This is a genomic window from Microbacterium sp. 10M-3C3 (genome assembly GCF_003931875.1).
Lineage (GTDB): Bacteria > Actinomycetota > Actinomycetes > Actinomycetales > Microbacteriaceae > Microbacterium.
The window spans coordinates 1528587-1989959 of the sequence record NZ_CP034245.1; the positions used below are offsets into that span (position 1 = coordinate 1528587).

General features: G+C 71.0%; 431 protein-coding genes, 16 tRNA genes, 1 other RNA gene, 5 pseudogenes and 1 other annotated feature (2 of these 454 running past the window's edge). Of the genes and pseudogenes, 189 read left to right on the plus strand and 264 right to left on the minus strand.

The features are described 5' to 3' along the window. A protein-coding gene (locus tag EI169_RS07300; protein ID WP_125131745.1) for an ATP-dependent DNA ligase crosses the window boundary here: on the minus strand, positions 1-1341 show its 5' portion. The gene continues 1161 nt to the left of window position 1, outside the view; the window shows 1341 of its 2502 coding nt (coding positions 1-1341); the start codon lies at positions 1339-1341; the stop codon falls past the left edge of the window. A 78-nt stretch (positions 1342-1419) separates the two neighbouring features. Here EI169_RS07300 and EI169_RS07305 point away from each other — a divergent pair, with 78 nt between their 5' ends. Continuing rightward, positions 1420-2337: a Ku protein gene (locus tag EI169_RS07305; protein ID WP_125131746.1), complete on the plus strand. Its 918-nt coding sequence runs from the start codon at positions 1420-1422 to the stop codon at positions 2335-2337. Positions 2338-2350: 13 nt separating this feature from the next. Here the strand turns inward: EI169_RS07305 and EI169_RS07310 are convergent, their stop codons facing one another. The 4 genes from EI169_RS07310 to EI169_RS07325 form a co-directional block, all read right to left on the minus strand. Then, positions 2351-3112 carry a VTT domain-containing protein gene (locus EI169_RS07310; protein ID WP_240640702.1) on the minus strand — a complete coding sequence of 254 codons (762 nt, stop codon included), beginning with the start codon at positions 3110-3112 and terminating at the stop codon, positions 2351-2353. 52 nt (positions 3113-3164) lie between these two features. After that, a tRNA-Leu gene (locus tag EI169_RS07315) sits at positions 3165-3246 on the minus strand. Positions 3247-3398: 152 nt separating this feature from the next. Further along, positions 3399-3827, minus strand: a complete 429-nt coding sequence (locus EI169_RS07320) for a dinucleotide-utilizing enzyme (protein WP_125131748.1) — start codon at positions 3825-3827, stop codon at positions 3399-3401. A 99-nt stretch (positions 3828-3926) separates the two neighbouring features. Then, a complete protein-coding gene (locus EI169_RS07325; RefSeq protein ID WP_205783896.1) occupies positions 3927-4880 on the minus strand; it encodes a COX15/CtaA family protein in 954 nt (317 codons plus the stop codon). 253 nt (positions 4881-5133) lie between these two features. Here EI169_RS07325 and sufB point away from each other — a divergent pair, with 253 nt between their 5' ends. The 8 genes from sufB to EI169_RS07365 are packed head-to-tail and all read left to right on the plus strand — an operon-like array spanning position 5134 to position 12701. Beyond that, positions 5134-6552, plus strand: a complete 1419-nt coding sequence (gene sufB, locus EI169_RS07330; protein WP_125131749.1) for a Fe-S cluster assembly protein SufB — start codon at positions 5134-5136, stop codon at positions 6550-6552. Continuing rightward, positions 6553-7737, plus strand: a complete 1185-nt coding sequence (sufD, locus tag EI169_RS07335) for a Fe-S cluster assembly protein SufD (protein WP_125131750.1) — start codon at positions 6553-6555, stop codon at positions 7735-7737. Then, complete coding sequence (locus tag EI169_RS07340; protein ID WP_125131751.1) at positions 7734-8060, plus strand: non-heme iron oxygenase ferredoxin subunit; 327 nt, start codon at positions 7734-7736, stop codon at positions 8058-8060. The genes sufD and EI169_RS07340 overlap by 4 nt, the downstream gene beginning before the upstream one ends. 2 nt (positions 8061-8062) lie before the next feature. After that, on the plus strand, positions 8063-8836 hold the full coding sequence (sufC, locus tag EI169_RS07345) for a Fe-S cluster assembly ATPase SufC (RefSeq protein ID WP_125131752.1): 774 nt from the start codon (positions 8063-8065) through the stop codon (positions 8834-8836). Between the two features lie 27 nt (positions 8837-8863). Beyond that, complete coding sequence (locus tag EI169_RS07350; RefSeq protein ID WP_125131753.1) at positions 8864-9193, plus strand: metal-sulfur cluster assembly factor; 330 nt, start codon at positions 8864-8866, stop codon at positions 9191-9193. Positions 9194-9212: 19 nt separating this feature from the next. Further along, entirely contained in the window at positions 9213-10373 is a 1161-nt protein-coding gene (locus tag EI169_RS07355) for an aminotransferase class I/II-fold pyridoxal phosphate-dependent enzyme (RefSeq protein WP_125131754.1), read from the plus strand. Next, positions 10370-11731, plus strand: coding sequence for an MFS transporter (locus EI169_RS07360; protein ID WP_125131755.1), 1362 nt, complete (start codon positions 10370-10372; stop codon positions 11729-11731). Before EI169_RS07355 ends, EI169_RS07360 begins: the two co-directional genes overlap by 4 nt. Before the next feature lie 31 nt (positions 11732-11762). After that, a complete protein-coding gene (locus EI169_RS07365; RefSeq protein ID WP_125131756.1) occupies positions 11763-12701 on the plus strand; it encodes a siderophore-interacting protein in 939 nt (312 codons plus the stop codon). 13 nt (positions 12702-12714) lie between these two features. Here the strand turns inward: EI169_RS07365 and EI169_RS07370 are convergent, their stop codons facing one another. The 5 genes from EI169_RS07370 to EI169_RS07390 form a co-directional block, all read right to left on the minus strand. Then, positions 12715-13557 (minus strand): ABC transporter ATP-binding protein, encoded by an 843-nt coding sequence (locus EI169_RS07370; RefSeq protein ID WP_125131757.1) that lies wholly within the window; start codon positions 13555-13557, stop codon positions 12715-12717. Further along, positions 13554-14609, minus strand: coding sequence for an iron chelate uptake ABC transporter family permease subunit (locus EI169_RS07375; RefSeq protein WP_125131758.1), 1056 nt, complete (start codon positions 14607-14609; stop codon positions 13554-13556). Before EI169_RS07375 ends, EI169_RS07370 begins: the two co-directional genes overlap by 4 nt. Continuing rightward, positions 14606-15652 (minus strand): iron ABC transporter permease, encoded by a 1047-nt coding sequence (locus tag EI169_RS07380; RefSeq protein WP_125131759.1) that lies wholly within the window; start codon positions 15650-15652, stop codon positions 14606-14608. Before EI169_RS07380 ends, EI169_RS07375 begins: the two co-directional genes overlap by 4 nt. Before the next feature lie 25 nt (positions 15653-15677). After that, entirely contained in the window at positions 15678-16715 is a 1038-nt protein-coding gene (locus EI169_RS07385; RefSeq protein ID WP_125131760.1) for an iron-siderophore ABC transporter substrate-binding protein, read from the minus strand. A gap of 175 nt (positions 16716-16890) precedes the next feature. Then, positions 16891-17520, minus strand: a complete 630-nt coding sequence (locus EI169_RS07390; RefSeq protein ID WP_125131761.1) for a biotin transporter BioY — start codon at positions 17518-17520, stop codon at positions 16891-16893. Positions 17521-17629: 109 nt separating this feature from the next. Between EI169_RS07390 and EI169_RS07395 the strand changes: the two genes are divergently transcribed. Then, complete coding sequence (locus tag EI169_RS07395; RefSeq protein ID WP_125131762.1) at positions 17630-19228, plus strand: ABC-F family ATP-binding cassette domain-containing protein; 1599 nt, start codon at positions 17630-17632, stop codon at positions 19226-19228. A gap of 26 nt (positions 19229-19254) precedes the next feature. Here EI169_RS07395 and EI169_RS07400 read toward each other — a convergent pair whose 3' ends face one another. From EI169_RS07400 to EI169_RS07410, 4 genes are all read right to left on the minus strand, one after another. Next, a complete protein-coding gene (locus EI169_RS07400; RefSeq protein ID WP_240640703.1) occupies positions 19255-20076 on the minus strand; it encodes an SURF1 family protein in 822 nt (273 codons plus the stop codon). Beyond that, positions 20073-20306 carry a hypothetical protein gene (locus tag EI169_RS16785; RefSeq protein ID WP_240640704.1) on the minus strand — a complete coding sequence of 78 codons (234 nt, stop codon included), beginning with the start codon at positions 20304-20306 and terminating at the stop codon, positions 20073-20075. The genes EI169_RS07400 and EI169_RS16785 overlap by 4 nt, the downstream gene beginning before the upstream one ends. Continuing rightward, positions 20303-20668: a DUF3099 domain-containing protein gene (locus tag EI169_RS07405; RefSeq protein ID WP_125131763.1), complete on the minus strand. Its 366-nt coding sequence runs from the start codon at positions 20666-20668 to the stop codon at positions 20303-20305. The genes EI169_RS16785 and EI169_RS07405 overlap by 4 nt, the downstream gene beginning before the upstream one ends. A gap of 76 nt (positions 20669-20744) precedes the next feature. Then, positions 20745-21317, minus strand: a complete 573-nt coding sequence (locus EI169_RS07410; protein ID WP_125131764.1) for a DUF4190 domain-containing protein — start codon at positions 21315-21317, stop codon at positions 20745-20747. A gap of 160 nt (positions 21318-21477) precedes the next feature. Here EI169_RS07410 and EI169_RS07415 point away from each other — a divergent pair, with 160 nt between their 5' ends. After that, positions 21478-22188, plus strand: coding sequence for a beta-ketoacyl-ACP reductase (locus EI169_RS07415; protein WP_125131765.1), 711 nt, complete (start codon positions 21478-21480; stop codon positions 22186-22188). A gap of 7 nt (positions 22189-22195) precedes the next feature. On the opposite strand, the gene EI169_RS07420 is transcribed toward EI169_RS07415, so the two are convergent. After that, positions 22196-22888 (minus strand): alpha/beta fold hydrolase, encoded by a 693-nt coding sequence (locus tag EI169_RS07420; RefSeq protein WP_125131766.1) that lies wholly within the window; start codon positions 22886-22888, stop codon positions 22196-22198. Between the two features lie 41 nt (positions 22889-22929). Then, the gene (gene serB / locus EI169_RS07425; RefSeq protein WP_125131767.1) at positions 22930-23565 is read right to left on the minus strand and encodes a phosphoserine phosphatase SerB; all 636 of its coding nucleotides are present in this window, start codon (positions 23563-23565) and stop codon (positions 22930-22932) included. Between the two features lie 128 nt (positions 23566-23693). Between serB and EI169_RS07430 the strand changes: the two genes are divergently transcribed. Next, positions 23694-24167 carry an S-ribosylhomocysteine lyase gene (locus EI169_RS07430; protein ID WP_125131768.1) on the plus strand — a complete coding sequence of 158 codons (474 nt, stop codon included), beginning with the start codon at positions 23694-23696 and terminating at the stop codon, positions 24165-24167. An 11-nt stretch (positions 24168-24178) separates the two neighbouring features. On the opposite strand, the gene glgC is transcribed toward EI169_RS07430, so the two are convergent. Continuing rightward, entirely contained in the window at positions 24179-25423 is a 1245-nt protein-coding gene (glgC, locus tag EI169_RS07435; protein ID WP_125131769.1) for a glucose-1-phosphate adenylyltransferase, read from the minus strand. Positions 25424-25500: 77 nt separating this feature from the next. Here glgC and glgA point away from each other — a divergent pair, with 77 nt between their 5' ends. From glgA to EI169_RS07450, 3 genes are all read left to right on the plus strand, one after another. Further along, a complete protein-coding gene (glgA, locus tag EI169_RS07440) occupies positions 25501-26694 on the plus strand; it encodes a glycogen synthase (protein ID WP_125131770.1) in 1194 nt (397 codons plus the stop codon). Positions 26695-26703: 9 nt separating this feature from the next. Beyond that, complete coding sequence (locus EI169_RS07445; RefSeq protein ID WP_125131771.1) at positions 26704-27489, plus strand: ABC transporter ATP-binding protein; 786 nt, start codon at positions 26704-26706, stop codon at positions 27487-27489. A gap of 125 nt (positions 27490-27614) precedes the next feature. After that, complete coding sequence (locus EI169_RS07450; RefSeq protein ID WP_125131772.1) at positions 27615-27866, plus strand: type B 50S ribosomal protein L31; 252 nt, start codon at positions 27615-27617, stop codon at positions 27864-27866. Positions 27867-27917: 51 nt separating this feature from the next. Here the strand turns inward: EI169_RS07450 and EI169_RS07455 are convergent, their stop codons facing one another. Continuing rightward, entirely contained in the window at positions 27918-28640 is a 723-nt protein-coding gene (locus tag EI169_RS07455; RefSeq protein WP_240640705.1) for a 3'-5' exonuclease, read from the minus strand. A gap of 80 nt (positions 28641-28720) precedes the next feature. Between EI169_RS07455 and EI169_RS07460 the strand changes: the two genes are divergently transcribed. Continuing rightward, a complete protein-coding gene (locus tag EI169_RS07460) occupies positions 28721-29614 on the plus strand; it encodes an alpha/beta hydrolase (RefSeq protein WP_125131774.1) in 894 nt (297 codons plus the stop codon). Here EI169_RS07460 and EI169_RS07465 read toward each other — a convergent pair. Next, positions 29574-30134 (minus strand): CGNR zinc finger domain-containing protein, encoded by a 561-nt coding sequence (locus EI169_RS07465; RefSeq protein ID WP_125131775.1) that lies wholly within the window; start codon positions 30132-30134, stop codon positions 29574-29576. The genes EI169_RS07460 and EI169_RS07465 overlap by 41 nt on opposite strands. Positions 30135-30204: 70 nt before the next feature. On the opposite strand from EI169_RS07465, the gene EI169_RS07470 reads away from it, so the two are divergent. Beyond that, positions 30205-31197 (plus strand): DMT family transporter, encoded by a 993-nt coding sequence (locus EI169_RS07470; protein WP_240640706.1) that lies wholly within the window; start codon positions 30205-30207, stop codon positions 31195-31197. On the opposite strand, the gene EI169_RS07475 is transcribed toward EI169_RS07470, so the two are convergent. Beyond that, positions 31169-31642, minus strand: a complete 474-nt coding sequence (locus EI169_RS07475) for an Lrp/AsnC family transcriptional regulator (RefSeq protein WP_125131776.1) — start codon at positions 31640-31642, stop codon at positions 31169-31171. The genes EI169_RS07470 and EI169_RS07475 overlap by 29 nt on opposite strands. Positions 31643-31817: 175 nt before the next feature. Here EI169_RS07475 and EI169_RS07480 point away from each other — a divergent pair, with 175 nt between their 5' ends. Genes EI169_RS07480 through EI169_RS07515 form a run of 8 tightly spaced genes read left to right on the plus strand, consistent with a single transcriptional unit; the run spans position 31818 to position 41329 of the window. Then, positions 31818-32954: a thiamine pyrophosphate-dependent enzyme gene (locus EI169_RS07480; RefSeq protein WP_125131777.1), complete on the plus strand. Its 1137-nt coding sequence runs from the start codon at positions 31818-31820 to the stop codon at positions 32952-32954. Then, positions 32951-33961: an alpha-ketoacid dehydrogenase subunit beta gene (locus EI169_RS07485; protein WP_125131778.1), complete on the plus strand. Its 1011-nt coding sequence runs from the start codon at positions 32951-32953 to the stop codon at positions 33959-33961. Before EI169_RS07480 ends, EI169_RS07485 begins: the two co-directional genes overlap by 4 nt. Continuing rightward, positions 33958-35313, plus strand: coding sequence for a dihydrolipoamide acetyltransferase family protein (locus tag EI169_RS07490; protein WP_125131779.1), 1356 nt, complete (start codon positions 33958-33960; stop codon positions 35311-35313). Before EI169_RS07485 ends, EI169_RS07490 begins: the two co-directional genes overlap by 4 nt. A gap of 5 nt (positions 35314-35318) precedes the next feature. Then, positions 35319-36926 carry a carboxyl transferase domain-containing protein gene (locus EI169_RS07495; protein ID WP_125131780.1) on the plus strand — a complete coding sequence of 536 codons (1608 nt, stop codon included), beginning with the start codon at positions 35319-35321 and terminating at the stop codon, positions 36924-36926. Positions 36927-36931: 5 nt separating this feature from the next. Continuing rightward, a complete protein-coding gene (locus EI169_RS07500; RefSeq protein ID WP_125131781.1) occupies positions 36932-38860 on the plus strand; it encodes a biotin carboxylase N-terminal domain-containing protein in 1929 nt (642 codons plus the stop codon). Then, positions 38850-40019 (plus strand): acyl-CoA dehydrogenase family protein, encoded by a 1170-nt coding sequence (locus EI169_RS07505; protein ID WP_125131782.1) that lies wholly within the window; start codon positions 38850-38852, stop codon positions 40017-40019. Before EI169_RS07500 ends, EI169_RS07505 begins: the two co-directional genes overlap by 11 nt. 9 nt (positions 40020-40028) lie before the next feature. Continuing rightward, positions 40029-40526: a MaoC family dehydratase gene (locus EI169_RS07510; RefSeq protein WP_125131783.1), complete on the plus strand. Its 498-nt coding sequence runs from the start codon at positions 40029-40031 to the stop codon at positions 40524-40526. Next, positions 40523-41329, plus strand: a complete 807-nt coding sequence (locus EI169_RS07515; RefSeq protein WP_125131784.1) for a CoA ester lyase — start codon at positions 40523-40525, stop codon at positions 41327-41329. The genes EI169_RS07510 and EI169_RS07515 overlap by 4 nt, the downstream gene beginning before the upstream one ends. 88 nt (positions 41330-41417) lie before the next feature. Here EI169_RS07515 and EI169_RS07520 read toward each other — a convergent pair whose 3' ends face one another. Beyond that, on the minus strand, positions 41418-42020 hold the full coding sequence (locus tag EI169_RS07520; RefSeq protein WP_125131785.1) for a histidine phosphatase family protein: 603 nt from the start codon (positions 42018-42020) through the stop codon (positions 41418-41420). 19 nt (positions 42021-42039) lie between these two features. Beyond that, on the minus strand, positions 42040-42897 hold the full coding sequence (locus EI169_RS07525) for a Sir2 family NAD-dependent protein deacetylase (protein ID WP_125131786.1): 858 nt from the start codon (positions 42895-42897) through the stop codon (positions 42040-42042). Positions 42898-43026: 129 nt separating this feature from the next. Between EI169_RS07525 and EI169_RS07530 the strand changes: the two genes are divergently transcribed. Then, entirely contained in the window at positions 43027-43824 is a 798-nt protein-coding gene (locus EI169_RS07530; RefSeq protein ID WP_125131787.1) for an RNA methyltransferase, read from the plus strand. 12 nt (positions 43825-43836) lie between these two features. On the opposite strand, the gene EI169_RS07535 is transcribed toward EI169_RS07530, so the two are convergent. Beyond that, complete coding sequence (locus tag EI169_RS07535; protein ID WP_125131788.1) at positions 43837-44703, minus strand: SGNH/GDSL hydrolase family protein; 867 nt, start codon at positions 44701-44703, stop codon at positions 43837-43839. 123 nt (positions 44704-44826) lie between these two features. Here EI169_RS07535 and EI169_RS07540 point away from each other — a divergent pair, with 123 nt between their 5' ends. The 3 genes from EI169_RS07540 to EI169_RS07550 all read left to right on the plus strand — a co-directional run bounded on the left by EI169_RS07540 (position 44827) and on the right by EI169_RS07550 (position 48919). Next, entirely contained in the window at positions 44827-46665 is a 1839-nt protein-coding gene (locus tag EI169_RS07540; RefSeq protein WP_125133369.1) for a DEAD/DEAH box helicase, read from the plus strand. Between the two features lie 116 nt (positions 46666-46781). After that, positions 46782-47873, plus strand: coding sequence for a VIT1/CCC1 family protein (locus EI169_RS07545; protein ID WP_125131789.1), 1092 nt, complete (start codon positions 46782-46784; stop codon positions 47871-47873). Beyond that, positions 47870-48919 (plus strand): nitronate monooxygenase, encoded by a 1050-nt coding sequence (locus EI169_RS07550; RefSeq protein ID WP_240640707.1) that lies wholly within the window; start codon positions 47870-47872, stop codon positions 48917-48919. The genes EI169_RS07545 and EI169_RS07550 overlap by 4 nt, the downstream gene beginning before the upstream one ends. Positions 48920-49028: 109 nt before the next feature. Here EI169_RS07550 and EI169_RS07555 read toward each other — a convergent pair. Further along, positions 49029-49113, minus strand: a tRNA-Leu gene (locus EI169_RS07555). A 131-nt stretch (positions 49114-49244) separates the two neighbouring features. Between EI169_RS07555 and EI169_RS07560 the strand changes: the two genes are divergently transcribed. After that, positions 49245-50549, plus strand: coding sequence for a M20/M25/M40 family metallo-hydrolase (locus EI169_RS07560; RefSeq protein WP_125131790.1), 1305 nt, complete (start codon positions 49245-49247; stop codon positions 50547-50549). 9 nt (positions 50550-50558) lie between these two features. Then, a complete protein-coding gene (locus tag EI169_RS07565) occupies positions 50559-51386 on the plus strand; it encodes an undecaprenyl-diphosphate phosphatase (RefSeq protein ID WP_125131791.1) in 828 nt (275 codons plus the stop codon). An 18-nt stretch (positions 51387-51404) separates the two neighbouring features. On the opposite strand, the gene EI169_RS07570 is transcribed toward EI169_RS07565, so the two are convergent. After that, complete coding sequence (locus tag EI169_RS07570; protein ID WP_125131792.1) at positions 51405-52271, minus strand: PAC2 family protein; 867 nt, start codon at positions 52269-52271, stop codon at positions 51405-51407. Between the two features lie 84 nt (positions 52272-52355). Here EI169_RS07570 and EI169_RS07575 point away from each other — a divergent pair, with 84 nt between their 5' ends. The 9 genes from EI169_RS07575 to lnt (EI169_RS07615) all read left to right on the plus strand — a co-directional run bounded on the left by EI169_RS07575 (position 52356) and on the right by lnt (EI169_RS07615) (position 62301). Continuing rightward, entirely contained in the window at positions 52356-53042 is a 687-nt protein-coding gene (locus tag EI169_RS07575) for an HAD family phosphatase (RefSeq protein ID WP_125131793.1), read from the plus strand. Continuing rightward, positions 53039-54049 (plus strand): tRNA (adenine-N1)-methyltransferase, encoded by a 1011-nt coding sequence (locus EI169_RS07580; RefSeq protein ID WP_125131794.1) that lies wholly within the window; start codon positions 53039-53041, stop codon positions 54047-54049. The genes EI169_RS07575 and EI169_RS07580 overlap by 4 nt, the downstream gene beginning before the upstream one ends. Before the next feature lie 9 nt (positions 54050-54058). Beyond that, a complete protein-coding gene (locus tag EI169_RS07585; protein ID WP_125131795.1) occupies positions 54059-54976 on the plus strand; it encodes a hypothetical protein in 918 nt (305 codons plus the stop codon). A gap of 47 nt (positions 54977-55023) precedes the next feature. After that, a complete protein-coding gene (locus tag EI169_RS07590; protein ID WP_125131796.1) occupies positions 55024-56028 on the plus strand; it encodes a WYL domain-containing protein in 1005 nt (334 codons plus the stop codon). Then, entirely contained in the window at positions 56025-56999 is a 975-nt protein-coding gene (locus tag EI169_RS07595) for a WYL domain-containing protein (protein ID WP_125131797.1), read from the plus strand. The genes EI169_RS07590 and EI169_RS07595 overlap by 4 nt, the downstream gene beginning before the upstream one ends. A 92-nt stretch (positions 57000-57091) precedes the next feature. Continuing rightward, a complete protein-coding gene (tatA, locus tag EI169_RS07600; protein WP_125131798.1) occupies positions 57092-57364 on the plus strand; it encodes a twin-arginine translocase TatA/TatE family subunit in 273 nt (90 codons plus the stop codon). 64 nt (positions 57365-57428) lie between these two features. Then, entirely contained in the window at positions 57429-58193 is a 765-nt protein-coding gene (tatC, locus tag EI169_RS07605; protein ID WP_125133371.1) for a twin-arginine translocase subunit TatC, read from the plus strand. Then, entirely contained in the window at positions 58190-60676 is a 2487-nt protein-coding gene (locus EI169_RS07610) for a DEAD/DEAH box helicase (protein ID WP_125131799.1), read from the plus strand. Before tatC ends, EI169_RS07610 begins: the two co-directional genes overlap by 4 nt. A 116-nt stretch (positions 60677-60792) precedes the next feature. Then, positions 60793-62301, plus strand: coding sequence for an apolipoprotein N-acyltransferase (gene lnt, locus EI169_RS07615; protein ID WP_125133372.1), 1509 nt, complete (start codon positions 60793-60795; stop codon positions 62299-62301). An 84-nt stretch (positions 62302-62385) separates the two neighbouring features. Here the strand turns inward: lnt (EI169_RS07615) and EI169_RS07620 are convergent, their stop codons facing one another. From EI169_RS07620 to EI169_RS07635, 4 genes are all read right to left on the minus strand, one after another. Continuing rightward, entirely contained in the window at positions 62386-62769 is a 384-nt protein-coding gene (locus EI169_RS07620) for an RNA polymerase-binding protein RbpA (protein WP_125131800.1), read from the minus strand. Positions 62770-62862: 93 nt separating this feature from the next. Beyond that, entirely contained in the window at positions 62863-63657 is a 795-nt protein-coding gene (locus EI169_RS07625) for a glycerophosphodiester phosphodiesterase family protein (protein ID WP_125131801.1), read from the minus strand. Next, positions 63654-64751 carry an SPFH domain-containing protein gene (locus EI169_RS07630; RefSeq protein WP_240640708.1) on the minus strand — a complete coding sequence of 366 codons (1098 nt, stop codon included), beginning with the start codon at positions 64749-64751 and terminating at the stop codon, positions 63654-63656. The genes EI169_RS07625 and EI169_RS07630 overlap by 4 nt, the downstream gene beginning before the upstream one ends. Next, the gene (locus tag EI169_RS07635) at positions 64748-65221 is read right to left on the minus strand and encodes an NfeD family protein (protein ID WP_125131802.1); all 474 of its coding nucleotides are present in this window, start codon (positions 65219-65221) and stop codon (positions 64748-64750) included. The genes EI169_RS07630 and EI169_RS07635 overlap by 4 nt, the downstream gene beginning before the upstream one ends. 128 nt (positions 65222-65349) lie before the next feature. Here EI169_RS07635 and EI169_RS07640 point away from each other — a divergent pair, with 128 nt between their 5' ends. After that, on the plus strand, positions 65350-66114 hold the full coding sequence (locus EI169_RS07640) for an SDR family oxidoreductase (RefSeq protein WP_125131803.1): 765 nt from the start codon (positions 65350-65352) through the stop codon (positions 66112-66114). Between the two features lie 3 nt (positions 66115-66117). Further along, positions 66118-68106: a S9 family peptidase gene (locus tag EI169_RS07645; protein ID WP_125131804.1), complete on the plus strand. Its 1989-nt coding sequence runs from the start codon at positions 66118-66120 to the stop codon at positions 68104-68106. 2 nt (positions 68107-68108) lie between these two features. Here EI169_RS07645 and EI169_RS07650 read toward each other — a convergent pair whose 3' ends face one another. From EI169_RS07650 to EI169_RS16565, 5 genes are all read right to left on the minus strand, one after another. Further along, positions 68109-68660: a DUF308 domain-containing protein gene (locus tag EI169_RS07650; protein ID WP_125131805.1), complete on the minus strand. Its 552-nt coding sequence runs from the start codon at positions 68658-68660 to the stop codon at positions 68109-68111. Between the two features lie 83 nt (positions 68661-68743). Then, on the minus strand, positions 68744-69661 hold the full coding sequence (locus EI169_RS07655; protein ID WP_125131806.1) for an AEC family transporter: 918 nt from the start codon (positions 69659-69661) through the stop codon (positions 68744-68746). A gap of 96 nt (positions 69662-69757) precedes the next feature. After that, positions 69758-70192 carry a hypothetical protein gene (locus tag EI169_RS07660; protein WP_125131807.1) on the minus strand — a complete coding sequence of 145 codons (435 nt, stop codon included), beginning with the start codon at positions 70190-70192 and terminating at the stop codon, positions 69758-69760. Continuing rightward, the gene (locus tag EI169_RS07665) at positions 70189-71343 is read right to left on the minus strand and encodes a serine/threonine-protein kinase (protein WP_164515463.1); all 1155 of its coding nucleotides are present in this window, start codon (positions 71341-71343) and stop codon (positions 70189-70191) included. The genes EI169_RS07660 and EI169_RS07665 overlap by 4 nt, the downstream gene beginning before the upstream one ends. Before the next feature lie 95 nt (positions 71344-71438). Continuing rightward, positions 71439-71618, minus strand: a complete 180-nt coding sequence (locus EI169_RS16565; RefSeq protein ID WP_164515464.1) for a hypothetical protein — start codon at positions 71616-71618, stop codon at positions 71439-71441. A 591-nt stretch (positions 71619-72209) separates the two neighbouring features. Here EI169_RS16565 and EI169_RS07670 point away from each other — a divergent pair. The 3 genes and pseudogenes from EI169_RS07670 (at position 72210) to EI169_RS07680 (ending at position 77332) form a co-directional block, all read left to right on the plus strand. Further along, the gene (locus EI169_RS07670) at positions 72210-75200 is read left to right on the plus strand and encodes an RHS repeat-associated core domain-containing protein (RefSeq protein ID WP_125131809.1); all 2991 of its coding nucleotides are present in this window, start codon (positions 72210-72212) and stop codon (positions 75198-75200) included. Positions 75201-75429: 229 nt separating this feature from the next. Continuing rightward, the gene (locus EI169_RS07675) at positions 75430-75756 is read left to right on the plus strand and encodes a hypothetical protein (protein WP_125131810.1); all 327 of its coding nucleotides are present in this window, start codon (positions 75430-75432) and stop codon (positions 75754-75756) included. Between the two features lie 337 nt (positions 75757-76093). Next, positions 76094-77332: pseudogene (locus EI169_RS07680) on the plus strand (IS3 family transposase). Beyond that, positions 76364-76474: a sequence feature (AL1L pseudoknot), on the plus strand. Its footprint overlaps the pseudogene before it by 111 nt. Positions 77333-77341: 9 nt before the next feature. Here the strand turns inward: EI169_RS07680 and EI169_RS07685 are convergent. Together EI169_RS07685 and arr are read right to left on the minus strand one after the other, a co-directional pair. After that, complete coding sequence (locus tag EI169_RS07685) at positions 77342-77998, minus strand: DUF3515 family protein (RefSeq protein WP_240640709.1); 657 nt, start codon at positions 77996-77998, stop codon at positions 77342-77344. A gap of 4 nt (positions 77999-78002) precedes the next feature. After that, complete coding sequence (gene arr / locus EI169_RS07690; protein ID WP_125131811.1) at positions 78003-78410, minus strand: NAD(+)--rifampin ADP-ribosyltransferase; 408 nt, start codon at positions 78408-78410, stop codon at positions 78003-78005. A 70-nt stretch (positions 78411-78480) separates the two neighbouring features. Between arr and EI169_RS07695 the strand changes: the two genes are divergently transcribed. From EI169_RS07695 to EI169_RS07710, 4 genes are all read left to right on the plus strand, one after another. Beyond that, the gene (locus EI169_RS07695; RefSeq protein WP_240640710.1) at positions 78481-79071 is read left to right on the plus strand and encodes an RNA polymerase sigma factor; all 591 of its coding nucleotides are present in this window, start codon (positions 78481-78483) and stop codon (positions 79069-79071) included. Between the two features lie 91 nt (positions 79072-79162). Next, on the plus strand, positions 79163-79798 hold the full coding sequence (locus EI169_RS07700; RefSeq protein WP_125131813.1) for a peptidase M56 family protein: 636 nt from the start codon (positions 79163-79165) through the stop codon (positions 79796-79798). A 20-nt stretch (positions 79799-79818) separates the two neighbouring features. Next, positions 79819-80262 carry an NUDIX domain-containing protein gene (locus tag EI169_RS07705; RefSeq protein ID WP_125131814.1) on the plus strand — a complete coding sequence of 148 codons (444 nt, stop codon included), beginning with the start codon at positions 79819-79821 and terminating at the stop codon, positions 80260-80262. 964 nt (positions 80263-81226) lie between these two features. Then, the gene (locus tag EI169_RS07710) at positions 81227-82297 is read left to right on the plus strand and encodes a hypothetical protein (RefSeq protein ID WP_125131815.1); all 1071 of its coding nucleotides are present in this window, start codon (positions 81227-81229) and stop codon (positions 82295-82297) included. 47 nt (positions 82298-82344) lie between these two features. Here the strand turns inward: EI169_RS07710 and EI169_RS07715 are convergent, their stop codons facing one another. Further along, entirely contained in the window at positions 82345-82599 is a 255-nt protein-coding gene (locus EI169_RS07715) for a DUF6458 family protein (protein WP_125131816.1), read from the minus strand. Positions 82600-82745: 146 nt separating this feature from the next. On the opposite strand from EI169_RS07715, the gene EI169_RS07720 reads away from it, so the two are divergent. From EI169_RS07720 to EI169_RS07735, 4 genes are all read left to right on the plus strand, one after another. Beyond that, positions 82746-83879, plus strand: a complete 1134-nt coding sequence (locus tag EI169_RS07720; RefSeq protein ID WP_125131817.1) for a DUF222 domain-containing protein — start codon at positions 82746-82748, stop codon at positions 83877-83879. Beyond that, a complete protein-coding gene (locus tag EI169_RS16680) occupies positions 83876-84037 on the plus strand; it encodes a hypothetical protein (RefSeq protein WP_205783897.1) in 162 nt (53 codons plus the stop codon). The genes EI169_RS07720 and EI169_RS16680 overlap by 4 nt, the downstream gene beginning before the upstream one ends. 465 nt (positions 84038-84502) lie before the next feature. Continuing rightward, complete coding sequence (locus EI169_RS16790; RefSeq protein ID WP_240640711.1) at positions 84503-84649, plus strand: hypothetical protein; 147 nt, start codon at positions 84503-84505, stop codon at positions 84647-84649. Positions 84650-85010: 361 nt separating this feature from the next. After that, complete coding sequence (locus EI169_RS07735; RefSeq protein WP_125131818.1) at positions 85011-85325, plus strand: hypothetical protein; 315 nt, start codon at positions 85011-85013, stop codon at positions 85323-85325. 2156 nt (positions 85326-87481) lie between these two features. On the opposite strand, the pseudogene EI169_RS07750 reads toward EI169_RS07735, so the two are convergent. From EI169_RS07750 to polA, 3 pseudogenes are all read right to left on the minus strand, one after another. Beyond that, positions 87482-88528, minus strand: a pseudogene (locus EI169_RS07750) (LLM class flavin-dependent oxidoreductase). Between the two features lie 90 nt (positions 88529-88618). Next, positions 88619-90289: pseudogene (locus EI169_RS07755) on the minus strand (DUF885 domain-containing protein). 21 nt (positions 90290-90310) lie between these two features. Beyond that, positions 90311-92945 (minus strand): annotated as a pseudogene (gene polA / locus EI169_RS07760) (DNA polymerase I). Positions 92946-93001: 56 nt separating this feature from the next. On the opposite strand from polA, the gene EI169_RS07765 reads away from it, so the two are divergent. Next, positions 93002-93433 carry a hotdog fold thioesterase gene (locus tag EI169_RS07765; protein WP_125131819.1) on the plus strand — a complete coding sequence of 144 codons (432 nt, stop codon included), beginning with the start codon at positions 93002-93004 and terminating at the stop codon, positions 93431-93433. A gap of 36 nt (positions 93434-93469) precedes the next feature. Here the strand turns inward: EI169_RS07765 and EI169_RS07770 are convergent, their stop codons facing one another. The 35 genes from EI169_RS07770 to fdhD all read right to left on the minus strand — a co-directional run bounded on the left by EI169_RS07770 (position 93470) and on the right by fdhD (position 132607). Then, positions 93470-94081 (minus strand): response regulator, encoded by a 612-nt coding sequence (locus EI169_RS07770; RefSeq protein WP_125131820.1) that lies wholly within the window; start codon positions 94079-94081, stop codon positions 93470-93472. 102 nt (positions 94082-94183) lie between these two features. Next, a tRNA-Leu gene (locus EI169_RS07775) sits at positions 94184-94266 on the minus strand. 69 nt (positions 94267-94335) lie between these two features. After that, a complete protein-coding gene (gene pyk / locus EI169_RS07780; RefSeq protein WP_125131821.1) occupies positions 94336-95784 on the minus strand; it encodes a pyruvate kinase in 1449 nt (482 codons plus the stop codon). A 60-nt stretch (positions 95785-95844) separates the two neighbouring features. Then, complete coding sequence (locus EI169_RS07785) at positions 95845-97311, minus strand: glutamate synthase subunit beta (protein ID WP_125131822.1); 1467 nt, start codon at positions 97309-97311, stop codon at positions 95845-95847. After that, on the minus strand, positions 97304-101824 hold the full coding sequence (gene gltB / locus EI169_RS07790) for a glutamate synthase large subunit (protein WP_205783943.1): 4521 nt from the start codon (positions 101822-101824) through the stop codon (positions 97304-97306). The genes EI169_RS07785 and gltB overlap by 8 nt, the downstream gene beginning before the upstream one ends. 117 nt (positions 101825-101941) lie before the next feature. Further along, entirely contained in the window at positions 101942-102970 is a 1029-nt protein-coding gene (lgt, locus tag EI169_RS07795; RefSeq protein WP_125131824.1) for a prolipoprotein diacylglyceryl transferase, read from the minus strand. Positions 102971-102980: 10 nt separating this feature from the next. Continuing rightward, a complete protein-coding gene (gene trpA / locus EI169_RS07800) occupies positions 102981-103772 on the minus strand; it encodes a tryptophan synthase subunit alpha (RefSeq protein WP_125131825.1) in 792 nt (263 codons plus the stop codon). After that, positions 103769-105034, minus strand: a complete 1266-nt coding sequence (gene trpB / locus EI169_RS07805) for a tryptophan synthase subunit beta (protein ID WP_125131826.1) — start codon at positions 105032-105034, stop codon at positions 103769-103771. The genes trpA and trpB overlap by 4 nt, the downstream gene beginning before the upstream one ends. Then, positions 105031-105828 carry an indole-3-glycerol phosphate synthase TrpC gene (trpC, locus tag EI169_RS07810; protein ID WP_125133374.1) on the minus strand — a complete coding sequence of 266 codons (798 nt, stop codon included), beginning with the start codon at positions 105826-105828 and terminating at the stop codon, positions 105031-105033. Before trpC ends, trpB begins: the two co-directional genes overlap by 4 nt. Before the next feature lie 71 nt (positions 105829-105899). Continuing rightward, complete coding sequence (locus EI169_RS07815; RefSeq protein WP_125131827.1) at positions 105900-106130, minus strand: DUF6704 family protein; 231 nt, start codon at positions 106128-106130, stop codon at positions 105900-105902. 73 nt (positions 106131-106203) lie between these two features. Then, positions 106204-106812 carry a Trp biosynthesis-associated membrane protein gene (locus EI169_RS07820; RefSeq protein ID WP_240640712.1) on the minus strand — a complete coding sequence of 203 codons (609 nt, stop codon included), beginning with the start codon at positions 106810-106812 and terminating at the stop codon, positions 106204-106206. Next, on the minus strand, positions 106809-107168 hold the full coding sequence (gene hisI, locus EI169_RS07825) for a phosphoribosyl-AMP cyclohydrolase (protein WP_125131828.1): 360 nt from the start codon (positions 107166-107168) through the stop codon (positions 106809-106811). The genes EI169_RS07820 and hisI overlap by 4 nt, the downstream gene beginning before the upstream one ends. Continuing rightward, complete coding sequence (gene hisF, locus EI169_RS07830; RefSeq protein WP_125131829.1) at positions 107165-107929, minus strand: imidazole glycerol phosphate synthase subunit HisF; 765 nt, start codon at positions 107927-107929, stop codon at positions 107165-107167. Before hisF ends, hisI begins: the two co-directional genes overlap by 4 nt. Positions 107930-107945: 16 nt before the next feature. Continuing rightward, the gene (hisG, locus tag EI169_RS07835; RefSeq protein ID WP_125131830.1) at positions 107946-108788 is read right to left on the minus strand and encodes an ATP phosphoribosyltransferase; all 843 of its coding nucleotides are present in this window, start codon (positions 108786-108788) and stop codon (positions 107946-107948) included. A gap of 38 nt (positions 108789-108826) precedes the next feature. After that, the gene (locus EI169_RS07840; RefSeq protein WP_125131831.1) at positions 108827-109090 is read right to left on the minus strand and encodes a phosphoribosyl-ATP diphosphatase; all 264 of its coding nucleotides are present in this window, start codon (positions 109088-109090) and stop codon (positions 108827-108829) included. Positions 109091-109125: 35 nt separating this feature from the next. After that, entirely contained in the window at positions 109126-109809 is a 684-nt protein-coding gene (gene rpe, locus EI169_RS07845; RefSeq protein WP_276312939.1) for a ribulose-phosphate 3-epimerase, read from the minus strand. Between the two features lie 86 nt (positions 109810-109895). Further along, on the minus strand, positions 109896-111278 hold the full coding sequence (locus tag EI169_RS07850; protein WP_125133377.1) for a transcription antitermination factor NusB: 1383 nt from the start codon (positions 111276-111278) through the stop codon (positions 109896-109898). A 2-nt stretch (positions 111279-111280) separates the two neighbouring features. Then, positions 111281-112198 (minus strand): methionyl-tRNA formyltransferase, encoded by a 918-nt coding sequence (gene fmt, locus EI169_RS07855; RefSeq protein WP_125131832.1) that lies wholly within the window; start codon positions 112196-112198, stop codon positions 111281-111283. Between the two features lie 15 nt (positions 112199-112213). After that, positions 112214-114184 carry a primosomal protein N' gene (locus EI169_RS07860; RefSeq protein WP_125131833.1) on the minus strand — a complete coding sequence of 657 codons (1971 nt, stop codon included), beginning with the start codon at positions 114182-114184 and terminating at the stop codon, positions 112214-112216. Between the two features lie 17 nt (positions 114185-114201). After that, entirely contained in the window at positions 114202-115395 is a 1194-nt protein-coding gene (metK, locus tag EI169_RS07865) for a methionine adenosyltransferase (RefSeq protein WP_125131834.1), read from the minus strand. A 102-nt stretch (positions 115396-115497) separates the two neighbouring features. Continuing rightward, a complete protein-coding gene (gene rpoZ / locus EI169_RS07870; RefSeq protein WP_125131835.1) occupies positions 115498-115752 on the minus strand; it encodes a DNA-directed RNA polymerase subunit omega in 255 nt (84 codons plus the stop codon). A gap of 186 nt (positions 115753-115938) precedes the next feature. After that, on the minus strand, positions 115939-116835 hold the full coding sequence (gene gmk / locus EI169_RS07875; protein WP_125131836.1) for a guanylate kinase: 897 nt from the start codon (positions 116833-116835) through the stop codon (positions 115939-115941). Beyond that, positions 116828-117679, minus strand: coding sequence for an orotidine-5'-phosphate decarboxylase (gene pyrF / locus EI169_RS07880; RefSeq protein ID WP_125131837.1), 852 nt, complete (start codon positions 117677-117679; stop codon positions 116828-116830). The genes gmk and pyrF overlap by 8 nt, the downstream gene beginning before the upstream one ends. Then, positions 117676-120963: a carbamoyl-phosphate synthase large subunit gene (carB, locus tag EI169_RS07885; protein WP_125131838.1), complete on the minus strand. Its 3288-nt coding sequence runs from the start codon at positions 120961-120963 to the stop codon at positions 117676-117678. The genes pyrF and carB overlap by 4 nt, the downstream gene beginning before the upstream one ends. Further along, positions 120963-122120 (minus strand): glutamine-hydrolyzing carbamoyl-phosphate synthase small subunit, encoded by a 1158-nt coding sequence (carA, locus tag EI169_RS07890; RefSeq protein ID WP_125131839.1) that lies wholly within the window; start codon positions 122118-122120, stop codon positions 120963-120965. The genes carB and carA overlap by 1 nt, the downstream gene beginning before the upstream one ends. Further along, positions 122117-122617 (minus strand): hypothetical protein, encoded by a 501-nt coding sequence (locus EI169_RS07895; RefSeq protein ID WP_125131840.1) that lies wholly within the window; start codon positions 122615-122617, stop codon positions 122117-122119. The genes carA and EI169_RS07895 overlap by 4 nt, the downstream gene beginning before the upstream one ends. Beyond that, positions 122614-123924: a dihydroorotase gene (locus EI169_RS07900; protein ID WP_125131841.1), complete on the minus strand. Its 1311-nt coding sequence runs from the start codon at positions 123922-123924 to the stop codon at positions 122614-122616. The genes EI169_RS07895 and EI169_RS07900 overlap by 4 nt, the downstream gene beginning before the upstream one ends. Then, entirely contained in the window at positions 123921-124886 is a 966-nt protein-coding gene (locus tag EI169_RS07905; RefSeq protein ID WP_125131842.1) for an aspartate carbamoyltransferase catalytic subunit, read from the minus strand. The genes EI169_RS07900 and EI169_RS07905 overlap by 4 nt, the downstream gene beginning before the upstream one ends. Positions 124887-124890: 4 nt before the next feature. Then, positions 124891-125439, minus strand: coding sequence for a bifunctional pyr operon transcriptional regulator/uracil phosphoribosyltransferase PyrR (gene pyrR / locus EI169_RS07910; RefSeq protein ID WP_125131843.1), 549 nt, complete (start codon positions 125437-125439; stop codon positions 124891-124893). 76 nt (positions 125440-125515) lie between these two features. Continuing rightward, a complete protein-coding gene (locus EI169_RS07915; RefSeq protein ID WP_125131844.1) occupies positions 125516-127078 on the minus strand; it encodes a Rieske 2Fe-2S domain-containing protein in 1563 nt (520 codons plus the stop codon). A 67-nt stretch (positions 127079-127145) separates the two neighbouring features. Beyond that, positions 127146-130142 (minus strand): DEAD/DEAH box helicase, encoded by a 2997-nt coding sequence (locus EI169_RS07920; protein ID WP_125131845.1) that lies wholly within the window; start codon positions 130140-130142, stop codon positions 127146-127148. 16 nt (positions 130143-130158) lie between these two features. Beyond that, the gene (gene nusB / locus EI169_RS07925) at positions 130159-130569 is read right to left on the minus strand and encodes a transcription antitermination factor NusB (protein WP_125131846.1); all 411 of its coding nucleotides are present in this window, start codon (positions 130567-130569) and stop codon (positions 130159-130161) included. 18 nt (positions 130570-130587) lie between these two features. Continuing rightward, complete coding sequence (gene efp / locus EI169_RS07930; protein ID WP_125131847.1) at positions 130588-131148, minus strand: elongation factor P; 561 nt, start codon at positions 131146-131148, stop codon at positions 130588-130590. Positions 131149-131253: 105 nt separating this feature from the next. Further along, positions 131254-131712: a type II 3-dehydroquinate dehydratase gene (gene aroQ, locus EI169_RS07935; protein ID WP_125133378.1), complete on the minus strand. Its 459-nt coding sequence runs from the start codon at positions 131710-131712 to the stop codon at positions 131254-131256. 10 nt (positions 131713-131722) lie between these two features. Further along, positions 131723-132607, minus strand: a complete 885-nt coding sequence (fdhD, locus tag EI169_RS07940; protein WP_125131848.1) for a formate dehydrogenase accessory sulfurtransferase FdhD — start codon at positions 132605-132607, stop codon at positions 131723-131725. A 93-nt stretch (positions 132608-132700) separates the two neighbouring features. Between fdhD and EI169_RS07945 the strand changes: the two genes are divergently transcribed. Both EI169_RS07945 and EI169_RS07950 read left to right on the plus strand, forming a co-directional pair. Continuing rightward, positions 132701-133288, plus strand: a complete 588-nt coding sequence (locus EI169_RS07945) for an NTP transferase domain-containing protein (protein WP_125131849.1) — start codon at positions 132701-132703, stop codon at positions 133286-133288. Then, complete coding sequence (locus EI169_RS07950; protein ID WP_125131850.1) at positions 133285-133575, plus strand: DUF6457 domain-containing protein; 291 nt, start codon at positions 133285-133287, stop codon at positions 133573-133575. Before EI169_RS07945 ends, EI169_RS07950 begins: the two co-directional genes overlap by 4 nt. A gap of 3 nt (positions 133576-133578) precedes the next feature. On the opposite strand, the gene EI169_RS07955 is transcribed toward EI169_RS07950, so the two are convergent. From EI169_RS07955 to EI169_RS08010, 12 genes are all read right to left on the minus strand, one after another. Further along, complete coding sequence (locus EI169_RS07955; protein ID WP_125131851.1) at positions 133579-135900, minus strand: FdhF/YdeP family oxidoreductase; 2322 nt, start codon at positions 135898-135900, stop codon at positions 133579-133581. Between the two features lie 45 nt (positions 135901-135945). Continuing rightward, positions 135946-136464: a GNAT family N-acetyltransferase gene (locus tag EI169_RS07960; protein WP_125131852.1), complete on the minus strand. Its 519-nt coding sequence runs from the start codon at positions 136462-136464 to the stop codon at positions 135946-135948. Beyond that, complete coding sequence (gene aroB, locus EI169_RS07965) at positions 136461-137534, minus strand: 3-dehydroquinate synthase (RefSeq protein WP_125131853.1); 1074 nt, start codon at positions 137532-137534, stop codon at positions 136461-136463. The genes EI169_RS07960 and aroB overlap by 4 nt, the downstream gene beginning before the upstream one ends. Then, positions 137531-138052 carry a shikimate kinase gene (locus EI169_RS07970; protein ID WP_346427096.1) on the minus strand — a complete coding sequence of 174 codons (522 nt, stop codon included), beginning with the start codon at positions 138050-138052 and terminating at the stop codon, positions 137531-137533. The genes aroB and EI169_RS07970 overlap by 4 nt, the downstream gene beginning before the upstream one ends. After that, on the minus strand, positions 138045-139274 hold the full coding sequence (aroC, locus tag EI169_RS07975; protein WP_125131854.1) for a chorismate synthase: 1230 nt from the start codon (positions 139272-139274) through the stop codon (positions 138045-138047). Before aroC ends, EI169_RS07970 begins: the two co-directional genes overlap by 8 nt. 4 nt (positions 139275-139278) lie before the next feature. Next, complete coding sequence (locus EI169_RS07980) at positions 139279-140112, minus strand: shikimate dehydrogenase (protein ID WP_125133380.1); 834 nt, start codon at positions 140110-140112, stop codon at positions 139279-139281. Continuing rightward, positions 140106-141554: an endolytic transglycosylase MltG gene (gene mltG, locus EI169_RS07985; protein ID WP_125131855.1), complete on the minus strand. Its 1449-nt coding sequence runs from the start codon at positions 141552-141554 to the stop codon at positions 140106-140108. Before mltG ends, EI169_RS07980 begins: the two co-directional genes overlap by 7 nt. Before the next feature lies 1 nt (position 141555). Next, positions 141556-142029 carry a Holliday junction resolvase RuvX gene (gene ruvX / locus EI169_RS07990; RefSeq protein ID WP_125131856.1) on the minus strand — a complete coding sequence of 158 codons (474 nt, stop codon included), beginning with the start codon at positions 142027-142029 and terminating at the stop codon, positions 141556-141558. Next, positions 142026-144692 (minus strand): alanine--tRNA ligase, encoded by a 2667-nt coding sequence (gene alaS / locus EI169_RS07995; protein WP_125131857.1) that lies wholly within the window; start codon positions 144690-144692, stop codon positions 142026-142028. Before alaS ends, ruvX begins: the two co-directional genes overlap by 4 nt. Positions 144693-144765: 73 nt before the next feature. Then, on the minus strand, positions 144766-145002 hold the full coding sequence (locus EI169_RS08000) for a hypothetical protein (RefSeq protein WP_125131858.1): 237 nt from the start codon (positions 145000-145002) through the stop codon (positions 144766-144768). 234 nt (positions 145003-145236) lie between these two features. Next, a complete protein-coding gene (gene rpsD / locus EI169_RS08005; protein ID WP_125131859.1) occupies positions 145237-145866 on the minus strand; it encodes a 30S ribosomal protein S4 in 630 nt (209 codons plus the stop codon). A gap of 231 nt (positions 145867-146097) precedes the next feature. After that, positions 146098-147381, minus strand: a complete 1284-nt coding sequence (locus tag EI169_RS08010; RefSeq protein ID WP_125133381.1) for a replication-associated recombination protein A — start codon at positions 147379-147381, stop codon at positions 146098-146100. A gap of 173 nt (positions 147382-147554) precedes the next feature. Between EI169_RS08010 and EI169_RS16800 the strand changes: the two genes are divergently transcribed. From EI169_RS16800 to EI169_RS08020, 3 genes are all read left to right on the plus strand, one after another. Further along, positions 147555-147863 (plus strand): dioxygenase, encoded by a 309-nt coding sequence (locus tag EI169_RS16800; RefSeq protein ID WP_240640714.1) that lies wholly within the window; start codon positions 147555-147557, stop codon positions 147861-147863. Between the two features lie 79 nt (positions 147864-147942). Further along, positions 147943-149316 (plus strand): DUF349 domain-containing protein, encoded by a 1374-nt coding sequence (locus tag EI169_RS08015; protein ID WP_346427097.1) that lies wholly within the window; start codon positions 147943-147945, stop codon positions 149314-149316. Positions 149317-149406: 90 nt separating this feature from the next. Continuing rightward, entirely contained in the window at positions 149407-149946 is a 540-nt protein-coding gene (locus tag EI169_RS08020) for a hypothetical protein (RefSeq protein WP_125131861.1), read from the plus strand. On the opposite strand, the gene EI169_RS08025 is transcribed toward EI169_RS08020, so the two are convergent. The 8 genes from EI169_RS08025 to EI169_RS08060 form a co-directional block, all read right to left on the minus strand. Then, positions 149933-152185: a bifunctional (p)ppGpp synthetase/guanosine-3',5'-bis(diphosphate) 3'-pyrophosphohydrolase gene (locus EI169_RS08025; protein ID WP_125131862.1), complete on the minus strand. Its 2253-nt coding sequence runs from the start codon at positions 152183-152185 to the stop codon at positions 149933-149935. The genes EI169_RS08020 and EI169_RS08025 overlap by 14 nt on opposite strands. 56 nt (positions 152186-152241) lie before the next feature. Then, the gene (gene secF / locus EI169_RS08030; RefSeq protein WP_125131863.1) at positions 152242-153231 is read right to left on the minus strand and encodes a protein translocase subunit SecF; all 990 of its coding nucleotides are present in this window, start codon (positions 153229-153231) and stop codon (positions 152242-152244) included. Continuing rightward, entirely contained in the window at positions 153231-154949 is a 1719-nt protein-coding gene (gene secD / locus EI169_RS08035) for a protein translocase subunit SecD (RefSeq protein WP_125131864.1), read from the minus strand. Before secD ends, secF begins: the two co-directional genes overlap by 1 nt. 34 nt (positions 154950-154983) lie before the next feature. Continuing rightward, complete coding sequence (locus EI169_RS08040; RefSeq protein ID WP_125131865.1) at positions 154984-155442, minus strand: preprotein translocase subunit YajC; 459 nt, start codon at positions 155440-155442, stop codon at positions 154984-154986. A gap of 79 nt (positions 155443-155521) precedes the next feature. Next, entirely contained in the window at positions 155522-156544 is a 1023-nt protein-coding gene (gene ruvB / locus EI169_RS08045) for a Holliday junction branch migration DNA helicase RuvB (protein WP_125131866.1), read from the minus strand. Continuing rightward, positions 156537-157160, minus strand: coding sequence for a Holliday junction branch migration protein RuvA (gene ruvA / locus EI169_RS08050; protein WP_125131867.1), 624 nt, complete (start codon positions 157158-157160; stop codon positions 156537-156539). Before ruvA ends, ruvB begins: the two co-directional genes overlap by 8 nt. 9 nt (positions 157161-157169) lie before the next feature. Next, positions 157170-157772 (minus strand): crossover junction endodeoxyribonuclease RuvC, encoded by a 603-nt coding sequence (gene ruvC / locus EI169_RS08055; protein ID WP_240640716.1) that lies wholly within the window; start codon positions 157770-157772, stop codon positions 157170-157172. A 49-nt stretch (positions 157773-157821) separates the two neighbouring features. After that, positions 157822-158580: a YebC/PmpR family DNA-binding transcriptional regulator gene (locus EI169_RS08060; RefSeq protein WP_125131868.1), complete on the minus strand. Its 759-nt coding sequence runs from the start codon at positions 158578-158580 to the stop codon at positions 157822-157824. Between the two features lie 80 nt (positions 158581-158660). Between EI169_RS08060 and EI169_RS08065 the strand changes: the two genes are divergently transcribed. Beyond that, a complete protein-coding gene (locus EI169_RS08065) occupies positions 158661-160043 on the plus strand; it encodes an aminotransferase class V-fold PLP-dependent enzyme (RefSeq protein WP_125131869.1) in 1383 nt (460 codons plus the stop codon). Here the strand turns inward: EI169_RS08065 and EI169_RS08070 are convergent. From EI169_RS08070 to pdxS, 3 genes are read right to left on the minus strand one after another with little or no spacing between them, the layout of a single operon-like run. Beyond that, the gene (locus tag EI169_RS08070; protein ID WP_125131870.1) at positions 160027-160560 is read right to left on the minus strand and encodes a DUF1697 domain-containing protein; all 534 of its coding nucleotides are present in this window, start codon (positions 160558-160560) and stop codon (positions 160027-160029) included. The two genes, EI169_RS08065 and EI169_RS08070, sit on opposite strands and share 17 nt — an antisense overlap. Before the next feature lie 9 nt (positions 160561-160569). Continuing rightward, a complete protein-coding gene (pdxT, locus tag EI169_RS08075) occupies positions 160570-161181 on the minus strand; it encodes a pyridoxal 5'-phosphate synthase glutaminase subunit PdxT (RefSeq protein ID WP_125133383.1) in 612 nt (203 codons plus the stop codon). Next, positions 161175-162059: a pyridoxal 5'-phosphate synthase lyase subunit PdxS gene (gene pdxS, locus EI169_RS08080; protein ID WP_125131871.1), complete on the minus strand. Its 885-nt coding sequence runs from the start codon at positions 162057-162059 to the stop codon at positions 161175-161177. Before pdxS ends, pdxT begins: the two co-directional genes overlap by 7 nt. Before the next feature lie 95 nt (positions 162060-162154). On the opposite strand from pdxS, the gene EI169_RS08085 reads away from it, so the two are divergent. Next, positions 162155-163501 carry an aminotransferase class I/II-fold pyridoxal phosphate-dependent enzyme gene (locus EI169_RS08085; RefSeq protein WP_125131872.1) on the plus strand — a complete coding sequence of 449 codons (1347 nt, stop codon included), beginning with the start codon at positions 162155-162157 and terminating at the stop codon, positions 163499-163501. 7 nt (positions 163502-163508) lie between these two features. Next, a complete protein-coding gene (gene pdxY / locus EI169_RS08090) occupies positions 163509-164360 on the plus strand; it encodes a pyridoxal kinase PdxY (RefSeq protein WP_125131873.1) in 852 nt (283 codons plus the stop codon). Between the two features lie 6 nt (positions 164361-164366). Here pdxY and EI169_RS08095 read toward each other — a convergent pair whose 3' ends face one another. The 3 genes from EI169_RS08095 to thrS all read right to left on the minus strand — a co-directional run bounded on the left by EI169_RS08095 (position 164367) and on the right by thrS (position 167580). Next, on the minus strand, positions 164367-164930 hold the full coding sequence (locus tag EI169_RS08095) for a hypothetical protein (RefSeq protein WP_125131874.1): 564 nt from the start codon (positions 164928-164930) through the stop codon (positions 164367-164369). Between the two features lie 87 nt (positions 164931-165017). Next, a complete protein-coding gene (locus tag EI169_RS08100) occupies positions 165018-165575 on the minus strand; it encodes an HIT domain-containing protein (protein ID WP_240640717.1) in 558 nt (185 codons plus the stop codon). Next, on the minus strand, positions 165568-167580 hold the full coding sequence (thrS, locus tag EI169_RS08105; RefSeq protein WP_125131875.1) for a threonine--tRNA ligase: 2013 nt from the start codon (positions 167578-167580) through the stop codon (positions 165568-165570). Before thrS ends, EI169_RS08100 begins: the two co-directional genes overlap by 8 nt. A 215-nt stretch (positions 167581-167795) precedes the next feature. On the opposite strand from thrS, the gene EI169_RS08110 reads away from it, so the two are divergent. Further along, on the plus strand, positions 167796-168938 hold the full coding sequence (locus EI169_RS08110; RefSeq protein ID WP_125131876.1) for an SLC13 family permease: 1143 nt from the start codon (positions 167796-167798) through the stop codon (positions 168936-168938). 18 nt (positions 168939-168956) lie between these two features. Here the strand turns inward: EI169_RS08110 and EI169_RS08115 are convergent, their stop codons facing one another. Continuing rightward, complete coding sequence (locus EI169_RS08115; RefSeq protein ID WP_125131877.1) at positions 168957-169463, minus strand: DUF6790 family protein; 507 nt, start codon at positions 169461-169463, stop codon at positions 168957-168959. A gap of 115 nt (positions 169464-169578) precedes the next feature. On the opposite strand from EI169_RS08115, the gene EI169_RS08120 reads away from it, so the two are divergent. Beyond that, the gene (locus EI169_RS08120; protein ID WP_125131878.1) at positions 169579-170397 is read left to right on the plus strand and encodes a zinc-ribbon domain-containing protein; all 819 of its coding nucleotides are present in this window, start codon (positions 169579-169581) and stop codon (positions 170395-170397) included. 149 nt (positions 170398-170546) lie between these two features. Here the strand turns inward: EI169_RS08120 and EI169_RS08125 are convergent. The 3 genes from EI169_RS08125 to EI169_RS08135 all read right to left on the minus strand — a co-directional run bounded on the left by EI169_RS08125 (position 170547) and on the right by EI169_RS08135 (position 170857). After that, positions 170547-170621: transfer RNA gene (locus tag EI169_RS08125), tRNA-Val, on the minus strand. Positions 170622-170647: 26 nt separating this feature from the next. Further along, positions 170648-170718, minus strand: a tRNA-Cys gene (locus tag EI169_RS08130). Between the two features lie 66 nt (positions 170719-170784). Further along, positions 170785-170857 (minus strand) — tRNA-Gly (locus tag EI169_RS08135). 145 nt (positions 170858-171002) lie between these two features. Here EI169_RS08135 and EI169_RS08140 point away from each other — a divergent pair. Then, a tRNA-Val gene (locus EI169_RS08140) sits at positions 171003-171075 on the plus strand. A gap of 55 nt (positions 171076-171130) precedes the next feature. On the opposite strand, the gene EI169_RS08145 is transcribed toward EI169_RS08140, so the two are convergent. The 3 genes from EI169_RS08145 to zapE all read right to left on the minus strand — a co-directional run bounded on the left by EI169_RS08145 (position 171131) and on the right by zapE (position 174296). Continuing rightward, positions 171131-171637 (minus strand): type II toxin-antitoxin system PemK/MazF family toxin, encoded by a 507-nt coding sequence (locus tag EI169_RS08145; protein WP_125131879.1) that lies wholly within the window; start codon positions 171635-171637, stop codon positions 171131-171133. Positions 171638-171827: 190 nt separating this feature from the next. Then, positions 171828-173102, minus strand: coding sequence for an ammonium transporter (locus EI169_RS08150; RefSeq protein ID WP_125131880.1), 1275 nt, complete (start codon positions 173100-173102; stop codon positions 171828-171830). 156 nt (positions 173103-173258) lie between these two features. Continuing rightward, a complete protein-coding gene (gene zapE, locus EI169_RS08155) occupies positions 173259-174296 on the minus strand; it encodes a cell division protein ZapE (RefSeq protein WP_125131881.1) in 1038 nt (345 codons plus the stop codon). Positions 174297-174415: 119 nt separating this feature from the next. Here zapE and EI169_RS08160 point away from each other — a divergent pair, with 119 nt between their 5' ends. From EI169_RS08160 to EI169_RS08170, 3 genes are read left to right on the plus strand one after another with little or no spacing between them, the layout of a single operon-like run. Beyond that, positions 174416-175321 (plus strand): sulfurtransferase, encoded by a 906-nt coding sequence (locus tag EI169_RS08160; RefSeq protein WP_125131882.1) that lies wholly within the window; start codon positions 174416-174418, stop codon positions 175319-175321. A 34-nt stretch (positions 175322-175355) separates the two neighbouring features. Further along, positions 175356-175796, plus strand: coding sequence for a SufE family protein (locus EI169_RS08165; RefSeq protein ID WP_125131883.1), 441 nt, complete (start codon positions 175356-175358; stop codon positions 175794-175796). A 1-nt stretch (position 175797) separates the two neighbouring features. Then, on the plus strand, positions 175798-176499 hold the full coding sequence (locus EI169_RS08170) for a dihydrofolate reductase family protein (RefSeq protein ID WP_125131884.1): 702 nt from the start codon (positions 175798-175800) through the stop codon (positions 176497-176499). Here the strand turns inward: EI169_RS08170 and EI169_RS08175 are convergent. Beyond that, positions 176468-177691: an alpha/beta fold hydrolase gene (locus EI169_RS08175; protein ID WP_125131885.1), complete on the minus strand. Its 1224-nt coding sequence runs from the start codon at positions 177689-177691 to the stop codon at positions 176468-176470. The genes EI169_RS08170 and EI169_RS08175 overlap by 32 nt on opposite strands. A gap of 25 nt (positions 177692-177716) precedes the next feature. Between EI169_RS08175 and EI169_RS08180 the strand changes: the two genes are divergently transcribed. The 5 genes from EI169_RS08180 (at position 177717) to EI169_RS08200 (ending at position 183820) form a co-directional block, all read left to right on the plus strand. Then, positions 177717-178301, plus strand: a complete 585-nt coding sequence (locus EI169_RS08180; RefSeq protein WP_125131886.1) for a DUF3000 domain-containing protein — start codon at positions 177717-177719, stop codon at positions 178299-178301. Continuing rightward, positions 178298-179494, plus strand: a complete 1197-nt coding sequence (locus EI169_RS08185) for an HRDC domain-containing protein (RefSeq protein WP_205783764.1) — start codon at positions 178298-178300, stop codon at positions 179492-179494. The genes EI169_RS08180 and EI169_RS08185 overlap by 4 nt, the downstream gene beginning before the upstream one ends. 72 nt (positions 179495-179566) lie before the next feature. After that, entirely contained in the window at positions 179567-180775 is a 1209-nt protein-coding gene (locus EI169_RS08190) for a thiolase family protein (RefSeq protein ID WP_125131888.1), read from the plus strand. A gap of 8 nt (positions 180776-180783) precedes the next feature. Continuing rightward, positions 180784-182922 (plus strand): 3-hydroxyacyl-CoA dehydrogenase NAD-binding domain-containing protein, encoded by a 2139-nt coding sequence (locus EI169_RS08195; protein WP_125133385.1) that lies wholly within the window; start codon positions 180784-180786, stop codon positions 182920-182922. A gap of 184 nt (positions 182923-183106) precedes the next feature. Next, on the plus strand, positions 183107-183820 hold the full coding sequence (locus EI169_RS08200; RefSeq protein ID WP_205783765.1) for a hypothetical protein: 714 nt from the start codon (positions 183107-183109) through the stop codon (positions 183818-183820). A gap of 20 nt (positions 183821-183840) precedes the next feature. On the opposite strand, the gene dxs is transcribed toward EI169_RS08200, so the two are convergent. The 5 genes from dxs to dut form a co-directional block, all read right to left on the minus strand. Continuing rightward, complete coding sequence (gene dxs / locus EI169_RS08205; protein ID WP_125131889.1) at positions 183841-185793, minus strand: 1-deoxy-D-xylulose-5-phosphate synthase; 1953 nt, start codon at positions 185791-185793, stop codon at positions 183841-183843. Between the two features lie 165 nt (positions 185794-185958). Continuing rightward, positions 185959-188793: an aconitate hydratase gene (locus EI169_RS08210; RefSeq protein ID WP_125131890.1), complete on the minus strand. Its 2835-nt coding sequence runs from the start codon at positions 188791-188793 to the stop codon at positions 185959-185961. A 127-nt stretch (positions 188794-188920) separates the two neighbouring features. After that, complete coding sequence (locus tag EI169_RS08215; RefSeq protein ID WP_125131891.1) at positions 188921-189697, minus strand: DUF3159 domain-containing protein; 777 nt, start codon at positions 189695-189697, stop codon at positions 188921-188923. After that, positions 189694-190290, minus strand: coding sequence for a DUF3710 domain-containing protein (locus tag EI169_RS08220; protein WP_125131892.1), 597 nt, complete (start codon positions 190288-190290; stop codon positions 189694-189696). Before EI169_RS08220 ends, EI169_RS08215 begins: the two co-directional genes overlap by 4 nt. Beyond that, on the minus strand, positions 190287-190742 hold the full coding sequence (dut, locus tag EI169_RS08225; protein ID WP_125131893.1) for a dUTP diphosphatase: 456 nt from the start codon (positions 190740-190742) through the stop codon (positions 190287-190289). The genes EI169_RS08220 and dut overlap by 4 nt, the downstream gene beginning before the upstream one ends. 12 nt (positions 190743-190754) lie before the next feature. Between dut and EI169_RS08230 the strand changes: the two genes are divergently transcribed. Then, complete coding sequence (locus EI169_RS08230; protein WP_125131894.1) at positions 190755-191246, plus strand: DUF3093 domain-containing protein; 492 nt, start codon at positions 190755-190757, stop codon at positions 191244-191246. Here the strand turns inward: EI169_RS08230 and EI169_RS08235 are convergent. After that, positions 191221-191514 carry a DUF4193 domain-containing protein gene (locus EI169_RS08235; protein ID WP_125131895.1) on the minus strand — a complete coding sequence of 98 codons (294 nt, stop codon included), beginning with the start codon at positions 191512-191514 and terminating at the stop codon, positions 191221-191223. The genes EI169_RS08230 and EI169_RS08235 overlap by 26 nt on opposite strands. 213 nt (positions 191515-191727) lie before the next feature. Between EI169_RS08235 and sepH the strand changes: the two genes are divergently transcribed. Next, the gene (gene sepH, locus EI169_RS08240) at positions 191728-192747 is read left to right on the plus strand and encodes a septation protein SepH (protein WP_125131896.1); all 1020 of its coding nucleotides are present in this window, start codon (positions 191728-191730) and stop codon (positions 192745-192747) included. A gap of 3 nt (positions 192748-192750) precedes the next feature. On the opposite strand, the gene EI169_RS08245 is transcribed toward sepH, so the two are convergent. Beyond that, positions 192751-193875 carry a nucleotide pyrophosphatase/phosphodiesterase family protein gene (locus tag EI169_RS08245; RefSeq protein WP_125131897.1) on the minus strand — a complete coding sequence of 375 codons (1125 nt, stop codon included), beginning with the start codon at positions 193873-193875 and terminating at the stop codon, positions 192751-192753. 84 nt (positions 193876-193959) lie between these two features. Here EI169_RS08245 and EI169_RS08250 point away from each other — a divergent pair, with 84 nt between their 5' ends. Then, a complete protein-coding gene (locus tag EI169_RS08250) occupies positions 193960-196413 on the plus strand; it encodes a DNA topoisomerase IV subunit A (protein ID WP_125131898.1) in 2454 nt (817 codons plus the stop codon). Positions 196414-196445: 32 nt separating this feature from the next. Here the strand turns inward: EI169_RS08250 and EI169_RS08255 are convergent, their stop codons facing one another. After that, a complete protein-coding gene (locus EI169_RS08255; protein WP_125133386.1) occupies positions 196446-198536 on the minus strand; it encodes a DNA topoisomerase IV subunit B in 2091 nt (696 codons plus the stop codon). Positions 198537-198729: 193 nt separating this feature from the next. On the opposite strand from EI169_RS08255, the gene EI169_RS08260 reads away from it, so the two are divergent. Further along, complete coding sequence (locus EI169_RS08260) at positions 198730-198954, plus strand: hypothetical protein (protein WP_125131899.1); 225 nt, start codon at positions 198730-198732, stop codon at positions 198952-198954. A gap of 3 nt (positions 198955-198957) precedes the next feature. On the opposite strand, the gene EI169_RS08265 is transcribed toward EI169_RS08260, so the two are convergent. Together EI169_RS08265 and EI169_RS08270 are read right to left on the minus strand one after the other, a co-directional pair. Further along, a complete protein-coding gene (locus EI169_RS08265; protein WP_125131900.1) occupies positions 198958-199989 on the minus strand; it encodes an alanine racemase in 1032 nt (343 codons plus the stop codon). Further along, positions 199986-200621 (minus strand): alanine racemase C-terminal domain-containing protein, encoded by a 636-nt coding sequence (locus tag EI169_RS08270; RefSeq protein ID WP_125131901.1) that lies wholly within the window; start codon positions 200619-200621, stop codon positions 199986-199988. Before EI169_RS08270 ends, EI169_RS08265 begins: the two co-directional genes overlap by 4 nt. Before the next feature lie 45 nt (positions 200622-200666). Here EI169_RS08270 and EI169_RS08275 point away from each other — a divergent pair, with 45 nt between their 5' ends. Further along, on the plus strand, positions 200667-201689 hold the full coding sequence (locus EI169_RS08275; protein WP_125131902.1) for a sugar-transfer associated ATP-grasp domain-containing protein: 1023 nt from the start codon (positions 200667-200669) through the stop codon (positions 201687-201689). A 238-nt stretch (positions 201690-201927) separates the two neighbouring features. Here EI169_RS08275 and EI169_RS08280 read toward each other — a convergent pair whose 3' ends face one another. The 4 genes from EI169_RS08280 to EI169_RS08295 all read right to left on the minus strand — a co-directional run bounded on the left by EI169_RS08280 (position 201928) and on the right by EI169_RS08295 (position 206000). After that, positions 201928-202227: a GIY-YIG nuclease family protein gene (locus tag EI169_RS08280; RefSeq protein ID WP_125131903.1), complete on the minus strand. Its 300-nt coding sequence runs from the start codon at positions 202225-202227 to the stop codon at positions 201928-201930. A 558-nt stretch (positions 202228-202785) separates the two neighbouring features. Continuing rightward, positions 202786-203484, minus strand: coding sequence for a coenzyme F420-0:L-glutamate ligase (locus tag EI169_RS08285; protein ID WP_125131904.1), 699 nt, complete (start codon positions 203482-203484; stop codon positions 202786-202788). Continuing rightward, positions 203481-204836, minus strand: a complete 1356-nt coding sequence (locus tag EI169_RS08290; RefSeq protein ID WP_125131905.1) for an RNA polymerase sigma factor — start codon at positions 204834-204836, stop codon at positions 203481-203483. Before EI169_RS08290 ends, EI169_RS08285 begins: the two co-directional genes overlap by 4 nt. A 225-nt stretch (positions 204837-205061) precedes the next feature. Beyond that, complete coding sequence (locus tag EI169_RS08295; RefSeq protein WP_125131906.1) at positions 205062-206000, minus strand: PAC2 family protein; 939 nt, start codon at positions 205998-206000, stop codon at positions 205062-205064. 97 nt (positions 206001-206097) lie between these two features. Here EI169_RS08295 and EI169_RS08300 point away from each other — a divergent pair, with 97 nt between their 5' ends. The 3 genes from EI169_RS08300 to sucB are packed head-to-tail and all read left to right on the plus strand — an operon-like array spanning position 206098 to position 210767. Continuing rightward, positions 206098-207567: a leucyl aminopeptidase gene (locus tag EI169_RS08300; protein ID WP_125131907.1), complete on the plus strand. Its 1470-nt coding sequence runs from the start codon at positions 206098-206100 to the stop codon at positions 207565-207567. Next, entirely contained in the window at positions 207564-208937 is a 1374-nt protein-coding gene (gene lpdA, locus EI169_RS08305; RefSeq protein WP_125131908.1) for a dihydrolipoyl dehydrogenase, read from the plus strand. Before EI169_RS08300 ends, lpdA begins: the two co-directional genes overlap by 4 nt. 54 nt (positions 208938-208991) lie before the next feature. After that, complete coding sequence (gene sucB / locus EI169_RS08310) at positions 208992-210767, plus strand: 2-oxoglutarate dehydrogenase, E2 component, dihydrolipoamide succinyltransferase (protein ID WP_125131909.1); 1776 nt, start codon at positions 208992-208994, stop codon at positions 210765-210767. On the opposite strand, the gene EI169_RS08315 is transcribed toward sucB, so the two are convergent. Further along, positions 210768-212042 (minus strand): hypothetical protein, encoded by a 1275-nt coding sequence (locus EI169_RS08315; RefSeq protein WP_125131910.1) that lies wholly within the window; start codon positions 212040-212042, stop codon positions 210768-210770. A gap of 121 nt (positions 212043-212163) precedes the next feature. On the opposite strand from EI169_RS08315, the gene EI169_RS08320 reads away from it, so the two are divergent. Further along, positions 212164-212874: a DUF4191 family protein gene (locus EI169_RS08320; protein ID WP_125131911.1), complete on the plus strand. Its 711-nt coding sequence runs from the start codon at positions 212164-212166 to the stop codon at positions 212872-212874. Positions 212875-212883: 9 nt separating this feature from the next. Here the strand turns inward: EI169_RS08320 and EI169_RS08325 are convergent, their stop codons facing one another. Next, positions 212884-213279 (minus strand): RDD family protein, encoded by a 396-nt coding sequence (locus EI169_RS08325; protein ID WP_125131912.1) that lies wholly within the window; start codon positions 213277-213279, stop codon positions 212884-212886. A 134-nt stretch (positions 213280-213413) separates the two neighbouring features. Here EI169_RS08325 and glnA (EI169_RS08330) point away from each other — a divergent pair, with 134 nt between their 5' ends. Next, positions 213414-214838, plus strand: a complete 1425-nt coding sequence (gene glnA / locus EI169_RS08330) for a type I glutamate--ammonia ligase (protein ID WP_125131913.1) — start codon at positions 213414-213416, stop codon at positions 214836-214838. A gap of 193 nt (positions 214839-215031) precedes the next feature. Here the strand turns inward: glnA (EI169_RS08330) and EI169_RS08335 are convergent, their stop codons facing one another. The 10 genes from EI169_RS08335 to EI169_RS08375 form a co-directional block, all read right to left on the minus strand. Further along, on the minus strand, positions 215032-215415 hold the full coding sequence (locus tag EI169_RS08335; protein ID WP_125131914.1) for a sulfate permease: 384 nt from the start codon (positions 215413-215415) through the stop codon (positions 215032-215034). A 150-nt stretch (positions 215416-215565) separates the two neighbouring features. Continuing rightward, a complete protein-coding gene (gene mobF / locus EI169_RS08340) occupies positions 215566-219099 on the minus strand; it encodes a MobF family relaxase (RefSeq protein WP_240640727.1) in 3534 nt (1177 codons plus the stop codon). 117 nt (positions 219100-219216) lie between these two features. Continuing rightward, the gene (locus EI169_RS08345; protein ID WP_102209312.1) at positions 219217-219633 is read right to left on the minus strand and encodes a hypothetical protein; all 417 of its coding nucleotides are present in this window, start codon (positions 219631-219633) and stop codon (positions 219217-219219) included. Positions 219634-219638: 5 nt separating this feature from the next. Continuing rightward, positions 219639-219836: a hypothetical protein gene (locus EI169_RS08350; protein ID WP_125131915.1), complete on the minus strand. Its 198-nt coding sequence runs from the start codon at positions 219834-219836 to the stop codon at positions 219639-219641. A 17-nt stretch (positions 219837-219853) separates the two neighbouring features. Then, a complete protein-coding gene (locus EI169_RS08355; RefSeq protein WP_125131916.1) occupies positions 219854-220759 on the minus strand; it encodes a hypothetical protein in 906 nt (301 codons plus the stop codon). Between the two features lie 2 nt (positions 220760-220761). Continuing rightward, entirely contained in the window at positions 220762-221169 is a 408-nt protein-coding gene (locus EI169_RS08360; RefSeq protein WP_125131917.1) for a hypothetical protein, read from the minus strand. A gap of 153 nt (positions 221170-221322) precedes the next feature. Beyond that, a complete protein-coding gene (locus EI169_RS16570) occupies positions 221323-221490 on the minus strand; it encodes a hypothetical protein (protein ID WP_164515465.1) in 168 nt (55 codons plus the stop codon). A 10-nt stretch (positions 221491-221500) separates the two neighbouring features. Beyond that, positions 221501-222673, minus strand: a complete 1173-nt coding sequence (locus EI169_RS08365; protein WP_125131918.1) for a thiolase family protein — start codon at positions 222671-222673, stop codon at positions 221501-221503. Between the two features lie 96 nt (positions 222674-222769). Continuing rightward, positions 222770-223972, minus strand: a complete 1203-nt coding sequence (locus EI169_RS08370) for an acyl-CoA dehydrogenase family protein (protein WP_125131919.1) — start codon at positions 223970-223972, stop codon at positions 222770-222772. Between the two features lies 1 nt (position 223973). Continuing rightward, positions 223974-225191 carry a CoA transferase gene (locus tag EI169_RS08375; protein WP_240640370.1) on the minus strand — a complete coding sequence of 406 codons (1218 nt, stop codon included), beginning with the start codon at positions 225189-225191 and terminating at the stop codon, positions 223974-223976. Positions 225192-225449: 258 nt separating this feature from the next. On the opposite strand from EI169_RS08375, the gene EI169_RS08380 reads away from it, so the two are divergent. The 5 genes from EI169_RS08380 (at position 225450) to EI169_RS08400 (ending at position 231739) form a co-directional block, all read left to right on the plus strand. Further along, complete coding sequence (locus tag EI169_RS08380; protein ID WP_125131921.1) at positions 225450-226205, plus strand: glucose 1-dehydrogenase; 756 nt, start codon at positions 225450-225452, stop codon at positions 226203-226205. Between the two features lie 98 nt (positions 226206-226303). Next, positions 226304-227203, plus strand: a complete 900-nt coding sequence (locus EI169_RS08385; protein ID WP_125131922.1) for a LysR substrate-binding domain-containing protein — start codon at positions 226304-226306, stop codon at positions 227201-227203. 234 nt (positions 227204-227437) lie between these two features. Continuing rightward, positions 227438-228814 carry an NAD-dependent succinate-semialdehyde dehydrogenase gene (locus EI169_RS08390; RefSeq protein WP_125131923.1) on the plus strand — a complete coding sequence of 459 codons (1377 nt, stop codon included), beginning with the start codon at positions 227438-227440 and terminating at the stop codon, positions 228812-228814. 349 nt (positions 228815-229163) lie between these two features. Next, entirely contained in the window at positions 229164-230786 is a 1623-nt protein-coding gene (locus EI169_RS08395) for an NAD(P)/FAD-dependent oxidoreductase (RefSeq protein WP_125131924.1), read from the plus strand. A gap of 110 nt (positions 230787-230896) precedes the next feature. Then, the gene (locus EI169_RS08400) at positions 230897-231739 is read left to right on the plus strand and encodes an alpha/beta hydrolase (RefSeq protein WP_240640371.1); all 843 of its coding nucleotides are present in this window, start codon (positions 230897-230899) and stop codon (positions 231737-231739) included. 167 nt (positions 231740-231906) lie between these two features. On the opposite strand, the gene EI169_RS08405 is transcribed toward EI169_RS08400, so the two are convergent. Next, positions 231907-232191, minus strand: coding sequence for an antibiotic biosynthesis monooxygenase family protein (locus EI169_RS08405; RefSeq protein WP_164515466.1), 285 nt, complete (start codon positions 232189-232191; stop codon positions 231907-231909). A gap of 291 nt (positions 232192-232482) precedes the next feature. Between EI169_RS08405 and EI169_RS16575 the strand changes: the two genes are divergently transcribed. Further along, positions 232483-232620, plus strand: coding sequence for a hypothetical protein (locus tag EI169_RS16575; protein ID WP_164515467.1), 138 nt, complete (start codon positions 232483-232485; stop codon positions 232618-232620). A gap of 215 nt (positions 232621-232835) precedes the next feature. On the opposite strand, the gene EI169_RS08410 is transcribed toward EI169_RS16575, so the two are convergent. Beyond that, positions 232836-234578 carry a helix-turn-helix domain-containing protein gene (locus EI169_RS08410; protein WP_125131926.1) on the minus strand — a complete coding sequence of 581 codons (1743 nt, stop codon included), beginning with the start codon at positions 234576-234578 and terminating at the stop codon, positions 232836-232838. Between the two features lie 310 nt (positions 234579-234888). On the opposite strand from EI169_RS08410, the gene EI169_RS08415 reads away from it, so the two are divergent. Further along, a complete protein-coding gene (locus tag EI169_RS08415; RefSeq protein ID WP_125131927.1) occupies positions 234889-235947 on the plus strand; it encodes an alcohol dehydrogenase in 1059 nt (352 codons plus the stop codon). Positions 235948-236120: 173 nt separating this feature from the next. Here EI169_RS08415 and EI169_RS08420 read toward each other — a convergent pair whose 3' ends face one another. From EI169_RS08420 to fdxA, 9 genes are all read right to left on the minus strand, one after another. After that, positions 236121-236969 carry a 3-hydroxyacyl-CoA dehydrogenase family protein gene (locus EI169_RS08420; RefSeq protein WP_125131928.1) on the minus strand — a complete coding sequence of 283 codons (849 nt, stop codon included), beginning with the start codon at positions 236967-236969 and terminating at the stop codon, positions 236121-236123. Next, complete coding sequence (locus tag EI169_RS08425; protein WP_125133389.1) at positions 236966-237718, minus strand: enoyl-CoA hydratase/isomerase family protein; 753 nt, start codon at positions 237716-237718, stop codon at positions 236966-236968. Before EI169_RS08425 ends, EI169_RS08420 begins: the two co-directional genes overlap by 4 nt. 85 nt (positions 237719-237803) lie before the next feature. Continuing rightward, a complete protein-coding gene (locus EI169_RS08430; RefSeq protein WP_125131929.1) occupies positions 237804-239528 on the minus strand; it encodes a helix-turn-helix domain-containing protein in 1725 nt (574 codons plus the stop codon). Positions 239529-239595: 67 nt separating this feature from the next. Beyond that, positions 239596-240039 carry a hotdog domain-containing protein gene (locus EI169_RS08435; protein WP_125131930.1) on the minus strand — a complete coding sequence of 148 codons (444 nt, stop codon included), beginning with the start codon at positions 240037-240039 and terminating at the stop codon, positions 239596-239598. A 60-nt stretch (positions 240040-240099) separates the two neighbouring features. Next, positions 240100-241713, minus strand: coding sequence for an NAD(P)/FAD-dependent oxidoreductase (locus EI169_RS08440; protein WP_125131931.1), 1614 nt, complete (start codon positions 241711-241713; stop codon positions 240100-240102). Positions 241714-241756: 43 nt separating this feature from the next. Further along, a complete protein-coding gene (locus EI169_RS08445; RefSeq protein ID WP_125131932.1) occupies positions 241757-242668 on the minus strand; it encodes an alpha/beta hydrolase in 912 nt (303 codons plus the stop codon). A 392-nt stretch (positions 242669-243060) separates the two neighbouring features. Then, positions 243061-243777, minus strand: coding sequence for an SDR family oxidoreductase (locus tag EI169_RS08450; RefSeq protein WP_164515469.1), 717 nt, complete (start codon positions 243775-243777; stop codon positions 243061-243063). 62 nt (positions 243778-243839) lie between these two features. Then, on the minus strand, positions 243840-244742 hold the full coding sequence (locus EI169_RS08455; RefSeq protein WP_125131934.1) for an LLM class flavin-dependent oxidoreductase: 903 nt from the start codon (positions 244740-244742) through the stop codon (positions 243840-243842). 25 nt (positions 244743-244767) lie between these two features. Next, positions 244768-245088: a ferredoxin gene (gene fdxA, locus EI169_RS08460; RefSeq protein ID WP_125131935.1), complete on the minus strand. Its 321-nt coding sequence runs from the start codon at positions 245086-245088 to the stop codon at positions 244768-244770. Between the two features lie 85 nt (positions 245089-245173). Here fdxA and soxR point away from each other — a divergent pair, with 85 nt between their 5' ends. The 4 genes from soxR (at position 245174) to EI169_RS08480 (ending at position 248520) form a co-directional block, all read left to right on the plus strand. Beyond that, positions 245174-245638, plus strand: a complete 465-nt coding sequence (gene soxR, locus EI169_RS08465) for a redox-sensitive transcriptional activator SoxR (protein ID WP_125131936.1) — start codon at positions 245174-245176, stop codon at positions 245636-245638. An 89-nt stretch (positions 245639-245727) separates the two neighbouring features. After that, positions 245728-246327 (plus strand): superoxide dismutase, encoded by a 600-nt coding sequence (locus EI169_RS08470; protein ID WP_125131937.1) that lies wholly within the window; start codon positions 245728-245730, stop codon positions 246325-246327. A gap of 106 nt (positions 246328-246433) precedes the next feature. Next, positions 246434-247009 (plus strand): flavin reductase family protein, encoded by a 576-nt coding sequence (locus tag EI169_RS08475; RefSeq protein ID WP_125131938.1) that lies wholly within the window; start codon positions 246434-246436, stop codon positions 247007-247009. After that, entirely contained in the window at positions 247006-248520 is a 1515-nt protein-coding gene (locus EI169_RS08480) for a DHA2 family efflux MFS transporter permease subunit (RefSeq protein WP_125131939.1), read from the plus strand. The genes EI169_RS08475 and EI169_RS08480 overlap by 4 nt, the downstream gene beginning before the upstream one ends. Here EI169_RS08480 and EI169_RS16805 read toward each other — a convergent pair. The 6 genes and pseudogenes from EI169_RS16805 to EI169_RS08510 form a co-directional block, all read right to left on the minus strand. Further along, positions 248456-250447, minus strand: a complete 1992-nt coding sequence (locus EI169_RS16805) for a helicase-related protein (RefSeq protein ID WP_240640372.1) — start codon at positions 250445-250447, stop codon at positions 248456-248458. The two genes, EI169_RS08480 and EI169_RS16805, sit on opposite strands and share 65 nt — an antisense overlap. Before the next feature lie 112 nt (positions 250448-250559). Continuing rightward, positions 250560-251288, minus strand: a pseudogene (locus tag EI169_RS16955) (DEAD/DEAH box helicase); the annotation flags it as partial. A gap of 135 nt (positions 251289-251423) precedes the next feature. Further along, positions 251424-252560 (minus strand): alpha/beta fold hydrolase, encoded by a 1137-nt coding sequence (locus EI169_RS08495; protein ID WP_164515528.1) that lies wholly within the window; start codon positions 252558-252560, stop codon positions 251424-251426. Then, positions 252560-253579: a DUF6545 domain-containing protein gene (locus EI169_RS08500; protein WP_125131941.1), complete on the minus strand. Its 1020-nt coding sequence runs from the start codon at positions 253577-253579 to the stop codon at positions 252560-252562. Before EI169_RS08500 ends, EI169_RS08495 begins: the two co-directional genes overlap by 1 nt. Then, positions 253576-254040: a hypothetical protein gene (locus EI169_RS08505; protein ID WP_125131942.1), complete on the minus strand. Its 465-nt coding sequence runs from the start codon at positions 254038-254040 to the stop codon at positions 253576-253578. Before EI169_RS08505 ends, EI169_RS08500 begins: the two co-directional genes overlap by 4 nt. Positions 254041-254097: 57 nt before the next feature. Beyond that, the gene (locus EI169_RS08510) at positions 254098-254529 is read right to left on the minus strand and encodes a hypothetical protein (protein WP_125131943.1); all 432 of its coding nucleotides are present in this window, start codon (positions 254527-254529) and stop codon (positions 254098-254100) included. 366 nt (positions 254530-254895) lie between these two features. Between EI169_RS08510 and EI169_RS08515 the strand changes: the two genes are divergently transcribed. The 15 genes from EI169_RS08515 (at position 254896) to EI169_RS08585 (ending at position 268293) form a co-directional block, all read left to right on the plus strand. After that, positions 254896-255792: a bifunctional DNA primase/polymerase gene (locus EI169_RS08515; RefSeq protein ID WP_164515470.1), complete on the plus strand. Its 897-nt coding sequence runs from the start codon at positions 254896-254898 to the stop codon at positions 255790-255792. Then, the gene (locus EI169_RS08520) at positions 255789-256430 is read left to right on the plus strand and encodes a DUF2637 domain-containing protein (protein WP_240640373.1); all 642 of its coding nucleotides are present in this window, start codon (positions 255789-255791) and stop codon (positions 256428-256430) included. Before EI169_RS08515 ends, EI169_RS08520 begins: the two co-directional genes overlap by 4 nt. Continuing rightward, a complete protein-coding gene (locus tag EI169_RS08525; RefSeq protein ID WP_125131945.1) occupies positions 256427-256867 on the plus strand; it encodes a hypothetical protein in 441 nt (146 codons plus the stop codon). Before EI169_RS08520 ends, EI169_RS08525 begins: the two co-directional genes overlap by 4 nt. A 109-nt stretch (positions 256868-256976) precedes the next feature. Then, positions 256977-257705 (plus strand): hypothetical protein, encoded by a 729-nt coding sequence (locus EI169_RS08530; RefSeq protein ID WP_346427086.1) that lies wholly within the window; start codon positions 256977-256979, stop codon positions 257703-257705. A 4-nt stretch (positions 257706-257709) separates the two neighbouring features. Further along, a complete protein-coding gene (locus tag EI169_RS08535; protein WP_125131946.1) occupies positions 257710-258699 on the plus strand; it encodes a ParB N-terminal domain-containing protein in 990 nt (329 codons plus the stop codon). After that, a complete protein-coding gene (locus tag EI169_RS08540) occupies positions 258699-259373 on the plus strand; it encodes a hypothetical protein (protein ID WP_125131947.1) in 675 nt (224 codons plus the stop codon). The genes EI169_RS08535 and EI169_RS08540 overlap by 1 nt, the downstream gene beginning before the upstream one ends. Before the next feature lie 11 nt (positions 259374-259384). Next, positions 259385-260554 (plus strand): M23 family metallopeptidase, encoded by a 1170-nt coding sequence (locus EI169_RS08545; RefSeq protein ID WP_125131948.1) that lies wholly within the window; start codon positions 259385-259387, stop codon positions 260552-260554. A 1-nt stretch (position 260555) separates the two neighbouring features. After that, positions 260556-260822, plus strand: coding sequence for a DUF6112 family protein (locus EI169_RS08550; RefSeq protein WP_125131949.1), 267 nt, complete (start codon positions 260556-260558; stop codon positions 260820-260822). A gap of 71 nt (positions 260823-260893) precedes the next feature. Then, positions 260894-261163 carry a DUF6112 family protein gene (locus tag EI169_RS08555; RefSeq protein WP_045246597.1) on the plus strand — a complete coding sequence of 90 codons (270 nt, stop codon included), beginning with the start codon at positions 260894-260896 and terminating at the stop codon, positions 261161-261163. A gap of 30 nt (positions 261164-261193) precedes the next feature. Continuing rightward, a complete protein-coding gene (locus tag EI169_RS16690; protein ID WP_205783947.1) occupies positions 261194-262471 on the plus strand; it encodes a conjugal transfer protein TrbL in 1278 nt (425 codons plus the stop codon). Between the two features lie 3 nt (positions 262472-262474). Continuing rightward, positions 262475-263941: an SCO6880 family protein gene (locus EI169_RS08565; protein WP_125131950.1), complete on the plus strand. Its 1467-nt coding sequence runs from the start codon at positions 262475-262477 to the stop codon at positions 263939-263941. 33 nt (positions 263942-263974) lie between these two features. Then, entirely contained in the window at positions 263975-264412 is a 438-nt protein-coding gene (locus EI169_RS08570) for a hypothetical protein (RefSeq protein WP_125131951.1), read from the plus strand. After that, positions 264409-265893, plus strand: coding sequence for an ATP-binding protein (locus tag EI169_RS08575; RefSeq protein WP_125131952.1), 1485 nt, complete (start codon positions 264409-264411; stop codon positions 265891-265893). The genes EI169_RS08570 and EI169_RS08575 overlap by 4 nt, the downstream gene beginning before the upstream one ends. 1 nt (position 265894) lies before the next feature. Next, entirely contained in the window at positions 265895-266485 is a 591-nt protein-coding gene (locus tag EI169_RS08580; RefSeq protein WP_240640374.1) for a hypothetical protein, read from the plus strand. Then, positions 266482-268293, plus strand: a complete 1812-nt coding sequence (locus EI169_RS08585; RefSeq protein WP_125131953.1) for a type IV secretory system conjugative DNA transfer family protein — start codon at positions 266482-266484, stop codon at positions 268291-268293. The genes EI169_RS08580 and EI169_RS08585 overlap by 4 nt, the downstream gene beginning before the upstream one ends. A 4-nt stretch (positions 268294-268297) precedes the next feature. Here EI169_RS08585 and EI169_RS08590 read toward each other — a convergent pair whose 3' ends face one another. Continuing rightward, positions 268298-269107, minus strand: a complete 810-nt coding sequence (locus EI169_RS08590) for a hypothetical protein (RefSeq protein WP_125131954.1) — start codon at positions 269105-269107, stop codon at positions 268298-268300. A gap of 91 nt (positions 269108-269198) precedes the next feature. Between EI169_RS08590 and EI169_RS08595 the strand changes: the two genes are divergently transcribed. The 4 genes from EI169_RS08595 (at position 269199) to EI169_RS08610 (ending at position 275932) form a co-directional block, all read left to right on the plus strand. Next, complete coding sequence (locus EI169_RS08595; protein ID WP_240640375.1) at positions 269199-269639, plus strand: single-stranded DNA-binding protein; 441 nt, start codon at positions 269199-269201, stop codon at positions 269637-269639. Between the two features lie 9 nt (positions 269640-269648). Then, the gene (locus EI169_RS08600; protein ID WP_240640376.1) at positions 269649-270263 is read left to right on the plus strand and encodes a DUF4913 domain-containing protein; all 615 of its coding nucleotides are present in this window, start codon (positions 269649-269651) and stop codon (positions 270261-270263) included. A 138-nt stretch (positions 270264-270401) separates the two neighbouring features. Then, positions 270402-270926, plus strand: a complete 525-nt coding sequence (locus tag EI169_RS08605) for a hypothetical protein (RefSeq protein WP_125131955.1) — start codon at positions 270402-270404, stop codon at positions 270924-270926. 71 nt (positions 270927-270997) lie between these two features. Continuing rightward, positions 270998-275932, plus strand: coding sequence for an SNF2-related protein (locus tag EI169_RS08610; RefSeq protein WP_205783766.1), 4935 nt, complete (start codon positions 270998-271000; stop codon positions 275930-275932). Position 275933: 1 nt separating this feature from the next. On the opposite strand, the gene EI169_RS08615 is transcribed toward EI169_RS08610, so the two are convergent. The 4 genes from EI169_RS08615 to EI169_RS08630 form a co-directional block, all read right to left on the minus strand. Continuing rightward, positions 275934-276614, minus strand: coding sequence for a hypothetical protein (locus tag EI169_RS08615; RefSeq protein ID WP_125131956.1), 681 nt, complete (start codon positions 276612-276614; stop codon positions 275934-275936). Next, positions 276580-276936 (minus strand): helix-turn-helix domain-containing protein, encoded by a 357-nt coding sequence (locus EI169_RS08620; RefSeq protein WP_125131957.1) that lies wholly within the window; start codon positions 276934-276936, stop codon positions 276580-276582. Before EI169_RS08620 ends, EI169_RS08615 begins: the two co-directional genes overlap by 35 nt. 77 nt (positions 276937-277013) lie before the next feature. Further along, positions 277014-278336: a tyrosine-type recombinase/integrase gene (locus tag EI169_RS08625; RefSeq protein WP_125131958.1), complete on the minus strand. Its 1323-nt coding sequence runs from the start codon at positions 278334-278336 to the stop codon at positions 277014-277016. Next, complete coding sequence (locus EI169_RS08630; protein WP_125131959.1) at positions 278336-278560, minus strand: DNA-binding protein; 225 nt, start codon at positions 278558-278560, stop codon at positions 278336-278338. The genes EI169_RS08625 and EI169_RS08630 overlap by 1 nt, the downstream gene beginning before the upstream one ends. A gap of 348 nt (positions 278561-278908) precedes the next feature. Between EI169_RS08630 and EI169_RS08635 the strand changes: the two genes are divergently transcribed. After that, positions 278909-279217, plus strand: a complete 309-nt coding sequence (locus EI169_RS08635) for a hypothetical protein (protein WP_125131960.1) — start codon at positions 278909-278911, stop codon at positions 279215-279217. Positions 279218-279229: 12 nt separating this feature from the next. Here EI169_RS08635 and EI169_RS08640 read toward each other — a convergent pair whose 3' ends face one another. Genes EI169_RS08640 through EI169_RS08655 form a run of 4 tightly spaced genes read right to left on the minus strand, consistent with a single transcriptional unit; the run spans position 279230 to position 284778 of the window. Beyond that, positions 279230-280210, minus strand: coding sequence for a DUF1731 domain-containing protein (locus EI169_RS08640; protein WP_125131961.1), 981 nt, complete (start codon positions 280208-280210; stop codon positions 279230-279232). Continuing rightward, the gene (locus EI169_RS08645; protein ID WP_125131962.1) at positions 280203-283196 is read right to left on the minus strand and encodes a bifunctional [glutamine synthetase] adenylyltransferase/[glutamine synthetase]-adenylyl-L-tyrosine phosphorylase; all 2994 of its coding nucleotides are present in this window, start codon (positions 283194-283196) and stop codon (positions 280203-280205) included. Before EI169_RS08645 ends, EI169_RS08640 begins: the two co-directional genes overlap by 8 nt. Positions 283197-283208: 12 nt before the next feature. Then, entirely contained in the window at positions 283209-284549 is a 1341-nt protein-coding gene (glnA, locus tag EI169_RS08650; protein WP_125131963.1) for a type I glutamate--ammonia ligase, read from the minus strand. A 19-nt stretch (positions 284550-284568) separates the two neighbouring features. After that, on the minus strand, positions 284569-284778 hold the full coding sequence (locus EI169_RS08655) for an SPOR domain-containing protein (RefSeq protein ID WP_125131964.1): 210 nt from the start codon (positions 284776-284778) through the stop codon (positions 284569-284571). Positions 284779-284887: 109 nt separating this feature from the next. Between EI169_RS08655 and EI169_RS08660 the strand changes: the two genes are divergently transcribed. Beyond that, complete coding sequence (locus EI169_RS08660) at positions 284888-285691, plus strand: polyphosphate--glucose phosphotransferase (protein ID WP_125131965.1); 804 nt, start codon at positions 284888-284890, stop codon at positions 285689-285691. Positions 285692-285698: 7 nt separating this feature from the next. Here the strand turns inward: EI169_RS08660 and EI169_RS08665 are convergent, their stop codons facing one another. Beyond that, complete coding sequence (locus tag EI169_RS08665) at positions 285699-286103, minus strand: Rid family hydrolase (RefSeq protein ID WP_125131966.1); 405 nt, start codon at positions 286101-286103, stop codon at positions 285699-285701. A 64-nt stretch (positions 286104-286167) separates the two neighbouring features. Here EI169_RS08665 and EI169_RS08670 point away from each other — a divergent pair, with 64 nt between their 5' ends. The 3 genes from EI169_RS08670 to EI169_RS08680 are packed head-to-tail and all read left to right on the plus strand — an operon-like array spanning position 286168 to position 287485. Further along, the gene (locus EI169_RS08670) at positions 286168-286590 is read left to right on the plus strand and encodes a helix-turn-helix transcriptional regulator (RefSeq protein ID WP_125131967.1); all 423 of its coding nucleotides are present in this window, start codon (positions 286168-286170) and stop codon (positions 286588-286590) included. A 10-nt stretch (positions 286591-286600) separates the two neighbouring features. After that, on the plus strand, positions 286601-287008 hold the full coding sequence (locus EI169_RS08675; protein ID WP_125131968.1) for a VOC family protein: 408 nt from the start codon (positions 286601-286603) through the stop codon (positions 287006-287008). Positions 287009-287038: 30 nt separating this feature from the next. Beyond that, positions 287039-287485, plus strand: coding sequence for a hypothetical protein (locus EI169_RS08680; protein WP_125131969.1), 447 nt, complete (start codon positions 287039-287041; stop codon positions 287483-287485). Between the two features lie 32 nt (positions 287486-287517). Here EI169_RS08680 and rnpB read toward each other — a convergent pair. The 4 genes from rnpB to EI169_RS08700 all read right to left on the minus strand — a co-directional run bounded on the left by rnpB (position 287518) and on the right by EI169_RS08700 (position 290627). After that, positions 287518-287903: RNase P RNA component class A (rnpB, locus tag EI169_RS08685), an RNA gene on the minus strand. 107 nt (positions 287904-288010) lie between these two features. Further along, on the minus strand, positions 288011-289720 hold the full coding sequence (locus tag EI169_RS08690; protein ID WP_125131970.1) for a bifunctional 3'-5' exonuclease/DNA polymerase: 1710 nt from the start codon (positions 289718-289720) through the stop codon (positions 288011-288013). Positions 289721-289756: 36 nt separating this feature from the next. Continuing rightward, a complete protein-coding gene (locus EI169_RS08695) occupies positions 289757-290488 on the minus strand; it encodes a C4-type zinc ribbon domain-containing protein (protein WP_125131971.1) in 732 nt (243 codons plus the stop codon). Positions 290489-290554: 66 nt separating this feature from the next. Then, a tRNA-Val gene (locus EI169_RS08700) sits at positions 290555-290627 on the minus strand. A gap of 142 nt (positions 290628-290769) precedes the next feature. Between EI169_RS08700 and aceE the strand changes: the two genes are divergently transcribed. The 6 genes from aceE to EI169_RS08730 all read left to right on the plus strand — a co-directional run bounded on the left by aceE (position 290770) and on the right by EI169_RS08730 (position 298348). Continuing rightward, positions 290770-293496, plus strand: coding sequence for a pyruvate dehydrogenase (acetyl-transferring), homodimeric type (aceE, locus tag EI169_RS08705; RefSeq protein WP_125131972.1), 2727 nt, complete (start codon positions 290770-290772; stop codon positions 293494-293496). 7 nt (positions 293497-293503) lie between these two features. Next, positions 293504-294724 (plus strand): helix-turn-helix domain-containing protein, encoded by a 1221-nt coding sequence (locus EI169_RS08710; RefSeq protein WP_125131973.1) that lies wholly within the window; start codon positions 293504-293506, stop codon positions 294722-294724. 96 nt (positions 294725-294820) lie between these two features. Beyond that, the gene (locus tag EI169_RS08715) at positions 294821-295741 is read left to right on the plus strand and encodes an ACP S-malonyltransferase (RefSeq protein WP_125131974.1); all 921 of its coding nucleotides are present in this window, start codon (positions 294821-294823) and stop codon (positions 295739-295741) included. Beyond that, positions 295738-296739 (plus strand): beta-ketoacyl-ACP synthase III, encoded by a 1002-nt coding sequence (locus EI169_RS08720; RefSeq protein ID WP_125131975.1) that lies wholly within the window; start codon positions 295738-295740, stop codon positions 296737-296739. Before EI169_RS08715 ends, EI169_RS08720 begins: the two co-directional genes overlap by 4 nt. 66 nt (positions 296740-296805) lie before the next feature. Beyond that, positions 296806-297054 (plus strand): acyl carrier protein, encoded by a 249-nt coding sequence (locus EI169_RS08725; RefSeq protein ID WP_124293295.1) that lies wholly within the window; start codon positions 296806-296808, stop codon positions 297052-297054. A gap of 55 nt (positions 297055-297109) precedes the next feature. Continuing rightward, complete coding sequence (locus tag EI169_RS08730; RefSeq protein ID WP_125131976.1) at positions 297110-298348, plus strand: beta-ketoacyl-[acyl-carrier-protein] synthase family protein; 1239 nt, start codon at positions 297110-297112, stop codon at positions 298346-298348. A 138-nt stretch (positions 298349-298486) separates the two neighbouring features. On the opposite strand, the gene EI169_RS08735 is transcribed toward EI169_RS08730, so the two are convergent. Together EI169_RS08735 and EI169_RS08740 are read right to left on the minus strand one after the other, a co-directional pair. Then, positions 298487-298990, minus strand: coding sequence for a DUF3145 domain-containing protein (locus EI169_RS08735; RefSeq protein ID WP_125131977.1), 504 nt, complete (start codon positions 298988-298990; stop codon positions 298487-298489). Positions 298991-299133: 143 nt separating this feature from the next. Then, the gene (locus EI169_RS08740; protein WP_125131978.1) at positions 299134-299907 is read right to left on the minus strand and encodes a hypothetical protein; all 774 of its coding nucleotides are present in this window, start codon (positions 299905-299907) and stop codon (positions 299134-299136) included. A gap of 121 nt (positions 299908-300028) precedes the next feature. Between EI169_RS08740 and EI169_RS08745 the strand changes: the two genes are divergently transcribed. Together EI169_RS08745 and EI169_RS08750 are read left to right on the plus strand one after the other, a co-directional pair. Further along, positions 300029-302044 carry a DUF262 domain-containing protein gene (locus EI169_RS08745; RefSeq protein ID WP_125131979.1) on the plus strand — a complete coding sequence of 672 codons (2016 nt, stop codon included), beginning with the start codon at positions 300029-300031 and terminating at the stop codon, positions 302042-302044. Positions 302045-302203: 159 nt separating this feature from the next. Beyond that, a complete protein-coding gene (locus EI169_RS08750) occupies positions 302204-303532 on the plus strand; it encodes an HNH endonuclease signature motif containing protein (RefSeq protein ID WP_125131980.1) in 1329 nt (442 codons plus the stop codon). 35 nt (positions 303533-303567) lie between these two features. On the opposite strand, the gene EI169_RS08755 is transcribed toward EI169_RS08750, so the two are convergent. Together EI169_RS08755 and EI169_RS08760 are read right to left on the minus strand one after the other, a co-directional pair. Then, positions 303568-303641 (minus strand) — tRNA-Ile (locus tag EI169_RS08755). A gap of 40 nt (positions 303642-303681) precedes the next feature. Continuing rightward, positions 303682-304665: a DMT family transporter gene (locus EI169_RS08760; protein ID WP_125131981.1), complete on the minus strand. Its 984-nt coding sequence runs from the start codon at positions 304663-304665 to the stop codon at positions 303682-303684. 42 nt (positions 304666-304707) lie between these two features. Here EI169_RS08760 and def point away from each other — a divergent pair, with 42 nt between their 5' ends. Beyond that, positions 304708-305274, plus strand: coding sequence for a peptide deformylase (gene def, locus EI169_RS08765; RefSeq protein WP_125131982.1), 567 nt, complete (start codon positions 304708-304710; stop codon positions 305272-305274). Between the two features lie 64 nt (positions 305275-305338). Then, positions 305339-306001, plus strand: a complete 663-nt coding sequence (locus EI169_RS08770; RefSeq protein WP_125131983.1) for an HAD family hydrolase — start codon at positions 305339-305341, stop codon at positions 305999-306001. Positions 306002-306007: 6 nt separating this feature from the next. On the opposite strand, the gene EI169_RS08775 is transcribed toward EI169_RS08770, so the two are convergent. The 6 genes from EI169_RS08775 to dusB all read right to left on the minus strand — a co-directional run bounded on the left by EI169_RS08775 (position 306008) and on the right by dusB (position 311646). After that, positions 306008-306217 carry a hypothetical protein gene (locus EI169_RS08775; RefSeq protein ID WP_125131984.1) on the minus strand — a complete coding sequence of 70 codons (210 nt, stop codon included), beginning with the start codon at positions 306215-306217 and terminating at the stop codon, positions 306008-306010. A gap of 126 nt (positions 306218-306343) precedes the next feature. Then, a tRNA-Asn gene (locus EI169_RS08780) sits at positions 306344-306416 on the minus strand. Between the two features lie 62 nt (positions 306417-306478). Then, positions 306479-307252, minus strand: coding sequence for an ATP-binding cassette domain-containing protein (locus EI169_RS08785; protein ID WP_125131985.1), 774 nt, complete (start codon positions 307250-307252; stop codon positions 306479-306481). Between the two features lie 32 nt (positions 307253-307284). Continuing rightward, complete coding sequence (gene dnaG, locus EI169_RS08790) at positions 307285-309162, minus strand: DNA primase (RefSeq protein ID WP_125131986.1); 1878 nt, start codon at positions 309160-309162, stop codon at positions 307285-307287. Beyond that, positions 309162-310490, minus strand: a complete 1329-nt coding sequence (locus EI169_RS08795) for a deoxyguanosinetriphosphate triphosphohydrolase (protein WP_125131987.1) — start codon at positions 310488-310490, stop codon at positions 309162-309164. Before EI169_RS08795 ends, dnaG begins: the two co-directional genes overlap by 1 nt. Beyond that, the gene (gene dusB / locus EI169_RS08800) at positions 310480-311646 is read right to left on the minus strand and encodes a tRNA dihydrouridine synthase DusB (RefSeq protein WP_125131988.1); all 1167 of its coding nucleotides are present in this window, start codon (positions 311644-311646) and stop codon (positions 310480-310482) included. The genes EI169_RS08795 and dusB overlap by 11 nt, the downstream gene beginning before the upstream one ends. Positions 311647-311703: 57 nt before the next feature. Here dusB and EI169_RS08805 point away from each other — a divergent pair, with 57 nt between their 5' ends. Further along, positions 311704-312204 carry a glutathione peroxidase gene (locus EI169_RS08805; protein WP_125131989.1) on the plus strand — a complete coding sequence of 167 codons (501 nt, stop codon included), beginning with the start codon at positions 311704-311706 and terminating at the stop codon, positions 312202-312204. A 1-nt stretch (position 312205) separates the two neighbouring features. Here EI169_RS08805 and EI169_RS08810 read toward each other — a convergent pair whose 3' ends face one another. The 3 genes from EI169_RS08810 to recO form a co-directional block, all read right to left on the minus strand. Then, positions 312206-312880 (minus strand): DsbA family oxidoreductase, encoded by a 675-nt coding sequence (locus EI169_RS08810; RefSeq protein ID WP_125131990.1) that lies wholly within the window; start codon positions 312878-312880, stop codon positions 312206-312208. Between the two features lie 78 nt (positions 312881-312958). Continuing rightward, positions 312959-313774, minus strand: a complete 816-nt coding sequence (locus EI169_RS08815) for an isoprenyl transferase (protein WP_125131991.1) — start codon at positions 313772-313774, stop codon at positions 312959-312961. Next, entirely contained in the window at positions 313771-314499 is a 729-nt protein-coding gene (recO, locus tag EI169_RS08820) for a DNA repair protein RecO (protein ID WP_125131992.1), read from the minus strand. The genes EI169_RS08815 and recO overlap by 4 nt, the downstream gene beginning before the upstream one ends. A gap of 87 nt (positions 314500-314586) precedes the next feature. Between recO and EI169_RS08825 the strand changes: the two genes are divergently transcribed. Then, complete coding sequence (locus EI169_RS08825) at positions 314587-315288, plus strand: TRIC cation channel family protein (RefSeq protein WP_125131993.1); 702 nt, start codon at positions 314587-314589, stop codon at positions 315286-315288. Between the two features lie 23 nt (positions 315289-315311). Here EI169_RS08825 and leuA read toward each other — a convergent pair whose 3' ends face one another. Further along, positions 315312-317072: a 2-isopropylmalate synthase gene (leuA, locus tag EI169_RS08830; protein WP_125131994.1), complete on the minus strand. Its 1761-nt coding sequence runs from the start codon at positions 317070-317072 to the stop codon at positions 315312-315314. 195 nt (positions 317073-317267) lie between these two features. Here leuA and EI169_RS08835 point away from each other — a divergent pair, with 195 nt between their 5' ends. Next, on the plus strand, positions 317268-317855 hold the full coding sequence (locus EI169_RS08835) for a hypothetical protein (protein ID WP_125131995.1): 588 nt from the start codon (positions 317268-317270) through the stop codon (positions 317853-317855). Between the two features lie 6 nt (positions 317856-317861). Here EI169_RS08835 and EI169_RS08840 read toward each other — a convergent pair whose 3' ends face one another. The 12 genes from EI169_RS08840 to lepA all read right to left on the minus strand — a co-directional run bounded on the left by EI169_RS08840 (position 317862) and on the right by lepA (position 329864). Further along, complete coding sequence (locus tag EI169_RS08840; protein ID WP_125131996.1) at positions 317862-318803, minus strand: NADP-dependent oxidoreductase; 942 nt, start codon at positions 318801-318803, stop codon at positions 317862-317864. A gap of 31 nt (positions 318804-318834) precedes the next feature. Continuing rightward, positions 318835-319764 carry a GTPase Era gene (gene era, locus EI169_RS08845; RefSeq protein ID WP_240640377.1) on the minus strand — a complete coding sequence of 310 codons (930 nt, stop codon included), beginning with the start codon at positions 319762-319764 and terminating at the stop codon, positions 318835-318837. 38 nt (positions 319765-319802) lie between these two features. Further along, complete coding sequence (locus EI169_RS08850) at positions 319803-321104, minus strand: hemolysin family protein (RefSeq protein ID WP_125131997.1); 1302 nt, start codon at positions 321102-321104, stop codon at positions 319803-319805. 10 nt (positions 321105-321114) lie between these two features. Further along, positions 321115-321585 (minus strand): rRNA maturation RNase YbeY, encoded by a 471-nt coding sequence (gene ybeY / locus EI169_RS08855; RefSeq protein ID WP_125131998.1) that lies wholly within the window; start codon positions 321583-321585, stop codon positions 321115-321117. Further along, the gene (locus EI169_RS08860) at positions 321582-322607 is read right to left on the minus strand and encodes a PhoH family protein (RefSeq protein WP_240640728.1); all 1026 of its coding nucleotides are present in this window, start codon (positions 322605-322607) and stop codon (positions 321582-321584) included. The genes ybeY and EI169_RS08860 overlap by 4 nt, the downstream gene beginning before the upstream one ends. Positions 322608-322668: 61 nt before the next feature. After that, complete coding sequence (locus tag EI169_RS08865; RefSeq protein WP_125132000.1) at positions 322669-323016, minus strand: HIT domain-containing protein; 348 nt, start codon at positions 323014-323016, stop codon at positions 322669-322671. Positions 323017-323076: 60 nt separating this feature from the next. Beyond that, positions 323077-323805, minus strand: coding sequence for a 16S rRNA (uracil(1498)-N(3))-methyltransferase (locus EI169_RS08870; protein ID WP_125132001.1), 729 nt, complete (start codon positions 323803-323805; stop codon positions 323077-323079). A 2-nt stretch (positions 323806-323807) separates the two neighbouring features. Further along, on the minus strand, positions 323808-324932 hold the full coding sequence (gene dnaJ / locus EI169_RS08875; protein WP_125132002.1) for a molecular chaperone DnaJ: 1125 nt from the start codon (positions 324930-324932) through the stop codon (positions 323808-323810). 51 nt (positions 324933-324983) lie between these two features. Further along, the gene (gene hrcA / locus EI169_RS08880) at positions 324984-326024 is read right to left on the minus strand and encodes a heat-inducible transcriptional repressor HrcA (RefSeq protein ID WP_125132003.1); all 1041 of its coding nucleotides are present in this window, start codon (positions 326022-326024) and stop codon (positions 324984-324986) included. 82 nt (positions 326025-326106) lie between these two features. Next, entirely contained in the window at positions 326107-327324 is a 1218-nt protein-coding gene (gene hemW / locus EI169_RS08885; RefSeq protein WP_125132004.1) for a radical SAM family heme chaperone HemW, read from the minus strand. After that, positions 327324-327974, minus strand: coding sequence for a DUF1990 family protein (locus EI169_RS08890; protein ID WP_125132005.1), 651 nt, complete (start codon positions 327972-327974; stop codon positions 327324-327326). Before EI169_RS08890 ends, hemW begins: the two co-directional genes overlap by 1 nt. Positions 327975-328004: 30 nt before the next feature. Next, complete coding sequence (lepA, locus tag EI169_RS08895) at positions 328005-329864, minus strand: translation elongation factor 4 (RefSeq protein ID WP_125132006.1); 1860 nt, start codon at positions 329862-329864, stop codon at positions 328005-328007. Between the two features lie 196 nt (positions 329865-330060). Between lepA and EI169_RS08900 the strand changes: the two genes are divergently transcribed. The 3 genes from EI169_RS08900 to rpsT all read left to right on the plus strand — a co-directional run bounded on the left by EI169_RS08900 (position 330061) and on the right by rpsT (position 336220). After that, positions 330061-335037, plus strand: a complete 4977-nt coding sequence (locus EI169_RS08900; RefSeq protein WP_240640378.1) for an ExeM/NucH family extracellular endonuclease — start codon at positions 330061-330063, stop codon at positions 335035-335037. Between the two features lie 93 nt (positions 335038-335130). Further along, positions 335131-335850 carry an alpha/beta hydrolase gene (locus EI169_RS08905; RefSeq protein WP_125132008.1) on the plus strand — a complete coding sequence of 240 codons (720 nt, stop codon included), beginning with the start codon at positions 335131-335133 and terminating at the stop codon, positions 335848-335850. Positions 335851-335959: 109 nt separating this feature from the next. Then, positions 335960-336220 (plus strand): 30S ribosomal protein S20, encoded by a 261-nt coding sequence (gene rpsT, locus EI169_RS08910; RefSeq protein WP_125132009.1) that lies wholly within the window; start codon positions 335960-335962, stop codon positions 336218-336220. 69 nt (positions 336221-336289) lie between these two features. Here the strand turns inward: rpsT and holA are convergent, their stop codons facing one another. The 5 genes from holA to pabB all read right to left on the minus strand — a co-directional run bounded on the left by holA (position 336290) and on the right by pabB (position 344322). Continuing rightward, positions 336290-337342, minus strand: coding sequence for a DNA polymerase III subunit delta (holA, locus tag EI169_RS08915; RefSeq protein ID WP_125132010.1), 1053 nt, complete (start codon positions 337340-337342; stop codon positions 336290-336292). A 10-nt stretch (positions 337343-337352) separates the two neighbouring features. Beyond that, positions 337353-339626, minus strand: coding sequence for a ComEC/Rec2 family competence protein (locus tag EI169_RS08920; RefSeq protein ID WP_240640379.1), 2274 nt, complete (start codon positions 339624-339626; stop codon positions 337353-337355). Positions 339627-339640: 14 nt separating this feature from the next. Then, positions 339641-340258, minus strand: a complete 618-nt coding sequence (locus tag EI169_RS08925; RefSeq protein ID WP_125132011.1) for a ComEA family DNA-binding protein — start codon at positions 340256-340258, stop codon at positions 339641-339643. Positions 340259-340345: 87 nt separating this feature from the next. After that, complete coding sequence (gene leuS, locus EI169_RS08930) at positions 340346-342865, minus strand: leucine--tRNA ligase (protein ID WP_240640729.1); 2520 nt, start codon at positions 342863-342865, stop codon at positions 340346-340348. A gap of 122 nt (positions 342866-342987) precedes the next feature. Further along, positions 342988-344322, minus strand: coding sequence for an aminodeoxychorismate synthase component I (gene pabB, locus EI169_RS08935; protein ID WP_240640380.1), 1335 nt, complete (start codon positions 344320-344322; stop codon positions 342988-342990). Between the two features lie 41 nt (positions 344323-344363). On the opposite strand from pabB, the gene EI169_RS08940 reads away from it, so the two are divergent. From EI169_RS08940 to EI169_RS08955, 4 genes are read left to right on the plus strand one after another with little or no spacing between them, the layout of a single operon-like run. Further along, on the plus strand, positions 344364-345026 hold the full coding sequence (locus tag EI169_RS08940; RefSeq protein WP_125132013.1) for a DedA family protein: 663 nt from the start codon (positions 344364-344366) through the stop codon (positions 345024-345026). A gap of 5 nt (positions 345027-345031) precedes the next feature. Continuing rightward, entirely contained in the window at positions 345032-346072 is a 1041-nt protein-coding gene (locus EI169_RS08945) for a phosphatase domain-containing protein (RefSeq protein ID WP_125132014.1), read from the plus strand. 28 nt (positions 346073-346100) lie between these two features. Then, positions 346101-346814 (plus strand): SOS response-associated peptidase, encoded by a 714-nt coding sequence (locus EI169_RS08950; protein ID WP_125132015.1) that lies wholly within the window; start codon positions 346101-346103, stop codon positions 346812-346814. A gap of 20 nt (positions 346815-346834) precedes the next feature. Then, complete coding sequence (locus tag EI169_RS08955; RefSeq protein WP_125132016.1) at positions 346835-347692, plus strand: 3-methyladenine DNA glycosylase; 858 nt, start codon at positions 346835-346837, stop codon at positions 347690-347692. A 4-nt stretch (positions 347693-347696) separates the two neighbouring features. Here EI169_RS08955 and EI169_RS08960 read toward each other — a convergent pair whose 3' ends face one another. Further along, positions 347697-348878: a glycoside hydrolase family 3 N-terminal domain-containing protein gene (locus EI169_RS08960; protein WP_240640381.1), complete on the minus strand. Its 1182-nt coding sequence runs from the start codon at positions 348876-348878 to the stop codon at positions 347697-347699. Between the two features lie 132 nt (positions 348879-349010). On the opposite strand from EI169_RS08960, the gene EI169_RS08965 reads away from it, so the two are divergent. Then, positions 349011-350282: an HNH endonuclease signature motif containing protein gene (locus tag EI169_RS08965; protein ID WP_164515471.1), complete on the plus strand. Its 1272-nt coding sequence runs from the start codon at positions 349011-349013 to the stop codon at positions 350280-350282. Between the two features lie 58 nt (positions 350283-350340). Here the strand turns inward: EI169_RS08965 and EI169_RS08970 are convergent. Both EI169_RS08970 and EI169_RS08975 read right to left on the minus strand, forming a co-directional pair. Further along, positions 350341-350413 (minus strand) — tRNA-Ala (locus EI169_RS08970). A 271-nt stretch (positions 350414-350684) separates the two neighbouring features. Continuing rightward, a complete protein-coding gene (locus EI169_RS08975; RefSeq protein ID WP_125132018.1) occupies positions 350685-351629 on the minus strand; it encodes a hypothetical protein in 945 nt (314 codons plus the stop codon). 113 nt (positions 351630-351742) lie between these two features. Here EI169_RS08975 and EI169_RS08980 point away from each other — a divergent pair, with 113 nt between their 5' ends. The 17 genes from EI169_RS08980 to EI169_RS09060 all read left to right on the plus strand — a co-directional run bounded on the left by EI169_RS08980 (position 351743) and on the right by EI169_RS09060 (position 367710). Further along, positions 351743-352165 (plus strand): hypothetical protein, encoded by a 423-nt coding sequence (locus EI169_RS08980; protein WP_125132019.1) that lies wholly within the window; start codon positions 351743-351745, stop codon positions 352163-352165. Positions 352166-352254: 89 nt separating this feature from the next. Next, complete coding sequence (locus EI169_RS08985) at positions 352255-352923, plus strand: thioredoxin domain-containing protein (protein WP_125132020.1); 669 nt, start codon at positions 352255-352257, stop codon at positions 352921-352923. Between the two features lie 26 nt (positions 352924-352949). Then, positions 352950-353897 carry an NAD(P)-binding domain-containing protein gene (locus EI169_RS16580; RefSeq protein WP_205783767.1) on the plus strand — a complete coding sequence of 316 codons (948 nt, stop codon included), beginning with the start codon at positions 352950-352952 and terminating at the stop codon, positions 353895-353897. Beyond that, entirely contained in the window at positions 353894-354430 is a 537-nt protein-coding gene (locus EI169_RS08995) for a signal peptidase II (protein ID WP_125132021.1), read from the plus strand. The genes EI169_RS16580 and EI169_RS08995 overlap by 4 nt, the downstream gene beginning before the upstream one ends. Then, positions 354427-354756: a DUF6804 family protein gene (locus EI169_RS09000; RefSeq protein WP_125132022.1), complete on the plus strand. Its 330-nt coding sequence runs from the start codon at positions 354427-354429 to the stop codon at positions 354754-354756. Before EI169_RS08995 ends, EI169_RS09000 begins: the two co-directional genes overlap by 4 nt. Next, complete coding sequence (locus EI169_RS09005) at positions 354753-355352, plus strand: TlpA disulfide reductase family protein (RefSeq protein ID WP_125132023.1); 600 nt, start codon at positions 354753-354755, stop codon at positions 355350-355352. Before EI169_RS09000 ends, EI169_RS09005 begins: the two co-directional genes overlap by 4 nt. Beyond that, positions 355349-356116 carry a cytochrome c biogenesis CcdA family protein gene (locus EI169_RS09010; protein WP_125132024.1) on the plus strand — a complete coding sequence of 256 codons (768 nt, stop codon included), beginning with the start codon at positions 355349-355351 and terminating at the stop codon, positions 356114-356116. Before EI169_RS09005 ends, EI169_RS09010 begins: the two co-directional genes overlap by 4 nt. Further along, a complete protein-coding gene (locus EI169_RS09015) occupies positions 356097-357785 on the plus strand; it encodes a cytochrome c biogenesis protein ResB (protein WP_125132025.1) in 1689 nt (562 codons plus the stop codon). Before EI169_RS09010 ends, EI169_RS09015 begins: the two co-directional genes overlap by 20 nt. Further along, positions 357782-358723 carry a cytochrome c oxidase assembly protein gene (locus tag EI169_RS09020; protein ID WP_125132026.1) on the plus strand — a complete coding sequence of 314 codons (942 nt, stop codon included), beginning with the start codon at positions 357782-357784 and terminating at the stop codon, positions 358721-358723. Before EI169_RS09015 ends, EI169_RS09020 begins: the two co-directional genes overlap by 4 nt. A 3-nt stretch (positions 358724-358726) precedes the next feature. Further along, complete coding sequence (gene lnt / locus EI169_RS09025; RefSeq protein WP_125132027.1) at positions 358727-360346, plus strand: apolipoprotein N-acyltransferase; 1620 nt, start codon at positions 358727-358729, stop codon at positions 360344-360346. Next, positions 360343-361734, plus strand: coding sequence for a M23 family metallopeptidase (locus EI169_RS09030; protein ID WP_125132028.1), 1392 nt, complete (start codon positions 360343-360345; stop codon positions 361732-361734). The genes lnt (EI169_RS09025) and EI169_RS09030 overlap by 4 nt, the downstream gene beginning before the upstream one ends. A gap of 21 nt (positions 361735-361755) precedes the next feature. Beyond that, positions 361756-362634 carry a M23 family metallopeptidase gene (locus EI169_RS09035; protein WP_240640382.1) on the plus strand — a complete coding sequence of 293 codons (879 nt, stop codon included), beginning with the start codon at positions 361756-361758 and terminating at the stop codon, positions 362632-362634. A gap of 80 nt (positions 362635-362714) precedes the next feature. Next, positions 362715-363725, plus strand: coding sequence for a c-type cytochrome biogenesis protein CcsB (gene ccsB, locus EI169_RS09040; protein ID WP_125132029.1), 1011 nt, complete (start codon positions 362715-362717; stop codon positions 363723-363725). 46 nt (positions 363726-363771) lie between these two features. Further along, positions 363772-364464 (plus strand): DUF3105 domain-containing protein, encoded by a 693-nt coding sequence (locus tag EI169_RS09045; RefSeq protein WP_125132030.1) that lies wholly within the window; start codon positions 363772-363774, stop codon positions 364462-364464. Next, positions 364461-365144 (plus strand): DUF305 domain-containing protein, encoded by a 684-nt coding sequence (locus tag EI169_RS09050; RefSeq protein WP_125132031.1) that lies wholly within the window; start codon positions 364461-364463, stop codon positions 365142-365144. Before EI169_RS09045 ends, EI169_RS09050 begins: the two co-directional genes overlap by 4 nt. A gap of 172 nt (positions 365145-365316) precedes the next feature. Further along, positions 365317-367290: a cytochrome c oxidase assembly protein gene (locus tag EI169_RS09055; protein ID WP_125132032.1), complete on the plus strand. Its 1974-nt coding sequence runs from the start codon at positions 365317-365319 to the stop codon at positions 367288-367290. A gap of 24 nt (positions 367291-367314) precedes the next feature. Then, positions 367315-367710: a DUF4307 domain-containing protein gene (locus tag EI169_RS09060; protein ID WP_125132033.1), complete on the plus strand. Its 396-nt coding sequence runs from the start codon at positions 367315-367317 to the stop codon at positions 367708-367710. Positions 367711-367746: 36 nt separating this feature from the next. Here EI169_RS09060 and EI169_RS16920 read toward each other — a convergent pair whose 3' ends face one another. Both EI169_RS16920 and EI169_RS09070 read right to left on the minus strand, forming a co-directional pair. Continuing rightward, positions 367747-368031: a zf-TFIIB domain-containing protein gene (locus EI169_RS16920; RefSeq protein WP_125132034.1), complete on the minus strand. Its 285-nt coding sequence runs from the start codon at positions 368029-368031 to the stop codon at positions 367747-367749. A gap of 82 nt (positions 368032-368113) precedes the next feature. After that, positions 368114-370150, minus strand: a complete 2037-nt coding sequence (locus tag EI169_RS09070; protein WP_125132035.1) for a heavy metal translocating P-type ATPase — start codon at positions 370148-370150, stop codon at positions 368114-368116. 78 nt (positions 370151-370228) lie between these two features. On the opposite strand from EI169_RS09070, the gene EI169_RS09075 reads away from it, so the two are divergent. Further along, entirely contained in the window at positions 370229-370561 is a 333-nt protein-coding gene (locus EI169_RS09075; RefSeq protein WP_164515473.1) for a metalloregulator ArsR/SmtB family transcription factor, read from the plus strand. A gap of 73 nt (positions 370562-370634) precedes the next feature. Here EI169_RS09075 and EI169_RS09080 read toward each other — a convergent pair whose 3' ends face one another. The 11 genes from EI169_RS09080 to EI169_RS09130 form a co-directional block, all read right to left on the minus strand. After that, complete coding sequence (locus tag EI169_RS09080; RefSeq protein WP_125132037.1) at positions 370635-370853, minus strand: hypothetical protein; 219 nt, start codon at positions 370851-370853, stop codon at positions 370635-370637. Then, the gene (locus EI169_RS09085) at positions 370850-372763 is read right to left on the minus strand and encodes a cation-translocating P-type ATPase (RefSeq protein ID WP_125133401.1); all 1914 of its coding nucleotides are present in this window, start codon (positions 372761-372763) and stop codon (positions 370850-370852) included. The genes EI169_RS09080 and EI169_RS09085 overlap by 4 nt, the downstream gene beginning before the upstream one ends. A 256-nt stretch (positions 372764-373019) precedes the next feature. Then, positions 373020-373355 carry a metalloregulator ArsR/SmtB family transcription factor gene (locus EI169_RS09090; protein ID WP_125132038.1) on the minus strand — a complete coding sequence of 112 codons (336 nt, stop codon included), beginning with the start codon at positions 373353-373355 and terminating at the stop codon, positions 373020-373022. Between the two features lie 26 nt (positions 373356-373381). Next, entirely contained in the window at positions 373382-374353 is a 972-nt protein-coding gene (locus EI169_RS09095; protein WP_240640730.1) for a bile acid:sodium symporter, read from the minus strand. A 197-nt stretch (positions 374354-374550) separates the two neighbouring features. Then, positions 374551-375696: an alpha/beta fold hydrolase gene (locus tag EI169_RS09100; RefSeq protein WP_125132039.1), complete on the minus strand. Its 1146-nt coding sequence runs from the start codon at positions 375694-375696 to the stop codon at positions 374551-374553. After that, on the minus strand, positions 375693-376382 hold the full coding sequence (locus EI169_RS09105; RefSeq protein WP_164515474.1) for a hypothetical protein: 690 nt from the start codon (positions 376380-376382) through the stop codon (positions 375693-375695). Before EI169_RS09105 ends, EI169_RS09100 begins: the two co-directional genes overlap by 4 nt. Beyond that, the gene (locus tag EI169_RS09110) at positions 376339-376713 is read right to left on the minus strand and encodes a hypothetical protein (RefSeq protein WP_125132041.1); all 375 of its coding nucleotides are present in this window, start codon (positions 376711-376713) and stop codon (positions 376339-376341) included. Before EI169_RS09110 ends, EI169_RS09105 begins: the two co-directional genes overlap by 44 nt. Beyond that, positions 376713-377177, minus strand: a complete 465-nt coding sequence (locus EI169_RS09115) for a hypothetical protein (RefSeq protein ID WP_125132042.1) — start codon at positions 377175-377177, stop codon at positions 376713-376715. Before EI169_RS09115 ends, EI169_RS09110 begins: the two co-directional genes overlap by 1 nt. Before the next feature lie 64 nt (positions 377178-377241). Then, entirely contained in the window at positions 377242-377847 is a 606-nt protein-coding gene (locus EI169_RS09120) for a hypothetical protein (protein ID WP_164515475.1), read from the minus strand. 203 nt (positions 377848-378050) lie between these two features. Beyond that, a complete protein-coding gene (locus EI169_RS09125) occupies positions 378051-378284 on the minus strand; it encodes a helix-turn-helix domain-containing protein (protein WP_125132044.1) in 234 nt (77 codons plus the stop codon). Between the two features lie 157 nt (positions 378285-378441). Continuing rightward, positions 378442-378517 (minus strand) — tRNA-Ala (locus EI169_RS09130). 112 nt (positions 378518-378629) lie between these two features. Here EI169_RS09130 and EI169_RS09135 point away from each other — a divergent pair. Next, the gene (locus EI169_RS09135; RefSeq protein WP_125132045.1) at positions 378630-379064 is read left to right on the plus strand and encodes a VOC family protein; all 435 of its coding nucleotides are present in this window, start codon (positions 378630-378632) and stop codon (positions 379062-379064) included. Between the two features lies 1 nt (position 379065). On the opposite strand, the gene rsfS is transcribed toward EI169_RS09135, so the two are convergent. The 9 genes from rsfS to rplU all read right to left on the minus strand — a co-directional run bounded on the left by rsfS (position 379066) and on the right by rplU (position 385715). Continuing rightward, a complete protein-coding gene (gene rsfS, locus EI169_RS09140; protein ID WP_125132046.1) occupies positions 379066-379437 on the minus strand; it encodes a ribosome silencing factor in 372 nt (123 codons plus the stop codon). Next, complete coding sequence (locus EI169_RS09145; protein ID WP_125132047.1) at positions 379434-380534, minus strand: hypothetical protein; 1101 nt, start codon at positions 380532-380534, stop codon at positions 379434-379436. The genes rsfS and EI169_RS09145 overlap by 4 nt, the downstream gene beginning before the upstream one ends. Beyond that, positions 380531-381127, minus strand: coding sequence for a nicotinate-nucleotide adenylyltransferase (gene nadD / locus EI169_RS09150; RefSeq protein ID WP_125132048.1), 597 nt, complete (start codon positions 381125-381127; stop codon positions 380531-380533). The genes EI169_RS09145 and nadD overlap by 4 nt, the downstream gene beginning before the upstream one ends. Positions 381128-381135: 8 nt before the next feature. Further along, a complete protein-coding gene (locus EI169_RS09155; RefSeq protein WP_125132049.1) occupies positions 381136-381360 on the minus strand; it encodes a hypothetical protein in 225 nt (74 codons plus the stop codon). A gap of 48 nt (positions 381361-381408) precedes the next feature. Beyond that, positions 381409-382668 (minus strand): glutamate-5-semialdehyde dehydrogenase, encoded by a 1260-nt coding sequence (locus EI169_RS09160; protein ID WP_125132050.1) that lies wholly within the window; start codon positions 382666-382668, stop codon positions 381409-381411. Between the two features lie 4 nt (positions 382669-382672). Beyond that, a complete protein-coding gene (gene proB, locus EI169_RS09165) occupies positions 382673-383536 on the minus strand; it encodes a glutamate 5-kinase (protein ID WP_125132051.1) in 864 nt (287 codons plus the stop codon). Then, positions 383533-385035 (minus strand): GTPase ObgE, encoded by a 1503-nt coding sequence (gene obgE, locus EI169_RS09170; RefSeq protein ID WP_125132052.1) that lies wholly within the window; start codon positions 385033-385035, stop codon positions 383533-383535. Before obgE ends, proB begins: the two co-directional genes overlap by 4 nt. Positions 385036-385131: 96 nt before the next feature. Continuing rightward, the gene (gene rpmA / locus EI169_RS09175; RefSeq protein ID WP_125132053.1) at positions 385132-385389 is read right to left on the minus strand and encodes a 50S ribosomal protein L27; all 258 of its coding nucleotides are present in this window, start codon (positions 385387-385389) and stop codon (positions 385132-385134) included. A 17-nt stretch (positions 385390-385406) separates the two neighbouring features. Further along, positions 385407-385715: a 50S ribosomal protein L21 gene (gene rplU / locus EI169_RS09180; protein WP_164515476.1), complete on the minus strand. Its 309-nt coding sequence runs from the start codon at positions 385713-385715 to the stop codon at positions 385407-385409. A 223-nt stretch (positions 385716-385938) separates the two neighbouring features. Here rplU and EI169_RS09185 point away from each other — a divergent pair, with 223 nt between their 5' ends. Further along, a complete protein-coding gene (locus EI169_RS09185; RefSeq protein WP_125132054.1) occupies positions 385939-386205 on the plus strand; it encodes a DUF4031 domain-containing protein in 267 nt (88 codons plus the stop codon). 18 nt (positions 386206-386223) lie between these two features. Here EI169_RS09185 and EI169_RS09190 read toward each other — a convergent pair whose 3' ends face one another. Continuing rightward, positions 386224-388521, minus strand: a complete 2298-nt coding sequence (locus EI169_RS09190; RefSeq protein WP_125132055.1) for an Rne/Rng family ribonuclease — start codon at positions 388519-388521, stop codon at positions 386224-386226. A gap of 266 nt (positions 388522-388787) precedes the next feature. Here EI169_RS09190 and EI169_RS09195 point away from each other — a divergent pair, with 266 nt between their 5' ends. Together EI169_RS09195 and EI169_RS09200 are read left to right on the plus strand one after the other, a co-directional pair. Next, on the plus strand, positions 388788-389396 hold the full coding sequence (locus EI169_RS09195; RefSeq protein WP_125132056.1) for a vitamin K epoxide reductase family protein: 609 nt from the start codon (positions 388788-388790) through the stop codon (positions 389394-389396). Between the two features lies 1 nt (position 389397). Beyond that, positions 389398-389823, plus strand: a complete 426-nt coding sequence (locus EI169_RS09200; RefSeq protein ID WP_125132057.1) for a hypothetical protein — start codon at positions 389398-389400, stop codon at positions 389821-389823. On the opposite strand, the gene ndk is transcribed toward EI169_RS09200, so the two are convergent. From ndk to ileS, 4 genes are read right to left on the minus strand one after another with little or no spacing between them, the layout of a single operon-like run. Further along, positions 389824-390240, minus strand: a complete 417-nt coding sequence (ndk, locus tag EI169_RS09205) for a nucleoside-diphosphate kinase (protein WP_125132058.1) — start codon at positions 390238-390240, stop codon at positions 389824-389826. It lies immediately after the preceding gene. Positions 390241-390242: 2 nt separating this feature from the next. Then, a complete protein-coding gene (locus tag EI169_RS09210) occupies positions 390243-390638 on the minus strand; it encodes a DUF4233 domain-containing protein (protein WP_240640384.1) in 396 nt (131 codons plus the stop codon). Next, positions 390635-391987, minus strand: a complete 1353-nt coding sequence (locus EI169_RS09215) for a folylpolyglutamate synthase/dihydrofolate synthase family protein (RefSeq protein ID WP_125132060.1) — start codon at positions 391985-391987, stop codon at positions 390635-390637. Before EI169_RS09215 ends, EI169_RS09210 begins: the two co-directional genes overlap by 4 nt. Beyond that, a complete protein-coding gene (gene ileS, locus EI169_RS09220) occupies positions 391984-395403 on the minus strand; it encodes an isoleucine--tRNA ligase (protein WP_125132061.1) in 3420 nt (1139 codons plus the stop codon). Before ileS ends, EI169_RS09215 begins: the two co-directional genes overlap by 4 nt. A gap of 313 nt (positions 395404-395716) precedes the next feature. On the opposite strand from ileS, the gene EI169_RS09225 reads away from it, so the two are divergent. From EI169_RS09225 to EI169_RS09235, 3 genes are all read left to right on the plus strand, one after another. Next, positions 395717-397039: an MFS transporter gene (locus tag EI169_RS09225; protein ID WP_240640386.1), complete on the plus strand. Its 1323-nt coding sequence runs from the start codon at positions 395717-395719 to the stop codon at positions 397037-397039. Between the two features lie 75 nt (positions 397040-397114). Then, the gene (valS, locus tag EI169_RS09230; protein WP_125132062.1) at positions 397115-399688 is read left to right on the plus strand and encodes a valine--tRNA ligase; all 2574 of its coding nucleotides are present in this window, start codon (positions 397115-397117) and stop codon (positions 399686-399688) included. Then, a complete protein-coding gene (locus tag EI169_RS09235) occupies positions 399688-399939 on the plus strand; it encodes a hypothetical protein (protein WP_125132063.1) in 252 nt (83 codons plus the stop codon). The genes valS and EI169_RS09235 overlap by 1 nt, the downstream gene beginning before the upstream one ends. A 12-nt stretch (positions 399940-399951) precedes the next feature. Here the strand turns inward: EI169_RS09235 and EI169_RS09240 are convergent, their stop codons facing one another. The 3 genes from EI169_RS09240 to EI169_RS09250 are packed head-to-tail and all read right to left on the minus strand — an operon-like array spanning position 399952 to position 402022. Further along, complete coding sequence (locus EI169_RS09240; protein WP_125132064.1) at positions 399952-401208, minus strand: MFS transporter; 1257 nt, start codon at positions 401206-401208, stop codon at positions 399952-399954. Continuing rightward, positions 401205-401414, minus strand: a complete 210-nt coding sequence (locus EI169_RS09245; protein ID WP_125132065.1) for a hypothetical protein — start codon at positions 401412-401414, stop codon at positions 401205-401207. Before EI169_RS09245 ends, EI169_RS09240 begins: the two co-directional genes overlap by 4 nt. Further along, complete coding sequence (locus EI169_RS09250) at positions 401411-402022, minus strand: helix-turn-helix domain-containing protein (RefSeq protein ID WP_240640387.1); 612 nt, start codon at positions 402020-402022, stop codon at positions 401411-401413. Before EI169_RS09250 ends, EI169_RS09245 begins: the two co-directional genes overlap by 4 nt. A 91-nt stretch (positions 402023-402113) precedes the next feature. On the opposite strand from EI169_RS09250, the gene EI169_RS09255 reads away from it, so the two are divergent. Continuing rightward, a complete protein-coding gene (locus EI169_RS09255; protein ID WP_125132066.1) occupies positions 402114-404165 on the plus strand; it encodes a M3 family metallopeptidase in 2052 nt (683 codons plus the stop codon). 12 nt (positions 404166-404177) lie between these two features. Here the strand turns inward: EI169_RS09255 and EI169_RS09260 are convergent, their stop codons facing one another. The 7 genes from EI169_RS09260 to EI169_RS09290 all read right to left on the minus strand — a co-directional run bounded on the left by EI169_RS09260 (position 404178) and on the right by EI169_RS09290 (position 410094). After that, entirely contained in the window at positions 404178-405140 is a 963-nt protein-coding gene (locus tag EI169_RS09260) for an epoxide hydrolase family protein (protein ID WP_125132067.1), read from the minus strand. 39 nt (positions 405141-405179) lie between these two features. Then, complete coding sequence (gene clpX / locus EI169_RS09265) at positions 405180-406448, minus strand: ATP-dependent Clp protease ATP-binding subunit ClpX (RefSeq protein WP_125132068.1); 1269 nt, start codon at positions 406446-406448, stop codon at positions 405180-405182. A 152-nt stretch (positions 406449-406600) separates the two neighbouring features. Then, on the minus strand, positions 406601-407272 hold the full coding sequence (locus tag EI169_RS09270; RefSeq protein ID WP_125132069.1) for an ATP-dependent Clp protease proteolytic subunit: 672 nt from the start codon (positions 407270-407272) through the stop codon (positions 406601-406603). A 29-nt stretch (positions 407273-407301) separates the two neighbouring features. Then, positions 407302-407916 carry an ATP-dependent Clp protease proteolytic subunit gene (locus tag EI169_RS09275; RefSeq protein WP_125132070.1) on the minus strand — a complete coding sequence of 205 codons (615 nt, stop codon included), beginning with the start codon at positions 407914-407916 and terminating at the stop codon, positions 407302-407304. Positions 407917-407967: 51 nt separating this feature from the next. Continuing rightward, complete coding sequence (locus EI169_RS09280) at positions 407968-408459, minus strand: tetratricopeptide repeat protein (protein ID WP_125132071.1); 492 nt, start codon at positions 408457-408459, stop codon at positions 407968-407970. A gap of 61 nt (positions 408460-408520) precedes the next feature. Beyond that, positions 408521-409954, minus strand: coding sequence for a trigger factor (tig, locus tag EI169_RS09285; RefSeq protein ID WP_125132072.1), 1434 nt, complete (start codon positions 409952-409954; stop codon positions 408521-408523). A gap of 66 nt (positions 409955-410020) precedes the next feature. Next, positions 410021-410094 (minus strand) — tRNA-Pro (locus EI169_RS09290). Positions 410095-410260: 166 nt separating this feature from the next. On the opposite strand from EI169_RS09290, the gene EI169_RS09295 reads away from it, so the two are divergent. The 4 genes from EI169_RS09295 (at position 410261) to EI169_RS09305 (ending at position 413323) form a co-directional block, all read left to right on the plus strand. Beyond that, positions 410261-410334, plus strand: a tRNA-Gly gene (locus tag EI169_RS09295). Positions 410335-410485: 151 nt separating this feature from the next. Beyond that, positions 410486-410935, plus strand: a complete 450-nt coding sequence (locus EI169_RS09300) for a hypothetical protein (protein WP_125132073.1) — start codon at positions 410486-410488, stop codon at positions 410933-410935. Between the two features lie 818 nt (positions 410936-411753). Further along, the gene (locus EI169_RS16585) at positions 411754-411909 is read left to right on the plus strand and encodes a hypothetical protein (RefSeq protein WP_164515477.1); all 156 of its coding nucleotides are present in this window, start codon (positions 411754-411756) and stop codon (positions 411907-411909) included. 76 nt (positions 411910-411985) lie between these two features. Next, positions 411986-413323, plus strand: coding sequence for an HNH endonuclease signature motif containing protein (locus EI169_RS09305; RefSeq protein WP_125132074.1), 1338 nt, complete (start codon positions 411986-411988; stop codon positions 413321-413323). A gap of 36 nt (positions 413324-413359) precedes the next feature. Here EI169_RS09305 and EI169_RS09310 read toward each other — a convergent pair whose 3' ends face one another. The 4 genes from EI169_RS09310 to EI169_RS09325 are packed head-to-tail and all read right to left on the minus strand — an operon-like array spanning position 413360 to position 416930. After that, on the minus strand, positions 413360-413734 hold the full coding sequence (locus EI169_RS09310) for a hypothetical protein (protein ID WP_125132075.1): 375 nt from the start codon (positions 413732-413734) through the stop codon (positions 413360-413362). Next, entirely contained in the window at positions 413709-414248 is a 540-nt protein-coding gene (locus EI169_RS09315) for a cupin domain-containing protein (RefSeq protein WP_125132076.1), read from the minus strand. The genes EI169_RS09310 and EI169_RS09315 overlap by 26 nt, the downstream gene beginning before the upstream one ends. Continuing rightward, positions 414245-414781: a gamma carbonic anhydrase family protein gene (locus tag EI169_RS09320; protein ID WP_125132077.1), complete on the minus strand. Its 537-nt coding sequence runs from the start codon at positions 414779-414781 to the stop codon at positions 414245-414247. Before EI169_RS09320 ends, EI169_RS09315 begins: the two co-directional genes overlap by 4 nt. A 10-nt stretch (positions 414782-414791) precedes the next feature. Next, positions 414792-416930: an acyltransferase family protein gene (locus tag EI169_RS09325; RefSeq protein WP_125132078.1), complete on the minus strand. Its 2139-nt coding sequence runs from the start codon at positions 416928-416930 to the stop codon at positions 414792-414794. A 146-nt stretch (positions 416931-417076) separates the two neighbouring features. Between EI169_RS09325 and EI169_RS09330 the strand changes: the two genes are divergently transcribed. Then, a complete protein-coding gene (locus EI169_RS09330) occupies positions 417077-417562 on the plus strand; it encodes a DNA starvation/stationary phase protection protein (RefSeq protein WP_125132079.1) in 486 nt (161 codons plus the stop codon). Positions 417563-417607: 45 nt separating this feature from the next. Here EI169_RS09330 and EI169_RS09335 read toward each other — a convergent pair whose 3' ends face one another. The 5 genes from EI169_RS09335 to EI169_RS09355 are packed head-to-tail and all read right to left on the minus strand — an operon-like array spanning position 417608 to position 422481. Next, the gene (locus EI169_RS09335; RefSeq protein WP_125133406.1) at positions 417608-419032 is read right to left on the minus strand and encodes an amidohydrolase family protein; all 1425 of its coding nucleotides are present in this window, start codon (positions 419030-419032) and stop codon (positions 417608-417610) included. Positions 419033-419088: 56 nt separating this feature from the next. Continuing rightward, positions 419089-419724: an FMN-binding negative transcriptional regulator gene (locus EI169_RS09340; protein ID WP_205783768.1), complete on the minus strand. Its 636-nt coding sequence runs from the start codon at positions 419722-419724 to the stop codon at positions 419089-419091. A gap of 9 nt (positions 419725-419733) precedes the next feature. After that, positions 419734-420732 (minus strand): DNA-formamidopyrimidine glycosylase family protein, encoded by a 999-nt coding sequence (locus tag EI169_RS09345; RefSeq protein ID WP_125132080.1) that lies wholly within the window; start codon positions 420730-420732, stop codon positions 419734-419736. After that, the gene (locus EI169_RS09350; RefSeq protein WP_125132081.1) at positions 420732-421274 is read right to left on the minus strand and encodes a ribose-5-phosphate isomerase; all 543 of its coding nucleotides are present in this window, start codon (positions 421272-421274) and stop codon (positions 420732-420734) included. The genes EI169_RS09345 and EI169_RS09350 overlap by 1 nt, the downstream gene beginning before the upstream one ends. 10 nt (positions 421275-421284) lie before the next feature. Further along, positions 421285-422481, minus strand: a complete 1197-nt coding sequence (locus EI169_RS09355; protein WP_125132082.1) for a ferrochelatase — start codon at positions 422479-422481, stop codon at positions 421285-421287. Between the two features lie 118 nt (positions 422482-422599). Here EI169_RS09355 and pepN point away from each other — a divergent pair, with 118 nt between their 5' ends. From pepN to EI169_RS09375, 4 genes are all read left to right on the plus strand, one after another. After that, positions 422600-425158, plus strand: a complete 2559-nt coding sequence (pepN, locus tag EI169_RS09360; protein ID WP_125132083.1) for an aminopeptidase N — start codon at positions 422600-422602, stop codon at positions 425156-425158. 147 nt (positions 425159-425305) lie between these two features. Next, positions 425306-426397 (plus strand): mechanosensitive ion channel domain-containing protein, encoded by a 1092-nt coding sequence (locus EI169_RS09365; protein WP_240640731.1) that lies wholly within the window; start codon positions 425306-425308, stop codon positions 426395-426397. Next, entirely contained in the window at positions 426394-426831 is a 438-nt protein-coding gene (locus EI169_RS09370) for a globin (RefSeq protein WP_125132085.1), read from the plus strand. Before EI169_RS09365 ends, EI169_RS09370 begins: the two co-directional genes overlap by 4 nt. A 25-nt stretch (positions 426832-426856) precedes the next feature. Continuing rightward, entirely contained in the window at positions 426857-428521 is a 1665-nt protein-coding gene (locus EI169_RS09375; RefSeq protein ID WP_125132086.1) for an FAD-binding dehydrogenase, read from the plus strand. Between the two features lie 10 nt (positions 428522-428531). Here the strand turns inward: EI169_RS09375 and EI169_RS09380 are convergent, their stop codons facing one another. Further along, positions 428532-429206, minus strand: a complete 675-nt coding sequence (locus tag EI169_RS09380) for a hypothetical protein (RefSeq protein WP_125132087.1) — start codon at positions 429204-429206, stop codon at positions 428532-428534. Between the two features lie 47 nt (positions 429207-429253). On the opposite strand from EI169_RS09380, the gene EI169_RS09385 reads away from it, so the two are divergent. Further along, positions 429254-430123: an acyl-CoA thioesterase II gene (locus EI169_RS09385; RefSeq protein WP_240640389.1), complete on the plus strand. Its 870-nt coding sequence runs from the start codon at positions 429254-429256 to the stop codon at positions 430121-430123. Positions 430124-430140: 17 nt separating this feature from the next. Here the strand turns inward: EI169_RS09385 and EI169_RS09390 are convergent, their stop codons facing one another. From EI169_RS09390 to EI169_RS16590, 4 genes are read right to left on the minus strand one after another with little or no spacing between them, the layout of a single operon-like run. Next, the gene (locus tag EI169_RS09390) at positions 430141-430638 is read right to left on the minus strand and encodes a thioesterase family protein (RefSeq protein WP_125132088.1); all 498 of its coding nucleotides are present in this window, start codon (positions 430636-430638) and stop codon (positions 430141-430143) included. Beyond that, complete coding sequence (gene ettA, locus EI169_RS09395) at positions 430631-432310, minus strand: energy-dependent translational throttle protein EttA (RefSeq protein WP_125132089.1); 1680 nt, start codon at positions 432308-432310, stop codon at positions 430631-430633. The genes EI169_RS09390 and ettA overlap by 8 nt, the downstream gene beginning before the upstream one ends. A 42-nt stretch (positions 432311-432352) precedes the next feature. Then, a complete protein-coding gene (locus EI169_RS16695; RefSeq protein WP_205783771.1) occupies positions 432353-432853 on the minus strand; it encodes a hypothetical protein in 501 nt (166 codons plus the stop codon). A 22-nt stretch (positions 432854-432875) separates the two neighbouring features. After that, entirely contained in the window at positions 432876-433397 is a 522-nt protein-coding gene (locus EI169_RS16590; protein WP_164515478.1) for a single-stranded DNA-binding protein, read from the minus strand. 187 nt (positions 433398-433584) lie between these two features. Here EI169_RS16590 and EI169_RS09410 point away from each other — a divergent pair, with 187 nt between their 5' ends. Continuing rightward, positions 433585-433848 carry a hypothetical protein gene (locus EI169_RS09410; RefSeq protein WP_240640390.1) on the plus strand — a complete coding sequence of 88 codons (264 nt, stop codon included), beginning with the start codon at positions 433585-433587 and terminating at the stop codon, positions 433846-433848. 11 nt (positions 433849-433859) lie between these two features. Here the strand turns inward: EI169_RS09410 and EI169_RS09415 are convergent, their stop codons facing one another. Continuing rightward, complete coding sequence (locus tag EI169_RS09415) at positions 433860-435275, minus strand: PLP-dependent aminotransferase family protein (RefSeq protein WP_125132091.1); 1416 nt, start codon at positions 435273-435275, stop codon at positions 433860-433862. Positions 435276-435336: 61 nt separating this feature from the next. Between EI169_RS09415 and EI169_RS09420 the strand changes: the two genes are divergently transcribed. Continuing rightward, positions 435337-435957, plus strand: a complete 621-nt coding sequence (locus tag EI169_RS09420) for a hypothetical protein (RefSeq protein ID WP_205783772.1) — start codon at positions 435337-435339, stop codon at positions 435955-435957. An 8-nt stretch (positions 435958-435965) separates the two neighbouring features. Here the strand turns inward: EI169_RS09420 and EI169_RS09425 are convergent, their stop codons facing one another. Next, positions 435966-436175, minus strand: a complete 210-nt coding sequence (locus EI169_RS09425) for a methyltransferase (protein ID WP_125132092.1) — start codon at positions 436173-436175, stop codon at positions 435966-435968. Positions 436176-436284: 109 nt separating this feature from the next. Here EI169_RS09425 and EI169_RS09430 point away from each other — a divergent pair. The 7 genes from EI169_RS09430 to EI169_RS09460 all read left to right on the plus strand — a co-directional run bounded on the left by EI169_RS09430 (position 436285) and on the right by EI169_RS09460 (position 438920). After that, positions 436285-436357: transfer RNA gene (locus tag EI169_RS09430), tRNA-Arg, on the plus strand. A gap of 51 nt (positions 436358-436408) precedes the next feature. Next, entirely contained in the window at positions 436409-437035 is a 627-nt protein-coding gene (gene orn / locus EI169_RS09435) for an oligoribonuclease (protein ID WP_125132093.1), read from the plus strand. 37 nt (positions 437036-437072) lie between these two features. Further along, positions 437073-437148, plus strand: a tRNA-His gene (locus EI169_RS09440). 19 nt (positions 437149-437167) lie between these two features. Next, a complete protein-coding gene (locus tag EI169_RS09445) occupies positions 437168-437536 on the plus strand; it encodes a metallopeptidase family protein (protein WP_125132094.1) in 369 nt (122 codons plus the stop codon). A gap of 8 nt (positions 437537-437544) precedes the next feature. Further along, positions 437545-437823, plus strand: coding sequence for an ATP-dependent Clp protease adapter ClpS (gene clpS / locus EI169_RS09450; RefSeq protein ID WP_125133411.1), 279 nt, complete (start codon positions 437545-437547; stop codon positions 437821-437823). Then, positions 437820-438326 (plus strand): DUF2017 family protein, encoded by a 507-nt coding sequence (locus EI169_RS09455; RefSeq protein WP_240640391.1) that lies wholly within the window; start codon positions 437820-437822, stop codon positions 438324-438326. Before clpS ends, EI169_RS09455 begins: the two co-directional genes overlap by 4 nt. Positions 438327-438374: 48 nt before the next feature. Next, the gene (locus EI169_RS09460) at positions 438375-438920 is read left to right on the plus strand and encodes a YaeQ family protein (RefSeq protein ID WP_125132095.1); all 546 of its coding nucleotides are present in this window, start codon (positions 438375-438377) and stop codon (positions 438918-438920) included. Between the two features lie 15 nt (positions 438921-438935). Here the strand turns inward: EI169_RS09460 and EI169_RS09465 are convergent, their stop codons facing one another. The 6 genes from EI169_RS09465 to gatC all read right to left on the minus strand — a co-directional run bounded on the left by EI169_RS09465 (position 438936) and on the right by gatC (position 444536). Further along, entirely contained in the window at positions 438936-439529 is a 594-nt protein-coding gene (locus EI169_RS09465) for a hypothetical protein (protein ID WP_240640392.1), read from the minus strand. Next, positions 439504-439824 (minus strand): hypothetical protein, encoded by a 321-nt coding sequence (locus tag EI169_RS09470; RefSeq protein WP_125132096.1) that lies wholly within the window; start codon positions 439822-439824, stop codon positions 439504-439506. Before EI169_RS09470 ends, EI169_RS09465 begins: the two co-directional genes overlap by 26 nt. Before the next feature lie 61 nt (positions 439825-439885). Further along, positions 439886-441142 (minus strand): DNA polymerase IV, encoded by a 1257-nt coding sequence (locus EI169_RS09475; RefSeq protein ID WP_125132097.1) that lies wholly within the window; start codon positions 441140-441142, stop codon positions 439886-439888. A gap of 48 nt (positions 441143-441190) precedes the next feature. Beyond that, positions 441191-442705, minus strand: a complete 1515-nt coding sequence (gene gatB, locus EI169_RS09480) for an Asp-tRNA(Asn)/Glu-tRNA(Gln) amidotransferase subunit GatB (RefSeq protein WP_125132098.1) — start codon at positions 442703-442705, stop codon at positions 441191-441193. Beyond that, the gene (gene gatA, locus EI169_RS09485) at positions 442705-444240 is read right to left on the minus strand and encodes an Asp-tRNA(Asn)/Glu-tRNA(Gln) amidotransferase subunit GatA (RefSeq protein ID WP_125132099.1); all 1536 of its coding nucleotides are present in this window, start codon (positions 444238-444240) and stop codon (positions 442705-442707) included. Before gatA ends, gatB begins: the two co-directional genes overlap by 1 nt. Beyond that, positions 444237-444536 (minus strand): Asp-tRNA(Asn)/Glu-tRNA(Gln) amidotransferase subunit GatC, encoded by a 300-nt coding sequence (gene gatC / locus EI169_RS09490; protein WP_125132100.1) that lies wholly within the window; start codon positions 444534-444536, stop codon positions 444237-444239. Before gatC ends, gatA begins: the two co-directional genes overlap by 4 nt. A 51-nt stretch (positions 444537-444587) precedes the next feature. Here gatC and EI169_RS09495 point away from each other — a divergent pair, with 51 nt between their 5' ends. Continuing rightward, the gene (locus EI169_RS09495; protein WP_125132101.1) at positions 444588-446276 is read left to right on the plus strand and encodes a long-chain-fatty-acid--CoA ligase; all 1689 of its coding nucleotides are present in this window, start codon (positions 444588-444590) and stop codon (positions 446274-446276) included. 19 nt (positions 446277-446295) lie between these two features. Here the strand turns inward: EI169_RS09495 and ligA are convergent, their stop codons facing one another. The 3 genes from ligA to EI169_RS09510 all read right to left on the minus strand — a co-directional run bounded on the left by ligA (position 446296) and on the right by EI169_RS09510 (position 451068). Next, a complete protein-coding gene (ligA, locus tag EI169_RS09500; protein WP_240640393.1) occupies positions 446296-448695 on the minus strand; it encodes an NAD-dependent DNA ligase LigA in 2400 nt (799 codons plus the stop codon). A gap of 65 nt (positions 448696-448760) precedes the next feature. Further along, positions 448761-449855: a tRNA 2-thiouridine(34) synthase MnmA gene (gene mnmA, locus EI169_RS09505; RefSeq protein WP_125132102.1), complete on the minus strand. Its 1095-nt coding sequence runs from the start codon at positions 449853-449855 to the stop codon at positions 448761-448763. A gap of 34 nt (positions 449856-449889) precedes the next feature. Then, positions 449890-451068: a cysteine desulfurase family protein gene (locus EI169_RS09510; protein WP_125132103.1), complete on the minus strand. Its 1179-nt coding sequence runs from the start codon at positions 451066-451068 to the stop codon at positions 449890-449892. Between the two features lie 49 nt (positions 451069-451117). Between EI169_RS09510 and glgX the strand changes: the two genes are divergently transcribed. From glgX to glgB, 3 genes are all read left to right on the plus strand, one after another. Next, on the plus strand, positions 451118-453205 hold the full coding sequence (gene glgX, locus EI169_RS09515; RefSeq protein WP_125132104.1) for a glycogen debranching protein GlgX: 2088 nt from the start codon (positions 451118-451120) through the stop codon (positions 453203-453205). A 73-nt stretch (positions 453206-453278) separates the two neighbouring features. Further along, a complete protein-coding gene (locus tag EI169_RS09520; protein ID WP_125132105.1) occupies positions 453279-455363 on the plus strand; it encodes an alpha-1,4-glucan--maltose-1-phosphate maltosyltransferase in 2085 nt (694 codons plus the stop codon). Continuing rightward, complete coding sequence (gene glgB, locus EI169_RS09525; protein WP_125132106.1) at positions 455360-457528, plus strand: 1,4-alpha-glucan branching protein GlgB; 2169 nt, start codon at positions 455360-455362, stop codon at positions 457526-457528. Before EI169_RS09520 ends, glgB begins: the two co-directional genes overlap by 4 nt. 65 nt (positions 457529-457593) lie before the next feature. Here the strand turns inward: glgB and EI169_RS09530 are convergent, their stop codons facing one another. Together EI169_RS09530 and EI169_RS09535 are read right to left on the minus strand one after the other, a co-directional pair. After that, a complete protein-coding gene (locus EI169_RS09530) occupies positions 457594-458535 on the minus strand; it encodes a tetratricopeptide repeat protein (protein ID WP_125132107.1) in 942 nt (313 codons plus the stop codon). Beyond that, complete coding sequence (locus tag EI169_RS09535) at positions 458532-460412, minus strand: glycosyl transferase (protein ID WP_164515479.1); 1881 nt, start codon at positions 460410-460412, stop codon at positions 458532-458534. The genes EI169_RS09530 and EI169_RS09535 overlap by 4 nt, the downstream gene beginning before the upstream one ends. A 171-nt stretch (positions 460413-460583) precedes the next feature. Between EI169_RS09535 and EI169_RS09540 the strand changes: the two genes are divergently transcribed. Next, positions 460584-461373, plus strand: partial view of an AI-2E family transporter gene (locus EI169_RS09540; RefSeq protein ID WP_125132108.1) — the 5' portion only. 287 nt of this gene lie beyond the right edge of the window; only the first 790 of its 1077 coding nucleotides appear in the window; the start codon lies at positions 460584-460586; its stop codon lies beyond the right edge, outside the window.

Here is a 461373-nt window from a genome sequence, read left to right on the forward strand (position 1 = left end):
GTCGGTGCGGATGAGAGCGAGACGCACGCGGCCGAGCGGCCCGCCGGGCCGCCCCTCGAGGGTGAAGATGATCTCGTCGTCGCGCCACTTCTCCAGCTCGTAGCGGCCCTCGTCCCAGATCGTCATGATGCCCGCGCCGTATTGGCCGGCGGGGATCTCGCCGGCGAAGTCGGCGTACATCATGGGGTGGTCCTCGGTCTGCACGGCGAGGTTGTTGCGCGCCGTCGTGGCCGGGATCCCGCGAGGCACCGCCCAGCTCGCGAGCACGCCGTCGCGCTCGAGCCGCAGATCCCAGTGCAGGCGCGAGGCGTGGTGCTCCTGGATGACGAAGCGGGGGAGGCCCTCGGATGCGGCGGCGCCGAGCGCGTTGTCGGGCACGGGCTCGGGCGTCCGCCCCGCGGTGCGCTTGGCGATGTAGACGCTCAGCGGTCCGTCGGCGGCCGCGCGCGCGCCTGCGTGGAAGCCGAGCGACGCCATCGGGTCTCCCATCGCGGCGACGCGCTCGATCACCTCGTCGAAGAGGAGATGGCGCAGGCCCGGGTCGTCGAGCTCGTCCCACGTCCGGGGCGCGGCCACCGTGGGATGCGGGCGACCGCGAAGCGAGTAGGGCGCGATGGTCGTCTTCGAGCCGTTGTTCTGGCTCCAGTCGATGAAGACCCTGCCCGGCCGGACGGCCTTGGACATCTGACTGACGACGAGGCCGGGGTCATCCGCCTCGATCGCGCGGGCGAGCTCCTTCGCGAAGGCGGTGATCGCGTCGCTGGACTGGTCGCCCGGCAGCGGCGCGTACAGGTGGATGCCCTTGCTGCCGCTCGTGACCGGGACGGGCTCCATGCCCATGTCGGAGAGGATCGCGCGTGCGCGTCGGGCGACATCGGCGCACTCGGCGAGGCCGACGCCGGGTCCGGGATCGAGGTCGAGCACGAGCCGGTCGGGAGCGCCCCGATCGCCGTCGGCGTCGAACCGCCACTGCGGTACGTGCAGCTCGAGGCTCGCGACCTGCGCGAGGTAGACGAGGGTCGCGCGGTCGCCGACGAGGGGGTAGTCCTTGGGGCCCGACGAGTGCGGGATCGGTCGCCGCGGCACCCAGTCCGGCGCGCCGGGCTCGAGGTCCTTCGCGAAGAACGCCATTCCGGGGTCCTCCGCCGTGCCGACGCCGTCGGGCCAGCGCTTGCGGGTCACCGGGCGTCCGGTGGCGTGCGGGATGAGCACGGATGCCACGCGCGTGTAGTAATCGATCACCTCGCCCTTGGTGGTGCCCGTCTCGGGGTAGAGCACCTTGTCGAGGTTGGTCAGGCGCAGGCGGTGGCCGTCGATGCGCACCGTCTGCTCACCCACCATGGCACCACCGTATCCGCGGCGTCGGAATCGGATGCAAGGGGGTAGGCGTGACGCGTGTGACCGGTGTTCACTGGAAACATGAGGTCGATCTGGAAGGGCGCGCTCACGTTCGGGCTCGTGAACGTGCCCGTGAAGGTGTACTCCGCCACCGAGGACCACGACGTCCCGCTGCACCAGGTGCACAACAAGGACGGCGGGCGCATCCGGTACCAGCGGATCTGCGAGCTCGACGGCGAGGTCGTGCCGTACCAGGACATCGACCGCGCGTACGACGACGGCGAGCAGACGGTCGTGCTGACGAAGGCAGACTTCGACGCGCTGCCGTCGGAGAAGAGCCGCGAGATCGACGTCGTGGAGTTCGTTCCGAGCGAGCAGGTCGACCCGCTGACCTTCGACAAGGCGTACTACCTCGAGCCGGACTCCGCCTCGCCCAAGGCGTACGTGCTGCTGCGGCGCACGCTGGAGCAGACCGATCGCACCGCGATCGTGCGGTTCTCCCTGCGGCAGAAGACGCGCCTCGCGGCGCTGCGTGTGCGCGGCGACGTGCTCGTGCTGCAGACGCTGCTGTGGGCCGACGAGGTGCGCGAGGCGTCGTTCCCGGCGCTCGACGAGTCGGTGCGCATCTCCGCCAAGGAGCTGGAGATGTCGGCGGCCCTCGTGGACAGCTTCGCGAAGGATTTCGACCCGGAGGAGTTCACGGACGAGTACCAGGCCGAGCTGCGCACGCTCATCGACGCCAAGCTCGAACAGGGCGACGCCCTCGACACCGCGGCCACCTTCGGCGAGAAGGAGGACGAGGACGACGGCGGCGAGGTCATCGACCTCATGGCGGCGCTGCGCGCCAGCGTCGAGCGCAGCCGTGCCGCACGCGCGGGCACCGGCGGTGCCGGCGGCGGCGCGAAGAAGGAGCCGGCCGGCACGAAGGCGCCACCCGCCAAGAAGGAGCCGGCCGCGAAGAAGCCGGCCGCCCGGAGGAAGACGGCGAAGGCGTCGTAGCGGCCGCCCGGGCTCAGTGCTCGGGGCGGTGGTGCTGCTCGAAGGTCTTCGGGTCGAGCGCGAGCGACTGCGCCTCGACCGCGTCGGTGTCGGCATCGCCTGCGACGGCGGCCTTCTTCGCGGCCGCACGCTCGCGGAAGTAGTGGAACGCGACGAACCCCGCCGTGCCAGCGACCGCGGCGAGGAGGATCACGTCGATGTAGTTGGTGACGAAGTCGCGGATCGGCGGGATGTAGCCGATCAAGTAGCCGATCATCGTCAGACCGATGCCCCAGATGATCGCGCCGATGAGGTTGTAGAGCGAGTACTTCTTCCACGGCATGTGACCCACGCCGGCGGCGATCGGCGCGAAGGTGCGGACGACCGGCACGAAGCGCGCGAGGATGATCGTCAGGGCACCGAACCGCTCGAAGAATGCGTTCGTGCGCTCGACGTTCTTGCGGCTGAAAATGCCGGACTCTTTGCGTTCGAAGATCGCCGGCCCGCTCTTGTGCCCGATGAAGTACCCGACCTCGCCGCCGAGGAATGCGGCGAAGCCGATCAGCAGAGCGACGAACCAGGCGTTGATGCCGAAGACGCCGTTGGGAGCCGCCGCGGTGTGGTGCGAGAGCAGGCCGGCCATGATCAGCAGGGTGTCGCCGGGCAGCAGGAACCCGATGAGCAGACCGGTCTCGGCGAAGATGATGCCGCAGACCACGAGCAGTGCCCACGGCTGCGAGTTGGTGATGATCGTGGCGGGGTCCAGCCAGGGGAGCAGTGCGGCGTGGGTGATCACGAGGGTCCCGTCGGGTCGGTCGGCGGTGAAAGCAGGCGCACAGGCCATGCCGTGCGGAAGGTGGGACTTGAACCCACACGCCCGGAGGCACAGGAACCTAAATCCTGCGTGTCTGCCAATTCCACCACTCCCGCGGGTGCGATCAGTCTAGGCGAGGGCACTCCGCCGCCACCCTCCGGATACCCCCCGGAGCGGCGGCCGGTTCTCCGGAGCACACACGCGATTCGCGCCGGGAAACGCCGCACGGCGGCGTTCCTCGACGCGAATCGCGTTCATCGGGCGTGTGTCACCGCTGCGCGGCGGGCGGCGGGGTCGCGCTGGAAGGGGTCTCGATGTCGGGGTCCTCGGCGATGACCGGCTCGGTGGCGTCGGTGGCGGTGACGGGGGCGACCACCGGGTCGGTGGATCCGACCGTGTCGACCTCGTCGTCCGCGACAGTGGGCGCCGCAGGGCGGGGGAGGACCGACGCGATCGCGGCGACCGCGAGGGAGAGCAGCAGCCCGAGCACACCGACCGAGAGGAGGACGCCGCCGATCGTCGCAGCCGGCTGCCCCACGAACACCTCGACGTTCGAGTCGGCCGACGGGGTCGTGATGGCGGTCTCGATGCGCGACAGCCGGTCGAAGGTGAGCCACGCGCCGACGCCCGTCACGACCAGGGAACTGATGAGAAGGATCCAGAACGGGATGCTGCGGGTGAGGGGACGTGCGGTCATGACGGGGAAACTCCTCGGATAGCGGGCGGTGCGGACGGCACCGGAGAGCCAGTGTTCCGGAGCGTTCCGGACGAATCCTCGGTGTCGACGATGAAGAGCCTATGAGTCCCCGCGCACCGGCGCAGGGGCCTTGAGATGCGTGACGACGGCTGTCATGGCCGCGACCAGCGACACCGCGAGCACCATGTGGATGTTCACCAGGAGGATCGGGAGCCCCGTGCGCGCCTGCCACAGGCCGACGACGATCTGGGCGACCTCGACGGCGAGCAGGAGGCCGACCCACAGGCGCAGGCGCAGCCCGGGCGGTGTGCGCCACGAGCCCGCGAGCAGCACCACGGTGGCCGCCAGGAGCGCGTACGCCGGCCACGAGTGCACGTGCTGCATGAACTCGGGGTCCAGGCCGTTGCGCACCGCGCCGCCGTCGCCGGCGTGCGGACCCGAGCCCGTGACGAGGATGCCGACGACGACGGTGACGATCACCACGGCGCTCGTGACGTGCGCGAGCGCGGCGAACCACGCCGGGACGGCGCGTGCGCGCGGCCCGGGCACCGCGTACACACGGGCGACGAACACCGCGGACAGGGCGACGAGCACGACGGAGGCGAAGTAGTGCAGGCCCACCACGTACGGGTTGAGGTTCGTGAGGACCGTGATGCCGCCGATGATCGCCTGCAGCGGCACGTACAGGCCGATCGCGAGTGCCAGCCAGAACAGGTCGCGGCGCTGCCGCCGCATCCGGAACACCAGTAGGAAGGTCGCGATCGCGACGGCGACGAGCACGAACGTGAGGAGCCGGTTGCCGAACTCGATGACCCCGTGGATGCCCATCTCGGGGGTCGCCACGAACGACTCGGGCGTGCAGCGCGGCCACGTCGGGCAGCCCAGCCCCGAGCCTGTGAGCCGCACCAGGCCGCCGGTGCCGACGATCGCGATCTGCACGACGAGCGTCGCCCAGGCCGCCGCCACGACGCGTCGGTCGACCGAGGCGGGCAGCCATTCGCCGAGTCGCCGCACGGGTCCCGGTCGGACGGGGGACGGGGTCTGTACGGACATCGTCGGGTGCCTCCTGGGGCGCCGCGGGGGCGGGGCCGTCGGGTCGGCGGCCGTCCGGTGCGCGGCGGGAACCTGTAGAATCGAGGGGTTCGGGATGCGACGCATACGCGTTCCGCATCACTGACAGTCTAGGCGCGCGGAATCGCGTGCGAAGCGGGCCCGGAAGCGGCGGACCTCCCTCTCGTACTCCACGGAGGGCGTGGGAATGCCGGGGCGGAGAACACCGTTGCGGCCCGAGAGGAGAGGACCCACCATGGCTGATGTCCTGATCGACCGGCCCGAGCTGGAGGGCCTGGGCGTCTACGAGTTCGGGTGGCACGACCCGGACGCGGCGGGCGCGAGCGCCAAGCGAGGCCTGAACGAAGCCGTCGTCCGCGACATCTCGGCGCTCAAAGCCGAGCCGGAGTGGATGCTGAACACGCGCCTGAAGGGGCTGCAGCTGTTCGGGCGCAAGCCGATGCCGACGTGGGGCGCGGACCTCAGCGAGATCGACTTCGACAACATCAAGTACTTCGTGCGCTCGACGGAGAAGCAGGCCCAGACGTGGGAGGACCTGCCCGACGACATCCGCAACACGTACGAGCGCCTGGGCATCCCCGAGGCCGAGCGCCAGCGGCTGGTCGCGGGTGTCGCCGCGCAGTACGAGTCCGAGGTCGTCTATCACCAGATCAACGAGCAGCTCGAGGCGCAGGGTGTCATCTTCATGGACACCGACACCGCCCTCCGCGAGCACCCCGAGTTCTTCGAGGAGTACTTCGGCACCGTCATCCCCGCCGGCGACAACAAGTTCGCCGCGCTGAACACGGCGGTGTGGTCGGGCGGATCGTTCGTGTACGTCCCGAAGGGCGTGCACGTCGAGATCCCGCTGCAGGCGTACTTCCGCATCAACACCGAGAACATGGGCCAGTTCGAGCGGACGCTCATCATCGCCGACGAGGGCTCGTACGTGCACTACATCGAGGGCTGCACGGCGCCGATCTACAAGAGCGACTCGCTGCACTCGGCCGTCGTCGAGATCATCGTCAAGAAGAACGCCCGCGTGCGGTACACGACGATCCAGAACTGGTCGAACAACGTCTACAACCTCGTGACCAAGCGCGCCGTCGCCCACGAGGGGGCGACGATGGAGTGGGTCGACGGCAACATCGGCTCCAAGGTCACGATGAAGTACCCGTCCATCTTCCTGATGGGCGAGCACGCCAAGGGCGAGACGCTGTCGGTCGCGTTCGCGGGCCCCGGTCAGCACCAGGACGCCGGCGCCAAGATGATCCACATGGCGCCCTACACGCAGTCCTCGATCGTGTCGAAGTCGATCGCCCGCGGCGGCGGCCGCGCCGGCTACCGCGGCGAGGTGCGGGTGGACGCGAACGCGCACCACTCCGCCAACACCGTGCGCTGCGACGCCCTGCTGGTCGACACGATCTCGCGCTCGGACACGTACCCGGCCATCGACATCCGGGTGGACGACGTCCAGCTCGGCCACGAGGCGACCGTCTCGAAGGTCAGCGAGGAGCAGCTGTTCTACCTCATGAGCCGCGGCATGCCCGAGGACGAGGCGATGGCCATGATCGTGCGCGGCTTCATCGAGCCGATCGCCCGTGAGCTCCCCATGGAATACGCCCTCGAGCTGAACAAGCTCATCGAGATGGGCATGGAAGGATCCGTCGGCTAGATGACGACCACGACCACCCCCCTGCCGGGAAGCACCGCGCACACCGACGGAGGATGGGGCCGCGCCGACGTGCCCGTGCAGACCCGCTCCGAGCGGCCCTGGTCCTACGACCCCGCCGACTTCGGCGTGCCGACGGGCCGCGAGGTGAACTGGAAGCACACGCCCATCGCGCGGCTGCGCGAGGTCCTCGAGCCGGCGGACGCCGCTCTGGAGGCGACGGGCGTGCGCGTCGAGACCGCCGCCGTGGCCGAGCTGCTCGTCTCGGGCTCCGCGGTGCGCGGCGAGGTCTTCCGGCCGGAGGACCTGCCCGCCGCCATCGCGTGGCAGCGCGCCCCCGAGGCCCTGCACGTCCGCATCCCGGCCGGCGAGGAGCTCGCCGAGCCGGTGCGGATCGACCTCGTCGGCGAGGACGGCGCTTTCGCCGCCGCGCACGTCATCATCGAGGCGCAGCCGAACGCGCGCGCGACGGTCGTGGTCTACCACTCCGGCGACGCGCGGTACGCGCAGAACGTCGAGATCATCGTGCGCGACGGCGCCGACCTCGCGGTGGTGTCGGTGCAGCGCTGGGACGACAGCGCGGTGCACGCGGCCAGCCACCAGGCGCGTGTCGACCGCGACGCGACCCTCACGCACATCGTCGCGACGCTCGGCGGCGGGGTCGTGCGCGTGAACCCCTCCGTCGAGCTCGCGGGCTCCGGGGCGGCCGGTCGCCTCTACGGCCTCTCCTTCGCCGACTCCGGCCAGCACTTCGAGTCGCAGGTGTACCTGCACCACAAGGGCCCGCACACCGTCGGCGACGTGCTCTACAAGGGCGCGCTCCAGGGTGAGAGCGCCCGCAGCGTCTGGATCGGCGACGTGCTCATCGGGCGCGACGCCGTGGGCACCGACTCGTACGAGGCCAACCGCAACCTCGTCCTCACCGACGGCGCGCGCGCCGACTCGATCCCGAACCTGGAGATCGAGACGGGCGACATCGTCGGAGCCGGCCACGCCAGCGCGACCGGTCGCTTCGACGACGAGCAGCTGTTCTACCTCCAGGCGCGCGGCATCGACGAGGCCGAGGCGCGGCGCCTGGTCGTTCTCGGCTTCCTCAGCGAGATCGTGCAGCGCATCGGCGTGGCCGACCTCGAGTCGGAGCTGACCGCCGCGATCGAGCGCGAGCTGGCCGAAGGCGGCGCGCTGTGACCGCGCAGCGCGTGTGCGCGCTCAGCGAGCTCGAGCAGGACGCGGCGCTCCGCGTCGAGGTCGACGGCGTGCCGATCGCCGTGGTGCTCGACTCCAACGGCGAGGTGCACGCGATCGGCGACACCTGCACGCACGGCGACATCTCGCTGTCCGAGGGCTTCGTCGAGGGCGAGACGCTCGAGTGCTGGGCGCACGGCTCGGCCTTCTCGCTGCGCACCGGCAAGCCGCTGAACCTCCCGGCCTACGAGCCGGTGCCCGTCTACGTCGTCGAGATCGACGGCGACGACGTCAAGATCGACCCGACCCGAACGAAGGAAGTCTGACCATGTCCGTCCTGGAGATCCGCGACCTGCACGTGACGGTCGAGACGGATGCGGGGACCACCCCGATCCTCAACGGCGTGTCGCTGACGATCCGCACGGGGGAGACCCACGCCATCATGGGCCCCAACGGCTCGGGCAAGTCCACGCTCGCGTACACGATCGCCGGCCACCCCAAGTACACCGTGACGCAGGGTTCCATCACGCTCGACGGCGAGGACGTCCTCGCGATGAGCGTCGACGAGCGAGCCCGCGCCGGCCTCTTCCTCGCCATGCAGTACCCCGTGGAGATCCCGGGCGTCACCGTGACGAACTTCCTGCGCACCGCGAAGACGGCCATCGACGGCGAGGCGCCGGGCATCCGCGCGTGGACCAAGGACGTCAAGGACGCGATGAAGAACCTGCGCATGGACCCCAAGTTCGCGCAGCGCAACGTCAACGAGGGCTTCTCGGGCGGCGAGAAGAAGCGTCACGAGATCCTCCAGCTCGAGCTGCTGCAGCCCAAGATCGCGGTGCTCGACGAGACCGACTCCGGTCTGGACGTCGACGCGCTGAAGATCGTGTCCGAGGGCGTGAACCGCGCGAAGGAGGCGACCGACCTCGGCGTGCTCCTCATCACGCACTACACGCGGATCCTCCGCTACATCCGCCCCGACTTCGTGCACGTCGTCGTCGCCGGCCGCATCGTCGAGGAGGGCGGGCCGGAGCTCGCCGACCGCCTCGAGGAAGAGGGCTACGACCGGTTCGTCACCGAGGCCGAGACCGCGGTCGACGCCTGACGGCCCGCCCGAGCGTAGGATCGTTACATGACCGCAACACTCGCGCCCGAGAAGTATGACGAGGTCACCGAGGCCCTCAAGGACGTCATGGACCCCGAGCTGGGGATCAACGTCGTCGACCTCGGCCTCATCTACGATCTCGCGTGGGACGACGAGAACGATGCGCTGGTCATCCACATGACGCTCACGTCCGCCGGGTGTCCCCTCACGGACGTCCTCGAGGAGCAGACGGCGCAGGCGCTGGACGGCGTCGTGGAGCGCTTCCGCATCAACTGGGTGTGGATGCCGCCGTGGGGTCCCGAGCGGATCACCGACGACGGCCGCGACATGATGCGGGCGCTCGGCTTCGCCATCTGAGCGGTCCTAGGCTCGAGGGGTGAGTTCCTCCCCGCTGCAGGCCCTGCCGCTCGACCGTCTCCGTCAGCGCTCGAGCGCGAAATGGCGGACGTACGGCGAGGACGTCCTGCCGCTGTTCGTGGCCGAGACCGACTTCCCGCTCGCACCCGCGATCGAGAGCGCCCTCCTCGAGGCCGTACGGCTCGGCGACACCGGCTACACGCCGCCCGACGCAGGCCTCGGTCGTGTCTACGCCGATTTCTCCGAACGCCGCTTCGGGTGGCGCCCCGACCCGGCACGCATCCGCTCGACCTGCGATGTCATGATGGCCCTCGTCGAAGTGCTGCGCGCGGTCATCCGGCCCGGCGATCGCGTCGTCGTCACGCCGCCGGTGTACCCGCCGTTCTTCGACGGGATCCCCGAAGCCGGGGGTGTGGTGGACGCCGTGCCGCTGCGGGACACCGGCTCGGCGTGGGAGCTCGACATCGAGGGCATCGAGCGCGCCTTCGCGGCCGGCGCACGCGCGATCGTGCTGTGCAACCCGCACAACCCGACCGGCACCGCTCACGATCGCGCGTCGCTCGCGGCGCTCGCCTCCGCGGCCGCACGCCACGGCGCCGTCGTGATCAGCGACGAGATCCACGCGCCGCTCGCTGATGCGGAATCCGGTTTCGCGCCGTTCCTGTCCGTGTCGGACGATGCCGCGCGGGTGGGTTTCGCCCTCGTGAGCGCGTCGAAGGCCTTCAACCTCGCCGGTCTCAAGTGCGCGCTCATGGTCGCCGCCTCCGAGGAGAAGGCCGCCGTCCTGCGGGCGCTCCCCGACGAGGTGCAGTGGCGCACCGGCCACTTCGGGCTGCTCGCGTCGCTCGCCGCCTTTGCGCCCGAGAGCGACGCGTGGCTGGACGCGCTGCTCGCGGCGCTGCGCGAGAACCGGCGCCTCCTGGGCGCCCTGCTCGCCGAGCACGTTCCGCTCGCCGGCTACCGCGAGCCGGATGCCGGCTTCCTCGCGTGGGTCGACGTGTCGGCGTACGGCTGGGGCGAGAACCCCGCGGTCCTCATCCGCCGCGAAGCGCGGGTCGCCCTGCACCACGGTCCGCTGTTCGGCGCCGGCGGGGCCGGCCACGTGCGCGTCAACATCGGCACGTCGCCGGAGATCCTCACCGACGCCATCGAGCGTATCGGCGTCCTCGCCGCCCGATGAGCCGCGCCGACACGGCGGCGGCGATCTGGCGCGCCCCGTACACGTGGGTGACGGCCGGGTCCATCTCGCTCGTCTTCCTCGCTGCGCTGCAGGCGCTCGCGGTCACGACCGTCATGCCCGTGGTCAGCGCCGACCTCGAGGGCGCATCCCTGTACGCCGCGGCGTTCTCCGCGACCCTTGCGGCGAGCGTCATCGGGATGGTCGGCGCCGGTGCCTGGAGCGATCGCGGCGGTCCGCTCCGGCCGCTGACGGCGTGCGTCGCGCTGTTCGTCGCGGGACTCGTCATCGCGGGGGTCGCGCCGACGATGGTCGTGCTCGTCGTCGGGCGCCTGGTGCAGGGCCTCGGCGCCGGAGGCATCACGGTCGCCCTGTACGTCGTCGTGGCGCGGGCGTATCCGGCCGCTCTCCACGTGCGGGTGTTCGCTGCGTTCTCGGCGGCGTGGGTCGTCCCGTCGCTCGTCGGTCCCTTCCTCGCCGGCGCCGTGGCGCAGTACCTGCACTGGCGCTGTGTCTTCCTCGGGGTGGCGGTGCTCGCCGTGGCGTCGTTCTTCGTGCTCGCCCCGCGCCTGCCGGACATGCACCGTCCGCCCGCCGACGTCGAGCCGCTCGGGCGGGTCGGGCGTCGCCTGCTGCTGGCGATCACGACCGCGGTGGGCCTGCTCGCGATCGGGCTCGCGGGGAAGGCAGGCGCCTTCACGGCGCCGCTGGTGATCGCCGCCGTCGTCGTGGTCGCGGTGGCCGCGCGTCCGCTGCTGCCGCGCGGTACCCTGCGCTCGGCGCGCGCCCTGCCGAGCGTCGTGCTGCTGCGCGGGATCCTGGCCGCCGCGTTCTTCAGTGCCGAGGTGTACGTGCCGCTGCTGTTCGTCGAGCGCTACGGGTTCTCGCCGGTGTGGGCGGGACTCGCGCTGACGCTCGCCGCGATCACGTGGGCGATCGGGTCGGGCGCGCAGGGCGGCGTCGGCCGCGCGTGGCCCGACCGGTCGACCGCCGTGGGTGGGGCGGTCATCGTCCTCGTCGCGCTCGTGGCGGTGACGGGTATGGCTCTCACCGGCGCGCCGGCGTTCTGGCTGATCGTCTTCTGGGCGGTCGGGGCGGTGGGCATGGGGCTCGTCTACCCGCGCCTTTCCACGCTCACGCTCGCGTACTCGTCGACGCGGGACCAGGGCGCGAACTCCGCCGCGCTCTCGATCGCCGATGCGATCGGTGCGGCGGCGGCGATCGCCGTGCTGGGGCTCGTCTTCGTCTCGGCACCGCCCGCCGCCGCGTTCGTCGGGGTGTTCGCGTGCGCCGCGGCGATCGCGGCGTCGGCGCTGCTGCCGGCGTTCCGCGTGAGCGCGGCGGACGAGGAGCGCGCTTGAGGGCCAGGCAAGGTAAGGGTAACCTAAACGGGTGACCGCTCTTCTCGCAGCCACCCGTCCCGCCTACCGTCCGTATTCCGTGCGCGTGAGCGCCGTGCGGCCGCTCACGCCGTCATTCGTGCGCATCACCTTCCACGGCGACGACCTCGAGCACTTCGGGACGGCCGGCCTCGATCAGCGCGTGAAGCTGCTGCTGCCCGCGCCGGACGGCGGCATCAGCGACGTCGGGCAGGACGACCCCGCCGTGCTCGAGGCCGGCACGTGGTACGACGCATGGCGCGCGCTGCCCGACGGGAGCCGAAGCCCGATGCGCACCTACACGGTGCGCCGCATCGACGCGGACGCGCGCGAGATCGACATCGACTTCGTCGTCCACGACGACCCCGGACCCGCGGGGGCGTGGGCGATGGATGCCGTCGTCGGCCGCGAGATCGTCGTGATCGGGCCCGACGAGCGCAGCGAGCACGCGCGATCGGGCATCGACTGGCATCCGGGCACCGCGCGCCGGGTCCTGCTCGTCGGGGACGAAACGGCCGTGCCGGCGATCGGCGGGATCCTCGACTCCCTCGACGCGAACGTGTCCGCCGACGTCTTCGTGGAGATCCCGCATGCGGGCGACGCGCACGTGTGGTCGGCTGAGCGCGCACGGGTGCGCTGGCTGCCGCGGGAGGGCGCGGCGCACGGCATGCGCCTGATCGACGCGGTCGAGCAGTGGTGCGCCGCATCCGGCGACGTGCTCGCGCGCGCCGCCGCACCGCGTCCGCAGCAGCTCGAGGACATCGACCTCGACACCGACGTGCTGTGGGACAGCCCGGCCGACGCCGACGGCGAGTTCTACGCGTGGATCGCGGGGGAGTCGCAGACGGTCAAGACCCTGCGCCGCCTCCTCGTGCAGGGCCACGGGGTCGACCGCCGGCGCGTCGCCTTCATGGGTTACTGGCGGCTCGGCCAGTCCGAGCGCACCGCCTGAGCGCTCACGCGCGTCAGCGGGACGCGGGCTCGGTCGGCACGGGCTGGTCAGGGTCGACGAGCGTGTGATGGCGCCCCATCGGCACGACCATGGGGCGACCGGTCAGCGGGTCGGGCAGTACGCGGCTGTTCAGCCCGAAGACGTCGCGCACCGTCGTCTCGGTGAGCACCTCGGCGGGCGCCCCGGCCGCGACGATGCGGCCGTCGGCCATCGCGACCAGCGCGTCGGCGTAGCGCGCCGCGAGATTCAGGTCGTGCAGCACCATCACCACCGTCGTGCCGCGCGAGCGGTTCAGATCCGTCAGCAGGTCGAGCACGTCGATCTGGTGGCTGATGTCGAGGAAGGTCGTGGGCTCGTCCAGGAGCAGAACGTCGGTCTCCTGCGCGAGCGCCATCGCGATCCATGCGCGCTGCCGCTGGCCGCCGCTCAGCTCGTCGACCGGGCGGTCGGCCAGATGCGTCGTGCCGGTGGCGTCCAGCGCCCGGGCCACCGCCTCGTCGTCGGCGCGGGTCCAGCGGGAGAACGCACCCTGATGGGGATGGCGGCCGCGGCTGACGAGGTCGGACACGGCGATCCCGTCGGGCGCGATCGGCGACTGGGGGAGGAGCCCGAGGACGCGCGCGACCTGCTTCGTCGGCTGCCGGTGGATCTCCTTGCCGTCGAGCAGCACGGCGCCCGCCGTCGGCGCGAGCAGGCGCGCCATCGCCTTGAGGAGCGTCGACTTGCCGCACGCGTTCGCCCCCACGATCGTGGTGATGCGACCGGGGGCGACGTCGAGGTCGAGTCCATCGACGATCGTGCGGTCGCCGTAGGCGAGCGATACGCCCCGGGCCTCGAGTCGGCGGTCGGCGGTCATAGCGTGGTCCCTCCGGAACGACTGCTGCGGACGAGCAGGAAGACGAGATAGGGCGCGCCGAGCACGCCCGTGACGACGCCGACCGGCAGGCGCGTGCCGAAGGCGTACTGCGCGAGGAAGTCCGCGACGAGCACGAGGAGCGCGCCCACCAGACCCGCGGGCAGGATCGGCGAGCCGACGGGGCCGAGCAGCCGCACCGCGATCGGGCCGGCGAGGAAGGCGACGAACGAGATGGGGCCCGCGGCGGCCGTGCCGAAGGCGAGGAGTCCGACGGCGCACACGATCAGCAGGATGCGGCTTCGCTCCACCGGCACGCCGAGAGCGGAGGCCGCCTCGTCGCCGAGCCGCAGCAGCTCGAGCCGCCGGGCCCCCACCAGGAGCAGCGGCGCCAGGACCGCGGTGGCGATGGCGAGCGGAACAGCCTGCTCCCACGACGCGTCGTTCAGGGTTCCCGTGATCCAGCGCATCGCGACCGGCAGGTCCCACTCCGCGGCGCGGGAGATGATGTAGGCCACGGCGGCGTTGCAGATCGCCGCGACGCCGATGCCGATGAGGATGAGCCGCGGGCCCGAGCCGCCGTCGCGGTACGCGAGGGTGTAGATCAGCAGCGCTGCCGCGAGGGCCGCGCCCAACGCCAGCAGCGACACGGCGGTGGTGCCGAGGCCCAGGACGACGATGCCGAACACCGCGGCCGCGCTCGCGCCGGAGCTGATGCCGATGACATCCGGGCTCGCCAGCGCGTTGCGCAGCATCGTCTGGAAGACCACGCCGCCCATGCCGAAGCACAGCCCCGTGAGCAGGCCGGTCGTCGCACGCGGCAGACGCAGCTCGCCCACCGTGAACGAGGCGCCGGGGACGCGGTCGCCGACGATGACGCGCCACACGTCCAGCGGCGGATAGAAGGTCTGCCCGACCATGAGCGAGACGGCGTAGGTGAGGAGGACGGCGGCCACGAGCGCGCTCGTCACGACGATCCATCGTCGGCGACGGCGGCGGCGAGCGGCGACCACGAGCTCGTAGGCGGTGCCGGCGAGGGCAGGAGTGGCGGTCACAGGGCACGCATCCGCTGGCGGCGCACGAGGGCGATGAAGAAGGGGGCGCCGATGAGAGCGGTGACGATGCCGACCTCGATCTCCTGCGGGCGTGCGACGACCCGCCCGACGACGTCGGCGACGGTCAACAGGACCCCGCCCGTCAGGGCGCTGGCCGGCAGGAGCCAGCGGTGGTCGACGCCGACCATGAGCCGGCACATGTGCGGCACGATGAGGCCGACGAAACCGATCGGGCCGGCGACGGCGGTGGCGGCGCCGCACAGGATGACGGCGCCCACCACGGCGGTGATCCGAGCCGTGCGCACGCGCTCACCGAGGCCCGCGGCCAGCTCGTCGCCGAGCGCGAGCGTGTTCAGCGCCGAGGCGCTCGCGACGCACACGAGCGCGCCGACCGCGAGGAAGGGGAGCGCCTGCCCGATCGACTCGAACGTGGCGCCGCCGACCCCGCCGACCTGCCAGAAGCGGAAGACGTTCATGACGTCCACGCGCGGCAGGAGGATCGCGCTCAGCAGCGAGCTGAAGGCGACGGCGGTGACCGCGCCCGCCAAGGCGAGCTTGAGCGGCGTCGGCCCGCCGCGGCCGAGCGAGCCGATGGCGAGGACGAAGGCCGCCGCGACGGCGGCGCCGATCATCGCGGTCCAGATGTATCCGGTGCCCGAGGTCAGTCCGAAGAAGGCGATGCCGACGACGACCGCGAGGGCGGCGCCGCCGTTGATGCCGAGGATCTGGGGGTCGGCGAGCGGGTTGCGCGTCGCCCCCTGGAGCACCGCACCGGCCACGGCCAGGGCGGCGCCGACGAGCAGCGCGAGGATCGTGCGCGGGATGCGCCCGGACACCGCCGCCGCCGAGGCGGTGTCGGTCGATCCGCCAAGCGCCGCCCACACGTCCGCGGCGCTCACGTCCCGGGCGCCGACGGCGATCGACAGCAGCGCGGCGAGCACGAGCGCCACGACGACCGCCGCGAGCCACACGGCCCGCCGCCGCCCCCATGCGCGCCGGACGGGCGCGGGGGCGGCGGGGGCCGAGTCGGTGACGGTCGTCACCGCCGGGATGCTCCGTGCACGAGGGTCACGCGCCGGCCTTCTGCGCCGCTGCGCCGACGACCTGCAGGTACTCGTCGCCGTAGGTGCTGCCGATCGACAGCGGGCTGGGGTTCGCGGCGGCGGCGAGGGTCGAGTCCGACCCGAGCACGGCGACGGCGCCGGACGCGACGGCGGGGATGCGCGACCACAGCGGGTCGGCCTGCATCGTGGCGAGCGTGTCGGGCCCGCCATAGCCCACGATGACCTTCAGATCGGCGAAGTCCTCGATGTTCTCGGTGCTCTGCTGGAACCAGAAGGTCTCGCTGTCCTTGCTCGCGGTCTCGACGGCCGCCGCGGGCGTCATGCCCATCTCGGTGAGGAACGCCGCGCGCGGGTCCTGCAGGGAGTAGAAGCCGAGCGTGCTCATGTCGGTCGGGTCGAAGGACGTAAACAAGGCGGGCTGGGAGGCCGCCGCCGGGTACTGCGCCATGACGTCTGTGACGTGGGCCTCGAGATCGGAGACGAGCTTCTCCGCCTCGTCCTTCAGCCCGAGCGCCGTGCCGTTCGTGATCGTCATGTCCTGCCACGTCGTGCCCCACGCGACGCCCGAGTAGGTCACGACGGGAGCGATCTTGCTCAGCGTGTCGTACTGCTCCTCGGTCATGCCCGAGTAGGCGGCGAGGATGACGTCGGGCTGCGCGTCCGCGATCGCCTCGTAGTCGTAGCCGTTCGTCTCGTCCATCAGCGTCGGCGTCTCGGCGCCGAGCTCGTCGAGCTTGTCCTTCACCCACGGGAGCAGTCCATCGCCGTCCTCGTCGCCCCACGTGACCCTGGGCATCGCGACCGGGACGACGCCGAGCGCAAGCGCGGCCTCCTGGTTCGCCCAGTCGACCGTCACGACCCGCTCGGGCGCGGAATCGATCGTCGTCTCGCCGAACGCGTTCTCGAGCGTGACGGGGAAGCCGTCGCCTCCCGAACCGGTCGAGGATCCTGCGTCGGCGGGCGCGGTCGCCGTCGAACAACCGGTCAGGGCGAGCGCGGCGGCGACTCCGGCGACGGCCAGGGCGGTGCGGATTCGGGGCACGGTGGACTCCTCTTGGTTAGGTAAGGGTGTCCTTAGTTTAGGTGTCGCGCGCAGCCGCGCACCAAATCCGATCTCTCGACGGCGAGAGGACGCCGCATCCGGACCCGTCGTCGCGAACGACGGAGGGCCCGACCGGAAACGGTCGAGCCCCTCGCGAGAATTCAGATCGGACGCGTCAGCGCGTGCGGTCGACGCTGCGCACGAGCGCCCACGCGCCCGGCAGGACGAGGGCCACGACCGCCGCCTTGAGCAGGCCCGGCAGGATGAACGGCACCACGCCGGCGTCCATGACCGACGCGAACGTGACGTCCTGCCCGAGCACGGTGGCGAGGATCACGGCGAGGTAGGGCACGCCGACGAGGAACGGGACGATGCTCGCGAGGACGAAGCCGAGGAAGGCGCGGACGGGACGCCGGTCCCATGCGCGCTCGGCGAACCAGCCGGCCAGGAAGGCCGCGGGGATGAAGCCGACGATGAAGCCGAACGACGGCGACAGCACGTAGGCGGGGCCGGCGAGCGGACCGGCGAAGACGGGCAGCCCGGCGAGACCGGCGAGCGCGTAGGCGGTCAGGCTCGCAGCGCCGCGCCGGGCGCCGAGCGCCGCGCCGACGAGGATCACGCCCGCGGTCTGGCCGGTGATCGGCACGGGACCGATGAAGAAGGACACCTTCGCCAGCAGGGCCATGACGGCGACACCCGTCAGCACGAGCGCGGCGTCGACGGCGAACGCCCGCGCACGCGTGCGCGGACGTCCGGCGAGATCGGCGAGGACGCGGGGGGAGGCGGATGCGGCGACAGCGGACATGGCTCTCCTTCGGGCCCGCGGGAAGGGGAGGCGGGCGTCGCGACTTATACTAGGGGGCTGGCCAGCTGCGGCCGTTGTACCCATCCACCCGAGAGAACGGACGTTCGCTGTGCTCGCCGTGCACGACCTGGAGATCCGCGTGGGCGCACGTGTGCTCATGTCGGATGTCTCGTTCCGGGTCTCCGACGGCGACAAGATCGGTCTCGTCGGCCGCAACGGCGCCGGCAAGACGACCCTCACGAAGGTGCTCGCGGGAGATGTGCTGCCCAGCGACGGCCGCGTCGAGCGGTCGGGCGAGCTCGGCTACCTGCCGCAGGACCCGCGCTCCGGCGACCCCGAGATGCTCGCGCGCACGCGGATCCTCGACGCACGCGGGCTTGGCTCGATCGCGATCGGCATGCAGGAGGCGTCGCTGCAGATGGCGGACTCCGACGCGGACGTCGCCGCGCGGGCGATGCGCCGCTACGCCAACCTCACCGAGCGGTTCGAGGCCCTGGGAGGCTACGCGGCCGAGGCGGAGGCGGCGTCGATCGCCCACAACCTCGCGCTGCCCGACCGCATCCTCGACCAGCCGCTGAAGACGCTCTCGGGCGGTCAGCGGCGCCGCATCGAGCTCGCTCGCATCCTGTTCTCCGACGCCGGCACGATGATCCTCGACGAGCCGACGAACCACCTCGACGCCGACAGCGTCGTGTGGCTGCGCGAGTTCCTGAAGGGCTACAAGGGCGGCCTCATCGTCATCAGCCACGACATCGACCTCGTCGGCGAGACCGTCAACCGCGTGTTCTACCTCGACGCCAACCGGCAGGTCATCGACGTGTACAACATGAACTGGAAGAACTACCTGCGTCAGCGCGTCGCGGACGAGGAGCGGCGCAAGAAGGAGCGCGCGAACGTCGAGAAGAAGGCGACGGCGCTGCAGCAGCAGGCCGCGCGCTTCGGCGCGAAGGCCTCGAAGGCCGCTGCCGCCCACCAGATGGTCGCGCGGGCGGAGAAGATGCTCGCGGGGCTCGACGACGTGCGCCAGGAGGACCGCGTCGCCAAGCTCCGCTTCCCCAAGCCCGCCCCGTGCGGCAAGACGCCGCTCATGGCGTCCGGGCTGTCGAAGTCGTACGGATCGCTGGAGATCTTCACGGATGTGGACCTCGCGATCGATCGCGGCTCGCGCGTGGTCGTGCTGGGGCTCAACGGCGCGGGCAAGACGACGCTGCTGCGCATCCTCGCGGGCGTCGACCGGGCCGACACCGGCGTCATCGAGCCCGGGCACGGTCTGAAGATCGGCTACTACGCGCAGGAGCACGAGAACCTCGATGTCTCGCGCTCCGTGCTGGACAACATGATGTCGGCCGCGCCTGACATCACCGCCACCGAGGCGCGGAAGGTGCTCGGATCGTTCCTGTTCACCGGCGACGACGTGCTCAAGCCCGCGGGCGTGCTCTCCGGTGGCGAGAAGACCCGTCTGTCGCTGGCGACCCTCGTCGTGTCGTCGGCGAACATGCTGCTGCTGGACGAGCCGACCAACAACCTCGACCCGGCGTCGCGGGAGGAGATCCTCGGCGCGCTCGCGCACTACGAGGGGGCGGTCGTGCTCGTCTCGCACGACGAGGGCGCTGTGGAGGCGCTCAACCCCGAGCGCGTGCTCATCCTGCCCGACGGGGTCGAGGACATCTGGGGTCGCGACTACGCCGACCTCGTCTCGCTGGCCTGAGGCCGCCCTGCGCCGTCGGGTGCGGATCAGCGGGCGTCCAGCAGGGCGTCCTCGGCCTCGGCGTCGCGGTCGCGCCGCCGCGCGCGGCGGGCGGCGCGCTCGGCGGCGTCCTCTCGGGCGTGCCGGCGCTCGGTCACAATCACGTAGCCGAGGAACCCGAAGCCCATCACCGCGAACAGGATCCACTGCACGGCGTAGGACAGGTGCGGACCGGGGTCGTCGGTGGGCGGCTCGATCGGGTTCGGCGCCGTGGCTGCGGCCGGGTCCTCGGACACCATGAGTCCGTACGCGCTGGTCTCGAGGTCGGCGCCGGACGCGACGGTGTCGGCGATGAGCGGGAGGTTGATCGTCGGCACCTGACCGTCGGGCGCGCCGCGCCCCTCCGGCAGCGGCTCGCCGGGGCGCAGCCGTGCGGTCACGGTCGTCTCGCCCGCCGGGGGTGCCGGCACGGCGTCGGGGTCGGGACCCTCCCCGGGGGGAACCCACCCGCGGTCGATGAGGAGGACGCGGCCGTCGTCGGTGCGGAAGGGCACGAGCACCTCGAACGCCGCGGTGCCGCCGTGCGGGCGATTGCGCGCGAGGAGTTGCTCGTCGGCGACGTAGCGGCCGCGCAGGACGACGGGGGTCCACTCCACCGTCGGGTCGAGCGCCCCGCCGGCGGGGAGGACGTCGCCGAGCGGCACCGGATCAGCGTCGTAGTTGGCCGCCACGAGCGCGAGCTGGCGTGCGCGCTCCTCGTTGCGGGAGAACTGCCAACTGGAGAGGAAGCCGCAGGCGATCGCGAAGATGATCACGACGGCGACGTACCCGGTCCAGCGCAGCGCCGCCGGAGCCTCGCGGCGGCTCACGCGCGGGCTCCTGCCAGTCGGGACACGTCCAGCGGGAAGTCGCGCGCCGCCAGGAAGTCCCGCAGATACGCGACGTGGGCGTCGCACGCCACCCAGATCTTCCGCCGGTCGGCGGCGTGGATCCGTGGGTTCCGCCACGCGATGCGCCACGACGCGGCTTCGCGGCATCCGGCGCGCGAGCACGACGCCGCTTCGTCGGCCGCCGCCCCGTCGGCCGACGGCACGCTCATCGCCCGTCCTCGCCGGGGGAGAGTCGCGGCGTCTCCGAGATGCGGATGACCGTCGGACGTTCGTCGACCGGCGCGGCAGGCGCCGGGCGGGCCGCCTCGAGCTGACGCTCCGGATTCTCCGCTCCCACCGCCGTCACGTCCTGACCCACGTTCGCCACGACGACCGCGATCCAGGGCAGCACGACGGCGCCGGCACCCAGCAGCCACGTCCACCACCCGTAGGGCTGGATGAACACCATCGCGATGAAGCACGCGATGCGCAGCCCCATCGTGATCATGTACTTCGTGAAGCGAGCGCCGGCATCCTCGCGCGGTGCGCGGGGGAGGGACGTCGCGGATTGCGCGGTCTTCAGGCTCTTCACGGTCCTTCCAGGGTACGCCCGTGGCGGAGCGCGGGGACCGCTTCACGCTGACACGCAAGTCGAAGCCTCGTGCAGGTCAGGAGTAGCTGTAGTCCGTCGAGGCGAGCGTGCCGAACAGCACCGCGAACCAGATGAAGCCGAGCACGAGGAACAGCACGCCCAGCCCGACGCCGACCCATCCGAGGATCGTGCCGGTGAGCGCCATGCCGCGTCCGGCTTCGCCGTTGGTCTTCAGCTGCTTGAGCGAGATGTGCCCCGTGATGACGGCGACGATCGAGGCGACGCCGAACAGGATCGTCAGACCCGCGATGCCGGAGACCAGCGACACGATGGCCAGCGCGTTGTTCTTCGGGGCCGCAGCATAGGCGTACTGCTGCCCGTAGGCGGGCGGCGCGGCGGGGTACTGCTGCTGCGGATACGCAGGCGCCGGGTAGCCGGGCGCGTGCGACGGCGGGGCCTGCTGCGGGTAGCCCGCCGCCGGGTAGGGCGGCTGGGCCGCCGTCGGGGCGGCCGGCTCGGGCGCGGCGTACGGCGGCTGCGGCGGCCCGGGCTGGTCGGCAGCGGCGTAGGGCGGGGGAGTCGGGGCGGGCGGCGGCGGGGGATATGCCGATTCGCCGGCGCCGGGCTGCTTCGGGTCGTTGTCGCTCACGGGCTCCCCTTCTCGGTGGCGGACGGCTCCCAGCGTCCCAGCGGCGTGCGGGTGGTGTCAAACGCGTCGCGACGGGTCGAGCCCGACCGCTCGCCTAGGCTGGGGGCGCCGGTTCGTCCGGTCATCCCGGTCCCCATCCCCGAAGAATCGGAGCACCGCCATGTCGAGCGACCGTGTCGTCCTGGTCACCGGAGGCAATCGCGGCATCGGCCGAGCCATCGCCGAGCGTTTCGTCGCGGAGGGATACCGCGTCGCCGTGACCGCGCGGTCCGGCGAAGGGCCCGAGGGCACCCTGACGGTGCGTGCCGACGTGACCGACGCCGCGTCGGTCGACGCGGCGTTCGGCGAGGTGGAGAAGGCGCTCGGCCCCGTGGAGATCGTCGTGGCCAACGCGGGCATCACGAAGGACACCCTGCTCCTGCGCATGACCGAGGACGACTTCGACTCGGTGGTCGCGACGAACCTCGGCGGCGCTTTCCGCGTCATCAAGCGCGCGGCCAAGGGGCTGCTGCGCGCGCGGTGGGGCCGCGTCATCCTGATCTCGAGCGTCGTGGGCCTGTACGGCTCACCCGGGCAGATCAACTACGCCGCCTCCAAGAGCGCCCTCGTCGGCTTCGCCCGATCGCTCACGCGCGAGCTCGGCGGCCGCGGGATCACCGCGAACGTCGTCGCGCCGGGCTTCATCGAGACCGACATGACCGCCGAGCTCCCCGAGGACACGCAGGCTGAGTACAAGCGCAGCATCCCTGCCGGCCGCTTCGCCACCGCCGACGAGGTCGCCGGCGTCGTCACGTGGCTGGCATCGGATGACGCGGCTTACATCTCCGGCGCCGTGATCCCCGTCGACGGCGGACTCGGCATGGGGCACTGACTCCGGTTCAGCCCACCGCGGCCACGATCGCGCGCGCGAGCGCGTCGGGCTGGGAGAACTGCGGCCAGTGACCGGAGTGCAGTTCGACGATCTCCAGGTCTTCGAGGGCGGCCAGGTCGGCGGCCCACGCGGGCGCCTTCTCGATGATCTCGCGCAGGTCGGCCGCCGCCATCGTGCCGCTGAGCATCGTGACGGGCAGGCCGAGCCGGCGCGGGTCGGACAACGAGAGCGGATCGGTCGGCACCTTCGCCGGCACCGACAGCGCCGACGCCCCGACCGACGCGCGCGTCGCCTCGTCGAGGTCGGCCACCTCGGGCTCCTCGAAGGTGTCCCACCCCGGGAAGGGGATCACGCCGTCGACGATCGGGAACTCCCAGATGCTCTCGCCGACGCTCGGCGGGAACGTGTCGACGAAGATCACGCGACCGACGTCGTCGACCCGTCGGTCGGCGGCGCCCCACGCGACGTTGCCGCCGCCGGAGTGCCCCACGACGACGACCGGGCCGCCGACGCGGTCGATCTCCGCGACGGTCGCGTCGACCCAGTCGGAGATGCCGATGTCGGCCGATTCGGCCGCCGGGGCGCCGACGCCGGGGAGCGTGAGGGCGTGCGGAGTGTGTCCGGCCGCCTCCAGGGCGGGGACGATTCCGCGCCACGAGGACGCGTCGAGCCAGAGTCCGGGGATGAGGATGATGTCCATGGCCCGACGGTAGAGCGCACCGCCGACACGGGGAAGGGCCTTCAGGGCAGGAGGGGGATCACCTGCGCGAGGTCGACCGGGCCGACGACGAGATCGGCGCGCGCCCGGACGGCGGGCTTGGCGTTGAACGCGACGCCGAGCCCCGCCGCGGCGAGCATCTGCAGGTCGTTCGCGCCGTCGCCGATCGCGAGGGTGCGCGCGAGGGGCACGCCGCTGTCGGCCGCCCATGCGCGCAGCGTCTCGGCCTTGGCCGCCGCATCCACGATCGTCCCCGCGACCTCGCCCGTGAGGACGTCGTCCGCGACGCGCAGGCGGTTCGCGCGCCACACGTCGACCGCGAGTCCGGGAGCCACGTCGTCGAGCACCTCGTGGAAACCCCCCGAGACGACGCCGACGCGCCCGCCGCGCGCATGCACGGCGTCGACGAGCGCGCGGACGCCGGGCGTCGGCTCGACCCGCGCGATGACGCGCGAGAACGCCTCGACGGGGACGCCCCGCAGCGCAGCGACGCGTGAGCGCAGGCTCGTGGCGAAATCGACGTCGCCCCGCATCGCGGCCTCCGTCGCCGCGGCGACCTCCGGTCCACGGCCGGCCTCGTCGGCCAGGAGCTCGATCACCTCGTTGCGGATGAGGGTGGAGTCGGCGTCGAGGACGACGAGGAAGGACGCGTCGGGCACGGCCTCGACCCTAGCGCGCGCGGCGGCCGTCCCGACGCCGCCGTCATGCTGCGTCGCGCACGCCCGCGGCCGGGTCGGATCGACGTAGCCTCGTACGGGTGCGCGCCGCGCACGGAGGAGGGAACCCCATGGCCGACGTCGAGAGCTTCACCCTGGACCACACCGCGGTCATCGCGCCGTACGTGCGGCTGATCGGCACCGAGACCGGCCCGCGGGGCGATGTGATCTCCAACTTCGACGTGCGCTTCGTCCAGCCCAACGAGGGCGAGATCCCCACCGCGGGCATCCACACGATCGAGCACATGCTCGCGAGCCTCCTGCGCGACCGCATGGACGGCGTCATCGACATCTCGCCGTTCGGCTGCCGCACGGGGTTCCACCTCATCGCGTGGGGCGAGCCGGCCGTGCCGGACGTCGTGGCCGCGATCGCCTCGAGCCTGCGCTTCATCGCCGAGGAGGCGGTCGAGTCCGACGTGCCCGGTGTCGACGCGTACAGCTGCGGGAACTACCGCGACCACAGCCTGCACACCGCGCGCGAGTGGTCGGCGCACGTCCTCCGTCAGGGCATCAGCACGGATGCCTTCGCGCGCATCGGGGTCTGACGCGCGCCGGCTCAGCGCTCGACGACGACGTTCTTGCCGACGACGGTGATGCCGGTGTCGGTCACCGTGAAGCCGCGCGCGACGTCGCGGTCGCGGTCCACCCCGACGGTCGCGCCGTCCTCCAGCACGACGTTCTTGTCGAGGATGGCCCGGTTGATGCGGGCGCCGGCGCCCACGCGCACGTAGTCGAACAGCACCGAGTCGGTGATCGTCGACCCGCCGTCGGCGAGCGTCCACGGCCCGACGACGCTGCGTTCGAGGTGCGTTCCGGACAGGACCGAGCCGAGCGAGACGATCGAGTCGATCGCATTGCCGATCCGTCCGACCGAGTCGCGCACGAACTTCGCCGGCGGGGAGTTGACGGTCTGCGAGTAGATCGGCCAGTCGGTGTTGTACAGGTTGAAGACCGGCAGCGTCGAGATGAGGTCCATGTGGGCGTCGTAGAACGACTCGATCGTGCCGACGTCGCGCCAGTACGCCCGATCGCGGTCGGTGGAGCCCGGCACGTCGTTGCGCTTGAAGTCGTAGACGGCGGCCTCGCCGCGCCGGACGAAGTACGGCACGATGTCGCCGCCCATGTCGTGGTTGGACGTCGGCGACTCGCCGTCGGCCTGCACGGCCTCGATGAGGGCGTCGGCGTCGAAGATGTAGTTGCCCATGGACGCGAGCACCTCGTGCGGCGCGTCGGCCAGCCCCGTCGGGCTCTGCGGCTTCTCGAGGAAGTCCCGGATGCGCACGGGGTCGGCCGGGTCGACGTCGATGACGCCGAACTGGTTGGCCAGGGTGATGGGCTGGCGGATGCCGGCCACCGTCGCGCGCGCACCGGAGTCGATGTGCGCCTGGAGCATCTGGTCGAAGTCCATGCGGTAGACGTGGTCGGCTCCGATCACGACGACGATGTCGGGCTTCTCGTCGGTGAGCAGGTTCATGCTCTGCAGGATCGCGTCGGCCGACCCGGAGAACCACCGCTTGCCCAGGCGCTGCTGCGCGGGCACGGACGCGACGTACGCGCCGAGCATCGGCGACATCCGCCACGTCTGCGAGATGTGCCGGTCGAGGCTGTGCGACTTGTACTGCGTGAGGACCACGAGCTGGCGGAGCCCCGAGTTGATGAGATTCGAGATCGCGAAGTCGATCAGGCGGTACTGGCCGCCGAACGGGACGGCGGGCTTGGCCCGGTCGGCCGTGAGCGGCATCAGGCGCTTGCCCTCGCCGCCGGCGAGAATGATTCCGAACACCTTCGGCGCTGCTGGCATGGCACCACCCTAGAGCGCGCCGGCGCAGCGGCGAACCCCCGCAACGCCGTCTTGACAGCTGTACTAGCGTTCGACTCATGCGCGTCGACATCGTCACGAAGGAATACCCGCCGGAGATCTACGGCGGGGCGGGCGTGCACGTCACCGAGCTCGTGAAGGCGCTGCGCCGGACGATCGACGTCGAGGTGCGGGCGTTCGGCGCCCCCCGCGACGAACCCGGCACGACGGCCTACGGCGTGCCGGCGGAGCTGGCCGGAGCCAACGGGGCGCTGCAGACGCTCGGCACGGATCTCGAGATCGTCCCGGACGTCGCGGGCGCCGACGTCGTGCACAGTCACACGTGGTACGCGAACTTCGCCGGCCACCTCGCCTCGCTCCTGCACGGCATCCCGCACGTCGTGACGGCGCACAGCCTCGAGCCGCTGCGGCCGTGGAAGGCCGAGCAGCTCGGCGGCGGATACGCGGTGTCGAGCTTCATCGAGAAGACCGCCTACGAGGGGGCCGCGGCGATCGTCGCGGTGAGCGAGGGCATGCGCGCCGACATCCTGCGCAGCTACCCGGCCCTGGACCCGGCGAAGGTGCACGTCATCTACAACGGCATCGACACGCAGGCGTGGCATCCGGTCGACGACGCCGCGGTGCTCGCCGAGGCGGGCATCGACCCCGCCCGGCCGTCGGTCGTCTTCGTCGGCCGGATCACGCGGCAGAAGGGACTGCCCTACCTGCTGCGGGCGGCCGAACAGCTCCCTCCCGACGTGCAGCTGGTGCTGTGCGCGGGCGCGCCCGACACCCCCGAGATCCTCGCGGAGGTCGAGGAACTCGTGCGCGGCCTGCAGGCCACGCGGGAGGGCGTCGTCTGGATCGACCGGCTGCTGCCGCGGCACGAGCTGTGCGCCATCCTCACGGCGGCGACGACGTTCGTGTGCCCGTCGGTGTATGAACCGCTCGGGATCGTGAACCTCGAGGCGATGGCGTGCGGCGCCGCGGTCGTCGGCACGGCGACCGGCGGCATCCCCGAGGTCGTCGTCGACGGCGAGACGGGCCGCCTCGTGCCGATCGAGCAGGTGCAGGACGGCACCGGCACCCCCGTCGACCCGCAGCGCTTCGTCGACGACCTCGCGCGTGTGCTGACCGAGGTCGTGACCGACCCGGCGCGCGCCGCCGCGTACGGCGACGCGGGGCGCCGGCGCGCCGTGGCCGACTTCGGATGGGACCGGATCGCGGAGCAGACGGCCGCGCTGTACGCCGGGCTCGCCGGGCACGGCCGATAGGCTGAGGGCATGCCTGCAGTCCTGGAGTTCTCCGACGTCGTCGTCCGCCGGAACGCCCGTGACATCGTCGCCCACCTGGACTGGACGGTCGCCGACGACGAGCGGTGGGTGATCCTCGGACCCAACGGCGCGGGCAAGACGACCGTGCTCCAGCTGGCGGACACGCTGCTGCATCCGACCGGCGGCGCCGTGACGATCCTGGGGGAGCGCCTGGGGCGGACGGACGTGTTCGAGCTGCGGCCGCGCATCGGCTTCGCCTCGTCGGCGATGGCGCGCCGCATCCCCGCCGAGGAGAGCGTGCTCGACGTCGTGCTGACCGCGGCCTTCTCGGTCACGGGTCGCTGGCGCGAGCGCTATGAGGACATCGACGAGCGCCGCGCGCTGCGCGTGCTCGGGGAATGGCGGCTGGACCATCTCGCCGACCGCACGTTCGGCACGCTGTCGGACGGCGAGCAGAAGCGCGTGCAGATCGCCCGCGCGGTCATGACCGATCCCGAGCTCCTGCTCCTCGACGAGCCGACCGCGAGCCTCGACCTCGGCGCGCGCGAGGAGCTGCTGGGCCTGCTCTCCGGCTACGCGCAGGCGCCGACGACGCCGGCCATGATCATGGTGACCCACCACGTGGAGGAGATCCCGGTCGGGTTCACCCACGTCCTGCTCCTGCGCGACGGCGCCGCCGTCGCCGCGGGGCCGCTCGAATCCACGCTCACGGCCGAGAACCTCACTGCGACCTTCGGCGCGCCGATCTCGCTCACCGCGGACGCCGGACGCTACGCCGCGCGCGCCGCGTCCTGACCGGGCCGTCCCGAGGCCGGTCGCTGCCGAGCCGCCCGGCCTGATAGACTCTTGCGTTGGTGCGTGCACCGCAGACTTTGACCGTCCTGGCACAATCCAGGGCACCACTTCTCAAAGGACCTCCCATGAAGACTGACATCCACCCCGAGTACCGCGAGGTCGTGTTCCGCGACCTGGGTTCGGGTGAGACCTTCCTCACCCGCTCGACGGTCTCCAGCGACAAGACGATCGAGCTCGACGGCGTCGAGTACCCCGTCATCGACGTCGAGATCTCGTCGGCGTCGCACCCGTTCTACACGGGCAAGCAGCGCATCATGGACTCGGCGGGTCGCGTCGAGAAGTTCAACAAGCGCTTCAAGGGCTTCGGCGGCAGCTGAGCCACCGACACGCTCGACAGCAGAAGGCCCCGTCATCGGCGGGGCCTTCTGCTATCTCACGGGCCAGCGACCGTCGACGACGTCGTCGGGGTCGAGGCGCCCGATGCGGACGAAGTACTCGGTGAGGCTCTCCGCCTGCGAGCGGGCCCACCCGATCTGGCGCGTGTGCAGCTCGTCGAGGGTCGGCGGCAGCCACGCCGCGTAACGGTCGGCGATCGCCTGCGCGACACGCCCCGCTGCGACCGCGTCGGCGGATGCCTCGTGGGCGCCGTCCAGGCGCACGGCGTAGTGGGCCGCGACGACCGACAGCGTGCGCTTGCCGCGGCGGTAGCGGTCGTAGCGCTTGTCGACCACGAGCGGGTCGATGATCGGGCCGGGGTCGGCGAGCGCGGGCACCCCGTGGCGGAGGGCCTCGTGCCTGAGCAGCGAGAAGTCGTACGGCGCGTTGTACGCCACGACCGGGAGCCCAGCCGCGAAGAGCCCCGCGAGCGCGTCGACGACCTCAGTCACCACGTCCGAGGCGGGACGACCGTGCGCGCGCGCGTGGGCGGTCGTGATGCCGTGGATCGCCGTCGCGCCCGCCGGGATCGCGACGCCGGGGTCGGCGAGCCAGTCGCGTGCGTCGACGACGTGCCCGTCGGCGTCGATGACGCCGACGTGTGCGGTCACGATCCGGTCCCGTGCGACATCGACGCCCGTGGTCTCCAGATCGAACACGCCGACGACGCTCGCCCACTCCGGTCGCTGGAAGAGCGGCAGGGGTTCGGGGTGCACGCTCACACGGTAGGACGCGGTGCCGACATCGCCGGCGCGACGCTCCGGGCGGCCCGACGGCGGGCTCGTAGACTCACAGGGTGAGCTCCCCGTACGCCGCCCTGCTCGAGGCGATCCCGGTCGCGCGGCACGAGGCGCGGGTGCTCGGGGGGACGACCGCCTACTGGGACTACGGCGACCCGGCGGCCTCCACGATCATCGTCGCCGTGCACGGCTTCCGTGGCGAGCACCACGGGCTCGAGCCCGTCGTCGCCCACCTGCCGGGCTTCCGCGTCGTCATGCCCGACCTCCCCGGCTTCGGCGAGACCGCGCCGGTGCCCGGTCGGCGGCACGACCTCGACCTGTACGCGCAGTGGCTGACCGCCTTCGTCACAGCGGTCGCACCGGGGGCCGTCGTCCTCGGGCACTCGTTCGGCTCGATCGTCGCCTCGGCCGCGGTCGCGCGGGGTCTCGCGACGCCGGCGCTCGTGCTGGTCAACCCGATCGGCGCGCCGGCGCTCGAGGGACCGCGCGGCGTGCTCACGCGTCTCGCCGTGTTCTACTACCTCGCCGGGGCGCGACTGCCCCGGCCCCTGGGGGACGCGCTGCTGCGCAATCCCGCGATCGTGCGGGTCATGAGCGTCACGATGGCCAAGACCCGCGACCGCGACCTCCGGCGCTTCGTGCACGCGCAGCACGACGCGTACTTCTCGCGCTTCGCCGACCGTGATGTGCTCCACGACGCGTTCGTCACGTCGGTGTCGCACGACGTGCGGGAGTTCGCGCCGCGGATCGCGCAGCCGACGCTGCTGGTGGCGGCGCAGAAGGACGACATCACGCCGATCGAGGCCGAGCGGGAGCTCGCAGCGATGTTCCCGCACGCCGAGCTCGTCGAGATCCCGGACGTCGGCCACCTCATCCACTACGAGACGCCGGCCGCCGCGGCCGCCGCGATCACGCGCTTTCTCGCGCCCTCCGAGCCCGGTACGCGTTGACGTTCATGCGATTGCCGCAGTTGCCGGTGTCGCAGTAGCGCTTGGAGTGGTTGCGGGAGTAGTCGACGTAGACCGCGTCGCAGTCGTCCGCGCCGCACACCCGGATGCGGTCGTACTCGTCGGCGCGGATGACGTCGACGAACGCCATCGCGGTCTCCAGGAGGATGCGCACGTGCAGCGGCGAGTCGCCCGATGTCGCGTGGATGTGCCACTCCTCGAAGCCCGGGTGGGTGACGAGCTGGGGGAGCGCGTTCCCGTCGGCGAGCATCGCGTTCACGAGCGGCACGGCCGCGTCGCGGTCGACGCGCCACAGCTCGTGCAGGCGCTCCCGGATGCCGCGGACGGCGGCCAGCTCGTCGGCGTCGCGGTCGAGGCGGCCGCTGTACGGGCGCTCGTCCAGGAAGGCGTTCAGGTCGCCGACGCTCGCCATGCCGTCGACGCCGTCGTTGAGGTCGGGCAGCGTGTTCACGAGGTCCACGGCGGCCGCGAGCGACTGCTGGGTGTCATGGATGAAAACCATGTTGACTCCTGACATCGACGTGCCCTACTGTCACGAGTGTACCCATAAGACACTCGTGACAGGCTCCGCCATGACCGCACTCGTCGCCCCTCCGATGGTCCGCCGCCCCGCTTCGGCCGGCATCGTGATCGCGCTCGCCTCGGCGCTCGCCTTCGCTTCGAGTGGGCCGGTCATGAAGCCGCTCCTGGAGGCCGGGTGGTCGCTCGGCGCCGCGCTCCTGCTGCGCATGGGCGGGGCCGCGGTGCTGCTGTCGCCGTGGCTCATCCGCGCCGTCGTGCGCAACCCGCGCGCCTTCGTACGGCACACGCCGCTCATCGTCGGGTTCGGCCTCACCGCGGTCGCGGGCTGCCAGCTGTTCTACTTCTCGGCCATGCAGCGCATCCCCGTCGGTGTGGCCCTCCTCATCCAGTACCTCGCACCGGTGCTGCTCGTGCTCGGGGTGTGGCTGCGCACCCGCCGCCGTCCCGCGGCGATCGTCCTCGTCGGCACCGGTGTCGCGATGCTGGGACTCCTGCTCGTCGTCGACCTCACCGGCGCGACCTTCGATCCGCTCGGCGTCGCCCTGGCGCTGTGCGCCGCGGTGTGCGCGGCGGCGTACTTCGTCATCGCCGAGCGCACCGGCGACACGATGCCCCCGCTCGCGCTGGCCGCCGGTGGGCTCGTGGTGGGCACCGTCCTCATGGCCGTGCTGACGGCGACGGGCGCGCTGCCCTTCGTCGCGCCGGCGGTGACGACCGGGATGCTCGGACTCGCCGTGCCGTGGTTCGCGTCCGTCGCGTGGGTGGTGGTGGTCGCGACCGCCCTCGGTTATGCGCTCGGGGTGCAGGCGGTGCCACGCATCGGATCGCGGCTGGCCTCGTTCGTCGGCCTGACGGAGGTCCTCTTCGCGGTGCTGTTCGCGTGGCTGCTGCTGGGCGAGACGCCCGGCCTCGTCCAGGCCGCCGGTGGTGCGCTGATCCTCGTCGGTGTCGTGCTCGTGCGTCTCGACTCCGCGCCGCTGACGCGAGGCGGGGGAGCGCCGGCGGGTGAGGCGGCTATCGTTCCCGTCGTGCCAGCTCCATGAGCGGGCCCACGCGGTAGGGGATCACCTCGCCCATCACGAGCGAGGTCTCGGTGCGCTCGACGCCGTCGATCGCGAGGATGCGGGCATCGACGTCGAACAGGTGCCGCGTGTCGCGCGCGGCGACCCGCGCGACGAGGTCGATCTGGCCGCTCATGCCGTGAGCCTGCACGATCTCGGGGATCTCGGCGAGCTCTTCGCGGATGCGGGGGAGCTCGGCCTGGCGCACGGTGACGTGGATGAACGCCTCGATCGGGAAGCCCATGGCCGCCGGTGCGAGCGCGCGCTCGTACGACAGCAGCACGTCAGAGCGCTCGAGGCGGGCCATACGGGCCTGCACGGTGTTGCGGGAGAGTCCGAGGCGTTCGGCCAGGGCGACCACCGTCGCCCGGGGGTCATCGGCCAGGGCGCGGAGGAGGTCGAGGTCGACCGAGTCCAGACGAGACATGATGCGCAACCCTAGCAAAGTCGTTCGGCGAATGTGATGCAACATGCTCAGCGCCGTCGCGAATGCTTGAGCTAGGTGCGTCGTCGTCGTACCGTGACCGTGTCGGCGACGTCGCCGGCGCCGGACGCCCGTCCGCCTCACGAGGGCCGCGGGCCGACTCGGAGGGAAGACGACGATGCCCACTCCCACGACCACCGCCGACCCCGCGCTCGCGCTGGACGACGTCGCGCGGGTCCTCACCGCCGACGGCGCGCGCGTCGCCGATCCCGTGCTCGACCCGTTCCTCATCGACGTCGACGCGACCGTCCTGCGCACGCTCCACCGCGACATGGTGCTCACGCGGCGTGTCGACCGCGAGGGCTTCGCGCTGCAGCGGCAGGGGCAGCTCGGTCTGTGGCCCCCGTGCCGCGGACAGGAGGCGGCCCAGATCGGCCCCACCGTCGCGCTGCGCCCCACCGACATGATCTTCCCCAGCTACCGCGAGACCGGTGTCGTGCTCGCGCGGGGCGCGGAGCCGCAGAACTTCGTCCTCGCGTGGCGCGGCGAGGAGCACGCCGCGTACGACCCGCGCCGCCTGCACATGGCGCCGATGCAGGTGATCATCGGGGCGCACACCCTCCACGCGACCGGCTACGCGATGGGCATCCAGCGCGATCGCGCTCGCGGGGAGGGCGCCGACGACATCGCGGTGGCGTTCTTCGGCGACGGCGCGACGAGCCAGGGCGACGTGAGCGAGGCGCTCGTGTTCGCCGCATCCTTCCAGGCGCCGGTCGTCTTCGTGTGCACGAACAACCAGTGGGCCATCTCGGAGCCGGTCGCCGTGCAGTCGCGGGTGCCGCTGGCCGGCCGCGCCCCCGGCTTCGGGGTCGCGAGCCTGCGCGTGGACGGCAACGACGTCCTCGCGTGCTACGCCGCGATGCGCTGGGCCGCCGAGCGCGCACGACGCGGCGAGGGCCCCGCGTTCCTGGAGCTCGTGACCTACCGCATGGGGCCCCACACGACCGCCGACGACCCCACGCGCTACCGCGATCCGGCGGAGCTGGAGCTGTGGGAGCGCCGCGACCCGATCGCCCGGTTCGAGACCTACCTCCGGGCCCAGGCTGTGCTCGACGATGCGGCCGTGGCCGCCGTCGCGGCGGAGGCCGACACGCTCGCGGCGGCCGTCCGGGCCGCGTGCATCGGCGCGAGCACGCGCCCCGCCGTCGAGATGTTCGACGCGGTGTACGCCGACCCGCACACCGGCCTCGCCGAGGAGCGCGCCGAGTACGCCGCATATCTGACCGGCTTCGCCGACGAGGAGGTGACGGCATGACCGTGCTGACGCTCGGCCAGGCGGTGAACGCGGGGCTGCGCAGCGCCATGGACGCCGATCCGCGCGTCGTCGTCATGGGCGAGGACATCGGGCGGCTCGGCGGCGTGTTCCGCGTGACCGACGGGCTGCTCGACCGGTTCGGCGCCGACCGCGTGATCGACACGCCGCTGGCAGAGGCGGGCATCATGGGCACCGCCGTCGGGCTCGCGTACCGGGGCTACCGCCCCGTCGTGGAGATCCAGTTCGACGGCTTCGTCTATCCCGCGTTCGACCAGATCGTGTGCCAAGTCGCGAAGCTGCACTACCGCACGCGCGGTGCCGTGAGCATGCCGCTGACGATCCGCATCCCGTGGGGCGGCGGCATCGGCGCCGCCGAACACCACTCCGAGTCGCCCGAGGCGTACTTCGTGCACACCTCCGGGCTCCGAGTGGTCGCCGCATCCGACCCGCGGGACGCCTACGTGCTGCTGCGGCAGGCGATCGCGAGCGACGACCCCGTCGTGTTCTTCGAGCCGAAGCGGCTCTACCACGCCAAGGGCGAGGTCGACCTCGACCGTGACCTGGCCGATGAACCGCCCATGGGTCTCGCGCGCGTCGTGCGCGAGGGCACCGACGCGACGATCATCACGTACGGTGCGCAGGTGTCGACGGCGTTGGATGCGGCGGACGCGGCCGAGGACGAGGGCCTCTCGCTCGAGGTCGTCGATCTGCGGTCCATCTCGCCCGTGGACTACCGCACGCTGACCGCGTCGGTGCGCAAGACCGGCCGTGCCGTCGTGACCCACGAGGCCGCCCGCGAGGGCGGTGTGGGGGCCGAGATCGTCGCGGGGCTCGTCGAACGCTGCTTCGAATACCTCGAGGCCGCGCCCGTGCGCGTCACCGGCCACGACATCCCCTACCCGCCCGCGAAGCTCGAGCGCCACCATGTGCCCGACCTCGACCGCATCCTGTACGGCGTCGACCGCGTGCTCGGCCGGCTCGCCCCGACGACGGAGGTCGCACGATGATCCAGGAGTTCCGTCTTCCCGACCTCGGCGAAGGTCTCACCGACGCCGAGCTCGTCCAGTGGCTCGTTGCCGAGGGCGACGCGGTCGAGCTGAACCAGACCCTCGCCGAGGTCGAGACGGCCAAGGCCGTCGTCGAGCTCCCGTCGCCCTTCGCGGGGGCGGTGCAGCGGCTGCACGCCGCGGCCGGGGAGACCGTCGAGGTCGGCGCGCCGCTCGTGACCTTCGCGCTGGCCGGCGGCGAAGCGGCCGCGCCGCCGCAGGACGACTCCGGGTCGATCGCCGACGCGGCAGCGGAGAGCGCGCCGGCGGCTCCCTCGGCCGCGGTGGACGCGATCGTCTCCGCATCGGAGCCCGAGCCCGAGCCCGCGGCCGCCCGGCAGGCTACCCTCGTGGGCTACGGCGCCGCCGGGCGCTCCGGTGCGCGTGCTCGACGGCGTCCTCGCCGGCCCGGAACCATGCTGCCGGTGCCCACTTCGGCGCCCATCAGCACCTCGGGCGAGCGGCCGCGTTCGACGCCGCCGGTGCGCCACCTCGCCCGCACGCTCGGGGTCGACCTCGCGCAGCTCGCGGTCGACGGGCGCCCCGTCACGCGGGCCGAGGTCGAGTCGGCGGCCGCTGCCGCCGCGCCCGGCGCCGCGCTCGGCGCCGATCCGCGGATGCGGCGCCACCCCATCCGCGGGGTCCGCAAGCACACCGCCGCGGCCATGGTGCGCAGCGCCTTCACGGCTCCGCACGCCTCGACATTCGTGACCATCGACGTCACCGAGTCGCTCCACCTGCTCGACGCTCTCTCGCGCGACCGCGCGCTCGACGGGCACCGCATCGGCGTGCTCTCCCTGACCGCCAAGGCCGTGTGCCTCGCGCTCGGACGCACGCCCCTCCTCGGCGCACGCTGGGACGAGGAGGCGGGGGAGATCCTGGAACCGACGTACGTCCATCTCGGGATCGCCGTCGCGACCGACCGGGGACTCGTCGTCCCGAACGTGCGCGACGCGCACGCGATGCCGCTCGTCGACCTGGCCGACGCGATCGCGGACATCGTGTCGGCCGCGCGGGCGGGGACGGTGACGCCGGCGCAGCTGACCGGCGGCACCTTCACGATCACCAACGTGGGCGTGTTCGGCGTCGACGGCGGCACGCCGATCCTCAACCCGGGGGAGTCGGGCATCCTCGCCCTCGGCGCGATCCGCCGGCAGCCGTGGGAGCACGAGGGGGAGATCGCGCTGCGCGACGTGGCGACGCTCAGCCTGTCGTTCGACCACCGCGTCGTCGACGGGGCGGAGGCGGCGCGCTTCCTCACCGACGTCGCGGGCGTGCTCCGCGAGCCCGGTCGCGCGCTGCTGCTGCGGTGACGGCGATGACCGACACGGCCCTTCCCGACGCGATCGCCCTCGAGCGCGCGGCATCCGAGCCGGCGACGCAGGCCGGGCTCGCCGCGGAGCTGCGCGCCCGGCTGGCGCGGACGGCGCTCGGCGGACCCGAGGCCGCGCGTGCCCGGCACACCGCGCGCGGGAAGCTCCTCGCCCGTGACCGCGTCGACCGTCTGCTCGACGAGGGGAGCCCGTTCCTGGAGATCGCGCCGCTCGCGGCGGACGGCATGTACGACGGCGAGGCTCCCGCCGCGGGCGTGGTCGCGGGCATCGGGCTCGTGCACGGGCGCCACGTGATGGTCGTCGCGAACGACGCCACTGTCAAGGGCGGCGCCTACTTCCCGCTCACCGTGAAGAAGCACCTCCGCGCGCAGGAGATCGCGCGGGAGAACCGGCTGCCGTGCGTGTACCTCGTCGACTCCGGCGGCGCGTTCCTGCCGATGCAGGACGAGGTCTTCCCCGACCGCGACCACTTCGGGCGGATCTTCCGCAACCAGGCGCAGCTGTCCGCGCTGCGGATCCCGCAGGTCGCTGCCGTGCTGGGCTCGTGCACGGCGGGCGGCGCGTACGTGCCGGCGATGAGCGACGAGACCGTCATCGTGCGCGGGCAGGGCACCATCTTCCTCGGCGGGCCGCCCCTCGTGAAGGCGGCGATCGGCGAGACCGTGACGGCCGAGGAGCTCGGCGGCGGCGACGTCCACGCGCGCCGTTCGGGCGTGGCCGATCACCTCGCGGAGAACGACGCCCACGCACTCGAGATCGTGCGCGACATCCTCGCCACGCTCCCGCCGCCGGCGTCGCCGGTGTGGGAGGTCGCGGCGCCGGTGCCGCCGGTGCACGCGCCCGAGACGCTCTACGACGTCGTGCCGGTGGACGTCTCGCAGCCCTACGACGTGCACGCCGTCATCGACCGCCTCGTCGACGGCGGCTCGGTGCACGAGTTCAAGGCGCTGTACGCGACGACCGTCGTGGCGGCGTTCGCCCGCATCCATGGTCATCCCGTGGGCATCGTCGCGAACAACGGCGTCCTGTTCGGCGAGTCCGCCCTGAAGGCCGCGCACTTCATCGAGCTGTGCGACCAGCGCGGAGTGCCGCTGCTGTTCCTCCAGAACATCTCCGGCTTCATGGTCGGGCGCGAGGCCGAGTCCGGCGGCATCGCGAAGGACGGCGCCAAGATGGTCACCGCGGTGGCCACGACCCGCGTCCCGAAGCTCACCGTGCTCATCGGCGGCTCCTTCGGCGCCGGCAACTACGCCATGTGCGGGCGCGCGTACGATCCGCGGTTCCTGTGGAGCTGGCCCGCGAGCCGCATCTCCGTCATGGGCGGGGCGCAGGCCGCGGCCGTCCTCGCCACCGTGCGACGCGAGCAGATCCAGGCGCGGGGCGAGGAGTGGACCGCCGACGCCGAGGAGGAGTTCCGCGCGCCGATCCGTGCCCGGTACGAGGAGCAGGGCGACCCGTACTACGCGACCGCGCGCCTGTGGGACGACGGCATCCTCGACCCCGCCGACACACGCGACGTCCTCGGCCTCGCGCTCGACGTCGTCTCGCGCGTGCCGCTGCCCGAACCGCGCTTCGGCGTGTTCCGGATGTGATCAGGATGGCGCCTCCTCCACCCGGCACGCCGCCGTTCGACACCGTCCTCGTCGCGAGCCGCGGCGAGATCGCGCGCCGCGTCATCCGCACCCTACGGCGCCTCGGCATCCGCTCGATCGCGGTGTACAGCGACGCGGATGCGGCGGAGCCGCACGTGCGCGAGGCCGACGCCGCCGTGCGCATCGGCCCTGCCCCCGCCCGCGCGTCCTACCTCGACGCCGACGCGATCGTGCGATCGGCGCGCGAGAGCGGCGCGCAGGCCGTGCACCCCGGCTACGGTTTCCTCTCCGAGAACGCGATGTTCGCGCGCGCGTGCGCCGACGCCGGCATCGTCTTCATCGGTCCCGGTGTCGAGGCGATCGACGTCATGGGAGACAAGATCCGCGCGCGCGACCACGTGGCCGGCTCCGGTGTGCCCCTCGTCCCCGGCTTCTCCGCGCGCGACCTCGACGACGAGGACATCGCGCTGCGCGCGGCCGACGTCGGCTATCCGCTCATCGTGAAGCCGTCGGCCGGCGGCGGCGGCAAGGGCATGGAGGTCGTGCGGGAGCCCGGCGGACTCCGGGCGGCCCTCGCGAGCGCGCGGCGGGTCGCCGCCGCCGCGTTCGGCGACGACACGCTGCTGCTCGAGCGGTACATCGCCGCCCCGCGGCACATCGAGGTGCAGGTGATGGCGGACGCCCACGGGAACGTGATCCATCTCGGCGAGCGCGAATGCACACTGCAGCGCCGCCATCAGAAGGTCATCGAGGAGGCGCCCTCGCCGATCGTCGACGCGGCGCTGCGCGAGCGCCTGGGCGCCGCGGCCTGCGCGGCGGCCGCGAGCGTGGGCTACCGCGGCGCGGGCACCGTGGAGTTCCTCGTGTCGGGGGAGCGGCCCGAGGAGTTCTTCTTCATCGAGATGAACACGCGCCTGCAGGTCGAGCATCCCGTCACCGAGCTCGTGACCGGCCTCGACCTCGTCGAGCTGCAGGTGCGGATCGCCGCGGGCGAGCCGCTGCCGATCGCGCAGGACGAGGTCGCGCTGACGGGCTGGGCGGTCGAGGCCCGCGTGTACGCCGAGAGCCCCGAGCGCGGCTTCCTGCCCGCCGCCGGCGACGTGCTCGCGTGGCGGCCCTCCGACGCGGTGCGGACGGATGCGGCGATCGAGACCGGCAGCCGCATCGGCACGGAGTACGACCCGATGATCGCGAAGGCGATCGCGCACGCTCCCGACCGTGCCGAAGCGCTGCGGCGCCTGCACGCAGCGCTCGGCGACACGGTCCTCCTCGGCGTCGACACGAACATCGCCTACCTGCGGACGGTGCTCTCCGACCCGCGCGTCAGGGCGGGCGAGCTCGACACGGGCCTGCTCGACCGGCTGCATCCGACCCCTGCCGCGCCACCGTCGACGGGCACGGCGGCGGCCGCGCGCGACGCGCTCGAGACGACACGCGACCGCGGCGACGGCTGGCGTGCGCGCGACGGGTGGCGCCTGGGCGGGATCCGCGCGCGCGGTGTCGCGGTGTTCGACTCCGACGGCGGCACCGTGGCGGTCGCGGGCGACGCCGTCGCCGACGCCGACGCGGTCGTGGTGGCCGCCTCCGACGACGAGGTGTGGGTGCACGCGGACGGCGCGGCCGTGCGGTTGCGCCCCGTGAGCCGCCGCGCGGCGACGCTGCGCGCGCTCGCGGACGATGCCGGCGGAGCCCATGCGGGCCTGTCCGCCCCACTGCCCGGCACGGTCGTGGCGGTGCACGTCGGCGACGGCGACCGCGTGAGCGCGGGCGAGCGGATGCTGACGATCGAGGCGATGAAGATGGAGCACACCCTGACGGCACCGCGTGCGGGAATCGCCCGCATCCGCGTGGCCGTCGGGGCGACGGTGGCGCGCGACGAGGACGTCGCCGCCGTCGACGACGACGAGGTCGAGGAGGCCCGGCATGCGAACTGACACCCTCACCCACGGACTGAGCGCCGAGGAGACCGAGCTGGCGGGCATGGTGCGCGCCTTCGCCGACGAGGTCGTGGCGCCGCGCTCGTACGAGGCCGACCGGAGCGCGACGCTGCCGCTGGACGTCGTGCGGCAGATGGGGGACCTCGGCCTGTTCGGACTGCCCTTCCCGGAGGACGTCGGCGGCCAGGGCGGCGACTACACCGCACTGTGTCTCGCGATCGAGGCGCTGGGCCGCGTCGACCAGTCCATCGCGATCACGCTCGAAGCCGGCGTGAGCCTCGGCGCGATGCCGGTCTTCCGCTTCGGCACCGACGCCCAGCGCGCCGAGCTCCTGCCCGACCTCCTGGCCGGGCGCGCCCTGGCCGGGTTCGGCCTGACCGAGCCGGAGGCCGGGAGCGACGCCGGCGCGACCCGCACGACGGCGCGGCTGGACGGGGGCGAATGGGTGATCGACGGGGCCAAGCAGTTCATCACGAACTCCGGCACCGAGATCAGCCGCTTCGTGACCGTCACGGCGGTCACCGGCCGCCACCCCGACGGCCGGCCGGAGATCTCCGCGATCATCGTGCCGCACGGCACGCCGGGGTTCGTCGTCGGCCCCGGGTACGACAAGGTCGGCTGGCACGCGTCCGACACCCACCCGCTGGCGTTCTCCGAGGCGCGCGTGCCCGAGGCGAACCTGCTCGGCGAGCGCGGGCGCGGCTACGCCAACTTCCTTCACATCCTCGACGAGGGTCGCGTCGCGATCGCCGCGCTCGCGACGGGCGCCGCGGAGGGATGCTTGGAGGCGGCCGTCGACTACGCCCGTTCGCGCACGGTGTTCGGCGAGCGGCTGTCGTCGCGCCAGAGCATCCAGTTCCTCCTCGCACGCATGCGCGCGCGCGTCCACACGTCCCGCTTGGCGTGGCTGCACGCCGCGCGTCTGCGCGACGCGGGACAGCCGTTCAAGGAGGAGGCGGCGATCGCCAAGCTCGTGTCGGGGGAGGCGGCGATGGACAACGCCCGCGATGCGACGCAGGTGTTCGGCGGCAACGGCTTCATGAACGAGTACCCCGTCGCCCGTCATTACCGCGACTCGAAGATCCTCGAGATCGGCGAGGGCACGACGGAGGTGCAGCTGCTCGTCATCTCCCGTGCGCTCGGACTCGACCGCTAGCGTGGACGGATGACCGCCATCGTCCAGCGCGGGCTGTACGCCGACGAGATCGAGGTCGGCGCCCGCTATCTCCACCGGCCGGGGCGCACCGCCACCGAGGCCGACAACGTGCTGTTCACGACGCTCACGATGAACACGCAGGCCCTGCACCTGGACGCGGCGTTCGCGGCGACGCAGCCCTTCGGGCGGCCGCTCGTGAACTCGATGTGGACGCTCGCGACGATGGTCGGATCCTCCGTCGCCCAGCTCACCCAGGGCACGCTCGTCGCGCAGCTCGGTCTCGAGGAGGTCGCCTTCCCCGCGCCGCTGTTCACCGGCGACACGCTGTACACCGAGACCGAGATCCTCTCGGTGCGCGAGTCCGCGTCTCGGCCGGGCCAGGGGATCGTGCGCATGCGCCACACCGGGCGCACGCAGGAGGGCACGGTGGTGGCGACCGCCACGCGCACCGTGCTGATGTGGCGCTCGGATGCGGCGGACGGACCGCACGCGGGGGAACGGGCGTGAGCGGCTTCGGTCTCGGCCCCGCACTGCTGTTCTGCCCCGCCGACCGCCCCGAGCGCTTCGCGAAGGCGGCCGCTCGCGCGGATGCCGTGATCCTCGATCTCGAGGATGCCGTCGCGCCCGCCGACAAGACCGCGGCGCGCGGGGCGGTGATCGAGGCCGAGCTCGACCCCGCCCGCACGATCGTCCGCGTCTCGGCGCCGGGGACCGACGCGTTCGTGGCCGACATGGCGACGCTGTCGCAGACCGATTTCCGCACGATCATGGTCGCGAAGTCCGAGTCGGCCGCGGCGCTCGGCGCGATCGACGAGCGGTTCGCGCTCGTCGCGCTGTGCGAGACGGCCGCGGGGGTCGCCGCGGCCGCGGAGATCGCCGCATCCGAGCGCGTCGTCGCGCTCATGTGGGGTGCCGAGGATCTCGTCGCGAGCCTCGGCGGCACATCGTCGCGCCGGGCCGACGGCGCCTATCGCGACATCGCCCGGTACGCGCGGTCGGGCGTGCTGCTGGCGGCCGGCGCGCACGGCAAGGCCGCGATCGACGCCGTGCACCTGGACATCGCCGACACCGCCGGCCTCGCGGCGGAGGCGGAGGACGCGGTCGCGTCGGGGTTCGCGGCGACCGCCTGCATCCACCCGTCACAGGTCGAGGTCATCCGCGACGCCTACCGTCCGTCGCCCGACGAGCGGGCGTGGGCCGAGTCGGTGCTGGCGGCCGCCGAGGGCGAGCGCGGCGTGTTCCGCTTCGCGGGGCGCATGGTCGACGAGCCGGTGCTCGCTCACGCGCGTCGCGTGCTCGCGCGCGCCTGACGCCGAGAGTGCACGGTCACGGCGAGAGTGCACGCGCGACGGAGCGGTTTCGCCGCGAGGATGCACTCTCGCGGCGCCGCGCTTCGCGTCAGACGGCCGAGCCGACGTACGACAGCACCTCGAAGCGGTCGCCGTCGACGCGCAGCAGATGGGCCGAGCCGTTCGGCAGCCGCTCGCCGTCGAGGGGCACCTGCTCGTCGCTCGCGGCGCGGAGCACCTGCCGGATGAGGGCGCCATGGGCCACGGCGATGACATCCGGATCAGCGCCGGTCGCCGCGCGCGCGTCGGCGATGGCGTCGCGCAGCGCCTGGAGGGCGCGCTCGCGCGCCGCCGGCCACGGCTCGGCGCCGGGCACCTCGGCGGTATGCCACGGACCGAAGCGGGAGTGGAACTCGGCCGAGGTCAGACCCTCCGCCTCGCCGTACGCCCGTTCGCGCAGCTCCGCGTAGCGCCCCCGCACGCGCGTGCCGAGGGCCGCCGCGATGATGTCGGCGGTCTCGGCCGCGCGCGAGAGGTCACTCGAGACGACCACGACCGGCGTGTCGGGATCGCGGTCGGCGGCGAGGCGCTCCCCGGCCTCCCGCGCCTGCGCGCGCCCGGTGTCGTTGAGGGGGATGTCCGTCGAGCCCTGGATGCGCAGGTCGCGATTCCAGTCGGTCTCGCCGTGGCGCACGAGGGTCAGGATCGTCACCGTCCGAGCCTAACGGCGCTCACACGGGCATGAGCGCGGGCAGGGCCCGCGCGAACTCCGCCAGCACGTCGCTCGTGCCTGCGTCGATCTTGACCGTGGCGCGGGCATCCGCCCGGGTCTGGCCGCGGTTGACGATCACGACCGGGAGGCGCCGCCGGCGGGCGCGCTCGACGAGCCGGATGCCGGAGTTGACCACGAGCGAGGATCCGGCGACGACGAGCGCCTCGCTCGCGTGCACGAGCTGCTCGGCCTCGCGGAACCGCTCGACGGGCACGAACTCGCCGAAGAACACCACGTCCGGTTTGAGGGTGCCCCCGCACACGGTGCACGCCGGGATGCGGAAGCCCGAGACGCTGGCGGGCGCGACATCGCCGTCGGGGCCGAGCGGGACCTCGTCCGGCGTCTGCAGCCACGGGTTCTCGGCCTCGACGCGCGCCGCGAGGTCGCGGCGGTCGAAGACCTGGCCGCAGTGCAGGCACACGACGCGGCGCATCGTGCCGTGCAGCTCGACGACGCGCGAGCTGCCGGCGCGGATGTGGAGCCCGTCGACGTTCTGCGTGACGACGCCGCCGGAGATACCCGCGCGCTCGAGGGCCGCGATCGCGGCGTGACCGGCGTTGGGCTCCGCGGCGGCGAACGTGCGCCAGCCGAGGTGGCTCCCCACCCAGTAGCGGCGTCGCGCGTCCTCGCTCGCGAGGAACTGCTGGAAGGTCATGGGCGTGCGCACCGGCGCGCCCTCGCCGCGGTAGTCGGGGATGCCCGAGTCGGTCGAGACGCCCGCGCCCGTGAGGATCGCCACGCGCCGACCGGCGAGGGCGTCGATCGCGCGCCCGATCGACGCGGTGACCTCCGCATCCGAAGCGAACCCGAGCGACACGCACGCACCTCCCGTTCCGAGTGTAGGCGCGTGCCCGACCGCCCTCTCCCCGCGCACGGCGCCCCGCGGGCGCGCGCTCCGTGCCAAGGATGGCCCGCGTCGCGCGAGGCAGCTGGCAGAGTGAGGCGTATGCCCGTGATCGCCGTCGCCGACGCCGCCGACCCGCGCCTGGCCGACTACCGGGATCTCACCGACGTCGCCCTGCGCCGCGTGACCGAGCCCGCCGAGGGGCTCTACATCGCCGAGTCGGCGAAGGTGCTCGCCCGCGCCCTGGCCGCCGGGCACGTGCCACGGTCGCTGCTCGTGCAGGAGAAGTGGCTCGACGACGCGGTCGCGCTCGTCCCGGCCGACGTGCCGGTCTATGTCGTCGCGGAGGAGGTCGCCGCGGGGCTGACCGGCTACGTCGTGCACCGCGGCCTTCTCGCCGCCATGCACCGCCCGGTGCTGCGCCCGGTCGCGGAGGTCGTCGCGGGGGCGCGCCTCGTCGTCGTGCTCGAGGACATCGTGGACCACACGAACGTGGGCGCGGCGTTCCGCAGCGCCGCGGGGCTCGGCGCCGACGCCGTCCTCGTCACCCCGCGCTGCGCCGACCCGCTCTACCGCCGGAGCGTCCGCGTGAGCATGGGCACGGTGTTCCAGGTGCCGTGGGCGCGGCTGCCGGAGTGGCCCGAGGCCGGAGACGCGCTGCATGACGCCGGTCTGCACATCGCGGCCCTCGCCCTCGCCGACGACGCGGTGCCGCTCGGGGAGTTCGCCGCCACGCGCCCCGAGCGCGTCGCGCTGCTCCTCGGCGCCGAGGGCGACGGGCTCAGCCGTCGGGCTCTCGTGGCCGCCGACACGATCGTGACGATCCCGATGGCCGGCGGCGTGGACTCGCTCAACGTCGCCGCCGCATCCGCCGTCGCGGTGTGGTCGCTCGCGCGCTGACGAGCGTCCGTCTCAGCTCGGGTCGGGCGCGGCCGCCTGCGCGGCGGCCTCGGCCGCGGCCGCGAGCGCGACGACCGGCATCGGCTCGGGACGCTTGGCGGTGATCTCGTCGCCGGAGGACTGGTGCCGAAGGCGCCGCAGCACCCACGGCACGAGGTACTCCCGCGCCCACACGAGGTCGTGGGCGCGGGCGGCGCGCCACGTCGTGGCCGGGAAGGGGTCGGGCCGCATCGGCTGCAGGTCGTTGGGCACGTTCAGGGCCCGCAGCACCATGCGCGCGACCTCGTGGTGGCCGAGGGCGTTGTAGTGCAGCCGGTCGTCGTCGAAGAAGCGCGGATCCTGCACGACCTTCAGGCCCCACTGGTCGGCGACGATGCAGTCGTATCGGTCGGCGATGGCGCGGATGTTCTCGTTGTAGATCGCGACCTTGCCGCGGATGCCGCGGAACACCGGCGTGAACGCGGTGTCGATGCCCGTGAACACGACGAGGGTCGCGCCGTCGCGGGAGAGCCGCACGACCGCGTCCTCGAACTGCTGCGACACCTCGTCGGGGTCGGTGCCGGGGCGGATCACGTCGTTGCCGCCGGCGGAGAACGTGATGAGGTCGGGCTTCAGCGACAGTGCTGCATCGATCTGATCGGCCACGATCTGACCGATGAGCTTGCCGCGCACGGCGAGGTTCGCGTACGCGAAGTCGTCGACCTGCGAGGCGAGCACCTCGGCCACGCGATCGGCCCAGCCGCGGTGGCCCCCGACGGCCTCCGGCTCGGGGTCGCCGATGCCCTCGGTGAACGAGTCGCCGATCGCGACGAAGCGCCGCCACGGGTGCGGCTGGTCGTTCGGCACGTGCGGAGAGCGATGGGGCAGCTCGGTCGTCATGGGTTCCTCCCGCCGTCAGGCTATCCCCGCCGCCGGCTCCGGGCGGGGGAGGACTGGCCTATCGTGGATGTTCGCGTGACGAGGAAGGGGGATGCCGTGGACGATGCGGACATCGCCCGCCCGATGCACGAGGCCACCGCCGATGAGCACCACTTCGGCAGCTTCGCGGCCGAGCACCTCTCGCCGACGTGGCCGCAGCGCGCGCCGTGGGGCACCGCCCAGCGCCTGCGCGCGTGGCAGGCGGAGGCCCTCGACCTGTACTTCGGCATGGACGGCCCCGACGGCCCGGGCAAGGGCCCGCGCGACTTCCTCGCCGCGGCGACCCCCGGGGCCGGCAAGACGACGTTCGCGCTGCGCCTGGCGAGCGAGCTCGTCCGCCGACGCGTCGTCGACCGCATCGTCGTGGTCGCCCCCACCGAGCATCTGAAGACCCAGTGGGCGGATGCGGCGGCCCGCGTGGGCATCCGGCTCGATCCCGCGTTCACCAACCGCCACTCCGCACCGTCGCGGCAGTACCACGGCGTCGCCGTGACCTACGCGCAGGTCGCGGTGAAGGCGTCCGTGCACCAGCGCCTGACGATGGACGCGCGCACGCTCGTGATCCTCGACGAAGTGCACCACGGCGGCGACGCCCTCAGCTGGGGCGACGCCCTCCGCGAGGCGTACTCGCGCGCCACGCGGCGGCTGCTTCTGAGCGGCACACCCTTCCGCAGCGACACCGCGCCCATCCCGTTCGTCGAGTACCACCCGGACGACAAGGGCATCCGCATGTCGCGGTCCGACTTCGTCTACGGCTACCGGCGCGCCCTCGAGGACGGCGTCGTGCGGCCCGTGCTCTTCCTCGTCTACGCCGGCCAGATGCGCTGGCGCACGAAGGCGGGCGAGGAGATGGAGGCCCAGCTCGGCCAGGACAACACGAAGGACATCACGGCGCAGGCGTGGCGCACGGCGCTCGACCCGCAGGGCGACTGGATCCCCGCCGTGCTCCGCTCCGCCGACCGCCGGCTGACCGAGGTGCGCGAACAGGTGCCGGACGCCGGCGGCCTCGTGATCGCGACCGATCAGACCGCAGCGCGCGCGTACGCCGCGATCCTGCACGAGATCAGCGGCGAGGAGCCGACGGTCGTCCTCTCGGACGAGGCGGAGGCCTCCGCGCGCATCGAGTCGTTCTCGCAGGGCACATCACGCTGGATGGTCGCGGTGCGGATGGTGTCGGAGGGCGTCGACGTACCGCGTCTCGCGGTGGGCGTCTACGCGACCTCGGCGGCCACCCCGCTGTTCTTCGCGCAGGCGATCGGGCGCTTCGTGCGCGCGCGGCGGCGCGGCGAGACGGCGAGCGTGTTCCTCCCGAACGTGCCGATCCTCCTTGCGCTGGCCGCCGAGCTTGAGCGCCAGCGGGACCACGCACTGGACCGCGACAGCGACGGCGACGACCAGTGGAACGCCGAGGAAGACCTCATGGACGCCGCCGAGCGCGAGGAGAAGGCCTCCGACGCGCTCGAGCAGGAGTTCGAGTACCAGGCGCTCGGCTCCCTCGCGCACTTCGACCGCGTCCTCTTCGACGGCAAGGAGTTCGGCCAGCTCGCCGTGCCCGGCACGCCCGAGGAGGAGGAGTTCCTGGGGATCCCAGGGCTGCTCGAACCCGATCAGGTGCACGAGGTGCTGATGTCGCGCGTGTCGCGGCAGTCGCGGCACCGCAGCGCCCGCGAGGCGCGGGAGTCCTCCGCGGCGCCGGGCGAGCCGGAGACGCCGGCGCTCCCCAAGCCACTGCACCGCACGCTCAAGGAGCAGCGGCAGCTCTTGAACAGCCTCGTCGGACTGTACGCCCGCCAGTCGGGCGAGCCCCACGGGCTCGTGCACGCGGAGCTGCGCCGCATCTGCGGCGGTCCCGCCGTGTCGCACGCGACGGTCGCTCAGCTGCAGGCGCGGATCGACGTGCTGCGACGTCGCGTGCACTCCTGACCGGCCGCATCCGCACCCGTTCGGATCCCCGAAATGCTGGCAGTTCCGGCGGATCGGCCGGGCGCTCGCGCGCCCGTGGCTAGCGTGGAGGAGTCCCCCCTGAGAACGGAGCCGTCTTGCCTGCTGCCCTCGCCGAGCCGACCGCGCGCGACCGCCGCCGCTGGGTGCGCTACCTCGTCGACGAGCGGGCCGAGGCCCGCGTCTACCGCGAGCTCGCGGCGCGGCGCACCGGCGAGGAGCGCGAGATCCTCCTCGCTCTCGCCGAGGCGGAGGGGCGCCACGAGGCCCACTGGCTCGCGCTCCTCGGCGGCGAGCCGGCGCGGCTCCCGCGCCCCGACCTCGGCACGCGCCTGCTGACCTGGATGGCGCGCCGTTTCGGATCGATCTTCGTGCTCGCCCTCGCGCAGAACGCCGAGGGCCGCTCGCCGTACGCCGGCGACCCGTACGCGACGCCCACGATGGCCGCCGACGAGAAGATCCATCACGAGGTCGTGCGAGGACTCGCCGCCCGTGGACGCCGGCGGCTCTCGGGCACGTTCCGAGCGGCCGTGTTCGGCGCGAACGACGGCCTCGTGTCGAACCTCGCGCTGGTCATGGGCATCGGCGCGACCGGCGTCGCGCCGGGGTTCGTGCTCTTCAGCGGCATCGCGGGGCTCCTGGCGGGCGCGCTGTCGATGGGGGCGGGAGAGTTCGTCTCGGTGCGTTCGCAGCGCGAGCTCCTGCGGGCCACGGAGCCGAACGACTACGCCGACGACGCCCTGCCCGACCTCGATCTCGATGCGAACGAGCTCGCGCTCGTCTACCGCACGCGCGGCATGTCCGCGGACGACGCCCTCGAGCGCGCGCGTCGCGTCGTGTCGGCCGCGCAGGCGAGCGGCACCGGCGCCCCGCGGGCGGGGGAGCTGGCGCCCACCGACACGCACGACGTCGTCGGCGGCGCGTGGAGCGCCGCCCTGTCGAGCTTCCTGTTCTTCGCATCGGGGGCGATCATCCCGGTGCTGCCGTGGATCTTCGGCCTCTCGGGACTCGCGGCGGTCGTTGTGGCCCTCGTCCTCGTGGGGCTGGCGCTGTGCATCACCGGCGCGGCGGTGGGCCTGCTGTCGGGGGCGTCGCCGTGGAAGCGCGCCGCGCGGCAGCTCGCGATCGGCTTCGGCGCGGCCGCCGTGACGTACGGTCTCGGACGGCTCTTCGGGGTGGGCGTCGCGTGAGCGCCTCCGACCTGACGCGGCTGCTCGGCATCGCCGAGCCGATCGTCCTCGGCCCGTTCGGCGGGCTGTCGTCGGTGGCGCTGACCGCCGGGGTGAGCGAGGCGGGCGGTCTCGGTTCGTACGGGCTGTACGGGTACGACGCGTCGCGCATCGCCGAGGTCGTCGCCGGACTGCGGGCACGCACGGACCGCCCGTTCGCCCTGAACGTGTGGCTTCCCACCGGCGACGAGGTCGCACCCGACATGGTCGACCTGACAGCGGCGATCGGCACGATGCAGCCGATCCTCGACGAGCTCGGTCTCGACGCGCCGGTCGAGCCGGCGCGTTTCCTCCCCGAGGTCGACGAGCAGTGGGACGCGATCCTGGATGCGGCGCCGGCCGCCGTGAGCGTCGTGTTCGGCGTGCCGGCCCCCGACCTGATCGAAAGCGCGCACGCCCGCGGCATCCGGGTGATCGGCACGGCCACGACCGTCGCGGAGGCCGTCGCGCTCGCGGACGGCGGTGTCGACGCGGTGGTGGCCACCGGCGCCGAGGCGGCCGGCCACCGCGTGTCGTTCCTCGCGCCCGCCGAGCGCTCGCTCGTGGGCACGTTCGCCCTCGTGCCGCAGGTCGTCGACGCGGTCGACGTTCCGGTGATCGCCGCCGGCGGCATCGCCGACCGGCGGGGGGTCGCCGCGGCGTTCGCCCTCGGCGCGTCGGGTGTGCAGGTGGGCACGGCGTTCCTGCGCACGCGCGAGTCGGCCGCGCCGCCCGCGCATCGCGCCGCGATCTCGGCCACGGCCGCGGAGGACACGGTCCTCACGCGGGCGATGAGCGGTCGCCTGGCGCGGGGAGCCCGCAACCGCGCGGTGCGCACGCTCGAGGCGGGCGCGATCGCGCCGTTCCCGGCGCAGAACTGGCTGACCGGGCGCTTCCGGGCCGAGGCGGCGCGCCGCGACGAGGGCGAGCTGCTGTCGCTGTGGCTCGGGCAGGCCGCGCCGCTCGCCCGCCACGACACCGCTGCGGCCGTCTTCGCCGAGCTGAAGGCCGGCCTCCCGGTCGCCTGAGGCCGCCCGGGCGGCGTCGGATCCCTCCCCGCGCGCTGCTCGCGCGGCGTCGGGTCCTCGTCCCCGGAACGAGAAGAAGGCCCCGGAGATCCGGGGCCTTCTTCGGCTGTGCGCGAGGGGGGACTTGAACCCCCACGCCCTATACGGGCACTAGCACCTCAAGCTAGCGCGTCTACCTATTCCGCCACCCGCGCATGGGTGTTTCGGTTTCGCAACCGAGGATCGACACTAGCACGCCGCGAAGCCGGTCCGATAATCGGACGGCCGGATGCGGCGACCCGCGCATGAAACGGATCCGACACGCGCGGCGGGTACGGTAGTCCGCATGCCCACGAGCGAGACCGCGCTGCCCGAGGTCGCCCGGATCGCCTCCGATCTCATCCGATTCGACACGTCGAACTTCGGCGGCGGCAACGCCCGCGGTGAGCGCGAGGCGGCCGAGTACGTGGGGGCGTTCCTGTCCGCCGTGGGGCTCGAGCCCGAGTACTACGAGCCGATCCCGCGCCGCACGAACGTCGTCGCACGGGTCGCCGGTCGCAACCGGGACAAGCCCGCGCTGGTGCTCCACGGCCACCTCGACGTGGTGCCGGCGATCGCGGAGGACTGGAGCGTCGACCCGTTCGCGGGCGAGATCCGCGACGGCGTGCTGTGGGGCCGCGGCGCCGTGGACATGAAGAACATGGACGCGATGATCCTCGCGTCCGTCGCCGAACTGCTGCGCGCGGGGGAGCTGCCCGAGCGCGACCTCGTGCTCGCGTTCTTCGCCGACGAGGAGAACGGCGGCGTCGAGGGATCGGCGCTGGTCGTGCGCGACCGCCCGGAGTGGTTCGCGGGCGCCACCGAGGCGATCAGCGAGGTCGGCGGCTACTCGATCGCGGTCGGCGACCGCCGCGCGTATCTGCTCCAGGTCGGCGAGAAGGCGCTCGTGTGGATCCGGCTCGTCGCCCGCGGGCGCGCGGGGCATGGCAGCCGGCTGCATCCGGACAACGCCGTCACGGCCCTCGCCGAGGCCGTCGCGAAGCTCGGCCGCACGCCGTGGCCGGTGCGGTTGACCGCCACCACCCGCCGCTTCCTCGACGACCTCGCGGTGCTCGCGGATGCAGCGCCCGACGCCGACCCCGACGAGCTCGCCGACCGCACCGGCGCGGCGGCCGCGTTCCTGCGCTCGACGCTGCGGACGACGACGAACCCGACGGGGCTCACGGCGGGCTATAAGCACAACGTCATCCCCGACCGCGCCGAGGCGCTCATCGACGTGCGTACCCTCCCGGGCACGGAGGAGAGCGTGCTGGCGGAGATCCGCGACATCGTGGGGCCCGGTGTCGAGATCGAGGTCGTGCACCAGGACATCGGTCTCGAGGTGCCCTTCGCCGGCGACCTCGTCGATGCGATGGTCGCGGCGCTGGACCGGGCCGACCCGGGCGTGCCGGTGCTGCCGTATCTCATGGGCGGCGGCACCGACAACAAGGCGCTGTCCGAGCTCGGGATCGCCGGCTACGGCTTCGCGCCGCTGCGCCTGCCCGCCGACCTCGACTTCACCGGCATGTTCCACGGCGTCGACGAGCGCGTGCCCGTCGACGCGCTCGTCTTCGGCCAGCGCGTGCTGACCGACCTCATCCGCACCTATTGAGGGGCTCGCATGCAGATTCTCGAAGCGATCATCCTGGGTCTCGTGCAGGGCCTCACCGAGTTCCTGCCGATCTCCTCGAGCGCGCACCTGCGGATCGTGGGGGAGTTCCTGCCCGGGGCGCAGGACCCGGGCGCCGCGTTCACCGCGATCACGCAGATCGGCACCGAGGCGGCGGTCGTGGTCTTCTTCTGGCGCGACATCGTCCGCATCATCGGACGCTGGTTCCGCTCGCTGAGCGGCGCGGTGCCGCGGCGCGACCCCGACGCCCTCATGGGCTGGTACATCATCGTCGGCTCCGTGCCGATCGTGGTGCTCGGCGTGGCGTTCCAGGACCAGATCGAGACGACCTTCCGGTCGCTGTGGCTCGTGGCCACGATGCTCATCGTGTTCGGCGTGCTGCTCGGTGTCGCCGACATCCTCGGGCGCCGCACGCGGACGCTGGAGAACCTGACGTGGGGCCGCGCGATCGTCTTCGGACTCGCGCAGGCGCTCGCCCTCATCCCGGGCGTCTCCCGCTCGGGCGGCACGATCACGGCCGGACGCCTCATGGGCTTCGACCGCCCGTCCGCGGCCCGCTACGCGTTCCTCCTCGCGATCCCCGCGGTCTTCGGAAGCGGCTTCTACCAGCTCGTCAAGCACGGCGGCGACGAGGGCGCGTACGGGCTGCTGGAGACCGGCATCGCCACCGTGGTCGCGTTCGGAGTCGGGCTGGCGGTGATCGCGTTCCTGATGCGCTACATCTCCAAGCGCAGCTTCCTGCCCTTCGTGATCTACCGCGTCCTGCTGGGCGTCGCGGTCATGATCCTGCTGGCGACGGGCGTCGTCCAGGCCGGCTGAGCCGGCCGGCTTCGGCCCTCAGCGGCGCGGCGGATCGTCGCGGCCGGGCTTGCCGGGGCCGTCGCCGCCGCGGCGGAGGTAGCGCTCGAACTCCTGCGCGATCGCGTCGCCGGAGGCCTCGGGGGAGTCCCACGTGTCGCGCGTGCGCTCGAGCTGGCGGATGTACTCCGTCATCTCCTCGTCGTCGGCCGCGGCGGCGTCGATCGACGCCTCCCACGCGATCGCCTCGGTGGCGAGGTCGCCGCGCGGCACCTCCGCGCCGGTGATGTCCTCGAGTCGGTCGAGGAGGGCGAGGGTCGCCTTGGGCGAGGGCGTGTGCCCCGCGACGTAGTGCGGCACGCTCGCCCACAGGCTCGCCGACGGGATGCCGGCCGCATCCGCCGCCGCCGACAGGACGCTCAGGATCCCCACGGGGCCCTCGTACGAGCTGCGCTCGAGGCCGAGTTCGACGCGCACACGCTCGTTCTCGCTGCCGGCGAAGACCGAGATGGGACGCGTGTGCGGCACGTCGGACATCATCGAGCCGAGCGCGACGATGCCGGTGATGTCCTCGCGCAGCGCCACGTCGACGAGCTCGTTCGCGAACGCCTGCCACGCACGGGCGGGCTCGGCGCCGGTGAGCAGCCACAGCTGCGTGCCGCGCGGCGGGTTCTCGGGGCGCAGCAGGGTGGCCTCGGGCCACGTGAGGCTGCGGCCGCCCTCGCCGTCGCTGACGATGTGCGGGCGCGTGTACTGGTAGTCGAAGTAGAGCTCGGGATCGACCGAGAACACCGGGACGTAGGAGCGCTTCGCGCGCAGCAGCGACACGGCGGCCGAAGCCGCCTCGCCCGCGTCGTTCCAGCCGTCGAAGGCGGTGACCAGAACCCGGCGACCCAGTGCGTCCACGCAACCTCCTCTGCCCCGGCGGGGTTCCCACCAGGATAGGCGCATCGGCGCGGGCGGGGGCCGGCGCGCTCGTACGATGGACGGATGACTGCGCCCCCGCCCGCCGCCGTCCTGTGGGACATGGACGGCACCCTCGTCGACACCGAGCCCTATTGGATGGCCGCCGAGACGCCGCTGGTGGAGAGCTTCGGCGGCACGTGGACGCACGAGCAGGCGCTGCAGCTCGTGGGCCTCGGGCTCGCCGACTCGGCACGCATCCTTCAGGGCGCAGGCGTGCGGATGGAGGTGCCCGCGATCATCGACCACCTCACCGACACGGTGATCACGAGCCTCGAGACCACGGGCGTGCCCTTCCGCCCGGGCGCGCGGGAGCTGCTGGCCGAGCTCAAGGAGCGCGGCGTGAAGACCGCGCTCGTGACGATGTCGGTGCGGCGCATGGCCGAGCGCGTCGCCGGGCTCATGGCGCCCGGCACGTTCGACGTGATCGTCGCCGGCGACGACGTCGAACGCCCCAAGCCCCACCCCGACGCCTACCTGAAGGCGTGCACCCTCCTGGGTGTCGCCCCCGAGCGCTGCGTCGCGATCGAGGACTCCCCGAACGGCGTGCGGGCAGCCGTCGCGAGCGGCGCCGTCACCCTCGGCGTGCCGCTCATGGTCTCCCTCGACGACTCCGGCGCGCACGAGCTGTGGCCGTCCCTCGCCGAGCGCGGCGTCGACGACCTCGCCGCGCTCCTCGACACGCACGCCGCTTCGACGGAGGCCGTCCGATGAGCGAGACCCCCCACCTCAGCGGCCCGTTCCGCATCGGCGACCGGGTGCAGCTGACCGGCCCCAAGGGGCGCCTGCACACCATCACGCTCCGCGAGGGCGGCGAGTTGCACACGCATCACGGCGTGCTGCGGCACGAGGCGCTCGTCGGCCAGCCCGACGGCAGCGTCGTCGTCAACAGCGGCGGCCACGAGTACCTCGCGCTGCGCCCGCTGCTGCGCGACTTCGTCATGTCGATGCCGCGGGGCGCGGCGATCGTGTATCCGAAGGACGCGGCGCAGATCCTCGCGCAGGCCGATGTGTTCTCGGGCGCCGTGGTCGTCGAGGCCGGCGTCGGATCGGGCGCCCTCGCCCTGTGGCTGCTGCGCGCGATCGGCCCGAGCGGGCGGCTGGTGTCGTTCGAGCGGCGCGAGGAGTTCGCCGACGTCGCCCGCGCGAACGTGGAGACGTTCCTCGGCACCGCTCCCGCGACGTGGCAGCTCGTCGTCGGCGATCTCGTCGAGGAGCTGCCCGGCGCCGTCCCGCCGGCATCCGTCGACCGCGTCGTGCTCGACATGCTCGCGCCGTGGGAGTGCATCGACGCCGTCGGCGACGCGCTCACGCCCGGCGGGGTCGTGCTCTGCTACGTCGCGACGGCGACGCAGCTCAGCCGCGTGGCGGAGTACATCCGCGGCACCGGCCTGTTCACCGAGCCCGAGGCCAGCGAGACGATGGTGCGCGGCTGGCACGTCGAGGGCCTCGCGGTGAGGCCCGACCACCGGATGGTGGCGCACACCGGGTTCCTCATCACCGCGCGCCGGCTCGCCCCGGGCGCCGTGCCGCCGGACGTGCGCAAGCGGGCGCTGAAGAAGCCGAGCTACGCCGATGAGGACGTCGAGATCTGGACCCCCGGCGCGGTCGGCGACCGCGAGATCACCGACAAGAACCTGCGCAAGCGCGTGCGGGAGGCCCAGCGCGCGGCCGAGGGCGTGCGTGGGGCCGGTCACGGCGCGCCGGAGAGCACCGTCTAAACTGTTCCGGTGCGCAGAACCCCCGCCCTCCTCGCCGTGACGGCCCTCGTGGCCGTCGGTCTCGTCGGCTGCACGGCGGCCGCGCCGGATGCCTCGTGCAACCCGACCACGCAGCAGTCGGGCGCGCTCGACGGCGTCGACGTCACGGGCGCGGATGACGCCCGACCCACGGTCGACCTCCCCACGCCGTTCAAGGTCTCCTCGACGGCGTCCAAGGTGCTCGAGCCCGGTCAGGGCACGGCGATCTCCGCCGACAACCAGCTCGTCGTGCTCGACATCACGATCTCCAGCGGCAGCACCGGCGAGCCGATCATCGCGACGCCCTACAACGGCGACATGAGCCGGGCGTTCCCGGTGTCGGAGTGGACCAAGGGCTTCCCGGGACTCGCCACCGCGCTCGAGTGCGTGACGCAGGGGAGCCGCCTGGTCATCGGCCTCGCGCCCGACGACCTCGCCGAGGGCGCGGCGTCGCAGCTCGGGCTCGCCGACGACGAGTCGGCCGTCGCGGTCGTCGACGTGCGCAAGGTCTACCTGCCGAAGGCCGAGGGCGCGCCCGTCTTCAACGAGAGCCGCGGGCTCCCGACCGTCGTCCGCGCTCCCGACGGACGCCCCGGCATCATCGTGCCGGAGGCGACGGCCCCCACCGACACCGTCGTGCAGGTGCTCGAACGCGGTGACGGCGCTGAGGTCGCCGACGGCGACACCGTGCGCGCGGCGTACACCGAGGTCTCGTGGCAGACCGGCAAGGTCGTGAACACGACGTGGGACGGCGCACCCGTCGCCGTGACCGACCAGAGCCTCCCCGCCGAGGTCGTCTCGGCCGTGCAGGGGCAGACGATCGGCTCGCAGCTGCTGGTGGTCGTGCCCGGGGACGAGGACGGTGCCGCGAGCGTCTACGTCGTCGACCTGCTCGGCATCGACGGCTGATCGCTCCGCGCCGGGCGGTGACGGCACCGCGACCGTAGGATGTCAGGGTGCCCTCGTCCGCCGTCAGGAACGCTCCCGAAGAGCGTCTGGTCAACCTCGTCGTCGCGCTCATGGCGACCGAGCAGGGGCTGACGAAGGACACGATCCTCTCCTCGGTCGCGGGTTACCGCGAGCAGGGCGAGGCAGGCGCGTCGAAGGACGCGCTCGAGAAGATGTTCGAGCGCGACAAGGAGAGCCTGCGAGGGCTCGGCGTGCCGATCGAGACGATCGGCGACCACGCCGACCCCGACGACCTGCGGGAGGCGCGTTACCGCGTGCCCACCGCCGAGTACGCCCTGCCCGAGGACATCACGTTCACTCCGGCGGAGATCGCGCTGCTGAACCTCGCCGGCGGCGTGTGGGGGAGCGAGTCGCTGTCGGCGGCGGCGCGCAGCGGACTGCGCAAGATCCGGGCCCTCGGCATCGCCGTCGACGAGCCGATCATCGGCTACGCCCCGCGCATCAACCTGCGCGATCCGGCCTTCGCGCCGCTCCAGCAGGCGATCGAGCAGAGCCGCGTCGTGGAGTTCCCGTACCTCCGCCCGGGAACGGAGGCGCCGCGGCGGCGCCGCATCCGTCCGCTCGCCCTCGTCGACTACGAAGCGCGGTGGCACGTGTTCGGCTACGACCTGAACATCGACGCCGACCGCACCTTCCTTCTCAGCCGCATCGTCGGCGACGTCCAGATCACACGCGACCGCTTCGATCCGGCGCTGCGCGACGGGGCGGGGGAGACCGCGCTCGCAGGGCTCCGTCGACTCGCGGCCGATCAGATCGCCGAGCTCGAGGTGCACCCCGGCACCGAGGCGGCGCTGCGCCTGCAGCGGCGCGCCGAGCCCTCCGAGCGCGGCCTGCGCGTGCCCTACGTCGACGTGCACGTGTTCGCCGACGAGCTCGCCTCCTACGGGCCCGAGGTGCGTGTCGTCGCGCCCGACGCACTCCGCGACGAGGTCGTCCGCCGGCTGCGCGCGACGCTCGAGCTCCACGCCGATGCGATCGAGGGGGAGCGATGAACGCGCAGCGCCCCCTCGTCGCCACCGACCGGGCGGCGCTCATGCTGCAGCTCGTGCCGTACCTCATCGGCAAGGGCGAGGTCCCCGTGGCCGAGGCGGCCGCCGAGTTCGACGTCACGCCCGCGCAGATGCGCGAGATGGTCGAGAAGCTCACCGTGATCGGGCTGCCCGGCGACGGCGGGTTCTGGCAGCTCCCGCACGAGCTGTTCGACATCGACTGGGATCTCCTCGACGAGCGCGACATCATCTCGATCACCAACACGGTCGGGCTCGAGCGGGCACCGCGGCTCACGGCGCGCGAGGCTGCGGCGCTCCTGGCCGGCCTGCAGCTCGTGCGCAGCGTCCCCGGCATCGGCGACAGCGACCTCGTGTCGGGGCTGCTCACGAAGCTGCGCGGCGGCGCGTCGGCGACGCCGGCCGACGTCATCGTCGCACCCGGCCCGGTCGACGGCGTGCGCGATGTCGTCGACGAGGCCCTGCGGGCCGGCGTCGCCATCTCCTTCACCTATCAGGCGCCGGATGCGGCGCCCACGACCCGCACGGTCGACCCGGTCAAGGTGCACATCACCGGCGGGCAGTGGTATCTGCAGGGGTGGTGCCACCTGCGCCGCGCGATGCGCACGTTCCACCTGGAGCGGGTGAGCGACCCCGTGCTGACCGACATCCCGGTCGCCCACGCCGCCGAGCCCGTGCCCGACCTGTTCGAGCCCGGCGAGAACGACGTGCACGTGCGCATCCGGTTCACCGCGGCCATCGCGCCGCTGCTCGGCGACTACCTCGACCGCGCGGACATCGAGGGTAAGGGCGCGATGCGCGAGGCGACTGTGCGCGTGGCCGACGAGCACAGCCTCAAGCGCCTCGCCGCGCGCCGCGGCGGCCTCGTCGAGGTGCTCGCCCCCGGCGCGGCCCGACGGGCGACCGCCGCGTGGGCGCGGGCCGGTCTCGAACAGTACGGCGCCGCGGCGGACTGACGGCGGCGCGCCGCGTCCGCGGCCCGGCTCCGGCCCTCGCGAACCCCCGCGGGTTACACTGGAGGAGCACGCCGCGCATAAGGAGAGACATCATGGGCATCTTCGGCAACGCATTCGGGTGGCCGCACCTGCTCCTCATCCTCGCGGTCATCCTGCTGCTGTTCGGGGCGGCGAAGCTGCCGGCGCTCGCCAAGAGCATCGGGCAGTCCACGCGCATCTTCCGCGGCGAGATGAAGGCGATGAAGGCCGAGGACGGCGCCGGCAAAGACGCGGGGACGTCGGCTCCCGCCGCCGAGACCGCGCCGGAACCGGTGCGCAACGAGACCTCCACCGCCGCCGGCGGCAAGCCAGACGCGCAGCAGTAAGTCCGTGGTCACGACCGGATCTCCCCGCGTCGACAGCCCCGACAGCCCGCGCCGCGATCGGCGGATGTCGCTCGCGCAGCACCTCGTCGAGCTCCGTCGGCGACTGCTCATCGCCGTGCTCGCACTCGTCGTGGGCATGGTGATCGCGTTCATCATCACCGACCCGGTCATCCAGCTGCTCACGCAGCCGATCCAGATCATCGCCGAGCAGCGCGGCACCGACTTCGCCAAGCTCAACTTCGACTCGATCACGTCCGGCTTCGACCTGCGGATGCGGATCGCCTTCGCGATCGGCATCATCCTGTCGGCGCCGGTGTGGATGTGGCAGATCTGGGCCTTCGTCATGCCGGGGCTCACGCGCAAAGAGGTCCGTTACACGTGGGGCTTCCTGGGGGCGGCGATCCCGCTGTTCTTCCTGGGCTGCTTCGTGGGCTGGGCGATCATGCCGCACATCATCGAGCTCATGGCGACCTTCGTGCCCGAGCAGGGCGCGCTCTTCTTCAAGTACGACTACTACTACGACTTCATCTTCAAGCTGCTCGTGGTCGTCGGCGTCGCGTTCGTGCTGCCCGTCTTCCTCGTCGCCCTGAACCTCGCGGGCGTCGCGTCGGGCGTGGCGATCCTCAAGGGCTGGCGCGTGGCGATCCTCGTGTCGACGATCTTCGCCGCGGTGGCGACGCCCGCCGCCGACATCACCTCGATGCTGCTGCTCGGGGGCATCATGGTCGTGCTGTACTTCGCCGCCGCGCTGGTGTCGCTCTTCTTCGATCGGCGTCGCCGCAAGCGCGAGCAGCGCCTGTTCGCCGAGGAGCCGGGAACGGCCGCATGAGCACGCCGAGTCCGGCGGAGCGCTTCGCGCGCGCGGGGGAGCGGTCGCGGCATCCGCAGACGGTGCTGTTCGCGGGCATGCAGCGGTTCGAGCTCGACGACTTCCAGATCGCCGGATGCCAGGCGCTCGAGGAGGGGCGCAGCGTCTTGGTGGCCGCGCCCACCGGCGCCGGCAAGACGATCGTGGGGGAGTTCGCCGTCCACCTCGCGATGCAGGAGCCCGGCGACAAGGCGTTCTACACGACGCCGATCAAGGCGCTGTCGAACCAGAAGTTCCGCGAGCTGCAGGAGGTGTACGGCGCCGACGAGGTGGGTCTGCTCACCGGCGACACGAACATCAACGGATCGGCACGCATCGTCGTCATGACGACCGAGGTGCTCCGCAACATGCTCTACGCCGATTCGTCAGCGCTCCGGGGCCTGCGCTACGTCGTCATGGACGAGGTGCACTACCTCGCCGACCGCTTCCGCGGCGCGGTGTGGGAGGAGATCATCATCCACCTCCCGCGCGCGGTGCGGCTCGTGTCGCTGTCGGCGACGGTGTCCAACGCCGAGGAGTTCGGCGACTGGCTCGACACCGTGCGCGGCGACACCGAGGTCATCGTGTCGGAGGTGCGCCCCGTGCCGCTCGAGCAGCACGTGCTCGTCCGCGGCGACCTGCTCCCGCTCTTCGATGACCGCGCCGGCATCGCCACCGCACAGGTGAACCAGGAGCTGCTGCGCATCCGCTCCGGCTCGGGGGCGACGTACGAGAACAACCGGCGCGTGCAGGCGGCGCGCTCGGCGCGGCAGGCGGGCGACGTCGCCCACGGCCGCCGACCCCCGCGCGGGGGGCAGCGCCCGGTCCGCTCGGCGAACGTGCGGCGGATCGAGCGTCTCGACCGCCCCGATGTCGTCGAGCTGCTGCGCCGCGCCAACCTCCTGCCCGCGATCTTCTTCATCTTCAGCCGGGCCGGATGCGACGCCGCCGTGCAGCAGGTGCGCCGCGCCGACATCCGCCTGACATCGGTCGAGGAGCGGCGGGAGATCCGCGAGATCGTGGAGGAGCGCACGCGGACGCTCCGCGACGAGGACCTCGCCGTCCTCGGCTTCTGGGAGTGGCGCGAGAACCTCGAGCGGGGCGTCGCGGCGCACCACGCGGGTCTCCTCCCGGCCTTCAAGGAGGTTGTCGAAGAGCTCTTCCAGCGCAAGCTCGTGAAGGCCGTGTTCGCCACCGAGACACTCGCGCTCGGGATCAACATGCCCGCCCGCACGGTCGTGCTCGAGAAACTGGAGAAGTTCAACGGCGAGGCGCGCGTCGCGATCACGTCGGGGGAGTACACGCAGCTGACCGGTCGTGCCGGCCGCCGCGGCATCGACGTCGAGGGGCACGCGGTCATCCAGTGGACGGAGGGCCTCGACCCGCAGGCCGTGGCCGCGCTGGCCTCCCGCCGCACCTACCCGCTGAACTCGAGCTTCCGGCCGACGTACAACATGGCCGTGAACCTCATCGATCAGTTCGGCCGCGCGCGGGCGCGTGAGATCCTCGAGTCCTCGTTCGCCCAGTTCCAGGCCGACCGCGCCGTCGTCGGCCTCGCCCGCCAGGTGCGCGAGGCCGAGGATTCGCTCGCGGGCTACGAGGAGGCCATGACGTGCGACCGCGGCGACTTCCGCGAGTACTCCGCGATCCGCCGCGAGCTCTCCGACGCCGAGAAGCTCAACCGGCGCGACGCCACCGCGTCCCGCGGCGTGCGCGAGCAGCGGCAGCGCGAGATCGCGTCGCTGCGGCGGCGGATGCAGCGGCATCCGTGCCATTCGTGCCCCGATCGCGAGCAGCACGCCCGCTGGGCGGAGCGCTACTGGAAGCTCAAGCGCTCCACGGACAAGATCCGGCACCAGATCCAGACGCGCACCGGCACCGTCGCGCGCATCTTCGACCGCGTCGTGGACGTGCTGACCGAGCTCGAGTACGTGCGCGTCGAGGACGACGGCCGCACCGTCCTCACCCCGGCCGGGCGCACGATGCGCCGCATCTACGGCGAGCGGGATCTGCTCGTGGCCGAGTCGTTGCGCCTGGGGCTGTGGCGCACGCTCGACGCGCCCTCGCTCGCCGCGATGGCGTGCTCGCTCGTGTACGAGCCGCGCCGCGACGACCAGGGCCCGGGCGAGCACGGGCTGCCGCGCGGCGCGTTCCGATCCGCGCTGGATGCGACCCAGACGCTGTGGCAGGAGCTCGACGACCGCGAGCGGGAACATCACCTGCCCGGCAGCGAGCCGCTCTCGGCGAGTCTCGCGAGCGCGATGCATCAGTGGACCCGGGGTGCGGCGCTGGACCGCGTGCTCGTGGACGCCGACATGGCCGCGGGTGACTTCGTCCGGTGGGCGAAGCAGACGATCGATTTGCTCGACCAGATCTCGCTCGTGGCCGATGCGCCCCTCGCCGGGGTCGCGCGGACGGCGCTGGACGGGGTGCGACGCGGGATCGTCGCGTACAGCGGCGTGTGACCGGGCCGCGCACTCGGGGCTCAGCGGCCCCACAGCGTCGCGCCACTAGGGTGGGGGACGTGCCCCGATCCGCGCGAGCGTCCCGAGCCTCGGGCGCCGTGGCGCGGACCCGCCGCATGTGGGCGCTGCCGCTGTGGGCGGCCGTCCTCACCGCGCTCGTGGGCGGCCTGCTCCTGGACGCGTCCTTCCCCGATGTCGGCTGGTGGCCGCTCGCGTTCGTCGCGATCGTCTTCGGGCTCGTGTCCCTCATGGGCCGCAGCGTCGGCGGGGCGCTGCTGGTCGGGTTGGTGTTCGGGGCGGCGTTCTGGTTCACCCACGTCGCGTGGACGACGCGGTACCTCGGCCCGGTGCCGTGGGCGGCGCTCGCGGGGCTCGAGAGCGTGCTGTGGGCTGTCGGCAGCATCCCGATCATGTTCGCCTACCGCTGGCTGCCGCGGGTGCTGCCCGGGCGCTGGGCGCGCTTGACGCTCCTGCCGGTGCTCGTGGCCGGGGCCTGGACGCTGCGCGAGCTCGTGATGGGGTCGTTCCCCTATACAGGCTTCCCCTGGGGGCGGATCGGTATGAGCCAGTCCGAGAGCCCCCTCGCCTCCGTCGCATCGTGGGTCGGCGTGACGGGCCTGACGTTTCTCATCGTCTTCGCGTGCGCGGCGCTCGTCGAGGCGGCGCGTGTGGGGGCGTGGCGCGATCTGCGTACGCTCCTGCCCGGCGGTATCGCCGTGGTCGTGCTCGTGACGCTGCCGGCGTTTCCCACGACGGCGGCGGGGGAGATGCGCGTGGGCAGCGTGCAGGGCAACGGGCCGAGCGGGTACTTCGACGAACGCGCGCGGGGCGACATCCTGAACGCGCAGCTCGCGGCCACCGCGCCGCTGTTCGCCGACGACCTCGACCTCGTGGTGTGGCCCGAGGGCGGGATCGACTCGGACCCGCTGTCGAACGCGGCGACCGCGCGCACGCTCGACGCCCTCTCCCAGCGCATCGGCGCACCGCTGCTTGTCAACGCCGCCACCGAGCGGGGCGACGACGAGTTCAACACGTCGCTCCTGTGGGAGCCGGGGACCGGAGCGGTGGCCCTGCACGACAAGACCCACCCGGTGCCGTTCGGCGAGTACGTGCCCGACCGGCCGTTCTTCGAGATGCTCGCCCCCGACCTCATCGGTCTCATCGGGCGCGAGTACACGCCGGGCACGAACGCGCCGTTCGTGCGCGTCGGCGACGTGGGCGTCGGGCTCGCGATCTGCTTCGACGTGATCTACGACGACGTGATCTGGGACGGCGCGCGCGACGGCGCGCAGTTCTACGCCTTCCAGACCAACAACGCCGACTTCCGCGGCACGGATGAGAACGTGCAGCAGCTGGCCTTCGCCCGCATGCGCGCGATCGAGACGGGACGCGCGGTCGTCAACATCTCCACCGTCGGCACGAGCCAGGTGATCGCCCCCGACGGCTCGGTCATCGACGGGCTGCCGGCGGGCGCGGCGGGCGCCATGGCCACAACCGTGCCCCTGCGCACGGGCCTGACCGCGGCGGTCGTGATCGGGCCCGCGGTGCAGCTCGTGCTCGGCTGGGGTGCGGCGCTCGCCCTCGCGGTGCTCGGGGGCGTCGCGGTCTTCCGCCGCGAGCCCTGATCACACCGTGTCTGAGCGCTGCGTCGCAGACGAAGACGCCGGCCCCCGAGGGGACCGGCGTCGTTGTCTGTGGCGGCGGGGCGCTCAGGCGGAGATCTTCTCCGTCGTGACGTCCTCGCCGGCTCCGCGACGGGCACGGACGTAGGCCAGGCGCTCCTCGAGGAGCTCCTCCAGCTCGGCGATCGTGCGCCGCTCGAGCAGCATGTCCCAGTGCGTGCGCGGGGCCTTGTCCTCGCTGTGGTCGACGGTCGCGGTGCCATCGCCGATCCGCAGCAGCGCCTCGGCGCCGCACGTGCGGCACTCCCAGCTCTGCGGCACCTCGGCGTCGGCGGCGAACGTCAGGGTGGTATCGCGCCCGCACGTGGCGCAGGTGTAGGTGTGCTGAACGCGGTCGTGGAACACGACGCCCTCTTCGCTCTGTAGGCTCTGGGCGCCGAGCCGAACGCCACGCAGACTGCGGTCTGCCATTGTGTGGTCCTCTCGTCGATCCTCAGGTATAACGCCGGCACCTGGGCGATCCATCCGAACGGACCGGACGCATCACGCATTCACAGAGGATGCTCAGCGGGCGTCGCGCGCGGGACCGGCCGCGACGGCGAGTGCGACATCGGCGCGGTCGGTCACGAGCCCGTCGACGCCGTGGTCGAGGAGCCGCCGCATCTCGTTCGGCTCGTTGACCGTCCACACGTGCACCTCCACGGCCGCCCGATGGGCCGCCTCCAGGAGGCGGTGCGAGAGCACGGGGATGCCGCGGTGACGTACCGGGATCTGCAGCGCGTCGACGTCGGCGAGCAGCCGCGCGACGGCACGACGGCGTCGGAGGGCGAGCGCCGCGAGCACACGTGCGATCGTCCCCGACCCGGGCGAGGTCGCCGGGCGGTGCGCCGCACCCGCCTTCTCCGCAGCCGCGAGGGCGGCGAGGCGTCGTTCGTCGGAGAAGCTCGTCAGGAGCACGCGGTGCGCGTCGCCGGCGACGAGCCGCCCGACCGGCTCCGCCGCATCCGGCGCCTTCACGTCGAGGTTGAACCGCACGTCGGGGAAGGTCTCGAGCGCCTGCTCGAGCGTGATCAGACCGCCGCGGTCGGACATCACCTCCGCCAGCTCGTGCGCGCGCACCTCCCGCACCCGGCGCGGGTCGCCCGCGACACGGGCGAGGTCGTCGTCGTGGAACAGCACGACGACGCCGTCGCTCGTGAGGTGGCAGTCGGACTCGACGTACACGGCCCCCGCCGCATGGGCCGCGGCCACGGCGGCGAAGGAGTTGTCGACCGTGCCGTGCGCCGCGGCGTCATCGGTGACGAGGCCGCGATGGGCGAGCACGCGCGGCCCGGGGCCGCTCAGATACGGATGCGTCACCGAGGAGCGTCGGGGGAGGGCGGCGTGGTATCCGTCGCGACGCCCGGGGCGTCACCGGGGCCGGCAGGAACGCCCGACGCCGCCTCCGCCGCGATGTCGCCCGCATCCGATGCGGCCTGGCGGGCGGCCGCCACTGCTTCGTCCGCGATGCCGGAGGACGGCGGGCGGGTCGCCGGGACGCGTCCTGCGCGCGGCGTCTCCGCGCGGCCGCCGAACGCGTCGCCGATGCCCTTGAGCGCCTCGGTGAGCTCGCTCGGGATGATCCACAGCTTGCTCGACGGGCTCTCGCTGATCTTGGGGAGCGTCTGCAGGTACTGGTAAGCCAGGAGCCCCTCGTCCGGGCCACCGGCGTGAATCGCCTGGAACACCATCTGGATGGCCTCGGACTCGCCCTGCGCGCGCAGGACCGCCGCCTGCTTGTCGCCCTCCGCACGCAGGATCTCCGCCTGCCGGCGTCCCTCGGCCTCGAGGATCTGCGACTGTTTCGAGCCCTCGGCGGTGAGGATCGCGGCACGCCGGTCGCGCTCGGCGCGCATCTGCTTCTCCATCGAGTCCTGGATCGACACGGGCGGGTCGATGGCCTTGAGCTCGACGCGGGAGACGCGGATGCCCCACTTGCCGGTCGCCTCGTCGAGCACGACGCGCAGCTGGCCGTTGATCTCATCGCGGCTGGTCAGCGCCTCCTCGAGATTCAGACCGCCGACGACGTTGCGCAGGGTCGTTGTGGTCAACTGCTCGACGGCGCCGAGGTAGTTGGCGATCTCGTACGTCGCGGCGCGCGCGTCGGTGACCTGGAAGTACACGACCGTGTCGATCGAGACGACGAGGTTGTCCTCCGTGATCACCGGCTGCGGCGGGAAGGACACGACCTGCTCGCGCATGTCGATGAGCGGACGCAGCCGGTCGATGAAGGGCACGAGGAGGTTCAGGCCCGGCATGAGGGTCTTGTGATAGCGCCCGAGGCGCTCCACGATGCCGGCGTTGGCCTGCGGGATGATCCGGATGCTGCGGAAGATCACCACGAGCACGAAGATCAGGACGGCGGCGGCGAGCACCCATCCGATCAGGGCCGGGACGACATCGGTCGCGCTCATTCGGCGCCTCCCTCGGGGCGGGGGCGTACCACGGCGGTCGCCCCGTCGATGCGGGCCACGCGGATCGCGGACCCCGGTTCGAGTTCTCCGTCCGCCTCGGTGCGCGCGGTCCAGACGTCGCCGTTCGCGAGCTTCACCTGCCCGCCGACGCCCGACACGGTGGACACGACGCGGCCCTCGATGCCGAGCAGCGCCTCGATGTTGGACGGACTCGTGTCGGACGCGCGATGCAGTCGGCGAAGCAGCGGCGGGCGAAGGGTCAGCAGCAGGACCGCGGCGACCGCGGCGGCGAGGATGACCTGAAGCCACAGCGGTGCGCCGAGAAGGTCGGAGCCGAGACCGGCGAGACCGCCGATCGAGAGCATCAGGAACGTCAGATCGAGGGTGAGCATCTCGATCACGAGGAACACCAGCATGAGGACGAGCCAGCCGATCCACGCCCACTGCTCGACGATCTGGAGTAGCTCCATCGTGCGCCTCCTTGTGCGTCGAAACTAACATGCGGCCGGCGCCGGAGGGCCGGATTGGTAGGGTCGGAGAGGCCGCGCGCCCCCCGCGTGGGCGATGCGGCTCCGTCTCGCAGAACCCAGGAGAGCCCGTGTCCCAGATCCTCCCGCCCGACTCCCTCCGCGGCAAGACCGCGCTCGTGACCGGATCCTCCCGCGGCATCGGCGCCGACACGGTGCGCTACCTCGCGGAGGCCGGCGCCAACGTCGTCATCAACTACCGCAACAAGGCGCCGCGCGCCGAGAAGCTCGCGACGGAGCTGCGCAGCCTGGGCGTCGAGGTGCTGGTCGTCGGCGCCGACCTCACCGACGAGACCTCGGTGCAGGCGATGTTCAGCGAGGTCGAGCGCGCCTTCGGCGGCCTCGACGTGCTGGTGCTGAACGCGTCGGGCGGCATGGAGGCCGGCATGGCCGAGGACTACGCGCTGCAGCTGAACCGCGACGCGCAGGTGCGCGTGCTGACGACCGCCCTCCCGCTGCTGGGTTCGGGCGCCCGCGTCGTGTTCGTCACGAGCCATCAGGCGCACTTCATCCGCAGCACGCCGACCATGCCGGAGTACGAGCCCGTCGCCCTCTCCAAGCGTGCGGGCGAGGACGCCCTGCGCGAGATGATCCCGCAGCTCCAAGAACGCGGCATCGGGTTCGTCGTCGTCTCGGGCGACATGATCGAGGGCACGATCACGGCGACGCTGCTCGAGCGCTCCAACCCGGGCGCCATCGCGTCGCGCCGCGAGTCGGCCGGCCGGCTCTACAACGTGTCGGAGTTCGCCGCCGAGGTCGCGCGGGCTGCGATCGACCCGGTTCCCGCCGACCACACCCGGCTCGTCGGCGACACGTCGTCGTTCGGCGAGGCCTGACCCGTGCGCGCTGCGGATATCGAGCAGCTCATCGGCGTCGGCCGGCCGGCGGTCGCACGGGACGGCGCGTTCGCCGTCTTCGCGACCTCACGCCCCGACATCGCGGCCAACCGCAACGTCGGACAGCTGTGGCGCGCCGATCTGGTCTCCGGCGCGGTGCGCCGGCTCACCGCCGGTGTCGCGGATGCGGCGCCGCAGCTGCATCCGGATGACGCGCGCGTCGCGTTCCTGCGGGCCGACGGCAAGGGGCGGCGGCAGGTGTTCGTCCTGCCCCTCGACGGCGGGGAGGCGGTGCAGGTGACGGACGCGCCGCTCGGCGTGGAGGCGTTCGCGTGGTCGCCCGACGGTGCGAGGCTCGCGTTCACCGCGCGCGTCCCGGAGCCCGGCCGGTACGGCTCGGTCGACGGACTCGAGGCCGCGGCGGAGTCGCCGCGCCGGGTCGACGGGGTCCGCTGGCACGCGAACGGCCTCGGTTACATCGCCGACCGCCCCGCGCAGGTGTTCGTCGTCGACGCTCCCGACGTGTTCGCCGAGCCGTCGTACGAGCCCGCGCCGCGCGTGCGCGCGGAGGGGGAGGAGGCGCCGTCGCGGCGCGTCGTGCCCGCCGAGGCGCTCGCCCTGACCGAGGGCACGACGAGCTGGAGCGGCGTCGTGTGGTCGGCCGACGGACGCGACGTGCTCTCGGTGCCCGACGACATCGAGTCCGCACGCCGCGATCTGCGCAACCGGCTGGTCGCGATCGCCACAGACGGATCGGGCACGCGCGAGGTGCTCGGGATCGACGCCGATCTGTCGCTGTCGGATGTCGCCGTCGCCGACGACGGCACAGTGTTCGTGCTGGCGAACGACGTCGGTGCATCAGGCGTCGACTTCGTCGCACCCGGGGTGGCGCTGTACGTGGTGGAGGACGGTGGACCGCGCGTGCTGACCGACCCCGAGACGGTCGATCTCGGCGAGGTCGGCAGCGCGATCACCTTCGACGGCGCCGACGCACTCGTGCAGGATCGCACCCGGGGGCGCGTCCGGCTGCTGCGCGTGTCGCGCGAGGACGCTGCATCCGAGGTGCTCGGCGGCGACGTCGAGGTCACGGGTGTCGGCACGGGAGGCGGCCGCGTCGTCGTCGCCGTCTCCACGACTGACGCGTTCGGCGAGCTCGGTGTGGTCGAGGGTGGCGCGCTGCGCCTCCTGACGGACTTCGGGGCCGCGATCCGCTCCGCCGGTGTCTCCCAGCCGCGCGAGATCGTCGTCGACGGCCGCGACGGCTATGCCGTGCACGGCTGGATCGCGACCCCGGAGGGCGACGGTCCGTTCCCGGTGATCCTCCAGATCCACGGCGGCCCGTATGCCTCGTACGGCATCCACGTGTTCGACGAGACGCAGGTGCTCGTCGACGCGGGGTACGCGGTCGTCTACGGCAACCCCCGCGGCAGTGCGGGATACGGCCGGGCGCACGGACGCGCCATCCGCGGGGCGATGGGCACCGTCGACTCGGAGGACGTCCTGTCGCTCCTGGACGGCGCGATCGCGGCGGACCCGCGGCTCGACGGCGGCCGCGTCGGCGTCATGGGCGGGTCGTACGGCGGCTACCTCACGGCATGGATCATCGCGCACGACCACCGCTTCGCCGGCGCCATCGTCGAACGCGGCTTCCTCGACCCCGTGTCGTTCCAGGGCACGAGCGACATCGGCTCCTTCTTCGGCGATGAGTACGTCGGCACCGATCCGGAGCGCATCCGCGCGCAGAGCCCCATGGCGGTCGTGGGTCGGGTGCGCACACCCACGTTCGTGATCCACTCCGAACTCGACTTCCGGTGCCCGCTGGAGCAGGCGACGCGCTACTACTCCGCGCTGAAGCGTCAGGGCACCGAGGCGGAGATGCTGATCTTCCCCGGTGAGAACCACGAGCTCACGCGCGGGGGCCAGCCGCGGCACCGCGTCGAGCGGTTCGACGCGGTGCTGGACTGGTGGCGCCGGAGGCTTCCGACCGGCTGAGGTCAGAGACCGCGCGCGAGGGTGGCGGCGCGGACGAGCTGGAAGACACCCAGCACGAGCAGCGAGACGCCGACGAAGATCCAGAGCACGGCGACGTACAGCGGCGAGAAGAGCAGCACGATACCGGCCAGGATGCTGACGATCGCGAAGAAGATCGTCCATCCGCGCGTCCCGGCCGCCCCGAGGGTTGTCAGCGCGACCACGCCTTCGACGATCCAGACAATGCCGAGGAAGACGCCGATGAAGACGGCGAAGCTCACGGTCGCAGCGGCGATGTTCGACAGCGCGACGATGCCCGCGATGACGAACAGGACGCCGAGCACGATGTGGCCGACGCGCGACCACGTGCCCTGCGCGCGCGAGAACAGGCCCATCGCCGCATAGACGAGGCCGGCGACGATCGCGTAGACCGCGATGATGCCGACCGCGACCTGAGCGGTGCGGCCGGGCCAGATGAGGATGAGCAGCCCCACGACCACAGAGACGATGCCGCTGACGAGGAGTGCGGTGCGCAGGGCCCGGAGAGCGGTGCGGGCGGAGGAGTCGGTCGACATGTGGCGCCTTTCTGAGAGAAAGCTGTGAGCCGTCGACGCCAGCATAGAGGACGCCGGGGGAGTATCGGGGCCGGGCGCGCTCGTCAGGCCAGGAGGGTCGCTGCGAGGAAGAGGACGGGTACGCACCCGACGGTCGTGACGAAGATCGTGTCGCGCGCGGTGATCTCACCGACACCGTAGCGCTGGGCGAACAGGAACACGTTCTGGGCCGTGGGCAGCGCGGCGAGGACGACGACGATGCGCACCTGCTCGGGAGGTAGGGAGAATGCCAGCGCCCACAACCATGCCGCGAGCGGCATGACGAGGAGCTTCAGGGTCGACGCGACGAGGACGTCGGCGCGGCGGCCGACGGTGGACAGGACGCGCTGCCCGTGGAGCGACATGCCGTAGGAGATCAGGAGGACCGGGACGCCCGCGCCCGCGATCAGCTGCACGGGGTCGAGCACGAGGGGCGGCAGGTCGACACCGGCGACGGCGACGAGGACGCCCGCGCCCGCGCCCCACAGCATCGGGTTGCGGAAGGTCTGGCGGAGGATGCGCCGAACCGAGCGTGCGCCGGAGGTCGCGGCATCCAGCAGCGCCAGAGCGATCGGCATGAAGACGAGCAGCTGCACCAGCACGACCGGCGCCGAGTAGGCCGCGTCGCCGAGGATGTACAGCGACAGCGGGATGCCGATGTTGTTCGCGTTCACGTAGCCGCCCGCCGTGGCGCCGACGACGGTCTCGCCGAGGCCGCGCCGGAGGAAGAGCACGGCGATGACGGTGAAGACGGCGAACATCGACAGGGCGGCGAGAGCCGAGACGGGCAGAAGCGCGGAGAAGAGCGTGCGCAGGTCGGCCTGAGCGAGGATCGAGAACAGCAGGAAGGGCGACAGCACGAAGAACGTCAGTCGACTCAGGACGATGCGCGCTCCGTCGCCGAGCAGGTTCGTCCGGGCGATGACGTACCCGACGGCGACGGCCAGTCCGACGACCGCGAAACCGGTGAGGATCTCGATCATCGCGTGCCGGCCCCGTGCCGGACGCGTCGCGATCGCTCCGTGGGCATAGCTCCGACCCTACGGCGTCCTGCGCGGGCGCTCCGACCGACGCCGCCGTCAGGGCTTGTTCTTGCCGGAACCCTTGTCGTCGTTCGGCGGCTTGGGCTTGTCCTTGTCTCCACCCGGTCCGCTGTTGTCCGGCTCGGAGTCCTCGGACCCCGAGTCCTCGGCGTCGTCGTCCGCCTGGGTCGGCGCGGGCGCGGGGCTCGGCGAAGCCTGCGCGGCGAGGTCCGCGCGGATGGTCGCGATGGTCGCCAGGATCGCGTCGGCCTGCCCGGCGCTGAGGCTGCCCGCCTCGCGGTCCGCCTCCACCCGGGCCTCGAGGGCATCGAGAGACGCGGATGCGGCGGTCGCGTCGCCTGCGGCGACCTGGTCGGCCGCGCTCACGACGAGGGACGACAGCCCGTCGTTCGCGGGCTGCGCGGCGCAGCTCCCGAGGACGAGCGTGCCGGCGAGGACCGTCGCGGCGACGAGCCGGCGTACCCGAGTCATTCCTGCACCTCCTCGAGGAGCTGGCGGAAGTGGTCGTCGAAGGGTGCGGGCAGCGCCGGCAGAGTCGGCGCCGGGTCCGGCGACGAGGCCGCCAGCGTCGGCGCGACCAGGGCCGTCGCGATGCCGCCGAGGACGACGACGGCCGCGACGATGAGCGCGATGGGCACCCAGCGCGGAAGGCGTCGGGCGGCCGGGGGAGCGGCGGGTCCGGCAGAGGGGAGGACCTTCGTCTGCGCCGTCGGCGCCGCATCCGCGGGCGGCAGCACGCGCGTGCGGTCGGTCGCATCGGCGAGGGGAGAAGGGGAGGGGGAGCGCAGCCGGTCGGCCGCGCGCACGACGGCGTGCGCATCCGGGCGGTGTGCAGGCTCGAGAGCGGTCATGGCCGAAAGGAGGCCGCGCCAGTCGGCCGGCACCTCATCGGGGATGCGCGGCGGTGCGACCAGGCGTGCAGCGAGCGCCTCGTGCGGCGTCGCCTGCGGGTAGGCGCGCCGCCCGGTGAGCGCTTCGAGCAGGACGAGACCGAGCGCATAGACGTCGGTCGGCGTGCCGGCGCGTTCGCCGCGCGCCTGCTCGGGGCTGAGGTACGCGGCGGTGCCGACGAGCGTTCCGGTGACCGTGACCTTCGCGGAGTCGACGAGCGACGCGATGCCGAAGTCGGCGAGGGTCGCACGCGGCGGCGCGGTCGGGATCGCCGAGGGACGGAGTAGGACGTTCGACGGCTTGATGTCGCGGTGGACGATTCCGCGGTCGTGGATGACGTGCAGCGCCTCGCCCAGCTCGCCGGCGAGCACCGCGGTGTCGCCCGGGCTCAGGGGACCGCGCGCGATCCGCGCGGCGAGCGTCGGTCCGTCGATGAGCTCCATCACGAGGTACGCCGGCGTGCTCTCCAGATGCGCGTCGAACAGCGTCACAAGCGACGGGTGCGTGAGCGACGCGAGCAGACGCGTCTCGGAGGCGACACGGGCGGCGTCGGTCGTGTCGGCGGCCGCGGCGGCGAACACCTTGACGGCGACATCGCGGTCGAGATGCAGATCGCGGGCGCGGAACACCGTCGCATAGCCGCCACGGCCGAGCACGCCGTCCAGGCGGTAGCGCTCGTCGAGCACGGCGCCGACCGCAGGCGTCGCCGAGGAATCCGTCACGTCGGTCACCGTTCGACGATACGACGACGGCGGCGTCGCAGCCTCCACGGAGCCGGGTGTTGACGTGGCCGCCCACCGCGGCGTAGTGCGGTGTTCCGACCCGGTCAATGCACGTTTCGGTGCGTCACGGGCGGTAGTCCTCGGAGCACCTGCGGCGCGGTGTCGTCGGGCGCGCCGAGCGGCGTCGCACCGCCGGAGCCGATCGACGTCAGCGCGCGTGCGAGCGCTGCGAGCGCCGTGGTGATGACACCGCGCCGCCGCGCGTGGGGCTGATCGTTCCTCATCGGCGCTCCTCGTCGGTGCAGCGAGCGTATGCGACGGGACGACGTCCCAGGAGGACGCTGACCGCACCACGATTTACCGATAATGCACATTATGTCAGTAAGTCGCTGGTCAGGCGATACCTCCCGCTCCCCTGACGACTCCCGGTCGGCATCGATCTGGATCGCTCGCGAAGAGTTAAGGACTCCGTGTCTTGACCTGTGCTGTGCGGGTGTGGTTCCCTTCACGCAGGTGGGGGCACCCGAACGGAGATCTCGTCGAGATTGCCGGCTCACGCGTTCGCGGGTCTCGGCGTAGGGAATTGAGTTGCTTCGTTCGAGGGTGTCCGTTGGTGTGCTCGCAATCGTTTCCGTGATCGTTTCTCTGGCGGTGTCGCCAACTACTGCGGCGGTCGCTTCCGAACCGTCGGCGGAGCCGCTGAAGTCTGTGTGGTCCCCGCCGGATGACGCTGCGGGACTGTCGGTGCCGGAGGACCGGCAGATTCCCGAGGACTCGTGGGCTCCGTTGCCGGAAGACCGGTTCTCGGCGGGCGGGTCTCAGATGCGGGCGCCCGCGGGCACCGTGGCCAGCGTGCCTGGACTGGGTGAGCAGCCGTGGTTCTCGTTCCAGGACTTCCCCGTCTCGCCGGACACGACGGTCCGGGTGAACACGGCGAACGGGAACCTTGTGGTGAAAGCGTCCGATTCTGCGATCGCGGTGCCCGGTTCGGGCTGCGGCAGGACCGGTACTACAACGGGCTCTCCACTCTGAACGGGAGTCTGGGCGGGGGCTGGCAGAGCAACAACGGCGCGAACGACATCGGGGTCGTTGCCGTCGCGGGCAGCTACGTGGATTACTTTGCCGTCAACGGCGCGAAGTTCCGATTCACCTGGAACGGGTCAGCGTACGTCGGCCCGGCGGGGTCGAACTTGACGATTACCAGGGACACCGCGTCTTCGACTGCCCGGTACGTGGTGGAGTCGAACAAGACCGGGGAGAAGTGGAAGTTCTCTACGAGCGGTTGGTTGACCTCGACTGTGGATCGCAATGGGGTCGGTGAGACATACAGCTACGGCTCGGGTGCGACCGCGGGGAAGATCACCAGCGTGGTGGCAGCCAACGGCCGCGGCTACACGTTCACGTACACCAGCGGCAACCTCACCTCCGTGACCGATTCCGCTGGCCGCGCTCAGACATACGAGTACGACACCGCTAACCGGCTCACCGAGGTCACCACTGCGGATGACAAGGTGTCGACGTACACCTACGACTCCACCGGCCGCCTCGAATCGCTCACCGTGCCCAGCGCAGCAGCAGCGACCACCACCGTGTGGTTCACGTACGACTCCTCACACCGGGTCACGCTGATCGAGCAGCAACCGGAGATCGAGACCAGCTTCGCCTACACCTCGGGGCAGACGGTGGTGACGGACTCCAACGATCACCCCGCCACCTACACGATCGATTCCCAGGGGCGGGTGACCGCCGCGAAGGACGCACTGAACCGCACTCAGTCGCAGACCTGGACGGCGAACAGCGATATCGCCACGTCCACCGACGCATTCGCGACCGGCAACATCACCACCTACACGTACGACGGCAACAACAACCAGACCGGCGCGCAGCTGCCCACCGGCGCCGCCGCATCCGCCGTGTACGCGGTAGGCGCGAACTGTTCCGCACCGAACACGGGCACGGCGTACCAGCCGAAGTGCTCGACCGATGACGCGGGGAACAAGAAGCAGTATCAGTACGACCCGGCTGGCAACCTGACCAAGCAGACCGACACCACCACGAGCACGGCGGTGACCGAGTTCGAGCGCACCTATGACAACAACGGCACTGTCGAGTGCGGCGGGTTCGCAGGACAGGTCTGCACGACGAAAGACGGCAACGGCAACGTCACCTCGTACACCTACAACACCGCCGGTGACCTCACCACGGTGACCCCGCCCTCCCCTCTGGGAGCGACCACCTACACGTACGATTCGCTCGGCCGCGTCACCTCCGTCACCGACGGGAAGGGCGATACCACCAGCTACGACTACGACGTGCGCGACCGCATCATCCTCACCACGTTCGATAACGGCGACACCCTCACAAGCGAGTACTACGACAACGGGCTCGAGCATTACCGCACGGACTCCGCCGGCGGTCAACTGCATTTCGACTACGACCACCAAGGGCGCATCACCGCGCAAAACGGCCCCCGCTCCGGAATCGATCAGACCTTCAGCTACGACGAGGTCGGCAACATGCTCACCTCGTCGATCGACTCCGGCAATGGGCCGGAAACCACGACCTACACGTACGACGCAGCCGACCAGCTCACCCTCCTACAGGAGCAGGGACACACCTGCCCGGCCGAGTGCGTCGCGTTCGAGTACGACGCCAACGGCGCTGAAACCAAACGCACCCTCTCCGGTGGCGCGACCACCGTCACCACCCGCGACAACTCCGGCCGCCCCACCCGCATCACCGCGAAAGACGCGGCAGCGGCCACGGCCGTGGACATCGGCTACTCCTACACACCCACCGGGGGCACCGGCGACCGCGCCAACATCCAATCCCGCACCGCGTACAAGGAGCAAGGCCTCACCGCCGGGGCGGTCACCGGTTACACGTACGACTCCCGCAACCGCCTCACCCTCGCCCAAGAGAAGGCCGGGGTCACGACCACCGCGTCCTGCGCATACTCCTACGACAACAACGGCAACAGCACCCAGCAAGTCCGCGCCGGTAGCACCGGCGCCACCGCCGGAACCATCAACTACACCAACAACGCGGTCAACCAGATCACCATAGCGACCGGGCAGACCACCACGTTCACCTACGACGCGGCCGGCAACCAGACCCGCAACGGCCTGACCGGCACCACCGCGACATTCGGGGACCGCGGCCAGCAAACACAACTCGGCAGCACCAGCAGCGGCTACTTCGCCGCCGGGAACACCGACCGCCTCTCCCAAGGCACGATCACGTTCAACAACGGCGCCCTCGGGCTAATGCAACGCACCAACGGCTCGACCACCTACTCGTTCGCGCGCACACCCGCCGGGCAAGCCGTGGGCTTCCTCAGCAGCTCCAGCCACAACCACTACTACTACGTCCACGACAGCCTCGGCTTCGTCGTCGGCGTCTTCGACGCCGCCGGCAGCTACCGCGGCGGCTGCACGTACAGCCCTTACGGCGAAGCCCGCACCACCGGCACCAACAGCGCCGTCACCGCCAACCCCCTCCGCTACATCGGAGAACACCACGACGGCAACGGCATCTACAAACTCGGCGCCCGCTACTACGACACCAGCCTCGGCCGATTCACCCAGACCGACCCCAGCGGTCAGGAATCGCACCCTTACGGATACGCCGGCTGCAACCCCATCAACGGGAAGGATCCGTCAGGGCTGATCTCTCAAGCTTGCGCCGACGACCTGGCCTCGATATACGGCAGCCTGATCTCCGCGGCGCTCAGTCTGGCAGCCCTCGTAGGCTACTCATCCACAGGAATCGGGCTAGTCTTGGGCGCCCTCTACGCGATCAACTTCATACTGAACACCACCCAGGCCGCCTTCGCGCTGGCGAGCGCGACCCGCTCCTGCGCGTAGGTTCTGCAGATCAGAAGGAACGCCATGCACGACCGAACCCAGCCAAAGCGTGGGGTGTGGCTTGCCGCGGCAATCACTCTCATGTCGGGTTTCTCGCTAGCCCTGGTCCTACGGTCAGGGGCGCCCGTGATCGCGGTCGTCGTGGCGAGCGCGGCAGTACTCGTGTCAGTCGTGATCGTTCTAATGGAATGGCTCAGGACTCGACGATCTGACCGAGACACGTAGCCATATGAACACGCCACGCCAGGGCGGACACGATCCAGACGAAGCCGCGAAGCTGCATCAGCGACTGGATGAACTGGCCGCGGAGGAACGACGCATGTTCCAAGAGGACTTGTCGCCGGCGCAGTTCATCGGACATTCAACACACACCCGCGGCGAGGAAATAGAGGACGAACGCAACGAGGTAGTCGCACGCCTCGCCAAGCTAGGCGTGCGAACGGATCGGACAACGGCTTCTCCTCGCGGCAAGCACAATTTTGTCTGGGCATGGGCTCTGATCGGAATCGTCGGATTCGCGGTGCTAGTCACGACCCTGACGTTTCTCAACCCCTAACCGGTAGCGGACTCATTAGCGTTCGCACCGCCATATGCCAATGTTCACCGTTATCTCATATTTATCCCTGGTCAAGCGGTATTTCTGCGCATAGCGGCCGGCTCGTGAGTCGTTCCCAGATGCGCTATACGAGACCAACTCAAGCGGCGACGTGTGGTCGCCCGCACGCCTACTAGCGCCATTATGGATTGCAGGTCTATCGCTCATATGGTCGCTAGGACACCACACGTGTACGGCGACGGTGGGCCAAAGGGGGCACATAAGCATCGAGAAGTTCAAACGGGCTGTCTGAATCGGCCTGACTTTTGTTCCGTTCTTCAAGCAAGGATGGAACTCGATGAACAGGAAGTATTCGCCGGAGATGCGTGAGCGGGCGTTGCGGATGCTCGCGGAGACGCGGCCGTCGCACCCGACGATGATGAGCGCGGTGCGTCATGTGGCCGGGCTGCTGGGGATGAGCCCGGAGACGTTGCGGCTGTGGCAGCGGCGTTACGAAGTCGATGTCGGGGTGAAGCCGGGGCTCACGACGGACGCGGCGGCGGAGATCAAGCGGCTGCAGAAGGAGGTCTCGGAGCTGCGCAAGGCGAACGAGATCCTCAAGGCTGCGAGCGTGTTTTTCGCGAAGGAGCTCGACCGTCCCTGACCGCGATGATCCGGTTCATCAATGAACATCGGGATCGTTTCGGGGTCGAGCTCATCTGCCGGGTGCTGCCCCCCGGCGGTTCAGGGGTTCCTCACCTCCCGCGGCTTCCGCGCCGCAGTCGGTCGTGTGCCGTCGGTGCGGCAGCTGAAGGACGAGCTTCTCGTGCCCGAGGTCGCCCGGTTGCACGCGGAGAACTACGGCGTCTACGGGCGCCGGAAGATGCATGCGCTGATGCGTCGGCAGGGGTGGGAGATCGGTCGTGACCAGACCGAACGCCTGATGCGCCTGGCCGGGGTGCGCGGCGTCCGCAACTCCAAGCGGGTGTTCACCACCCGCGCGGACAAGACGACCGCGCTGCCGAGTGATCTGGTGAACCGGCGCTTCACAGCGCCGGCGCCGCGGCGGCTGTGGGTCTGCGACGTGACGTACGTCGCGACCTGGAGTGGGTTCGCGTACGTCGCGTTCGTCACCGACGTGTACTCGCGCCGCATCGTCGGCTGGAACGTCGCATCCACGCTACGGGCCGAGATTCTGCCCTTGCAGGCGCTGGACATGGCCGCCTGGGGTGCCGGTGGTGACCTCACCGGGCTGACGCATCACTCAGACCACGGGTCCAACTATATGGCGATGGTCTATACCGAGAGGATCGTCGGACTCGGCGCCGTGCCCTCGACAGGAACGGTCGGCGACAGCTACGACAATGCCCTCGCCGAGGCGATCAACAACCTCTACAAGACCGAGCTGATTCGTCAGCGCGGTCCCTGGCGCACCGTCGAGCAGGTCGAACTCGCGACCCTCGAATGGGTGTGGTGGTGGAACAACCAGCGCCTCCACGGAGAGCTCGACATGCGCACGCCCGTCGAGGTCGAGCAGGCGTATTACGCTGACCTCGAATCAGCCCAACCGGCCCTTGCCGGACAAGGCTCCCAATAGGAACGAAAGTCAGGCCGATTCAAATGGCCAGTGATCGCAATATTTGGCGCGTAAGTCCCGCAGTTGTTCGCGTACCAATTGATCTCGTTCGCGAGTCTCTGGGCGCCATTCCAGACGTGGGAAGTCGATCCCCGACCCGCGGCTGACCGCGACCTCCACGGCGGGCTCGCGTCCGAAGGTGACGGCGCGTTGCACACTCTCGTCCTGCGGGAGGGCCAGCCAGTCGACGCCGCCGAGGTCGTAGCACGGGAGTTCCGACGGGGCTGTGGGCTCGACACCGCACGTCATGATGATCGCGGCGGGACTCCCCCACGCGCCCGTCGCCTGCGCATCCGTCCAGCGCCGATCCTGCCCCGCGACTCGCTGCGGCAGCGAGACGGTGAGCGCGGCGCACGACGGGTGGTTCGCGTCGCGAGCCGCCTCGAGCGAGACGGTGTTCGAGCACGCGCTGGTCGTCACGGCCGTGGCGACGACCAGCGCCGCGACGAGCGCGCGGCGGATGCGGGTCGACAAGCGCGTCGCGCTCACGCGACGGTCAGGGTCGCCGACCGCCCTCTCCCCCGTGGGCGAGAGCGACGCGACGTGGGCGTCGATGTCGAGTGACAGCTCGAACAGTGCCTCGGGCGGATGCGGCGCCGCTGCGATCAGCGTGAACGAGGAGGGCACGGCGTCAGTTGATGATTTCGCCGCGATCGCGCTCGATCGCGGCCAGGCGCGTGCGCCATTCCTGGAGCGCTTCAGGGCTCAGGCGCGTCCATTCGAGCACCTCCTCGATGATCCGCAGCGGCTCGGTGCTGCGGTACGAACGCGTCGGGTTGCCCGGGAACTTCTTGTCGGTGACGTTCGGATCGTTCTCGAACGGACCGAGCGGTTCGACGAGGTAGACGTGCGGCTCCCCCTCCCCCGCCGCCAGTTCCGCAGCCAGGCCCGCGCCGTCGCGGAGCGCCGTGAAGTAGATGCGGTTCATGACGATCTCGGGCCGGTAGTTGGAGCGGAAACCCGGTGTCAGGAGATCGCCGACTCCGAGGTCGGCCTTGGTGCCGTGGTAGAACGGGCCGTGGTCCAGAACATCGTCCATCGTGACGACCTTACGCCCGGGGCTGTGCTCGCCGCTGTCACACTTCGGCGCCTGCCGGACAATGCAGGGTATGGAGGATGACGCCGCCGACGACGCGCTGCTGTGGCGACGCGCGCGCGAGGGCGGCGATGCCGCGTTCGGGCTGATCTTCGACCGGCATCGGGATCGTGTCTTCCGCCACGCCTACGCGCTCCTGCGTGATCGAAACGACGCGGAGGACGCATCGGCTGTCGCGTTCCTGGAACTGTGGCGACGACGGCGCAGCGTGCGCGTCGTCGACGGCTCGGTGCTGCCGTGGCTGCTCGTCACGACGACGCTCGGATGCCGAAATCTGGATCGCTCGCGACGACGGTATCGGCGGCTGCTGGAACGGCTCCCCCACGAGGTCCCTGATGCGCCGATCGACGATCCCACGCGACTCGACGCACGTCGCGCGCTCGTGCCGGTGCTTCGTGAGCTCACACCCGACGACGCTGCGCTCCTCTCGCTCGTGGCGATCGAGGGATACCCGATCGCGGATGCGGCGCGCGTCCTCGGGGTGTCGGCAGATGCGGCACGCACGCGGTGGCACCGCCTGCGTGCGCGGTTGCGACGTGACCTGACGGATCATCAACCCGAGCCGGCGAACGGAAAGGAGGAGTCGTGGACGAACCGCAGATGAGCGATGTGTTCGCCGCTGCGCTCCGGCGCGAGCTCGTCGAGCGCGTCCGACGGGCGCCGGGGCGACGCCGGCGTCTGTTCGCCGGGTGGGCATGAGCGCGGTCCTCGTCGCTGCGGGCGCCGTGGGCGCGACCGCATCCGGCCTCCTTCCCCTCCCCGGCGGGCGGAACGTCGACACGTTGGCGGAGTCGGTGTCGACCACCGTCACCGGCACCGGCGTTCTGGATGCGGGCCCCCCTCCCGCCGAGGCGACGGCGCTCTCGCTCGTGCTGGTGTGCGACACCACCGGACGCTTCGCCTTCCCGGACGGCGCATCCATGGTCTGCGACGTCCCCGGCTCCGCTGCCGGGTACGAGCTGCCGCTGGCTGCCGCTGCCGACGGACGCATCCGGATCAACGCGGATGCCGGAGCGCGCTGGACGCTCGCGGCCACATGGGTGCGGTCGACCACGACCGAGTGGGCACGCAACGCGACCGGCGACACGTACGGGGTCGAGAACGAGAACGGTGCGCCCGACCTCATCGCCGTCCAGGCGACGAACGGCACCTTCGGGTACGTCCACCGCGACGATCTGGAGGACGCCGACGGCACGACGGCGTCGAAGAGCTTCCGCTCCCCCGCCGACGCGCTCGCGTGGCAGGCCGAGTACGGCGGCCGGATCACGTACATCCCGGTGTACGAGTCCGACGGGACCACCGTCATCGGCGAGTTCCAGGTGGGCGGCTGATGCGCGGGTAGCCTGTCGGGATGTCGCGCTCGCCGTACGTCGCCCGCATCCGCGACCGGATCGGCCACGATCTGCTGATGCTTCCGGGGGTGACCGCCGTCATCCGAGACGGTGACCGCTTCCTCCTCGCGCGGCACGCGCACTCGGGCACCTGGAGTCTGATCGGCGGTGCGGTCGAACCTCTCGAGGAACCCATCGACGCGGTCGTCCGAGAGGTGAGCGAAGAGACGTGGGCGCGCGTGCGCGTGACCGGCGTCGTCGGCGCGTACGGTGGCGCGCCGCTCGCGGTGACGTATCCGAACGGCGACGCGGTGAGCTACGTCACGACTGCGTTCGCGTGCGAGTTGCTCGACTCCCCCACGCCCGACGGCGTCGAGCTGGTCGAGCTGGGATGGTTCGCACGCGACACGATCCCCACGCTCGACCGTCGGCCGTGGATCGACCGCGTCCTCGCCGACGCGTGAGCGGGCGCGCCGCATCCATCCTGCTGCCCGGCTCTCGGATCGGATTCGGCGCGCTGCGATAATGAGCGCGACGGCGAGGTGCGCGGTCGAGGGGAGCGCGCATGCGCAAGGGGACCATACCGGCCGCGGCGGGAGTCGTCGTTCTCGTTTCCAGCGCGCTCGCGGCGGCGGCGGTCGCGCCGCCCGCGTTCGCGGCTCCGTCGCCCCCGTGCTCCGAGTTGGCGGCGACCGGCTGGTGCGAGTTCACGGCGCCGGCGACGGGAACGACATCGACGGTCGATCTCCCCGCGGGCGAGATCACCGCGCTCGTCATCGGCGGGTCGGGCGGGAGCACCGACTGGGCCGAGGGCGGCGCGGGTGGCCTCACGGTCGCGAGCTTCACGATGCCCGCTGCGGGTCCGCTCACGGTGTACATCGGCGGTGGTGGGCAGGCCGACGGCGACTCGGGTGCCAGCCTGCTCGGATTCGGCGGTGCCGGTGGATGGTTCTCCTCCCCCGCCGATCACCCGGGCGGCGGTGGCGGTGGAGTGACCGCGCTCGCCGGCTCCACCGGTCCGCTGGCCAGTGCCGGAGGGGGCGGGGGCGCGGGCGGGGGTGGATCGGCACTCGCGGCGACCGCGGCGCTGAATCCCGGCGCGGGAGGCGACGGCGGCAGCCCCGCATCGGACGGGCGGCCCGGGCGGGCCGCTGGATACGGCCCGACACCCGATACGGGCGGCAGCGGCGGACCCGGAGCCGCGGGTGCCTTTCCCTTCGGCGGTAACGGCGCGTCCGGTCAGGACAACGGCGTCCGTTGGCCGGGCGGTGGCGGTGGCGGTGGCGGTCTCGTGCCCGTCGGCGACACCGCCCACCAGGCCGGCGCAGGAGGCGGCAGCGGCTCGTCGGCCAGCGGCCAGTGGGAGGCTGCGCCCGCGGGAGGGGGCGGTGGCGGCGCCTCGTGGGCCGACACCACCGCGGCTACGGCATGCGGGTCACCGAATGGCGGTACCTGCAGGCGCCCGGTCCTCTCGGGGACGGCAGGATCTACTTCTTCACGGCCGCCGCATCGATCTTCGGCTGCCTGCCGGGCACGACCACGCAGGATCTCGTGCCGCCGTATGCGTACGATCGGGCGTTCGTCCTCGCGCAGGGCGGCTCGGGCGCGAGTAGCGGCGATGGGGCGCTCGGCGGGGGCGGCACGATCCAGACCGGGATCGTGGATGTGCAGCCGCTCACGCAGAAGCAGATCGTCGTGGGATGCGCGGCGAGCGGACGCTCCGGCGGCAGCGGCTGGACCACGGGCGGTGACGGCGGCTACAACGCCGCCCCCGGCCAGACGGCGGGCGGCGGAGGTGGAGGGTCTTCGATCTTCGCCGAGACGGGCGCTGCCCCGCTGATCGGCGCAAGCGGCGGTGGTGGTGCGGGAGGGAACGTGACCACCGTCGTGTCGGGCGGTGACGGCGGGACGACGACCCGCAGCGCAGGCGTCGGCGCACCCCAGGCGGGCGCGCGCGGCCTGTGGTCCGTTGCGGCCCCCGTCGGGGGCGAGGGCGGCGACCCCGCGGCAGCGCCGACCGCTGACGGTGCGGATGCGGACGCCGTCACGGATCCGCTGTCCACATCCGTCACCGGCGGAGGCGGGGGCGCGGGCGTCACCCGAGGCGGCGCGAGCGGCGACATCGGGGTCGCGACGAGCGGTGGGGGCGGAGGCGGCGCCGGAGACTCCGTGAACACGTCGAGCGCACTGACCTTCTCGGGGCACGCATCCGACGGCAGCGGCGCGGACGGCGTGGTCATCGTGATCCCGATCCGCCCCCTCGCGCTGACCGGTGCCGGGCCGGGGGGTGGCACTCCGTCGCCGGATCCGGTCACGGGTGGCGGCGCAGCGGGTGGGTCGGCAGCGAGCGGCGCCACAGCGAACCGCCGGTCCGAGCTCGCGGCTTCGGGTGGCACGTCGGACGCCGCTTCCGCGCTCCCGGTCGCCGTGGCCACGAGCGCCCTCGGACTGGGCTTGGTCCTCGTAGGGGTCAGGCGGCGTCGACGCTCGCGGCTCTGAGCGCTGTCATCCGGATCGCCCGCGTCCGCGCGGACGCGTGAACCACGTCAGATGACGTCGTCGCTGCGCGTCGTCTGACGCGTCACGCGCTCGCCCGCGGCGGGGTCGACACTCGTGCGTGTCACGGTGTCGGTCGAGCGCCGGCGCACCATGAGCACGAGGCCGATGATGAAGACCACGGCGCCGGCACCCATGAGGATGTAGCCGATGAGGTCGAGGTTGACCCACTCCACCTGCACGTTGACGGCGAACGCGAGGATGGCGCCGATCACGAAGAGGGCGATTCCTGCTCCGATGCTCATGGCATTCCCTTCCGGCGGCGCACGGCCGCCTTGCTCCGACGCGCAGGGCGTCGTCTCATGATCCGACGCGGGGCGTCACGGCGGGAGGGCTTGACAGCGCGCCGGCGCGGGGTCGCGATGTCGGTGGGGGTGTTTACCGTGGGGTCATGGATGTTGGTTCGGGCGACGAGGACGGGGTGTGGGACCCGTCGTTCGGTGAGCCCGGGATCGATGCGGTCGCGTGGGTGCAGGAGTCGTCGACGATGATGGCTGTGCTCGCGGCGGAGCGGTTCGAGCGGGTGGCGTCGGCGCGGCGGGAGGCGTTGGCGGGGCCGGTGCCGTTCCGAGGTGCGTCGCCGGAGATCATCGAGCGGTCGTTGCGGTTGGAGTTGGCGGCGGCGTTGCAGATGACCGAGACCGCGGTGGCCCGGATGCTGCACACCGCGGAGGCGTTGGTGAACCGGTACCCGGCCGCGCTGGATGCGCTGCACGGGGGCAGGACGACCGAGCGTCACGTCGATGTCCTCGTCGAGCTGGTCGACACGGTCGAGGAAGAGCTGCGGGAGGCGGTGGTGCCGGTCGCGGTGCGGCTGGCTGAGACGTGCGCGCTGGGCACGTTCCGGCGCCGGCTGCGCGCGCTGGTCGACACGGTGCGGGCGGCGTCGCTGGAGGAGCGCCACCGTGAGGCGCTGACGCGTCGCCGGGTGATCCTGGAGCCCTCCGAGGACGGTATGGCATGGCTGCTGGTGCACCTGCCCGCCGTCGAGGGGCACGCGGTCATGAACCGGCTCGACGCGACCGCGAGGGTCCTCGCCGACCAGGACGGTGAGGAGCGCACCCTCGACCAGTTGCGCGCGGATGTCGCCGGCGACATCCTCGTCGACGGGCAGGTCGCGGCGTATCCGGAGCACGCGCGCGGGATCGCCGCGACCGTCACGGTCACCGTGCCCGCTCTCGCCCTCCTGGACGACGCGTACGCCGACCCGGCCGCACCGCCGGTCGTCGAGGGCGTCGGACCGATCCCGCTGTCGCGGGCGCGGGAGCTGTGCGGGGCGGCGGCCAGCTGGATGCGGGTGCTCACCCACCCGAGACCGGGATCGTGCTCTCCGTCGGCCGCGACACCTACCGTCCCCCGGCCGATCTGCGCCGCCTCATCCGGTGGCGTGCGCAACGCTGCCAAGCCCCCGGATGCGGCATGCCCGCGCACCGCTGCCACATCGACCATCAAGCGCCCTGGTCAAACGGCGGCCGCACCGACCTCGACAACCTCGCCCCGTTGTGCACGAACCATCACATCGTGAAACACCACGGCGGCTGGACCGTGCGTCACCTGCCCGGCGGCACCCTCGAATGGACCTCGCCCCTCGGCCGCCGCTACCTCGTCCGCCCCACCCGCCCCGTCTTCGCCCCCACCCCCCACGCCCCACCCCAGCCCACACCCGACCCACCACCCTTCTGACGCTGCGCGCCGAGACGCGCATGTCGGCGCCCGGGTCTACCGTGACGGTCATGCCCGGACGATCTTCCACACCGCCGTCACACTCAACGGATTCCTCGCGACGACTACGACGGCCTCGACTGGCTGTTCGCCGTTCCGGGCGTGCCGAGGCGGAGAAACGACTTCGCCGCGTTTCCTGGCGACGGTCGGGTCGTTCGTCATAGGCGCGGCGACCTACGAGTGGGTGCTGCGCCACGAGCGCGAGACTCAACCCGGCATGTGGCGGGAGAGCTACGGGGCCACGCCGTGCTTCGTCGTGACGCATCGCGAACTCGAGACCATCGACGGTGCCGTCGTCCGGTTCGTCCGCGGGCACGTGGACGCATGGTGGCCGCATGTCGTGGCCGCCGCCGGTGACGGCGACATCTGGCTCGTCGGCGGTGGTGACCTCGTCGGCAGGTCGACGACGCCGGTCACCTCGACGAGGTGCGGGTCTCGATCGCTCCGGCACTGCTCTCCTCCGGCAAGCCGCTCCTCCCCCGCCGCATCGGCCCCGACCGGCTCGAGCTGACAGCCGCCGCCCGCGCGGGCCAGTTCATCGAGGCCACCTACCGGGTCGGTCCGCGAGCGTAGGATCGGTCGGTGCCACGACGAAGGATGTCCGCGCCCGACGCCGGCTGCTGTCGTGGCTGCCCACGACGCTCGTGGCGCTCGTGTGCATCGGCTTCGTCGTCGCAGCCATCGCGATGCAGAACTCGTGGTGGAGCAGGCCGACGGGAACGCCGGCCGCCGACCAGCAGGCATCCGACGGCGCCTCCCGCTTCGATCAAGCGGGGAATCGACTACTTCACGCGCGACGGCAGCGTGCGCGTGAAGCTCCGCGACGACGCGGAATCCGCCACGGCGCTGGGTCTGTCGGCCGACGGCCGCGAAGACGATCGAGCCGCTCGTTCCCCTGAGTGTCGTCGGTGCTCGGTGCGGACGGCCGGTCGTCGTGAAGAGCGCGACCTCCTTCACCGTGACGACGGCGGGAGACCGGATCGTCCGTCTGGACGTCACGCCAGACCTGCTTCCGTCGTGGCAGAGCGTCGAGTCCGACATCGACGCGAACGCCGCCAGATGGGGCTGGTCGTCTGCCGACCTGCAGCAGCTCACCGACGACCTGGCCGGCGGCGTCGGCAGGCGTCGGACGGCGGGTCGTACGGCGCCCGCCTTCCCGCGATCGACCACGAAGGCGTTCGGATCGACGCCCGAGGTGACGATCGCCGGAGGCGCGAGCGTCGTCTACGGTTTCTCGCTGCCCGACTGACGCTGCCCCGGGTCAGTCCCGGCGGGCGTCCGGAGGTGTGACCGTGACCCAGTCGGCGAACTGGCGGAGCGCCCGTCGCCGGACGAGGTGCCGGTGAGTCGGCGGCGCACCCACGGTCCGACGTGGCGACGGTAGTAGGCCAGACCGCCGAGGCGGTCGGACGCACCTTCGGGCAGCGACCACCAGCCCTCCGGCACCCGCTCCCCAGTGCCTCGACGACGCGTGCGGCCACCCGATGGTGCCCGCGCGCGTTCATGTGGAGACGGTCCGCCGACCAGTACGGCGGTCGCGAGAGTTCGCGGTCCGGCCAGTTGAGCGCGCGCACGACGTCCGGGCCGATCGGCGACGCGCGAGACGACGCTCCGACAGCAGGTCACCGCGACGCTGCACGAGGCGCCCGAACGGCAGCTGCGCGGACGGGTTGGCACCCGACAGGAGCACAAGCCGTCACGCCCTCCTCGTCGCAGCGGCGCAAGACCTGGGAGAACGCGTCGGCGATCCGCGCGATGTCCGCGCGGGGGCGCCAGCATGTCGTTGCCGCCGCGTTGAACGACAGGTGCGTCGGATGCAGGGCCAGGGCCGGCTCGAGCTGCTCCTCCACGATCGGCCAACGAGCTTGCCCCGGATCGCGAGGTTCGCGTTACTGGATCGGCTCTCCCCGTGAGGCCGCCCACGCCTGCGCGGTCAGATCGGCCCAGCCCCGCACCGACCCGTCGGGCAGCTCGTCGCCCGACGCCCTCCGAGAACGAGTCGCCGGATCGACACGAAGCGCACGGATGCCATCGGATCAGCTACGACCGCCGCGCCGCGACCGCGTGCTCAGCGATCGTCGAGGGCCCGTCCGCGGCGATCGGCGAGCCCCCCACGTCGCCACGACAGCGACGACGAAGAACGCCGCGAAGACGACGAACACCGTGGGAGCCCCGCCGGCGGCGATGAGCGGCGGCACCGACAGCGGCGCGAGATCGACGCGATCCGGCGACTCCGGCGGCCCAGCCCCGACCCGGTCGCGCGCATCGAGGTCGGATATGTTCGGGCGTCACGGCGTACAGCGCGCCCCACGCGCCGAGGTTGGAGAACGACAGCGCCATCCCGCGGCGATGACGAAGCTTCACCGCTCGCCGGTGCGAACAGGAGGGCGGAGACCCGAGGAGCGGCAGGAAGACGGGCCGAGGGGTCGTCCGGCGGCCCCACACCTCGATGAGCCACGCGGCGACGGCGTAAGCCGGGCAGCTGCGCGAGCGTGATGACGAGCGTGAATCCGAACGAGGCCACCAGGTCGTAGCCCTGCGACACGAGGATCGACGGAATCCAGATGAAGGCGCCGTAGTACGAGAAGTTCACACAGAAACACACCACCCACAGGCTGGCCGTCCGTCGGCGGAACTCCGCCGACCACAACGCGCCGACCCGCTCCGACGCGCGCGGCCGCGACGGTCGGAGTGCCAGCGTCGCGGTGGCCACGGGCGCGGAGCCACCGGCCTCGCGCTCGAACGACGCGACGATCCCTCGGCGGCCGACGTCCGCCCCCGCCGTTCGAGCCATCGCGGCGACTCGGGAAGCGCCCAGCGGACCACCACCGCGTAGATCGCGGCACCGCGCCGAGCGCGAACGCCCAGCGCCAGCGTCCGCGGACGCGGGGATCACGAAGTAGCCGATGAGGGCCGCCGCCCGTCCAGCCGACCCGCCCAGAACGCCTCGAGGATCACGATGAGCGACCCCGGATCCGCGCCGGTGCGAACTCGCTCACATACGTCGAGGCGACGGGAAGTCCGCCCGAGACCGAGTCGACGAAGAAAGCGAGCGCGATCAGGATGCGAGGCGCCCGCAGCGCGCTCGCGCCGGTCCGCGAGGCCGTAGACGAGGAGAGTCACGGCGAACACCTGACGCGGCCGAACCGGTCGGCGAGGAGGCCTCCGAGGCTCGCGCCACGGCCATGCGGCGAAGCCCGCCGACGCGATCCACGCCGTCTCCCCCGGCTGCAGCGACCACTGCTGCCGAGGGCGGCGATGACGAACGAGATGAGACCGACGTCCATCGCGTCCAGCGCCCACCCGATCCCCGACCCACCGAGGATGCGGCGTGTCCGCGGGAGAAGCGAGACGGTCGAGACGCTCGGAGACGGTGCGACGCACGGGGGCGCTCATCCGTTCAGCCTACGGCTGCGGCTGCGGGCTGAGCATGTCCTGCACGAGCGGCACGACCTGCGTGCCGTACAGCTCGATGCTGCTCATGAGCCGGCTGTGGGCGATCGAGCCGCTGGCGAACTTCATGTCGAACCGCTGGATGCCGAGGGTGCGCACCGTGTCGGCGATCTTCCGCGCGACCGTCTCAGGAGACCCGACGTACAGCGCGCCCTCCGGTCCGACGTCGTGCTGGAAACGCAGACGGTTGTAGGCGGCCATCCGCGCTCGCGCCCGATCGTGTTGTTGAGCTCCGCGACCCCCTCGTACGCTTCCTCCCACGCCTGCTGGTCGGTGGCCGCCACGTGCCCCGGAGAGTGCACGCCGATCGGCAGCTGCGGCGTGCCGAGCTGCTCGAGCGACCGTCGTACAGCTGCGCGAACGGCTGGAAGCGGTGGGCGGGACCACCGATGATCGCCAGCATCAGGCCGTAGCCGTAGCGGGCGGCGCGCACGACCGACTCTGGCGACCCGCCGACGCCGACCCAGGCCTTCAGGCCGTTCTCGTCCTGGGGTACACGTCCGCATCGGTGAGCGACGCACGCAGGCGTCCCTGCCACGTGACCGGCTTCTCATCGAGGAGCAGGGAGAACAGCTCGAGCTTCTCCTCGAACAGCTCCTCGTAGTCCTTGAGGTCGTACCCGAACAGCGGGAAGGACTCGATGAAGGAGCCGCGACCCAGGATCACCTCGGCGCGTCCGTTCGAGACGGCGTCGAGCGTCGCGAAGCGCTCGTACACGCGCACCGGGTCGTCGGAGGAGAGCACCGTGACGGCGGTGCCGAGGTGGATGCTGCGCGTCCGTGAGGCGGCGGCGGCGAGCACGATCTCGGGGCTCGTGACGGCGAACTCCTTGCGGTGGTGCTCCCCCACCCCGAAGAACGACAAGCCGACCTGATCGGCCAGCTCCGCCTGATCCACGACGTTGCGGATGGTCTGTGCGTCGCTTTGCAGTGCGCCCTCGTCGTCGCGCGAGATGTCGCCGAACGTGTCGAGTCCGAGCTCGATGGCCTGATCACTCATTGCGTCTCCTTCGTATTCACCTGCATGAAACGCACGGGCGGCGCGCACATTCCCGAGCGGTGGGCCGTGCGTCGCGCGGCCCACCGGGTGTCAGGACGGCAGCAGGGCGCTGCGCAGGGTGTCGAGGCCGACGCCGCCGATGTCGAGGGCGCGCTTGTGGAACGCCTTGATGTCGAAAGCGTCGCCTTCCTTCTCGGCGACCTCGTCGCGTAACTGCTCCCAGATGCGCTGCCCGACCTTGTACGAGGGCGCCTGGCCTGGCCAGCCGAGGTAGCGGTTGACCGAAGCGCACGAACTCCTCCGACATGTTGACGTTGCGGAGCATGAACTGCAGCGCGTAGTCGTGGTCCCACGTCCCCTCGCCGTCGAGGCGCGGCTTCTCCAGGTGCACGCCGATGTCGAGCACGACGCGGGCCGCACGCATGCGCTGGCCGTCGAGCATCCCCAGGCGGTCGGCCGGGTCGTCGAGGAAGCCGAGCGACTCCATGAGGCGCTCCGCGTACAGCGCCCATCCCTCCGCATGACCCGACGTGCCGCCGAGCAGCCGACGCCATGCGTTCAGCTCGCGGCGGTTGTACACCGCCTGGGCGATCTGGAGGTGGTGGCCCGGCACGCCTTCGTGGTAGACCGTCGTGAGCTCGCGCCACGTGTCGAAGTCCTCGACGCCCTCGGGCACCGACCACCACATGCGGCCCGGGCGCGAGAAGTCGTCGGTGGGGCCGGTGTAGTAGATCCCGCCCTCCTTCGTCGGCGCGATCATGCACTCCAGCCGCCGGATCGGGTCGGGGATGTCGAAGTGCGTGCGGCCGAGCTCCTCGATCGCGCGGTCGCTCGTCTCCTGCATCCACTTCTGCAGCGCCGCCGTGCCGTGCAGCTTGCGCGTCGGGTCGGCCTCGAGGAAGGCCACCGCCTCCTCGACGCTCGCGCCGGCCTTGATCTCGTTCGCGATCGACTCCTGCTCGGCGACCATGCGGGCGAGCTCCTCGATCCCCCACTCGTACGTCTCGTCGATGTCGATCGTCGCGCCAAGGAAGCGGCGCGAGTGCATCGCGTACAGCTCACGACCCACGGCGTCCTTCTCAGACGCGGCGGGGGCGAGCTCGCGCGCGAGGAAGTCCGACAGCTCGCCGTACGCGACGCGCGCGGCGTTGGCGTTGTCGGCGAGCTCCCGCGCGAGGGAGGCCGGCAGCTGGCCGTCGCGGGGCGGCATCGGCGGCGAACTCGACGAAGTAGCCGTTGTCGGCGGTGTAGCGGCCGATCTGGGTCACGACCTCGTGCACCTGGCGGCGGGGGCACGAGACCGCGCGAGAGCCCCTCGCGCAGGGTCTCGATGTAGCCGTCGACGGCCGCCGGCAGCGCCTTGAGGCGGCGCGCGATGACCGCCCAGTCATCGGTGGTGTCGGTCGACATCAGGTCGAAGACCTGCCGGAGGTCCTGCGCGGGAGACGCGATGACGTTCAGGTCGCGCAGATGCCACTGCGCGTCGTGCAGATCGACGGCGAGCTGCAGCTCCCGCGACAGATCCTCCTTCGTGACGGCGTCGATCGCGTCGACCGGCTCGGCCGCCTCGAGATCGCGCAGCGTCGCGCGCGCAGCATCCGCGAGCTGATCGTGGCCCGCCGGCGACATGTCGCCGAAGCGGTCGTTGTGCTCGGTGCGGCCGATGTACGTCGCGAGCGTCGGCTCGAGCTCCGCCAGGGTGTCCACCCACGCGTCGGCGATCGTGTCGATCGGCGTGGGCTGCCGTGTTGCATCAGTCATGCGACCGAGCCTACGACCAGATCAGTGGCCGGCTTCGTTCCAGTCGCCGCCTCGCCCGATCTGCACGTCGAGGGGCACGCTCAGCTCGGCGGCGTCGCCCATGCGCGTCTGCACGATGCGCTCCGCCTCGTTCCACTCCCCCGGGGCGACCTCGACCACGAGCTCGTCGTGGATCTGCAGCAGGACGCGCGAGCGCATGCCGGCGGCGGCGAGGTCGTCGTGGATGTGGAAGAGCGCGATCTTCATGATGTCGGCCGCACTCCCCTGGATCGGGGCGTTCAGCGCCGCGCGCTCGGCGTTCTCGCGGAGCACGCGGTTCATGCTCGTGAGATCCGGGAAGGGGCGACGACGTCCGAAGATCGTCTCCGTGTAGCCGTCGACGCGGGCCTTCTCGACCGACGTGCGCAGGTAGTCGCGCACCGCGCCGAAGCGGGCGAAGTACTCGAGCATCAGCTCGCGCGCCTCGGTCTGCTCGATGCGCAGCTGCTTGGACAGGCCGAACGCCGACAGGCCGTACACGAGGCCGTACGACATGGCCTTCACCTTCGTGCGCATCGCGGGCGTCACGTCCTCGGGGGCGACGCCGAACACGCGCGCGCCGACGAAGCGGTGCAGGTCCTCCCCGAGTTGAACGCCTCCACCAGCCCGGGGTCACCGGACAGATGCGCCATGATGCGCATCTCGATCTGCGAGTAGTCCGCCGTCAGCAGCGTCTCGTACCCGGCGCCGACCTCGAACGCCGCGCGGATGCGGCTGCTCTCCTCGTTGCGGATCGGGATGTTCTGCAGGTTGGGGTCGGTGCTCGAGAGCCGCCCGGTCTGGCTGCCGGTCTGCAGGTAGGTCGTGTGGATGCGGCCGCCGTCGTCGATCGCGACGTCGAGCGATTCGATGATCTGCCGCAGCTTGGTCGCCTCGCGGTGCTGCAGGAGGAGGGCGAGGAACGGATGCGGGTGTTCTCCTGCAGGTCGGCCAGAGCCGCCGCATCCGTCGAGTAGCCCGACTTCGTCTTGCGGGTCTTGGGGAGTCCTAGCTCGTCGAAGAGCACCTCCTGGAGCTGCTTGGGCGAGCCGAGGTTCACTTCACGGCCGATCGCGGCGTACGCCTCCTGCGCGAGCGCATCGGCGCGGGCCGCGAGCTCGCCGGAGAACGTCGAGAGCTTCTCATGCGAGACGGCCACGCCCGCCAGCTCCATCGCGGCGAGGGCCCGCAGCGTCGGCAGCTCGATGTCGGTGAGCACCGCCGCGACGGGCTCCGGCAGCTCGGCCCGCACGGCCTCGGCCACGCGCAGCAGGAACCACGAGATCTGCCCCGGCGTCGCGCCCTCGGTCTCGGGGACGAGCTGCGTGGGGTCGGCCTCGGGGAGCTTCTCGCCCAGGTAGCGGGCGACGAGGTCGGCGAGGTACTTGTCGGGGAGGCTCGGGCGCAGCAGCCACCCCGCGAGCACGACGTCGAACGCGAGCCCCGACACCTCGAGCCCGTCGCGCAGCAGCGCCTTGACCTGTGGCTTCGCGTCGGCGAACACCTTCGGCGCGTCGGAGGCGAACCACGCGGCGACCGCGTCGCGCACTGCCGGCGACCACGTCGCCTCGACGGCCTCGCCGCCGGCGGACAGGCCGATGCGGTCGGGGCGGCCGCCGGCCACCTCGACCGTGACGCCGACGTCGCCCGATGCGGCGTCGAGCCACGCGCCGAGCGCGGCGGCGTCGACCTCGCGCGCGGCCGGGGCGGTGGCGACGGGGATCGACGCGTCGGAGCCCGTCGCATCCGCCCCCGCCACCTCGAACACGCGCGGCAGCAGCGTGCGGAACTCCAGCCGCGCGAAGATGTCGCGCACGGCCTGCGCGTCGATCGGCTGCGTCGCGAGGTCGGCCGGCCCGATGGGCAGCTCGACGTCGCGGACGAGCCGGTTGAGCGTGCGGTTGCGTCGTACGTCGTCGAGGTGCTCGCGCAGGTTGTTCCCCACGACGCCCGTGACCTTGTCGGCGTTCTCGAGCAGCGCGTCGAGCGAGCCGTACTGCGTGAGCCACTTGACGGCGGTCTTCTCCCCCACCTTCGGCACGCCCGGCAGGTTGTCGCTCGTCTCGCCGACGAGCGCGGCGATGTCGGGGTACTGCGCGGGCGGCAGGCCGTACTTCTCGACGACGGCGGCCGGGTCGTAGCGCTTGAGCTGCGAGACGCCCTGTACGTTCGGGTAGAGCAGGGTCACGTCGTCGTCGACGAGCTGGATCGTGTCGCGGTCGCCCGAGCACACGAGCACACGGAAGCCCTCCTCCTCGCCGCGCGTGGCGAGGGTGGCGAGGATGTCGTCGGCCTCGACCCCCTCCTTCTGCAGCACCGGCACGTTCATCGCGGCCAAGCACTCCTGCAGGAGCGGGATCTGGCCCTTGAACTCCGGGGGCGTCTCGGAGCGGTTCGCCTTGTACTCGGCGTACGCCTCGGTGCGGAACGAGTGGCGCGACGTGTCGAAGGCCACCGCGACGTGCGTCGGGCGCTCGGCCTTCAGGAGGTTCACGAACATCGACAGGAATCCGTAGATGCCGTTGGTGTGCTGGCCGTCCTTGGTCGAGAAGTTGTCGACGGGCAGCGCATAGAAGGCGCGGTACGCGAGCGAATGGCCGTCGACGACCAGAAGGGTAGGCTTTGCGGAGTCCGTCACCCGTCAAGCCTAACGACGGCCGCGGACATCCCTCGGCCCCTCCAGCGAAGGCGACGATGACTGCGAGCACCCCCGGAACCGTGGACGGCATCGACTGGGCGCGGCAGCGCGGCATGGGCGCCCTCGCCGACAAGATGGGCATCGAGTGGGTCGAGTTCACCGTCGAGCGGGCGGTCGCGACGATGCCCGTCGAGGGCAACACGCAGCCCGTCGGCCTGCTGCACGGCGGCGCGTACGTCGTGCTCGGTGAATCGCTCGGATCGATGGCCGCGAACCTCTACGCAGGCCCCGGCCGGCTCGCCGTCGGTGTCGACATCAACGCGACGCACACGCGCTCGGCCACGAGCGGGCTCGTGACGGGGGTGTGCACGCCGATCCACCTCGGGCGCTCGCTGACCGTGCACGAGATCGTCGTGACGGACGATCAGGGGCGCCGGTGCTCGACCGTGCGGATCACGAACCACATCAAGGACATGCCCGCGGGCTGAGCGGCGGCCGCGGCGGTCACGCCTCGGACGAGGCGGTCACGCCTTCTTGGGCGCGAGCTGCTCGATGATCGCCTTGGCGACGTCCTGCATGGTCAGACGGCGGTCCATCGACGCCTTCTGGATCCAGCGGAACGCCTCGGGCTCGGTGAGGCCCATCTTCTCGTTCAGCAGGCCCTTCGCGCGGTCGACGAGCTTGCGGGTCTCGAAGCGCTCGACCATGTCGGCGACCTCGGCCTCGAGCGTGATGATCTGCTCGTAGCGGGCGAGGGCGATCTCGATCGCCGGCAGGAGGTCGTTCGGGGTGAAGGGCTTGACGACGTAGGCGAGGGCGCCCGCCTCGCTCGCGCGCTCGACGAGCTCCTTCTGGCTGAAGGCGGTCAGCAGCACGACCGGCGCGATGTGGTTCTTGCTCAGGCGCTCGGCGGCGCTGATGCCGTCCAGCTGCGGCATCTTCACATCCATGATGACGAGGTCGGGGCGCAGCTCCGTCGCCAGCTGGACAGCGGTCTCGCCGTCACCGGCCTCGCCGACCACGTCGTACCCGTTGTCGCGGAGGATCTCCACGATGTCGAGGCGGATGAGCGACTCGTCCTCGGCCACGACGACGCGGCGGGGGGTGGATGCGGAGGGAGACTCTTGCTCGGTCACACATCCATCCTAGAGCGGGTCGTCCTCACGCGAGAACGCGCGGATGCACGGCCCGTGCGGGCGAAAGCGTGCATCCGCGCGTTCTCGCGGGGTCGATTCTCGTGCCGGTGGTGGGATTCGAACCCACACGCCCTTTCGGACAGAGCATTTTGAGTGCCCCGCGTCTGCCGTTCCGCCACACCGGCTCGCACGTCGGCATCGACCCTAGCGCAGACGTCGGGGGCGGACCGGAGTGGTCCGCCCCCAACGACGCGTCAGCGGTCGGCCTGATAGATCGGCGCGGCGCCGTGCACGGCGTCGCCCACGCGGTGCACGCGCAGGTCGTTCGTCGACCCGGCGATGCCGGGAGGGGAACCGGAGATCACGACGACCTTGTCGCCGACCTCGGCCAGCTTGTTCGTCAGGAGGTAGTCGTCCACCTGCAGGAACATCAGGTCGGTGTGCGCGACGTGCTCGACGAGGTTCGCCTTCACGCCCCACGTGAGCGCGAGGCGGCGGCGGATCCCGGGCTCCGGCGTGAACGCGAGCATCGGGATCATCGAGCGCAGCCGCGACAGGCGGCGGGCGGAGTCGCCCGACTCGGTGAACACGCACAGGTACTTCGCCTCGACGAAGTCGGCGACCTCGACGGCAGCGAGCGTGATCGCGCCGCCCTGCGTGCGCGGCTTGTTGGTCAGCGGCAGGATGCGCTCGAGGCCGTGCTCCTCCGTCGACTCGACGATGCGGGCCATGGTCTCGACGACGACCACCGGGTATGCGCCCACGCTCGTCTCGCCCGAGAGCATGACGGCGTCCGCGCCGTCGAGGACCGCGTTGGCCACGTCGCTCGTCTCGGCGCGCGTGGGGACGGGGCTCGAGATCATCGACTCGAGCATCTGCGTGGCGACGATGACGGGCTTGGCCATGCGGCGCGACAGCTCGACCGCGCGCTTCTGCACAATCGGCACCGCCTCCAGCGGCAGCTCGACGCCGAGGTCGCCGCGGGCGACCATGATGCCGTCGAAGGCGTCGACGATCTCCTCGAGGTTGTCGACGGCCTGGGGCTTCTCGATCTTGGCGATGATCGGGATCTGGCGCCCCTCTTCGGCCATGATCTCGTGCGCGCGCTCCACGTCCTTCGCGCTGCGCACGAACGACAGCGCGATGAGGTCGGCGCCGGTGCGCAGGCCCCAGCGGAGGTCCGCCTCGTCCTTCTCGCTCAGCGCCGGCACGTTCACCGCGACGCCGGGCAGGTTGATGCCCTTGTTGTTGGAGACCGGGCCGCCCACGACCACTTCGGTGGTCACGGTGGTGTCGTCGGCCTCCACGACGCGCACACGCACCTTGCCGTCGTCGATGAGGAGGAAATCGCCCGGGCGGACGTCCTGCGGCAGGCCCTTGAACGTCGTCGAGACGAGGTCCTTCGTGCCGGGCACGTCGTCGATCGTAATGCGGAAGATGTCGCCGGGCGCGAGATCGTGCGGGCCGTCGGCGAAGCGGCCGAGGCGGATCTTCGGGCCCTGCAGGTCGACGAGCACCGCGACGGCGCGCCCTGCGTCATCGGCCGCCTTGCGGACGTTGGCGAAGTTGGCGTCGTGCACGGAGTAGTCGCCGTGACTGAGGTTCAGGCGGGCGACGTCGACGCCGGCGTCGATGATGGCGCGGACCGCCTCATACGTCGACGTGGCGGGACCCAGGGTGGCGACGATCTTGGCGCGTCTCATCCGTGTGTGATCTCCGTGAGAGGGAAGGGTGGGGTGCTGGGCCGAAGGGCCTCGGCCAGCCTACGCGGGCTGCAGACCGATCGCGACATCGTGGGGGCGCACCGGCGCGGGCAGCACCGTCGAGCCCATGAGGTACTCGTCGACGGCTGCCGCTGCGGCGCGTCCCTCGGCGATCGCCCACACGATGAGCGACTGGCCGCGCCCGGCGTCGCCGGCCACGAACACGCCCGGCGTGGTCGTCGTCCACGCGTCGTCGCGCTCGAGGTTGCCGCGCTCCGTGAAGCGCGTGCCGAGCTGGTCCTCGAGCTGCGCGCGCTCGGGGCCGGTGAAGCCCATCGCGATGAGCACGAGGTCGGCGGGGATCTCGCGCTCGGTGCCGCTCTTGGGCACACGCCGGCCGTCGATGTACTCGGTCTCGGCGACGCGGAGCGCGCGCACCTCCCCCGCCTCATTCCCAAGGAACTCCACGGTGGAGGCGAGGTACGTGCGGTCCCCGCCCTCCTCGTGCGCCGAGGCGATCTCGAAGAGGTTCGGCATCATGGGCCACGGCTGGTCGGCCGGCCGCTCGGTGGGCGGCTGCTTGCCGATCGCGAGGTTGGTCACGCTGATCGCGCCCTGCCGGTGCGCCGTGCCGATGCAGTCGGCGCCGGTGTCGCCGCCGCCGATCACGACGACGTGCTTGCCCTCCGCGGTGATCTGGTGCGGCACCTGGTCGCCGGCGACGGCCTTGTTGGACTCGACGAGGTACTCCATCGCGAAGTGCACGCCGGCGAGGTCGCGGCCGGGGATCGGCAGGTCGCGCGGCACGGTGGCGCCGGTGGCGACCACGACGGCATCGTAACGGCTGCGCAGGTCGCTCCACGAGATGTCGCGGCCGATCTCGACCCCCGCGCGGAACCGGGTGCCCTCGTCGCGCATCTGGCGCAGGCGCGCCTCGAGGTGGCGCTTCTCCATCTTGAAGTCGGGGATGCCGTAGCGCAGCAGGCCGCCGATGCGGTCGTCTCGCTCGTACACCGCGACGGTGTGGCCGGCGCGCGTGAGCTGCTGCGCGGCGGCGAGGCCAGCCGGGCCCGAGCCCACGACGGCGACGGTCTTTCCCGTCAGCCGCTCGGGCGGCTCCGGCTCGACCCAGCCTGACGAGAACGCCTCGTCGGCGATCGAGACCTCGATCTGCTTGATCGTCACAGCCGGCTGGTTGATGCCCAGCACGCACGAGCTCTCGCACGGCGCGGGGCACAGCCGCCCGGTGAACTCCGGGAAGTTGTTGGTCGCGTGGAGCCGCTCGCTCGCCGAACGCCCCTCGCCGCGCCACGTGAGGTCGTTCCACTCGGGGATGAGGTTCCCCAGCGGGCAGCCCTTGTGGCAGAACGGGATGCCGCAGTCCATGCAGCGGCCGGCCTGCCGGCGGAGCGTCGCCGAGTCGCCCTGCTCGTACACCTCTTTCCAGTCGAGGATGCGCACGGGCACGGGGCGGCGCGGCGGCAGCTCGCGCTCGGTGGTCTTCAGAAAGCCCTTCGGGTCAGCCACCCGTCACCTCCAGGATGCGGTTCCAAACGACGTCGCCGTCGGGGTCGAGCCCCTCCTCCAGCGCCGCCTGACGGGTCTCCAGCACGGCCGCGTAGTCGCGCGGCACGACCCGGACGAAGTCGGCCGCGGTCTGCTCGAAGTCGTCGAGCATGCGCTGCGCGAGCACCGATCCGGTCTCGGCGACGTGCTCGGTGAGCAGGTCGCGGAGCATCTCGGCGTCGCCCGACCCGAGCTCGCCGAGGACCAGTTCGCCCGAGGCCAGCGCCTCGCGGTTGACCAGTCGCCGGTCGAGCTTGTAGACGTACGCCGTGCCGCCGGACATGCCGGCACCGAGGTTCCGCCCGGTCGCGCCGAGGATCACCGCGAGGCCGCCCGTCATGTACTCGAGCGCGTGGTCGCCCACGCCCTCGACGACCGCGGTCGCGCCGGAGTTGCGCACGAAGAACCGCTCACCCACGACGCCGCTGAGGAACAGCGACCCCTGCGTGGCGCCGTAGCCGATGACGTTGCCGGCGATGACGTTCTCGGATGCGGGGAACGTCGACGCGCGCGGCGGGCGCACGACGATCTTGCCGCCGGACAGGCCCTTGCCGACGTAGTCGTTCGAGTCGCCCTCGAGGCGCAGCACGATGCCCGCGGGCAGGAACGCGCCGAAGGACTGGCCGGCCGAGCCCGTCAGGTTGACCTGGATCGATCCGTTCGTCAGCCCCTGCGCGCCGTGCGCTCGCGTCACGCGGTTCCCGAGCATCGTCCCGACGGCTCGCGCGGTGTTGCGCACCGGCAGGTCGATCGTGATGTCGCCGCCGTGCGCGATGACGTCCTGCGCGCGCTCGATGAGCTGCACGTCGAAGTGCTCGTCGAGCTCGTGGTTCTGCGCACGACCCCAGCGGCGCGGCTCGTCGTCGGCGAACCGCGGGCCTTCGAGCACAGGCGCGAGGTCGAGGCCGCGGGCCTTCCAGTGCTCGACGGCGCCGTGGATGTCGAGGAGCTCGGCGTGGCCGACCGCCTCGTCGAGGCTGCGGAAGCCGAGCTGGGCGAGGTACTCGCGCACCTCCTCGGCGATGAACTCCATGAAGTTCACGACGAACTCGGGCTTGCCGGTGAACCGTGCACGCAGCGTGGGGTTCTGGGTCGCCACGCCCACCGGGCACGTGTCCAGGTGGCACACCCGCATCATGATGCAGCCGGAGACGACCAGCGGCGCCGTGGCGAAGCCGAACTCCTCGGCGCCCAGCAGCGCGCCGATGATGACGTCGCGTCCGGTCTTCAGCTGCCCGTCCACCTGCACGACGACGCGATCGCGCATGCCGTTGAGCATGAGCGTCTGCTGCGTCTCGGCCAGGCCCAGCTCCCACGGCGTGCCGGCGTGCTTGAGCGAGTTGAGCGGGCTCGCGCCGGTGCCGCCGTCGTGCCCGGAGACGAGGATGACGTCCGACAATGCCTTGGCGACGCCGGCGGCGACCGCGCCGATGCCCGACTGGCTCACGAGCTTGGTGTGGATGCGGGCATCCGGGTTCGCGCGCTTGAGGTCGAAGATGAGCTGCTTGAGGTCTTCGATCGAGTAGATGTCGTGGTGCGGCGGCGGCGAGATGAGTCCGACGCCCGGGGTCGCGTGCCGCGTGCGCGCGACCCACGGGTACACCTTCGCCGGCGGCAGCTGACCGCCCTCGCCGGGCTTGGCGCCCTGGGCGAGCTTGATCTGGATGTCGTCGGCCTCGGTGAGGTACAGGCTCGTCACGCCGAAGCGACCCGACGCGACCTGCTTGATCGCGCTGCGGCGCTCGGGGTCCAGGAGGCGGTCGACGTCCTCGCCGCCCTCGCCCGTGTTCGACTTCGCGCCGATGCGGTTCATCGCGATCGCGAGCGTCTCGTGCGCCTCCTGCGAGATGGAGCCGTAGCTCATCGCACCGGTGGAGAAGCGCTTGACGATCGAGGACACCGGCTCGACCTCGTCGATCGGCACGGGCGGGCGGACGCCCGTGCGCAGGCCGAACAGCCCGCGCAGGGTCTTCAGCTCGGCGGCCTGGTCGTCCACGAGACGCGTGTACTCGCGGAAGATGTCGTACCGGCGCTCGCGCGTGGCGTGCTGCAGGCGGAACACCGTGTCGGGGTTGAACAGGTGCGGGGCGCCGTCGCGGCGCCACTGGTACTCGCCGCCGGTCCAGAGCCGCTCGTGCGCGCGGGCCGCCGCGTCCTCGGGGTACGCGTAGGCGTGCCGCGCGGCGTTCTCCGCCGCGATGACCTCGAGCCCGACGCCGCCGAGCTTCGTCTCGGTGCCGGTGAAGTAGGCGTCGACGAACTCCTGCGACAGGCCGATGGCCTCGAACACCTGCGCGCCGGCGTACGACGACACGGTCGAGATGCCCATCTTCGACATGATCTTCAGCACGCCCTTGCCGAGCGCGTAGATGAGGTTGCGCACGGCCTTCTCGGGCGTGATGCCCGTGATGAAGCCGGCGCGCACGAGGTACTCGACCGTCTCCATCGCGAGGTACGGGTTGACCGCGGATGCGCCGTAGCCGATGAGCATCGCGACGTGGTGCACCTCGCGGACATCGCCCGCCTCCACGACGAGACCGACCTTCATGCGGGTCTCGTTGCGGATGAGGTGGTGGTGCACGGCCGCAAGCATCAGCAGCGACGGGATCGGCGCGAGGTCCTTGTTGGAGTCGCGGTCGCTGAGCACGATGAACTCGGCGCCGTCCTCGATGGCCTGGTCGACCTCGCGGCACATCTGCGCGAGGCGCTTCTGCATGCCCTTCGGGCCGGCCTCCACGCGGTACAGCCCGCGGATGGTGACGGACGAGCGGCCGGGCAGCGACGTGTCGATGTGCTGTATCTTCGCCAGCTCGTCGTTGTCGATGACCGGGAAGTCCAGAGTCACGGTGCGCGTGTGGTCGGGGCCCCAGGCGAGCAGGTTCCGCTCCGGACCGAGGCCGAGCGCGAGCGAGGTGACGACCTCTTCGCGGATCGAGTCCAGCGGCGGGTTGGTCACCTGCGCGAACTGCTGGGTGAAGTAGTCGAAGAGCAGCCGCGGCCGTTCGCTGAGCACCGCGACGGGCGTGTCGCTGCCCATCGCGCCGAGGGGCTCGGCGCCGGTCTGCCCCATCGGGGTCAGCAGCACGCGCACCTCCTCCTCGGTGTACCCGAACGTGCGCTGACGGCGGGTGATCGAGGCGATGGGGTGCACGATGTGCTCGCGCTCCGGGAGGTCCGACAGGCGCACGCGGCCGGCGTCGAGCCACTCGCCCCACGGCTCCTGGGTCGCGAGCTGCGCCTTGATCTCCTCGTCCTCGATGATGCGGCGCTGCGCCGTGTCGACGAGGAACATGCGACCGGGGCGCAGGCGCCCGCGGCGCTTGATGCGCTCGGGCGCGAAGTCGAGCACGCCCGTCTCGCTGCCGATCACGACGAGGCCGTCGGTCGTCTCGGTCCAGCGCCCGGGGCGCAGGCCGTTGCGGTCGAGGGTCGCGCCGACGAGCGTGCCGTCGGTGAAGATGAGGGCGGCCGGGCCGTCCCACGGCTCCATCTGGATGGCGTGGTAGTCGTAGAACGCCCGAAGATCGGGGCTGATGTCGGACTGCTTCTCGTACGCCTCCGGCACCATCATCATGATGGCGTGCGGGAGGCTCCGGCCCGTGAGCGTGAGCAGCTCCAGCACCTCATCGAAGGAGGCCGAGTCGCTGGCGCCGGGCGTGCAGATCGGCAGCAGCGGACGGATGTCGCCCAGCAGCTCGGACTCGAGCTGCGACTGGCGGGCGCGCATCCAGTTGCGGTTGCCGTTCACGGTGTTGATCTCGCCGTTGTGCGCGAGCATGCGCAGCGGCTGCGCGAGCGGCCACGAGGGGAACGTGTTCGTCGAGTAGCGCGAGTGCACCACCGCGAGCTCGGACGCGAAGCGCTCGTCCTGCAGGTCGGGGTAGAACGGCTCCAGCTGCAGCGTCGTGACCATGCCCTTGTACCCGAGCGTGCGGCTCGAGAGCGACACGAAGTACGCGTCGAGGTCGTGACGCGCGCGCTTGCGCAGGCGGTACACGCGGCGGTCGAGCGCGATCCCCGACAGGGCCTCGGCGTCGCCGACGGCGGGTCGTGACACGAACAGCTGCTCGAACGCCGGGCGCGCCTCGTACGCGAGCTTGCCGAGGTTCTCGGCCTCGACCGGCACCCCGCGCCAGCCGAGCACGACGAGGTTCTCGCTCTGCGCGATGCGCTCGATACCGGCCTTCATCGCGGCGCGCTCGTCGGCGTCGCGCGGCAGGAACGCCATGCCGGCGGCGTACTCGCCGACCGGGGGCAGCTCGAAGTCGACGACGGCGCGCAGGAATGCGTCGGGCATCTGCGTGAGGATGCCCGCACCATCGCCGGTGCCCGCGTCCGACCCGATCGCCCCGCGGTGCTCGAGGTTGCGCAGTGCCGTCAGCGCGAGATCGATGATGTCGTGGCCGGGCTCGCCGCGCAGGGTCGCGACCATGGCGAGACCGCACGCGTCCTTCTCGAAGGCAGGGTTGTACATCCCCTGTCGCGCCGGCAAGGCGCCGCCGGGGGTGACGGGTGTGCCGGGAAGAGGGCTCGAGGCCATACCTACCGTCCTCAGTTGATACTCAAGATGGGACGACGTCGGCCCAGATGTCTACTTCGTGGCTGTGTGCGTTGTGACGGTGGTGCTTGTGGCGGCGCCGACGCGATCCTCCGTCGCGGGCGGTTCGCTCACGTCGACGAAGTCGTTGGGGTTCCGTGATTCTACCCCGGCTTTGCCCTTGGCCTCGCGTCCGGGCTGATACGGCGAGGGCTCGTACCCCGGGTGGCGGCGCTTCTGGACGAAGAACACGACGATGCCGAGGAGGACCGCGGCGATGGCCGCCCATACGTTCGTGCGGATGCCGAAGTAGATCTCGCTCGGGTCGATGCGGATGGATTCCCACACGATGCGCCCGGCGCCGTACCAGATGAGGTAGAGCGCGAACAGGCGTCCCCACTGCAGGCGGAAGCGGTGACCCACCCACAGCAGCACCGCGGCGCCGAGGAGGTTCCACAGGACCTCGTACAGGAACGTGGGGTGAAAAAGCGTTCCCGGGGCCAGGCCCGCAGGGAAGGCGGGGTTGGTGCTCTCGATCTCGAGCCCCCACGGCAGGTCGGTGGGAAGGCCGAACAGCTCGTGGTTGAACCAGTTGCCGAAGCGTCCGAGCGCCTGCGCGATGAGCAGACCGGGCGCGAGCGCGTCGGCGAACGACGTGAAGCGGATGCCGGTCCACCGGCAGCCGAGCCACGCCCCGATGCCGCCGCCGATGAGGGCGCCGAAGATCGCGATGCCGCCCTCCCAGATCGCCCACACCGAGCCGGGCTGGAACGGGTTCCACGGGTTGGAGCCCGGCCCGAAGTAGAAGCCCGGGTGGGTGAGCACGTGGAAGATGCGCGCCCCGATGATGGCCAGCGGGACCGCGAGCAGCGCGATGTCGATCACGACCCAGCGCTCGGCGCCGCGACGCGAGAGACGGTGGTTCGTCAGGAGCACCGCGACGATGATCCCCGCGATGATGCACAGCGCGTAGAAGTGGATGCGCAGCGAGAACGAGAAGATCGGCACGTCGATGTAGCTGACGGGCGGGCTCGGGATGCTGGCGAGCACGGCGGATCCCGCGCTCGTGAGGGCGAACGACATGGGTTCGAGTCTAAGCGGGGCGGGCCGTGCCCGCCGACAGCTCCCGCGCCGAGGCCGCGAGGCCCTCGACGCCGCCGTCGCGGAGCGCGCGCACGAGCGCCGTGCCGACGATCGCGCCGTCGGCGTACTCCATGACGCCCGCGACCTGCGCGGCGTTGGAGATGCCGATGCCGACGCACGCGCGCTCGGCGCGGCGCTCACGCAGGCGCGTCACGAGCCCGCGGGCGGCGGCGTCCAGCTGCGCCCGCTCCCCCGTGATGCCCATCGTGGAGACGGTGTAGACGAACCCGGTGGAGGCCGCGACGATCATGTCGAGCCGCTCGTCGGTGGAGGTCGGCGCGGCGAGGAAGACGCGGTCGAGGCCGGTCCGCTCGGAGGCGGCGATCCACTCCGCGGCGGCGTCGGGGGTGATGTCGGGCGTGATGAGACCCGCCCCGCCGGCGGCGAGCAGCGCATCGGCGTATCGATCGACGCCGTACTGCACGACGGGATTCCAGTACGTCATGACGAGCACGGGCACATCGACCTGCCGCGTGATCTCCGCAATCGTCGGGAAGAGGTCGCGCAGGCGGAACCCGGCGGCCAGCGCCGTCTGCGTCGCCTCCTGGATGACGGGGCCGTCCATGACGGGGTCGCTGTAGGGCGGGCCGATCTCCAGCACGTCGGCGCCGTTCTCGGCGAGGGCCACCGCGGCGGCGATGCTCGTGTCGATGTCGGGGAACCCGGCCGGCAGGTACCCGACGAGCGCGCCGCGCCCCTCGGCGTGCGCGGCGTCGATCGCCGCAGCCACGCGGGAGGTCACAGCTTGGTCCCGACGCCGTGCGCCGCGTCGACGTCGGCGGCGGCCGCGGCGAGGGCCTCGGCGGGGTCGCGGTCGTACAGCTCGAAGTAACGGGCGGCGGTGTCCATGTCCTTGTCACCGCGTCCGGACAGGCAGATGGCGAGCACCGCGTCGGGGCCGAGCTCGCGTCCGATCCGGAGCGCGCCGGCCAGCGCGTGCGCCGATTCGATCGCGGGGATGATGCCCTCGGTCTCGCTGAGCAGGCGCAGCGCCTGCATCGCCTCGTCGTCGGTGGCGGGGATGTACTCGGCCCGTCCGATCGCGGCCAGCCACGCGTGCTCGGGGCCGACGCCCGGATAGTCCAGGCCCGCGGAGATGGAGTGCGACTCGACGGTCTGACCGTCCTCGTCCTGGAGGACGAACGTGCGGGCCCCGTGGAGCACGCCCGCGCGGCCGCGCTCGATAGAGGCGGCGTGGCGCGGGGTGTCGACGCCGTCGCCGGCCGCTTCGACGCCGTACAGCTTGACGTCGGCGTCGTCGAGGAACGCGTCGAACATGCCGATCGCGTTCGACCCGCCGCCCACGCACGCGAAGACCGCGTCGGGAAGGCGGCCGACCTCGTCGAGGAGCTGCTGCCGCGCCTCCTCGCCGATGATCTTCTGGAAGTCGCGCACCATCGCCGGGAACGGGTGCGGGCCGGCCGCGGTGCCGAAGATGTAGTTCGTCGTCTCGACGCTCGCGACCCAGTCGCGGTAGGCCTCGTTGATCGCGTCCTTGAGCGTGCGCGAGCCCGTGCGCACCGGAATGACCTCGGCGCCGAGGAGCCGCATCCGCGCGACGTTCAGCGCCTGCCGCTCGGTGTCGACCTCGCCCATGTAGATCGTGCAGTCGAAGCCGAACAGCGCGGCGGCGGTCGCGGTGGCCACCCCGTGCTGGCCGGCGCCGGTCTCGGCGATCACGCGCGTCTTGCCGAGGCGCTGGGTGAGGAGCGCCTGGCCGAGCACGTTGTTGATCTTGTGCGATCCGGTGTGGTTGAGGTCTTCGCGCTTCAGGAAGACGCGGGCGCCGCCGGCGTGGGCGGCGAAGCGCGGCACCTCCGTGAGGACGGACGGGCGTCCCGCGTAGCTGTGCAGCAGGCCGCGCAGCTCGTCGAGGAAGGCCGGATCGGCCATCGCCGCCTCGTAGACGGCGGTCAGCTCGTCGATGGCGGCGATGAGCGACTCGGGCATGTACCGGCCGCCGAAGTCGCCGAAGAACGGACCGGGCTGGTCGCGCAGGCTCATGAGGGGTGCACCTCCTGGGTGTCGCGGATGCCGCGGAACGCGCGGAGCGTCGCGACGGGATCGCCCGTCACGAGCGCCTCGCCCACGAGGACGACGTCGGCGCCCGCGGCACGGTAGTGCGCGACGTCCTCGGGCGTGCGCACGGCGGATTCGGCGATCTTGACGGCGTCGGCGGGGATGCGCTCGACGAGCCGCCCGAACAGATCGCGGTCGAGTTCGAAGGTCGAGAGGTCGCGGGCGTTGACGCCGATGAGGCTCGCGCCCAGGTCGGCGGCGCGCTCGACCTCGTCGAGGGAGTGGGTCTCGACGAGCGGGGTCATGCCCAGCTCGAGGACGAGCGCGTGCAGCTGCGTCAGCACCCGCGGCTCGAGGCCCGCGACGATGAGGAGGACGATGTCGGCGCCCGCGGCACGGGCTTCGAACACCTGGTAGGGCGTCGCGATGAAGTCCTTGCGCAGCATCGGCAGCGACACTGCGGCGCGGACGGCCTCGAGGTCGGCGAGGCTTCCCTTGAACCGGCGCTGCTCCGTCAGGACGGAGATGGCAGTTGCACCGCCCTCCTCGTACCGCGACGCCTGGAGCGCCGGGTCGGGGATCGCGGCCAGGTCGCCGCGCGACGGGCTCGCGCGCTTGACCTCGGCGATGATCTTGACGATGTCGGCCGGCGCAAGCGCGGCGCGGGCGTCGAGGGCCGGGGGCGCCGCCGCGGCGGCGCGCTCGACGTCGGCGAGCGGCCGTGTCGCGGCCCGCGCCTCGGCGTCTTCGACCGCTCCCGCGGTGAGCTCGGCGAGCAGATTCGTGGTCATGGGCTGTCGCTCCTCGATGATCCGGTGGTGGTGTCCGCCCCCACCCTGGCGACAGGACGTCAGTGCTGCTTGGAGGCGACCTTCGCGCCGCCGACGCCGTAGCCGGCGCGCGCCATGACCCAGCCCACGATGAGCCCGACCACCACGAGCGCCGCCGACGCCCACACGAGCCACGGCACGTTGAAGAAGAACGCGGTCGTGCCGATCGCGATCGCGACGAGCATGATGATGACGGCCGTCCACGCAGCCGGCGAGTGTCCGTGACCGGGGTCGCCGATGTGGTTGCTCATGGGTCTCCTTCGCGTGCCGGCGCGCACGGGCGCGCACCCCTTCAGTCTACCGGTGCCGCGCGGCGCCCGTTGGTCAGGGCGCCTGCTCGTCGCGCGTGGGGTCCTGCCCGCGCGACAGGTCGTCCCAGGAGTCGATCGCATCGTGCGGTCGCGACGCTCCGCGCGCCCCGTCGGCGGCGACGGCGTCGTAGCGGCGGGACGCCCCCGACCGCCACGCGCGCGCGGTCGCGAGCGTCCAGACGGCGCCGGCCAGCAGGAGCACCTGCGCCGCGGTCGTGACGGCCGGCCACGGGGTCGCCGAGATGGATGCGACGAGGCCGGAGACGCCCTCGAGTCCCGCGATGCCCGTCGCACCGGTCACCGTCGACGCCGCGGCCGACACCGGGGCGGTGACGGCGATCGTGCCCGCGAGCGCGCCGAGGACGAGCGCGACGACCGCCCCGAGAACGCCGAACACGTACCGCAGCACGGTTCCGACGATCGACAGCGCCGCGCCGAGGGCGAGGACGGCGAGCCCGAGCGGCGTGAGAACCGGCAGGGCTGCGGATCCGGCCACCTCGAGGGCCTGTGCGGAGCCGTCGTCCAGAGTGACGACGAGCCACGTCTGCGTCGCCGCGATGACGCTCAGCGCCCCCGCGGCGAGCATCGCCACGACGCCGAGCAGCCGCGCGCGTCGCGTCACGGCAGGGCGTCCGTCACGGGCTGCAGGTCGTCGGCGTCGAAGCACGTCCGCGTGCCGGTGTGGCAGGCGGGGCCGACCTGCTCCACCTGGATGAGCAGCGCGTCGCCGTCGCAATCGAGGCGCGCACCGCGCACGAGCTGGATGTGTCCCGAGGTGTCGCCCTTGCGCCAGTACTCCTGGCGCGAGCGCGACCAGAAGGTGACGCGACCGGACGTGAGCGTGCGGCGCAGCGCCTCCGCATCCATCCACCCGAGCATGAGCACCTCGCCGGTGTCGTGCTGCTGGATGATCGCCGGGGCCAGGCCCGCCTCGGTGAAGGCGACGCGGGCGATGCGCTCCTCGATCGTGTCGGTCATGCCCGCACCTCGATCCCTTCGGTCGCAAGAGCCTGCTTGACCTCGCCGACGGTCAGCATGCCGCTGTGGAACACGGATGCGGCGAGCACGGCGTCCGCTCCGGCGTGGACGGCCGGCGCGAAGTGGTCCAGGGCGCCGGCGCCGCCGGAGGCGATGACCGGGACGCTCGAGACCTCGCGCATGAGCGTGACCAGCTCGAGGTCGAAGCCGTTCTTCGTGCCGTCGGCGTCGATGGAGTTCACCAGCAGCTCGCCGGCGCCGCGCTCGGTGGCCTCGCGCGCCCACTCCAAGGCGTCGAGCGTCGTCTCGGTACGACCGCCGTGCGTCGTCACGACGAAGCCGGACGGCGTCGACGGAGAGCGCTTGACGTCGAGCGAGAGCACGAGCACCTGCGCGCCGAAGCGGTCGGCGATCTCGTCGAGAAGGCCCGGCCGGGCGATCGCGGCGGAGTTGACGCCGATCTTGTCGGCTCCGACCGACAGCAGCCGTGCGACGTCGTCGACGGTGCGCACTCCCCCGCCGACGGTGAGCGGGATGAAGACCTGCTCGGCCGTACGGCGCACGACGTCGTACGTCGTGGCGCGCTCGTCGACCGTCGCGGTGACGTCCAGGAACGTGATCTCATCGGCGCCCTGCGCGAAGTACAGCGCCGCGAGCTCGACGGGATCCCCCATGTCGCGCAGGTTCTCGAAGTTCACGCCCTTGACCACGCGCCCGGCGGCGACGTCCAGGCACGGGATGACGCGGCGGGCCAGCGACATCAGCGGCGACCTCCGTTCACAGGCGTGCGGCGTGGATCTCGGTCACGAGGATCGCGCGCGCGCCGATGGCGTGTAGCGCGTCCATGACCTGGTTGACGCCGCGGCGCGGGCTCATGACGCGCACCGCGACCCACTCGGGATCGCGCAGCGGCGAGATCGTCGGCGACTCGATGCCGGGGGCGACGGCCACCGCCTCCTCGACGAGGCGCGCCGGCAGATCGTAGTCGATGAGCACGTAGCGGCGGGCGACCAGGACGCCGCGCAGGCGCCGCAGCAGCGTGTCGGTGCCGGGGGCGTCCTGCGGGCCGGCGATGAGGACCGCCTCCGACTCCAGGAGCGCGGGTCCGAAGATCTCCAGGCCCGCCTGACGCAGGGTCGTGCCGGTGGAGACGACGTCGGCCACGGCGTCGGCGACGCCGAGCTGCACGGCGGATTCGACGGCGCCGTCCAGGGGCACGAGGTCGACGGCGATCCCCCGCTCGTCGAGGAACCGGTCGACGAGCCCCGGGTACGCCGTGGCGACGCGGACGCCCTGGAGGTCCTCGAGCTGTGTGAAGCGGCCCGGACGCCCCGCGAAGCGGAACGTCGAGTCGCCGAACCCGAGCGCCTCGATCTCGCGGGCGCCGGGCATGCGCGCGTCCAGCAGGAGGTCGCGTCCCGTGATGCCGACGTCGAGCGCGCCGGATCCGACGTACGTCGCGATATCACGCGGGCGGAGGTAGAAGAACTCGACCTCGTTGACGGGGTCGGCGACATACAGGTCTTTCGGGTCTCGACGGCCGGTGTATCCGGCTTCGGCGAGCATCTCGGAGGCGGTCTCGGCGAGCGAGCCCTTGTTCGGCACGGCGATGCGCAGCATGGGGTTCCTGGGTCGAAGGCGAGCGGTCGGGCGGGCGCTCACAGATGTCGGTAGACGTCCTCGAGCGTGAGGCCCTTCGCGAGCATGAGCACCTGGAGGTGGTACAGCAGCTGCGAGATCTCCTCGGCGGCCGCTGCATCCGACTCGTATTCGGCCGCCATCCAGACCTCGGCGGCCTCCTCGACGATCTTCTTGCCGATCGTGTGCACGCCCGCGTCCAGCTCCGCCACAGTGCCGGATCCGGCGGGGCGGTCGGCCGCCTTCGCGGCGAGCTCCGCGAACAGGGCGTCGAACGTCTTCACCGTCTCAGGGTATCGAACGCGCGGAGGGGTCCGGTTCAGTGCGCGTGGCGCTGAGCCTGCGCGCGCAGCGCGCGGATCGCGGCATCCGGGTCGTCGGCACCGAAGACGGCCGAGCCGGCCACGAACGTGTCGGCGCCCGCCTCGGCGGCCTGGTCGATGGTCGACGCCGAGATGCCGCCGTCGACCTGCAGCCACACCGCCGATCCGCGGCGGCGCGCCTCGTCGGCGAGGGCCCGGAGCTTCGGCATCGTCTCGGCGCGGAACGACTGGCCGCCGAACCCCGGCTCGACCGTCATCACGAGGATCTGGTCGAACTCGTCGAGGACGTCGTACAGGCCCTCGGCGGGAGTGTCGGGCTTGATCGCCACGCCGGCGCGCGCGCCGATCGCGCGCAGGCGACGAGCGAGGGTCACCGGCTCGGCGGCGGCCTCGAGGTGGAACGTGACCGACGCGGCGCCGAGCTCGGCGTAGCCGGGCGCCCACCGGTCGGGCGCGTCGATCATGAGGTGCACGTCCAGCGGCACGGGGCTCGTCTCCTGGATGCGGCCGACCATCTGCGGCCCGAACGTGAGGTTGGGTACGAAGTGGTTGTCCATGACGTCCACGTGGACGAAGTCGGCGCCGGCGATCCGGGCGAGCTCGGCCTGCATGTTCACGAAGTCGGCAGCGAGGATGCTGGGGTTGATCCGGATGTCGTCGGATCCGCGGCGGGGCGTCACCGGTCCATTATCCCGGCCCGTACGTCGGCGTGTCGGAAGCCGCTAGGCCTGCTTGTGCAGGAGCGCGATCGACATGGCGGCGCTGTTCAGTCGAGGGCGTCGGCCGTGACGCGCTTGCGCAGCAGCGCGATCGACATGGCGTCGGTCCCATGTCGGTGCGGCCACAGCTGCGCGCGCCCAGAGCCGTCGGACTGGTCCGGCAGGTCGATCGCGGTGCGCGAGATGCCGCGCACGACCGCCCGCGCATCGAGCTCCTCCACCGCGTCGCCGAGCTCGCGACGCACGTCGGCGAGTACGCCCGCGGTCTCGGCGAGGTGCGGCGAGCACGTGACGTACGCCACGATCCCGCCCGGGCGCAGCGCCGTCACGGCCGCGAGGAGGAGCTCGCGCTGCAGCTCGGCGAGCCCCGGCACATCCGCGGGGGTCTTTCGCCACCGCGCCTCGGGGCGACGGCGGAGCGCGCCGATGCCGGTGCACGGCGCATCGACGAGGACGCGATCGTACGCCCCCGGCTCGCGGGCGGCGCGCGTGCGGCCGTCCTCCTCGCTCACCTCCACCGGGAGCGGCACGGCGGCGACCGCGCGCCGCACGAGCTCGGCCCGCGCGGGCGCGATCTCGTTCGCGTCCAGATGTGCTCCCGCGGCGAGGGCCTCGGCTGCCAGGAGGGCCGTTTTCCCGCCCGGCCCTGCGCACAGGTCGAGCCACCGCTCCCCCGGCCGCACCGGCTCGGCGCGGCTGAGGGCGAGGGCGGCCAGCTGGGAACCCTCGTCCTGGACGCGGATGCGCCCGTCGCTGCCGCGCACGATCGCCTCCGGATCGCCGCCGGGCGACGGGAAGGCGAACGGCGACCAGTGCGCGCGAGGTGCGTCGGCGGGCGGGGTCGCGAGCCCCGGGAGCGCGGCGAGGGTCACGCGCGGAGCGGCGTTGTCGGCGGCCAGGAGCGCGTCGAGCTCGTCGGCCCGCCCCTCGGCGGCGAGGGCCCGGCGGAAGGCGCGCACGATCCACACCGGATGCGACGACAGCGTGCCGATGCGCTCGTCGTCGGAACGTGCGCTCTCGGCGATGCGGGAGATCCACTGCCCGGGGGTGTCGCGCGCTACCCGTCGGAGGACAGCGTTCGCGAAGCCGACGGCACCCCGGCCGCCCTCGCGGCGCACGAGCTCGACCGATTCGTTCACCGCGGCGTGTGACGCGACGCGCGTCGACAGGATCTGATGCACTCCCAACCGCAGTGCGTCGCGCACCGACGGGTCGATGTCGGCGACGGGGCGGTCGGCGGCCAACGCGATCACTGCGTCGTACGTGCCGCGACGCCGGAGGGTGCCGTAGGTGAGCTCCGTCGCCAGCGCCGCGTCCTGCGTCGTCAGACCCGCCCGCTCGACGGCGTGCGGCAGCAGCAGGTTCGCATACGCGTCGGCGTCGTCCACGGCGCGCAGCACCTCGTACGCGACACGGCGCGCTGCCTGCACGCTCACGAACCGAGCACCACGTCGTCGCGGCGGAGCCCCCGCCACCAGTCGGCCGCGGCCATCGCGCTCTTTCCGGCCGGCTGCACGGTGCGCAGCTCGATCGCGCCGTCGGCCGCACCGACGAGCACGCGCCGGCCGGCGAGCACAACGCGGCCCGGCGCGGGGGCGCCGTCGTCGTCCGCGACGGCGGCGTCGACGATCTTCACGCGCGCGCCGTCGAGGGTCGTGTGGGCCCCGGGCTCGGGCGTCGTGCCGCGGATGCGCGCGAGGAGGGCCGCCGCATCCGTCGACCACGACAGCTCGCCGTCGGCGAGGGACAGCTTGGGCGCGAAGGTCGGTTCGCCCCGCTGCGGCGCGGCGACGGCGGTGCCGGCCGCGATCGCGTCGACCGTCTTGGCGAGGAGTTCGGCGCCGAGCGCCGCAAGCGCGCCGAGAGCGGCGCCGGCGGTCAGATCCCCCGCCGGCATCACGCGCTCGGCGAAGACGGGGCCGGCGTCGAGCTCGGGCACGAGCTGAAACACGCTCGCACCGAGGTCGCGGTCACCGGCGATGAGCGCGTGCTGGACGGGCGCGGCGCCGCGCCACCGCGGCAGCAGCGAGAAGTGCAGGTTGATCCAGCCGTGGCGGGGTGTCGACAGCAGCGGCTCGCGCACGAGCGCCCCGTAGGCGACGATGACGCCGAGGTCGGGGCGGATGCCGGCGACCTCGGCGGTCGCGTCCGCGTCGAGCCGGCCGGTCTTGCGCGCGCGAAGCCCGAGCTCCTCCGCCGCGGCGGCGACGGGCGACGGGGTGAGCACCCGCTTGCGTCCGAGCGGTGCGTCCTCGCGGGTGATCACCAGGGCGATCTCGTGCGGACCGGCGGCCAGGGCGCGCAGCGACGGGACGGCGGCCGCGGGTGTGCCGGCGAACACGAGGCGCATGGTTCTCCTCGGATGTCAGAGATCGGGCTCGGGGATGTCGAGCCGAACCTTGAGTGTATTGCGCACGCCGGTGCCCGATCGGCGGGCGGCCGCGCGGCCGCGCACGGCCTCGGCGACGACCGCGGCGCGCAGCGACTCCGCCACCGGGCGCCCGATGCCGTACTCGAAGCGCACGAGAGCGCGCGCGGCGGGCGGCCCGGGGTCGGCGCGCACGGGCACGGGCCCGAGGACGGCGTCCTCGGGAAGGGTCGGCACGTCCTCGCGCAGGCTCGCGACCGCGCCGTCGACGGCCGCTGCGGTGCCCTCGATCGCGGCGAGTCGCACCGCGGGCGGCATGTGCAGGGGCGCGCGCACCCCGAGCTCGGTCCGCGCGTACGACGCGTGCGTCCACGTCGCGAGCGTCCGCGCGACGGGGCCGGCGACGCCGACGAGATGCACCGGAGCGCCGGGCGCGGCCAGGGCCGCGGCATCCGACCACCAGCGCAGGCAGTCCTCGCCGATGCGCAGCGACTCGGACATGAGCATCCGCTCCCCGTCCAGGAGCACGACGGCGGCGTAGCCGCCCGGCGCGAACGGCTCCGCGCCCCGCGTCGCGATGACCAGCGCCGGCTTGCGATCGACCTCGGTGACCGGGTGCGCACCGTCGGAGACGATCACCCGCACGCCCGGGAACGCACGACCCAGCTCGTCGGCTGTGCGCTCGCTGCCCGAGGAGGCCATCCGCACGCTGTGCGCATCGCAGTGCGGGCACCGCCACCCCACCGACGAGCGCCCGCACCAGCCGCACACCGGCATCGCGCCCGGGCGGGCGGCGCGCAGCGGCCCGGCGCAGTGGGCGCAGCGCGCCGGGCGACGGCATTGCGCGCACACGAGCGACGGCGCGTAGCCCGGACGGGAGACCTGGACGAGGACGGGGCCGCGCGCGGCCGCCTCCCGGGCGGCCTGGAAGGCGGCCGACGGCACCCGCGCGCCCCGCTCGCCCTCGCGCGTCGCGCTGAGCACGACCCGCGGCGACACGCGTCGTGCCGCGGGCAGGTCGCGCACCCAGCCGAGTTCGACGAGGCGCTGCACGTCGGTCGTGCGCGTGTGCCCCGCGAAGACGAGCGCCGAGCCCTCCAGCTCCTGCCGCACGAGTGCGGCGTCGCGCGCGTGGACGCCGGGGCTCAGCGGCTCGGACAGGAGCGGGTCGCCGTCGTTCCACACCGCGACCAGACCCGCCCGCGCCGGCGTGTAGACGGCGGAGCGGCGGCCGATGACGACGCACGGAGCGTCGTCGAGCGTGCGCAGGAACTGCGCGTAGCGCGCCGGCCCGGACTGATCGGCGTCGTCGCGCACGACCGCCTCGGCGGGCACGAACGCGGCCAGCGCCCGCTCCAGCTGAGCCTGATCGCGGTAATCGGGCACCACCAGCACGGTGCTGCGCCCGTCGGCGAGGGTGCGTGCGGCGGCGGCGGCCAGCAGCTGCGCCCACGCTCCCACGGCGAGATCGGCCGCTGGATGCGGCGCCGCATCCAGCGCGACGCGCTCCCCCGCGGCCAGAGCCGCCGCCAAGCCCGGATACGCGGCGAGCACGGCGTCCGCACGCGCGAGAGCGTCGGCTGCCGGCACCGGCACGGCAGGGGCGGGCGTGGCGAGCCACGCCTTCTCGGCCCGCACCATCCGCTTGGGGACGGCCAGGCGCAGCACGTCGGCCGCGGAGCCGGCCGCACGGTCGGCCACCCGCCGCACGAGGGCGTGCAGACGCTCGGGCAGGACGCGCACGGGTGAGACGACACCGTCGATCTCCGACAGCGGCCGCTCGCCGTCGGTCTCCGTTCCGATTTCGACCACGAAGCCGTCGACGACACGGCCGGCCGTGCGCAGCGGCACGCGCACCCGAACGCCGGGCTCGATCGCCGCGCCCTCGGGAACGGCGTAGTCGAACAGGCGGTCCAGCTGCGGCAGCGGCGAGTCCAGCAGCACGCGGGCGACCGTGCGGGTCGTCACCGGATGCTCCGCCCCGCTCAGAGGCCGGCGGCGGCGCGCAGCGCCTCGACGCGGTCGGTGCGCTCCCACGTGAAGTCGGGCAGCTCGCGCCCGAAGTGCCCGTACGCCGCCGTCTGCGCGTAGATGGGGCGCAGGAGGTCGAGGCTGTCGATGATCGCCTTCGGCCGTAGGTCGAACACGTCGAGGATCGCCCGCGTGATGCTGTCGTCGTCCACGCGGCCGGTGCCGAAACTCTCGACGTACAGGCCGACGGGGCTCGCCTTGCCGATCGCGTAGGCGACCTGCACCTCGAGACGGTCGGCGAGACCCGCCGCGACGGCGTTCTTCGCGACCCACCGCATCGCGTAGGCGGCGGAGCGGTCGACCTTGGACGGGTCCTTGCCGCTGAAGGCGCCGCCGCCGTGGCGAGCGGCCCCGCCGTAGGTGTCGATGATGATCTTGCGCCCGGTCAGGCCCGCGTCGCCCTTGGGCCCGCCCACGACGAAGGGCCCGGCCGGGTTGATGTAGTACTTCACGTCGGGCAGGTCGAGCCCGGTCGCCTCGAGCACCGGGTCGATGACCTCGGCGCGCACGAGCGCGCGCAGCTCGTCCTGCGCGATGTCGGGGTGGTGCTGCGTGGAGAGCACGACCGACTCGACGGTCTTCGGCGTGTGCCCGTCGTAGCCGAGGGTCACCTGCGTCTTGCCGTCGGGGCGCAGGAACGGCAGGCGGCCGTCGCGGCGCACGGCCGCGAGCCGCTCGGCCATCCGATGCGCCGTCCAGCTCGCCATCGGCATGAGCTGGGGCGTCTCACGGGTGGCGAAGCCGAACATGATGCCCTGGTCGCCGGCGCCCTGCTCGTCGCGCGGGTCGATCGAGCCGCGCTCGCGCTGCTCGAACGCCTTGTTGACGCCCGCGGCGATGTCGGAGGACTGCGCGCCGATCGACACGCTCACGCCGCACGACTCGCCGTCGAAGCCGGTGTCGCTGGAGGTGTAGCCGATGCGGTTGACGACGTCGCGCACGATCGCGGGGATCTCGACGTACGCGCGCGTGGACACCTCACCCGCGACGTGCACGAGGCCCGTCGTCACGAGCGTCTCGACCGCGACCCGGCCGATCGGATCCTCGGTGAGGATCGCATCCAGGATGCTGTCGGAGATCTGGTCGCAGATCTTGTCGGGGTGTCCCTCCGTGACGGACTCGGAGGTGAACAGCCGCAGGTCGCTCATGCGTGGCTCCTCGGGCGGGGTCGGCGGACAGAAGTATGCCCCGGCCGGCGGACACCCGTCGCGAGACGGGCGGCGCCGACCGGGGCGATCACCGCGGCGGGATCAGTCGAGGCTGCGCAGGCGCAGCTTGTCCTCGTGGATCTCGTGCAGCGCGATGGTGAGCGGCTTGTCCTCGACGGTCGAGTCGACGAGCGGCCCGACGTTGTCGAAGAGGTTCCCCTCGTGGAGGTCGGAGTAGTAGTCGTTGATCTGGCGCGCGCGCTTGGCGGCGTAGATCACGAGCTGGTACTTCGAGTCGACCTTCTCCAGAAGGCTGTCGATGGGGGGCTCGATGATGCCCTGGTTCGTTCCGGCCATGGGGAACCTCCTGGTTCGCGCGGATGTCGGGTGAGGCGGAGTCTCGGGCGGACGGCAGAGCGCGCCCGCATCCGATCATTCTACAGGCCGGCGCGGCGGCGGAGCGGTTGCCGCTTCGAACGGACCGCACCGGTGACGCCCGGCACGCTTCGTGCCGCCCCGCGCGCGAGACCTCGGGACGACGGGTCAGCCCGCGAGGGCGGCGATCTCGTCGGCGGCGCGGGCGACGTCGTCGTTGACCACGCGGTAGTCGAACTCGTTCTGGGCGGCGAGCTCCACGCGCGCCGTGCGCAGGCGCCGCGCCCGCTCCTCGGCGTCCTCCGTGCCGCGTCCGACCAGCCGGCTGACCAGCTCGTCCCAGCTCGGGGGCAGCAGGAACACGAGGGTCGCGTCGGGGGCCGCCTCGCGCACCTGGCGCGCGCCCTGCAGGTCGATCTCCAGCAGCACGGTACGTCCCGCCTTCAGCGCCGCGTCGATCGGCTCGCGCGGCGTGCCGTACCGGTACTTGTTGTGCACCGTCGCGTGCTCGAGGAGCGCACCCGTCTCGATCAGGCGGTCGAACGCCGCATCGTCGACGAAGTAGTAGTGCTCGCCGTCGACCTCGCCCGGTCGCGGCGGACGCGTCGTGGCCGACACCGAGAGGTGGATCTCGGGATGGTGGTCGCGGACGTACGCGGCCACGGTGCCCTTGCCCACTGCCGTCGGACCGGCCAGCACGAGCAGCCGGCTGCGATTCGGGCGCGGGGACGGCTCGGGCCAGCGCCGGTCGAGGAACTCTCGCAGCTCGCGGCGCTGGCGGGCGCCCAGGCCGCCTAGGCGCTTGACCGGCGCGATCGCGAGGTCGGCGAGGATGCGGTCGCGCTTGCCCTCGCCGATGGCCGGGATCGCCGTGAGGAACTCCGGCACGCGCATGGCGCCGGCGGGGGACGCCGGGTCGGCCTGCGCGCGGCGCAGCAGCTCCTGCGGCGTGATGACGCGCGTGGAGACGTCGCGCTTGAGCGCCGCGCGTTCGCGGCGGGCGGCGACAGCGCGGCGGGACGCCGCGACGCGATCGACCTCGGGCGGGCGTCGGCTCTCAGCCATGCAGGACCTCCCGGTACAGCGTCGCGCGCTCGGCTATGCGCGCGGCGAGAGTATCCGGACCCGCCGACAGCACGCTGCGGCTCTCGCTCGCGACCACCTGCGACGCGACGTATCCGAACCGACGCAGATCGGCCGGCTCCGCCCCCTGCGCCCCGAAGCCCGGCGCGAGGATCGGCGCGCCCGCGAGGGCCAGATCGGTCAGGCCGAACTCCGCGCGCTCCACCGTCGCCCCGACGACGACGCCCACCGACCCGAGCGCGCCGGGGAGGCCGAGGTTCAGCCACGCGACATCCCGCAGCACACGCGCGGCGACGCGCTCGCCCTCGTCCGCGGCGGCGTCGTCGACGAGCGCACGCTGGACCACGGCCGCCTCCGGGTTGCTCGTGGCCGCGAGGACGAAAGCGCCCTTGCCGTGTCGCAGGGCCGTCTTGAGCGTCGCGGTGAGCGACTCCGCTCCAAGGTAGGGGCTCACGGTGACGGCGTCGGCCTCCAGCGGCGATCCCCGATGCAGCCACGCGGCCGCGTAGCCGTCCATCGTCGTGCCGATGTCGCCGCGCTTGGCGTCGGCGATCACCACGAGACCTGCCTCGCGGGCCGCCGCCATCGTGTCTTCGAGGGCGGCGAAGCCGCGCGAGCCGAAGCGCTCGAAGAAGGCCACCTGCGGTTTGACGACCCCGACGCGCCCCGACGCCGCCTCGACGACCCGGAGGCCGAACTCGCGGACGCCGTCGGCGGAGACCGGCAGCCCCCACGCCGTCAGGAGCGCTTCGTGCGGATCGATGCCCACGCACAGGGGCCCGTGCTCGGAGAGCGCGGCTCCCAGGCGCTGGCCGAACGTCGTCACCGGCGCGCCGCCCGGTCGACCGCGTACTCCTGCAGGCTGCGCACCTCGAAGCCCTCGCGGAGCACGGGGAGCGCGCTCACCGCAGCCCCGAGCACGGCCATCGTCGTGAACAGGGCCTTGTCGGCGGCGACCGCCGCCGCGCGGATCTCGTAGCCGTCGGCGCGGGCGAGCCCGCCGCTGGGCGTGTTCACGATCATGTCGATCTCGCCCGCGTTGATGAGGTCGACGATGTTCGTCTCGCCCGAGGTCTGCGTCTCGGAGTACTTGCCGACCACGCGCACGCCGATGCCGTTGCGCGCGAGGATCTCGGCCGTGCCCTCGGTGGCCACGAGCGAGAAGCCCAGCTCGTGGAGGCGGTGGGCGGGCAGGATCACGGCGCGCTTGTCGGCGTCGGCGACGGAGATGAACACGGTGCCCTCGAGCGGCATCCCGCCGTATGCTGCCTCCTGGCTCTTGGCGAACGCGGTCGGGAAGTCGCGGTCGATGCCCATGACCTCGCCGGTCGAGCGCATCTCGGGGCCGAGCACCGAGTCGACCGTCTGGCCGTCGGCGGTGCGGAACCGCTTGAAGGGCAGCACGGCCTCCTTGACGGCGACCGGCGCGTCCAGCGGCACCCGCGATCCGTCCTCGGCGGGCAGGAGCCCCTCCGCGACGAGCGCGGCGATCGTGTCGCCCGACATGATGCGCGCGGCGGCCTTCGCCAGCGGGATGCCCAGCGCCTTCGACACGAACGGCACCGTGCGGCTCGCGCGCGGGTTCGCCTCGATCACGTACAGGACGCCGGCGGAGATCGCGAACTGCACGTTCAGCAGACCCCGCACGCCGACGCCTTCGGCGATCGCCGCGGTCGCCGCGCGCACGCGGTCGATGTCGGAGCGGCCGAGCGAGACCGGCGGCAGCGTGCAGCTGGAATCGCCGGAGTGGATGCCGGCCTCCTCGAGGTGCTCCATGACGCCGCCGATGTAGAGGTCGGTGCCGTCGTAGAGCGCGTCGACGTCGAGCTCGATCGCGTCGTCGAGGAAGCGGTCCACGAGCAGCGGCAGGCCGGGGCCGATGATGGCCTGATCGGCGATGCGCACGAAGTAGTCGCGCAGCGCGTCGGTCGAGTACACGATCTCCATGCCGCGACCGCCGAGCACGAAGCTCGGACGCACCAGGACGGGGTAACCGATCTCCTCGGCGACGGTGACGGCCCCCTCGACGTCGATCGCGGTGCCGTTGCGCGGGGCGACGAGGCCCGCCCGGTCGAGCAGGCGCGAGAACAGCTCCCGCTCCTCGGCGAGGTCGATCGCCTCCGGGCTCGTGCCGAGGATGCGGTAGCCGGCCGCCTCGATGCCCTTGGCGAGCCCGAGCGGCGTCTGGCCGCCGAGCTGGCAGATGACGCCGAGGATCTCGCCCGACGCCGACTCGGCGTGGAGGATCTCCAGGACGTCCTCGAGCGTCAGCGGCTCGAAGTACAGCCGGTCGGACGTGTCGTAGTCGGTCGAGACGGTCTCGGGGTTGCAGTTGACCATGATCGTCTCGTAGCCCGCGTCCGACAGCGCGAACGAAGCGTGTACACAGGAGTAGTCGAACTCGACGCCCTGGCCGATGCGGTTCGGGCCCGAGCCGATGATGACGACCTTCGTGCGCTGCGAGGGCTCGACCTCGGTCTCGGCGTCGTAGCTGGAGTAGTGGTAGGGCGTGAGCGCCGGGAACTCCCCCGCGCACGTGTCGACGGTCTTGTAGACCGGGCGGATGTCGAGGCCGTGCCGGATGCCGCGGGCTTCGGTCTCGGAGATGCCGCGCAGCTGCGCGATCTGGGCGTCGCTGAAGCCGTGCTCCTTCGCGAGGCGCAGCGTCGCCGCATCCAGCTCGTCCGCGTGGCGCACGAGGTCGGCGACCTCGTTGATGAGCGCGATCTGGTCGAGGAACCACGGGTCGATCGCGGTCGCCTCGAAGGCCTGCTCGGGCGTCGCGCCCTTGCGCATCGCCTGCTGCAGGACGACGATCCGTCCGTCGGTGGGCGTCTGGGCGATCTCCAGCAGCTCCTCGACCGAGCGGTCCTCGTCGCCCCAGTGGAAGCTCGACCCGCGCTTCTCGAGCGAGCGGAGTGCCTTCTGCAGCGCCGTGGTGAAGTTGCGGCCGATCGCCATCGCCTCGCCGACCGACTTCATGGTGGTCGTGAGGGTCGTGTCGGCGGCGGGGAACTTCTCGAAGTTGAAGCGCGGCACCTTCACGACGATGTAGTCGAGCGTCGGCTCGAAGCTCGCCGGCGTCACCTTCGTGATGTCGTTGGGGATCTCGTCGAGGCGGTAGCCGATCGCGAGCTTGGCCGCGATCTTGGCGATCGGGAAGCCGGTCGCCTTCGACGCGAGCGCCGACGAGCGCGACACGCGCGGGTTCATCTCGATCACGATGATGCGGCCCGAGACCGGGTCGACGGCGAACTGGATGTTGCAGCCGCCGGTGTCCACTCCCACGGCGCGGATGATGTCGATGCCGATGTCGCGGAGGCGCTGGTACTCGCGGTCGGTGAGGGTCAGGGCCGGCGCGACCGTGATCGAGTCGCCGGTGTGCACGCCCACGGGGTCGACGTTCTCGATCGAGCACACCACGACGGTGTTGTCGGCCGTATCGCGCATGAGCTCGAGCTCGTACTCCTTCCAGCCGAGGATCGACTCCTCCAGGAGCACCTCGTGCGTGGGCGAGTCGTGCAGGCCGGCGCCGCCGATGCGGCGCAGGTCGTTCTCGTCGAACGCGAAGCCCGAGCCGAGGCCGCCCATCGTGAACGAGGGGCGCACGACGAGCGGGTAGCCGAGCTTCTCCGCCCCGGCGAGGAGGTCGTCCATCGAGTGGCAGATGACGGATGCGGCGACATCCGCGCCGGCCTCGATCACGAGCTCCTTGAAGACCTGGCGGTCCTCGCCCTTGCGGATCGCGTCGACCTTCGCGCCGATGAGCTCGACGCCGTGACGCTCGAGGATGCCCTGGTCGTGGAGGGCCATCGCCGCGTTCAGCGCCGTCTGGCCGCCCAGGGTCGGCAGGATCGCGTCCGGACGCTCCTTGACGATGATCGTCTCCAGGACCGCGGGGGTGATCGGCTCGATGTAGGTCGCGTCGGCGAAGTCGGGGTCGGTCATGATCGTCGCGGGGTTCGGGTTCACGAGGATGACGCGCACGCCCTCCTCGCGAAGCACGCGGCAGGCCTGCGTGCCGGAGTAGTCGAACTCGGCGGCCTGGCCGATGACGATCGGGCCGGACCCGATGACGAGGACGCTCGTGATGTCGTCGCGCTTGGGCATCAGTGGTTGTCCTTCTTGCTCTGCTCGGCGAGCACCATGTCGCGGAAGCGGTCGAAGAGATAGTTGGCGTCGTGGGGGCCGGCCGCGGCCTCGGGGTGGTACTGCACCGAGAACGCGGGGATGTCGAGGGCGCGCAGTCCCTCGACGACGCGGTCGTTGAGGCCGATGTGGCTGACCTCGACGCGGCCATAGCCGGCGGGGCTGTCGACCTCGCCCTCGAGCGGCGCGTCGACGGCGAACCCGTGGTTGTGCGCCGTGATCTCGACGCGGCCGGTGGTCTTGTCGAGCACGGGCTGGTTGATGCCGCGGTGGCCGAACGGAAGCTTGTACGTGCCGAAGCCGAGGGCGCGGCCGAGGAGCTGGTTGCCGAAGCAGATGCCGAAGAACGGCAGCCGCTCGTCGAGCACGGCCCGCAGCAGCTCCACGTGGTCGCCCGAGGCCGCCGGGTCGCCCGGCCCGTTCGAATAGAAGACGGCGACGGGGTCGATCGCGCGGATGTCGTCGATCGTCACGTCCTGGGGCAGCACGTGCACGTCGAACCCGCGCGCGGCGAGGTTCTCGATCGTGGCCTGCTTGACGCCGAGGTCGAGCACCGCGAGGGCGCCGATGCGCTCCCCCGTCGCGGGCGTCACCTGCGCCGCGGCGACCGACACCTCGGCGGAGAGGTTGCGCCCCGCCATCTCGGGCGCCGCGCGCACGATCCGCAGCTGCTCGTCGGCGTCCAGGCCCGCAGCCTCGCCGGAGAAGACGCCGCCGCGCATGCTGCCGGACGAGCGGATGCGGCGCGTGACGGCGCGCGTGTCGATGCCGCTGATGCCCACGATGCCGTCGGCGACGAGGGCGTCGTCGAGCGACTCGTCGGCGCGCCAGTTCGAGACGATGCGCGAGGGGTCGCGGACGATGTAGCCGGCGACCCAGATGCGACGCGACTCCGGGTCTTCGCCGTTCATGCCGGTGTTGCCGATGTGCGGTGCGGTCTGCAGGACGATCTGGCCCGCGTACGAGGGGTCGGTGAGCGTCTCCTGGTAGCCGGTCATGCCGGTGGCGAAGACGACCTCGCCGAGCGTCGTGCCGCGGGCGCCGTAGGCGCGCCCGGGGTAGCGGGAGCCGTCCTCGAGGACGAGCACGGCGGGATCGAGGGACAGTCGGGCGGTCATGCGGCGTCTCCTGTCGGGAGGATGGGGCGGATGGCGTCCACGAGGGCGCGCGCGGAGGCGCCCTGCGGACGGAGATACGTGTCGACGACGGTGCCGTCGTCGGTGCGCCACGACACGCGCGCGAGGCCGTCGCGCTCGACGACGCGGTCGATCGCGACGCTCGCCTGCCCGATGTCGACGAGGCGGTCGGCGGGCAGCAGCATGCGCGGTTGACCGGGCAGGTCGAGCACGACGCCGGCGTCGGTGACGCGGACCTCGGCGCGCGAGCGGAACGCGAGCCCGCGGATCGCGAGCCGCTCGAGCGGCTCGTCGTGCCGCGTCGTGGCGACGTACAGGCCCGAGAACGCCGCGAGCTCGCGCGCGCCGGCGGGGACATCGCCGATCGGGGTCGACAGGCCCGCGTCGCGGCGGGTGCGCCGCATCCACGCCCACACGAGCGCGCCGAGCAGGGCCACCGCGACCACGATCATCACGACGAGGGCGCCTTCGCGGCTCACGCGAGCACCCCCGGCGCCTCGAGCAGCCGGCCCTCGGCGACGGTCGGGATACCGGCGGCGAACGTCCAGAGGACCTCTCCCGGGAGTTCCCGGCCGAGATACGGCGAGTTGCGGCTGCGACCGCGCAGATCGTCGGTCGAGAAGGTGCGCGCCGGGCGCGGGTCGTACAGCGTGAGCGACGCGGGCTGTCCGGCGGTCAGCGGGGTGCCCGCCGCCGCGAGGCGGCCGATTCGCGCGGGAGTGCGCGACATGACGCGGGCGACATCGGCCCACGTCAGCATGCCGGTGTCGACGACCGCCTGCTGCACGACGCGCACCGCGCTCTCCAGGCCCACCATGCCGTTCGCCGCCGCGGGCCACTCGCACGCCTTCGCCTCGAGCGGGTGCGGCGCGTGGTCGGTGGCCACGATGTCGATCGTGCCGTCGGCGAGCCCTTCGCGCACCGCGAGGACGTCCTCGTCGCGGCGCAGAGGCGGGTTGACCTTGTACCGGGCGTCATAGCCGCGCACGAGCTCGTCCGTGAGGAGCAGGTGGTGCGGCGTCACCTCGGCGGTCACGTCGATGCCGCGGCGCTTGGCCCAGCGGATGATGTCGACCGAGCCGGCCGTGGAGAGGTGGCACACGTGCAGGCGCGAGCCGACGTGCTCGGCGAGGAGGACGTCGCGCGCGATGATCGACTCCTCCGCGACGGCGGGCCATCCGGCGAGCCCGAGCTCGGCGGACACGGCGCCCTCGTTCATCTGGGCGCCCTCGGTGAGCCGCGGATCCTGTGCGTGCTGCGCGATGACGCCGTCGAACGCCTTCACGTACTCGAGGGCGCGGCGCATGATGAGCGGATCCCACACGCAGAAGCCGTCGTCGCTGAAGACGCGCACGCGGGCGCGCGAGTCGGCCATCGCACCGAGCTCGGCGAGCCGCTCGCCCTTCTGCCCGACGGTGACGGCGCCGATCGGCTGCACGTGGACGTAGCCGGCTGCCTCGCCGAGGGCGAGCTCCTGCTCGACGACGCCGGCCGTGTCTGCGACCGGCGACGTGTTCGGCATCGCGAACACCGTCGTGTAGCCCCCCGCCGCTGCCGCCCGCGAGCCCGTCAGCACCGTCTCCGACGCCTCGAAGCCGGGTTCGCGCAGGTGCGTGTGGAGGTCGACGAGACCCGGCAGGGCGATGAGGCCGTCGGCGTCGACGACGCGCGCGCCGGCGCGGCTGAGACCCGCGCCCACTTCGGCGATGACGCCGTCGGCGACGACCAGGTCGACGTTCGGGCCGCCCTCGAGGCGCGCTCCTCGGAGCAGGAAGGTCTCGCTCATCGGGGGTCCTCGCTCTCGCTCGCGCGCTCCCCCGCGAGCAGCAGGTACAGCACGGCCATCCGCACGGACACGCCGTTCGCGACCTGCTCGAGCACCGTCGAGCGGGCGGAATCGGCGGCTTCGGCGGAAATCTCCAGTCCCCGGTTCATGGGTCCGGGGTGCAGAACGATGCTACCGTCCGCGAGCGCGCCGGCGCGGCCCGCGTCCAGCCCCCAGCGCCGGGAATACTCCCGCTCAGTGGGGAAATACGCGGCGTTCATGCGTTCGAGCTGGATCCGCAGCATCATGAGCGCGTCGGGTTGCTCGGCGATCGCCTCGTCGAGGTCGTAACGCACCGTGACCGGCCATGCCGTGACGTCCTGCGGCACGAGCGTGGGCGGCGCGACGAGGGTAACCTCGGCGCCGAGCGTGTGCAGCAGCCACACGTTCGAGCGGGCGACGCGGGAGTGCAGGATGTCGCCGACGATCGTCACCCGGACGCCCGCGAGATCCCGCCCGCGGCTGTCGTCGCCGAAGCGGCGCTTGCGGATCGTGAAGGCGTCGAGGAGCGCCTGCGTGGGGTGCTCGTGCGTGCCGTCGCCGGCGTTGACGACCCCGGCGCTGATCCAGCCGCTGGTGGCGAGCGTGCGCGGCGCGCCCGACGCGCCGTGACGGATGACCACCGCATCGGCGCCCATCGCCTGAAGGGTCTGCGCGGTGTCCTGCAGCGACTCGCCCTTGGAGACGCTCGAGCCTTTCGCGGAGAAGTTGATGACGTCGGCCGACAGGCGCTTGGCCGCGGCCTCGAACGAGATGCGCGTGCGCGTGGAGTCCTCGAAGAAGAGGTTCACGACGGTCTTGCCGCGCAGCGTCGGAAGCTTCTTCACCTCGCGGCGCTGCGTGTCGGCCATGTCTTCGGCGACGTCGAGGATCCGCAGCGCCTCGGCGCGGCTCAGGCTCTGGGTGTCGAGGAGATGCTGCATCCGGTCACCGCCCCTCGATCGTGACGGCCTCGTCGCCGTCGACCTCGGCGAGACGCACGAACACGCGCTCGTCGCGCGCGCTCGGGAGGTTCTTGCCGACGAAGTCGGGGCGGATCGGCAGTTCGCGGTGGCCGCGGTCGATGAGGGTGGCGAGGCGCACGACCGCGGGGCGTCCGATGTCCTGCAGCGCGTCGAGGGCGGCGCGGATGCTGCGACCCGAGAAGAGCACGTCGTCGACGAGCACCACCGTCTTGCCGTCGATGCCGCCGCGCGGGATCTGGGTCGGACGCGGCGCGCGCGTGGGCTGGCGGTGCAGGTCGTCGCGGTACATGGTCACGTCGAGGGCGCCGACGGGCACGGACGCGCCGCCGAACTCGCCCACGAGGGATCCGATGCGCTCGGCGAGGGTGACACCCCGTGTCGGGATGCCGAGGAGGACGAGTCCGTCCGGTCCGCGATTGGACTCGAGGATCTCGTGTGCGATGCGGGTCAGCGCACGGGCGATGTCGGCGCTGTGCAGGACGATGCGGGGCTGCCCGGTGGGCGTGCTCATCCGCCGCTCCCTTCTCCGCCTCACAGGACGGGGTTAAAGGTTGCTGGGGTTTCCCCCACCTTACCGGAACCGAGGGTCAGGCCGCGGGCTCGGCGGCGGGCTCCTCGGCACGGGCCGAGCGGATGGGGTGGCCCTGGCTCGTGAGGCACCGACCGGAGGCGAGGTCCCACTTCCAGTCGTGCAGGCTGCACGTGAGGACGCCGTCCTCGATCTTGCCGGTCTTGGTGAGGTCGGCCCGCAGGTGCGGGCAGCGCCGCTGCACGACCCAGTCGTCCAGCTGCACGTCCTCCGTCTGGTCCGTCTGCTCCGCGTACCAGTTCTCGACGTACTCGATGCGGTCGCGCGACAGGCACTTGAGGAAGGTCGTGAGGAACTCGTTGAACTTGCCCGAGCGCCCGACCGAGAACTGCATCGACAGGAAGATCGAGTTCGACCAGTCGATCTCGTGATCGCGGATGTTCGTCGAGACGAGATCGGCCGGGATCGTGTACCAGTAGATGCACTCCTCCCCCGCGTACTCCCGCAGCTTCGCCTTGGGGAAGTCGACGACCATGTCGAGCTCGCCGATGCGGAAGCGCACGTTGCCGCCGACGCCGTTGCGGATCGTCCGCGCCCGGCGCAGCAGCGGCTCCCACCACTCCTTGAGCGCCGCAAGCATCTCGGCGGGCGGGATGATCTCGGCACGGGTGGCGATCTCGGCGCGGATCTCGTCCTGACGCGTGTCGCGCTGCTCGGCGAGGTAGGACCACTTGTCGTCGAACACGCGCGCCAGCTCGGCCTCGTCGTAGAGCGTCTGGGTGACGGTCAGCCGGCCGCCCTCGATGTCGACCTGCGTGCCCGGCACGAACAGGTAGCCCTTCTGCTGCGGTCGCACCTCCGCCATGTGGGCGAGGAACTGCGCCTGGTCGGTGAAGATCGAGTCGTCGTGTTCGCCGGTGCCGTTGTAGCGGAACAGCTCTTCGCGCAGGAACATGGGGGGCCCGGCCATCGGGAAGACGTGCTCGGCGTCGACCTTCTCGATGTAGTACATCGCCCGCTTGTTCTGCGCGTCGCGCTTGAGCTTCGCGAAGTTCTGCTTCGCGTCCTCGGGCAGGTCGTACACCATCGGCCACCAGATGGCGCCCGACACCTGTGTGAAGTACGCCTCGGGCTTGGAGAACGCCATCAGCGCGTCGAGGTCGAGCGGGTGCGAGTCGTTCTGGTTGAGGATGCTCGCGGTGCCGTCGTCGACGCTCAGCGACGAGTCGCCGATCGGCCCGTCGCTCGGGGCGCGCAGCGGCGTCACCATGAGCTTCAGGTCGCCGAACTCCAGCGGCACACCCGCCTGCGTGTAGACGACGTTGTCGTAGCCGGCGGCGCGGAGGTCGCGCTCGAGGTCGTCGGTGGGGTACTCCGGCAGCAGCACGCGAATGTCCTTCGGCACGTAGCGCTCGAGCAGCGCGGTGTCGAAGTGGTCGCGGTGGCGGTGCGAGATGTACAGGAAGTCGGCCGTGCCGAACCGCTCCCAGTCGAGCCCCCGGTTGTCGGGGAACGGGAACCACGAGCCGAAGAAGCTCGGACCGATCACCGGGTCGCACAGGATGCTCCCGCCCGCCGTCTCGATGAACATCCCGGCGTGTCCGAGGCCCGTGATCCGCATGTCGCTCCGTCCGTCGCTGAACCCCGAAAGTCTACGCGGCCCCGCCGGGGAGCTCCGGGGCGACGCGTCAGGGTTCGAACAGGCCGCGCAGGTCGTCGGCGTCCAGCGCGCTCGCGAACGGCTCGCCGTCGTCGAGCACGGCGCGGAAGAGCTCGGCCTTGCGCCGCTGCAGGGCGGCCACCTTCTGCTCGATGGTGTCGGCGGCGAGCATGCGGTACACGAACACGGGCCGCGTCTGCCCGATGCGGTGCACGCGATCGATCGCCTGGTCCTCGGCGGCCGGGTTCCACCACGGGTCGAGGAGGAACACGTAGTCCGCCTCGGTGAGGGTGAGGCCGAAGCCGCCGGCCTTGAGGCTGATGAGGAACACCGGTGCGTCGGAGTCGCGGAAGCCCTCCACGACCGCGTCGCGACCGGTCGTCGACCCGTCGAGCCACGCGAACGGCAGCCCCGCGGCGTCGAGGCGCTCCGCGGCCAGGCGCAGGAACGACGTGAACTGGCTGAACACGAGCGCGCGGTGCCCCTCGGCGGCGACCTCCGTGAGGCGCTCCAGCAGCGCGTCGAGCTTGGCCGAGCCCAGCGCTGCATCCCGTTCGTCCAGGAGGGCGGGGGCCAGGCTCAGCATCCGCAGGAGCGTCAGCGAGCGGAACACGATGAAGCGATTGCGGTCGAGGTCGTCGAGGAGGCCCAGCACCTTCTGGCGTTCGCGTTGCAGCACGGCGTCGTAGCGCGCGCGGTGACCCGGTGCCAGCTCGACCACGAGCTCCTGCTCCTGCTTGGGCGGCAGGTCTGCGGCGACGAGGTCCTTCGTGCGACGCAGCACGAACGGGCGGATGCGGCGCCGCAGCCGCGCGAGGACGCGGGCCCGCTCGGCGGCCGAGGCCGCGCGCGACAGGTCGGTGTTGGCCGCGGCCGGGGCTCCCTCGACGGGGCGCACGTACTCCTCGCGGAAGCGCCGGGCCGAGGGGAACAGGCCGGGGTCGGTGAGCGAGAGGAGCGCCCACAGCTCGGTGAGGCTGTTCTCCAGGGGCGTGCCGGTGAGCGCGTAGACCGCGGCGGCGCGCAGCCCCCGCACAGTTTGGTGGACGCGCGTGGCGGGGTTCTTCACGAACTGCGCCTCGTCGAGCACGACCCCTGCCCATTCGACCGCCTGGAAGGCGTCGGCGTCCCGCCGCAGCACGGCGTAGGACACCACCACGACGTCGGCCGCGTCGGCGAGCTCAGCGACGCGCACGCCGCTGCGCGCCTGGGTCGCCGCGGCCGTGCGCACCGCGAGGTCGGGCGCGAAACGCTCGGCCTCGCGGCGCCACGTGCCCAGCAGCGATGTCGGGGCGACGACGAGGAAGGGGCGAGCGCCCCGCTCGCGCGCGCGCAGGACCAGCGCGAGGGTCTGCAGGGTCTTCCCGAGCCCCATGTCGTCGGCGAGGATGCCGCCGAGCCGGTGCGCCCACAGGAACGCCAGCCACGCGAAGCCGTCGCGCTGATACGGGCGCAGCTCTGCGGTGAGCCCCGCCGGCGGCTCCGGCGCCGGCACATCCGTCGTATCACGCAGGCCCGCGACGAGCTCACGCCATGCGCGAGCGGGCTCGGCCGCGTCGGCGAGGTCGACGAAGTCCTCCCACAGCGACAGGGCCTCACGCGGCAGCCGCGGGCCGCTCTCCCACTCGTCGAGCTCGGCCGCTTCGTCCAGGAGCTCCTTCAGGCGCTGCAGCGCGGGGTGCGCGAGCGAGAAGTAGGCCCCGTCCGACAGCAGCAGGCGCCGACGTCCGCGCGAGAGCGCGCGGAATAACGTCCCGAACGGAATCGTCCGGCCGTCGATCGTGACGATGACCCCGAGTCCGAACCAGTCCCGGTCGGGGCCTTCGACGGTGGAGACGCGGATCGCGGGGTCGCCCGTGAGCTCGCGGTATGCCGGCCGCTCGCCCGACACGTCGATGCGCACGTCGGGCAGGCTCTCCAGCGCCGGGAGCGCCCGGGCGGCGAACTCCGCGGCGACGACGCCTTCCAGCTCGCTGCGCGGCGCGAACGGCACGGACGACGCGCTTGCCCATCGCTCGGCCACGCGGTCGAGGATGCCGGCCTCCGCCGCGTCCTGACGGAAGGGCGCCGGGCTGCCGCCGGCGTCGATCGCCACGGGCTCCCGACCCGCGTAGGTCCACTCCAGTCGGAAGCGGACGACGTGGCGCGGGGCGAATTCCACCGAGATCCGCAGGGTCGGCCGGTCCAGGGCCGGGAGCGGCACGGCGCGCTCCGCGCTCACACGGGCGCTGCGCGCGATCACCGGGTACGCGTCGGCGAGGAACTCGGCCGCCTCCGCGGGGGGAACCGGGATCGGCGAGCCGCGGAGCAGGGCTGGGAGCGGATCGGGCAGCGCCACGGGGGCGAGCACGACGGGGATCGGGTCGCGGTCGAGCCCGAAAGCGAAGACGCCCGCGCGGCCGAGAGGCCTCACCGTGCCGACGGGCGCCTCCACCCCGTCGATCGTCGCGCGCGCCGTCACCGTGAGCCCGTCGGTGGGAGAGCCTGCGATCCGCACGTCGACCTCCGCTGCATCCGCCATGCGCACGTCCTGCTGCGGATGCGTTGCGACGATCGCGATGCCCCGCGCCGCCGCCTCGCGCAGGTGCGGCCACAGGTGCGCGGAGTCGACGGTGTCGAGCACGAGCCACTCGGCGACGACCGCGAACGGCCCGGTCGGCCGCGGGGCGGCGGCGATGCCGTGCAGCTCCGTGAACCATGCCGCGTGCTCGGGCCGGAAGCGTTCGGGATGACGGCGCACGAGGTCCCACGACACGTCGCCTTTGATCCACCCCCGTGCGCCGCGCACGAGCGGGCGCACCGCGAGCATCAGCTCGTCCTGCCGGCGGGCGAGCTCGCGCGGGGTGGCGGCGCTCACGCCGCGCGGGTCCCAGCGCGCCGCGTCGTAGGCGTCGCGCTGGCGCAGCTCGACGCCGAGGGCCAGGGGCTCGCGCGCGCCGGCGTCGCCGGCCGGCAGCAGCGATCGCCACGACGTCGCGGCGCGATTGCGGTCGGAGGATCCGCCCCGCCCCGCGAGCGTCGTCATGCGCGTGGTCGCGGCATCAGGACGCGCGCGAGATCCGCCCGAGCACGCCGTGGACGAAGGCGCCGGAGTCGTCCGTGGAGAACTCCTTCGCGAGCTCCACCGCCTCGTCGATCGCGACGGCCGCGGGCACCTCGTCGTTGTAGAGGATCTCCCACGTGCCGATGCGCAGCAGCGCCCGGTCGACCGCGGGCATGCGCGCGAGCGTCCAGTCCTTCGCGAACGTCGTGATCTGCTCGTCGATCGCCTCGCGATTGTCGATCACGCCGTCGACGATCTCGCGCGCGTACAGCCACGACGCCTCGCGCGCGGGCTCGTTCGCGGCGCGGCGCGCCTCGGCGGCCAGCACGGCGCCGACCTCCTCACCGCGGACGTCGGCGGAGAACAGGATGTCGAGGGCGCGCTTGCGCGCCTTCGTGCGGGCACTCATCGATGCTGGCCCCGCGCGTCAGTTGACGCGGCCGAGGTAATCGCCCGTGCGCGTGTCGACCTTGACCTTCGTGCCGGTCTCCAGGAACAGCGGCACCTGGATCTCGTACCCGGTCTCGACGGTGGCCGGCTTCGTGCCCGCCGACGAGCGGTCGCCCTGCAGGCCGGGCTCGGTGTAGGTGATCTCGAGCACGACCGAGGCCGGAAGGTCGATGTACAGCGGGTTGCCGTTGTTCGTGGCGATCGTGACCTGCTGGTTCTCCAGGAGGAAGTTCGCCGCGTCGCCCACGACGGCGGCGGGGACGTTGATCTGGTCGTAGTCGCTCGTGTCCATGAACACGAAGCTGTCGCCGTCGCTGTACAGGTACGTGAAGTCGCGGCGGTCGACGTTCTCGATGTCGATCTTCGCGCCGGCGTTGTACGTCTTGTCGACGACCTTGCCGGTGACGACGTTCTTCAGCTTGGTGCGCACGAACGCCCCGCCCTTGCCGGGCTTGACGTGCTGGAACTCCACGACGCTCCACAGCTGTCCGTCGATGTTCAGCACGACGCCGTTCTTGATGTCTGCGGTGGAGGCCATGGGTCGAGAGGTCCGTTTCGTCAGGGAATGGGGTGGGTGGGCGCCACGTCAGGGCGCGACCCAGCGCATCAGTCTACGGGATGCACCGGACGCGGCCCCGGGCGCTCAGCCGTCGGCGCGCCCGGTGATGACGTCGATGAGGAGCGCGACCGCCCGCGCGTAGCCGGCGACGCCCTCTCCCACGACGTGCACGGCGGCGACATCGGCGATGTACGAGTGCTGCCGGAAGTCCTCGCGCGCCGACAGGTCGGAGATGTGCACCTCGGCGACCGGCAGCGCGATCGCGCTCAGCGCGTCCCGCAGCGCGATCGAGGTGTGCGTGTACCCGCCCGCGTTGATGACGATGCCCGCGCAGTCCTCGCGCGCGTCCTGAATCGCGTCGATGAGCACGCCCTCGTGGTTGCTCTGCACGGCGCGCACCTCGAACCCGCGGGCGGCCGCCGCATCCGTCGTCAGCTTCTCGACGTCGGCGAGCGTCGCCGTGCCGTAGATCCCCGGCTCGCGCGTGCCGAGCAGGTTGAGGTTCGGGCCGTTGACGAGGAGGAGGCGGCGATCGGTCACGATCGTCACGGTATCAGCGCACGGCGGCCGGAACGGCGGCCTCGGTCGCCGCGGCGGCGGGCGCCGACGCGTCGATGCGCTCCGCGCCCGCGTAGACGTTGAGCGAGGCGCCGCGGGAGAAGCCGACGAGGGTGAGGCCGCGCGCGGCCGCGAGATCGACGGCCAGGGACGACGGCGCCGACACAGCGGCGAGCATCGGGATCCCCGCCATCGCCGCCTTCTGGACGAGCTCGAAGCTCGCCCGGCCCGACACCTGGAGCACGACGCCGCGCAGCGGCAGGCGGTCGTTCAGGGCCGCCCACCCGACGACCTTGTCGACGGCGTTGTGCCGGCCCACGTCCTCCCGCACGACGAGCGCTTCGCCCGTGGCCGCGTCGAAGAGCCCGGCGGCGTGCAGGCCCCCGGTCTTGTCGAACACGGCCTGCTCAGCGCGCAGCCGGTCGGGCAGGGTGGCGAGATCCTCGAGCGCGATACGCATCGCGTCCTCCGACACGTCGTATGCCGACACCGTCTCGACCGCCTCGATCGACGCCTTGCCGCACACGCCGCACGAGCTGGTCGTGTAGAACGTCCGCGCCACCTCCGGCGCGGGCGGGGCCACCCCCGCCGCGAGCGTGAGGTCGAGCACGTTGTAGGTGTTGCCCTCGCCGCCGGTCCCCGGCCCGCCGCAGTGGATGGCACCGGCGAACTGGTCGCCGCGCGAGAGGACGCCCTCCGACACGAGGAACCCGACCGCGAGTTCGACGTCGTGGCCCGGGGTGCGCATCGTGACGGCGAGCGGACGGCCGCCCACGCGGATCTCCAGCGGCTCCTCGACGGCGAGCGTGTCGGGGCGCCGGCGTTCGGTGCCGTCGGTGCGCAGCGTCAGGACGGGCTTGCGGGCGGTGATGCGACCCATGTTCGCCTCCGGAATGCGTGGCGTCGGACGGACGTGCCTCCTCCGATGCTAGGCGGCCTGTGCGCGGGTGGCGCGGACGGATAGCGTGGGGCGATGCCGCTCCCCCGCGATCTCGTCGCCGTGATCGTCGCGGGCGGCCGGGGCGCACGCATGGGCGGGGTGCACAAGCCGGCACTGCAGCTGGCCGGACGGAGCCTCCTGCACCGCGTCGTCACGGCGGCAGCCCGCGTCGCGTCCGCGCCGGCGATCGTGGTCGGGCCGGCGGTCGAGGGCGTCGAAGGAGTGCGCTGGGTGCGTGAGGACCCGCCCTTCGGCGGCCCCGCGGCGGCGATCGCGGCTGCGCTGCCGCACGTGACGGCGGAGTGGATGCTGCTCCTCGCCGCGGACCTCGCCCGCCCCGACGACGTGGTCGATCTGCTCGCGTCGGCGACGCCCGGGCCCGATGGCGTGCACTTGCGTGACGCCGACGCCCGCGACCAGTGGCTCGCGGGCGTGTACCGCGTCGACGCCGTGCGCGACCGGGTCGGGACGGGAGCCCGGGCGGCGGGGTCATCGATGCGCGACATCGTCGCCGGGCTCGAGCAGGCCGTCCTGGCGGCCCCGTCCGCCGTGACCGCCGATGTCGACACGTGGGACGATCTGGAACGGGCCCGCACGGGCTCCGAGGAGGGACGACGATGACCGCTGCGCACGCACCGCTGCCGCCGGAGGCGCTCGACGGCTGGGCCGACGCCCTGCGCGAGCACTTCCAGCTGGGCGCCGACGACATCCCCATCGCTGCCGTGCTGGACCTCGCGCGCGACGTGGCGAACGGCGTCGCCCGCCCCGCGGCGCCCCTCAGCGCGTTCGTCGCGGGGCTGGCGGCCGGCCGCGCGGGCGGCAGCCCCGCCGACGCCCGTGCCGCGATCGACGCCGTGGTGGCGCTGGCGCACGAGTGGCCCGTGCGCGGGGACGCCGCATCCGGCTGACGGTCAGGGGGCGTGCGGTTCGAGCCGCACGATGATCGACTTCGAGGTGGGCGTGCCGCTGCCGTCGGCGATCGACTCCAACGGCACGAGCACGTTCGTCTCGGGGTAATAGGCGGCGGCGTTGCGGCGCGGCGTGTCGTACGCGACAGTGCGGAAGGCTCGCGCGACGCGCTCCTCGACCGTGCCGTCGGGCGCCGTCCACTCCGACACCAGATCGACGATGTCGCCGTCCTGCAGCCCCCGCTCGGCCAGATCGTCCGCGTGCGCGAACACGACCCGGCGGCCGTTGTAGACCCCGCGGTACCGGTCGTCGGTGCCGTAGATCGTGGTGTTGTACTGATCGTGCGAGCGCAGAGTCTGCAGCAGCAGCCGCCCCTCCGGGATGTGCGGGTACTCCAGCGGGTTGGCCGTGAAGTGGGCGAGTCCGTCGGGGGTCGCGAAGGTCCGGTCGTCGCGCGGGCCGTTGGGGAGGACGAACGTGCGCCCGCCGGCGATGCGCTCCTCGAAGTCGTCGAAGCCGGGTACGACGTGGGAGATGTGCCGGCGGATCTGCGAGTAGTCCTCGGCGAGGGCCGCCCAGTCGGCGCGCGGCACGTTCGGGGAGTCCTCGCGGCCCGCGAAGACCAGCTCCGCGATCCGCGCGATGATCGTCGGCTCCGACGGCAGGTCGTCGGCCGGCGGCCGCAGCCGCCCGCGTGACGCGTGCACAGCCGACATGGAATCCTCGACGGTGACGCGCTGCTCGCCGCCGCGCCGGCGGTCGCGGTCGGTGCGCCCGAGAGTCGGGAGGATGAGCGCGCGCTCCCCCGTGACGACGTGCGAGCGGTTGAGCTTCGTCGACACCTGGACCGTCAGCCCCACGCGGCGCAGGGCCGCCTCGGTGACCTCGGTGTCGGGGGTAGCGCTGACGAAGTTCCCACCCATCGCCATGAAGAACCGGGCGCGGCCGTCGCGCATCGCGCGGATGGCCTGCACGGTGTCGTAGCCGTGCTCGCGCGGGGCGTAGAAGTCGAACTCGGCGTCGAGCGCGGCGAGGAAGCCCTCGTGCGGCTTCTCGTAGATGCCCATCGTGCGGTCGCCCTGCACGTTCGAGTGGCCGCGCACGGGGCACAGTCCCGCTCCCGCGCGCCCGAGGTTCCCTTGCAGCAGCAGGACGTTCACGACGTCGCGGAGCGTCGCGACCGCGTGCTTGTGCTGCGTGAGACCCATCGCCCAGCACACGATCGTGCGCGGCGACTCGCGCACGAGATCGGCGATGCGGCGCAGCTCGGCCTGCGCGATGCCGCTCGCGCGCTCGAGCTCCTCCCAGCCGACGGATGCCACGGCGCGGCGGTACTCGTCGAGGCCGCTCGTGTGCCGGGTGATGAAGTCCGTGTCGAGCACTCCGCCGTCGCGCTCCTCGCACTCGAGCAGGTGCTTGCCGATGGCCTGGAACAGGGCCTGATCGCCGCCCGAGCGGATCTGCACGAACTCGTCGGCGATCCGCGTGCCGCCCAGGATGACCCCGCGCGGGGTCTGCGGGTTCTCGAAGCGGATGAGACCGGCCTCGGGGAGCGGGTTCACCGCGACGATGGTCGCACCGTTCTGCTTGGCCTTCTCCAGGGCGCTCAGCATGCGCGGATGGTTCGTGCCGGGGTTCTGGCCCGCGACGATCAGGAGCGACGCCTCGTGGACGTCGTCGAGCGACACCGTCCCCTTGCCGATGCCGATCGTCTCCACGAGCGCCGTGCCGCTGGATTCGTGGCACATGTTGGAGCAGTCGGGCAAGTTGTTGGTCCCGAGGCCGCGGACGAGCAGCTGGTACAGGAAGGCCGCCTCGTTGGAGGTCCGGCCCGACGTGTAGAAGATCGCCTCGTCGGGGTCGTCGAGCGCGACGAGGGCATCGGCGACGATCCGGTAGGCGTCGTCCCACGAGATCGGGCGGTAGTGCGTGTCGCCGGCGTCGAGCATCATCGGCGTCGTCAGCCGTCCCTGCTGTCCGAGCCAGTAGTCGTCGTGCGCGGCGAGCTCGGCCACCGGGTGCGCCGCGAAGAAGTCGGGGCCGACCCGGCGGATCGTGGCCTCCTCGGCGACGGCCTTCGCGCCGTTCTCGCAGAACTCGGCGATGTGGCGCTTGTCGGCCTCGGGCCACGCGCAGCCGGGGCAGTCGAAGCCGTCCTTCTGGTTGACGCGGCTGAGCGTGCGGGCCGTACGCGCGACGCCCATCTGGTCCACCGAGATCTGAAGGGCGTGGGCGACCGCCGGGACGCCCACGGCCACGCGCTTGCGGGCGCCGACCCGCACGCGATTCTCGTCGATGTCATCCCTCGGGGGCTTCTTCGCCATGGGGCGAGCCTAAGCGATTGTCGACAATCTGGGCGCGATCGCACGTCAGGCGCCGGCGGGCGTCTCCTGCGCGAAGACGAGTTCGAGCCCGTTCGGACCGGTGAACGCGGCACCCGTCGGCACGAACCCCGCGCGGCGGTATGCGCGCTGGGCCCGGGTGTTCGACGCGTGCACGGTCAGCTGCACGCGATCGTGGCCGATCGAGCGGGCCCACGCGATCGCCGCCGCCAGGAGCGCGTCGATCGTGCCCGATCCGCGGTGCTCGGGACGCACGTACACCGCGACGATGTCGGCGTGCGCCGGCACGTCGCCCTCCGCCGGCCGGCTGAGCACCGTCGCCGAGCCCACCCACTCGTCGTCGACGACCGCCACGAACTGCGCGTCCGCGTCGCCGGCGGCGGTGCGCTCGGCCCGGCGTCGCCAGAAGTCGTCCGGCTGCACCGACGCGCGATCGAGCGAGCCGTAGAACGCGATCCCTGCGTCGGGGTCGCCCAGGGCCGCGAGGCGGAGCTCACGGACGCGCTCCCACTCGTCCGCGTGCACGCGCCGCACGGCGAGGCTCACCCCGCGACCTCCTGATAGGCCGCGAACAGCAGCGACTCGTCGGGGGCCTGCAGCACCGTGGGCCGGGCGATGTCGTCGAGGACGATGAAGCGCAGCATCCCGCCGCGGCTCTTCTTGTCGCGCTGCATGGTGGCCAGCAGCTGCGGCCACGCGCCCGCGCGGTAGGTCAGGGGAAGTCCCAGCGCACCGAGGACGTCGCGATGGCGCTGCACCGCCGCATCCGGGAGCCGGCCGGCCAGGCGCGACAGCTCGGCGGCGAAGACCATGCCGATCGAGATGGCGGCGCCGTGACGCCACCGGTAGCGCTCGGCGTGCTCGATCGCGTGGCCGAGCGTGTGCCCGTAGTTCAGCACTTCGCGCAATCCGGCCTCGCGCAGGTCGTCGCCGACGACGCGGGCCTTCATGTCGATCGCGAGCTCGATCGCCCGGCGGAACGGCTCGCTGCGCGGATCGACCACGGCCACGGGGTCTGCCTCGATGAGGTCGAGGATCTCGGCGTGCCAGATGAACCCCGCCTTGACGACCTCCGCGAAGCCCGCGACGCGCTCGTTGGGGGACAGCCCGTCGAGGAGGTCGAGGTCGCACACGACGGCGCGCGGCGGCCAGAACGCGCCCACGAGGTTCTTTCCCTCGGCGGTGTTGATGCCGGTCTTGCCGCCCACGGCGGCGTCGACCATGCCGAGCACCGTCGTCGGCACCTGCACGACGGCGATGCCGCGCAGCCACGTCGCGGCGACGAATCCGGCGAGGTCGGTCACGGCGCCGCCGCCGAAGCCGACGATCGCGTCGGTGCGGGTGAAGTCGGACTGCCCGAGGATCTGCCAGCAGAACGCGGCGACCTCGACGCGCTTGCCCTGCTCCGCATCCGGGATCTCGGCGAGGAGCACCTCGCGATCGCCGAGCAGCGACTGACGCAGCGCCGCCGCCTGTTCGGCGAGGGTGGGCGGGTGGATCACGAGCACCTTCCGGGCCGCATCCGGCAGGACCTCGCCGAGCGTGTCGAGCACACCGCGACCGATCGTGACGTCGTACGGGGCGTCGCCGGCAACGGTGATGACGGTGGTGCTCATGTGTGACTCGTTCCGGTCGGGGCGATGCGCCACCAGCGCACCACGGCGTCGACGACCGCCTGCAGCGGCCCGTGTGAGGTGTCGAAGGTCGCGTCGGCGACCTCCTCGTAGAGGGGGCGGCGCTGCGCGTAGATCTCCTGCCATCGCGCGACCAGGTCGTCGCCAGCGACGAGGGGGCGATGTCCGCCGCGGATGCGCCCGCCGACGATCTCGGGGGCGACCGTGAGGAAGGCGACGCGGTGGGCGCCGAGGTCTTCCCGCGTCTGCGGATCCAGCACCGCCCCGCCGCCGAGCGACACCACGCCGCCCGACGCGAGCGCCGCGGCCACGGCGTCCCGCTCGAGCCGCCGGAACTCCGCCTCGCCGCGTTCGGCGAAGAGGACGGGGATCGGGCCGTGCTCGCGCACGACCGCCGCATCCGTGTCGGTGAAGGGCAGGCCGATCGCGCGCGCCACGCGGCGGCCGATGCTCGTCTTGCCGGCGCCCATCGGGCCGATCAGGACGAGCGCGTCAGGCACTGCCGTCGGACGCGGCCAGGGTGGCGTCGGTGGTCGCGGTCGTGCGCAGCTGGCGGTCGATCGCGTCGAGGTAGCCGAGCAGGTTGCGACGCGTCTCGCCGACACTGTCGCCGCCGAACTTCTCCAGCACCGCCTCGGCCAGGACGATCGCGGTCATCGCCTCGGCGACGACGCCCGCGGCCGGCACCGCGCACACGTCGGAGCGCTGGTGGTGCGCGGATGCGGCCTCGCCCGTGGCGACGTCGATCGTGCGCAGGGCGTGGGGAACGGTCGCGATCGGCTTCATGCCCGCGCGGACACGCAGCACGGTGCCCGTCGACATGCCGCCCTCGGTGCCGCCGGCCCGGTCGGTCGCGCGCGCGATGCCGTCGGCCGTGGCGAAGAGCTCGTCGTGCGCCTGCGATCCGCGACGCGTCGTGGTGAGGAAGCCGTCACCGACCTCGACGCCCTTGATCGCCTGGATGCTCATGAGCGCCTGCGCGAGCTTGCCGTCAAGGCGGCGGTCCCAGTGCACGTGCGAGCCGAGCCCCGGCGGCAGACCATACGCGAGCACCTCCACGACGCCACCGAGGGTGTCGCCGTCTTTGCGGGCCGCGTCGACCTCGGCGACCATGCGCTCGCTCGTGGCGGCGTCGAAGCAGCGCAGCGGATCCGCGTCGAGCGCGTCGACGTCGTCGGGGGTGGGCAGCGCCGCGTCCTCCGGGACGCGCACGGGACCGATCGAGAGCGTGTGGCTGACGAGGCGGATGCCGAGCTCGCCCAGGAACGCACGCGCGAGGGCGCCGAGCGCGACGCGCGCGGCGGTCTCTCGGGCGCTCGCGCGCTCGAGGACGGGGCGCGCCTCGTCGAAGTCGTACTTCTGCATGCCCACGAGGTCGGCGTGCCCGGGGCGGGGGCGCGTGAGCGCCGCACCGCGTCCGCGCGAGCGGTCGGTCAGCTCGACGGGCTCGGGGCTCATCACCTCGACCCACTTCGGCCATTCGGTGTTGGTGATGCGCAGGGCGATGGGGCTCCCGAGCGACACGCCGTGCACGACGCCGGACGAGATCGTCAGCTCGTCCTCTTCGAACTTCATGCGCGAACCGCGACCGTAGCCGAGCTTGCGGCGGGCGAGATCAGCGCGGATGGCCGACGACGCGATGGGGACGCCCGAGGGCAGTCCCTCCATGATGGCGACGAGTTCGGGGCCGTGCGATTCGCCGGCCGTGAGCACGCGGAGCATTCCCCTAGTCTCCCACGAGCGCACGGCGCATCGCCGCGAGGACGGCAGGCTCCGACTGCACCGGCCGGGCGGGATCGCCCGCCACGAACACGCGCACCTGGAGGAGCGCCTGGTGCAGCAGCATCGGCAGACCGGACACGGCGGCGGACCCGGCGGCCACCCACGCCTCGGCCAGCGCGGTGGGCCATCCGCCGTACACGACGTCGACGAGGAGCCCGCCGTGCTGGGCGAGGGGCGCGGCCGCTGCGCCGAGATCGGTGCCGCCGGGAAGGGTCGACACGGTCACGTCGACGCGGGCGGCAGGCGTGCTGCCGAAGCGTGCCGCGGTCACCTCGATGTCGAGCGCCGACCCGAGCGCTGCGAGCGGGGCGACCGCCTCGGTCCGCCGCGCCACGACCTCCACGTCGCGGGCACCGAGGTCGGCGAGGGCGACAAGGGCGGAGGTGGCGGTCGCTCCCGCGCCGAGAATCCGCGCCCGCTCCACGCGCTCGACGCCCTGCTCGTGGAGGGCGCGGACGAGACCGCCGACGTCGGTGTTGAAGCCCCGCGGTCCCTCGGCGGTGAGCACGAGGGTGTTCACAGCACCGGTGCGCTCGGCCGCCGCATCCAGGGTCACGGCGGTGCGCGCGGCGATGGATTTGAGGGGCATCGTGAGCGACAGGCCGCGCCAGGACGCGTCCAGCGCCGCGAGCGCTGCCGGGAACGCCGCCTCGTCGACCCGCGCGCGCCCGTACTCCCAGTCGACCTCGAGCACGCGATAGGCGGCCGTGTGCAGCGCGGGCGACAGGCTGTGCGCGATGGGATCGCCCCACACCGCGAGGCGCGTGCCGGTCAGCATCCCGAGTCGGGGTGGTCCTTGCACCACGCGATCCACTGGTTCACCGCGGCCTGGTGCTCGTCGGCCGTCACGCTGAACACGGTCTCGCCGGTGTCGAGGTTCACCGTCACGAAGAACAGCCACGGGCCGTCGGCCGGCTTCATCGCCGCGTCGATCGCCAGGTCGCCGGGGTTGGAGATCGGCCCCTTCGGCAGCCCGTCGATGACGTACGTGTTCCACGGGTTGTCGTCGAACTGCGCCTCGCTGGAGGTGCTCGCCGAGCCCTCGTACAGCTCGCCGTAGCCGTACTGCGCGGTCGAGTCCATCTGCAGCTTCATGCCCTGGTCGAGGCGGTTCTGGATGACGCGCGACACCTTGTAGAAGTCGGCTTCGAAGCGGGCCTCGCGCTGGATGATCGACGCGATCGTGAGGATCCGCTCGCGCTGGTCCGCGGGCACACCCGCCGTGTCGAGCGACTGCACCGTGCGATCCACCATGCGCTGAAGGACCTGTGCGGCCGTGACGCCCGCGTCGAACTGGTAGGTCGCGGGGAACAGCCAGCCCTCGAGGCTCTCTGCGGCAACGCCGTAGGCCGCCGGTCCGGCGTCGACGGCCGCGCGGACCTGGTCGAGCGGGATCGCCATCTGGTCCGAGATGCGCTGCACGGTCTGCGCGACCGTCAGGCCCTCGGGCAGCTGCACGCGGTTCTCGAGCTTGTTCTGCGGGTCTTTGAGGGCCGCCAGCACTGCCTCGGACGTCATCTTCTGCTGCAGCTTGTAGACGCCCGGCTGGAAGGTGAAGACGACGTTGTTCTCGACCATGTAGTCGTACAGCGACGTCGGCGTTTTCACGACGCCCGCGTCGTACAGCTTCTGCGAGACCGGGCCACCGGTGTCGCCCGATGCGATCGTCACCTGCGCCTCGCCCGTGGCCTCACCGGCCGCGTAGTCATCGACCGTGGTCCCGGCGAAGAACTCCTGCACGCGCGTGCCGAAGGTGTTCCAGGCCCACAGGCCACCGCCGGCGACGCCGGCGATGAGGACGACGACGATGCCGATGGCGATCCAGCCGCCGGTGCGATTGCGCCGGCGCTGCGTGCGGGGGGGCGGCGCGCCGACCTGATCCGTCGTCGTGCGGCCGGTGAACAGGTCGTCGAGCGTGCCCGGTGTCGGAGCGGGCGCGGATGCCGTGCGGCGCCGAGGCGCACGCGCCGTCGCGGCGACCGGCTCCGCAGCCGCGGGCTCGACGGCGGGCGACTTCGCGGGGGCGGGCTCGGGCGCCGCCGGGCGCGCCGCGACGGGCTCCGCCGGACGCTCCGGCGCTGCGGCGTGCTCTTCCTGCGCGCGGGCCTGTCGCGCCGCGCGGCGTGACGTGGGTGCGCCGGTGTCCGCCGACCGCGCGTCGGGCAGCTTGCCGTACAGATCGGCGAACGGATCGTCGAAGGGCGACGGGCTGTCGGGCATGTCAGGCGGACTCCTGTCCCGGATTCACGGCTTCTCCGGCCGGGTTGCCGGAGCGCTTCTCGACGTCGAGCGCCTGCTGGAGGAGGACGACGGCGGCGACCTGATCCACCATGCTACGAGACCGACGCTGCGAACGCCCCGACGCGCGCAGCGCATCATGCGCGGTGACGGTGCTGAGGCGCTCGTCGACGAGGCGCACGGGCAGCTCGCCGGCAGCCGCGACGGCGGCCGCGAACGAGCGCGCGTCGCGCGTGGAGGCCGTGTCCTCACCACGCAGATTCGTGGGCAGGCCGACGACGATCTCGAACGCGTCATAATCGCGCGCGAGGTCAACGATCCGCGCGACCGCCTGGTCGGTGCGGGGCACGGTCTCCACCGGCACGGCCAGGAGGCCGTCGGGGTCGCTGCGGGCGACGCCGACGCGGGCGGTGCCCACGTCGACGCCGAGCCGGATGCCGCGACGGATGGCCGTCACTCCCCCGTGTCGGTGAGCCCGGACACGACGGCGTGGAGCGCCGCCGGCAGCGCCGCCGCATCCGTCCCGCCGCCCTGGGCGACGTCGTCGCGTCCACCGCCGCCCCCGCCGAGCGCGGCCGCCGCGACCTTCGCGAGCACGCCCGCCTTCGCGCCCGCGGCGCGCGCGGCCTCGGTCGTGGCGACCACGACGGTCACTCGCTCGCCCAGCTGGGCAGCCAGCGCCACGACCGCCGACGCGTCCCCGAGGCGATCGCGCACCTGGAGCGCCAGCGTGCGCACGTCGTCGGCCGATCCGGCCGTACCGATCGACTCCGCCACCACGCGGAAGCGGCCCGCTTCGCGCGCGGACTGCGCGAGCTGCGGCGCACGATCGCCCAGTGCGCGCGCCTCGAACTGCGCGATGCGCTTCTCGGCGGCCTTCAGATTCGCGGCGAGCTCGGCGATGCGGGCGGGCAGCTGGTCGCGCGGGGTCTTCAGCGACGTGGACAGCTGCGACACGATCGCGCGCTCGGCCGCGAGGTCGCGGAACGCGTCCAGTCCGACGAGCGCCTCGACGCGGCGGTTCGACGCCCCCACCGACGACTCGCCGACGAGGTTGATCAGGCCGATCTCGGCGCTGGAGCCGACGTGCGTGCCCGCACACAGCTCGCGCGACCACGGGCCGCCGATGTCGACCATGCGGACGGTGTCGCCGTACTTCTCGCCGAACAGCGCCATCGCGCCGAGCTCGCGCGCCTGATCCAGGGGCAGCACGCGCGTGGTGACCTCGAGGTTGTCGCGGACGGCGTTGTTGGCGATCTCCTCGATCTCCGTGCGCGTCTCGGGCGACAGCGCCGAGCTCCACGAGAAGTCGAAGCGCAGGTAGCCGGCGCGGTTGAGCGATCCGGCCTGGGTCGCCGAGCTGCCGAGCGTGTCGCGCAGGGCCGCGTGCACGAGGTGGGTCGCGGAGTGCGCCTGGCGCGCGGCACGGCGGTTCGCCGCATCCACGACCGAGGTCGCCGGCTCCCCCACCGCGACCTCGCCGGTCGTCACCTGGACGGTGTGGCTCACCAGGCCCGGAACGGGCTTCTGCACGTCGAGCACCTCGAGCTCGTAGCCGGGGCCGATGATGACGCCCTTGTCGGCGACCTGGCCGCCCGACTCGGCGTACAGCGCCGTCTCGGCGAGGATCACCTCGGCGATCTGCCCGACCGACGCCCGGTCGACCGACACGCCGTCGACGAGCACGCCAAGCACGCGCGACTCGGTCTCGAGGTCGGTGTAGCCGGTGAAGACGGTCTCCCCGAGCGCGCGGAAGTCGCGGTACACGCTGTGGTCGGCGATCGCGCGCTTGCGCGACTTCGCGTCAGCCTTCGCGCGCTGGCGCTGCTCCTGCATGAGCGTGTCGAAGGCCGAGCGGTCGACCGACAGCCCCGCCTCCTCCGCGATCTCGAGCGTCAGGTCGATCGGGAACCCGTACGTGTCGTGCAGCAGGAACGCCTCCGACCCGGAGATCTCCGAGCCGCCCGAGCGCTTGGTGTCCTCGACGGCGAGGTCGAGGATCGTCGAGCCCGCCGCGAGCGTACGCAGGAACGTCTCCTCCTCCGCGAACGCGTACTGCGAGATGCGCTGCCAGTCCTTCTCCACGACCGGGTAGGCGTCCTTCATCGCGTCGCGCGACGCCGAGAACAGCTCGGGGAAGGTCGCGCCGTCGACGCCCAGCAGGCGCATCGCGCGGATGCTGCGGCGCATGAGGCGGCGCAGGATGTAGCCGCGCCCGTCGTTGGACGGCGTGACGCCGTCGGAGAGCAGCATCAGCGACGAGCGCACGTGGTCGGCGATGACGCGGAAGCGCACGTCGTCCTCGTGCGCGGCGCCGTAGCGGCGGCCGGACAGCTCGACGGCGCGGTCGAGGACGGGGCGCACCTGGTCGGTCTCGTACATGTTGTCGACGCCCTGCTTGATGAAGGCGACGCGCTCGAGGCCCATCCCGGTGTCGATGTTCTTCGCCGGCAGGTCGCCGACGATGTCGAAATCGATCTTGGAGCGGACGTTCGTGATCGCGTACTGCATGAACACGAGGTTCCAGATCTCGGTGAAGCGGTTGTCGTCGACCGCCGGACCGCCGTCGCGCCCGTACGCCGGACCGCGGTCGAAGTAGATCTCCGAGCACGGGCCTGCGGGACCGGGCTGGCCGGTCGACCAGTAGTTGTCCTCGCGGCCGAGCCGCTGGATGCGATCGGCCGGCAGGCCCGCGATCCTCCGCCAGAGGTCGGCCGCCTCGTCGTCGTCCTGATAGACGGTGACCCACAGGTCCTTCTCCGCGAAGCCGAGGCCGCCGTCGCGCTCGGGCGTGGTGAGCAGCTCCCACGCGTAGGAGATCGCTCCCTCCTTGAAGTAGTCGCCGAACGACCAGTTGCCGAGCATCTGGAAGAACGTGCCGTGGCGGGCGGTGTGGCCGACCTCCTCGATGTCGTTCGTGCGGATGCACTTCTGCACGTCGGCCGCCCGCGGATACGGCGCCGGCACCACCCCGGTGAGATACGGGATGAAGGGGACCATGCCGGCCACGGTGAACAGCAGCGACGGGTCGTCGGTCACGAGCGAGGCCGACGGGACGATGGTGTGGTCGTTCTTCTCGAAGTAGTCGAGGTAGCGCTGGGCGATCTCAGCGGTCTTCATGGGCGGTTCTTTCGCGTGGCGCGGTGGCCGGCCGGTGTGCCGGTCGGCGCGGAGGCTCGGGGGCGGGCGGGTGTCAGGCGGAGGGGGCGGCGGCCGGGTCGGCGCCGGGTGCGGCGGCGTCGCGACGCTCGGCGGGCTCGGTGATGCGCGCCTCCTGCTCGTGATACGCGGCCGTGATCCGGTCGGTGAACTCGCCGATGCGGGCATCGACCTGCGCGAGGAGGTCGTGTCCGCGCGGATCCTTGTCGACGAGATGGGCGAGCACGAAGCCGCCGGCCACGCCGAACACGAACCAGACGAAGGTCTTCACGGGCACCACTCCTCGTTCGGGCCGCGGACGCGGCATCCCTTCATCGTAGACAGAATGCGCGGAAGGGCGCCGGGGAGACCCCGACGCCCTTCCGATGAGCGAACGCTGAGACTCAGCGCGCCGCTTAGCGCGCCGCGTAACAGCGCCGACGGCCGCTGCGCGGCTGTACTCCGCGCCGCTTAACGCGCCGCGTAACAGAGCCGACGGCCGCTGCGCGGCTGTACTCCGCGCCGCTTAGCGCGCCGCGTAGTACTCGACGACGAGCTGCACGTCACACGTGACCGGCACCTCGGCACGCTTGGGGCGACGCACGAGACGCGCCTGCAGCGTGGAGAGGTCGACCTCGAGGTAGCCGGGGACGGGGGGCAGCACCTCGGCGTGCCCGCCGGCGGCGGCGACCTGGAAGGGCTCGAGACCCTCGCTCTTCTGCTTGACGTGGATGAGCTGGCCCGGCTTCACGCGGAACGACGGGCGGTCGACGAGCTGGCCGTCCACGAGGATGTGGCGGTGCACGACGAGCTGGCGCGCCTGCGCCGTGGTGCGGGCGAAGCCCGAGCGGAGCACGAGGGCGTCCAGGCGCATCTCGAGCAGCTCGACGAGGTTCTCACCCGTCAGGCCGTCGGTGCGACGGGCCTCGTTGAACGCGATGCGCAGCTGCTTCTCGCGGATGCCGTACTGCTCGCGCAGACGCTGCTTCTCACGCAGACGGACGGCGTAGTCGCTGTCGGCCTTGCGCTTGGTGCGGCCGTGCTCGCCCGGAGCGTAGGGACGCTTCTCGAGGTAGCGGGCGGCCTTCGGGGTCAGCGCGACGCCGAGCGCGCGCGACAGACGGACCTTGCGGCGGTCCTGGGACTTCGTAGCCACGAAGTGTTCCTTCCGATGACGCGGCCGTGTCTCTCACGGCTCGCGGACGTATCCCCCGCTCTTCGCCCTCCTGGACTGCACGCCGGAGCACGCCAGGAGGTCTTGGTCGGAAGAGGGAGATGCCCGAAAACCCGGTTTCGGGCCGATCAAGCCTATCAGAGCTGCGCCCGCCCGCACGGATCCGCCCCTTCGGCGGGCGCGGAGGGGCCGGGCGGTGCGAGCGAAGGGCCGTCAGTCGCCGTCGAGGATGCGACGGATCTTCTCCACCCGCGCGGCGATGTCGCGCTCGACGCCGCGGTTCGTGGGGGCGTAGTAACGGCGCCCCTGAAGCTCGTCGGGAAGGTACTGCTGCGTCGCGACGCCGACGTCCAGGTCGTGCGGATAGACGTATCCCTTGCCGTGACCGAGGCGCTTGGCACCGGGATAGTGGGCGTCGCGCAGGTGCACGGGGACGCGGCCGAAGCCGCCCGCGCGCACGTCGGCGATCGCCGCGTCGATGGCCGTGTAGACCGCGTTCGACTTGGCGGTCGTCGCGAGATAGGCGGTCGCCTCGGCGAGCGGGATGCGCCCCTCGGGCATGCCGATGAAGGCGACCGCGTCGGCGGCGGCCACTGCGATCTGCAGAGCCTGCGGATCCGCCAGTCCGATGTCCTCCGCCGCGGAGATCACGAGGCGCCGCGCGATGAAGCGCGGATCCTCGCCGGCCTCGATCATGCGGGCGAGGTAGTGCATCGCCGCATCCACGTCGGAGCCCCGGATCGACTTGATGAACGCGCTGGTCACGTCGTAGTGCTCGTCGCCCTGCCGGTCGTAGCGCAGCAGCGCGCGGTCGACGGCCTGGGCGATGTGCGCGGCGGTGATCGTGGGCGTCTGGCCGTCGGAGGCGTCATCGGCCGCGACGGATGCGGCCGCCTCGAGGGCCGTCAGGGCGCGCCGCGCGTCACCCGACGCCAGCCGGACGAGTGCGGCGCGCGCCTCGGGTTCGAGCACGACCGCGCCGTCGAGCCCGCGCGGGTCGCTCACGGCCCGGTCGACGAGCAGCCCGAGATCGTCGTCGCCGAGGGGCTTCAGCGTCAGCAGCAGCGAGCGGGACAGCAGCGGCGAGATCACCGAGAACGACGGGTTCTCCGTCGTCGCGGCGATGAGCACGACCCAGCCGTTCTCGACGCCCGGCAGCAGCGCATCCTGCTGCGCCTTCGTGAAGCGGTGGATCTCGTCGAGGAAGAGGATCGTCGACTGCCCGTAGAGGTCGCGCTGGTTCAGCGCCTCCTGCATCACCTCGCGCACGTCCTTGACACCCGCCGTGATCGCCGACAGCTCGACGAACCGGCGCCCGGACGAGCGAGCGATCGCCTGGGCCAACGTCGTCTTGCCGGTTCCGGGCGGACCCCACAGGATCACCGACACCGACGCGCTCGTGGGGGTCGTGTCGGCGGACGCGAGCGCGACCAGCGGCGACCCGCGGCTCAGCAGGTGGCCCTGCCCGGCGACCTCGTCGAGGGAGGTCGGCCGCATCCGCACGGCGAGCGGCGTCGAGCCCTGGAAGAGGGCGGCGGAGGCGGTCACCCGACAAGGGTAGTCGCGGCCGCCGACACCCCGGGCGGCGCTTTTGTCCCGCCCGCACCCGTCTGCGTAGGATCGACGCGCCCGCCTGCGCGGGCGAGAGATGCTCGACGGAGGAGGACGCGGTGGCCACGGGCGGCAAGGATCGCGAAGCGCGCGAGGCGCGCGAACGCGCACGGCTGTACCAGGCCCGTCAGGATTTCCACGCGCAGCAGTCGCGGCGTCGCCGCCGTGACAACCTGGTCGCCGGCGTGGTCGGCGGCGTCATCGTGCTCGCGGCGGTCGGCGGCCAGATCGCGTATGCGACGATCGGGCCGGGCGCTCCCGAGCCCGTGCCCTCCTCGACGCCGACCCCCGGCGGGACGCCGACTCCGCTGCCGACCGATCTGCCCGCGCCCACGCCCGCCGAGAGCACCCCGGCGCCCACGCCCTGATCTGCGGCGCACCCGGCGACGTACTAGGCTCGACCCGTCCCAGAACGTAGGCGGCGCGAGCCGCGATGAGGTGCATCCCGTGACTGCCGACGCAGAGACTCCCGACGCCGCGACCCCTGAGGTCGCGCGCCCCGTTCCCGCGACACCGGCCAGCGTGCGCCCCGCCGCGCCGCGCCCCGGTGCGGTCGCCTCCGGCTCGGACGCCTCCGGTTCGGACGCCTCCGGCTCGGACGCAGGATGGGGCCGCGTCGAGGACGACGGCACCGTGTCGGTGCGCGAGGGCGAGGAGTGGCGCGTCGTCGGCCAGTACCCCGACGGCTCCCCCCAGGAGGCCCTGGCCTACTTCGAGCGCAAATACGCCGACCTGGCATCCGAGGTGACCCTGCTCGAGGTGCGCGCGCGCCGCGGGGGCGCGTCCGCCGCCGACCTTCGCTCCACCGCGGAGACGCTCCGCGGCCGCGTCGTCGACGCCGCCGCCGTCGGCGACCTCGCTGCGCTCCGCGACCGGCTCGACGCCCTCACGGGCACGCTCGCCGAAGCGACCGAGGCCGAATCCGCGGCCGCGAAGGAAGCGGTCGAGGAAGCGGTGCGCGAGCGCACCACGATCGTCGAGGCGGCAGAGGCCCTCGCGGCCCGCGACCCGCAGCACGTGCAGTGGAAGCAGGTCTCGGCAGAGATGTCCGCCCTCTTCGACCGGTGGCAGAAGCACCAGTCGGACGGCCCGCGCCTCCCCCGCTCGCAGTCCCAGCAGCTGTGGCGCCGGTTCCGCGACGCCCGCGCGACGGTCGACAAGCACCGCCGCGAGTTCTACGCGAGCCTGGATCAGACGCACAAGGCCGCCCGCGACGCGAAGACCCGCCTCGTCGAGCGTGCCGAAGCACTCGCCCCGCGCGGCGAGGAGGCGATCGGCACGTACCGCGATCTCCTCGACGAGTGGAAGCGCGCGGGGCGCGCCGGCAAGAAGGTCGACGACGCGCTGTGGGCGCGGTTCAAGGCCGCCGGCGACGCCCTGTACGGCGCCCGCGCCGAGCGTGAGGCCGCCGACGCCGAGGCGTCGCAGGAGAAGATCCAGGCCAAGCGCGCGCTGCTGGCCGAGGCGGCTCCGATCGTCGACGAGCGCGACCTCGCGCGCGCCCGCTCGCTGCTGACGGGCATCCAGCGCCGCTGGGACGAGGTCGGCCGCATCCACCCGCGCGAGACCGAGCGGTCGCTGGACGACGAGCTGCGCAAGATCGAGCAGAGCGTCCGCACGCGCGAAGACGCGGACTGGAAGCGCAACAACCCCGAGACCAAGGCGCGCGCCAATGACATGACGCGTCAGCTGACCGATGCGATCGACAAACTCGAGTCCGAGCTGGCCGACGCGGAGTCCCGTGGCGACGCGCGTGCCGCAGCCGCCGCGCGAGAAGCGCTCGAGGCGCGGAAGGCGTGGCTGCGCGCGGTCGGAGGCTGACGGCTCCTCCCCCGCACTCCACCGAGCCCGCTTGTCCACAGGCACACGGCGGCTTCGTCGCCGGCCGCGTGCGGACGCGAGACTGCCGATGTGCTGTCGCGCTTCGTGTACCTCGCGGGTGACCGCTTGTCGGTCGCCGAGCTGAGCGCGGCGTGCCTCGACGGGCATGTCGTCGGCCTCGGCGACGCCTACGTCCCCGCCGACCTCGTCGAGAGCCCCGCGCTGCGTGCGGCGACCCTCGCGGACACGCTCGGCGCGTCCCTCGCCGCGTCGCACCTCACCGCGGCGTGGGTGCACGGCGGGATCGACGAGCCGCCCGCGCGTCTGAGCGTTCAGCGCGCCGTGACCGCACGGCTGCACCACATCACCGATCGGCGGCTGCACTACCACGACGTGCAGGCCGATCCAGAGGCCCTCGAGCGCATCGGCGGATGCCTCGTGACGTCCGCCGAGCGGACCGTCGCCGACCTGGCCCGCATGGAGTCGCCCGAGCACACCGCCGCACTGGCGATGTGGGCGGCCCGCGATCCCGTGGTCGTGGCCGCCGCATCCGCGTGGCTCGGCTCGCGGCACCGGCTGCCCTACGGGCGGCGTGCGCGGGAGCTGCTCGGGTCGCTCATGACGTCGTGACGCGGTACACGTCGTACACGGCGTCGATCCGTCGCACGGCATTGAGGACGCGATCCAGGTGCACCGTGTCCCCCATCTCGAAGACGAAGCGGCTGAGCGCGAGCCGGTCGTTCGTGGTCGACACGGTCGCCGAGAGGATGTTCACGTGATGCTCGCTGAGCACGCGCGTGACGTCGCTGAGCAGGCCCGAGCGGTCGAGCGCCTCCACCTGGATCTGCACCAGGAAGACGCTCTTGCTCGTCGGCGCCCATTCGACATCGATCATGCGCTCGGGATCCGACCGGAGCGACGCGACGTTCGTGCAGTCGCTGCGGTGCACCGAGACGCCGCTGCCGCGCGTGACGAAACCGACGATCTCGTCGCCCGGGACAGGGGTGCAGCACTTGGCGAGCTTGACGAGGATGTCGGGAGCGCCGCGTACGAGCACACCGGAGTCGCCGCCGCGCGGAGCCTTCGAGCGGCCGACATGCGGCAGATCGATAGGGCCGGTGGAGGTGTCGTCGGCGCTGACGAGCGCCGAGACCTTCTCGATCACCGACTGCGTCGACACGTGGCCCTCGCCGACAGCGGCGTACAGTGCCGAGACGTCCTCGTACTTCAGCTGGTGGGCCACCTCGGTGAAGGAGTCCTGATTCATCAGGCGCTGGAGCGGCAGGTTCTGGCGGCGCATCGCGCGCGCGATGGCCTCCTTGCCCTGCTCGATGGCCTCCTCGCGGCGCTCCTTCGTGAACCAGCCGCGGATCTTGTTGCGCGCCCGGGTGCTCTTGACGAACGTCAGCCAGTCCTGGCTCGGGCCCGCGTCCGGGTTCTTGGACGTGAAGACCTCGACGACGTCGCCGCTCTTCAGCTCCGACTCGAGCGGCACGAGGCGGCCGTTGACCTTCGCGCCCATCGTGCGGTGGCCGATCTCGGTGTGCACGGCGTACGCGAAGTCGACCGGCGTCGCCCCGGCCGGGAGCCCGATGACGCGCCCCTTCGGCGTGAAGACGTAGACCTCCTTCGCGCCGATCTCGAATCGCAGCGCATCCAGGAACTCGCCCGGGTCGGCCGTCTCGGCCTGCCAGTCGGAGATGTGCGCGAGCCAGGCCATGTCGGCGTCGACCGACTTCGCGTCGGCCTTCCCGCCGTTCATCCGCTCCTTGTACTTCCAGTGCGCCGCGACGCCGTACTCGGCCTGCTGGTGCATCTCGTTGGTGCGGATCTGGATCTCGACGGTGCGGCCGCCGGGGCCGATGACGGTCGTGTGCAGCGACTGGTACAGGTTGAACTTCGGCGTCGCGATGTAGTCCTTGAACCGGCCGGGTAGCGGCGTCCAGCGCGCGTGGATCGCGCCCAGCACGGCGTAGCAGTCGCGTACGGTGCCGACGAGCACGCGGATGCCGATGAGGTCGTAGATGTCGTCGAACTCGCGACCGCGCACCACCATCTTCTGGTACACGGAGTACAGCTGCTTCGGCCGGCCCATCACGCGCCCGCGGATGCGCAGCTCGCGCAGGTCGGCGTCGACGGCCGCGATGACGTTCTGCACGTACTGCTCGCGCTGCGGGGTGCGCTGCTTCACGAGACTGTCGATCTCGGCGTAGAGCTTCGGATGAAGCACCGCGAATGACAGGTCCTCGAGCTCGGACTTGATGGCCTGGATGCCGAGGCGATGCGCGAGCGGCGCGTAGATCTCGAGCGTCTCGGTGGCCTTCTTCGCGGCCTTCTCGGGCGGCACGAACCCCCACGTGCGGGCGTTGTGGAGGCGATCGGCCAGCTTGATGACCAGCACGCGGATGTCGCGCGACATGGCCACGATCATCTTGCGGACCGTCTCGGCCTGTGCGCTGTCGCCGAACTTGACCTTGTCGAGCTTCGTGACGCCGTCCACGAGCATCGCGACCTCATCGCCGAAGTCGGCGGCGAGCTCGTCGAGCGGGTAGCCGGTGTCCTCGACGGTGTCGTGCAGCAGGGCCGCCGCGATCGCCTTCGGGCCGAGGCCGAGATCGGCGAGGATCTGGGACACGGCCAGCGGGTGCGTGATGTAGGGCTCGCCGCTCTGGCGCTTCTGCCCCTCGTGGCGCGCCTCGGCGACGGTGTACGCGCGCTCGACGATGCCGAGGTCGCCCTTGGGGTGGTGCGTGCGGACCGTGCGCAGGAGCTGGTCGACGCCGTCGCGCTTCGCCGAGCGCGAGAAGATGCGGGGCACGAGCCGACGGAGGGTTGACGTCTGCGCGACCGGGGGCGCGGTCTCGGTCATCCCGTCACCTCCCCCGCTCGCTACGTGTCGACAAGTCTACGTCCGCGGCGGAAGGCTCAGGCGGCCACGACGGCGCGCTGGCGCGCCTTGAGCACACGCGCGTCGCGCTCCTTGACCCCCGGCTCCCCCTGCCGCAGCAGCGCGTACAGCGGCACCGCGACGAACAGGGTCGAATACGCCGCGACGATCGTGCCGACGAAGATCGACAGCGAGATGTCGCTGAGGGTGCGCGCGTTCAGCAGCAGGGCGCCGATGAACAGGATCGCGCCGACCGGGAGCACGGCCACGACCGTCGTATTGATGGAGCGGATGAGCGTCTGGTTCGCGGCCAGGTTCACCGACTCGCCGAACGTGCGACCCGAGATCTCGCCGTCCTCCCGCGTGTTCTCCCGCACCTTGTCGAAGACGACCGTCGTGTCGTACAGCGAGTACGACAGGATCGTGAGGAATCCGATGACCGCGGCGGGCGAGATCTCGAAACCGGCGAGGGCGTAGACGCCGACCGTGATGATGAGCACGTCGACGAGACCGATGATGGCGGCGACCGACATCTTCCACGTGCGGAAGTACAGCGCCAGGATCAGGAAGGTCAGCGCGAGGAAGATCGCCAAGCCCCACAGCGACTGCCGCGTGACGTCGGCGCCCCACGTCGGACCGATGAACGAACTCGTGACCTCGGCCGTGGGCACCTGATACGCGTCGGCGAGGGCCGCGACGATCTGCTGGCTCTCATCCGGCGACACCTGGTCGGTCTGCACGCGCACGGCGCTGTCTCCGACGGTCGTGACCCGGGCGGTGGCGCTCGGCACGACCGACTGCACGGCGCCGGAGGCGAGGCTCTGGTCGGGGCTGCTCAATCCCGACACGGTGAACTGCGACCCGCCGGTGAACTCGATCGACAGCTGGATCGGGCGGAACAGAGGCACGAGCGCCGAGCCGATCACGAGGATCGCCGCGATGATGAACCACAGCCGGCGGCGCCCCACGAAGGGGAAGGACGTCTTGCCGGTGTAGAGGTTGTTGCCGAGCTGCTGCATCGTGGCCATCAGTCCTCGTCCTCCTTGACCGCGGTGAGCGTGTCGCCGCCGCCCTTCTGCGCCGCGAGCTCCGCCTGCTTGCGCTCGGCGATCGTCTGCCGGCGTGCCGCCTCCCCGCGTGAGCGCGCGGCACGGCCGGAGGCGCGCTCGGCCGGTGAGCGGAACTGCGCACGGCCACGGTAGACGGCACCGAGCGCCTCCGGATCCATGCCCGACAGCGGATGCCCCGAGCCGAAGAAGCGCGTGCGGGCGAGCAGCTGCATCACCGGGTGTGTGAACAGGATGAAGATCAGGATGTCGATCGCGGTGGTGAGGCCGAGCGTGAACGCGAAGCCCTTCACCGTCGCATCCGCGAGGATGTACAGCACGACCGCGGCGAGGATGTTGATCGACTTCGAGATGTAGATCGTGCGCTTGGCCCGTGACCAGCCGTCTTCGACGGCGCCCGTGATCGTCTTGCCGTCGCGCAGCTCGTCGCGGATGCGCTCGAAGTAGACGATGAACGAGTCGGCGGTGAAGCCGATCGTGACGATCAGGCCCGCGACGCCGGCGAGGGACAGCCGGAAGCCCATGCGCCACGCCAGGATGCAGAGGATCACGTACGTCAGGACGGCCATGACGGCGAGCGACGCGATGATCACGAAGCCGAGCAGGCGGTACTGGAACAGCGCGTAGATCGCGACGAGCGCGAGACCGATGAGGCCCGCGATCAGGCCGATCTGCAGCTGCTGCGAGCCGAGGGTCGCCGACACGGTGTCGGAGCTGACGACCGTGAAGCTCAGCGGAAGGGCGCCGTACTTGAGCTGGTCGGCGAGGGCCTTGGACGACTCCTGCGTGAAGGAGCCGCTGATCGACGGGTTGCCGTCGAGGATCACGCCGTTCATGCGCGGCGCCGAGAGAACAGAGCCGTCCAGGACGAAGGCGAACTGGTTCAGCGGCGGCTGCGCGCCGTACAGGCGCTGACTGATCTGGCCGAAGGTCTCGGTGCCCTGCGCGTCGAACTTGAGGTTGACGACCCAGCCGCCGTTCTGCTGGTCCAGGCCGTTCGTGGCGTCGGTGATCGACGTGCCGTCCAGCTCGACCGGCCCGAGGATGTACTTCTCGCTGCCGGTGCTGTCGCAGGTGATGAGCGGCTGGTCGGCGGGTGCGTTCGCGGGGTCGTTCTGCGGATCGGCGCAGTCGTAGGCGAGGAACTGCGCCTGCAGCGCGGGCGTGATCCACGCGGGGTCGCTGCCGTTGGTCGGCGACGCGGTGGGCGTCGAGGGCAGCGAGGGGTCGGGCGTCGGGTAGGGCGTCGAGTTGCCGTCCTCACCCACGAACGTGTTCGCGGGCTGACCGGTGTAGAGCACCGCACGCAGCTGGAGCTGGGCGGTCGACTCGATGCGCTGGCGCGTCTCCTCGTCGGCTTCGCCGGGGATCTGCACGACGACGTTCTGGCCGCCCTCGCTCGCGACGTCGGCCTCGCCGACACCGCTGGCGTCGACGCGCTGGCGGATGATCGTCACCGCCTGGTCGAGCTGCTCCTGCGAGGGCGCGGCGCCGTCCTCGGTCTGCGCCGCGAGGATGATCTGGGTGCCGCCCTGGAGGTCGAGCGCGAGCTCGGGGGTCCACGAGCTCTTCTGGAAGACGTACACGCCGAGCGCGTTGATCCCGAACAGCACGGCCGTGATGGCCAGCAGCCCGATCAGTGCGCGCCAGGCGTGCCGGACGGGGGTGGAAGTCGCCACGGAGTCGTCGGCTTTCTGTCGCGTGAGCCGCAGGTCAGGCCTGCGGCTTGTCCTTCGGCTCGCCCTCGGCCTCGGCGGCCGTGCCGCGAGCGGTCTTCTGGTCGTCGCTGATGGAGGTGATGTCGCCGTCGGCGACACCGGCGATGTACTCGGCCTCGCTCTCCTCGGCCTCGATGAACTCGTCCTCGGTCACGACACCCGTGGTCGGGTTCACGACGCGCAGGATCGCCTGGCTGTGCACCTTGATCTCCACGCCCGGGGCGATCGAGACGACGGCCGGCTTGTCGAGGTCGGTGCCGTCGTACTCGACGATCGTGCCGTACAGGCCGCCCTGCAGCAGCACCTCGGCGCCGGGGACGGTCTGACGCGACTTCTCCTCCTGCTCCGCCTTCTGCTTCTGCATCCGGCGGCGCGAGCTCCAGAACATGAAGACGAGCAGCAGGACGAGCAGGATGATGAGCCCGTAATTGGCGAAGAAGTCCGCGATGTTCATGTCGGGCACCTTTCGGGTCAGGCGCGCCGCAGCGGCACTGCCATCGGAGGAGGAGAGGGGCGGCGAAAGCCTTCAGCGATTATAGGTCATCGAATCTCAGCGCCCCATCGGCGCTGGGGACGCCCAGGTGTGCGCCGGCCGCGGGCGTCGCGACGCGCCCGCGCGGTGTGCGCCCCATGAAGCCGATCCGCACGAGGTAGGGCTCGACGACGGATTCGATCGTCTCGGGCTCCTCGCCCACGGCGACCGCGAGCGTCGACAGCCCGACGGGCCCGCCGCGGAAACGGCGCACCAGGGCGTCGAGCACGGCGCGATCGAGGCGGTCCAGGCCGATGGCGTCGACGTCGTACAGCTCCAGCGCCGCGTCCACGGCCGGCACGTCGGGGCGCGCGCCGTGGACCACGATGTAGTCGCGCACGCGGCGCAGCAGCCGGTTGGCGATACGCGGCGTGCCACGGGAGCGCCGTGCGATCTCTGCGCGCGCCGCGGGAGGCAGCGGCACGCCGAGCATCGCGGCCGAGCGCTCGACCACGCGCTCGAGCTCCTCGGGGTCGTAGTACTCCAGGTGCGCGGTGAAGCCGAAGCGGTCGCGGAGCGGGTTGGGCAGCAGCCCCGCGCGCGTGGTCGCGCCGACGAGGGTGAAGGGCGCGAGGTCGAGTGGGATGCTCGTGGCCCCGGCGCCCTTGCCGACCATGATGTCGATGCGGAAGTCCTCCATCGCGAGGTACAGCATCTCCTCGGCCGAGCGCGCCATCCGGTGCACCTCGTCGATGAAGAGCACCTCCCCCGGCGTGAGGCTCGACAGCAGGGCGGCCAGATCGCCCGCGTGCTGGATGGCCGGTCCGCTCGACAGTCGCAGCGGGCGCTCGCTCTCGTGGGCGACGATCATCGCGAGCGTCGTCTTGCCCAGGCCCGGAGGGCCCGACAGGAGGATGTGGTCGGCCGGGCGCTGCTGGATGCGGGCGGCGTCCAGGAGAAGCTGCAGCTGACCGCGCACCTTCTGCTGCCCCACGAACTCCGCGAGGGAGGATGGACGCAGCGCACCCTCGAGTGCGAGCTCGGTCTCGTCGACAGGCTCCTCGACGTCGCGCAGGTCACCCATGCACCGACTCCTTGCGGGCCGGCCCGAGCATCGCGAGCGTGAGGCGCAGCAGCGCCTGCACCGACGCCCGGTCGGCGTCGGACGCGGTCTCCGCGACACCCGCGACCGCCTCGGCGGCGACGCGCTCGGACCAGCCGAGCCCGACGAGCGCCTGCGTCACCTGCGCGGGCACGGCACCCGCCGGCGCCGTGCCCGCCGGCGCGGGCGCCGCCGCGGGCGGCGCGAGCTTGCCCGCCAGCTGCACGACGATGAGCTTCGCGGTCTTGGGGCCGATCCCGGACACGCGGCGAAAGGGTGCGTCGTCGTCGGAGGTGACCGCCTCGGCGATCTGCGGCACGGTGAGGGACGCGAGCACGCCGAGCGCCGACTTCGGGCCGACACCCGTGACGCCCAACAGCTGCCCGAACACGACGAGCTCTTCGCGCGTCTCGAAGCCGTAGAGCGACAGCGCGTCCTCGCGCACGATGAGCGTCGTGTGCAGGTGGAGGTCCTGTCCCACGTGCGTCGCGTGCGCGAGCTGCGGAACGACCGCGACGGACAGGCCCACGCCCCCCACGACGACCACGAGCGAGTCGTCGTCGACGTGCGCGACGGTGCCGGCGAGCGAGGAGATCATGCCGCGAGCCTACGCGCCGGTTCGGACCTTTGTTCGACCGACACGCGTCGAGCGCTGCTCGGCCTCGCGCCACGCGCGCAGCGCGGGTGTCAGACCCTCGCCGGACGGGCCGGATGGCGCTGGAGCGCTCCGCCACGCGTGGCACAGCGCGAGTGCGAGCGCGTCCGCCGCATCCGCCGGCTGGGGCAGCTCGTCCAGCCGGAGCACGCGCGCGACCATCGTCTGCACCTGCCGCTTGTCGGCCGCGCCGTAGCCCGTGACGGCGGCCTTCACCTCGCTCGGGGTGTGGGTGGCCGCCGGCAGTCCGTGCTCGGCGGCGAGGAGCAGAGCGATGCCGCTCGCCTGCGCCGTGCCCATGACGGTGTGGCGGTTGTCCTGCGCGAACACGCGCTCGACGGCCACCACGTGCGGGGCATGCTCGGTCAGGACGGCCCGGATGCCCGCGGCGATCAGCGCGAGGCGCCGTTCGATGGGGAGCTCGGGCGCGGAGCGGACGACCCCGACGTGCACGAGCCGCGCACTGCGGTCGGGCGCGACGTCCACGACGCCCACACCGCAGCGCGTGAGTCCCGGGTCGATCCCCAGGACGCGCAGGTGCGGGCGTGCGGTCACTCCCCCACGCTACGTCGGGCACGCCGCGGCGCCCGTCAGGCGCGCGGGGTCACTCGTCCTGTTCGAGCTCGGCCTGCACCTCGGGCGTCAGGTCGAAGTTGCTGAAGACGTTCTGCACGTCGTCGCTGTCCTCGAGGGCGTCGATGAGGCGGAAGACCTTGCGCGCGGTGTCGGCGTCGATCTCGACCTTCAGCGACGGGACGAACTCGACGTCGGCCGACTCGTAGTCGATGCCGGCGTCCTGCAGGGCCGTCCGCACCGTCACGAGGTCGGAGGGCTCCGTGATGACCTCGAACCCCTGCGCGTGCGGCTCGACCTCCTCGGCGCCGGCCTCGAGCACCGCGAGCATGACGTCGTCCTCGGAGGTCCCCTCGCCCGAGACGACGATGACGCCCTTGCGGTGGAAGTTGTACGCGACGCTCCCGGGATCGGCGAGCGTGCCGCCGTTGCGGGAGAGGGCCGTGCGCACCTCGGCCGCCGCGCGGTTCTTGTTGTCGGTCAGACACTCGATCATCAGCGCGACGCCGTTGGGGCCGTAGCCTTCGTAGAGGATCGTCTGGTAGTCGACAGCCTCGCCGCCGACGCCCGCGCCACGCTTGATGGCGCGGTCGATGTTGTCGTTGGGGACGGAGGTCTTCTTCGCCTTCTGCACGGCGTCGTACAGGGTCGGGTTGCCTGCGAGGTCGGCACCGCCGATCTTCGCGGCGACCTCGATGTTCTTGATGAGCTTGGCGAACGACTTGGCACGACGCGCGTCGATGACGGCCTTCTTGTGCTTGGTCGTCGCCCACTTGGAGTGGCCGGACATGCCCTCGATTCTACGGGGCCGCTCCGACGGCCGATCCCGTGCCCTTGTCTCCGCGCGCGACGCGGAGGACACTGGCGGCCATGGAAGAGCGCGAGCGCGCGCTGCGCGCGGCCTTCGAGGTTGCATCCGGCTTCCTTGCGGGGCTTCCCGACCGGCCCGTGTGGCCCCGCGCGTCGTTCGACGACATGCTCGGGCGGATCGGCGACGTCCTGAGCGAGCATTCGACCGACGCCGAGGCGGTCGTCCGCGGTCTCGCGGCGGCCGCCGATCCGGGCCTCGTCGCGATCCCCGGTCCTCGCTTCTTCGGCTTCGTCATCGGCGGCACACTCCCGGCGGCGCTCGCAGCGGACTGGCTGGTGTCGGCGTGGGATCAGAACTCCGGCTCCAGCACCATGACCACCGCGACCGTGGCCCTCGAGCACGTCGCCGGGCGTTGGATCCTCGATCTCCTGGGACTGCCGACCGCCGCGTCCGTGGGGTTCGTCACCGGCGCGCAGGTGTCGAACCTCGTCTGCCTGGCCACCGCGCGCGCGGCGGTGCTGCGCCGTCGGGGCGTCGACCTCGCCCGGGTCGGCGCCGCCGCGGCTCCACGGGTGCGGCTCGTCGTCGGGGAGCACCGACACGGATCGATCGACCGTGCCGCGCGCGTGCTCGGGTTCGGCACCGACGACCTCGTGGTCGCCCCCGCCGACGGCGAGGGGCGGATGACCGCGGACGGGCTGGATGCGGCGCTCGAGACGTGCGGCGACGAGCCGGCCGTCGTCGTGCTCCAGGCGGGCGAGGTCCACACGGGCGCGTTCGATCCCTTCGCCGAGCTCATTCCGCGGGCGGGGCGCACCGACGCGTGGGTCCACGTCGACGGCGCGTTCGGCGCGTGGGCGGCGGCGAGTCCGCGCCTGCGCGCCCTGACGGCGGGCATGGACGGCGCCGACTCGTGGACGACCGACGCGCACAAGACGCTCAACGTGCCCTACGACTGCGGCATGGCGATCGTGCGCGACCCAGCCGACTCCATCGCGGTGCTCCGCGCCGGCGGCGACTACCTCATGTACGCGAGCCTCGATCCGTGGGATCTCACGCCGGAGCTCTCGCGCCGCGCCCGCGGCGTGCCGGTGTGGGCGGCGCTGCGGTCGCTCGGGCGCCGGGGCGTCGCCGAGCTCGTCGAGCGGATGCACGCGAACGCCCGCGCGCTCGAGGACGGCCTGCGCGCTCTCCCGGGCGTGCGCATCGAGAACGACGTCGTCTACACGCAGGTCATGTTGAGCCTGGAGGACGGCGACGCCGCGACTCGCGCTCTCGGCGAGGCGATCCTGCGCGACGGGACGGCCGCGGTCACCGGCGCCGAGTGGCGCGGACGCGCAGTGCTGCGCTGCAGCATGTCATCGTGGGCGACCGAGCCCGCCGACATCGACCGCACGGTCGCCGCGATCGGGCGCCTCGCCGCCGTCATCCGAGGATCTTGAGGACCGTCCGCAGGTTGCGGTTGGTCGTGCGCTCCTTGTAGGTGCGGCGCCCGATGATCTTCGCGAACGGTGTGTCCGTCGTCGAGCCCTTCGGCGGATTCCAGTAGACGACGCCCGGTCCGGATGCGACGGGGTCGCGGTCGCCGTCGAGGTCGGCCGCGGCCGCCACGAGCTCGTCGCGGGTGTCGGCGTCGACGCAGAACAGCAGCCACGGCTGGCGCGTGTCGTCGGCCGCATCGAACGGGAACCGGTCGGCGGCGTGCGCGAGCTCGGATCTCGTGAAGAGCAGCACCCACGCGTCGTAGTCGAACTCGGCGCGCAGGGCGCCCTCGATGCGCTTCTTCAGCGTGTCGCGCCGAGCCGCCGGCGTCGGCGACGCGAAGGTCGCGTTGCCGCTCGCGAGCACCGTCCGCACGCCGTCGAGCCCGAGGTCTTCCAAGACCCGCCGGAGGTCGGCGCTGCGCACGGTGATGCTGCCCACGTTCACTCCGCGCAGCAGCGCCACCCACTCGGTCACGCGGTCAGGCTAGACCCGGCCGGCGACGCGCTCCCGCACGCGGTCGAGGAATCGCTCGTGGAAGCGCGTCTCCCCGGTCACCTCCGGGTGGAACGCGGTGCCGAGCAGGCCGCCCTGTTCGACTGCGACGACGCGACCGTCGGGCAGTGCGGCCAGGGAGCGGGCACGGGCGCCGACGTGCGTCACGATCGGCGCACGGATGAACGCGGCGTGGGTCGGGCTCTCGAAGCCGTCCACGTCGAGGTCGGCCTCGAAAGACTCGACCTGGCCGCCGAACGCGTTCCGCGCCACGACGACGTCGAGGCCGCCGAGAGTCTCCTGGCCGTCGATGCCGCCCTCGATGCGGTCGGCGAGGAAGATCAGCCCCGCACACGTGCCGTAGACCGGCAGACCCCCGGCGATCGCGTCCCGCAGCGGCTGCTGCATCCCGAACGCGCGGGCGAGCTTGTCCATGACGCTCGACTCGCCGCCGGGGAGCACGAGCCCGTCGACGGCGGCGAGCTCGGGGGGACGACGCACGAGCGCCACGTCCGCGCCGAGCGCCGTGAGCACCCGCGCGTGCTCCCGGACATCGCCCTGGAGCGCAAGCACGCCCACGCGCGGGCGCACGGCTGTCACCAGCCGCGCTCGGCGAGCCGGTGCGGCGCGGCGAGGTCGGACACGTTGATGCCGACCATCGCCTCTCCGAGCCCCCGCGAGACCTCGGCGATGACGGCCGGATCGTCGTGGAAGGTGGTCGCCTTGACGATCGCGGCAGCCCGCGAGGCCGGGTCGCCCGACTTGAAGATGCCCGAGCCGACGAAGACGCCGTCGGCGCCCAGCTGCATCATCATCGCGGCGTCGGCGGGCGTCGCGACGCCGCCCGCGGTGAAGAGCACCACGGGCAGGGCGCCTGTCTCGGCCACCTCCGCGACGAGGTCGTAGGGCGCCTGCAACTCCTTCGCGGCGACGTACAGCTCGTCCTTCGTTAGCGAGCGCAGCCGGTTGATCTCGGCCGTGATGGTGCGGATGTGCCGGGTCGCCTCCGACACGTCGCCGGTGCCGGCCTCGCCCTTCGAGCGGATCATGGCGGCGCCCTCGGTGATGCGGCGGAGCGCCTCGCCGAGGTTCGTGGCACCGCAGACGAACGGCACCGTGAAGTTCCACTTGTCGATGTGGTTGATGTAGTCGGCCGGCGAGAGCACCTCGGACTCGTCGATGTAGTCGACGCCCAGCTGCTGGAGGACCTGCGCCTCGACGAAGTGGCCGATGCGCGCCTTGGCCATGACGGGGATCGACACGGCCGCGATGATCTCGTCGATGAGGTCGGGGTCGCTCATGCGCGCGACACCGCCCTGCGCACGGATGTCCGCCGGCACGCGCTCGAGGGCCATGACGGCGACCGCGCCGGCGTCTTCCGCGATGCGCGCCTGCTCGGCGGTGACGACGTCCATGATGACGCCGCCCTTGAGCATCTCCGCGAGTCCGCGCTTCACGCGCGCCGTACCGGTGGTGGCCATGTCGTCCCTCTCTCGGGTGGTGGATGCGGCGGGCCCAGCGCCCGCGATTGACCTATGCCAGAACGTAGCATGGCCTGCCGCATAGGATCGACGTGATGGAGCACACCACGTCATCCCGCGACACGGGGATCACCGGGAGCTCGGCGGCGGAGATCGCCGAGAGCATCCGGGCTCTGCGCGACCGCGGCGACCTGCGGGCGGGCGACGCCCTGCCACCCGTGCGACTGCTCGCCGCCGAGCTCGGCGTGAACCGCAACACCGCCGTCGCCGCCTACCGCCACCTGGTCGCCGCGGGAATCGCCGTGACCCTCGGCCGCGGAGGCACGCGCATCGCCGACCGGGCCGCCGTGCCGCAGGAGGGCTTCGCGCCCGACACGGTCCTCCGCGACGTCGGCACGGGCAATCCCGACCCCGCCTTCATCCCCGCCCTCTCCCCCGTCCTCGGCCGCATCGCCGACCGGCCCGTGCTGTACGGCGAGCCCACCCTCGATCCCGACCTCGCGGAGTGGAGCCGGGACTGGTTCGCCCCCGACCTGGATCCGACCGACCTGCGCCTGACGGTGACCAACGGCGCCGTCGACGCCCTCGAGCGGCTCCTCGGGCAGGCCATGACGCGCGAAGACGCCGTCGCGATGGAGGATCCGTGCTTCCTCTCGGCGATCCACACCGCGCGCGTCGGCGGCTACCGTGTCGTCCCGGTGCCCGTCGACGACGAGGGCATGACCGTCGAGGGCCTCCGCGCGGCGCTGGACGCCGGTGTACGGGCGATCGTCTCCACGCCGCGCGCGCAGAACCCGACGGGGGCGGGCATGACGAAGGACCGCGCCGCCGAGCTGCGCGCCCTGCTGGCGCAGCATCCGTACGTGCTCCTCATCGAGGACGACCACTACTCCCTGCTCTCGCGCGCACCCTACGTGTCCCTCATCTCGGCCGAGCATCGTCGCTGGGCCCTCGTGCGTTCGGTGTCGAAGTTCCTCGGACCCGACATGTGTCTCGCGATGACCGCGACCGACCCCGACACCGCCGAGCGCCTCGCGACCCGCTTGAGCCCCGGAACCACGTGGGTGAGCCACCTCCTCCAGCGGCTCGCTCTCGCCCAGCTCACCGACCCCGATGCGCGTCAGACGATCGCGCGCGCCGCCGAGCACTACGCCGAGCGCAACCGGGCGGTGGCGGCGCTGCTGTCCGACGCCGGCATCGCCGCGACGGCCCGGGACGGGCTGAATCTGTGGGTCGACACCGGTGCGCCCGCCCGCGCGGTGTCGGAGCAGCTGATGCGGCGGGGCTGGCTCGCGCGCAGCGGCAACGAGTTCTCGCTGCGCGCCGACCGGCGCAGCACCCACGTGCGCCTGACCGTGCACGACCTCGACGACGAGCGGGCCGCGCAGCTGGCCCGCGACCTGTCCGCCGCGGCGCGCGCCGCCGCCTTCACCGAAGGATGACGACCCCGTGAAGATCCTCTCCATCCAGTCGGCCGTCGCGTACGGCCACGTCGGCAACTCCGCGGCTGTCTTCCCGCTGCAGCGCATCGGCGTGGAGGTGATGCCGGTGTACACCGTGAACTTCTCCAACCACACCGGATACGGCGCGTGGCGCGGGCCGCTCATCCCGCCCGCGGACGTCGCCGACGTCATCACGGGCATCGAGGAGCGCGGCGCCTTCCCGCAGATCGACGCGGTGCTCTCGGGCTACCAGGGGAGCGAGGGCATCGGCGACGTGATCGTCGACGCCGTCCGCCGGGTCAAGGCCGCCAACCCCGACGCGCTGTACGCGTGCGACCCGGTCATGGGCAATGCGAAGTCCGGATGCTTCGTGGCCCCCGCGATCCCCGAGCTGCTGCGCGAGCGCGTCGTGCCGGTCGCCGACATCATCACGCCCAACCAGTTCGAGCTGGGCTTCCTCACCGGCACCGAGCCGGGCTCGCTCGAGACGACGCTCGCGTCGGTCGACGCCGCGCGCGCCATGGGACCGTCCACGGTGCTCGTCACGAGCGTCGAGCGCCCGAACCGCGAGGAGGGCACGATCGAGATGCTCGCCGCCGACGACGCGGGTGCGTGGATCGTGCAGACCCCGCTCCTTCCGATGAAGGCGAACGGCTCCGGCGACGTCACCGCGGCGCTGTTCACCGCGCACTACGGCCGCACGCGCGACGCCGCCGACGCGCTGGCGCGCACCGCGTCGAGCGTGTTCGATCTGCTCGATCGGACGCTTCAGTCGGGCGAGCGCGAGCTGGCGCTCGTCGAGTCGCAGGAGGCCTACGCGCACCCGCGCATGCAGTTCACCGTGCGCCAGGTGCGCTGAGCGCGCTCAGCCGTAGATCTCCGCGAACGCCGCCTCCCACTGCGGCGCATCCGCCGGGCACAGGAAGCCCGTGCCGAAGACCATGATGCTCGCGAGCCCCTGCTCCGCGGCCGGGTCGCCCTGAGCGATCTGCGCGATCAGCGGCGACGACGCGATGTGCGCGCGCGCGGTGTCGGTGAAGACCGCGTGAGAATTGAGGATCGAGGTCTCGCACGCGTCGAGCGCAGCCGCGAGGGCGACGCCGTCGTAGAACTCGTCCCACTGACCACCCTGAGCCTCGACGTAGGCCCGCTGCTCATCGACGAACCGCTGCTGCTCGGGCGTCTGCGGCGTCGGCAGCGAGCCGTCGCGCGGCTGCCCCTGAGCGGCGAAGAACGCCTCACGCTCGGCGAAGGCGTCCTCGCCGGGGATCGTCGTGCCCGCATCCGGCGCCGTGGTCTCCCCGGGAGACGGCGTCGGGGCGTCGGCGGAAGGGCTCGCGGCGGGACGCGTCGGCGGGGTGACGGCGCAGCCCGCGAGGCCCGCGCACAGGGCGCCGACGGCGGCGAGGGCGAGAAGCGGACGGGTCACGCGTGCCGGATGCATGCCGGCAACGCTAGAGCGCCGCGCCGCGGCGTGGGCATCGTGTCCACAGGATGCGTCTCCCGAGGCGCGCGCTCACGCCGGCCAGGCGTCGGCGACGGCGCGGCGCACGTCGCCGAGCAGCTGGGGCAGCGCCTTCGTCTTCGCGATGATCGGGAAGAAGTTCGCGTCGGTCGCCCAGCGCGGCACGATGTGCTGATGCAGGTGGGCGTCCACACCGGCGCCGGCGACGGCCCCCTGGTTCATGCCGATGTTGAAGCCGTCGCAGCGCGAGACCTGCCGCAGCACCCGCATCGCCGTCTGCGTGAGCGCGCCGATCTCGGCGACCTCCTCCGCCGTCGCCTGGTCGTACGTCGCGACGTGACGGTACGGGCACACCAGCAGGTGGCCCGAGTTGTAGGGGAACAGGTTCAGCAGCACGTACGCCGTGCGTCCGCGCGCGACGATGAGCCCGTCCTCGTCCGACTTCAGCGGTGCCTCGTCGAACGGGCATGCCTCGCGCAGCGGCTCGGGCCCCGCCTGGATGTAGGCCATCCGGTGCGGCGTCCACAGGCGCTGGAACTCGTCCGGAACCCCCGGCAGCTCGGCCGCGGCCGTGAGCCGGTCGTCGCACGGGTCGCCGGCGTCACTCACGGAAGTCCTCGGCGGTGTTCACGAGCGCGTGCCCGTCGATCGCGGCGCGGATCCGGCGGACCGCATCGGCGATCGGGATGCCGTTCTCCTGAGATCCGTCGCGGAAGCGGAACGAGACCGTTCCGCCCGCGCGATCCTGCTCGCCCGCGATGAGGAGGAACGGCACCTTCTGCGTGGTGTGGGTGCGGATCTTCTTCTGCATGCGGTCGTCGCTGTGGTCCAGCTCCGCGCGCACGCCGGCGTCGCGCAGCATCCGGATCACGCCGTCGAGGTAGTCCTCGTACTCGGCGGCGACCGGGATGCCGACGACCTGCACGGGCGACAGCCACACCGGGAAGGCACCCGCGTAGTGCTCGAGCAGGATCGCGAAGAAGCGCTCGATCGAGCCGAACAGCGCGCGGTGGATCATGATCGGCCGGTGCTTCTCGCCGTCGGGGCCCGTGTACTCGAGATCGAAGCGCTCCGGCAGGTTCACATCGACCTGCACGGTGGACAGCTGCCACGTGCGGCCGATCGCGTCCTTGGTCTTCAGGTCGATCTTCGGCCCGTAGAAGGCCGCCTCGCCCGGCACCTCGGTGAGCTTGAGCCCGCTCGCGACGGCGACGTGGCGGAGCGCGTTCGTCGAGTACTCCCAGAATTCGTCCGACCCGATCCACTTGTCCTTCTCGTCGTCGCGCAGCGACAGCTCCAGCTCGAAGTCGTCGAGACCGAAGTCGCGCAGCATCGACAGGACGAACTCCAGGACGCGCGTCGCCTCGGCCTCCAGCTGGTCCGGAGTCACGAACAGGTGCGAGTCGTCCTGGGTGAACCCGCGGACGCGGGTGAGGCCGTGGAGGGCGCCGGACAGCTCGTAACGGTACACGGTGCCGTTCTCGGCGAGGCGCATGGGCAGGTCGCGGTAGCTGCGCGCACGCTCCTTGTAGATCAGGATGTGCATCGGGCAGTTCATCGGCTTCAGGTAGTAGTCGGTGCCGGCCTTCACGACCTCACCCGCCGCGTCGCGCTCCTCGTCCAGCCGGATCGGCGGGAACATGCCCTCCTTGTAGGTGACGAGGTGGTTGGACTGGATGAACAGGTCCTGCTTGGAGATGTGCGGCGTGTACACGTAGGTGTAGCCGCCCTCGACGTGCCGGCGCCGCGCGTGCTGCTCCATCTCGCCGCGCACGAGGCCGCCCTTGGGGTGCCAGACCGACAGGCCCGAGCCGATCTCGTCGGGGAAGGAGAACAGGTCGAGCTCCTTGCCGAGCTTGCGGTGGTCGCGCTTGGCGGCCTCCTCGAGCCGCTGCTGGTACGCGCGCAGCTCGTCCTTGCTGGGCCACGCGGTGCCGTAGATGCGCTGCAGCTGCGGGTTCTTCTCGCTGCCCCGCCAGTACGCGCCGGCGATGCGGGTGAGGTCCCACCCATTGCCGATGACGCGCGTGTTCGGCACGTGGGGACCGCGGCAGAGGTCCCTCCACACGGTCTCGCCGTCGCGCGACACGTTGTCGTAGATGGTGAGCTCGCCGGCCCCCACCTCGACGTCCGCGCCCTCGCCCGCGGACGCCGACGAGCCCTTCAGCCCGATGAGCTCGAGCTTGAACGGCTCGTCCGCGAGCTCGGCACGGGCCTCCTCGTCCGTCACCACGCGGCGGACGAAGCGCTGGCCCTCGCGAACGATGCGCTCCATCTCCTTCTTGATGGACTTCACGTCCTCCGGGGTGAACGGCTCGTCGACCCCGAAGTCGTAGTAGAAGCCGTCGGTGATCGGCGGACCGATGCCGAGGTTGGCCTGCGGCTTGATGCGCTGCACGGCCTGCGCGAGCACGTGGGCGCTCGAGTGCCGGAGGATCGCGAGGCCATCGGGGCTGTCGATCGCGACGGGCTCGACGACGTCGGTCTCCTGGACCGTGGCGGCGAGGTCTTTCAGCTCACCGTTCACGCGCTGGGCGATGACGGAGCGATCGGGGAACAGGGCGAAACCGTCGGTCGGATACAAAACGTCCGACGGCGCAGCAGCGTCAGTCAAGGGAACTCTCCAGAGGTGGCTCGGATCAAGGCTACCGGGCCGGAGAATGCCGGCCCGCGCCAGGAAGGTCTCAGCTTCGGGCGCGCGCCGCGCCCCGCCCGCTCAGGCGCCGGACGTTCGCGTCGAGCTCGCGGAGGACACCGCGACGACGGTCGCCCGCCGCATCCGGGGTTCCATGGCGCGGGTCTATAACCGGCAGGCGGCACAATGGACCGGTGAAACTGGGCATCGCCGGAGCGGCGCTGTGTGCGATCGGCGTCGTGGCGGTGCTGACGGGCCTGCTCCCCGTGGACCAGCTCGCCGGGATCGCCGAGCGGGTGTGGCCGATCCTCCTGTTCGTCGTCGCGGTGACGATCGTGGCGGAGCTCGCGGCCGCCGCGGGCCTTTTCGATGTCGTGTCGTCGCGCCTCGCGCGCCTGGCCCGCGGGCGCACGTGGCTGCTGTGGCTGCTCGTCGTGGCGCTCGCGGTCGTCACGACGGCGTTCCTCTCCCTCGACACCACGGCCGTGCTCCTGACGCCGGTGGTCGTGACGATGGCGCGGCAGCACCGGCTCGACCCGATCCCGTTCGCCTTCGTCACGGTCGTGCTCGCGAACACCGCCTCGCTCCTGCTGCCGGTGTCGAACCTCACGAACCTCCTCGCGGCCGAGCGATCCGGCTCGACCGATCCGTGGAGCTTCCTCGCACTGCTGGGGCCGTCGGCGGTGATCGCGATCGTCGTCTCGGCGGTGGTGCTCACGCTGCTGTTCCTGCGGCGGCTCCCGGCGCGCCACGCGCCCGCGAGCGAGCCGCGCGTGGCCGATCGTGTGCTGCTGGTCGCCGCCGCGGTCGTCGTGGCGTTCCTCTTGCCCCTGCTCGTGGCCGGCATCCCGCCGTGGATCCCCGCCGTGGGCGCCGCGCTCGTCCTGGGCGGGTTCTTCGTGTGGCGCGCGCCCCGTGTCGTGCAGCCCACGCTCGTGCCGTGGTCGCTACTCCTGTTCGCGGGCGGGCTGTTCCTGGTCGTGGGAGCGGCCGAGGCGGTCGGGCTGAACGCGGTCACGTCGTTCATCGCGGGCGCCGGACCGGGCGGCGAATGGCAGGTCGCCGGTGCCGGTGTGCTCGCGGCGAATCTGCTGAACAACCTGCCGGCGTTCCTCGCCCTCGAGTCAGCTGCGGGCGGCGGGACCCGGCTTGCCGCGCTGCTGGTCGGCGTGAACGCGGGGCCGCTCCTCACCCCGTGGGCGTCGCTCGCGACCCTGCTGTGGTACGGGCGCCTGCGCGCGATGGGCGTGCCCGTGCGCTGGTCGCAGTTCCTCCTGATCGGCGTGCTGGTCGCGCCGCTCACCGTCGTCCTGGCGGTGCTTCCGCTCGCCTTGTGAGCCGGAGAGGTGCCGGGCTCAGGACGCCGTCAGCCAGATCCACAGCGCGAGCGTGACGATCGGGGCCAGGAAGTCCAGGAAGAGGATCGGCCCGGCGTTGTTGATCGAGAAGTTGCGCTTCTTCACGATGTCGCGGATGTGCCCGATCCCGGCGAGTACGAGGAAGACGAGGGCGGCGAGGATCGGCCCGAGCCATGCGTCCGGACCGAACGCCGCACCGACGACGATCGCCGACACCCCGATCGCCGCGTTGGCCGCGCCGACCTCGAACTGGAACGGGCCGGGCTGCCAGCCGATGGAGCGGGCGATCGCCGGTCCGAAGAAGAGGTGCGCGATGGCGGCGCCCAGGGCGGCCGAGCCGATGAGGAACAGGACGGCGTTCATGACGGTCGTCTGCAGGAAGTCGCGGCCGCCGGTGGCGACGAACGCGACGATCTCGGCGATGACGAAGAGCACGACCCCGCCGAACGGCAGCAGACCGAGGATCACAGGGGTGCGGGTGGATGCAGCGGGCTCGGCGGACATAGCGGGAGTCCTCTCTGGATGGTGGCCGGCCCCAGGGTAGCGACGCGGCGCGCCGGCGGGCGCGATCCTGCGTGCGCGCGTGTCGCGTGGGGGTGGTCGGTCGTAGGGTCGCGGCGTGGCGGAGCGGGTGGAGCTGTGGTGGGCGCGGCGGCAGTTCTCGAAGGGTACGGCCGTCCCCTACCCCGTCGGCACCTACCGCGATGCGTGGGCGGCCTATCCGGCACTCATCCGCCAGTACCACCCCGACCTCAACGCCGGCATCACGCTCACGCAGATCCCGCCGGCGGCCGATGTCCTGCTGTGCTGGCAGTGCGACGCCGGCCACCTCTTCGCGGCGACCCCCGACGAGCAGCGCCACCGACCCGGGCGCCAACGGCGGCGCTCGGCGTGGTGCCCGGAGTGCGCGCAGCTCGCCGCCCCCGCACCCGTGCGCGCCCCCGAGGCCCCGCGGCCGATGAAGCGCGTCCGGCGCGTGTGCGACAAGACGCCACACCTCGCCGTCGGCGAGCCGTTCGTCAGCCGCTGCGCCCCCGCTCCCGCCTCGGCCGTCGAGGCGCGGATGCGGGCCGACCTCTTCGCGCGGATGTCGCTCGAGCCCGGCTTCACCGCGGTGCGCCTGGCGCGGCCGTTCTTCGACCACGTCGAAGCGTGGCCCGACCTCGTGCTGTCGGAGCTGCGCATCGCCGTCGAATACGACACGATCGGCCGCCACGGCCTCGAGCACGTCGGCCGGCGCGAGCAGGCCGACCGTCGGAAGGACCGGCTGCTGCGGGAGGCGGGCTGGGAGGTGGTCCGCATCCGCACCGGCAAGCTCGAGGCGCTCGGTCCGCACGACCTGCGGATCTCCGCGTGGGGACGCGGCTCGGCCGACGTGCTCATCGAGGCGTTCCGCCTCATCCGCGGCCCGCTGCTCGTCGACGCGTACGCGCGGTGAACCCGGTTCGGGAGGAGATCCGGGCAGCGGAGGATCTTCGGGAGCGAGCCGCCCTCGCGAAGCCGGATCTCCTCCCGAGGACCGGGTCGATCCGCGCGGCCCCGCGCCGGTCGAGGAAACAGAAAAGCCCCGGCAAACCGGGGCTTTCATGGTGCGCGATACTGGGATCGAACCAGTGACCTCTTCCGTGTCAGGGAAGCGCGCTACCGCTGCGCCAATCGCGCCTATCAAGGCTGTTCACTTATGAGCGAGGTGGCGACGGGATTCGAACCCGTGTAAACGGCTTTGCAGGCCGGTGCCTAGCCGCTCGGCCACGCCACCGTGTGTGGTTCGACCCACGCAGCGTGATCGGGATCCGGATTGCTCCGGACACGATCCCCGCACTCGAGCGGATGACGAGACTCGAACTCGCGACCCTCACCTTGGCAAGGTGATGCGCTACCAACTGCGCTACATCCGCGTGCTCCCGGCTTCCCGGGTGCGTCTAGAACTCTATCCGATCCCGCGCGGACCGCCAAACCGAGCGCGGCCCGCGCGTGTCACACCGCGCGGTTCGGAGCGACCCGCGGCATCCGCTAGGATCGATGAGGTCCCGCGGGACAGACGGGCGATTGGCGCAGTTGGTAGCGCGCTTCCTTCACACGGAAGAGGTCATCAGTTCGAGTCTGGTATCGCCCACCCATGAAAGCCCCCGGTCGCGCCGGGGGCTTTCGCCTTTCCGGATGCCGCGGCCTCAGTCCGCGCGGCGCCACCCGTAGCGCTGCGTGAGCGCCGCGGCGACCCGATCGAAGCGCGCGCGGTCCAGCGCCGCCGCCTCGCGACGCATGCCGCGATCGTGCACGCTGTAGACCGCGCTCAGATCCAGCCACGACGGTCTCCCGCGCGAGTCCCACTCCCCCGGCCCCAGCGCCAGATAGTCGCGCGAGCCGTCGTGCGCGTGGCTGGTGAGCCGCACCGCGTACACGCGCTCCTCGCTCTGCCGCGCGATCACGAGCACCGGCCGGTCTTTGCCGCGACCGTCGTTCTCGTCGTAGGGCACCCAGGTCCACACGACCTCGCCGGCGTCGGGCTCGCCGTCGGGCTGCGGCGCGTACGTGATCGTCAGCGCATCGGCTGCCGGCGGCGTCACCTGCACCGTCGCCGTGGGAGGCAGGCGGGTGGGGGCGGATGCCGGCGGACTTGTCGCCGCGCGGGAGGGGCGGAGCATCCGGGCCAGCGCCGCGACCAGACGAGACGGCATGCGCTCACCCTACCCAAGAGGAGTGGAACGAAAAGGGGCGCCGCGACCGAAGTCGCGACGCCGCCGTGACACACGCGCTGCGCGCGAGAAGGGGCGCCGCGACCGAAGTCGCGACGCCGCCGTGACACACGCGCTGCGCGCGAGAAGGGGCGCCGCGACCGAAGTCGCGACGCCCCTTCCGGACGGGCGGTCAGGCCCGGGTGTCCGCGAGGACGTAGCCCTCTTCGCCGTGCACGACCGTGTCGATGCCGGCGATCTCGTCTTCGTTCTTCACGCGGAAGCCGATCGTCTTCTCGATCGCGAAGCCGATGATGAAGGCGAGCACGAACGAGTAGATGAGCACCGCGAAGGCGGCGATCGCCTGGACGAGCAGCTGCGTGAACGAGCCGCTGTAGATGAGGCCCGAGCCGTTGGCGAAGAAGCCCAGGTACAGCGTTCCGAGGAGGCCGCCGACGAGGTGGATGCCGACGACGTCGAGCGAGTCATCGAAGCCGAGCTTGTACTTGAGCTCGATCGCGAGGGCGCATACGGCGCCGGCCAGGAGGCCGAGCACGATGGCCCAGAACGGCGTGAGGGAACCGCACGCGGGCGTGATCGCGACCAGACCCGCGACCGCGCCGGACGCGGCACCGACGGAGGTCGGCTTGCCGTCCTTGATCTTCTCGACGACGAGCCACGCGAGGAGTGCGGCGGCGGGAGCGGCGAGCGTGTTGATGAAGGCGAGCGACGCGATGCCGTCGGCGGCGAGCTCGGACCCGGCGTTGAAGCCGAACCAGCCGAACCACAGCAGGCCCGCGCCCAGGAGCACGAACGGCGGGTTGTGGGGCACGTGCGCGCCCTTCTGGAAGCCGACGCGCTTGCCGAGGACCAGCGCCAGCGCGAGCGCCGCGGCACCGGAGTTGATGTGCACCGCGGTGCCACCGGCGAAGTCGATCGCGCCGACCCCGAACACGTCCTGCATGCCGCGGGTGATCCAGCCGCCGTAGGCGAAGCTGCCGTCATCGGCGAGGCCGAAGTTGAACACCCAGCTCGCGACCGGGAAGTAGACGATCGTCGCCCACAGGAAGGCGAAGATCATCCACGAGCCGAACTTGGCACGGTCGGCGATGGCGCCGGAGACCAGGGCGACGGTGATGATCGCGAACGTCGCCTGGAAGGCCACGAACGCGAGCGGCGGGTACGCGGCGCCTTCAGGAGCCTCCAGCAGGCTCCCGAGCCCCAGCTCGCTGAAGTCGATCGTCCACGGGAGCTGGACGCTGCCCTCCGCGGTCGTCGGGAAGGCGATCGCGTAGCCGTACAGCACCCAGAGGACGCCGATCAGGCCCATCGCGCCGAAGCTCATCATCATCATGCTGATGACGCTCTTGGCCTTGACGAGACCGCCGTAGAAGAACGCGAGTCCTGGCGTCATCAACAGGACGAGTGCTGCCGCTATCAGGATGAATGCGGTGTTGCCTTGATCCATCTCGAAGAGAACCTCTCTGCAGGGACGCAGGTGTAGCGTCGGGTCCCCTCAGTGTTGCCATGTCCGGTTTCGGTCGCCGCCCGCGCCCTGTTTCGGGCTCGTTACGTCGCACGCCCCGACGTAAACATCGTGTTTCGGGGTGCCGTGCAAGCGCCGTCAGGAGTGCGTGAGGGCGACCAGTCGCGAGATCGCGCGGAGGTACTTCTTGCGATAGCCGCCGCCGAGCATGTCGGGGTGGAATACCTCGTTGAGGGGCACGCCGGTCGCCCGCAGCGGGATCTGCGCGTCGTACGCACGGTCGACGAAGGCGACGAAGCGCAGTGCTGCCGACTGATCCTCGAGCACCGCGACGTCGCGCAGGCCGATGAGGTCGAGGCCGTCGATGAGGCGGATGTAGCGCGACGGGTGCACGCGGGCGAGGTGGGCGACCAGGTCGCCGAACCCATCGTCGGAGGCGAGGCCCACGGCGGATGCGGCGGCGAGATCCTCCGCGTACTCCGCGTCCGTCCGCACCACGGCGGTACCGTCGATCGCGCGCTGCCGGTAGTCCGTACCGTCGATGCGGATGGTCTCGAAGCTCGCGGCCATCGCGTGGATCTCGCGCAGGAAGTCCTGCGCGGCGAAGCGGCCTTCGCCGAGGGCGTTCGGCGGCGTGTTCGAGGTCGCGGCCAGCCGCGTGCCCGAGCTGACGAGCTCGCCGAGCAGACGCGTCATGACCATCGTGTCGCCCGGGTCGTCGAGTTCGAACTCGTCGATGCACAGCAGGTCGGAGCCGCGGAACAGCTGGACGGTGTTCTGGTAGCCGAGCGCTCCGACCAGGGCGGTGTACTCGATGAACGAGCCGAAGTACTTCCGGCGGGCCGGCATCGCGTGGTAGATCGCGGCGAGGAGGTGGGTCTTGCCGACGCCGAAGCCGCCGTCGAGGTAGACGCCGGGTTTGGTCTCCGGCGGTCGCTTCGCCCGGCGGAAGAGCCCTCCCCGCGCCGGGGCGACCGCGGCGACGCCGCTGAAGGCCTGGAGCTTCTCCTTCGCCTCCTGCTGCGACGGGTAGGCCGGGTCGGCGCGGTACGAGTCGAACGTGGCCCCGTCGAACTGCGGCGGCGGCACGAGCGCGGCGACCATGTCGGCGCCCGACATCTCGGGCGCGCGCTCTGCGAGGTGGACCACTCCGGTGCGGGTGCGTGCGGTGCTCATTCGATCCTGTGTCGCCTTCTTACGCGGTCGGGTACGCACCCCGCCCGGGCGCGATCTAGGGTCGTAGTGGCGGGCTTCAGCCTACGCCGATCCGCACGACGTCCCGATCGAGGAGCACCATGACCGTCGAGTTCGACACGACCTCCGAAAAGTTCGCCGAGTACGCCGAGCCGGGCCGGCTGGTGACGGGCGCGTGGCTGCACGAGAACCTGGGCCGTCCGGGCCTCGTGGTCGTCGAGTCCGACGAGGACGTGCTCCTCTACGAGACCGGCCACATCCCCGGCGCCGTCAAGGTCGACTGGCACACGGAGCTCAACGACCCGGTCGTGCGCGACTACGTCGACGGCGAGGGCTTCGCAGAGCTCATGCGCCGCAAGGGCATCTCGCGCGATGACACCGTCGTCATCTACGGCGATAAGAACAACTGGTGGGCCGCCTACGCGCTGTGGGTCTTCTCGCTCTTCGGTCACGAGGACGTCCGCCTCCTCGACGGCGGACGCGATCGCTGGATCGCCGAGGGGCGCCCGCTCACGACCGACACGCCCGCGCCGACGCCCGGCGAGTACCCGGTCGTCGAGCGCGACGACACGCGGCTGCGCGCCTACAAGGACGATGTGCTCGCGCACCTGGGGTCTCCTCTCATCGACGTGCGCTCCCCCGAGGAGTACAGCGGCGAGCGGACCACCGCCCCCGCGTACCCGGAGGAGGGCGCGCTGCGCGCAGGACACATCCCCAGCGCCCAGAACGTGCCGTGGGCGAAGGCCGTCGCGGAGGACGGCGGCTTCAAGCCGCGGGCCGAGCTCGACGCGATCTACCGCGACGGGGCGGGGCTGAACAGCGGCGATGCCGTCGTCGCCTACTGCCGCATCGGAGAGCGGTCGAGCCACACGTGGTTCGTGCTGCAGCACCTCCTCGGCTTCGAGAACGTGCGCAACTACGACGGCTCGTGGACGGAATGGGGCAGCGCGGTGCGCGTGCCGATCGTCACCGGCACCGAGCCCGGCGAGGCTCCCGCCCGCGCCTGAGCCCGGCGGCCCGACGCGTGGGAGGATGGACGGGATGAGCGACACCGCGCTGCCCGACCGCCTCGCCGAGATCCGCGGCGAGTTCCTGGAGCTCGCCGAACCCGAGCGACTGCAGCTCCTGTTGGAGTACTCCCACGACCTGCCGCCCGTCCCGGCCGAGTACGCCGACCACCCCGAGCTCACCGAGCGCGTCGCCGAGTGCCAGTCGCCGGTGTACATCGTCGTCGACGTCGACGCGGACGGTCGCGTCGCGATGCATGCGACGGCACCCGCCGAGGCGCCGACCACGCGCGGGTTCGCGAGCATCCTCGCGCAGGGCCTCACGGGACTGACCGCCGACGAGGTGCTCGCCGTGCCCGACGACTTCCCGCAGAGCATCGGTCTGACCCGCGCGGTCAGTCCCCTGCGCATCGCCGGCATGACGGGGATGCTGATGCGCGCCAAGCGCCAGGTGCGCACCAAGCGCACGAGCTGACATGCACGTGCGCGACGCCCTCGCCGCCGCAGGCGGGCACGACGTGTCCACCGAGGGCGGCCGCGCCTGGCTCACCTCGCTGTACGCACGAGACGACGACGCCTACGTGCGGCTGAACATGATCACGAGCCCCACCGGGGCAGCGTCCGGCGCCGACGGCACCAGCGAGACGCTCACGAGCCCGACCGACCGCGCTCTGCTCCGCATCATCCGCGCCCACGCCGACGCCGTCGTCGTAGGCGCCGCGACCGTTCGCGCCGAAGGCTACATCGTCCCGCGTGCGGCGCGGCTCGCGATCGTCACCACGACCGGCGACCTCGACGGCAACCGCTTCGACGGCCACGCGGACGCCATCGTCTTGGTGTGCCCCGAGGGCCGGGTGGAGCAGGTCCGCGCGCGGTCGGGCGTCCCTGCCATCCGCGTCCTCGGCGTTCCCGGCGGGGAGTCGCTCGAGCCGCGAACGGTCGTCGAGGCTCTCGCGGGGATCGGCCTGACGCGCCTGGTGTGCGAGGGCGGACCGACCCTGGCGGCGCGCTTCGCCGAGTCGGGCGTCATCGACGAGTACTGCGTGAGCGTCGCGCCCGTCCTCGAGCCCGCGCGGGAGCCGTTCCTGCCGATCAGCGCCCGCGTGCCGACGACCCTTGCCGGCATGCTCGTCGACGACGCCGGCTTCAGCTACCTGCGGCTTCGCCGGGCTCGATGAGCTGCTGACGGCGGAGCCACTCCGTGATCGCCGCCGACCAGCGCACCTGGTCGTAGTTCCAGAGCTTCGTATGCCGCGCGACGGCGAACGTGTGCATCTCGACCAGATCGGGGCGCACCCTCGCCAGCGCGTGGGAGGCGTCGGACGGGACGAAGCCGTCATCGTCGCTGTGCAGCAGCAGGATCGGGTGGTGGAGCTCCTCGGCGCGGGCGACCGCGTCGAGCTGATCGAACGGGATGGCCGCACCGGTGCGTGCGACCGGCGCCGCCCACTCCGATGACAGCGTGCCGAGAGCGAGCCCGGTGACCGGGGCGGGAAGCCCCATGAGATGGGCCTGGTAGTCGAGGACCACACGCCAGTCCACCACCGGCGACTCCAGGATGAGCCCTGCCAGCACGTCCTGGTGCGGGGAGTTCAGCTCCACCTGCAGCGCGATCGCGCCCCCCATCGACCATCCCATGACCACGATCCGCCGCGCGCCGGAACGTCGTGCGAAACCGATCGCGGCGTCCACGTCCCGCCACTCGGTCGCCCCGAGGGCGTACGTCCCCGTGCGGCTGCGGGGTGCCTCGCCGTCGTTGCGGTACGAGACGAGCAGGGACGTGAAGCCCAGCGACCGGAACAGCGGCACGGCGCGCAGCGCCTCGGCGCGTGTCGTTCCCCGGCCGTGCACCTGCACGACCCACCGGTCGGTCTCCTCCGCCGCCGGGAACAGCCACGCAGGACACGGACCCACGCCCGACCCGATGAGCTCGTTGCGGAACGGCAGCTGGAGGTCGTCGGGCCGGTCGTAGTACCAGCCGCTGAAGGCCGCGTCGGGGGCGAGGCGCGCGCCCGGCGCGACGTGGGTGAGGAGCTTGCGCTTGACCGTGCGCGCGTCCTCGCTGAGCACCGAGCCGAGCTTCACGTAGGGCAGTGCGCCGGTCGTGAACAGGCCGTAGCGCCCCGGGAGCACCGTGTCGGGGGTGCGCGCGAGCGTGATCGTCTGCGCCGTGGTGTCAAGGTCCACGATGCGCGTGTCGGGGACGCGGGGCGCCGGGGTCACGACCCGCCGCGCGACGCGCAGCGAGATCGCGCCGATCGCGGTGACCACGGCGCCGAGCGAGAGGGCGAGGACCGTGGCGGCCGCCCGCAGCGCGTCGGCCGACCGGGGAGAAGCGCCGGAGCCTGCGGCGTGCCTGGGGCCGTTCATCGAGGCCTCACTCTAGTCTGTCGGCGTGAGCGACCATCCTCCTGCCGCGCCCTCCGCGTTCGCGCAGGCCGCCGAGGAGCTGCGGGCCACAGGCTTCCGGGACGACTTCGCGGTACGGGAGATCCCGGCGCCGTCGGGGCTGGCTCCCGAATCGCTGGCGCTGGCCGGCGACGTGCGCCCCGACGGCACCGGCATCGACTCCCCCTTCGGCACCGGCCGATTCATCCTGCTGCACGATCCGGATGAGCCGGAGCCGTGGGGCGGCGCGTGGCGCATCGTGTGCTTCGCCCAGGCGCCTCTGGAGAGCGAGATCGGCACCGACCCCCTCCTCGCGGATGTCGCGTGGTCGTGGCTCGTCGACGCCCTGGCGTCGCGCGGCGCGAGCTACTCCGCCGCATCCGGCACCGCCACGAAGACGCTTTCGAAGGGGTTCGGCTCTCTGGCGGCCCAGGGCGACGGCGCGCAGATCGAGCTGCGCGCGTCATGGAGTCCGAAGCCTCCGTTCGGGCCGCACGTCGAGGCATGGGCCGAGCTCGTATGCATGCTCGCGGGGCTTCCGCCGGGGTCGGAGGGCATCGTGACGCTCGGCTCGCGGAGGAGCGACTCGTGACGGACTACGTGGTCATCGAGAGCGCCGACGGCCTGCGCGACGCGGCCGCCGCCCTCGCGGGCGGCACGGGGCCCGTCGCCGTCGACGTCGAACGCGCCTCCGGCTTCCGGTACTCGCAACGCGCCTACCTCATCCAGGTGTTCCGCCGCGAGTCGGGGGTGTTCCTCCTGGATCCCTCCACGATCGAGGACTTCTCGCCGCTGCAGGAGGCGATCGCCGACGCCGAGTGGGTCTTCCACGCGGCCAGCCAGGACCTCCCCTCGCTGCGCGAGCGCGGACTGGAACCGCACCGCATGTTCGACACCGAGCTCGCGGCGCGGCTGCTCGGACATGAGCGGGTGGGGCTCGGCGCCGTCGTCGAGTCCACGCTCGGCATCACGCTGGCGAAGGCGCACTCGGCGGCGGACTGGTCGACACGGCCCCTGCCGCAGTCATGGCTCGAATACGCGGCGCTCGATGTCACGCACCTGGTCGACGTGCGCGATGCCCTCGCCGCAGAGCTGGTCGAACAGGGCAAGACCGCGTTCGCCGAGGAGGAGTTCGCGGCCGTGCTCGAACGGCCCGCCAAGCCGCCGCGCGAGGATCCGTGGCGGCGCCTCGGCGGCCTGCACGCGGTGCGGGGGCGGCGCAACCTCGCCGTGGCACGCGCGCTGTGGCAGGCACGTGAGGACTATGCGCGCGAGCAGGACGTCGCGCCCGGTCGGCTCGTGCCCGACCGCTCGCTCGTGGCCGCCGTGCTGGCCAACCCGCAGACCAAGCAGGAGCTCGCTGCGGTGAAGGAGTTCACCGGGCGCGCGAGCCGCTCCCAGCTGGACCGGTGGTGGAACGCGATCGTGGAAGGACGCGCCGCGACTGAGCTTCCCGCCGACCGCATCCCCTCCGAATCGCTCCCGCCCGCGCGGGCGTGGGCCGACCGCAACCCCGAGGCCGACGCGCGCCTGCGCGCCGCGCGCCCCGTGGTGGAGGAACGCGCCGGCGAACTGGACATGCCGACGGAGAACCTCCTCACCCCCGAGCTGCTGCGCCGCGTCGCCTGGGCTCCGCCGGCCGAGATCACGGCGGAATCGATCGGTCTCGCGTTGCGCGAACTCGGCGCGCGCGAGTGGCAGATTGCGGAAACCGCACAGCGGATCGCGGATGCCTTTGTGGCTTCCGTCAACATCGTGGACGACGCCGAGAGCGCCGCTTCGTAGGTTCGATCCAACCGATTCGGGGGCCCCACGGGCCCTGCCTAGGCTGACGTCATCCCAACCATTGGAGGCAGAGTGGCCGAGATTTCGGACGTCTTCTTCGTCGACGGAGTGCGCACACCGTTCGGGCGCGCCGGCGAGAAAGGCATGTACTGGAACACCCGCGCCGACGACCTGGTCGTCAAGGCGATCATCGGACTGATGGAGCGCAACGCGAACGTCCCGAAGGACCGCATCGACGACGTCGCCATCGCCGCGACCTCGCAGACGGGCGACCAGGGCCTCACCCTCGGGCGCACCGCGGCGATCCTGGCCGGCCTGCCGATGACGGTTCCGGGCCTCGCGATCGACCGCATGTGCGCGGGTGCCATGACGAGCGTGACCACGATGGGCGCCTCGATCGGCTTCGGCCAGTACGACCTGGCCCTCGCGGGCGGCGTCGAGCACATGGGCCGTCACCCCATCGGCGCCAACGCCGACCCCAATCCGCGCTTCGTCGCCGAGAAGCTCGTCGACCCGGGCGCGCTCAACATGGGTGTCACCGCGGAGCGCATCCACGACCGCTTCCCGCACCTGACCAAGGAGCGCGCCGACCGCTTCGGCATGCTGAGCCAGCACAAGGCGCAGGCCGCCTATGAGGCGGGGCGCATCCAGCCCGACCTCGTGCCCGTCGCGATCAAGGACGCCGAGGGCGCGTGGGGTCTGGCCACGGAGGACGAGGGCCGCCGACCCGAGACCACCATGGACGGCCTCGCGGCGCTCAAGACGCCCTTCCGCCCGCACGGCCGCGTGACGGCGGGCACGTCCTCGCCGCTCACCGACGGCGCGACGGTGTCGCTGCTCGCGGGCGCGTCGGCGGTGAAGGAGCTCGGCCTCGAGCCCAAGATGCGCCTGGTGTCGTTCGCGTTCGCGGGCGTCGAACCGGAGATCATGGGCATCGGCCCGATCCCCGCGACGGAGAAGGCTCTGCGCAAGGCCGGTCTGACGATCGACGACATCGGCCTGTTCGAGCTGAACGAGGCCTTCGCGATCCAGGTCCTCTCGCTCCTCGACCACTTCGGCATCGCCGACGACGACCCGCGCGTCAACCCGTGGGGCGGCGCGATCGCGGTCGGTCACCCCCTCGCCGCATCCGGTGTGCGCCTCATGATCCAGCTGGCGGCGCAGTTCCGCCAGCGCCCCGACGTGCGATACGGCCTCACGGCGATGTGCGTCGGTCTCGGCCAGGGCGGCTCGGTCATCTGGGAGAACCCGTGGTTCGACGGCAAGAAGAAGCGGAAGTGACGGCGGGCATGACGAACTACGACGCCATCGACTTCTCCGTCCTCGAGACCCTGTCGGCCGACGAGGTGGTCACGCACTCCCCCGCACGCGACATCCGACTCGCGTCCGGCAAGGTGCTCGCCCTCATCACGCTCGACAACGGTCGCGACCACACGCGGCCGAACACGCTCGGGCCCGCGACGCTGGCCGAACTCGGCCGCACACTCGCGGGGTTGAAGCTGCGGGCGGCCGCGGGCGAGATCGACGCCGTGGGCATCACCGGCAAGCAGTACATCCTGGCCGCCGGCGCCGACCTGTCCGAGGTCTCGAACGTGCCGTCGCGCGAGATCGCCCGCATGATCGCCCAGCGCGGCCATCAGGTGCTCGGATCCCTGTCCGAGCTCGGCGTACCCACGTTCGCGTTCGTGAACGGTCTCGCCCTCGGCGGCGGCCTCGAGATCGCGCTGAACTCGACGTATCGCACGGTCGACGCGTCGGCCGCCGCGATCGCGCTGCCCGAGGTGTTCCTGGGCATCATCCCGGGCTGGGGCGGGGCGTACCTGCTGCCGAACCTCATCGGCATCGAGAACGCCCTCGAGGTCGTGATCTCCAACCCGCTCAAGCAGAACCGGATGCTGAAGCCGAAGCAGGCGTTCGACTACGGCATCGTCGACGCGATCTTCCCCGCGGCCACCTACCTCGAGGACTCGCTGCGCTGGGCTGACGGCGTCCTCTCCGGAGCGGTCAAGGTCGAGCGCAAGAATGAGCCGGGCAAGATCGAGCGCCTCACGAAGTGGCCGATCGCGATCAAGATGGCGCGCGGCATGCTCGAGAGCCGGATCGGCACGGTGCCCCGGTCCCCCTATGTCGCGCTGGAGCTGCTCGACAAGGCTCGCGGCGGCACCAAGGCGGAAGGGTTCGCCCGTGAGGACGAGGCCCTCGCCGACCTCGTCGTCGGCGACCAGTTCGCCGCATCCATGTACGCCTTCGACCTCGTCCAGAAGCGCGCGAAGCGGCCGGTCGGCGCACCCGACAAGGCGCTCGCGAAGAAGGTCACGAAGGTCGGCATCATCGGCGCCGGACTCATGGCCAGCCAGTTCGCGCTGCTGTTCGTTCGCAAGCTGCAGGTGCCGGTGCTCATCACCGACCTGGATCAGGCACGCGTGGACAAGGGAGTCGCCTACATCCACGAGGAGATCGGCAAACTCGAGGCCAAGGGCCGGCTCGACGGCGACACCGCCAATCGCCTCCGCGCCCTCGTGACGGGCACGACCGACAAGAGCCTGTACGCCGACTGCGACTTCGTGATCGAGGCCGTGTTCGAGGAGGTCGGCGTCAAGCAGCAGGTGTTCGGCGAGATCGAGACGATCGTCGCCGAAGACGCCGTGCTGGCGACGAACACGTCATCGCTCTCGGTCGAGGAGATCGGTGCGAAGCTCGCGCATCCCGAGCGCCTCGTCGGATTCCACTTCTTCAACCCGGTCGCGGTCATGCCGCTCATCGAGATCGTGAAGACGCCGGCCACGACGGACGCGGCGCTGTCGACCGCGTTCGTCGTCGCCAAGAACCTCGGCAAGAACGCCGTGCTCACGGCCGACGCGCCCGGTTTCGTGGTGAACCGCCTGCTGGCCAAGGTCATGGGCGAGGCCGCACGTGCCGTCTACGAGGGCACGCCGCTCCTGACGGTCGAGAAGGCCTTCGCCCCGCTCGGGCTGCCGATGACGCCCTTCCAGCTCATCGATCTGGTCGGCTGGAAGGTCGCCGCGCACGTGCAGGACACGATGGCGCACGCCTTCCCCGACCGCTTCTTCGCGTCGGAGAACTTCCATGCCCTCGCCGAGCTGCCCGAGGTGGTGGAGAAGGACAAGAACGGCCGCGTGACCGGGTGGACCAAGGCCGCGCAGAAGATCCTCGTGACCGGCTCCGCCCCCGCGAGCGAAAGCGAGATCCTCCGTCGTGTGCAGGACGGTCTCGCGCAGGAGATCCGGACCATGCTCGACGAGGGGGTCGTCGCCGAGGTCGAGGACATCGATCTGTGCCTCATCCTCGGCGCAGGCTGGCCTTTCATCGACGGCGGCGCATCGCCCTACCTCGACCGCGAGGGCGCGTCGGAGCGCGTGTTCGGCGACACGTTCCACCACCCGCCCATCCGCGGCATCGGCGGCTGACGCAGGTTCATGCCGGTCGGACGGCGGTCTCCCGATGCGGGGGGCCGCCGTCTTCCGTTTCCGGACGGCGAACTTCCCCGGTCGAGCGGATGAACTCTCACGCGCGGCGTGCCGTCCGGCGCGGCGACGCCGTGAGCGCACGGCATCCTGAGGGAGACGGTGCGATCCGACGGAAGGACGACGCGTGCTGGATGTGATCTCCGGGCTGTTCGGCGGCAGCGCACTGAGCGTGCTGGTGAAGGCCAGCGGCGCGGCGCTCACGCTCCTCGTGGTCATCCCGGCGCTCATGAAGCTCTTCCTCGTCACCGTGGACGAGGGCTCCGCCGCCATCCGCACTCGCAACGGCAAGCCGATCATCCGGCGCCTGCGCGAATCCGGCGACGGCCGCGGCGAGGTCGTGGTGCTGCGGCCGGGGACCCACGGCGCCTTCCCCATCTTCGCGTGGTACCGCATGGTCGACGTCCGCGCCCGGTCGACCGACCTGCCGGCTCGCAGCATGACCGGGGCAACCGGGCATCAGCACCTCGTGCATGCCTCGTTCGACTGGCGGCCGATCGTCTCGGGACACGACCTCCGCGTCATCGAACTCGACGTCGTCAACGTCAAGGAGCGCGCCGGCAACATCGTGGGCGCTGCGCTCCGCGACATCGTGCACGAGCTGGACGGTCCCGTGCTGCCGCCGAACGACGTGCTCTCGCCGCGGGTGGTGGCCGCGTGCGCCGACGTCGTCCGGGAGGACTGCGGCATCGAGCTCCTGCGCGTCATCGTGACGGGCGACGCGCTGACCGACGGATGGCTGCTCTCGCAGGCCATTGCGCCGTCACCGGATGCACCGCGCCACGCGGCGTGGGACTCCGCGGCCGCGGTGCTCGCCGGCCGCTTCACGTCCGTCGGCTGAGCGCCGGCCGGGTCGCCGCGTCAGTCGGCGCCGCGGCTGCGCACCCATTCCTCCACCGACGGGATGTCGGCGGAGGTCGGGCGGGCGACGGGGATGCGGGTGCCGAGCACCTGCGAGACGACGTCCTGGGCGATCTTGGCGGGGGTGAGCCCGGCGTCTTCGAGGATCTGCTCGCGGGAGGCGTGCGGGATGAACTCGTCCGGCACGCCGAGCTCGTCCACCGCCGTGTCGACGCCGGCTTCGCGCAGCACCTGTCGCACGCGCGTCCCGACGCCGCCGACGCGGATGCCGTCCTCGATCGTGATGACGAGGCGGTGACGGCGGGCGAGCTCGACGATCGACGGCTGCACGGGGATCACCCAGCGCGGATCGACGACCGTCGCGCCGATGCCCTGAGCGCGCAGGCGCTCGGCGACGGCCATCGCGGTGTGCGCCATCGGACCGATCCCGATGAGCAGCACGTCCTCGGCGTCCGCGCGGGCCAGCACGTCGACGCCGTCGGAGAGGCGCTCCACCGCGGGGAGATCGTCCGCCGCGGCCCCTTTCGCGTATCGGACGACGGTGGGCGCATCAGGGACCGCCACGGCCTCGCGCAGCTCTTCGCGCAGTCGCGCGGCGTCGCGTGGGGCGGCGATGCGGATGGAGGGCACGAGCTGAAGCATCGCGAGGTCCCAGATGCCGTGATGGCTCGGGCCGTCCGGGCCCGTGACGCCGGCGCGGTCCAGCGCGAAGGTGACCCCGGCGCCGTGCAGAGCGACGTCCATGAGCACCTGGTCGAACGCGCGGTTCATGAAGGTCGCATAGATTGCGACGACGGGATGCAGCCCGCCGAACGCGAGTCCCGCGGCCGAGGCGACGGCGTGCTGCTCGGCGATCCCGACGTCGTAGACGCGCTCGGGGAAGCGCTCGGCGAACAGCTGCAGGCCCGTGGGCCGCAGCATCGCGGCGGTCATGGCGATGACGTCGTCGCGCTCGGAGCCGATCTGCAGCAGTTCGTCGGCGAAGACGTCCGTCCAGTCGTGACCGCCGCTGGAGGACAGCGGCTCGCCCGTCACCGGATCGATCCTGCCGACGGCGTGGAACTGGTCGGCCTCGTCGCTGCGGGCGGGCGCGTACCCGCGGCCCTTCTCGGTGATGGCGTGGACGATGACCGGCGCGCCGTAGGACTTCGCCTGCTGCATCACCTCGATGAGGCCCTCAAGATCGTGTCCGTCGACGGGGCCGAGATACTTGATGTCGAGGTTGGAGTAGAGCGCCTCGTTGTTCGTGAAGCGCGAGAGGAAGCCGTGGGCGCCGCCGCGGATGCCGCGGTAGATCGCGCGGGCGGCGGGGCCCAGACGCCCGGAGAGATTGGCCGACCCGCGGTGCAGCGTGCGGTAGGTGTCGTTCGTGCGCACCTTGTTCAGGTAGCGCGCCATCCCGCCGATGGTGGGCGCGTAGGACCGCCCGTTGTCGTTGACGACGATGACGAGGTTGCGGTCGTTGTCGTCGGTGATGTTGTTGAGCGCCTCCCACGTCATGCCGCCGGTGAGCGAGCCGTCGCCCACGACCGCGACGACGTGGCGGTCGCGGCGCCCGGTGCGGCTGAAGGCGCGCGAGACGCCGTCGGCCCAGCTGAGCGAGCTGGAAGCATGCGAGGACTCGACGACGTCGTGCTCGCTCTCGCTGCGCTGCGGGTAGCCCGCGAGGCCGCCGCGCGAGCGCAGGCGGGAGAAGTCCTGGCGTCCGGTCAGGAGCTTGTGCACGTACGACTGGTGCCCGGTGTCGAAGATGATCGGGTCGGACGGGGAGTCGAATACGCGGTGCAGGGCGATCGTGAGCTCCACGACACCGAGGTTCGGGCCGAGGTGACCGCCCGTGCGCGCGACGTTCTCGACGAGGAAGGTGCGGATCTCCGCCGCGAGCTGCTCCAGCTGGGCGAGGTCGAGTCCGTCGATGTCGCGGGGGCTTCGGATGCTCGGCAACAGCTCCATGGAACCTCTTTCCGACCGGATGCGGCGCCCACGACGCCGTCCCCCGATTGTAGTCGCGCGCATCTGACCGCGGCCTGGACGGGCGACCCGGCGCGCCGCCGTGTACGCTCCGCCCACGCGGAGGGGCGGCCGCGGACATGCCGCGACCGCCCCTGTGGATGCGGGTCAGACGAGCGAACGCAGCACGTACTGGAGGATGCCGCCGTTGCGGTAGTAGTCCGCCTCACCGGGCGTGTCGATGCGCACGACCGCGTCGAACTCGATCGTCTGCTTGCCCTCGGGCGAGAACTCGCTCGGCTCGGCGACGACGTGCACCGTCTTCGGCGTGATTCCCTCGTTCAGCTGCTCGAGGCCCGTGATCGACATGACCTCGGTGCCGTCGAGCCCCAGCGACTTCCAGCTCTCGCCGGCGGGGAACTGCAGCGGCACGACACCCATGCCGATGAGGTTCGAGCGGTGGATGCGCTCGAAGCTCTCGGTGATGACGGCCTTCACACCCAGCAGACGCGTGCCCTTGGCCGCCCAGTCGCGCGACGAGCCCGAGCCGTACTCCTTGCCGCCGAAGATCACCAGCGGCGTCTCCTGCTCGGCGTAGTTCATGCACGCGTCGTAGATGTACGACTGCGGGCCGCCGGGCTGCGTGAAGTCGCGCGTGAAGCCGCCCTCCACGATCTGGCCGTCGTTGACCGCGGCGACCAGTTCGTTCTTCAGGCGGATGTTCGCGAACGTGCCGCGGATCATGACCTCGTGGTTGCCGCGACGCGAGCCGTAGGAGTTGAAGTCCTTCTGCGCGACGCCGTGCTCCGTGAGGTACTGCGCGGCGGGCGTGCCCGCCTTGATGTTGCCGGCGGGGCTGATGTGGTCGGTGGTGACCGAGTCGCCGAGGGTAGCCATGACGCGCGCGCCGCGGATGTCGCTGACGGGGGTCAGCTCCATCGTCATCCCGTCGAAGTACGGCGCCTTGCGCACGTAGGTCGAGTCCTCGTCCCACTCGAACACCGGGCCGGTCGGGGTGGGCAGGTTCTTCCAGCGCTCGTCGCCGTCGAAGACGGTCGCGTACTGCTTGATGAACTGCTCGCGCGAGATCGACGAGTCGATGATCTTCTGCACCTGCTCGGGCGAGGGCCACACGTCCTTCAGGAAGACGTCGTTGCCGTTCTGGTCCTTGCCGAGCGGGTCGGTCTCGAAGTCGAAGTTCATCGAGCCGGCCAGCGCGTACGCCACCACGAGCGGAGGCGAGGCGAGGTAGTTCATCTTCACGTCCGGGCTGATGCGCCCCTCGAAGTTGCGGTTGCCCGAGAGGACGGCCGTGACGGCGAGGTCGTTGTCGTTGATCGCCGCGGACACCTCCTCGATGAGCGGGCCGGAGTTTCCGATGCAGATCGTGCAGCCGTAGCCGACGGTGTAGAAGTCCAGACCCTCGAGCGCCTTGTCCAGGCCCGACTTCTCGTAGTAGTCGGTGACGACCTTCGAGCCCGGGCCCAGCGTCGTCTTGACCCACGGCTTGCGCTTCAGGCCCTTGTCGACGGCGTTCTTGGCGAGCAGGCCCGCCGCGATCATGACGGAGGGGTTCGACGTGTTCGTGCACGACGTGATCGCCGCGAGCGTCACGGCGCCGTTGTCGAGCACGTAGGTCTCGCCCTCGGGCGTGGTCACCTTCACGGGCTTAGACGCCGCGGCGGGGCCGCCGGAGGAGATGAGCACCTCGCCGGTGTCGGCGGTCTCCTCGCCGGGGGTCCCGCCCGGGTCGGACGCCGGGAACGTGCCGTCGACCTCGAGGTCGACGATGGAGTCGGAGGTCGACGGCGTGGCGTAGTTGAGGATGTCCTTCTCGAACTGCGACTTGGCCTCGGACAGGAGGATGCGGTCCTGCGGGCGCTTCGGCCCCGCGATCGAGGGGACGACCGTCGAGAGGTCGAGCTCCATGTACTCGCTGAAGACGAGCTCGCGTGCCGGGTCGTGCCACAGCGACTGGGCCTTGGCGTAGGCCTCGACGAGCGCGACGGTCTGCTCGTCGCGGCCGGTCAGCCGCAGGTAGTCGAGCGTGACGTCGTCGATCGGGAACATCGCGGCGGTCGAGCCGAACTCGGGGCTCATGTTGCCGATCGTCGCGCGGTTGGCCAGCGGCACGGATGCGACGCCCTCGCCGTAGAACTCGACGAACTTGCCGACGACGCCGTGCTTGCGGAGCATGTCGGTGATCGTGAGCACGACGTCCGTCGCGGTCACACCGGCGGGGATCTCGCCGGTCAGCTTGAAGCCGACCACACGCGGGATGAGCATCGACACCGGCTGACCGAGCATCGCGGCCTCGGCCTCGATGCCGCCGACGCCCCAGCCGAGCACGCCGAGACCGTTGACCATCGTGGTGTGCGAGTCGGTGCCGACGCACGTGTCGGGATAGGCCCGCAGCACGCCGTCGACGGTGCGGTCGTAGACGACCTTCGCGAGGTGCTCGATGTTGACCTGGTGCACGATGCCGGTGCCGGGCGGGACGACCTTGAAGTCGTCGAAGGCGGTCTGACCCCAGCGCAGGAACTGGTACCGCTCACCGTTGCGCTCGTACTCGATCTCGACGTTGCGCTCGAGGGCGTTCTCCGAGCCGAAGAGGTCGGCGATGACCGAGTGGTCGATGACCATCTCGGCGGGCGACAGCGGGTTGATGCGGTTCGGGTCGCCACCGAGCGCGGTGACGGCCTCGCGCATCGTGGCGAGGTCGACGATGCACGGGACGCCGGTGAAGTCCTGCATGACCACGCGCGCCGGCGTGAACTGGATCTCGGTGTCGGGCTCCGCCTCGGGCTTCCACGAGCCGAGGGCCTGGATCTGCTCCTTGGTGACGTTCGCGCCGTCCTCGGTGCGCAGGAGGTTCTCCAGGAGCACCTTGAGGCTGAACGGCAGCTTCTCGTAGCCGTCCACCGTGTCGATGCGGAAGATCTCGTAGTCGGTGCTGCCGACCGTCAGGGTGCTCTTGGCACCGAAGCTGTCAACCGTGGACACGTGCGTCTCCTTCGTCGGCGGATGCGGGCGGACCCGAGCCCATCCTGCCCCCCGTCTCCGGACGGCACCACCAAGGCGGACCTAACCGGGACGGAGCGGGATTTATCTCGATATCGAGATAAATATATCAGGTGGCGCGTGGCGGATAGAGCGCACGCACGGCGAGCCACGTGACCGCCACGAGCGGTGCGAACAGCGGCAGGCCCATGGCGATCTTGGTCACGCCGAGCGCCGTCGTGTCGCCCGCGAAGTACAGCGGCAGCTGCACGCCCAGCCTCAGCGCGAACAGCGCGGCCCACGCGATCGACAGCCAGAAGAAGACGCGCCGCTTGCGGGCCTTGCGCCGCCAGCGTGTGCCCTCGTTCATCAGAAAACCCACCGCGAGGCCGATGAGCGGCCAGCCGATGAGGGCGGAGACGAGGAAGGCGGTGCCGTAGAGGCCGTTCGTGAAGAAGCCGAAGACGAAGTTGTCCTGGCCGCGGCCGGTCCACAGCGCGAGGGCCGCCGCCGCCGCGGTGGCCAGCAGTCCGCCGATCGCGGCGCCCGCGGGCGAGCGCTGCGCGAGACGGACGACGGTGAAGACTGCCGCGATCGCGACGGAGACGCCGAGGCTGACCCACAGGTTGCCCTCCTTCGTCGCCGCGTCGTAGGTGACGGTGAAGAGGACCACGAAGGCGAGGCTCGGCAGCACCGACTCGAGGATGCCGCGCCAGCCGCCCATCGCGGCCCACACCGCGGCCCCCGTCGACGCCGTGCCGGCCGGGTCGAGCCCGGCGCGGCGGGCCGCGGCGCCCAGCGCCGCCCCGAGCGCCTCGGACGCCGGCGGTGGCGCGTCGGGCGTGCGGAGCGCGTCGGCGCGCTCCGCGTCTCCGGAGGCGCGCTCGTCGCGTGCGGGATCGCTCACGCGGATCCCGGAGTCGCGGGCATCTTCAGCGGGATGAGGTCGCGCGGCGGCATCGGCGCACCGCCGCGGACCACGACGAGCGAGCGGAACAGGTCCTCGACCTGGGCCGCCGCATCCGTGTCGCTGGTCGCGGCACCGCCGATGACCCCGCGGAGAAACCAGCGCGGCCCGTCCACGCCGACGAAGCGCGCGAGGCGCTTGTCGGCGCCATCGGCCCCGACGGCGACCGGCACCTCGGCGAGCAGCTCCGGCCCGAGCGGCCCGACGCGCTCCTCGACACGGCCGCCCTGCTGGCGGATCTGCTGACGGATCTGCTCGCGCGTCTCCGCCCACAGACCGGACGTGCGCGGCGCGGCGAACGGCTGCACCTGAAGGGTCGATTCGGCGTAGTCGAGGCCCACCGCGACGATGCGCTTGGTCTGCTCCTCGACCTCGAGACGCAGGTTGAGGCCCTCGCGCGGCAGTACCTTGACCCCGCCCAGGTCGATGTAGGGACGGACCGGGTTCGCTTCGGCCTCGTCGAACGGGCCGTCGGTCTCCCGCCCCTCGGGCGCCTCCTTGGCCGCCGGCACGTCGGGGGTGATGTCGGTCATGACCGGCTCCCTTGCTGGATCGAATACCCGGTGGACCCGAACCCGCCCTCGCCGCGCTCGCTCTCGGGGAGAACGTCCACCGGCACGAAGCGCGCGCGCGGCACCGCCATCACGATGAGCTGCGCGATGCGGTCGCCCGGCGCGATGTCGAAGGCCTCACGGGCATCCGTGTTCAGCAGCGTGACCTTGATCTCGCCGCGGTAGCCGGCGTCGACGGTGCCGGGCGAGTTCACGATCGTGATGCCGTGCTTGGCGGCCAGACCGCTGCGCGGCACGACGAAGGCGACGTAGCCGTCGGGCAGCGCGATGCGCACCCCGGTGCCCACGAGCGCCCGCTCCCCCGGGTCCAGGCGCACGGCCTCGGTGGCGGTCAGATCGGCTCCGGCGTCGCCGGGGTGGGCGTAGACCGGAGCCGCGGCCGCGATAATGGGGACGTCGACGGTATCGGTCACCCCACGAGGGTAATGCAGATGGGAAGGTGCGGCATCCGCGACGCGACGTCTTACCGAGAGCGCCTCAGCCCGTCGCTGTGGGCGCTGGTCGGCGCCGCCGTGTGCGGTCCGATGGCCGCTCTCGTCTTCGCGCCGGTGGACCGGACACTGTCGCTCGTCGCCGGCGCCGTCGTGGGGATCGGGGTCGTCGTGGCGCTCGTGGCCTTCTCGCCGGTCGTGGAAGTGCGCGACGGCGTGCTCTACGCGGGACCGGCGCACATCGACGTCGCGCTGCTGGGCGAGCCCGTGCCCGCGTCCGGCGAGCAGGCCCGGCTCGCCCGCGGTGCGCACGTGGATCGGCGGTCGTGGATGCTGCTGCGCGGCGGCATCGACGGGGTCGTCACGATCCCCCTCGCGGATCCGGATGATCCGACGCCGTCGTGGGTGATCTCGACGAGGACGCCGGACCGCCTCAGTGCGGCGATCCGGCGTCAGCAGGTCAGGCGGAGCATTCCTTACAGATGAATCCGGCGCCGTCCTCGTGGTCGATCTGCGAGCGGTGCTTCACAAGGAAGCAGCTCATGCAGGTGAACTCGTCCTCCTGAGGCGGGAGGACCACGACGTCGAGCTCGACATCGGACAGGTCGGCCCCGGGCAGTTCGAAGCCCGAGGGGTTGTCGGCGTCCTCGACGTCGATCGACCCGGAGGACTTGTCCGGCACGCGCTCCTTGAGGGCCTCGATCGACTCGCTGTCGTCCTCGGTCTTGCGGGGTGCGTCGTAATCGGTGGCCATGCGTGAAGATCTCTTTTCGGTACAGGGGGTGCCGGTGCCCGATCGGGCGGCCATAGTTTGCATGACCGCCTCGCGTTTGGCAAATGCCGGTGCGAAGGGGCGCCCGGCGTGGTCGGGCACGGCGTGAAACGCGCGGCGCGCCCGTGGCATTCCCGGCCGCGGCGGGCCGCTGTGCCAGCATGGGCGGGACCGCAGATCGAAGGGGTGTTTCGCATGGAGCAGCTCAAAGTCATCGGCACCGAGGAGAACCTCCTGGTCCTGGCGACGGAGTCGGGCGAGAGGTTCACCCTCGCCGTCGACGAGGTGCTGCGCGGCGAGATGCGCCGCGCCCGCCGCGACCGCGCTCCCGAGGACCGCGGACCGCGGCCCAGCCCGCGCGAGGTGCAGGCCCACATCCGAGCCGGACTGTCGGCGCAGGAGGTCGCGACGCTCATGGGTGCGCGCCTCGAGGACGTCGTGAAGTTCGAGCGCCCCGTGCTCGCCGAGCGCGAGCACATCGTCGGTCAGGCGCTCGCCGTGCCGGTGCTGCTCGGCGGAGAGCTCGAGCACGACGCCCACGTCACGTTCGGCGCGGCCGTGCGGGCCAAGCTCGCCGAGGCGCATGCGACCGGCGAGCGGTGGACGAGCTGGAAGGAGCCCACCGGCTGGGTCGTCAAGCTCGAGTTCACCGCGAACTCCGTCGACCACGACGCGCGCTGGGGATTCGACCCGCGCCGCAGCACGCTGTCGCCGCAGAACGCGGACGCCATCCAGCTGTCGCGTCAGGGCTCGCTGCCCGAGGGTCTCATCCCGCGCCTGCGGGCGCTGGATGTGCAGCCCGCCAAGGACGACAGCCGGTTCGACAGCGGGGCCTTCGGCCCACGCCGCGTGGAGGCCGACACCGCCCCGATCGCCCCAGAGCTGCCGACGCCCGCCGCACCGGCGGTGCAGGATGCGGCGATCAAGCGCGCCCCGGATGCCGGCGTCACCTCGAGCGAGACGGCCGACCTCCTGGAGGCGCTGCGCCGTCGTCGCGGTCAGCGCGAGCCGCTGCCGGGCACCGAAGCGGAGCCGGCCCGCTCGTCGGCGCCCGTCGCGCTGTTCGACGCGCTCGAGCCGGGGTACAACGAGACGCCCGAGCCGGCGGAGCCGACACCCGCCCCCGTCACCGAGGCGAGCGGTCGCCGAAAGGGGCGCACGTCGATGCCGTCGTGGGACGAGATCGTGTTCGGCGCCCGCGGCGACGAGAGCTGACGCTCACGCGAACGCGCCGAGCCGCACGAGCGGCACCATGCGCTCCTCGAGCGTGAGCGAGCCGTGCTGGCCTACCATGCGCTGCGGCCGCTTGTCGCTCTCGCGGTCGTCGTAGTAGGCGACGGCGGCGCGGGCGGCGACGAGCACGTCCCCGACGCGATCGCGCACCTCGGGGGCGACGACGCCGAACAGGCCCGCGTCGATCGCCTCGTCCCGCGTCATGACCCAGGCCCTGCCGCCCTCGGCCTCGCTCCAGCGGCGGGCGACGTCGGCGGTCTCGCCCGGCTCGGCGTAGAGGTGCAGCATCCGCGGTTCGCCGCCGACGACCCGCACGCCTTCCCACAGTGCCGAGTCGGCTCCCAGCAGGAGGCGGCGATGGGCGGGCACGTCCACCATGCCGTGATCGGCGGTCACGAGCGCGCCCGTGCCCGGCGACAGCGCCCCTGAGAAGCGTCGGACGACGTCGTCGACGCGTTCGAGCGTCTCCGACCACTCGTCCGACTCCCACCCCGCACGATGGCCGACGTGGTCCAAGTCGGGACCGTACAGATAGACCAGCGCGCCGGGGTTCTCCGCGGCGAGCTCGGCCGCCACCAGCGTGCGCTCGGCCAGATCGTCCACACCGACGAGCCGCCCGCCGCGGAGGGTCGCCGCCGTGAAGCCGCTGCCGTCGTACTCCGAGCGCGACACCACGAACGTCGGCCGCCGCACCGCCTCGGTCTCGAAGATCGGTGTCGCACGCTGCCACGCGCGCGGGTCGAGGTGGTGCGACTCCCACCCGTGCAGCTGGTTGGGCGCCTCGTCTGTGCCTGGGATCCGCACGCGATACCCGACGATGCCGTGCTGTCCGGGGTCGACCCCCGTGAGCAGGCTCGTGAGGGCGGCCGCCGTCGTCGACGGGAAGACGGTGCGGGCGACGGCCGACCGACCCCCCGCGGCGGAGAGGAACCGGGCGTGCCCTCGGCGCGCCGCGAGGTTCTGCGCCCCCAGCCCGTCGAGCACGAACACGATCGCACTCGAGGCGGGCGGGAGCACGCCGCCGGTGCCGTCGAGGGCCGCGATCGCGTCGGTCAGCACGCCGGTGAGGCTCCGGGCTCGCGGAGGGTACGCCGGTAGGCTGAGAGGCATCCCGGCCAGTCTCGCACAGTGCGGACGGCCCCCACCCGCGGCCCTCGGGTCGCGCTTCGCCCGCCGACCCGAGGCCCTCCGGACATGCCCGCTTCCCGCCCCTCCCCCGACACCGCCGAACGGATCGAGGACGTCGATCTCTCCGTCGAGATGCAGGGGTCGTTCCTCGAGTACGCCTACTCCGTCATCTACTCCCGCGCGCTCCCCGACGCCCGCGACGGCCTCAAGCCCGTGCAGCGCCGCATCCTGTACCAGATGGCCGAGATGGGCCTGCGGCCCGACCGCGGGCACGTCAAGAGCGCGCGGGTCGTCGGCGAGGTCATGGGGAAGCTGCACCCGCACGGCGACGCCCCCATCTACGACGCCCTGGTACGCCTCGCCCAGTCGTTCTCGCTGCGTGTGCCGCTCGTCGACGGCCACGGCAACTTCGGCTCCCTCGACGACGGACCCGCCGCGCCCCGCTACACCGAGGCGCGTCTGGCGCCGGCGGCGCTGGCCCTCACCGCCGACATCGACGAGGACGTCGTCGACTTCATCCCCAACTACGACGGCCAGTTCCAGCAGCCCGAAGTGCTTCCGGCCGCGTTCCCGAACCTGCTCGTCAACGGCACGACGGGAATCGCCGTCGGCATGGCCACCAACATGGCCCCGCACAACCTCATCGAGGTCGTCGCCGCCGCGGTGCACCTGCTCGAGCACCCGGATGCGACGCTCGAGGAGCTGATGGAGTTCGTTCCCGGCCCCGACCTGCCCTCGGGCGGCATCATCGTCGGGCTCGACGGCATCCGCGATGCCTACGCGAACGGGCGCGGCAGCTTCCGCACCCGCGCCAAGACCTCGATCGAGCCCCTCGGCCCACGCCGCACGGGCATCGTCGTCACCGAGCTGCCCTACCTCGTCGGCCCCGAACGCGTGATCGAGAAGATCAAGGACGCCGTCACGGCGAAGAAGCTCACGGGCATCGCGGATGTGACCGACCTCACCGACCGCACGAAGGGACTGCGGCTCGTGATCGGCATCAAGACGGGCTTCGACCCCCAAGCCGTGCTGGAGCAGCTGTACCGACTCACGCCCCTCGAGGACTCGTTCGGCATCAACAACGTCGCCCTCGTCGACGGCCAGCCCCAGACCCTCGGCCTGCGCGACCTCCTGCGGGTCTACCTCGACCACCGCATCCGCGTCGTCACGCGGCGCAGCGAGTACCGACTCTCGCGCAAGCGCGAACGGCTCCATCTCGTCGAGGGTCTGCTCATCGCGATCCTCGACATCGACGAGGTCATCCAGGTGATCCGCACGTCGGACGACGGCGAGCAGGCCCGCGCACGCCTCATGGACGTGTTCGACCTGTCGCAGGCGCAGGCCGAGTACATCCTCGAGCTGCGGCTGCGGCGACTGACGAAGTTCTCGCGCATCGAGCTCGAGGCCGAGCGGGACACCCTGCAGGCCGAGATCGCAGCCCTCGTCGAGCTGCTGGGCGACCCGGGTCTCCTGCGCGCGCAGGTCGCACGCGAGCTCGAGGCCGTCGCGGAGGCCCACGGCACGCCGCGCCGGACGCTTCTTCTCAACGGCGGTCCGGTGACGGCTCGCTCGGCCGCCAGGGCGACGGCCGCCGACCTGCAGATCGCCGACGCCCCGTGCCGCGTCTTCCTGTCGGCGACGGGCCGCATGGTGCGCGCCGAGCGCAACCCGGACGCCCCCGCGGGCGGCATCGTGCCGCCGGTGCGCCGATCGAAGCACGATGCGATCCGCAGCGCCGTCGACACGACAGCGCGCGGCGAGATCGGCGCCGTGACGAGCGCGGGCCGACTCATCCGCTTCTCCCCCGTCGACCTGCCGTCCGTTCCGGGCAACGCCGTGCAGCTGGCCGCCGGCTCGCGCGCGGATCAGTATCTCGGGCTCTCCGGCGGTGAGCACGTCGTGGCGATCGTGCCCTTGACCGCCGAGCCGCCGACCGCCGTCGGTACCGCGCAGGGTGTCGTCAAGCGCGTGTCGGCGTCGGAGCTCGCGAACAAGCACGACGTGCCGATCATCGCCCTGAAGGAGGGTGACCGCGTCATCGGCGCCGCGCCGGCGGCCGATGGCGCCGAGCTCGTCTTCGTCGCCGCCGACGCGCAGCTGCTCCGCTTCGACGCGTCCTCGGTGCGTCCGCAGGGTCGCGCCGCGGGCGGCATGGCCGGCATGAGGTTGGCCGCCGGCGTCGAGGCGATCGGGTTCTTCGTCGTCGGCGCATCCGCCTTCGACGCCGTCGTGGTCACGGTCGCCGGCTCGTCGACGGCGCTCGCGGGCACCGACGCCGGAAGCGCGAAGGTGTCGGCCTTCACGGAGTACCCGGCGAAGGGCCGCGGCACCGGCGGCGTGCGCGCGCAGCGATTCCTGAAGGGCGAGGACGTCCTCACCCTCGCGTGGGTGGGGTCGGAGCCGCGTGCGGTCGGCACCGACGGCGCCGTGCGGCAGCTCCCGGATGCGGGGGCCAAGCGCGACGCGTCCGGCACCCCGCTCGACGGTGTGGTGGGTGCGGTGGGCACCGCGGTCCGCTGACCGTCGATCCGCCCGATCGCCGGGGCCCGGCGTCAGGCGTCGATGCGCTCGCGCGCGAGGCGGTCGCTCGACTCGACGATGAACTCGCGGCGGGGCGCGACATCCGTCCCCATCAACAGCTCGAACACCGAGGATGCGGCCTCCGCGTCCTGCACCCGCACCCGGCGGAGCGTCCTGCCGGCGCGGTCCATCGTCGTCGTGGCGAGCTGGTCGGCGTCCATCTCACCGAGGCCCTTGTAGCGCTGCACCGGCTCCTGCCAGCGCTTGCCGGCCTTGGTGAGCTTCGTGAGGAGGCCGTGGAGCTCCTGCTCGCTGTAGGTGTAGATCGTCTCGTTCGGCTTGGACCCGGGGTTCATCACGATGACGCGGTGCAGCGGCGGCACCGCGGCGAAAACGCGCCCGGCCTCGACGAGAGGCCGCATGTAACGGAAGAAGAGCGTCAGCAGCAGGGTGCGGATGTGCGCGCCGTCGACGTCGGCGTCACTCATGAGGATGATCTTCCCGTAGCGCGCGGCGTCGAGATCGAACGAGCGTCCGGATCCGGCGCCGATCACCTGGATGATCGAGGCGCACTCGGCGTTCGACAGCATGTCGCTGATCGAGGCCTTCTGCGTGTTCAGGATCTTGCCGCGGATCGGCAGCAGCGCCTGGTACTCGCTGTTTCGCGCGTCCTTCGCGGTGCCGAGCGCCGAGTTGCCCTCGACGATGAACAGCTCGGAGTCGGCGACGTCGTTCGTACGGCAGTCGACGAGCTTCGCCGGCAGCGACGACGACTCGAGCGCGTTCTTCCGGCGCTGGGTCTCCTTGTGGGTGCGCGCGGAGATGCGCGCCTTCATCTCGGAGACGACCTTCTCCAGCAGCAGAGCGGTCTGCGCCTTGTCGTCGCGCTTGGAGGACCCGAAGCGGGCGCCGAGCTCCTTCGCGACGACGTTCGAGACGATCTGGCGCACGGCGGGCGTGCCGAGGACCTCCTTCGTCTGCCCCTCGAACTGCGGTTCGGGCAGGCGAACGGTGAGCACGGCGGTGAGACCGGCGAGGATGTCGTCCTTGTCGAGCTTGTCGTTGCCCACCTTCAGGCGTCGCGCGTTCTGCTCGACCTGGGCGCGCAGCACCTTCATGAGTCCCTGCTCGAACCCCTGCTGGTGCGTGCCGCCCTTGGGTGTGGCGATGATGTTGACGAACGATCGCGACACCGTCTCGTATCCCGTGCCCCACCGCACGGCGATGTCGACCTCGCACTCCCGCGACACCTCGGTGGGCACCATCGCGCCCGAGGGCTGCAGGACGGGCACCGTCTCGGTGAAGGTACCGGTGCCCGTGAGCCGCCACGTGTCGGTGACCGCGGCGTCGGGGGCGAGGAACTCGGCGAACTCGGAGATGCCGCCGTCGAAGCGGTAGGACGTCTCGACCGGCTCGCCGGCCTCGGTGCGGGATGCGGCGCGCTCGTCGCGCACGACGATCTCCAGGCCCGGGACGAGGAAGGCCGTCTGGCGCACGCGCTGCTCAAGCTCGTCGAAGCCGAACGTGGCGTCCTTCGTGAAGATCTGCCGGTCGGCCCAGTAGCGGATGCGCGTGCCCGTGACGCCCTTCGGGGCCTTCCCGACGACGCGCAGCTCGCTGCTGCGCTCGAACGGCGTGAACGGCGAGTCGGGGCTCGGGCCTGCGAACACTCCGGGCTCGCCCCGATGGAACGACATGCCGTACGTCTTGCCGCCGCGGTCGACCTCCACGTCGAGGCGCTCCGAGAGGGCGTTGACGACGGATGCACCGACGCCATGGAGGCCACCGGATGCGGCGTAGGAGCCGCCGCCGAACTTCCCGCCGGCGTGCAGCTTCGTGAAGACGACCTCGACTCCGGTCAGTCCCGTGCGCGGCTCGATGTCGACGGGGATGCCGCGCGCGCGGTCGCGCACCTCGACGCTGCCGTCGTCGTGGAGGATCACGTCGATCCGCGAGCCGTGCCCCCCGAGGGCTTCGTCGACGGAGTTGTCGATGATCTCCCACAGGCAGTGCATGAGGCCACGGGAGTCGGTCGAGCCGATGTACATGCCGGGACGCTTGCGGACCGCTTCGAGGCCCTCGAGCACCTGGAGATGGTGGGCGGAGTACTCGGCGGTCACAATCTCCAACGATAACCGCGGCTCCGACACGATCGGCCGCGACACCCCCGGTCGAAGGGAAGCCTGCACACGGGCGGCCGTGCGCGGGCCGGCGCAGCGTACGCGCTGAGCGAAATGCCCGGCAATGCGGGCAGGGTATGCACCTGCGCGTGGTTACATGTCATGACCGTGACGAGCACCTAGGGGAGGCACTGAAATGACCGCACTTTCGACACCGACCGACGACACCGCTGTGCTCGAGTACCGTCTGACCGCCATGGACCGCTGCGACTCGTGCGGCGCCCAGGCGTACATCGCCGCCGAGGTCAACGGCAGCGAGCTGCTCTTCTGCGCCCACCACGGGCGCAAGTACGAGGAGAAGCTGCGCAGCATCGCGACCTCGTGGCACGACGAGACCGCGCGCCTCAACGAAGCGGTCTGACCCTCACACGTACTCCCTCGCGACCATCGGCGAGACGCGCACCGCGATCTCCTCGCCGATGGTCGCGAGTCTTTCTGCGACGTCCGTCGCCGAGTGCGGCGCATCCGCCCCCCACATCGCCACCGGCTGACCGATCGTCGCCCCCGGCCACGCCGCGAGGATCGTGCGCGTCGGCTCGACGGCGATCACACGGGCAGGACCACCGGGCGTGCCGGCGCTGATGAGACCGCCGACGGGCGTCGGCAGGCCGTGCATGCTGCCGACATCGACGATCGCGCGCTGCCCCGTCACCGCCACGACTCCGGCCTCCAGCCGGCCGATCGGCTCCAGGCCCAGCTCGTCCTCGCCCGGCCCGCCGGCGGGACGGATGCCGTAGGCGAACGCGCCGATCCGCACGAGGTCCTCGCGGAACTCCGGTCGCCCGAACCCGGCTGCGCTCGCGGCCAGGTGCGCGAAGCGCGGCGACAGACCCGCCGCATCCAGCGTCTCGCGCGCGGCGAGGAACAGCTCGCGCGCGGCGTCGTCCTCCGCATCCGACGCCTCGGCGATGTGACTCCACACGCCCTCGACGGCGAGGGAGCCCCCGGTGTGCAGCTCGGCGGCGCGGGCGACCGCGTCCGGCCACTCCTCGGGACGCACGCCATTGCGATGCAGCCCCGTGTCGATCTTCAGGTGGACGCGCGGACGCGCGTCGGCGCCGAGTCGCGCGACGTCCTCGAGCAGATCCCGGTCACCCACGCCCAGGTCGAGGTCGGCCGCGACGGCCGTGCGGATGTCGTCGTCGGTGGCGAGGATCCACACGAAGATCCGGACGTCGTCGCCGAGGACCGCGCGGACCCGCGCGCCGGTGTGCGCGTCGAACGCGCCGAACCAGCGCACGCCCTCCGCGTAGGCCCGTCGCACGATCGGCTCGAGGCCGTGGCCGTACGCGTCGTTCTTGACGACGAGCATGTGCGTGGCCGGCGACACCTGCGCCCGGATGCGGCGGAGGTTGCGCGCGAAGCGCTCGAGGTCGACGACGAGCCGGACGCTCATGGGCTGTCCTCCCGTGTGGCCCGCGCTCCGGCGAGGGCGATCAGCTCGGCAGCCGACCAGCCGGTCGCGTGCGTCCACGCGCCGAGCGAGGGAGCGCCCGTCCGGGGGTCGCCGAAGTAGGTCACCACCGCGCCGCGCTCGATCACGGTGTCACCGATGTCGACGACGGACACGTCCATGGCGATGCGGCCGACGAGGCGGTGCAGCGCCCCCGCGATGTCGACGTCGACGCGGCCGCCGAGCATCCGGACGACGCCCTGCGCGTATCCGCCCGTCACGAGCGCGATGCGCGTGTCCGCGGCCGCGCGATGCGCGTAGCCGTACGAAACGCCCTCCCCCGCCATCAGTGGCTTGGTCGACAGCACTCGGCCACGCAGCGTCAGAGCCGGCACGGCGTCGGGATCCCCACCGGGAAGGCCGTACAGCGTCAGCGCGTCGAGCGCATCGTCGGCGGCGGCTCCGAGCGTGTCGCGCACCCACTGCTCGCCGTGGCCCCATGCGTCGCAGGCGAGGGCGGGCGTGTCGGAGGGTGTGCCGGCGCGGGCGAGGTCGAGGTTGCGACGCAACGCCGCACGCGAGAGCAGCGCCGTGGTGCCCGTGCCGCTCGGGGGTCCCGCGTGCCGCTCGTCCACGCCACCTAGACTATCGAGGTCCCGTCCGCCGACCCTGGAGCACGCATGTCGCCCACGGGCTTCGCCCTCGCCCCCCGCCTCCACTACCTCGCCGGGCGCGCCCGACGCATCGACGTCGGCTCGGTGCTCGAGCGAGCGAAGGAGACCGCGCGTGAGCACGGCAAGTGGACGCCGGCGGTCGTCGTCGACATGCTCTGGCAGGCGGGCTTCCGCCAGGTCGGGTTCCAGGACTACGTCGACTACGACTTCGCGATCCTCTCGCGCGCGGAGCGGGCGACCTACATGACCCACCCGGTGTCGAACCAGATCTCGCAGCAGTACGACGATCCGGCCTTCCGCCACCTGTTCCAGGACAAGGTCGCCTTCGACCGCGTCTTCAGCGAGCACCTGCGTCGCGAGTGGATGGTCGTCGAGCAGGGGAACGCCGACGCCGTGCGCGCCTTCGCCGAGCGTCACGGCACGATCGTGACGAAGGAGCCCGTCGGTCAGGCCGGCACGGGCGTGCACCGCTACCACGCCGCCGACGTCGACGACTGGGACGCGTTCCACCGCGGGCTGTGGGAGCGCGGCGAGCTGCTCATCGAGCAGCTCATCACGCAGCATCCGGACCTCGCCGCGGTCTGCCCCGGCACCGTCAACACGACGCGGGTGACCGCCTTCTTCGACGGCGAGAAGACGCACATCCTCGCCATGGCGCAGAAGTTCGGGCGCGGCGCCGTCAGCGACCAGATGACCTTCGGCGGCTTCTACACGATGCTCGACGACGACGGGAAGGCCGTCGGACCGGGCTACGACTCGCACGGCCACGTGCACGTCCGTCATCCCGATTCCGGCTTCGTCATCGCCGACTTCCAGCTGCCCATGATCGACGAGGTGAAGGCGTTCGTCGACCGGGTCGCACGCGTCGTGCCTCAGGTGCAGTACGTCGGCTGGGACATCGTCGTCAGCCCCGACGGTCCCGTGCTCGTGGAGGGCAACTGGGGCGCGGGCGTGTACGAGAACAAGCCGAGCGTCACGGGCATTCGCACCGGCCACAAGCCGCGCTACCGCGCCGCGATCGGCTTCTGACCCCCGCCGCGGGTCGAAGGACCGCCCGGTTCCTGAGCCCATCGACGAGGTTCCTGAGCCCGTCGAAGCACCGCCCGCCACTGCGGTCCGGATCTGAGTTCGTCGAAGCCCGCTGCGGTCCCTGAGCTTGTCGAAGGGCCCGCCGGCCCTTGACCTCGTCGAAGGGCCCGCCGGCCCTTGACCTCGTCGAAGGGCGAGCCGCTCCCCCAGTCGCCGAAGTGCCCGCGCGTCTGCCGCGTCATTCGATGTCTGGCGGCTGCCCACGGGCAAGCACCGGCAGGTCCGCGCTGCGGCCCTCAACGAGCGCACGCTTCTTCGCCCTGCTCCAGCCGTGAAGCTGCCGCTCGCGGGAGAACGCGTCTTCCACGCGATCGAATTCCTCGATGTAGACGAGCGCGACCGGGCGACGTCGCCGGGTGTACTTCGCCGCCAACAGATCATCGTGATTGTGCTGCCACACGCGGGCCTCGACATCTATCGCTGTGCTGCCGACGTAGTAGCTGCCATCCCGGCAGCTGAGGATGTACGTCCACGCCATCCGCACAGCGTGCCGCAGCGGAAGGGTTTCGGATACAGCCGAACCCCGTTGTCGGTGTATAGCGGTCGCCCCCGGCGCTCAGGGGAGGACGACCCGCCACATCGACAGCCCCTCGACAGGCTCAGGCACCAGGACGCTCTCCACCCGCTCGTGCGGCGGGTCGGCCCTTCGACAAGCTCAGGGACCGGCGTGCCTCTACGCACTCGTGCGGTCAGCCGGCCCTTCGACAGGCTCAGGGACCGGGCGCTCTCCACGCGCTCGTGTCGCGGGGCCGGCCCTTCGACAGGCTCAGGGACCGGGGCAATTTCCACGCGCTCGTGCAGCGGGGGCGGCCCTTCGACAAGCTCAGGGACCGGCGCACTCCCCACGCACTGGTGTAGTCGGCCGGCCTTCCGACAAGCTCAGGGCCCGGGACGCTCTTCACCCGCTCGTGCAGTCAGCCGGCCCTTCGACAGGCTCAGGGACCGGGACACTTCTCGGGCAGCGGGGGCGGCCCTTCGACAGGCTCAGGGACCGGGGCGCGCTCGCGGAGCCCGAGGAGGGAACGGTGGCCCGGGTTCAGGCGGGGCGGACGATGCCGAGCGGGGTCGATTCGTGGCCCTGGCCGAGCGGGTTGTCCTTCAAGATCGCGACGAGGCGACGCTCGCCGGCCTTGTCGAGCGTCGAGCCCAGGATGTTGCCGCCGAGGTCGTTGATGTCGACGACGGCGACGTCCGCGGTCGTGCCGAGCAGGCTCCGCAGGTGCGCCGCGACCGACTTCGGGCGCTCGGGACCGAGCACGACCGCCTTGTTGTAAGGCGGGATGGTGCCGCTCGTGGGGCCGTCGATCGCCCGCGCCTTGTCGCCGGCGATGCGGTAGAAGTCGCCCTTGCGGCCGAAGGCCTTCGTGACGGCCGACACCGCGGCGGCGAACAGGATGCGGGGCACACCGCACTCACGCAGCGCCATCTCCATCGTCTCGGGCATGCCGAGGCCGATGCCGTAGGGCGTGCGCACGACGAAGCGCGACAGGAATCGCGCGAGCCGCCGCGGATGGATGTCCTCGACGAGGTAGGAGCGCCCCTGCGTGATCGCGACGATCTTCTCCGTCACGAAGAGGATGTCGCCGGTCTGCACGAGCTCCTGCGCGTACTCGCGCACGAACGCGTCGAGGTCGTCGCCCGGCATCACGACCCGCGTGCGGATCGGGATGCGGGCGTACGACGCGCCCTCGACGGTGACGGTCAGCGCCTTGCCGGCGTTGGCCTCGCCGGTCACTCGAGGTAGTCCCGGAGCGACTGCGAACGGCTCGGGTGGCGGAGCTTGGCCATGGTCTTCGACTCGATCTGGCGGATGCGCTCGCGCGTGACGCCGAACGTGTCGCCGATCTGGTCGAGGGTCTTCGGCTGCCCGTCACCCAGGCCGAAGCGCATCCGGATGACACCGGCCTCGCGCTCGGAGAGGGAGTCCAGGAGCGACTCGAGCTGACGCTGCAGCATCGTGAAGCCCACCGCGTCGGCCGGGACGACCGCCTCGGTGTCCTCGATGAGGTCGCCGAACTCGCTGTCGCCGTCCTCACCGAGCGGCGTGTGCAGCGAGATGGGCTCGCGGCCGTACTTCTGGACCTCGATGACCTTCTCGGGCGTCATGTCCAGCTCGCGGCTGAGCTCTTCGGGCGTCGGCTCGCGGCCCAGGTCCTGCAGCATCTGGCGCTGCACGCGGGCGAGCTTGTTGATGACCTCGACCATGTGCACCGGGATGCGGATCGTGCGCGCCTGGTCGGCCATGGCGCGCGTGATCGCCTGGCGGATCCACCACGTCGCGTAGGTCGAGAACTTGAAGCCCTTGGTGTAGTCGAACTTCTCCACCGCGCGGATCAGGCCGAGGTTGCCCTCCTGGATGAGGTCCAGGAACTGCATGCCGCGACCGGTGTAGCGCTTGGCCAGCGACACCACGAGACGCAGGTTCGCGCCGAGGAGGTGGCTCTTGGCGCGCTGACCGTCGCGGGCGACCCACTGCAGGTCGAGGCCCAGCTGGCTGGACTTCTCGGCCGCCGACATGTGCGACAGCTTCTCCTCGGCGAACAGGCCCGCCTCGATGCGCATCGCGAGCTCGACCTCTTCGGCCGCGTTCAGCAGCGGAACCTTGCCGATCTGCTTCAGGTAATCCTTGACCGGGTCCGCGGTGGCGCCGGTGATCTGGGTGGAGTAGACCGGGACGTCGTCCTCGTCGGTGGACGAGATGACGATCGCGCCCGTCGGCAGCGGCTCGGAGAACGCGGGCTTCGTCGTGTCGTCCTCGTCGTCGTCGCCCTCGGCGTCGTCGGCCGGCTTCTTGTCGGCCGGGGCCGCGTCGTCGTCCGTCTCGGAGTCGGAGTCGTCGGTGGACTCGTCGGCGTCGTCCGCCTCGAGGTCGCCCTCGAGCTCGATGTCGTCGTCGATCTCCTCGTCGTCGTCCGCGGTCTTGCCGCCCGCCTTCGACTTCGCCGTGGCCGCCTTGCCCTTGGCAGGAGTCTTGGCCGCGGCCTTCTTCGTCGTCTTCTTCGACGCGGGGGCCGCGGTCTGCTCGGCCGTCTCGAGTTCGGTGTCCTCGTCGTTGCGGGAGCGGGTCTTGGTGTTCGTGCCTGCCACGTTTCGCCTTTCACCGGGGGATTGCGCTGAGCGCGAGCACCGGTCGTTCTCGGACACTAGTAAGACCCTTGTCAAGTCCGCGGCGGGAAGCCGGGGCTTCCCGCGTGCAGTCGACAACGGGTCAGAAGGTCCATTGTCTCATAGGTTCGAGACGGCGATGACGCGCGCAGAGAGTACACCAAACACAACGGTGGGGGCCGGGAGGGTATTCCCGGATGCCGGTGCTCAGCCCAGGCCGCCGCCCCCGCCGCGCTTGTCTTCGTCGCCGGAGGGGCGGTTCGCGAGGAAGCGCTCGAGCTCGGCCGCGAGCTCGTCGGCGCTGGGCAGGTCGCCGGTGTGGATGATCGGGGTCGCCTGCGTGGCGCCTGCCATGTAGGAGTCGTAGCGCTCCTCCAGACCTTCGAGCATGCGTGAGAGCTCGTCGCTTCCCGACACCTGCTCCTGCACCTTCTCGAGGTACTCCCGGTTCTCCTCGCGGACGCCGTCGCCGTCGAAGACGAGCCCGGTCGCCACAGCGATGCTGTCCATGCCCGCGAGTGCTGCCGCCGGGTACTCTGTGTCGCCCAGGTAGTGCGGGACGAGCAGCACGAAGCCCGCGACCTTCGCCCCCGCCTCGGCGAAGCGGTACTCCAAGAGATGCCCGATCGTCGCGGGCACCCGGGTGTGCGGACGCCAGACCGAGTGCGCCTCGACCAGATCGCTGCGCGTGCCGCTGACCGTCGTCCCGATCGGGCGCGTGTGCGGGACTGGCATCGGGATCGCGTGCACCCACGTGATCGAGGCGACCTGCAGCGACGCGCTCAGCTCGAGGATCGCCTCGACGAACGCGTCCCACGCGAAGTCGGGCTCGTAGCCGGCCAGGAGCAGGAAGTGCTGCCCGATCGCGTCGTGCGCGAGCGAGAGCTCCAGCCGAGCCGGTTGGTAGTCGCTCAGGTGGTCTTCGGAGAACGAGATGATCGGACGCCGCGCCCGGTAGTCGAGGAGGACATCGTTGGAGAAGACATAGAGCGGGGTGGGGTCGAGGTCGTCGCGGAAGTACTCGATCAGGCGCGACACCGCGTTGCCGGCGTCGGTGAATCCGGTCAGCGCGATGACCAGCGGCAGCCCCGAGGGCACCGGCGGCGCCGAGGCGGCGCGGGCGTACAGCGGTGCGGAGTAGGCCATGCATCCACTCTACGAGCGCGCCCGAGGGCAGGTGCGCGCGCCGTCCCGCTCACAGCGAACACGGGCATGCTCCCGAGCCCGAACCTAGGATGGAGGGATGCCGTTCCCCTCCCTCGCGCACTCCCCCGCGCCTGTGACCGAGAGCGAGGCGGACGCCCTCGTTCTGCTGCTCCCGCCCCTCGCCGACGACCGGGACGTGCCCGGCTTCGACGGCCTCGCCCGCATCGCCTCCCGCGTGGGCTTCACGGGGTCCGCCGGCGCGTTCGTCCGGGTGGCCCTCGACGACGTGGCGCTGCCCGTCGTGCTCGTCGGCGTCGGCGCGTCCGATTCGGCCGCTGCGCTGCGCGCGGCTGCCGGTGCGGCCGCGCGTCAGCTCACCGGCTTCGCACGCGTCGCTCTCGCCGCTCCGCTGCACCCGGATGCGGCGTGGCGCGGCCTCGCCGAGGGCGCGGCGCTCGGCGGCTACCGCTTCGCCGGGTACAAGTCCGAGCCGCCGTCGGCCCGCGCGTCGGAGGTCATCGTCCACACCGCCGCTCGGCCCGCCGCGGGGGACGCTGAGGCGGTGGCCGCGGTCGCCGAGGCGGTGGCCATCGTCAAGGACCTCACGACCACGCCCGCGGAGTGGATGGGCCCGGAGGACCTTGCCGTCGCCGCGCGCGACGCCGTCGCCGAGCTGCCCGTCGAAGTAACGGTCCTCGACGAGGAGGCCCTGCGGGCCGAGGGGTACGGCGGCATCCTCGCCGTCGGCCAGGGCTCCGACCGGCCGCCGCGCCTGGTGCGCCTCGACTACGCGCCCGAGGGCGCGGGCGAGCACGTCGCGCTCGTCGGCAAGGGCATCACGTTCGACACCGGCGGCCTCTCCCTCAAGCCCGCCGGCTCGATGGTCGGCATGAAGTACGACATGTGCGGCGCGGCGACCGTGCTGGCCGTCGCGCGGGCCGCCGCGCAGCTCGCGCTCCCGGTGCGGGTCACGGCCTACCTGTGCATCGCCGACAACATGCCCTCGGGTCGCGCGACGCGCCCGGGCGATGTCGTCCGCACCCTCGACGGCACGACGGTCGAGGTCCTCAACACCGACGCCGAGGGGAGGGTGGTGCTCGCGGACGGCCTGGCCGCGGCCAGCCGCGAGCGGCCCGACCTCATCGTCGACGTCGCGACCCTCACCGGCGCGATCGTGACGGCCCTCGGCACCCGTCACACCGGCGTCTTCGGCGACGACGACGCGACGCAGCGGTATCTCGCCGCCTCCGAGCGCGTGGGCGAGCTCGCGTGGCCGATGCCGATGCCCGAGCACATGGACGAGGAGCTCGACTCCCCCATCGCGGATCTGCGCAACGCCAAGATCGGCGACCCCGCCGGCGGATCGCTGTTCGCCGCGCTGTTCCTCCGGCGGTTCGTCGGACGTGCATCCGACGCGGACGACGCGCCCCGCATCCCGTGGGTGCACCTGGACATCGCCGGCTCGGGCGAGCTGAAGGGCTCCCCGCACGGCTTCACCGACAAGGGCGTGACCGGCGCGACGGTGCGCGCGCTCATCGACCTGCTGACCATGGAGGCATCCGCATGACCGATCACACGTTCGATGTCGTCGTCCTGGGCGGCGGTAGCGGCGGGTACGCGGCCGCCCTGCGTGCCGCCGAGCTGGGCAAGCGCGTGGCCATGATCGAGAAAGACAAGGTCGGGGGCACGTGCCTGCACCGCGGCTGCGTGCCGACGAAGGCGATGCTGCACGCCGCCGAACTCGCGGATGCGGCGCGTGACGCCGCATCCGTCGGGGTGCGCGCGACCCTCGAGGGGATCGACGTCGAGCGCGTGAGCGCCTACCGCGAGGGCATCGTGGCCAAGAAGTACCGGGGCCTCGAGGGACTCGTGTCGGCACGGGGCATCACCGTCGTGCCGGGCGAGGGCCGGCTCGAGGCAGGGCCCGCGGTCCGCGTGGGCGACGACCTGTACCGCGGCACCGACGTCATCCTCGCGACCGGTTCGTTCAGCCGCACGATCCCGGGCCTGCAGATCGGCGGGCGTGTGATCACGAGCGACGGCGCGCTCACCCTGGGCGAGGTGCCGGCACGCATGATCGTCCTGGGCGGCGGCGTGATCGGTGTGGAGTTCGCGAGCGTATGGCGCTCGTTCGGCGCCGAGGTCACGATCATCGAAGCCCTCGACCATCTCGTGCCCGCGGAGGACGTGTCCTCCAGCAAGACGCTCGAGCGCGCGTTCCGCAAGCGGGGCATCGCCTTCCGCCTGGGCACCCGCTTCGCCTCCGCCACGCAGACCGCAGACGCGGTCACGGTGCGCCTGGAGGACGGCAGCGAGCTGGAGGCGGACTACCTCCTCGTCGCGATCGGCCGCGGGCCGGCGACGGCGCACCTCGGGCTCGAGGAGGCGGGCGTCGTCCTCGACCGCGGCTTCGTGCGCACGAACGAGCGCCTCCAGACCGACGTGCCGCACGTCTGGGCGGTCGGCGACATCGTGGCGGGGCTGCAGCTGGCCCACCGCGGCTTCCAGCAGGGGATCTTCGTCGCCGACGAGATCGCCGGCCGGTCGCCGGCGATCGTGCCCGAGCGCCACATCCCCCGCGTCACCTATTCCCACCCCGAGGTCGCCTCGGTGGGCGTCACGGAGGCGGCGGCACGAGCGGAGTTCGGCGACGACCGCATCGCGGTCACCGAGTACAACCTGGCCGGCAACGCCCGCAGCGAGATCATCGGCACCGGGGGCATCGCCAAGGTCGTGCGCATCGTCGACGGGCCCATCGTGGGCGTCCACCTCGTGGGCGACCGCGTCGGCGAGCTCATCACCGAAGGGCAGCTCGCCGTCGGGTGGGAGGCGCACCCCGAGGACATCGCTCCCTACATCCATGCCCACCCCACGCAGAGCGAGGCGCTCGGCGAGGCGTTCCTCGCCCTGGCCGGCACGCCCCTGCACACGCTGTGACGGCGTGGCGTCACTAAGCTAGACATCGCATCCGCTTCTGAAGGAGACAATCTCATGAGCACTTCCGTCGTCCTCCCCGCGCTCGGCGAGAGCGTCACCGAGGGTACGGTCACCCGCTGGCTCAAGAAGGTCGGTGACACGATCCAGGAGGACGAGGGCCTGCTGGAGATCTCGACCGACAAGGTCGACACGGAGATCCCCTCGCCGGTCAGCGGCGTCATCGAGGAGATCCTCGTCCAGGAGGACGAGACGGTCGAGGTGGGTGCGATCCTCGCGAAGATCGGGGACGGCTCCGGTGCCGCCGCCGCGGATGCCCCGGCCGAGGAGGCGCAGCCCGAGGCCGCCGCGCCCGAGGCCCCTGCCGCGCCCGCGCCGGCGGAGTCCGCTCCGGCCGAGCAGCCCGCGCCCGCCGCCGAGCAGCCCGCGCCGGCGGCCGAGCAGTCCGCACCCGCCGCGGCGCCCGGTGGCGACGCCAAGGACGTCGTCCTGCCCGAGCTCGGAGAGAGCGTCACCGAGGGCACCGTGACCCGCTGGCTGAAGGCCGTGGGCGACGACGTCGCCGTCGACGAGCCGCTCCTGGAGATCTCGACCGACAAGGTCGACACCGAGATCCCGTCGCCGGTCGCCGGCGTGCTGCAGGAGATCCTCGTCCAGGAGGACGAGACCGTCGAGGTCGGCGCCACCCTCGCGCGCATCGGCTCGGGCGCTGCCGCGCCGACTCCCGCCGCAGAGGCACCCGCGCCGGCTGCCGAGGCGCCCGCCGCCCCGGCACCCGAGCCCGCTCCCGCCGCTGCGCCGGCCCCCTCCGCTCCTACCCCGGCAGCCGCTCCTGCCCCGGCCGCTGCTCCGGCTCCCGCCGCTGCGCCGGCGCCCGCGGCACCGGCACCGTCCGCCGCCGCGTCCGACGCATCCGCGGACGAGGTCGGCTACGTGACGCCGCTTGTGCGCCGTCTCGCGCAGCAGCAGGGCGTGGACCTCGCGACGGTCACCGGCACGGGCGTCGGCGGTCGCATCCGCAAGGAGGACGTGCTCAAGGCCGCCGAGGCCGCCTCCGCCGCACCCGCCGCCGCGGCTCCCGCTGCCGCACCCGCCGCCGCACCGGTCGAGGTCTCGCCGCTGCGAGGCACGACGCAGAAGATGTCCCGCCTGCGCAAGGTCATCGCCGAGCGCGCCGTGGCGTCGATGCAGGCGACCGCACAGCTCACGACCGTCGTCGAAGTGGACGTCACCAAGCTCGCCGCCCTGCGCGACCGGGTGAAGGGCGAGTTCCAGCAGAAGACGGGCGACAAGCTGTCGTTCCTGCCGTTCTTCGCCGTCGCGGCCGTGGAGGCGCTGCAGCGGTTCCCGATCATCAACGCGACGGTGGACGGCGACGACATCATCTACCCGCCGACCGAGAACATCTCGATCGCGGTGGACACCGAGCGCGGCCTCCTCACGCCGGTGGTGAAGGACGCGGGCGGCAAGAACATCGCCCAGTTCGCCCACGAGATCGCCGACCTCGCCGCGCGCACGCGCGACAACAAGCTCAAGCCCGACGAGCTCGCCGGCGGCACGTTCACCCTGACGAACACCGGGTCGCGCGGCGCGCTGTTCGACACGCCCATCGTGTTCCTGCCGCAGTCGGCGATCCTCGGCCTCGGCGCCGTCGTGAAGAAGCCGGGTGTCGTCGCCATCGACGGCAAGGACGCGATCGCCGTGCGCTCGTACATGTACCTCGCGCTGTCGTACGACCACCGCATCATCGACGGAGCGGACGCCGCACGCTTCCTCTCCGCCGTGAAGACGCGTCTCGAGGCCGCGCAGTTCGAGGGAGACCTCGGGATCTGATCACCCCGGATCGGCGGCGTCGAACGCGTCGCGGATCCGCCAGCCGTCGGGCGTCGCGATCACGGTCACCAGCCGTGGCGCGGCGCCCTCGGCGTTCACCCGCAGCACCGCGACACCGCCGAGATCGTCCAGCAGCTCGACCGTGCGCCCCGGCGCCGTGAGCGCCCCGGCACCGAGGTCCTTCGCGGGGTCCTCCTGGGTGCCGGGCCAGCACGCGCGGTCGACGCACCCGTCGCGCATCCGCAGGAGCGTCTCCAGCGCCTCCCGCGGATCGGTCTCCGCCGGCGGCGGCGCGACCGGCGGCGACGCACCGACGGATGCAGCGGGCTCGGACCCGTCGTCGCCCGTCGGCGCCGTGACGCCCACCGACGACTGCGGCACAGCACCGGCGACGGCGGGATCCCCTTCCTGCGGCCACAGCGCGCCGGCCGCGAGCACCACGGCAGCGACCCCCGCGGCCACGAGGAGGGGCCGGCGGCGCCCGCCCGGAACACGCACCACGGAGCGCACGCGCGCGAGTGCCGCGGCCGCCGCATCCGCCCACCCGGCATCCCCCGCGCGCGCGGGCGCACTCCACCATCCCGCCGGGGATGCGGCCGCCACGCTCTCGACCTCCGCGGGGCGCAGGGCGGGCGCGCGCACCGACACCGTCTCGACGACGATCGGCTCCGCCGGCACGGTCGCGAACACCTCGTCCTCAAGGGCATCGGATCGCTCGACGAGGCGGCGCTCCGCCACGGCATCGGCGATGCCGGCGATCGCGTGCGCGAGGGCGGTGTTCTCGGCATCGGCGACCGACCGCAGCAGCTCGGCCGACGCCGCGCGCACCGTGTGCGCCTCGTCGGGGTCCGTCACCAGGAGCGGCTCGCCGTCCGGTGTCGTCCACCACGCCGCCGGCTGCTCGTCGATGCCGTCCTCGACCGCGGCGACGCATCCGCGCAGGACGCTCACCGCGAGAGTGACCCGCTCTCCGTCGGTGAGGGCGAGTCCGGCGGCCTCACGCCGCGCGACGAGTCGGTCGAGGCGCGTCGACACCGCCGGCAGCACGACCGCGTGGCCGTCGTCGCGGCGGAGGACATCCAGTGGCGCCAGGAGGTGCCGGCCCGGCGCCGACGCCCACCCCGCCCACTCGGCCAATGTCGCGCTGTCCACGAGCAGCACGACGCCGCTGTCGGGCGATCTCGCTAGGGCGCCGTCGAAGGGCGCCTCCGGCGGGCAGACGGCGCGCAGCGGCGGGTAGACCTCGAACGCGGCGAGGAAGGGAGGCGTGCCCATCGCCCCACCCTCGCGTCCGATCGGGCCTCCGGCGCCCGTGACCGGGTCGTCCGGTGGATGCCGCGGGTCTCGCGCCCCCTGTGGAGGACGGGACGAGGGGTCGCGCCGGTAGAATCGAGGCATGGCCGCCCGCAGCACCGCACCGGAGAAGCGACCCAACTTCTTCTCACAGCTCCGCACCCTCTTCCGCTTCACCCGGGAGGCCTTCCCATGGCTCCCCGTCGTCCTGCCGCTCATCGTCGTGGCGGGCATCGGTGTCGGCGTGGGCATCGGGTTCCTCATCCCGCCGGTGGCCGTGTGGAGCGTCATCCTGTGGGGCGTCACGGGCCTCATGGCCGGCATCCTCGCCGCCATGGTGACGCTCACGCGCCTGTCCACGCGCGCGATGTACCGCAAGATCGACGGCATGCCCGGCGCCGCGGGCCACGTTCTCTCCACCGGCCTCGGCCGCAACTGGAGCGCCTCCGAGATGCCCGTGGGAGTGAACCCCCGCACCCAGGAGGCGGTCTACCGCACGATCGGCCGCGGCGGCGTGGTCATCGTCGGCGAGGGTTCGCGCGGTCGTCTGACGCGGCTCGTCAACGACGAGCGCTCGAAGGTGCAGCGCGTCGCGTCGGGCGTGCCCGTCACCGTGCTGTATGTCGGCCACGGCGAGGACGAGGTCCCGATCAAGGACCTCGCTTCGCGCATCAAAGGCCTGCCGAAGAAGATCGACCGCGCGACGATGGCCGCGGTCATCAAGCGCGTCGACTCGGTGTCGCAGTCGGTGACGTCGCTGCCCATCCCGAAGGGCATCGACCCCACGCGCGTGCGCGCGCAGCGCCCGCGCTGATCCCACGCCTCAGCTGCGGACGAGGACCGTCCCGGCGGCCTTGTCATGGAGCCCGCGCCTATCGGCGTCCCAGATCGCCGCGGGGATGACGAGCACGAGCAGGGCCGTCCGCACGATCGGTCGCCACAGGCCGACCCACCCGATCGGCACGCGCTGCAGCCGCATCCCGAACAGGCGGTGCCCCGGGCTCCCGCCCAGCGTCGGGATGAACACGAGCTGCACGATCGCGAAGATCGCCGTGGTCGCGAGCGCGTCGTAGGAGAAGAACGCGATCGAGATGACCACGGCGCACGCCCAGTCCACGACCAGCGCGCCGACGCGGCGACCGAGCGTCGCGACGCTTCCGGGACCGGATGGGGGCAGGCCGAGGCGTTCGCCCGGGTAGGCGTCGGAGGGGTCGGGCATATCTCCAGCGTAATCAGCGCCGCGTAACATCCCCGAAACATGAGAGACACTGGTGGGCAACGCCCCTTCGTTAGGGTCGACGCGTCAGCCCTGGCGGGCCGGCACATCCCGATAGCCCCACCTCTGGAGTCTTCATGTTCAAAGATTCATCCGAGGTGCTGAAGTTCATCCAGGACGAGGACGTCAAGTTCCTCGACATCCGTTTCACGGATCTGCCTGGCGTGCAGCAGCACTTCAACATCCCCGCGGCCACCGTCGATGAGGACTTCTTCACCGTCGGCCAGCTGTTCGACGGCTCGTCGATCCGCGGGTTCGCGAACATCCACGAGTCGGACATGCAGCTCATCCCCGATGTCACCACGGCGTATCTGGACCCGTTCCGCGAGGCCAAGACGCTCATCATGGTCTTCGACATCTACAACCCGCGCAACGGCGAGATCTACTCGAAGGACCCGCGTCAGGTCGCGAAGAAGGCGGAGAAGTACCTCGCCTCGACCGGCATCGCCGACACCGCGTACTTCGCCCCTGAGGCCGAGTTCTACATCTTCGACGACGTCCGCTACGAGGTGAAGCAGAACAAGAGCTTCTACTCCGTGGACTCGGAGGAAGGCGCGTGGAACACCGGTCGCGAGGAGGAGGGCGGGAACCTCGCCAACAAGACCCCGTACAAGGGCGGCTACTTCCCCGTCTCCCCCGTCGACAAGCAGGCCGACCTGCGCGACGACATCAGCCTGAAGCTCATCGAGGCGGGCCTCCAGCTCGAGCGCGCGCACCACGAGGTGGGCACCGGCGGCCAGGCGGAGATCAACTACCGCTTCGACACGATGGTGCACGCGGCCGACGACATCCTGAAGTTCAAGTACATCGTGAAGAACACGGCGCTGGAGTGGGGCAAGGTCGCGACCTTCATGCCCAAGCCGCTGTTCGGCGACAACGGCTCGGGCATGCACACCCACCAGTCGCTGTGGAACGACGGCAAGCCGCTGTTCTATGACGAGACCGGCTACGGCGGGCTCTCCGACATCGCGCGCTGGTACATCGGCGGCATCCTCGCCCACGCCCCCGCGGTGCTGGCCTTCACCAACCCGACCCTCAACAGCTACCACCGTCTGGTGAAGGGCTTCGAGGCGCCGGTCAACCTCGTCTACTCGGCCGGGAACCGCTCGGCGGCCATCCGCATCCCGATCACGGGCTCCAACCCCAAGGCCAAGCGCATCGAGTTCCGCGCGCCGGATGCCTCGGGCAACCCGTACCTCGCGTTCGCGGCGCAGCTCATGGCAGGTATCGACGGCATCAAGAACCGCATCGAGCCGCACGAGCCGGTGGACAAGGACCTCTACGAGCTCCCCGCCGAAGAGGCCAAGAACATCCCGCAGGTGCCGAACTCGCTGCTCGACTCGCTCGAGGCGCTGCGCGCCGACCACGAGTTCCTGCTCGCCGGCGGCGTGTTCACCGAGGAGCTCATCGAGACCTGGATCGAGTACAAGATCGAGAACGAGATCCAGCCGATCGCCCAGCGCCCGCACCCCTTCGAGTACGAGCTCTACTTCGGGGTCTGATTCCGGGAGGCCCTCAGGGCCACACTTCCGGTTCTTGAGACCAGCAATTCACTGAGCCCCAGTCGGCAGTTGCCGTCTGGGGCTCAGTGTACCTCTGGACGTTTACGGACGGCTACGGACAGTAAACGGACAGGTTTTCGGACAGGGCGCGGGCCGCTCTTGCAGTACCGTTGACGATCCCGATGCGTCCAAGTCAGAGTCGCGTCGCGGTGAGAATGGGAAGGTCGTCGCCCGCCGCGTAAGCCGCCGACTCGCGCTCGACGAGTCGGCCGTCGCGCCGCTCGGCGAGGCGAGCCCGGATCAGAATGACGAGCGTGATCGGGCCGTTGACGAGGAACTTCAGCGCGTTCCAGATGAACAGCAGCACGAGCAGGTTCAGCCACCCCGGCCCGCCGTCGGCGATCCAGACGGTCAGCAGCCACGCGCCGAGCAGGTACGGCACGGCGATCAGCATGGCGGGCACACCCCACTTCAGTCCGCGGCGCGTCCGCAGCGCGTTGAGCAGGATGTTCGTCGGCATGTACGTCCGCAGGAACAGCCGAACTCGGATGCTGAGATTCCAGAGCAGTCGGAGCATGATGTCCGCCTCCTGAGAGGGTGCGTAGCTCCGCCGAGGAGGTAGATCATGTGGTGAGCGTCCCGAGAGGACCGTCGCAAGCGACCTAGAAATCGTGGCTACTACCTCGACACTCAGGGTACGCCCGACCTCGGACACACGGAAGGGCAACTACAGACGTGGCGCGGATACCCCGACCGCGGTGACCGTGGACTCCGGTTCTGCTGCGCGTGCCGCGAGCTGCCGTGCGCGGTGGATCGCGGCGCGTGCTCGCGCGGCATCTGCGTGCTGCCGCGCGTCGTCGCCGATGAGTCCGAGCGCGCTGGTCTCCGCGATGCCGTAGGTGTCGCGGTAGGCCGCGACGGTGCGCGCCTCGCGTCGCCAAATCGCGGCAAGCTGCGGATCGGCGGGCTCCGGGCCGAGTTCCGCGGCCCATGCCTCGGACGCCTCGACCGCTTCGGCGACGAGCGCGTCGGCCCGCTGCTCGATGAGTGCGGCGCGTTCGCGGAGCGCGGCGCGCATGTCGTCGTCCATCGTGCCGAGCGCCGGGGTGATGAGTCCAGCGATGGGCGCGGCGGGCTGGCGCACGCGCCCCGCACCGTTCGCGCGCGCCAGGGCTCGGATCACCCGTTCGTGGAGCACCGCGGCCACGTCCTCGGCGTCGTCGAGCGGACGCGAGGCGACGAGCGCGTGCAGCAGGCGCTCCGTGTCGTACCCGTCCGCCTCGGCGCGGCGCAGCTCGGCACCGAGCACACCGAACGCGGTCGATCCGATGGCGGCGTCGGCTTCGGCCTCGGTGAGTCGGGTGGCGCGCACGAGGGCTTCCCATCTCTGCTGCTGTGCGGCGGCGGCGATGGTCTCGTACTCGGCGGCGAGCTGGCCGACCGAGCCCCAGGCGTCCTGCTCGGCGGCGATCATCTGGCGGGCTGAGAGTTCGGCTCCAACGTGCTGGAGCACCCCGGCGAGCACCTTGCGGGCCGCGACTGCCTTGGTGTCCTGGGTGGGCGGATGGATGTGGTCGTCGTCGGGACGGTTGATCGAGACGTAGGCGGTGTTCACGAGCCTTCCGCGGGTCATGGCGACGTAGAAGTTCTCGCGCGTCGCGCCGGGCTCGATGAGCGTGTGTCCGGTGTCGACGGTGACGCCTTGCGCCCGGTACGCGGTGACGGCGTAGCCGAGTTGGACGTGCTCGGCGACGTACTCAGCGGGGAGCCTTAGGGTCGCGCCCCAGCGCCGTCCGGCGGGACGCACCCGCAGCGACCCATCGGCGTCGATGGCGGTGATCGTCCATCGACTGCCGTTGCGTACCCAGCCGCGGCCGATGCGCAGCTCGCGGTCGTTGCGGCGGGTGATGATCGCGTCCCCGACGGATGCCTCGGTATGGTCATGCAGCCGCACCTCGGCGCGCGCGTCGACCTGCCCGGCGAGGATGAGGTCGGCGCGGGCGCGCTGGTTCAGGGTAGTGACCATCGCGCTCGACTCGGCAATGAGGATGCTCGCCAGTCCTGCGACGCGGTCGCTCTGCCACGAAGCGTAGGCGGCATCAGCCATGCGTTCGGCCTCCCCTGCATGGATGCGCCCGTGGGCGTGGTAGGTGTCGATCGCCTCGATGCGCCCGTGGCGAAGGTCGAGCGTGGCTTCCTTCTCCCAGGCTGCGGCGATGCGTCGCACGTCGGTCAGCTCGGGCACGTCGTCGCGGTCGGCGACGAGCAGCCCGAACGCTCCCCCGGCGTCCACGGATTGCAGTTGCGCCGTGTCGCCCACGAGCAGCACCTTCACCCCAGCGTCGACCGCGACGCGCACGAGCCGGTCAAGGGCGAGCGTTCCGGCGAGGGATGCCTCGTCCACGATCACGAGCTGCCCGGCGGTGAAGCCGATGCCGTGGTCGCGGTAAGTCTGCCACCACTTCGCGGTGTTCTCCGTCGGGATGCCGAGATCCCCGGCCAGCACCTCGGCGGCCACGGCAGACGGGGCGAGCCCGACCACCGAGCCGTGCCCGTGCTCGGCTTCCCATGCGCGCCGCAACGCGCGCAGAGCGGTGGTCTTGCCCGCCCCTGCGGGGCCGATGAGCAGGTCGAGCATCCGGCCGGAAGACGCAATCGCGGTGAGCGCGGCGCGCTGGTCGTCGCCGAGCGCGCGCCCACGGCGGGGTTGCAGCGCGTGCGCGATGGTTGCGTCGGCCAGGCGCGGTGCAACCTGCTCGCGGGAGCGTGCAAGCAGCCGATCCTCAGCAGCGAGCACCGCGGCCCCGCTATAGCGGGCGGCGTTGCGAGGCCGGAACACGCTCGTGCCGTCCGTGCGCTGGAACGCAGCGGGACTGGAGGCAAGCTCGGGCGGGGTGAGCCGGATGGACGCCTGCTCTGCGGCATCGACGATCATGCTAGTGATCGCCTCGCGGTCCTCCGTGCCGGTGAAGCGCCAGCCCATCGTCTGCCGTGCGGCCTCGGCGTACAGGTTCCAGAGGCTCCACGTCGTGCGCTTCTCGGCAACCGCGGCGACCACCGACGCGCCGAGCCTGGCGATCCGCTCCAGCGGCACATCCTCCGCGCGCAGGAGCTTCGCGGGCTCGACCGCGACGGCTTCTCGCGCCCACTCGGTGGCATCCCGGCCCAGCAGTCGGCTCGCGCGGGTGCGCCACTCCTGGGCGAGGTCGGCGAGCGGGCGGACTTCCTTGTCGGGCCGGGTCGCCAGCGTCGCCTGCTGCCGCAGCCGGATGATCGTCTCCCGTGACGGCGCGTGCCCGTGCGCGGCCTCGTACTCGGCGATCAGGCCATCCTTCTCGATGTCGATGTGCCGCGACCGGGACGAGAACTCGGCGACCAGCTCCTCGGGCACCGTGGCGACCGCCCACACCGGGTTGCGATCCGCGCCCCGGTCGCGCCGCTCCCACCCGACGCCGAGCACGCGGGTCAGGTGATCGGCGAACACCGCGGTGTGCAGCTCGCTCAGCGCCACGGTCGCCGCGTGCAAAGGCCGGCCATCGAGCGACCGCCACTTGCCGTCGAACAGGGTGCGCACCTTGTTGCTCACCACGACATGCGTGTGCAACTGCGGGTCGCTCGCCCGCGAGTCGAAGTGATCGAACGCGGTGGCGATGAGCCCGGTCACCTCGACCTGCGCAACCGCGCCGTCGCGGGACGTTGCGCCCGAGCGCGTCGCTGCAAGCTCGCGCTCCATGAACGCAACCACCTCCGCAACCGCCGCATGGTGCGCCTCCGCGATCCGTGCCTGCGTCGTTGCGTCCGCAACCGCCCACAGCACCGAGGCGGACTTCGGCAGCGAGAAAGTGAAGTCGTACCCGGCGACCGCCCGCCGCGAGGTGCGCGCCGACTCCTCCGCCTCGATCACCACAACGGCCTCAGCTCGCTCATCCGCGCCCAACGCCGGATCGAGCCGCGAGATGCGCGCCGCGATCCGATCCTCGACGCTCGGGAACGCCGGATACGCCTTCCCCAGCGGATCGCCGGTCACCGGGTCGCGCCCCATCCCCAGCAGAAGCTGGAGCTGCGCCTCCGAGACCGGCGCGCCCTCGTGAATCTCACCCTCCCCGAGCGCCGCGAGCCCGCCGCCCATCCAGCGGCCCGGCGGTGTGCCCTGCTCGGCGTAGTACCGGGTCAGCGGCGTCGAGAGCGCCCGCTCGCCGTCAGCCGACGCCACGGAGCGCAGCAGGTACTTGTAGCCGTCCCCCGCGCCCATGACCCGCATCGAAACCGACACCCGGTACCGCCTCTCTCGTCAGGGAGGTGAGCCGCCGAGCCCGCCCTCGGGCGGGCTCGACCTCGATGTGCAAGACGTGTACTGGTCTCTGGAGGGCTTCCGAGATCAGACAAGGCGGGCGCGGACGACGGCGATGTCGCGCTCATGATCGCGCACGATCCTGTCAGCCTTGGTCGTGAACTCCGACTTGTGGATCACGACGAGCCGGATACCCTGCTGCGGCAGGATCTCCGCCTTTCGCTGGTCGTAGAGCCGCCGCTGCTCGCCACGGGGCACACCGGAGACGGTCGCGCGGCGGTCGAACAGCGGGACGGCCACGGTGTGCTGCTTCTCCTGGAACTCAACCACGAGCCCCAGCGCAGGCCAATACCCGTCGACAGGGAGCCTGCGAGCCCGTCCGGTCGTCGGCGACACGTCGCCGACAAGCCACAGGAACGTCGCCTGTCGCTCCCCGCAGACCCCGATCACCTCGTCGCAGAGGTCGAGAACGTAGTGCTCATCACTGTCGGCGCGCTTGCCCACGATGCCTACAGGTACTCGACGACGGCCACTACGCGGATGACGCCGTTGAACTCGTCGCCGCCCGCGACTGTGGACAAGGCGACGATACGGTGCTCCGGCCGGGCGGCGAGCTCCTGCGCGAGCGCGTCCTTGATCGACCCGCGCATGAAGTTGTCGACGCGCACCTCCACGATCTCCTGGGTGCTGGTCAGTCCCTGAGCCATGCCTGTTGTCCCTTCGGCTACGGGATCAGCCCGAGGAGCGTCACGACGCCGCTTGAGACCAGATTCCCGAGTGCTCCCGCTGTCGTCGCTGAGAGGAAAGGCAAGAGCCGCTCCAGAGCCGACTTCGTTCGTGAAGGGTCTTCTGTGGCCACGCCACCGCGTGCATCAGCTATCGCGTCAGACACCTCGTGCTCATCGGCGAGACCGAGCGCGGGCAGGGCTTGCTCTATGCCGTCCAGAGTTTCAGCAGCCTTGACCAGCCATGTCGAGCTGAGGTCAATGCTCTGACTGACGCTTGAACTCTGGTTCGCGATGTTTGCGGGGCCGTGCACTGTCGTGGTGATCGTCGTACCGCTCGTGGCCTCATCGTCACGCACGCTGCCACCGCGTTCGATCAGCCGGACTCCCTTCGGGAGCAGTTCTACGAGCGTGATTTCGCCGGAAGCAAGAGTCGTGCCCCGAATGTAACCAGCGTCCCTCAACGCGGCACTTGCCTTCTCGACATCGGTGTCGGTGAACACGACCCCGAAGTACGTGGCCCCGGACTGGGGAACGCCCTTGGGGTCTGGCATCAGCGCATCATGGACATGAATGCGGTCGTAGAGCCAGCGTAGGAGTACGTCGCGGAGCGCGATGCGACGTGCGGCAACGTCAGCTCGATCCTGCTCGATCCTCGCCGCTGCGTCTCGCCCAGCGGGCGTGACAGCACCGATCCAGTCGCCGAAGGACATGTCCTTGGTGCTTACCCACCCTCGCCGCGCAAGCTCCTGGAGTTCGGAATGGTCGAGCTGTGACGGATCACCGCCCAGGTCAGCAAGGCGCTCCCTCACCGCTTCTTCTTCCGCACCCCATCCGTCAGCGCCTACCGACTGGACGACTGCGAGGATGAGCAGACGCCGGTTGATCTCACGGTCGATTGCCACCGCTACTCCGCCTCGAACTCGTTGGTGGTGAACTTCAGGGTTGTGGCGTTCTCTCGGATGGTGCGGAGCTGCTGCTCGGTGAAGCCGTCGGGGTGGATGGCGTCGATGGAGAGCGAAATGGTGAGCTTCGCGCCGGATGCGGCGAGGTTGGTCAGCACCTCGGTGGCGATCTTGGCGAAGTCGGCGGAGTAGCGTTCGGCGCTGATCGGCGCGCTGCCGACGTACCGGGTCGCCGCGGGCTTCCTCGCAGGCGCTGGCGCGGGAGCGGTGGTCGTAGCGCCTCCCGCCGTGCCCGCTGCTGCCGCCGCAGATGCTGGGGAGTCCGCCTCCGGCGCGGGGGTGCTGCTGGTCGCGGTCGCGGCCAGGTCTGCGGCACGCTGTGCTTCGGCCGGTGCGGGCTTGACGATCAAGGTGGCGTCGGTGACGGGCCTTAGGCCTCGGCGACCTCTACCGCGACAGTATCCGAATCATCACCGACTCCCGCGCAGAAGCGACCCGGTCGTACCCTCGCCCATCACTTGTCTCGCCCCGCAAAGGGCCGACGATCCTCCCGATTGCTCACCTCACGCCCGGCGGCTTGCCTGCCAGTCCCCGACCCGGCGGCAGGAGAGCCAGGATCCTGCCTTGACGTTGTCGGTCTTGATCCTCGCTTCCGCGCGATCATCCTCACCTTCAGCGGGTTCGATCCAACGACCCGGCCGGGCGTGCTGAAAGAGCAACGTGGCGATCATCCGGAGTTGCTCACCGCTCGAGAACGATGGCGAGTCCCTGGCCGACGCCGATGCAGATCGCGGCGACGGCGACGCCTCCGCCGCGGCGGGCAAGCTCGTGCGCGGCGTGACCTACTATGCGTCCCCCGGACGCGCCGAGCGGGTGTCCGATGGCTAGTGCGCCGCCGTGGATGTTGACCCTTTGGGGGTCGAGGTCGGGCCACCCTTTCATGTCGGCGAGGCACTGCGAAGCGAAGGCCTCGTTGAGTTCGACGATGTCGACGTCGGCCCATGTCCTGCCTGCGCGGGCGAGGGCCTTGTTCGCGGCTTCGATCGGGGCGAGGGGGAACAGGTCAGGGTCCACCCCGTGCCATCCGCGGCCGGCGATACGGGCGAGTGGTTCGGCGTCGATCGCGTGCTCCGCGCCGAGGATCACCGCGGAGGCGCCGTCGTTGATGGGGGACGAGTTCCCGGCGGTCACGGTGCCGTTCTCGCTCGCGAACAGGGGCCTGAGGGTCGCGAGCTTCTCGATGGTGGACCCGTCGCGGATTCCCTCGTCGCGGACCAGCTCAGCGCCGGGCACCTGCACGATCTCCGCGTCATAGATGCCGTCGGCCCAGGCCTTCGCGGCGAGTTCATGACTGCGCGCCGCGTACGCGTCCTGCTGCTCCCGGGTGATGCCCAGCAGCTGTGCGACCTTCTCGGCCGATTCCCCGTTGGAGATCGTCCAGTGCGCCGGGAGTGCCGGGTTGATCATCCGCCATCCGATGGAGGTATTCCACAGCGTCTGGTTGCCGACCGCCGGCCACGGTTTCGGCGACTTCTCCACGACGAATGGCGCCCGGCTCATGGACTCGACACCACCGGTGAGCACGATTCGGGCATCTCCCGCTTCGATCGCACGCGAGCCTTGGACCACCGCCTCGACGCTGGATGCGCACAACCGGTTTACGGTGGTGCCGGTGACGGTGGTCGGGAAGCGGGCGAGCAGCGCACCGAATCGCGCGACGTTGCGGTTGTCCTCGCCCGCCTGGTTCGCGTCTCCGAAAATCACATCGTCGATGTCGGACGGGTCCAGCCCGAGCCGTTGAACCGACGCGGCCATCACGAGTGCGGCAAGGTCGTCCGGTCGTGTGGCCGACAGTGTGCCGCCGGCCCGGCCGAACGGGGTGCGGACGGCATCGAAAACGAAGGTCGAGGTCATGGGTGATTCTCCGATCCTGCCGAGTCGCGCCGCGGGGTACGGCGCGTTCCGGGAAGGCTGGGTCGCGGGTATCGACTGAGGCGGGCAGCGTCGAGGTCATGAGAACGCGGCGATGCCCGTGATCTCTCGCCCGATGATCAGGGACTGGATGAAGTCGGTGCCCTCATAGGTGTGCACCACCTCCATGTCGGTGAGGTGGCGGGCGACGTGGTTCTCCAGGAGAAGACCATTGCCGCCGAGCAGGTCGCGGGCGTCGCGGCACAGCGCACGGGAGCGCTGGCCGGTGAACATCTTCGCCAGTGACGCCTGCTCGTTGCTCAGGCGCCCTTCGTCCTGCAGGGTTGCGGTGCGGAAGCACAGCAACTGCATGGCGGTGAGGTCGGCGAGCATGTTGGCGAGCTTGTTCTGCACGAGCTGGTAACTGGCGATCGGCTTTCCGAACTGGACTCGGTCCTGCACATAGGACGCGGCGGCTTCGTAGGCGGCGAGTGCGTGGCCGAGTGCTTCCCAGGCAACCGTGCTGCGTGTGCGGTTGAGGATCGCGGACACGTCCCGGAAGGACGCCGATCCCGCGAGCTTGTTCTCCACGGGGATGCGAAGCCCGGTGATCTCGATGTGCGCCTGCTGGATCGCGCGCTTGGCGATCTTGCCGGTGATCGCCTCGGCGACGTACCCGTCGGGGTACTGGCCGTCGGCGTCCTTCTCGAGGACGAATGCCTTTACTTTGGCATCCGCAGTGTCCCGGGCCCAGAGGATGACGAGATCGGCGACGTGGCCCAGCCCGATCCACCTCTTCATGCCATCGATGACGTAGACATCCCCCTCCCGGCGAGCGGTGGTCTCCAGGGCGACGGAGTCCGAGCCGTGGTCGGGCTCTGTCAACGCGAACGCGCCGAGCTTGCGCAGCGCTGCCATGTCGGGCAGCCACCGTTGCTTCTGCTCGTCGTCGCCGAGCAACGCGATGCTGCCCATCGCCAGTCCGGAGTGGACGGCGTTGAACGTGTTCACGCTGCCGTCGCCGCGGGACAGCTCCATCGCGACCAGCCCGGTCTGCAGGCGGGTGAGCCCCGGGCACCCGTAGCCTTGGATCGCTGTTCCGACGATGCCGAGGTCGCCCAGCGCGGGAAGGATCTGGTAGGGGAAGTCCGCCATCTCCCAGTAGTCGTTGATGATAGGGAGGACTTCGGCGTCCACGAAACCCCGTACACGTGCGATCAGGCTGCGGTCGTCGTCGCCGAGCAGGTCGCCCACCTGGTAGAAGTCCGTGTCTACTCGTTGTGCTGTCGTCGCGATTGTCATCTCAGCGCCCCTCTTCCCGAATTGCCGGGACGGGCACCCGCTCGCCGGCGAAGCCGTCATGGTCTTCCCCGTCCTGCAGCCACCGGCGGATGGCAGCGCTGTCCTGGTCGAGGTCGGGTGGAGCGGTCCGGTACGTCGCGGGGGTGCGGGAGAAGGTGATGGGGTTGCGAATGGTGGGCACCGCCCGGTCGCCGCGGCCGACCAGGACGCTGGGCTCCAGCCCGATCCGCGTGGCGAACTCGACACCTCCGCCAACGTCCAGGATCGGTGCGCACGGCACGTGCAGCGGGCTGAGGATGTCGAACCACTCCTGCGCGGTCTTGGAGGCCAGCCGCGCTGTCAGCATCGGGCGGAGTTCGTCTCGGTGCGCGCTGCGCTCCGCGTTGGACGCGAAGCGGGTGTCCGCGGCCAGCTGCGGCAACCCGACGGCGTCGCAGAACGTGGCGAACTGCACGTCGTTGCCGATCGCGAGGATGAGCTCCCCGTCGCCGGTCGGAAACGGCGCGTACGGGTAGATGCTCGGGTGGTCGTTGCCCATCCGGGTCGGGGACTGCCCGGTGAGCAAGAACCCACCGGTCTGGTTGACCATGCCCGACAGTGCGGAGGACAGCAGGTTCACCTCGACATGCTGGCCCTCCCCTGAATGCTGGCGGTGGTAGAGGGCGGACGTGATCGCGACACAGGTGTGCAAGCCGGCGATCACATCGAACACTGCGATTCCCGAGCGGAACCCCTCGGTGTCCGGCGCCCCGGTCACGCTCATCAGTCCGGACAGCGCCTGTGCCAGCAGGTCGTAGCCGGCAAGCCCGGCGCCTCCCGCGGTGCCGAACCCGGTGATCGACGCGTAGATCACCCCGGGGTTCTCCCGCGCGACCGACTCATAGTCCAGGCCGAATCGCCGCAGACCGCCCGGTTTGAAGTTCTCCGTCAGCACATCGGCTCGCGACGCCAGCCGCTGCGCGAGGACCAGGTCGTCCGGGTCGCGAAAGTCGAGCATGACAGACTTCTTGTTCCGGTTGATGGAGAGGAAGTAGGTCGACTCGCCCCGGTACTCGGGCGGCCGCCAGCCGCGTGTCTCATCTCCCAGTGGACTCTCCACCTTGATCACGGTCGCACCGAGATCCGCGAGCAGCATCGTGCAGTACGGGCCCGCCAGAACCCTGCCGAAGTCGGCGATCAGGAGACCGGCGAACGGCCCGCTGGTCACGTCCTGCGTCATCCGGTCATCCGGGAGCGAGCTCTTCGTCATCGGAAACACCTCAATCGTTGTGTCCGCCCAGACTCCCAGCACTCGTTTATGTCCGTCCAATACCCGATCGGATGCATACTGATGCGGCGTTCGCATGAAAGGGTGACTGTTCCACAACGGAACACTCGAGCCTGCCGTCGGCAGGCCAGCCTCGGTGTCAAGAGGCGACGGTGCCGATAGCGGCCTGCGACTGTACGTGATCAGCAATGAGGCTAAGGAGAACAACTCATGAGTAGCAGGCTTGCAGGCAAGGTCGCGATCGTCACCGGCGCCGCGAACGGGATGGGGCGCGCTCATGTGCACCGTCTTGCCAAGGAAGGGGCGACCGTCCTCGCCACCGACGTCGACGCGGGCGGGCTCGAGCAGACCGTCGCCGAGGCGAACCGTGACGGCGGGACGGTCGTGGCGCTGGAGCAGGACGTCACGGTCGCGGCGAGATGGGACGAGATCGTGGCCGATGCCGAGCAGCGTTTCGGTCGTCTCGACATCTTGGTGAACAACGCGGGGATACTCATCCTGAAGCCCGTCGACGAGACGACAGAGGAGGAGTGGGATCTGATCTTCCGCATCAACGCTAAGGGCGTCTTCCTGGGCACGAAGGCCGTGGCACCCGCTCTGACCCGCGCAGGCGGCGGATCGATCGTGAACATCTCCTCCATCTACGGCATCATCGGTGCGCCGAGCGCCGCCGCATATGAGGCGTCCAAGGGCGCCGTCCGGCTGCTGACCAAGGCGAGCGCCGTGGACCTGGCGAAATACGGCATCCGGGTGAACTCCGTTCATCCCGGTGTCATCGCCACCCCCATGACCACCGGGCTGCTGGCGACGCCGGAGTCGACGAAGGCGGTGCTGTCCACGACGATCCTCGACCGGCCGGGTCAGCCGGAAGAGGTCTCGAATGTCGTGCTCTTCCTCGCCTCCGACGAGGCATCCTTCGTGACCGGCGCCGAGTACGTCGTGGACGGCGGCTACACCGCACAGTGATCCCCGGTCGGCCGGGGAATCTGCATGTCCCCGGCCGACCCATCCCGATTGCGCGTCAATCGACATCGATTCAGTACCGGACGTGCAATAATCTTCGGATGGATCTGCAGCAGCTGCGCGCCTTCCTCGCTGTCGCCGATGAACTGCATTTCGGGCGCGCCGCAGAGCGCCTCCACATGGCGCAACCGCCGATCAGCCGCGGCATCCAGCAGCTGGAGCGGGAATTGGGCGCGCGATTGTTCGAACGGAGCACTCGCAAGGTCACGCTGACCTCCGTCGGAGAGGCGCTGATCGCACCCGCCCAGGAGGTGCTGGACGCCCTGGATCGGGTGAGCAGAGTCGCCCGGGCGGCCGGAACGGGCGAGATCGGCCACGTCAGGCTGGCGTATGCGGGCGCGTCCTCCAACGTGATGGTCGGACAGCTCACCCGCGCCGTCAACCAGAACCACCCGGGCATCCACCTCGAACTGCTCAGTCAGCACTTCGCCCAGCCTGCGATGCAACTGCTGACCCGTGGCGACATCGATATCGCACTCGGCCGATGGGATCACATTCCCGCCATCGTGCGCACCCGCGTGATCGCCATCGAGGAACTGGTCATCGCCGTCCCTGAGACCCACCGCCTCGCCGACGCCGATGCCGTGTCGATCGCGCAGTTCGAGGGGGAACCGTTCGTATCGCTGCAGCCCCAGACCGGGACGCTACTGCTGGAAAGGCTTCGGCAGATGAGCAGAGCGGCCGGGTTCAACGCGGACGTCGTCCAGCACGCACCGGACTCATGGACGCTGATGTCACTCGTCTCCGCCGAGATCGGCTGCTCATTGACCCTATCCTCCGTGATCGACAGCATCGCCGACCCGCACCTGCGCTTCCTACGCCTCACCGACGACGCTCCACCCGTCGAACTGCGGATGGCCTGGCTGCGCGACAGCGACGATCGCGCGCTGCACGCCGTGCTCCGGCTGTCCGAATCCGTCCTCCCGACCCCGCAGACATAGATGCCCCCGCCCATCGCACATCCATGCACAGCCGGCACATGAGAGGGCTTGATTGATACTAGGACTGCAATAGCGACCGGTTGGTTCGGTATTGGACTTCCGCTCGGGCGCGATGCGACGCTGACAGTGCGCAAGAAGGCCGCGTCCCTCTCAATTCTCGGCCCGCCCGGTGGGCGCTGAGAGGACGGTTTGCCGGCTCCGGCGCACGCCGCCGCGAACGGGAGGATCCAACATATGAGCGCCTACGCCACCATCAACCCCGCCACGGGGCAGCGTGTCGCCGAATACCCCCTCATCGGCGACGCCGAGGTGCAGGAGATCATCGGCCGGTCGTATACGACGTACACCACCTTCCGGTCGGTGCCGCTGTCCGAACGAACCCGCTTGCTGCAGCGCGCTGCCGACCTGTACCGGGAGCGCAGCGACGAACTCGCCGCGATCATCACGCTGGAGATGGGCAAGCCGATCGCGCAGTCCCGCGGCGAGGTCGCGCTGGTCGCGTCGATCTACGAGTACTACGCCCAGAACGCGGCGAAGTTCCTCGCAGACGAGCAGCTGGAGATCGCGGGGGGCGGCGAGGCGCTCGTGCGCACCGAGCCCATCGGCCCACTGCTGGGCGTGATGCCCTGGAACTACCCCTACTATCAGGTCGCCAGATTCGCCGCCCCGAACCTGGCGCTCGGCAACACCATCATCCTCAAACACGCCCGCAACTGCCCGCAGTCGGCGCTGGCGATCGAGAAGGTCTTCCACGACGCGGGCTTCCCGCGCGACGCGTACATCAACGCCTTCGTCGACAGCCGGCAGGTGGCGGACATCATCGCCGACCCGCGCGTGCAAGGGGTCTCCCTGACCGGGTCCGAGAAGGCCGGCTCGGCGGTCGGCGAGGTCGCCGGCCGGCACATGAAGAAGTACGTCCTCGAGCTCGGTGGCTCCGACCCGTTCATCGTCCTCGACGATGCCGACATCGACCAGGCCGTCTCGGCGGCGGTCACCGGGCGAGTCGCCAACGGCGGTCAGGCCTGCACCGCCTCGAAACGGTTCATCGTCGTGGATGCCGTCTACCAGGAGTTCCTCGGCAAGTTCACCGCCTCGATGGCCGCCATCCACGCCGCCGACCCCACCGACCCCGACACGTTCCTCGGCCCTCTGTCGTCCGAGGCCACGCTGGAGGATCTCGCGGAGCTCGTCGACGACGCGATCGCCAAGGGTGCGACCGTCGCCACCGGCGGGCACCGGCTGGACGGGCCCGGGGCGTACTACCCGCCGACGGTCCTCACCGGCGTCACGCCACAGATGCGGGCCTACAGCGAGGAGCTGTTCGGCCCCGCCGCGGTCGTCTACAGGGTGCCCTCAGCCGACAGCGCCGTGGACCTCGCGAACGCGTCCCCGTTCGGTCTTGCAGGAACGGTCTTCAGCGACGACCTGGACAAGGCCAAGAAGCTGGCGGAACGACTCGACACCGGCATGGTGTGGATCAACAGCACGAGCCGCAGCGCCCCCGACCTGCCGTTCGGCGGCGTCAAGCGCTCCGGCGTCGGCCGCGAGCTCGCGAAGTTCGGCATCAACGAGTTCGCGAACAAGAAGCTCATCCGCACCCCGCAGCTGTGAGCGCCAGCTCACGCCGCCTCGAGCGCCGTCTCAGCCTCGCACCGTCGACGGCTGAGTCCTGGCACGCAGTCTCCCGAGGCGGCCGTCGCCGGACACCAGTATCCGGCCCGCCAGCGACCGGCCCGCAACCCGCGGGTGCTCGGGATCCCCGCGTCCGGCCCGGTACAGCCGTGTCATCGAGGTAAGCCGTTCGGACAGCGCGCCGTGGTGCGACAGCGCTGGCGGTGACCGGGCCGCCGGTGCACTCCGCGTGGTCGGGTGTGTCAGATCCGGACATGGCCCGTCCGGCGTCGCGTCGGAAGGTGAGATGACCTGCATCGGGGCAGGCACTCACATCAAGGGAGATGGCATGACAACCACCCACACCGCCGAACTGGACGTCCTGGTCATCGGCGCCGGCTTCGCCGGCATCTACCAGCTGGACCGGCTCCGGGATCTCGGCTACAACGTGCAGCTCTGGGAGGCCGGCGCAGGCCCGGGCGGCATCTGGTACTGGAACTGCTACCCCGGCGCCCGCGTCGACAGCGAGGGCGCGATCTACCAGTTCGCGTACAAGGAGCTGTGGAAGAACTGGCGCTACCGCGAGCTCTTCCCCGGCTGGGCTGAGATGCGCGACTACTTCCGGTACGTCGTCGACGCCCTCGACCTGGACCGCAGCATCTCGTACAACCGCCGCGTGGTCTCCGCGGTCTTCGATGAGACCAACCACCGCTGGGTGGTGCAGGCCGAGGACGGGTCGACCGTCCGGGCGCGGTTCCTGGTGCCCTGCACCGGATTCGGCTCCAGCCCCCACTACCCCGACTACCCCGGCATCGCCGACGGCGCGTTCACGGGCGAGGCGGGCATCCACCACACCGCCCGGTGGCCGCAGGGCGACATCGACATGACGGGGCTGCGGGTCGCGGTCATCGGCACCGGCGCAAGTGGTGTGCAAGTGGCCCAGGAAGCGGCGAAGGTCGCGTCCGAGGTGTACGTGTTCCAGCGCACCCCCAACACGGCGTTCCCGATGAAGCAGAAGCAGCTGACCGATGCGGAACAAGACGAACTGCAGGTCGACATCGGGGAGCGCCTCGCACGCCGACTGACGACCTTCGCGGGATTCGACTACGACTTCATCCCGGAGAACGCCGCCGATCTCGATCCCGACACCCGCACCCAGCGTTACGAAGCACTTTGGGAGCACGGCGGATTCCGGTTCTGGCTGGCCACCTTCCAGGACATCCTCGTGGACCCAAAGGCCAACGACACCGCCTACGCCTTCTGGCGCGACAGAGTGCGGGCCCGGGTCAAGGATCCGATCGTGGCCGCCAAGCTCGCGCCCACAGAGCCGATCCATCCCTTCGGCGTCAAGCGCCCGTCGCTGGAGCAGACGTACTTCGACATCTTCAATCAAGACAACGTGCACCTGGTCGACCAGTACGAGACCCCGATCGCCGAGATCACCTCGAAGGGTGTCCGTACGAGCGACGCCGAGTACGAGGTCGACCTCGTCGTGCTCGCCACCGGCTTCGACAGCGTCACCGGCGGGCTGACGGCGATCGACATCCGCGGCGTGGGCGGCCAGAGCCTCAAGGAGAAGTGGGAAGACGGCTTCGCCAACCACCTCGGGGTGACCACGAAGGGCTTCCCCAACCTGCTGTTCGCGTACGGCCCCGGCAGCCCCGCGGCGTTCTGCAACGGCCCCACGTGCGCGGAGGCGCAGGGCGAGCGAATCGTGCAGGCCATCGAGTATGTGACCCGAGGCGGTCACAGCCGCATCGAGTCCACCGACGAGGCCGACGAACGATGGCGGCAACTGGAGGAAGACATCGTCAACGCGAGCCTCTTCCCGCAGGGCAAATCCTGGTACATGGGCGACAACATCCCCGGGAAGAAGCGTCAGATGCTCCTCTACACCGGGGGGCTGACCAGCTACCTCGGTGAATGGGAGTCCTCCGTCCAGGCCGACTACGCCGGATTCACCATCTCCTGAGCCTCGCCGGCTCACGACCACGCATCTCGAACGAAAACTGGGAAGACAACGAAATGACAAGCACCGAATCGCTGTACCTCCGCGACCTCTACGCCGAATGGTTCCAGCGGATGGCCGACATGGACGTCCCGACCGTCAAAGACCTCTTCGAGGAATGGCACCTCCCGGCCATCGAGCCCACAGGCGTCACCTACGAAGAAGTCAGCGCCGGCGGCGTTCCCGCGATCTGGGCCAACCCGGTCGACGCTGCCGCCGACCGGGTGATCGTCTACACCCACGGTGGCGGCTTCGTCGCCGGATCGTCCTACAGCCACCGCAAGCTCGCCGCGCACCTGGCCAAAGCCGCCGGGATCAGAGCGCTCGTGGTGAACTACCGCCGCGCCCCGGAGCACAAGTATCCGTCTCAGCTCGACGACACCGAGGCCGTGCACCTCTGGCTGCACCAGGAAGGGTTCGAGCCGCGACACATCGCCGCCGGCGGCGACTCGGCCGGCGGGAACCTCGCGGTCACCACGAGCCGGCGCCTCCTGACCCACGGCCACCCGCAACCGGCCGCTGCGATCGCGTTCTCCCCGTGGATCGACATGGAGCTGAATGGCGAGTCCCTGGACACCAACGACGAGACCGATGTGCTCGTCAAACGCGGAGTGCTCGAGACGATGATCGCCCTGTTCCTGGAGGGCGCGGGCAGCCCGACCGATCCCTTCGTCAACCCCCTCTACCAGGACTTCACCGGGGCGCCGCCGACCTTCATCGCCGTCAGCGGCACGGAGACGCTGTACAGCGACTCCGACCGACTCGCAGCCCACCTGCGCGGCGCAGGCGTGAACGTCGAGCTGCTAGTCGAACCGGGCCAGCAGCACGTCTATCCGAGCCTGGCAGGTCGCGCACCGGAAGCCGACACGGCAATCGCGAAAGCCGCCGCCTGGCTGCGTCCACACCTCGGGCTGTAACAGCACCAGGTCGTGCAGGGCGGCGCGCAACGCACCGCCGCCCTGCACGAGCCACAGCCATGGACGGCCCCGACGTGCTCACGCAGGGCGAGCACTTGGACGGTGGGGTCGGCGCCGTGAGGAACCCACGCGGGCTGCCAGGCCACGGTGTCAGGACGATGCTGGCCCTAGGCCTGGACGAAGCGCGTCAGGACAGAAGCCGAGGCGATGGCCGTCAGGCCAGACGCACCCTCCGCGGTAGCCCGCCACTCCCGGTACGCTTGATCGGCATCCAACGACGACCACCGCTCAAGCAGCAGAAGATGCGCGCTGTCACTGACGTCGACGAGTACGTCGACGCCTAAACACCCTGGAAACGCCCGGGTAGCCACCAAGACATCCTCGACGAACTCCCTGGCGCCGGGAACCGACTCCGGTTTGATCCGAAGATCCAGCAAAGCGACAACAGCCACGGACGTCTCCTTAGAACCGCTTGGTTTCAACCTAGACTCCGCGCGTCGCCTCGTGTGCCCAAGACAATCCGCCCCGGTGTCCTGATTCCGTAACCGGTTGAACGCGCCAACGGACAAGACGTCCTCATCCGGGCAACTACGCATTCGTATACGGGCCAGGATCGTGGTGTGGTACCGGCAGGCAATGTCGGGCCGCGAAGTGGCCTTCGCGCTGGGCGATGGTGCGATCGCCGAACGAAACCGCGCCGCAGCGCTGGAACTTCCCTCGGAGGCGGTCGTCTCTTGCAGCCCGTGCTTGAGGAGGACCCCGCACAGCCCAGGATCGACGCCGAACTGGATGCGAAGTATGCATCCTCGCCGTCGTCGATCGCGCAGATGAAGTCTCCTGGCGCCATGGCCACCACGCTGCGCGTCGTCGCAGCAGCCTGACGGGCGCGGGCCGACATGGTCAGCGGCAACGCTTTCCTGCAGGAGCGCACTGTGGACGGCCCCGACGCGCACTCGCAGCGGGCGAGCACTTGGGCGGGCTCCCCGCGCCCCACCCCCTTCCCGCGCAGACAACTGCTTGTCGGCGGCGAGTCCCCCGGACCTATGGCTGTCAACTCGGTCCGTAGCGCACACCTTCCTTGATCCGTACCGCACCTTCACAGCTGCCGGACATCGAGATCGACGCCGTACTGAAGCAGGCGCCGGTAGAGCGTGGAGCGGGACAACCCCAAGTCACGGGCAGCGGCCTTCTTCGAGCCGGTCGCGGCGAGCGCATCCAAGATCGCCATGAGCTCCGCCCGCTCCAGGCGAGTCAACGGCCGGTGCGGGATGAAGCGCCGCAACCCCACGGGGATATGCTCCACGTCCAGCGGTGAGTCACCGGGGTTGTCTCGTGTCATGGCGGAGACGATCTGTTCGAGTTCACGGATATTCCCTGGCCACAGGGCGCGTTGCAGCACGCGCACGGCGGCGTCGGTGATGTCACGCCCGGCCGCGAGGTGACGGGCCAATACCGGGATATCGCTTGCGCGCTCGCGCAGCGCCGGCACGGGGACGGTGACCACGTCCACGTCCGGGAGCAGTCCGGGGCCCCAGCCCGGCTCGGTGGCGAAGGTCAGGAACACTCGCTTACCCGACTCCACGGCATCACGCACCACCGCGGCATACGACGGCGCGGACGCGGCGCCGGGGGAATTGACATGGCGGAAGATCACGGCCTCCGAGAGGTCGGTTCGGTTCTTCAGCTCCGCCTGCAGGTGCCGCGCCTCCTCGACGGCGCAGTCGATGGTTGTCGCCTGCATTCCGGCCGCGTGCGCTCCCGCCAGCGCGAGCGCATGCTTCCCGCTGCCAGGCTCACCGACCAGCGCTGTCACGACCTGCGGCGATGCCGTCGCCGTCATCTGATAGGCGGCGAGGAAATCTTGATGCGCACCTACCAGCCCGACATCGCTCGCCGGGAGGGCGTGATCGGTGCCGTGAGGAACACGACTGGCCACGTGTCGTTCGGTCGCCGCCATCCTGAAGACGGCGCCCACGGTGTGGCCGTCGACATCGGCGTAGGACGTGCTGGTGATACCCGCATCGGCGCCGTCTGCTTCGGCCGAGCGCGCTTGAGACGTGGCCCAGAGCGCACGGTCGCGAAGACGTTTGAGATCCGAGGACCACAGCAGCTGGGCGGCGGCAGCGTTTGAGATCACGAGCCGTTCGCCGATCGCCACGACCGCCCCTCGGGTTCGAGACGTCTCCTCGAGATAGTGATCGAGCAATCGGTGCTCGCCGCGGAAGCGCTGGCGGCGCAGTTCGGCCTCGATCGCCTTCGCAAGCTGCCGCGCCAGCAGCCCCCCGGCCGCCTCGCCACCGGAATCCGCCGACGTGGTCACATCAATGACACCGACGACCCGCTTCGAGACGCCGTCCGTGATTGGCGCCCCGATGCAGCTGAACTCGACGAAACCATCGATGAAGTGCTCGTGACCACCGACCTTCACAAGCTGCCCAGTCTCGATCGGCGTGCCCAGCCCGTTGGTGCCGCAGACCTCCTCGGAGAACACGAACCCGGGCGCCATGTCGACCCGATCCAGCAGGCGCGTCAAACGCCTGTCGCCGGTCCGGCGATCGATGACCCGAGCATCACTATCCGCCAGGATCACGCTGACGTCGAGCTCTCCGAGATCCTCCATGACCGCATCCAACACGCGTCCCGCTGCCCGCATGAGCCGGGACCGCGAACCCTCGAACCCGACGAAGCGTCCGCCGGCGCTCGGCTCCACCCCCCACGCCCGGGAACGCAACCAAGACATCTGGATCTCCTGGCGCACACCAAGAGTGATGCGGCCGGACGACTCAAAGAAGTGCTCGCGCGCCCGGGCCACGCTACCTGAACTGGCATCCACGGTCACAACCCACCCAAGGGGACCCACCTTCGCAGCGCCCTCGCTGCCTCCGTCACCTCTGCCGGATGCTTGACTCTACGCCGACTGGAGGACGGAAACATGCCCGTGGCGATACCAGACCAAGACCCCACTATTGCGAATCACGCATCAACCGCCCTCTCGACCATGCCCACGATGGCCACGATCAGGGGCCCGAGGTGACGTCTGCTTCCATGACCCCATGAGTATCAATCCCTCTGTCATTTGGTATTGGAGAGAATCACCGCGTGGTGAAAGCCTGGAGTCCACTGGGCGTACATCAACGACGAGGACAACCATGCACGCGTTCGCGATCTTCCAAGACGATCACACCGTCACCGACGTGGAGCTGCCCACCCCGGCACCCACAGGCACCGAGGTGCTGCTGCGAGTGGTCCGCTCCGGGGTGTGCCACACCGACACGCACCTGCGTGAGGGCTACTACGACCTCGGCAGCCGGGGACGTCTGAATCTGATCGACCGGGGCGTGACCTACCCGCTCGTGCTCGGCCACGAAGTCGTCGGCGTGGTCGAGGCATTCGGTGATGAGGCGGACGGTGTCACTGTTGGCGATCATCGCCTCGTCTACCCGTGGATCGGCGATGGGACCTGCGACGCGTGCCGTGCCGGTCACGAGAACCTCTGCCCGTCCCCGCGCAACCTGGGGGTGGCCCGTCATGGCGGCTACGCCGAATACATCCTTGTCCCGCACCCCCGCTACCTCTTGGACGTCGCGGGACTCGACGAACGGTGGGCGGCCACGCTCGCCTGCTCCGGCCTGACCGCATACAGCGCGGCGCGCAAGGCGCTTCCGGCCACGGCATCCGACCCTATCGTGGTCATCGGGGTCGGCGGGGTCGGGCTGATGGCGATCGCGACACTGCGCGCCCTCGGCCATGAAGCCGTCATCGCCGTGGACGTGCAGGAACGAAACCTGGAACTGGCGCGACAGCTCGGGGCGACCACCACGATCTCGGCCGCCCAGGACGATCTGGGCGCCGCCCTCGTCTCCGGCGCAGGCGGCCCGGTCGCGGCGATCGTCGACTTCGTCAACAACTCTTCCACCGCTCCGGCCGCGTTCGCGGCGCTGCGCAAGGGAGGAACGATGGTGCAGGTCGGGTTGTTCGGCGGCGAGCTCGTGGTTCCCACCGCGCTGCTCACCCTGAAGATCATCACCATCCAGGGAAGCTTCGTCGGTTCCCTCGGAGAACTCGAGGAACTCGTCGAGCTGGCACGGCGCGGTGCGCTCCCGCACATCCCGATCATCGACGGTCAGTTCACAGCTTCGTCGGTTCAGGAGTCGCTGGACCGCCTCGCCGCTGGGGGCGTGCCCGGCCGTATCGTCCTCAGCGCCTGAACCGCCGCCGGCAACCGCCCGGCGAGATCCTCGTGATGCCGCACCACATGCTGCGCCTCTTGCGAGGGACGAGCAGGCCCGACGTTGCTGCGACTCTGACGACGAGCTCTCCGAGGACGGCGCGTGAGGCGGGCCCACGGTTCGCCCAGGATGCGTCCGGATCGATCACCCACCTACGCGTAGTCGAAGAAGCCGCGTCCGGTCTTGCGCCCCAGTTCCCCTGCGGCGACCTTGTCGCGGAGGATCCGCGGGGGCGCGAATCGCTCGCCCAGGGTCTCGTGAAGGTATTCCGCGATCCCCAGACGAACGTCCAGTCCCACCAGGTCTGACGTGCGCAGTGGCCCAGCGGCGTGCCGGTATCCGAGGACCATCGCCTTGTCGATGTCCTCTGCGCTCGCCACGCCCTCCTCGACCATGCGCATCGCCTCCAGCGCGATCGCCACGCCCAGTCGCGAGCTCGCGAAACCGGGCGCATCGTTGACGACGATCGGGGTCTTTCCGAGCGCGGTCACCCACTGTCCGGCTTGCCGCCGAAGGTCCGGGTCTGTCGACGGCGTCAGCACGATCTCGACAAGCGCCGAAGGGGGCACGGGATTGAAGAAGTGCAGCCCGCACAGTTGTCCTGGACGGGCAAGCTGCCCGCCGAGGCCCGTCACCGACAGCGATGACGTGTTCGTGGCCAGCCATGCGGACTCGCTCACGACCCGCTCCGCTGTCTGCAGCGCTTCGACCTTGAGACGGAAGACCTCGGGCACGGCTTCGACCACGAGGTCCGCATTCTGAAGCGCCTGGAAGTCGACACTGACGTCGATCCATCCTGTCACGGCATCCGCGTCCACCGAGGCATCCCTCTCAGCGGCCTTCCGGAGCCCATCCGCCAGCCGTGCGCGGGCCGACTGCGCCGACGCCTGGTCACGCTCGATCACTGTGACCTGCGCGCCCGCCTGGGCGAACACCTGAGCGATGCCAGCGCCCATGCGGCCGCCGCCGATCACGCCGACCGTGGGAGGAACGGTGTTCATCGGGTCTCCTGGGGGCGGTCAAGGAATCGGGTCATGAGCTGCGTCTTCGCCTCTGACTCGAAGAGGATGGCCTGCGCGAGCTCGTCGACAAGAGGGTGCGCATCCCGCGGGGCGGCGAGCACGCGCTTGGTGATGCGGATGGCCAGCGGGTCCTGCGCGGCGATGCGGTCGGCGAGAGCATCGGCTGCCGCCAGCAGCTGTTCGGGTTCGTGGACGGCAGCGACCAGGCCGCACCGTAGCGCCTCTTCGGCATTCAACCGGCGGCCGGTGAAGAGGATCTCCTTGGCCAGCGGTTCACCGACCAGTTCGGCGAGCCGCCACGTCGCCCCCGCCGCGGCGAGGATGCCGATGGCCGTCTCCGGATTGCCGAACACGACCCGGGTCGACGCGATGCGGATGTCTGCCGCGTAGGCGAGCTCGGCTCCCCCGCCGATCGCGAAGCCGTCCACCGCGGCGATCACCGGCATCGGCAGGCGCGCGATGCGGGCGAACAGCCCGGAATTGATCCCCGTCAGCGCCTCGTCGCGTCCGCGTTCGAGAAGCTGCCTGATGTCGGCCCCGGCGGCGAAGACGCCCCGCTCGGGGGTTGCGGATCCGGTGAGGATCAGAATGCGGGGTTCCCGTTCCAGACGCGCACAGACCGTGTGAAGCTCGTCGACCATCTCTTCGTTGATGGCGTTGCGCACCTCGGGGCGGTGCAGCTCGACGCGCAGTCGATCCGCACTCTCGTGGAGTATCAGGGTGGTCACTGCTCCAGGCTCCCATCGCGGATCAATACACGTCCAATACCCGATGAGCCCGCGTCCCATGCGTCAGTGATATCAATCTGCGTCGTTACGGCGTCAAGGTGCTCTGCGCGTCGAACCCGTACATCCGCAGCTTCCGGTATAGCGTGGTGCGCCCGATCCCGAGGATCTCTGCGGCCTTGGACCGGTTGCCGCCGGCTTCCCGAAGGGCGGTGTCTATCGCGCGGTACTCGGATGCGGCAAGTCCTCGCAGCTGGCGGGCACGGGTGCGCATCTCCGCGGGCAGAAGGTCCGCGTCGAGCATCGAACCGGCAGCGTGATGCGCCGCCAGCGTCGAGATCAGCCCCCGCAACTCCGGGACACCCCCGGGCCAGTCCCACCGGGCCAGTGCTTGAACGAGCGCTGGACTCAGACTCGCCGAGTGCTCTTCGGCCAGTCGTCGCGCCAGGCCGACCACGCGGTCTGGGTCATCGTGTAGCGGGGGCAGATCGACGCGGGGAACCTCGCGGCCGAGCAGATCACCGACCGCGGTCCCTGGAACGGCGTCGCAGACGCAGAACACCAATCGGGCGGAACGGATGGGATCTGCCGCAGAGATCAGCTGCTGCAAGGACAACATGTCGCTGCCACTCAGCATTTCGGCGCCGCGGATGATCACCGACATCCCGCTGCTCAGCGCCTGGGCCGCCGACCGGATCGCCCCGGTGCCACGCAGCGCGAGGGCCTCGAGGAGGATCGGGTCGCGTCGGTCGCGATCGCGCAGCCATATCTGGGCGAGAAGGGTCTTGCCACTGTCACGAGGGCCATGAATCCCGACAATGCCGGTGCGTCGTCCGAGCGCTTCCAGGTGCGCGGTAAGGCTGGAAAGCCCGGTCTGCTCAGCGCGCCCGGCCGGTGCTGCGTGATCCCCTGGCAGTTCGACGAGGTATACGCGTTCACCGCCGCGGGCGCTGATGCGGCGGGCGGTGCTCAGCTGGCCCGCGAGCATGACGGACGTGACATCGTCCTGCCAGTTGTGCGCCTGCAGCTCGTCCCACAGCGTCACGTATCGTTCCTCCGAGAGCAGGGGCAGCGCACCCGTCGATGCGAGAACACCCCCTCGGCCGACGGCCAGCACAGGATGCCGGGCGGTGCCGTCCGCGAATCGTGCCAGCAGCGCCTGCAACTCCGGCGGGACGGTGTTCAGCAGCGCACCCCGCACGTCCAGGGCGGCCTGTTTCGCGATAGCCAGCATGGTCGGGTGCGATGCGGCAGCCGGGGCGGCGAGGGCGACGGAACCGACGACGCGGTGCGAGAGCGGGTCGTAGATCGGGGCACCGGCGCAGGCCAGAGCCTGCAGCCGGTCGTTGACGTGCTCCGCTCCGCGCACGAACACCGCCGACTTCTCCTCCATCGCCGTGCCAAGTCCGTTGGTGCCCAGCGCTGACTCCGAGAAGTCGAAGCCTTCGGCGGCGGAGACCTTATCGAGGCGGCGTGCGTGACTGGGGTCACCGACGTTGCGAGCGATCACACGCCCAGACCGGTCGCTGACCAGCAGCGCCACGCGCATGTCCGTGAGCGATTCCGCCCACCGCGCGAGCACGACCTGCGCGGTGTCCCGGAGGCGCCCCGCATGCCCGGAGAAGGGGTGGTAAGCGGGTGTCGCGGTCGGATCGTACCCGCCGGGTGCGGTGAACGAGCGGCGCCAGCTGCGCTCGATCTCGGGTGGGACGTCCAGCGTGCGCGGCGCCAAGCCGTCGGCGCCGACGCCGGCCTCGAGAAGCTGCTCACGGGCCCGCCGCACGCTCGCGGCCGAGTAGGTGTCGATGGACATGACCGGAACCTCGCGTCACTGCAAGTGGTGTCTCCAGTATCCGCCCACTATTGGGACTCGCCAATACCTAGTCTGCGGTAGATTGATGCGCTTGATGCATCGGTACGCGGTGATGGGGAAGGCGGTCTCGTTCGTAGGTAATGTCGGTGTAGCCGTGTGGGACGGGGTGACCGTGGTCGTCGAGGCCGACGAAGACGATCTTCTCGATCGCGAGGATGCGGTCGCGGGTGATCATGTTCCGCACCTCGGCGCGCATGGTGAGCGAGGTGCGACCGAATGCGATGGCACGCAACCCCATCTCGATGAGGTCGCCCTGCTGCGCGGAACTGACGAAGTCGATCTCCGAGATGTACTTGGTGACCGCGCGCGGGTTGCCGAGCTGGATGATGGCATAGATCGCCGCTTCTTCGTCGATCCAGCGCAGCAGGCTGCCGCCGAACAGAGTGCCGTGTGCGTTCAGGTCCTCGGGGCGGACCCATCGGCGTGATCGGAAGGTGATGTCGTCTGACATGGAGTACTCACAAGCACAATCGTGGGCCGGGACTCGTGCCCGGCCCACGATTTCAGCCGCTCAGACCGCGACGGGCTGCCCGATGGCGAACCCTTCGAAGTCCTTCGCCTGGATCTCGGACAGGATGCCACGGTAGGCGCCCAGCCCGCCGAGGTAGAACATGACGGCGTGCTTCTTGCCGGGGATGTTGGCTCCGAAGATCCAGGAGTCCGTCTTGGGGAACAGGGTGTAGTTGGCGATCGTGGTGCAGGTTTCGGTCCAGGAGTCCTCGCCCTGCTGCGTCGCCTCGATCAGGCCGTCGGCCTGTTCGGCCTCGGAGACGAGCGTGGTGATGAACTCGACCTGCGCCTCGATGCTGGGCACCAGATTCGTGAAGGGGCCGTTGGGCCCGAGGATCATGAACATGTTGGGGAACCCGGCGGTCATGATGCCGAGGAAGCTGGCGGGCGCATCCGCCCAGTGCTCGTCGACGCTGATCCCGTCCCGGCCGCGGATGTCGATGCGGCGGTAGTTGCCGTCGACCGCGTCGAACCCGGTAGCCAGCACCAGCACGTCCAATTCGTGTTCCACCCCGTCGGCGGTCTTGACGCCTCGCGGGGTGATCTCGATGATCGGGTTCTCCTTGATCGAGACCAGCTTCACGTTGTCACGGTTGTACACCTCGTAGTACTCGTGGTTGCACAGTGGACGCTTCGCGTACGGCTGCGTCGGGGTGAGCAGTCGCGCCGTCTCGGGGTCTTTGACGGTCTCGGCGATCTTGCGGCGGATGAACGCCGCAGCCGCCTCGTTCGCCTCGGGATCGACGGCGATGTCGTTGAACGTGCCGAACATGAAGTAGAAGCCGTTGCCGCGGTCCCAGGCCGCCTGGAACACCCGCTCGCGCTCGGCTTCGTCGACATCGGCGGCCGCGACAGTGGATTCCTCGAACCCGAACGCGACGCCGGAGTTGCGCACCTGGTCCCAGATCTCCGGGAAGCGGGCCTTGTAGTCCTCCACCTCACCCGGGCCGACTGGTCCGTTGCCGGAGGGGACGCTGTACTGCGCGGAGCGCTGGAACACGGTCAGTTGGGCCACCTGCGGCGCGGCGGCGACGATGAACTGGGTTCCGGTCGAGCCGGTCCCGATCACGCCGACCCGCTTGCCCTCGATGGACAGGTCGTCCGGCCATTCGGCAGTGTGCACGAGGCGGCCCTCGAAGGAGCCGATGCCGGGGATGTCGGGAATGTTGGTGGCTGCGAGCAGCCCCAGCGCCGTCACCACGTAGCGGGCGGTGAAGGTCTCGCCGGTGGACGTGCCGGCTGTCCAGGTGTTCGTCGCCTCGTCGAAGACGAGGGAGGTGACCTCGGTGTTGAGCTGGAAGTCCTTGCGCAGGTCGTACCGGTCGACGACGGTCTCGAGGTAGCGGAGGATGTCGGGCTGGTCGATGTACTTGCGCTGCCAGTCCCACTCCTGCAGGAACTCGTCGTCGAACGAGTAACGGTAGAAGGGGCTTTCCGTGTCGGACATCGCGCCCGGGTACCGGTTCCAGTACCACGTGCCGCCGATGCCGGCGCCCTTCTCGAAGCCACGTACCCGCAGGCCGAGCTTTTCGCGCAGCGTGTACAGCTGGTAGATGCCGCCGAACCCGGCGCCGACGACGATCGCGTCGAAGTCCGTGGCGTGTGTGGATGTCATGGGATACAACTCCTTCGTTGGATGGTGGTCGGTGTGCGCGGTGTCAGCGGCGGAGCCACTCGCCGATGGCCTTCAGCTCCGCATCCACCTCGGAGTCACGTCCGGCCAGGAACGGGTAGACGTGCTGCTGCCCCTCGGCGATGTTCACGGTGACATCGACACCGGCTGCCGATGCCCGCTCCGCGACGCGGGTGGCGTTGTCGACGAGGGACTCGACCGAACCGGCGTTGAGATACAGCGGGGGGAACCCCGTGAAGTCGGCATACAGCGGATTCGCGAGCGGCGCCGAGGGACTCGTGGACTCTCCCAGCACGCCGGCGATCATGCCCTCCAGCAACGGGACGGTGATCAGCGCGTCGGTGTCGTCGTTGGTGACCAGCGTCGCGCCGCTGTTCTCCATGTCCAGCCACGGGGAGAACGCGATGACGTGCCCCGGCTGCGGCAGGCCCCTCTCCTTCAGCGCCAGCGGGATGGCGATGGCGAGGTTGCCGCCCGCGGAGTCGCCGATGGTGGTAATGTCCTCCGGGCGGATCCCCCGCTCCCGCAGACCCTCGAAGGCGGCGACCCCGTCTTCGACCTGGGCCGGGTGCGGGTGCTCCGGCGCGCGGCGGTAGTCCAGCACGAACGCCGTGACGCCCGCGGCCTTCGCGACGTGGGCAGCGAGTTTGCGGTGGCTGGCCGCGGACCCGACCGCGAACCCGCCGCCGTGAGTGAAGAGGAGAACCTTGGACCGGTCGGCGCCGGCCGGGAACGCCCAGATGCCGGGCACGCCGCCCACGACCTCCTCTTTATACGTGACGTCTTCCGGTTCGACAGTCGGCTGGTGCCACTCGTCGAAGATGCTGCGGAATAGGCGCATGTCCAGCTCGTGACTGGTCATGAGCCCGGACCAGTCCAGGTACAGGTCACGCAGCGCGCTCGGGATGACAGCGGTGGGGGTGGCGGACGAGGGCATCGGAGAACTCCTTCGTTGTGATGCGCCCGGCATCGCCCGAACGGTGAGGCGAGCCGAGTAGGGTCACCACCTACCTTCGGCGACGATCCGAGGAACGCCGTGTGCCGATATGGAACAGTGCGTCGTGGCCTCACGCCTGGGAGCGCGAGACACGGTGCGACCGCAGGATGCCGCGCTGAAGTGAGTGGTCAGCGGCGGGCGGCAGGGCCGCCATTCCCCTCCTCGGGGCCGGCGATCCTCGCGATCCACCGGGTCATTTGCCGCAACGGTATGGCGGACACGTTTACAACGCCGTTCCGTGCGAGGGCGGACGCGTCAGCGTCCCGAGGTCAGCGCCCCATGATCTCGGTCGCGATGATCTCGGCCTGGGCGTCGTGGTTCCGTGGGGCGGTTCAGGTGAGGCTGGCGCCGCCGTCGACGGGAAGGGTCACGCCGGTGACGTATTCGTTGGTCATGAGGAAGTGGATGGCGTGAGCGATCTCTTCCGCTCGGCCGATGCGGCGCAGCGGAATCCTCGCCGATCGCTCGGCGATCGCCCGCTCCCGGTCTTCGTTGGATCTGGCGAACAGGGGCGTGTCGATGGTTCCTGGACGCACGACATTGACGCGGATGGGGGCGAGCTCGAGCGCCATGGCACGGCTGAACACTTCGGAGCCGCCGGCGGCGGCGCTGAAGACCGCTCCGCCGGGGCGCGGACGATCGACCCCGGTGCCGGTGCAGAACGTCAGCGATCCGGTCGTCATCCGCGGCGCGGCGTATTTGCACACGTAGACCGGCCCCCAGAACCGGGTGTCCACGGGGCTGCGCAGCGCGGCGATGTCCGTGGTGAGCAGAGCACCGAAGGCGAAGGTCCCCGCGAGGTTGACGACGTGATCCACCGACTCCAACGAGTCGAACAGCGCGCGCACCGCGTCCTCATCGGCGATGTCGAGGGCGACGGTGCGGATGTCACCGCCGATCTCGTCCCGGGCAGCGGTCAGGCGGTCCGGACTCCGCCCGGCGATGGTGACCTGCGCGCCGGCGTCGTGGGCGATCTTGGCGGTGGCGAGCCCGATTCCCGAGCTACCGCCGATGATCACGACTGCAGCGTTCTCGAGCGATGTCGTCACGATTTCTCCGTTCGAAGGGGCTGGGAGGCTGCAGCGCAACCCCCGGGGCAGCAGGGTGCCGGTTACGCGGACCGTGCTCGCCGTTCGCGGGCGACGGCCTCACGGACTGCGGGGATCACGTCGTTCGCGATGGCGTCGTACTGGCTGGTGTCATCGCCGGCGACGACGAATCCCGAGAATCCGAAGCCGAGCGCGAGCGTGACGAGCTGATCGATCCACTGCTCGGCCGGGCCGTGCAGCAGTCCGCGTGTCGGGGTCGCCTGGAGCTGGCCGACGACGTTGGCGAGCCTTCGCACCTCTCGTGGATCGCGGCCTGCGGCCTGCGCCGCGTCATCGATGCGGCGATGGGCATCGTCGATCTCGGGAGCGGTCATCCTGCCGAGGCTGAGCAGCCACCCGTCGGCGAGGCCGCCGACGAGCTCGAGCATGCGGGGTTTGAACGCGCCGACCCAGATCGAGACCTGGTGCGCCGGGGCCGGGCCCGGCCGGGCACCCGCGACGCGATAGTGCGTGCCGTCGAAGCGAACGCTCCCCGTCCCGTGCTGGCCCCAGAGCGCCCGGATGATCGGGATCGCCTCGCGGAGGGCGTCGACGGCCTGACCGGGGGTGAGCCGGGGTGCGCCGTACGCCTCGATCGCGTCCCAGAACGCACCGGCGCCCAGGCCGAGCTCGACCCTCCCGCCGCTGAGCCGGTCGATCGTCGCGATCTGCTTGGCGAGCATCGCGGGGGGACGCAGTGGAAGGTTCAGCACGTTGCCGGCGAATCGGACGTGCTCCGTTCGCGCTGCGAGATGCCCGATGAGAGTGACGGTGTCGAGGAATCCGGAGTTGTACGGATGGTCCTGGAGCGTCACGAGGTCCAAGCCCACCCGATCGGCCTCGCGAGCGGCGTGCTCCAGTTGGGGCAGCGCCGAGGCGGCCGGGGTGATGAAAGACCCGAAGATGAGGTCGTGGTCGTAGTCCATGGTTCTCCCGTCGAATCGGCGACACCTAATCGCCCTGCGGAGGCAGGGCTGCGACGAGCGGGTGGTCGAAGGGGAGAACACCGGTGCGCGCGGCGCCGCCGGGTACACCGATCTCGTGGAAGAACTCGACGTTCGCCGCGTAATAGTCCTGCCATTCGTCGGGCAGGTCGTCCTCGTAGAAGATCGCCTCGACCGGGCACACCGGCTCGCACGCCCCGCAGTCCACGCACTCGTCGGGGTTGATGTAGAGCATGCGCTCACCCTCGTAGATGCAGTCGACCGGGCACTCGGCAATGCAAGTGCGGTCCTTCACATCCACGCACGGCAGGGCGATCACATAGGTCACGGGCACCCCCTCTCTCAACGACGATGGCACTACGGCAACGCTAAAATCTCAAGTGAACTTGAGGTCAAATCGATGAGGAGGCACCATGCCACCCGCCCCGGAACCGGACGAGCTGCTGACGATCGGCGAGATGAGCCGCCGCACCGGGGTCGCCGTCTCGGCCCTCCGGTACTACGAGGAGCTGGGCTTGATCGCCTCGGAACGCACCTTCGGCAACCAGCGCCGCTATCCCCGGCACATGCTGCGCCGCGTGTCGCTGATCTCCGTCGCCAAGCGCCTGGGCATCCCGCTCACCGACGTGCAGGAGGCGTTCTCGTCGGTCCCGCTCGACCGCACACCGAGCCACGAGGACTGGCAGCGCTCCTCCCGCGCATGGAAGCGGCAGCTCGAAGAGCGTCGCCGCAGCATCGAAAGGCTGGAGCACGAACTCACCGGGTGCATCGGCTGCGGATGCCTCTCGATGAAGGCCTGCGCGCTCCTCAACCCCGGCGACGCCCTCGCAGCAACCGGGGCGGGGCCGAGGCGGCTGGAGGACCTTCCGGGCGACTGAGGGCCGATGGCGCCGTCGCGCAGGCCGCGTTTGACCTCAAGTCCGCTTGAGGTTCTAGCGTGAAGGCATACGCCCCGAAAGGACCCCGGATGAGCACGTACACGCTGCCCGAGCTGCCCTATGACTACTCGGCCCTCGAACCGCACATCTCCGCGACGATCATGGAGCTGCATCACGACAAGCATCACCAGGCATACGTCACCGGGGCGAACGCGGCGCTGGATCAGCTCGAGGAAGCCCGTGCCGCGGGAAGCTTCGCGAATGTCAACAAGCTCGAGAAGGACCTCGCCTTCAACCTCGGCGGGCATCTGAACCACAGTGTGTTCTGGCAGAACCTCTCTCCCGACGGCGGCGGCGAGCCCGAAGGCGAGCTCGCCGCCGCGATCGCCGACCATTTCGGCTCCTTCGACGCGTTCAAAGCCCACTTCACCGCGACCGCGCTCGGCGTGCAGGGCTCAGGCTGGGCCGTGCTCGCGTGGGACGCGCTCGGAGCGAAGCCGGTCGTGTTCCAGCTGTTCGACCAGCAAGGCAACGCGCCCCTCGGCGTCACCCCCCTGCTCCAGCTCGACGTCTGGGAACACGCCTACTACCTGGACTACAAGAACGTCCGCGCCGACTACGTCACGGCGTTCTGGAACATCGCCAACTGGCAAGACGTCGCGCAGCGCCTCGCCGCCGTCACCGCCTGAGCACCCTCATCATCCGGCCACACAGGCCCGCACCCGGCACGGTCGCCGTCCGCCCACAGGCGGGACGGCGATGCTCTGCTTTCCCCACCCGAATCGAGCCGCACCCATGTCTTCCCGCCCCGAGCACATCCCGCCCCTCTACGACAGCTTCGCGCTGTACGGCAGCGGGGTCACTCTCGTCGCCGTCCGAGACGTCCCGGGCGACCAGGACCGCTTCTTCATCGCAGCCTCCGTCCTCACGAGCTCCGTGAACCCGTTCACGATCGCTCTGTCCGTCGGCCAGGATCGCGATGCCCTCCCCCTCATCACGGCCGGTGCCCCGTGGGCCGTCTCGGTGCTCTCCGTGCACCACCTCCCGCTCGTGCGCCTGCTCACCGCCCGCACGACGCGCGCCGAGCGGCTCGACGCCCTCGGCGCCGCCGGTGCGGAGGTCTCCCCCGAAGGTCCGCTCTGGCTGCCCGACGCGCTCGTGACCCTGTGGTGCACCACGCACGCCACGATGCCACTGCACGATCAATTGCTCCTCGTGGGCAGTGTCCTTCGCGGCAGCTCCCACCAGGCCGATCTGCCGCTGCTGCGCTGGAACCGGGACTTCCACACGGTCGCCGAACTGCCGAACGGCGAAGCAGCTATCCCGTCCCGCCGCCGCCCGGTCACCTCTCTCACTACGGAGCTCTCATGACATCCACCCACACCACCCCCACACCCGCCACACCCGTCACACCCGACGTCATCGACCCGCGCAGCATGCGGGTCATCTGGCTGCTGCTCGTCGCCGCCTTCGTCGCGATCCTCAACGAGACGACGATGGGCATCGCGATTCCGCACCTCAACGAGGATCTGCACGTGCCGCCCGAGCTCGGCCAGTGGATGACCAGCGGCTTCATGCTCACCATGGCGGTCGTCATCCCGACCACCGGATTCCTTCTGCAACGCTTCACCACGAGGCAGGTCTTCCTGGCCGCGATGACAGCGTTCTCCCTCGGAACCCTCGTGTGCCTGATCGCGCCCGGCTTCGTCATCCTGCTCGTCGGCCGCGTCATCCAGGCGCTCGGCACCGGCATCATGATGCCGCTGCTGATGACCACCGTCATGAAGGTCGTGCCGCCGCATTCGCGAGGAAGGATGATGGGTCGCGTCAGCCTCGTCATCTCCCTGGCACCCGCCATCGGACCGACCCTGTCCGGCGCTGTGCTCGACCTCCTCAGTTGGCGCTGGCTGTTCGCCATCGTCCTGCCGATCGCGCTGATCTCCCTCCTCATCGGGATGCGCTGGATGACCAACCTGGGCGAGACCACCAAGGCGCCCATTGACATCCTCTCCATCATCCTGTCGGCGCTGGCCTTCGGCGGCATCGTCTTCGGACTGACCCAGCTCGGCAGAGGCGAAGGCACGCCAGACGCCGCACCCTCCGGCATCACGCCTGCCACGCTTGGCGCGTTCACCCTGTCGATCGGCGTCGTGACGCTCGCCCTGTTCGTCTGGCGTCAGCTCGTTCTGCAACGCAAGGACAACGCCCTACTGGATCTGCGCGTCTTCCGCTCGCGAAACTTCACGATCGCGATCATCATCATGTCCGTCATCGCCTTGGCGATGTTCGGCACACTCACACTGCTGCCGCTCTACCTCCAGAACGTCGCCGGACTCGACGCCCTCGTCGCCGGACTCATCCTGCTCCCCGGGTCAATCCTCATGGGGCTCCTCGCCCCGCTGATGGGACGCATCTACGACGCGAAGGGCCCGAAGACACTGCTCGCCCCGGGAACGATCATCATCTCCGCGGTGCTGTTCCTGTACTCGTTGGTCGGTGCGCACACCCCGGTCTGGCAGCTGATCGCGATGCAGACGGCGATGTCGGTCGGGATGGCGATGTCGTTCACACCCCTGTTCTCTGCGTCCCTCGGGTCGCTGGAGCGCAGGCTCTACTCTCACGGGTCCGCCGTGCTCAACACCCTGCAGCAAGTCGCAGGAGCCGCGGGCGTGGCGATCCTCATCGCCGCCTACTCCAGCCTCCTGCACACCGGTGAACAGCAGGGACTCGACCCTGCCGACGCCGGCGCGTCCGGGACGCAGGCCGCGTTCCTCATCGCCGCGATCATCTCACTCGCGCCCGTCGTCCTGTCGTTCTTCATCCGCAAGCCCGCCGACCAGGAAGTCCCTGAGGGCGCCGAAGTGCGCGGATCGACCGCGTGACTCCGGGTCGGTTCGACGGCTCCGTCCGCGTCGCGTTCCGCACGACGGCGATCGTCGAGGCGTTCAGTTGGCTCGCCCTGCTCACCGCGCTTGTGGTCAAGTACCCGCTGCAGGGATCGCCGCACGGTGTGACCGTCGCCGGGTGGGTGCACGGCATCGCCTGGATCGCGTTCGTGATCGCGTGCCTCGCCGCCGCCATCCGATTCCGCTGGGCGTGGTGGGTGACGCTGCTGGGACTGGTGATGTCGGTGCTGCCGTTCCTCACTGTGCCGTTCGACATCTGGATGGAGCGCACGCGCCGCCTGGGAAAGTCCGGTCGTGCGTGGACCGTCACCGTTGCAGGCCGTTCCCCGGCGAGGAGCGTGGGCTCGGTCACCGCGTCGGAGGTCAGCACGGTGCCACGGTCGAGCACCGGCCCATACTGGTCGATCACGAGCTGCAGCGCCGCGTCATGCAGCGGGTGACCGGGCGCGAGCAGTTCGGCGCGGGGCGTGCCCTGAACGTCGATGGTGGCGGCGTCGAAGGTGATGCGCTCGTAGCGGCGGGCGACGGGTGCGCGCCCGGCGCGTTCGCGGATGCTCGCGGGGACGTGGGTGATCTCGTAGCGGCCCTTCTCGCGCCGCTCGATGCGTCCGCTCGCGCGGTCGAAGGCTTCGAGGAAGGCGTCGCGGATGAAGTGCGGCTGGAGGCGCTTGGCCTTGGCGTCCTCCATTTGGCGGCGCAGCTCCTCCAGGTCGGTGGGCGCGAGGGCTTCGCTGGCGAGGGCTTCGTCGTCGAGCAGTTCCTGGAGCCCGGCGGAGACGCCCTCGTCGATGACCGCCCACATCTTCGCCTTCACGTCGGGCTGCTCGCCGTAGCGGATCGCGTCGCGCAGCACGCGGGTCAGCGACAGGTCGCCGAGGGAGGTGCCGAGCACGTTGAAGATCTCGCCGTCGTAGGCGGCGCGCTGCTCTTCGATCTTGTCGAGCAGGCGGATGAACACCTCGCCCTCGCGGGTGTCCTCGGCGACGAGGTTCCACAGTCGGCACACCTCGGTCTGGCCGATGCGGTGGATGCGACCGAATCGCTGCTCGATGCGGTTCGGGTTCCACGGCAGGTCGTAGTTCACCATCAGATGCGCGGCCTGGAGGTTCAGGCCCTCCCCCGCGGCGTCGGTGGCGATGAGGATCTGCACCTCGGGGTTCGAGGTGAACTCGGCCGTGATGCGGCGTCGCTCGTAACGGGGAACACCACCGTGAATCGCGACCACGGCCTCGCGCCTGCCCAGGAGCTGCGTGATGCGCCGCTCCAGGTAGATCAGGGTGTCACGGTGCTCGGTGAAGACGATGAGCTTGCGCGGCTTGCCGTCCGGCGTCGTGAGCACCTGGCTCTCGATCACACCGCGCAACTCGCGCCACTTCACGTCCTGCTGCGAGTCCAGCAGCCTGCGGGCGTGCTCGGTCAATCGGCGCAGGTCCGCGATCTTGGTCTCCAGCTCGGCCGCGGTGCGCGCTGCGGTCGCCGCGTCGACAAGTTCCTCCTCGGCCTCCTCCAGCTCGGCCGCGTCGAGTTCGTCGGTGTCGAAGTCGCCGCTGTCGGGGTCGTCGCCGAGCAGCGAGGCGGGGGCTTCGCGCGGCGGGGCGTCGAGGATGCCGTCGAGCAGGTCGGCGCGGGTGCGCTCCAGCCGGTCGGTGCGGCGGCGCAGCGACTGGAAGATCGCCTCCGGGCTGGACGCGAGACGCCGCTGGAGGACCGTGAGCGCGAAGCCGACCGTGTTCTTCCGCTTGCCCTCCAGCCGGTCGGCGAGGTTCATCCCGTTGCGGACGTACTCGGTGACCTCTTCGTAGAGGTACTGCTCGTCGGGCGACAGCCGGTAGGAGGCGGTCTCGGCGATCCGCTCGGGGAACAGCGGACGCCCCTCGAAGGTGACCAGCTTCTCCTTCAACATGCGCCTCATCAGCCCGTCGGCGGTGCCGGTCTGCGCATGCCGGTCGCCGGGACCGGCAAAGCGATTCGCGGTCGAGCAGCGAGAGGAAGGTCTGGAAGTCCTCCTCCTTGCCGTTGTGCGGCGTCGCCGTCATCAGCAGGAAGTGCCGGGCGCGCTCGCTCAGCAGCTCGCCGAGCTGGAACCGCTTCGACGCCTTCAGCTCGCCACTGAACCAGGACGCGCTCATCCGGTGCGCCTCGTCCACGACCACGAGGTCGAACTCGGCCTGCTCGATCTGTTCCAGCAGCACTTCATTCCGGGCGAGCTGATCCATTCGCGCGATGAGCAGCCGCTTCTGCTCGAACACGCTCTTTCCCGGTGCGGTGTCCTCCGCGCCGGGCGCGAGAATCTCGAACTCCAAGCCGAACTTCAGCGCCAGCTCGTCCTGCCACTGCTCCACCAGCCCGCCGGGGGCCACCACAAGACAGGTGCGCACGTCGTCCCGGAGGATCAGTTCCTTGATATAGAGCCCGGCCATGATCGTCTTGCCCGCGCCGGGGTCGTCCGCCAGCAGGAACCGCAGCGGCGTGCGCGGCAGCAGCTCCCCGTACACCGCGCGGATCTGATGCGGCAACGGCTGCACGTCGCTCGTCGCCACCGCCAGCATCGGATCATGCAGCCCCGCGAGCATGATGCGCTGCGCCTCAGCAGCCAGCCGGAAATTGCGCGGATCGGCATCGAAGGGACGGCCGGACTCCAGGTGCGGCGCGATCTTCGCCTCGTCCTCACGGAAGAGCACGACCTGCCCGAGCGCCCCGTTGTCGTCCTGGTAGGTCACCTCGACCGCGTTCGCGCCGTGCATCTGCGCCGCCAGCACCGTGACGGCGCGCCCCGGCACGATGCCTGCTAGCCGCGCAGTCGCGGCGATGTCCTCTAGCCGCACGGCGACCCTTCCGACTCGAAACTCGACTTCGAGACTACCGACGAGTGCCGACGTTCAAGACGGGACGTGCGCAGTGAGCCAGGCGTTCACCGCGCTCTGCCATCGGTCGTGGTCAGAGTTCCAAGAGAGCGTATGACCGGCCTCGAAGACTTCCAGCGAAACAAGGTCAGGCCGAGAATCTCGGAGTGCTTGTGAGAGCTGTATCGGCACGGAGTCGTCGTGGGTGCCGTGAAGGATGAGCGTGGGCGCGGTGAGTTCCTCGGCACGAACCGTCCAGTCGAAGGATCGGAGCGGGATGCGCTCGGGCAGGCCGACCATCCGGGCCAGCGGGCGGAGCGTCAGCCACGGGATCGCGAGGCTCCCCGCGGCTGAGGGGAGTCCGCTGCGGGTGCAGTTCGCCTTGATGACTTCGGTCCAGTCGAGCACAGGCGAGTCGAGCACGAGACCGGCGATGCTGCGTCGATATGACGGGTGGTGAGCGAGCTGGAGCGCGATGGCCGCGCCCATCGACCATCCGAACAGCACGACCTGTCGGGCTCCGTGCCGCATCGCGTACTCGACAGCGGCCGCGGCGTCGTCGACCTCAGTGAAGCCGAGTGTTGAGCGACCGTTGCCGACTTTCGGGCCTTCGCCGTCGGCTCGGTAGCTGATGACGAGCGAGGTGTGGCCGCGCTCGGTCGCGGCGAGCACGCCGCGAAGGGTTCCGGCCCGGACGCTGCCGAGGCCATGAAGGTGGATCGCCCACGTTGACCTGGCACCGTCGCCGTCGATGCGCCAGGCTGGGGCAGGCCCCGCGCGGGTGTCGATGGTGATGTCGTGTGCATGAAGGCTGGCGTCGTGCGGTGTCGCGTAGTAGATGCCGCTCCAGGAGACGTGATCGCCAGCCCTGAGAGTGAGCCCCGATGCCGTGCTCGTCACCCGTCGTGCGATCAGAGTCGGTCCACGGTCGAGCACTTCCTCGGAGAGTTGCGCCCAGCCTCCGTTCTCGAACCAGAGGTTGTAAGCGCCTTCGGCTGCGGTCTGGGGAGTTCGGTCGAGCACAATGAGACAGGCGTCGCCGTCGTATTCCACTTCGCGGACGATCAGATCGTATCTTCGCGTGCTGGGGGCCGTCAGCCGCCGCGCGATCGCCCATCCGACACCCAACGCGCCTGCCGCAACGAGTCCGGCACCTAGCGCGACCCGTCGCATCACGAACTGCCCCCCTGGTCGACCCGGCTTCCTGGCGAAGCGGTGGTCCGTGTCGCCCTCGTGTCGAGTCCGAGGAGGTGGCTCTCGGCGCGATTCAGTAGGGCGCGCTCTGCTGCGCTGATGTCGAAGGTGACGCGCGGGTCGATCATCGCGTCGCGGATCTCAACGATCTCTCGGTGTAGACGGCTCTCCAAGTCATCCGCCCTCGCAGCGAGCGGGTCTGCTTGGCTCAGCCCAGGCCGCACGAGGGACGCCCGCTTCCAGAGAGGCTCCAACTGTGTCGCGAGGCCGACGGTGTGCTTCCGGCGCATGTCGTGCTGTGCGCGGCGGACGGCAGGCTGCGCGGCGAAGCCCGCGCATAGGAAAAGGAACGCGAGTAGAGAGAGCGGTTCGTAGGCGGGTTGGACGGCGCGCATGAGATCGAGATGTCCTGTGACGTGTGCGACGTCCATGATGAGCACGGCCAGGCACAGCGCGCCGCCGAACGCCGATCCCAGGCTCAGCAGAGCCGCGGGGAGACGCTGGATGCCGGAGCTGCGCAGATACTGCCGCGCGGCGAGGATCATCATCGTCGTGATTACGAGGAAGAAGTAGCTGAAGTTGATGATCGAGTAGGCCGCTGCTGCGGGTTGCGCGCCGAGGTCGATCATGAACCGAGTCGTGGTTGTGCCTCGGTCGATAAACACGAACGTCGTGGTGATCGCAAGAAGCGAGGTGAGGAGCACGGGGATGCCCACGGCGACCCGCACGAGCCTGGGGCGGTACTCGTCGGCCTTCATGACGCCTCGACCGAGAAAGAAGATCCCGGTCATCAGCAGCCCATCCGAAACGAGGGTCGTGACATTCGTCCCGCCAAGAAGCGGATCGGTGGCGAGGTAGATGGCGTCGACGTTCAGGGTCATTGCGACGGCAATCGTGAAGGAAGCGTAGGTGATGCTTCGATCCGCCCGTTTGCGGCGGAAGATGAGCAGGCTCGCCACGAGCGCCCACATGAGCGTCGCGACGAGCGCCTGGATCACCCGAAAATCTCCGAATAGCGGGACTCGGCGAACACCGATCCTCGGATGCCCGCGGCCAGCCGATCTGCGAGCGACTCGGCGGCGATCTCCGTCTCACTGTCGATGTCCTGTCGCTTGAGCAGGCGTCCGCGCGTGTGAGGAGGGATGTTGGGCAGCAAGACGTCCCCGGCTGTGCAATCGTCGCCCTCCGTGTGACCGAGGATCATGTGGGCCAACTCGTGAAGGACGAACTGCTGGCGGTGCAGTGCAGAGTCGCTGCGTGCGTGGAGCACGAAGTCCTCGGTGTCGGTGACCAGCCAGAGCGCACAGATGCCGTCGCGGGTGTCGAGGTCGGCGAGCTCGACGACGCGGAGCCTACGATGGCGCCGTTCCTGTATGGCCTGGAGAAGGTGCGCAAGCGTGAATCTGCTGCCGAGCCGCAGATCGGAGACGGCGGCCGTTACGGTTTCTTCGGTGTTCACGTTTACCCCCTCTCGGCCGAGCACTACTGGCCTCGGCTCCGTGGTGCGCGACACCCGTCAGTGCTCGGGTGTTCGCATCATTTCCTCGTCCAGGAACTTGCCGATGGCTTGGAGCGCCTTCGGCGAGATATCGCCGAGTGTGCGTGCAGCGTAGGACTTCACCTTCGCTGCACGCATCGCGCGCACGAGGTCGAGCTGGGCGGAGACCTTCTCCGGGGTTGCCACGCCGCTCTCCCCCGCAAGAAAGGCAGCATCAACGTCGAAGAAGTCCGCGAGTCCCTCGAAGACTGCAGTGTCCTGAACGTATCGGTGGCCGTTGACCATGTACGTCCATCGTGATCGAGACAGGCTGATGCCACGCTGTCTCAGATACTCCGCGATCTGCGAGTAGGTCGGTTCGGAGCCGGACTCGGCGACAGCGACATCCATCAGAAGTCGCAGGCGTTTGGCGAGGTCGTCAGCCGCAGCCTGACTTTCGTCTTCAGTCATCGTCGCTGACCCCCCTTCCCTTCGGGAGGGCGAAGGCATCGACGTAGCCCAGGCCCAAGGGTAGTTGTGCATGCTCAATCTACCCGTTGAGCATGCACAAATCAACCGTTGCGCATGCTCAACGTGCGGTGTTAGAACGGAGTCTCGGGAGAGTTTTGAGCATGCTCAACGGGGTTTCCCGACGAGCGGGAGGAGACGATTCCATGAGCACAGCGACCCGCAGCCTGACCGCGTTGCCCATCGGACGGCAACCGTCTCTTGGGAACCCCGGCGCACCTGATCGACAAGAGCCCCACGGCTCACGCCCAGGCGAGAGGAGGTGCCGAGATGACGATACCGGAAGCCTCGCGCGGAGAGCGCCAGCCTATGGATGCCGCCGCCCTGCTCGCCTCGCTCACCGGGCTGTCGCCGAGCGCCGCAGCGTGTCGCTACGCCGAGGCAGGCATCCCGGTCTTTCCCTGCGTCACAGGAGGCAAGCGCCCGCTGACCAAACGGGGATTCCACGAGGCGAGCACCGAACCGCGCCAGGTCGCTCGCTGGTGGGCGCGTTGGCCGCGCGCCAACATCGGGATGCCGACGGGTCAGATCTCCGGGCTGGAGGTCGTGGATGTCGACGTGCACGGGGCGATCCGCGGCTTCGCAGCGTTCGAGCTGGCCCGGCGCGAGGGGCTGACGGATCGCTGGGCCGCGTTCATCCGCACGCCCTCGGGCGGAGTCCATGCCTACTACCCGGCCGACCCCGAGCTGGTGCAGCCGTCCTGGCAGGTGGCGCGTGCTGGCATCGACTTCCGGGGATCGGGCGGCTACGTCATCGTGCCGCCCTCGATCATCGCCACCGATGCGGGGCCGAGTGCGTATGCCCTCATCGGCTCCGGGCGAGGCGACGCGGTTCCCGTCGATGCCCGCGCGCTACGGCAGTTCCTCGATCCGCGACCGGCGCGCCCGATGCCCGTCATCCCTGTCGAGCGAACGGACGACATTGACGTGGAGCGGATCGCCCGCTGGGTCGGAATGCGCGGCGAGGGCGAGCGCAACCGCGGCCTGTTCTGGGCCTCGTGTCGACTCATCGAGGCGGGTATCCCGCCCGACCGCGTGCGTGCCGCGCTGGGGCCGGCTGCCGAGCGCGCAGGCTTGCCCACGCCGGAGATCGAGACGACGATCCGCTCGGCGCACCGCGTAGCGAGGGGCGCACAATCCGCGCCTACCGCCAGTTCCGTGCCCAGCCATGCAGCTCAGCCTTCATCGGGTCAGGTGCTCTCGTGATCCCCGGCAGCACGCAGCAGCCGCGCGGGCGGATCGCCGTGTGGACGGCGGTAGCTGGGACCGTATTCATCGCCGCAGCCGCCTTCTGGCTGTCGTTCACGGCGCTCGCCGACCTCGCGCGACGCTCCGGCGTCGATGAGAGCCAGGCGTGGGCATGGCCGCTCATCGTGGACGGCATCATCGTCGTCGCCACGGTGTCCGTCGTCGCGCTCGCGGGGCAACGTGCCGCCTGGTATCCGTGGCTCCTGCTCATGGCCGGTGCCGCGGTCTCGGTCGCCGCCAACGCGATCCACGCGGTCGTCGCCGCTGACGCCGACGTTCCTTCGGCCCTCGCAGGATCGGTCGCCGCAGTACCGCCGCTCGTGCTGCTGGCGATCACTCACCTGACGGTGGTGCTCACTCGACGGTTCCGTGGAGAGCCGTTGACGCAGACGGCCGAGTTGGTCTCGAGCGCGGTCGAGTACCTGTCGCCGGAACCGTCTGCGCACCTTGCTCCTAGAGAACTCGCCCTGCGACTGAAGGAGGACGGCATGACGAACACCGCCATCGCTCGCGCGACCGGGGTGCATCCGTCCACGGTCGGCCGCTGGCTGGCGACGCCCGCGCTCTCCGCCGCATCGGAAGGAGGCGCGCTGTGAACGATGAGTTGCCGGAGGACGAGCACGCGCGTCGGCTTGCCGATGTCCTCCACACGCTGAAGCCGACTCCGAGCGAGGCTGCCGAGATCTCGGAGCTGGCGCGCCACACGGACCCGTGGCTCGCCGCGCAGAGGTGGCGAGGCGGCCACCCACTCCTGGAGCGGCTGAGCGCAGAGCACGACCGCAGCCAGGTCGTGTGGGTGCGCCCGACCGAGCTGCTCCCATCCGCCTCGGCCCGCATGATCGGGCGCAGCATCGACCTGCGCACCGAACTGGCGCGCCGCGTCGAGGAACGTCGGCAGACCTCGCCGCAGGCAACTCCGGTGACCCGGCCCGGCATCAGGGGGCGTGCCCAGGGCATCGCGCCGCTCTCCGCGTTCGGGCAGTCGCCCGCGCACCAGTCCTCTGTCAGCCGCGACCCGCTCCGCCGCCTGTGAGCGCGCCATGTCTGCCCAGGCCGCTCCCACGTCGTTCCGCACCCCGGAGGGACTGCGCGCGCTCCTGGAGCGTCTTCACGACGATGGGAAAGGCGCGTGGCGGCGCGACGTGGATGTCGCGGCGCTCATGGAGTACACGGCGGGTCGGTACGCGAGCCTCGCGCGAAAGCACGGCCTCGACCCGTGGGAGGCGGCGAGCGCCGCGTTCGACGCGATGCGCACCCCGGCCGTGCGCAACGCGGAAGATCCGTGGGCCGTCGTCACCCGGGCCGTGCAGGTCACACTGATCGCCGAGGAACGGGGCAATGGGCTGCTGTGCTCGACGCATCAGGCACGCAGGCCGCAATACAGCGGCTTCCACGACCCGGAGCGGTTCAGCGACCGAGAGAACCCACTCACCGACTACCACGAAGCGTTGCAGGTCGCGCCCGCGGGTGAGGACGAGAACGAATCGGACGACGAGGCATCTGGCGTCGTCCGTGCAGTCGAGGACGCGATCAAGCTACTGGCGCTGCTCGACTGGCCGGAGCAGACGGCGCGCGCGGCCATCGAGCACATCTGCACTCGACTCGGCGACGCGCCGTCGCGGGCGAGCGCAGCGGAATCGCTTCGGCGAGACCCACACGCTCGGGCCGTGCTCGATCTGTCGTCGACGAGCTGGAACGCGCTGCTCCGTGCGATCCTCGGCAACCCCGATCCCGATCAGGCCCACACCGCCGTCGGCCGCGGCGTGCTGTTCCGCCTTCTTGTCGGCGAGCCCCTGCGTGCGCTGCTCACCGATGACGACCTCGTGCTGCTGCTCGGCCTGAACGCGCCCACTCTGGCGGGGGCGAGGTGAGCACATGGCGGCGAGCACCGGGCACATCGAGCTGGAACGCACCATCGACTCCATCGTCGTCGGCAGCCGTCATCGCATGGAGCTGGGCGACATCGACGCACTCGCAGCATCCATCGAACGTGACGGACTTCTCCAGCCTCCGACCGTGACACCGGACGGCGTGCTCGTGTGCGGCGCTCGACGCATCGCGGCGCTGCGCAAGCTCGGCCATAAGAAGGTCAACGTCTTCGTGCGCTCCGGGATCAGCGACCGGCTCCAGAGGCTCATGGCCGAGCAGGCCGACAACGTGCTCCACAAGCCATTCACGCAGACCGAGGCCGCGGCGCTGTACCGCGAGCTGAAGACGCTCATGGCCGAGGACGCCGCTCGTCGTCAGGCGGCGACGCAGTTCGGTGCTGGCGGGAAGATCGCCGGAACGAGCGGTGGTGCCGTCACGGCACCACCGCTGATCGGCGCTCCGGGCAAGTCCCGCGCGCAGGCTGCGCTCATGGTCACCGGGCGCAAGTCGTACACGAGCCTGGAACAGATCAACGACCTCCAGCGGATCGCCAATGACCCCCGACAGCCGGAGGATGTGCGCGGCTTCGCCCGCTCAGAACTCGACGCCATCGACCGCGGCTCGTCGATCACCACGGCGCACGCCCGCACGATCGCCATGCTGGCGATCCCGCAGGAGGAACCCGAACCACCCGGCGAGCTGGAGTTGCTCGCACAGGAGGCGCTGGAGCGCGCGAAGCAAGGGCGCAAGCGAGGCCCGGCACCCGGACCAGCGTCGAGCGCCGTGCCGGTTCGCTATCCGGTGCGGGCGTTCACCCTCACCTGGAGCGACCTCGATCAGTGGTGGTCACACTACGACCCTGCTGAGGTCGGCACCGCGCTGAGTGATGACCAGTGGGAGCACTTCGAGACGATCCTCGACGCTACCGTCCGTTTCTTCGACGCGGCCCGCGCCGCCCGAACCGCCCTCCAACGTCTCGCCAAGGAGAGTGCCTGATGCCGCAGACTCGCTTCCCTCGTCGCCTCATGATCCTCCTGATCGTCGGTGCCGCCGTGCTTGCCGTCCTCGTCGGAGTCGGGCTCTACGGGTTGCTGCTCGCGCCTCGATCCGAGCCTTCGCCGGGCGGCAGCTCCACGAGCGACCCACCAGGCGCTTCCACCAGCGCACCGTCCCCGACATCGAGCACGCCGCCCGTCGTCCGTGAGTCCGACGACCCCGAGAGGTTCGCGCGAGCCGTCGCCATCGCGCTGTTCACATGGGACACCGCGACCGAGTTCGGGCCGACCGACTATGCGCAAGTCATCGTGGATGTGGGCGACCCCTCCGGCAATGAGACCGCCGGGCTCGCCTCTGACGTGCGCACCTATCTCCCGACCGCGGACGCCTGGGCGCAGCTTCGCACGATGCAGACCCGCCAATGGCTCGACATCAACGACGTGTTCGTGCCGGACGAGTGGGCGACGGCGCTGGGGCAGGCAGCCGAGGGACAGATCCTTCCGGGCACCGTCGCCTACACGATCACCGGCATTCGGCAACGCGAGGGCATCAACGGCACCGAGCCCGTGACCAGCTCCCACGAGGTCGCGTTCACCGTCTTCATCACCTGCGAGCCGACCTTCGATACCTGCCGCGCGCTTCGCATCTCCGAGCTTGACAACCCCCTGCGTTGATCGGCACCCGCATGAAGAAGTTCGTTGTGGCCATCGCCACCCTCGTCGCAATGCTCCCCATGAGCCTGGTCGGCGTGGGTCTGCTCGTGTCGCCCGCGGTATTCGCCGCATGTCTCTCGTCAAGCTCGCTCGTTGTCGGGCCGATCCCGGAGTCGCTCACAGCCACGACGCACGCGGGCGAGACCGTGACCCTCAACCATGAGCAGCTAACCCATGCAGCCACCATCATCACGGTCGGCGCGCAGACCGAGGGTGTTGGTCGCGCTGGCATCGTCATCGCGCTCATGGCCGCACTCACCGAGTCGCGGCTACGGATGCTTGCAAACTCGGCGGCGATTCCAGAGTCGAGCGATTTCCCGAACGACGGAGAGGGCAGCGATCACGACTCTCTTGGCATATTCCAGATGCGGCCGAGCGCAGGATGGGGCACCGTCGCGGAGCTGATGAACGCGACCTACCAATCGCGCGCCTTCTACGGAGGTTCGAGCGGGCCGAACTACCCATCACCGCGCGGCCTGCTAGACATACCCGACTGGCAGCACCTCGACCCTGGCGAGGCAGCGCAAGCGGTCGAGGTCTCGGCATATCCCGACCGCTACCAGAACTACCAGCCGGTCGCCGAGGCGATCCTCGCTGCACTCACGCGCCGCGCCGAAACCACGCCGGGCGGTACGCCGATCGGCAACGTACCCGAGACGACTGCCATCGTCTTCCCACTCCCGAGCGGGACGTGGGTGAACAGCAGCGACTTCGGGTGGCGCGAAGACCCCTTCACCGGTGAGCGAGCGTTCCACTCAGGAACGGACCGGGCTGCCGACGACGGCACGCCTATCCTCGCGCTCGCCGATGGCGTGGTCAGCTTCGCCGGGCCGTCGGGTGGCTACGGCAACCTCATCATCATCGAGCACACCATCAATGGACAGCGCATCGCCTCCGCCTACGCCCACATGTGGCAGAGCGGCGTCCTCGTCAGCGTCGGGGATCGCGTCGTTGCCGGGCAGCACATCGGCAACGTCGGTTCGGCGGGCAGGTCGACCGGAGCCCATCTGCATTTCGAGATCCGGCCAGGCGGGTCGAACGCAGCGGCGGTCGATGCCGAGCCGTGGCTTGCCGCCCACGGAGTTCAGAACCTCGATGCCGCAAGCACCGCGGCGCTCTGCTCAGCACAGATGGCCGCATGACATGGACATATTCCCCGACTTCGGAGCCGTCGGCGGTCAGGCAGAACTGCGCGCCATCGTTGGCGCGCTGCTGACCATCGTGCTCATCCTCGCCGTGCTCATGCTCGTCATCTGCGCCGCAGTGTGGGCGATCTCGTCGGCGAACGGCAACATCACTTCGGCTGTCCGCGCGCGCACCGGATTCCTCGTCTCCGTCGGAGCTGCCGCACTCGCCGGCCTCGGCGTCACCTGGGTCAACTTCCTGCTCGGCGTCGGCGCGAGCATCTGACGCCAGTCCAACCGGAACAGCGTGCGCACCTACCGGGTAAAGGCGTCCCTCGCCTGCTGAAGGAGCACACAGTGATCGACATCGACCCCAATACCGACGGGTTGCCCGGCATCGAGCAGCTCCGCGTCATCGTCGGCGCGGCCATGACGGTGGGGCTCATCCTCGCCGTCCTCGCCCTCATCATCTCGGCCGTGGTCTGGGGCTACGGGGCGAACAGCTCGAATCCGCACCTCGCCAGCCGTGGCAAGGTCGGCGTGCTCGTCTCGTGCGGCGCGGCCATCATCTGCGGGGCATCCGTCACCCTGGTCAACTTCTTCTGGAACGTCGGCCAGTCGGTCTAGCACCACGACCGAGTTGAGATGGCTGAGCCGATGAGTGTTTGTGATGTGCCCGTCATTGCGTCAGTGTGCGATGCCGTGGGTGAGGGAACCGCGTCGCTCATCTCCGCGCCGTTCGACTGGCTTGCGCAGGCAATGGGGCAGGCCGCCGCCTGGCTGTTCGAGAGCGTGTGGACGGTGTTCGACTCGACCACGCTCGTCGACGTGACCGGAAGCCAGTACGTCTCGGTCTACAACGTGCTGTTCGGGGTGGCGATCTTCGTCATGCTCGTCTTCTTCTGCCTCCAGCTCATCACCGGGCTCGTGCATCGAGATCCGATGGCACTGTCGCGCGCGGGCGTGGGACTCGCCAAGTCGGTGCTCGGATCGTTCGTCGCCATCACCCTCACCGCAACCCTGTTGGAGGTCACCGATCAGCTCACCATCGGCATCGTGCAGGCGACGGGCAACACGATGGAGGGCATCGGCGACCGCATGGCCCTGCTCGCCGCTGGGCTGACGACGATCAACATCGCCTCGCCCGGCGTCGGTGCGATCATCACGATCTTCCTTGCCGGGCTCGGCATCGCGGGTGCGGGCATCGTGTGGTTCACGCTGCTCATCCGTAAGGCGCTGCTGTTGGTCGCCATTGTCTTCGCGCCCATCGCACTCGCCGGGTTCACCTGGGATGCCGCGAAGGGTTGGTTCGGACGCTGGGCGGCGTTCGTCGTGGCGCTCATCTTCTCGAAGCTCGTCATCGTCGTCGTGTTCCTCGTCGCCATTGGGCAGATCAGCGCGCCCATCGACCTCGACCTCGCCTCGATCAGCGACCCAATCTCGGGCGTCGTGCTGATGTTCATCGCCGCGTTCGCGCCATACCTGACCTACAAGTTCATCTCGTTCGTGGGCTTCGACATGTACCACGCGATGTCGAGCGAGCAGGAAGCGAAGTCGGCCCTCAACCGACCCGTCCCGCTGCCGGTCAAGGCTCAGCCGAACGCGGCAAAGTCCGTCCTCGGAGGGCAAAGCGGCGCGAGAGGCGGGACTCCTCCCGCGCCGAGCACAGCTCCCGCTGCAAGTGGCGCAGCAGGCGGCGCTGCGGGCGCAGGTGGCGGGGCGGCCGCTTCCGGTGGCGGGGCGGCGGCGTCGGGGGGCGCGGCAGGTGCCGGGGCAGCAGCGGCCGGGCCTGCGGCAGCAGCCGTCGTCGGGGCGCAGGTTGTCAAAGCCGCAGCGACGACTGGCCCGAAAGTCGGTGCCGCGGTCGGCGGCGCAGCAGCCGGGCACGCAGAGACATCAACGCCGCCGATACCCGTGGCACCGAGGAGGGGGTAGAACATGGCCACCCCGCACCCTCCGGCTCCCGAGCAGCAGCTCTCCCCCGTGCAGTTCTCCCGACTCGCGCATCGTGGCATCCTGCTCGGACTGTCGATCTCACAGTTGATCGTGCTGGGCATCGGCGTGGTCACGGTCGTCGCCACGATCTACACGGGCGGTGGCATGGGGCTGGTCTGGACATCTCCGATCTGGCTCAGCTGTCTGCTGCTCGCGGTCGTCCCCGTGGGCGGGCGCAAGCTCGTGGACTGGCTGCCGATCGTGTCGCGCTGGATGTGGCGGAGCACCGCTGGGCAGTTGATCTTCCGCCGCCGTGTCATCAAGCCGCGTCCCGTCGGCACGCTCGCGCTCCCCGGCGATGCGACCGCGCTGCGCGAATGGGTCGATCCCGAGACGGGCGCGGCGATGGTGCACGACCCCCACGCTCAGACTCTGACCGCGGTGCTGGGGGTGACGCACCCGGCGTTCGTGCTGCTCGATCCGGGCGAGCAGGAGCGGCGGATCAACGGCTGGGGTCGGGTGCTCGCTACCGCGTGCCGCTCAGGCCGGATCGCCCGGCTCCAGGTCTGCGAGCGGACGCTGCCGGACTCAGGCACGGGGCTCGCCGAATGGTGGGCCAGGCACGGCACCGACGACGATTCCTGGCCTGCGACCACCTACCGGGAGCTGATCGAGCGTGCTGGGCCGACCGGCGAGCGCCATGCGACGACCATCTCGATTGCGCTCGATATGAACGCCTCGGGACGACAGATCCGCTCAGCGGGCGGCGGCATCCGTGGAGCTGCCGCCGTGCTGCGTCAGGAGATGACCACGCTCGTCACGGCGCTGCGAGCTGCGGACCTCGCCACGACCGGCTGGCTCGCGCCCGGCGAAGTCGCTGTCATCCTGCGCTCCGCCTACGACCCGGCTGCCGCGCCCGCGCTGGAGCGGCACGCCGACATCGGGCGTTCCCTCGCCACCGCGGGGCCGGTCGCGGTGACCGAGAGCTGGGATCGCGTGCGCACCGACTCCGCGCACCACACCGTGCTTTGGCTCTCCGAGTGGCCGCGCTCGCAGGTGTTCCCCGGATTCCTCGCCCCGCTGCTGCTCACCTCCGGCGTGCAGCGGTCGTTCTCGCTCATCTGCACGCCAGTTCGCGCCGACATCGCGGCCCGCGACCTGCGGAAGAAGAAGGTCGGCCTGCTCTCCGACGCAACCCAACGTGCGAAGATCGGGCAGGTCGAGGACGCCTCGCGCACGGCTGAGTACCAGGACGTGCTCCAGCAGGAGTCCGACCTCACCGCGGGGCACGGCGTGCTCCGCTACACCGGCCTCATCTCCGTCTCCGCGCCCACGGTCGATGAGCTGGATGCCGCCGTCGCCGCCATCGAGCAAGCCGCGGTCCAGGCGTCCTGCGAAACGCGCAGACTCGTCGGCCAGCAGGCCACCGCGTTCGCCGTCGCCGCGATCCCGCTCTGTCGGGACGTGTGACGCACCCAGCCCTCGACCCCGGAAGGAGTAGCCATGCCAACCTTCAGCAACCCCGTGCAGGACGCCACGGAGACCCGCCAGGCGGTGCGGGCGCTCGCTCATGCGAGCCGGGCCTTCGCCGACCCCGAGGACACCTATCAGGTGGTCGGCGAGCTATTAGGGACGCTGCGCTCCCTGGAGCAAGTGCTGGAGCAGGTCGCGGCGGCGCATGTCCTGCACCAAGACAAGGCGTTCCTCGACAACGGCGACCACGAGGCCGGGGTCGACGAGGCTTGGGCCGCCGCCAATGCACTGCGCAGGGCCGCAGAACTCGTCCAGTCAGCCGAGACCGCCGTCGATCAGGCGTCGCAGCATTCGAGCTACATCGCGTGGCACCCGGCACCTGTCGCCAATCGACCTGAGTTGGACCCGTTCTCCCGCGACCCGTTCGAGGCACTCCCGGTCAGCTCCCGGCGAGGACTATCACTATGAGCCCCGGCGACCGCGAGCGCCTGCACACCACGGTCCTGCTCGACCCGGCAGGCGAGCGCCGCGCCGCGCGGAAGGCGCGACGGCGAGCGGCGAGCAAGATCGAGACCGCCGACCGCAAGGCTCAGCAGGAGCGGGCGCGGGCAACATGGGAGGCGGAACGCGAGGCAAGGCGGGCGACGACCTACCTGCCACCGTCCGGCGAGACGCGGCCCGCAGCACTCCGCACGCCCGGCCGTTTCCGGCTGCCGCGCCACCAGGACACAAGCGCGACGCTGGCAGGGGCGTATCCGTTCCTCGCCGAAGGCGGGCTCGGCTCCGCTGGCGTGTTCGTCGGCCAGGATCTCTACAGCGGGGCGTCGTTCGTCTACGACCCGTGGGTGCTCTACGCGCAGGGCATCATCACTGCACCGAACATCGTGCTCGCGGGGATTGTCGGCTCCGGCAAGTCCTCGCTCGCCAAGAGTCTGTATACACGGTCAATCCCATTCGGTCGGAGGGTGTACGTCCCCGGCGATCCGAAAGGCGAGCACACGGCCGTCGCTGAGGCGGTCGGCGGCCGGGCGATCATGCTGGGGCACGGGATGTCTACGCGGCTGAATCCCCTCGATGAGGGGCACCGGCCTTCGGGCCTCAGCGATGCCGAGTGGCAGAGCCAGGTCACCTCCCGACGACGCGACCTGATCGGCGCACTCGCCGAGACCGTCCTCGACCGCGGCCTCACCCCACTGGAGCACACAGCCGTCGACATCGCGCTCGCCGATGCGGTGCGCTCGGCCGAGGTGCCGATCCTTCCGATGGTGGTCGACCGCATCCTCGCTCCGAACGCCGAGAACGACGACGGCAGGCTCGCCGAGGACGGCCGACTCGTCGGACACGCGCTGCGGAGACTCGTGGCCGGTGACTTGGCGGGATTGTTCGACGGCCCGAGCACCGTGCGCTTCGACCCGTCGCTGCCGATGGTGTCGCTAGACCTGTCGCGGGTGGCGGAGAACTCGACGCTCATCTCCGTGCTCATGACGTGTTCGTCGGCGTGGATGGAATCGGCGCTGCTCGACCCGGCGGGCGGCCCGAGGTGGGTCGTTTACGACGAGGCGTGGCGGCTCATGTCGCATCCGGCGCTGCTGCGCCGGATGGACGCACAGTGGCGGCTCGCGCGGCACTACGGCATCGCCAACCTGCTCATTTTCCACAAGCTCAGCGACCTCGACAACGTAGGCGACCAGGGCTCGGCGATGCGTGCGCTCGCCTCGTCGCTGCTCGCCAACGCGGAGACGAGGGTGATCTACCGGCAGGAGAGCGATCAGCTCGGCGCGACCGCCCAGGCCCTGGGGCTCACCGGAACCGAGCAAGGGCTGCTCCCCGGTCTCGGCACCGGGCAGGGGCTCTGGAGGATCAAGAACCGCTCGTTCGTCGTCCAGCACCAGCTCCACCCTGCCGAACTTGCGATGTACGAGACAGGTCAGAAGGCCAGAGGAGCGTGAAATGTCCATCACCCTTTCGCGGCGACGCCGCGCTCGCTCAGCGAGCGCCGAGCAGGAGGACTCAGCCAACGTGCCGCCCGTGCTGCCGGTCGTGACGATGACCGTGCAGGCGAACGCGACGCTGCGCGTCGCGGTCGACGGAGAGCCGTTCGGCCCACCGACGTTCGCTCCGCCGTGGCAGCGGCACTCGTTCGCGCAGATCATCAGCGAAGTGATCGAGCAGCGCCGCTCCCCCGTCCGCGTCGTGGTGCACGAACTCGACGGCACCGTCTACACGGACATCGTGACCGCTCCACTGCACCCTGCATCCCTCGACCAGTCCCCAGCTGAGCTGCCGCCGGCCTCCGTCGAGCACGACGACCTTGCACCCGACGATGCTGCGCCGCTGCACCCGCTCGCACTCCAGAACGCCGAGGGCTTCGTGCCGGGCGAGGATGTTGCCGTCGCGGTCATCGTGCGGCACACCGGAGCAGGCCGCGAAGGTGCAGCTCGGGCGTTGATTGAGACGGGTCTGCTCGACCTCAGCCCCACGCACGAGGTCATCCTGCTCGGCCGCGTATCCGGCACCTGCATCGTCGGGCACCCGGCATGACCAGTTCGTCACCGCGAGCCGGGGCGTTCGGCGACGAGCTGACGAACCTCGCCCTCGGCGCGCTCATCGGTGCGTTGCTGCTGGCCGGTGCGCTGCGCTTGGCCGGGAGCATCGCTGCGTTCGTCACGGGCGCGCCCCAGCCCGCGGCGGGTCTCGAAGCGGGAGTCGGAGTGGTCTTCCGCGCCGACGACCCCGGCTCGGTACTCGGCTCCGCGTCGCTCAGCCCCGTCGCCTACTGGATCACCGTCGCACTCCTGCTCGCCGCCATCGGCACCGCGGCGTGGTTCATCTGGCGATGGGTGCGCGAGCTGGGCAAGCGGACCAAGGCCGACCCGAACCGGATCGAGGGAATCGCCGATGCGCGCGACGTGCAGCGCGCCGCATCCGAACGCGACCTTCTGCGTCGCGCGAAGACGCTGCGCCCCTCGCTCACGGACCCGAAGCCCGAGCAGGTCGGCTACCTCCTTGGCACCTCGCGCGGCAAGGGCGTGTGGACATCCGTGGAGGACTCGATCCTGCTCATCGGCCCGCCGAGATCCGGGAAGGGTGCGAACATCGTCATCAACTCCATCCTCGACGCGCCCGGTGCGGTCATCACGACCTCGACCCGGCCGGACAACCTCACGGCGACGCTCCGCGCTCGCCAGGCGCGTCGCGGCCCGGTCTCCGTGTTCGATCCCCAGCATCTCGCCGAGGGCGTGCCTGCGGGTCTGCGATGGTCGCCGATTCGCGGGTGCGAGGTGCCCCTGACTGCGATGATCCGCGGCACAGGTCTCGCCGCGGGAACCGGCCTCTCCGGCCCCTCCGTCGAGAACGGTGGATTCTGGGAGGGCAAGACGCGCACGGCGCTTCAGGCGCTTCTGCACGCCGCAGCCCTCGACCATCGGCAGCCCGCCGAGCTGTTCCGCTGGACGCTCGACCCCGCGGCTGCCGCGGATGCCGTCTCCATTCTCGCCTCGCACCCCCAGGCTGCGACCGGATGGGCCGAGTCGCTCGACGGGATGCTGCAATCCGACCCGCGCACGCGAGACTCCATCTGGCAGGGCGTCTCGCTCTCTCTCGCCTCCCTCGCCGACCCGCGGGTGTTGGAAGCGGTCAGTCCTAGCGAGGACGAGCAATTCGACCCCGAGGCGTTCCTGCGCGACTCCGGCACGCTTTACCTGCTTGCGACAGGAGCCGGAGCCGGAGCGTCCTCGTCGCTCGTCGCGGCGTTCATCGAAGATCTCGTGGAGACGGCCCGGCGCATCGCCGCGCGCTCGCCGGGCGCGCGGCTCGACCCGCCCGTGCTGCTCGCACTCGACGAGATCGGGAACCTCGCGCCTCTGCCTTCGCTCCCGGTCCTCATGGCAGAGGGCGGCGGCACCGGGCTCACGGTGATGCCCGTGTTCCAGTCGCTCGCCCAGGCGCGAGGTCGTTGGGGCGACGACGCCGCGACCGCGATGTGGGATGCGAGCATCACCAAGATCGTGCTCGGCGGCGGGACGGACACACGGCACCTCCAGGACATCTCCACACTGATCGGCGAACGCGACGAGACGACAGACTCCGTGACCGTCGGCGAGCGCGGCTTGCGCTCGAATCAACGCTCGATCCGCCGCGTCCCGATCATGAAGGTCGAAGACATCCGCACCCTGCCCCAGGGCACTTCACTCGTGCTGCTGCGCTCTGCGCCGCCGATCATCACGTCCATGCGTTACTGGCTCCATCGGCCGGATGCCGAAACGCTGCTCGCCCAGCGCGCCGAGGTCGAGGCGATCATGCAGCCGGGCACCGCTGCGGGCGGCGCGCTCGCGCTTCCCGCGGAGTAGCGGGTCAGGCGGGAACGAGGTCGCCCTGCCCGTCTTCGTCGGGGAACCTGCGGCCTTCCGTGAGATGGAGTGCGTCCCTCACTGTCTGGCTGCGCAGCGGCACATACTCACCGTCGAGAACGCCACCGCCCCCGAACATGCGCATGAACTCGGCCGAGGCACGCTCGTCCAGGAGGGTGGGGTTCGCCTCCAGCATCCGGTTCATGTTCTCGATGACTTCGGGCGATGAAAGTTGCTCCAGGGCTCGGTGCAGCTCGGGCAGCTCCGCTTGATCGTCAAGTCGCACGTTGGAGAGGATTCGCCGCTGCTCCGCGATGAACGCTGACGCCGCGAGCATCGCCAACAGGCGCTGCTGTGCCTCCTCGCTGCTCATCCCGATGCGGGTGTCGTCGATGGCGAGTTCGATTGCGGTCGAGATGTCGGCGGGTTCAGCCTTCGACAGCGCGGTAAGCGCGAGCGCCGCAGACTCGTCGCGGGCAGGTACGACCTTCGGCTTTCGGGCAACGAGCTTCTTGAGTCCTGGCCACGCCGTATCCAGCCACCATCGCTTCACATGAGGAGCTGCCGCGATCGCAATCGCAACCAGCGCCGCTCCCAGGAGCACGCCGAGTTCCTCAGCACGGCGGCGATCCTCGTCGCTCAACCCCTGCGGCTCGGAGTCCGGCTCGTATTCGTACTCATCGTCGGGGATGAAAGTCGCATGGGTCTCGACTCGACCTTCGTCGTTGTAGAGGTTCTGACTGAGCCCCCCGTCGTTCTTGCGCCCCGGTGTGAAGTCGTCGTCGTAGACGTACTTGCCCCGGATCTCAGCCATGCCATCACAGTAGTCGGGGGCGCGGACGGTCGAGCCTGCGCACCTATCGGGTAGCAGTCCTCTCTCGGCAGGAGAAGTTAGGAGCATCCCGATGCGAACCAAAGAATCCCTGTGGGGCTTCTTCGCCAGCGACCCGCAGTTGTCCTTCAACGAGGACGGTGAGGCGCGGATGTTCGCCTGGATCGGTCAGGAGCAGTTCGAGCGCAACCCAGACGGCTCGTTCACCCAGGGCGAGACGAAGTTCTACCCGTTCAAGATGTTCCGGCGTAGCGCGGAGCACGCTTACGAGAAGTTCGCGCGCGGCGACAACTTCGTCGCCAGCGGCCACGTCCAGAAGTTCAGCTACACGAAGAATGGTGAGACGGTCAGCGGCGAGGAGTTCATCGCCACGCACATCGGCCCCGACGCCGCCCGCACGAGTTACGCCGTCGACCGTGGCCGGTCGCGGTCGCAGCAGGTCGAGAGCGCGCCCATCGAAGCGCCCGACCCGACCCTCCCGCAGCAGCCGTCGCCCCGACCGATGACGCTGTGAGGCCGCGTCATGACCACCGAGACGACGCTGTTCCCGCCGGACGATCCCGACTTCGACGTGCCCCCGCTCGAAGAACCGGAGCCGGAGCCGGTGACACCTTCGCCGAGGCCGGCCAAGGAGCCAGACGCCGAGACGGAGGATGCGCCCGAGCCGCCGCGTCCCGTGAACTGGAACATCCTGACCGCGGCCGAAGCACAGGTCGAGTGGCTGGAGCTGAACGCCTTCGTGAACTGGCTGCGCCACGAGTTCGGGCTGAGCGTGAATGTCGTGCCGCCATACTGGCACCGGCACCCGGAGCTGGTGTGGCCGCTGTCGGCGCTGCGCCAGCACTACCTGAATGCCTACGACAAGAAGCAGCACGGCTCGGCACCCTTCGGCTGGTGGCGAGACTTCTGGGCTTTCATCCCGCAGCTCCGGGACGCGGTGACGGCGTGCGGGACGAAGCTCAACACGGATCGCCCGACGCGGCAGGCTGTCTGGCCGGGCGAAGACGACCTGCCCCCGGTCACGGAGACGATCATCCCCAACCGGGACGCCGACTTCACGCAGTTCGTCAAGGAGGACGTGGCACGCAGGCAGGCCATCGAGGACGAGTTCTACGCCCGCCTCGCGGCGGAGCAATAGGGCGCGGACGGTGACTGCGAATGGCGCGGCAGCGATCCCGGAAGCCCTGGCCGGGGCAACTGGAGTTCGATCTGTGGGGGCTCGACGAGCCCGCGGCCGACGCCGCGCTCACCGCAACTCGGGAGGCTGGGGGAGGCGATGAACAAGTACGGGCAGATGGCGCTGTCCCACTGGCAGGCGACGGCCCCGAGCCGAGTGGCGGAGCTGACCGATCCGGCGGCATTCTTCGAGGCGATGGGCCTGGAGATGCAGACGCAGGTGACGAACCTCGCGTCAATGCTGGCGGGGAGCGACCGGCAGGGGGAGACTTTCTTGCAGAAGGTCGCCCGGCTGACAGCAGCCCGGAAGCAGGCGGAGGAGGTCGTGATGTCACAACTGGCGTGGATCACCGACCCGAGCCTGCCGCTGGATCAGGCGCGGGAGGAATGGGAGCAGACCCGGCCCTCCGACGAGAACCTGATCCTCTGGGCGGAGCGGATGCAGGACTGCCCGGATTCGATGCCCTCCTCCGTGGAACTGGAGGAACTGGCGAAGAAGTGGGCGCTCAGCGTCGAGTTCCTGCTGGAGCTCGTGGCGACGGAGCCCCCGCGGGAGTACATGCGGGCGAACCAGGCGACGCTCGCCGAGGCGGCGACGATCCGCTTCTTCCGCGAGCTGCGGTAGCGCCCCGTTTCGTCCCTGCCTCGCAGGACGACCTCGGGCCGTCAGGCGCGAAAGCGCGCTATCGGGCGAACGTGGAGGCGATCCAGCTCATCCACGATCTGAACTCGACGGGTCGCCCCGTGTCCCCGGAAGGTCAGCGCGTGCTCGCCCGCTGGTCGAGCTGGGGCGCGATCCCCGAGGTGTTCGATGACCTGAAGCCCGATTGGGATGCCGAGCGCGCCGAGCTGCGCGAGCTGCTGAGCGACGACGAGTGGGAGGCCGCGGAGCGGACGACCATCAACGCGCATTACACCGACCCGACGATCGCCCGGCAGGTGTGGCGACTGCTGGACGGCCTGGGGTTCAGCGGAGGCGCGGTCCTGGAGCCCGGCTCCGGGGCGGGCACGTTCATCGGCCTCGCGCCGGAGTCGGCACAGATGACCGGAGTGGAACTCGATCCGCTGACGGCGGCGATCTGCGCCGAGCTGTACCCGCACGCGACCGTCCGCGCCGAGTCCTTCGCCGACACCCGACTGCCTGAAGGACACTTCGACGCCGCCATCGGCAACGTGCCGTTCAGCAGCGTCACCCTGCACGACCCGCTGCACAACGCGACCCGGCAGTCGATGCACAACCACTTCATCATCAAATCGCTGCGCCTGACCCGGCCCGGCGGACTCGTCGCGGTTCTCACCTCGCACTTCACGATGGACGCGCAGAACCCCGGCGCGCGGCGGGAGATGAACGAGCTGGCCGACCTCGTGGGCGCAATCCGCCTGCCCACCGGGGCGCACCGCCGAGCCGCGGGGACGGAGGTGGTGACCGACCTGCTCGTGTTCCGGCGGCGACCGGACGGCGAGCAGATGCGCGACGACGCCTGGGAGACGGTTGCGCAGGTGCCCATCGACGGCGTGCCGATGCGAATCAACCGCTACTTCGATGAGCACCCGGAGCAGATGCTCGGGGAGGTCGGCGTCGGCCACGGGATGTACGACGCGGCCACGCTCACCATCACGACCGATCTGGCCGACTTGGAGGCGGAACTCGCGGTCGCCGTCGACCAGATCGTGTTCTCCGCGCGCCGGGCCGGGCTGACGATGACCGAGCGCACCGCCGAGCAGCAGGCGCGCCGGGCGGCGTTCACCCCGTCGGCGCCGGAGCTGTGGGACGGCAGCATCGTGGCGGGCGAAAGCGGCGGCTTCCGCACCGTTGTCTCCGGCTCGCTGGAGCCGCTTGCGGTGCCGAAGTCCGCCGAGCGCGAGCTACGCGCCCTGCTGCGTCTGCGCGACGGGGCATCTCGCCTGCTGACCGCGGAAGCTGCGAGCGTGGACGACACGCCTGACATCGTGCTCACCCGCACGACGCTGCGCCGTGACTACCTGAAGTATGTCGGCACCTACGGGGCGCTGAACCGCTACACGCTGCGCCCCACCGGGCGCACGAACGAGGACGGCGAGGAGACCTTCGCGCGCATCGTGCCGACCCCGATCCGGCTTCTGCGCTCCGACCCGTTCGGTCCCCTGGTGCTCGCGCTGGAACAGTTCGACGACGAGGATCAGTCCGCGTCGCCTGCCGCGATCATGAGTCACCGCGTGGTGGTGCCGCGCGCCGAGGTGCAGGGTGTCGACAGCCCGGCCGACGCCATCGCGGTCAGCCTCGACCGCACTGGCCGCATCGATATCACTCTCGTCGCCGACCTGCTCGGCATGAACGACCGCGAGGCGCGCGAGGCGCTGGGAACGCTCGTGTTCGCCGATCCGGTCACGAACCAGCTCATCCACGCGCCGGAGTATCTGTCGGGCGACGTGCGGGTCAAGCTCGAAGCGGCACGGCTCCGCGCCGAGGACGACCCGGAGTTCCAGGTCAACGTCGATGCGCTCGCTGAGGTGTTGCCCGCGCCGCTGGGCATCCAGGACATCCACGCGAAGCTCGGCGCGGTCTGGATCAGCGCCGACGTGCACGAGCAGTTCCTGCGGAGCACCCTGCGCGCGCCCGACGTTCGCGTGGAGAACCCGCTGCCAGGCATGTGGGAGATTCGCGGCGGTCGGCAGGGGCTGCCCTCCACCTCGGAGTGGGGCACGCCTCGCCGCCCCGCGCCGGACATCGCCCAGGCCGTCATGGAGCAGCGGACGATGCTCGTCTACGACGAGGAGAAGGACATCGACGGCAAGGTGCGTCGCGTGCTCAACCCCGTCGAGACCGCCGCAGCGCAGGAGAAAGCCGACGCCCTCCAGGAGCGGTTCAGCGAGTGGGTGTGGGAAGATCCAGCCCGCGCACAAGCACTCGTGGACGAGTACAACCAACGCTTCAACTCCATCGTGCTCCGCGACTACACGGATGCCGGGGCGTATTTGTCGTTGCCCGGCCTGGCGTCGAACTTCGAGCCGCGCACGCACCAGCGGGCCGCTGTCGCGCGCATGGTGTCCGAGCCCGCCGCGGGCCTGTTCCACGAAGTCGGCGCGGGCAAGACCGCGGAGATGATTATGGGCGCAATGGAGATGCGCCGGATGGGGCTCATCAGCAAGCCCGTCGTGGTCGTGCCGAATCACATGCTGGAGCAGTTCGGGCGCGAGTGGCTCCAGATCTACCCGCGCGCCCGCGTGCTCGCGGCGTCGAGCCTCGACCTCACGGCAGACAAGCGGCGGCTGTTCGTTGCCCGCGCCGCCGCGAACGAGTGGGACGCGATCATCGTCACCCAGGGCGCGTTCGCCAAGATTCCGCTGCGCGCCTCGACCCAGGAGCAGTACATCCGAGGGCAGGTGGAGGACGTGCGGCAAGTGCTGGGCGAGGCGACCGGCGAGCAGCGGATGAGCGTCAAGCGCATCCAGCGCAAGCTCCTGGCGATGGAGAACAAGCTGAAGGAGCGCACCGATACCGACCGCGACCGCGGGGTCTGCTTCGAAGACACGGGCATCGACTACGTCATCGTCGATGAGATGCACATGTACAAGAACCTCGCCACGGAGTCGAACATCCGCGACGCTGCCATCGAGGGCTCGGATCGCGCGAGCGACCTGCATATGAAGCTCGAATACCTTCGCTCGGCAGGACGCGAGCGGGTTGTGACCGCGGCTACCGCGACGCCCATCTCGAACTCGATCACCGAGACCTATGTCATGCAGCGATACCTGCGGCCCGACGTGCTGGAGTCGGCGGGTGTTGGCGCGTTCGATGCGTGGGCGGCGACGTTCGGCGAGCTGGTCACGCAGATGGAGATCTCGCCGACCGGCAGTACCTTCCGAATGAAGACCCGCTTCGCCCGGTTCCAGAACGGGCAGGAGCTGCTTCGGATGTGGTCGGTGTTCGCCGACGTGAAGACCGCCGACGACCTCGACCTGCCCGTGCCCGCGCTCGTGCAGCGCGACGACGGCAGCCGCGCGCCCTCCACCGTGCCGGTGCAGCCGACCGTCGAGCTGGAGCAGTACGTCGCCTCCCTCGCCGAGCGCGCCGAGAAGGTCGCCACCCGCCAGGTGCGGCCCGACGAGGACAACATGCTCCTGATCGCCACCGACGGACGCAAGGCCGCGCTCGACATCCGCATGGTCGTCCCCCGCGACCCGTCCGGGCCGAGCAAGGTCGACGTCGCCGCCGACGCGATCCACCGCATCTGGGAGCGCACCCGAGACAACGAGTACCTCGACACGGTGACCGGGCAGCCCTCCACGGTGCGCGGGTCGCTCCAGCTCGTGTTCTCCGATATCGGCACCCCGAACCAGGACAGGTGGAACGCCTACGACGAGCTGCGGCAGCAGCTCGTGCAGCGCGGCATCCCCGCCGAGCAGGTCAGGTACATGCACGAGGCGAAGACCGACGTGGAGAAGGCCCGCCTGTTCGCCGCGGCCCGCGCCGGCCACGTCGCCGTGCTCATCGGCTCGACGGAGAAGATGGGCGTCGGCACGAACGTCCAGGCCCGCGCCATCGCGCTGCACCATCTGGACTGCCCGTGGCGGCCCTCCGACATCGCGCAGCGCGACGGGCGCATCATGCGGCAGGGCAACCAGAACGAGGAAGTGGCGATCGTCCGCTACGTCACCGAGCGTTCCTTCGACTCCTACATGTGGCAGACGGTCGAGCGGAAGGCCGCGTCGTTCGCGCAGCTCCTGCGCGGCAAGATCAACGCCCGAGAGATCGAGGAGATCGACACCTCCGCGCTCTCCGCAGCAGAGGCCAAGGCCATCGCCTCCGGCAATCCGCTCCTGCTGGAGCACTCCGTCATCCTCAACGAGGTGAACCGGCTCCGCCGCCTCCAGCGCGCGCACGAGCGCAACGAGGACATGCTCGTCCACACCGGCAATCGCGCCCGGTCGTCCGCCGAGCGCGCCGCCGCGGACATTCGCGGGCTGGAAGCCGCCGCCCCACGGATGATCGACACGAGCGGCGACAGGTTCCGCATCACGCTCGGCACGCGCGACTACGACTCCCGCTCCGACGCCGCGCACGCCCTGGCCGCGTGGATGGGCGACTCCGGGCTGAAGTGGCTGCCCCGGTACGGGCACAAGGACTTCGGGATCATCGGCCGCATCTCCGGCTTCGACATCCACGTCGAGGCCCGCTCCGGGCTCACCACCCTCGATGTGACCGTCTCCCTGCCCGAGGTGTCCCGCTCGGGATTCACGATGCCGAAGGAGTCGTTCCTAGAGGCCGGGCTCGGACTCGTGCAGCGCATCGAGAACCGCGTCAGCGGCATCCCCTCCCTCCTCGACCAGGCCCGCGAAGACCTGGCAGAAGCCGAGCAGACCGTCGCTGACACCCAGCAGCGCCTGGGCCAGCCCTTCCGCCACGCCCAGGCCCTCGCCGACGCCGAGGAAGACCTCGCCCGCGTCGAGTCCCAGCTCGCCGCGATGCAGGACGAACCCGCACCCGAGCCCGCCGCGCCAGAGTCCGAGCCCGTCGAGCTGACTATCGAAGCCGTGCGCGCCTACGAACCGAACCTCGGGTCGCGGGAGGGTGCGGGGCGTGAGCCCGCGGCCCCATTCGTCCCCGCGCCGCCCCCGGCCGCGCCGCCGGGCAACGCCCCGCGGCTGTAGCTCAGCGACACTCCGGGCCGAGCCCGTCGATGATCGTGGCGGGGTCGGCGATGATCTGCTCGCAGCGCAGGCAGCGCGCACCGCGAAAGATCACCTCCGGTTCGCCGTGGATTCCTTGCTCGGGCGCGATGTCGTAGAGGTCCGCGTGTGCGGCGAACAGGCGCGGATGGTTCTTGGCGATGGAGGCGTGGAATTGCGCGGGCGTGGTCGGCGGGTTGAGCTGACGCTCGACGAACAGGTCGATCACCGTCGAGTAGGCATCGCGGGTGAGCCGCGCGGCGAGGAACAGATCGGGGTTCACCGCCGAGATGCCGACGCTAGCAAGATCGTCCAGCCCGTAGTCGTCCACATCCTCGGTGATCAGGAACCGCGCGCCCGCGGCCGCAGCATCGGCAAGGATCTGCCGATCCGCGCCCTTCGTCCCTCCGAAGCGTTCCGCACCCGTGCCGGTCGGCCCGAGCAAGACGTCGAATCGCTCCCGGACACTCGACGGCGGCAACGCCCTCGGGCGCATGTGCACCTGGGCCTCCCGCTCGGCAGCCCGGCTCCAGAAGGCGCGGAAGCCGCTCGGCACCCCGCCGACGACCAGCAGAGTCCGAGTGACGGGCTTAGCGATGATGTTCGCGTCCAGGAGAACGCGCGTCAGCTCACTGATCGCCGAAGAGGTCGTCACGGAGTTCATCGCGCGTCAGCTCCACGAGGTCGCCCATCGTCTTGCGCCAGTACCGCTCGAACTCCTCGTAGGGGATGCGATTGCGATTGCCGACCTTGACCGCGCGAATCTCCCCCGCCTTGATCTTCCGCGAGATGGTGGGACGAGACACGCCCATCGCGTTGGCGACCTGCTCGGGGGTCATCATGCGGCGCTTGGCCGTCAGCGTCACCGTCTCCCCATCGGCTGCCGCCTGCTGCACATACGCGGCGACCTGCTCCAGCCAAGCCGGGCGCGCCCCGGCGCTGGAGCGCACATCCTCCGGGTTGATCGTCAAGCTCGTCATGGTCATGACCCCATCCTACCTCCACCTGCACACTCTGGACAATACAAGTGTTCATATGGCATCCCCTTCTTGAGCCTTACAGTTCATGCGTCGATGCCCGCGAACGCCTCGTCGAGCGCGTCAGCCGCGACCTCGACGATGAGGTCGGGACGCTTCGCGTAGTGCCCTTCCGTGATGTCGGTACTGCTGTGCCCGAGCAGGTCGCGTGCGACCTCGACGCCAGCCGTGTCCGATACCGCGGCAGCGACGGCCTTGCGGAGACTGCGGAAGGTGAGATGCTCGGCGTCGACCCCAATAGCCAACAGTTCCGGCTCGAACTCGCGGCGGAACATCCTGAGCAACTCGCCGACTGCGCTGGGGTCGCGCGGACGGCCGCGCTCGGTCGTGAACAGCACGTCGTCTGGATTCCGCTCGGAGTCGGGAACGTGGCTCGCCACGAATTCGCTCAGTACCTTCGCCGCGAACTTCGGAACGCGAACCCAACGCTTCTGCCGCTCCGCCTTGGGTGAGTCCTGACGGAACAGGCCGCGGGACTTGGTGCGCACCATCGTCCCGCCGACCCAGACGAGCGCCTCCATCGTGAGGCTTCCATCCGGTTGTTCCACCGCCTCGAACCGCACGTCCTGGAACCGGATCGCAATCGGTTCCGCTGTCCGCTCGGAGGTGCCGAGCGTGATGAGGATGTAGTCGGCGAGCAGCTTGTAGTTAGGCCGTCGACCCACCGGATACCGCTTCCGGTGCCGCTCGGGCCACACCTCGCGGATGAGGTGGAGGATGTACTTGACCTGCACCGCGTCGAGTTCGAAGTACACCGTGTCCGGCTCGTCCGCTCGTCTGGTCGCACGGATCGGGTTCGCCACGACGACCGCCCCGTACCGTGTGTTCTGGATCGACCCGGCAGCCGAGAAATGCCCCTGCTGGATCGCCCAGTCGAACATGAGCGACATCACGTTCCGAACCTTGTTCGCGGTCGTCACCGACTTCTCCCGTGCGATGTCCATAAGCAGCCCATCAGCACGGTCGGCAGTGATGTCGGCGATGGGGATGGCCCCAGCGCGCGGGATGACATGCGCGCGCACCACCGAGGCGTAGCCATCGACGGTCTGCTCGCGGCGCTGGCGCAGCACCCGCGGATCGTCGTCGTGGTACGCCGTCTTCAGCCACGTCGTCGCCAGCTCAGCGACGGTCATGAGCTGTGTTCGTCGCGCCAGGACTCGACCGACGGCGACATCAGCCGCTTCCTGCAACGCGGTCAGAGCCTCAGCCTCGGTCGCTCCGCTGCCGCTGGGACGACGCTCTTGCCCGTTGCCGTCATAGACCCGCGCTCGCGCGATGACCAGGCCGTTCGGCTCAACGGTGTAGGTCACCTTGCCAAGTTCGCCGAGCGCGCGCTTCGGCCGAGCCATCAGTCGCCCGCACTTTCCGTCGGGGCCACGATCCGCCCCGTGATGAACGCCTCGACATCCTCATCGCGGTAGCGAACGTTGTGCGACGAGAGCGCGACGAACGGCAACCCGAGACCTCGGCTGCGCGCACGCTCTGTCCGCCAGTCAGCGAGCGTCCTGATCGGGATGCCCGTGTACTCCGCAAGCTCCTGCGGAGTCCAGAGGCGGGGGCGGGCGTCGCTCATACCAATGAGGTAGGCGGCACCACCCGTCGACCTCCAGCGAACCCCGTAGGACGGCCAAGAATCGAGTAAACGGACGGGTTCTCGGACAGCCGCAGCAGCGACCCCACCCATGCTCACCATTGCACTTCCCTGTGTTTGCAGGGAAGTGTGAGCCTGCGGAACCCCCTCCGGTTCTCAGATCCTCAAGCCGAGCTGTACTTCGGGGTCTGATCCACGGATCACCGCATCGGGAGCCCGTCAGCCATCCGGCCGGCGGGCTCCCGTCGTGTCCCGGGCCGGCGCGCTAACCCAGGTCGGCTGGGAAAACAAGACGGCGTCTTCTGCGGCTTGTCCTGCGACGATGCACACGTGACGCTCACCGCTCCCCCGCCTCCGTCGGCGGCCGTGCCCGACGAGGGCTGCGGCGACCTGCTCCGGCGTGTGGCCGACGGTGACCGCGCCTGCTTCGCGCAGCTCTACGACCTCTTCGCGGGACGGATCTTCGGCCTTCTCACGCGGGTCGCCCACGGCGTCACCGCGGAACGACTGCTCGTCGAGGTCTTCGACGAGGTGTGGCGGACGGCGCGAACCTGCCCGTCGTTCGACGAGGCGGAGGACTGGATCCTCTTCGTCGCGCGGCGTCGTGCCGTCGTCGCCGCCCGCGCCCGCCGCGGGTGATCTCGAGCGCGGTCAGCGGCCGAGCACCGCGCGCACGGCGTCGTCGAGCTCGGCGTAGCGGAACGAGAAGCCAGCGGCCTGCAGCCGCTCGGGGACGACCCAGCGGCTCTTGAGGACGAGCTCCGGCTCGGTGCGCAGCGCCCACATCGCCGGTCCCAGCACCCAGCGGGGCGCGGGCAGCGCGATCGGCATGCCCACGGCCGCACGCAAGGTGCGCATGAGCTCCCGATTCTCGACCGGATGCGGCGCGGCGAGGTTCACCGCGCCGTCGATGTCCGCCCGCCCCACGAGGAAGTCGATCGCTCCGAGGGCGTCGTCGAGGTGGATCCAGCTGAATCGCTGCCGGCCGCCACGGCTGTCGTGCGGATGCGGCGCCGCGGCCGTCGCATGCGGTCCGATGCCGCGGTAACGGTCGTGCGGGAACCACGGTCCCTCCAGCTGGGGCCCGCCGAGCCCGAACCGCGCGAGGCGCAGCAGCATGCGGGTCGCGGGGCCGTCGCCGAGCACGATCGCCATCCGCAGTGCGACACGGCGCAGGCCGGGCAGATCGTCGGCGAACAGCTCCGCCTCCCAGTCGCGGGCCACGTCGACGGAGAAGCCCGTCCCGAGCTCACCGGCGGTCTCGGTCTGCGGCCGATCGGTGGCATGACGGTAGATGGTCGCGGTCGACGCGTTCAGCCAGGTCGCCGGCGGCCGTTCGGCCGCGGCGACGGCGGAGCGCAGCATCCGCGTGGTCTCGATGCGCGAGCGGTAGATGAGGTCGCGGCCCCGGTCGGTGTAGCGCCGGTCGACCGACGCGCCCGCGAGGTTCACCAGCACGTCGGCGCCGTCGAGGACGCGGCGCATTCCCGCGGCGTCGCGCCACGTCGCATCGCCGTCGCGTCCGATCGTCTGCACGAGCACGCCGCGCGCCGCCCATCGGCGGTGCAGCTCAGAGCCGACGAACCCGGACGCGCCCGCGATGACGGCGCGGGCCGGCATCGGCTCAGCCATAGAACAGCTTCTCGAACACCCGCCGTGCTCGGCGCGTCGTGGCGAGGTAGTCCTCTTCGACGCGCGTGGCCGAGCGCGGCGGGTACTCGAGGATGCGTCCGATGCCATCGAGCTTGCCCCGGTCGGTGGGCAGCACGTCGGTGGTCGCCCACGACAGCAGGGTCGCCGCGGAGCGCACGCGGCTCGCCAGCCGCCACGCGGCTTCCAATCGCTCCGCCGACAGACCGTCGACGAGACCCGCGTCGCGTGCGGCGTGCAGCGCGTCGAGCGTCGACGTCGTGCGCATGCCGGGCACGCCATGCGCGTGCTGCAGCTGCAGGATCTGCACGAGCCACTCCACGTCGCTGAGCGACCCGGGCCCGAGCTTGAGGTGCCGGGCGGGGTCGACGCCCTTCGGGAGCCGCTCGCTCTCGACGCGCGCCTTGATCCGCTTGATCTCGCGCAGCCCCTGCGGGTCGATCTGCTGCGGGTACCGCACCTCATCGGCGAGCGTCGTGAAGGCGTCGATCAGCTTGACGCTGCCGGCGATCCCTCGCGCACGCAGCAGCGCCTGCGCTTCCCACGACAGCGACCAGCGCCGGTAGTACTCGGCGTACGCGTCGAGCGAGCGCGCGACGGGACCGTTGCGACCCTCGGGTCGCAGCCCCGCATCGAGCTCGAGCGGCAGCCGGTGGTCTTCCGAGTGCTGTCGGAGACCCGCGACGATCTGCAGCGCGAGCTCGTGGGCGCGCTGCGGATCGACGCCGTTCGGCCGGTAGACGTACATGACGTCGGCGTCGGACCCGAACCCGAGCTCGCGGCCGCCGAAGCGTCCCATCGCGATCACGGAGAAGTCGAGCGCCGCATCCTCGGGCGGCACGATCTCCCGCCGCACCGCGCGGAGGGTCGCCTGAATCGTCACCTCGGTGATCGTCGTGAGGGCGCCGGCCAGCTCGTCGATCGTGAGGTAGCCGAGCACGGCCGCCATCGCGGTGCGCAGCATCTCGCGCCGGCGGAGCGCGCGCACCGACCGCATGGCGTCCTCGATCGACGCATGCCGGGTCTGGATCGCCCGGGCCTCCTCCTGCAGCGCGACACCGCCGCGTGGTCGCAGCAGATCGGTGTCATCCAGCCATGCGGCGGATTCGGGGATCCACTCCATGAGCTCGCCGATGTACCGCGAGCCCGACAGCGCGTGCGTGAGGCTCTCGGCGGCGGCGGAGGAGTCGCGCAGCATCCGGAGGAACCACGGGCTCTCCCCCAGCCGCTCGCTGATGCGGCGGAAGACGAGCAGGCCGTAGTCGGGGTCGACACCGTCGGCGAACCACCGCAGCATGATGGGCATGAGGTGGCGTTGGATCGTCGCCTTGCGGCTGAGACCGGTCGTCAGGGCGGCGATGTGACGGAGCGCCCCGACGGGATCGCGGAAGCCGATCGCCGCGAGGCGGTCGTGCGCCTGCGCGGCCGACAGCGTCCGCTCCTCCTCGCCGAGGCCGGCCACCGCGCTCAGCAGCGGGCGGTAGAACAGCCGCACGTGGATGTCGCGCACCTCGCGCTTGATCGCCTCCCAGCGCGCCTGAATGCCCTCGCCGCTGTCGGCGAGCCCGGTCGCACGGGCGAGCACCCGCAGCTCCTCCGGACGCGTGGGCATCAGGTGGGTGCGGCGCAGGCCGCGCAGCTGCAGCCGGTGCTCGATCAGGCGCAGCATCCGGTAGTCGCGCGCGAACGCCGCCGCGTCGGCGCGACCGATGTACCCCTCGGCGACGAGCGCGTCGAGGGCCTCCAGCGTGCCCCGCTGGCGGATGCGGTCGTCCGTCAGGCCGTGCACGAGCTGCAGCAGCTGCACCGTGAATTCGATGTCGCGGATGCCGCCCGGCCCGAGCTTCACCTGGCGCGGCACCTCGTCGGTCGGGATGTTGTCGGTGACCCGCTCGCGCATGCGCTGGACGTTGTCGACGAAGTTCTCCCGTGCGGCGCTCGTCCACACCTTGGGCTGCACGGCCGCGACGTACTCGGCGCCGAGCGCGGGATCGCCGGCGAGCGGCCGCGCCTTGAGCAGCGCCTGGAACTCCCAGCCGTGCGCCCAGCGGTCGTAGTAGGACAGGTGCGAGCCGAGCGAGCGCACGAGGGCGCCCTGCTTGCCCTCCGGCCGCAGGTTCGGATCGACCTCCCACAGCGGCGGCTCGATCTCCGGCCCGGAGATGCCGCGCATCGTCTGCACCGCCAGGCGCGTCGCGATGTCGATCGCGCGGGCCTCGGCGACCACGTCGTCATCCAGCGAGCCGCCGACGAAGATCACGTCGACGTCGCTGACGTAGTTCAGCTCACGCGCGCCGGCCTTGCCCATGCCGATGATCGCGAGCCGGGCCGCGGCGACCTGCTCACGCGGGAACGTGGCGGGGCCGGGGCCGGCCAGCCGCGTGCGCGCGACAGCGAGGGATGCTTCCAGAGCCGCGCCCGCCGCATCCGCGAGTCGCTCGGACACGACGTCGATCACCTGCGCCGCGTCGGGGTGGCCGAGGTCGAACGCCGCGATACGGGCGAGCATGCGGCGGTAGCGCGTGCGCAGCGCCGCCCACGCCTCGTCGGCGCCGGATGCGGCGAATCCGCTCGCGTCCGCACCCACGGCTGCGAGCAGCTCCGACGCGATCTCCTCGGGACCGGGGAGGGCGCTCCCCGCTCCGCGCAGGTTCGCGAGCTCGTCGGGGTGCCGCAGGAAGAATTCCGCGAAGCCGCTGGATGCGCCGACGAGACGCCACAGCGACGCCCAGCCGTCCCTGTCATCGGCCAGAGCGGCCACAGCGGCCGCGTCGCGGCGCGCGATGCGCACGATCGCCGCGACCGCCTCGTCGGGGTCGGCGCCCAGCGCCGCCACGGCGGCGAGCGCGGCGCGCGGCGCGCCGATCAGCTCGCCGAGCTCGCCGAGCAGCGCGTCGGCCTCGGTCAGCAGAGAGAAGCCGCTGCGCGCGAGGGCGGTCAGTGCCGAGGAGCGCTCACCCGAGGTCATCGGCGGACCGCGTCAGAGGATCTCGAGATTGCTCTCGAGCTCGAACCGGGTCACCTGTGAGCGGTACTCGTGCCACTCGCGGCGCTTGTTGAGCAGCACGTAGTTGAAGACCTGCTCGCCCAGGGTCTCGGCGACGAGCTCCGACTCCTCCATGTACTCCAGCGCGTGGTCGAGGCTCTGCGGGAGCGGCGCGTACCCGAGTGCGCGGCGCTCGGCGTCGCTGAGCGACCACACGTTGTCCTCGGCCTCGGCCGGCAGCTCGTAGCCCTCCTCGATGCCCTTGAGGCCGGCGGCGAGCATGAGGGCGTAGGCGAGGTACGGGTTCGCGGCGGAGTCCAGCGCCCGGTACTCGACCCGCGAGGACTGCCCCTTGTTCGGCTTGTACAGCGGCACGCGCACGAGGGCGGAGCGGTTGTTGTGACCCCAGCAGATGAAGCTGGGCGCCTCGTCGCCGCCCCACAGGCGCTTGTACGAGTTCACGAACTGGTTCGTGACCGCCGAGATCTCGTTCGCGTGGCGCAGGAGACCGGCGATGAACTGCCGCCCGATCTTCGAGAGCTGGTACTGCGCGCCCTCTTCGTAGAACGCGTTCTGGTCGCCTTCGAACAGGGACATGTGCGTGTGCATGCCGCTGCCGGGCTGGCCGCTGAGGGGCTTCGGCATGAACGTGGCGTACACGCCCTGCTCGATCGCGACCTCCTTGATGACCGTCCGGAAGGTCATGATGTTGTCAGCCGTCGTCAGGGCGTCCGCGTACCGGAGGTCGATCTCGTTCTGACCAGGGCCGCCCTCGTGGTGGCTGAACTCGACGGAGATGCCGAGGTCTTCCAGCATCCGCACCGACCGGCGGCGGAAGTCGTGCGCGGTGCCGCCGGGGACGTTGTCGAAGTAGCCCGCGGAGTCGACCGGCTCCGGACGACCCTCGGGGCCGAGCTGCGACGACTTCAGCAGGTAGAACTCGATCTCGGGGTGCGTGTAGAACGTGAACCCGGCGTCGGCGGCCTTCGCAAGCGTGCGCTTGAGCACGTGACGGGGGTCGGCGACGGCGGGCGCCCCGTCGGGGGTCGTGATGTCGCAGAACATGCGCGCGGTCGGGTCGACCTCGCCGCGCCACGGCAGGATCTGGAACGTCGTCGGATCGGGATGGGCGAGCAGGTCGGACTCGTACGAGCGCGTCAGCCCCTCGATCGCGGAGCCGTCGAAGCCGAGCCCCTCGGCGAAGGCCCCCTCGACCTCGGCGGGCGCGATCGCGACGGACTTGAGGGTGCCGATGACATCCGTGAACCACAGACGCACGAACTTGACGCCGCGCTCCTCGATCGTGCGGAGGACGAAGTCCCGCTGCTTGTCCATGCTGATCCTCGCCTCGCGCTTACTCGTCGGTCCCGGCGGAGCCCCAACCGGACTCGCGCGCGTCGTCCTCGGCCCACGCGCGCGAGCGCTCGCGCAGGATCTCCGGCGCGCGAGCCGCCTCCTCCTCCGTGTCGAAGGGGCCGGCGCGATCGATCGCGGGCGATTCGAACCCCCGCTCGACCTTGCCGGTCGTGAGGTTGTACCAGTACTTCTCGCTGTCCGCGGTCACCGTGACTCCCTGCTCTGGCGTGCGGCCCCGGATCGTCCCGGCGCTGTCTCGATCCTACTGATTCCGCGGCCCGCCCAATGGACGACGGACCCGTCGCTAGGCTGAACGCATGGCAACGAGCACGACCCGGGCAGTCGGGGTGGACATCGGCGGGACCGGCATCAAAGCCGGCGTGGTGGACCTTCAGGCGGGTGAGCTCGTCAGCGACCGGATGAAGGTGCCGACGCCCGCCGGGGCCGAGCCGAAGGACGTGCTCAACGCGGTGCGCGAGGTGCTCGACAAGCTCGAGGTCGCCGATGACACCGACATCTCCCTGGGCGTCGCCTTCCCGGCGATCGTGAAGAACGGGCGCACCCTGTCGGCCGCGAACGTGTCGGACAAGTGGATCGGGTTCGAAGCGGAGAAGTTCTTCGAGGACGGGCTGGGCCGCGACATCCACTTCGCCAACGACGCCGACGTGGCCGGCATCGCCGAGGTGCGCTACGGCGCAGCCAAGGGTGTCGACGGCCTCGTGATCCTCACGACCCTGGGCACCGGCATCGGTTCGGCGATGATCTACGACGGGGTGCTGATCCCCAACAGCGAGCTCGGTCATCTTCAGCGCGCGGGTCACAAGCGCGACGCCGAGGGCTACGCGGCCTACTCCGCCATGGAGCGCGAGGAGCTGTCGTGGGAGAAGTGGGCCAAGCGCCTGCAGTGGTACTACGACTACGTGCAGTTTCTCTTCTCCCCCGACCTGTTCGTCGTCGGCGGCGGCGTGTCCAAGCACGCCGACGAGTTCCTCCACCTGCTCAAGCTCGACACGCCCATCGTCCCGGCGGTGCACCGCAACAACGCGGGCATCATCGGCGCCGCATCGCTCGCGGTCGCGGTGCCCGAGGCGCTGCCCGCCGTCGCCCAGGCCTCCGCCTGACGCGCTCTCAGCCGACGACGGCGGCGATGGCCTCGATCTCGACGAGCTGATCGGGGTACCCGAGCACCGTGACGCCCATCAGCGTGCTGGGCACCTCGTGGTCCGCGAACCCGTGGTGGACCACGCTCCACGCAAGATGAAGGTCCGCGCGGTCGGACGAGGCAACCAGCACCCGCGCCTGCACGACGTCACGGCGAGACGCCCCCGCGGCGTCGAGGGCGATGTCGAGATTCGCCAGGCACCGCGCGGCCTGAGCGCCGACGTCGCCCGGCGCGGACGTCCTTCCGTCCGGTTCCACGGGGCACGCCCCGGCCAGGAAGATTAACCGCGCCCCCGGCGCTGCGCTCGCCGCGTGGGCGTACTCGGCAGGAGCGAGCTGAAGCGAGCGGATCAGGGATACGGCGCTGGGCATGAGGTCATCATGGCAGTGCGTCGTACCGGCGCCGGATCGGCGACCCGCATGGCATCATCGGCTCATGACCGACGTCCGCACCCTCGCGCTCGTGCGACGGGTGCGCGACCGGATGGACCGCGAGTACGCGAAGCCGCTCGACGTCGAGTCGCTCGCCGCCGGCGTGCACATGTCGGCGGGGCACCTGAGCCGCCAGTTCCGGCTGGCCTACGGCGAGTCGCCCTACGCGTACCTCATGACCCGCCGCATCGAGCGTGCGATGACGCTGCTGCGCCGTGGCGACCTGACGGTGACCGACGCATGCTTCGCGGTCGGCTGCCAGTCCCTCGGCACCTTCAGCACGCGCTTCACCGAGCTGGTCGGCGTCACGCCGAGCGAGTACCGCGCGCACGGCGCGCAGTACCGGCCCGGGATGCTGCCGTGCATCGCCAAGCACGTGACCCGACCGGTCAGGAATCGAGAAGCGACGGCCGCTGCGGTCTCGTAGCGTGAGCGTCATGGCCCTCACGATCCACTCCAGCTTCCTTCCGCACCTCGACCCGGAGGAGTCGCTCGCGTTCTACCGCGACGTCCTGGGATTCGAGGTGCGCCTCGACGTCGGCTACGCCGGGATGCGGTGGATCACCGTCGGGCCGGCCGAGCAGCCGGACACGGCGATCGTGCTGCATCCAGTGGGCGTCGGCCACGACGTCTCCGATGCCGAGCGCACGCTCCTGACGGAGCTCGTCGCGAAGGGGACGGTGTTCGGCGTCAATCTCGCCACCGACGACCTGGACGCGACGTTCGCGCGCCTGGACGCCGCCGGTGCCGACATCGTGCAGGAGCCGATTGAGCAGGACTACGGCGTGCGCGACTGCGCGGTGCGCGACCCCGCAGGCAACCTCCTGCGCATCCAGCAGAACTGACCGACGACACCACCGACGAAAGGAACGACGATGGCCGCATCGACGGGCGCGGGATTCAGCGCCGAGGAGAAGGCTGCGATGAAGCAGCGCGCGGAGGAGCTCAAGGCCATGAAGGGCCTGAAGGGCGCCGCGAAGCTCGAGAAGGAGAATCAGGCGTGCCTAGACGCGATCGAGGCGCTCGAGGGCGCGGATCGTGCGATCGCCGAACGCGTGCACGTGATCGTCATGGAGGAGGCCTCGCACCTCACGCCCAAGACCTTCTACGGCTTCCCGGCGTACGCGCGCGACGGCAAGGTCGTCGTCTTCTACCAGCCGCCATCGAAGTTCAAGACGCGCTACGGCACGGTCTCGTTCGACGAGACGGCGCAGCTCGACGACGGGCCGATGTGGCCGGTGTCGTTCGCGGTGCTCGAGGTGACGCCGGACGTGGAGCGCCGCATCCGCGAGCTCGTGCGCCGCGCCGCGCCCGCCGACTGAGCGGGTCGCCCGGCGGGACGCGATCGGAGGGGCGAATGGGCCGGCCTGTACGCCGGGTTCTGTCCGGGGGTCCTCGCGGACCCCGTGGACGGTCATCTCTCTCGGCGACACGTTGCCGTGCCGCTCCAGCGGCCTACCCGGGGACTCGGCGGGCCGCGTCGTCATCCCCTGTCTGGCCTTGCTCCGGACGAGGTTTACCGTGCGAGCCGTGTCACCACGGCCCCGGTGGTCTCTTACACCACCCTTTCACCCTTACCCTTCCGGTCCTTCGACAAGCTCAGGAACCGGAGGGCGGTCTGCTCTCTGTGGCACTGTCTCGCGGATCGCTCCGGGTGGGTGTTACCCACCGTCCTGCCCTGTGGAGCCCGGACGTTCCTCGGCGCGGGTCACCCCGCGACGCGACCGTCCAGCCGACCCATTCGCATGCCCGAGTGTACCGACCGCGCCTCGCGAGAACGCGCGAAAGCACGGTTTTGCGGCCCGCGACCGTGCACGCGCGTGTTCTCGCGAGGCGCGCGGCACGCGCTAGGACTTCTCCGCGCTGCTCGCGATCTTGAGGTCCAGCGGGAAGTCGATCGGGAAGTCGCCGAACAGCAGACGGCCGGCGGATGCGGCGGCCTCGCGCACCGCGTCCGCCGCCGCCTCCGCGTGCACCGAAGGGGTGTGGACGATGATCTCGTCGTGGAGGAAGAAGGCCACGTGCGGGCGACGCGCGAAGGCCGGACCCGACCGCGGCGCCGCGTCCGCCTCGCCCACCTCGGGCAGGCGCGCGAGCCGGCCGCGCAGGTCGGCGAGCCACGCGAGCGCCCACTCGGCCGCCGTGCCCTGCACGACGAAGTTCCGCGTGAACCGGCCGCGGTCGCGGGCGTATCGGCGCGCCCGCGAGGCGTCCGAGTCGGACGCGTCGACGTCGGTCGCGTCGGCCTGCAGCCGGCTCCACGCGCCTGACGGCGCGGGTGATGTGCGCCCGAGCAGCGTCGACACGACTCCGCCGTCCTCCCCGACGCGGGCGGCGTCGTCGACGAGCGCCATCGCGCGGGGGAAGGCGCGCCGCAGCCGCGGCACGAGGCGGCCGCCGTCTCCCGAGGTCGCGCCGTACATCGCACCGAGCAGGGCGACCTTCGCCTCGGCCCGGGAGCCGAGCGTGCCCTGCGCGACGATCCCCTCGTACAGGTCCCGACCCGCGGCCGCCCGCGCCAGCGCGAGGTCGCCGGCCATCGCCGCGAGGATGCGTGGCTCGAGCTGCGCCACGTCGGCGACGATGAGGCGCCAGCTCGGGTCGGCGCGGACGGCCGCGCGCAGCTGCCGCGGGATCTGCAGCGCGCCGCCGCCCGACGACGCCCAGCGTCCGGTGACGACGCCCGCGGGCACGTAGACGGGGCGGAAGCGCCCGTCGCGCACCCACTCCGCGAGCCACGCCCAGCCGTTCGCGCTGTACAGCCGCATGAGCCGCTTGTAGTCGATGAGCGGCTCGACGACGGGGTGGTCGTGCCGCCGCAGCTCCCAGCGGCTCGTCGTCTCGACGAGGAGGCCGGCGCGATGCAGCGCGCGCAGCAGCTTGGGCTGCGAGTCGAGGCTCGCCAACGGATCGCCCAGGATGCGGCGTACCTCCGCCGCGCGCTCCTCGATCCGTGCGGGAAGGGCGCCGCCGCGCTCGCCGAGCATCTCGCGCAGGATGCCGTCGTGCACGTCGGCGTCCCACGGCAGCCCCGCGGCGCGCAGCTCGGCGGCGAGCAGGGCACCCGCCGACTCGGCGGCGATGAGCAGGCGCAGCGCTCCGCCACGCTCGCTCGCCGCGAGGGCGGCGCGCTGGCGAGCGAACTCCGCGAGCGCCTCGTCCACGCCCTCGGGAACGGACGCCTCGGGCGCGTCGAGGTCGAACAGGGCGTCGTCGACCGCCGCCGCGGCTGCCGCCGCATCCCAGGCGGTCGCGGTGCGCAGCCCGGCGTCGTCCCGGACCGCCGCGGCATCGCGGAGGATCGCGTGGGCGAGGCGCAGGTCGTGCGCGCGCTCGACGGTCGCACCGGCATCCAGCACGGCGTCGTACCAGACGGGTGTGTCGTGCCACACCCACCGCACCGGCGCCGCGCGTTCCCGATCGCGGATCCACGCGACGATCTCCGACCGCGGGATCGAAAGCCGCTCGATCTCGGCGCCGGTGCCGTCGAGGTCCACCGCGACGACGTCGTCGCCCGATCGTCCGAGGACGATCCAGGCGGTGTCAGTCGCCGGCACCGCCGCGCGCGCCCGCGCGCGTCGAGGGGGCGAACGTCACAGCCCCGACTCCTCGGTGCGCACGAGGATCGCGCCGCATTCGGGGCACTGCACGACGTCGTCGTCCTGCGCCTGACGAATCGTGTTGAGGTCGGTGCCGGAGAGCACCATCCGGCACGCCTCGCACGTGCCGCGGCGCAGCAGCCCCGCCGCCGGTCCGCGCGCGGCGAGTCGGTCGTAGAGCGCCACGAGGTCGGCGGGCAGCGACTCGGCGATCGCGCCGCGGTCGCGCCGGCCGGCCTCGGCGTCGCGGGTCGCGGTGGCGACCTGGTCCTTGGCCTCGGCGCTCAGGCGCGCACCCTCCTCCTGCGTCTGGGCGATGAGGGATTCCTGCGCGCTCACCTCGGCATCGGCCGCCTCCAGCCGCTCCATGACCGACAGCTCGGCGTCCTCGAGGTCGCTCTTGCGCCGCGCCAGGGCCGCGAGCTCGCTCTCGAGCCCCTGCGCCTCCTTGGCGTTCGCGCTCGTGTTCAGCCGCGACGCGTCGCGTTCGGCGCGGGCGTCCACGACCGCGACGTCGGCCTCGATGCGGGCGAGCTCGGCGCGCAGGTCGTCCCGGGCGCCCACGAGGCGGGCGAGCTCCTGCGACTGCGTCGCGCGCTGCGCCACGAGCTCCTTGACGCGCGCCGCCTGCGGCGGATTCTGACGGGCCGCGTCGGCACGCCGGATGCGCACGTCGAGGTCGGCGAGGTCGAGGAGGCGTCGCTGGTCGGCGGGGGCGGCTTTCACCCTCCCAACCTACCGCCGGGCGCCGACGCGCAGACGGTGCGCGTCGCGTGAGACGGGCGGATGCGGTGGGCCCTGCCGGGATCGAACCGACGACATCCACGGTGTAAACGTGGCGCTCTACCAGCTGAGCTAAAGGCCCGCGGCACGAGTCTACGAGGTGCCGTCCGGTGCTCCCCCGACTGGGTAGGCTGGTCGGCGGTGCGTTGTGAGGATCGGACAACGCCGACGACGCACCCATGGTGAATGACTGGCACGATCTGCCAGCAGAGGAAAGGTCTTCCGTGACTGTTCACGACCAGGATCCGTATTCGCAGGACGCTTCGGACAGCGATCCCGAAGAGACCGCCGAGTGGCAGGAGTCCCTGCAGCAGCTCGTGCAGGCGAAGGGCCACGGTCGTGGCCGCGAGATCATGCTGAGCCTCCTGAAGGCATCGAAGGACCTGCACCTGAACGTGCCGATGGTGCCGACGACGGACTACATCAACACGATCGCGCCCGAGAACGAGCCCGAGTTCCCCGGTGACGAGGAGATCGAGCGCCGCTACCGTGCGTGGATCCGCTGGAACGCCGCGATCACGGTGCACCGCGCGCAGCGCCCGGGCATCGCCGTCGGCGGCCACATCTCGACGTACGCGTCGTCGGCCGCCCTGTACGAGGTCGGCTTCAACCACTTCTTCCGCGGCGCCGACCACCCGTCGGGCGGCGACCAGATCTTCATCCAGGGGCACGCCTCCCCCGGTACGTACGCGCGCGCCTACCTCGAGGGCCGCTTGAGCGAAACGCAGCTGGACGGCTTCCGTCAGGAGAAGTCGGCCGCGCCGAACGGACTGCCCTCCTATCCGCATCCGCGCCTCATGCCGGAGTTCTGGCAGTTCCCCACCGTCTCGATGGGTCTCGGCCCGATCAACGCCATCTATCAGGCGATGACGAACAAGTACCTCACCAACCGCGGCATCAAAGACGTCGGCGACGCGCACGTGTGGGCGTTCCTCGGCGACGGCGAGATGGACGAGGTCGAGAGCCGCGGTCAGCTCCAGGTGGCGGCGAACGAGGGCCTGGACAACCTCACGTTCGTCATCAACGCCAACCTCCAGCGCCTCGACGGCCCGGTGCGCGGCAACGGCAAGATCATCCAGGAGCTCGAGAGCTTCTTCCGTGGCGCCGGCTGGAACGTCATCAAGGTCATCTGGGGTCGCGAATGGGACGACCTGCTCGCCCGCGACACCGACGGCGCGCTGCTGAACCTCATGAACACGACGCCCGACGGCGACTACCAGACCTACAAGGCCGAAAGCGGCGCGTACGTCCGCGAGCACTTCTTCGGGCGCGACGAGCGCGCGGCCGCGCTGGTAAAGGATTACACCGACGACCAGATCTGGAACCTCAAGCGCGGCGGCCACGACTACCGCAAGGTCTACGCCGCGTTCAAGGCGGCCGTCGAGCACAAGGGCCAGCCGACCGTCATCATCGCGAAGACCATCAAGGGCTACGGCCTGGGTCCGCACTTCGAGGGCCGCAACGCGACCCACCAGATGAAGAAGATGACCCTCGACGACCTGAAGCTCTTCCGCGACGCGATGCACATCCCGGTGTCCGACGCGAAGCTCGAGGAGAACCCGTACCTGCCGCCGTACTACAACCCCGGCCCCCAGGACGAGACCATCCAGTACCTGCTGGAGCGGCGCCGCTCGCTCGGCGGCTTCCTGCCGGAGCGACGCACGCACCACGTCGGCCTGTCGCTGCCCGGCGACGACGCGTACCAGCTCCCGAAGAAGGGCTCGGGCACGCAGGAGGTCGCCACGACGATGGCCTTCGTCCGCCTGCTGAAGGACCTGCTGCGGGTGAAGGACTTCGGTCACCGCATCGTGCCGATCATCCCCGACGAGGCCCGCACGTTCGGCATGGACGCGTACTTCCCGACGGCGAAGATCTACAACCCGAACGGGCAGCACTACACGTCCGTCGACCGCGAGCTCCTCCTGGCCTACAAGGAGAGCCCGCAGGGCCAGATCGTCCATGTCGGCATCAACGAGGCGGGCGCCCTCGCCGCCTTCACCGGCACCGGCACGTCGTACTCCACGCACGGCGAGCCGCTCATCCCGGTCTACGTCTTCTACTCGATGTTCGGCTTCCAGCGCACCGGTGACGCGCTGTGGGCGGCGGGCGACCAGATGGCGCGCGGCTTCCTCATCGGCGCCACCGCGGGTCGCACGACGCTCACCGGCGAAGGCCTGCAGCACGCCGATGGCCACTCGCCGCTGCTGGCCTCCACCAACCCGGCGGTCGTCAGCTACGACCCCGCGTACGGCTACGAGATCGCCCACATCGTGCGTTCGGGCATCGAGCGCATGTACGGCGGGAACCACCCCGACCCGAACGTCATGTACTACCTCACGGTGTACAACGAGCCGCTCGTCCAGCCGGCCGAGCCGGCGGCTGTCGACGTCGACGGCATCGTCCGGGGCATCCACCGCGTCGCGCAGGGAGAGGGCGACGGACCCCGCGCCCAGGTGCTCGCCTCCGGCGTCGGCGTGCCGTGGGCGCTCGAGGCGCAGAAGCTCCTCAAGGACGACTGGGGCGTCGCCGCCGACGTGTGGTCGGTGACCTCGTGGGGCGAGCTGCGCCGCGACGGCCTGGCTGTCGACGAGCACAACTTCCTCCACCCGGAGGAGGAGCCGCGCACCGCCTACGTGACGCAGAAGCTCGCCGGCGCGCCCGGCCCGGTGGTCGCCGTCAGCGACTTCGAGCACGCCGTCCAGGAGCAGATCCGCCCGTGGGTGCAGCACAACTTCCACACCCTCGGCGCCGACGGATTCGGCTTCTCCGACACGCGCCCGGCCGCCCGCCGCTTCTTCAAGATCGACGGTCCCTCGATCGTCGTGAAGACGCTCCAGGCCCTCGCGGCCGAGGGCGCGGTCGACCGCTCCCTCGCGGCGCAGGCGATCGAGAAGTACCGGCTGCACGACGTGACGGCCGGCACGAGCGGGAACGCCGGCGGCGAGAGCTGATCACCGCATGACGCCGGGCAGCGCCGCCCCGACGGAGAAGGAGAAGACCCTCGCCTGGCTCCGTCGGGTGTCGGGCGACCTCGCGACGGCGACCATCCAGCGCCTCGAGGAGTCGCTCCCCTGGTACGCCGAGATGCCGCCGGCGCGACGCTCGGCCGTCGGCCTCGTCGCGCAGGCTGGCATCACGTCATTCATCCAGTGGTACGACGACCCCTCGTCCACGCCATGGATCGCGGCAGACATCTTCGCCGCGGCGCCTCGCGAGCTGCTGCGCAGCGTCAGCCTCCAGCAGACGCTGCAGCTGATCCGGGCGACGGTGGAGGTCACCGAGGAGCGCGTCGCCGGACGCGGCGACGACGTGCGGGAGGCGATCCTGCTCTACTCGCGCGAGGTCGCGTTCGCCGCGGCCGACGTCTACGCGCGCGCCGCGGAGGCGCGCGGCCTGTGGGACGCGCGTCTCGAGGCCCTCGTCGTGGACTCGATCCTCACCGGCGAGACGGACGAGGAGCTTCCGAGCCGCATCGCCGCCCTCGGATGGCACGGCCACGGCGAGGTCGCGGTGCTCGTGGGCACGACCCCGCCGCAGCTCGACGTCGATCAGCTCCGCCGCACCGCGCGCAAGCTCGGCGTGGACGTGCTGATCGGCGTGCAGGGCACGCGGCTGGTGCTGGTCGTCGGTCGCGCGCAGCCCCGCGGCGAGGAGCCCGCGCCCGAGCTGCCCTTCCCCGAGATCGCGCGGCGCCTGGAGCCCGGGTTCGGACCCGGTCATCTCGTGCTCGGCCCGGCCGTGCCCGCTCTCGTCGACGCGAGCCAGAGCGCCCGCGCTGCATTGGCCGGCTTCGCCGTCGCCCGCGCGTGGCGCGGCGCGCCGCGTCCGGTGGACGCCGACGACCTCCTCCCCGAGCGCGCGCTCGCGGGCGACCCGCTGGCGAAGCAGACCCTCGTGGAACGCATCTACCGCCCGCTGCAGGCCCACAGCACGGACCTCGTCGCGACACTGTGGAGCTACCTCGACAACGGCCGCTCGCTCGAGGCGACCGCTCGCGAGCTGTTCGTCCATCCGAACACCGTGCGCTACCGCCTCAAGCGCGTGTCCGAGGTCATCGGCTGGGATGCCACGGGGCCGCGCGAGGCCCTGATCCTGCAGACGGCGCTCGTCCTGGGCGCGATCGGCACCGACGCGACACGTCGCCGTTCGCCGTCGTTGCGCCGTCCCTCGGGTGCCTGAACTTCGACCACCGCTGTCGATTCACGACAACGGATCGACGCATTCTTGTGGCGCCACCTCCGAAACGACACCGCGGATCCTTGAAAGGATGGAATCGTGATCATCGCCGTCTTCCCCGGCCAGGGTTCGCAGACCCCCGGATTCCTCTCGCCCTGGCTGGAGCTCCCCGGCGCACGCGAGCGCCTCGAAGGCTACGCCGAGCGGGCGCAGGTCGACCTCGTCGCCGCGGGCACCGAATGGGACGCCGACCGCATCCGTGACACCCGCGTCGCGCAGCCGCTGATCGTCGCGGCGGGCCTGCTGTCGTGGCATGCGCTGCAGGACGCGGCGAGCACGCCCGTCGGCGGGGTCGCCGGTCACTCCGTCGGCGAGATCGCGGCGCTCGTGGCCGCCGGCGTGCTGACCGATGACGACGGCATGCGGCTGGTCGGTCTGCGGGGTCGCGCCATGGCCGATGCCGCGGCCGCCGAGCAGACCGGGATGAGCGCGATCCTCGGCGGGGACGCCGCCGACGTGCTCGCGCGCCTGCAGAGCCTGGACCTGACCCCCGCGAACTACAACGGCGGGGGCCAGATCGTCGCCGCCGGTGCGCTTCCCGCACTGGCGGAGCTCGCCGATCAGCCGGTCGCCGGCAGCCGCGTCATCCCGCTGCAGGTCGCCGGCGCCTTCCACACCCGGTACATGGCGCCCGCCGTCGACGTCCTGCGCGCCGCCGCCGCCGAGCTCTCCCCCGCCGACCCGACGACCACGCTGTGGACGAACGCCGACGGCTCGGTCGTCCCCGATGGCCGCACCGCCCTCGACCTCCTGGTCGCGCAGGTCGCGTCGCCGGTGCGCTGGGACCTGTGCATGGAGTCGTTCGCGACCGCCGGCGTCGACGGCGTGGTCGAGCTCGCCCCCGCCGGGACGCTCACCGGTCTGGTCAAGCGGGCCCTGCGAGGCACGCCCACGGTCGCGGTCAAGACCCCCGATGACATCGCCGCAGCGGTGACGCTGCTGAAGGGAGCGAGCGCATGAGCCCCCAGCTGACGCAGCCGCACGGCGCCGCGCACACGCGCATCTACGCCTACGGGGCGGCCCGCGGCGAACGCGTGGTGCCCAACGACGACCTGGTCGGGCCGATCGACTCGAGCGACGAGTGGATCCGTCAGCGCACCGGCATCGTCACGCGCGTGCGCGCGAACCCCGAGACCACTGCGATCGAGCTGTCGACGGACGCGGCCAAGGAGGCGGTCGAGCGCTCGGGCGTCCCGGCCGACCGCATCGACGCCGTCATCGTCGCGACGATCTCCAACCCCAAGCAGACGCCCTCGGTGTCGGCGATCGTCGCCGACCGCATCGGGGCCAACCCCGCCGCGGCGTACGACGTGAACGCCGCGTGCGCGGGGTTCGCCTACGCGGTCGCGCAGGCCGACGCCCTCATCCGCGGCGGCGTCGCCCACTACGCGGTGGTCGTCGGCGCCGAGAAGCTCAGCGACATCGTGGACCCGACCGACCGGAGCATCTCGTTCCTCCTGGGCGACGGTGCGGGCGCGGTCGTGATCGGACCGAGCGACGAGCCGGGCATCGGGCCCACGGTGTGGGGCTCGGACGGATCGAAGGCCGACGCGGTGGGCATGAACCACACGCTCACGGAGTTCCGCGACGGCGCCGCGCCGTGGCCCACTCTCCGTCAGGAAGGCCCCACCGTGTTCCGCTGGGCCGTGTGGGAGATGGTCAAGGTCGCCCGTCAGGCGATCGAGGCCGCGGGCATCCAGCCCTCCGACCTCGCCGCGTTCATCCCGCACCAGGCGAACATGCGCATCATCGACGAGTTCGCCAAGCAGCTGGGACTGCCCGACACCGTCGCGATCGGCCGCGACATCGCCACGACCGGCAACACGTCGGCGGCCAGCATCCCGCTCGCCACGCACCGGCTGCTCCAGGAGCATCCCGAGCTCAGCGGCGGCCTCGCGCTGCAGATCGGCTTCGGCGCCGGACTGGTGTTCGGCGCGCAGGTCGTGCGGCTCCCGTAGTCCTCTCACGCCCGACCCTAGACTGAACGAGGCCCTGCGGGGCCGCCCCCGAGAACAGGAGAAACCATGGCATTCACCAACGACGAGGTCCTCGCCGGACTGGCCGAGCTCATCACCGACGAGACCGGCATCTCGGCCGACGAGGTCGCGCTGGAGAAGTCCTTCACCGACGACCTCGACATCGACTCGATCTCGATGATGACGATCGTCGTCAACGCCGAGGAGAAGTTCGGCGTCACCATCCCCGACGACGAGGTCAAGAACCTCAAGACCGTCGGCGACGCCGTCACCTACATCACCTCGAACCAGGCGTGATCATCCCGGTGGGGGCCTGGCCCCCACCGGAATCCCCGAGGAATACACAACGCATATGAGCACCCCGCGCATCGTCGTCACCGGCATCGGCGCCACGTCCCCCATCGGGGGCACGGCGACCGACAGCTGGTCCGCCCTGCTGGCCGGAGCATCCGGCGCCCGCACCCTCGAGCACGAATGGGTCGAGCAGTACCAGCTGCCCGTCACGTTCGCCGCCGAGGCGCTCGTCCGCCCCGACACCGTCCTGGAGCGGCCGATCGCCAAGCGCCTGGACCCGTCGTCCCAGCTCGCCATGGTCGCGGCCCTCGAGGCGTGGGCGGACGCGGGCAGCCCCGAGGTAGACCCCGACCGTCTGGGGGTGGACTTCGCGACCGGCATCGGCGGCGTCTGGACACTTCTGGACGCCTGGGACACGCTGCGCGAGAAGGGACCGCGGCGCGTCATGCCGATGACGGTCCCGATGCTGATGCCGAACGCCGCGGCCGGGAACCTCTCGCTGCACTTCAACGCCCGCGCGTTCGCCCGCACGGTGGCGTCGGCGTGCGCGTCGAGCACCGAGTCGATCGTCAACGCCGTCGAGCACCTGCAGGACGGCCTGGCGGACGTCGTGATCGCCGGTGGCACCGAGTCCGCGGTGCACCCGATCACGATCGCCGCCTTCTCGTCGATGCAGGCGCTGTCGCGGCGCAACGACTCCCCCGAGACGGCGTCGCGTCCCGGCAGCATCGACCGCGACGGCTTCGTCATGGGCGAGGGCGCGGCGGTGCTGATCCTCGAGACCGAGGAGCACGCGAAGGCGCGCGGCGCGAAGATCTACGCGACCGTCGTCGGCGGCGGCGTGACGGCGGACTCGTACCACATCACCGCGAACGACCCGGAGGGCACCGGCGCGGCGCGGGCTGTCAACGCGGCGCTGGCGATGGCGGATGCGTCGCCCGACGACGTGACGCACATCAACGCGCACGCCACGTCCACGCCCGTGGGCGACCCGAACGAATACACCGCGCTGCGGACGGTCTTCGGCGACCGCGTCGACGAGATCCCGGTGTCGGCGACCAAGGCGTCCACCGGCCATCTGCTCGGTGGCACCGGGGCGCTCGAGGCCATCTTCACGGTGCTCGCCATCCGCGACCGGGTGGCGCCGCCCACGATCAACATCACCGAGCAGGATCCGGAGGTGCCCTTCCGGCTCTCCGGCGAGCCGACGCCGCTCGGCGAGGGCCCGCAGCTCGCGATCAGCAACTCGTTCGGTTTCGGCGGCCACAACGCCGTCGTCGCCTTCGCGAGCGTCTGACACCCGCACACGGGAGAACGCCCCGGACATCCGTCCGGGGCGTTCGTCGTGTCGGGCGGGGACCGTGTTCCCGGCCGCCGGGACGGATCACCGGCCGCCGGTACTGACGCGTCGCGTCGCCCGAGGTCTTCTCGGCGCTCAGCCCACCTTGTGCAGCCACACGACGTGGGCATCATCGCCGGCATGCCGGAAGGGCTCGAGCTCGTCGTCCCAGGCCGCTCCGAGGGCGATGTCGAGCTCGCGCCGCAGCTCGGCCGCGTCTCCGGCGGACACCTCGAGCGCGTAGCGGATGCGATCCTCTCCCACGACGACGTTGCCGGAGGAGTCGGTCTGCGCGTAGTGGATGCCCAGGCCCGGCGTGTGCATCCACCGGCCGCCGTCGCTGCGCGGCGTCGGGTCTTCGGTCACTTCGAACCGCAGGTGCTCCCATCCGCGGATCGCCGTGGCCAGGGCGGCGCCGGAACCGACCGGTCCCTCCCAGTAGAACTCCGCGCGGCGCGCACCGGCGAGCACCGGCTGGTCGGCCCAGTCGAAGTTCACCGCGCGTCCGAGGGCGCGACCGACGGCCCACTCGAGGTGGGGGCACAACGCGCGCGGCGCGGAGTGGATCAGGATCACTCCACGCGAAGACGTGCTCGCCATGTTCTCTCCTTCATCAGGTACGTCTTCCCCTACGACCTGACCGGATGAACGGCGTATTCGGTTGTGCTGTCGCCATTATGACGGCGGCGGGTCGGAATCACAAGCGTGTGATTCCGACCCGCCGCGTGCGGGCTCGGCGAGGCTCAGGCCTCGCTCATCACCACCTGCTCCTGCTGACCGCGGGCGGCCAGTGCCGCCGCGCGGGCGGCCAGGCGGCGGGTCTGCTCGGCCTGGCCGGCGTCGAGGATGTCCTGCGACACCTCGACGTTCGGCACGTGCGTGCGACCGTTGTACTTCTCGATGTAGGCGTCGAGCTCGGGGCCCGAGGTCCACGACGTGATGAGGCAGTAGCGCGGCTCGGTGCCGGGGTGGGTCGCGGCGTGCCACATGCGCTGGGTGTCGACGATCAGCTGAGCGCCGGCCGGCAGGGCGAGACGGTACTCGACGCTCGGGTCGGTGCGGTTGTCGCGCAGGACGAAGAAGCTGTCCTTGTCGTCGGTGAGGTTGAAGAAGCCGCGCACGACCCAGCCCGTCCCATCCGGGTTGAGGCGGTTGTTGTCGTCCTGGTGCAGGTTGTACAGGCAGTCGGCGTACGTGTTGGGCTGCAGCTCGATGACGCGGCAGCGGCCGACGTTCGCGCCCGGCTCGAGGGCGCGGCGGACGAGGTTCGGGGCCTTCTCCACCTGCGACGGGATCCAGATGCCGTCCTTGTCGGTGCGCGGGTTCTTGCCGCTCCAGAACCCGCCGCACTCGATCTCGCCGTCGCGTGACGCGAGCGGGGCGAACCGCGTGTCACCGGAGGACTTCCAGTCGACGTACTCGATGTCGAGCCATTCCTGGGGGTCGAGCTCCTGGTTGTAGCGGTCGAGGACGACGTAGCCGGTCTCTTCGAGAGCGGCGGACTTGATGTAACCCATGAGGTGAGTCATGCCTTCCGTAGGGGGCCAGTACGTTTTTCCAGGCCCTGGTAAGGCAAGCCTACCTTGGAGGCGTCGACACGCCCCGAGGCGCTCTGCCCGCTCGGTAGACTCGATGATCATGGTGAGTGCCACGAACGTCGATGCGAACGCGGTCAACACGGTCGGCTGGCTCTCCTCCCCCGAGACGAACATCGTCGTTCCCGTCTACCAGCGCCAGTACCGCTGGGACATCGGCGGCTGCGAGCAGCTGCTCGCCGACATCCGGGCCGTCGCCGACAGCGACGAGCGCACGATGCACTTCATCGGCTCGATCCTCTCCGCCGCCGACGCGGAGCGCAGCGACGTCGGCGCCGAGCTCGTGCTGATCGACGGCCAGCAGCGCATCACGACGCTCATGCTCCTCGCGGCCGCGCTGCATCACACCGTGCGGGATGACGACCCTGCGCTCGCCGCCGAGCTCGAGCGCGTACTCGTGCGCGCCGCGGCTCCCGAGCGCACGAAGCTGCGCCCGCACCGCGCGTGGGCGGACGTGTTCGAGGCGGTCGTGCTCGACCGCCACGCCGACGGTGCGGCACGGGACTCGCGCTTCGACGACAACTACGCGTTCTTCCGCAGCCAGATCGGCCGCGACGAGGCTCCGCTCATCTGGCGCGGTCTGCAGAAGCTCGAGCACGTGGCCATCACGCTCGGCGCCGGTGCCCATGCGCAGCAGATCTTCGAGAGCCTGAACTCCACGGGCGAGCCGCTGCGCGATCACGAGCTCATCCACAACTACGTGCTCATGGGCCTCTCGCATGCCGAGCAGGTCGAGATCGAGGACGAGTACTGGCTGCCGATCGAGCAGAACACCGGCGAGTCGATCGCCGCCTTCTGGCGGCACTACCTCGTGATGCGCACGGGTCGGGAGGTGGCCCTGTCGGGCGGCCGCGGCGTGTACGACGCGTTCCGGGCCGAGTTCCCCCGTCTGGAGCCCGGCACACTTCGTACGGCGGCCGCGGAGTGGAAGGCGTACTCGGAGATCTACCGTGTACTCCTCGACCCCGCGCATGCGCCGAATGCGGCGGTCGCCCGCGAGCTTGAGTACGTCAACGTGTTCGGTCGCGGCATGTACCCGCTCATCATGCAGGCCTACGCCCACTGGCAGACCGGCGCATCCGACACCGCTGCGTTCCTGCGGCTGCTCGGGTACGTCCAGGCGCTGCTGCTGCGCCGCACCGTCTCGGGCCTGTCCAACGACCGGCTCGTCGCCCGACTGTGCCGCGCGCGCGGGGATGGCGTGGAGGCGCTCGAACGCGCGATCTCCCGCATCACGCCGTCTGACGAGCGCGTGCGCGTCGGGTTGAAGTACGCCGAGCTGCCGCATCCGGCCGCCGTCCTCGCGCGGCTCTCGGGCGTCGCGACGAGCGCGGACCTGCAGCTCGAGCACATCTTCCCCCTCGCCCCCGGCGACGCGTGGACGGGCGACGGCGCGCGCACGTGGGCGGAGTACAGCGAGGACGAGCAGAACAGCCACCGCGCCCTCGCGAAGACGCTGGGGAACCTCACCCTCCTGGAGGAGGACCTGGCCGACCGGGCGTTCGACCGCTCCTTCCCCGACAAGCGCGATGCGGTGTATCCGCGCAGCCGACTGTCCATCGCCCGCGAGCTCGCCGACGTCCCCGCGTGGAGCACGGCGGCGATCTCGGCCCGCTCGGCGACCGTGGGCGAGGAGTTCCTGCGGATCTGGCCGAAGCCTGCGGTCGTGGCGATCGACGACGACGACCTCACGCCCATCCTCGATGCGCGCCGCCGCCGCGGGTGGCCGCGCGGCTGGCAGCGCGAATGGGACTACGTCGAATACCGCGGCGAGCACTGGGAGGTGTACGACGTCAAGTACCTCTTCAACCGCGTGTTCAAGCGCCTGTGGGCCGACTCGCGCGACGCCGTCATCTCGTTCAGCGCGCGGCGCGGCGGCCCGGTCTACGACGAGATGGCGTGGAACGGCCAATGGGATGCGCTCGACGACGCGCACTTCCTCTACATGGGGTGGGACTCGCACTACATGCTCGGCGCCGTGCAGGGCGTGCTCGACGAGGCGGGCCTCGCGTCGGAGGTCTTCGTCAAGTACTCCTACATCGGCAACGCGATGCCGTGAGCCGCGGTCGGGACGCCTTCTCCTCCCCGGCGCCTCTTGTCTCGGAGCCGTCTGAGGGCGGTCCCTGAGCCTGTCGAAGGGTGGTCCCTGAGCTTGTCGAAGGGCCGGCTCACTGGTCGGGTCGATGTCGGAGGTCGGTGCGAGAGTAAGCACGTGGCAATGACCGCGAGCATCGCTCACCCCGACGAGGATGACGCCGCGCTCGTGGGCATCCTGGACCGGCTCATCGCGGCCGACGAAGCGATCGCCGAGATCGAGGCGGCGAAAGTCTGCGACCTGGCTGCGGCCCTGCGCATCGCGAACAATCGCGCCGCTCACCAGTCGGCCGAGAGGCGGATGCGCGAACTCGAGGAGCGATCGATCGCTGCGGAGATCGGGCTCGTTCTCCGCGTGAACGACCGGGCGGTGCAGAACCGGATGCACGCGGCGCTGGAGTTGGTGGAGGGCTATCCGGCGACCCTCGATGCCCTCGCGGAGAGCCGAATCTCCGCACGGCACGCGATGGTCATCGTCGAGACCGGACGGGCGCTGACCGACCCCGATACCCGCGCGCTGTACGAGGCGACGGTGCTGGAGCGGGCGCTGCGGGACACGGCGCCGCGGACGAGGGCGTTCGCCGAGCAGGTCGTCGAGGAACTCCACCCCCGGTCGATCACCGAACGGCACCGGGAGGCGGTGAAGACGCGGACAGCGTGGATGCAGCGCCGGGGCGAGGGCATGTCCGAACTGGGCATGATCGCGCCCACCGTCCTCGCCGAAGGCATCTGGGACCGGCTCACCCAGCAAGCCCACGAGACCAAGACCGCGCAGGTCGCCGCGCCCGAGGGTGACACCGAGGATGACGACGCGGTCTACGACCAGCGGAACCTGGACCAGATCCGCGCGGACATCGCCATCGACCTGCTCCTGACCGGCGGACCCACCATCGACCCCACCACCGGCGCCATCACCGGACCGGCCGGCGGGCTCGCCGCCATTCACGCGCGCGCGTCGATCGTCATCCCCGCCCTGACCGCGGCCGGGCTCGCTGACCGCGGCGCCGCCCTCGACGGCGCGACACCGGTGGATGCGGACACCGCCCGGTGCCTGCTCGCTCAGGCGCCGTCGTGGGAGCGGATCTTCACCCACCCCATCCACGGGCACGTCCTCGCCACCGACACCTACCGGCGACCCGCGAACCTCGACCGCTACCTCGCCGCCCGAGACATCCACTGCCGCTTCCCCGGATGCCGACGCCCCGCCCGGCACTGCGACCGCGACCACAACCAGGACTGGGCCCTCGGCGGCACCACCCAAGCGTGCAACCTCGCATGCCTGTGCAAACGCCACCACACCCTCAAGACCGAGAAACCCTGGAAACCGGTGCAGCTCCGCGACGGCAGCATCCACTGGACCAGCCCCCTCGGCAAAGTCTCCACCGACCCACCCGAGCGATACGTCATCTTCCGCGACGACCCCGACCCCCCACCCGGCGACCCACCCTTCTGAGACGCAGCAACGCGCATCCCGAAGGACTCGCTCGGTAGGGCGGGTGGGACTTGAACCCACGATCGTCGGGTTATGAGCCCGCTGCCTTGACCAGCTTGGCCACCGCCCCCTGCGGTGTAGAGCCTACCGGGACGCTCGACGCGCGATCGTCACGCCGGGGCGTCGCCGTCGCTGCCGCGGCGGATCGGGAGCTCCTGCGACTCGCTGACGATCTGCGGGTGGAAGCGGGTCAGTTGGATGACGCCCCACACGGCGATCGCGCCGGCGACCGCGAAGCCGATGAGCGCCCACAGGGGCGCGGTGGAGGCCTCGCCGAGCACGAGAAGGCCGATGAGCACCGCCACGAGCGGATCGATCACCGTCAGGCCCGCGATCACGAGGTCGGGGGGCCCGACCGAGTACGCCGTCTGCACGAAGTAGGCGCCGAACGCCACGGCGGACAGCAGCGCGATGAGGCACAGCAGCGTCAGCCATTCGAACTGGCCGTTCTGGATACGGCTGATGACCACCTTCGCGAGCGTGGCCACGAATCCGTAGATCACGCCGGCGGCGGTGATGTAGAAGAGGGCCCGCATGCGCCGGCGGAAGCCGAGCCACAGGAAGCCGAAGACGAGGATCACCACGACCAGGATCCCGAGGATGATCAGCAGCTGGTTCGACGTGATCGCGTGCTCGGTCGCGAAGAAGGCCGCGATCGTCACGAACAGGAAGATGCCCCCGACGCACGCGACGATCGCGACGAGCGACTGCCGCGTCGGCTTGTGCCCCGACAGCCGTGCGTTCAGCAGCGTCGTGATGACCAGGGCGATGGCCCCGAGCGGCTGCACGAGGATCAGGGGCGCGACCGACAGCGCCGCGAGCTGGCAAACGATCGCCAGCCCCAGCATCACGGTGCCGGCCACCCAGGACGGGCGGCGGACGAGCGAGAACAGCTGCGCCTTCGTGAGCCCGCCGGTGGACTTGCCCGACAGACGCTCGACCTTCTCCACACCGCGGTGCTGGTACTGCGCGCCGAAGGACATGAACAGGGCACCCAGAAGGGCGAGCGGGATGCCGAGGAGGATGCGCGGATCGCGGAAGATGCCGACGAGCTCGTCGGTCACGTCGCCCAGCGAGACTTCCGCGCCAATCACCCTTCGACACTAACCGCCCGACCGCGCGGATAGGCTCAAGGCGTGGCCGTTCTCCCGATTCGCATCATGGGCGACCCCGTCCTGCACGCCCCCGCCGCCCCCGTCGATGCCGTGACCGACGAGGTGCGCACGCTCGTCGCCGACATGTTCGAGACGATGGATGCCGCCCCGGGCGTGGGCCTCGCGGCCCCCCAGGTGGGCGTTGCCCTCCGCGTCTTCGTCTACAGCTACGCCGACGACGACGGCGCGCCGTGGCGCGGCGTCGTGATCAACCCGGAGCTGTGGCTGCGACCGCTCGAGCCAGGCGCCCCCGACCCCGACGAGGAGTCGGAGGGGTGCCTGTCGTTCCCGGGCGAGCGATTCCCGCTCCGGCGCTCGGAGGAGGCGATGCTGCGCGGCACCGACCTCGAGGGCGACCCCGTGGAGATCCGTGTGTCAGGGTGGCGCGCCCGGATCCTGCAGCACGAATTCGATCACCTCGACGGCGTCCTGTACATCGACCGGCTCGACGACGGCGACTGGAAGACGACGCAGAAGATCGCCAAGAAGCGCGGCTGGGGCCGCCCCGGCGTCTCGTGGACCCCGGGCGTCGACGACATCGACGCCTGAGCACGTCCAGCGCCGCGGCGCCACCCCCGTGCGTCCCTCGTGCGCCAGCGGATGAACTGGGGTCATGAGCTCGACACCGCGCACCGTCCTGTTCGACATCGACGGCACCCTGATCGATTCGAACTACCTCCACATCGACGCGTGGAGCCGCGCCTTCGCCGCCGTCGAACGACCGATCGCGGCCTGGCGCATCCACCGCGGGATCGGGATGGACGGCGACCTCCTCGTCGAGGAGCTGCTGGGAGCGGATGCGGCGGAGCTGGGTGGACGCGCGTCCGACATCCACTCCCGCCTGTACCGCGACATGTCGCCGCGGCTGCGGCCGCTCCACGGCGCACGCGAGCTCGTCCGCCACCTCGCACGGGACGGGCGCCGCGTCGTGCTCGCGACATCGGCGCCGCAGGACGAGCTCGAGCTCCTCCTCCCGGTCCTCGACCTCGGCGACAGCGTCGACGTGGTGACCTCGTCCGCCGATGCCGACACCGCCAAGCCCGCGCCCGACCTCCTCCAGGTCGCGCTCGAACGCGCCGACACGGCGCCGGACGATGCCGTGATGATCGGCGACTCGGTGTGGGACATGCGCGCCGCCCGACGTGCCGGCCTGCGCGGGATCGGCGTTCTCACCGGCGGCGTGGGAGCCGCGGAGCTGGAGGAAGCGGGAGCCGACGCCGTCTTCCGGGACGCGGCGGACCTGCTCGAGCGGATCGCGGAGAGCCCGCTCGCGTGAGACGGCTCAGGCCTCCCGCGCCTCGCGGTGCGACGCCTGCGTCGCGGTCGAGTTGACCTGCAGGACGGCGATGGCCTCGTGCAGGGAGCCCACCGGCGCCTCGATCTCGTCGAAGTGGTGCACGAAGCCGTTCGCGTCGCGGGCCGTGACGGTGACGAACGCGTAGCCGTGACGCGGAACGCGCACGCCCTTCGACCGATCCTTGCGCTCACCCATCCGGCCGTTCCCTCCCACGCGTCGACCATACCGCCGCCGCGGCGACCGCGACCGTCAGGACACGCGCCCGCCGACCGCCGCCGGGGCAAGAAGAAACGGCCCCGAAGTGGAGTTCGGGGCCGTTCGCTCCCCGGCTTGGACTCGAACCAAGAACCTATCGGTTAACAGCCGATTGCTCTGCCAATTGAGCTACCGAGGAAGAGCCCGCTCCGCGAGCGGGCAACCCCACCATGCTAGCAAAGGCTGGACGGTGTTCCGAACTCACCGGGCGCCCGCGCGTGGCGCGTCCGACTCGTCGGGCGTCCACAGCAGATCGTCCGCGTGGTGCCCGTAGGCGACCGGGTGTCCGCCGCGCAGCACGAGCACCTCGGCGTCGAGCTCACGGGCGGCCTCGCGATCGTTCGTGACGATCAGCGTGGCCATGCCGAAGGCGTCCCGCCGCCGCGTCAGGGCGTCGCGCGCAGCGACGCGCACCTCGACGTCGAGATTCGCGTACGGATCGTCGGCGATGAGCACCCGCGGATCCAGCACGAGCGCGCGGGCGATCGCGACGCGCTGCCGCATTCCCGCTGACAGCTCGTAGGGGTACTTCGCCGCAGCTCCCAGGGGCAGCTTCATCTCGTCAAGGAGCGTCGCCACCCGCACTGCGAGGGCGCGCCCGTTCACGCGGCGATCGCGCGACGTGATGGGCTCCGAGATCACCTCCGACACCGTCAGCCGCGCCGGCAGGTCGGCACCCGCGCGCTGCGGCAGATGGGCCGCGAACCACGTGAGCTGTCGCCGCGCGCGCCCGGGACGTCGCGCGTCGATGCCGGCGACCGTCGCGGCGCCGCCCACGGCGGTGATGCCCTCCCCCGCCGCGCCGGCGAGGAAGGCGGCGAGGGTCGACTTGCCCGCTCCGGTCGGACCCATCAGGGCGAGTGAGCGGCCGCGGTCGATGCGCAGCGACACGCCTTCGACGATGCGGACGCCGCCGCGCGCGAGCGAAAGGTCGTCGGTGCGGACGAGGGTGTCCGACGGTGGCTCGCGACGCATGTCATCATCCTGCCCCGCCGGCGGGCGCCGCGCTACTCGGCGGCGAGGAGCTTCTGGCGCTCGCGGTCGAGATCGCGCAGCCGGATGCGCAGGCCACGCCCCTCCTCCGACTCGGGGGGCACCCGCTGGATCGCTCCCAGGAGCTCGGTCTTCTCCCGCTCCAGCCGGCGGATGAGCAGCCGTCGCGCCAGGTCTTCGGCGCTCGCCACGGCGTGCAGCTCGTCCCGTGCCGGGAACTCGGCGGTGAGCAGCTCGGCTCCGAGCGAGCGGAACGGCTCGCGCACCGTCTGGACGGCCTCCACCGACCATCCCGGGCGCGCGCGGTCGTCGACGGCCGCCACCGCGGCGCGCACGGCCTCGAGGGCCGGGTGGCCGAAGGGCGTGGCGACCGCCTCCGCCAGCACGGCCGCATCGATCCGGTGGCCGTACTGGAGGAACGCCATGAGCGCGTCGCGTTCCAGGGCCGCATCCGCCGTCCGCGGCAGGGACGCGATCGTGACCCGCAGCTCGGATTCGGCCGGGGGTGCCGGCTCTTCCCGACCGCGGGGTGCGGGGCGGTCGGCGCCACTCGCGGCGGGCGCGGCCGCCGAGCGCCGACGTACCCGCTCCACCTCGCGGTGCACTTCGGCGAGGTCTTCGCCGAGCCGCCGCGCGAGGACGTGCTCGTAGCGGCGGCGCAAAGGCTCGTCGCGGATGTCGGCGAGCAGCGGCGCCGCCGCGGCGAGCCCCGCCAGGCGGCCCTCCACGGTGCCGAGGTCGAGGCCCTTGATCCGCTGATCGATGACGAACTCGAACATGGGCACCTTCGTGCGCATGAGGTTGGCCACCGCCGCGTCGCCGCGCTGAAGGCGGAGGTCGCATGGGTCGAGGCCGTCGGGCGCGACGGCCACGAAGCTCTGCGCGTTGAGGGTGCGCGTCTCGGCGAACGCGCGCACGGCCGCCTTCTGCCCCGCGGCATCGGGATCGAAGGTGAACACGACCTCGGCGGACTGCTCGTCGCCGATGATCCGGCGGACGATCTTCATGTGCTCGGCGCCGAACGCCGTCCCGCACGTCGCGACCGCGGTCGTGACGCCCGCGAGGTGGCACGCCATGACGTCGGTGTACCCCTCGACGACCACGACACGCCGCACATCGCCGCGCGTCATGTCGCGCTTGGCAAGATCGAGCCCGTACAGCACCTGGGCCTTGCGGTAGATCGGGGTCTCGGGCGTGTTGAGGTACTTCGGCCCGGGATCGTCGTCGTAGAGCTTGCGCGCGCCGAACCCGATCACCTGACCGGTCACGTCGCGGATCGGCCAGACCACGCGACCGCGGAAGCGGTCGTAGACGCCGCGCTGGCCGGTGGAGACGAGGCCCGCCTGCGTGAGCTCCTCCCGCGTGAACCTCTGGGCGAGCAGGTGGTCGGTCAGCGCCGACCAGCCCTTCGGCGCGTACCCGACACCGAAATGCGCCGCGGCTCCCGCGTCGAACCCTCGCTCCCCCAGGAACCGCCGCGCGGCCTCCGCGTCGGGGTCGGCCAGGCGCCCGCGGTAGAACTCCGCCGCCGCCGCGTTCGCCGCGTACAGCCGCGAGCGCCCCGACGTCTCGGGCGCTGCACCGCCGTCCTCGTAGTGCAGGGTGTAGCCGATGCGGGCCGCGAGCCGCTCGACCGCCTCGGTGAACGACAGGTGGTCCATCGCCCGCAGGAACGAGTAGACGTCGCCCGACTCGCCGCATCCGAAGCAGTGGTAGTAGCCGACCTGCGGACGCACATGGAAGCTCGGGCTGCGCTCGTCGTGGAAGGGACACAGTCCCTTCAGCGAGCCGACGCCGGCGGACTTCAGTGCGACGCGCTCCCCGACGATGTCGGCGATGTTCGTGCGGGCCTTGACCTCTTCGACGTCGGCCTGGCGGATGCGCCCGGCCATCAGTGCGGACCGCTCCGGGAGAGGCCCGGCGCCCAGATGCCGAGCGAGGCCGAGTCGACCTCGCCCACGAGACGGCTGTGCCATGCGAGCGCCAGCTGGTCGGTGAGACTCGCGACCTGGTCGACGATGACGCGCTTGCGCGCCGTGTCGTCGGCTGCGCCGGCGAAGTCGGCCGCGTGGAGCGGGTCGAGGCTCTCGGGCGACTCCCACAGGACCGTGGCGAGGCGCTTGAGCACGCGGCGCTGCTCCTTGTAGAGCGGGCGGCGCACGTCGATGGAGACCACCGTGGCGCCGATGATGCCTTTGAGCACCGCCATCTCGGCCTCGATGACCCGCGGCACGACGACGTGCGCGCGGTATCGCGTGAGCGTCTCGACCGGGTACGCCTCGCGCGTGGCCGTCGTCGCCGCGCGCGCGAAGCGGCCGATGAGGTCGCTCGTGAGGTTCTTCAGCCGCGCGAGCGCGGGGCGGGTGCCGTCGAACTCCCGGATCCATTCCGGCATGCGCATGAGACGGTACAGGGCGTCCGCCAGCTCGTCGCGGGCGAAGTCGTAGCCGACCCACGTCTGGATCGCCGACAGCAGCGCCTCGTGCTCGCCGGGGGCCGCCAGGCGTGCGGGGTCGAGGTAGCGGTTCACGATCGCGTCCTCGAAGTCGTGCACGGAGTACGCGATGTCGTCGGAAAGGTCCATGACCTCGGCCTCGATGCAGCGCACGCGCCCGGGCGCCCCGTCGCGCAGCCAGCGGAACACCGGTTCGTCCTCGGGGTACACGCCGAACTTCAAGCGACCGCCCGGGTCGGGCACCGGGTGCTCGGCCGTCCACGGATACTTGCACGCAGCGTCGAGGCTCGCGCGCGTGAGGTTGAGGCCGTAGCTCGTGCCGTCGGGCTCGACGACCTTGGGCTCGAGGCGGCTGAGGATCCGCAGGGTCTGCGCATTGCCCTCGAAGCCGCCGATGTCCTCGGCCCAGTCGTTGAGCGCGCGCTCGCCGTTGTGGCCGAAGGGCGGGTGTCCGAGGTCGTGGCTCAGGCACGCCGTGTCGACGACGTCAGGAGAGAGCTGTAGCGCGGTGGCCAGCTCACGGCCGACCTGGGCGACCTCGAGCGAATGCGTCAGCCGGTTCCGCGCGAAATCGGCGGGGCTGGCTGGGCTCAGCACCTGCGTCTTGGCAGCGAGGCGCCGCAGCGCCGCGGAGTGCAGCACGCGCGCACGATCGCGCGCGAAATCGTCGCGCTGCGATCGGTGCTGCTCGTGCAGGAAGCGCTCGGCGTCGGCGTCCGCGTAGCCGACCGGGCGCGACGCCCCCGCGCTCGTCTCAACCGCCACTGGTCTCCAGTTCCGCGTCGGCGAGCGTGCGGGATGCGGCGTCCCCGAGCTCGCGCGAGTCGAGCCAGCCGTCCGGCAGCGCGGGGCGCTTGGGCGTGCCCGCCCGGCCGCGCTGGCCCTCCGCGGCGGCGCCGGGGTACGGCGCGTCGAGGTCGAGCTCGCCCAGCAGGCCGTCGATCTCCTGCAGCGTGGAGGCGGTCGCCAGGCGCGCCCGCAGGTCTCCGCCGACGGGGTAGCCCTTGAAGTACCACGCGACGTGCTTGCGGATGTCGCGGCACCCGCGCCCCTCATCCTCGAAGAACTCCACGAGCAGCTCGGCGTGGCGCCGGAAGGCCCGAGCGACGAAGCCGAGGGTCGCGTCGACGGGGTCCGCCGCACGTGCGGAGTCGCCGCCGAGCGTGCGGGCGAGATCGCCGAACAGCCACGGCCGGCCGAGGCAGCCGCGCCCCACGACGACGCCGTCGCATCCGGTCTCGGCCATCATGCGCGCGGCGTCCTCCGCCGACCAGATGTCGCCGTTGCCGAGCACCGGCACCGAGGCGACCGCGTTCTTGAGACGCGCGATCGCGTCCCAATCCGCCGTGCCGGAGTAGAACTCCGATGCGGTGCGGGCGTGGAGGGCGACGGCCGCGACGCCCGCGTCCTCCGCGATGCGCCCGGCCTCGAGATACGTCAGGTGGTCGGCGTCGATGCCCTTGCGCATCTTCACCGTCAGGGGGATGTCGCCGGCGGCCCGCACCGCGCGGGTCACGATGTCGCGGAAGAGACCCGTCTTCCACGGCAGCGCCGCTCCCCCGCCCTTGCGCGTCACCTTCGGCACGGGGCATCCGAAGTTGAGGTCGATGTGATCGGCGTGGTCTTCGGCGACGATCATGCGGACGGCCGCCTCGACGGTGGCGGGGTCGACGCCGTAGAGCTGAATCGACCGCGGCGTCTCGGATTCGTGGTGGCGGATGAGGCGCATCGTCGTGGCGTTGCGCTCGACCAGCGCGCGCGTCGTGATCATCTCGCTCACGTAGAGTCCGGCCCCGTACTCGCGGCACAGGCGGCGGAAGGCGGTGTTGGTGATGCCGGCCATCGGCGCGAGCACGACGGGCGCGTCGAGCGTGATCGGGCCGATGCGCAGAGCACGCGTCGGGGCGGGGGCGATGGTCACCTCTGTATTCTCCCAGACGCAGCCGGGGCGACGTCGCTCCCGCCGTACGCTGGGGGCATGGCCGAGGAATCCACAGATCTGCGCAGCATCCCGTTCGAGACGGCGGACGGATCGACCGCGACGCTCGCCGACTACGGCAGCGACGTCCTGCTGATCGTCAACGTCGCCTCGCGGTGCGGCCTCGCGCCGCAGTACGAGCAGCTCGAGGAGCTGCAGCGCACGTACGGCGACCGCGGCCTGCAGGTGGTCGGCTTCCCGTGCAACCAGTTCATGGGTCAGGAGCCGGGCTCGATGGAGGAGATCCTCGAGTACTGCTCGACGACGTGGGGGGTCACGTTCCCGGTGAACGCGAAGGTGCGCGTCAACGGCTCCCACGCGGCGCCCCTGTACAAGGCGCTCAAGCGCGCGAAGGACGCCGAGGGCAAGCGGGGCCCGATCCTGTGGAACTTCGAGAAGTTCGTCCTCACGCCCGAGGGCACCGTCCACCGCTTCCGGCCGCCGGTGAAGCCGGACGACCCCGCCATCGTGCGGGTGATCGAGGACGCACTGCCCCGCTGAGTCAGCCGGCCGGCTGAGCCGTCCGCTCCGACCACACCTGCCGTGCGATCTGCGCGAACGCGTCGGCGGGCTGGGCGCCGCTCACGCCGTACTTGCCGTCGATGACGAAGAACGGCACGCCGTTGATGCCGTACGCGGCGGCCTGCTGCTGATCCGCCCGGACGTCGGCGAGATAGGTGTGCTCCTCGAGCGCACGTCGTGCCTCGGCACCGTCGAGCCCGACCTCCTCCGCGAGCGCGACGAGCTCGTCGTCGCGTCCGACGTGACGGCCCTCGGTGAAGTATGCCGACATCAGCCGCTCCGCCAGTTCGAGCTGACGCCCGTGGGCCTTCGCGAAGTGCAGCAGCTCGTGCGCCTTGACCGTGTTGGTGTGCTGCAGCGTGTCGAACCGGTACTGCAGGCCCGCCTCCGCGGCCACGCCGGCGACGCGGTCGAGCATCTGCTGCGCCTGCTCGCGCGAGATGCCCTTGTGCGTCGAGAGGTAGTCCGCCTCGCCGCCCTCGAAGTCGACGGGAGTGTCGGGCGAAAGCTCGAACGAGTGGTACTCCACCTCCACGCGCGGCACGTGGGGGTCATCCGCGACCTGCGCCAGCCCGTTCTCGAGGTTCCGCTTGCCGATGTAGCACCACGGGCAGGCGATGTCGCTCCACACGTCGATCTTGATGGGTTCGCTCACGCTGGGTGCAACGTGACCCTTTCCCCTGTATTCCCGATGATCCGGGAGGCGGACCTCGCGCGCGGATGACGGCGGGCCTCAGATGCCGTCGGGGCCCTCCGGGGCGTCGATCGCGCCGCCGAAACGCCGGTCGCGGTCGAGGTAGCGTTCGATCGCGTTCCACAGATGGCGACGGCGGAAGTCCGGCCACAGCGTGTCGAGGAACACGAATTCGGCGTAGGCCGACTCCCACAGCAGGAAGTTCGACGTGCGCTGCTCGCCGCTTGAGCGCACGAAGAGGTCGACGTCGGGCATGTCCGGCTGGTACAGGTGCCGGCGGACGAGCTTCTCCGAGATCGCGGCGGGCTTGAGGCGCCCCGCGGCGATGTCCTCCCCCATGCGTCTCATGGCGTCGACGAGCTCGATGCGCCCGCCGTAATTGACGCACATCGTGAGGGTGAGCACGTCGTTGCCGGCCGTCAGCTGCTCGGCGTACTGCAGCTCTTTGATGACCGATCCCCACAGCCGAGGCTTTCGGCCGGCCCAGCGGACGCGCACGCCCCACTCGTTGAGCTGGTCGCGCCGGCGATGGAGCACCTCGCGATTGAACCCCATGAGGAAGCGCACCTCGTCGGGCGAGCGCGCCCAGTTCTCCGTTGAGAACGCGTACACCGACAGGTGCTTCACACCCGCCTGCACGGCGCCGGCGACGACGTCGAGCAGGGCGGCCTCGCCGGCACGGTGTCCCTCGACACGCGTCAGGCCCTGCCGGTTCGCCCACCGGCCGTTGCCGTCCATGACGATGGCGACGTGCGCGGGCACCGAGCCGCGAGGGAACGCGGGCGGCTGCTCCCCCGTCCAGTCCAACGGCCGGAACGGCACCGCATCCTTGTGGGTGTAGGGCTTCGGGGTCATCCAGGACCTTCCACGTGGGCGAGCGAGCGGATCCCGCGTTCGAGGTGCCACTGCGCGTACGCGGCGATGAGACCGGATGCGGCGGCCGAGCTCTCGGCGGCGGCGTGATCGACGGCATCCCAGTCGCCGCGCAGCAGCGCGCGCAGGAGCGAGGCGGTGGGAGACGCGATGCGCGCGGCGCCGACGGGGGCGCAGTCGAGGCACACGAGACCGCCGAGCTGCGCCACGAAGGACTCGTGGTCGCCGGGGCGGCCGCAGCGCGCGCACTCCTCGAGCCCCGGCGCCCAGCCCGACAGCGCCATCGCGCGCAGCAGGTAGGAGTCCAGGACGCTCCGCGCGGCGTGCTCGCCGCGCGCGAGCGCGCGCAGCCCGCCCACCAGGAGCAGATACTGCTGCGCCGTGGCCTCGGCCTCGTTGAGGCGGTCCGCCGTCTCGACCATCGCGTGCGCGGAGGTGTAGCGGTCGTAGTGGGCGGCGATGTCGGCGCCGTACGCGCCGAGCGACTCGGCCTGCTGCACGATGTCGAGCGAGCGGCCCTGATGCAGCTGCACATCGGCGACCATGAAGGGCTCGAGGCGGGCGCCGAACTTCGACGAGGTCCGCCGGACGCCCTTCGCGACCGCGCGGATCTTGCCGTGGCGACGGCCGAGCATCGTCACGATGCGGTCCGCCTCCCCGAGCTTGTGGGTACGCAGGACCACGACCTCGTCGCGGTAGGTGGGCACGCTCCATTATCCGCCCGACCCCGGCGGGTGAGGCGGCGGCACGTCGCGTCGCCCGCGATGTCGCGCGATCCCCGAGACAATGGTGGGGTGAACGAGCCGGCCTTCGTCATCCCGCTGTGGGCGGATCTCGTCGCCGTCGGGCTCGGCGGGGTGCAGGGGGCGCTGTTCGCCTCGGGCTTCCGCGGGCAGCGGCGACTCGACTTCCTCGGTGTGGCGATCATCGGCATCGTGATCGGCATGGGAGGCGGGCTCATCCGCGACCTGCTGCTGGGTGTCGTGCCCGCGACGCTGCAGCACAACGGCTACCTCCTGACCGCGACGGGCGCGGCCATCGTCGGCATGCTGCTCGCCGGGATCTTCGAGCGGCTGACCGCGGTCATCGTGGGCCTCGACGCGATCGTGATCGGCCTGTTCGGCGCGTTCGGAACCAGCAAGGCGCTCGCGCTGGGCCTGCCGCTCGTGCCGGCCGTGTTCGTGGGGGTCTTCGCGGCGGTCGGCGGCAGCGTCCTGCGCGACGTCCTCATGGGGCTGCCGGTCGCCATCATGCACGTCGGGTCGCTCTACGCGGTCGCCGCGGGGGTGGGATGCCTCGTGCTCGCCGTCGCCGACGCGTTCGGCGCGCCGCTCGTGGCCGCCGCGATCGCGGGCGTCGTCGTCACCGCCGTCATCCGCATCCTGGCGGTGATCTTCGACCTCTCGCTGCCCGAGCAGCGCATGCTGTACCGCCGGAAGGTCGCCGTAGAGACCTCGGCCATCACGATCGTGCGTCCGCCGGAGGACGCGGCCTGACCGCAGGCCGCGTCCTCGACGCGTCAGACGGAGGCGAGCTCTCGCTGGGCCTCGCGGATGCGGATCGCGCGGTTCACGCCCGAGACGATCGCCTTGAGGCTCGCCGTGGAGATGTCGCCGTCGATGCCGACGCCCCACAGGCGCACGTCGTCGACCTGCAGCTCGACGTAGGCGGCGGCCTGCGCGTCGCCGGCGGCGCTCATGGTGTGCTCGACGTAGTCGTAGAGCGCGATGTCGAACCCGCGCGCGCGGACGATCTCGAGGAACGCGGCGATCGGCCCGTTGCCGTGGCCGGTCTCGTCGGCCACGGCGTCGCCGTCGCGCAGGCGCACCTGCAGCTCGACGTCGCCGGTCATCTCGCTCGCCGAGCGCGTGCCCAGCAGCTCGAAACGACCCCAGCGCTCCTCCGCCACGGCGGAGGGCAGGTACTCGTCGGTGAAGATGTCCCAGATCTGCTGGCTCGTCACCTCGCCGCCCTCGGCGTCGGTCTTGGCCTGCACGACACCGGAGAACTCGATCTGGAGCTTGCGCGGCAGATCGAGCGCGTGGTCGGCCTTCAGGAGATAGGCGACACCGCCCTTTCCCGACTGCGAGTTGACGCGGATGACCGCCTCGTACGAGCGGCCCAGGTCCTTCGGGTCGATCGGCAGGTACGGTACGGCCCACTCGATCTCGTCGACCGAGACGCCGGCGGCCTCGGCGCGCGCGGCCATCGCCTCGAAGCCCTTCTTGATCGCGTCCTGGTGCGACCCGCTGAACGCGGTGAAGACCAGATCGCCGGCCCACGGGCTGCGCTCGGGGACGGGAAGCTGGTTGCAGTACTCGACGGTGCGCTTGACCTGGTCGATGTCGCTGAAGTCGATCTGCGGATCGATGCCCTGCGTGAGGAGGTTCACGCCCAGCGCGACCAGGTCGACGTTGCCCGTCCGCTCGCCGTTGCCGAAGAGGCACCCTTCGATGCGGTCGGCGCCGGCCATGTAGCCGAGCTCCGCGGCGGCGACCGCCGTGCCGCGGTCGTTGTGCGGATGCAGCGACAGGATGACGTTCTCGCGGTGGTTCAGGTGCCGCGACATCCACTCGATCGAGTCGGCGTAGACGTTGGGCGTCGCCATCTCGACCGTCGCGGGGAGGTTGAGGATGACCTTCCGCTCCGGCGTCGGCTCGAACACCTCGAGCACCTGGTTGCAGATGTCGACGGCGAACTCCAGCTCGGTGCCGGTGTAGCTCTCGGGCGAGTACTCGTAGAAGACCTGCGTCTCGGGGACCGTCTTCTCGTACTGCCGGCACAGGCGCGCGCCCTCGAGGGCGATGTCGATGATCCCCTGCTTGTCGGTGCGGAACACCACCTCACGCTGCAGCACGCTCGTCGAGTTGTAGAGGTGCACGATCGCGCGACGCGCGCCCGCGATCGACTCGTACGTGCGCGCGATGAGATGCTCGCGCGCCTGCGTCAGCACCTGGATCGTGACGTCCTCGGGGATGAGGTCTTCCTCGATCAGCTGCCGCACGAAGTCGAAGTCGGTCTGGCTGGCGCTCGGGAAGCCGACCTCGATCTCCTTGTAGCCCATCTTGACGAGCAGGTCGAACATGACCCGCTTGCGCTCGGGGCTCATCGGGTCGATGAGCGCCTGGTTGCCGTCGCGCAGGTCGACGGCGCACCAGCGAGGCGCGGTCGTGATGCGGGCGCTCGGCCACGTGCGATCGGGCAGGTCCACCCGGATCTGCTCGTGGTACGGACGGTACTTGTGCGTCGGCATGCCCGACGGCTTCTGGTGGTTCTCCATGATGTCGCTCTCCGCTGTCAGGGGGACGGGCCGACGACGAGCTCCGCGACGGGGAAGGCCCTAGATCGAGGCCCCGTCGCGGCGGCTAAGGAGGAGAAGCCCGCTGACGCGCATGGCACGACCTTACACCCGCGCGCCGCCGAGGCCGAAACGCGCGTCTGTGAGACGGATGCCCGCGCGGCGACACTTCCCAGCATGGGAATCAATCGCCGGGCGGGGCTGCTCGCGGCCCTCGGAGCACTGGCCATCGCGATCGCAGGGTGCGCGACCGGCGCGGGCGGAGCCGCCGCACCGACGGAGACGGCGGTGATCGGCGCCGGCACCGTGATCGACGACGGCGACGGCGCGCAGCTGTGCCTCGGCCCGGTCGGCCTGTCCGAGCCGCCGACGTGCGCGGGGATCCCGCTCGCGGGGTGGCGGTGGGAGGCCGTCGACGGCGCGAGCGAGACGGCGGGCGTCCGCTGGGGCACGTGGGCGGTGCCCGGCACGTGGGACGGCGAGCGGCTCGCCGTCGACGGCGACCCCGTCCCGCTCGCGCTGTACGACCCGATGCCGTTCCCGTGGCCCGACGGGGTGGGCCCGCTTTCCGACGCCGACGCGGCGCGCATCGGTGAGCAGCTCGGTGCGCGATGGGACGGATTCCTGCAGTCCTCTCCCCGCGACGGCCGGGCGGATGTGGTGGTCGCGTACGACGACGGCAGCCTGCAGGAGGAGGCCGACCGCGCCTACGGCGAAGGCGCCGTCGTCGTCACCTCCGCGCTGCGCCCGCTCGTGGAGGGCTGAACCGGCTCACGGCAGGAGCGCGACCTTGCCGCCGGGGTGGCCGTCGGCCACGAAGCGCAGCGCCGCGACGGCCTGGGCGAGGGGGAAGGTGCGTGCCACCGGCACCTCGAGCCGGCCCTCGTCGGCGAGGGCGATGAGGCCGGGCCGGGCGGCCGCGCGGAAGCGCGCGCTCTCCGGACGGGCACCCGCGATCCACCGGAAACCGTCGCGCTCCGCGGCGGGCGTGTTCGCGATCGTCACGATGCGGTCGCGCTCGGCGACGAGCTCGAGCGACACGGCGACCGCCTCCTCGGTGCCGACGGCGTCCCAGGCCGCCGCCACCGCAGCGCCCTCCGCCGCCGCGCGCACGCGCTCGGCGAGCCCCGTGCCGTACTGGACGGGCACACCGCCGTAGCGACGCACGCGCTGGGCCGACGCATCCGAGCCCACCGTGCCGATGACCCGGATGCCGCGGACCGCCGCCTGCTGGAGCGCGCTCACGCCCACCGCGCCCGACGCGCCGTGGAGCAGCACCGTCTCGCCGGCCACCGCGCGGGTGACTGCGATCATCTCCGCGGCCGTCGTCCCGGCGAGGAGGAGGTTCGCCGCCGCCGGATGATCGAGGGCGCGCGGCTTGTGCAACACGGTGTCGGCCGGCACCGTCAACTCGGTCGCGTATCCGCCCTGCACACGGAACGCGACGACCTCGTCTCCGGCACGGGCCTCCCCCGATGCGATGGACGTGTCGGGTCCGACGGCGCTCAGCTCGCCCGACACCTCGTAGCCGATCGCGACCGGGAACTCCTGCCCGGCCCGGCGCTGGGCGACGTGCTTGTAGTCGGCGGGATTGACGCCCCCGGCGTGCACGCGGATCGTCACCTCCCCCGCGCGCGGCGCCGGGACGTCGGCCTCCTCGTACGACCACGTCTCCGGTGCGCCCGGCGCGGATGCCACCCAGTGTCGCGCCATGTCGCGCCACCCTCCTGCCGGATCTCCGGCGTCAGAAGCCCAGTCGGCCGAGCTGCTTGGGGTCGCGCTGCCACTCCTTGGCGACACGCACGTGCAGGGAGAGGAACACCCGCGTTCCCACGAGCGGCTCTATGCCGGCCCGTGCCCGGGCTCCGACGTCCTTGAGCCGCGCGCCCTTCCGGCCGATGATGATGGCCTTCTGGCTGTCGCGCTCGACGACGATGTTGGCGAACACGTCGGTGAGCTCGCCGTCCTCCCGCGGTGCGATGTCCTCGATCGTCACCGCGATCGAGTGCGGCAGCTCGTCGCGCACGCCCTCGAGGGCGGCCTCCCGGATGATCTCCGCGACACGGTCCTCGAGCGACTCGTCGGTGGTGACGCCCTCCCCGTACAGCGCGGGGCCCTCCGGCATGAGGGCGAGCAGCTCGTCCGAGAGGACGTCGAGCTGGTCGCGCGTCAGCGCCGACAGCGGGATCACGGCGTGCCAGTCCTCGCGGAGGGAGTCGACCTCCATGAGGCGCTCCATGATCTCGTCGCGGGTCGCCGCATCCGTCTTGGTCACGATCGCGACCTTCTTGGCGCGCGGGTATCCCGACAGCGACTCCGCGATGCGGCGGTCGCCGGGACCGACCTTCTCGACCGCCGGCACGCAGAAGCCGATGACGTCGACGTCGCCGAGCACCTGCTCGACGAGGTCGTTCAGCCGCTGGCCGAGGAGCGTGCGGGGCTTGTGGATGCCGGGGGTGTCGACGATCACGAGCTGACCGCCGGGCCGGTTGACGATACCCCGGATGGCGCGGCGCGTGGTCTGCGGCTTCGCGCTCGTGATCGCGACCTTCTCGCCCACGAGCGCGTTCGTGAGTGTCGACTTGCCGACGTTGGGTCGTCCCACGAAAGTCACGAAGCCGGAGCGGTGCACGGCGCGGTCGGGCGAGGACGCGTCGGAGGCGGAATCGGTCACACTCAATTCTGCATGCCGAACGCGATCGCGCGGACGGATCAGTCCTCCGCCGCCTCGCGCGGCGCCGACGCGCCGTCGGCCTCGGGCGCCTCGGCGCGCTCGACGAAGACCGTCGCGATCCCTCGCCCGCGGCCACGCGAGGCGCCGCCGGTCATCACGAGGCCCGAGTGCTCCGCGGTGCTGCCGGGCTGCGGGATGCGCCCGAGCGCCTTGCCGAGCAGGCCGCCGATGGAGTCGACGTCTTCGTCGTCGAGGTCGAGCCCGAAGAGGTCGCCGACCTCGTCGAGACCGAGACGAGCGCTCACTCGGTAGCGTCCGGGCTCGAGCTCGACCACCTCCGTGGGCTTGGCGTCGTACTCGTCGGAGATCTCGCCCACGAGCTCCTCGATGAGGTCCTCGAGCGTCACCAGCCCCGACACGCCGCCGTACTCGTCCACGACGAGGCACACGTGCACCGCATCCCGCTTCATCTGCTGCAGGAGCGTCTCCGCGCGCATCGACTCGGGCACGAACACCGCCGGACGCGCGATGCGCCGCACCGGCGCGTCGCGCCAGCCCTGCTCGTCGCGGAACCCGAACTGCACGAGGTCCTTCAGGTACAGCATCCCCACGACGTCGTCCGCCTCGTCGTCCAGGAGCGGGATGCGCGAGACGCCCTTCTCCAGGAACAGCCCGAGCGCGGCGCGCGTGCTGGCGTCCGCGTCCACAGACACCATGTCGGTGCGCGGCACCATCACTTCGCGGACGTACCGGTCGGTGAAGTCGAAGACCGAGTGGATGAGCTCGCGGTCGTCCTCCTCGATCAGCTCGTTCTCCGCCGCCTCGTCGATGATGCTGAGCAGCTGCTCCTCCGACGCGAACGACGATCCGGACGAGATGCCCGGCGTCACGCGGTTGCCCAGAGCGGTGAGGCCGTAGGCGAGCGGACCGATGATGAGCCGTGCGGCACGCACGAGGGGCGCCGCGGCGCGCAGGAGTCCACGGGCGTGCTGACGCCCCACCGAGCGCGGACTGACGCCGACGGCGACGAAGGAGATGCCCGTCATCAGTACGGCCGCGGCGAGGGCCGCCCACCAGATGCTGTCGAACAGCTGCACGAAGGCCAGCGTCACGAGCACCGCGGCGGAGGTCTCGGCGAGGACGCGGATGAAGATCACCGCGTTGCCGTGGGCGTCGGGGTCGGCGGCGATCCGGCGCAGCGACGTCGAGGTGCGTCCGCCGTCGGCGAGCTCCAGGAGATCCGCGCGGGAGGTCACGCCCAGCGCCGCATCGATCGCGGACATGAGCCCACCGAAGGCGACCAGCAGCAGCGCCGCCAGAAGCAGCAGGGTCTCTGTCACGGGAGCAGGGTCACGCCCGGTGCCGGCGCCGCTCGGCGCCGTGGAAGCCGGCGATCAGCTCCTTCTGCAGCCCGAACATCTCCCGCTCCTCGTCGGGCTCGGCGTGGTCGAACCCCAGCAGATGCAGGAGGCCGTGCGTGGTCAGGAGGATCAGCTCGTCCTGCGTCGAGTGCCGCGCGGCGACCGCCTGGGTCTCGGCGACCTGCGGGCACAGCACGATGTCGCCGAGGAGCCCGGCGGGCGTGGGCGCGTCCTCCGTGCCGGGGCGGAGCTCGTCCATGGGAAAGCTCAGCACGTCCGTCGGCCCGGGCTCGTCCATCCACTGCACGTGGAGCGACTCCATCGCGCCCTCGTCGACGAGCACGATCGCGACGTCGGCGTCCGGGCTCACGTGCAGCTCGGCGAGGTTGTACTCCATGAGGCGCAGGAGCACCTGCTCGTCGACGTCCATGCCGGACTCGTTGTTGATGTCGATCGTCATGAGCGTCCTCGGCGCGGCAGGTGGTCACGGGGGCCGGCGGCGCGCCCGGCGCGGCGCTCGGCGCGGTTGGCGAACTCGCTGGCCTCGTCGCGCTCGCGGCGCGAGGCGAGGCGCCGCTCGTCGTACTCGCTGTAGGCGTCGACGATGCGGCCGACGAGGGTGTGCCGCACGACGTCCTCGCTCGTGAGGTACGAGAAGTGGATGTCGTCGACGTGGTCGAGGATGCGGGTCACCAGACGCAGGCCAGACGAGCCCTGGGGCAGGTCGATCTGCGTGATGTCGCCCGTGACGACCATGCGGGTGCCGAACCCGAGGCGCGTGAGGAACATCTTCATCTGCTCGGGCGTGGTGTTCTGCGCCTCGTCGAGCACGACGAACGAGTCGTTCAGCGTACGCCCGCGCATGTAGGCCAGCGGGGCGACCTCGATCGTGCCCGTGGCCATGAGCTTGGGCACGATCTCGGGGTCCATCATCTCGTTCAGCGCGTCGTAGAGCGGGCGCAGGTAGGGGTCGATCTTGTCGGTGAGCGTGCCGGGGAGGAATCCGAGGCGCTCCCCCGCCTCGACCGCCGGCCGCGTGAGGATGATGCGGTTGACCTCCTTGCGCTGCAGCGCCTGCACGGCCTTGGCCATCGCGAGGTAGGTCTTGCCGGTGCCCGCCGGCCCGATGCCGAAGACGATCGTGTTCTCCTCGATCGCGTCGACGTACGCCTTCTGCCCCAGCGTCTTGGGGCGGATGATCTTTCCGCGCGACGACAGGATCGCCTCGCCGAGCACCTCGGACGGCCGCGGGCCGCCCTCGGAGCGCAGGATCCGGCTCGAGCTGGTCACGTCGGAGGGGTCGAGGCCCTGGCCGGAGCGCGTCATCGCGAGCAGCTCGTCCACGAGTGCCCGTGCCCGCGCGACGGCGGCCGCCTCGCCGGAGAGCGTGATCTCGTTGCCGCGCACGTGCACGTCGACGTCCGGATGCTCCTTTTCCACGACGCGCAGGAGGCGATCCTGCGGGCCGAGGAGCTGGACCATCGCGACGCCGTCGGCGTAGACGCGGTCGACGGTGGTTCCGGTGCCTTCGGGCTCGCGGTCGTCAGGCACCCGTCGTCTCCTCCTGCAGTCCGCCGGCGAGGACGTGCGCGTGGACGTGGAACACGGTCTGCCCGGCACCGGCGCCGGTGTTGAAGACCAGACGGAAGTCGCCGTCGGCGTGCTCGCCGGCCAGACGCGCGGCGAGGCCGACCATCTCCGCGAGGAGCGCGGGGTCGGCGGCGGCGAGCTCCACGACGTCGCGGTACTCGGTCGTCTTCGGGATCACCAGGAGGTGCACGGGCGCCTGCGGCGCGATGTCGCGGATCGCGAAGACGTGGTCGGTCTCGGCGAGGATCTCCGCGGGCACGTCGCCCACGAGGATGCGCGAGAAGATGGACGCTTCGCTCATGGCGCCAGTCTATCGACGCCCCGTGTCACCGAGGCCGGAGCGCCCGTCACGCGGCCGCCCTCACCAGCGATGCAGGAGCGTGCTCGCGACCGAGAGCGCGGCCGCACCGGCGGTGGAGGTACGCAGCACCGTCTCGCCCAGGCGCACGGGTTCGGCGCCGGCCCGCGCGAGCCGCTGGATCTCGGCGTCGGAGATGCCGCCCTCCGGGCCGACGACGAGATGGACGTCGCGACCGTCGTCGAGCGAGATCCGGGACAGCCGCTGCTCGGCGCGCGGGTCGAGAAGCAGCATCCGCCCACCCTCGGCGAGGCCGGCGAGGTCGTCGGTGCTCGCCGGCGCCGCCACCTCGGGCACCCACGCGCGATGAGCCTGCTTCGCCGCCTCGCGGACGATCGTGCGCCAGCGCGCGAGCCCCTTGTCGACCTTGTGGTCCCAGCGCGACACGCTGCGCTCGGCCTGCCACGGCACGACCGCGTCGACGCCGAGCTCGGTGGCGGCCTGGATCGCGAGCTCGTCCCGATCGCCCTTCGCGAGGGCCTGCACGAGCACGAGCCGCGGCGAGGGGGCGGGCACGTCCCGCCGCGCCGTGATCCGGACGCCGACGCGCTTGGCGTCGACGTCGGCGACCTCGCCGTCCAGCCACACGCCGCTGCCGTCGCCGACCGTCACCGCCTCGCCCGAACGCAGGCGCCGGACCTGCGCCGCGTGATGCGCCTCGGCGCCGGTCAGCACGATCTCGTCGCCGGGCGCCGCATCCGTCGCATCGGCGCTCAGGAAGTGCAGCGCCACGGCTACGCGTTCCGGAAGCGGTCGCGCAGCTTCGCGAACAGCCCCTGGTGGAACTGGGCGAGCTGCGGCGCGGGTGCCTTCGTGCGCTTGGCGAACTCCTCGATGAGGGCGCGCTCCTTGTGATCGAGGCGCGTGGGGGTGACCACGTGCACGCCGACGCGGAGGTCGCCGCGCTGCGAGCCGCGCAGTGGCGTGATGCCGCGCCCCTTGATCGTCAGGACGTCGCCGGACTGCACGCCGGGCCGCACCTCGAGCTCGACGCCGCCGTCGAGCGCCTGGATGGTGGCCGACGTGCCGAGGATCGCGTCGGGCATCGACACCTCGAGCGTCGCGAGCAGGTCGTCGCCGTCGCGGCTGAAGATCTCGTGCGGCGCGACGGTGATCTCCAGGTACAGGTCTCCGTTCGGTCCGCCGGCGGGGCCGACCTCGCCGGAGCCGGGGAGCTGCAGGCGCAGCCCCGTCTCGACGCCGGCCGGGATGTCCACCGACACGGTGCGGCGCGCGCGCACGCGCCCCTGCCCCTGGCACGTCGCACAGGGGTACGGGATCGTCGTGCCGTGGCCCTGGCACGTCGCGCACGGCTGCGTCGTGACGACGTTGCCGAGGAGGCTCCGGACGGTGCGCTGGATGTTGCCGGTGCCGTGGCAGATGTCGCACGTGACCTCGGACGTGCCCGGCTGGCAGCACGACCCCTGGCACGTCTCGCACAGCACGGCCGTGTCGACCTCGAGGTCGCGGTGCGTGCCGAAGACGACGTCGCCCAGTTCGAGGTCGACGCGCACGAGGGCGTCCTGGCCCCGCTCCCGCCGCGACCGCGGACGACCGCCGCGCGGGCCGCCCGCACCGCCGCCGAAGAAGGTCTCGAAGATGTCGCTGAAGCCGCCGAACCCGGCAGCCCCGCCCGCGCCGCCGAACGGGCTCTGGTCGCCGCCCATGTCGTAGCGACGACGCTGGTCGGGGTCGCTGAGCACGTCGTACGCGTGGGTGACGAGCTTGAACCGCTCCGCCGCATCCGCGCCCGGATTGACGTCGGGGTGCAGCTCGCGCGCGAGCCGTCGGTAGGCCCGCTTGATGTCGTCGGCCGAGGCGTCGCGCGCGACGCCCAAGACCTCGTAGTGATCAGCCACTGATCGCCTTCCTGCCCGCCGCAGCGGGATCGTCCTGATGCCGGCGGCGCCTCACCGGGCGCTCTCGTCGTCTTCCAGCAGCCGGGTCAGATAGTGCGCGACGGCGCGGACCGCCGCGAGATTGGTGGGGTAGTCCATGCGCGTGGGGCCGAGCAGCCCGATGCGCGCGCCGCTGGCCGGTGCGTCGTAGTCGCTCGCGAGCACGGAGGCCTCGGGCAGCCCGAACGGCTCGTTCTCGCGGCCGATCGAGACCGACAGGCCCTGCGCGTCGGCGACCATCTCGCTCATCAGCTTCAGCAGCGTCACCTGCTCCTCGATCGCCTCCAGGAGCGGGTAGATGCTGCCGCGGAAGTCGGCCTCGCGCCGGGCGAGCGTCGCCGCCCCGGCCATGACGAGCCGGTCCTGACGGAACTCCTCGAGCTCCTCGGCGAGCACGCGCAGGATGGGATCGGCGAGGGCGTCGAGTCCGCCGGCGGGCGCGGGGGCGTTCGCGAGGAGGGCGCCGAGCCGCTCGGCGGCGCCGCGGACCGAGTGTCCGACCACGAGCGCGCCGACGCGCGCGCGCAGCTGCACGAGCTCGTCGTCGCCCGGCTCCTCGCGCGCGAACGCGATGCGCTGCGTGACACGGCCGGTGTCGGTCACGACCACGACGAGCATGCGCCCGCCGCCGAGGCTCACGAGCTCGACGTGGGTGACGTGAGCGGCCGCGAACGACGGGTACTGCACCATCGCGACCTGACCCGTCAGTCGCGTGAGCGCCCGCACCGTGCGGCCGAGGAGGTCGTCGAGGTCGCCCGAGTCGTCGAGGAAGGACGCGATGGCCGCGCGCTGCGCACTGGAGAGCGGACGGAGCTCTGCGAGGTGATCGACGAAGACGCGGTAGCCCTTGTCGGTCGGGACGCGCCCCGACGACGTGTGGGGCGCCGCGATCAGCTCCTCGTCCTCGAGCTGCGCCATGTCGTTGCGGATGGTCGCCGCCGACACCCCGAAGGCGTGTCGCTCGACGATCGCCTTGCTGCCGACCGGCTCACGCGTGTCGACGTAGTCCTGCACGATCGCGCGCAGCACCTGGAGTCCGCGTTCCGTGACCATGGCACCCCTCCCGCAATCGCTGGCACTCACTCCATCCGAGTGCCAATTCTAGCGGACGGGCGGTGTGCGGCGCCGGACCGGCTCACCGCGTGAGGGCGCGCACGACGGCATCCGCCAGCAGCCGCCCGCGGCGCGTGAGGACGACGCGGCCACGGACGGCGTCGCGCCCCTCGACGAGCCCGTCGGCGACGAGCCCCGCCACCGCCTGCCGGCCCTCGCCGAGCAGATCGGCGACCGCGATGCCCTCGCGGATGCGGCTGCCCAGGAGCACGCTCTCCAGACGCCGCGCCTCATCGTCGGGGCGCTCGCGGCCGGCGGCGGGCGACGACCCCGCGCCCAGCCGGGCCGCGTACGCCGCGGGATGACGCACGTTCCACCAGCGCAGCCCGGCGACGTGGCTGTGCGCGCCGGGCCCGTAGCCCCACCAGTCCGCGCCGCGCCAGTAGGCGAGGTTGTGCCGCGAGCGGTGCTTCGGACCGCGCGCCCAGTTCGACACCTCGTACCACTCCAGGCCGGCGGCCGAGAGCAGGTCGTCGGCGAGCTCGTACATGTCGGCTTCGAGGTCGTCGTCGGGCTCGGCGAGCTCACCGCGGCGGATCTGCCGCGCGAGCTTCGTTCCGTCCTCGACGATGAGCGCGTAGGCCGACAGGTGATCGGGTTCGAGCGCGATCGCCTCCTCGAGCGACGCACGCCAGTCGGCGAGCGACTCCCCCGGCGTGCCGTAGATGAGGTCGACGCTCACGTCGAGCCCTGCCGCCCGCGCCGCGGCCACCGCCGTGCGCACGTTGTCGGGGTCGTGGGTGCGGTCGAGCGCGGCGAGGACGTGCGCCTGCGTCGACTGCATGCCGACCGACATCCGCGTGATGCCGGCGGCGGCGAGCTCGTCGGCGACGCGGGGCGTGACCGTGTCGGGATTGGCCTCGACGGTGATCTCGGCGCCGTCGAGGAGTCCGAACGCACGGCGGACGCCGTCGAGCATGCGCGCGAGGTCGCCCGGTGGCAGCAGTGTCGGCGTGCCGCCGCCGAAGAACACCGTCGACGCCGGTCGGAGGCCGCCGGCGGCGGCGAGCACGCCGGCGGACAGGTCGATCTCCCGCAGCAGCGTGTCGGCGTACTGGTCCTGCCGTGCACCCCGCAGCTCCGACGCGGTGTAGGTGTTGAAGTCGCAGTAGCCGCACCGCACGCGGCAGAAGGGCACGTGCAGGTAGACGCCGAAATCGGCGGACGGATCGATGCGGAGGTCGGCGGGCAGGAGCCCGTCGTCGGGGGCCGGGTCGCCGAGCGGGAGCGCGGCGCCCATCAGCGCCGCGTCGCGTACAGCGGCGAGATCGCCTGCAGGTACCGCTGGAACAGCTCTCGGCGCCGGCGGCGCACGAGGCCGCGGAACATGCGGTACAGCACGGCCACCGGGCGGTCGAAGGCGCGCACGGTGAACCACACCTCGTCGTTCTCGCGCCACTCCAGCACGAAGAGCTCTTCGCCGCTGACCACCGAGTCCGACACCGTGCCGAGCGTGTAGCCGGTGCGACGGGGCTCCTCGATCACCGAGATGACGCGCAGCTCGCCGTCGGCGCGGAGCCCGCCGACGCGGCCGCGCACGCGCACGGTCGTCCCGGGCGCGACGAACGGCGTGCCGTCGGCGTCGAAGCGCTGGTCGGATTCGAGCCGGCTGGGGGCGATCGGGGTGCCGTCGGCGTCGAAGCCGACGCCCGAGTACATCGGCCCGGGCGCGGGGCGCACGTCGCTGATCGCGAGCCCGCCCTCGCGCTGCGCGGCCCAGGCCAGCAGCGACTGCGAGGCGGTCGTGAACCGTTCCTCCCCCGACCCGATCCGCCAGCTCTCCTCGGCCGGCAGCGAGCGCTCCGGCGGGTACTGCATCAGGTCGGGAGCCTGCGTGCCGCCGACGGCGGCGTAGTCGACCGTCTCGTCTCGAAAGGTCCCGCGGCGCATGACCTCCAGCCTACGTCGCCTCTTCCGGGTTTACTTCTTCGTCTCGACGTCGCCGGAGAGGGCCGCGATGAACGCCTCCTGAGGGACCTCGACGCGCCCGACCATCTTCATGCGCTTCTTGCCCTCCTTCTGCTTCTCCAGCAGCTTGCGCTTGCGCGTGATGTCGCCGCCGTAGCACTTCGCGAGCACGTCCTTGCGGATGGCGCGGATGTTCTCACGCGCGATGATCCGCGCGCCGATGGCGGCCTGGATCGGCACCTCGAACTGCTGGCGCGGGATGAGCTTGCGCAAGCGCTCGGTCATCATCGTCCCGTACGCGTAGGCCTTCTCGCGGTGGACGATCGAGCTGAACGCGTCGACCTTCTCGCCCTGCAGCAGGATGTCGACCTTCACGAGGTCGGCCGTCTGCGATCCCGCGGGCTCGTAGTCGAGGCTCGCGTAGCCCTGGGTCTTGGACTTCAGCTGGTCGAAGAAGTCGAACACGATCTCGCCGAGCGGCATGTTGTACCGCAGCTCGACGCGGTCCTCGCTGAGGTAGTCCATGCCGAGGAGCGTGCCGCGGCGCGACTGGCACAGCTCCATGACCGTGCCGACGTAGTCCTTCGGCAGCAGGATGCCGACCTTTACGACCGGCTCGGCGACCTCCGCGACACGGCCGTCGGGGTATTCGCTCGGGTTCGTGACGGTCACGGTCTCGCCGGTGTCGGTGGTCACCTCGTAGGTGACCGAGGGCGCGGTCGTGATGAGGTCGAGCCCGAACTCCCGCGAGAGCCGCTCCGTGATGATCTCCAGATGCAGCAGACCGAGGAAGCCCGCACGGAAGCCGAAGCCGAGCGCGACCGAGGTCTCGGGCTCGTACTGGAGCGACGCATCCGAGAGCTTGAGCTTGTCCAGCGCCTCGCGCAGCTCCGCGTAGTCGCTGCCGTCGATCGGGTAGATGCCCGAGAACACCATCGGCTTGGGGTCGGTGTACCCGGCGAGCGCCTCGGCGGCGGGTTTGCGCGCGTTCGTGATCGTGTCGCCGACCTTCGACTGGCGCACGTCCTTGACGCCCGTGATGAGGTAGCCGACCTCGCCGACGCCGAGCCCGTGCGTGGGCACCGGCTCGGGGCTGGAGACCCCGATCTCGAGCAGATCGTGCGTGGCCTTCGTCGACATCATCTGGATGCGCTCGCGCGGCTGCAGCTGCCCGTCGACCATCCGGACGTACGTCACGACCCCGCGGTAGGCGTCGTACACGGAGTCGAAGATCATCGCGCGAGCCGGCGCATCCGCGTCGCCGACGGGCGCGGGGATCTCGCCGACGATGCGGTCGAGGAGCTCCTCGACGCCCTGCCCGGTCTTGCCGCTCACGCGCAGCACGTCCTCCGGGCGCCCGCCGATGAGCCCCGCGAGCTCGGCCGCGTACTTCTCCGGGTCGGCCGCGGGCAGGTCGATCTTGTTGAGCACCGGGATGATGTGCAGGTCGTTCTCGAGTGCGAGGTACAGGTTCGCGAGGGTCTGCGCCTCGATGCCCTGTGCGGCGTCGACGAGGAGGATCGCGCCCTCGCACGCGGCGAGCGACCGGCTCACCTCATATGTGAAGTCGACGTGACCGGGCGTGTCGATCATGTTCAGCGCGAACGTCTGCTCGGATCCCTGAGCCTGTCGAAGGGCCCACGGCATGCGCACGGCCTGGCTCTTGATCGTGATGCCGCGCTCGCGCTCGATGTCCATGCGGTCGAGGTACTGCGCGCGCATGTCGCGGTCGGCGACGACGCCGGTGATCTGCAGCATGCGATCGGCCAGCGTCGACTTGCCGTGGTCGATGTGAGCGATGATGCAGAAGTTGCGGATCAGCTCGGGCGGGGTCGCACTCGGCTCGAGGGGCTTCAGGGCGCGCGGTGACATGTCCCGTCGATTCTACGGGGGCGCCCGACGACCGGACGGCCGGGGTCGGATGCAGCGGACACCTCGTGTTTACACAGGCGATACCCGGAAGTCCGCGCCATGGGTCATGATCGGAGCAGGTCCCCCCGACCTTCGCGCGCCCCGCTGCCGGGGCGTCATCCGTCGCGCCCACGCACCAGGAGACGACTCTGTGACCGTGCCCACCGCACCCTCCTCCCCGTCCGTTCCGGCCCGCCACCGCGCGCTCGTCGCAGCGATCGGCGCCGCCGCACTCGCGCTCAGCGGCGCGGGCGTCGTCCTCCCCGCGCACGCGGCGGTGAGCACCGGCTCGCCCGTGCTGATCAACGAGGTCTACGGCGGAGGTGGCAACAACGGCGCCACCTACACGAACGACTTCGTCGAGCTGTACAACGCCTCCGCCACCGCCCAGAGCATCGACGGCTGGAGCCTGCAGTACGCCAGCTCGGGCGGCGACTCGTGGGCCAAGTTCGACCTGTCCGGTTCGATTCCCGCCGGTTCGACGTGGCTCGTGCAGCTCGCGGGCGGCGCGAACGGCCTGCCGCTCCCCGTCGCGCCCGACGCGTCGGGTTCGGGCCCCAACCTGTCGGGCACGACCGGCAAGGTGGCGCTGGTGAACTCGACGACTCTTCTCACCGGAGCCACGGGGAACGCCAACGCCGCCGCCTCGGTCGTCGATTTCGTGGGATACGGCCCCGCGAGCGACTACGCAGGCACAGCCGCGGCCCCGGCCACCTCGGCCACGACCAGCGTGTCTCGCGACAGCGAGCACAAGAACACCGCCGACAACACGGCCGACTTCACCGCCGGCGCCCCGACGCCGCAGAAGTCGACGTCCGACGGCACCACGCCCGACCCGGAGCCCTCGACCTCTCCGAGCACGTCGCCTTCACCGAGCACGTCGCCGTCGCCGTCGCCGTCCGGCTCGCAGACCCCCGGCGCCGTCACGCCGATCGCGCAGATCCAGGGACCAGGCGCTGAGACGCCGCTCAAGGGCCAGACCGTGACCACGGAGGGCGTCGTCACGGCGCGCTACGCCACCGGCGGGCTCAACGGCTACGTCATCCAGACCGCCGGCACCGGCGGTGCCATCGACTTCGCCACGCACAAGGCCTCGGACGCAATCTTCGTGTACTCCGCCGCCACGGTCGGCGCAGTCGCGCTCGGCGACACGGTGCGCGTCACGGGCGTCGCCGACGAGTACTTCGGCCAGACCCAGCTCACGGTCGCCGCGGGGGGCGCCACCGTGATCGCGACCCAGACCGCGCCGCAGCCCGCCAAGGTCGTGTGGCCGTCGGACGAGGCGGAGCGCGAGTCGCTCGAGTCGATGCTCCTGCAGCCGCAGGGTCCGATGACGGTGACCGACACGTACGACACCAACGGGTACGGCGAGGTCGGACTCGCGGTCGGGACCTCGCCCCTCCGCCAGCCCACCGACGTGGCGCCCTACGGCAGCGCCGAAGCGGACGCCGTCGCCACGGACAACGCCGCGCGCGGCGTGCTGCTCGACGACGGCGCGTCGACGAACTTCCTCGACCGCGCCGGCGCGAACGCCGGGCTCACCCCGCCCTACATTTCGCTGAGCGAGCCGCTGGTCGTGGGCGGGCCCGTCACGTTCGACAAGCCCGTCATCGCCGCGTACGGCTTCGACAAGTGGCGCCTGCAGCCGACGTCCCCGGTGATCGGCGACGGCACCGGCAAGAACGACGGCGTCACCTTCTCGAACCCCCGCACGGCCGCCCCGGCCCGCGTGGGCGGCGACCTGAGCGTCGCATCGTTCAACGTGCTGAACTACTTCACCACGCTCGGCGACAGCGTCCCGGGGTGCGAGTGGTACGAGCCCATCCGCAACGGCGAGAAGAACTCCGTGTCGGGCGGATGCGACGTCCGCGGCGCGTGGGACGCGCAGGACCTCGCGCGCCAGCAGTCCAAGATCGTCTCTGCGATCAACGCCCTCGACGCATCGGTCGTCGGGCTCATGGAGATCGAGAACTCGGCGAAGCTCGGCGAGAGCCCCGACGAGGCGACGACCACGCTCGTGGCTGCGCTGAACGCGGCGGCGGGCACGACGAAGTGGGCGGTCGTCCCGTCGTCGACGGAGCTCCCCGCCGCCTCGCAGCAGGACGTCATCACCAACGCGATCATCTACCAGCCCGCGCTGGCGAAGCCGGTCGGGCCGTCCCGCGCGCTCGGCACGCTGTCCGGCTCGGGTCAGACGTTCGACAACGCCCGTGAGCCGATCGGCCAGGTCTTCGAGCCGGCCGCCGGCGGCGAGGCGTTCTTCTTCGTCGTGAACCACTTCAAGTCGAAGGGTTCGGCGCCCGCGTCGGGTCCGAACGTCGACAACGGCCAGGGCGCGTGGAACGTCGCGCGCACCGAGCAGGCGAAGGCCCTCGCATCCTGGGTCGAGACGGCCAAGGGTGATGTCGAGTCCGTCGTGCTCGTGGGCGACTTCAACTCGTACGCGCAGGAGAGCCCTATGCTCGCGCTGTACGACGAGGGGTACGTCGACGCCGAGAAGCAGTTCGGCACCGGCGAGTCGAGCTACTCGTTCGACGGCCTGGTCGGCTCGCTCGACCACGTGCTGCTGAACGGGGCCGCGGCGGAGCGCGCGACGGCCGCCGACATCTGGAACATCAATTCCGGCGAGTCCCCCGCCCTCGAGTACAGCCGCTACCGCTATCACGGCGTCGACTTCTTCCAGGACGGGCCGTATCGCTCCAGCGACCACGACCCGGTGAAGGTCGGTCTCGCGGCCGGCGCGGAGGCGCCCGTGCAGCTGACACTGCTGGGCATCAACGACTTCCACGGTCGGATCGACGCGAACACGGTGAAGTTCGCCGGCACGATCGAACAGCTGCGTGCGCAGGCGCCCGGGGAGTCGGTGTTCGTCTCCTCGGGTGACAACATCGGTGCGTCGCTGTTCGCGTCGGGGTACTTCAACGACAACCCGACGCTCAACGTGCTCAACGCGCTCGAGCTTCAGACTTCCGCCGTGGGCAACCACGAGTTCGACAAGGGCTTCAGCGACCTGAGCGGCCGTGTGGAGAACGAGGCGGACTTCCCCTACCTGGGCGCGAACGTCTACCTGCGCGGCACGCAGACCCCCGTGCTGCCGGAGTACGACACGGTCGAGGTCGACGGTCTGACCATCGCGTTCGTCGGTGCGGTCACCGGTGAGACAGCATCCCTGGTCTCCCCCGGCGGCATCTCGACGATCGACTTCGGCGACCCCGTGGAGGCGGTGAACCGTGTCGCGGCGAAGCTGACCGACGGGAACCCGGCGAACGGCGAGGCGGACGTGATCGTGGCGCTGTACCACGACGGCGCCGGCGCGGGCACGCCCGACGGCGCGACGCTCGAGGAGGAGACCGCCGCAGGCGGCGCCTTCAGCGAGATCGTGCAGGAGACGTCGCCCGCCGTGGGTGCGATCTTCACCGGACACACGCACAAGCAGTACGCGTGGTCGGCTCCGATCCCCGGCACCGACCGGACCCGCCCCGTCGTGCAGACCGGATCGTACGGCGAGCGGATCGGCAAGATCACGCTCGACATCGACCCCGAGAGCGGTGACATCCTCGCGCACTCCGAGGAGAACGTCGCGCGGACGACGACGGATGACGCCCGCCTGGTCGCGGATTACCCGCGTGTGGCCGAGGTCAAGAGCATCGTCGACACGGCGCTCGCAGACGCGAAGGCCGTCGGCAATGTGAAGGTCGGCGAGGTGTCCACCGACATCACGACCGCGTTCTCGGGTGGGAAGTTCGTCAACGGCGTCTGGACCGGTGGCAACCGCGACGACCGGGCGAACGAGTCGGCCCTCGGCAACCTCGTCGCCGAGGCGCTGCGCTCCTCGATGGCGGATCTGCCGAACGGCGCCCAGATCGGTGTCACCAACCCCGGTGGGCTGCGCAACGAGCTGTACGACACGCAGGCCGAGTTCGGTGCGGGTGCGGTGCAGGGTCTCGCCGACGGCGACATCTCGTTCTCGCAGGCGCTCGCGGTGCTGCCGTTCAACAACACCACCACCCTGGTGTCGCTGACCGGTACGCAGTTCGTCGACCTGCTCGAGCAGCAGTGGCAGCCGGCGACGGATGCCAACGGCGCACCCATCTCCCGCCCGTACCTGCAGCTCGGCCTGTCGGAGAACGTGACCTACACGTACGACGACACCCGCGCCAAGGGCGACCGCATCACATCGGTCACGGTCGACGGCGAGCCGCTCGACCTCGACGCGACCTACCGGGTCGGCACCCTGTCGTTCCTCGCGGACGGAGGCGACAACTTCACGGTGTTCCGTGACGGGGCCGACCGCCTCGACACGGGCAACGTCGACTACCAGGCGTGGATCGACTACCTGAAGGCTGGCTCGCCGGTCGCGGCGAGCTACGCCAAGCACGCGGTCCGCGTCACCGGTCAGACGACCGCTGCGCCCGGTTCGAGTGCGGTCTTCGCGGTGTCGAACCTCAACCTCACGAGCCTCGGCACGCCGGAGACGACGTCGCTCGAGGTCCGGCTCGGTGACGAGGTCATCGGGACGGCATCGGTCCAAGGCGGCAGCGCCACCGTCACGGTTCCGGTGCCCGCCGACGCCGCGCTCGGAGCGGTCGCCGACGTGGTGCTCACAAGCGCCGCCGCCGGCACCGAGGTCACCGTGCCCGTGACCGTCGGACAGCCGGTGCCGGGTGCGGGGGCGCCGCCGGTGCCGTCGAACCCGGGCGGCAGCATCCCGGGTGCGGGTGTGCAGATCGGCGGCACGTGGGCGAAGGTCGTGCTCGGCAACGGCGGCCGGGTCGAGCAGGGCGGGTCGCTGCCGGTGACCCTGACCGGGCTCACGCCGGGTCAGCAGGTCGCGGCGACCCTGTTCTCCACCCCGATCACGGTGTCGAACATCCCGGCGGCGGATGCGTCGGGCACGATCCGGTTCGCGGTGCAGATCCCGGCCGGGTTCGACCTGGGCGCGCACCGCCTCGTGATCACGACCGCCGGACAGGACCCCATCCAGGTGGGCGTCACCGTGGTGCGGCCCGGGGCGCTCGCTGTCACCGGTGCCGAGCTGCCGTGGGGCATCGCGCTGGCCGGCGCGTTCCTCGTGGTCGCCGGCGGCCTCGCGTTCGCCCTGCGCCGCCGCCCCCGCATCCCCACCGCGGCATAACCCGCGAAAGTGCACCCTCACGCCGAGAGTGCACCCCCGAGCGAGCAGTCTCGCCACGGAGGTGCACTCTCGGCGCTCGCTTAGGCTGAGCCCGTGACGGTCCCGGTCGTGCTCGTGCACGGCATCCGCACGTCCGCGACGATGTGGCGCGCCCAGGTCGATTACCTGCGGCAGCGCGGCAACCCCGTCACGGCCGTCGACCTTCCCGCGCACGGCGCGCGCATGGCGGAGACGTTCACGCTCGACGAGGCGTTCGCCACGATCGACCGAGCCGTGCGCGCGGCCGCCGAGGAGGGCCCGGTTCTCCTCGCCGGGCACTCGATGGGCGGCCTCCTGTGCATCGAGTACGCCGGACAGGTGGATGCGCCGCCGATCGCCGGCTTCATCGCGGCGTCGTGCACCGCGATCCCGCGCGGCGCAGCCCTGGCCACCTACCGCGTGCTCGCGCGCCGCTTCGACGCCCTCCCCGATCGCGGCATGGCGCTCACCCAGTACGTGCTCTCCCGGACGCTTCCCGACGAGACGCGCGCGGACTTCGGCGCCGGCGGCTACGCGTTCGACGCGCAGGACGCGGCCCTGGCGAGCCTGTCGGTGCTCGACCTGCTCGCAGCGCTTCGCCGCATCCGTGTGCCGCTGTGGTTCATCAACGGGCAGTGGGATCAGCTGCGTGTGAACGAGCGCCTGTTCCGGCGCATCAGGCCCGACGCCGAGCTCATCGTCGTCCCCCGCACGACGCACCTCGTGACCGCGATGCGCCCGCAGGTGTTCAATGCGCTCCTCAACCTCGCGATCACGACGGTCGAGCAGGGCTGATAGACTCTGTTGTTGGCTTGCGTGTGGGCCTTCCCGCACGACCGTCGCACGGCGCCCCTCTCCCGCTTGGCGACACGAATCCAGTAACTCCGAACGAAAGACGTCGAACGTGGCGAACATCAAGTCGCAGATCAAGCGCAACAAGACCAATGAGAAGGCGCGCGAGCGCAACAAGTCGGTGAAGAGCGCCCTCAAGACCGAGGTGCGTCGCACCCGCGAGGCCATCGCCGCCGGTGACAAGGCCGCCGCCGAGAAGGCGCTCGCGACCGCGACCAAGAAGCTCGACAAGGCCGTCAGCAAGGGCGTCATCCACGCCAACCAGGCCGCGAACCGCAAGTCGGCGATCGCCAAGCAGGTCGCCGCTCTCTGAGCCCGGCTCTTCCGACGGCCCGTCCCTCCGGGGGCGGGCCTTCGTCGTTCCCGGACCGGTCGACCGGCGTCAGGATGCGAACGGCGCGCGCGTCGCGATCACGGTCACCATGCGCTCGAGGGCGAACACCGCGTCGCGCGAGGCGCCCTTGACCTCGGCGTCGGCCCGCGCGGTCGCCTGGATCGCGCGGCCGAGTGTCGCCTGCGACCAGCCGACGAGGTCGCGCCTGGCTCGCTCGACCTGCCAGTCCTTCATGCCGAGCCGCGACGCCAGCGCCGCGGACGACTCGCGCGAACCCGCGACGCGCGCCATGCCGCGCAGCTTCATGGCCACCGCCGCGACGAGGGGAACGGGATCGGCTCCCGACGCGAGCGCGTGCCGGAGCGAGACGAGCGCTTCGCCGTGGCGACCCGCGATGGCGAGGTCGGCCACCGTGAAGGCCGAGGTCTCGACCCGGCCGCCGTAATACCGCTCGACGATGCGGTCGTCGATGTCGCCGTCGACGTCGGCGATGAGCTGCTGACACGCCGCGGCGAGCTCCGTGAGGTCGTCCGCGAAGGCGGACACGAGCGCGCGCAGCGCCGTGGGAGCGATGCGCCGGCGCGCGGCGGAGAACTCCCCCGCGGCGAAGTCGTAGCGGTCGCTGTCGCGCTTGATCGCGGGGCATGCGATCTCGACGCCGTCGCCTTCGCCCGCGCGGACGGCATCGAGGAGCTTCTTGCCGCGCACGCTTGCGCCGGTATGCCGGAGGACGACCGTCGCGCCCTCCTGCGGCTGTGCGAGGTAGGCGACAGCCTCGGCGAGGAAGACGTCGGAGCAGCGTTCGACGCCCGACACGCGCACGAGTCGCGGCTCGCCGAACAGCGAGGGGGACGTGACGGCGAGGAGCGTCCCGGCGGTGTAGTCGTCGGCACGGATGTCGCTGACCTCGAGACTCGGATCCTCCGCCTTGAGGAAGTCGCGGATGCCGGCCGTCGCCCGCTCGGCGCAGACCTCCTCCGGGCCCGAGACCAGCACGATCGGCGCGGGCTGTGGATCGCGCCACGGCACCTGCGGGATCACCGACCGCGGCGCCGCCGCGCGGCCCCGCGTCGAGGAGGATCGACGGGGTGCGGCAGCCATGCCGTCCAGCCTAATCCGGGGGCCCGACGCCGCCGCGCCAGATGCGCAGCGCCCCACCGTCGCGCCACACGACGACGGCTCCGTCCGTGTCGGTGCGCGCGATGAGCGCACCCAGGCGCCGCAGGACCGCGAGGATACTGGCTCGCGGATGCCCGTAGTCGTTGCCGGCCCCCACGGACACCAGCGCGACGCGGGGCTGCGTGCGCTCGTACAGGGCCGGGTCCTGGTCGGCGCTGCCGTGATGGGCGACCTTGACGACGTCGAACGCGCCGAGATCCGCGCTCGCGCGCAGGCGCACCTGAGCCTCCGCGTCGAGGTCTGCCAGCAGCAGCGTGGACGGGATCCCCTCCCCCGTCACCGCGAGTGCGACCCCCGCGGCGTTCCCCGGCGTCCGCACGGATGCGGCCGGCCACAGCACGCGCCAACGCGCATCGCCGAGCGTGCCGACGTCGCCGGCCTCGACCGCCATCACGCGGGCTCCGGATTCGGCGAGCCGCGCGAGCGCGCGAGACCCGTCCGCATCCGGCGGCCCGTGCAGGACCGTTCCGACACGCCCGACGACCGCGGCGACGCCTCCGGAGTGATCTGAGTCGAAGTGCGTGAGGACGAGGACGTCGACGTGGTCGATCGCGAAGCGCTGCAGGCACGCGGTCAGTCGCGCAGGGTCGGGACCGGTGTCGACGAGCATGACGCGCTGCTCTGAGCGCAGAAGCACCGCATCCCCCTGCCCCACATCGCACATCGCGATCCGCCAGTCGGCGGGAACCGTCCATCGCGCGGCCACGCCCCCGAGGATCATGGTTCCGGCCACTCCTCCCCCGACGACCGCGACGAGGCCGATGGCGACGGCACGGACCAGGCGCGTCCGCCAGCCGCGGGTGCGGACTCCCACGGCGACGGCGATCCCCGCGCCGACGGCGGCGAGCAGCGCCGCCCCCGCGATCCCGGCCGGCCAGGGGACGCGCTGGCCAGGCACCGCGGCGACCGCGTGGGCGACACCGGCGATCCACGTCGCCGGCAGCCAGGCGAGCGCAGCCAGACCGCTCTGCAGCAGCGGGAACGGCGCCGCCAGGCACGCGAAGAAGCCGGCGACCGTCGCCATCGGCGCGGCGGGGGCGGCGAGGAGGTTCGCGACCACGCCGAGCACCGGCACGGAGGGGTCGAGGAGGATCAGGAGCGGCCCGCACACGAGCTGCGCCGCCAGCGGGACGGAGATGCCCAGAGCGAGCGGCATCGGCACCAGGCGTCCGAGGCCGGACGCGAGCGGCCGCGCGAGGGTGAGGAGGGCGGCGGTGGCCGCCGCGGACAGCGCGAATCCCATGCTCACCGCGAGCCACGGATCGACGACGAGGCACGCGACCACGGCGCCGCTCAGGACGGCGAGCCCGACGGCGGGGCGGCCCAGGGCGACGGCGAGCATCGCGATCGCGGCCATCGCTGCCGCGCGCACGACGCTCGGCTCCGGCGTCACGAGCAGGACGAACGTCACGAGGGCGCCGACACCCGCCGCCACGCGCACCCCCCGGCGCGCACCGCAGAGCGCTGCCAGGCCGAAGGCGAGCCCGACCACGATCGCGCAGTTGGCGCCGGATACTGCGGTCAAGTGCGTGAGCGAGGAGGTGCGCATCGCGTCCTCCAGCTCGGGCCGCACCGCGGACGTGTCCCCTACCGCGAGCCCCGGAACGAGCGCGCCGCCGTCGCCCGGCAGCGTCCGCGCCGCTTCCGCGAAGCGCGCGCGGACGGTGGCCAGCACGTCCCACCCATCGCCCGGCGACGCGACGACCTCGACCGCGTCGGAGCGGACGATCACCGCCGCGCGCTGCCCCGCATCTGCGGCGAATGCCGTCCCGCGCACGCGCACACGGGCGCCCAGCTCGAGCCCGGCCGGCACACCTTCCGTGGCCCCGACCCGGACGGGCACCGCGGTCGAGAGCACCTCGTCCCCTGCGCGCACCTCTGCGGCGACGGCATCGAACCAGAGGTCACCGGATGCCGCCGCATCCGGCCGTCCCGACACGGTCGCCGTGATCTCGACCGTGCGTCCGCCCGCGACGGCGACGACGGCGTCGCGGGCTGGGAGGGCCGCGCCCACCGAGACGGCCACCGCGCCCACCGCGGCCGCGACGACGGCCAGGACGCCGAGGAGTCCGCCGCGGGCGCGCACGGCCAGCGCCGTCAGCAGCAGGGCGGCCCCCCACGCGACGGCGGCGATCGGCACGGCGCTCCCGGGCACGAGCACTGCCGCCGCGGCCGCCACCCACGTCGCCGCGGCGACGGGGAGCATCCGCACACGGCGCATCACACGCGCACGCGGTCGCGCAGACCGTCGACGAGCTTCTCGCCGATCCCCGGCACCGCGAGCAGGTCCTCGACGCTGGCGAACCGCCCGTTCTCGGTGCGCCAGTCGAGGATCCGGCCGGCGAGGGCGGGACCGATCCCGGGGAGCGTGTCCAGTGCCGCCGCGTCGGCCGTGTTGAGATCGACGATCGTGTCGCCCGCGGCGGACGTCGGCGCCGCGGGCGGAGGCGCCCCGACGACGGGGACGAGGAGCTGCTCGCCATCGGAGACGTCGCGCGCCAGGTTGACGATCGCGCGGTCGGCGTCGGGGGCGAAGCCGCCCGCGGCCGCGATCGCGTCGGTCGCGCGGGCGCCGCGGGGCAGCGCGTAGACCCCCGGCGAGCGGACGGCGCCCGCCACATGGACGAGCACGGTGTCGGACGCGGCCGAGGACGGCTCCGGTCCGTCGGATCCGCCTGTCGGCGCCGCGAGCCCGTGGGCGGGCACCGCCTCGGCGTCTCCGCCGGCGCCACGGACGATGCCGATGACGACGGTGACCGCGAACGCCGCGAGCACGAGCACGACGACCGCGCCGGCGGACAACCGGCGTCGCCTCGAGCCGTCTCCTGATCCGCCCACGCCGTCACGCTAGGCGGCCGGCCGTGACCGGACGACCCGACGCCGTCCGGTCACGGAAAGCGCGAGCGCCCGCGCGCCTGGGGAGGACTACTTGGTCGAGAAGCTGACGACCTTCGGCGGCCGCACCACCGCGCGGACGATCTCGCGGTCGCCGAGTGCGCGCTGCACCTTCGCGTCGGCACGTGCGAGCCGCTCGAGCTCCGCCGCATCGATGCGCGCGGGCACCTCGAGGGTGCCGCGCACCTTGCCGTCGATCTGCACGACCGCCGTGACCGACTCCTCCACGAGGAGGGTCGGGTCGGCCGAGCGCCACGGCACGAGACCCACGAACGGCTCGTAGCCGAGCGCGTTCCACATCTCCTCCGCCGTGTGCGGCGCGAACAGATCGAGGATCATCGCGGTCCCCTCGGCGGCCTCGCGCACGGCGGGGTCGGCGGCGCCGGCTCCCGAGTCGATCGCCTTGCGGGTCGCGTTGACGAGCTCCATGAGTCGGGCCACGACGACGTTGAACTTCGTCTGCTCGACCAGCCCCGGCGCATCCGCCAGCAGCCGGTGCGTGACGCGGCGCAGCGCCGCGTCGCCCTCGGCCCACACGACGTCCCGCTCGCTGTCGACGTCGTGCGCGATGCGCAGCGCCCGCGCCAGGAACTTGGCCGCACCGGTGGTCGAGACGTCGTCCCAGTCCTTGTCGTCCTCCACCGGGCCGGCGAAGGCGAGCGCGACGCGCAGCGCGTCGGCGCCGTGCGTGTCGAGCTCCTCCTGGAAGAGCACGAGGTTGCCCTTGCTCTTGGACATCTTCGAGCCGCCCAGGATCACCATGCCCTGGTTGATGAGGTTCGAGAACGGCTCGGTGAACTCCACCATCCCCATGTCGAACATGGCCTTCGTGACGAAGCGGGCGTACAGCAGGTGCAGGATCGCGTGCTCGACGCCGCCGATGTAGAAGTCGACCGGGCCCCACTTGTCCGCCTCGCGCGAGGAGAACGGCTGGGTCTCATCGCCCGGCGAGAGGAAGCGCATGTAGTACCACGAGCTGTCGACGAAGGTGTCCATCGTGTCGGGGTCGCGACGCGCCGGCTCGTCCGTGCCGGGCGCGACCGTCTGCACCCACTCCGTCGCGGCGCCCAGCGGCGACTGGCCCTTGGGTGAGAGGTCGAGCCCTTCCACCGCGGGCAGGCGCACCGGCAGCTCGTCCTCGGGCACCGGCACGATGCGGCCGTCCTCGGTGTGCAGCATCGGGATCGGCGTGCCCCAGAAGCGCTGACGCGAGATCAGCCAGTCGCGCAGCCGGTAGGTCTTGGCGGCGCGGCCGCGGCCCCGCTCCCCGAGGAGATCGATGGCGCGGGCGATCGCGTTGCGCTTGGACAGCCCGTCGAGCGGGCCGGAGTTGATCATGCGCCCCTCGCCCGTCAGGGCGATCCCGGTGCGCACCGGGTCGAGGTCGTCGAGCGTCTCCCCTCCGGGGTCCAGCGGCACGCCGTCCTGGTCGAACTCGATGACGGGGATCGCGCCGGTCACGGGCGCCGTCGTATCGACGACCACCCTCACCGGCAGGTCGAACGCGCGCGCGAAGTCGAGGTCGCGCTGGTCGTGCGCCGGCACGGCCATGACGGCGCCGTGGCCGTAATCGGCCAGCACGTAGTCCGCGGCCCAGATCGGCAGCCGCTCGCCGTTGACGGGGTTGATCGCGTAGCGCTCGAGGAACACGCCCGTCTTGGGGCGGTCGCTGGACTGGCGGTCGATGTCGGTGCTCTTCTGCACGCGCTCGAGGTAGTCCTGGAAGCGCATGCGCGCCTCGGGCGAGGCCTCGGCGACGAGCTCCGCCGCCAGGTCGGAGTCGGGCGCGACGACGAAGAAGGTCGCGCCGAAGAGCGTGTCGGGGCGCGTGGAGAACACCGTCACGGTGCCCTCGCGGCCCTCGATCTCGAAGTCGATGTCGGCGCCGACCGAGCGACCGATCCAGTTGCGCTGCATCTGGATGACCTTCTGCGGCCACGAGCCCTCCAGCTGGTTCAGGTCGTCCAGCAGGCGGTCGGCGTAGTCGGTGATCTTCAGGTACCACTGCGTGAGCTTCTTCTTGACGACCTCATTGCCGCAGCGCTCGCAACGGCCGTCGACGACCTGCTCGTTCGCGAGCACCGTCTGGTCGAACGGGCACCAGTTGACCGGGCTCTCCTTGCGGTAGGCCAGCCCGCGCTCGTAGAGCTTCAGGAACAGCCACTGGTTCCAGCGGTAGTACTCCGGGTCGCTCGTGTGCAGGACGCGGCTCCAGTCGAACGAGACGCCGTAGTCCTTCAGGCTCTGCTTCTGCTGCGCGATGTTCCCGTAGGTCCACTGCACGGGGTCGGCGCCCCGCTGGATGGCCGCGTTCTCGGCGGGCAGGCCGAAGGAGTCCCACCCGATCGGGTTCAGGACGTTGTACCCCCGGTGGCGCCAGAATCGCGCGACGATGTCGGAGTAGAGGTAGTTCTCGGCGTGCCCCATGTGGAGGTCGCCCGACGGGTACGGGAACATCGCCAGGACGTACTTGCGCGGCCGGGCGTCGTCGTCGCCGCCGGCACGGAACGGATCGCGCTCGGCCCAGAGCGCCTGCCACTTCCGCTGGATCTCGTGGGGGTCGAAGCCCCCGCTTTCGGCAGCGGTCGACGGAGAGCTGGTCTGGGACACGGCGGAGCCAATCTGGAGGTCGGGAGAGGCGCCGGAGCGCCGTCCTCCAGGTTACCGGACCCTCACCGCGCCCAGTCGGCGGGCAGAGCGGCGCCGGCGGCGGCCAGCGGCGCCCGGGCTTTCAGGGCGACCTCCGCGACCTCCGCGTCGGGCCGCGACAGCCACGTGATGCCCCCACCGGCGCCGACGTACGCGCCGCCCGGGAACGTCACGATCGAGCGGATGACCATCGCGAGGTCGGCCGCGCCGTCGTCGCCCACCCAGCCGAAGCAGCCCGCGAAGACACCCCGATCCGCGCCTTCCAGGTCGTGCAGGATGGTCATGGCGGAGAGCTTCGGGGCGCCGGTCATGCTCCCGGCCGGGAAGGCCGCATCCAGCACGTCGCCGATCGTCGCCCCCGGGCGCAGCCGCCCCGACACGGTGCTCACGAGCTGGTGCACGGTGGGATAGCTCTCGACCTCGAGGAGCCGCTCGACGGCGACCGTGCCGGGCTCGCTGACGCGGGAGAGATCGTTGCGCATGAGATCGACGATCATGACGTTCTCGGCCCGCTCCTTCGGGTCGGCGCGCAGCTCGGCGGCCAGTGCGGCATCGACGCCGGGGTCGGCCTCCCGCCGCCGGGTGCCCTTGATCGGATGCGTGCGCGCGAGCCCGCCGTCGATCTCGAGGAAGCGCTCGGGGCTCGCGCTGACGAGCGCCTCCTCGCCCGCACGCACGATGCCGCCGTGGTGCGACGGGGCGTCGCGGCGCAGGCGCGAGAATGCGGCGACCGGGTCGACCTCGCCCTCGATCGCGAACCGCGTCGTGAGGCACAGCTGGTACGCATCGCCCTCGCGGATGCTGTCGCGGCAGCGCTCGACGAGCTCGGCGTACCCGGAGGGTGCGTGCCGGGCCGTGGCCGTGCGCACCGGTGACGCGGGGACGGCGGGCGGCGCATCGCCCGCGCGGTTCCACGCCGACGCGAGCCGCGCCGCGACCTGGCCCTCTCCCGCCGCCCACGCCCTCCCCGTCGCGTGGTCGATCGCGATGACGGCGTCCACGCGCAGCCAGCGGTCGGCGGGCGCCGCCGCATCCGCCGGCGCGACGGGGGCGCCCGCACGGGCCGCGCCTCCCTCGTAGCCGAGCCATCCCACCCAACCCGTCACGAACGCCGGCGAACCAGGCTCACGGCGCGGAGCCGCCGACGCGTCGACGCCGCGGACCTCCGCCGCCGAGGCCGCACGCCCCGCACCGAGATAGCTCCAGCCGTGCGACGCGGCGGGCCCGGCGTCGAGCCAGAAGACGTGCGGATGCTGCGCCGCGAGCTCCGCGAACACCGCGGCGGCGTCGACGCGGCGGTCGAGCTCGATCCGGGCGACGCCCGCGCGCGACAGCTGCGGGGCGGCATCGGCGGACACGCTCCCAGGCTAGACGCGGTCGTCGGCTCTAGGCTGACGGCGTGAACGAGATCCTGTCCGGTCTGCTCGATGCCGTGCAGAGCGTGGATCCCGTGCTGCGGACCGTCATCGCGGGCCTTGCGATCATGCTCGAGACGAGCGTGCTGGTGGGGCTCATCGTCCCCGGCGACACGATCGTGATCGTCGCCGGCACGGCCGTCTCCTCACCGTGGGAGGGGGTGCTCCTCGGAATCGCGGTCGTCGTCGGCGCCCTCATCGGCGAGAGCGTCGGGTTCGCGCTCGGGCGCTTCCTCGGCCCCCGCATCCGCGCGTCACGCCTGGGCCGCCGGATCGGCGAGCGGAACTGGGCGCGCTCGGAGCGCTACCTCGAGCGCCGCGGCGGGCCCGCCATCTTCCTGTCGCGCTTCCTCCCCGTCCTGCACTCGCTCGTGCCCCTCACGGTGGGGATGAGCGGCTACAGCTATCGCCGCTTCCTCGCGTGGACGGCGCCGGCATGCGCGGTGTGGGCGGCGCTGTACATCTCGGTGGCGGCGGCGGCCGCCGGCACCTACCGCGAGCTCAGCGACACGATCCATTTCGCCGGGTACGTCTTCGTCGGCATCATCGTCGTGTTCCTGCTGCTGGTGTGGATCGGCAAGAGGGTACTCGAACGCTACGAGCGGCGTCACCTGGACGACGCCGGGACGGGCGACGTGGAAAACTGACGGGGATGCCCTCCGACGCCCCCCGCACCAAGATCCTCTGGCTGGCCCGTCTCGAACGGCGCTTCCACGCGTGGCGCGAGCGGCGCGCGCGCGCTCGCGGCCTGCGGCCCCAGGTGACCGGCTTCCCGGGATACGGCGGTGAGGACTGGGTGCGCGTCGTCGGCCGCGTCCTCATCGCCCCGCCGGTGCGCAAGCCCGCCCCCGGCGAGTACGCGAGCGTGCGCGGCTGGCGCAGCTTCGTCGCCGTGCCCGTCGGCTTCGCCCAGGTGCGGATCGACGTCGAAGGGGTGTCGCACCACGTCGTCGCCGATCGCGGCGGGGTCATCGACACGGTCGTCCCCGGCCGGCTGCAGCCCGGGTGGCAGACCGTCTCGATGTCGGTGGAGGACAGCGAGCCGGTGGAGACCCGCGTCTTCATCGTCGGCAACGACGTCACTTTCGGGATCGTGTCCGACGTCGACGACACCGTCATGGTCACGGCTCTCCCGCGCCCCCTGCTCGCCGCGTGGAACTCGTTCGTCCTCGACGAGCACGCGCGACAGCCGGTGCCGGGCATGGCCGTGCTACTCGAGCGCCTCGCCCGCGAGAACCCCGGCGCACCGGTGCTCTACCTGTCGACCGGCGCGTGGAACATCGCGCCGACGCTCATCCGGTTCCTGCGCCGGCACCTGTTCCCGCCCGGCTCGATCCTCCTCACCGACTGGGGTCCCACGCACGACCGGTGGTTCCGCAGCGGCCGCGACCACAAGGACTCCAACCTCCGCCGGCTCGCGGCCGAGTTCCCCCGCATCCGCTGGCTCCTCATCGGCGACGACGGGCAGCACGACGACGAGATCTACACGCGCTTCGCCAGCGCGCATCCGGAGTCGGTGGCGGCCGTCGCCATCCGGCGTCTCTCCCCCGCCGAGGCCGTACTCGCCGGTGGTCGCACCGTCGTGGACGACCACTCCGCGGCCGCGGTGCCGTGGGTGACCGAGTCCGACGGCGCCGGACTGCTCGAGCGCCTGCAGGATGTCGGCGTCGTCCATGGCGATCCGAGCGCGTGAGGTCGGCGGCCGGGCGTAGCGTGGGAGGATGTGCGGACGTTTCGTCGTAGCCAATGCCGGGTCGGAGCTGGTCGGCGTGCTCCGCGTCGATGTCGAGGGCGATGACCTGCCGGCGCCCTCGTTCAACATCGCCCCGACGGCCCCGGTGGCGATCGTGCTCGACTCCGCGAAGGAGGAGCCGCCGGTGCGGCGGCTCGAGACCGCCCGCTGGGGGCTCGTGCCGTCGTGGGCAAAAGACCCGAAGATCGGCGCACGGGCGTTCAACGCGCGCAGCGAGGAGCTCGAGGACAAGCCGATGTTCCGGGGCGCGCTCCACAAGCGGCGGGCGATCATCCCGGCCACCGGCTACTACGAGTGGAAGACCACGCCCGACGGCAAGATCCCTCACTTCATCCACCCCGCCGACGAGCAGCCCATGTTCTTCGCCGGGCTCTACGAGTGGTGGAAGAACCCCGCGCTCGGCGAGGACGACCCCGACCGGTGGCTGCTGAGCTTCACGATCCTCACCCGCGACTCCATCGGCCGGCTCGGGTCGATCCACGACCGCATGCCGCTGTTCATGGACCCCGATCACGCCGATGCGTGGCTCGACCCGACGACCGACAACGTGCGCGACGTGCTCGACGCCGCGCACGACGCCGCTCCCGCGATCGCCGACACGCTCGACGACCATGTGGTCTCGAAGGCCGTCGGCAACGTCCGCAACAACGGGCCGGAGCTCATCGAGCCGGTCGAGGACTGACCCCGCCGTATCCTCGAGGGATGCCGTCCGTCGCCGCGCCCGCCTCGCTCGCGAGCGCGCAGTGGCGGGAGCGGGAACGCGCGCACGCCGAACGCGCCGACCGCATGACCGCGGGCCGCCGGGCCCGGGTCGCGCGCGGCGAGACGCATCCGGTCGACGACTTCCTGTACACGTACTACTCGTACCGGCCGTCGCTCCTGCGGCGCTGGCATCCGGGCGCGGATGTGGTGCTCGAGGACGCCGCCGACCGGCTCGCGCAGCGGTGGTACCGCCCGGGGCCCGTGCCGGACACTGCGATGGTCGACGACACGGCGTTCCGCGCGGAGAAAGGTCCGCTCATTGAGGCCGTCCGCCGCATCCTGCGCGCGACGGCGGGCCGGGCGGGCTCGTTCGGATGCTTCGGGCTCCACGAGTGGGCGATGGCCTACCGCGCGGCCGACGTGCGGCACGACGTCCCGCTGCGCCTCGGCCACGAGGGCACGGACGCGGTGGTGGAGGCTCACGACCTCCGCTGCACGCATGTCGACGCGTTCCGTTTCTTCACGCCCGACGCCATCCCGCGCAACCGCGAGACGCTGCGGCGCGAGGACCAGGTGCGCACGGAGCAACCGGGATGCCTGCACGCCGGCATGGACCTGTACAAGCGGGCGGTGAAGCTCGGCCCTCTCGTGCCCGGCGAGCTGCTCCTCGACGCGTTCGCCCTGGCGCGCGACATCCGAGAGCTCGACATGCGCGCCTCGCCGTACGACCTGCGCGCATGGGGCCTGGATCCCGTCGCGATCGAGACCGTCGAGGGCAAGGCGGAGTACGTGCGCCATCAACGGGGGTTCGCCGAGCGCGGCGCGGCGGTGCGCCAACGGCTCCTGGCGGTGGTCTGACGCGCTAGCCCGCGGGCGCGCAGTCGCCGCAGGGCGCGAACGCGGCGCCGTCGTCGCCGAGCTCGAGCCGGAGCCCGGCGACGCGCGTCGCCGCCTCGTCCAGGCGCGCGGCCGGAAGGGCGCCGGACTCGACGGCGGCGACGATCCCGTCGACGATGCGCCCAGCCGAATCGGGCGTCGTGAACATGACCGACAGCACCAGGTCGTTGCCCGCCGCGAGGGCCGCCACCGCGTTCGCGACGGGGTCGCGGTACTGGGCCTCGCCGGAAGCCTGCAGCATCCCCAGGTCGTCGGTGACCGCCACGCCCGTGAATCCCAGCTCGTCGCGGGCGATGCGGTGCCACTCCGCCGACAGCGACGCGGGCGCCGCGTCGACGGCCCGGTAACGCAGATGGCCGAACATCAGCAGCGGTGCTCCCGCCTCGATACCGGCGGCGAACGGCACGGCGTCGGCCGCGCGCCACTGCTCGAGCGACTCGTCGGTGGCGGGGATGCCGTTGTGCGAATCGCCCGGTGCGGCTCCGTGGCCGGGGAAGTGCTTGAGCGTCGAGAGCGCGCCGGCCGACTCCCCCGAGACCGCGGCGGCGACGCGCCGGGCGGCACCGGCCGGATCGGTGCCGAGCGCCCGCCGATAGATGAACATGCCTGGGTCGGAGGTGACATCGGCGACGACCCCGAAGTTGACGCCGATGCCGGCACGCGAGACGAGCGCGCCCCGCCCGGCGAACGCGTCGCGCACCTCGTCGTCGGAGCCGTTCTTGAGCGTTAGCGCCGCCGGAAACGCGTCCCACGACAGCCGCGACACGTCGCCGCCCTCCTGGTCGATCGCCAGCAGCGGCGGGAACGCCGCATCCGGGGTCATCGCGGCCGTGAGCGCGCGGAGGGATGCCTCGTCGCGCGGCACGTTGGCGCCCATGAGGATGAATCCGCCGAGCTGGTTCTGGGACATGTACGCCGCCGCCGTGGCGGGGTCGGTCGTCGGGATGTGTCCCATGACGACGCTCGCCGCCTTCTCCCTCACGGACATCGCCGCGACGATCTGCTCGACGCGGGCCGTTGCCTCATCACCCGCGGATGCCGCGACCACGCGTACACCGGCGTGCTGCTCCTCGGACGGAGTCGGCGCCGCGGCGACCGGCAGCGCGAGCAGCACGCCCACAGCAGCGGCGACGACGCGACGGATCACGCGGCCAGCCTATGTCGCGGCGGGGCGGCGACGGTCGAGGGTTGATGTCGGTGGCCCGTCGTAGTGTGGTCCTGTCAGTGAGAGATGTGCCCACTCTCCCGAGGTTCGGATGGTGGTGCGCGCGTGGTTTTCGTGAGCGATGAGCACGGCCGGATGCGGCAGGAGGTCGATGCCGCGGTCGCGGCCAGGGTCGCGCTCGCACGCGCGCAAGCGGAACTGATCCGTCACCACGCCCGGGTCGCGGAACTCGCGTATGCGCAGACCGCGCAGATCGTGTCACGGTCGTCGCGGGAACGGGACATGCCGATGCGGTCCGTCGCGGCCGAACTGGGCGCGGCCGCGCACCAGCACGACATGACCGTGCAGAAGGAACTCTCCGACGCGTACGACCTCGTCCACCGGTTCGCCGCGACCGTGAACGCGCTCGCGCACGGCACGATCTCGATGCGGCACGTGAGCGTCATCCGCGATGCCGGTCACCGGCTGCCCGACGAGGTGCGGGGGGCGTGGGAGTCGGTCGTGCTCGACTACGCCGCCACCACCACCCCGGGACGCACGAAAGCGTACGCCGGACAACTCGCGGAGAAACTCGACCCCACCGGCATGACCGAACGCTTCGACACCGCGAACGGCGACCGGGAAGTGTCGGTCCACGACCTCGCCGACGGCATGGCGCTGCTGCAGATGCTGCTGCCCGCGACCCTCGCCCACGGCGCCAAAGACCGACTCCGCCGCATGGCCACACAGACGAAGAACGCCGCGAACGACCACGCTCGCGACGGCGGCGTGGAGGATGCGCGGACGGTGCGGCAGATCGAAGCGGACATCGCCGCCGACCTCCTCCTCACCGCAACCCCCACCATCGACCCCACCACCGACCGATCCCCCGGCGGGCTCGGCGCGATCCGCGCCGTCGTCCAGATCGTCGTGCCCGTCACCACCCTCACCGGCACCACCGATGCCGGAGCCATGCTCAACGGACACACCCCCATCGACCCCGCCACCGCGAAGAAGCTCGCCGGCGACGCCCCCGGATGGGACCGCATCATGTGCCACCCCGTCACCGGCACCGTCCTCGCCACCGACCGATACACCCCCACCACCGAACAAGTCCGATTCCTCCGCGCCCGCGACCAGCACTGCCGCATGCCCGGATGCCGACAACCCGCCGTACGGTGTCACATCGACCACAACCACGAACACCAACACGGCGGCAGAACCCACATCGGCAACCTCTCCCACCTCTGCATCCGACACCACACGTTGAAGACCGAAACCGAGTGGGCCGTCGAGCAGAGCACCGGAGGAGTGCTCCACTTCACCAGCCCCCTCGGGCGGCGCTACCGCGAAGCACCACCGCCGAGGGTGATGTTCGTCCCCGACGACGAACCGCCACCCTTCTGATCGGACGGGAGAAAAGCGAAAGCCCGGCACTCTGCCGGGCTCATCGCGATGACTTCGGTGGACCTGAGGGGACTCGAACCCCTGACCCCCTGCATGCCATGCAGGTGCGCTACCAGCTGCGCCACAGGCCCGGATGGTCTCGCGGATGCCCAAAACCCCCGGAAATCGGCCTTCGACCTCACTCCGGTGGTGGTGATTGCCAGCATACGCGACTGGGCTTCGAGAGATCTCGACGACCCTGGAGCGATGTCGAGATATCTGAACTGTCGAGTAATTATCTACATCGCAAGTTGCCCCCGACGTGACCGGCGGACTACTCGATTCCTGAAGTCACGGGCATCCTCTCGATGAATGGAACGGTGAACTCGAACCTCACCGTCGCTGAGCCGCGAGTTGGACGCGTCAAGACGGAGCAGGGACCCGAAGTGCCGTCACTGCGAGACAGGCGTCCACGACGTCCGCCGGCCGATTTACGCCGTGTTGCTCCTGCACCAAAGCGTTGAACCTCTTGAGCCACTTCCACTTCTTGCCGTGTGTGAAGCGATCGGGGGCACCGTCATGCTCCACCTGCGCGCTCAGCATCACCTCGGCCGCGCTCGGCACCTCTTCGCCTCGGTTCCGTTGTCGATTGGCTTCCTCGTTTCGGGCATTGATCATCACCTTCACCGACTCGTCTCTCACCATTGCCCTCGCGTCGGTGCGGAGCGCCTCCAATGCATCCCGATTGATCTCCGGGTACTTGCGCACCAGGTAGGCGAGGTCGAGAAAGTGCGACTCGATGTCCGTTCCGTCGGTGACGAAGGGGAAGAGCTCCGCCCCCGCCGGTCCGATCAGTACGTCGAGCGAGCGTGCGGAAGTTGCGATCGAGTGGAGCGCCGCGCGCTGATCCTCACCGAGGACGATCCCGTGATTGCGGCGCGCATGCTCGGCACGCTCGAGGGTTGCAGCGCTGACCACCGGCGCATCGGTCGCGTGCGACGCGGTGAGCAGTCGCTCCTCCGCATCCAGCAGCGCAATCGATGAGTAGCGCGCGGAGTTGCGCGGGCGGAAGACGCTCGTCTCATCGGCGCGTCGGAACTCAGCGGGCGAGACCGCGAGCTCAGGTGGCGTGAGGCGCGTGGAGCGCTGCTCCGCAGCATCCGTAATCATGCCGACGACCGCCTCACGGTCCTCGGTCGCGGCGAACCGCCACCCCATCGTCTGGCGCGCGGCTTCGGCGTAGAGGTTCCAGCGAGCCCACGTCGAGCGACGCTCGCTGGCGGCTTCGACGACGCGCTCTGCGAGCTGGTTCAGGATGCTGCGCTCGATGTCTTCGGCACGCAACGGCTTCGGGGAATAGTCATCCATTTCAGGATCAGGCGCCGACTGGTCCAACTGTCGACGGAGCCGGCCTCCGAATGCGGCTAGATGCGTGCGCTATCGTGCTAGGGATGACGTCCTCGGCACGGAACCCGCGATCCGTGACGCTGAATGAGCAGTTGTTGATAATGAGGCTCATTACTAGCGTCGGTTTGGCGTTGCTGCTGATGCTCGGGCTGGCGGCAACAGCCCATACGGAGCTGGATGGGGCGGCGCCCGTTCCTCTCGTGGTATCGGGGCTGATGGACCCGCATGTGGAGCCAGTACTAGATGCCGCGGCCGCGCATGAGGAAGTCGCTGATAGCTCCTGGTCGGGGTCGAACGCACTTGTCGGTGCGGCGTTGTGTGTGTTCAGTGTCCTGTGCGGCCTCACGTTCATGGTGGCGCTGCGGAGACTGTGGCGTCGGCGGATGCCACCTGTCCTGGGTGCAGCGCCACGGATGCCATCGCTCATTCCCGCTTCGGCCGCGCAGGCGCACCCCATCGTTTTCTCGTTGACGCAACTGGGTCTTTCCCGAACCTGATATCTGGCACGCCACCCCGTCGGGTGGTGCTTCGTCCCGGGCCCTGTGCCCGGGTGTTGTCCTGTGCCGTGTCTTGGTTGGAGTGCCCGATGAAAACCCCTGGAAAGGCGACTCTCGTCACCATTGCCGTCGTGGTGGTGCTGGTTGTGGCCGCGTTGATCTATGTCCTTGTCAATCAGAGCCAAGCCGCTCCGCCCTCGTCCGGGGACGGCTCCTCGTCGACGCAGCTGGTGCGGGAGAACTCGCACGTCCTCGATGACGGAGGTGACGGCGCGGTCACGGTGGTGGAGTTCCTGGATTTCGAGTGCGAGGCATGTGGGTCGTTCTACCCGATCGTGGAGGATCTGCGGGAGCAGTTCGCCGGGGAGATCACCTATGTGGTCCGCTATTTCCCTCTTCCGGGTCATTTCAATTCGAAGAACGCCGCGATCGCGGCGGAAGCGGCCGCGCAGCAGGACCGGTTCGAGAACATGTACCACCGCTTGTTCGAGTCACAGGCGGAGTGGGGTGAGGCGCAGGAGTCTCGCGCCGACTTGTTCCGCAGCTTCGCGGAAGAGCTCGGCCTGGATATGGCCGCCTTTGACGCCGCCGTCGCGGACCCGTCAACGGCTGAGCGTGTCGATCAGGACTTTGAAGAGGGTCGCGCTCTCGGGGTGAGCAGCACACCGACGTTCTTCGTCGACGGCGAGCTCGCGGAGTTGCAGGAGTGGGACGACCTTGAGAACCTCATCCAGGCCGCGGTGAGCGGTGGTCAGTGATGCGGGCGGGATTGTCACATCGACGGGTGATCATCGTCGGCGCCGGGCAGGCCGGGCTGGCGGTCGCTGCGGCGTTGAGCGCGGAAGGGCTCCGGCCGCAACACGAGTTCGTGGTGATCGACGCGGCCGGACCCGGGCAACGCTCCTGGGTGTCGCGGTGGCATTCGATGGAGCTGCTCAGCGACGCCCGGCATAGTGCGTTGTCTCCGCGCCGGCTGCTGGGTGATCAGCGCCGGGATCCACGGGCGGACGAGATGGTCGACTACCTCACGTATGTGGAAGCCGGGCTCGGCGTGGAGACCGTTTGGGGCGTCCAAGCTACGGGGCTAGAGCATCGTGGGAACGGTTCGACTCTGCTGCTGTCGACGACGGCGGGTGAGGTGCAGACCCGCAATGTGGTGTGCGCGACCGCCGCGGCCGCGCATCCTCGACTGCCGGAGTGGGCGAGTTGGCTGCGCGTGCCGGGTGTCGTGCTGCACAGCAGCGAGTACCTGTACCCGGGGCAGATCCCTGCCGGGGACGTGCTCATCGTCGGCGGCGGCAACAGTGGTGTGCAGCTGGCTCGCGAGCTGTCCGCCTCGCACGCCGTTACTCTGTCCACTCGCAGGGTGTTCACGGTGCGGTGGCGAGTCGTCTCCAGCGACGGGCACCCGATCAGCAATGAGTATCAGTACACGGTCGAGGCGATCACGGTGCCCACCAGTACCCCCACCCCCGAAGCGACCGAGGAACAGACACCCGCACCGTCTGCGACGACCCCGGCCACGACCTTCGGAGAGATGCACAATGGCCCCTCCGGAGGTGGGGAGCTCCTACCCGTCCTCGCGGTCGTGAGCGGTGTGATCGTGCTCGGCGGCACCCTGCTGGTCGTACTCATGGTGGCTCGAAAGCGCCGCCGCCGCGACAGAGCAGCTGCTGCGTCCGGTCAGGGCGGCGGGGATGTCGGCACCGGGGAAAGAGGGTCCAGCCGATGAATCGTGAGCAGTCCCGACGATTCGCGATCGCCTGCGTGGCCGCCGGCGTGGTGGTCCTGGTTGACCAGGCGACGAAAGCGGCCGCACTCAGCGGATTGAGCCAGGACGAGCGCATCCCGCTGCTGGGAGATCTGCTCGGGCTGCAGCTCGCGTTCAACCCGGGCGCAATCCTCTCTCTTGGCTCCGGGTTCACAGGGCTACTCACTCTCCTCGGCGTCGGCGCCGTGATACTGCTGATCGTCGCCGCGGCGCGGGCACGGACGGGATGGTGGGCGGTGGGGATCGGGCTGATCCTGGGCGGCGCGGTCGGAAACGTGATCGACCGACTCTTCTCGCCGCCAGGGTTCGGGGTCGGTCACGTCACCGACTTCCTCGCCTACGGGAACCTGTTCATCGGGAACCTTGCCGACGTCGCCCTCGGCGCCGGCGTCATCGTCCTCGGCCTGAACATGTGGATCCGGCATCGCCGTGCCCGCGCGAGCGCGACAACCGGTGCGTCTCCTGCGGCGGGCTCAGTGGTGAGCGGGTCATGATGGCGAAGCAGCGGACCCCGTCCGTGTATCAGCGCAACGCGTTCGCGCCGGGGCTGCTCGCGGCGGCGGTGTTGTTCCTCGCGCCGGTGCTGATGGGTGGGGACTGGTTCACGGTGGTGCTGTTCGTCGCGGCGATCCTCGCGGTCATCGTGGGGTGGTTCGCGGTCCAGGCGCGGCAGTGGTGGTGGGTGCCGGTGTTCGTCGTGATCGCGGTGATCTGGAACCCGGTGTTCCCGTTCACCGGCCCGGTGTGGACGGCCGCGCAACCGGTCGCGGCGGTCGTGTTCCTGGTCGCCGGTGCCCTGATCAAGGTCAAGCGCGCATGATCCGCCGCCGAGTCGTTGCCGCCGTGACGCTGGTCGCGGCGCTGCTGCTGGCCGGGTGCACCTCCAGCGACTCGCTCGCGCAGCAGTACCGGAACGGAAACGAGAAAGGCTACATCGCCGGTGACTTCCAGGTCGTCGAGATCCCAGCGGGGGACCGCGGCGCGCCGGTGGTGTTCGAGGGCGTCACCGAGACCGGCGAGACGGTGTCCAGTGACGACTACCGAGGCAAGGTGTTGGTGGTGAACTTCTGGTATGCGGCGTGCGGGCCGTGCATCGTCGAAGCGCCCATGCTCGAGGAGGTCTGGCAGGACTACCAGGATCGGGGTGTCGCGTTCCTTGGGGTGAACACCTACGACCAGCCCGCCACCGCTCAGTCGTTCGCCCGTGACAACAACGTCACCTACCCGAGCGTGATCGACGTGAACGACGGACGGGTGAAGCTCGCGTTCGCGCAGGCAACCCCGATCCAGGCCACCCCGACGACCCTCGTCATCGACCAGGAGGGGCGGGTCGCGGCGCGGATCATCGGGCAGCTGGCCGGTGCGTCGATCCTGTCCACCCTGGTCGCGGACACGCTCGCCGAGGACGCCTCGTGAACCCGGGACAGATGGTCGTCGACGGCGCCCTGTGGGTCGCTGTCCCGGTCGCGATCCTCGCCGGCCTGGTCTCGTTCGTGTCCCCGTGCGTGCTGCCGCTGGTGCCCGGTTACCTCGGCTACCTCGGCAGCACCACCACGACATCCGTGGCCCCCGCGGTGAACGGTAGAGGCATCGTGAGGGCGGAGCGTGCCCGGCTGCTGCTGGGCGTGGGCTTGTTCATCGCCGGGTTCACGGTGGTGTTCGTCGCCGTCACGATCCTCGGCGGCGCCTTCGGGTTCCTGCTGCTGCAGTACGCGGGCATCCTCACTCGTGTGTTCGGGGTCGTCATCATCGCCCTGGGGCTGGTGTTCCTTGGGTTCTTCGGGATCGCGCAGCGCACCTTCCGGCCCCGCGCGCAGGGCAGGGCGGGGTTGATCGGGGCGCCGCTTCTGGGGTTCGCGCTCGGTGTCGGCTGGACGCCGTGCATCGGCCCGACGCTCGCGGCGATCATCTCGATGTCGTGGAACCTCGGCGACCCCGCCCGCGCAGGCCTGCTCGGTCTGGCGTATTCGCTGGGCTTAGGCATCCCGTTCCTGATCCTCGCGGCCGGGTGGGGGTGGGCGTCCCGATCGGTGGCGTTCCTGCGGAGACACATTCGCGCGCTGAACATCATCGGCGGGGCCATGCTCATCGCCCTCGGCCTGCTGATGGTGACGGGGCTGTGGACGGCGCTGATGTCGCAGCTGCAACAGGTGGTGATCAATGTCCCCCTCCCGCTCTGACACCGGCACCGACGTCACCGCCGACCCGCTGCGCCCCGGCGACCACGCCGACAGCGAATCCGCGACCGAGATCACCCAGCCGGCGCTGGGCATCACGGGCTGGCTGCGGTGGGCGTGGCGGCAGCTGACCAGCATGCGCACCGCGCTGGTGCTGCTGCTGTTTCTCGCCATCGCCGCCGTGCCTGGATCGCTGTTCCCGCAGCGCAGCGCCGACCCCAACGGCGTCACCCAGTGGGAGCGAAACAACCCCGACGTGTTCCCGCTGGCGGATGCGGTGGGCCTGTTCGACGTGTACCTGTCGCCGTGGTTCTCCGCGATCTATCTGCTGCTGTTCACCTCCCTGATCGGTTGCGTGATCCCGCGCGCCAAGCACCACTACAAGGCGCTGCGCTCTCGCCCGCCGCGCACCCCGGCACGCCTATCGCGGCTGTCGGAGTATCGGGAGTTGACCTTGCCGATAGGGGAGGGGCAGACCGACCCGGCCTCCCACGCGATCGACGTCGCGGCAGCGCAGCTGCGGAGAGCCGGATACCGGGTGGAGCGCTACGACGCCCGCGGCGCGGCGTCGGTGTCGGCCGAGCGCGGCTACCTGCGCGAGACCGGCAACCTGATCTTCCACGTCGCCCTCGTGGGCGTGCTCGTCTCCGTGGCGATCGGGGGGTCGTTTGCGTACACGGGGCAGCGGGTGGTGGTGGAGGGCACCACGTTCGTGAACGCCCTCAGCGACTACTCCTCGTTCAACCCCGGCCGGTTCGTCGACGGCACCGGGCTTGCCCCCTACTCGCTCACCCTCGATGACTTCCAGGTCTCCTATCGCCTGCCCGGCACGCCCGGCGCCGGCCAGGCCGGCGACTTCTCCGCCGACGTCACCATCCGCCAGCCCGGGCAGGACGACCGGGCGCAGAGCGTGATCGTGAACTACCCGATCACCGTCGGAGGCGACCGCATCTACTTACTCGGCAATGGGTACGCCCCCACCCTCACCATTCGCGACGCCGCTGGCGAGGTCGTGTACAGCGAGTCGCAGCCGTTCCTGCCGCAGGACTCGAACATGACGTCGCTGGGGATCATCAAGGTCCCGGACGGGTTGCCTGAGCAGGTCGGGCTGGTCGGGTTCTTCTACCCCACCCAGGGGGTGTTGCCCTCCGGCGCGTTCACCTCCGTTTATCCGGACGTGATCAACCCGGTGATCACTCTCAACGTGTTCAGCGGGGATCTCGGCATCGACGACGGCACCCCCCGATCGGTGTATACCCTCGAGGTCGACGGGCTTACCCAGCACACCGGTGGCGACACCGCCGCCGACTCCCTTGAGCTCACCCCCGGCGCCACTGTCGACTTGCCGAACGGGTGGGGCACCATCACCTGGGAGGAAGTCACGGCGGAGGAGCCGGTGAAGCGGTTCGCGTCGCTGCAGATCCAACGCGATCCCAGCAGCGCCTGGGTGCTCGGGTTCTCCGTGCTCGCCACCCTCGGCTTGTTCGCCGGACTGTTCGTGCCCCGCCGGCGGCTCTGGGTGAAAGCCCGCACCACCCCGGATGGTGTGCGCGTCGAGTACGCGGGACTGGCCCGAGGCGAGGACCCCGCTTTGCCGCGCGCGGTCGACGAGCTTGCGGCCCGCCACGCGCAGACCCTTGGCGTAGACCAGCCGGCGAAGGACACGCTGTGACGACCGTGTGGATCCCGGATGCCCCGCCGACCCTGGGCGGGTTTCTCACGCCGGCCCCGCTTCCGGCTCCGGTACTGCCGATTCTCGCGGGACTCCTCGCGGTCGTCTATCTTGCTGGCGCGATCCGCATGTGGGTGCGCAGCCGCGGCTGGCCGGTGTGGCGGACGGTCAGCTTCCTGCTCGGCTGCGTCGCCCTTGCCGCGGTAACCGGGCTGGCGGTGGAGAACTACGGGTACGCCTTGTTCTCGGTGTTCATGTTCCAGCAGCTCACCCTGATGATGGCGATCCCGCCGCTGCTGGTCCTCGGCTCTCCCGGCACCCTGCTGTTGCGTGCCACCCCGCACCACGGCCCGGGTCTCCTGGTGCTGCGTGCCGCGCATGCTGGGCTGCGCAGTCGCACCGCGCGGTGGTTGCTCAGCCCGTGGCTGGCGGTGCCCCTCTACCTGGCCGCGTTCTATGGTCTGTACCTGGCGAACTTCGCCGACCCGATCCTGTCCACCGTCACCGGGCATACCCTTCTCGAGGTCGGGTTCCTGGTCGCTGGGATGCTGTTCACCATCCCGATCCTGTCCTCTGACCCGCTGCCGGTGCGGATGAGCCACGGCGGCCGCGCCCTGGACGTGTTCGCCGAAGCCGCCCTGCACGCCTTCTTCGGCGTCTTCCTGATGATGGCCACCACCACCCTCATCGACGGGTTCGCCGGCCCGACGAGCGCGCTGGGCATCGACCCGATCGAAGACCAGCGTCTGGCCGGTGGGCTGGCCTGGTCGTACGGCGAGGCTCCCACCCTGCTGATGCTCATCTACGTGATGCACCGCTGGTTCCGTGACGACACCGCCCAGGCCGTCGCCGCCGACCGCCGCGCCGACGCCCACGGAGATCCCGAGCTCGACGCCTACAACGACTACCTCACCCGCCTCCACCAGAAAGACACCTGACCCATGCGTGCCACTCTGCCGACACCCGCCTCCGCCGCCGCGCAGGAGCAGGAGACGCCGCGCCGCACCGTTGCGGCATGGTCGCTGCCGGTGTGGGCGGCGGTGCTGGCATCCGCGGCAGCCGGCCTCCTGCTGGATCTCGCCTCCGCACCGGTGGGGTGGTGGCCCTTGACGTTCGTGAGTGTCACTGTCGCGCTGGTGGCACTGATCGGTCGCAGCTTCGGCGGGGCGTTGCTGGTCGGCACTGTCTTCGGCGCTGTGTTTTACACGACTCATCTGGTGTGGGTGGGGGAGTTCCTCGGCCCGGTGCCGTGGCTTGCCCTCGCCGGGCTGGAAGCGGTCCTCTTCGGCGCGGGCGCGGTGCCGATCGCGCTCGCCTACCGGTGGACCGCCCGCTATCCGGCCCGCGGCCTCGTGAAGCTGCTCGTGGTACCGCCGCTGATCGCGGCTCTGTGGACGGCCCGTGAGGTGGTGATGGGTGCGTGGCCGTACTCCGGGTTCCCGTGGGCGCGGCTCGGAATGACCCAGGTGGGCGGGCCGCTCGCGGAGGCCGCGTCGTGGACGGGCGTGACGGGCCTGTCCCTGCTGATCGTCATGGTGTGCGCCTCTGTGGTGCAGTGGATCCGCGCCGGCGGCATCCGGTTCATGCTCGGGCTGCACCCCGCCGTGAGCGTCGCTGTTCTCCTGGTCGTGACACCGCAGTTCCCCACCGCGTCGGCCGGGGAGTTCCGCGTGGGATGGGTGCAGGGCAACGGCCCCACCGGGTACTTCGACGACAAGGTGCCCGGCGACGTGCTGGCCGCGCAGACCGCCGCCACTGTGCCGCTGTACGGGCAGCCGATGGATCTGCTGGCCTGGCCCGAGGGCGGCGTCGACGCCGACCCGCTCAGTGATCCCGCCGCCGCCGAGGCGTTGGACCGGGTCGTGCGCTCGGCCGAGGCCCCGCTACTGATGAACGCCGCCACCACCCGCGGCGACGATGTCTTCAACACGTCCCTGCTGTGGACTGCGGATCCCACGGGCCGGCAGTGGCACGACAAGGTCAACCCGGTCCCGTTCGGGGAGTACGTGCCCGACCGGTGGTTCTACGAGCTGATCGTCCCCGACCTGGTGGGACTGATCCAACGCGAATACACCCCCGGCACCAACCCGCCGATCGTGCAGGTCGGAGATGTCGGGGTGGGGCTGGCGATCTGCTTCGACGTGATCTACGACACCGTGATCTGGGATGGCGCACGTGCGGGCGCGGAGGTGTACGTCTTCCAGACCAACAACGCTGACTTCCGTGGCACCGACGAGAACCTGCAACAGCTCGCGTTCGCCCGGATGCGCGCCATCGAAACCGGCCGCGCGGTCGTCAACGTCTCCACAGTCGGCACTAGCCAGGTCATCGCCCCGGACGGCGCCACCGTCGACAGCATCGGTGTCGACACCGCTGGCGCGTCGATCAGCACTGTCCCGTTGCGCACCGGACTCACCCCGGCGGTGATCCTCGGGCCCTGGCTCACCGCTCTTGTCGTCCTCGCCGCCGCCGGTGCTTTCATGGCGGCGGGATTCTTCCACCGCGCTCGCACGCGTGCGGACGGCGCAGATCGTCCGACTGGCCCGGGGAGTCAGCCATGAACACGCCACGGGTGAGGCCTGCCGGAGGTCGACTTGCCGGGTCGCTGCGAACGCTGGCGACGGGCAGCGTTCTCACCCTTCCTGGTGCCCTGACGGCGGAGGAGTGCGGGTGCGCGCCCACGCCCGCGGAGAGCCGCGCATTCCGGGCTGGTGTGAGCCGGCGCACTCTGCTGACCGCGGGGACGGCGAGTGTGGTCGCCGTGCTGGTCGCCGGTCCGCTGCTGCCGGCAGCGTTCGCGGCGACCTATCCGTCCTGGGAGGAGGTGCAGGCCGCGAAAACGAACGAGGCGACCAAAGCTGCTGAGGTGCAGCGGATCCAGGGCCTCATCCAAAGCCTGACCGGTGACGTGGCGCGCACCCGCACCGCCGCCGAGCAGGCCGCTGGTGCGTTCTACACCGCCCAGCAGGAGTACTTCGACGCATCCATTCGCGCCGACACGTTGCAGTCCCAAGCCGACGTGGAGGCGCAGAACGCGCCCGATGCGGCGAACAAGGCCGGCCGCATCGCCGCGCAGCTGTGCCGCGACGGGGGCGACACCACCTCCCTCGAGCTGTTCTTCTCGGGGTCGGCCGCGACCGCGGACGATCTCCTGTCCCGGCTGGGCGTGATGGACAAGCTGCTGGAACGCAACCAGGCCGTCTACGCTGCGGCGCTGACCGCCCGCGATGCCGCGCAGAGCCTGACCGATCAGGCGGTGGTGGCCCGGGATGAGCGCGACCGGCTACAGCAGGTCGCCGAGCAGAAGATGCTCGAGTCGCAGCAGGCCGCCGATGCCGCGCAGGCCGCGCTGGACGCGCAGACCCTCTACCTCGGCGAACTTCAGGCCCAGCTCGCCGCCCTCGAGGACACCACCGCGAAGACTATCGCCGACTATCAGGCCGGGGTGGAGGCTGCTCGCCTCGCCGAGGAGCAGCGGCGAGCGGCGGAGCGCGCCGAAGCGGAACGACTCGCCGCCTCGGGCGGCGGCGGGGGTGTGGTCAGCTCCGGGTGGGCGCGACCGACATCCGGGCACCGCACCTCGGGGTTCGGGCCGCGCAGCTCCCAGTGCGGCAACGGGTACTGCTCGACCAGCTACCACTACGGCGTCGACCTCAGCGGCGGGTGCGGCGCGGGGATCTACGCCGCCGCGGCGGGCACCGTCGTCTACGCCGGCTACGGCAACTACATCAAGATCGACCACGGCGGCGGGATCGGCACCGGATACGCCCACATCCGCCCCGGCGGCTTCTACGTCGGATACGGCCAACGCGTGAACGCCGGCGACCTGATCGGCAGCGAAGGCAACACCGGCAACGCGTTCGGATGCAACCTGCACTTCGAGGCCTACGTGAACGGCTCCCCGGTCAACCCCATCACCTTCCTCGCCGACTGCGGCGTGTCCATCTGACCCGAAACGAACCAGGACATCATGACTGACCAGACCACCCCACCAGGCGGCGGCGACCAGCCCCAGACGCCCCCCACGCGCCGCAGCCTCCGCCGCTCCGCCACGCCACCAGCCACCAGCATCATCACCCGCCCGCCACGGCGCCCGCCCGCAGAGAGGTCCGCCCGTGGTCGGGTAGTCGCGCTGCGTCCAGTGCGCTCCCTGGCGGTCCTTATGGTGGTCACCGGCCTGATCGCGACCTTCGCTCTCCCCGCGTATGCCGCCTGGAAGCCGGCGGACCTCGAGATCCCGACACTGCAGCAAGTCGCGTCCGAGGACGTGCAATCCTTGATCGTCGCCTCCGACGCGGCCGGGACGCAGCTCACACGGGAGAGCTACTCGGCCACCACCCAGGCGGAGATCGACCAGAAGAAGGCGGCAGAAGCAGCCGCAGAGCGTGCGCGGGCCTCCGCACAGGTCGCCTCGGTGCCCTTCGACTACAGCATCGTGCCGCAAGGCAGCGGAGCCGTGCGGTGGCCGGTGGGCGGTCCGTTCACCGTGACCGACCGCTTCGGTGCTCGAGGCGGCGCGCATATGGGCACCGACATGGTCGCTGCCGGCGGAACCCCCGTCTACGCGTCCGTCGACGGCGTCGTGCGGATCTCACAGGACAGCTACGGCGGATACGGGGTCGCCGTCGTGGTGGAATCCGTGCTGAACGGGCAACAGGTGAGCACGGTGTACCCGCACATGCAGACCGGTAGCCGGCAGGTCGCTGCCGGGCAGACCGTCACGGCCGGGCAGCTGGTCGGACTCGTCGGCAGCACGGGACGTTCCACCGCGAACCATCTGCACTTCGAGGTCTACCTCGACGGAACCGCCGTGGACTCGCTGGCTTGGCTGGAAGCGAACGCGGGCTGACCCATGTGCCGCACGGATCTACCGCGCCACCCCGCTCGCGGGCACCCCCTGACCGAAACGACGAAGAGGACGACCCTGCCATGACCGGAACTGACGCGCTCTCCCTGGACGGCATCTCACTGCTGTTGGTGTGGACGGCGATCGCCACCTACTTGCTCGCGTTCATCGCGTACACGATCGACCTGGCCGTGCGCTCCGTCCCCGCCAGCGTCCCGCAGCGGGAGCCTGCCCTGGCCGGCGCCGCCGCCCGGGCGGGCCAGCAGACGGAAAACGCCCAGAGAGCGTCGGTGGACAGTGTTCGCACGCCGCCCGCGCAGCGTCAACGGCTGCTGTGGGCGCGGATCGGGACGTCGCTGACTGTCCTTGCGTTCCTGTTCCACCTGGCCGGCACCATCCTGCGCGGGATCGCGGCCGGGCGGGTGCCGTGGGCGAACATGTACGAGTTTGCGCTGACCGGCACCGTCCTGATCGTCGCCGTATACCTGCTGGTGCTGCGCCGCTACGACCTCCGCTTCCTGGGCGCGTTCCTGATCGGCATGATCGTGCTGCTACTGGGCGGGGCGACCATCACGTTCTACGTCGAGGTCGTTCCGCTGATGGACCCGCTCAAGAGTGTCTGGCTGGTCATCCACGTCTTCGTCGCCTCGCTCGCCACCGCCCTGTTCGCGATCGCCTGCGGGCTCGCGGTCACCCAGCTCATGCAAACACGTCGGGAACGGCGCGCCGACACAACCTCGGCTCGTGCCGGCGGCCCGCGGTTCCTGGCGACGCTGCCTACCGCGGACGCTCTCGAAGCCCTCGCGTACCGGTTCGTGATCGTCGGGTTCGTGTTCTGGACTTTCACCCTGATCGCCGGCGCGATCTGGGCCAACGACTCCTGGGGACGCTATTGGGGATTCGACACCAAGGAAGTGTGGACCTTCGTGATCTGGGTGCTCTACGCCGGGTACATCCACGCCCGCGCGACCAGAGGGTGGCGCGGCACCCGCTCCGCCTGGCTATGCATCATCGGGTTCCTCACGGTGCTATTCAACTTCACCATCGTCAACATGTTCTTCAAAGGACTCCACGCCTACTCCGGCCTCAGCTGAGCCTCATCCGCCGAATCCGCTTGAGACACGAACTGAAAGCACGCATATGACTCCGAACAGCCCGAATCCGGCCAACACCCCTCAGCACGGTCCGGTCACCGTCAAGCAACAGCGTGAGCAGAAGCGGCAGCAGAAATTGGCTGAGTATCAGAAGCAGCTCGCCAAACGCCGTCGCAGCAAACTGGTGTGGTGGGTCGTCGGGTCGACGGCGGCTGTGGTGATCATCGGCCTCGTCGTCGCGTCCGTCGTGCTCGCACCGTCACAGCCAAGACAGTACGAGGCCGGCAGCGAGGGAGCGAGCATCGAAGGCGTCGAAACCTTCGAGAACACGGCTGAGCACGTGGAGGGTGCTGTCCAGTACGAGCAAAGCCCCCCGGCGGGCGGCCCGCACAATGCTGTCTGGTTGAACTGCGGCATCTATGACCAACCGGTCCCGAATGAGAACGCCGTCCACTCCATGGAGCACAGCGCCGTGTGGGTGACCTACAACCCCGACGAGGTAGCCGGCGAACAACTCGCAAACCTCAAGAGCCTTCTGCCTTCAACCTACGTCGTGCTGTCCCCCTACGAGGGACTGGATGCGCCGATCGTGATGTCCAACTGGAACCAGCAGCTGAAGGTCGATTCGGCCGACGACGAGCGTATTGGCGCCTTTTTCGAAGAGTACTGGCGCAGCCAGAACGCCCCCGAGCCGAACGCCGCCTGCACTGGCGCATACGACGCACCTGGAAAGCAATGAACCGCAGTGAGACCAGCGACGCGTCCCCATCCCGAGAGTGGCCGCGGTGGTGGATCGTCCTCCTTGTCCTGCTCGCGGTCGGCGCTCTGACCTTCGCTGTCGGGCGCTTCTCAACCTTCGGGTCGCAGGGCTTGATCGCTCCTGGTACCGACTCTCCCGAGGCGGGCTTCTCACGCGACATGCAGGTGCATCACGCGCAGGCCATCCAGATGGCCATGGAGATCTACCGCAAGACATCCGACGAGGAACTGAGGATCCTTGCGTACGACATCGCCACCGGGCAGGCGGGCCAGCGCGGCGAGATGTACGACTGGCTCGTGCAGTGGGGGCTGTCGCAGTCCGGTGGCCCGATGATGCAGTGGATGGATGCCTCTCCGGCCGGGAGCGGCCACGCGATGCCTGACGGTGCGGCCATGACGGAGGAAGAGGCACGCATCGCGATGGGCATGGCCTCAGCTGAAGAGATCTCCGCCTTGGAGGGCGCGACCGGGCAGCAAGCCGATTGTCTCTTCCTCGGGCTGCTCATTCGCCACCACGAAGGCGCCATCCCTATGGCGGAAGCGCTCATCGAACTCGGCACAGATCCACGTGCCCTAACCGTCGCAGAGAACATCAAGACCGGACAGACCGCCGAGATCAGCGCGATGAAATCCATACAGGCGCGAATGGGCTGCGAATAGCACCCGACTGCACCTCCGCGGCGGGTGCGGCAAACCTGCTCCGCCTGGCTGCGAATGATCCCGACCCGAGAGAACCACCGTGACCCCAACGCCCAGAAAGCGTCTCGCGGGCGAGCGCGCGGCGAGCAACCCGATTCACACCGTGCACGAATGATGTCCGCGCACCAGAGAGATCAATTACCGCACGTTGCGGGTACTCGGGCCGACGATCCTCGTTGGGGTGGCACTCGCTGTGCTGGTCGGCGCACTGGCATTCGGTGGCGGCGCTGCACAGCTCCCCCTCGGTGATGCCGGCCCGGTCGTGCGCTGGGGGCTTTCGGCCGCGAAGCTGATCGTGAACCTCGCCGCAGCGGGAATGGTCGGTGTGCTCGTGACGGCGTTGTTCACGTTGCGGAGGGGTGAGCGCGAGTTCGATATCGCCCTCGATACCGCCTCGATCTCCGCCGCCGTGTTCACCGTGGCAGCCGGTACGACCGGGTTCCTCACGTTTCTCAGCGTCTTCAACCCCGCGATCAACGTCGGACCACAGTTCGGTGCCCAGCTCGGACGGTTCCTCGTCGAACTCGAGGTGGGCCGGACGTGGCTGATCACAACGGTCGCGGGCGCAGCACTCACCGTCCTGACATTCGCAGTGCGGTCCTGGGTTGGCACGCTTCTGGTCGCCCTGCTGGCGGTCTCCTCGCTCGTGCCGATGGGCACACAAGGGCACTCCGGTGATGACGCCCTTCACCACGAGGCGATGATGGCGCTCATCCTGCACATCATCGGCGCCGCGGTGTGGCTCGGCGGTCTCCTCTTGCTCGTCGCCATCCGTCCAGTCCTCCAGCGGCAGCGCATCGCCGATGTCGTCGCCCGCTACTCGAGCATTGCCTTAGCCGCGTTCGTGCTCGTCGCCATATCCGGCACGGTGCGCGCGGCTATCGGCCTGCAGCAGTGGTCGGACCTGCTCTCCCCTTATGGCGCAATCTTGGCCGTGAAGGTCGTCGCGCTGGTCGGTCTCGGGCTGTTCGGCGCGTGGTACCGCATGCGGCTGATCGGCAAGATGCGCGGCTCTGACGGGGCATCCCGCCCCTTCTGGATCTTGATTGTGTTCGAGTTGGCGTTGATGGGCGTCGCCAGCGGTGCCGCTGCAGCGCTGGCCCGCACCCCTCCCCCGAACCCGGCCCCGCTTCCTGCGACCCCGACGCCGGCGGAACGCCTCACCGGTGCACCTCTGCCCGCGGAGCTCACGATCGAACGGTGGGTCACCGCATGGAACGTCGACCTGCTCTGGGCGGTGATCGCCGGGTTCGCGATCTTCTTCTACCTCGTCGGGGTGTGGCGGCTGCGCCGCCGCGGCGACGCCTGGCCGGTGTACCGCACAATCATGTGGGTCACCGGCATGGTGCTGCTGGTGTGGGTCACCGGCGGAGTCATCAACGTCTACCAGGACTACCTGTTCAGCATGCACATGGTCGGGCACATGCTGCTCACGGTGGCGATCCCCGTGCTGCTGGTCGCCGGTGCGCCGGTGACCCTCGCCGCCCGCGCGATCCGCAAGCGCGACGACGGCACGCGCGGCGGCCGGGAATGGATTCTGTGGGCCATGCACTCGCCCGTTGCCCGTGTGCTGACGAATCCGTTCGTCGCAGCCGGCCTGTTCATCGGGTCGCTGTGGTTCTTCTACTACACCGACCTCTTCCGGTGGTCGCTGGCCGATCATCTCGGGCACCAGTGGATGATCGCGCACTTCCTCATCACCGGTTACCTGTTCGCCCTCACGTTGATCGGCATCGACCCGGTGCACTGGCGGCTGCCCTACCCTGGCCGGCTGCTGCTGCTCATCGGCATCATGGCGATGCACGCCTTCTTCGGGATCGCCATCATGATGCAATCGGGACTCATGGTCGCCGACTGGTTCGGGTCGATGGGCCGGACGTGGGGGCCGACGCCGCTCGAGGACCAATACACCGGTGGCGGCATCGCCTGGTCGATCGGCGAGACCCCGACCCTCATCCTCGCGATCACCGTCGCCATCCAATGGAGCCGCAGCGACGACCGTGAGACCAAACGCCGCGACCGGCACGCGGACCGCACCGGTGAATTGCAGGCCTACAACGCGCACCTGGCCGACCTTGCCACGCACGATGCCCGCCCCCGCAGCTGAGCCCAACGGAGACAGAGGGATCGCGTGACGACGAAGGAAGAGCTGGCCGAACGCTACGGTCGTGCCCCGCGCCCTCGACGCCGCCGACTGTACTGGATCGCCGTCACAGGTGTGGCGGCGGCGTCTATCGCTGCGCTTGCATGGCTGACCGTCTCGAACTCGTTCGATGACGTCGGATCCGACGAGACAGGTTTCGAGCTGGTCGATGCCCGCACAGTGACCGTATCCTTCCAGGCAACCCCACCCGCCGGCGCGGCGTTCGCATGCGCTGTGCAGGCGCTGGATGAGGATTTCGGCATTGTGGGCTGGCGTGTCGTCGAATACCCGGGGTCAGAGGAGACCACGCGCGCCTTCGTTGAGACGATCCCGACCGTCGCACAGGCCACGACCGGCACAGTGAAAGCCTGTTGGGTCACGTAGTTCGCAAGGGGCGAGACCCTTCCGGCGGCGGCAGCGCTAGTCGAAGAGGTCGCCGAGCCACCCGCCGCGACGTCGGCCATTCTGCCCCTCGTTGTTGTCGTGTCGGCTCTGGGATCCATGTTTGGACCCATGTCCGTCATATCGCGTCGGATATGGTGCCGTCTGCTGAGCGGGGGGCGGAGGAGCTGTCAGTGAGCGTTCGATGATCTTGTCGAGCTCACCGCGGTCGAGCCATACTCCACGGCACTCGGGACAGTAGTCGATCTCGATTCCTGTGCGGTCTGACAGCACCAATGTATTGCCGTCGATGGGACATTTCATGGGTGAACTCCAATGAGTGACCGTGCAAGACGGTTCTGGTGAAGATGATCCGGGCGGGGCGTTCGAATGAAACAGGAGAAGGTCACGGGCTGGGCTTGTCCTCGTGGTTGATGCCGTGGTGTTCCTTGCCTCGCTCGAAGTTGAGCAGGCGGAGCGCGTTCGCGACGACGACCAGCGTGGAGCCTTCGTGGATGAGAACCACGGCGCCGATATTCAGCCCCAGGAAGGTCGCGAGGATGAGGAACGCAACGATCGCGAGGCTGGCGATGAGGTTCTGCCGGATGATCCGGCTGGTGGCACGGCTGAGTCGCACAGCGAAGGGGAGACGGCCGAGGTCGTCGCTCATCAGGGCGATGTCACAGGTCTCCAGGGCGACGGTGGAGCCGCCAGCGCCCATCGCGATGCCGACGTCAGCGCTTGCCATCGCCGGGGCGTCGTTGACGCCGTCGCCAACCATCGCAATGGGGCGGTAAGTCTCGGAGAGGCGGGTGATCTCAGCGACCTTGTCCTCGGGGAGGAGCTCGCCGACGGCCGTGTCGACGCCCACTTCCCGGCCTACCGCATCGGCAACGCGCTGGTTGTCGCCGGAGATCATCACGAGCTGCCCCACGTCCGCAGCGCGAAGAGCGCTGAGCACCTGAGCGGACTCCGTGCGGGAGGCATCCATGACTCCGACGATGCCGAGGAATCGGTCACCTCGGCGGACGATCATCAGCGTCTGACCGGAGTCCCGCGCCTGTGCGTAGGCATCGGCCAGTGTGCCGGTAAGCGCGAGCTGCTGCTCCTCGAACATGCGCAGGTTGCCGACGTCGACGCGTTCACCGTCGATCGTCGCCGCGACGCCGCGGCCGACGACCGCGTTCAAGTCTGCCGCTGTGAGGCGCTCGGCCTGGGGGACGCGGGGCTCGAGGTCGCGGACGATCGCCTCGGCAAGAGGGTGGTCGCTGAGTGCCTCCACTGCAACGAGAGTGCGGATCAGGTCGGTCTCGGGGACGTCGCCAGCAGGCGTGACGGAAGTGACCCGGGGTGCACCCCAGGTCAGCGTGCCGGTCTTGTCGAACGCCATCGCCTTCACCCGCCCGAGGGTCTCGAGCGGGGCACCGCCCTTGACGAGCACGCCGGCCCGTGCCGCCCGGGCCACACCCGCCAGCACAGCGGCCGGGGTGGCAATCGCGAGAGCGCAGGGGCTGGCTGCGACGAGCACCGTCATGGCGAGGTAGAACGCATCGGGGAACGCCTGTCCGAACGCGAACCAGGAGATCAGGAGCGTGACAGCGACTCCAAGGATCACCGCGGGAACGTACCAACGTTGAAACCGGTCGATGAACTGCTGCGTCGGTGACGCGGCCTGGTCGGCTGTGCGGACGAGCTCGACGACCTTGCTGAGCGTCGAGTCTGCCGCGGTCGCGGTGACCTCGATCTCGAGCACTCCGGACCCGTTTACGGTACCGGCGAAGACTCGGTTGGCGGCGGGAAGGGTGTCAACGGTGCGCATCGCCCGCTCCGGGTCTGCCACCGGCTCCTTCTCCACCGGGATCGACTCCCCCGTGACGGCGGACTGATCCACCGCGGACACGCCCGAGATCACGAAACCGTCTGAGGGGATGCGTGAGTTGGGTCGGATGACCACGACGTCGCCGATCACGATCTCCTCAACTGGCACCTCCACCGGCTCTTCTTCGCCCCGGCGCACCAGGGCGCTGCGGGGGGCGAGCTCGGCAAGCGATTCGATGGACTTGCTGGCCCGGCTGAGCGCGTACTCCTCGAGCGCGTGGCCGAGGCTGAACAGGAACAGCAGTACCGCGCCTTCCGCCCACCGGCCGATGAGGGCGGCGCCGATGGCGGCGACCAACATGAGGAAGTCGACCTCGAACTTGCCGCGCAGGGTGGAGGCGATCGCGGTGCGGAACGTGAAGAACCCGCCGAAGAAGTAGGTGGCGAGGAAGAACACCAGCGGCCACCCGATCAGCGGCAGCCCCAACGCAAACTCGGTGATCATCCCGCCCGCGTAGGTGACGCCGGCGGCTATCGCGAACCACAACTCCCACCGGGCGGAACCATGAGCGTGTTCCTGTGTGTCAGCAGTGGGCGCGGCAGTCGTCGAGGAGGAAACGGTCATCCCCCAAGAATACATCACAAATTCATGATATGATGTTGTTGTGAATGATTATCGTGATCGAGGGGCACAATAGTGAGCATGGTCACTGCTGAGACGCGTCGGGATGCGCCCCCCCTGTCCGTAGCGGACGCCGAGCGGCTCGCCGAGATCATGCAGGCGCTGGCCTCCGCCGCGCGGCTGCGCATTCTCAGCACGCTGAGCGCGCGACCGAGCACCGTGACCGAACTCAGTGAACAGTTGCAGATCGGTCAGACGACCGTGTCGAACCATCTTCGGCTGCTACGGCACCTCAGCCTCGTCACCGGGAGTCGCGCCGGTCGGCACATCCACTATTCGCTCTTCGACGACCATGTCACCGAACTCCTCGACGAAGCCATCGGACACCTCGATCACCTACCACGCGGACGATGAGGCGATCCGCCCCGGTACCCACATGACGCCGACGGCGTCGTCAGCCGACGGCTCCCCCGCAGCCACGCAAGCGCTATGGCGATCTCGGGTGACGCCTGGCGGAGCGGTAGCTGAGGAATAGGAAAGTCGCGTGCCCGGCCAGCGACAGGCTCAGGAAGATGATCGCGATAACGAACACGTTCCCCGGTCCGCCGTCGCCACCAATCAGCATCACTGCGCAGAACGTCACCGCTGCGGCGAGGAGCACCGTCTGCACAACGGAGAACACCACGCGTCCGTAAGGGCCGATCATCCTCGAGAATCTATCGCGACAGTGCGGGCATCAAGAGGTACGGGTGGTGCTGCGGCGAGCTGTCGAAGGCCAGCGGGTCGGCGGCCGGCGCGAACGCCGTTGAGGATGACGATCACCTCGGCGGCCTCGTGCACGAGCACCACCCCGGCCAGGCCCAGCACTCCGAACAGGGCGAGCGGGAACAGCACGACGATGATCGCCAAGGCGAGCACGATGTTCGCGGTCATGATGCGTCGAGCGCGGCGCGCGTGCACGAGGGCGCCGGGGATGAGGCGCAGGTCGTGGCCGGTGAACGCGACGTCGGCGGATTCGATCGCCGCGGCGGATCCTCTCACCCCCATCGCGATACCGACCGTCGCGGTCGCCAAAGCGGGTGCGTCGTTGATGCCGTCACCGACCATCGCTGTCGGCCGCGACACCGCCAACGCTTCGATCGCGGCGGCCTTGTCCGCGGGGAGTTGCTGCGCACGGACGTCGGTGATGCCGGCTACGTCGGCGATCGCCCGGGCGGTGCGGTCGTTGTCGCCGGTGAGCATGATCGTCTCGATGCCCTGCGCGTGCAGCATCCGCACCGTCTCAGCCGATTCGGGACGCAGCTCGTCACGGACTCCAATCAGCCCGGCGATCCGGCCGTCTGCTTCCACCACCACGACGGTCATGCCCTGCGCTGCCATCGATTCCGCCAGGTGGCGGTGCTCGCCGGGATCCAGCCAACGGTCGTTTCCGACACGGATCGTGCGCCCATCGACCCGGCCGGTGATTCCGTGTCCCGCGTCCTCGGTCACGCCCGTTGCGGCTGTCGAATCGGGTGGTGCGGCGGCGGTGATGGCTGCCGCCAGCGGGTGGGAGCTGGAGGCCTCGACGGCCGCCGCCCACGCCAGAAGATCGTCACGGGTAGTCCCCGGCGCGGGGTGCACCTCAACGACGGTGGGTTGGTTGCGGGTGAGTGTGCCGGTTTTGTCCAGAGCGACGGTGCGAATGGTTCCCAGTTGTTCGAACGCTTCGCCGGACTTGATCACGACCCCGAATTTAGATGCTGCGCCGATGGCGCTGATCACGGTGACGGGGACGGCGATCGCCAAAGCGCAGGGTGAGGCGGCCACCAGGACGACAAGGGCGCGTTCAATCCACAACCCCGGGTCACCGACAAGTAACCCGAACAGGGCGACCAGGGCTGCGGCGATCAACACGACCGGCACCAGTGGGCGCGCGATACGGTCCGCGAGGCGAGCCCGCTCGCCCTTGCGGGCGTGGGCCTGCTCGACGAGCGTCACGATCTGGGTGAGAGAGTTATCGCGCCCGTCTGCGGTCGCTTCAATCCGCAGCGTCGCGGAACCGTTCACCGATCCGGCCGCGACCTGATCGCCGGGACCTACGTCGACGGGGATTGATTCACCGGTGATCGCGGAGGTGTCCAGGCTCGAGCGTCCGTCGATCACGACCCCGTCGGTGGCGACGCGTTCGCCGGCGCCGATGACGAGGATGTCAAGTTCGCGTACGTCCGCGGCAGGGATGGTGACGTCGCCGGTCAGGCGGGAAACGCGCACGGTGTCGGGGATGAGGGAGAGCAGGGCTCGGAGTCCTTCTTTGGCGCGGTCCATCGCCCGGTCCTCGAGTGCCTCGGCGAGAGAGAACAGGAACGCGAGTGTCGCAGCTTCACCAACGTGCCCCAGCAGCACCGCCCCGATCGCTGCGATCGTCATCAGCAGCCCGACTCCGAGCCGGCCGCGGATCAGCCGCCGGATCGCGCCGGGAACGAACGTGTACGCCCCGGCGATCAGAGCAGCGGCCTGCAGCACCAGCGCGGGCACGGACAGACCGGTCCACTCGAACGTGTACCCGGCGAGGAGGAACACCCCCGACAGGACAGACGGGAGGAGGGCGACGTCTCGCCACCACGGCGGGCGCACCTCGACCTCTCCCTCATCGACGGTGCCTTTCTTCGCAATGTCGGGGCCGCAGCAAGCGTCGCCGGTATCGGTTACGACGCCGTTCTTCTGATGGTCGGCTGGTGCACAGCAGGTGTCACCGGCCGGGGAAGGGCGGGAGAGTTCGATGCGGCGCACGGTGGGGGTGGTGCGTGGTTCGTCGGGTCCGCAGCATTCTTCGCTCACAGCGTCACCTCCGAACCCTGGATGCGGGGCGGCACAGTGAAATGGGGGATGTTCATGCGCAGCACTCGCATTCCTGGTCCATGCACGGTGTGCCCTCGTCCACGGCGACAACGGCTTCAAGCAGCTGTCGGAGACCTTGAGTCAGGTGCGGGTCGGCGATCTCGTAACGGGTACGACGCCCCTCCGGTGTCGAGACGATCAAGCCGCACCCGCGAAGGCAGGTCAGGTGGTTCGACACATTCGTCCGGGTCAACTCCAGGTCCCGGGCGAGCTCCGCAGGGTAGCCAGCGCCGTCTAGCAGCGTCAAGAGAATTCGCGACCGGGTCGGGTCGGCCATCGCCCGGCCAAGCCGGTTCATCACATCCACACGCGAAGCAAGAGTCAGCACACGCTGACTATACAGCGAACCGTGACCTAACGGGCTCGGATGAGACGCGGCACTACCGACACCATCACGACCATCGCAATCAGCTCGACGAGCGTCTGAGTGACGACCACCAGAGGGGTGAGTGCGAACGAGGCCGGAAGGGCCAGGGCGAGAGGCAGGACGACGAGGGAGTTGCGGGCGACACCGCTGAAGACAGCGGCTCGCCGGCCCGCTGCATCCAATCGGAAGAGTCGTCCCACGATGGTGCCGACCAGGGCGGCGATCGGGACGAAAGCGATGAACAGCGGCGCGACGGTCAGCAGCTGCGTCAAGGATCCGGTCACGGTGAAAATCTGGGAAGCGACGACGACGGCGAGGGTGAGCATCATCAGCGGGACCATGGCCGCCAGCATCCCTCTTTCGATCGCGTCCCGTCGCGGTTCCGTGGCCAGCATCTGGGTGAGGGCTGCCGCGGTGAGGGGCAGCACGATCACCAGCAGGAAAGCCTCGACGAACGGGCGCACATCGAACGCGCTCACCAGCTCAACTCCGGCCATCACCCAGAGGTAGAGGGGCAGCAGCAGGATTTGCAGCAGCATGAGCAGGGGCGTTGCGGCCAGCAGCCGTTCGCGTGCCCCGCCGGCAAGTCCTGAGAACACGATGACGTAGTCCACGCACGGGGTGAGCAGCACGAGCAGCACTCCGACCAGCAGCGCCTGATCCTGCGCCACGAACCGGCTCAGGCCGAACACGACGACAGGCATCAGAACGAAGTTGAGGATCAGGACCGCGCCGAGGAAGCGCCAGACACGGAAGGCTCGCCCGATCGAGGTGAAAGGCACGCCCAGAAACGTGGCGTACAGCAGCAGCCCCAAGACGGCGTTGATCGCGAGTTCGAGGACATGCGCCCACGCCGGCACTGCCAGCCCCACGAGAATTCCGGCCGCGATCGCGGCGAGATAGAGCGCGATCTGGTGGCGATCCCACCACCTCACCGCCCCTCCCATACCACCCAGCATGCCCTGCACCCACGGACCCGTTGAACCGAGCACGGCCCGCGGCAGTCTCGTGCGACCGAAACCTGGGGACTTGACGTGCCCCCTGTTTCGCGCAGTTCCGGACCGGATCCCCCAGCGCCCCGGCCGGCGAAGGGAGGTCGTGCCGTCTGCTATCGCCGAGGCGAACGTCCCCCACGCAACGCGCAGCGGGACGGGGGTCAGGATCGGTCGGTTAGCCAGGTGGCGACAGTGGATCGCCAACGATCCCGGTCAGAGTTCCAAGTCGACGTGTGCTCGGCATCGAAGAGTTCCAACTGAACCAGGTCTGGGCGAAGCACTGCAAGTTCGCGAGACACGGCGGCCGGCGCTGAGTCGTCATCCTTGCCGTAGAGGATCAGCGTCGGTACTGCGAGTTCATGTGCGCGCGCGATCCAGTCGAGATCCCGGAGAGGGATGCAGGCAGGGAGGCCTATGGCACGAGCGAGGAAGGGCGCTGCGAGCCACGGGAGGGCGAGGAGCCCCGCAGCGGCGGGCAGCCCGGCACGGGCGCAGTTCGCCTTGATCGCCGCGACCCAATCAAGAACAGGAGACTCGAGGACGAGCCCGGCTATCACTTGCTGGTGCTGCGGTCGTGTGGCGAGTTGGAGCGCAATCTGTGCACCCATCGACCAGCCGAAGAGCACGATCTGTTGCGCGCCGTGCCGAACGGCGTATTGGATTGCAGCGTCGACGTCGTCGACTTCAGTGGCGCCGAGCGTTGACCGGCCACTTCCGTGGTGCGGGCCTTCGCCGTCGTTTCGGTAGCTGACGACGAGCGAGGTGTAGCCCTGGTCGGTGGCGACCTGCACACCTCGGAGCGTTCCTGCTCGCGGGCTGCCGAGCCCGTGGATGTGGATTGCCCAGGTCGTCGAGTTCTCGCCGTTGCCGGCAATGCGCCACGCCTCCGCAATGCCAGACGGAGTGGAGATGCCCACATCGTGTTCGGTGAGTCCTGCATCGGCCAGCGTCATGAAGTAGATGCCACTCCACGACCCGCGCTCCTCGGTCGACGGTCGGAAACCGGGCGAAGTACGGGCGACTATTCGTGCGACGCGTTCAGGTCCTCGGTTGAGAACCTCGGTAGACAGCTGCAGCCAGCCGCCGCCTGGGAACAGCAGGGTGAACACTCCCGACGACTCAGTTTGGTCGGATCGATCGAGGACGATCGCTTGCCGGTCGCCATCCCGTTCGACCCCGCGGATAATCAGGTCGGATCTGCGCGAACTCGGAGCGGCGGTCAGGCGCCGTGCGATCACGAGACCGAGACCCAACGATAGGGACGCCGCGGCCGCCATCACGCCTGCCAGCGCGATCAGGGCTCTCATGCCGCCCCTCGTTGAGACTTCCGTCGCGTGGCCGGTGCAACCGTCGTGTGAAGTCGAGCTCCGTCTGTTCCGAGGAGATGCCGCTCCGCTCGTTCAAGGACGAGACGATCGCTCGCGCTGAGAGAAAAGGACACGCGCGGGTCGATCATCGCGTCGCGGATCTCCACTACCTGTCTATGCAACTGCGCCTCGAGGCTATCCGTCTGCACGGACGCCGCATCCGTCTGACTCAAACCCGGGCGAACGATCGTCGCCGCTCGCCATGCGGGCGACAGTTCCTTGATGAGCGTGCGTGTTCGCGCCGCCCTCCGGCGCGCGCTCAGGTAACGCACTGTCGGCTGTCCAGCGAGTCCGACGCACAGGAAAAGGAAGGTCAAGATGTAGAGCGGTCCATACGCGATAGACACGTCAGCCATCACGTCTACACGGCCGGCAACGTGTGCGATGTCCATGATGAGGACGACGACACAGAGAGCGACTCCGAGGATCGCGCCGACAACGAGACAACCGGCAGGCAAACGCTGTAGACCAATGCTCAACCGATACTGACGACTCGCAAGGACTGCCATGGTGCCGACGATGATCCCGTAGTAGGTGAACTGAATCATCGAGTACGCAGCTGCGGCGGGCTGCGCTCCGAGATCAATCATGAAGTTGGTCGTCGTGGCGCCACGGTCGATGAGCACGAAGGCGACCCCGACGCCGCTCAGCGCAACAAAGCGGAGCAGCGGGGCCGAGTGCAATACGGACAGGGCCGGGCTGATACTCCCCCACTTTCATGATCCCTCGGCCAAGGAAGAAGATCCCGACCATGAGCGCGCAGTCCCCGATGAGGGTGGCAACATTCGAGCCGCCGAGGAGTGCATCGATGAACTGGTAGACCGCATCAACGTTTGTCGTCATCGCGACGGCGATCGTGATCGCCGCGTAGGTGATGCTCCGTTCGGCTCGTCCGCGGCGGAGGATAAGCAGGCTCGCCACAAGGAGCCACATCAGCACCGCGACGAAGGTCTGCATCACCCGAAGATCTCGAGGTAACGCGATTCGCCGTAAACCGAGCCTCGGATCGCCGCAGCGAGATGGTCAGCCAGTGCCTCAGCCGCGATCTCGGTGTCCGAGTCCAGATCTCGCCGAGTGAGCAGCCGACGCCGAGTTCGGGCGGGGATGTCGGGAAGCAGGAAGTCTTCGGTCGAGCATTCGTCGTCTTCTCCATGCCCGAGGACCATGTGGGCGAACTCGTGCAGCACGAACTGCTGGCGATGGAGGACGGAGTCGCTGTGGGCGTGAAGGACGAAGTCTTCGCGCTCGGTGATGAGCCATACCGCGCAGATGCCGTCGTGGTCGCCGAGATCTGCAAGTTCCACGATGCGGAGTGTGCGCCGGCGGTGATCCTGAATCGCCCCGACGAGATCGTCAAAGGTGAAGGTGCTACCCAGCGCAAGGTCTGCGACGGCCGTCGACACGGTCTGCTCGATATTCACGATGTCACTCCCGTCCGGGGAGCATGTGCCGGTGGGGGCCACAACGGACCGGCGAGGGCACTGCTCAGTGCTCAGTCTTCGGGTGGTCTTGACGCACGGCGCCGCTGCCGGTGCGCAACACGACCGTCCCGCTCACGGAGATCGTCATCCCGCTGGGACCGTCCTCGACGTCGCACATGCGGAGCGCGAGGCACTCGCCGATGCGCAGCGCGGTTCCGAGGAGTACTTCGATGATGTCGCGAACCTGACCGTCGGGCTTGGGTCCCTTTACGTCCAGTCCGGTCCGCCAGCGACTCGCGGCGTCGCGGATTGCGGTGATCTGGTCGAGAGTCAGCGCCTGCGGCTCACCCTTCGGCCGGCGCAACGGACTCGTCCCCTGCACCGGGTTCCGCGGGATGGCATCGTGCCGCAGCGCGAAACCGAACAGGAGATTGAGCATGGTCCGCGAGTGCTTCGCTCGCGAGTATGACACAGCGCGCTCGGAGCGGAGGAACCACTCGACGCGGCCCGTGGTGATCTCGCCGAGCGTAAAGTGGCGGAACTGAGGCAGCACGTGGAGACGGAGATCGTCGCGGTAGTTCTCCTTTGTCCCGTCGGAAAGCTTCTGCAGCTCGAGGTCCTCGAGCCACAGGTCGGCGAGATCCTGGAAGGAGCTGGTGAGGTCGAGCAAGCCCCCGGTCCCGAAGCCTGGCCGCTCGAGTAGACGCTGCTTCAACCTCGCTCGAGCGGCCGACTCCGTACGTGCAGCACCCGTCACTCTGCGCAGACGCCCGTCGGCGTCGCGAACGCGCGCCAACGCTACGTACGTCGCGCCTCGCCTGGTCACGCTGATGGTTCCGTACGAGCCGATCAGTGTGCGTGGCCGCCCGCCGTTCACAACGCACCACCGGCGTGACGCTGCTCGTCGGCCAGCTCCATGCGGTGGACCCGGGCGTCGATCTCGCTCTCGCGAAACCTCAGCTGCGTGCCGACACGAAACCCACGGGGGCCACGACCCTTGCTCCGCAGGTCGTAGGTCGTCTGCACGGAAACCTTGAGCTGCGCGGCAAGCTCAGCCAACGACACGTAGTTCCCGTGTCCCGACTCTGAGGTGCCAACACCGTCCATATAGCGAAGGTGCGCGGGCGGTGCCGCGTACCTTCCAGATACTCCGAGAAGGTCCGAGAGCGCACTGCTGCGACCCGGCGAAGTGTCCAGTAAACGACGACCAAACATTTAAGCTCCCTGATCAGGGAGTGAAGATTCGGGGCTTTACCGGGAGTTTTGGTGGACCTGAGGGGACTCGAACCCCTGACCCCCTGCATGCCATGCAGGTGCGCTACCAGCTGCGCCACAGGCCCTGACGTCGCCTCACGAGGCAACCCCCCAAGACTACTACATGCCGCGAGTGCGAACGAAACCGTGGCGGCGTCCGGGGGTGTCGCTAGGGTCGGCGCTGGAGAGGAGACGACGATGCCCACACTCGGCAACATCGTGATCTACGCCGACGACCCGCCCCGCCTCGCGCGCTTCTGGTCGGACGTCTTCGGATACCCCTACACGGAGTACGAGGGCGACCTGAAAGAGCAGCTGCTGGCGTCGGGACTCACCGAGAGAGATCTGCCCCATCGCGGGCTCGCGGAGGACCCGGCGGGACGAGGACCGAGGCTGTTCTTCCACCATGCCGACGGTCCCAAGCGCGGGCGAAATCGCGTGCACATCGACGTCACCGCCGACCGGCCTGACGGCGAGATGCACATCGCACCCGAGGCACTCGACGCCGAGAAAGACCGTCTCGTGGCGCTGGGAGCGGAGGTCGTCCGCCTCGTCGAGCAGACCTGGGGCCCGTGGCCCGAGCGCTACTGGCAGCTGCGCGACCCCGAGGGCAACGAGTTCTGCCTGCAGTGACTCACTCCGCGTGGGCGGGCAGATCGATCGGGACGACGGGGCAATCCTTCCAGAGGCGCTCGAGACCGTAGAACACGCGCTCCTGCTCGTGGAAGACGTGGACGACGAGGTCGCCGAAATCCAGGAGGATCCAGCGCGACTCCTCGCGGCCCTCGCGTCGCAGGCGCTTGTGCCCGGCCTCGAGCAGCTTCTCCTCGATCTCGTCGGCGATCGCGGCGACATTGCGCTCGTTGCGCCCGGTGACGAGCAGGAAGATGTCGACCAGCGGCAGGGGCTCTGAGACGTCGAGGGCCAGGAGATCCTCCCCGCCCTTGGCATCGGCCGCGCGCGCGGCGATCTGCAGCTGGTCCCGCGACGTCGCAGATGCGGTCATGAGAAGACTCCCGTGGTGACGGCCAGGATGAGCACGCCCACGAGCGCCACCGCGAGCGCGCCCGCCGTGATCACCAGGGCGAGCATGAGCTTGTTGCCCTTCTCGGGCGCCGGCGGGCGGATGATCTCCTCCCCGGCGTTGCGGGCGGTGCTGATCGCCGCCGACGCGGCGATCGGCGTCGGCGACGAGGACGGCGGCAGCTCGCCGTCGATGAGGGCGGCGTCCAGCTCCTTGCCGTCGGCCGCGCCTTCAGCGTGCCCGAGCGAGCCGAAGCCGGCGGGCAGGTCCAGCGACCCCGTGATGAGCACTTCGCCCGTCGCGGTGAGGGGGCCGAGCGGCGCCGCGGTCGGCGTCTGGGACAGGATCAGCGCGTTGGGCGTGGCGACCGAGCCGGTCGCCGAGGTGCTGCGCGCGATCAGCTGGTCGAACGACGGCGGGATGGACACCGGCGGCGTGTCCCCCGACAGCAGACCCGAGCCGAGCTCCGGGTTCACCTCGCGCGGCTCGGGCTCCTCGTCCTCGGAGACGGGCGCGTCGGCCTCGGGCTCCGCGGCCGACGGCTCGCTGTCGGCCGCGTCGACGACCTCAGCCTCCACGACCGCCGCGTCGGCCGGCGCCTCCGCGGCCGTCTCAGCCGGCTGCTCTACCTCCCGCAGCGATTCCAGCTCCGTCGCGCCGTCTTCCGGCGTGGGCTCCGCGGCAGGCACGTCGGCGGCGGGCGCCTGGGTCGCGGGGGCGACGGCGCCCGCTGCGGCCGACGGAACCGCGTCGGACTGGATGACGGGGATCGACGCGGTGCGGATGCGCTCCTGCGCGCGCGCCTGACGACGCGTCAGCGGCGACATGCCCAGATCGATGTCGCCGTCCGCCATCGGAGGCGGCGCCACCGGTGCGGGAGCCGCCGCACGGGGCAGCGGCGCCGCGACCGGAGCCTCTTCGCCGGGCGGCGCCGCGGGAGCTTCCGCCTCGGGGGCCGGGGCGGATGCGGCGGCCTCGACATCGGCGGGGGTGATGACCGGGTTCGCTCCGGTGGCGCGGATCTCGCGCAGCCGGCGACGGGTCAGCGGAGTCGTGGGGGGCTGATCTGGTGTGCTCATGCCTTGCTCCGGTAGAGGTGGTGTTTTGCGATGTACTGGACGACGCCGTCGGGCACGAGGTACCAGACCGGGTCGCCCTGACGGACGCGTTCGCGACAGTCGGTGGACGAGATGGCCAGCGCCGGGATCTGCAGCTGGCTGACGTCGGCGGTCGGGAGACCGTCGGTGCTCAGCACGTGCCCTGGCCGGGAGACCGCCACGAAGTGGGCGAGGTCCCACAGTTCATCATGGTCCCTCCAACTGAGAATCTGCGCTACGGCATCCGCTCCCGTGATGAAGAAGAAGTCGGCGTGCGGCCGCTGCTTCTTCAGGTCGCGCAGCGTGTCGATCGTGTAGGTCACGCCCTCGCGGTCGATGTCGACGCGACTGACCGTGAACTGCGGGTTGGAGGCCGTCGCGATGACGGTCATGAGGTAGCGGTGCTCGCTCCACGTCACGTCGGACTTCTGCCACGGCTGACCCGTCGGCACGAAGACGACCTCGTCGAGATCGAAGCTGTGCGCGACTTCGCTGGCCGCCACGAGGTGCCCGTGATGGATGGGATCGAACGTCCCGCCCATGACGCCGATCCGCGGAGCGCGCTCCCCCGACATCCAGTGGCCTAGTGGCCGTGGCCTTCCGACGTCGGCGCCGGGTGCGTGCGGGCGTACGCCTCGGCCTTGCGCGCGTGACGGTTCGCGACGTTGCGGTACGACAGCGTCACGAGCGCGAGCGCGGCGAAGACCACGAGCGCGACCACGCCGAATCCGACCGTCTCGAGCTGCACGTTGCCGCGTTGCTCCGCCTCCTCGGCGGCGAGAGCGATCAGCGTGGCGGCGGTGGTCATTCGGTCTCCGTTCGAAAAGAGCGCGGGCGCTCTGTCATTTTAGTGCGGTCAGGCCCGGATCTGCCCGGCGCCGCGCGCGAGCCACTTCGTGCTCGTGAGCTCGGCGAGACCCATCGGGCCGCGCGCGTGCAGCTTCTGTGTTGAGATGCCGACCTCGGCGCCGAAGCCGAACTCCCCGCCGTCGGTGAAGCGCGTGGAGGCGTTCACCATCACGACGGCGGAATCGACCTCCGCGAGGAAGCGGTCGGCATTGCCGGCGTCCTCCGTGATGATGGACTCGGTGTGATGCGTCGAGTAGCGACGGATGTGGGCCAGCGCGTCGTCGAGGTCGGCGACAACGCGGACGGCGACGTCAAGGCTCAAGTACTCCGTCGCCCAGTCGTCCTCGGTCGCCGGGACGACGTCGGCGCCGAAGCGCGCGACGGTGTCGTCCCCGTGGACGGTGACGCCGGCACGGCCGAGGTCGTCGAGGAGGCCGGGCAGCACGCGCTCGGCGGCGTCGCGGTGCACGAGCACCGTCTCGACGGCGTTGCACACGCTCGGCCGCTGCGCCTTGGCGTTGACGACGATCTCGCGTGTCCAATCCTCGCGGGCCGTCGCGTCCACGACGATGTGCACGACGCCGGCGCCGGTCTCGATGACGGGCACGAGGCTCTCGGTCACGACGGTCTGGATGAGACCGGCGCTGCCGCGCGGCACGAGCACGTCGACGAGGCCGCGCGCCTGCATGAGCTCGCGGGCTCCCTCGCGGCCGAACTCGTCGACCGTCTGGACGGCTTCGGGATCGATCCCCTCGGCGGCCAGGGCGTCGCGGATGCTGGCCACGAGGGCCGCGTTGGTGCGCTCGGCGGCCGATCCGCCGCGCAGCACGACGGCGTTGCCCGAGCGCAGGGCCAGCGCGGCGATGTCGACCGTCACATTCGGGCGGGCTTCGTAGATCGACCCGACGACGCCGAACGGCACCGACACCTTCTGCAGCCGCAGTCCGTTGGGCAGGGTGCGCTCGTCGAGCACGCGGCCGACGGGATCGGGCAGTTCTGCGACGTCGCGTACGGCCGATGCCAGGGCGGCGATGCGGGGGGCGTCCAGGCGCAGCCGGTCCAGGAGTGCGGCGCCGATTCCCTCGGCCTCGCCTCGCCCCAGGTCGCCGGCGTTGGCCTCGGCGATGACGGCGGAATCGGCGTCGATCCGGTCGGCGACGGCGCGCAGCATCCGGGTCTTGGCGGCCGCGTCGAGCAGGCCGATCGAGCGCGACGCCTCGCGCGCGCGCTCCATGCGCTCGCGCGCCGAGAGCAGCACCGTGGTCATCCGGTCAGTCTATCGACCGCGGCGTCCGGCGAGCGGCCGGTCCCACCGTGCCGACGGGACCGGTCGCCGCCCCGCGCGCGGCATCGGGGTTCGGCGCGAACCACGTGCCGATGTCCTGACCGGCGAGAGCCTCGCCCACCAGGTCGGCGCTCGTGACGAGCGTGCCGACCCCGGATGCGGCGGCCAGGCGCGCCGCCGACACCTTGGTCGCCGCGCCACCCGTCCCCACGCTGTTGACGACGACCGTGCCGAACTCGAAGCCGTGGAGGTCGTCGCCGTACGCGACGGTGCGGATCGGCCGGGCGCCGGGCTCCCCCGGCGGCCGCGTGTAGAGCGTCTCGATGTCGCTGAGGAGCACGAGCACGTCGGCGCCGATGAGCTGGGCGACGAGGGCCGCGAGCCGGTCGTTGTCGCCGAAGCGGATCTCATGCGTCGCGACGGTGTCGTTCTCGTTCACGATCGGCAGGATGCGCAGGCCCAGCAGGCGCTCCATGGCGCGGCGCGCGTTCGAGCGCGGCGTCGGGTTCTCCAGGTCGCCCGCGGTCAGGAGCACCTGGCCGGCGAGCAGGCCGAAGCGGTCGAGCGAGGTCTGGTAGCGCCACATCAGCACGTTCTGACCGACCGCGGCGGCGGCCTGCTGCGTGGCCAGGTCGCTCGGCCGGCCGTCGAGGTCGAGCAGGGGCAGCGCGGTCGCGATGGCGCCCGACGACACGAGCACGATCTCGGTGCCGCGGCGGTGCGCCCCGGCAAGGGCGGTGACGATCGTGTCGATCCGGTGGGCGCCGTCGCCGCTGATCGAGGACGACCCGACCTTCACGACGACACGGTCGGCGGCGGGGATGCCTGCGCGCTCGGCGACCGCGGTCACTCGTCGTCCGTCTCGCGATCGGCGAGGCGCTCCGCCTCGAGCTCGGCGCGCGCGTCGGCCTTGGCGTCCATGCGCTCGTGGTAGCGCTCGCGCCGCTGCGACGTCGTGCGGCGCGTGTTGTCGTCCAGGCGGGGATCGGTGCCGCGCGGTGCCGTCATGAGCTCTGCGGCGGAGGTCAGCGCGGGCTGCCAGTCGAAGACGACACCGTCGCCCTCTCCGATCACGACCGTCGCACCGGGGGTCGCCCCGGCACGGTAGAGCTCGTCCTCGACGCCGAGGCGCTCGAGCCGGTCGGCGAGGTAGCCGACGGCCTCGTCGTTCTGGAAGTCGGTCTGCTGCACCCACCGCACCGGCTTGGCGCCCAGGATCCGGTACACCGGCCCGTAGGTGCCCCCCTCGACCCGCACCTGGAAGTCGCGCTCCGACCCCTGCGGCCGGATCACGATGCGCTCCACGACGCGCTGGTCGGCCGCCGCATCCGCCCGTGCACGCTCGATGATGTCGGCGAGGGCGAACGTGAGCTCGCGCAGGCCGGCACGGCTGACGGTGGAGATCTCGAAGACCTGGAAGCCGCGGGCCTCGAGGTCGGGCCGCACGAGATCGGCGAGGTCCTTCGCCTCGGGGACGTCGACCTTGTTGAGGGCGACGATCTGCGGGCGCTCGAGAAGAGGCACCTGCCCGTCGGGAACCGGGTAGGCGGCGAGCTCGGCGAGGATCACGTCGAGGTCGGTCAGCGGGTCGCGGCCGGGGTCCAGCGTCGCGCAGTCCAGCACGTGCACGAGGGCCGTGCAGCGCTCGACGTGGCGGAGGAACTCCAGGCCGAGCCCGCGACCTTCGCTGGCACCCTCGATGAGGCCCGGCACATCGGCGACGGTGTAGCGCACGTCGCCGGCCTGCACGACGCCGAGGTTCGGATGCAGCGTCGTGAACGGGTAGTCGGCGATCTTGGGCCGCGCGGCGGAGACGGCGGCGATGAGGCTCGACTTGCCGGCCGACGGGAAGCCGACGAGCGCGACGTCGGCGACGGTCTTCAGCTCGAGGAGGACGTCGCCCTCCCAGCCGGGGGTGCCCAGCAGGGCGAAGCCGGGCGCCTTGCGCTTGGGCGACGCCAGCGCCGCGTTGCCGAGCCCGCCCTGGCCGCCGGGCGCGGCGACGAAGCGCATACCCGGCTCGATCAGGTCGACGAGGGTCTCGCCGTCGGGCGACTTCACCACGGTGCCGACGGGCACCGGGAGCTCGAGCGACTCCCCCGCCGCACCGGAGCGGTTGTCGCCCATGCCGAAACCGCCGTTGCCCGCGGAGCGGTGCGGCGAGTGGTGGTACGACAGCAGCGTCGTGACCTGGGGATCGGCGACGAGGACGATGTCGCCGCCATGGCCGCCGTTCCCGCCGTCGGGACCGGCGAGCGGCTTGAACTTCTCGCGGCGGACGGACACGCAGCCGTTGCCGCCCTTGCCCGCGCGCAGGTGCAGCGTCACCCGGTCGACGAACGTCACCATGGGCGTCTTCCCTTCATGCGGACGGAATGGACGAAGGGGGCGGGCACGCGCCCACCCCCTCCGAGAGGTCTTGCTCCGGCTCGTCGACCGGCGGGATCACTCCGCCGCGGCGACGATGTTGACGACCTTGCGGCCGCCCTTGCTGCCGAACTCGACGGCGCCGGCCGCGAGCGCGAACAGCGTGTCGTCGCCACCGCGACCGACGTTGGCGCCGGGGTGGAAGTGGGTGCCGCGCTGACGGACGATGATCTCGCCCGCGTTGACGACCTGGCCGCCGAAGCGCTTCACACCCAGTCGCTGGGCGTTGGAGTCACGGCCGTTGCGGGTGGAGCTTGCGCCCTTCTTGTGTGCCATCTCTGCGTCTCCCTGGCTTACTTGATGCCGGTGATCTTGACGCGCGTGAGGTCCTGGCGGTGCCCCTGGCGCTTCTTGTAGCCGGTCTTGTTCTTGAACTTCTGGATCACGATCTTGGGGCCGCGCTCCTCGCCGAGCACCTCGGCGGTGACGGACACCTTCGCGAGCTTGTCGGCGTCGGTCGTGACGGTGTCGCCGTCGACGAACAGCACGACGGGCAGCTGGATGCTGTCGCCGACCTTCGCCTGCTGGCGGTCGAGAACGACGACCGTGCCGACCTCGACCTTCTCCTGCCGGCCACCGGCGCGCACAACTGCGTAAACCACTTCACACCTGTTTCGTTCGGGAGCGCACGGCTCCGGTTGTCTGATGACGGAAGTCTCGGTGCGAACCGATCGCCTCGCGATCTGGCCGTCGCGGAGGCTCCGGCGTCCTGGGGACGCGGCGCACCAAAGAGCGAGTTTACCCGATGGCGGGGAGATGGGCAAAGCGACGCGGCACGGGCGCCGATCGGCCCCGCCGCATCCGTCCGCTCCTAGGATCGCACGCATGGCGATCCTCATCGACGACCCCCGCTGGCCGGCCCACGGCCGGCTGTGGGCGCACCTCGTGAGCGACGCCGACCTCGACGAGCTCCACGCCTTCGCCGCGTCCAACGGCATCCCCCGCCGCGGGTTCGACCGCGACCACTACGACGTGCCGGAAGACGCGCACGCGCGCCTCGTGGCCGCCGGCGCGACGCACGTGAGCGGACACGAGCTCGTGCGCCGGCTCATCGCCTCCGGGCTGCGCGTGCGCGCGCGCGACCGCCGCTGACGGGGCCCGCCCGCCTGCTCAGGACGCGTCGTCGGTCGGCGTCGGCGATGCCTGCACCGGCGTGCCGCTGAGCGCGGCCGTCGTCACGCGGCGCCGCGAGCGACCCTGCCCCGGGGCCTTCGGCTCGGGGAGCGCCTGGAGCACGGAGTCGAGCAGCAGGTCCTTCTCGGTGCGCGGCGCCTTCGGCTGCTCCCGCTTCTTGCGCTGCTTGCGCGGCGGTGCGGCCTCGGCGGCCGCCTCGACGGCCTCGACGACCTCGGCGACGATCTGCTCCTCGACCTCGGGGGTCGTCGGATGGATCGTCGAGGCGGCGATCTGCGCGAGCGCCGACTTCACGCCCTCGGTGATCACGTGCGTGCCGCCGGATGCCGCGCCGTTGCCGTTGCCGGATGCGCCGTTGCCGTTGCGGCCGCGACGCGACGGGCCGCCGCCGTTGGAGGGCGCGCTGGAGCGGTGCTTGACGACCGGGTCGTGGTGGACGATGACGCCGCGGCCCGCGCACACCTCGCACGGCTCGCTGAAGGTCTCGAGCAGTCCGAGGCCGAGCTTCTTTCGGGTCATCTGGACGAGGCCGAGCGAGGTCACCTCGGCGACCTGGTGCTTCGTGCGGTCTCGGCTCAGGCACTCGATGAGGCGGCGCAGCACGAGGTCGCGGTTGGACTCGAGCACCATGTCGATGAAGTCGACGACGATGATGCCGCCGATGTCGCGCAGGCGCAGCTGACGCACGATCTCCTCGGCCGCTTCGAGGTTGTTCTTGGTGACGGTCTCCTCGAGGTTGCCCCCGGAGCCGACGAACTTGCCCGTGTTGACGTCGACGACGGTCATCGCCTCGGTGCGGTCGATCACGAGCGAGCCGCCCGAGGGCAGCCACACCTTGCGGTCGAGGGCCTTCTCGATCTGCTCGGTGATGCGGAAGTCGTCGAAGGGGTCGCCGTCGCCGCTGTAGGTCTCGACGCGCTCGAGCAGATCCGGCGCGACGGCGGCCAGGTAGGACGTGATGGTCGCGTGCGCATCCTCCCCCTGGATCAGCATCCGCGAGAAGTCCTCGTTGAAGACGTCGCGGACGATCTTGACGAGGAGGTCGGGCTCGGAGTGCAGCAGCGCGGGCGCCTGCTGCGTCTCGACGAGGCGGTTGATGTGCTCCCACTGACTCGTCAGACGCTGCACGTCGCGGGTCAGCTGCTCCTCCGTGGCGCCTTCGGCCGCGGTGCGCACGATGACGCCCGACGACTCCGGGAGCACCTCCTTGAGGATCTTCTTCAGTCGCGCGCGCTCGGTGTCGGGGAGCTTGCGGGAGATCCCGTTCATCGCGCCGCCGGGCACGTAGACGAGGTAGCGGCCGGGAAGCGAGATCTGGCTCGTCAGGCGCGCGCCCTTGTGGCCCACAGGGTCCTTCGTGACCTGCACGAGGACGCGGTCGCCGGACTTCAGGGCGAGCTCGATGCGACGCGGCTGGTTGCCGGTCTCCACCGCGTCCCAGTCCACCTCGCCGGAGTACAGCACGGCGTTTCGGCCGCGGCCGATGTCGACGAACGCCGCCTCCATGCTGGGCAGCACGTTCTGCACGCGGCCGAGGTAGACGTTGCCGATGAGCGAGGCGTCCTGGTTGCGCGCGACATAGTGCTCGACGAGCACGTTGTCCTCGAGCACGCCGATCTGCACGCGGCCGTTCTTCGAGCGCACGACCATCACGCGGTCGACGGATTCGCGACGGGCGAGGAACTCCGCCTCGGTCACCACCGGACGACGGCGCCCGGCCTCCCGACCGTCGCGGCGACGCTGCTTCTTGGCCTCCAGGCGCGTGGAGCCCTTGATGCGCTGGGGCTCGGTGATGTACTCGACGGCGCGCTGGCGCGGCTGCTGCTGCGGCTCGCGTTCGTCGCCCTCGTCCGCTCCCCCGCCGCGACGCCGGTTCCGCCGCCGGGAGGAGGTCGATGCCACGGGCTCCTCTTCGACGGGCAGCGCCGGCAACGGCGTGATCTCGGGAGCGTAGAAGTGCAGCGCGGTGCTCACCGACGACACGAACACCTCGGGAAGAAGCCCGAGCGACACCGCGGTGGGCGGCCCGCTCGGGGTGTCCTCGGCGGGCCCTTCCGGCGCCTCGGCCGTCACGTCGGCGGCGGGCGGCTCGTCGGCGGCGGGCTGCTCGGCGGCCGGCTGCTCCTCGGCAGCGGGCTCCGTGTCGACGGGCGGCTCCGGCGCGGCGTCCGGCTGGGGCGCCGCATCCGGCTGGGGCGCCGCATCCGGCGTCACGGGCTCGGCCGCCTCATCGATCGTGGTCGGCTCCGGCTGGTCTGCTGTTGTATCGGCCATCTCTGGCGTACTCCCTGCGGGCGACACCGCGCGTCGCCCGGAAACTCATGCGGCGCCGCACCCGGCGGTGCCACGAACTCTCTCGGTCTGCAGCCGGCCCGAAGCTCGAGCTGCGCAGGGCGTCCATCGCCCGAAGTCTGTCGTGATGCGGATGCGGCGCGGCCGCACGTGCATCCCGACCATTATCGCACCTCGCGCGCCGCGCGCCACCATCGGCCGCCTGCGCGCCGCCGCCGCGGGGCGCAGCCACAGGGGCCGGTGCGATAATGCCGAGCGTGTCCACCGCTCCCGCCGAGTCCCGCCACCCCGTCCTCGCCGTCTGGCTGATCATCGCCGGCGTCGTCGGGGAATGGGCGGCGTTCTCGCTCACGAGCGAGCGCCTGCACCTGCTCGCCAATCCCGGTTCCACCGCCTCGTGCGACTTCAGCGTGCTGATCCAGTGCGGCAAGAACCTCGACTCGTGGCAGGGCAGCCTGTTCGGCTTCCCCAACCCGCTGATCGGCCTCATCTGCTGGACCGCGCCGATCGTCGTCGGGGTCGCGATGCTCGCCGGGGCCCGCTTCGCCCGCTGGTTCTGGTGGCTGTTCGCGCTCGGCATCACCGGCGCCATGGCGTTCGTCGTCTGGCTGATCTCGCAGAGCATCTTCGTGCTGTCGACGCTGTGCCCGTGGTGCATGGTCACGTGGTCGGTGACGATCCCCACGTTCTACGCCGTGTGGCTGCACGTGCTCCGCGAGGGCATCGTCCCCGTTGCGCCCGGCGTTCGCCGCGCGGCGAATGCCCTCGTCCCGTGGCTCCCGCTCCTGGTCATCCTGAGCTTCGCGGTGATCGCGCTGCTCGCGCAGCTGCGCCTGAACGTGCTCGCGACGCTGTGACATGATCCGTCGTCGCCGCGCCGCCGTCTCCGCCCTCATCGCCGTCGGAGCGGTCGGTGCCGCGATGCTCGCCGGATGCAGTTCCTCCGAGCCGGCAAGGGTGTGCGTGCCCGAGATGTCGGTGACGCCGTCCGACCCCCGCCCCGGCCGCATCGTGACCGTCGACACCGTCCGCGCGTGTCCCGTCGACCTGCCCGAGGGCGAGAAGCTCGAGATCCGGATCCACCCCGCCGACGACCGCATCCCGATCGCGCGCGCGTTCGTGCGTCCCGACGCGGACGGGGCGTTCACCGTCAGCATCACGGTGCCGCCCACCATCCGCCCCGGAGCGACGGTCGTGGAGATCGCGAACTGGTGGGACTACGCGGCGTGCCCGGACACGGCGTCGTGCGCGGCGGCGGAGAGCGCGTTCGAGGTCAGTCCCTGATCAGGCGAACCAGATCGCGAGCTCGCGCGCGGCGGACTCGGGGCTGTCGCTGCCGTGAACGAGGTTCTGCTGCACCTTCAGACCCCAGTCGCGGCCGAAGTCGCCGCGGATCGTGCCGGGTGCCGCCGTGGTCGGGTCGGTCGTTCCGGCGAGCGAGCGGAACCCCTCGATGACGCGGTTGCCGGCGAGGCGGATCGCGACGGACGGGCCGGACATCATGAACTCCAGCAGCGGCTCGTAAAAGGGCTTGCCCTCGTGCTCGGCGTAGTGGCGCTCGAGGGTCTCGCGGTCGGGCTCCACCAGGCGGATGTCGACGAGCGCGTAGCCCTTCGCCTCGATGCGGGCGAGGATCGCGCCGGTCAGGCCGCGGGCGACACCGTCCGGCTTCACCAGGACGAGGGTCTCTTCGGTCGCCATGCTCATTCTCCGTTCGGGGGTTCGGGGTCGGCCAGACGCCGCGCATTGCGGCGATCGAGGGAGGCTCCCTTGATCGTCGCATATCCGTACATGACGCCGAAAATGATCGCGACCAGCAGCAGCGTCCCGACGAGGAAGCCGCCGAGGGCCAGCAGCACCTGCAGCGCCCAGCCGAGCGCGATCGCCCAGCGATGGCGGAGGAGTCCGGCGGTGAGGACCATGAGGACGGCCAGCACCGAGCCGCCGACGATTCCCCACCACGGCTCGAGCCCTGCCGGCAGCGCCTTGAGCCCGTACACGACGAGCCCTCCGAGGAACACCACGAGGGACTCGAAGCCGAGGACGATCGCGCCGAGCGATTCGGCGGCGCCGCGACGGCGCCGCTCCCGGGGGCTCACGCGTCCCACCCGTCCTTCCAGCCTTCGACCGAGGCCACCCGCAGCGCCTCCCCGGCGAGCACGACCGACCCGGCGATGACGACGGCGCGACGGTCGGACGCGGCCGCCCACTCACGGGCCGCGTCGGCGGCGTCCTCGAGCCCCGGATGCACCGTCACGGCGACGCCCGCGGCCTCGACGAGGTCGGCGAGGCGCTCGGCGTCGCCGGCGCGCTCGGAATCGGGCGCCGTGGCGAAGACGTGCGTGGCCACGGGCGCGATCTCCGCCACCATGCCGGCGGCGTCCTTGTCGGCCAGCACGCCGAGCACGACACCCCATTCGTCGACGTCGAATGCGTCGCGCAGCGCCTCGACGAGGGCGTGCGCCCCGTGCGGGTTGTGCGCGGCGTCCACGAGCACGGTCGGGTGGGCGCCGACGAGCTGGAGCCGGCCCGGCGAGGTCACCTGACCGAGCCCCTCCGCCACGACGTCCGGAGCGAGCGGCTGCGTGCCGCCGCCGATGAGCGACTCCACCGCGGCCAGCGCCAGCGCCGCGTTGGCGCCCTGGTGCGCGCCGTACAGCGGCAGGTACTCGTCGCGGTACTCCCCCGCGAGCCCGCGCACCGTGATCTGCTGGCCGCCGACGGCGAGGCGCTGCTCGGCGAGGAGGAACTGCTCGCCCTCGAAGGCGATGCTCGCCCCGCGCGCGGCAGCGACCTCGCGGAGGACGGCCTCGGCGTCGGGCACCTGGCGGGCCGACACCACGGCCGCGCCGTCCTTGATGATGCCGGCCTTCACGCGCGCGATCTTCGCGATCGTGTCGCCGAGGCGGTCGGCGTGGTCCATGTCGATCGGCGCGAACACCGCGACGTCGCCGTCGGCGGTGTTCGTCGAGTCCCACTCGCCGCCCATGCCCACCTCCAGGACGAGGACGTCGACCGGCGCGTCGGCGGCGACCACGAAGGCGAGCACCGTCAGCAGCTCGAAGAAGGTCAGCGGCGCGTCACCCGCGCTCGCGAGCTCGGCGTCGACGATGTCGACGAACGGCTCGATCTCCTCCCACGCGTCGGCGATCGCCGCATCCGCCACCGGCTCGCCGTCGATCATGATGCGCTCGGTGAAGCGCTCGAGGTGCGGGCTCGTGAACAGCGCCGTGCGCAGCCCGAGGGCCCGCAGCAGGCTCTCGGCGATGCGGCTGGTCGAGGTCTTGCCGTTCGTGCCGGTGACGTGGATCACCCGGTAGGTGCGCTGCGGATCGTCGAGCAGCTCGAGCACGCGCCGCGTGCGCTCGACGCGTGGCTGCACCCACTGCTCGCCCTGGCGCTGCAGCAGCGCCGCGTACACCGCGTCGGCACGGGTCCGATCGTTCATGCGCCCACCTCCACTCGGCCGACGGCCACCCACACGGCGCCCCGGTTGGCGTAGGTGCCGGCGGCCACATGCCCGATGTACTCCGGGTCGGAGCCGAACTCGGCGGTCCACCACGTGTCGTCACCGGGCGCGGCCGGCTCGGGCGCGTCGGTGCCCGCGACGAGCACGGCCGACTGCACGGCGAGCGTCTCGCCGGCGACACCGGCGACGTCCCACGCGGAGCGCACGGCCGCCGCATCGGCGTCGTCGGCGAACAGCAGGTGCAGGCGGATGCGGTCGCTCACGTCGAAGCCCGCGGCCTTGCGCGTGTCCTGCACGGCGCGGATGACGTCGCGCGCGAGCCCCTCGGCCTCGAGCGCCTCGTTCGTCGTCGTGTCCAGGAGCACGAAGCCGTCGCGCAGCGTCGCGAGGGCCTCGCCGCTCGGGCGCCCGGCGGTCTCGACCACGAGCTCGTACTCGCCCGGCTGGAGCGCCACGCCGCCGGAGGTCACGACCCCGTCGACCTCGCTCCAGTCGCCCGTGCGCGCCCCGGCGATCGCCTGCTGCACGAGCTTGCCGAGGCGCGGACCCGCCGCGCGGGCGTTCACGGACAGGCGATGGGTGATGCCGTACTCGGCCGCGGTGTCGTCGGTGAGCTCCACGAGGTCGACGCGCTTGACGTTCAGCTCGTCGCGGAGGATGTCCTCGAACTGCGCGAGGCCGCGCGCGCCGGGCGCGACGACCGTCAGGCGGGGCAGGGGCAGGCGCACGCGTCGCCCTTCGCGCTTGCGGAGGCCGTTCGCGACGCTGGAGACCTCGCGGACCGTGTCCATCGCGGCACGGATGTCGGCCGCGTCGCCGAAGGGCGCCGCATCCGGCCAGTCGGTCAGGTGCACGCTGCGCCCGCCGGTGAGGCCCTGCCACACGCGCTCGGACACGAGCGGGATGAGCGGCGCCGCGACGCGGGTGAGCGTCTCGAGCACCGTGTACAGCGTGTCGAACGCCTCGGTGGACGACTCCTCGCCGGGCGTCACCCCCACCCAGAAGCGGTCGCGCGAGCGGCGGATGTACCAGTTCGTCAGCACCTCGGCGAAGTCGCGGAGGCGCTCGGCGGCGGTGGTGGAGTCCAGGCCCTCGAGGTCGGCGGCCACGTCGCGGACGAGGTCGCCGGTGAGCGCGAGGATGTAGCGGTCGAGGACGTCGGTCGAGTCGGTGCGCCACCGCGCGTCGTACCCGCCGGAGGCGGTTCCCGCTGCGCTCGCCGAAGCATTGGCGTACGTCGCGAAGAAGTACCACGCATTCCACAGGGGCAGCAGGAACTCGCGCACGCCCGCGCGGATGCCCTCCTCGGTGACGACGAGGTCGCCGCCGCGCAGCACGGAGCTCGACATGAGGAACCAGCGCATCGCGTCGGAGCCGTCGCGGTCGAAGACCTCGCTCACGTCCGGGTAGTTGCGCAGCGACTTCGACATCTTCTGACCGTCGCTGCCCAGCACGATGCCGTGGCACGACACGCCGGTGAACGCCGGGCGGTCGAACAGCGCGGTCGAGAGCACGTGCATGACGTAGAACCAGCCGCGGGTCTGACCGATGTACTCCACGATGAAGTCGGCCGGTGCGTGCTCGTCGAACCAATCGTGGTTCTCGAACGGGTAGTGCACCTGCGCGAACGGCATCGATCCGGAGTCGAACCACACGTCGAGCACATCCTCGATGCGGCGCATCATGCTGCGCCCGGTGGGGTCGTCGGGGTTCGGCCGCACCAGGTCGTCGATGGAGGGGCGGTGCAGGTCGACCTCGCCGTCCGCGTTGCGCGGCAGACGCCCGAAGTCGGCCTCGAGCTCGGCGAGCGAGCCGTAGACGTCGACGCGTGGGTACACGGGGTCGTCGCTCTTCCACACCGGGATCGGCGACCCCCAGTAGCGGTTGCGGCTGATCGACCAGTCCCGCGCGCCCTCGAGCCACTTGCCGAACTGCCCGTCCTTGACGTTCTCCGGCACCCACGTGATCTCGGCGTTGTTCTCGATCAGGCGGTCCTTGATGTCGGTGACACGCACGAACCAGCTCGACACCGCCTTGTAGATCAGCGGGTTCCGGCAGCGCCAGCAATGCGGGTAGGAGTGCTCGTAGCTGGCCTGGCGCAGCAGGCGTCCCTCCTGCCGGAGCAGGCGGATGAGGGGCTGGTTCGCCTCCATCCACAGCATGCCCGCGACATCGACGACGGCGGGAAGGAATCGGCCGCCGTCGTCGAGCGACAGGATCGTCGGGATGCCCGCCGCATCCGCGAGACGCTTGTCGTCCTCGCCGTAGGCCGGCGCCTGGTGCACGATGCCGGTGCCGTCGGTGGTCGTGACGTAGTCGTCGACGAGGATGCGCCACGCGTCGCCGGTGCCCCACGTGTCGGCGTCGGCGTAGTAGTCGAAGAGTCGGTCGTACGCGACGCCGCCGAGCTCGGCGCCGAGCACCGTCTGCTGCACCGCGGCGCGCGCGTCGTCGGCGGAGTCGTAGCCGAGGTCCTTCGCGTAGCCGGCGAGGAGGTCTTCGGCCAGCAGGTAGCGGTGGGCGCGCGCCTCGACGGGGTCGTCGGCGTGCCCGTCCGGCGTGTGATGGACATCGGCCGCGCCGTGGGGCCCGCCCGGCAGCACGACGTACCGGATGCCGGGACCCACCGCGAGGGCGAGGTTCGTCGGCAGCGTCCACGGCGTCGTCGTCCACGCGAGCGCCCGCACGGCCGTCAGCCCGAGCGCCTCGGCCTTCGCGCCCACGAGGGGGAAGGTGACCGTGACCGACGGGTCCTGCCGCATCTTGTAGACGTCGTCGTCCATGCGCAGCTCGTGGCTGGACAGCGGCGTCTGGTCGCGCCAGCAGTACGGCAGCACGCGGTAGCCCTCGTAGGCGAGCCCCTTGTCCCACAGGCTCTTGAACGCCCACAGGACCGACTCCATGTAGGTCGTGTCGAGCGTCTTGTATCCGCGGTCGAAGTCGACCCAGCGGGCCTGGCGCGTGACGTAGTCCTGCCACTCGCGCGTGTACTCGAGCACCGACGAGCGCGCCTTGGCGTTGAACACCGCCACGCCCATGCGCTCGATCTCGTCCTTCTCGGTGATCCCGAGCTGCTTCATCGCCTCGAGCTCGGCGGGGAGGCCGTGCGTGTCCCACCCGAACACGCGGTCGACCTTCTTGCCGCGCATCGTCTGGAAGCGCGGGAAGAGGTCCTTCGCGTATCCGGTGAGGAGGTGCCCGTAATGCGGCAGGCCGTTCGCGAAGGGCGGGCCGTCGTAGAACACCCACTCCTCGGCGCCTTCGCGCTGCTCGATCGACGCGCGGAACGTGTCGTCGGCGCGCCAGAACGCGAGGGTGTCGGCCTCGATCGCGGGGAACCGCGGACTCGGGTTCACGTCGGCGGCGGGCCCGAACGCGGACTTCGGATAGGTCATGTCACTCCAGCAGGTGTCGATGCTCCCTGCGAGGACGACCCGTGCGGGCCGCGGTACCACCCCGCGTGACGGATGCGACGGACGAGGACCGTCCGGAGCATCCGCCCCCTCTCACCGCGGCTGTGACGGGCCTGACCCGCTCGGTTCTACTGGGGGTGCGAGACCCTGTTCTTCCGAGAGCTCCCCGGTGATGGCCGGATCGATGCTGATGCGGCCATTCTACGCGCGCCGGGCCGACCGCGGCGGACAGCGGCGAGCCGGGCTTTCCGGACGCGGTCCAACAAGGGTCGGAGGCGCGGCAGAATGGTCGTTCGTGACCACAGCATCCGTCTCCGCCTCCTCCCCCGCGCGTCGCGTGTCGTGGGCCTCGATGGTCGGCACGTCCCTCGAGTCCTTCGACTTCTACGTCTACGCCTATTTCTCGGCCTACTTCATCGGGCCGCTGTTCTTCGAGCCGCTCGGCGAGACCGGCGGCACCCTCGCGGCGTTCACCACCGTCGCCGTGGCCTTCGTCGTGCGGCCGATCGGCGCGGTGATCTTCGGCTGGATGGGCGACCGGCTCGGCCGGCGCACGACCCTGCTGTGGACGGTCGGAATCATGGGCGTCGCCACCGGGGCGATCGGCCTGCTTCCCACGTACGCGCAGCTCGAGTGGTTCGCCGCGGTGCTCCTGATCCTCCTCCGCATCGTGCAGGGCCTCTCGCTCGGCGGCGAGTGGGGCGGGTCGATCCTGCTCGCCACCGAGCACGCCGGCCCGGTCAAGCGCGCGTTCTACGCCGCCATCCCGCAGCTCGGCTCCCCCGTCGGCTCGATCCTGTCGGCGCTCGTCTTCATCGTGCTCACCGCCGTGCTCCCCGCCGACCAGCTCGCCGCGTGGGGCTGGCGCATCCCGTTCCTGCTCGCGATCCCGCTGCTGCTGGTGTCGCTGTATCTTCGCCTGTCGATCGACGAGACGCCCGTGTTCCGCGGCGTCGTCGCCGAGGACCGTCGCGAGCGCCTGCCGTTCGCGGTCATGTTCGCGCGCCGGCCCGCGGCGGTCGTCATCGCGATCGGGGCCGCGCTCCTGGGGATCGGCTCCTACTCGCTCATGAACACGTACACGATCAACTACGGCGTGTCCCAGCTCGGCTTCTTCTACCAGGACCTCCTCGTCGCCACGACGATCGGCGGGCTTCTGCAGCTCGTGACGGTGCCGCTGTTCGGCTGGTGGGCGACGCGCATCGGCTCGGCTCGCGTGGTGCTGTGGGGCGCCGTCGGCACCCTCGTCATCACGTTCCCGATGTACTTCCTGCTGCAGTTCGCGACCTTCCCGATCCTGGTCGCGACGATGATCATCGGCGGGATCCTGCCGACGATGTCGTGGGCGGCCCTCGGCGGCCTCATGAACGACCTGTTCCCCGACTCGTTCCGCTACTCCGCGCTGTCGCTGTCGTACGCGATCGCCGCGACCGTGAGCGGATTCGTGCCGCTGCTCACGACCGCGATCGGCGCGGCGAGCGGCTTCGCATGGTGGCATCCGGGCATCGTCCTGGCCGTCATGTCCGCCGTGACTCTGGTCGCGGCGTGGGCCGCGTCGCGCCTGCGCCCCGAGCCCGAGCTCGCGACCGAGCCGGAGACCGCCACCGCCGCGGCCTGAGCCCGCGGGTACAATCGACGGGTTCCCACACTCAGGCACGCACACACGGTGCCGCACATATCGAGGAGACCCCCTGTGGCCGACGCGCGAATCCCCGACAAGCCCGCCCTGGAAGGCCTCGAGCAGAAGTGGGATGCGGCGTGGTCCGACGCCGGCACGTACCTGTTCGACCGCGCGACCGCGGTCGAGCGCGGCAAGGCCGGCGTGTTCTCCGTCGACACGCCACCCCCGACGGCATCCGGGAGCCTGCACATCGGGCACGTGTTCAGCTACACGCACACCGACGTCAAGGTGCGCTTCGAGCGCATGCGCGGCAAGACGGTGTTCTACCCGATGGGGTGGGACGACAACGGCCTGCCCACCGAGCGTCGCGTGCAGAACTACTACGGCGTGCGGTGCGACCCTTCGCTCCCCTACGACCCCGACTTCGAGCCGCCGTACCGCGGCGGCGACAACAAGTCGTCCAAGGCCGCCGACCAGCAGCCGATCAGCCGGCGCAACTTCATCGAGCTGTGCGAAGAGCTCACCGTCGAGGACGAGAAGGCGTTCGAGGACGTGTGGCGCGCGCTCGGGCTGAGCGTGGACTGGACGCAGACCTACCGCACGATCTCCGACGACACGATCCGCACGAGCCAGCTGGCGTTCCTTCGCAACCTGGAGCGCGGCGAGGCGTACCAGTCCCTCGCGCCCACCCTGTGGGACATCGACTTCCGCTCGGCGATCGCGCAGGCCGAGCTCGAGGACCGCGAGCAGCAGGCCTCGTACCACCGGCTCGCGTTCCACCGCACCGACGGCGCCGCCGACGTGCTCATCGAGACCACCCGGCCGGAGCTCCTCCCCGCGTGCGTGGCGCTCGTCGCACACCCGGACGACCCGCGCTACCAGCCGCTGTTCGGCTCGACGGTGCGCACGCCGCTGTTCGACGTCGAGGTGCCGATCCTCGCCCACCCGCTCGCCCAGCAGGACAAGGGCTCGGGCGTCGCGATGATCTGCACCTTCGGCGACGTGACCGACATCATCTGGTGGCGCGAGCTGGATCTGCCCAACCGCACGATCCTCGGCCGCGACGGCCGCGTCATCGCCGAGGCGCCCGACGTGATCACGACGGATGCAGCGCGCGCCGCGTACGCGGAGCTGGCGGGCAAGACCGTCTTCAGCGCCAAGAAGCGCATCGTCGAGCTGCTGCAGGAATCCGGCGAGCTGCTCGAGGTGTCCACGCCCTTCTCGCACGCGGTGAAGTTCTACGAGAAGGGCGATCGACCGCTTGAGATCGTCTCGACGCGCCAGTGGTACGTCCGCAACGGCGCGCGCGACGCCGACCTGCGCGAGCGCCTCATCGGCCTCGGTCGCGAGGTGTCGTGGCACCCCGACTTCATGCGCGTGCGCTACGAGAACTGGACGAACGGCCTGACGGGCGACTGGCTCGTGTCGCGCCAGCGTTTCTTCGGCGTGCCGATTCCGGTCTGGTACGCCCTCGACGACGACGGCGAGCGGGACTACTCCCGCGTGCTCACGCCCGACGCCGCCGCGCTGCCCGTCGACCCGACGACCGACGTGCCGCCCGGCTACACCGAGGACCAGCGCGGCGTGCCCGGCGGCTTCGATGCCGAGCGCGACATCTTCGACACGTGGGCGACCTCCTCCCTCACGCCGCAGCTCGCCGGCGGCTGGGAGCGCGACCCCGAGCTGTGGCAGACGGTGGCGCCGTTCGATCTGCGACCGCAGGGTCAGGACATCATCCGCACGTGGCTGTTCTCCACGCTCCTGCGCAGCGCCCTCGAGGACGGGCGCTCGCCGTGGACGGATGCGGCGATCTCAGGCTTCATCGTCGACCCCGACCGCAAGAAGATGTCGAAGTCGAAGGGCAACGTCGTGACGCCCGCCGACATCCTCGCCCAGCACGGCTCCGACGCCGTGCGCTACTGGGCGGCGTCGAGCCGCCTCGGCACCGACGCGGCGTTCGACCCGCAGAACCCCACGCAGATCAAGATCGGCCGGCGGCTCGCGATCAAGCTCCTCAACGCCGCGAAGTTCGTGCTGTCCTTTCCCGTGCCCGAGGGCGCCGAGGTCACGCACGCCCTCGACGCGTCGATGCTGGCCACGCTGGACGATGTCGTACGCGAAGCGACCAAAGCCCTCGAGGCGTACGACCACGCGCGCGCGCTCGAGGTGACCGAGTCGTTCTTCTGGACCTTCTGCGACGACTACCTCGAGCTCGTCAAAGAGCGCGCGTACGACCGCTCGGACGTCGGCCAGGCGTCGGCGGCGCTCGCCCTGCGCGTCGCGCTGTCGACGCTCGTGCGCCTGTTCGCGCCCGTGCTCGCGTTCGCGGCCGAGGAGACATGGTCGTGGTTCAACGAGGGCTCCGTGCACCGCGCGCCGTGGCCCGAGCCGCTCGAGATCGCGGGCGACCCGGCGGTGCTCGCCGCCGTCGGCGAGGCGCTCATCGGCGTCCGCCGCGCGAAGACCGAGGCGAAGGTGTCGCAGAAGACGCCGGTGGCGGCCGTGACGATCGCGACGCCCCGCGCCGATCTGCTGCAGCTGGCCGAGGGCGACCTGCGCGCGGTCGGCCGCATCGCCGACATCGCCTTCGTCGAGGCGCCGACGACGGCCGTGACCGACATCCGACTGGCCCCCACGGAGGAATGATGCAACTCGGCACTCGCTGGACCTCGGGCGAGAAGCCCCCCGCCGCCGTTCCGGTCGCCCTGCACGCGCAGATCGCCGCCGTCGAGCGGCTGCTGCCGGCGGATCAGCTCGCGCACCAGCCCACTCCGCGCTGGACGCTGACATGGCTCGAGGGCCGGCCGGTCGCCGAGCTCGACACCGGCGTCATCGTGTCACTCGACGCCGACGGCCAGGCCGTGGTCCGCAAGGACGACGAGGACGAGTTCGCCTAGACCCGCCCCACGCTAGGCGGCGACGGCCTCGGCACCGGCCTCGCGCGTGCCCCGCACGAGGAGGCGGAGGCACGCGAGCGTCGCAACGAGCACGACGGCCGCGGCGATCCCGAAGGGCAGCCGCAGATCGATGCGGGCCACCCAGCCGCCGATGACCGTCGCGACCGGGAACAGGCCCCACGTGACGGTGCGGATGATCCCCAGGACGCGCCCGAAGAGCGCCGCGGGCACGACCTGCTGACGCAGCGCGCCCCACGGCACGTTCCACACCGCGACCGCGAACGCGAACAGCGCATACGACGCCACCGCGGAGAAGACCTCGGGCGCGAGCCACGTGGCCGCCATACCGGTCGCGCACACGAGGTTCGCCGCGACCATGACCGGACCCCTGCCGAAACGCGCGACGAGGCGCGGCGACACGAGCGATCCCAGCAGCGCGCCGACGCCGATGCCCGCCGTGATGAAGCCGACGGCGGCCGGCGGCACGCGCTGCGCGTCGAGGAAGTACAGGATGGTCGCGGCCTGCGCGAAGCTCAGCGCGCTGCCGACGATCGAGGTGAAGACGACCATCGCGCGCAGGTACCGGTGGGTCCACAGGTAGCGCAGCGCCTCGCCGCCGCCGACGCGCGGCCGCGCAGCCGCTGCATCCGGCTCGCGGGCTGCGCGCGCCGCTCGACGGGGCAGCAGGAGGACGAGGAAGACGGGCGCGAGGTAGCCCACGCCGCCCGCGACGAGGGGCACCGCCACCGCGAGCGCGAAGAGCACGCCGGCCAGCGGTGTCGCGACGAACCAGTCGACGGCGATCTGCACGAGCTGGATGCGCCCGTTCGCGCGGTCCAGGTGGCGGCGCTCGACGACGCTCGGCACGACGGCGTTGGTGGCGTTGTCGAACACCGTCTCGCCGGCCCCGAACAGCAGCGTGCCCACGAGCAACGCCGTGATGTCGAGCGACCCGGAGACCGCCAGGAGCGCGAGGCCGGCGCCGACGACCGCACGCACCGCGTCGGCGGCGGCCATCAGCATCCGCCGATCGAACCGGTCGACGAGGATTCCGGCGAACATGCCGAACAGCAGCCACGGCACGAACGCGGCGGCGGCGAACAGCGAGATGACGAGCGGGTCGTCGGTGAGCGTCGTGGCGGCGAGCGGGATGGCGGTGCGCACGAGGCCGTCGGCGAGGTTGCTGGAGGCCGCCGCCGTCCACAGGCGACCGAAGTCGCCCCCGAGACGATCGCTCCGCGCGCCGCGACGGGTCCCGGCGCCGGTCACCGCGGCAGCAGGCTGACGTGCACGCACGCGCGACGGATGTCGGCGACGGCCACGGCAGCGGCGATGGCGCGCTCGCGCCGGCCGCGCTCCTGACGCCGGGCGGCGTGGGCGAGGACGGCCGCCTGCAGGGCCGCCGACAGGCGCAGCACGGCACGCTCGGAGCGGGACGCGTCGCGGATGACGCCGGTGGCGAGGAGGGCGGTCATGGCAGTGCTCCTTCCGGGGGCAGGGGGAAGACGTCGGCCCGCATCGTGACTGGGCGCACGTCGTCGCCCCGCTGGTCGCGGTAGGCGTCGACGGTCTCGTCGATGAGGGCCTGCATGCGGTGCGAGAGGTCGGCCATCTGCGCGGGCGTGAGACGCGCCGTGGCGGTGGAGACGAGCGTCCCCTCCTGCCAGCGCTTGGGCTCGTTCTCCGCGGCGGTGCCGACGAACTGCAGCAGCAGCTGATGACGTCGGTTGAGGGTCTCGTTCATGACGAGGTACATCGCGGCGCGACCGGAGGGCGAGCGCACCGATTCGGGGTCGCCGAACTGGATGCCACCCGCGGGACGCTCCCACCAGCGCTCGCGCCCGGTGCCGCGGTCGGCGACCTCGCGGATGAGATCGTGCTTGGCGAGTGCCCGCAGGTGGTAGCTCGTCGCTCCCGACGACTCCCCCAGCGTGCTCGCGAGGGAGCTCGCGGTCTGGGGACCGTACTGGCTGAGGATGTCGAAGATCTTCACCCGCAGCGGGTGCGCCATCGCCCGCAGCGCACCGGCGTCGAGGACGCGGTCGCGGCGCTCCGGTGGGGTCGCGGATGGGGTCTCGGTCATGACTGCAAACATATCTTTGCATCGAGAATTATGCAAGCTTTTCTTTGCAAATGAATGGCGGCACCGTGTCCGTCGCCGATACGCTGGGCCGATGGACTCCTCCAATCCGGTGCTGGCCGCCAGCACCCTCCCCCACGGACTGCCCGACTACGCCGCGATCCGCCCCCAGCACTATCTGCCCGCCTTCGACGAGGCGATGCGGATGCAGCGCCAGGCCGTCGACGCGATCACCGCGCAGTCCGGCGAGGCCACCTTCGACGACACGCTGCGCGCGCTCGAGGAGAGCGAAGAGCTGCTGGGCCGGGTCGCGCGGACGTTCTACACGGTGTCTTCGGCCGACGCGACACCCGAGATCCAGGAGATCGAGGAGGTCCTGGCGCCGCGCATCTCCGCCCACCAGGACGCGATCCTGCTCGACGCGGCGCTGTTCGCCCGAATCGCGTCGCTCTACGAGCGTCGCGGCGAGCTCGCACTGTCGCCGGAGCAGCGTTACCTCGTCGAGCGCCGCTACACGGAGATGTCGCGCGCGGGAGCCGGACTCGACGACGCGTCCAAGCAGCGGCTGACCGCGATCAACCAGCGCCTCTCGACCCTCACGACGACGTTCGAGAAGAACCTGCTCGCCGACACGAACGACCTCGCCGTCGTGTTCGACGACGCCGCGCAGCTCGACGGTCTCTCCGCGGGCGAGCTCTCGGCGACCGCCGCCGCGGCGGCCGAACGCGGCCTCGCCGGCCGCCACGTCGTGACACTGACCCTCTTCACCGGTCACCCGTACCTCTCGAGCCTCACCGACCGCGAGAGCCGGCGGCGGCTGCTGGAGGCCTCGCGGGCGCGCGGGAGCCGGGGCAACGCGCACGACAACCGCGACGTCCTGCGGGAGATCGTGCGCCTGCGTGCCGAGCGGGCGCAGCTGCTGGGCTATCCGAGCCACGCCGCCTACGTGACGGCCGATCAGACCGCCGGCTCTCCCGACGCCGTGCGCGACATGCTCGTGCGCCTCGCCGCGCCTGCCGCCCGCAACGCCCGGGCCGAGCAGGAGAAGCTGCAGGCGATGATCGATCGCGAGAGCGAGCCGTTCGCGCTCGAGGCGCACGACTGGGCGTTCTACACCGAGAAGGTGCGTGCGGCGGAGTACGACCTCGACGTCGCGGCGCTGCGTCCGTGGTTCGAGGCGGAGCGGGTGCTGCGCGACGGCGTCTTCTACGCCGCCGAGCGTCTGTACGGCATCACGATCACCGAGCGCACCGACCTGCGCGCCTACCACCCCGACGCGCGGGTGTTCGAGGTGTTCGAGCCCGACGGATCGTCGCTCGGGCTGTTCGTGCTCGACCTGTACACGCGGGACACCAAGCGCGGTGGCGCGTGGATGAACTCGATCGTGTCGCAGTCGGGCCTCGGCGGCACGTCGCCGGTGGTGGTCAACAACCTCAACGTGGCCAAGCCCGCCCCGGGAACACCCACGCTCCTCACCCTCGACGAGGTCACGACGCTGTTCCACGAGTTCGGGCACGCGCTGCACGGCCTCTTCGCGCGCGTCGAGTATCCGCATTTCGCCGGGACCGCGGTGTTCCGCGACTTCGTCGAGTTCCCCAGCCAGGTCAACGAGATGTGGATCTTCTGGCCGGAGATCGTCGACCACTACGCACGTCACGTCGAGACGGGCGAGCCGCTTCCCCGCGACGTCATCGAGCGCCTGCAGTCGTCCGAGGCCTTCAACCAGGGCTTCGCGACGAGCGAGTACCTCGCCGCCTCGTGGATCGACCAGGCGTGGCACTCGCTGTCGGCGGCGGATGCGGCGGGCGACATCGACGTCGCGGAGTTCGAGGCGGCCGCGCTGGCCGACGTCGGGCTGGACAACCCGGCGGTCCCCACGCGGTACTCCTCGGCGTACTTCGCGCACGTCTTCTCCGGCGGCTACAGCGCCGGGTACTACTCGTACATCTGGAGCGAGGTGCTCGACGCCGACACCGTCGAATGGTTCCGCGAGAACGGCGGGCTCACGCGCGAGAACGGCGATCGGTTCCGCGAGCGACTGCTGAGTGTCGGCGGGTCGAAGGACCCGCTGGCGGCCTACCGCGATTTCCGCGGGCGCGACGCCGACGTGCAGCCGCTCCTGACCCGCCGCGGCCTCACCGACTGACCCGAAACCAGGTCAGAGCGTCGCGACGAAGGCACGCACGCGCTCGGCCATCTCGTGCGGCCGTTCGGCGACAGTGAAGTGGCCACCGCGGTCGAGGCGCTCGAACACACGCAGATCGCGATAGAAGTCGCGCGCGAGCACCTCCGGATAATCGGCCTCGTGCCGCTGGATGAACACCGCCGCGGGCACGTCGGTGTCGGCGTCGCCCCATTCGACGAACTTCTCCACGAGCCACGCGACGAGGCCCGCCGGCGAGTCGTTGAGGGCGGCGGCGAGGGTGTCGGGTCGCGTCGCCTGCACGTGCCCGTAGGCGCCTTCCGACTCGTGGTCGCGCGCCAGCCGGGCGAAGAACGCCGTCACCTCGGGCTCGTCATGCGCGCGGCGCTCCTCCGGGGTCCCGAAGTGCGCATGCGTCGTGATGATCGCCTGGACGGTTTCCGGATGCGCCGACGCGAGCAGGTCGTTCACGTTCGCCGAGACGTCCTCGCCGTACGTGACGTACCGCTCGTACCCCAGGACCTCGGTCATGAGCCGGTGCATCGTCGCCGCGAGCTGTCGCTCCGACATCTCGGCCTGGGCGTACGGCGACGAGAAGGCGAAGCCCGGGAAGCTCGGCACGACGACATGGAAGTCGGGCAGCAGGTCGGCGAAGTCCAGCTGCATGGCGAACGTGTGGGGCCAGCCGTGCATGACAAGGAGGGCGGGCGCGTCATGGGCGTCGGCGCGCCGATGCAGGAAGTGCACGCGTGCTCCGTCGAGCTCGACCGTGTACTGCGGGTGCGCGTTGAGCCAGCGCTCCCGCGCACGCCAGTCGAAGTCCCGCCACGATGCGACGAGCTCCGCGAGGTACGCGGCCGTCATCCCCGAGCGCATGTGGCGGGGGGAATCGGGCAGTAGGCGGGCGCGCCCGAGTCGGTCGCGCAGATCGCCGAGCACGGCGTCGGGGACGTCGACGCGGAAGGGGCGGATGTCCATGTCGCGACGCTACGCGCCGCGTCCGACATCCCGCCGACGTCAGGCGCTCTTGCGCTTCTGCGCGAGCACGAGCGTGGGCGGGGCGCCCTCCTCGACGGCGGCCCGCGTCACGATGACCTTCGCGACGTCATCGGCGGACGGGATCTCGAACATGATCGGGCCGAGCACGTCCTCGAGGATCGCACGCAGACCGCGGGCGCCGGTCTTGCGCGCGACGGCGAGGTCGGCGATCGCGCGCAGCGCGTCCTCCTCGAACTCGAGCTGCACGTCGTCGAGCTCGAACATGCGCTGGTACTGCTTCACGAGCGCGTTCTTGGGTCCCGTGAGGATCTCCATGAGCGCTTCCTGATCCAGCGGCGACACGGAGGCGACGACCGGGAGCCGCCCGATGAACTCGGGGATGAGACCGAACTTGTGCAGGTCTTCGGGGAGCACCTCGCTGAACAGATTGAGGTCTTCGCCCTTGTCGTGCAGCGGGGCGCCGAAGCCGACGCCGTGCTTGCCGACGCGCGACGAGATGATCTCCTCGAGGCCGGCGAACGCGCCCGCCACGATGAAGAGCACGTTCGTGGTGTCGATCTGGATGAACTCCTGGTGCGGGTGCTTGCGCCCGCCCTGCGGCGGCACCGACGCCACCGTGCCCTCGAGGATCTTCAGCAGCGCCTGCTGCACGCCCTCGCCCGACACGTCGCGGGTGATCGAGGGGTTCTCGGCCTTGCGGGCGATCTTGTCGACCTCGTCGATGTAGATGATGCCCGTCTCGGCGCGCTTGGTGTCGAAGTCGGCCGCCTGCAGGAGCTTCAAGAGGATGTTCTCGACGTCTTCGCCGACGTATCCGGCCTCGGTGAGGGCCGTAGCATCAGCGACCGCAAAGGGCACGTTGAGTCGCTTCGCGAGGGTCTGCGCCAGATAGGTCTTGCCGCAGCCGGTCGGTCCGAGGAGCAGGATGTTGCTCTTGGCGATGTCGACCTCTTCGGCGCGCTGCTCGGCGGGCTGGAGCGTGCCGTGCGCGCGGATGCGCTTGTAGTGGTTGTAGACGGCGACCGACAGGGCCCGCTTTGCGGCGTCCTGGCCGACGACGTACTCCTCGAGGAACGAGAAGATCTCGCGCGGCTTCGGCAGGTCGAAGTCCGACACGACGCCGGCGGACGACTCCGCCATGCGCTCCTCGATGATCTCGTTGCACAGCTCGACGCACTCGTCGCAGATGTACACGCCGGGGCCCGCGATCAGCTGCTGGACCTGCTTCTGGCTCTTGCCGCAGAAGGAGCACTTGAACAGGTCGGCGCTCTCACCGATGCGTGCCATCCGGCTCCTCCTCGTCGTGGCGGGGGCCGGCGCCCCCTGGGTGTTTCGAGCCTAACCGCTGTCGGCGACAACGGAGCGTATTGCGACGCCCGGTGTGCGCGGGAACGCCGAAGCCCCCGCCGGCAGGTGCGCGGCGGGGGCTTCGGCGATGGTCAGCGCGTGAGCGCCGCGGGCGTCCGCTTGCGCGTCGTCAGCACCTGGTCGACCAGGCCGTACTCGACGGCCTCCTCGGCCGAGAGGATCTTGTCGCGGTCGATGTCGCGGTTGACCTGCTCGGGGCTGCGGTTGGAGTGCTTGCCGAGCGTCTGCTCGAGCCACGTGCGCATCCGCATGATCTCCTGCGCCTGGATCTCGATGTCCGACGCCTGGCCGTGACCGGCCTGGCCCATCGCGGGCTGGTGGATCAGGATGCGGGCGTTCGGCAGCGCGAGACGCTTGCCGGGGGCGCCGGCCGCGAGCAGCACGGCCGCCGCCGACGCGGCCTGGCCCAGCACGACGGTCTGGATCTGCGGCGACACGTACTGCATCGTGTCGTAGATCGCCGTCATCGCCGTGAACGAGCCGCCGGGCGAGTTGATGTACATGATGATGTCGCGGTCGGGGTCCTGGCTCTCCAGGACCAGCAGCTGCGCCATGACGTCGTCCGCCGACGCGTCGTCGACCTGCACGCCGAGGAAGATCACGCGGTCTTCGAACAGCTTGTTGTACGGGTCCTGGCGCTTGTAGCCGTAGGCCGTGCGCTCCTCGAACTGCGGGAGCACGTAGCGGCTGCCCGGCATCTGGAGGGCCTGCGGGTTCACGCCGCCGAAAGTGGGGGTCTGCATATCAGTGTCCTTCTCGTCTCGACGCGATCTCAGGCCGCAGTCCCGCCGCCGCCGACGACGTCGGTCGCGGACTCGCGGATGTGGTCGACGAAGCCGTACTCGAGCGCCTCGTCCGCGGAGAACCAGCGGTCGCGGTCGCCGTCGGCGTTGATCTGCTCGACCGACTTGCCGGTCTGGGCGGCCGTGATCTCGGCCAAGCGCTTCTTCATGTCCAGGATCAGCTGAGCCTGGGTCTGGATGTCGCTGGCCGTCCCGCCGAAGCCGCCGTGCGGCTGGTGCAGCAGCACGCGCGCGTTCGGGGTGATGTAGCGCTTGCCCTTCGTGCCCGCGGTGAGCAGCAGCTGGCCCATCGACGCAGCCATGCCGATGCCGACGGTGACGATGTCGTTGGGCACGAACTGCATCGTGTCGTAGATCGCCATGCCGGCCGTGATGGAGCCGCCGGGCGAGTTGATGTAGAGGTAGATGTCCTTCTGCGGGTCTTCCGCGGCCAGCAGCAGGATCTTGGCGCAGATCTCGTTGGCGTTGTCGTCACGCACCTCCGAGCCGAGCCAGATGATGCGGTCCTTCAGCAGCCGGTCGAAGACGCTCGTTGCGACCAGGGGTTCGGGCATGTGTGCTCCTGTTTCCGTTCGATCTGGCATCGAATCTACCGATCGGCATACGACGCCCGGCGCGTGTTCGCCGTGGGCAGATCAGGCGCGTCGCTCGCCGATCTCCTGCGCGTAACCGGCCACCGACCGGGTGTACAGCGGCAGGTGGGGCGCGAGCGCCTCCAGCGCGATGGATGCGGCCGTCTCGGCCTCTCCCGCACTCACGAGCGCGAGCGCGTAGAAGGCGGCCGCGGCGTCGCGCATGCCTCCCGGGGGCAGGCGCTCGTACTCGCACCGCAGCATCCGCAGCGCCTCCTCGGTCCTGCCGAGGTTGCGGATGGTGCTCGCCAGCTGGATGACGGCGCGCGTCTGCCGCTCGTCGTCGAGACCGAGCTCGAGCGCGCGACGGTAGAGCACTTCGGCCTCCGCCTCCTCGCCGGCGGAGTCGCGGGCGCCGGCACGCTCGAACAGCGCGACAGGGTCGTCGGCATCGCGCTCGGCGGCGAGGGCGTCGATCGCCGCCATCACCGCGTGATCGTCGAGTGACTCGTCGGCCCACACCGCGTCCACTCGGCTCTGCCAGTCGTCCCTCATGCGCGTCCTTCCGGAAACAGGAGAGGGGCGGATGCCGCAGCATCCGCCCCTCTCGCTTCGATCACTCCTTCGGAGCGGCCTTCTTGCGCGCGGGAGCCTTATTCTTGGGCTTCTCCTCGGCCTCGACGACGGCGTCCGCCTCGGCAGCCGCGTCGGCGATCTCCTCGGCCTCCTCGACGACATCCGCCTCGGCGGCGGCCTCGTCCTCCGCGTCGTCGTCGACGGCGACGAAGCCGGTGAGGTCGACGGGCTTGCCGTTGGAGTCGACGACCGTGACCTTGCCGAGCGCGACGGCGAGGGCCTTGTTGCGAGCGACCTCGCCGACGAGGGCGGGCAGCTGGTTGCCCTGCTGCAGCGCGTCGACGAACTCCTGCGGGGCCATGCCGTACTGGGCGGCCGACTGGATGAGGTACTGCGTCAGCTCGTCCTGCGACACCTGGACGTTCGCGTCCTCGGCGATCTTGTCCAGCAGCATCTGCGTGCGGAACTGCTTCTCGCTGGCCTCGGTGACCTCGGCGCGGTGGGTGTCGTCCTCGAGACGGCCCTCGTTCTCGAGGTGGGAGTGCACCTCGTCCTCGATGAGCTGGGGCGGGACGGGGATCTCGACCTTCGCGAGGAGCTCCTCGACGAGCTTGTCGCGCGCCGCCGAGCCCTGCGTGAACACCGACTGCTGGCCGACGCGCTCCTTGAGCGACTCGCGCAGCTCGCCGATGGTGTCGAACTCGCTCGCGATCTGCGCGAAGTCGTCGTCGGCCTCGGGCAGCTCGCGCTCCTTGACGGCCTTGACGCTGACGGCCACCTCGGCCTCCTCGCCGGCGTGGTCGCCGCCGATGAGCTTCGAGCGGAACGTGGTGTCCTCACCCGCCGTGAGCGACTCGATCGCCTCGTCGATGCCCTCGAGCAGCTCGCCCGAGCCGACCTCGTACGACACGCCCTCGGCGCGGTCGATCTCGGTGCCGTCGATCGTGGCGACGAGGTCCAGCTCGACGAAGTCGCCGGTCTCGGCGGGACGGTCGACCGTCACGAGCGTGCCGAAGCGCGCACGGAGGCGGTCGAGCTCCTCCTCGACGGCGGCGTCGTCCACCTCGGTCGCGTCGACGGTGATCGTGAGGCCCTCGAGCGAGGGCAGCTCGAACTCGGGACGCACGTCGACCTCGACGTCGACGACGAGGTCGCCGGAGTAGTCCTTCAGCTCGGGCAGCTCGACGATCTCGGCGCTCGGGCGGCCGATGACGCGCAGCTCCTGCGCCTCCACGGCCTCGCGGTAGAACTTGTCGAGGCCCTCGTTGACGGCGTGCTCGATGACGGCGCCGCGGCCCACGCGCTGGTCGATGATCGGCGCGGGCACCTTGCCCTTGCGGAACCCGGGGATCTGCACGTCCTGCGCGATGTGCTCGTACGCGTGCGCGATGCTCGGCTTGAGCTCGTCGGGCGAGACCGTGATGTGCAGCTTCACCCGGGTCGGGCTGAGCTTCTCGACGGTGCTGTTGACCATGCCTGTTCGTTCTCCTCAATCGTCCGCGCGACAGCGCGGTCATGTCAGGTCTAGGGGTCGGTGTCGTCGGGGCGACAGGATTTGAACCTGCGGCCTCCCGCTCCCAAAGCGGGCGCTCTACCAAGCTGAGCTACGCCCCGGGCGGTGCGCTCGTGCGCGCACGACGAACGGCCCCGCAAAGTCTAATCGAACTGGCGGCACGGTCTCTGTGCGGGCGCCGATGCCGCTGCATCTGGCTCCCCGGGCGCCTGGCGGGATCGATCTCGACGGTCGGCTAGAGTGGGACGGTGCGGCGCGAGCCGCCGCGGGGATGTAGCTCAATGGTAGAGCCTCAGTCTTCCAAACTGATGGTGCGGGTTCGATTCCCGTCATCCCCTCCACACCGTTATCCCCAGGTCAAACGACCTTTCCGCCAGCGGGTGATGTGTCGTTGATAGGCGCATCCTGACCCGGCCGTGCCCTCCCCGTGCCCTAATCGCTCGCGGAGGCGGCGTGGGGGCCTCATACTGACGGGCGGGAGGAGGACGGCAGATGGCCCGCAGACGCGAACTTGCGGACGCCGCTGACGGCATCAGCGGGCACTTCGTGTTCGACTCTCCGGCCAACCCCGACTGGCCGCTCGCGCACGTCGCATTCGCGATGCGCGCGGGCGACGGAGCGACCTACTCTTTCGACCTCCTGGCGGGGACCGTGAATCCGCACTCCGCGCACGTGGGACGGTTGGCTCGGTTCCTTCAGGGCGACCTCACCAGGCATCTCGCCGCTCGGGGAATCGATGCAGAGTGGGTGAGCGACGCCACGCTAGTGGTCACCGCCGAGGGCGAGACGCCTGGAACGCGCGTCCCCGTCTGGTGCAAGGTCACCATCACAGATGATCGAGGGGCGATCTATACGTCCACCCGCCGCGGGAGCATGAGTGTTCCGCGTGTGCCGTTCGGGCGGCGCGTCTCCGTCTGGCTCAGAGCGCGGTTCACGGCGTGAGAGTACTTCGGCGGTGCCGCACGGTGCGTGTCACGTGCTGGGCAACTCCAGGCGGATGACCGCTTCGAGGCGCGAGACGCGCTTCTTGCCGAGCGCGGCTCCGGCGCGCGTACATGCGATCGGCAACGAGCGCGTTCCGCTCCTCCGCGACGTGCCGGCAGGTCATCGCCGCCGCCGTGGTGCAGTGGCCTGCGCGCGCCATGAGTTCGCGCGACGAGGCTCCGGCCAGCGCCGCCAGCGTGAGCCCCGCGCGCCGCACGGCGTGGACGTGGAACTGCGCGTGGCCTGCCGTCTGACGCGCCCTCGCCCATGCCTGCTGCAGGCCGCCGTGCGTGAGCCACCGACCGTCGGGCCGGGTGAACGTGGGCTACTCGGGGAACCCGGTCGTGCGGGTCAGGTGCTTGTCCGCCAACGCCTGGAGGGTGCCGGGGAGGGCAACCACGCGCTCCAAATTCTCGAACTACGTTCGAGTCGTCCGCGTCCGCCGTTCGATGCCCCGCGGCGAACACCAGCCTAGAAGCAACCGCCTGGGCACAGCAGTCGCCCTGGCGCGCCGCCCTGAGCGTGCCCTACCCGAACCCTTTCGGCCTCACCTGACGCAACACGATCCCGTGGGACGAAACCAAGGACCCCGGCATCGACGCGGTTCCGCGGGATAGCGGGCTCCGGGATCGAGCCGGGACGGATCTTCCTCGCTGATGGTGCGGGTTTGATTCCCGCCAGGACGTCCACGCCTGCTCCTCCGTCGTACCGAGATGTCGCGATGTTCATCTTTTCGGGGGATGTGGACTTCAAGTCCAGTCCGTATCTTGGACACCATGGATCTGTTCGCGCTCTTCCACCCCTCCGCCGGCGACGCGCGTCTCGACTGGCAGGCCCGTCAGCAGCTTCCGGCACCGGCGCCGACTCCCGATGGCCCCGGTCGCATCCTCGATGGTTGCATTGTGATCGAGGTCGGCCCCATCAGCTGCTGAGCCGAGTATCGACAGGCTCACGCCGCACTCCGATCGGGGTCGGGGCGATGTCTGAGGTTGATGCTTGAGTACGGGTATGGGAGGCATCGCGAGTATCGCTCATCGTGACGACGATGACGCGATCATCGCGCGGCTGATCGAGAGCATCGTGGACGATGACGCGGTGATCGCGGAGCGCGAGGCGAGCAAGATCGTGAGTATGGCGGCGGCGCTGCGGATCGCGAAGAAGCATGCCGCGAGCCAGCCGATCTCGGTGCAGATGCGAGAACTCGAAGAACGATCAATCGCGGCAGAGATCGGGCTGGCCACCCGGGTGAACGACCGGGCGGTGCAGAACCGGATGCATGCGGCGCTGGAGTTGGTGGACGGCTATACGGCGACCCTTGACGCGCTGGCGGAGAGTCGGATCTCGGCGCGGCACGCGATGGTCATCGTCGAGACAGGGCGGGCGCTACAGGATGCAGACGCCCGCGCCATGTACGAGGCGACGGTGCTGGAGCGGGCGTTGCGGGACACGGCGCCGCGGACGAAGGCGTTCGCCGAACAGGTCGTCGAGGAGCTCCACCCCCGCTCCATCACCGAACGTCACCGGGAGGCGGTGAAGACACGGACGGTGTGGATGCAGCGCCGGGGCGACAGCATGTCCGAACTTGGGATCATTACGCCCACCGTCCTCGCCGAAGGCATCTGGGACCGGATCACCCAACAAGCCCACGAGACCAAGACCGTGCAGGTCGCGCGACCGGCCGACGACGCGGATGCGGATGACGACGCCGTGTACGACGAGCGGAACCTGGATCAGATCCGCGCGGACATCGCCATCGATCTGCTCTTGACCGGCGGCCCCACGATCGACCCGACCACCGGCGCGATCAGCGGACCGGCCGGCGGGCTCGCCGCCATCCACGCCCGCGCATCGATCGTGATCCCTGCGGTCACCGCCGCCGGGCTCGCGGACCGCGGGGCCACCCTCGACGGCGCGATCCCGGTCGACGCCGACACCGCCCGGTGCCTGCTCGCGCAGGCGCCGTCGTGGGAGCGGGTCTTCACCCACCCCATCCACGGACACGTCCTCGCGACCGACACCTACCGCAGACCGGCCAACCTCGACCGCTACCTCGCCGCCAGAGACATCCACTGCCGGTTCCCCGGGTGCCGCAGACCCGCCCGCGTGTGCGACCGCGACCACAACCACGACTGGGCCCTCGGCGGCACCACCGACGCCTGCAACCTCGCGTGCCTGTGCAAACGGCACCACACGTTGAAGACCGAGAAACCCTGGAAACCCGTCCAACAGCGCGACGGCAGCATCCGCTGGACCAGCCCCCTCGGAAGAGTCTCCACCGACCCACCCGAACGGTACGTCATCTTCCGCGACGAACCCGACCCACCACCCGGCGACCCACCCTTCTGAACAGGAGATCACGGGCGGTCACGTCGAGGGCAGAGGTCACCCAGTCTTCTCGTCAGCGGCGAGCACGCGCTCGAACGACTCCGGCAGCACGACGTTCGCAGGGGCGCCGGCGAAGAATCCGGCGACCTGCTCGGGCGTGTAGCCCGCGATCCCGCAGCCCACTTCGGTGACCAAGAACCGCAGCTCCGGATGCTGCGCCGCGAACGCGAGGAACCGGTGCGCTTGCTCCTCGAACACCGCCAGACCCGACATCGTATCGATCCCGTACGACTGGCCCTGCAGCCCCTCGGACTGACCCCAGACCGCACCGAATCGGTCGTATGCGAACCGGGCCGCTCCACCGCCGTGTGCGCCCGAGGCGTTCGATCCGAAGACGAAGACCTCGTCAGGCGCCAGGCTCTCGATGCGCATGCCCAGACGCTACCCCCGTGGTGAGCTCCGCCATCAGTGCATCGTCGAGCCACGGCGGCCGACGCGCGTGCGCGGGCGGCTCGATCCGCACCCGGTCGGGTGCCCACGCGGGGGCGACCACCGAGCCGACCAGCGCGAACCCGTCCGGGTCGCAGAGTCGGAGGGCCTTGTGCGATCCGGCCGGCACCGAGATCATCGGACGGGTCTCCGCGTCGACGACGATGCGCTGCACGTCGCCGGCAGGATCGACGACGATGTACTCGACCGGGCCGCCGTCGATCAGCACATGCGTGTCATCGCTCGCGAGCCAGTGCCACGCGTTGATCGGACGCTCGGGCTCGAGCAGGTAGTAGATCGCGTTGCAGGCGGTCGTGTCCTGCCGGCCGGACTCGGTATGCGGCACCTCCGACACGAAGCGGCCGGCCCACCGGCCCGACTCCCCCTCCAGCACCTCGAGGCCCAGTCGCTGTATCCATGCAGCGGCGCGCGGGTGCGGGCTCAGCGGAGCGTTCACGGGGCGACGGCGGCCGAGTGGGTCCGCACGTGCTCGCGATACACCTCGGCGTTGCGGAGCAGCCGCGCCCGCTCGTCGTCGGTGAGCGGGCGCCGCACCTTGGCGGGAACGCCCGCGACGAGCGAGCCGTCGGGAACGACCGTGCCTTCCAGGACGACCGCTCCCCCGGCCACAAGGCATCCGGCGCCGATCACCGCCCCGGAGAGCACGACACTGCCCATGCCGATGAGCGAGCCGTCGCCGATCTCGCAGCCGTGGACGACGGCGTTGTGTCCGACCGATACGTTCTCGCCGATCGTCACGCCGTGGCCCGCGTCGACGTGCACGGACACGTTGTCCTGGAGATTGCTGCCGGCGCCGATGCGGATCGCGGCGCTGTCGCCGCGGAGCACGGCGTTGTACCAGACGCTCGCCTCCGCCCCGAGTGTCACGGCGCCGACGATGCGGGCGCCGGATGCGACGAAGGCGGTGTCATCGAGGGCGGGGACGGCGCCCGGCAGGGCGAGGACGGCGGCATCGGCGGCGACGGACATGCGCCCGAGCCTACTGACGCGCCGCGAGGGCCGCCGAGATCGCGGCCTCGAACTGCGGCGCGAGGGAGTCGACGAACGACACCGTCAAGTGGTCCTGGTCGCGGTAGACGTCGGCGCCGCCGATGACCGGCGAGCACGTGTCGGCGTCGCAGTACACGTCGGTGAAGTCCAGCAGCGTGACATCGGGCGCACCCTCGGCGGCCGCCCGCAGCGGGTCGTCCTCCTTCAGCACGTCGGCACGCGCGCCGTCGCACTGATCGGCGCCGCGCGTGCGCAGGCACTTGTTGGGATCGGTCTCCCAGACCGGGTTGTCGACCACGGTGATGACGGGAACGCCGCGATCGGTCATGGTCGCCCACGCCTCGCGGTAGCCGGCGACGGCCGCGTCGTGCGCCGAGTCGAATCCGGCGGACGAGTACGGCGTCGTCGCGAGGGCGGCGGTGAAGACGACGTCGGCATTGATGCCGGACAGCGCATCCGCGACGCCGGCGCGCCACGTCGTGCACGCGTCGCCGAACGCCCCGGCGGTCGCGAGCGGCGTCGCGTTCCACGGGCACGCGCCCTTGAAGAACGTCGTGAGGTGCCAGCCGTTGCGCTCGGCCATGCGCTGGAAGGTCGACAGCAGCTGGTAGGCGTGGCTGTCGCCGATGAGCACGACCCGCGGCGCGTCCGCCGCATCCGATCCGAACTCGCACGACTCCGGCCGCGCGTCGTTGAGCTGCACGAAGCACTGCTCGTCGGTCGGCCGGTCGACGCCTGCGAAGCCGGGCGCCGGGAGGATGGTGTCGGAGACCGTGCCGGCGCACGACGGGTCGAGCACCGCAGCGGCCCCGAAGCACGGCGGCGGATCGGCCCGCAGCTGCGCGATCGCCTTCACGCCCGCCTCGTAGGCCGGCGCGTTGACGGCCCACGCCGCGCCGGCGGTGCCGGCCACGAGCAGCATCGCCGCAAGCGACGCCCACAGCGACACCTTGGGCGGCCGGACGGTGAGCCTCTTCCACCCGCGGACCGGATCCTCCACGAAGCGCTTGGTGAGCCACGCCAGCACGAAGCAGATGACCAGCAGCGCGACGCGGTGGTAGATCGTGAGCCCCCAGAAGGGCACCGACGGCGCGATGATGATGAGCGGCCAGTGCCACAGGTAGAGCGAGTAGGAGATGTCGCCGACGAAGCGCATCGGCCGCACCGCGAGCACGCGCGTGGGATACCACCAGCGCTCGGTGTTCGACGCCGCGATGATCGCCGCGGCGCCGAGCGTCGGGAGCGCGGCCGCGTAGCCCGGGAACGGCGTCTGACCGTCGAAGCGGAAGGCGACGAACAGCAGGACCAAGATGCCGCCCCACCCGAGCACGAAGCTCACGAGCGGATTCTTCACGCGCAGGAGCGGCACCAAAGCGACGAGCGCGCCGACGCCGAACTGCCACATGCGTCCGAACGTCACGAAGTACGCCGGTGCCGGATTCGTGAGCGTGAACACGACGCAGAACACGAACGAGGCGACCGAGACGGCGCCCAGCACGACGACGACCGTCGAGCGCGTGCGACCGCGGAACCACTTCACCGCGATCCATGCCGCCAGAAGCATGAGCAGTGGCCACATGACGTAGAACTGCTCCTCGAGCGACAGCGACCAGTAGTGCTGCACCGTCGTCGGCTCGCCCCCCTGGCCGAGGTAGTCGGCGGAGGTGAAGGCGAGGAGCCAGTTCTGCACGTAGAAGGTCGAGGCGACGATCTCCTGCACCTCGTTCGGCAGCGCGGACGTAGGCGTCAGGTACGGCGTCATGGCCGCGAGGGCGCAGAACAGCAGGACCAGGAGGGACGCCGGCAGCAGGCGCCGGGCGCGGCGGGCCCAGAACTGCCCGAGCCGGACCGTGCCGGTCGCGGCGAGCTCGCGCATGAGGTGGGACGTGATGAGGAAGCCCGAGATCACGAAGAAGACGTCGACGCCGACGTAGCCGCCGGGGAGGCGCCCGGGCCAGAAGTGGTAGAGGACGACCAGCAGCACGGCGATAGCCCGGAGGCCCTGCACGTGCGGCAGGAACCTCGAGGGCTCCGCGTGCTCGGGCGAGCGATCGGGCCGCAATGCGCGCGGCGTCTCGCGGGGGTCGCCGAGGTTCTGCGGTCCGGAGAGCTGGTCGGGTTGAGGCACCCCTCGACGGTAGTCGACGCGTCGCCGTCCGCCGGGATCGGCACGACGGATGCGGCGTTAGCCGAGCCTTCGCTTGCTTGCGGAATGATGCGCGCTGAGTAGCGTTTCATCCGATGGGCGTCGGACCGCCCGAGGAGGAGAACAGCATGAGCAACGTCGAGATCCCGACCGCCACGACCGTCGACACCACCATGGCCGCATCCACGGCGCAGTTCCTCTCCCCCGTGGTGATGGGCCTGGAGGCCCTCGTCGTCAACGGCAAGCAGGCGCACTGGCACGTGCGCGGCGCGAACTTCGTCGGCGTGCACGAGCTGCTGGACACGATCGTCGCCCACGCGCAGGACTGGGCCGACCTGGCCGCGGAGCGCATCGTGGCCCTGGGCCTGCCCGTCGACTCGCGCCTGAGCACGGTTGCCGCCAAGGCCGCCCAGACCGCCGTGCCGGCCGGCTTCGCCCCGTCCGACGTGATCATCCGCGCCGTCATCTCCGACATCGACGCCGTCCTGGCCGACCTGCAGGCGGCGGTCGACGGACTGGAGGAGACCGACGTGACCAGCCAGGACGTCGCCATCGAGATCAAGCGGGGCCTCGACAAGGACCGCTGGTTCCTGTTCGCGCACCTCGCGTCCTGACTTCTTCGACAAGAGCCCCCGGCATCCGCCGGGGGCTCTTGCGCGTCATGAGACGTGCGTGAGCCGACCCTCCAGGAGCGTCGCGACGACCGTCATCCCCCGCAGTCCCGCCTCGTCCGCCGTCAGCGGATCGCTCGCGCACACCGCGAGGTCGGCGACGGCGCCGGGCTCGATCCGGGCACCGTCGGTCGATCCGCCGGCCGTGCTGGCGGCGAGGGCCGTCGCGATGGCGATGCTCTCGTGCGGCTGCCACGGCTCGCGGCCGTCGCGCGTGCGGAAGACGGCGGCGGACATGGCCGCCCACGGGTCGAGCGGCGACACCGGCGCATCCGAGCCGAACAGCAGGTTGGCTCCCGCGTCGGACAGCGCGCGCAGCGGATAGGGCTGCGCGGTCTGCGCCGCCCACACGGTGTCGGTCAGGTCGCGGTCGTCCAGGGCGTGGGCCGGCTGGACGCTTGCGCCCACCCCCAGCCGCGCGAAGCGCGGGATGTCGCGATGGGCGACGAGCTGCGCGTGCTCGATGGTCCCGGCGGCGCCGGTGAGGGCGAACGCGTCCAGGGCCACCGAGTTGGCGACGTCGCCGATCGCGTGGATCGCACACTCCAGCCCCGCGGCGGTCGCCCGGGTCATGAGGTCGACCAGCTCGCGCGCCCCCACCGTCAGCAGTCCGTGCCCGCCGTCGGGATACGCGTGGGAGCACGCCGCGGTGCGGGTGCCCAGCGAGCCGTCGGTGATGACCTTGAGCGCGCCCGTGCGGACGAGTCCGGACATGTCGCCCGGCACGACGTCGCCCGATCGCAGACCCGCGGCGATCGCCCGGTCGAGGTGCTCGGGGTAGATCCCGTAGCGGACGCGGAGGGCCTCGAAGCCGCGGGCGACGCGGCGCACCCACGCGTCGTGATTCCACGCCATGTCGAGATCCACGATGCCCACGACGCCCCGCGCGGCCGCCTCGCGAGCGATCACGTCGACACGGGCGTCGCCGACCTCGGGCGCGACCGCGTTGAGCCGCCGCGAGATCTCGAACGCGTCCTCCTCTCGCAGCACGCCGTCCACGGCGTCGAAACCCTCGCGGCGGAGGGCGGCGGAGTTCAGCCACACGCTGTGCACGTCGGCGTTGATCATGTACGCCGGGACGTCGCCCGTGGCGGCATCGATGACCGCGAGGCTCGGGGCATCCGGCCACAGCGCATCGCGGAAGCCGGTGCCGACGCGTCGGCCCTCGCTGATCGGCGACGCGCCGAGCATCGCGGCAGCCCCGGCTGCGGTCACGGCCTCGCCGAGCGCGACGCGCGTGCCGACGAGGGCCCACTGCACGACGTGGACGTGGTGGTCCCACAGCCCCGGGACGAGCCATCCGCCGTCCGCGTCGAGCACCTCCCCCCGCGCGGCGAGCGCGCCGTGCGGCGCGATGTCGGCGACGCGCCCGCCGTCCAGGAAGACATCCATGGGCTCGTCGGAGGGCAGCATCTCGCGCCCTGCGCCCGTGATCCGCACGGCGCGGATCGTGCCGATACCGTTCCCGATCACGGACGCGGCCTCGCGTCGGCCGCGCGTCGCATCTCGGCCGCGAGCTCGGGCTGAGCGAAGGGGCCGTCGCCGGAGAGCTCGGCGATGATCGTGTCGACCACCTCCGGAGAACGGTTCTGACTGAGCTTGCGCTTCGCGACGACGCGCGTCGGGGTGAGCCGGAAGCCGACGGTGCCGCGCTCGAGCCGCTCGACGAAGGCGGCGTCGTTCGGCGTCTGCCACAGCATCCGCGCCTCGTCGTGCCTGCTCTCGAAGCGCGCGACGAGGCGGTCGAGCACGCGGAGGTTCTCCTCGGCGCTGAGGATCTCGGGGATGCCCGAGAGGTGCACCGAGACGAAATTCCACGTGGGTACGGCGGCGACGTCGCCGTACCAGGCCGGGGAGATGTAGCCGTGCGGGCCCTGGAGCACCACGAGGAGCTCCCGCTCCCCCAAGCCGTGGATGAGATCGTCGGGCTTGCCCACGTGCGCGACGATCGTGAGGTCGTCGCGATCGTCGTCGAGAAGCACGGCGTAGTGCGACGCGACGAGCCCGTCGGGCGTGCTGGACACGAGCGTCGCCCACGGATGCCGCTCGATCAGCCGACGGATCTCGCCGACGTCCGTCATCGCGAACGACGGATTCTGTCTCACCGTGTCACCTCACCGCTGGCAGAACGGGCAGTAGTAGAGCTTGCGACCGGCCGCTTCCTCGACGACGATCCCCGTCCCGCACACGCGGCACGGCAGCCCCGCGCGATGGTAGACCCAGTGCCGGTCGTCGCGCGATGCCATCGCCCGCCGGTACGACTCCGGATCGAGGTCGTCCATCGTCATCATCTGACCGGTCTCGACGCCGATGGCGAGAAGCCGCACCCAGTCGCGCCAGATGTCTCGCACGACCTCCTCGGGCACCTCGCGCCCCGGCGTGTGCGGGTTCAGCCGCGTCCGGAACAGCAGTTCGGCGCGGTAGACGTTGCCGATCCCCGACACGACCGTCTGATCCATCAGCAGCAGACCGATCGGGGTGGCGCGCTTGCGCACGGCCGTGACGAAGCGCTCCTCTCCGTCGGCGGGGTCGTCGACGAGCGGATCGGGGCCGAGCTTCGCGATCGTGGCCGCCACCTCGTCGGGCGTCTGCAGCTCGCACGCCGTCGGACCGCGCAGGTCGGCGCACGTGGTGGCGGTCAGCAGACGCAGGCGCACCTGCCCGACCACCGGCGGCGGCCACTGGGCGTCGTCCGCGAGCCCCGTCGTCTGCTCCGACATGCGCACCCGCCCGCGCGCGCGACGCGGCGCCCCGATCGAGGTGAGCGAGTTCTCGCCCGCCGCATCCAGGATCGGCTCGTCGGCCAGGACGGTGCCGCGCTGGTTCGTCTGCCCCATGCGCCCGTTGGCCGCGGCGATGGTCGGATCGACCACGATCTCGCCCGAGAAATCCCACGCGCCGTACATGCCCAGGTGCACACGCAGCCACGTGTCGCCCTCGAACTCGAGGAACATCTGCTTGCCGACGGCCCGCACCGACAGCGCCTCGCGCCCGTCGATCACCGACGCTCCCTCGACGAAGCGCCCCTGCGGGCTCGAGGCGGCGACACGTCGCCCGACGACGTTGCGATCGAACTGGCGCGCGATGCGGTGGACGGAATGTCCCTCCGGCATCAGCCCGCTTCCGGGTCGAACGTGTCGCTCGCGTCGAGCACGTCCGGCCCCGCCGTCGTGGCGCGCGGGTCGGGCAGGAGCGAGCCGTCGTCCTCGTAGGCCGCGATCTGCGCGATGCGACGCGCGTGGCGCTCCTCGCCCGAGAACGGCGTCGCGATGAAGCGGTCGATGAACGAGGCCGCCTCCTCGAACGTGTGCTGGCGGGCGCCGATCGCGATGACGTTCGCATCGTTGTGCTGGCGCGCGAGCTCGGCGGTCGGGATGTTCCACACGAGGGCCGCGCGGATGCCGCGCACCTTGTTGGCCGCGATCTGCTCGCCGTTGCCCGAGCCGCCGAAGACGACGCCCAGCGTCTCGATCCCGGCGGCCTGGTCGTGGACGACCGCCTGCGCGGCCCGGATGCAGAAGGCCGGGTAGTCGTCGACCGGGTCGTACTCGAGCGGGCCGTGGTCGATGACGTCGTGCCCCTGCTCGGCGAGGTGGTGCTGCAGCTGCGTGGAGAAGTCCAGCCCCGCGTGATCGGTGGCGATGTGGATGCGCATGGGGCTCATCCTAGGGAGCGACCCCGGAGGCCGCGGGCTTGAAGCCGGCGCGCACGTTCTCGCAGCATCCCGGCCGGCACACGTCGAACCACGGACCGAGCGCCGTGCGGTGCGGGCGGTCCGCGGCGGGCACTCCGCGCAGCCGCTCCTCGATGAGGTCGACCAGGCCCGACACGTAGGCCGGGTCGACGCCGGGAGTCGGCGTGCGGACGGCCCGGATGCCGACCTCCTCCGCGGTCTCCATGGCCTCGGTGTCGAGATCCCACAGCACTTCCATGTGGTCGCTGACGAACCCGAGCGGGACGATCGCCACAGCGCGCACCCCTGCTTCGGCGAGGGAGCGGATCTCGTCGTTGACGTCGGGCTCGAGCCACGGCTGCGACGGCGGGCCGGAACGGGACTGATAGACCAGCGACCACGACACCTCCGGTGCCGCCTCCGCCATCACGACCTCCGCGACCGCGAGATGCTGCGCCTCGTACGCGCCGCCCGGACCGAAGTCGCGGTCACGCGGTCCCGACCGTTCGGCGTCGGCCGTGGGGATCGAGTGCGTCGAGAAGAGCACCCGGATGTCCGCGGGTGCGTAGCCGTCGGAGACGAGCTGCGCGATCGCGCCGCGCACGCCTTCGACGAAGGTCTCGACGAAGCCGGGGTGGTCGAAGAACTGCCGCACCTTGTCGATCGTCACGGTGCCCGCGAGGTCGGTCGCCGTGAGGACCCGGGCGAAGTCCTCGCGGTACTGCCGGCAGCTCGAGAAGGAGCTGTAGGCGCTCGTGGCGACCGCGAGGAGCGTGGTGTCGCCGGCGGCGGCGGCCTCCTGCACCGCGTCCTCGAGGTAGGGCGCCCAGTTGCGGTTGCCCCAGTAGACCGGCAGGTCGAGCCCGCGGCGGGCGATCTCCTTCTCCAGAGCCGCCTTCAGCGCACGGTTCTGCTCGTTGATGGGGCTCACGCCGCCGAAGTGGCGGTAGTGGTGGGCGACCTCTTCGAGGCGCTCGTCGGGGATGCCGCGGCCGCGCGTCACGTTGCGCAGGAACGGGATGACATCGTCCTGTCCCTCGGGCCCGCCGAAGCCGGCGAGCAGCACGGCGTCGTACGCGACGGGCTCCTCGACCCACGGACGGCCGGGCCGTGCGGCGGGGCTGGCGAAGGGGACGGGTTCGGCGGAGGGGGCGTTCTCTCGCGGGGCGTCGATCGTCACGTCACCCATTTTCACACCGCCGCGCTGTGGGGCGGCCGCGAGCGCGGGCGGCGCTAGGCTGTGACGGTTGCCGTCGGCGTCAGCAGTGCCGCGGCGTCCTCCGCCCTTCACCCCTGGGAGCTTGCACGTGCCTGGAGAGAACCTCACCCGCATCGAAGCGCAGCAGCGACGCGCCGTCATCGACCCGACCGCGGGCGGCGGCATCCACTACGAGGTGGAACTCGACCTCACGCGCGGCGCCGAGGTCTTCGGCTCCACCACGCGCGTGCGGTTCGCCGCGACGGAGGGCGCGGACTCGTTCATCGACCTGATCTCCGGCTACGTCCATTCGATCACGCTGAACGGCCGCGACGTACCCGTCTCGGCGCACCGCGACTCGCGGATCGAGCTCACCGGCCTGCAGGCGCAGAACGAGCTCGTCGTCGTGGCCGACTGCGCGTACACGAACACGGGCGAGGGCCTGCACCGCTTCGTCGACCCGGTCGACGGCGAGGTCTACCTCTACACCCAGTTCGAGGTGCCCGACTCGCGTCGGATGTTCACGGTGTTCGAACAGCCGGACCTCAAGGCGACGTTCCAGTTCACCGTCAGGGCGCCCGAGGAGTGGGCCGTCGTGTCCAACTCGCCGACGCCCGACCCCACGCGCCGCGGCGACGGCACCGCCACGTGGGCCTTCGAGCCCACTCCCCGCATCTCCTCGTACATCACCGCGCTCATCGCCGGCCCGTACGCGTCGACGTTCTCGGAGCTGACGAGCGCGTCCGGCCGCGTCATCCCGCTCGGCGTGTACGCGCGCAAGAGCCTGTGGCAGTACCTCGACGCCGACTACATCTTCGACAAGACACGCGAGGGCTTCGCGTACTACGAGGAGAAGTTCGACTACCCGTATCCGTTCGCCAAGTACGACCAGCTCTTCGTGCCTGAGTTCAACGCCGGGGCGATGGAGAACGCCGGAGCCGTCACCTTCACCGAGACCTACGTCTTCCGCAGCAAGGTCACGGATGCGGTGAAGGAACGCCGCGTCGTCACGATCCTGCACGAGCTTGCGCACATGTGGTTCGGCGACCTCGTGACCATGAAGTGGTGGAACGACCTGTGGCTGAACGAGTCGTTCGCCGAGTGGGCGTCGACCATCGCGACCGCGGAGGCCACCGAGTGGGACGCCGCGTGGACCACCTTCAACGCGATGGAGAAGACATGGGCGTACCGGCAGGACCAGCTGCCGTCGACGCACCCCGTCGTCGCGGAGATCAACGACCTCGAGGACGTCCAGGTCAACTTCGACGGCATCACCTACGCCAAGGGCGGATCGGTCCTCAAGCAGCTGGCCGCGTGGGTGGGCATCGAGCAGTTCTTCGCCGGCGTGGCCGCGTACTTCCAGAAGCACGAGTGGTCCAACACGGAGGTCGGTGACCTCCTCGCCGAGCTCGAGGCCACGAGCGGACGGGACCTCGGCGGCTGGGCCCGCAAGTGGCTCGAGACCGCGGGCGTCAACACGCTGTCGCCGCTGATCGAGGAGTCCTCCGACGGCACGATCTCGCGGTTCGCCATCGTGCAGACCGCACCGGCCGACTACCCGACCATCCGGCCGCATCGCCTGGGCGTCGGCTTCTACGCGCTGCAGGGCGGCGCCCTCGAGCGCGTGCACTACCTCGAGCTCGACGTCGACGGCGACCGCACCGACGTGCCCGAGCTCAAGGGCATGAAGCGCCCCGACCTCGTCCTGCTCAACGACAACGACCTCGCCTACGCGAAGATCCGGCTCGACGACCGGTCGCTGCGCACCGCGATCGCGCACCTGAAGGACATCTCCGACCCGCTCGCGCGCTCACTCGTGTGGGGTGCGGCGTGGGATCAGACCCGCGACGCGGAGTCCTCGGCGTCGGACTACGTCGAGCTGGTCCTGCAGAACATCGGCTCGGAGACCGAGTCGACCACGGTGCGCACGACCCTCGCGCAGCTGCAGCTCGCGGCCAACGCCTACGTCGCCCCCGACACGCGCGACACGACCCGCGCGCGCGTGGCCGACGGGCTGTGGGAGCTCGCGCAGGGCGCGGAGGCCGGCAGCGACTCGCAGCTGCAGTTCGTGACCAACTTCGCCTCGGCCGCGGCCACGCCGGAGCAATGGGAGCGCGTGCGCGCGCTCCGCGACGGCACGACGGCGCTCGAGGGCCTGGACATCGACACCGACCTGTCGTGGCAGCTCCTGGTCTCCCTCGCCGCCGGCGGCCTCGTCACGGCGAAGGACATCGAGGCCGCCCTCGCCGCGGACAACACCGCCAAGGGCGGCGAGTTCGCCGCCCAGGCGAAGGCGGCGCTCCCGGGTGCCGAGGCCAAGCTCGCCGCGTGGGACGGCCTCGTCGTCAAGGACGACGCGCCGAACACGATCGTGCGGGCGGCGGCGGCCGGCTTCGTCCACCCCGCGACCGTCGCCGACCTCACGGAGTTCGTCACGCCCTACTTCGACATGCTGCTGCCCGTCTGGGAGTCGCGCACGTACCAGATCGCGCAGTACCTCATCGTCGGGCTCTACCCCGCTCCGCTGGCGAACGCGGCGCTCCGCGACGCGACGCGCGCGTGGCTGGCCGCGCACACCGACGCCGCGCCCGCACTGCGCCGCCTGGTGCAGGAGAATCTCGCCGGCGTCGAGCGCGCCCTCGCCGTCCAGGAGCGCGACGCCGAGTAGCACCGGCCAACCTCCGCGCTCCCCGACGTCCAGCGTCCAGGGAGCGCGGAGGGCGGCGCCGATACGATGGTGACGATGAACGGATTCCCCAATCTCACGCAGCCGGAAGGCTGGCAGCAGGTCGGAGCCTGGTTCTGGGACGCGGGGATGAAGATCCTCGGCGCGCTCGCGATCGCGGTCGGTGCGATCGTGCTCGCCTGGGTCCTCCGCTTCGTCATCCGCCGCGTCGTGCAGCGCATCGTCAACGGCGCGAAGCGCCAGGCCAACGTCGACGACACCCAGGCCCTCGAGCGCTCGCCGCTCGCGGCGGTGCGCCTCGTCCAGCGCACGCGCACGCTCGGCTCGATCCTGCAGAACATCGTCAACGTCGCGATCGTCATCGTCGCGATCGTGCTGATCGTCGGCGTGCTCGCGCCCGACGTGCTCGGGTCGCTGACGCTGCTGACGGCGGCGATCGGCGCCGGCCTCGGCTTCGGCGCGCAGAACATCGTCAAGGACGTCCTCAACGGGCTGTTCATCGTGGCCGAGGACCAGATCGGTATCGGCGACGTCGTCGACCTCGGGCTCGCGACGGGCGTGGTCGAGTACGTGAGCGTCCGCGTCACCCACGTCCGGGATGTCAACGGCACGCTGTGGTACGTGCGCAACGGCGAAGTGCTGCGCATCGGCAACATGTCGCAGGGGTGGTCGCGCGTCATCATCGACCTCGCCGTCCCGGTCGACGCCGACATCGCCGAGGTCGAGAAGGCGATGCTCGATGCGGCGCAGTCGCTCGCGAAAGACCCGAAGTGGCGCACGCGCGTGATCGAGCAGCCCGAGGTGTGGGGCCTGGAGTCGGTCACCGGCGACGCGCTGGTCATCCGCCTCGTCATGAAGACCCGCGCGAACGCGAAGGACGACGTCGCGCGCGAGCTGCGGATGCGGCTGAAGAACGCGATCGACGGCCTCGGTCTGAAGCTGCCCCAGCTCAACTCGATCACGCTGTCGGGGCTCGAAGGGGCCGCGCGCGTGCGCGGTGCGAACCCGCCGAAGACGAAGCCCACACCCGTCGCCGCCCCCGAGCGGCCGGTGTGGAAGCCGCGACGCAAGCGCGACGCCCCTGCGGAGGACGCCGTCTCGACGGCCGCAGCTGCGGACGGACCGCGCACGCCGCCGGCCGCGCGGGCCCCGAAGCCCAAGGCCGCGAAGCCGAAGAACCCCCCGGCGCCACCCACCGACGACGCGGAGGTCGGCGCGTGACCACTCCCCTCAGCTTCTACGACGAGGTCGGCGGCGAGCCGACGTTCCGCCGCCTCGTGTCGGTGTTCTACCGCGAGGTCGCGGCCGACCCGGTGCTCAAGCCGATGTACCCCGAGGAGGACCTCGGCCCTGCCGAGGAGCGCCTCGCGCTCTTCCTCATGCAGTACTGGGGCGGCCCGACGACGTACAGCGAGCAGCGCGGGCATCCGCGTCTGCGGATGCGGCACATGCCGTTCCCCGTCGACGCCGACGCGCGCGACCGATGGCTGCGCTGCATGCGCACGGCCGTCGACGAGCTGCAGCTCCCCCCGCTGCACGAGGCGACGCTGTGGGACTACCTCTCGCGCGCCGCCTCTGCCATGGTCAACACGATGTCCGCGAGCCCGGCCGGCTCGCGCCCGCAGCTGCCGCTGCATCCCGACGCACCCCGCTGACGCGGTCGACGACGAAGGAGTCGCGATGAGCCGGACCACGATCGAGACCGACGTGCTCGTGATCGGGTGGGGCCTGGCCGGCCTCGTCGCCGCCCGCGAGGCACTCGCTGCGGGCCGGCGCGTGACGATCGTCGATCAGGAGCCGCGTGCGAACCTCGGGGGGCAGGCGTGGTGGTCGTTCGGCGGTCTGTTCTTCGTCGACTCGCCCGAGCAGCGGCGTCTCGGCATCACCGACTCCCTCGACCTCGCCCGGCAGGACTGGTTCGGCACCGCGGGATTCGACCGCGACGAGGACGCCTGGCCGCGGCGGTGGGCGGAGGCCTACCTCGACTTCGCCGCCGGCGAGAAGCGGGCCTGGCTGCGCGAGCTCGGCGTCAGCTTCTTCCCGATCGTGGGCTGGGCCGAGCGCGGCGGGTACACGGCCACGGGCCCCGGCAACTCCGTGCCGCGCTTCCACATCACGTGGGGCACCGGCCCCGGCATCGTCGCGCCGTTCGCGGGCGCCGTCGCCGAGGCCGAGCGTGAAGGCCGCGTGCGCATCCTCGAGCGCCATCGCGTGGAGCGGCTCGACACGGCCGACGGCGCGGTCGTCGGAGCCTCCGGCGCCGTCCTCGCGCCCAGCGGAGCGCCGCGCGGCGCCGCATCGTCCCGCGAGAGGGTGGACGACTTCGAGATCCGGGCCGCCGCGACCATCGTGTCCTCCGGCGGCATCGGCGGCGATCACGACCTCGTCCGCGCGAACTGGCCCGCCGCGCTCGGCACACCGCCCGACGACATGGTCGCCGGCGTCCCCGCGTACGTCGACGGCTCGATGCTGGCCCCGTCGGCCGCGGCGGGCGCACGCGTGATCAACATGGACCGCATGTGGCACTACGTCGAGGGCATCCGCAATTGGGACCCCGTGTGGGCCCACCACGGCATCCGGATCCTCCCCGGGCCGTCGTCGGTCTGGCTCGACGCAACCGGCGCGCGCCTGCCCGCTCCCCTGTTCCCCGGGTTCGACACGCTCGGCACGCTCCGCCACCTGCGCGCGACCGGACACGACCACTCGTGGTTCGTGCTGTCCTCGCGCATCGTCGAGAAGGAGTTCACGCTCTCCGGCAGTGAGCAGAACCCCGACCTCACCGGCAAGGACGTCGGACTCCTCGTCAGATCGCGCCTCGGGAAGGGCGCGGCCGGACCCGTGCAGGCCTTCCTCGACCACGGCGAGGACTTCGTCGTGCGCGACGACCTCGACGCGCTCCTGGCCGGGATGCGCGCGCTTCCCGGCGGCGAGGTGCTGGATATCGAGCGCGCACGCACCGAGCTCGTGGCCCGCGACCGGGAGATCCCCAACGACTTCACGAAGGACGCGCAGATCGCGATGCTGCGCTCGGCCCGCGCGTTCCGCGGCGACCGGCTGATCCGCACCGCGGCGCCGCACCGCATCCTCGAGCCCGCCGCGGGGCCTCTCATCGCCGTCCGACTGCATGTCCTGACCCGCAAGTCGCTCGGCGGTATCGAGACCGATCTGTCCGGCCGGGCGCTGGGCGCCGACGGGTCACCGGTAGCGGGGCTCTACGCCGCCGGCGAGGCCAGCGGCTTCGGCGGCGGCGGCGTGCACGGATACCGGGCGCTCGAGGGGACGTTCCTCGGCGGATGTCTGTTCTCCGGCCGCGCCGCGGGACGATCCGCCGCCTCCGCGGTCTGAGCCGGCGGCGTCAGGACGCCGGGCCGGTGCGCCGGACCGGCGTCAGACCCGCGCGGATCGTCGTGCGGCTGAGCACGTGACCGCGGGCGAGAGTCACGCGGGTCCACGGGCCGGCCGTGCGGACGACCGCCTCCTCCTCGCCCGAGACGAAACCGAGCGAGAAGGCCGCGAAGGCCACGCCGCGCGGCAGGCCGCCGAGCTCGTCGTCGGGCGCGCCCCAGACGTGGCCACGCACCGACCGGACGATCTCCTCCCCCGGAGACGGCGGCAGCGCCTCGGCCACCGCCGCGATGCCCCACTGCGCTCGGGCTGCCAGGACGGCTGCCGACAGGCGGGCCGACTCCGTCCACCCGCCGCGCGGGGGCGACACACCGGCCCACGCGGCCGTCACGGCGGTCGTCGGCAGCGCGACGGCCGTCGGATCGTCGAGCGCGGGCGTGAGCGCGTCGGCCGCCACCACGAGGTCGCACTCGAGCTCGGGGTCGACCGGCAGCACGCGGAGCCCGAGGACCGTCGGCAGCGGCTCGAGCAGGGTCTGCGGCGCGATCGGCGCCGCCGTGACGACCAGCACGCCGTCGCGCCCCTGCAGGCGGACGTTGCCGTCGCCGACCCGTGCGGCACGGGAGGCGAAGGTCAGGAGGTCGGCGGCGGCCTCGGCGTCGGGGAGAACGAGGCGGGCGGACACCCGCTCTAAACTAGCAAGCGGCGGACGGTCCGCCGTCGGGAGGGCTCGTGACGGACAACGCCGATCCGGTGGATGCACTGCTGAACGTGCTGGATCTGCGGGATGCCGGCGCCCGCACGAGCGAGGACATCTTCACCGCGGTGTCGCAGCCGATGCCCACGGGGCGCATCTACGGCGGCCAGGTGCTCGCGCAGGCTCTGATCGCGGCCTCGCGAACGATGCCCGACGACCGCCGGGCGCACTCGATGCACGGCTACTTCCTCCGGCCGGGCGACGCGTCCCAGCCCGTCACGTTCGGCGTCGACCGCATCCACGACGGTCGGTCCTTCTCCACGCGGCGCACCCAGGGCTACCAGTCCGGTGTGCCCATCTTCTCCGCCATCGCGTCGTTCCAGACCTCGGACCCGGGCCTGGACCACCAGGAGCCGATGCCCGATGTCGCCCCGCCCGGGGATCTCCCCGATCCCGCCGCCGGGCCGGCGGCGCAGCATCCGATGACGCGGCGGCTGCTCGCCGAGCGTCCCGTGGACATCCGCTGGGATCCGTCGCCGATCTACTTCGACGTCGAGCGGCCCGCACCGCGGCAGGCGGTGTGGATGCGCGCCCGCCGGCGGCTCCCCGACGACCCGCTCCTGCACCGCGCCGTGCTGGCCTACCTCAGCGACCTGACCATCCAGGAGTCGATCCTGCGCGCGCACGGCGTCGCGTGGTCGCGCCCGGGGCTGAAGGTCGCGAGCCTCGACCACGCGATGTGGTGGCACCGCGACGCCCGCGTGGACGACTGGCTGCTGTACGTGCAGGAGTCCCCGAGCGCCCGCGGCGGCCGCGGCCTGGCCACGGGGCGGATCTACACGCGCGAAGGCGTGCTCGCCGCCAGCGTCGCGCAGGAGATCACCGTCCGCGTGCCGCAGGACTGAGTCCGCTCGAGGGCGGATCAGGCCTGCGCCCGGCGGCGGTACTCGATCGGGTCGCCCAGGAACGGCTCCCACGCCGCGCGCTCCTCCGCGCTCCAGCGCATCGGGCGACCGGTCGCGGTGTCGACGATCACGACGACCGCCGTCGCACGAGCGTACAGGATCGGCGACGGATCGCCTGCCGGGCTGTAGACCTCGAAGCACACATCTGCGCTCGAGCCGCCCATGCGGCCGATCCACAGCTGCACGTCGAGCGGGCGCTGCGTGTACGGCACGGGGCGGTAGTACTCGATCTCCTGCCGCGCGATGAGCGTCGCCCGCGCCCCACCGTTCTCCAGGACGTCCATGTCGAACACGGCCGTCGGGGGTGCAGGATCTGCTCCGTCGCCTTTCCAGAACGCGCGCAGTCGCGCCTCTTCGAGGAGCTTCAGCATCGACGTGTTGTTCACGTGCCCGAGCGCGTCCAGGTCGCCCCAGCGCAGGTGGATGGGGACGTGGATGCGGAAGCCGTCAGTCACGCGTGAGCTTGCGGTACGTCGAGCGGTGCGGGTTCGCCGCATCCGGGCCCAGGCGCTCGATCTTGTTCGCCTCGTACGCCTCGAAGTTGCCCTCGAACCAGTGCCAGCGGTCGGGGTGCTCCTCGGTGCCCTCGTACGCGAGGATGTGCGTCGCGATGCGGTCGAGGAACCACCGGTCGTGCGTGATCACCACGGCGCAGCCGGGGAACTCCAGCAGCGCGTTCTCGAGCGACTGCAGCGTCTCGACGTCCAGGTCGTTCGTCGGCTCGTCGAGGAGGAGCAGGTTGCCGCCCTCCTTGAGGGTCAGCGCCAGGTTCAGGCGGTTGCGCTCACCGCCGGAGAGCACGCCGGCCTTCTTCTGCTGGTCGGGCCCCTTGAAGCCGAACTTCGACACGTAGGCGCGCGAGGGGATCTCCGTCTTGCCCACCGTGATGATGTCGAGTCCGTCCGAGACGACCTCCCACAGCGTCTTGCTCGGGTCGATGTTGGCGCGGCTCTGGTCAACGTAGCTGATCTTGACCGTCTCGCCGACCTTGAGGTCGCCGCCGTCGAGGGGCTCGAGACCGACGATCGTCTTGAACAGCGTCGTCTTCCCGACGCCGTTGGGGCCGATGACGCCCACGATGCCGTTCGGCGGGAGGCTGAAGCTCAGCCCGTCGATGAGCGAGCGGTCGCCGAAGCGCTTCTGCAGGTTCTTCGCCTCGATCACGATGCTGCCCAGGCGCGGCCCCGGCGGGATCTGGATCTCCTCGAAGTCGAGCTTGCGCGTGCGATCGGCCTCGGCCGCCATCTCCTCGTAGCGGGCGAGACGGGCCTTCGACTTCGCCTGACGGCCCTTGGCGTTGGAGCGGACCCACTCCAGCTCTTCCTTGAGGCGCTTGGCGAGCTTGGCGTCCTTCTTGCCCTGGACGTCGAGGCGCTCGGCCTTCTTCTCCAGGTACGTCGAGTAGTTGCCCTCGTAGCCGATGAGCCGGCCGCGGTCGACCTCGGCGATCCACTCCGCGACGTTGTCGAGGAAGTACCGGTCGTGCGTGATGGCGATGACGGCGCCGGGGTACTTCTGCAGGTGCTGCTCCAGCCACAGCACGCTCTCGGCGTCGAGGTGGTTCGTGGGCTCGTCGAGGAGCAGGAGGTCAGGCTTCTGCAGGAGGAGCTTCGTCAGCGCCACCCGGCGCTTCTCACCGCCCGAGAGCGGAGCGATCGCGGCGTCACCCGGGGGCGTGCGGAGCGCATCCATCGCCTGCTCCAGCTGGGAGTCGAGGTCCCACGCGTCGGCGGCGTCGATCTCCTCCTGAAGGGTGCCCATCTCGGCCAGAAGCGCGTCGAAGTCGGCGTCGGGGTCGGCCATGAGAGCCGAGATCTCGTTGAACCGGTCGAGCTTCGCCTTGATCGCGATGCCGTCCTGGATGTTCTCGAGCACCGTCTTGGACTCGTCGAGCTCGGGCTCCTGCATGAGGATCCCGACCGAGAACCCCGGGCTGAGCTTCGCCTCGCCGTTGGAAGGCGTGTCCAGGCCCGCCATGATCTTCAGGATCGTGGACTTTCCCGCGCCGTTCGGACCGACCATGCCGATCTTCGCGCCGGGGAGGAACGCCATCGTGACGTCGTCGAGGATCAGCTTGTCGCCCACGGCCTTGCGGGCGCGCACCATCGAATAGATGTATTCAGCCATAACCGGTCCAGTCTACGGGGCCGCGCGGACGCGGCCGCCGCGTCACCAGTCGATCGGCCGGGTCGTGCCGATGAGGCACGTGCCGTCGTCGAGGCCCGGCAGGACGGTCGTGACCGGGTTCCCCGTCGCCGGCCCGACCTGACCGACGAGGCACTCGTTCCCCCATCGCACCGAGAACTGGATGCTCTCGGCGGGGTTGCCGACCGTCGACTCGTCGGCGGTGACCTGCATCGCGGCCTTGTCGAACCCTCCGGCGACGAGCGCGTCGACGTACGCGCGTCCGCGCACCTGATCGGGGGTCGCCCACACCGCCTGCACGATCTGCGTGAAGTACGGCAGGTTGTCGCTCGCCGAGCCCTCGGGGACGAGGGCCGGTCCGGTGGGAGTGGGAGTCGGCGTCGCGGACGGCGCCTGCACGGTCGCCGCGACGGTCGGGCTCGGGGACGGTTCCGGCTGCGGCGGCGTGCAGCCGGCGGTGACGAGCACCGACGCGCTCACAAGCGAGATCACGGCGAGACGGCGGAGCGCGTGCGTTCGGGCCACACCGCGAGTCTACGGTCGGCGCTCAGAACGGCGTGTCGGCGTCGGCAGCCGCCGCCGCACCGACGAGCTCGTCGGTGGCCGGGATCGCCCACCCGTCCGCGTCCCGTGCGCCCGCCGGGGGCGCGGATGCGGCGGCGGGAGAGCCGTCGGACTCCGCGGCCTCGCGCGGCGCCGCCGCGCCGTCACGGCGGGCGGTCCGGGTGAACACCGTCGTGCCGAAGAGCAGGTCGTGCCCGATCGCGTCGGCCTCGATGTCGGCCGACGTGCCCGAGCGGGTGCCGTTCTCCCACGCGCGCAGATGCATGCGACCGACGACGATGACGCGATCGCCCTGGTGGAGGGAGGCGAGCGCGTGCTCGCCGAGACCCCGGAAGGCGGAGACCTGATACCAGTTCGTGTACTGGTCGATCCATCCGCCGGTGTTCTTGTCGAAGCGACGATGTGCGGCGGCGAGGCGGAACGAGGTGACCGTCGCGCCGCCGGGCAGCGTGCGCTGCTCGGGGACGGTGGCGACGTTCCCGGTGATGGTGAGGATCTCGGTCATGGCGGCTTCCCTTCGGTGGATGCTCCGGCGACCGCGTGCCCGTCGATCGCCGGAGTGCTCCCCACCCTCGCCTCCGACCGTGGCGGGCCGAGCACCGCGCCCCCGGATTGGGGAGACCACGCGCCGGCCGGCGGCTGGGGACGGGAGGTCGACGGCGATGTCGGAGCCCCCGCATATCGTGACGGACATGACGATCCTCACCGCGCCGCACCCGGACTCCGCGCCGCAGCCGACCGCGCCCGCGTGGGCGTCGCTGCAGCGGGTCGGCCACGGGCGGTGGCGTGTCAGCGACCGTGGCCGGCGCATCGTCGGGCACGTGCGCGCGGTCCACGTCGACGGCGGCTGGCGGTTCGTGGCGGAGCGCTTCAACAGCGCGACGCGGGCGTTCCGCGAGATCGGCCGCTTCTGGTCGCCCGACGAAGCGCTCGAGTGCCTCCGGTGCTCGGTCTGAGACGGAGGAGGTCAGACGACGGCTTCGAGGCGCTCGAATCGGCCGTCGCCGCCGGTGCTCGCGGCGACCGACCAGCTCTCGGCGAGGATCGCCGCGGCGCGCTCGAGGTCGTCGACGGGCGCGGTGAACGGCACGCGCAGATGGCGGTCATGTCCCCCCTCGACGGCGAAGCGGGCACCCGCGGACAGATACAGGCCACGCGCGCGCGCCGCCATGACGAGCGGGGCGCTCAGCGGCGCATCCAGTCCCACCCACAGCGACACGCCGCCCGCGACCTCGGGCACCCGCCACGCGGGGAGGGCCGCGCGCAGGGCCGCCGTGAGCGCGTCACGGCCGGCGCGCAGGTGGGCCGAGCGCTGGGCCACGATCTCCGTCATGCGGGCCAGAAGCTCCACGGCCACGGCCTGCTCGAACTCCGGCGTGCCCAGGTCGTGCACCGGCCGCGCCGCAGCGAGGCGCGCGATCGTCTCCTCGGGCGCCCGTATCCAGCCCACCCGGAGTCCGCCCCACACGGTCTTGCCGAGCGACCCGATGCGGATCACGCCGGGCACCGCAGCGAACGGGTCGGCGGGCGGGCCGTCGATCGCGAGCTCGGCGGTCGTCTCATCGGCGATGAGGATCGTCCCCGCGCGGTCGGCCGCGCGCGCGATCGCCTCGGCCTCGACAGGCGTCATCGTCCGGCCGGTCGGGTTCTGGAAGGTCGGCATGAGGTAGGCGAGGGTCGGCAGCGTCCGCGCGAACGCCTGCTCGGCGCGATCGAGGTCCCAGCCGTCGCGGGTGGTCACCGGCACAGACACGAGCCGCCCGCCGGCACGCCGGAACGCGTCGGCCGCGTGCGGGTACGTCGGAGTCTCCAGCAGCACGCGGTCGGCGCGCGCGGTGAGCACCGCGGCGAGCAGGTGGATCGCGCTCTGGGCGCCGGGCGTGACGAGCACCTCCTCGGCCCGCGTGGGCAGGCCCCGCTCGCGATAGCGCCGGGCCACGGCCTCCCGCAGCTCCCGCTGCCCGACGACGTCGTAGCCGGCACGCGCCACGAGGGTCGTCGCCCGCGCGGCGACCTCGGCGAAGACGCCCGCCAGTCCCGGCCACGCCGGCGGCGAGGCCTGCTGCAGATCTATCGCGTCGGCCTGGCCGGGCCGGATCCCGGGGTCGCGGCGGGCGAGCGGCAGCGTCACGCTCCCCGAGCCGCGGATGCTGCGGATGTGCGCGGTGTCGCGCAGGCTCGCATAGGCCGCGGCGACGGTCGTTCGGCTGAGTCCGAGCGCGGCGGCGAGCTCGCGCTCGGCGGGCAGGGCGGTGTGCGGAACGAGCCGGTTGTCGAGGCACAGGAGGCGGATCGCGTCCGCGAGCGCCTCATAGACCGGGCCGCTGCCGCGCCACCCTCCGAGCGCCGCCGCGAGAGACCGCGCGCTGATCCGCGAATCCATGAGGCCACTGTACGCGGATTGGCATCTGGCGTACCAGCCAATTGTGGGATGTTATCGACGTATGACCCGGCGAGTGATCCAGTTGATCGTGGGATTGGCTTTCTATGGCGTGGGTGCCGGCCTCACCCTCCGCGCCGGCCTCGGCGTGGACCCCTGGACCGTGCTGGCCGAGGGCATCGGCCTGCGCACGGGCATCGGCGTCGGCTGGGTCACGAACCTCCTGGGTGCCGCCGTGCTGCTCGCGTGGATCCCGTTGCGCCAGCACCCGGGTGTGGGCACGGTCGCCAACATCGCCGTCGTCGGAACGAGCATGCAGGCGACCATCAGCCTCGTTTCGGCACCCGTGCAGCTGTGGTCGCAGCTCGTCATGCTGCTCGTGGGCGTGCTCGTCGTCGCCATCTCCTCCGGCCTGTACATCGGCGCCCACTTCGGCCCCGGGCCGCGCGACGGCCTCATGACCGGCCTGCACGCGCGCACCGGCGCGCCGATCTGGCTGTGCCGGCTCGTCGTGGAGGGCACCGTGCTCGTGCTCGGCTGGACGCTCGGCGGCACGGTCGGCCTCGGCACCGTGCTGTTCGCGCTGTGCATCGGGCCGCTCGTGCACGTCACCCTGCCGCTGTTCGACCTCCCGCAGCGGGGAGATGCCGCGATCCTCGTGAGCGGGCGGCCCGCGCTGCACTGACGGCAGGATCAGTGCTCGCGGTACTCCGGAGCGTCCGCGCCCGGCTTCAGGTGCGTCTGCAGCGCGCGCTTGGCGATGTCCATCGTGGGGTAGGTGCCCAGCGGCTGGTCCGCCCCCGCCATCTGCACCGTGTACGCGTCGGCGTCCTTCTGGATCTTGCCGACGGCACCCGCCGGTCCGTACGCCACCCACAGTCGCCGGGTCGTGGTCTCGGTCATCATCGACTCCTTCCGCGATGACCCCGACGCTACGCCGCGTCGCGCGGTTCGGCCAGTGGCGCGCCGCCGGTCGCATCCGCGCAGGCGGCTCGGTACTGTGGATGGTCGACCCCCAGTAGCTCAGTGGATAGAGCAGCGGCCTTCTAATCCGCCGGTCACACGTTCGAATCGTGTCTGGGGGGCCGAGAACCCCTCCCGCCGGGCGGGCGCGACGCGTCGATAGGATGAGCGGCATGGTGGGTGCTTCCGCGAACGACCGTCTGGTCTGGATCGACTGCGAAATGACCGGACTGGATCTGGCGGTCGACGAGCTCGTGGAGATCGCCGTCGTGGTCACCGACTTCGACCTGCAGGTGCTCGACCCCGGTTTCCAGATCGTCATCAAGCCCGACGACTCGGCGCTCGCGAACATGAGCGAGTTCGTCACCGAGATGCACCGCAGCTCGGGCCTGCTCGAGGAGATCCCTCACGGGGTGAGCGTCGCCGACGCGGAGTTCCAGGCGCTCGAGTACATCCAGCGCTTCGCCCCCGCCGAGGGCAAGGCGCCGCTGGCGGGCAACACGATCGGCACCGACCGCACGTTCCTCGCGAAGTACATGCCCCGTGTCGACCGGTGGCTCCACTATCGCAACGTCGACGTGTCGAGCATCAAGGAGCTCTCCCGGCGCTGGTACCCGCGCGCCTACATCCACGCCCCGGCGAAGAACGGCGGTCACCGCGCCCTCGCCGACATCCACGAATCCATCCGCGAGCTCGCGTACTACCGCACCGCGGTGTTCGTGCCCGAGCCCGGGCCGACGAGCGACGGTGCGCGGGCGGCGGCGAGCAGCGCCGTGTCGTCGTACCCCTTCGCGGTGTGAGAGAATCTTCTGGTTGTCCTGCTCCGCCGGACACATGGTGGGTATAGCTCAGTTGGTAGAGCACCTGGTTGTGGTCCAGGGGGTCGCGGGTTCAAGTCCCGTTACTCACCCCAATTCGTTGTGCGCTCCGTCATGACCGATCCCTCGTTCCCCGACATCGACGCCGCCGGGTTCGAACGGCTCGTCGTCGACGAGCTGGATCGCCTCCCCGACGACATGGTCGAAGGCCTCGACAATGTCGTGTTCGTCGTCGAGGACCGGCCGGAGGACGGCAGCCTCGACCTGCTCGGCCTCTACGACGGCTGGGCGCTCACCGAGCGCGAGCGCTACGGCAGCGCCGCCGAGCTGCCCGACCGCATCATCCTGTACCGCGAGCCGCACCTGGCGGCGTGCGACGACCTGGCGCAGCTGCGCGAGGAGATCCACACCACGCTCGTGCACGAAATCGCCCATTTCTACGGCATCGACGACGAGCGTCTGCACGAGCTGGGGTGGGCGTGAACGACACCCTGACGCGGGAGGAGCAGGATCTCGCCTCGGATGCGGCGGTCGCGGGGCCGTGGCAGACCGTGGTGTGGGACGACCCCGTCAACCTCATGAGCTACGTCGTGCACGTGTTCCGGACGTACTTCGGCTTTCCGGAGCCGCACGCACGGCGGCTGATGCTCGCCGTGCACCATGAGGGGCACGCCGTCGTCGCCGAGGGGGCGCGCGAGCAGATGGAGCTCCACGCCCACGCCCTGCAGGACTACGGGCTGTGGGCGACCGTCCGGAAGGCACCCGAATGAGCGACGACGCCCCCGTCCTGGTGATGGAGATCACCGTCATCGAGGCCGCTCATCTCCGCGGTCTCGCGGCGCAGTTCGTGGAGCTCCTCGAGGGCTCGGATGCAGCCTCCGCCAGCGACCCGGCCGTGCGGCGCCTCGTGCCCGACGCGTATCCGGGCGACGACGCCGCATCCGCGGAGTTCCGCCGGCTCACCGGCGACAATCTGCTGCGCCGCCGCGCCGCGGAGGCGCGCGCGATGATGGCGACGCTCGACCGGACGGGCGCGCTGCCCCAGGCGCCCGACATCGACGACGCCGTCGGCCTCGCGGTGCGGACGGTGTCGCTGACCGCGGATGAGGCGGCCTCGTGGGTGCGCACGCTCGCGGCCGTCCGTCTCGTCATGGCCTCGCGCCTCGGGATCGACCGCGAGGACGACCACTCCCCCGACGACCCGCGGTTCCTGCTGTACGACTGGATCGGCGGCCGCCTCGACGGCATGGTGGCCGCGCTCGACCGCGGCTGACGCCGTCGCGTCGAGGCCGTACGCCGCGCCGGGCTAGGCTCGGAGACCATGGCGATCGGTGCGACGATGATGACCTTCGACGTGCAGATCGCGGACGTCGATCGCGGCGTGTACGAGGACATGACGGTGCGGCTCGCGCGTCACCCCTCCGAGACCGACGCGTTCCTCGTGACCCGTTTGCTCGCGTACTGCCTCGAGTACGACGAGGGCATCGTGTTCAGCGAGGGGATTTCGGCGACCGACGAGCCGGCTGTGCTCGTCCGGGATGCCACCGGACGCGTCACGGCGTGGATCGAGGTGGGCGCGCCCGACGCCGAGCGCCTCCACTACGGCAGCCGCCTGGCCGACCGCACCCGCGGGTGGACCCACCGCGACCCCGACAAGCTCGTCGCGGGGTGGGCGGGGCGCCGCATCCACGACGCCGAGCACATCGCCGTGCACTCCTTCGACGCGGGATTCGTGGATGCGGCGGCCGCGGCGGTGGAGCGCCGCAACCGCCTGACCGTGTCGCGCATCGAGGACCGGCTCTACGTCGATGTCAACGGCACGGCGCTCGAGACCGACGTGCACACCCGCACGCTCGACGCGCGCTGAGGCATCCGCGCGACGTCAGGGGACGGCGAGCACGAGCGACGCGCGGGATGCGGGGTCGTCATCCCGGACGTGGGCGTCCTCCTGCCGGGCCCATTCGTCCCAGTGCGGGCGGTACGTCTCGCCGTCGCGGGCGAGCGCTCGTCGCTTGCGCGTCGCCGCCGGCGCCTCGAGCCACACGCGCACGTCGCCGAGCGGCGCGGTGCGGGCGGTGAGGAGTCCCGCGCCCTCGACGATGAGCGGAAGTGAGGGGTCGACGGCGTGCGCCTCGGCGCGCTCCCCCGCCTGCCAGTCCCACCGCTGCCACACGCCGATGAGGCCGCGCGCGTGCGGCACCAGCACGGTCTGCCGCGCGTACTCGACACCCTCGACGAGCCCGCCCCAGCCGGGGTACAGCGCATCCAGGGCGACGAGCTGCACGCGCCCGCGCTGCGGCCACCGCGCGACGACGCGCTGCGCGAGCGAGGTCTTCCCGGCGCCGCTGCGGCCGTCGACGAGCACGACCGGGTTGCTCGCCGCGACACCGCGCACGGCCTCGATCACCGCCGCGACGGCGGCGTCCAGCGCGCGGGCGAAGGGGTCGGCGCTACTTCCTGAGGGCGCGGATGACACGGCTGAGCGCGCGGCCGGCGACCCACACGAAGGGGATCGCGATCGCGAGGAACGACACGACGTTCGGCTCGAAGCGCAGGTCGTCGCCGCGCCGGATGTAGGCGCCGAGCGGCACCGTGTACCCGCCGCCGCCCCCGCCGCCGTTGCCGGACTCGTCCGAGCCGCCCCCGTAGCCGCTCCACGTGAGGGCGACGGGCACGAACCGCACGCCGTCGACGTCCTGCTGCTCTCCGTAGGCGCTCGAGACGCCGAACTGCGCGGCCTGCTTGCCGAGATCCAAGGCGATGTTGGGCATACGCTCACCGTACCGCCACACCGCCCGCTCGCCAGGGTGTCGACAGGGCGGGATCGATGGGCTAGCCGTCGTGGGAGGGCAGCGGATGCGACGGCAGCACGCCGTCGTCCCGTCGCGGCCCCAGGAGCGCCGCGCGGGTGACGGCGCCGCGGCCGAAGCGCTCGGCGGCGCCGTCGAGCGCGTCCTCGGCGGCGCGCCACTCCTCGTCGTCGTCCCACAGGCCGAGCGCCCCCGTGGCCGCGCGCAGCCGTTCGCCGCGGACGCCCACGAGCCGCACGGGGAGCGACCGCTCGATCGTGTCGAACATCTCGATCGCGGCCTCGCCGATCCGCTGCCCGACGGCGGTCGGCTCGGGGAGGGTGCGGGAGCGGCTGAGGGTCGTGAAGTCCGACAGCCGCACCTTGATGGCGATCGTCGCCGCCTCCACGCCGTGCCGGCGCATGCGCGAGGCGACGCGGTCGGCGAGGCGGCGCAGCTCGACGTGCAGCACGCGCACGTCGCCGATGTCGTGGCTGAAGGTCTCCTCGTGCCCGATGCTCTTCTCGACGCGCTCGGTGTGGACGACCCGCGGGTCGATGCCGCGGGACAGCTGCCAGATGCGCTCGCCCATCGCGGCACCGAGCGCGCGGTCCAGGAGCGTGCGCGGCGTGGCGAGGATGTCGGCGACCGTGCGGATGCCGCGGGACTCGAGAGCCTCGGCCGCCTTCGGCCCGACGCCCCACAGCGCGCGCACCGAGCGCGCGGCGAGGAACTCCTGCGTGCGCGTCTCCGGCACGATGAGCAGCCCGTCGGGCTTGCTGATCGTGGAGGCCATCTTCGCGACGTGCTTGGTCGCCGCGACCCCGATGCTGCACGTGAGCCCCGTCTCCTCGAGCACGCGCCGGCGCAGCATCCGCGCGATCGTGCCGGGACTCCCCCACAGTCGCCGGGCGCCGCGCACGTCGAGGAAGGCCTCGTCGATCGAGAGGGGCTCGACGAGCGGCGTGACGTCGCCGAAGATCGCCATGACGCGCTGCGACAGCTCGACGTACCGGTCGAGGTGCGGCCGCACGACCGTCGCGGTCGGGCACAGCCGCAGCGCATGGGCGACGGGCATCGCCGAGCGCACGCCGAACCGGCGGGCCTCGTACGACGCGCTGGAGACGACGCCGCGCCCCTCGGCCGCGCCGACGATGATCGGCTTGCCCTTCAGCGACGGGTCGTCGAGCACCTCGACCGACGCGTAGAACGCATCCATGTCGACGTGGAGGATCCCCGTGCCGGTGTCGTCGGCGTCGGGCGGCGAGATCAGTCTCCCCGTGCCGTCGCCGCGTCCCATGGGTCCATTCTCGCGCGGACCGCCGACATCGACGGCCCGCGCGGGCAGCTACTGCGCGGCGCGCTCGAGGACGAGCTCGCGCACGCGTGCGGCGTCGGCCTGGCCCTTCATGGCCTTCATGACCGCACCGATCACGGCGCCCGCCGCCTGCACCTTGCCGTCGCGGATCTTGGCGAGGACGTCGGGCTGCGCGGCCAGAGCCTCGTCGATCGCGGCACGGAGCGCCCCGTCGTCGGAGACGACCGCGAGGCCCCGGGCGTCGACGACCTCCTGCGGCGTGCCCTCGCCCGCGATCACGCCCTCGAGCACCTGGCGCCCGAGCTTGTCGGTGAGCGTGCCGGCGTCGACGAGCGCCTGCAGCGCCGCGACGCTCTCGGGCGTCACGAGCTCGGCCGGCTCGCGGTCCTGCGCGTTCGCGATGCGGGTGATCTCGCCCGTCCACCACTTGCGCGCCGCGGCGGGCGCGGCCCCCGCGGCGACGGTGGCCTCGACCTCGGCGAGCAGGCCGCCGTTGACGACGTCCTGGAATTCGAGATCGGTGAAGCCCCAGTCCGTCTTCAGGCGCCGCCGACGCGCCGCCGGCGGCTCGGGCAGGGCGGCGCGCAGCTGCTCGATGAGCGCGCTGGACGGCTCCACGGGCAGCAGGTCGGGCTCGGGGAAGTAGCGGTAGTCGTCGGCGTCGGACTTCGGGCGACCGGGCGAGGTCGTCCCGGTGTCCTCGTGCCAGTGCCGCGTCTCCTGCGTGATCGCGCCGCCGGCCGCGAGGATCGCCGCCTGCCGCTGGATCTCGTACCGCACGGCCCGCTCGACCGAGCGCATCGAGTTGACGTTCTTGGTCTCCGTGCGCGTGCCGAGCTTCCCTTGCCCGCGCGGGCGCAGCGAGACGTTGGCGTCGCAGCGGAGGTTGCCGCGCTCGAGGCGCGCCTCGGAGATCCCGAGCGCCCGCACGATGTCGCGGATGGTCGCGACGTAGGCCCTGGCGAGCTCGGGGGCGGAGGCCTCCGCCCCGAAGATCGGCTTGGTCACGATCTCCACGAGCGGCACGCCCGCGCGGTTGTAGTCCACGAGGGAATACTCGGCGCCCTGGATGCGCCCGGTCGCCCCACCCATGTGGGTGAGCTTGCCGGCGTCCTCCTCCATGTGCGCGCGCTCGATCGGCACCGTCACCACGGTGCCGTCGGACAGCTCGACCTCGACCTGCCCGTCGAAGGCGATCGGCTCGTCGTACTGCGAGATCTGGTAGTTCTTGCCGAGGTCGGGGTAGAAGTAGTTCTTCCGCGCGAACCGGCTGGACGGCGCGATCGAGCAGCCGAGGGCGAGGCCGAGGCTGATCGAGGAGCGCACCGCCTCTTCGTTCACGACCGGCAGTGCGCCCGGGAGCCCCATGTCCACCGGAGCGACGAGCGTGTTCGGCTCCGCGCCGTGGTTCTCGCCGTGGGCGGGGTTCGGCGCGCCGGAGAACATCTTCGTGCGCGTGTTCAGCTCGACGTGCACCTCGAACCCGAGCACGGGCTCGAACAGTTCGAGCGCCTTGTCGAAGTCCATCAGCTCGGCCTTGGCCATCACACCGCTCCTTCCGTCGCGCGGGGGGCTTCTCGCAGCGCCGGCAGCCGGTCGAGGAGCGGCCCGCCCCACGTGTCGACGAGGACGCTCTCCAGGGCCGCCCCGACGCGGTACAGCCGCGCGTCCTCGCGGAGCGGGGCGAGGAACTGGATGCCGACGGGCAGGCCGTCCTCCTCCGCGAGCCCCGACGGGATCGAGATGCCGGGGACGCCGGCGAGGTTCGCCGGGATCGTCGTGACATCATTCAGGTACATCTGCAGCGGGTCGTCGAGCTTCTCGCCCAGGCGGAAGGCCGTCGTGGGCGCCGAGGGCGTCGCGATGACGTCGACGTCGGCGAAGGCGTTCGCGAAGTCCTGCTGGATGAGCGTGCGCACCTTCTGGGCGCTGCCGTAGTACGCGTCGTAGTAGCCGGCCGAGAGGGCGTACGTACCCAGGATGATGCGGCGCTTCACCTCGTCGCCGAAGCCGGCTTCGCGCGTGGCGGCCATGACCTCTTCGACGGTGGCCGCGGCGTGCGGGGTCACGCGCATGCCGAAGCGGACCGAGTCGAACTTGGCGAGGTTGCTCGAGGCCTCGGCGGGGAGGATCAGGTAGTACGCCGCGACGCCGTACTCGAAGTGGGGCGCGCTGATCTCGACGATCTCGGCGCCATGCGCCTCCATCGCCGCCAGGGCACTGCGGAACGACGCCGACACGCCCTTTTGGAAGCCGCTCTCGTCGAGCTCGCGGATGACGCCCACCTTGAGGCCGCGGAGCACGTCGCCGCGCGCGCCCTCGCGCGCCGCCTCGGCGAACGACGGCCACGCGTCCGTGAGCGAGGTCGCATCGTGCGGGTCGTGCCCGGCGATCACGTCGTGCAGGAGGCCCGCGTCGAGGACGGTGCGCGTGACCGGCCCGACCTGGTCGAGGCTCGAGGCGAGCGCGATCGCGCCGTAGCGGCTCACGCCGCCGTACGTCGGCTTGATCCCCACGGTCCCCGTCACGTGCGCGGGCTGGCGGATCGATCCGCCCGTGTCGGAGCCGAGCGCGAGCGGCGCCTCGAAGGCGGCCACCGCCGCGGCGGAGCCGCCGCCGGAACCGCCGGGGATGCGCTCGCGGTCCCACGGGTTGCGGGTCGGGCCGTACGCGGAGTGCTCTGTCGACGAGCCCATCGCGAACTCGTCCATGTTCGTCTTGCCGAGCGGCACCAGTCCGGCCGCGCGCGAGCGGGCGACGACGGTCGCGTCGTAGGGCGACATGTAACCCTCGAGGATCCTCGATCCGCTCGTGGAGGGCATGTCGATCGTGACGAGCACGTCCTTGATCGCGAGCGGCACACCCGCGACCGGGCCCAGCTGCTCCCCCGCCGCGCGACGGCGGTCGACGTCGGCGGCGACCTCCAGCGCGCCGGCGTTGACGTGGAGGAACGCGTGCAGGTCGCCGTCGACGGCCGCGATGCGGTCGAGGTGGGCGCGAGTGGCCTCGACGCTGGAGACCTCGCCGGCGGCGAGGGCTCCGGCGAGGTCGGCGGCGCTCAGGCGCGTGAGGTCGCTCACTGCTCCTCCCCCAGGATCGCGGTGACGCGGAAGCGGTCGTCCGTCGCATCCGGCGCGTTCTGCAGCGCCTGCGCGCGCGTGAGGACGTCGCCCGGCTCGTCGGCGCGGAAGACGTTGGCGAGCGGGACCGGGTGGCTGGTGGCCGGGACGTCGGGGGTCGCGACCTCGGAGACCTTGGCGATGTTGTCGACGATGACGTCGAGCTGGCCGGTGAGGCGCGTCACCTCCTCGTCGCTCAGCTGGATCCGGGCGAGCACGCCGAGATGGCGCACGAGATCGGGGGTGATTTCAGACACCCTTCGATCCTAGTTCGGCCGGCCGCCGACCCCCGGCCGTAGGCTGGCGCGGTGACGACCTTCGAGCCGCCTCGACCGTGGACCGCCAGCTACGCCGACGGCGTCCCCGAAGACCTCGGCCCCATCGAGGGGTCGCTCGTCGACATCGTCGACGCCTCCGCGCGCGACTACCCGGATGCGCCGGCGCTGCAGTTCTTCGGCCGCGAGACGACGTACCGCTCGCTCCACGAGCAGATCGAGCGCGCCGCGGCGGGGCTGCGCGCGCAGGGCGTGCGAGCCGGCGACCCCGTCGCCATCGTGCTCCCCAACTGCCCGCAGCACATCGTCGCGTTCTATGCGGTGCTGCGCCTGGGCGCCATCGTGGTCGAGCACAACCCGCTCTACACGGCGCGGGAGCTGCGCAAGCAGTTCGAGGATCACGGCGCACGCCACGCGATCGTGTGGAGCAAGGTCGTCCGCACGATCCAGGACTTCCCGGCCGACCTGCGGGTGGACACGCTCGTCTCGATCGACGTGACCCGCGCGATGCCGCTGCCCACGCGCGTCGCGCTGCGCCTCCCCGTCGCCAAGGCGCGGGAGTCGCGCGCCGCGCTGCACGCGCGCGTGACGGGCACCGTCACGTGGGAGCAGCTGCTGCGCTCCGAGCGCCTCCCGGCGTCGCATCCGCGCCCGCGCACCGACGATCTCGCCATCATCCAGTACACGAGCGGCACGACGGGCACCCCCAAGGGCGCCGCGCTCACGCACCGCAACCTCGCCGCCAATGCGGCCCAGGCCCGTGCGTGGGTCCCCGAGATCCGTCGCGGCAACGGATGCGTCGTGTACGCCGTGCTGCCGATGTTCCACGCCTACGGGCTCACCCTGTGCCTGACGTTCGCGATGTCGATGGGGGCACGGCTCGTGCTGTTCCCCCGGTTCGACCCCGACATGGTGCTCACGGTGACGAAGCGGCATCCGGCCACGTTCCTGCCGCTCGTGCCCCCGATCGCCGAGCGGCTGCTCGCGGCGTCGGAGGCGCGGGGCATCCCGCTCGCGGGCACGCGCATCGCGATCTCCGGTGCCATGGCGCTGCCGCACGACCTCGTCGTGCCGTTCGAAGCCGCCTCCGGCGGATATCTCGTCGAGGGGTACGGCCTGAGCGAGTGCTCCCCCGTGCTCATGGCGAACCCGGTCGCCGACAATCGGGTGCCCGGCACGGTGGGCCTTCCCCTCCCCGGCACCGAGTGCCGCGTCGTCGATCCCGACGACCCGCGGCGCGACGTCGCGCCGGGGTCGGCGGGCGAGCTGCTCGTCCGCGGACCGCAGGTGTTCTCCGGCTACTACGGCAAGCCCGAGGAGACCGAGGAGGTCTTCGTCGACGGCTGGTTCCGCACCGGTGACATCGTAACGATCGACGAGGCCGGGTTCGTCCGCATCGTCGACCGGATCAAGGAGCTCATCATCACGGGCGGGTTCAACGTCGCCCCCACCGAGGTCGAGAACGTGCTGCGCCAGCACCCGCGCGTCGCCGACGTCGCGGTCGTCGGGCTCCCGAGCGCCCACTCGGGAGAGGAGGTCGTGGCCGCGGTGGTGCCCGAGGGCGACGGCGGGCTCGACGTCGACGACGTGCGCGCGTTCGCCCGCGGCATCCTGACGCCGTACAAGGTGCCGCGGCGCATCGTCGTGGTGGACGAGCTGCCGCGCTCGCTCATCGGCAAGGTGCTGCGCCGTCAGGTGCGGGAGCAGCTCCTCGCCGACTGACCCCGCCAGACGCGCGCTGTCAGCCGGCGTCGGGGTCCAGGGCGTCGAGCGCCGCGGGGCCCTCGGTCACGAGGATGTGGAACTGCGCGGCGTCGATGATCCGAATGCCGAGCTCCTCCGCCTTCGCGAGCTTGGAGCCGGCGCCCGGCCCCGCCGCGACGAAGTCGGTCTTCTTCGACACGCTCGAGGCGGCCTTGCCGCCGGCCTTGAGGATCGCCTCCTGGGCTCCCTCGCGCGAATAGCCCTCGAGCGAGCCGGTCGCCACGACCGTGAGGCCCGACAGCACGCCGCCGGCCTCGGCCGCGGCCCCGGGACCGGGGTGCCCCGGGATCGCGAACCGCACGCCGGCGGCCTGCCAGCGCTCGACGATCTCGCGGTGCCAGTCGACGGCGAACCAGTCGATGACGGCGTCGGCGATGATCCCGCCGACGCCCTCGACGGCGGCCAGCTCGTCGCGCGAGGCCGAACGGATCGCGTCGAGCGAGCCGAACCACCGCGCGAGCGCCCGCGCGGCCACGGGGCCGACATGGCGGATGTTGAGCGCGACGAGCAGGCGCCACAGGTCCTTGGTCTTCGCCTTGTCGAGCTCCGCGATCAGGCGGACCGCCTGCTCGGACGGCAGCACCTCGCGGTGGTCCTTGCGGATGCCGCGCCGGCGGCGCTCCGCCGCGCCCAGCGCCTCCGTCCCCGGCGGGTACGTCGCCGGTCCGAGCTTCTGGAACGGCGCGCGGCGGACGAGCTCCCCCGTGTTCTCGTCGATCTTCTTCTCACCGGTCTCGGAGTCGCGGACGACGACCTCGATCGGGACGAGCTGCTCGACCGTGAGCTCGAACAGCCCGGCCTCGGTGTCGAGCGGCGGTCGCTCGGGCACCTCCGGCTGCGTCAGCGCGGCGGCGGTCACCTCGCCGAGCGCCTCGATGTCGAGCGCTCCGCGCGATCCGATGTGCTCGACGCGGCCGCGCACCTGCGCGGGGCACGAGCGCGCGTTGGGGCAGCGCAGATCGATGTCGCCCTCCTTCGCGGGGGCCAGGGGCGTCCCGCATTCGGGGCACCGCTCGGGCATGACGAAGGCGCGCTCGGTGCCGTCGCGCAGCTCGGCGACGGGCCCGAGCACCTCGGGGATGACGTCGCCGGCCTTGCGCAGCACGACCGTGTCGCCGATGAGCACGCCCTTGGCCTTGACGACGTCCTGGTTGTGCAGCGTCGCCTGGCGGACGACCGAGCCGGCGACGCGCACGGGGGCCATGACCGCGAAGGGCGTGGCCCGTCCGGTGCGCCCGACCGACACGACGATGTCGAGCAGCTTCGTGTTGACCTGCTCGGGCGGGTACTTGTATGCGATGGCCCAGCGCGGCGCGCGGCTGGTCGCGCCCAGCTCGTCGTGCAGCGCGAGCTCGTCGACCTTCACGACGATGCCGTCCAGCTCGTGCTCGACGTCGTGGCGGTGCTCGCCGTAGTGCGCCACGTAGCCGAGCACGCCGTCGATGTCGTCGAACGTGCGGGAGTACGGGCTGGTCGGCAGACCCCACTCGGCGAGCAGGCCGTACACCTCGCTCTGCGACGCGACCGGCGGCGCCGGCCACGCCCCGATGCCGTGGACGAGCAGGCGCAGCGAGTCCAGCCGTGCCTGACCGGCCTCGAGCTCGAGCCCGTCCTTCTTGTCCAGCTGCTGGCGCAGTCCCCCGCTCGCGGCGTTGCGAGGGTTCGCGAACGCCGGGAAGCGCCGCTCCGCGCTCAGCGTCGCCTTCGCCTCGTCGAAGCCGCGCCCACGGGCTCGGGCCTCCTCGATGACGCGCTCGCGCATGCGGGCCTGGAGGGCGTTCAGCTCGTCGAACGCGGCGACGGGGATGTAGACCTCGCCGCGCACCTCGACGATCGGCGGATGCCCCGTGCCGGCCAGGCGCGTCGGGATGCCGTGGACGCGCACCGCGTTGACCGTGACGTCCTCGCCGATGCGTCCGTCGCCACGCGTCGCCGCGGAGGTGAGCACGCCGCCCTCGTACCGCAGGCTGATCGCGAGACCGTCGATCTTGAGCTCGGTGAGCCAGCGGACGCGACGCCCCGCCGCGGACTGCGCCTTCTCGCACCATTCGCGCAGCTCGTCGGGGCTGAAGACGTTGTCCAGGCTCAGCATGCGCTCGGCGTGCTCGACCGGCGCGAACATCGTCGTCGAGGCCGCCCCGACGCTCAGCGTCGGCGAGTCCTGGCTCTGCAGCTCGGGGAAGAGCCGTTCGAGCTCTTCGAGGCGTCGCATCCAGCCGTCGTAGGTGGCGTCGTCGACGAGCTCGGCGTTGCGGCCGTAGTACGCGTCGCGAGCGGCGAGGATCCGCTCGGTGAGGTCCGCCGCCTCGGCGCGGGCCTCGTCGAGGCCGAGACCTGCCGGGCCGAGGTCGTCGTCGATCGCTTCCGCATCCGTCACGCACGTCAGTCTAGGGACGCCCTCCGACCTCGCCCGGGCCTTGACCGCGGCGCGCGCGACCGCGCTCAGCCGACGGGGACGGCCGAGACGGTGCGGTCGATCGTGAACTGCCCGATGACGCGCGTGTCGTCGTAGAGCACCGCGGTCTGCCCCGGCGCGACGCCGTCGAACGGCGCGTCGGGCCGCACGTGCAGGGCGCCGCCCTCGAGGCGGGCGGACGCCGGGACGGGGTCGGCGTGCGCGCGGATCTGCACGTGGCACGCGAACGTCCCGTGCGCCGGCGCTCGACCGGCCCACGTGAACCGCTCCCCCGCGATCTCGGCCGTCGCGAGGGCCTCCTTCGGGCCGACCACGACGGTGTTGGACACCGGGCGCACCTCGAGCACGAAGCGCGGCTTGCCGTCGGGCGCCGGCACGCCGAGCGACAGGCCCCGGCGCTGCCCGACCGTGAACGCGTGGGCACCCTCGTGCGTGCCGACGACGGCGCCGTGGCGGTCGAGGATCGGCCCCCGCTCGGCGCCGACGCGCTCGGCGAGCCAGCCGCGCGTGTCGCCGTCGGGGATGAAGCAGATGTCGTGGCTGTCGGGCTTGTGCGCGACGGTGAGGCCGCGGGCCTCCGCCTCGGCGCGCACGAGCGCCTTGGAGGGCGTGGCGCCCAGCGGGAAGTACGTGTGGCCGAGCTGCTCGGCCGTCAGCACGCCCAGGACGTAGGACTGGTCCTTGGCCGCATCCGACGCCCGGTGCAGCTCGCGCCCCTCGGGGCCGTCGACGAGGGTCGCGTAGTGGCCCGTGCACACGGCGTCGAAGCCGAGCTCGAGCGCGCGCTCGAGGAGCGCGGCGAACTTGATCCGCTCGTTGCAGCGCATGCACGGGTTGGGGGTGCGACCGGCGCGGTACTCGGCGACGAAGTCGTCGATCACGTCGTCGCGGAAGCGCTCGGAGAAGTCCCACACGTAGAACGGGATGCCGAGGCGATCGGCGGCGCGACGGGCGTCCATCGCGTCCTCGATCGTGCAGCAGCCGCGGCTGCCCGCGCGCAGCGTCCCGCCCGCGCGGGAGAGCGCCAGATGCACGCCGACGACGTCGTGGCCCGCGTCGACGGCGCGCGCGGCGGCGACGGCGGAGTCCACTCCGCCGCTCATGGCCGCCAGGATGCGCATCCGCCCAGTCTACGAGCGACCGCGCGCGGCCCGCTCAGCGGGCGGCGCGGGCGGATGCGGCGGCGGCGCGCGCATACGCGTCGGGCAGGGCGCGCAGCACGGCGTCGACGTCGGCGTCGGTCGACGTGCGACCGAGCGTGAGCCGCAGCACCGAGCGCGCCTCGCGCTCGGTGCGGCCGAGGGCGAGCACCACGTGCGAGGGCTCGGCGACACCGGCCTGGCACGCCGATCCGGTCGATACGGCCACGCCGTGCTGGTCGAGGAGGAACAGCAGCGTCTCGCCCGCCGCATCCGGGAACAGCACGTGGACGTTGCCGGGGATCCGCGCGAGCGGGTCGCCGAGCAGCTCCGCTGCGGGGACGGCCTCGCGGATGCCGCGCCACAGCCTGTCCGCGAGGGCGGTCAGCCGGTCGGACTCGGCCTCGCGCTCGGCCTCCGCGAGACGCGCGGCGACGGCGAACGCCTGCGCACCCGCGACGTCCTGCGTGCCCGCGCGCAGCCCGCGCTGCTGACCGCCGCCGTGCAGGAGCGGCGCGAGGCGCGCCGAGCGCGCCACGACGAGCGCGCCGACCCCGACGGGCGCGCCGACCTTGTGCGCCGACACGCTCAGCGCGACGAGCCCGGCCCCCGCCGGCGCATCCCCGCGCCACGGGCGGAAGGTCACCGGCACGTGCCCCAGGGCCGAGACGGCGTCCAGATGCAGCGGCACGCGCGCGGTCGCGGCGAGCGCCGCGAGACGGCCGGCGTCCTGCACGGTGCCGACCTCGTTGTTCGCCACGAGCGCCGTCGCCAGGGCAGCCCCGTCGAGCGCGTCGCCGAAGGCCTCGGCGTCGATGCGGCCGACGGCGTCCAGCGACACCGCGCGCACGCGCGCCCTCTCCGACGCCGCGAGCCCCGCGACGGCGTCCAGGGTCGCGTGGTGCTCGCCGTCGGGCAGCACGATCGCGTCGGCGCAGGCGGCGCGCGCCGCCCACAGCCCCTTCACGGCCGTGTTCACCGCCTCGGTGCCGCCGGAGGTGAAGACGACCTCGACGGGGTCGCACCGCAGCGTCTCGGCGAGGCTCTCGCGCGCCTCCTCCAGCAGCCGCCGCGCGGCCTGTCCGGCGCCGTGGATCGAGGACGCGTTGCCGGCCACGACGGTCGCGGCGAGCCACGCGTCACGGGCCTCGTCGCGCAGCGGCGACGTGGCGGCGTGGTCGAGGTAGACCGTCATGCGCCCTCCCGTCACACGCCCGACACGACCCGTAACTATCGTAGTTCGCATGCCCGGAACGGAGTCCTCGACCGCGCTCACCGCGACGGCCGGCCTGCTCGACCCCCGCCTCGACGATCTCGGCGTGCGCCTCGGGCCGGACGGCGGCACGCTGCGGGTCTGGTCGGGCGCCGCCGAAGCGCTCGAGCTCGTCGTCTTCGACGACGCCGACCTCGACTGGGCGGTCGAGCGCCTGCCGATGGTCCCCCGCGACGGCGGCGTGTGGGAGGTGACGACACCGCTGCTGCGCCCCGGCGCGCGCTACGCCGTGCGGGCCGACGGTCCGCACGGGCCGGGCAACACCTTCAACCGCGAGTCGCTGCTGCTGGATCCCTACGCGCGCGGACTCGTGGCCGCCGACCACGGCGGGTACCGCTCCGCCGTCGTGGACGGATCCTTCGACTGGGGCGGCGTGAGCAAGCCGCGCATCCCGCTCGATCGCACCGTGATCTACGAGGGGCACCTGAAGGGCCTGTCCAAGCGCCATCCGGCGGTGCCGCCGGCGCTGCACGGCACGTACGCCGGACTCGCGCACCCCGCGATGATCGAGCACTTCCTCGCACTGGGGATCACCTCGATCGAGCTCCTGCCCGTCCACGCGTTCGCGACCGAGCCGCGCCTGCTGCAGCTCGGTCTCGCGAACTACTGGGGATACAACTCGCTGGGCTTCTTCGCGCCGCACGCGCCCTACGCGACGGCCGACGCGCGCCGCGAGGGCCCCGAGGCGGTGCTGCGGGAGTTCAAGGGCATGGTGCGGCTGCTGCACGAGGCGGGTCTCGAGGTGATCCTCGACGTCGTCTACAACCACACCGCCGAGGAGGGCATCGGCGGCCCGCGCTCGTCGCTGCGGGGCCTGGACAACCGCGCCTACTACCGGCAGACCGACGAGGGCGCGTACATCGACGTCACCGGGTGCGGCAACGCCGTGAACACCGCGACGGACGCGGCGGCGCGCCTCGTGCTCGACTCGCTGCGGTACTGGGCGAACGACGTGCAGATCGACGGGTTCCGGTTCGACCTGGCCGCGACGCTGGGCCGCGACGCGTCGCACACGTTCGACCCGGAGCATCCGCTGCTGCGCGCGATCGTCGAGGACCCGGCGCTGGAGGGCGTGAAGAAGATCGCCGAGCCGTGGGACGTCGGGCTGGGCGGCTGGCAGACCGGCAACTTCGGCGAGGGCTGGGTGGAGTGGAACGACCGCTACCGCGACCGCGTCCGCAACTTCTGGCTGAGCGACATCGACTACGCGCGGCGCGCCGATGCTCCCCCGGTCGGGATCGGCGGCTTCGCGACGCGCCTCGCCGGCTCGTCCAACACGTTCAGCACCGAGCGGGGGCCCCTCGCCGGCGTCAACTTCGTGACCGCCCACGACGGCTTCACGCTCAACGACCTGGTGTCGTACGACGTCAAGCACAACCTCGGCAACGGCGAGCACGGCCGCGACGGCGCCGACACGAATCGCTCGTTCAACCACGGCGCCGAGGGACCCACGCCCGACCAGCAGATCCTGGCCGTGCGCCGCAAGGCGATGCGCAACCTCCTCGGCACGCTGCTGCTGTCGGCGGGCATCCCGATGCTCACGGCCGGCGACGAGACCGGCCGCACGCAGCGCGGCAACAACAACGCGTACTGCCACGACTCGCCGCTGACGTGGCTGTCGTGGGACCACGCGCCCTGGCAGCGCGATCTCCTCGCACACGTGCAGCGGCTCACGCGGCTGCGCGCCGAGAACCCCGCACTGCGCCCCATCCGCTTCGCGCGCCTGGGCGAGCACACGCCGTCCGCGTCGGTCATGGAGTGGTACGACGAGAACGGCGAGACGATGTCGGGCGAGCGCTGGACCGATCCCGCCCACCGCACGCTCCAGTACGTCGCCACCTCCACGCCCGAGCGCGAGGAGCGCAACCGCATCCTGCTCATGATCCACGGCGTCGAGTCGCCCACCGAGGTGACCCTGCCGACACTCGAGGAGGCCACCGGATTCGTGTCGCTGTGGTCGAGCGCCGACGAAGCGCCCGCGGACGAGGAGACCCCTCACGGCCCGGGCGAGGTCATCCCCCTCCCCGGCACCTCGATGCGGCTCTTCCGCGTCGTCTGACCCCTCGCGGCCCGGTTGTCAACGGCCGCGTCCGCGCCTGCGCGGGCGAGAGGCCGCGGGGTAGGTTCGGAGCGTGGCCTCTCCGACGCGACCCTCAGCCCCCCGTCCGTGGCGCAGCGGCAGTGCGATCCCGGTGCGCGCGGCGGTGCCGACGCCGCACGACGGCACCGTCACGCCGCGCATCCCCGTCGCTCTGCCGCACCCGTCCGTGCCCGACGGACGCTTCCGCCCGAGCGCCTACGTCGAGGAGGCGGTGCCGTTCACGGTCACCGCGTTCCGCGAGGGCCACGACATCATCGGCGTGCACGTGCGCCTCTTCTCGCCCGGCGGCGACGAGTCGCTGCACCGTCTGACGGCGCTCGGCGACGGCTTCGACCGCTGGAGCACGCTCGTCGTGCCGCTCGAGCAGGGCGTGTGGCGGTTCCGATTCGAGGCCTTCGCCGACGATTTCGCGACGTGGCAGCATGCCGCGGAGATCAAGATCGCCGCGCGCATCGACACCGCCGTCATGCGCGAGAGCGGTGCGATCCTGTTCGACCGCGCGGCCGCGGAGAAGGACCGCCCGCGCCCCGAGCGCACCGCGCTGGCCGCGGCCGCTGCGCGGCTGCGCGACGTGGACGTGTCGGATGCGGACGCCCTGACGATCGTCGAGGACGAGGGCATCGCCCGCTTCTTCCACGACCGGCCTCTCCGCACCCTCGTGACCGTCGACGACGACCGCGAGCTGCTCGTCGAGCGCCGGCGCGCCGGCGTCGGCGCGTGGTACGAGTTCTTCCCGCGCTCGGAGGGCGCCAAGCGCTTCAAGGACGGGACCGTCAAGAGCGGCACGTTCCGCACCGCGGCCAAGCGGCTCCCCGGCGTCGCGGGCATGGGCTTCGACGTGGTCTACCTGCCGCCGATCCATCCCATCGGGCGGACCAACCGCAAGGGCCGCAACAACACCCTCACCGCCGAGCCCGGCGACCCCGGGTCGCCGTACGCGATCGGCTCGGCGGAGGGCGGGCACGACGCGATCCACCCCGACCTCGGCACGCTCGCGGACTTCCGCGCGTTCGTCCGCGCCGCCCGCGCGGCCGGCCTCGAGGTGGCGCTCGACGTCGCGATTAACGCGTCCCCCGACCACCCGTGGGTGACGGAGCATCCGGAGTGGTTCACGCAGCTGCCCGACGGGTCGATCGCCTTCGCGGAGAACCCGCCGAAGAAGTACCAGGACATCTACCCGCCCAACTTCGACAACGATCCCGCGGGCATCTACGCCGAGATCCTCCGCATCATCCGCCACTGGATCGCGCAGGGCGTGAAGATCTTCCGCGTCGACAACCCGCACACCAAGCCGCTGCGGTTCTGGGAGTGGCTCATCGCGACCGTCAACGCGGAAGACCCGGACGTCATCTTCCTCTCGGAGGCGTTCACCCGTCCCGCGGTCATGCGCGCGCTCGCGATGGCGGGCTTCCAGCAGAGCTACACCTACTTCACGTGGCGCAACACGAAGGAGGAGCTCGAGGAGTTCTTCACCTCGATCTCGCATGAGACGAGCGACTACATGCGCCCGAACTTCTTCGTGAACACGCACGACATCCTCACGGAGTACCTCCAGTTCGGCGGGCGGCCCGCCTATAAGGTGCGCGCGGCCCTCGCCGCGACGGCCTCGCCGACGTGGGGCGTGTACGCCGGGTACGAGCTGTACGAGAACGTCGCGCGGCCGGGCTCCGAGGAGAACATCGACAACGAGAAGTACGAGTACAAATTCCGCGACTGGGAGGGGGCCGAAGAGCGCGGCGAATCCCTCGCGCCGTATTTGCGGATGCTGAACCGCGTGCGCAGCGAGCACCCCGCGCTCGCCCAGCTGCGGAACCTGTCGGTGCACTGGAGCGACGACGACTCGATCCTCGTGTACTCCAAGCACCTCGACGCGGAGCTGACCGGCACCGGCCGCGCCGACACGATCATCGTCGTCGCCAACGTCGACCCGCACTCGGTGCGCGAGACGATGGTCCACCTCGACACGCGTGTGTGGGGCGTGGAGCCCGGCACCCCCTACGAGGTCGAAGACCTCGTCACCGGAGCGGTCTGGACGTGGGGCGAGCACAACTTCGTGCGCCTCGACGCGTTCGCCGAACCCGTGCACATCCTCGCCGTGAAGGAGCAGCAGCGATGACCGACAACGCCCGACCCGACACGGGTCTGCTCGAGGCCGTCGCCGGCGGCAGCCACCACGACCCGCACGCTGTGCTGGGTCTCCACCGCGATGCGGACGGCTGGATCATCCGCGCGCGCCGGCCCCTCGCCGCATCCGTGACCGCCGACCTCGCGGACGGCACGACGGTGCCGCTCGCGCACGTGCACGCGGGCATCTGGGAGGGGCGTGTGGCGGCACCGGGCCGCTACACGCTCACCGCGACGTACGAGGGCGGGCCCGACCACACCGCCGACGACCCCTACCGTCACACTCCGAGCATCGGCGAGCTCGACCTGCATCTCATCGCGGAAGGCCGGCACGAGGAGCTGTGGCGCGTGCTCGGGGCGCACGTGCGCACGCTCGACGGCTCGGCGGGGGTCGCGTTCACGGTGTGGGCGCCGGATGCCCGCGCCGTCCGCGTCGCCGGAGACTTCAACGGCTGGGACGGCCAGGCGCACGCGATGCGCTCGATGGGCGGCAGCGGGGTGTGGGAGCTGTTCGTCCCGGGTCTCGGCGACGGCGAGACGTACAAGTTCCAGATCCTCACGCGCAGCGGCGAGTGGATCCTCAAGGCCGACCCGATGGCGCGCTTCGCGGAGCAGCCGCCGGCCACGGCGTCGGTCGTCACGTCATCCGCGTACACGTGGGGCGACGACGCGTGGATGGCGCAGCGCGCGAAGACCCAGCCGGTGTCGGCGCCGATGTCGGTGTACGAGCTGCACTTCGGCTCGTGGCGGCCCGGCCTGTCGTACCGCGACGCCGCCGACCCGCTCATCGAGTACGTCACGGCGCAGGGATTCACGCACGTCGAGTTCCTCCCCCTCGCCGAGCACCCGTTCGGCGGATCGTGGGGCTACCAGGTCACCGGCTACTACGCGCCCACGAGCCGGTTCGGAGCGCCCGACGACCTGCGCTATCTGATCGACCGCCTGCACCAGGCCGGCATCGGCGTGATCATGGACTGGGTGCCCGGCCACTTCCCCAAAGACGCCTTCGCGCTGGCCCGCTTCGACGGCGAGGCGCTCTACGAGCACCCCGACCCGCGGCGCGGCGAGCACAAGGACTGGGGAACGCTCATCTTCGACTACGGGCGCAACGAGGTGCGCAACTTCCTCGTCGCGAACGCGCTGTACTGGCTCGAAGAGTTCCACGTCGACGGCCTCCGCGTCGACGCCGTGGCGTCGATGCTGTACCTGGACTACTCCCGCAACGAGGGCGAGTGGGTGCCGAACCAGTACGGCGGACGGGAGAACCTCGAGGCCATCCGGTTCCTGCAGGAGGTCAACGCGACCGCCTACAAGCGCTACCCGGGCATCGCGATGATCGCCGAGGAGTCGACGAGCTTCCCGGGCGTCACGGCGCCCACGAGCCAGGCCGGACTCGGATTCGGGTTCAAGTGGAACATGGGCTGGATGAACGACTCGCTCCAGTACATCTCCCGCGACCCGCTGTACCGGTCGCACCACGAGGGCGAGCTGTCGTTCTCGTTCGTCTACGCGTTCAGCGAGAACTACGTCCTCCCCATCAGCCACGACGAGGTCGTGCACGGGAAGGGGAGCCTGTTCAACCGCATGCCCGGCGACCACTGGCAGAAGCTCGCGAACATGCGGGCGTACCTGGCGTACATGTGGGGCCACCCCGGCAAGCAGCTGCTGTTCATGGGGCAGGAGTTCGGGCAGATGTCCGAGTGGTCCGAGGGCCGGGGCCTGGACTGGTGGATGCTCGATCAGCCCTCGCACGCGCAGCTGCAGTCCTTCGTCGCCGCGATGAACCGCGCGTACGTCGCGCAGGCGGCGCTGTGGTCGCGCGACTCCGACGGCCAGGCATTCAACCGTCTGGGCGCGCCGCAGTGGAACCCCAACGTGCAGGCGTTCGCGCGTCGCGACTGGCACGGGAACACCGTCGCGATCGTGTGCAACTTCTCCGGTGAACCCATCTCGCACTTCGAGCTGATCCTGCCGGAGGCGGGCGTGTGGGAGGAGATCCTCAACAGCGACGCCGTGGAGTACGGCGGATCGGGCGTCGGCAACCTCGGCGTCGTGCAGGCGGCCGCCGACGGACACGCGACGCTCGCCCTACCGCCGCTGGGGACGCTGTGGCTGCATCACCGCACCGACGCGCACGTCCCCCGCACCGCCGGCTGACCCCGCGGGCTGCGTGAATCGGCGGCCATCCCTTCGGGAATGGCCGCCGAATCACGCACGACGGGTCAGAACAGGAGCGAGGCCAGGCGCGAGCGGGCCCGGATGACGCGCGGGTCGGCGTCGCCCACGAGCCCGAAGAGCTCCAGGAGCCGCTCGCGCACCGGCGCGCGCTCGTCGGCCGGCAGCAGGGCGAAGAGGTCGAGCAGCCGGTCGAACGCGTCGTCGACGTGGCCGCCGGCGAGGTCGAGATCGGCCACGCGGAACTGCGCGTCGAGGTCACGCGGCGACGCGGCGGCGGCCTCGCGCGCCTCCTGCAGGTCGACGCCCTGGACGCGGTCGAGGAGACGCACCTGACCGAGACCGGCGCGCGCGTCGGCGTCGCGCGGGTTCTCCGCGATCGCCTTCTCGTACGCGGCGATCGCGCGGGGGTAGTCCCCCGCCTCGATCGCGGCGAACGCCTCGGCGTGCAGCGGCGGGAGCTCCGGTTCGCCCGGCTCGGCGGGCGACTCGCCGCCCTCGCCCACCGGGACGGTGCCGGTCACGCCGTTCTGCGCCGCGAGCTGCAGGAGCTGGGTGAACACCTCGCGCACCTGCTGCTCGGGCACGGCGCCGGTGAACAGCGGCACAGGCTGGCCGCCGACGAGCGCGACCACGAGCGGGATCGACTGCGCACGGAACGCCTGCGCGAGCTGCGGGTTCGCGTCGACGTCCACCTTCGCCAGGACCAGACGGCCGGCGAGCTCCATCACGACCTTCTCGAGGATCGGGCTCAGCTGCTTGCACGGCCCGCACCACTCCGCCCACAGGTCCACGACGACCGGCACGGTGCGCGAGAGCTCGAGCACCTGGCCGAACGAGGCGTCGGTCACATCGAACACGAGCGACGGCGCCGCCGCCGCATCCGGCGACGCGGGCGCCGCGCCCTCGGCGGGCGGCTGCGGCCGGTTGCGCAGGGACGAGAGATCGACCGCGCCGCGCAGGACGGCGCCGGGGTTGGGGGTGCTCACTGGATCTCCTTGGCTTGCAGGATGTTCGACCGGTAGCCCAGCAGTCGGATGGGCTCGTCCGAGGCCTCGAGCGGGACGTAGAAGAACAGCTGATCGGTGTAGGTCGTGGTGAAGCCCTTCGCGGACTGGTCGACGCCCACGAGCGTCTTGACGACCGCGTTGTTCTCGAGGCGGATGACCGCGTCGGGGTTGGTCGGAGACACGCGGTCGTTCTCGTGCACCTCGACGGCGACGATCGCTCCCCCGTCGTTGGTGGTGAGGGCGATGGGCGCCGCGGTGCCCGCGGTCGCCTGGAACTCGAGCTTGCCGGTGTCGGAGGCGGTCTGGTTGAACTGGTCGAGCCGCTGCTGCTGATTCTGCGTGATGCTCGGGAGCAGCAGGTCGCCGGACGTGTCGAAGTCGGCGGCGAACGTGCTGTTGTCGCCGTTGTTGATGAGGTCGGCGTACGCGGCGGCGACCTCCGCCGGGGCGAGCCGGAGGAACGCCGAGTCCGGCGGAGCGAGCACCGAGCCGACGTACGGCGCGGGCAGCTCGGGCAGCGACGTCGAGGCCTCGAGGCTGGCGATGTACTCCGCCTTGTACTCCGACCACGGATCGGTCTGCGTCATGAGCATGATCGTCGGGGCGACCGTGGCGTCCTGCGGATCCTCGACGACGGTCAGGACCGACCTCGGCCACGTGTCCGACTGTTGCGGGAGGATGATCTCGACCGGCTGGTCGGGGATCGCGGGCGGCGCGGCCACGTCGGGGAGCGCCCCGCGCAGGGTGTAGTTCGTCTGCCGCTCGGCCAGGGCGGGACCCGACAGGCGCGTGGCGGCGAGCGTGCTGTCGCGGGCGGCGTCGGCGTCGGCGACCGTCTGCGAGATGCGGGTGAGGATCCGCTCGGCCTGCGACTCGGTCACCGCCGGGGACTGCTGTCCCTCGGGGACGATGACGCTCGGCGTCGGCGAGGGCGTCTCGGCGGGGGCGAAGCGCGGCCAGGCATCGGCGGAGCATCCGGCCAGCAGGGCGGCCGACACCGCGAGGGCGGGCACGACGATGAACGGCCGCCGACGGCCGATCGAGCGCCGACGCGGCGACGGGCCGGCGGAGATGACGCCCTTGTCCGCCCCCTCGATCGACAGGTCGATGGGCTCGGTGACCGGGAGCGGGAGGCCCTTGCGGCGCGGGCCCCGCGAGCGGCGCACGTGACGGATGCCGAGGATGTAGAGGATCACGCCGACGACAAGGACGATCCCGCCGCCGACGATGAGCGGCCCCGCCCACGGCGTGCTGCGGTCGACGGGCCACGTCACGGACACCTCCGACGGCGCGGGCTCGGTGCCGTCGGAGGCCAGCAGCACGCTCATGTCCTCCGGCAGCTGCAGCGGGGTCGACAGGCGCCGCTCCTGCTGGAACTCGTCGAGCCACAGGTCGGATCCGACAGGGCTGCGCGTGGCGGCCGCGTCCGCTGCCGCCGGGTCGGCCGCCGCGGCGTCTCCCACGGTCGCATCCGCCGCCGCGGTCTCGCTCGGTGCCGGCGAGGGCGCCGGGCTCGCGCCGTCCTCCCCGGAGCCCGGCTCGACGACCTGCGTCTGCAGCGCGCCGTCACCGCCGACGGTGACGTGGTTGTAGGGCACGTCGGCGAGCCACGCCTCGACGTCGGCCGTCCGGCCGTACGCGGCGAAGATCGTGCCGTCGCCCTCGGCGGTGAGCGTCTGCGCACCCGGGAAGAGGTTCAGCACCGACCCGTCGATGAGCGTGTACGGCTCGTCCTCGCCCGCCGGGACGGCGGTGCTCTCCGCGGGAGGGGCCTCGAAGACGGTGCGCTGGGCGATGCCCAGGCCGATCATCATCGCGGCGACGACGAACGCCGCCACGGCCCACACGAATCGCACGAATCACACCTTCCCCGGCCGGCCCGTCGGACCGGGCCGAGCACACGACGTTCCAGACTAGCGAAATCGACCTGAAAGTGGGCCCGGAGGGGGTGGCGCCGCATCCGCGCCCGAGGGCCTCAGTATCCTGGCCCCACGGCCGCGCCCGAGCGCGATCGGACAGGAGAGCGTGTGAAGATCCACAACCCGTTCCGCGTCGCCCTCGTGGCGACCCTGGGCGTCGGCGTCGGCCTGCTGCTCATCGGCGCGGTCCAGACGCTGTCGACGATCCTGCTCTACGTCGGAACGGCGTTGTTCCTCTCCCTCGGCCTCGACCCGATCATCTCGTGGCTCGAACGGCGCAAGCTCCCCCGCTGGGCAGCGGTGCTGATCGCGATCCTCGGCGTGCTCGGCGTGTTCGCCGGCATCATCCTCATCGTCGTGCCCGTCATCGTGAACCAGGTGGCGCAGCTCATCGCGACGATCGACGACCTCATCCAGCAGAGCGGGTGGGACTCGATCGTCGAGAACGCCCGCACGTGGCTCGAGCAACAGTTCCCGGCGCTGAACATCGACCTGGCGTGGAGCTACGTCGAGCAGTGGTGGTCGACGCTCGACTTCGGGTCGCTGTCGACGACGATCGGCAACGGCATCCTCCAGGTCGGCGGAGCCGTCATCGCGGGGTTCGGCGGCGCGTTCATCGTGCTGATCCTGACGATCTACTTCACCGCCTCGACCCCGTCGCTGAAGGCCGCCGTGTACCAGCTCGTGCCGGCGTCCAAGCGCGCGCGCTTCATCGACCTGGCCGAGCAGATCACCGCGTCGGTCGGCTACTACGTCATCGGCCAGCTGAGCCTCGGCGTCATCAACGGAATCCTCAGCTTCATCTTCCTCTCGATCATCCAGGCGCCCTTCCCCGCGGTGCTCGCCGTGATCGCGTTCTTCTTCTCGCTGATCCCCCTCGTCGGCACGCTGACCGGAT

Excerpts from the sequence above, each read along its gene's own strand:
- EI169_RS16805 (WP_240640372.1), bottom strand. The coding sequence starts at position 250,447 with ATGTTGAAGGAGAAGCTGGTCACCTTCGAGGGGCGTCCGCTGTTCCCC.
- EI169_RS08445 (WP_125131932.1), bottom strand. The coding sequence starts at position 242,668 with ATGCCCTCGTCCGCCACCCCCACCGCTGTCATCCCGAGCGCGCTGCGT.
- EI169_RS08620 (WP_125131957.1), bottom strand. The coding sequence starts at position 276,936 with ATGACCATGACGAGCTTGACGATCAACCCGGAGGATGTGCGCTCCAGC.
- glnA (WP_125131913.1), top strand. The coding sequence starts at position 213,414 with ATGTTCAAAGATTCATCCGAGGTGCTGAAGTTCATCCAGGACGAGGAC.
- EI169_RS08625 (WP_125131958.1), bottom strand. The coding sequence starts at position 278,336 with ATGGCTCGGCCGAAGCGCGCGCTCGGCGAACTTGGCAAGGTGACCTAC.
- EI169_RS07815 (WP_125131827.1), bottom strand. The coding sequence starts at position 106,130 with ATGAGCAACCACATCGGCGACCCCGGTCACGGACACTCGCCGGCTGCG.
- EI169_RS08115 (WP_125131877.1), bottom strand. The coding sequence starts at position 169,463 with ATGTCCGCCGAGCCCGCTGCATCCACCCGCACCCCTGTGATCCTCGGT.
- EI169_RS07485 (WP_125131778.1), top strand. The coding sequence starts at position 32,951 with ATGACCGTGCTGACGCTCGGCCAGGCGGTGAACGCGGGGCTGCGCAGC.
- EI169_RS07700 (WP_125131813.1), top strand. The coding sequence starts at position 79,163 with ATGAGCGCGGTCCTCGTCGCTGCGGGCGCCGTGGGCGCGACCGCATCC.
- EI169_RS08415 (WP_125131927.1), top strand. The coding sequence starts at position 234,889 with ATGCACGCGTTCGCGATCTTCCAAGACGATCACACCGTCACCGACGTG.
- pyrR (WP_125131843.1), bottom strand. The coding sequence starts at position 125,439 with ATGAGCACGCCCACCGGGCAGCCCCGCATCGTCCTGCACAGCGCCGAC.
- carA (WP_125131839.1), bottom strand. The coding sequence starts at position 122,120 with ATGACCGCCCGACTGTCCCTCGATCCCGCCGTGCTCGTCCTCGAGGAC.
- EI169_RS07470 (WP_240640706.1), top strand. The coding sequence starts at position 30,205 with ATGACCGCACTCGTCGCCCCTCCGATGGTCCGCCGCCCCGCTTCGGCC.
- EI169_RS09260 (WP_125132067.1), bottom strand. The coding sequence starts at position 405,140 with ATGGACATCCGCCCCTTCCGCGTCGACGTCCCCGACGCCGTGCTCGGC.
- EI169_RS09305 (WP_125132074.1), top strand. The coding sequence starts at position 411,986 with ATGGGAGGCATCGCGAGTATCGCTCATCGTGACGACGATGACGCGATC.
- EI169_RS09050 (WP_125132031.1), top strand. The coding sequence starts at position 364,461 with ATGAACCGCAGTGAGACCAGCGACGCGTCCCCATCCCGAGAGTGGCCG.
- EI169_RS08295 (WP_125131906.1), bottom strand. The coding sequence starts at position 206,000 with ATGGCCTACTCCGCACCGCTGTACGCCCGCGCCGCCTCGGCGCCGCCG.
- EI169_RS08745 (WP_125131979.1), top strand. The coding sequence starts at position 300,029 with ATGGTGAGTGCCACGAACGTCGATGCGAACGCGGTCAACACGGTCGGC.
- tig (WP_125132072.1), bottom strand. The coding sequence starts at position 409,954 with ATGGTCAACAGCACCGTCGAGAAGCTCAGCCCGACCCGGGTGAAGCTG.
- orn (WP_125132093.1), top strand. The coding sequence starts at position 436,409 with ATGGTGGGTGCTTCCGCGAACGACCGTCTGGTCTGGATCGACTGCGAA.
- EI169_RS07495 (WP_125131780.1), top strand. The coding sequence starts at position 35,319 with ATGACCGACACGGCCCTTCCCGACGCGATCGCCCTCGAGCGCGCGGCA.
- EI169_RS08950 (WP_125132015.1), top strand. The coding sequence starts at position 346,101 with ATGTGCGGACGTTTCGTCGTAGCCAATGCCGGGTCGGAGCTGGTCGGC.
- EI169_RS09415 (WP_125132091.1), bottom strand. The coding sequence starts at position 435,275 with ATGGATTCGCGGATCAGCGCGCGGTCTCTCGCGGCGGCGCTCGGAGGG.
- hemW (WP_125132004.1), bottom strand. The coding sequence starts at position 327,324 with ATGGGCGCCGCGCTCCCGCTCGGCGACCCGGCCCCCGACGACGGGCTC.
- EI169_RS07675 (WP_125131810.1), top strand. The coding sequence starts at position 75,430 with ATGAACACGCCACGCCAGGGCGGACACGATCCAGACGAAGCCGCGAAG.
- EI169_RS08495 (WP_164515528.1), bottom strand. The coding sequence starts at position 252,560 with ATGCGACGGGTCGCGCTAGGTGCCGGACTCGTTGCGGCAGGCGCGTTG.
- hisF (WP_125131829.1), bottom strand. The coding sequence starts at position 107,929 with ATGTCGCTGGCCCGCCGCGTCATCCCGTGCCTGGACGTCGCCGCCGGG.
- sufC (WP_125131752.1), top strand. The coding sequence starts at position 8,063 with ATGTCCGTCCTGGAGATCCGCGACCTGCACGTGACGGTCGAGACGGAT.
- EI169_RS08595 (WP_240640375.1), top strand. The coding sequence starts at position 269,199 with ATGCGAACCAAAGAATCCCTGTGGGGCTTCTTCGCCAGCGACCCGCAG.
- EI169_RS08085 (WP_125131872.1), top strand. The coding sequence starts at position 162,155 with ATGGAGCACACCACGTCATCCCGCGACACGGGGATCACCGGGAGCTCG.
- EI169_RS09125 (WP_125132044.1), bottom strand. The coding sequence starts at position 378,284 with ATGGACGGTGTTGGCACCTCAGAGTCGGGACACGGGAACTACGTGTCG.
- EI169_RS09245 (WP_125132065.1), bottom strand. The coding sequence starts at position 401,414 with ATGACCGCCCTCCTCGCCACCGGCGTCATCCGCGACGCGTCCCGCTCC.
- EI169_RS08675 (WP_125131968.1), top strand. The coding sequence starts at position 286,601 with ATGGCCCTCACGATCCACTCCAGCTTCCTTCCGCACCTCGACCCGGAG.
- EI169_RS08920 (WP_240640379.1), bottom strand. The coding sequence starts at position 339,626 with ATGCTCCCCGTCGCCGCGGCGACGTGGGTGGCGGCCGCGGCGGCAGTG.
- EI169_RS08260 (WP_125131899.1), top strand. The coding sequence starts at position 198,730 with ATGACCGCACTTTCGACACCGACCGACGACACCGCTGTGCTCGAGTAC.
- EI169_RS09420 (WP_205783772.1), top strand. The coding sequence starts at position 435,337 with ATGACCCGGCGAGTGATCCAGTTGATCGTGGGATTGGCTTTCTATGGC.
- EI169_RS09185 (WP_125132054.1), top strand. The coding sequence starts at position 385,939 with ATGGCGATCCTCATCGACGACCCCCGCTGGCCGGCCCACGGCCGGCTG.
- EI169_RS08350 (WP_125131915.1), bottom strand. The coding sequence starts at position 219,836 with ATGGCTCAGGGACTGACCAGCACCCAGGAGATCGTGGAGGTGCGCGTC.
- EI169_RS08615 (WP_125131956.1), bottom strand. The coding sequence starts at position 276,614 with ATGAACTCCGTGACGACCTCTTCGGCGATCAGTGAGCTGACGCGCGTT.
- EI169_RS08065 (WP_125131869.1), top strand. The coding sequence starts at position 158,661 with ATGGAAGAGCGCGAGCGCGCGCTGCGCGCGGCCTTCGAGGTTGCATCC.
- EI169_RS09200 (WP_125132057.1), top strand. The coding sequence starts at position 389,398 with ATGATCCGTCGTCGCCGCGCCGCCGTCTCCGCCCTCATCGCCGTCGGA.
- EI169_RS07710 (WP_125131815.1), top strand. The coding sequence starts at position 81,227 with ATGCGGGTCACCGAATGGCGGTACCTGCAGGCGCCCGGTCCTCTCGGG.
- EI169_RS08040 (WP_125131865.1), bottom strand. The coding sequence starts at position 155,442 with ATGAACATCGCGGACTTCTTCGCCAATTACGGGCTCATCATCCTGCTC.
- EI169_RS09070 (WP_125132035.1), bottom strand. The coding sequence starts at position 370,150 with ATGACCGTTTCCTCCTCGACGACTGCCGCGCCCACTGCTGACACACAG.
- EI169_RS08470 (WP_125131937.1), top strand. The coding sequence starts at position 245,728 with ATGAGCACGTACACGCTGCCCGAGCTGCCCTATGACTACTCGGCCCTC.
- EI169_RS09320 (WP_125132077.1), bottom strand. The coding sequence starts at position 414,781 with ATGTCCGTCGCCGCCGATGCCGCCGTCCTCGCCCTGCCGGGCGCCGTC.
- EI169_RS08585 (WP_125131953.1), top strand. The coding sequence starts at position 266,482 with ATGACCAGTTCGTCACCGCGAGCCGGGGCGTTCGGCGACGAGCTGACG.
- glgX (WP_125132104.1), top strand. The coding sequence starts at position 451,118 with ATGCCCGGAACGGAGTCCTCGACCGCGCTCACCGCGACGGCCGGCCTG.
- EI169_RS08575 (WP_125131952.1), top strand. The coding sequence starts at position 264,409 with ATGAGCCCCGGCGACCGCGAGCGCCTGCACACCACGGTCCTGCTCGAC.
- EI169_RS08300 (WP_125131907.1), top strand. The coding sequence starts at position 206,098 with ATGCCGTTCCCCTCCCTCGCGCACTCCCCCGCGCCTGTGACCGAGAGC.
- clpX (WP_125132068.1), bottom strand. The coding sequence starts at position 406,448 with ATGGCACGCATCGGTGAGAGCGCCGACCTGTTCAAGTGCTCCTTCTGC.
- EI169_RS08840 (WP_125131996.1), bottom strand. The coding sequence starts at position 318,803 with ATGGCGCGACACTGGGTGGCATCCGCGCCGGGCGCACCGGAGACGTGG.
- pdxS (WP_125131871.1), bottom strand. The coding sequence starts at position 162,059 with ATGGCCACCACCGGTACGGCGCGCGTGAAGCGCGGACTCGCGGAGATG.
- obgE (WP_125132052.1), bottom strand. The coding sequence starts at position 385,035 with ATGGTGACGTTCGTCGACCGGGTGACGCTGCACCTGCGCGCGGGCAAG.
- EI169_RS08720 (WP_125131975.1), top strand. The coding sequence starts at position 295,738 with ATGAGCCCCCAGCTGACGCAGCCGCACGGCGCCGCGCACACGCGCATC.
- EI169_RS08605 (WP_125131955.1), top strand. The coding sequence starts at position 270,402 with ATGAACAAGTACGGGCAGATGGCGCTGTCCCACTGGCAGGCGACGGCC.
- EI169_RS09375 (WP_125132086.1), top strand. The coding sequence starts at position 426,857 with ATGAGCCGGACCACGATCGAGACCGACGTGCTCGTGATCGGGTGGGGC.
- EI169_RS08375 (WP_240640370.1), bottom strand. The coding sequence starts at position 225,191 with ATGACGCAGGACGTGACCAGCGGGCCGTTCGCCGGTCTCCTGATCGCC.
- EI169_RS07480 (WP_125131777.1), top strand. The coding sequence starts at position 31,818 with ATGCCCACTCCCACGACCACCGCCGACCCCGCGCTCGCGCTGGACGAC.
- sufB (WP_125131749.1), top strand. The coding sequence starts at position 5,134 with ATGGCTGATGTCCTGATCGACCGGCCCGAGCTGGAGGGCCTGGGCGTC.
- EI169_RS08220 (WP_125131892.1), bottom strand. The coding sequence starts at position 190,290 with ATGACCGACATCACCCCCGACGTGCCGGCGGCCAAGGAGGCGCCCGAG.
- EI169_RS07705 (WP_125131814.1), top strand. The coding sequence starts at position 79,819 with ATGTCGCGCTCGCCGTACGTCGCCCGCATCCGCGACCGGATCGGCCAC.
- zapE (WP_125131881.1), bottom strand. The coding sequence starts at position 174,296 with ATGAGCACCGCACGCACCCGCACCGGAGTGGTCCACCTCGCAGAGCGC.
- EI169_RS07540 (WP_125133369.1), top strand. The coding sequence starts at position 44,827 with ATGCACGAGGCCACCGCCGATGAGCACCACTTCGGCAGCTTCGCGGCC.
- EI169_RS09100 (WP_125132039.1), bottom strand. The coding sequence starts at position 375,696 with ATGAGAGCCCTGATCGCGCTGGCAGGCGTGATGGCGGCCGCGGCGTCC.
- EI169_RS08420 (WP_125131928.1), bottom strand. The coding sequence starts at position 236,969 with ATGAACACCGTTCCTCCCACGGTCGGCGTGATCGGCGGCGGCCGCATG.
- EI169_RS08150 (WP_125131880.1), bottom strand. The coding sequence starts at position 173,102 with ATGGATCAAGGCAACACCGCATTCATCCTGATAGCGGCAGCACTCGTC.
- lnt (WP_125133372.1), top strand. The coding sequence starts at position 60,793 with ATGTGGGCGCTGCCGCTGTGGGCGGCCGTCCTCACCGCGCTCGTGGGC.
- EI169_RS07660 (WP_125131807.1), bottom strand. The coding sequence starts at position 70,192 with ATGACTCGGGTACGCCGGCTCGTCGCCGCGACGGTCCTCGCCGGCACG.
- aroC (WP_125131854.1), bottom strand. The coding sequence starts at position 139,274 with ATGCTCCGCGTGCTCACGGCCGGCGAATCGCACGGCCCCGAACTCGTC.
- EI169_RS08865 (WP_125132000.1), bottom strand. The coding sequence starts at position 323,016 with ATGAGCGAAGCGTCCATCTTCTCGCGCATCCTCGTGGGCGACGTGCCC.
- EI169_RS08860 (WP_240640728.1), bottom strand. The coding sequence starts at position 322,607 with ATGGTCCAGCTCCTCGGCCCGCAGGATCGCCTCCTGCGCGTCGTGGAA.
- EI169_RS09335 (WP_125133406.1), bottom strand. The coding sequence starts at position 419,032 with ATGCTGCCCTCCGACGAGCCCATGGATGTCTTCCTGGACGGCGGGCGC.
- EI169_RS08275 (WP_125131902.1), top strand. The coding sequence starts at position 200,667 with ATGTCGCCCACGGGCTTCGCCCTCGCCCCCCGCCTCCACTACCTCGCC.
- EI169_RS08785 (WP_125131985.1), bottom strand. The coding sequence starts at position 307,252 with ATGCGTCGCGAGCCACCGTCGGACACCCTCGTCCGCACCGACGACCTT.
- EI169_RS09195 (WP_125132056.1), top strand. The coding sequence starts at position 388,788 with ATGCCGAGCGTGTCCACCGCTCCCGCCGAGTCCCGCCACCCCGTCCTC.
- EI169_RS08365 (WP_125131918.1), bottom strand. The coding sequence starts at position 222,673 with ATGACCTCGACCTTCGTTTTCGATGCCGTCCGCACCCCGTTCGGCCGG.
- rsfS (WP_125132046.1), bottom strand. The coding sequence starts at position 379,437 with ATGACCGCATCTGCGACGTCGCGGGACCAGCTGCAGATCGCCGCGCGC.
- EI169_RS09270 (WP_125132069.1), bottom strand. The coding sequence starts at position 407,272 with ATGCAGACCCCCACTTTCGGCGGCGTGAACCCGCAGGCCCTCCAGATG.
- EI169_RS07905 (WP_125131842.1), bottom strand. The coding sequence starts at position 124,886 with ATGCAGCATCTCCTCGACACCCAGAGCCTGAGCCGCGCCGAGGCGCTG.
- ruvA (WP_125131867.1), bottom strand. The coding sequence starts at position 157,160 with ATGATCTCCTCGCTCGCCGGCACCGTCGCGCACGTCGACGACGACTCG.
- EI169_RS07695 (WP_240640710.1), top strand. The coding sequence starts at position 78,481 with ATGGAGGATGACGCCGCCGACGACGCGCTGCTGTGGCGACGCGCGCGC.
- rpmA (WP_125132053.1), bottom strand. The coding sequence starts at position 385,389 with ATGGCACACAAGAAGGGCGCAAGCTCCACCCGCAACGGCCGTGACTCC.
- lnt (WP_125132027.1), top strand. The coding sequence starts at position 358,727 with ATGCGTGCCACTCTGCCGACACCCGCCTCCGCCGCCGCGCAGGAGCAG.
- fmt (WP_125131832.1), bottom strand. The coding sequence starts at position 112,198 with ATGCGCCTCGTGTTCGCCGGCACACCCGCGGCCGCCGTCCCGTCGCTG.
- EI169_RS08320 (WP_125131911.1), top strand. The coding sequence starts at position 212,164 with ATGGCCGCCCGCAGCACCGCACCGGAGAAGCGACCCAACTTCTTCTCA.
- EI169_RS08805 (WP_125131989.1), top strand. The coding sequence starts at position 311,704 with ATGGCCGAGGAATCCACAGATCTGCGCAGCATCCCGTTCGAGACGGCG.
- EI169_RS07610 (WP_125131799.1), top strand. The coding sequence starts at position 58,190 with ATGAGCACGCCGAGTCCGGCGGAGCGCTTCGCGCGCGCGGGGGAGCGG.
- EI169_RS07650 (WP_125131805.1), bottom strand. The coding sequence starts at position 68,660 with ATGTCGACCGACTCCTCCGCCCGCACCGCTCTCCGGGCCCTGCGCACC.
- hrcA (WP_125132003.1), bottom strand. The coding sequence starts at position 326,024 with ATGGTCACGGAACGCGGACTCCAGGTGCTGCGCGCGATCGTGCAGGAC.
- mobF (WP_240640727.1), bottom strand. The coding sequence starts at position 219,099 with ATGCGGGTCATGGGCGCGGGGGACGGCTACAAGTACCTGCTGCGCTCC.
- EI169_RS08515 (WP_164515470.1), top strand. The coding sequence starts at position 254,896 with ATGGATGCCGCCGCCCTGCTCGCCTCGCTCACCGGGCTGTCGCCGAGC.
- hisI (WP_125131828.1), bottom strand. The coding sequence starts at position 107,168 with ATGACCGACACGATCGAGGAGCGCATCGCCCGCGTCGCCTTCACCGAG.
- EI169_RS07765 (WP_125131819.1), top strand. The coding sequence starts at position 93,002 with ATGACTGCGAGCACCCCCGGAACCGTGGACGGCATCGACTGGGCGCGG.
- EI169_RS08725 (WP_124293295.1), top strand. The coding sequence starts at position 296,806 with ATGGCATTCACCAACGACGAGGTCCTCGCCGGACTGGCCGAGCTCATC.
- EI169_RS08680 (WP_125131969.1), top strand. The coding sequence starts at position 287,039 with ATGGCCGCATCGACGGGCGCGGGATTCAGCGCCGAGGAGAAGGCTGCG.
- EI169_RS08280 (WP_125131903.1), bottom strand. The coding sequence starts at position 202,227 with ATGGCGTGGACGTACATCCTCAGCTGCCGGGATGGCAGCTACTACGTC.
- EI169_RS08025 (WP_125131862.1), bottom strand. The coding sequence starts at position 152,185 with ATGACCGAGACCGCGCCCCCGGTCGCGCAGACGTCAACCCTCCGTCGG.
- mnmA (WP_125132102.1), bottom strand. The coding sequence starts at position 449,855 with ATGCGCATCCTGGCGGCCATGAGCGGCGGAGTGGACTCCGCCGTCGCC.
- EI169_RS07565 (WP_125131791.1), top strand. The coding sequence starts at position 50,559 with ATGCAGATTCTCGAAGCGATCATCCTGGGTCTCGTGCAGGGCCTCACC.
- sufD (WP_125131750.1), top strand. The coding sequence starts at position 6,553 with ATGACGACCACGACCACCCCCCTGCCGGGAAGCACCGCGCACACCGAC.
- ybeY (WP_125131998.1), bottom strand. The coding sequence starts at position 321,585 with ATGACGATCGACATCAACAACGAGTCCGGCATGGACGTCGACGAGCAG.
- EI169_RS09215 (WP_125132060.1), bottom strand. The coding sequence starts at position 391,987 with ATGAACGATCGGACCCGTGCCGACGCGGTGTACGCGGCGCTGCTGCAG.
- EI169_RS09145 (WP_125132047.1), bottom strand. The coding sequence starts at position 380,534 with ATGAGCACACCAGATCAGCCCCCCACGACTCCGCTGACCCGTCGCCGG.
- EI169_RS08480 (WP_125131939.1), top strand. The coding sequence starts at position 247,006 with ATGACATCCACCCACACCACCCCCACACCCGCCACACCCGTCACACCC.
- EI169_RS09075 (WP_164515473.1), top strand. The coding sequence starts at position 370,229 with ATGGTCACTGCTGAGACGCGTCGGGATGCGCCCCCCCTGTCCGTAGCG.
- EI169_RS08890 (WP_125132005.1), bottom strand. The coding sequence starts at position 327,974 with ATGCGCCGCGGGACCTTTCGAGACGAGACGGTCGACTACGCCGCCGTC.
- EI169_RS07900 (WP_125131841.1), bottom strand. The coding sequence starts at position 123,924 with ATGAGCGAGACCTTCCTGCTCCGAGGAGCGCGCCTCGAGGGCGGCCCG.
- secF (WP_125131863.1), bottom strand. The coding sequence starts at position 153,231 with ATGGCCACGATGCAGCAGCTCGGCAACAACCTCTACACCGGCAAGACG.
- tatC (WP_125133371.1), top strand. The coding sequence starts at position 57,429 with ATGTCGCTCGCGCAGCACCTCGTCGAGCTCCGTCGGCGACTGCTCATC.
- sepH (WP_125131896.1), top strand. The coding sequence starts at position 191,728 with ATGGAGCAGCTCAAAGTCATCGGCACCGAGGAGAACCTCCTGGTCCTG.
- EI169_RS08945 (WP_125132014.1), top strand. The coding sequence starts at position 345,032 with ATGCCCTCCGACGCCCCCCGCACCAAGATCCTCTGGCTGGCCCGTCTC.
- EI169_RS09275 (WP_125132070.1), bottom strand. The coding sequence starts at position 407,916 with ATGCCAGATCGAACGGAAACAGGAGCACACATGCCCGAACCCCTGGTC.
- EI169_RS09330 (WP_125132079.1), top strand. The coding sequence starts at position 417,077 with ATGAGCAACGTCGAGATCCCGACCGCCACGACCGTCGACACCACCATG.
- EI169_RS08170 (WP_125131884.1), top strand. The coding sequence starts at position 175,798 with ATGCACGTGCGCGACGCCCTCGCCGCCGCAGGCGGGCACGACGTGTCC.
- EI169_RS08735 (WP_125131977.1), bottom strand. The coding sequence starts at position 298,990 with ATGGCGAGCACGTCTTCGCGTGGAGTGATCCTGATCCACTCCGCGCCG.
- nusB (WP_125131846.1), bottom strand. The coding sequence starts at position 130,569 with ATGAGTGCCCGCACGAAGGCGCGCAAGCGCGCCCTCGACATCCTGTTC.
- gltB (WP_205783943.1), bottom strand. The coding sequence starts at position 101,824 with ATGTACAACCCTGCCTTCGAGAAGGACGCGTGCGGTCTCGCCATGGTC.
- EI169_RS09095 (WP_240640730.1), bottom strand. The coding sequence starts at position 374,353 with ATGCTGGGTGGTATGGGAGGGGCGGTGAGGTGGTGGGATCGCCACCAG.
- hisG (WP_125131830.1), bottom strand. The coding sequence starts at position 108,788 with ATGCTGCGCATCGCCGTGCCGAACAAGGGCTCGCTCGCCGAGACCGCC.
- EI169_RS07510 (WP_125131783.1), top strand. The coding sequence starts at position 40,029 with ATGACCGCCATCGTCCAGCGCGGGCTGTACGCCGACGAGATCGAGGTC.
- glgB (WP_125132106.1), top strand. The coding sequence starts at position 455,360 with ATGACCGACAACGCCCGACCCGACACGGGTCTGCTCGAGGCCGTCGCC.
- EI169_RS07595 (WP_125131797.1), top strand. The coding sequence starts at position 56,025 with ATGAACGCGCAGCGCCCCCTCGTCGCCACCGACCGGGCGGCGCTCATG.
- EI169_RS07490 (WP_125131779.1), top strand. The coding sequence starts at position 33,958 with ATGATCCAGGAGTTCCGTCTTCCCGACCTCGGCGAAGGTCTCACCGAC.
- nadD (WP_125132048.1), bottom strand. The coding sequence starts at position 381,127 with ATGTCGGGGGAGCGCGCTCCGCGGATCGGCGTCATGGGCGGGACGTTC.
- EI169_RS08430 (WP_125131929.1), bottom strand. The coding sequence starts at position 239,528 with ATGTCCATCGACACCTACTCGGCCGCGAGCGTGCGGCGGGCCCGTGAG.
- EI169_RS07415 (WP_125131765.1), top strand. The coding sequence starts at position 21,478 with ATGTCGAGCGACCGTGTCGTCCTGGTCACCGGAGGCAATCGCGGCATC.
- metK (WP_125131834.1), bottom strand. The coding sequence starts at position 115,395 with ATGAGCGACCTGCGGCTGTTCACCTCCGAGTCCGTCACGGAGGGACAC.
- EI169_RS08580 (WP_240640374.1), top strand. The coding sequence starts at position 265,895 with ATGTCCATCACCCTTTCGCGGCGACGCCGCGCTCGCTCAGCGAGCGCC.
- EI169_RS08710 (WP_125131973.1), top strand. The coding sequence starts at position 293,504 with ATGACGCCGGGCAGCGCCGCCCCGACGGAGAAGGAGAAGACCCTCGCC.
- ettA (WP_125132089.1), bottom strand. The coding sequence starts at position 432,310 with ATGGCTGAATACATCTATTCGATGGTGCGCGCCCGCAAGGCCGTGGGC.
- EI169_RS07500 (WP_125131781.1), top strand. The coding sequence starts at position 36,932 with ATGGCGCCTCCTCCACCCGGCACGCCGCCGTTCGACACCGTCCTCGTC.
- EI169_RS07325 (WP_205783896.1), bottom strand. The coding sequence starts at position 4,880 with ATGTCCGTACAGACCCCGTCCCCCGTCCGACCGGGACCCGTGCGGCGA.
- EI169_RS08815 (WP_125131991.1), bottom strand. The coding sequence starts at position 313,774 with ATGACCCCGAAGCCCTACACCCACAAGGATGCGGTGCCGTTCCGGCCG.
- gmk (WP_125131836.1), bottom strand. The coding sequence starts at position 116,835 with ATGGCTGAGAGCCGACGCCCGCCCGAGGTCGATCGCGTCGCGGCGTCC.
- EI169_RS08550 (WP_125131949.1), top strand. The coding sequence starts at position 260,556 with ATGGACATATTCCCCGACTTCGGAGCCGTCGGCGGTCAGGCAGAACTG.
- EI169_RS08385 (WP_125131922.1), top strand. The coding sequence starts at position 226,304 with ATGGATCTGCAGCAGCTGCGCGCCTTCCTCGCTGTCGCCGATGAACTG.
- EI169_RS08665 (WP_125131966.1), bottom strand. The coding sequence starts at position 286,103 with ATGCCCAGCGCCGTATCCCTGATCCGCTCGCTTCAGCTCGCTCCTGCC.
- tatA (WP_125131798.1), top strand. The coding sequence starts at position 57,092 with ATGGGCATCTTCGGCAACGCATTCGGGTGGCCGCACCTGCTCCTCATC.
- EI169_RS08545 (WP_125131948.1), top strand. The coding sequence starts at position 259,385 with ATGAAGAAGTTCGTTGTGGCCATCGCCACCCTCGTCGCAATGCTCCCC.
- EI169_RS08325 (WP_125131912.1), bottom strand. The coding sequence starts at position 213,279 with ATGCCCGACCCCTCCGACGCCTACCCGGGCGAACGCCTCGGCCTGCCC.
- EI169_RS07360 (WP_125131755.1), top strand. The coding sequence starts at position 10,370 with ATGAGCCGCGCCGACACGGCGGCGGCGATCTGGCGCGCCCCGTACACG.
- EI169_RS09190 (WP_125132055.1), bottom strand. The coding sequence starts at position 388,521 with ATGGCCGATACAACAGCAGACCAGCCGGAGCCGACCACGATCGATGAG.
- lgt (WP_125131824.1), bottom strand. The coding sequence starts at position 102,970 with ATGTCGTTCGCCCTCACGAGCGCGGGATCCGCCGTGCTCGCCAGCATC.
- EI169_RS08590 (WP_125131954.1), bottom strand. The coding sequence starts at position 269,107 with ATGGCTGAGATCCGGGGCAAGTACGTCTACGACGACGACTTCACACCG.
- EI169_RS07465 (WP_125131775.1), bottom strand. The coding sequence starts at position 30,134 with ATGGTTTTCATCCATGACACCCAGCAGTCGCTCGCGGCCGCCGTGGAC.
- EI169_RS08645 (WP_125131962.1), bottom strand. The coding sequence starts at position 283,196 with ATGACCTCGGGTGAGCGCTCCTCGGCACTGACCGCCCTCGCGCGCAGC.
- EI169_RS07320 (WP_125131748.1), bottom strand. The coding sequence starts at position 3,827 with ATGACCGCACGTCCCCTCACCCGCAGCATCCCGTTCTGGATCCTTCTC.
- EI169_RS08670 (WP_125131967.1), top strand. The coding sequence starts at position 286,168 with ATGACCGACGTCCGCACCCTCGCGCTCGTGCGACGGGTGCGCGACCGG.
- lpdA (WP_125131908.1), top strand. The coding sequence starts at position 207,564 with ATGACCGATCACACGTTCGATGTCGTCGTCCTGGGCGGCGGTAGCGGC.
- EI169_RS08265 (WP_125131900.1), bottom strand. The coding sequence starts at position 199,989 with ATGAGCGTCCGGCTCGTCGTCGACCTCGAGCGCTTCGCGCGCAACCTC.
- EI169_RS07420 (WP_125131766.1), bottom strand. The coding sequence starts at position 22,888 with ATGGACATCATCCTCATCCCCGGACTCTGGCTCGACGCGTCCTCGTGG.
- glgC (WP_125131769.1), bottom strand. The coding sequence starts at position 25,423 with ATGCCAGCAGCGCCGAAGGTGTTCGGAATCATTCTCGCCGGCGGCGAG.
- EI169_RS07580 (WP_125131794.1), top strand. The coding sequence starts at position 53,039 with ATGAGCGAGACCCCCCACCTCAGCGGCCCGTTCCGCATCGGCGACCGG.
- EI169_RS08630 (WP_125131959.1), bottom strand. The coding sequence starts at position 278,560 with ATGAGCGACGCCCGCCCCCGCCTCTGGACTCCGCAGGAGCTTGCGGAG.
- EI169_RS16585 (WP_164515477.1), top strand. The coding sequence starts at position 411,754 with ATGGATCTGTTCGCGCTCTTCCACCCCTCCGCCGGCGACGCGCGTCTC.
- EI169_RS09345 (WP_125132080.1), bottom strand. The coding sequence starts at position 420,732 with ATGCCGGAGGGACATTCCGTCCACCGCATCGCGCGCCAGTTCGATCGC.
- EI169_RS16590 (WP_164515478.1), bottom strand. The coding sequence starts at position 433,397 with ATGACCGAGATCCTCACCATCACCGGGAACGTCGCCACCGTCCCCGAG.
- EI169_RS07720 (WP_125131817.1), top strand. The coding sequence starts at position 82,746 with ATGGATGTTGGTTCGGGCGACGAGGACGGGGTGTGGGACCCGTCGTTC.
- trpB (WP_125131826.1), bottom strand. The coding sequence starts at position 105,034 with ATGAGCCTGCGCGACCAGCCCGGTCCGTTCTTCGGCGACTTCGGCGGC.
- ccsB (WP_125132029.1), top strand. The coding sequence starts at position 362,715 with ATGACCGGAACTGACGCGCTCTCCCTGGACGGCATCTCACTGCTGTTG.
- sucB (WP_125131909.1), top strand. The coding sequence starts at position 208,992 with ATGAGCACTTCCGTCGTCCTCCCCGCGCTCGGCGAGAGCGTCACCGAG.
- aroB (WP_125131853.1), bottom strand. The coding sequence starts at position 137,534 with ATGAGCACCACCGTCATCACCGTTGCCGGCGACGCCCCGTACGACGTC.
- EI169_RS08510 (WP_125131943.1), bottom strand. The coding sequence starts at position 254,529 with ATGACTGAAGACGAAAGTCAGGCTGCGGCTGACGACCTCGCCAAACGC.
- EI169_RS08060 (WP_125131868.1), bottom strand. The coding sequence starts at position 158,580 with ATGTCCGGCCACTCCAAGTGGGCGACGACCAAGCACAAGAAGGCCGTC.
- EI169_RS16570 (WP_164515465.1), bottom strand. The coding sequence starts at position 221,490 with ATGATCGCCACGTTGCTCTTTCAGCACGCCCGGCCGGGTCGTTGGATC.
- EI169_RS09475 (WP_125132097.1), bottom strand. The coding sequence starts at position 441,142 with ATGGGACGCGGCGACGGCACGGGGAGACTGATCTCGCCGCCCGACGCC.
- EI169_RS16785 (WP_240640704.1), bottom strand. The coding sequence starts at position 20,306 with ATGAGCGTGCCGTCGGCCGACGGGGCGGCGGCCGACGAAGCGGCGTCG.
- EI169_RS07980 (WP_125133380.1), bottom strand. The coding sequence starts at position 140,112 with ATGCTGACCGGCACGCGCCTCGCGGTGTGGGGCGATCCCATCGCGCAC.
- EI169_RS08315 (WP_125131910.1), bottom strand. The coding sequence starts at position 212,042 with ATGGGCACGCCTCCCTTCCTCGCCGCGTTCGAGGTCTACCCGCCGCTG.
- EI169_RS09035 (WP_240640382.1), top strand. The coding sequence starts at position 361,756 with ATGACTGACCAGACCACCCCACCAGGCGGCGGCGACCAGCCCCAGACG.
- EI169_RS08250 (WP_125131898.1), top strand. The coding sequence starts at position 193,960 with ATGCCCGCTTCCCGCCCCTCCCCCGACACCGCCGAACGGATCGAGGAC.
- EI169_RS07920 (WP_125131845.1), bottom strand. The coding sequence starts at position 130,142 with ATGACGACGCTCGCGGGGCGGGGCGGATCCTCCGACCGCAATCGCGCC.
- EI169_RS09350 (WP_125132081.1), bottom strand. The coding sequence starts at position 421,274 with ATGCGCATCCACATCGCCACCGATCACGCGGGGCTGGACTTCTCCACG.
- EI169_RS09110 (WP_125132041.1), bottom strand. The coding sequence starts at position 376,713 with ATGCAGACCTTCGTCGCGGTGCTGATGTGGCTCCTTGTGGCGAGCCTG.
- EI169_RS09355 (WP_125132082.1), bottom strand. The coding sequence starts at position 422,481 with ATGGGTGACGTGACGATCGACGCCCCGCGAGAGAACGCCCCCTCCGCC.
- EI169_RS09135 (WP_125132045.1), top strand. The coding sequence starts at position 378,630 with ATGCCCACACTCGGCAACATCGTGATCTACGCCGACGACCCGCCCCGC.
- EI169_RS07950 (WP_125131850.1), top strand. The coding sequence starts at position 133,285 with ATGACCGCTGCGCACGCACCGCTGCCGCCGGAGGCGCTCGACGGCTGG.
- EI169_RS09015 (WP_125132025.1), top strand. The coding sequence starts at position 356,097 with ATGTCCCCCTCCCGCTCTGACACCGGCACCGACGTCACCGCCGACCCG.
- EI169_RS07915 (WP_125131844.1), bottom strand. The coding sequence starts at position 127,078 with ATGCGGATCACGGGCCTCGGACACGCCGGGATGTTCATCGAGACGGCG.
- EI169_RS07655 (WP_125131806.1), bottom strand. The coding sequence starts at position 69,661 with ATGATCGAGATCCTCACCGGTTTCGCGGTCGTCGGACTGGCCGTCGCC.
- leuA (WP_125131994.1), bottom strand. The coding sequence starts at position 317,072 with ATGGAGAACCACCAGAAGCCGTCGGGCATGCCGACGCACAAGTACCGT.
- EI169_RS09045 (WP_125132030.1), top strand. The coding sequence starts at position 363,772 with ATGACTCCGAACAGCCCGAATCCGGCCAACACCCCTCAGCACGGTCCG.
- EI169_RS07475 (WP_125131776.1), bottom strand. The coding sequence starts at position 31,642 with ATGTCTCGTCTGGACTCGGTCGACCTCGACCTCCTCCGCGCCCTGGCC.
- EI169_RS08010 (WP_125133381.1), bottom strand. The coding sequence starts at position 147,381 with ATGCGGCCGACCTCCCTCGACGAGGTCGCCGGGCAGGGCCACCTGCTG.
- mltG (WP_125131855.1), bottom strand. The coding sequence starts at position 141,554 with ATGCCCGACAGCCCGTCGCCCTTCGACGATCCGTTCGCCGATCTGTAC.
- EI169_RS09005 (WP_125132023.1), top strand. The coding sequence starts at position 354,753 with ATGATCCGCCGCCGAGTCGTTGCCGCCGTGACGCTGGTCGCGGCGCTG.
- EI169_RS09155 (WP_125132049.1), bottom strand. The coding sequence starts at position 381,360 with ATGACCACCGCCGCCACGCTGATCGCTCTCGCCGCCGAGGAGGCGGAG.
- EI169_RS09470 (WP_125132096.1), bottom strand. The coding sequence starts at position 439,824 with ATGCCCAACATCGCCTTGGATCTCGGCAAGCAGGCCGCGCAGTTCGGC.
- EI169_RS08230 (WP_125131894.1), top strand. The coding sequence starts at position 190,755 with ATGCAGATGGGAAGGTGCGGCATCCGCGACGCGACGTCTTACCGAGAG.
- EI169_RS09410 (WP_240640390.1), top strand. The coding sequence starts at position 433,585 with ATGACGATCCTCACCGCGCCGCACCCGGACTCCGCGCCGCAGCCGACC.
- dxs (WP_125131889.1), bottom strand. The coding sequence starts at position 185,793 with ATGGAGCTGTTGCCGAGCATCCGAAGCCCCCGCGACATCGACGGACTC.
- rpoZ (WP_125131835.1), bottom strand. The coding sequence starts at position 115,752 with ATGGCCGGAACGAACCAGGGCATCATCGAGCCCCCCATCGACAGCCTT.
- EI169_RS09255 (WP_125132066.1), top strand. The coding sequence starts at position 402,114 with ATGGACTCCTCCAATCCGGTGCTGGCCGCCAGCACCCTCCCCCACGGA.
- EI169_RS08985 (WP_125132020.1), top strand. The coding sequence starts at position 352,255 with ATGAAAACCCCTGGAAAGGCGACTCTCGTCACCATTGCCGTCGTGGTG.
- ndk (WP_125132058.1), bottom strand. The coding sequence starts at position 390,240 with ATGGCGACCGAAGAGACCCTCGTCCTGGTGAAGCCGGACGGTGTCGCC.
- EI169_RS08245 (WP_125131897.1), bottom strand. The coding sequence starts at position 193,875 with ATGCCTCTCAGCCTACCGGCGTACCCTCCGCGAGCCCGGAGCCTCACC.
- EI169_RS08390 (WP_125131923.1), top strand. The coding sequence starts at position 227,438 with ATGAGCGCCTACGCCACCATCAACCCCGCCACGGGGCAGCGTGTCGCC.
- EI169_RS07390 (WP_125131761.1), bottom strand. The coding sequence starts at position 17,520 with ATGTCCGCTGTCGCCGCATCCGCCTCCCCCCGCGTCCTCGCCGATCTC.
- EI169_RS08570 (WP_125131951.1), top strand. The coding sequence starts at position 263,975 with ATGCCAACCTTCAGCAACCCCGTGCAGGACGCCACGGAGACCCGCCAG.
- ileS (WP_125132061.1), bottom strand. The coding sequence starts at position 395,403 with ATGACCTATCCGAAGTCCGCGTTCGGGCCCGCCGCCGACGTGAACCCG.
- EI169_RS08165 (WP_125131883.1), top strand. The coding sequence starts at position 175,356 with ATGAGCGACACCGCGCTGCCCGACCGCCTCGCCGAGATCCGCGGCGAG.
- EI169_RS09250 (WP_240640387.1), bottom strand. The coding sequence starts at position 402,022 with ATGACCGAGACCCCATCCGCGACCCCACCGGAGCGCCGCGACCGCGTC.
- EI169_RS07370 (WP_125131757.1), bottom strand. The coding sequence starts at position 13,557 with ATGACCGCCGACCGCCGACTCGAGGCCCGGGGCGTATCGCTCGCCTAC.
- EI169_RS09445 (WP_125132094.1), top strand. The coding sequence starts at position 437,168 with ATGACCGATCCCTCGTTCCCCGACATCGACGCCGCCGGGTTCGAACGG.
- EI169_RS08335 (WP_125131914.1), bottom strand. The coding sequence starts at position 215,415 with ATGCTCCGACTGCTCTGGAATCTCAGCATCCGAGTTCGGCTGTTCCTG.
- EI169_RS08380 (WP_125131921.1), top strand. The coding sequence starts at position 225,450 with ATGAGTAGCAGGCTTGCAGGCAAGGTCGCGATCGTCACCGGCGCCGCG.
- EI169_RS09160 (WP_125132050.1), bottom strand. The coding sequence starts at position 382,668 with ATGACCACGGTGCTGCTCTCGGCGCGCGAGCGCATGGAGCGCGCGCGC.
- EI169_RS08395 (WP_125131924.1), top strand. The coding sequence starts at position 229,164 with ATGACAACCACCCACACCGCCGAACTGGACGTCCTGGTCATCGGCGCC.
- EI169_RS07450 (WP_125131772.1), top strand. The coding sequence starts at position 27,615 with ATGAAGACTGACATCCACCCCGAGTACCGCGAGGTCGTGTTCCGCGAC.
- EI169_RS08955 (WP_125132016.1), top strand. The coding sequence starts at position 346,835 with ATGCCGTCCGTCGCCGCGCCCGCCTCGCTCGCGAGCGCGCAGTGGCGG.
- EI169_RS09280 (WP_125132071.1), bottom strand. The coding sequence starts at position 408,459 with ATGAGGGACGACTGGCAGAGCCGAGTGGACGCGGTGTGGGCCGACGAG.
- EI169_RS09425 (WP_125132092.1), bottom strand. The coding sequence starts at position 436,175 with ATGACCGAGACCACGACCCGGCGACTGTGGGTGGCGTACGGACCGGCG.
- EI169_RS08660 (WP_125131965.1), top strand. The coding sequence starts at position 284,888 with ATGGCAACGAGCACGACCCGGGCAGTCGGGGTGGACATCGGCGGGACC.
- pyk (WP_125131821.1), bottom strand. The coding sequence starts at position 95,784 with ATGAGACGCGCCAAGATCGTCGCCACCCTGGGTCCCGCCACGTCGACG.
- EI169_RS07430 (WP_125131768.1), top strand. The coding sequence starts at position 23,694 with ATGGCCGACGTCGAGAGCTTCACCCTGGACCACACCGCGGTCATCGCG.
- EI169_RS07620 (WP_125131800.1), bottom strand. The coding sequence starts at position 62,769 with ATGGCAGACCGCAGTCTGCGTGGCGTTCGGCTCGGCGCCCAGAGCCTA.
- EI169_RS08600 (WP_240640376.1), top strand. The coding sequence starts at position 269,649 with ATGACCACCGAGACGACGCTGTTCCCGCCGGACGATCCCGACTTCGAC.
- dnaG (WP_125131986.1), bottom strand. The coding sequence starts at position 309,162 with ATGGCCGGGCGCATCCGCCAGGCCGACGTCGAAGAGGTCAAGGCCCGC.
- EI169_RS08640 (WP_125131961.1), bottom strand. The coding sequence starts at position 280,210 with ATGGCTGAGCCGATGCCGGCCCGCGCCGTCATCGCGGGCGCGTCCGGG.
- EI169_RS07505 (WP_125131782.1), top strand. The coding sequence starts at position 38,850 with ATGCGAACTGACACCCTCACCCACGGACTGAGCGCCGAGGAGACCGAG.
- EI169_RS08370 (WP_125131919.1), bottom strand. The coding sequence starts at position 223,972 with ATGACAATCGCGACGACAGCACAACGAGTAGACACGGACTTCTACCAG.
- EI169_RS09300 (WP_125132073.1), top strand. The coding sequence starts at position 410,486 with ATGGCCCGCAGACGCGAACTTGCGGACGCCGCTGACGGCATCAGCGGG.
- EI169_RS08740 (WP_125131978.1), bottom strand. The coding sequence starts at position 299,907 with ATGGGTTACATCAAGTCCGCCGCTCTCGAAGAGACCGGCTACGTCGTC.
- EI169_RS08175 (WP_125131885.1), bottom strand. The coding sequence starts at position 177,691 with ATGAACGGCCCCAGGCACGCCGCAGGCTCCGGCGCTTCTCCCCGGTCG.
- EI169_RS07350 (WP_125131753.1), top strand. The coding sequence starts at position 8,864 with ATGACCGCAACACTCGCGCCCGAGAAGTATGACGAGGTCACCGAGGCC.
- EI169_RS08535 (WP_125131946.1), top strand. The coding sequence starts at position 257,710 with ATGGCGGCGAGCACCGGGCACATCGAGCTGGAACGCACCATCGACTCC.
- EI169_RS08975 (WP_125132018.1), bottom strand. The coding sequence starts at position 351,629 with ATGGATGACTATTCCCCGAAGCCGTTGCGTGCCGAAGACATCGAGCGC.
- ruvB (WP_125131866.1), bottom strand. The coding sequence starts at position 156,544 with ATGGGTGACCTGCGCGACGTCGAGGAGCCTGTCGACGAGACCGAGCTC.
- EI169_RS07530 (WP_125131787.1), top strand. The coding sequence starts at position 43,027 with ATGCCCGTGATCGCCGTCGCCGACGCCGCCGACCCGCGCCTGGCCGAC.
- EI169_RS08540 (WP_125131947.1), top strand. The coding sequence starts at position 258,699 with ATGCCGCAGACTCGCTTCCCTCGTCGCCTCATGATCCTCCTGATCGTC.
- EI169_RS09000 (WP_125132022.1), top strand. The coding sequence starts at position 354,427 with ATGATGGCGAAGCAGCGGACCCCGTCCGTGTATCAGCGCAACGCGTTC.
- soxR (WP_125131936.1), top strand. The coding sequence starts at position 245,174 with ATGCCACCCGCCCCGGAACCGGACGAGCTGCTGACGATCGGCGAGATG.
- EI169_RS08400 (WP_240640371.1), top strand. The coding sequence starts at position 230,897 with ATGGCCGACATGGACGTCCCGACCGTCAAAGACCTCTTCGAGGAATGG.
- arr (WP_125131811.1), bottom strand. The coding sequence starts at position 78,410 with ATGGACGATGTTCTGGACCACGGCCCGTTCTACCACGGCACCAAGGCC.
- EI169_RS08145 (WP_125131879.1), bottom strand. The coding sequence starts at position 171,637 with ATGCCGTCTCGTCTGGTCGCGGCGCTGGCCCGGATGCTCCGCCCCTCC.
- EI169_RS09460 (WP_125132095.1), top strand. The coding sequence starts at position 438,375 with ATGGCGATCGGTGCGACGATGATGACCTTCGACGTGCAGATCGCGGAC.
- glnA (WP_125131963.1), bottom strand. The coding sequence starts at position 284,549 with ATGGACAAGCAGCGGGACTTCGTCCTCCGCACGATCGAGGAGCGCGGC.
- EI169_RS09510 (WP_125132103.1), bottom strand. The coding sequence starts at position 451,068 with ATGACGGTCTACCTCGACCACGCCGCCACGTCGCCGCTGCGCGACGAG.
- EI169_RS09310 (WP_125132075.1), bottom strand. The coding sequence starts at position 413,734 with ATGCGCATCGAGAGCCTGGCGCCTGACGAGGTCTTCGTCTTCGGATCG.
- EI169_RS09365 (WP_240640731.1), top strand. The coding sequence starts at position 425,306 with ATGAAGATCCTCGGCGCGCTCGCGATCGCGGTCGGTGCGATCGTGCTC.
- EI169_RS08435 (WP_125131930.1), bottom strand. The coding sequence starts at position 240,039 with ATGTCAGACGACATCACCTTCCGATCACGCCGATGGGTCCGCCCCGAG.
- holA (WP_125132010.1), bottom strand. The coding sequence starts at position 337,342 with ATGGCTGCCGCACCCCGTCGATCCTCCTCGACGCGGGGCCGCGCGGCG.
- EI169_RS09030 (WP_125132028.1), top strand. The coding sequence starts at position 360,343 with ATGAACACGCCACGGGTGAGGCCTGCCGGAGGTCGACTTGCCGGGTCG.
- EI169_RS07715 (WP_125131816.1), bottom strand. The coding sequence starts at position 82,599 with ATGAGCATCGGAGCAGGAATCGCCCTCTTCGTGATCGGCGCCATCCTC.
- EI169_RS08995 (WP_125132021.1), top strand. The coding sequence starts at position 353,894 with ATGAATCGTGAGCAGTCCCGACGATTCGCGATCGCCTGCGTGGCCGCC.
- EI169_RS08455 (WP_125131934.1), bottom strand. The coding sequence starts at position 244,742 with ATGGACTACGACCACGACCTCATCTTCGGGTCTTTCATCACCCCGGCC.
- EI169_RS07305 (WP_125131746.1), top strand. The coding sequence starts at position 1,420 with ATGAGGTCGATCTGGAAGGGCGCGCTCACGTTCGGGCTCGTGAACGTG.
- EI169_RS08195 (WP_125133385.1), top strand. The coding sequence starts at position 180,784 with ATGACGAACTACGACGCCATCGACTTCTCCGTCCTCGAGACCCTGTCG.
- EI169_RS08160 (WP_125131882.1), top strand. The coding sequence starts at position 174,416 with ATGACCGTCGAGTTCGACACGACCTCCGAAAAGTTCGCCGAGTACGCC.
- EI169_RS08730 (WP_125131976.1), top strand. The coding sequence starts at position 297,110 with ATGAGCACCCCGCGCATCGTCGTCACCGGCATCGGCGCCACGTCCCCC.
- EI169_RS07945 (WP_125131849.1), top strand. The coding sequence starts at position 132,701 with ATGCCGCTCCCCCGCGATCTCGTCGCCGTGATCGTCGCGGGCGGCCGG.
- carB (WP_125131838.1), bottom strand. The coding sequence starts at position 120,963 with ATGCCCAAGCGCGACGACATCACGAGCGTCCTCGTCATCGGGTCCGGC.
- EI169_RS08440 (WP_125131931.1), bottom strand. The coding sequence starts at position 241,713 with ATGACATCCACACACGCCACGGACTTCGACGCGATCGTCGTCGGCGCC.
- alaS (WP_125131857.1), bottom strand. The coding sequence starts at position 144,692 with ATGAAGACCGCTGAGATCGCCCAGCGCTACCTCGACTACTTCGAGAAG.
- EI169_RS07445 (WP_125131771.1), top strand. The coding sequence starts at position 26,704 with ATGCCTGCAGTCCTGGAGTTCTCCGACGTCGTCGTCCGCCGGAACGCC.
- EI169_RS07575 (WP_125131793.1), top strand. The coding sequence starts at position 52,356 with ATGACTGCGCCCCCGCCCGCCGCCGTCCTGTGGGACATGGACGGCACC.
- EI169_RS07635 (WP_125131802.1), bottom strand. The coding sequence starts at position 65,221 with ATGGAGCTACTCCAGATCGTCGAGCAGTGGGCGTGGATCGGCTGGCTC.
- EI169_RS08750 (WP_125131980.1), top strand. The coding sequence starts at position 302,204 with ATGACCGCGAGCATCGCTCACCCCGACGAGGATGACGCCGCGCTCGTG.
- EI169_RS08565 (WP_125131950.1), top strand. The coding sequence starts at position 262,475 with ATGGCCACCCCGCACCCTCCGGCTCCCGAGCAGCAGCTCTCCCCCGTG.
- fdhD (WP_125131848.1), bottom strand. The coding sequence starts at position 132,607 with ATGGGTCGCATCACCGCCCGCAAGCCCGTCCTGACGCTGCGCACCGAC.
- EI169_RS08775 (WP_125131984.1), bottom strand. The coding sequence starts at position 306,217 with ATGGGTGAGCGCAAGGATCGGTCGAAGGGCGTGCGCGTTCCGCGTCAC.
- EI169_RS07535 (WP_125131788.1), bottom strand. The coding sequence starts at position 44,703 with ATGACGACCGAGCTGCCCCATCGCTCTCCGCACGTGCCGAACGACCAG.
- EI169_RS09455 (WP_240640391.1), top strand. The coding sequence starts at position 437,820 with ATGAGCGACGACGCCCCCGTCCTGGTGATGGAGATCACCGTCATCGAG.
- lepA (WP_125132006.1), bottom strand. The coding sequence starts at position 329,864 with ATGTCACCGCGCGCCCTGAAGCCCCTCGAGCCGAGTGCGACCCCGCCC.
- glgA (WP_125131770.1), top strand. The coding sequence starts at position 25,501 with ATGCGCGTCGACATCGTCACGAAGGAATACCCGCCGGAGATCTACGGC.
- EI169_RS09080 (WP_125132037.1), bottom strand. The coding sequence starts at position 370,853 with ATGATCGGCCCTTACGGACGCGTGGTGTTCTCCGTTGTGCAGACGGTG.
- EI169_RS16565 (WP_164515464.1), bottom strand. The coding sequence starts at position 71,618 with ATGAGGAACGATCAGCCCCACGCGCGGCGGCGCGGTGTCATCACCACG.
- EI169_RS07630 (WP_240640708.1), bottom strand. The coding sequence starts at position 64,751 with ATGAGCGCGACCGATGTCGTCCCGGCCCTGATCGGATGGGTGCTCGCC.
- EI169_RS16920 (WP_125132034.1), bottom strand. The coding sequence starts at position 368,031 with ATGAAATGTCCCATCGACGGCAATACATTGGTGCTGTCAGACCGCACA.
- EI169_RS08770 (WP_125131983.1), top strand. The coding sequence starts at position 305,339 with ATGAGCTCGACACCGCGCACCGTCCTGTTCGACATCGACGGCACCCTG.
- efp (WP_125131847.1), bottom strand. The coding sequence starts at position 131,148 with ATGGCCTCCACCGCAGACATCAAGAACGGCGTCGTGCTGAACATCGAC.
- EI169_RS07955 (WP_125131851.1), bottom strand. The coding sequence starts at position 135,900 with ATGGCGAAGAAGCCCCCGAGGGATGACATCGACGAGAATCGCGTGCGG.
- EI169_RS07560 (WP_125131790.1), top strand. The coding sequence starts at position 49,245 with ATGCCCACGAGCGAGACCGCGCTGCCCGAGGTCGCCCGGATCGCCTCC.
- EI169_RS09235 (WP_125132063.1), top strand. The coding sequence starts at position 399,688 with ATGCAACTCGGCACTCGCTGGACCTCGGGCGAGAAGCCCCCCGCCGCC.
- gatB (WP_125132098.1), bottom strand. The coding sequence starts at position 442,705 with ATGGCCAAGGCCGAGCTGATGGACTTCGACAAGGCGCTCGAACTGTTC.
- EI169_RS08835 (WP_125131995.1), top strand. The coding sequence starts at position 317,268 with ATGGGAATCAATCGCCGGGCGGGGCTGCTCGCGGCCCTCGGAGCACTG.
- EI169_RS08475 (WP_125131938.1), top strand. The coding sequence starts at position 246,434 with ATGTCTTCCCGCCCCGAGCACATCCCGCCCCTCTACGACAGCTTCGCG.
- EI169_RS16690 (WP_205783947.1), top strand. The coding sequence starts at position 261,194 with ATGAGTGTTTGTGATGTGCCCGTCATTGCGTCAGTGTGCGATGCCGTG.
- EI169_RS08235 (WP_125131895.1), bottom strand. The coding sequence starts at position 191,514 with ATGGCCACCGATTACGACGCACCCCGCAAGACCGAGGACGACAGCGAG.